This window comes from Chryseobacterium sp. R2ACT005, from assembly GCF_049949215.1.
Classification (GTDB): domain Bacteria; phylum Bacteroidota; class Bacteroidia; order Flavobacteriales; family Weeksellaceae; genus Chryseobacterium.
The window spans coordinates 57672-519044 of record NZ_CP188192.1; the positions used below are offsets into that span (position 1 = coordinate 57672).

At 35.9% G+C, this 461373-nt stretch carries 422 protein-coding genes, 14 tRNA genes, 2 other RNA genes, 2 pseudogenes and 1 riboswitch (2 of these 441 running past the window's edge); of the genes and pseudogenes, 234 read left to right on the forward strand and 206 right to left on the reverse strand.

Annotated features, from left to right (window positions below; all coding sequences use genetic code 11):
* The 3 genes from hutI to ACPF63_RS00270 form a co-directional block, all read left to right on the forward strand.
* Window positions 1–873, forward strand: the 3' portion of a protein-coding gene (hutI, locus tag ACPF63_RS00260; protein ID WP_426481601.1) for an imidazolonepropionase. The gene continues 351 nt to the left of window position 1, outside the view; the window shows 873 of its 1224 coding nt (coding positions 352–1224); its start codon lies beyond the left edge, outside the window; it ends in the stop codon at window positions 871–873.
* 82 nt (window positions 874–955) lie between these two features.
* Entirely contained in the window at window positions 956–1876 is a 921-nt protein-coding gene (gene hutG / locus ACPF63_RS00265; RefSeq protein ID WP_426481602.1) for a formimidoylglutamase, read from the forward strand.
* Window positions 1877–2012: 136 nt separating this feature from the next.
* Window positions 2013–3305, forward strand: coding sequence for an aldehyde dehydrogenase family protein (locus tag ACPF63_RS00270; RefSeq protein ID WP_426481603.1), 1293 nt, complete (start codon window positions 2013–2015; stop codon window positions 3303–3305).
* A gap of 173 nt (window positions 3306–3478) precedes the next feature.
* Here the strand turns inward: ACPF63_RS00270 and pyk are convergent, their stop codons facing one another.
* Genes pyk through ACPF63_RS00295 form a run of 5 tightly spaced genes read right to left on the reverse strand, consistent with a single transcriptional unit; the run spans window position 3479 to window position 7660 of the window.
* Window positions 3479–4924, reverse strand: a complete 1446-nt coding sequence (gene pyk / locus ACPF63_RS00275; RefSeq protein WP_077419354.1) for a pyruvate kinase — start codon at window positions 4922–4924, stop codon at window positions 3479–3481.
* A complete protein-coding gene (locus tag ACPF63_RS00280) occupies window positions 4917–5390 on the reverse strand; it encodes an IPExxxVDY family protein (protein ID WP_426481604.1) in 474 nt (157 codons plus the stop codon). Before ACPF63_RS00280 ends, pyk begins: the two co-directional genes overlap by 8 nt.
* Window positions 5368–6132, reverse strand: a complete 765-nt coding sequence (rnc, locus tag ACPF63_RS00285; protein ID WP_077418880.1) for a ribonuclease III — start codon at window positions 6130–6132, stop codon at window positions 5368–5370. The genes ACPF63_RS00280 and rnc overlap by 23 nt, the downstream gene beginning before the upstream one ends.
* Before the next feature lie 9 nt (window positions 6133–6141).
* Window positions 6142–7386 carry a beta-ketoacyl-ACP synthase II gene (fabF, locus tag ACPF63_RS00290; RefSeq protein ID WP_180564664.1) on the reverse strand — a complete coding sequence of 415 codons (1245 nt, stop codon included), beginning with the start codon at window positions 7384–7386 and terminating at the stop codon, window positions 6142–6144.
* Between the two features lie 34 nt (window positions 7387–7420).
* On the reverse strand, window positions 7421–7660 hold the full coding sequence (locus tag ACPF63_RS00295; RefSeq protein WP_002976354.1) for an acyl carrier protein: 240 nt from the start codon (window positions 7658–7660) through the stop codon (window positions 7421–7423).
* 714 nt (window positions 7661–8374) lie between these two features.
* Here ACPF63_RS00295 and ACPF63_RS00300 point away from each other — a divergent pair.
* The 4 genes from ACPF63_RS00300 (at window position 8375) to ACPF63_RS00315 (ending at window position 13113) form a co-directional block, all read left to right on the forward strand.
* The gene (locus ACPF63_RS00300) at window positions 8375–8752 is read left to right on the forward strand and encodes a hypothetical protein (RefSeq protein WP_180564663.1); all 378 of its coding nucleotides are present in this window, start codon (window positions 8375–8377) and stop codon (window positions 8750–8752) included.
* Window positions 8753–8868: 116 nt separating this feature from the next.
* On the forward strand, window positions 8869–12024 hold the full coding sequence (locus tag ACPF63_RS00305; RefSeq protein ID WP_426481605.1) for a phage baseplate assembly protein V: 3156 nt from the start codon (window positions 8869–8871) through the stop codon (window positions 12022–12024).
* 3 nt (window positions 12025–12027) lie between these two features.
* A complete protein-coding gene (locus tag ACPF63_RS00310) occupies window positions 12028–12753 on the forward strand; it encodes a hypothetical protein (RefSeq protein WP_180564661.1) in 726 nt (241 codons plus the stop codon).
* Between the two features lie 6 nt (window positions 12754–12759).
* Window positions 12760–13113 (forward strand): DUF4280 domain-containing protein, encoded by a 354-nt coding sequence (locus ACPF63_RS00315; RefSeq protein WP_426481606.1) that lies wholly within the window; start codon window positions 12760–12762, stop codon window positions 13111–13113.
* Between the two features lie 115 nt (window positions 13114–13228).
* On the opposite strand, the gene ssrA is transcribed toward ACPF63_RS00315, so the two are convergent.
* Window positions 13229–13627, reverse strand: a transfer-messenger RNA (tmRNA) gene (ssrA, locus tag ACPF63_RS00320).
* Between the two features lie 268 nt (window positions 13628–13895).
* On the opposite strand from ssrA, the gene rpsU reads away from it, so the two are divergent.
* From rpsU to ACPF63_RS00525, 41 genes are all read left to right on the forward strand, one after another.
* Entirely contained in the window at window positions 13896–14093 is a 198-nt protein-coding gene (gene rpsU, locus ACPF63_RS00325) for a 30S ribosomal protein S21 (protein ID WP_047379266.1), read from the forward strand.
* 78 nt (window positions 14094–14171) lie between these two features.
* Window positions 14172–15059, forward strand: coding sequence for a tyrosine-type recombinase/integrase (locus ACPF63_RS00330; RefSeq protein WP_180565774.1), 888 nt, complete (start codon window positions 14172–14174; stop codon window positions 15057–15059).
* On the forward strand, window positions 15056–15346 hold the full coding sequence (locus tag ACPF63_RS00335) for an HPF/RaiA family ribosome-associated protein (RefSeq protein ID WP_047386085.1): 291 nt from the start codon (window positions 15056–15058) through the stop codon (window positions 15344–15346). The genes ACPF63_RS00330 and ACPF63_RS00335 overlap by 4 nt, the downstream gene beginning before the upstream one ends.
* Window positions 15347–15455: 109 nt before the next feature.
* A tRNA-Thr gene (locus ACPF63_RS00340) sits at window positions 15456–15529 on the forward strand.
* Window positions 15530–15548: 19 nt separating this feature from the next.
* Window positions 15549–15629 (forward strand) — tRNA-Tyr (locus ACPF63_RS00345).
* A gap of 88 nt (window positions 15630–15717) precedes the next feature.
* Window positions 15718–15790: transfer RNA gene (locus ACPF63_RS00350), tRNA-Gly, on the forward strand.
* Between the two features lie 89 nt (window positions 15791–15879).
* Window positions 15880–15953 (forward strand) — tRNA-Thr (locus ACPF63_RS00355).
* A 20-nt stretch (window positions 15954–15973) separates the two neighbouring features.
* Window positions 15974–16054: transfer RNA gene (locus ACPF63_RS00360), tRNA-Tyr, on the forward strand.
* Between the two features lie 86 nt (window positions 16055–16140).
* Window positions 16141–16213 (forward strand) — tRNA-Gly (locus ACPF63_RS00365).
* 41 nt (window positions 16214–16254) lie between these two features.
* Window positions 16255–16326, forward strand: a tRNA-Thr gene (locus tag ACPF63_RS00370).
* A 259-nt stretch (window positions 16327–16585) separates the two neighbouring features.
* Window positions 16586–17266 carry a response regulator transcription factor gene (locus tag ACPF63_RS00375; RefSeq protein WP_047379264.1) on the forward strand — a complete coding sequence of 227 codons (681 nt, stop codon included), beginning with the start codon at window positions 16586–16588 and terminating at the stop codon, window positions 17264–17266.
* The gene (locus ACPF63_RS00380; protein WP_426481607.1) at window positions 17267–18631 is read left to right on the forward strand and encodes an ATP-binding protein; all 1365 of its coding nucleotides are present in this window, start codon (window positions 17267–17269) and stop codon (window positions 18629–18631) included.
* A 219-nt stretch (window positions 18632–18850) separates the two neighbouring features.
* Entirely contained in the window at window positions 18851–20092 is a 1242-nt protein-coding gene (locus ACPF63_RS00385; RefSeq protein ID WP_426481608.1) for a TolC family protein, read from the forward strand.
* 2 nt (window positions 20093–20094) lie between these two features.
* A complete protein-coding gene (locus ACPF63_RS00390; protein WP_426481609.1) occupies window positions 20095–21180 on the forward strand; it encodes an efflux RND transporter periplasmic adaptor subunit in 1086 nt (361 codons plus the stop codon).
* A 70-nt stretch (window positions 21181–21250) separates the two neighbouring features.
* Window positions 21251–24349 carry an efflux RND transporter permease subunit gene (locus tag ACPF63_RS00395; protein ID WP_426481610.1) on the forward strand — a complete coding sequence of 1033 codons (3099 nt, stop codon included), beginning with the start codon at window positions 21251–21253 and terminating at the stop codon, window positions 24347–24349.
* A gap of 254 nt (window positions 24350–24603) precedes the next feature.
* On the forward strand, window positions 24604–25815 hold the full coding sequence (gene tuf / locus ACPF63_RS00400) for an elongation factor Tu (protein ID WP_034687396.1): 1212 nt from the start codon (window positions 24604–24606) through the stop codon (window positions 25813–25815).
* Between the two features lie 54 nt (window positions 25816–25869).
* Window positions 25870–25940 (forward strand) — tRNA-Trp (locus tag ACPF63_RS00405).
* 12 nt (window positions 25941–25952) lie between these two features.
* On the forward strand, window positions 25953–26159 hold the full coding sequence (gene secE, locus ACPF63_RS00410) for a preprotein translocase subunit SecE (RefSeq protein WP_045501119.1): 207 nt from the start codon (window positions 25953–25955) through the stop codon (window positions 26157–26159).
* Window positions 26160–26178: 19 nt separating this feature from the next.
* Window positions 26179–26721 carry a transcription termination/antitermination protein NusG gene (gene nusG / locus ACPF63_RS00415; RefSeq protein ID WP_047379257.1) on the forward strand — a complete coding sequence of 181 codons (543 nt, stop codon included), beginning with the start codon at window positions 26179–26181 and terminating at the stop codon, window positions 26719–26721.
* A gap of 436 nt (window positions 26722–27157) precedes the next feature.
* Window positions 27158–27778 (forward strand): hypothetical protein, encoded by a 621-nt coding sequence (locus tag ACPF63_RS00420; RefSeq protein ID WP_077418888.1) that lies wholly within the window; start codon window positions 27158–27160, stop codon window positions 27776–27778.
* 8 nt (window positions 27779–27786) lie between these two features.
* Window positions 27787–28434: a hypothetical protein gene (locus ACPF63_RS00425; RefSeq protein ID WP_426481611.1), complete on the forward strand. Its 648-nt coding sequence runs from the start codon at window positions 27787–27789 to the stop codon at window positions 28432–28434.
* A gap of 6 nt (window positions 28435–28440) precedes the next feature.
* Entirely contained in the window at window positions 28441–29109 is a 669-nt protein-coding gene (locus ACPF63_RS00430) for a hypothetical protein (RefSeq protein WP_077418890.1), read from the forward strand.
* Window positions 29110–29376: 267 nt separating this feature from the next.
* Complete coding sequence (gene rplK / locus ACPF63_RS00435; protein WP_047379251.1) at window positions 29377–29820, forward strand: 50S ribosomal protein L11; 444 nt, start codon at window positions 29377–29379, stop codon at window positions 29818–29820.
* Between the two features lie 11 nt (window positions 29821–29831).
* The gene (gene rplA, locus ACPF63_RS00440) at window positions 29832–30524 is read left to right on the forward strand and encodes a 50S ribosomal protein L1 (RefSeq protein WP_047099699.1); all 693 of its coding nucleotides are present in this window, start codon (window positions 29832–29834) and stop codon (window positions 30522–30524) included.
* 17 nt (window positions 30525–30541) lie between these two features.
* Window positions 30542–31129, forward strand: coding sequence for a 50S ribosomal protein L10 (gene rplJ, locus ACPF63_RS00445; RefSeq protein WP_047379247.1), 588 nt, complete (start codon window positions 30542–30544; stop codon window positions 31127–31129).
* A gap of 46 nt (window positions 31130–31175) precedes the next feature.
* Window positions 31176–31541: a 50S ribosomal protein L7/L12 gene (gene rplL / locus ACPF63_RS00450; protein WP_007845452.1), complete on the forward strand. Its 366-nt coding sequence runs from the start codon at window positions 31176–31178 to the stop codon at window positions 31539–31541.
* A gap of 264 nt (window positions 31542–31805) precedes the next feature.
* Window positions 31806–32306: a hypothetical protein gene (locus tag ACPF63_RS00455; protein WP_426481612.1), complete on the forward strand. Its 501-nt coding sequence runs from the start codon at window positions 31806–31808 to the stop codon at window positions 32304–32306.
* A gap of 132 nt (window positions 32307–32438) precedes the next feature.
* On the forward strand, window positions 32439–33575 hold the full coding sequence (locus ACPF63_RS00460; RefSeq protein ID WP_426481613.1) for a hypothetical protein: 1137 nt from the start codon (window positions 32439–32441) through the stop codon (window positions 33573–33575).
* 30 nt (window positions 33576–33605) lie between these two features.
* On the forward strand, window positions 33606–36203 hold the full coding sequence (locus ACPF63_RS00465; RefSeq protein ID WP_180564635.1) for a T9SS type A sorting domain-containing protein: 2598 nt from the start codon (window positions 33606–33608) through the stop codon (window positions 36201–36203).
* A 442-nt stretch (window positions 36204–36645) separates the two neighbouring features.
* On the forward strand, window positions 36646–40467 hold the full coding sequence (gene rpoB / locus ACPF63_RS00470) for a DNA-directed RNA polymerase subunit beta (protein WP_077418894.1): 3822 nt from the start codon (window positions 36646–36648) through the stop codon (window positions 40465–40467).
* Between the two features lie 83 nt (window positions 40468–40550).
* A complete protein-coding gene (gene rpoC / locus ACPF63_RS00475; RefSeq protein ID WP_077418895.1) occupies window positions 40551–44816 on the forward strand; it encodes a DNA-directed RNA polymerase subunit beta' in 4266 nt (1421 codons plus the stop codon).
* Between the two features lie 87 nt (window positions 44817–44903).
* A complete protein-coding gene (locus tag ACPF63_RS00480) occupies window positions 44904–45209 on the forward strand; it encodes a DUF3467 domain-containing protein (protein ID WP_002976436.1) in 306 nt (101 codons plus the stop codon).
* A gap of 185 nt (window positions 45210–45394) precedes the next feature.
* Window positions 45395–46045 (forward strand): Crp/Fnr family transcriptional regulator, encoded by a 651-nt coding sequence (locus ACPF63_RS00485; protein ID WP_426481614.1) that lies wholly within the window; start codon window positions 45395–45397, stop codon window positions 46043–46045.
* 125 nt (window positions 46046–46170) lie between these two features.
* Window positions 46171–47013, forward strand: a complete 843-nt coding sequence (locus ACPF63_RS00490) for a DUF5777 family beta-barrel protein (RefSeq protein WP_426481615.1) — start codon at window positions 46171–46173, stop codon at window positions 47011–47013.
* Between the two features lies 1 nt (window position 47014).
* Window positions 47015–47362: a hypothetical protein gene (locus ACPF63_RS00495; protein ID WP_426481616.1), complete on the forward strand. Its 348-nt coding sequence runs from the start codon at window positions 47015–47017 to the stop codon at window positions 47360–47362.
* 10 nt (window positions 47363–47372) lie between these two features.
* Window positions 47373–47918: a YceI family protein gene (locus ACPF63_RS00500; RefSeq protein WP_047388481.1), complete on the forward strand. Its 546-nt coding sequence runs from the start codon at window positions 47373–47375 to the stop codon at window positions 47916–47918.
* Window positions 47915–48439 (forward strand): ankyrin repeat domain-containing protein, encoded by a 525-nt coding sequence (locus ACPF63_RS00505; protein WP_426481617.1) that lies wholly within the window; start codon window positions 47915–47917, stop codon window positions 48437–48439. Before ACPF63_RS00500 ends, ACPF63_RS00505 begins: the two co-directional genes overlap by 4 nt.
* A gap of 1 nt (window position 48440) precedes the next feature.
* A complete protein-coding gene (locus ACPF63_RS00510) occupies window positions 48441–49202 on the forward strand; it encodes a T9SS type A sorting domain-containing protein (RefSeq protein WP_426481618.1) in 762 nt (253 codons plus the stop codon).
* Between the two features lie 122 nt (window positions 49203–49324).
* A complete protein-coding gene (locus tag ACPF63_RS00515; protein WP_426481619.1) occupies window positions 49325–49924 on the forward strand; it encodes a GrpB family protein in 600 nt (199 codons plus the stop codon).
* 31 nt (window positions 49925–49955) lie between these two features.
* Window positions 49956–50801, forward strand: a complete 846-nt coding sequence (locus tag ACPF63_RS00520; RefSeq protein ID WP_426481620.1) for a GNAT family N-acetyltransferase — start codon at window positions 49956–49958, stop codon at window positions 50799–50801.
* A gap of 108 nt (window positions 50802–50909) precedes the next feature.
* Window positions 50910–52193 (forward strand): ectonucleotide pyrophosphatase/phosphodiesterase, encoded by a 1284-nt coding sequence (locus tag ACPF63_RS00525; RefSeq protein ID WP_426481621.1) that lies wholly within the window; start codon window positions 50910–50912, stop codon window positions 52191–52193.
* An 84-nt stretch (window positions 52194–52277) separates the two neighbouring features.
* Here ACPF63_RS00525 and ACPF63_RS00530 read toward each other — a convergent pair whose 3' ends face one another.
* Window positions 52278–53156, reverse strand: a complete 879-nt coding sequence (locus ACPF63_RS00530; protein ID WP_426481622.1) for an NAD(P)H-binding protein — start codon at window positions 53154–53156, stop codon at window positions 52278–52280.
* 82 nt (window positions 53157–53238) lie between these two features.
* On the opposite strand from ACPF63_RS00530, the gene ACPF63_RS00535 reads away from it, so the two are divergent.
* Complete coding sequence (locus ACPF63_RS00535; protein ID WP_077418905.1) at window positions 53239–53667, forward strand: winged helix-turn-helix transcriptional regulator; 429 nt, start codon at window positions 53239–53241, stop codon at window positions 53665–53667.
* Between the two features lie 55 nt (window positions 53668–53722).
* Here the strand turns inward: ACPF63_RS00535 and ACPF63_RS00540 are convergent, their stop codons facing one another.
* Together ACPF63_RS00540 and ACPF63_RS00545 are read right to left on the reverse strand one after the other, a co-directional pair.
* Complete coding sequence (locus tag ACPF63_RS00540) at window positions 53723–54775, reverse strand: NAD(P)-dependent alcohol dehydrogenase (RefSeq protein ID WP_077418906.1); 1053 nt, start codon at window positions 54773–54775, stop codon at window positions 53723–53725.
* Between the two features lie 23 nt (window positions 54776–54798).
* Window positions 54799–55203: a cupin domain-containing protein gene (locus tag ACPF63_RS00545; RefSeq protein ID WP_426481623.1), complete on the reverse strand. Its 405-nt coding sequence runs from the start codon at window positions 55201–55203 to the stop codon at window positions 54799–54801.
* 131 nt (window positions 55204–55334) lie between these two features.
* Here ACPF63_RS00545 and ACPF63_RS00550 point away from each other — a divergent pair, with 131 nt between their 5' ends.
* The 3 genes from ACPF63_RS00550 to ACPF63_RS00560 all read left to right on the forward strand — a co-directional run bounded on the left by ACPF63_RS00550 (window position 55335) and on the right by ACPF63_RS00560 (window position 58122).
* Window positions 55335–56237 carry a helix-turn-helix domain-containing protein gene (locus ACPF63_RS00550; RefSeq protein WP_077418908.1) on the forward strand — a complete coding sequence of 301 codons (903 nt, stop codon included), beginning with the start codon at window positions 55335–55337 and terminating at the stop codon, window positions 56235–56237.
* Between the two features lie 132 nt (window positions 56238–56369).
* A complete protein-coding gene (locus tag ACPF63_RS00555; protein ID WP_426481624.1) occupies window positions 56370–57707 on the forward strand; it encodes a carboxylesterase family protein in 1338 nt (445 codons plus the stop codon).
* 247 nt (window positions 57708–57954) lie between these two features.
* Window positions 57955–58122 (forward strand): hypothetical protein, encoded by a 168-nt coding sequence (locus ACPF63_RS00560; protein WP_426481625.1) that lies wholly within the window; start codon window positions 57955–57957, stop codon window positions 58120–58122.
* 136 nt (window positions 58123–58258) lie between these two features.
* Here ACPF63_RS00560 and ACPF63_RS00565 read toward each other — a convergent pair whose 3' ends face one another.
* The 6 genes from ACPF63_RS00565 to lpxK form a co-directional block, all read right to left on the reverse strand.
* The gene (locus ACPF63_RS00565) at window positions 58259–59731 is read right to left on the reverse strand and encodes an alpha-amylase (protein ID WP_219071805.1); all 1473 of its coding nucleotides are present in this window, start codon (window positions 59729–59731) and stop codon (window positions 58259–58261) included.
* 44 nt (window positions 59732–59775) lie between these two features.
* The gene (gene dinB, locus ACPF63_RS00570) at window positions 59776–60873 is read right to left on the reverse strand and encodes a DNA polymerase IV (protein ID WP_426481626.1); all 1098 of its coding nucleotides are present in this window, start codon (window positions 60871–60873) and stop codon (window positions 59776–59778) included.
* A gap of 186 nt (window positions 60874–61059) precedes the next feature.
* A complete protein-coding gene (locus ACPF63_RS00575; RefSeq protein ID WP_219071804.1) occupies window positions 61060–61512 on the reverse strand; it encodes a GNAT family N-acetyltransferase in 453 nt (150 codons plus the stop codon).
* 92 nt (window positions 61513–61604) lie between these two features.
* Complete coding sequence (locus tag ACPF63_RS00580; RefSeq protein ID WP_426481627.1) at window positions 61605–62120, reverse strand: TlpA family protein disulfide reductase; 516 nt, start codon at window positions 62118–62120, stop codon at window positions 61605–61607.
* Window positions 62121–62238: 118 nt separating this feature from the next.
* Window positions 62239–63054 (reverse strand): purine-nucleoside phosphorylase, encoded by an 816-nt coding sequence (locus tag ACPF63_RS00585; protein WP_426481628.1) that lies wholly within the window; start codon window positions 63052–63054, stop codon window positions 62239–62241.
* On the reverse strand, window positions 63038–64063 hold the full coding sequence (gene lpxK / locus ACPF63_RS00590) for a tetraacyldisaccharide 4'-kinase (protein WP_047386127.1): 1026 nt from the start codon (window positions 64061–64063) through the stop codon (window positions 63038–63040). Before lpxK ends, ACPF63_RS00585 begins: the two co-directional genes overlap by 17 nt.
* A 109-nt stretch (window positions 64064–64172) precedes the next feature.
* Between lpxK and truA the strand changes: the two genes are divergently transcribed.
* The 4 genes from truA (at window position 64173) to ACPF63_RS00610 (ending at window position 68293) form a co-directional block, all read left to right on the forward strand.
* Window positions 64173–64904 (forward strand): tRNA pseudouridine(38-40) synthase TruA, encoded by a 732-nt coding sequence (gene truA, locus ACPF63_RS00595; RefSeq protein ID WP_180564624.1) that lies wholly within the window; start codon window positions 64173–64175, stop codon window positions 64902–64904.
* A 55-nt stretch (window positions 64905–64959) separates the two neighbouring features.
* Window positions 64960–65547: a Crp/Fnr family transcriptional regulator gene (locus ACPF63_RS00600; RefSeq protein ID WP_426481629.1), complete on the forward strand. Its 588-nt coding sequence runs from the start codon at window positions 64960–64962 to the stop codon at window positions 65545–65547.
* Between the two features lie 86 nt (window positions 65548–65633).
* The gene (locus tag ACPF63_RS00605) at window positions 65634–66404 is read left to right on the forward strand and encodes an alpha/beta hydrolase (RefSeq protein ID WP_426481630.1); all 771 of its coding nucleotides are present in this window, start codon (window positions 65634–65636) and stop codon (window positions 66402–66404) included.
* 131 nt (window positions 66405–66535) lie between these two features.
* Window positions 66536–68293, forward strand: coding sequence for an ABC transporter ATP-binding protein (locus ACPF63_RS00610; protein ID WP_077418916.1), 1758 nt, complete (start codon window positions 66536–66538; stop codon window positions 68291–68293).
* 93 nt (window positions 68294–68386) lie between these two features.
* Here ACPF63_RS00610 and ACPF63_RS00615 read toward each other — a convergent pair whose 3' ends face one another.
* Genes ACPF63_RS00615 through ACPF63_RS00630 form a run of 4 tightly spaced genes read right to left on the reverse strand, consistent with a single transcriptional unit; the run spans window position 68387 to window position 70902 of the window.
* A complete protein-coding gene (locus ACPF63_RS00615; RefSeq protein ID WP_426483190.1) occupies window positions 68387–69001 on the reverse strand; it encodes a class I SAM-dependent methyltransferase in 615 nt (204 codons plus the stop codon).
* Window positions 69001–69591 (reverse strand): hypothetical protein, encoded by a 591-nt coding sequence (locus ACPF63_RS00620; RefSeq protein ID WP_426481631.1) that lies wholly within the window; start codon window positions 69589–69591, stop codon window positions 69001–69003. Before ACPF63_RS00620 ends, ACPF63_RS00615 begins: the two co-directional genes overlap by 1 nt.
* Window positions 69581–70051, reverse strand: coding sequence for an RNA polymerase sigma factor (locus tag ACPF63_RS00625; RefSeq protein ID WP_047386138.1), 471 nt, complete (start codon window positions 70049–70051; stop codon window positions 69581–69583). The genes ACPF63_RS00620 and ACPF63_RS00625 overlap by 11 nt, the downstream gene beginning before the upstream one ends.
* Window positions 70052–70089: 38 nt before the next feature.
* Entirely contained in the window at window positions 70090–70902 is an 813-nt protein-coding gene (locus ACPF63_RS00630) for an alpha/beta fold hydrolase (protein ID WP_426481632.1), read from the reverse strand.
* Window positions 70903–71267: 365 nt separating this feature from the next.
* Between ACPF63_RS00630 and ACPF63_RS00635 the strand changes: the two genes are divergently transcribed.
* A complete protein-coding gene (locus ACPF63_RS00635) occupies window positions 71268–71765 on the forward strand; it encodes a GNAT family N-acetyltransferase (RefSeq protein WP_426481633.1) in 498 nt (165 codons plus the stop codon).
* 10 nt (window positions 71766–71775) lie between these two features.
* Here the strand turns inward: ACPF63_RS00635 and ACPF63_RS00640 are convergent, their stop codons facing one another.
* Window positions 71776–72450 carry a DUF4919 domain-containing protein gene (locus tag ACPF63_RS00640; RefSeq protein ID WP_426481634.1) on the reverse strand — a complete coding sequence of 225 codons (675 nt, stop codon included), beginning with the start codon at window positions 72448–72450 and terminating at the stop codon, window positions 71776–71778.
* A gap of 220 nt (window positions 72451–72670) precedes the next feature.
* Between ACPF63_RS00640 and ACPF63_RS00645 the strand changes: the two genes are divergently transcribed.
* Entirely contained in the window at window positions 72671–72886 is a 216-nt protein-coding gene (locus tag ACPF63_RS00645) for a hypothetical protein (protein WP_077418921.1), read from the forward strand.
* Between the two features lie 60 nt (window positions 72887–72946).
* On the opposite strand, the gene ACPF63_RS00650 is transcribed toward ACPF63_RS00645, so the two are convergent.
* Both ACPF63_RS00650 and ACPF63_RS00655 read right to left on the reverse strand, forming a co-directional pair.
* A complete protein-coding gene (locus tag ACPF63_RS00650; RefSeq protein ID WP_426481635.1) occupies window positions 72947–74239 on the reverse strand; it encodes an MFS transporter in 1293 nt (430 codons plus the stop codon).
* 105 nt (window positions 74240–74344) lie between these two features.
* A complete protein-coding gene (locus ACPF63_RS00655; RefSeq protein WP_219071800.1) occupies window positions 74345–75097 on the reverse strand; it encodes a DUF3575 domain-containing protein in 753 nt (250 codons plus the stop codon).
* Window positions 75098–75264: 167 nt separating this feature from the next.
* On the opposite strand from ACPF63_RS00655, the gene ACPF63_RS00660 reads away from it, so the two are divergent.
* Window positions 75265–77349, forward strand: coding sequence for a TonB-dependent receptor domain-containing protein (locus ACPF63_RS00660; RefSeq protein WP_426481636.1), 2085 nt, complete (start codon window positions 75265–75267; stop codon window positions 77347–77349).
* 63 nt (window positions 77350–77412) lie between these two features.
* On the opposite strand, the gene ACPF63_RS00665 is transcribed toward ACPF63_RS00660, so the two are convergent.
* The 28 genes and pseudogenes from ACPF63_RS00665 to ACPF63_RS00800 all read right to left on the reverse strand — a co-directional run bounded on the left by ACPF63_RS00665 (window position 77413) and on the right by ACPF63_RS00800 (window position 99310).
* Entirely contained in the window at window positions 77413–77949 is a 537-nt protein-coding gene (locus tag ACPF63_RS00665; RefSeq protein WP_426481637.1) for a T9SS type A sorting domain-containing protein, read from the reverse strand.
* The gene (locus ACPF63_RS00670) at window positions 77933–78397 is read right to left on the reverse strand and encodes a hypothetical protein (RefSeq protein WP_426481638.1); all 465 of its coding nucleotides are present in this window, start codon (window positions 78395–78397) and stop codon (window positions 77933–77935) included. The genes ACPF63_RS00665 and ACPF63_RS00670 overlap by 17 nt, the downstream gene beginning before the upstream one ends.
* 138 nt (window positions 78398–78535) lie before the next feature.
* Complete coding sequence (gene ribB / locus ACPF63_RS00675; protein WP_047386148.1) at window positions 78536–79183, reverse strand: 3,4-dihydroxy-2-butanone-4-phosphate synthase; 648 nt, start codon at window positions 79181–79183, stop codon at window positions 78536–78538.
* A 92-nt stretch (window positions 79184–79275) separates the two neighbouring features.
* A riboswitch (FMN riboswitch) is annotated at window positions 79276–79401 on the reverse strand.
* A gap of 125 nt (window positions 79402–79526) precedes the next feature.
* Window positions 79527–80057, reverse strand: coding sequence for a hypothetical protein (locus ACPF63_RS00680; protein ID WP_426481639.1), 531 nt, complete (start codon window positions 80055–80057; stop codon window positions 79527–79529).
* A 14-nt stretch (window positions 80058–80071) separates the two neighbouring features.
* Window positions 80072–80425 carry a DUF2200 domain-containing protein gene (locus tag ACPF63_RS00685; RefSeq protein ID WP_426481640.1) on the reverse strand — a complete coding sequence of 118 codons (354 nt, stop codon included), beginning with the start codon at window positions 80423–80425 and terminating at the stop codon, window positions 80072–80074.
* Between the two features lie 28 nt (window positions 80426–80453).
* Window positions 80454–81698 carry a hypothetical protein gene (locus ACPF63_RS00690; protein ID WP_426481641.1) on the reverse strand — a complete coding sequence of 415 codons (1245 nt, stop codon included), beginning with the start codon at window positions 81696–81698 and terminating at the stop codon, window positions 80454–80456.
* Window positions 81699–82192: 494 nt separating this feature from the next.
* On the reverse strand, window positions 82193–82696 hold the full coding sequence (locus ACPF63_RS00695) for a DinB family protein (RefSeq protein ID WP_047386154.1): 504 nt from the start codon (window positions 82694–82696) through the stop codon (window positions 82193–82195).
* 42 nt (window positions 82697–82738) lie between these two features.
* Entirely contained in the window at window positions 82739–83122 is a 384-nt protein-coding gene (locus ACPF63_RS00700) for a 5-carboxymethyl-2-hydroxymuconate Delta-isomerase (protein WP_426481642.1), read from the reverse strand.
* Window positions 83123–83253: 131 nt separating this feature from the next.
* Window positions 83254–84864 carry a serine hydrolase gene (locus ACPF63_RS00705; RefSeq protein ID WP_426481643.1) on the reverse strand — a complete coding sequence of 537 codons (1611 nt, stop codon included), beginning with the start codon at window positions 84862–84864 and terminating at the stop codon, window positions 83254–83256.
* Window positions 84865–84948: 84 nt separating this feature from the next.
* Window positions 84949–85737 carry a hypothetical protein gene (locus tag ACPF63_RS00710; RefSeq protein ID WP_426481644.1) on the reverse strand — a complete coding sequence of 263 codons (789 nt, stop codon included), beginning with the start codon at window positions 85735–85737 and terminating at the stop codon, window positions 84949–84951.
* Between the two features lies 1 nt (window position 85738).
* Window positions 85739–86224: a hypothetical protein gene (locus tag ACPF63_RS00715; RefSeq protein WP_426481645.1), complete on the reverse strand. Its 486-nt coding sequence runs from the start codon at window positions 86222–86224 to the stop codon at window positions 85739–85741.
* Window positions 86225–86234: 10 nt separating this feature from the next.
* On the reverse strand, window positions 86235–86756 hold the full coding sequence (locus tag ACPF63_RS00720) for a hypothetical protein (protein WP_077418934.1): 522 nt from the start codon (window positions 86754–86756) through the stop codon (window positions 86235–86237).
* A gap of 1 nt (window position 86757) precedes the next feature.
* A complete protein-coding gene (locus ACPF63_RS00725; protein ID WP_077418935.1) occupies window positions 86758–87531 on the reverse strand; it encodes a hypothetical protein in 774 nt (257 codons plus the stop codon).
* 19 nt (window positions 87532–87550) lie between these two features.
* Window positions 87551–87925 (reverse strand): VOC family protein, encoded by a 375-nt coding sequence (locus ACPF63_RS00730; RefSeq protein WP_426481646.1) that lies wholly within the window; start codon window positions 87923–87925, stop codon window positions 87551–87553.
* 6 nt (window positions 87926–87931) lie between these two features.
* Window positions 87932–88483 carry a dihydrofolate reductase family protein gene (locus ACPF63_RS00735; RefSeq protein ID WP_426481647.1) on the reverse strand — a complete coding sequence of 184 codons (552 nt, stop codon included), beginning with the start codon at window positions 88481–88483 and terminating at the stop codon, window positions 87932–87934.
* A gap of 240 nt (window positions 88484–88723) precedes the next feature.
* Window positions 88724–88915, reverse strand: a pseudogene (locus ACPF63_RS00740) (hypothetical protein); the annotation flags it as partial.
* Window positions 88916–89151: 236 nt separating this feature from the next.
* A complete protein-coding gene (locus ACPF63_RS00745) occupies window positions 89152–89808 on the reverse strand; it encodes a hypothetical protein (RefSeq protein ID WP_426481648.1) in 657 nt (218 codons plus the stop codon).
* A gap of 29 nt (window positions 89809–89837) precedes the next feature.
* The gene (locus ACPF63_RS00750; RefSeq protein WP_426481649.1) at window positions 89838–90290 is read right to left on the reverse strand and encodes a hypothetical protein; all 453 of its coding nucleotides are present in this window, start codon (window positions 90288–90290) and stop codon (window positions 89838–89840) included.
* 379 nt (window positions 90291–90669) lie between these two features.
* Window positions 90670–91311, reverse strand: a complete 642-nt coding sequence (locus tag ACPF63_RS00755; RefSeq protein ID WP_426481650.1) for a hypothetical protein — start codon at window positions 91309–91311, stop codon at window positions 90670–90672.
* A 102-nt stretch (window positions 91312–91413) separates the two neighbouring features.
* Window positions 91414–91890: a hypothetical protein gene (locus ACPF63_RS00760; RefSeq protein ID WP_426481651.1), complete on the reverse strand. Its 477-nt coding sequence runs from the start codon at window positions 91888–91890 to the stop codon at window positions 91414–91416.
* Window positions 91891–92323: 433 nt separating this feature from the next.
* Window positions 92324–92983: a DUF2461 domain-containing protein gene (locus ACPF63_RS00765; RefSeq protein WP_426483191.1), complete on the reverse strand. Its 660-nt coding sequence runs from the start codon at window positions 92981–92983 to the stop codon at window positions 92324–92326.
* Window positions 92984–92990: 7 nt separating this feature from the next.
* Complete coding sequence (locus ACPF63_RS00770; protein WP_426481652.1) at window positions 92991–93536, reverse strand: hypothetical protein; 546 nt, start codon at window positions 93534–93536, stop codon at window positions 92991–92993.
* Between the two features lie 190 nt (window positions 93537–93726).
* Entirely contained in the window at window positions 93727–94527 is an 801-nt protein-coding gene (locus ACPF63_RS00775; RefSeq protein ID WP_426481653.1) for a hypothetical protein, read from the reverse strand.
* A gap of 212 nt (window positions 94528–94739) precedes the next feature.
* Window positions 94740–95654 carry a serine hydrolase domain-containing protein gene (locus ACPF63_RS00780; RefSeq protein ID WP_426481654.1) on the reverse strand — a complete coding sequence of 305 codons (915 nt, stop codon included), beginning with the start codon at window positions 95652–95654 and terminating at the stop codon, window positions 94740–94742.
* A 374-nt stretch (window positions 95655–96028) separates the two neighbouring features.
* Window positions 96029–96538, reverse strand: coding sequence for a DUF2314 domain-containing protein (locus ACPF63_RS00785; protein WP_426481655.1), 510 nt, complete (start codon window positions 96536–96538; stop codon window positions 96029–96031).
* A gap of 98 nt (window positions 96539–96636) precedes the next feature.
* The gene (locus ACPF63_RS00790; RefSeq protein ID WP_426481656.1) at window positions 96637–97302 is read right to left on the reverse strand and encodes a DUF4919 domain-containing protein; all 666 of its coding nucleotides are present in this window, start codon (window positions 97300–97302) and stop codon (window positions 96637–96639) included.
* 124 nt (window positions 97303–97426) lie between these two features.
* Window positions 97427–98602, reverse strand: coding sequence for a Kelch repeat-containing protein (locus tag ACPF63_RS00795; RefSeq protein ID WP_426481657.1), 1176 nt, complete (start codon window positions 98600–98602; stop codon window positions 97427–97429).
* Window positions 98603–98800: 198 nt separating this feature from the next.
* Window positions 98801–99310: a dihydrofolate reductase family protein gene (locus ACPF63_RS00800; RefSeq protein WP_426481658.1), complete on the reverse strand. Its 510-nt coding sequence runs from the start codon at window positions 99308–99310 to the stop codon at window positions 98801–98803.
* Between the two features lie 82 nt (window positions 99311–99392).
* Between ACPF63_RS00800 and ACPF63_RS00805 the strand changes: the two genes are divergently transcribed.
* Complete coding sequence (locus ACPF63_RS00805) at window positions 99393–99740, forward strand: winged helix-turn-helix transcriptional regulator (RefSeq protein WP_426481659.1); 348 nt, start codon at window positions 99393–99395, stop codon at window positions 99738–99740.
* A gap of 27 nt (window positions 99741–99767) precedes the next feature.
* Here ACPF63_RS00805 and ACPF63_RS00810 read toward each other — a convergent pair whose 3' ends face one another.
* The 8 genes from ACPF63_RS00810 to ACPF63_RS00845 form a co-directional block, all read right to left on the reverse strand.
* The gene (locus tag ACPF63_RS00810) at window positions 99768–99911 is read right to left on the reverse strand and encodes a hypothetical protein (RefSeq protein ID WP_426481660.1); all 144 of its coding nucleotides are present in this window, start codon (window positions 99909–99911) and stop codon (window positions 99768–99770) included.
* A 452-nt stretch (window positions 99912–100363) separates the two neighbouring features.
* On the reverse strand, window positions 100364–101041 hold the full coding sequence (locus tag ACPF63_RS00815; protein ID WP_426481661.1) for a hypothetical protein: 678 nt from the start codon (window positions 101039–101041) through the stop codon (window positions 100364–100366).
* 295 nt (window positions 101042–101336) lie between these two features.
* A complete protein-coding gene (groL, locus tag ACPF63_RS00820) occupies window positions 101337–102962 on the reverse strand; it encodes a chaperonin GroEL (protein WP_077418951.1) in 1626 nt (541 codons plus the stop codon).
* 96 nt (window positions 102963–103058) lie between these two features.
* Window positions 103059–103337 carry a co-chaperone GroES gene (locus ACPF63_RS00825; RefSeq protein ID WP_034696138.1) on the reverse strand — a complete coding sequence of 93 codons (279 nt, stop codon included), beginning with the start codon at window positions 103335–103337 and terminating at the stop codon, window positions 103059–103061.
* 115 nt (window positions 103338–103452) lie between these two features.
* Window positions 103453–104244, reverse strand: a complete 792-nt coding sequence (locus tag ACPF63_RS00830; RefSeq protein ID WP_426481662.1) for a TerC family protein — start codon at window positions 104242–104244, stop codon at window positions 103453–103455.
* A complete protein-coding gene (locus ACPF63_RS00835) occupies window positions 104231–105436 on the reverse strand; it encodes a cation:dicarboxylate symporter family transporter (protein WP_426481663.1) in 1206 nt (401 codons plus the stop codon). The genes ACPF63_RS00830 and ACPF63_RS00835 overlap by 14 nt, the downstream gene beginning before the upstream one ends.
* 47 nt (window positions 105437–105483) lie before the next feature.
* Window positions 105484–106770 (reverse strand): CitMHS family transporter, encoded by a 1287-nt coding sequence (locus ACPF63_RS00840; protein ID WP_077418955.1) that lies wholly within the window; start codon window positions 106768–106770, stop codon window positions 105484–105486.
* 24 nt (window positions 106771–106794) lie between these two features.
* A complete protein-coding gene (locus ACPF63_RS00845; RefSeq protein WP_426481664.1) occupies window positions 106795–107400 on the reverse strand; it encodes a DUF2490 domain-containing protein in 606 nt (201 codons plus the stop codon).
* A gap of 383 nt (window positions 107401–107783) precedes the next feature.
* On the opposite strand from ACPF63_RS00845, the gene ACPF63_RS00850 reads away from it, so the two are divergent.
* Window positions 107784–108752: a sensor histidine kinase gene (locus ACPF63_RS00850; protein ID WP_426481665.1), complete on the forward strand. Its 969-nt coding sequence runs from the start codon at window positions 107784–107786 to the stop codon at window positions 108750–108752.
* The gene (locus tag ACPF63_RS00855) at window positions 108745–109443 is read left to right on the forward strand and encodes a LytR/AlgR family response regulator transcription factor (protein WP_426481666.1); all 699 of its coding nucleotides are present in this window, start codon (window positions 108745–108747) and stop codon (window positions 109441–109443) included. The genes ACPF63_RS00850 and ACPF63_RS00855 overlap by 8 nt, the downstream gene beginning before the upstream one ends.
* A 54-nt stretch (window positions 109444–109497) precedes the next feature.
* Here the strand turns inward: ACPF63_RS00855 and ACPF63_RS00860 are convergent, their stop codons facing one another.
* The 5 genes from ACPF63_RS00860 to ACPF63_RS00880 all read right to left on the reverse strand — a co-directional run bounded on the left by ACPF63_RS00860 (window position 109498) and on the right by ACPF63_RS00880 (window position 114003).
* Window positions 109498–109632, reverse strand: a complete 135-nt coding sequence (locus tag ACPF63_RS00860) for a hypothetical protein (RefSeq protein ID WP_255812661.1) — start codon at window positions 109630–109632, stop codon at window positions 109498–109500.
* 265 nt (window positions 109633–109897) lie between these two features.
* Window positions 109898–110035 carry a hypothetical protein gene (locus tag ACPF63_RS00865; RefSeq protein WP_426481667.1) on the reverse strand — a complete coding sequence of 46 codons (138 nt, stop codon included), beginning with the start codon at window positions 110033–110035 and terminating at the stop codon, window positions 109898–109900.
* A gap of 155 nt (window positions 110036–110190) precedes the next feature.
* On the reverse strand, window positions 110191–110913 hold the full coding sequence (locus tag ACPF63_RS00870; RefSeq protein WP_426481668.1) for a hypothetical protein: 723 nt from the start codon (window positions 110911–110913) through the stop codon (window positions 110191–110193).
* A 56-nt stretch (window positions 110914–110969) separates the two neighbouring features.
* Window positions 110970–113357: a M1 family metallopeptidase gene (locus tag ACPF63_RS00875; RefSeq protein ID WP_426481669.1), complete on the reverse strand. Its 2388-nt coding sequence runs from the start codon at window positions 113355–113357 to the stop codon at window positions 110970–110972.
* Between the two features lie 67 nt (window positions 113358–113424).
* Window positions 113425–114003 carry a HupE/UreJ family protein gene (locus tag ACPF63_RS00880; protein ID WP_426481670.1) on the reverse strand — a complete coding sequence of 193 codons (579 nt, stop codon included), beginning with the start codon at window positions 114001–114003 and terminating at the stop codon, window positions 113425–113427.
* 151 nt (window positions 114004–114154) lie between these two features.
* On the opposite strand from ACPF63_RS00880, the gene ACPF63_RS00885 reads away from it, so the two are divergent.
* The 3 genes from ACPF63_RS00885 (at window position 114155) to ACPF63_RS00895 (ending at window position 119059) form a co-directional block, all read left to right on the forward strand.
* On the forward strand, window positions 114155–117373 hold the full coding sequence (locus tag ACPF63_RS00885) for a S8/S53 family peptidase (RefSeq protein ID WP_426481671.1): 3219 nt from the start codon (window positions 114155–114157) through the stop codon (window positions 117371–117373).
* 81 nt (window positions 117374–117454) lie between these two features.
* Window positions 117455–117970, forward strand: coding sequence for a DUF6702 family protein (locus ACPF63_RS00890; protein ID WP_426481672.1), 516 nt, complete (start codon window positions 117455–117457; stop codon window positions 117968–117970).
* 126 nt (window positions 117971–118096) lie between these two features.
* The gene (locus ACPF63_RS00895; RefSeq protein ID WP_426481673.1) at window positions 118097–119059 is read left to right on the forward strand and encodes a phosphatase PAP2 family protein; all 963 of its coding nucleotides are present in this window, start codon (window positions 118097–118099) and stop codon (window positions 119057–119059) included.
* On the opposite strand, the gene ACPF63_RS00900 is transcribed toward ACPF63_RS00895, so the two are convergent.
* Window positions 119056–119649: an ACP phosphodiesterase gene (locus ACPF63_RS00900; RefSeq protein ID WP_219071772.1), complete on the reverse strand. Its 594-nt coding sequence runs from the start codon at window positions 119647–119649 to the stop codon at window positions 119056–119058. The two genes, ACPF63_RS00895 and ACPF63_RS00900, sit on opposite strands and share 4 nt — an antisense overlap.
* Before the next feature lie 107 nt (window positions 119650–119756).
* A complete protein-coding gene (radA, locus tag ACPF63_RS00905; protein ID WP_077418965.1) occupies window positions 119757–121106 on the reverse strand; it encodes a DNA repair protein RadA in 1350 nt (449 codons plus the stop codon).
* Between the two features lie 137 nt (window positions 121107–121243).
* Between radA and ACPF63_RS00910 the strand changes: the two genes are divergently transcribed.
* The 3 genes from ACPF63_RS00910 (at window position 121244) to yidC (ending at window position 125713) form a co-directional block, all read left to right on the forward strand.
* Window positions 121244–121813, forward strand: a complete 570-nt coding sequence (locus ACPF63_RS00910) for a YceI family protein (RefSeq protein ID WP_077418966.1) — start codon at window positions 121244–121246, stop codon at window positions 121811–121813.
* 314 nt (window positions 121814–122127) lie between these two features.
* On the forward strand, window positions 122128–123735 hold the full coding sequence (locus ACPF63_RS00915; RefSeq protein WP_047386234.1) for a CTP synthase: 1608 nt from the start codon (window positions 122128–122130) through the stop codon (window positions 123733–123735).
* Between the two features lie 178 nt (window positions 123736–123913).
* On the forward strand, window positions 123914–125713 hold the full coding sequence (gene yidC / locus ACPF63_RS00920; RefSeq protein WP_077418967.1) for a membrane protein insertase YidC: 1800 nt from the start codon (window positions 123914–123916) through the stop codon (window positions 125711–125713).
* Between the two features lie 129 nt (window positions 125714–125842).
* Here yidC and ACPF63_RS00925 read toward each other — a convergent pair whose 3' ends face one another.
* The gene (locus ACPF63_RS00925; RefSeq protein WP_077418968.1) at window positions 125843–126427 is read right to left on the reverse strand and encodes a ribonuclease HII; all 585 of its coding nucleotides are present in this window, start codon (window positions 126425–126427) and stop codon (window positions 125843–125845) included.
* A 502-nt stretch (window positions 126428–126929) separates the two neighbouring features.
* Between ACPF63_RS00925 and ACPF63_RS00930 the strand changes: the two genes are divergently transcribed.
* The 6 genes from ACPF63_RS00930 (at window position 126930) to argS (ending at window position 138830) form a co-directional block, all read left to right on the forward strand.
* Entirely contained in the window at window positions 126930–129965 is a 3036-nt protein-coding gene (locus tag ACPF63_RS00930) for a SusC/RagA family TonB-linked outer membrane protein (RefSeq protein ID WP_426481674.1), read from the forward strand.
* 14 nt (window positions 129966–129979) lie between these two features.
* Entirely contained in the window at window positions 129980–131602 is a 1623-nt protein-coding gene (locus ACPF63_RS00935; protein WP_426481675.1) for a SusD/RagB family nutrient-binding outer membrane lipoprotein, read from the forward strand.
* A 407-nt stretch (window positions 131603–132009) separates the two neighbouring features.
* Complete coding sequence (locus ACPF63_RS00940; RefSeq protein WP_426481676.1) at window positions 132010–134967, forward strand: SusC/RagA family TonB-linked outer membrane protein; 2958 nt, start codon at window positions 132010–132012, stop codon at window positions 134965–134967.
* Between the two features lie 3 nt (window positions 134968–134970).
* Entirely contained in the window at window positions 134971–136431 is a 1461-nt protein-coding gene (locus tag ACPF63_RS00945; RefSeq protein WP_426481677.1) for a SusD/RagB family nutrient-binding outer membrane lipoprotein, read from the forward strand.
* 59 nt (window positions 136432–136490) lie between these two features.
* A complete protein-coding gene (locus ACPF63_RS00950; RefSeq protein WP_426481678.1) occupies window positions 136491–136940 on the forward strand; it encodes a lipocalin family protein in 450 nt (149 codons plus the stop codon).
* A 129-nt stretch (window positions 136941–137069) separates the two neighbouring features.
* Window positions 137070–138830, forward strand: coding sequence for an arginine--tRNA ligase (gene argS, locus ACPF63_RS00955; protein ID WP_426481679.1), 1761 nt, complete (start codon window positions 137070–137072; stop codon window positions 138828–138830).
* Between the two features lie 55 nt (window positions 138831–138885).
* Here argS and ACPF63_RS00960 read toward each other — a convergent pair whose 3' ends face one another.
* From ACPF63_RS00960 to ccoN, 5 genes are all read right to left on the reverse strand, one after another.
* Entirely contained in the window at window positions 138886–139845 is a 960-nt protein-coding gene (locus tag ACPF63_RS00960; protein ID WP_077418975.1) for a YihY/virulence factor BrkB family protein, read from the reverse strand.
* 1 nt (window position 139846) lies between these two features.
* Window positions 139847–142174 (reverse strand): BamA/TamA family outer membrane protein, encoded by a 2328-nt coding sequence (locus ACPF63_RS00965; protein WP_426481680.1) that lies wholly within the window; start codon window positions 142172–142174, stop codon window positions 139847–139849.
* Complete coding sequence (locus ACPF63_RS00970; protein ID WP_426481681.1) at window positions 142174–147201, reverse strand: translocation/assembly module TamB domain-containing protein; 5028 nt, start codon at window positions 147199–147201, stop codon at window positions 142174–142176. Before ACPF63_RS00970 ends, ACPF63_RS00965 begins: the two co-directional genes overlap by 1 nt.
* 290 nt (window positions 147202–147491) lie before the next feature.
* Window positions 147492–148379: a cbb3-type cytochrome c oxidase N-terminal domain-containing protein gene (locus tag ACPF63_RS00975; RefSeq protein WP_426481682.1), complete on the reverse strand. Its 888-nt coding sequence runs from the start codon at window positions 148377–148379 to the stop codon at window positions 147492–147494.
* Window positions 148380–148398: 19 nt separating this feature from the next.
* Complete coding sequence (gene ccoN, locus ACPF63_RS00980; RefSeq protein WP_426481683.1) at window positions 148399–150678, reverse strand: cytochrome-c oxidase, cbb3-type subunit I; 2280 nt, start codon at window positions 150676–150678, stop codon at window positions 148399–148401.
* Between the two features lie 184 nt (window positions 150679–150862).
* Between ccoN and ACPF63_RS00985 the strand changes: the two genes are divergently transcribed.
* From ACPF63_RS00985 to ACPF63_RS00995, 3 genes are all read left to right on the forward strand, one after another.
* Window positions 150863–151156: a helix-turn-helix domain-containing protein gene (locus tag ACPF63_RS00985; protein WP_426481684.1), complete on the forward strand. Its 294-nt coding sequence runs from the start codon at window positions 150863–150865 to the stop codon at window positions 151154–151156.
* Between the two features lie 240 nt (window positions 151157–151396).
* Complete coding sequence (locus ACPF63_RS00990; protein WP_180564562.1) at window positions 151397–152815, forward strand: amino acid permease; 1419 nt, start codon at window positions 151397–151399, stop codon at window positions 152813–152815.
* A gap of 229 nt (window positions 152816–153044) precedes the next feature.
* Window positions 153045–153677 (forward strand): HdeD family acid-resistance protein, encoded by a 633-nt coding sequence (locus ACPF63_RS00995; protein WP_426481685.1) that lies wholly within the window; start codon window positions 153045–153047, stop codon window positions 153675–153677.
* Window positions 153678–153732: 55 nt separating this feature from the next.
* On the opposite strand, the gene ACPF63_RS01000 is transcribed toward ACPF63_RS00995, so the two are convergent.
* The 3 genes from ACPF63_RS01000 to ACPF63_RS01010 form a co-directional block, all read right to left on the reverse strand.
* Window positions 153733–155139, reverse strand: coding sequence for a hypothetical protein (locus ACPF63_RS01000; RefSeq protein WP_426481686.1), 1407 nt, complete (start codon window positions 155137–155139; stop codon window positions 153733–153735).
* A 139-nt stretch (window positions 155140–155278) separates the two neighbouring features.
* A tRNA-Gln gene (locus ACPF63_RS01005) sits at window positions 155279–155349 on the reverse strand.
* Window positions 155350–155492: 143 nt separating this feature from the next.
* Window positions 155493–155563: transfer RNA gene (locus ACPF63_RS01010), tRNA-Gln, on the reverse strand.
* Window positions 155564–155662: 99 nt separating this feature from the next.
* On the opposite strand from ACPF63_RS01010, the gene ACPF63_RS01015 reads away from it, so the two are divergent.
* From ACPF63_RS01015 to ACPF63_RS01035, 5 genes are all read left to right on the forward strand, one after another.
* Window positions 155663–156691, forward strand: coding sequence for an AMP-binding protein (locus ACPF63_RS01015; protein WP_426481687.1), 1029 nt, complete (start codon window positions 155663–155665; stop codon window positions 156689–156691).
* A gap of 39 nt (window positions 156692–156730) precedes the next feature.
* Complete coding sequence (arfB, locus tag ACPF63_RS01020; RefSeq protein ID WP_426481688.1) at window positions 156731–157123, forward strand: alternative ribosome rescue aminoacyl-tRNA hydrolase ArfB; 393 nt, start codon at window positions 156731–156733, stop codon at window positions 157121–157123.
* 48 nt (window positions 157124–157171) lie between these two features.
* The gene (locus ACPF63_RS01025; RefSeq protein ID WP_426481689.1) at window positions 157172–157816 is read left to right on the forward strand and encodes a hypothetical protein; all 645 of its coding nucleotides are present in this window, start codon (window positions 157172–157174) and stop codon (window positions 157814–157816) included.
* A gap of 302 nt (window positions 157817–158118) precedes the next feature.
* On the forward strand, window positions 158119–158499 hold the full coding sequence (locus tag ACPF63_RS01030) for a GreA/GreB family elongation factor (RefSeq protein ID WP_142717856.1): 381 nt from the start codon (window positions 158119–158121) through the stop codon (window positions 158497–158499).
* Between the two features lie 398 nt (window positions 158500–158897).
* Entirely contained in the window at window positions 158898–159872 is a 975-nt protein-coding gene (locus ACPF63_RS01035) for a deoxyhypusine synthase family protein (protein ID WP_426481690.1), read from the forward strand.
* A 360-nt stretch (window positions 159873–160232) separates the two neighbouring features.
* On the opposite strand, the gene ACPF63_RS01040 is transcribed toward ACPF63_RS01035, so the two are convergent.
* Window positions 160233–160379 carry a hypothetical protein gene (locus ACPF63_RS01040; protein WP_167498843.1) on the reverse strand — a complete coding sequence of 49 codons (147 nt, stop codon included), beginning with the start codon at window positions 160377–160379 and terminating at the stop codon, window positions 160233–160235.
* Window positions 160380–160468: 89 nt separating this feature from the next.
* Here ACPF63_RS01040 and ACPF63_RS01045 point away from each other — a divergent pair, with 89 nt between their 5' ends.
* On the forward strand, window positions 160469–160765 hold the full coding sequence (locus ACPF63_RS01045) for an MGMT family protein (protein ID WP_077418989.1): 297 nt from the start codon (window positions 160469–160471) through the stop codon (window positions 160763–160765).
* Window positions 160766–161059: 294 nt separating this feature from the next.
* On the opposite strand, the gene ACPF63_RS01050 is transcribed toward ACPF63_RS01045, so the two are convergent.
* Together ACPF63_RS01050 and htpG are read right to left on the reverse strand one after the other, a co-directional pair.
* Window positions 161060–161452: a helix-turn-helix transcriptional regulator gene (locus tag ACPF63_RS01050; RefSeq protein ID WP_077418990.1), complete on the reverse strand. Its 393-nt coding sequence runs from the start codon at window positions 161450–161452 to the stop codon at window positions 161060–161062.
* Window positions 161453–161969: 517 nt separating this feature from the next.
* Window positions 161970–163862, reverse strand: coding sequence for a molecular chaperone HtpG (gene htpG, locus ACPF63_RS01055; RefSeq protein WP_426483192.1), 1893 nt, complete (start codon window positions 163860–163862; stop codon window positions 161970–161972).
* A gap of 153 nt (window positions 163863–164015) precedes the next feature.
* On the opposite strand from htpG, the gene ACPF63_RS01060 reads away from it, so the two are divergent.
* On the forward strand, window positions 164016–166916 hold the full coding sequence (locus ACPF63_RS01060; protein ID WP_426481691.1) for a prolyl oligopeptidase family serine peptidase: 2901 nt from the start codon (window positions 164016–164018) through the stop codon (window positions 166914–166916).
* Between the two features lie 151 nt (window positions 166917–167067).
* Window positions 167068–168504: a hypothetical protein gene (locus ACPF63_RS01065; RefSeq protein ID WP_426481692.1), complete on the forward strand. Its 1437-nt coding sequence runs from the start codon at window positions 167068–167070 to the stop codon at window positions 168502–168504.
* A gap of 306 nt (window positions 168505–168810) precedes the next feature.
* On the opposite strand, the gene recA is transcribed toward ACPF63_RS01065, so the two are convergent.
* Window positions 168811–169812, reverse strand: coding sequence for a recombinase RecA (gene recA, locus ACPF63_RS01070; protein WP_077418994.1), 1002 nt, complete (start codon window positions 169810–169812; stop codon window positions 168811–168813).
* Between the two features lie 368 nt (window positions 169813–170180).
* Between recA and ACPF63_RS01075 the strand changes: the two genes are divergently transcribed.
* The gene (locus ACPF63_RS01075; protein WP_426481693.1) at window positions 170181–171392 is read left to right on the forward strand and encodes a hypothetical protein; all 1212 of its coding nucleotides are present in this window, start codon (window positions 170181–170183) and stop codon (window positions 171390–171392) included.
* Window positions 171393–171486: 94 nt separating this feature from the next.
* On the opposite strand, the gene ACPF63_RS01080 is transcribed toward ACPF63_RS01075, so the two are convergent.
* Together ACPF63_RS01080 and ACPF63_RS01085 are read right to left on the reverse strand one after the other, a co-directional pair.
* On the reverse strand, window positions 171487–172671 hold the full coding sequence (locus ACPF63_RS01080; protein WP_426481694.1) for an oxygenase MpaB family protein: 1185 nt from the start codon (window positions 172669–172671) through the stop codon (window positions 171487–171489).
* Between the two features lie 78 nt (window positions 172672–172749).
* Window positions 172750–173550, reverse strand: coding sequence for a response regulator transcription factor (locus tag ACPF63_RS01085; protein ID WP_426481695.1), 801 nt, complete (start codon window positions 173548–173550; stop codon window positions 172750–172752).
* A gap of 143 nt (window positions 173551–173693) precedes the next feature.
* Here ACPF63_RS01085 and ACPF63_RS01090 point away from each other — a divergent pair, with 143 nt between their 5' ends.
* Window positions 173694–175550, forward strand: coding sequence for a hypothetical protein (locus ACPF63_RS01090; protein WP_426481696.1), 1857 nt, complete (start codon window positions 173694–173696; stop codon window positions 175548–175550).
* 72 nt (window positions 175551–175622) lie between these two features.
* Here the strand turns inward: ACPF63_RS01090 and gap are convergent, their stop codons facing one another.
* The 4 genes from gap to ACPF63_RS01110 form a co-directional block, all read right to left on the reverse strand.
* Window positions 175623–176627 (reverse strand): type I glyceraldehyde-3-phosphate dehydrogenase, encoded by a 1005-nt coding sequence (gene gap / locus ACPF63_RS01095; RefSeq protein WP_047386314.1) that lies wholly within the window; start codon window positions 176625–176627, stop codon window positions 175623–175625.
* A 32-nt stretch (window positions 176628–176659) separates the two neighbouring features.
* Window positions 176660–177646, reverse strand: a complete 987-nt coding sequence (gene pfkA, locus ACPF63_RS01100) for a 6-phosphofructokinase (RefSeq protein WP_149387061.1) — start codon at window positions 177644–177646, stop codon at window positions 176660–176662.
* Window positions 177647–177729: 83 nt separating this feature from the next.
* A complete protein-coding gene (locus ACPF63_RS01105) occupies window positions 177730–178608 on the reverse strand; it encodes a DUF4846 domain-containing protein (protein WP_426481697.1) in 879 nt (292 codons plus the stop codon).
* Window positions 178609–178679: 71 nt separating this feature from the next.
* Window positions 178680–179021, reverse strand: coding sequence for a winged helix-turn-helix transcriptional regulator (locus ACPF63_RS01110; RefSeq protein ID WP_426481698.1), 342 nt, complete (start codon window positions 179019–179021; stop codon window positions 178680–178682).
* Between the two features lie 96 nt (window positions 179022–179117).
* Here ACPF63_RS01110 and ACPF63_RS01115 point away from each other — a divergent pair, with 96 nt between their 5' ends.
* Complete coding sequence (locus tag ACPF63_RS01115) at window positions 179118–179918, forward strand: DNA alkylation repair protein (protein WP_426481699.1); 801 nt, start codon at window positions 179118–179120, stop codon at window positions 179916–179918.
* A 402-nt stretch (window positions 179919–180320) separates the two neighbouring features.
* Here ACPF63_RS01115 and ACPF63_RS01120 read toward each other — a convergent pair whose 3' ends face one another.
* Window positions 180321–181079, reverse strand: a complete 759-nt coding sequence (locus tag ACPF63_RS01120; RefSeq protein WP_426481700.1) for a TIGR03915 family putative DNA repair protein — start codon at window positions 181077–181079, stop codon at window positions 180321–180323.
* Window positions 181080–181243: 164 nt separating this feature from the next.
* Entirely contained in the window at window positions 181244–182503 is a 1260-nt protein-coding gene (locus tag ACPF63_RS01125) for a putative DNA modification/repair radical SAM protein (protein ID WP_426481701.1), read from the reverse strand.
* A gap of 156 nt (window positions 182504–182659) precedes the next feature.
* Here ACPF63_RS01125 and ACPF63_RS01130 point away from each other — a divergent pair, with 156 nt between their 5' ends.
* From ACPF63_RS01130 to sucC, 6 genes are all read left to right on the forward strand, one after another.
* Window positions 182660–183988: a hydroxymethylglutaryl-CoA reductase, degradative gene (locus ACPF63_RS01130; RefSeq protein WP_426481702.1), complete on the forward strand. Its 1329-nt coding sequence runs from the start codon at window positions 182660–182662 to the stop codon at window positions 183986–183988.
* 166 nt (window positions 183989–184154) lie between these two features.
* On the forward strand, window positions 184155–185225 hold the full coding sequence (locus ACPF63_RS01135; RefSeq protein WP_426481703.1) for a hypothetical protein: 1071 nt from the start codon (window positions 184155–184157) through the stop codon (window positions 185223–185225).
* Between the two features lies 1 nt (window position 185226).
* On the forward strand, window positions 185227–185613 hold the full coding sequence (locus ACPF63_RS01140) for a DUF423 domain-containing protein (protein WP_426481704.1): 387 nt from the start codon (window positions 185227–185229) through the stop codon (window positions 185611–185613).
* Between the two features lie 69 nt (window positions 185614–185682).
* Window positions 185683–186369, forward strand: a complete 687-nt coding sequence (locus ACPF63_RS01145) for a hypothetical protein (protein WP_426481705.1) — start codon at window positions 185683–185685, stop codon at window positions 186367–186369.
* Window positions 186370–186440: 71 nt separating this feature from the next.
* Window positions 186441–187718: a chloride channel protein gene (locus ACPF63_RS01150; RefSeq protein ID WP_426481706.1), complete on the forward strand. Its 1278-nt coding sequence runs from the start codon at window positions 186441–186443 to the stop codon at window positions 187716–187718.
* Between the two features lie 131 nt (window positions 187719–187849).
* Window positions 187850–189040: an ADP-forming succinate--CoA ligase subunit beta gene (gene sucC, locus ACPF63_RS01155; protein WP_047386334.1), complete on the forward strand. Its 1191-nt coding sequence runs from the start codon at window positions 187850–187852 to the stop codon at window positions 189038–189040.
* Between the two features lie 94 nt (window positions 189041–189134).
* Here sucC and ACPF63_RS01160 read toward each other — a convergent pair whose 3' ends face one another.
* Window positions 189135–189596: a hypothetical protein gene (locus ACPF63_RS01160; protein ID WP_426481707.1), complete on the reverse strand. Its 462-nt coding sequence runs from the start codon at window positions 189594–189596 to the stop codon at window positions 189135–189137.
* A gap of 548 nt (window positions 189597–190144) precedes the next feature.
* Entirely contained in the window at window positions 190145–191029 is an 885-nt protein-coding gene (locus ACPF63_RS01165; RefSeq protein ID WP_426481708.1) for a mechanosensitive ion channel family protein, read from the reverse strand.
* Between the two features lie 94 nt (window positions 191030–191123).
* On the opposite strand from ACPF63_RS01165, the gene ACPF63_RS01170 reads away from it, so the two are divergent.
* Window positions 191124–191759: a peroxiredoxin gene (locus ACPF63_RS01170; protein WP_426481709.1), complete on the forward strand. Its 636-nt coding sequence runs from the start codon at window positions 191124–191126 to the stop codon at window positions 191757–191759.
* Window positions 191760–191866: 107 nt separating this feature from the next.
* Here the strand turns inward: ACPF63_RS01170 and ACPF63_RS01175 are convergent, their stop codons facing one another.
* From ACPF63_RS01175 to ACPF63_RS01185, 3 genes are all read right to left on the reverse strand, one after another.
* On the reverse strand, window positions 191867–192460 hold the full coding sequence (locus tag ACPF63_RS01175) for a hypothetical protein (RefSeq protein ID WP_426481710.1): 594 nt from the start codon (window positions 192458–192460) through the stop codon (window positions 191867–191869).
* 256 nt (window positions 192461–192716) lie between these two features.
* Window positions 192717–193232, reverse strand: coding sequence for a membrane protein (locus ACPF63_RS01180; protein WP_047386348.1), 516 nt, complete (start codon window positions 193230–193232; stop codon window positions 192717–192719).
* Between the two features lie 96 nt (window positions 193233–193328).
* Entirely contained in the window at window positions 193329–195566 is a 2238-nt protein-coding gene (locus tag ACPF63_RS01185; RefSeq protein WP_426481711.1) for a TonB-dependent siderophore receptor, read from the reverse strand.
* A 181-nt stretch (window positions 195567–195747) separates the two neighbouring features.
* Between ACPF63_RS01185 and ACPF63_RS01190 the strand changes: the two genes are divergently transcribed.
* Complete coding sequence (locus tag ACPF63_RS01190; RefSeq protein ID WP_426481712.1) at window positions 195748–196803, forward strand: Gfo/Idh/MocA family oxidoreductase; 1056 nt, start codon at window positions 195748–195750, stop codon at window positions 196801–196803.
* 170 nt (window positions 196804–196973) lie between these two features.
* Here the strand turns inward: ACPF63_RS01190 and ACPF63_RS01195 are convergent, their stop codons facing one another.
* Window positions 196974–198869, reverse strand: a complete 1896-nt coding sequence (locus ACPF63_RS01195; protein WP_426481713.1) for an ABC-F family ATP-binding cassette domain-containing protein — start codon at window positions 198867–198869, stop codon at window positions 196974–196976.
* 209 nt (window positions 198870–199078) lie between these two features.
* On the opposite strand from ACPF63_RS01195, the gene ACPF63_RS01200 reads away from it, so the two are divergent.
* Together ACPF63_RS01200 and ACPF63_RS01205 are read left to right on the forward strand one after the other, a co-directional pair.
* A complete protein-coding gene (locus ACPF63_RS01200; protein WP_426481714.1) occupies window positions 199079–199591 on the forward strand; it encodes a 5' nucleotidase, NT5C type in 513 nt (170 codons plus the stop codon).
* A 145-nt stretch (window positions 199592–199736) separates the two neighbouring features.
* On the forward strand, window positions 199737–201392 hold the full coding sequence (locus tag ACPF63_RS01205; RefSeq protein ID WP_426481715.1) for an alpha/beta fold hydrolase: 1656 nt from the start codon (window positions 199737–199739) through the stop codon (window positions 201390–201392).
* Between the two features lie 93 nt (window positions 201393–201485).
* Here the strand turns inward: ACPF63_RS01205 and ACPF63_RS01210 are convergent, their stop codons facing one another.
* Entirely contained in the window at window positions 201486–202349 is an 864-nt protein-coding gene (locus ACPF63_RS01210) for a glycoside hydrolase family 25 protein (protein WP_426481716.1), read from the reverse strand.
* Window positions 202350–202415: 66 nt separating this feature from the next.
* Here ACPF63_RS01210 and ACPF63_RS01215 point away from each other — a divergent pair, with 66 nt between their 5' ends.
* The 5 genes from ACPF63_RS01215 to deoC all read left to right on the forward strand — a co-directional run bounded on the left by ACPF63_RS01215 (window position 202416) and on the right by deoC (window position 206909).
* Entirely contained in the window at window positions 202416–203678 is a 1263-nt protein-coding gene (locus tag ACPF63_RS01215) for an NAD(P)/FAD-dependent oxidoreductase (protein WP_426481717.1), read from the forward strand.
* Window positions 203675–204346, forward strand: a complete 672-nt coding sequence (gene trmD, locus ACPF63_RS01220) for a tRNA (guanosine(37)-N1)-methyltransferase TrmD (protein WP_077419016.1) — start codon at window positions 203675–203677, stop codon at window positions 204344–204346. The genes ACPF63_RS01215 and trmD overlap by 4 nt, the downstream gene beginning before the upstream one ends.
* 380 nt (window positions 204347–204726) lie before the next feature.
* A complete protein-coding gene (locus tag ACPF63_RS01225; protein WP_426481718.1) occupies window positions 204727–205662 on the forward strand; it encodes an endonuclease/exonuclease/phosphatase family protein in 936 nt (311 codons plus the stop codon).
* A 28-nt stretch (window positions 205663–205690) separates the two neighbouring features.
* Window positions 205691–206161, forward strand: coding sequence for an Lrp/AsnC ligand binding domain-containing protein (locus ACPF63_RS01230; protein ID WP_047379047.1), 471 nt, complete (start codon window positions 205691–205693; stop codon window positions 206159–206161).
* Window positions 206162–206165: 4 nt separating this feature from the next.
* Window positions 206166–206909 (forward strand): deoxyribose-phosphate aldolase, encoded by a 744-nt coding sequence (gene deoC, locus ACPF63_RS01235; RefSeq protein ID WP_426481719.1) that lies wholly within the window; start codon window positions 206166–206168, stop codon window positions 206907–206909.
* A gap of 51 nt (window positions 206910–206960) precedes the next feature.
* Here deoC and dusB read toward each other — a convergent pair whose 3' ends face one another.
* Window positions 206961–207956, reverse strand: a complete 996-nt coding sequence (gene dusB / locus ACPF63_RS01240; protein ID WP_426481720.1) for a tRNA dihydrouridine synthase DusB — start codon at window positions 207954–207956, stop codon at window positions 206961–206963.
* A gap of 198 nt (window positions 207957–208154) precedes the next feature.
* On the opposite strand from dusB, the gene ACPF63_RS01245 reads away from it, so the two are divergent.
* Window positions 208155–210125: a T9SS type A sorting domain-containing protein gene (locus ACPF63_RS01245; protein ID WP_426481721.1), complete on the forward strand. Its 1971-nt coding sequence runs from the start codon at window positions 208155–208157 to the stop codon at window positions 210123–210125.
* A gap of 78 nt (window positions 210126–210203) precedes the next feature.
* Here the strand turns inward: ACPF63_RS01245 and ACPF63_RS01250 are convergent, their stop codons facing one another.
* Window positions 210204–213431 carry a hypothetical protein gene (locus ACPF63_RS01250; RefSeq protein ID WP_426481722.1) on the reverse strand — a complete coding sequence of 1076 codons (3228 nt, stop codon included), beginning with the start codon at window positions 213429–213431 and terminating at the stop codon, window positions 210204–210206.
* 154 nt (window positions 213432–213585) lie between these two features.
* Between ACPF63_RS01250 and ACPF63_RS01255 the strand changes: the two genes are divergently transcribed.
* Together ACPF63_RS01255 and ACPF63_RS01260 are read left to right on the forward strand one after the other, a co-directional pair.
* Window positions 213586–214455: a T9SS type A sorting domain-containing protein gene (locus tag ACPF63_RS01255; protein ID WP_426481723.1), complete on the forward strand. Its 870-nt coding sequence runs from the start codon at window positions 213586–213588 to the stop codon at window positions 214453–214455.
* A 160-nt stretch (window positions 214456–214615) separates the two neighbouring features.
* The gene (locus tag ACPF63_RS01260) at window positions 214616–215425 is read left to right on the forward strand and encodes a T9SS type A sorting domain-containing protein (protein ID WP_426481724.1); all 810 of its coding nucleotides are present in this window, start codon (window positions 214616–214618) and stop codon (window positions 215423–215425) included.
* A 179-nt stretch (window positions 215426–215604) separates the two neighbouring features.
* Here ACPF63_RS01260 and ACPF63_RS01265 read toward each other — a convergent pair whose 3' ends face one another.
* From ACPF63_RS01265 to ACPF63_RS01300, 8 genes are all read right to left on the reverse strand, one after another.
* On the reverse strand, window positions 215605–218427 hold the full coding sequence (locus tag ACPF63_RS01265; RefSeq protein WP_426481725.1) for an aminopeptidase: 2823 nt from the start codon (window positions 218425–218427) through the stop codon (window positions 215605–215607).
* Between the two features lie 54 nt (window positions 218428–218481).
* Entirely contained in the window at window positions 218482–219861 is a 1380-nt protein-coding gene (gene pyrF / locus ACPF63_RS01270; protein WP_077419025.1) for an orotidine-5'-phosphate decarboxylase, read from the reverse strand.
* Window positions 219862–219982: 121 nt separating this feature from the next.
* Window positions 219983–220324 carry a YkvA family protein gene (locus ACPF63_RS01275; RefSeq protein ID WP_077419026.1) on the reverse strand — a complete coding sequence of 114 codons (342 nt, stop codon included), beginning with the start codon at window positions 220322–220324 and terminating at the stop codon, window positions 219983–219985.
* Window positions 220325–220407: 83 nt separating this feature from the next.
* Window positions 220408–220947, reverse strand: a complete 540-nt coding sequence (locus ACPF63_RS01280; protein ID WP_077419027.1) for a TlpA family protein disulfide reductase — start codon at window positions 220945–220947, stop codon at window positions 220408–220410.
* A gap of 9 nt (window positions 220948–220956) precedes the next feature.
* Window positions 220957–221520 carry a thioredoxin family protein gene (locus ACPF63_RS01285; RefSeq protein ID WP_426481726.1) on the reverse strand — a complete coding sequence of 188 codons (564 nt, stop codon included), beginning with the start codon at window positions 221518–221520 and terminating at the stop codon, window positions 220957–220959.
* A 17-nt stretch (window positions 221521–221537) separates the two neighbouring features.
* Complete coding sequence (gene aroC / locus ACPF63_RS01290; protein ID WP_077419029.1) at window positions 221538–222608, reverse strand: chorismate synthase; 1071 nt, start codon at window positions 222606–222608, stop codon at window positions 221538–221540.
* A 50-nt stretch (window positions 222609–222658) separates the two neighbouring features.
* Entirely contained in the window at window positions 222659–224230 is a 1572-nt protein-coding gene (locus ACPF63_RS01295) for an LIC_10190 family membrane protein (RefSeq protein WP_426481727.1), read from the reverse strand.
* A 117-nt stretch (window positions 224231–224347) separates the two neighbouring features.
* Entirely contained in the window at window positions 224348–224899 is a 552-nt protein-coding gene (locus ACPF63_RS01300; protein WP_426481728.1) for a YMGG-like glycine zipper-containing protein, read from the reverse strand.
* A 345-nt stretch (window positions 224900–225244) separates the two neighbouring features.
* Between ACPF63_RS01300 and ACPF63_RS01305 the strand changes: the two genes are divergently transcribed.
* A complete protein-coding gene (locus ACPF63_RS01305; RefSeq protein WP_077419032.1) occupies window positions 225245–225685 on the forward strand; it encodes a hypothetical protein in 441 nt (146 codons plus the stop codon).
* Window positions 225686–226170: 485 nt separating this feature from the next.
* On the opposite strand, the gene ACPF63_RS01310 is transcribed toward ACPF63_RS01305, so the two are convergent.
* The 9 genes from ACPF63_RS01310 to thrA form a co-directional block, all read right to left on the reverse strand.
* Window positions 226171–227004, reverse strand: a complete 834-nt coding sequence (locus ACPF63_RS01310; RefSeq protein WP_077419033.1) for a glycosyltransferase family 2 protein — start codon at window positions 227002–227004, stop codon at window positions 226171–226173.
* 404 nt (window positions 227005–227408) lie between these two features.
* On the reverse strand, window positions 227409–227636 hold the full coding sequence (locus ACPF63_RS01315) for a glutathione synthase (protein ID WP_426481729.1): 228 nt from the start codon (window positions 227634–227636) through the stop codon (window positions 227409–227411).
* A gap of 714 nt (window positions 227637–228350) precedes the next feature.
* Window positions 228351–228421: transfer RNA gene (locus tag ACPF63_RS01320), tRNA-Cys, on the reverse strand.
* Window positions 228422–228479: 58 nt separating this feature from the next.
* Window positions 228480–228977: an RDD family protein gene (locus ACPF63_RS01325; protein ID WP_426481730.1), complete on the reverse strand. Its 498-nt coding sequence runs from the start codon at window positions 228975–228977 to the stop codon at window positions 228480–228482.
* A gap of 28 nt (window positions 228978–229005) precedes the next feature.
* Window positions 229006–230370 (reverse strand): DUF4403 family protein, encoded by a 1365-nt coding sequence (locus tag ACPF63_RS01330; protein ID WP_426481731.1) that lies wholly within the window; start codon window positions 230368–230370, stop codon window positions 229006–229008.
* Between the two features lie 35 nt (window positions 230371–230405).
* Window positions 230406–230774, reverse strand: a complete 369-nt coding sequence (gene folB / locus ACPF63_RS01335; protein WP_426481732.1) for a dihydroneopterin aldolase — start codon at window positions 230772–230774, stop codon at window positions 230406–230408.
* A gap of 4 nt (window positions 230775–230778) precedes the next feature.
* Window positions 230779–232083, reverse strand: coding sequence for a threonine synthase (thrC, locus tag ACPF63_RS01340; protein WP_426481733.1), 1305 nt, complete (start codon window positions 232081–232083; stop codon window positions 230779–230781).
* A gap of 14 nt (window positions 232084–232097) precedes the next feature.
* Window positions 232098–233024, reverse strand: coding sequence for a homoserine kinase (locus tag ACPF63_RS01345; RefSeq protein ID WP_426481734.1), 927 nt, complete (start codon window positions 233022–233024; stop codon window positions 232098–232100).
* Between the two features lie 9 nt (window positions 233025–233033).
* The gene (gene thrA / locus ACPF63_RS01350; protein ID WP_426481735.1) at window positions 233034–235481 is read right to left on the reverse strand and encodes a bifunctional aspartate kinase/homoserine dehydrogenase I; all 2448 of its coding nucleotides are present in this window, start codon (window positions 235479–235481) and stop codon (window positions 233034–233036) included.
* A 332-nt stretch (window positions 235482–235813) separates the two neighbouring features.
* Between thrA and ACPF63_RS01355 the strand changes: the two genes are divergently transcribed.
* From ACPF63_RS01355 to ACPF63_RS01380, 6 genes are all read left to right on the forward strand, one after another.
* A complete protein-coding gene (locus tag ACPF63_RS01355) occupies window positions 235814–236014 on the forward strand; it encodes a bacteriocin-like protein (RefSeq protein WP_426481736.1) in 201 nt (66 codons plus the stop codon).
* A 14-nt stretch (window positions 236015–236028) separates the two neighbouring features.
* On the forward strand, window positions 236029–236220 hold the full coding sequence (locus tag ACPF63_RS01360) for a bacteriocin-like protein (protein WP_426481737.1): 192 nt from the start codon (window positions 236029–236031) through the stop codon (window positions 236218–236220).
* 57 nt (window positions 236221–236277) lie between these two features.
* A complete protein-coding gene (locus tag ACPF63_RS01365; protein ID WP_426481738.1) occupies window positions 236278–236448 on the forward strand; it encodes a bacteriocin-like protein in 171 nt (56 codons plus the stop codon).
* 61 nt (window positions 236449–236509) lie between these two features.
* On the forward strand, window positions 236510–236587 hold the full coding sequence (locus ACPF63_RS01370) for a bacteriocin-like protein (RefSeq protein WP_426483193.1): 78 nt from the start codon (window positions 236510–236512) through the stop codon (window positions 236585–236587).
* A gap of 190 nt (window positions 236588–236777) precedes the next feature.
* Window positions 236778–236987, forward strand: coding sequence for a bacteriocin-like protein (locus ACPF63_RS01375; protein WP_426481739.1), 210 nt, complete (start codon window positions 236778–236780; stop codon window positions 236985–236987).
* Between the two features lie 17 nt (window positions 236988–237004).
* On the forward strand, window positions 237005–237214 hold the full coding sequence (locus tag ACPF63_RS01380; protein WP_426481740.1) for a hypothetical protein: 210 nt from the start codon (window positions 237005–237007) through the stop codon (window positions 237212–237214).
* Between the two features lie 52 nt (window positions 237215–237266).
* Here ACPF63_RS01380 and nadA read toward each other — a convergent pair whose 3' ends face one another.
* From nadA to ACPF63_RS01395, 3 genes are all read right to left on the reverse strand, one after another.
* On the reverse strand, window positions 237267–238286 hold the full coding sequence (nadA, locus tag ACPF63_RS01385; protein ID WP_077419045.1) for a quinolinate synthase NadA: 1020 nt from the start codon (window positions 238284–238286) through the stop codon (window positions 237267–237269).
* 104 nt (window positions 238287–238390) lie between these two features.
* Window positions 238391–238954 carry a guanylate kinase gene (gmk, locus tag ACPF63_RS01390; RefSeq protein WP_426481741.1) on the reverse strand — a complete coding sequence of 188 codons (564 nt, stop codon included), beginning with the start codon at window positions 238952–238954 and terminating at the stop codon, window positions 238391–238393.
* Between the two features lie 77 nt (window positions 238955–239031).
* Entirely contained in the window at window positions 239032–239889 is an 858-nt protein-coding gene (locus tag ACPF63_RS01395; RefSeq protein WP_077419047.1) for a YicC family protein, read from the reverse strand.
* Window positions 239890–240182: 293 nt separating this feature from the next.
* Here ACPF63_RS01395 and miaA point away from each other — a divergent pair, with 293 nt between their 5' ends.
* The gene (gene miaA, locus ACPF63_RS01400; protein WP_426481742.1) at window positions 240183–241103 is read left to right on the forward strand and encodes a tRNA (adenosine(37)-N6)-dimethylallyltransferase MiaA; all 921 of its coding nucleotides are present in this window, start codon (window positions 240183–240185) and stop codon (window positions 241101–241103) included.
* 218 nt (window positions 241104–241321) lie between these two features.
* Here miaA and ACPF63_RS01405 read toward each other — a convergent pair whose 3' ends face one another.
* The 4 genes from ACPF63_RS01405 to ACPF63_RS01420 form a co-directional block, all read right to left on the reverse strand.
* A complete protein-coding gene (locus ACPF63_RS01405; protein WP_180564530.1) occupies window positions 241322–242734 on the reverse strand; it encodes an efflux transporter outer membrane subunit in 1413 nt (470 codons plus the stop codon).
* 171 nt (window positions 242735–242905) lie between these two features.
* On the reverse strand, window positions 242906–246088 hold the full coding sequence (locus ACPF63_RS01410) for an efflux RND transporter permease subunit (protein ID WP_077419050.1): 3183 nt from the start codon (window positions 246086–246088) through the stop codon (window positions 242906–242908).
* 40 nt (window positions 246089–246128) lie between these two features.
* Entirely contained in the window at window positions 246129–247289 is a 1161-nt protein-coding gene (locus tag ACPF63_RS01415; protein ID WP_077419051.1) for an efflux RND transporter periplasmic adaptor subunit, read from the reverse strand.
* Window positions 247290–247654: 365 nt separating this feature from the next.
* Entirely contained in the window at window positions 247655–248251 is a 597-nt protein-coding gene (locus ACPF63_RS01420; RefSeq protein ID WP_047386447.1) for a TetR/AcrR family transcriptional regulator, read from the reverse strand.
* A 310-nt stretch (window positions 248252–248561) separates the two neighbouring features.
* On the opposite strand from ACPF63_RS01420, the gene ACPF63_RS01425 reads away from it, so the two are divergent.
* Window positions 248562–249116 (forward strand): thioredoxin family protein, encoded by a 555-nt coding sequence (locus tag ACPF63_RS01425; protein WP_077419052.1) that lies wholly within the window; start codon window positions 248562–248564, stop codon window positions 249114–249116.
* 222 nt (window positions 249117–249338) lie between these two features.
* Here the strand turns inward: ACPF63_RS01425 and ACPF63_RS01430 are convergent, their stop codons facing one another.
* Window positions 249339–250244, reverse strand: coding sequence for an AraC family transcriptional regulator (locus ACPF63_RS01430; protein WP_077419054.1), 906 nt, complete (start codon window positions 250242–250244; stop codon window positions 249339–249341).
* Between the two features lie 123 nt (window positions 250245–250367).
* On the opposite strand from ACPF63_RS01430, the gene ACPF63_RS01435 reads away from it, so the two are divergent.
* From ACPF63_RS01435 to ACPF63_RS01445, 3 genes are read left to right on the forward strand one after another with little or no spacing between them, the layout of a single operon-like run.
* Complete coding sequence (locus tag ACPF63_RS01435) at window positions 250368–251597, forward strand: MFS transporter (protein ID WP_426481743.1); 1230 nt, start codon at window positions 250368–250370, stop codon at window positions 251595–251597.
* A 2-nt stretch (window positions 251598–251599) separates the two neighbouring features.
* Entirely contained in the window at window positions 251600–253081 is a 1482-nt protein-coding gene (locus tag ACPF63_RS01440) for a trehalase family glycosidase (protein ID WP_426481744.1), read from the forward strand.
* A 22-nt stretch (window positions 253082–253103) separates the two neighbouring features.
* Window positions 253104–255533: a TonB-dependent receptor gene (locus ACPF63_RS01445; protein WP_426481745.1), complete on the forward strand. Its 2430-nt coding sequence runs from the start codon at window positions 253104–253106 to the stop codon at window positions 255531–255533.
* A gap of 136 nt (window positions 255534–255669) precedes the next feature.
* Here the strand turns inward: ACPF63_RS01445 and ACPF63_RS01450 are convergent, their stop codons facing one another.
* Complete coding sequence (locus ACPF63_RS01450; protein ID WP_426481746.1) at window positions 255670–256308, reverse strand: MBL fold metallo-hydrolase; 639 nt, start codon at window positions 256306–256308, stop codon at window positions 255670–255672.
* Between the two features lie 70 nt (window positions 256309–256378).
* On the opposite strand from ACPF63_RS01450, the gene ACPF63_RS01455 reads away from it, so the two are divergent.
* The gene (locus ACPF63_RS01455; protein ID WP_426481747.1) at window positions 256379–257599 is read left to right on the forward strand and encodes a DUF5103 domain-containing protein; all 1221 of its coding nucleotides are present in this window, start codon (window positions 256379–256381) and stop codon (window positions 257597–257599) included.
* A gap of 368 nt (window positions 257600–257967) precedes the next feature.
* Complete coding sequence (locus ACPF63_RS01460) at window positions 257968–259926, forward strand: M4 family metallopeptidase (RefSeq protein ID WP_426481748.1); 1959 nt, start codon at window positions 257968–257970, stop codon at window positions 259924–259926.
* An 80-nt stretch (window positions 259927–260006) separates the two neighbouring features.
* On the opposite strand, the gene hemH is transcribed toward ACPF63_RS01460, so the two are convergent.
* Genes hemH through ACPF63_RS01475 form a run of 3 tightly spaced genes read right to left on the reverse strand, consistent with a single transcriptional unit; the run spans window position 260007 to window position 262469 of the window.
* Entirely contained in the window at window positions 260007–261035 is a 1029-nt protein-coding gene (gene hemH, locus ACPF63_RS01465; RefSeq protein WP_426481749.1) for a ferrochelatase, read from the reverse strand.
* A 15-nt stretch (window positions 261036–261050) separates the two neighbouring features.
* On the reverse strand, window positions 261051–261578 hold the full coding sequence (locus ACPF63_RS01470) for an NADPH-dependent FMN reductase (protein ID WP_426481750.1): 528 nt from the start codon (window positions 261576–261578) through the stop codon (window positions 261051–261053).
* Between the two features lie 12 nt (window positions 261579–261590).
* Window positions 261591–262469: a NifU family protein gene (locus ACPF63_RS01475; protein ID WP_426481751.1), complete on the reverse strand. Its 879-nt coding sequence runs from the start codon at window positions 262467–262469 to the stop codon at window positions 261591–261593.
* Between the two features lie 165 nt (window positions 262470–262634).
* Between ACPF63_RS01475 and ACPF63_RS01480 the strand changes: the two genes are divergently transcribed.
* Window positions 262635–263171, forward strand: a complete 537-nt coding sequence (locus ACPF63_RS01480) for a gamma carbonic anhydrase family protein (RefSeq protein ID WP_149387001.1) — start codon at window positions 262635–262637, stop codon at window positions 263169–263171.
* A gap of 102 nt (window positions 263172–263273) precedes the next feature.
* On the opposite strand, the gene ACPF63_RS01485 is transcribed toward ACPF63_RS01480, so the two are convergent.
* Window positions 263274–263726, reverse strand: a complete 453-nt coding sequence (locus ACPF63_RS01485; protein WP_180564522.1) for a hypothetical protein — start codon at window positions 263724–263726, stop codon at window positions 263274–263276.
* An 82-nt stretch (window positions 263727–263808) separates the two neighbouring features.
* On the opposite strand from ACPF63_RS01485, the gene ACPF63_RS01490 reads away from it, so the two are divergent.
* A complete protein-coding gene (locus tag ACPF63_RS01490; protein WP_426481752.1) occupies window positions 263809–265935 on the forward strand; it encodes a helix-turn-helix domain-containing protein in 2127 nt (708 codons plus the stop codon).
* A gap of 42 nt (window positions 265936–265977) precedes the next feature.
* Here ACPF63_RS01490 and ACPF63_RS01495 read toward each other — a convergent pair whose 3' ends face one another.
* The gene (locus tag ACPF63_RS01495; protein ID WP_426481753.1) at window positions 265978–266826 is read right to left on the reverse strand and encodes a M12 family metallopeptidase; all 849 of its coding nucleotides are present in this window, start codon (window positions 266824–266826) and stop codon (window positions 265978–265980) included.
* Between the two features lie 194 nt (window positions 266827–267020).
* A complete protein-coding gene (locus ACPF63_RS01500; protein ID WP_426481754.1) occupies window positions 267021–267803 on the reverse strand; it encodes a hypothetical protein in 783 nt (260 codons plus the stop codon).
* Between the two features lie 210 nt (window positions 267804–268013).
* On the opposite strand from ACPF63_RS01500, the gene ACPF63_RS01505 reads away from it, so the two are divergent.
* Window positions 268014–269030, forward strand: a complete 1017-nt coding sequence (locus tag ACPF63_RS01505; RefSeq protein ID WP_426481755.1) for an LLM class flavin-dependent oxidoreductase — start codon at window positions 268014–268016, stop codon at window positions 269028–269030.
* A 54-nt stretch (window positions 269031–269084) separates the two neighbouring features.
* A complete protein-coding gene (gene ribB, locus ACPF63_RS01510) occupies window positions 269085–270206 on the forward strand; it encodes a 3,4-dihydroxy-2-butanone-4-phosphate synthase (protein WP_426481756.1) in 1122 nt (373 codons plus the stop codon).
* A 94-nt stretch (window positions 270207–270300) separates the two neighbouring features.
* On the opposite strand, the gene fmt is transcribed toward ribB (ACPF63_RS01510), so the two are convergent.
* The 6 genes from fmt to folK form a co-directional block, all read right to left on the reverse strand.
* Window positions 270301–271248 carry a methionyl-tRNA formyltransferase gene (gene fmt, locus ACPF63_RS01515; protein ID WP_426481757.1) on the reverse strand — a complete coding sequence of 316 codons (948 nt, stop codon included), beginning with the start codon at window positions 271246–271248 and terminating at the stop codon, window positions 270301–270303.
* A 121-nt stretch (window positions 271249–271369) separates the two neighbouring features.
* Window positions 271370–273274 carry a RecQ family ATP-dependent DNA helicase gene (locus tag ACPF63_RS01520; RefSeq protein ID WP_426481758.1) on the reverse strand — a complete coding sequence of 635 codons (1905 nt, stop codon included), beginning with the start codon at window positions 273272–273274 and terminating at the stop codon, window positions 271370–271372.
* A gap of 76 nt (window positions 273275–273350) precedes the next feature.
* On the reverse strand, window positions 273351–274790 hold the full coding sequence (locus tag ACPF63_RS01525) for an OmpA family protein (protein ID WP_077419069.1): 1440 nt from the start codon (window positions 274788–274790) through the stop codon (window positions 273351–273353).
* A gap of 209 nt (window positions 274791–274999) precedes the next feature.
* Window positions 275000–276526, reverse strand: a complete 1527-nt coding sequence (locus tag ACPF63_RS01530; RefSeq protein ID WP_426481759.1) for an OmpA family protein — start codon at window positions 276524–276526, stop codon at window positions 275000–275002.
* 50 nt (window positions 276527–276576) lie between these two features.
* The gene (locus ACPF63_RS01535; protein WP_426481760.1) at window positions 276577–277692 is read right to left on the reverse strand and encodes an OmpA family protein; all 1116 of its coding nucleotides are present in this window, start codon (window positions 277690–277692) and stop codon (window positions 276577–276579) included.
* A 17-nt stretch (window positions 277693–277709) separates the two neighbouring features.
* Window positions 277710–278126, reverse strand: coding sequence for a 2-amino-4-hydroxy-6-hydroxymethyldihydropteridine diphosphokinase (gene folK, locus ACPF63_RS01540; protein ID WP_426481761.1), 417 nt, complete (start codon window positions 278124–278126; stop codon window positions 277710–277712).
* 20 nt (window positions 278127–278146) lie between these two features.
* On the opposite strand from folK, the gene sppA reads away from it, so the two are divergent.
* Window positions 278147–279904, forward strand: coding sequence for a signal peptide peptidase SppA (gene sppA / locus ACPF63_RS01545; protein ID WP_047386490.1), 1758 nt, complete (start codon window positions 278147–278149; stop codon window positions 279902–279904).
* A gap of 76 nt (window positions 279905–279980) precedes the next feature.
* Here the strand turns inward: sppA and ACPF63_RS01550 are convergent, their stop codons facing one another.
* The 6 genes from ACPF63_RS01550 to rpmB form a co-directional block, all read right to left on the reverse strand.
* Complete coding sequence (locus tag ACPF63_RS01550; protein WP_077419074.1) at window positions 279981–280241, reverse strand: GlsB/YeaQ/YmgE family stress response membrane protein; 261 nt, start codon at window positions 280239–280241, stop codon at window positions 279981–279983.
* A 71-nt stretch (window positions 280242–280312) separates the two neighbouring features.
* On the reverse strand, window positions 280313–281266 hold the full coding sequence (gene ftsY, locus ACPF63_RS01555) for a signal recognition particle-docking protein FtsY (protein WP_047386493.1): 954 nt from the start codon (window positions 281264–281266) through the stop codon (window positions 280313–280315).
* Window positions 281267–281281: 15 nt separating this feature from the next.
* Window positions 281282–281749 (reverse strand): RidA family protein, encoded by a 468-nt coding sequence (locus ACPF63_RS01560; protein WP_426481762.1) that lies wholly within the window; start codon window positions 281747–281749, stop codon window positions 281282–281284.
* 89 nt (window positions 281750–281838) lie between these two features.
* A complete protein-coding gene (locus tag ACPF63_RS01565; protein WP_073175385.1) occupies window positions 281839–281991 on the reverse strand; it encodes a DUF4295 domain-containing protein in 153 nt (50 codons plus the stop codon).
* A gap of 20 nt (window positions 281992–282011) precedes the next feature.
* The gene (rpmG, locus tag ACPF63_RS01570) at window positions 282012–282194 is read right to left on the reverse strand and encodes a 50S ribosomal protein L33 (protein WP_027373683.1); all 183 of its coding nucleotides are present in this window, start codon (window positions 282192–282194) and stop codon (window positions 282012–282014) included.
* A 6-nt stretch (window positions 282195–282200) separates the two neighbouring features.
* On the reverse strand, window positions 282201–282443 hold the full coding sequence (gene rpmB / locus ACPF63_RS01575; protein ID WP_002976757.1) for a 50S ribosomal protein L28: 243 nt from the start codon (window positions 282441–282443) through the stop codon (window positions 282201–282203).
* A 243-nt stretch (window positions 282444–282686) separates the two neighbouring features.
* Here rpmB and ACPF63_RS01580 point away from each other — a divergent pair, with 243 nt between their 5' ends.
* Window positions 282687–284396: a T9SS type A sorting domain-containing protein gene (locus tag ACPF63_RS01580; RefSeq protein WP_426481763.1), complete on the forward strand. Its 1710-nt coding sequence runs from the start codon at window positions 282687–282689 to the stop codon at window positions 284394–284396.
* A 98-nt stretch (window positions 284397–284494) separates the two neighbouring features.
* On the opposite strand, the gene lnt is transcribed toward ACPF63_RS01580, so the two are convergent.
* Window positions 284495–286129 (reverse strand): apolipoprotein N-acyltransferase, encoded by a 1635-nt coding sequence (gene lnt, locus ACPF63_RS01585; RefSeq protein WP_426481764.1) that lies wholly within the window; start codon window positions 286127–286129, stop codon window positions 284495–284497.
* Window positions 286130–286185: 56 nt separating this feature from the next.
* Between lnt and ACPF63_RS01590 the strand changes: the two genes are divergently transcribed.
* Entirely contained in the window at window positions 286186–286599 is a 414-nt protein-coding gene (locus ACPF63_RS01590; RefSeq protein ID WP_077419077.1) for a VanZ family protein, read from the forward strand.
* Here the strand turns inward: ACPF63_RS01590 and proC are convergent.
* From proC to ACPF63_RS01610, 4 genes are all read right to left on the reverse strand, one after another.
* Window positions 286589–287395: a pyrroline-5-carboxylate reductase gene (gene proC / locus ACPF63_RS01595; protein ID WP_426481765.1), complete on the reverse strand. Its 807-nt coding sequence runs from the start codon at window positions 287393–287395 to the stop codon at window positions 286589–286591. The genes ACPF63_RS01590 and proC overlap by 11 nt on opposite strands.
* 192 nt (window positions 287396–287587) lie before the next feature.
* Entirely contained in the window at window positions 287588–288601 is a 1014-nt protein-coding gene (gene murB / locus ACPF63_RS01600; protein WP_426481766.1) for a UDP-N-acetylmuramate dehydrogenase, read from the reverse strand.
* A gap of 3 nt (window positions 288602–288604) precedes the next feature.
* The gene (locus ACPF63_RS01605; protein ID WP_077419079.1) at window positions 288605–289090 is read right to left on the reverse strand and encodes a hypothetical protein; all 486 of its coding nucleotides are present in this window, start codon (window positions 289088–289090) and stop codon (window positions 288605–288607) included.
* A 10-nt stretch (window positions 289091–289100) separates the two neighbouring features.
* Window positions 289101–290306, reverse strand: coding sequence for a pyridoxal phosphate-dependent aminotransferase (locus tag ACPF63_RS01610; RefSeq protein ID WP_077419080.1), 1206 nt, complete (start codon window positions 290304–290306; stop codon window positions 289101–289103).
* Between the two features lie 226 nt (window positions 290307–290532).
* Here ACPF63_RS01610 and ACPF63_RS01615 point away from each other — a divergent pair, with 226 nt between their 5' ends.
* The 4 genes from ACPF63_RS01615 to ACPF63_RS01630 all read left to right on the forward strand — a co-directional run bounded on the left by ACPF63_RS01615 (window position 290533) and on the right by ACPF63_RS01630 (window position 296364).
* The gene (locus ACPF63_RS01615; RefSeq protein ID WP_426481767.1) at window positions 290533–293124 is read left to right on the forward strand and encodes a fibronectin type III domain-containing protein; all 2592 of its coding nucleotides are present in this window, start codon (window positions 290533–290535) and stop codon (window positions 293122–293124) included.
* A 143-nt stretch (window positions 293125–293267) separates the two neighbouring features.
* Entirely contained in the window at window positions 293268–294452 is a 1185-nt protein-coding gene (locus ACPF63_RS01620) for a hypothetical protein (RefSeq protein WP_426481768.1), read from the forward strand.
* 10 nt (window positions 294453–294462) lie between these two features.
* The gene (locus ACPF63_RS01625; protein WP_426481769.1) at window positions 294463–295884 is read left to right on the forward strand and encodes a hypothetical protein; all 1422 of its coding nucleotides are present in this window, start codon (window positions 294463–294465) and stop codon (window positions 295882–295884) included.
* A gap of 24 nt (window positions 295885–295908) precedes the next feature.
* A complete protein-coding gene (locus ACPF63_RS01630) occupies window positions 295909–296364 on the forward strand; it encodes a DUF1801 domain-containing protein (RefSeq protein ID WP_426481770.1) in 456 nt (151 codons plus the stop codon).
* Between the two features lie 203 nt (window positions 296365–296567).
* Here ACPF63_RS01630 and ACPF63_RS01635 read toward each other — a convergent pair whose 3' ends face one another.
* Genes ACPF63_RS01635 through ACPF63_RS01650 form a run of 4 tightly spaced genes read right to left on the reverse strand, consistent with a single transcriptional unit; the run spans window position 296568 to window position 302532 of the window.
* Window positions 296568–297833: a TolC family protein gene (locus ACPF63_RS01635; protein ID WP_426481771.1), complete on the reverse strand. Its 1266-nt coding sequence runs from the start codon at window positions 297831–297833 to the stop codon at window positions 296568–296570.
* The gene (locus ACPF63_RS01640; protein WP_426481772.1) at window positions 297823–300918 is read right to left on the reverse strand and encodes an efflux RND transporter permease subunit; all 3096 of its coding nucleotides are present in this window, start codon (window positions 300916–300918) and stop codon (window positions 297823–297825) included. The genes ACPF63_RS01635 and ACPF63_RS01640 overlap by 11 nt, the downstream gene beginning before the upstream one ends.
* A 26-nt stretch (window positions 300919–300944) precedes the next feature.
* Window positions 300945–302045: an efflux RND transporter periplasmic adaptor subunit gene (locus tag ACPF63_RS01645; protein WP_426481773.1), complete on the reverse strand. Its 1101-nt coding sequence runs from the start codon at window positions 302043–302045 to the stop codon at window positions 300945–300947.
* Between the two features lie 4 nt (window positions 302046–302049).
* On the reverse strand, window positions 302050–302532 hold the full coding sequence (locus ACPF63_RS01650) for an MgtC/SapB family protein (RefSeq protein WP_426481774.1): 483 nt from the start codon (window positions 302530–302532) through the stop codon (window positions 302050–302052).
* 404 nt (window positions 302533–302936) lie between these two features.
* Here ACPF63_RS01650 and ACPF63_RS01655 point away from each other — a divergent pair, with 404 nt between their 5' ends.
* Window positions 302937–303788, forward strand: a complete 852-nt coding sequence (locus ACPF63_RS01655) for an EamA family transporter (protein ID WP_426481775.1) — start codon at window positions 302937–302939, stop codon at window positions 303786–303788.
* A 12-nt stretch (window positions 303789–303800) separates the two neighbouring features.
* Here ACPF63_RS01655 and ACPF63_RS01660 read toward each other — a convergent pair whose 3' ends face one another.
* Both ACPF63_RS01660 and ACPF63_RS01665 read right to left on the reverse strand, forming a co-directional pair.
* The gene (locus ACPF63_RS01660) at window positions 303801–305162 is read right to left on the reverse strand and encodes an ATP-binding protein (protein ID WP_426481776.1); all 1362 of its coding nucleotides are present in this window, start codon (window positions 305160–305162) and stop codon (window positions 303801–303803) included.
* A gap of 42 nt (window positions 305163–305204) precedes the next feature.
* Window positions 305205–305894 carry a response regulator transcription factor gene (locus ACPF63_RS01665; RefSeq protein ID WP_426481777.1) on the reverse strand — a complete coding sequence of 230 codons (690 nt, stop codon included), beginning with the start codon at window positions 305892–305894 and terminating at the stop codon, window positions 305205–305207.
* Window positions 305895–305995: 101 nt separating this feature from the next.
* On the opposite strand from ACPF63_RS01665, the gene ACPF63_RS01670 reads away from it, so the two are divergent.
* Together ACPF63_RS01670 and ACPF63_RS01675 are read left to right on the forward strand one after the other, a co-directional pair.
* Window positions 305996–306658, forward strand: coding sequence for a YiiX/YebB-like N1pC/P60 family cysteine hydrolase (locus ACPF63_RS01670; protein ID WP_426481778.1), 663 nt, complete (start codon window positions 305996–305998; stop codon window positions 306656–306658).
* A gap of 159 nt (window positions 306659–306817) precedes the next feature.
* Complete coding sequence (locus tag ACPF63_RS01675; protein ID WP_047386542.1) at window positions 306818–307129, forward strand: NIL domain-containing protein; 312 nt, start codon at window positions 306818–306820, stop codon at window positions 307127–307129.
* Window positions 307130–307399: 270 nt separating this feature from the next.
* Here the strand turns inward: ACPF63_RS01675 and murA are convergent, their stop codons facing one another.
* Window positions 307400–308707 (reverse strand): UDP-N-acetylglucosamine 1-carboxyvinyltransferase, encoded by a 1308-nt coding sequence (murA, locus tag ACPF63_RS01680; RefSeq protein ID WP_047386545.1) that lies wholly within the window; start codon window positions 308705–308707, stop codon window positions 307400–307402.
* Window positions 308707–309384 carry a DUF4290 domain-containing protein gene (locus tag ACPF63_RS01685; protein WP_077419093.1) on the reverse strand — a complete coding sequence of 226 codons (678 nt, stop codon included), beginning with the start codon at window positions 309382–309384 and terminating at the stop codon, window positions 308707–308709. Before ACPF63_RS01685 ends, murA begins: the two co-directional genes overlap by 1 nt.
* Window positions 309385–309571: 187 nt before the next feature.
* Between ACPF63_RS01685 and ACPF63_RS01690 the strand changes: the two genes are divergently transcribed.
* Entirely contained in the window at window positions 309572–311011 is a 1440-nt protein-coding gene (locus tag ACPF63_RS01690) for an alpha-amylase (RefSeq protein ID WP_426481779.1), read from the forward strand.
* A gap of 209 nt (window positions 311012–311220) precedes the next feature.
* Here ACPF63_RS01690 and ACPF63_RS01695 read toward each other — a convergent pair whose 3' ends face one another.
* Together ACPF63_RS01695 and ACPF63_RS01700 are read right to left on the reverse strand one after the other, a co-directional pair.
* On the reverse strand, window positions 311221–311631 hold the full coding sequence (locus ACPF63_RS01695; protein WP_077419095.1) for a thiol-disulfide oxidoreductase DCC family protein: 411 nt from the start codon (window positions 311629–311631) through the stop codon (window positions 311221–311223).
* 4 nt (window positions 311632–311635) lie between these two features.
* Window positions 311636–312103 carry a heme-binding domain-containing protein gene (locus tag ACPF63_RS01700; RefSeq protein WP_077419096.1) on the reverse strand — a complete coding sequence of 156 codons (468 nt, stop codon included), beginning with the start codon at window positions 312101–312103 and terminating at the stop codon, window positions 311636–311638.
* A gap of 462 nt (window positions 312104–312565) precedes the next feature.
* Here ACPF63_RS01700 and katG point away from each other — a divergent pair, with 462 nt between their 5' ends.
* On the forward strand, window positions 312566–314845 hold the full coding sequence (gene katG / locus ACPF63_RS01705; RefSeq protein ID WP_426481780.1) for a catalase/peroxidase HPI: 2280 nt from the start codon (window positions 312566–312568) through the stop codon (window positions 314843–314845).
* Window positions 314846–314935: 90 nt separating this feature from the next.
* Here katG and ACPF63_RS01710 read toward each other — a convergent pair whose 3' ends face one another.
* Both ACPF63_RS01710 and ACPF63_RS01715 read right to left on the reverse strand, forming a co-directional pair.
* Window positions 314936–315073, reverse strand: coding sequence for a hypothetical protein (locus tag ACPF63_RS01710; protein ID WP_426481781.1), 138 nt, complete (start codon window positions 315071–315073; stop codon window positions 314936–314938).
* A gap of 254 nt (window positions 315074–315327) precedes the next feature.
* Window positions 315328–315398, reverse strand: a tRNA-Gln gene (locus ACPF63_RS01715).
* A gap of 374 nt (window positions 315399–315772) precedes the next feature.
* Between ACPF63_RS01715 and der the strand changes: the two genes are divergently transcribed.
* Both der and upp read left to right on the forward strand, forming a co-directional pair.
* The gene (gene der, locus ACPF63_RS01720) at window positions 315773–317083 is read left to right on the forward strand and encodes a ribosome biogenesis GTPase Der (protein WP_077419113.1); all 1311 of its coding nucleotides are present in this window, start codon (window positions 315773–315775) and stop codon (window positions 317081–317083) included.
* 162 nt (window positions 317084–317245) lie between these two features.
* Window positions 317246–317896 (forward strand): uracil phosphoribosyltransferase, encoded by a 651-nt coding sequence (gene upp, locus ACPF63_RS01725; RefSeq protein WP_426481782.1) that lies wholly within the window; start codon window positions 317246–317248, stop codon window positions 317894–317896.
* A 1-nt stretch (window position 317897) separates the two neighbouring features.
* Here the strand turns inward: upp and ACPF63_RS01730 are convergent, their stop codons facing one another.
* From ACPF63_RS01730 to ACPF63_RS01740, 3 genes are all read right to left on the reverse strand, one after another.
* A complete protein-coding gene (locus tag ACPF63_RS01730) occupies window positions 317898–318584 on the reverse strand; it encodes an alpha/beta fold hydrolase (protein WP_426481783.1) in 687 nt (228 codons plus the stop codon).
* 120 nt (window positions 318585–318704) lie between these two features.
* Window positions 318705–319358: a ComF family protein gene (locus tag ACPF63_RS01735; protein ID WP_426481784.1), complete on the reverse strand. Its 654-nt coding sequence runs from the start codon at window positions 319356–319358 to the stop codon at window positions 318705–318707.
* A gap of 483 nt (window positions 319359–319841) precedes the next feature.
* Window positions 319842–321320, reverse strand: a complete 1479-nt coding sequence (locus tag ACPF63_RS01740; protein WP_426481785.1) for a helix-turn-helix domain-containing protein — start codon at window positions 321318–321320, stop codon at window positions 319842–319844.
* 126 nt (window positions 321321–321446) lie between these two features.
* Between ACPF63_RS01740 and aceB the strand changes: the two genes are divergently transcribed.
* The 13 genes from aceB to ACPF63_RS01805 all read left to right on the forward strand — a co-directional run bounded on the left by aceB (window position 321447) and on the right by ACPF63_RS01805 (window position 333561).
* Window positions 321447–323021, forward strand: coding sequence for a malate synthase A (aceB, locus tag ACPF63_RS01745; RefSeq protein ID WP_426481786.1), 1575 nt, complete (start codon window positions 321447–321449; stop codon window positions 323019–323021).
* Window positions 323022–323140: 119 nt separating this feature from the next.
* Window positions 323141–324421, forward strand: coding sequence for an isocitrate lyase (aceA, locus tag ACPF63_RS01750; protein WP_077419119.1), 1281 nt, complete (start codon window positions 323141–323143; stop codon window positions 324419–324421).
* Between the two features lie 159 nt (window positions 324422–324580).
* Window positions 324581–325153, forward strand: coding sequence for an OmpH family outer membrane protein (locus ACPF63_RS01755; protein ID WP_426481787.1), 573 nt, complete (start codon window positions 324581–324583; stop codon window positions 325151–325153).
* A gap of 118 nt (window positions 325154–325271) precedes the next feature.
* Window positions 325272–325679: an acyl-CoA thioesterase gene (locus ACPF63_RS01760; protein ID WP_426481788.1), complete on the forward strand. Its 408-nt coding sequence runs from the start codon at window positions 325272–325274 to the stop codon at window positions 325677–325679.
* Window positions 325680–325758: 79 nt separating this feature from the next.
* Window positions 325759–326925 carry a hypothetical protein gene (locus tag ACPF63_RS01765; protein ID WP_426481789.1) on the forward strand — a complete coding sequence of 389 codons (1167 nt, stop codon included), beginning with the start codon at window positions 325759–325761 and terminating at the stop codon, window positions 326923–326925.
* A gap of 35 nt (window positions 326926–326960) precedes the next feature.
* A complete protein-coding gene (locus ACPF63_RS01770) occupies window positions 326961–327347 on the forward strand; it encodes a hypothetical protein (protein ID WP_426481790.1) in 387 nt (128 codons plus the stop codon).
* 73 nt (window positions 327348–327420) lie between these two features.
* Window positions 327421–328863, forward strand: a complete 1443-nt coding sequence (locus ACPF63_RS01775; protein WP_426481791.1) for a serine hydrolase — start codon at window positions 327421–327423, stop codon at window positions 328861–328863.
* Between the two features lie 221 nt (window positions 328864–329084).
* The gene (locus ACPF63_RS01780) at window positions 329085–329426 is read left to right on the forward strand and encodes a hypothetical protein (RefSeq protein ID WP_426481792.1); all 342 of its coding nucleotides are present in this window, start codon (window positions 329085–329087) and stop codon (window positions 329424–329426) included.
* Window positions 329423–330337: an erythromycin esterase family protein gene (locus ACPF63_RS01785; RefSeq protein ID WP_426481793.1), complete on the forward strand. Its 915-nt coding sequence runs from the start codon at window positions 329423–329425 to the stop codon at window positions 330335–330337. Before ACPF63_RS01780 ends, ACPF63_RS01785 begins: the two co-directional genes overlap by 4 nt.
* A gap of 86 nt (window positions 330338–330423) precedes the next feature.
* A complete protein-coding gene (locus ACPF63_RS01790) occupies window positions 330424–330867 on the forward strand; it encodes a 6-pyruvoyl trahydropterin synthase family protein (protein ID WP_077419125.1) in 444 nt (147 codons plus the stop codon).
* A 23-nt stretch (window positions 330868–330890) separates the two neighbouring features.
* Window positions 330891–331661, forward strand: coding sequence for a UDP-2,3-diacylglucosamine diphosphatase (locus ACPF63_RS01795; protein ID WP_180564497.1), 771 nt, complete (start codon window positions 330891–330893; stop codon window positions 331659–331661).
* A gap of 194 nt (window positions 331662–331855) precedes the next feature.
* Entirely contained in the window at window positions 331856–332848 is a 993-nt protein-coding gene (locus tag ACPF63_RS01800) for an acyl transferase (RefSeq protein WP_426481794.1), read from the forward strand.
* A 167-nt stretch (window positions 332849–333015) separates the two neighbouring features.
* Window positions 333016–333561, forward strand: a complete 546-nt coding sequence (locus ACPF63_RS01805) for a hypothetical protein (RefSeq protein ID WP_077419128.1) — start codon at window positions 333016–333018, stop codon at window positions 333559–333561.
* A gap of 148 nt (window positions 333562–333709) precedes the next feature.
* Here ACPF63_RS01805 and aqpZ read toward each other — a convergent pair whose 3' ends face one another.
* A complete protein-coding gene (gene aqpZ, locus ACPF63_RS01810) occupies window positions 333710–334426 on the reverse strand; it encodes an aquaporin Z (protein WP_034696881.1) in 717 nt (238 codons plus the stop codon).
* Window positions 334427–334644: 218 nt separating this feature from the next.
* Here aqpZ and ACPF63_RS01815 point away from each other — a divergent pair, with 218 nt between their 5' ends.
* From ACPF63_RS01815 to ACPF63_RS01885, 15 genes are all read left to right on the forward strand, one after another.
* Window positions 334645–335265: a DUF5715 family protein gene (locus ACPF63_RS01815; RefSeq protein WP_426481795.1), complete on the forward strand. Its 621-nt coding sequence runs from the start codon at window positions 334645–334647 to the stop codon at window positions 335263–335265.
* A 63-nt stretch (window positions 335266–335328) separates the two neighbouring features.
* Window positions 335329–336108: a hypothetical protein gene (locus ACPF63_RS01820; RefSeq protein WP_232538996.1), complete on the forward strand. Its 780-nt coding sequence runs from the start codon at window positions 335329–335331 to the stop codon at window positions 336106–336108.
* 17 nt (window positions 336109–336125) lie between these two features.
* Complete coding sequence (locus ACPF63_RS01825; protein ID WP_077419131.1) at window positions 336126–336755, forward strand: hypothetical protein; 630 nt, start codon at window positions 336126–336128, stop codon at window positions 336753–336755.
* Between the two features lie 200 nt (window positions 336756–336955).
* Window positions 336956–337537: a sensor histidine kinase gene (locus ACPF63_RS01830; RefSeq protein WP_228408910.1), complete on the forward strand. Its 582-nt coding sequence runs from the start codon at window positions 336956–336958 to the stop codon at window positions 337535–337537.
* A complete protein-coding gene (locus tag ACPF63_RS01835) occupies window positions 337506–338183 on the forward strand; it encodes a response regulator (RefSeq protein WP_047386609.1) in 678 nt (225 codons plus the stop codon). The genes ACPF63_RS01830 and ACPF63_RS01835 overlap by 32 nt, the downstream gene beginning before the upstream one ends.
* Before the next feature lie 149 nt (window positions 338184–338332).
* The gene (locus ACPF63_RS01840) at window positions 338333–339685 is read left to right on the forward strand and encodes a T6SS phospholipase effector Tle1-like catalytic domain-containing protein (protein ID WP_426481796.1); all 1353 of its coding nucleotides are present in this window, start codon (window positions 338333–338335) and stop codon (window positions 339683–339685) included.
* Between the two features lie 251 nt (window positions 339686–339936).
* Entirely contained in the window at window positions 339937–340671 is a 735-nt protein-coding gene (locus tag ACPF63_RS01845; RefSeq protein WP_077419134.1) for a hypothetical protein, read from the forward strand.
* 36 nt (window positions 340672–340707) lie between these two features.
* On the forward strand, window positions 340708–340956 hold the full coding sequence (locus tag ACPF63_RS01850; RefSeq protein WP_077419135.1) for a hypothetical protein: 249 nt from the start codon (window positions 340708–340710) through the stop codon (window positions 340954–340956).
* A gap of 135 nt (window positions 340957–341091) precedes the next feature.
* Window positions 341092–343017, forward strand: a complete 1926-nt coding sequence (locus ACPF63_RS01855; protein WP_077419136.1) for an ABC-F family ATP-binding cassette domain-containing protein — start codon at window positions 341092–341094, stop codon at window positions 343015–343017.
* A gap of 146 nt (window positions 343018–343163) precedes the next feature.
* Window positions 343164–343520, forward strand: a complete 357-nt coding sequence (locus ACPF63_RS01860) for a hypothetical protein (RefSeq protein ID WP_228408911.1) — start codon at window positions 343164–343166, stop codon at window positions 343518–343520.
* 259 nt (window positions 343521–343779) lie between these two features.
* Window positions 343780–346173, forward strand: coding sequence for a TonB-dependent receptor (locus ACPF63_RS01865; RefSeq protein WP_426481797.1), 2394 nt, complete (start codon window positions 343780–343782; stop codon window positions 346171–346173).
* 18 nt (window positions 346174–346191) lie between these two features.
* A complete protein-coding gene (locus ACPF63_RS01870; protein ID WP_077419138.1) occupies window positions 346192–346779 on the forward strand; it encodes a hypothetical protein in 588 nt (195 codons plus the stop codon).
* Window positions 346780–346917: 138 nt separating this feature from the next.
* Window positions 346918–348252, forward strand: coding sequence for a trigger factor (locus ACPF63_RS01875; protein ID WP_077419139.1), 1335 nt, complete (start codon window positions 346918–346920; stop codon window positions 348250–348252).
* 240 nt (window positions 348253–348492) lie between these two features.
* Window positions 348493–349179: a hypothetical protein gene (locus ACPF63_RS01880; protein WP_077419140.1), complete on the forward strand. Its 687-nt coding sequence runs from the start codon at window positions 348493–348495 to the stop codon at window positions 349177–349179.
* A gap of 152 nt (window positions 349180–349331) precedes the next feature.
* The gene (locus tag ACPF63_RS01885) at window positions 349332–352196 is read left to right on the forward strand and encodes a M16 family metallopeptidase (RefSeq protein WP_426481798.1); all 2865 of its coding nucleotides are present in this window, start codon (window positions 349332–349334) and stop codon (window positions 352194–352196) included.
* Between the two features lie 76 nt (window positions 352197–352272).
* Here ACPF63_RS01885 and ACPF63_RS01890 read toward each other — a convergent pair whose 3' ends face one another.
* Together ACPF63_RS01890 and ACPF63_RS01895 are read right to left on the reverse strand one after the other, a co-directional pair.
* Window positions 352273–352857 carry a DUF3109 family protein gene (locus tag ACPF63_RS01890; protein ID WP_077419142.1) on the reverse strand — a complete coding sequence of 195 codons (585 nt, stop codon included), beginning with the start codon at window positions 352855–352857 and terminating at the stop codon, window positions 352273–352275.
* Between the two features lie 6 nt (window positions 352858–352863).
* Window positions 352864–353769, reverse strand: a complete 906-nt coding sequence (locus tag ACPF63_RS01895) for a DUF6427 family protein (RefSeq protein ID WP_077419143.1) — start codon at window positions 353767–353769, stop codon at window positions 352864–352866.
* A gap of 42 nt (window positions 353770–353811) precedes the next feature.
* On the opposite strand from ACPF63_RS01895, the gene ACPF63_RS01900 reads away from it, so the two are divergent.
* On the forward strand, window positions 353812–354045 hold the full coding sequence (locus ACPF63_RS01900) for a DUF6341 family protein (RefSeq protein WP_047386641.1): 234 nt from the start codon (window positions 353812–353814) through the stop codon (window positions 354043–354045).
* A gap of 83 nt (window positions 354046–354128) precedes the next feature.
* Here the strand turns inward: ACPF63_RS01900 and ACPF63_RS01905 are convergent, their stop codons facing one another.
* The 5 genes from ACPF63_RS01905 to ACPF63_RS01925 all read right to left on the reverse strand — a co-directional run bounded on the left by ACPF63_RS01905 (window position 354129) and on the right by ACPF63_RS01925 (window position 357277).
* Window positions 354129–354566 carry a universal stress protein gene (locus ACPF63_RS01905; RefSeq protein ID WP_047386643.1) on the reverse strand — a complete coding sequence of 146 codons (438 nt, stop codon included), beginning with the start codon at window positions 354564–354566 and terminating at the stop codon, window positions 354129–354131.
* Between the two features lie 59 nt (window positions 354567–354625).
* Entirely contained in the window at window positions 354626–355231 is a 606-nt protein-coding gene (locus tag ACPF63_RS01910; protein ID WP_426481799.1) for a fumarylacetoacetate hydrolase family protein, read from the reverse strand.
* 91 nt (window positions 355232–355322) lie between these two features.
* A complete protein-coding gene (locus ACPF63_RS01915) occupies window positions 355323–355721 on the reverse strand; it encodes a putative signal transducing protein (protein WP_077419145.1) in 399 nt (132 codons plus the stop codon).
* Window positions 355722–355723: 2 nt separating this feature from the next.
* Window positions 355724–356488 carry a 3'-5' exonuclease gene (locus ACPF63_RS01920; RefSeq protein WP_047378883.1) on the reverse strand — a complete coding sequence of 255 codons (765 nt, stop codon included), beginning with the start codon at window positions 356486–356488 and terminating at the stop codon, window positions 355724–355726.
* 75 nt (window positions 356489–356563) lie between these two features.
* Window positions 356564–357277 carry a CDP-alcohol phosphatidyltransferase family protein gene (locus ACPF63_RS01925; protein ID WP_426481800.1) on the reverse strand — a complete coding sequence of 238 codons (714 nt, stop codon included), beginning with the start codon at window positions 357275–357277 and terminating at the stop codon, window positions 356564–356566.
* A gap of 89 nt (window positions 357278–357366) precedes the next feature.
* Here ACPF63_RS01925 and ACPF63_RS01930 point away from each other — a divergent pair, with 89 nt between their 5' ends.
* The 12 genes from ACPF63_RS01930 (at window position 357367) to ACPF63_RS01985 (ending at window position 371041) form a co-directional block, all read left to right on the forward strand.
* Complete coding sequence (locus ACPF63_RS01930) at window positions 357367–359295, forward strand: LTA synthase family protein (protein WP_426481801.1); 1929 nt, start codon at window positions 357367–357369, stop codon at window positions 359293–359295.
* Between the two features lie 150 nt (window positions 359296–359445).
* Complete coding sequence (locus tag ACPF63_RS01935) at window positions 359446–359865, forward strand: DUF2147 domain-containing protein (protein WP_219073193.1); 420 nt, start codon at window positions 359446–359448, stop codon at window positions 359863–359865.
* Between the two features lie 239 nt (window positions 359866–360104).
* On the forward strand, window positions 360105–361085 hold the full coding sequence (locus ACPF63_RS01940; RefSeq protein WP_047378880.1) for a pyruvate dehydrogenase complex E1 component subunit beta: 981 nt from the start codon (window positions 360105–360107) through the stop codon (window positions 361083–361085).
* A 114-nt stretch (window positions 361086–361199) separates the two neighbouring features.
* Window positions 361200–363194 carry a KUP/HAK/KT family potassium transporter gene (locus ACPF63_RS01945; protein WP_077419150.1) on the forward strand — a complete coding sequence of 665 codons (1995 nt, stop codon included), beginning with the start codon at window positions 361200–361202 and terminating at the stop codon, window positions 363192–363194.
* A 65-nt stretch (window positions 363195–363259) separates the two neighbouring features.
* Entirely contained in the window at window positions 363260–363733 is a 474-nt protein-coding gene (locus ACPF63_RS01950; protein WP_047386665.1) for a Fur family transcriptional regulator, read from the forward strand.
* Between the two features lie 3 nt (window positions 363734–363736).
* Window positions 363737–365476, forward strand: coding sequence for an OstA-like protein (locus ACPF63_RS01955; protein ID WP_426481802.1), 1740 nt, complete (start codon window positions 363737–363739; stop codon window positions 365474–365476).
* Window positions 365477–365747: 271 nt separating this feature from the next.
* Window positions 365748–366653: a hypothetical protein gene (locus ACPF63_RS01960; RefSeq protein ID WP_426481803.1), complete on the forward strand. Its 906-nt coding sequence runs from the start codon at window positions 365748–365750 to the stop codon at window positions 366651–366653.
* A 1-nt stretch (window position 366654) separates the two neighbouring features.
* Entirely contained in the window at window positions 366655–367482 is an 828-nt protein-coding gene (locus ACPF63_RS01965) for a hypothetical protein (RefSeq protein WP_149386926.1), read from the forward strand.
* Window positions 367483–367484: 2 nt separating this feature from the next.
* Window positions 367485–368261, forward strand: coding sequence for a hypothetical protein (locus ACPF63_RS01970; RefSeq protein WP_077419154.1), 777 nt, complete (start codon window positions 367485–367487; stop codon window positions 368259–368261).
* Between the two features lie 135 nt (window positions 368262–368396).
* Window positions 368397–369572: an aspartate aminotransferase family protein gene (locus tag ACPF63_RS01975; protein ID WP_426483194.1), complete on the forward strand. Its 1176-nt coding sequence runs from the start codon at window positions 368397–368399 to the stop codon at window positions 369570–369572.
* Window positions 369573–369760: 188 nt separating this feature from the next.
* The gene (locus ACPF63_RS01980) at window positions 369761–370147 is read left to right on the forward strand and encodes an START-like domain-containing protein (RefSeq protein ID WP_034696870.1); all 387 of its coding nucleotides are present in this window, start codon (window positions 369761–369763) and stop codon (window positions 370145–370147) included.
* 78 nt (window positions 370148–370225) lie between these two features.
* Window positions 370226–371041 carry an aminotransferase class IV gene (locus ACPF63_RS01985; protein WP_426481804.1) on the forward strand — a complete coding sequence of 272 codons (816 nt, stop codon included), beginning with the start codon at window positions 370226–370228 and terminating at the stop codon, window positions 371039–371041.
* A gap of 84 nt (window positions 371042–371125) precedes the next feature.
* On the opposite strand, the gene ACPF63_RS01990 is transcribed toward ACPF63_RS01985, so the two are convergent.
* Together ACPF63_RS01990 and ACPF63_RS01995 are read right to left on the reverse strand one after the other, a co-directional pair.
* Window positions 371126–371707 (reverse strand): N-acetylmuramoyl-L-alanine amidase family protein, encoded by a 582-nt coding sequence (locus tag ACPF63_RS01990; RefSeq protein ID WP_077419156.1) that lies wholly within the window; start codon window positions 371705–371707, stop codon window positions 371126–371128.
* Between the two features lie 101 nt (window positions 371708–371808).
* On the reverse strand, window positions 371809–372357 hold the full coding sequence (locus tag ACPF63_RS01995; protein WP_077419157.1) for a YqgE/AlgH family protein: 549 nt from the start codon (window positions 372355–372357) through the stop codon (window positions 371809–371811).
* 24 nt (window positions 372358–372381) lie between these two features.
* Here ACPF63_RS01995 and pdxH point away from each other — a divergent pair, with 24 nt between their 5' ends.
* Window positions 372382–373023, forward strand: coding sequence for a pyridoxamine 5'-phosphate oxidase (gene pdxH, locus ACPF63_RS02000; RefSeq protein ID WP_426481805.1), 642 nt, complete (start codon window positions 372382–372384; stop codon window positions 373021–373023).
* Between the two features lie 240 nt (window positions 373024–373263).
* Here the strand turns inward: pdxH and ACPF63_RS02005 are convergent, their stop codons facing one another.
* Complete coding sequence (locus ACPF63_RS02005) at window positions 373264–373554, reverse strand: HU family DNA-binding protein (protein ID WP_002976900.1); 291 nt, start codon at window positions 373552–373554, stop codon at window positions 373264–373266.
* A gap of 399 nt (window positions 373555–373953) precedes the next feature.
* Here ACPF63_RS02005 and panD point away from each other — a divergent pair, with 399 nt between their 5' ends.
* The 8 genes from panD (at window position 373954) to ACPF63_RS02045 (ending at window position 381374) form a co-directional block, all read left to right on the forward strand.
* Window positions 373954–374304, forward strand: a complete 351-nt coding sequence (gene panD, locus ACPF63_RS02010) for an aspartate 1-decarboxylase (protein ID WP_047386679.1) — start codon at window positions 373954–373956, stop codon at window positions 374302–374304.
* Window positions 374305–374307: 3 nt separating this feature from the next.
* Complete coding sequence (locus ACPF63_RS02015) at window positions 374308–375336, forward strand: lysylphosphatidylglycerol synthase transmembrane domain-containing protein (protein ID WP_426481806.1); 1029 nt, start codon at window positions 374308–374310, stop codon at window positions 375334–375336.
* Between the two features lie 177 nt (window positions 375337–375513).
* Window positions 375514–376089 (forward strand): TerD family protein, encoded by a 576-nt coding sequence (locus ACPF63_RS02020; RefSeq protein ID WP_047378867.1) that lies wholly within the window; start codon window positions 375514–375516, stop codon window positions 376087–376089.
* A gap of 29 nt (window positions 376090–376118) precedes the next feature.
* Window positions 376119–376796, forward strand: a complete 678-nt coding sequence (locus tag ACPF63_RS02025) for a TerD family protein (RefSeq protein WP_426481807.1) — start codon at window positions 376119–376121, stop codon at window positions 376794–376796.
* Between the two features lie 85 nt (window positions 376797–376881).
* Window positions 376882–377520: a vWA domain-containing protein gene (locus ACPF63_RS02030; protein ID WP_426481808.1), complete on the forward strand. Its 639-nt coding sequence runs from the start codon at window positions 376882–376884 to the stop codon at window positions 377518–377520.
* A 17-nt stretch (window positions 377521–377537) separates the two neighbouring features.
* Window positions 377538–378581 (forward strand): TerY-C metal binding domain-containing protein, encoded by a 1044-nt coding sequence (locus ACPF63_RS02035; protein WP_426481809.1) that lies wholly within the window; start codon window positions 377538–377540, stop codon window positions 378579–378581.
* Window positions 378581–379858 (forward strand): protein phosphatase 2C domain-containing protein, encoded by a 1278-nt coding sequence (locus tag ACPF63_RS02040; protein ID WP_426481810.1) that lies wholly within the window; start codon window positions 378581–378583, stop codon window positions 379856–379858. Before ACPF63_RS02035 ends, ACPF63_RS02040 begins: the two co-directional genes overlap by 1 nt.
* A gap of 4 nt (window positions 379859–379862) precedes the next feature.
* On the forward strand, window positions 379863–381374 hold the full coding sequence (locus ACPF63_RS02045) for a helix-hairpin-helix domain-containing protein (protein WP_426481811.1): 1512 nt from the start codon (window positions 379863–379865) through the stop codon (window positions 381372–381374).
* A gap of 179 nt (window positions 381375–381553) precedes the next feature.
* On the opposite strand, the gene ACPF63_RS02050 is transcribed toward ACPF63_RS02045, so the two are convergent.
* The 8 genes from ACPF63_RS02050 to ACPF63_RS02085 all read right to left on the reverse strand — a co-directional run bounded on the left by ACPF63_RS02050 (window position 381554) and on the right by ACPF63_RS02085 (window position 387639).
* Window positions 381554–381994 carry a GNAT family N-acetyltransferase gene (locus ACPF63_RS02050; protein WP_077419165.1) on the reverse strand — a complete coding sequence of 147 codons (441 nt, stop codon included), beginning with the start codon at window positions 381992–381994 and terminating at the stop codon, window positions 381554–381556.
* A gap of 242 nt (window positions 381995–382236) precedes the next feature.
* The gene (locus ACPF63_RS02055) at window positions 382237–382632 is read right to left on the reverse strand and encodes a hypothetical protein (protein WP_426481812.1); all 396 of its coding nucleotides are present in this window, start codon (window positions 382630–382632) and stop codon (window positions 382237–382239) included.
* A gap of 13 nt (window positions 382633–382645) precedes the next feature.
* Window positions 382646–383167, reverse strand: a complete 522-nt coding sequence (locus tag ACPF63_RS02060; RefSeq protein ID WP_426481813.1) for an exonuclease — start codon at window positions 383165–383167, stop codon at window positions 382646–382648.
* A gap of 205 nt (window positions 383168–383372) precedes the next feature.
* Window positions 383373–384572, reverse strand: a complete 1200-nt coding sequence (tyrS, locus tag ACPF63_RS02065; RefSeq protein WP_426481814.1) for a tyrosine--tRNA ligase — start codon at window positions 384570–384572, stop codon at window positions 383373–383375.
* Between the two features lie 473 nt (window positions 384573–385045).
* Window positions 385046–385639, reverse strand: coding sequence for an NAD(P)H-dependent oxidoreductase (locus ACPF63_RS02070; RefSeq protein ID WP_426481815.1), 594 nt, complete (start codon window positions 385637–385639; stop codon window positions 385046–385048).
* Between the two features lie 75 nt (window positions 385640–385714).
* Entirely contained in the window at window positions 385715–386533 is an 819-nt protein-coding gene (locus tag ACPF63_RS02075; RefSeq protein WP_426481816.1) for a helix-turn-helix domain-containing protein, read from the reverse strand.
* A 10-nt stretch (window positions 386534–386543) separates the two neighbouring features.
* On the reverse strand, window positions 386544–387041 hold the full coding sequence (locus ACPF63_RS02080) for a GNAT family N-acetyltransferase (protein WP_426481817.1): 498 nt from the start codon (window positions 387039–387041) through the stop codon (window positions 386544–386546).
* Complete coding sequence (locus tag ACPF63_RS02085) at window positions 387019–387639, reverse strand: TetR/AcrR family transcriptional regulator (RefSeq protein ID WP_077419171.1); 621 nt, start codon at window positions 387637–387639, stop codon at window positions 387019–387021. Before ACPF63_RS02085 ends, ACPF63_RS02080 begins: the two co-directional genes overlap by 23 nt.
* A gap of 100 nt (window positions 387640–387739) precedes the next feature.
* Between ACPF63_RS02085 and ACPF63_RS02090 the strand changes: the two genes are divergently transcribed.
* A complete protein-coding gene (locus tag ACPF63_RS02090) occupies window positions 387740–387874 on the forward strand; it encodes a hypothetical protein (RefSeq protein ID WP_257468984.1) in 135 nt (44 codons plus the stop codon).
* Window positions 387874–388233 (forward strand): hypothetical protein, encoded by a 360-nt coding sequence (locus tag ACPF63_RS02095; RefSeq protein WP_426481818.1) that lies wholly within the window; start codon window positions 387874–387876, stop codon window positions 388231–388233. The genes ACPF63_RS02090 and ACPF63_RS02095 overlap by 1 nt, the downstream gene beginning before the upstream one ends.
* 266 nt (window positions 388234–388499) lie before the next feature.
* On the opposite strand, the gene ACPF63_RS02100 is transcribed toward ACPF63_RS02095, so the two are convergent.
* Entirely contained in the window at window positions 388500–389120 is a 621-nt protein-coding gene (locus ACPF63_RS02100) for a hypothetical protein (RefSeq protein ID WP_426481819.1), read from the reverse strand.
* A 96-nt stretch (window positions 389121–389216) separates the two neighbouring features.
* The gene (locus ACPF63_RS02105) at window positions 389217–389597 is read right to left on the reverse strand and encodes a VOC family protein (RefSeq protein WP_426481820.1); all 381 of its coding nucleotides are present in this window, start codon (window positions 389595–389597) and stop codon (window positions 389217–389219) included.
* A gap of 186 nt (window positions 389598–389783) precedes the next feature.
* On the opposite strand from ACPF63_RS02105, the gene ACPF63_RS02110 reads away from it, so the two are divergent.
* Complete coding sequence (locus ACPF63_RS02110; protein WP_426481821.1) at window positions 389784–390347, forward strand: TetR/AcrR family transcriptional regulator; 564 nt, start codon at window positions 389784–389786, stop codon at window positions 390345–390347.
* A 40-nt stretch (window positions 390348–390387) separates the two neighbouring features.
* Window positions 390388–391794: an MFS transporter gene (locus ACPF63_RS02115; protein ID WP_426481822.1), complete on the forward strand. Its 1407-nt coding sequence runs from the start codon at window positions 390388–390390 to the stop codon at window positions 391792–391794.
* Between the two features lie 12 nt (window positions 391795–391806).
* Here the strand turns inward: ACPF63_RS02115 and ACPF63_RS02120 are convergent, their stop codons facing one another.
* The 9 genes from ACPF63_RS02120 to ACPF63_RS02160 form a co-directional block, all read right to left on the reverse strand.
* Window positions 391807–392910 (reverse strand): serine hydrolase domain-containing protein, encoded by a 1104-nt coding sequence (locus ACPF63_RS02120; protein ID WP_426481823.1) that lies wholly within the window; start codon window positions 392908–392910, stop codon window positions 391807–391809.
* Between the two features lie 262 nt (window positions 392911–393172).
* Window positions 393173–393904: a class I SAM-dependent methyltransferase gene (locus ACPF63_RS02125; protein ID WP_426481824.1), complete on the reverse strand. Its 732-nt coding sequence runs from the start codon at window positions 393902–393904 to the stop codon at window positions 393173–393175.
* A 249-nt stretch (window positions 393905–394153) separates the two neighbouring features.
* Entirely contained in the window at window positions 394154–394354 is a 201-nt protein-coding gene (locus tag ACPF63_RS02130; protein ID WP_077419178.1) for a YqaE/Pmp3 family membrane protein, read from the reverse strand.
* Between the two features lie 27 nt (window positions 394355–394381).
* Window positions 394382–394765, reverse strand: coding sequence for a tetratricopeptide repeat protein (locus ACPF63_RS02135; protein WP_077419179.1), 384 nt, complete (start codon window positions 394763–394765; stop codon window positions 394382–394384).
* Window positions 394766–394862: 97 nt separating this feature from the next.
* A tRNA-Lys gene (locus ACPF63_RS02140) sits at window positions 394863–394935 on the reverse strand.
* 4 nt (window positions 394936–394939) lie between these two features.
* Window positions 394940–395014, reverse strand: a tRNA-Lys gene (locus ACPF63_RS02145).
* A gap of 11 nt (window positions 395015–395025) precedes the next feature.
* Window positions 395026–396336, reverse strand: a complete 1311-nt coding sequence (locus ACPF63_RS02150) for a hypothetical protein (protein WP_077419180.1) — start codon at window positions 396334–396336, stop codon at window positions 395026–395028.
* Window positions 396337–396375: 39 nt separating this feature from the next.
* Complete coding sequence (locus ACPF63_RS02155) at window positions 396376–396795, reverse strand: DUF1801 domain-containing protein (RefSeq protein ID WP_077419181.1); 420 nt, start codon at window positions 396793–396795, stop codon at window positions 396376–396378.
* 147 nt (window positions 396796–396942) lie between these two features.
* Window positions 396943–398979 carry a M3 family metallopeptidase gene (locus ACPF63_RS02160; protein ID WP_426481825.1) on the reverse strand — a complete coding sequence of 679 codons (2037 nt, stop codon included), beginning with the start codon at window positions 398977–398979 and terminating at the stop codon, window positions 396943–396945.
* A gap of 197 nt (window positions 398980–399176) precedes the next feature.
* Between ACPF63_RS02160 and ACPF63_RS02165 the strand changes: the two genes are divergently transcribed.
* On the forward strand, window positions 399177–399701 hold the full coding sequence (locus tag ACPF63_RS02165) for an SRPBCC family protein (protein ID WP_426481826.1): 525 nt from the start codon (window positions 399177–399179) through the stop codon (window positions 399699–399701).
* Between the two features lie 38 nt (window positions 399702–399739).
* Here the strand turns inward: ACPF63_RS02165 and ACPF63_RS02170 are convergent, their stop codons facing one another.
* Window positions 399740–400102, reverse strand: a complete 363-nt coding sequence (locus tag ACPF63_RS02170; RefSeq protein ID WP_077419184.1) for a DUF805 domain-containing protein — start codon at window positions 400100–400102, stop codon at window positions 399740–399742.
* A 132-nt stretch (window positions 400103–400234) separates the two neighbouring features.
* Between ACPF63_RS02170 and ACPF63_RS02175 the strand changes: the two genes are divergently transcribed.
* From ACPF63_RS02175 to rimM, 5 genes are all read left to right on the forward strand, one after another.
* On the forward strand, window positions 400235–400684 hold the full coding sequence (locus tag ACPF63_RS02175; RefSeq protein ID WP_077419185.1) for a hypothetical protein: 450 nt from the start codon (window positions 400235–400237) through the stop codon (window positions 400682–400684).
* Window positions 400685–400788: 104 nt separating this feature from the next.
* Entirely contained in the window at window positions 400789–401298 is a 510-nt protein-coding gene (locus ACPF63_RS02180) for a nitroreductase family protein (protein ID WP_426481827.1), read from the forward strand.
* A 1-nt stretch (window position 401299) separates the two neighbouring features.
* Window positions 401300–401884, forward strand: a complete 585-nt coding sequence (locus tag ACPF63_RS02185; RefSeq protein ID WP_426481828.1) for a hypothetical protein — start codon at window positions 401300–401302, stop codon at window positions 401882–401884.
* Between the two features lie 116 nt (window positions 401885–402000).
* Window positions 402001–402567, forward strand: coding sequence for a 30S ribosomal protein S16 (locus ACPF63_RS02190; protein ID WP_077419187.1), 567 nt, complete (start codon window positions 402001–402003; stop codon window positions 402565–402567).
* Between the two features lie 14 nt (window positions 402568–402581).
* On the forward strand, window positions 402582–403124 hold the full coding sequence (gene rimM / locus ACPF63_RS02195) for a ribosome maturation factor RimM (protein ID WP_047386745.1): 543 nt from the start codon (window positions 402582–402584) through the stop codon (window positions 403122–403124).
* Window positions 403125–403165: 41 nt separating this feature from the next.
* Here rimM and ACPF63_RS02200 read toward each other — a convergent pair whose 3' ends face one another.
* From ACPF63_RS02200 to ACPF63_RS02220, 5 genes are all read right to left on the reverse strand, one after another.
* Window positions 403166–404893, reverse strand: coding sequence for a serine hydrolase domain-containing protein (locus ACPF63_RS02200; RefSeq protein WP_426481829.1), 1728 nt, complete (start codon window positions 404891–404893; stop codon window positions 403166–403168).
* A gap of 20 nt (window positions 404894–404913) precedes the next feature.
* Window positions 404914–405828 carry a helix-turn-helix domain-containing protein gene (locus tag ACPF63_RS02205; protein ID WP_077419188.1) on the reverse strand — a complete coding sequence of 305 codons (915 nt, stop codon included), beginning with the start codon at window positions 405826–405828 and terminating at the stop codon, window positions 404914–404916.
* Window positions 405829–405994: 166 nt separating this feature from the next.
* Complete coding sequence (locus ACPF63_RS02210) at window positions 405995–406834, reverse strand: SDR family NAD(P)-dependent oxidoreductase (protein ID WP_077419189.1); 840 nt, start codon at window positions 406832–406834, stop codon at window positions 405995–405997.
* Window positions 406835–406965: 131 nt separating this feature from the next.
* The gene (locus tag ACPF63_RS02215; RefSeq protein ID WP_426481830.1) at window positions 406966–407772 is read right to left on the reverse strand and encodes a helix-turn-helix transcriptional regulator; all 807 of its coding nucleotides are present in this window, start codon (window positions 407770–407772) and stop codon (window positions 406966–406968) included.
* A complete protein-coding gene (locus ACPF63_RS02220; RefSeq protein ID WP_426481831.1) occupies window positions 407769–408698 on the reverse strand; it encodes a helix-turn-helix domain-containing protein in 930 nt (309 codons plus the stop codon). The genes ACPF63_RS02215 and ACPF63_RS02220 overlap by 4 nt, the downstream gene beginning before the upstream one ends.
* A gap of 105 nt (window positions 408699–408803) precedes the next feature.
* Here ACPF63_RS02220 and ACPF63_RS02225 point away from each other — a divergent pair, with 105 nt between their 5' ends.
* From ACPF63_RS02225 to ACPF63_RS02260, 8 genes are all read left to right on the forward strand, one after another.
* A complete protein-coding gene (locus tag ACPF63_RS02225; RefSeq protein WP_077419192.1) occupies window positions 408804–409454 on the forward strand; it encodes an LA_2272 family surface repeat-containing protein in 651 nt (216 codons plus the stop codon).
* Window positions 409451–409720: a hypothetical protein gene (locus ACPF63_RS02230; RefSeq protein ID WP_426481832.1), complete on the forward strand. Its 270-nt coding sequence runs from the start codon at window positions 409451–409453 to the stop codon at window positions 409718–409720. Before ACPF63_RS02225 ends, ACPF63_RS02230 begins: the two co-directional genes overlap by 4 nt.
* Window positions 409698–410771: a fatty acid desaturase family protein gene (locus ACPF63_RS02235; protein ID WP_426481833.1), complete on the forward strand. Its 1074-nt coding sequence runs from the start codon at window positions 409698–409700 to the stop codon at window positions 410769–410771. Before ACPF63_RS02230 ends, ACPF63_RS02235 begins: the two co-directional genes overlap by 23 nt.
* A 13-nt stretch (window positions 410772–410784) precedes the next feature.
* Window positions 410785–411426: a hypothetical protein gene (locus tag ACPF63_RS02240; RefSeq protein ID WP_426481834.1), complete on the forward strand. Its 642-nt coding sequence runs from the start codon at window positions 410785–410787 to the stop codon at window positions 411424–411426.
* Window positions 411427–411579: 153 nt separating this feature from the next.
* A complete protein-coding gene (locus tag ACPF63_RS02245) occupies window positions 411580–413322 on the forward strand; it encodes a helix-turn-helix domain-containing protein (RefSeq protein ID WP_426481835.1) in 1743 nt (580 codons plus the stop codon).
* Between the two features lie 760 nt (window positions 413323–414082).
* The gene (gene asnS / locus ACPF63_RS02250; protein WP_426481836.1) at window positions 414083–415531 is read left to right on the forward strand and encodes an asparagine--tRNA ligase; all 1449 of its coding nucleotides are present in this window, start codon (window positions 414083–414085) and stop codon (window positions 415529–415531) included.
* A gap of 160 nt (window positions 415532–415691) precedes the next feature.
* Entirely contained in the window at window positions 415692–417155 is a 1464-nt protein-coding gene (rpoN, locus tag ACPF63_RS02255) for an RNA polymerase factor sigma-54 (protein WP_426481837.1), read from the forward strand.
* A 199-nt stretch (window positions 417156–417354) separates the two neighbouring features.
* On the forward strand, window positions 417355–419502 hold the full coding sequence (locus tag ACPF63_RS02260) for a hypothetical protein (RefSeq protein ID WP_426481838.1): 2148 nt from the start codon (window positions 417355–417357) through the stop codon (window positions 419500–419502).
* Window positions 419503–419771: 269 nt separating this feature from the next.
* On the opposite strand, the gene ACPF63_RS02265 is transcribed toward ACPF63_RS02260, so the two are convergent.
* The 3 genes from ACPF63_RS02265 to ACPF63_RS02275 are packed head-to-tail and all read right to left on the reverse strand — an operon-like array spanning window position 419772 to window position 422611.
* Complete coding sequence (locus ACPF63_RS02265; protein WP_426481839.1) at window positions 419772–421394, reverse strand: AMP-binding protein; 1623 nt, start codon at window positions 421392–421394, stop codon at window positions 419772–419774.
* A gap of 58 nt (window positions 421395–421452) precedes the next feature.
* Window positions 421453–422127 carry a hypothetical protein gene (locus ACPF63_RS02270; RefSeq protein WP_047420793.1) on the reverse strand — a complete coding sequence of 225 codons (675 nt, stop codon included), beginning with the start codon at window positions 422125–422127 and terminating at the stop codon, window positions 421453–421455.
* Window positions 422120–422611 (reverse strand): RNA polymerase sigma factor, encoded by a 492-nt coding sequence (locus ACPF63_RS02275; RefSeq protein WP_426481840.1) that lies wholly within the window; start codon window positions 422609–422611, stop codon window positions 422120–422122. The genes ACPF63_RS02270 and ACPF63_RS02275 overlap by 8 nt, the downstream gene beginning before the upstream one ends.
* 159 nt (window positions 422612–422770) lie before the next feature.
* Between ACPF63_RS02275 and rnpB the strand changes: the two genes are divergently transcribed.
* From rnpB to ACPF63_RS02295, 4 genes are all read left to right on the forward strand, one after another.
* An RNA gene (gene rnpB / locus ACPF63_RS02280) (RNase P RNA component class A) lies at window positions 422771–423095 on the forward strand.
* Between the two features lie 177 nt (window positions 423096–423272).
* Window positions 423273–423803: a hypothetical protein gene (locus ACPF63_RS02285; protein ID WP_180564458.1), complete on the forward strand. Its 531-nt coding sequence runs from the start codon at window positions 423273–423275 to the stop codon at window positions 423801–423803.
* Window positions 423804–423825: 22 nt separating this feature from the next.
* The gene (locus ACPF63_RS02290; RefSeq protein ID WP_426481841.1) at window positions 423826–424353 is read left to right on the forward strand and encodes a hypothetical protein; all 528 of its coding nucleotides are present in this window, start codon (window positions 423826–423828) and stop codon (window positions 424351–424353) included.
* Window positions 424354–424399: 46 nt separating this feature from the next.
* The gene (locus ACPF63_RS02295) at window positions 424400–424990 is read left to right on the forward strand and encodes a glycine-rich domain-containing protein (RefSeq protein WP_077419201.1); all 591 of its coding nucleotides are present in this window, start codon (window positions 424400–424402) and stop codon (window positions 424988–424990) included.
* Window positions 424991–425001: 11 nt separating this feature from the next.
* Here ACPF63_RS02295 and ACPF63_RS02300 read toward each other — a convergent pair whose 3' ends face one another.
* Window positions 425002–425871, reverse strand: coding sequence for a polyphosphate kinase 2 family protein (locus ACPF63_RS02300; RefSeq protein ID WP_077419202.1), 870 nt, complete (start codon window positions 425869–425871; stop codon window positions 425002–425004).
* Window positions 425872–426141: 270 nt separating this feature from the next.
* Entirely contained in the window at window positions 426142–426618 is a 477-nt protein-coding gene (locus ACPF63_RS02305; RefSeq protein ID WP_047386795.1) for a DUF1573 domain-containing protein, read from the reverse strand.
* 128 nt (window positions 426619–426746) lie between these two features.
* Between ACPF63_RS02305 and ACPF63_RS02310 the strand changes: the two genes are divergently transcribed.
* The 7 genes and pseudogenes from ACPF63_RS02310 to ACPF63_RS02340 all read left to right on the forward strand — a co-directional run bounded on the left by ACPF63_RS02310 (window position 426747) and on the right by ACPF63_RS02340 (window position 433821).
* Entirely contained in the window at window positions 426747–429362 is a 2616-nt protein-coding gene (locus ACPF63_RS02310; RefSeq protein WP_426481842.1) for a valine--tRNA ligase, read from the forward strand.
* A 67-nt stretch (window positions 429363–429429) separates the two neighbouring features.
* A pseudogene (locus ACPF63_RS02315) lies at window positions 429430–429794 on the forward strand (GIY-YIG nuclease family protein).
* 5 nt (window positions 429795–429799) lie between these two features.
* Window positions 429800–430435, forward strand: coding sequence for a DUF4241 domain-containing protein (locus ACPF63_RS02320; RefSeq protein ID WP_426481843.1), 636 nt, complete (start codon window positions 429800–429802; stop codon window positions 430433–430435).
* A gap of 67 nt (window positions 430436–430502) precedes the next feature.
* Window positions 430503–431393: a ribokinase gene (locus ACPF63_RS02325; RefSeq protein ID WP_077419207.1), complete on the forward strand. Its 891-nt coding sequence runs from the start codon at window positions 430503–430505 to the stop codon at window positions 431391–431393.
* Between the two features lie 90 nt (window positions 431394–431483).
* A complete protein-coding gene (locus ACPF63_RS02330; protein WP_426481844.1) occupies window positions 431484–432329 on the forward strand; it encodes an alpha/beta fold hydrolase in 846 nt (281 codons plus the stop codon).
* Window positions 432326–432970, forward strand: a complete 645-nt coding sequence (locus tag ACPF63_RS02335) for an HD domain-containing protein (protein WP_426481845.1) — start codon at window positions 432326–432328, stop codon at window positions 432968–432970. Before ACPF63_RS02330 ends, ACPF63_RS02335 begins: the two co-directional genes overlap by 4 nt.
* Before the next feature lie 257 nt (window positions 432971–433227).
* A complete protein-coding gene (locus ACPF63_RS02340) occupies window positions 433228–433821 on the forward strand; it encodes a hypothetical protein (RefSeq protein ID WP_426481846.1) in 594 nt (197 codons plus the stop codon).
* A 52-nt stretch (window positions 433822–433873) separates the two neighbouring features.
* Here ACPF63_RS02340 and ACPF63_RS02345 read toward each other — a convergent pair whose 3' ends face one another.
* The 6 genes from ACPF63_RS02345 to ACPF63_RS02370 all read right to left on the reverse strand — a co-directional run bounded on the left by ACPF63_RS02345 (window position 433874) and on the right by ACPF63_RS02370 (window position 440759).
* On the reverse strand, window positions 433874–434104 hold the full coding sequence (locus ACPF63_RS02345; protein ID WP_077419211.1) for a hypothetical protein: 231 nt from the start codon (window positions 434102–434104) through the stop codon (window positions 433874–433876).
* Between the two features lie 117 nt (window positions 434105–434221).
* The gene (locus tag ACPF63_RS02350; protein ID WP_426481847.1) at window positions 434222–435112 is read right to left on the reverse strand and encodes a DUF72 domain-containing protein; all 891 of its coding nucleotides are present in this window, start codon (window positions 435110–435112) and stop codon (window positions 434222–434224) included.
* A 98-nt stretch (window positions 435113–435210) separates the two neighbouring features.
* A complete protein-coding gene (locus ACPF63_RS02355) occupies window positions 435211–437349 on the reverse strand; it encodes a T9SS type A sorting domain-containing protein (RefSeq protein ID WP_426481848.1) in 2139 nt (712 codons plus the stop codon).
* A gap of 319 nt (window positions 437350–437668) precedes the next feature.
* Window positions 437669–439327 carry a ribonucleoside-diphosphate reductase subunit alpha gene (locus ACPF63_RS02360; protein ID WP_047386822.1) on the reverse strand — a complete coding sequence of 553 codons (1659 nt, stop codon included), beginning with the start codon at window positions 439325–439327 and terminating at the stop codon, window positions 437669–437671.
* 54 nt (window positions 439328–439381) lie between these two features.
* Window positions 439382–439672: a hypothetical protein gene (locus ACPF63_RS02365; protein WP_426481849.1), complete on the reverse strand. Its 291-nt coding sequence runs from the start codon at window positions 439670–439672 to the stop codon at window positions 439382–439384.
* 112 nt (window positions 439673–439784) lie between these two features.
* Entirely contained in the window at window positions 439785–440759 is a 975-nt protein-coding gene (locus ACPF63_RS02370) for a ribonucleotide-diphosphate reductase subunit beta (protein WP_047378790.1), read from the reverse strand.
* A 424-nt stretch (window positions 440760–441183) separates the two neighbouring features.
* Between ACPF63_RS02370 and ACPF63_RS02375 the strand changes: the two genes are divergently transcribed.
* From ACPF63_RS02375 to ACPF63_RS02455, 17 genes are all read left to right on the forward strand, one after another.
* Window positions 441184–441873, forward strand: a complete 690-nt coding sequence (locus tag ACPF63_RS02375) for an ABC transporter ATP-binding protein (RefSeq protein WP_077419215.1) — start codon at window positions 441184–441186, stop codon at window positions 441871–441873.
* Window positions 441874–441964: 91 nt separating this feature from the next.
* Window positions 441965–443194, forward strand: a complete 1230-nt coding sequence (locus ACPF63_RS02380; protein WP_047386830.1) for an ABC transporter permease — start codon at window positions 441965–441967, stop codon at window positions 443192–443194.
* 57 nt (window positions 443195–443251) lie between these two features.
* Window positions 443252–444523 carry an ABC transporter permease gene (locus ACPF63_RS02385; protein ID WP_426481850.1) on the forward strand — a complete coding sequence of 424 codons (1272 nt, stop codon included), beginning with the start codon at window positions 443252–443254 and terminating at the stop codon, window positions 444521–444523.
* 98 nt (window positions 444524–444621) lie between these two features.
* Window positions 444622–445833: an efflux RND transporter periplasmic adaptor subunit gene (locus tag ACPF63_RS02390; protein ID WP_047386834.1), complete on the forward strand. Its 1212-nt coding sequence runs from the start codon at window positions 444622–444624 to the stop codon at window positions 445831–445833.
* Window positions 445834–445958: 125 nt separating this feature from the next.
* Window positions 445959–446525, forward strand: coding sequence for a hypothetical protein (locus ACPF63_RS02395; RefSeq protein ID WP_426481851.1), 567 nt, complete (start codon window positions 445959–445961; stop codon window positions 446523–446525).
* Window positions 446526–446580: 55 nt separating this feature from the next.
* Window positions 446581–448107: a glycosyltransferase family 39 protein gene (locus tag ACPF63_RS02400; RefSeq protein ID WP_426481852.1), complete on the forward strand. Its 1527-nt coding sequence runs from the start codon at window positions 446581–446583 to the stop codon at window positions 448105–448107.
* Window positions 448108–448273: 166 nt separating this feature from the next.
* Window positions 448274–449179, forward strand: a complete 906-nt coding sequence (locus ACPF63_RS02405) for an NAD(P)/FAD-dependent oxidoreductase (protein WP_426481853.1) — start codon at window positions 448274–448276, stop codon at window positions 449177–449179.
* Window positions 449180–449328: 149 nt separating this feature from the next.
* Window positions 449329–450594, forward strand: coding sequence for a serine hydroxymethyltransferase (glyA, locus tag ACPF63_RS02410; protein WP_426481854.1), 1266 nt, complete (start codon window positions 449329–449331; stop codon window positions 450592–450594).
* 56 nt (window positions 450595–450650) lie between these two features.
* Window positions 450651–451109 carry a regulatory protein RecX gene (locus tag ACPF63_RS02415; RefSeq protein ID WP_426481855.1) on the forward strand — a complete coding sequence of 153 codons (459 nt, stop codon included), beginning with the start codon at window positions 450651–450653 and terminating at the stop codon, window positions 451107–451109.
* Window positions 451110–451468: 359 nt separating this feature from the next.
* On the forward strand, window positions 451469–453397 hold the full coding sequence (locus tag ACPF63_RS02420; protein WP_077419221.1) for a polysaccharide biosynthesis protein: 1929 nt from the start codon (window positions 451469–451471) through the stop codon (window positions 453395–453397).
* A gap of 39 nt (window positions 453398–453436) precedes the next feature.
* A complete protein-coding gene (locus tag ACPF63_RS02425; protein ID WP_426481856.1) occupies window positions 453437–454261 on the forward strand; it encodes a polysaccharide biosynthesis/export family protein in 825 nt (274 codons plus the stop codon).
* A gap of 5 nt (window positions 454262–454266) precedes the next feature.
* Window positions 454267–456654 carry a GumC family protein gene (locus ACPF63_RS02430; protein ID WP_426481857.1) on the forward strand — a complete coding sequence of 796 codons (2388 nt, stop codon included), beginning with the start codon at window positions 454267–454269 and terminating at the stop codon, window positions 456652–456654.
* On the forward strand, window positions 456654–457949 hold the full coding sequence (locus tag ACPF63_RS02435) for a nucleotide sugar dehydrogenase (RefSeq protein WP_426481858.1): 1296 nt from the start codon (window positions 456654–456656) through the stop codon (window positions 457947–457949). Before ACPF63_RS02430 ends, ACPF63_RS02435 begins: the two co-directional genes overlap by 1 nt.
* A 6-nt stretch (window positions 457950–457955) precedes the next feature.
* Window positions 457956–459146, forward strand: a complete 1191-nt coding sequence (lhgO, locus tag ACPF63_RS02440; RefSeq protein ID WP_077419225.1) for an L-2-hydroxyglutarate oxidase — start codon at window positions 457956–457958, stop codon at window positions 459144–459146.
* A gap of 37 nt (window positions 459147–459183) precedes the next feature.
* Window positions 459184–460308: a DegT/DnrJ/EryC1/StrS family aminotransferase gene (locus ACPF63_RS02445; RefSeq protein ID WP_426481859.1), complete on the forward strand. Its 1125-nt coding sequence runs from the start codon at window positions 459184–459186 to the stop codon at window positions 460306–460308.
* Window positions 460309–460320: 12 nt separating this feature from the next.
* The gene (locus tag ACPF63_RS02450; RefSeq protein WP_077419227.1) at window positions 460321–460893 is read left to right on the forward strand and encodes an acyltransferase; all 573 of its coding nucleotides are present in this window, start codon (window positions 460321–460323) and stop codon (window positions 460891–460893) included.
* 10 nt (window positions 460894–460903) lie between these two features.
* Window positions 460904–461373: the beginning of a Gfo/Idh/MocA family protein gene (locus ACPF63_RS02455; RefSeq protein WP_426481860.1), read on the forward strand. The gene runs 541 nt beyond the window's last position; the window shows 470 of its 1011 coding nt (coding positions 1–470); the start codon lies at window positions 460904–460906; the stop codon falls past the right edge of the window.

Sequence of the window (461373 nt, forward strand, 5' to 3'; positions counted from 1 at the left end):
AATGCATCAGAAGAAGAATTGCTGAAAACTTTAATAGAAAGAATCAACTTTTTGGTTGATTTAGGAATTACCACTATTGAAGTGAAGAGCGGCTACGGATTGGATATAGAAAATGAGCTGAAGATGCTTAGAATTATTAAAAAAGCACAGAATGAAACTAAAGCTACTTTAGTTCCTACCTGTCTTTCGGCTCATTTAAAGCCTAGAGATTTTGAAGGAAGCAATCCTGAATATCTTGAGTATATTATTACTGAAATTTTACCAAAAGTAAAAGAAGAAGAATTGGCGAATAGAGTAGACATCTTTATCGAAAAGTCTGCATTCCAGCCTGAAGAAAGTAAAGAATTCTTACTTAAAGCAAAAGCATTAGGTTTTGAGATTACCGTTCATGCAGATCAGTTTACGCCAGGAAGCTCAAGAATTGCAGTAGAGGTGGGAGCTGCATCTGCAGACCATTTAGAAGCAACTATTGATGAGGATATTGAATTTTTGGCTAAGTCTGATACCGTAGCAACAGCGCTTCCCGGAGCAAGCTTAGGACTAGGAGAAAAATTTACTCCTGCAAGAAAATTATTAGATGCAGGAGCTATTGTAGCGATTGCAAGTGACTGGAATCCTGGATCAGCGCCGATGGGAAATTTAATTACCCAGGCTTCTATCTTAGCCACTTTCCAGAAACTGACCATTGCTGAAGTGTTGGCAGGAATGACTTTCCGTGCAGCTTATGCCCTTAATCTTGAGGATAGAGGACAGTTGAAAACAGGGAAAAAAGCAGATTTTGTCACTTTCAAAACCAATAATTTCCAGAACGTATTGTATAATCAGGGAAGCTTAAAAGCTGAACATGTTTATATTGATGGGAATAAAAATTAAAAATTAACCATACTTTGTCATTCAATGAGCAGATTTCCAATGTCAGCTAATTGAATACATACAATAGGCAAATGACTGAATAATGAGTAATATTTGGCAAGGCAGATTGGACGGAGAAGAACTTCTCCATCACAGAATATTTCAAAGAGTAAAAGAAGAACGTAACTACGATAATATCGCAACGGATGAATTCGTACTGCATGGTTTTGCTGTAGATGAAGGAGTAAGGCGAAATAAAGGCCGTCAGGGAGCTAAGGCCGCACCTGATGTAATCAGAAAAAACATGTCCAATTTCCCGGTGATTCTTCCTGACTTTTCAATGCTGGATTTTGGGAATATTACCTGTGACGATGGTAATCTGGAAAATACGCAGAACAATCTTGCTAAAAATGTTTCAAAAGTACTTTTAAAAGGCGGAAAATCCCTTGTATTGGGTGGAGGCCATGAGGTTACATATGCTCATTATTTAGGAGTTAAAACAGCTTTTCCGGAGCAAAAAATAGGGATTATTAATCTTGATGCCCATTTTGATAACAGACAGCCGGAAAAAGGAGTAGGGGCAAGCTCAGGAACCGGATTCTGGCAGATTGCTCAGGAAGGTCCTATCAATTCTCTGCATATTGGAATTCAGAGAAACTCCAATACACTGAAGCTTTTTGATACTGCTCATCAGTATGGAATGAAATATATTCTGGCTGATGAACTGTTTTTTGAAAACCTTCCATCAATCTATCAGCGTATTGACGAATTATTGGATACGGTAGATTATGCCTATCTTACAATTTGTATGGATGTCTTTAATGCATCTGTCGCTCCAGGAGTTTCGGCTGCAGCGTACAACGGAATCTTTGCGGATCCAACCTTTATGCATTTTTACAGGCATATCTTAAAAAATAAAAAATTGGTTGCAATGGATGTAGCGGAAGTTAATCCTTCTTTCGATATCCAGGACCGAACAGCAAGACTGGCAGCATGTCTTGTGAATGAATGGCTAATGATTTAAGATAAAGCTATATTCTTCCGATAGAGAAAATCATTATTTTATTGACCCTTAAGGAATGAAATTTGCTGATTTCACCGTGCTTTTAAAACAAAAGCGCTCATAAATTCATTAGCTGAATTTAAAACAGATTTATATTATGGAACAATTAATTGAAAGCAAGCTTATTAAAGCAGATAAAGCGTTTTCAGTGTGGAGAAAAGTGCCGTTTGAGGAAAGGCAGAAGTTAATTGCAAAAGCAGCAGAAATTTTAAAGAATAATTCAGAGAGATTTGGTAGAATAATTACAACAGAAATGAATAAGCCCATTTCAGAATCAATAGCTGAAGTGGAAAAGTGTGCTTTAATGATGAATTATTATGCCGCTGCTGATAATATTTTAAAACCAGAAAAAGTAGAATCTGAATTTGCTTATTCTGAAGTTCATTACGCTCCGAAAGGAGTGATTTTAGGAGTAATGCCATGGAATTTTCCTTTTTGGCAGGTATTGAGATTTGCTACTCCTGCAATTTTAGCTGGAAATACAATTGTTTTAAAGCATGCTTCAATTTGTTTCGGAAGCGGAAATGCAATTGAAGATGTTCTTTTGGAAGCAGGTTTTCCGGAAGGTGTTTTCCAGAATCTTGAAGTAGGACACAAAGCAGTAAAGGAAATTCTTGAACATGATGCTGTAAGAGGGGTAAGTCTTACAGGAAGTGGAAAAGCCGGCGGTGAAGTAGCGTCAATAGCAGGTTTAAATATCAAAAAATCTTTGCTTGAATTAGGTGGAAGTGATGCATTTATCATTTTTGATGATGCAGATCTGGAAGCAGCAGCAAAAGCTGGAGTAAAATCCAGACTTCAAAACTGTGGACAAACCTGTACTGCGGCTAAAAGATTTATCATTGACGAAAAAATCGAAAGTGAGTTTCTCCCTATATTCATTGAAGAATATATAAAATATGAAATTGGAGATCCCTTAGATAAAGAAACCAAATTGGCAGGAATGGCAAGACCTGACCTGGCTGATGAGTTGGAAGCTCAATTCAACAGAGCATTGGAAAATGGTGCAGAAATCATTATTCCTCTGGAAAGAATTTCAGAAAATGAATTTAAGCCAGGCTTAATCAGAGTTCAGGAAGGAAATCCAATTTTAAAGGAAGAGCTTTTCGGACCTCTTGGTATGGTTATGATTGCAAAAAATGATGAAGAAGCCTTACAAATGGCTAATGATATTCCTTTTGGACTTTCCAATTCCGTATGGACAAAAAATAAAGACCGCCAATTATTCTTCATTGAAAACCTTGAATCAGGAACAGTCAATATCAACAGAATGACAAGCTCTGATCCGCGTTTTCCGTTTGGAGGATCAAAAGCTTCAGGATATGGAACAGAATTGTCCCTGTTGGCTTTAAAAGAATTCGTGACAGCTAAGACTATTGTAGGTAATTAAGATGTGTAAATGTCATTCCGAGGAATCTCAGAGATTTTTCACTTCACTCTGTTTTTGTTCAGAATGGCAAACGAACATTTATAAGTTAAGAGTAGACTTTACACTATAAACAAAAACTCCCGGAAATCATTTCCAGGAGTTTTTGTTTATATTTTTTACAAAAGTAATTTTGCTTATACTGTCGTCAATCTCAGCGTATTCGTTTTGCCACCTTCGTATGATGGAGTAGCATTGATATTGATTACAAAGTCTCCGGTTTCAATATAACCGTAGTTATGAGTCAGCATATTTACCTGGATGATTGTTTCATCAGTAGATTTCTTCATATCATAATAGTATGCGTGAACACCCCAAAGAAGGTTCAGCATGGTAATCACTCTTTTGTTACCACTATATACAATGATATGAGAGTTTGGTCTGTGTGCTGCAAGCTGGAAAGCAGTGTAACCAGAGTGAGTAAGCGTCACAATAGCAGAAACGTTTGTTGTTTTAGCAATTCTTACCGCTGCAAGACAAACCCTGTTTGTAATGAATCTCTCATCAATACAGTTATAATCTTTTTCGATTGGCTCATTTTTGTGTTGGTAAAAATGAGTGGTCTCGATATTCTTTACGATTTTAGCCATATTTTCCACTACCTGTACCGGATATCTGCCTACAGAAGTTTCTCCGGAAAGCATTACTGCGTCAGCTCCGTCCAATACAGAATTGGCAACGTCATTTACTTCTGCTCTTGTTGGTGTCAAACTGTTGATCATGGTCTCCATCATCTGGGTAGCGATAATCACCGGCTTAGAATAGAATCTTGCTTTTTCTACAAGATTTTTCTGGATCGCAGGAACTTCTTCCATTGGAACTTCTACTCCAAGATCCCCACGAGCTACCATTAATCCATCACATTCAAGAAGGATTTCCTCAATATTTTTAACGCCTTCAGGCTTTTCAATCTTCGCAATAATCGGAGTCTTGAATTTACCATTTGGATGCGCTTTGATAAGCTCCTTCAAGTCGATAATATCCTGAGCATGACGAACAAATGATAAGGCAATCCAGTCAACCTCCATGTCAAGCATGAAATTGGCATCCTGAATATCTTTTTCTGTCAATGCAGGAAGAGATACATTCGTATTAGGTAGATTCACTCCTTTTTTAGAACTTAACGGACCTCCTTGAATGGTTTTTGCTTTTACGGTATCTATTTCATTGGTTTCGATAACTTCCAGCATTAGTTTTCCATCATCAATAAGGATTCTTTCTCCTACTTTTACATCTTGTGGAAACTGTTGGTAAGTCATATACACCTTAGTGGAATCTCCCTCCATCTTTTCATTGGTAAAAGTAAGAATATCACCTGGATTCAGGTAAGATCCTTCCTTTACAACTCCCACTCTCAGCTTTGGCCCTTGAAGATCTCCCAGGATTCCTACTGAATAACCATACTCGCTGTTTAGCTCTCTAATTATTTCAATATTGTTTCGAACTAAGTCGTAATCTGCATGGGAAAAATTTATTCTGAAAATATCAACACCCGCTTTCATTAAATCTAACATTACCTCCTTCGACGACGAAGCAGGTCCTAGTGTTGCGATAATTTTTGTCTTCTTTAAATACTTATTCATAATACTGGATAATTTGATAAAGTTCTTCATCAGAACTCAGTGTATAATCTTGAATTGGAAACACAAGATTTTCAGGGAGCAAAATTACGGAAAAATCAGGAAACTGTTCCGAACTATGCAGAATATATTCCACATCTACCTGATTATTTAATAAAAATTTAATGTTTTCTTCTTCTGTAAAGAGTTCTGTCTGAACTTTTTTTTGCTTACTTTCAGAAGATTTATTTGAAATAAAGGTAAAACAGGTCCTGGAAAACTTGTGATAGGCCTCAAATCGTGGAAAAAAATAATCATAATATCCTCCATGAAAGACAAGATCTTTTTTTCGTGAAAAACCGAGATTGTTGGCTTGATTTATTTTATAAAAAAACTCATGAGCAGGTACATCTTTTGCTAATCTTACCAATCCTATGGTAATATCTTCAAATTCTATATCATCAAGATCATAAAGTTTTTGAATTTCCAAGTATATTTTCTTTTTTATTTAAAATATAAAATGCCCTTTGTGCTGCCTTTTCCTCTGCTTTTTTCTTGGAAGTTTCTGTTGCATTAGCAATTTTTCCTTCACCCAGCCACACGTGACATCGGAATACCACAGATTTATTAGCTTGTATTTCTTCGCAAGTTTCGTATTTTATATTGACCTTCTTCTTTTGGCTCCATTCGAGCAGTAGACCTTTATAGCTTACAATTTTGTTTTCAAGCTTATTGATTTCAGAAGGGGTCAGCAATTTTTCCAAAATAATCCTTTTACAGGTATCATAATGGAAGTCTAAATAAACGGCACCAATTAGGGCTTCGAATAAATTTCCGGAGATATTCTCGCCCAAAGCAGAAGAACTGTTTTGCTTTTGCAAAAGGTTGGTAAGCTTAAGGTCTTCGCCTAATTTATTGAGGTTTTTCCTATTAACAATCTTAGATTTCATTTGGGTCAGATATCCCTCATTAGCCTGAGGATAGGTCTGGAACAAATGACAAGAAATAATTGTACCCAAAACAGAATCTCCCAAAAATTCAAGCCTTTCGTAGTTGCTGTCTTGATTTTTAGAAGAATTTTTCAAAGAAAAAGCTTCGCGGTAAAGAGCTATATTCTGTACCTCTGTACCTAACACTTTTTTAAGCTCGGTACTGAGAAAATACTCTCTCTCCGTTAATTGTCTTTTTCTTTTTTTGAGAAGGAATTTAGAAAAGTATTTCTGTAACTCCATTCATTGAATTTAGATTTTCTTAAATAGAACGCAAGCGTTATGCCCGCCAAATCCAAAAGTATTGCTCATGGCTACTTTTACATCTTTCTTCACAGCTGTGCTAAACGTAAAGTTTAGTCTGCTGTCAATATTTTCATCATCAGTAAAATGGTTGATGGTAGGAGGAACAGTACCATGAATAATAGTTCCCAATGCAGCGATAGCTTCAATAACACCTGCAGCACCAAGAAGGTGGCCTGTCATTGATTTTGTAGAATTAATCTGAATGTCGTAAGCATGCTCGCCTAATAATCTTGAGATTGCATTGGATTCTGCGATGTCTCCTAATGGAGTAGAAGTACCATGCATATTGATATGATCTACTTCATCAGCAGTTAAACCTGCATCTTCCAGGCAACTCTTCATTACCAGATAAGCACCAAGGCCTTCAGGGTGAGGAGCAGTCATGTGATGTGCATCAGCACTTAGACCTCCTCCTAATAATTCTGCGTAAATTGTAGCACCACGTTTTACAGCGTGCTCATATTCTTCAAGAATAATACATCCTGCCCCTTCACCTAATACAAATCCATCTCTGTCTTTGTCAAAAGGTCTTGAAGCTGTTTTAGGATCATCATTTCTTGTCGAAAGTGCCATCATTGCATTAAATCCACCGACACCACTTGCTGTAACGGCTGCTTCAGAGCCTCCGCACACAATCACGTCTGCTTTTCCCAACTGGATCAGCATTTTGGAATCAATTATAGCGTTTGCTGAAGATGCACATGCAGATACGGTAGTGTAATTAGGTCCGTGGAAACCATACTCAATAGAGATATGTCCTGGAGTGATATCCGCAATCATTTTCGGAATAAAGAACGGGTTGAATCTCGGAATTTCCGTATTGGCCCATCCTAACACTTCAGTTTCAAAAGTCTCTAATCCTCCGATTCCGGAACCCCAGATTACTCCAACTCTGTTTTTATCTACATTGTCTTCAATAATTCCAGAATGTGCTACTGCTTCTCTGGCAGCAACAAGCCCCAATTGAGTGTTTCGGTCCATTTTTTTAGACTCTTTCTTGTCGAAATGCTGTAACGGATCGAAATTTTTCACTTCGCAAGCGAACTTCGTTTTAAAGTTTGTGGCATCAAAAAGAGTAATCGGAGCGGCACCGCTCTCACCTTTTACAAGATTTTCCCAGTATTCTTTTGCATTATTTCCTATTGGTGTTATTGCTCCAAATCCGGTTACAACTACTCTTTTTAATTCCATAAACTTTGTTTAATTTCTTTTTTGTTGAAGAATATTATTTATTTACTACTTCTTCGATGTAAGCGATAGCGTGCCCTACAGTAGTAATTTTTTCAGCTTGGTCATCAGGGATCTGAATATTAAATTCTTTTTCAAATTCCATGATTAACTCAACTGTATCTAGTGAATCAGCTCCTAAATCGTTAGTGAAGCTAGCTTCAGGAGTTACTTCTGTTTCTTCAACGTCAAGCTTATCCGCGATGATAGCTTTTACTCTTGATGCAATGTCTGACATAGTAAATTATTTTTTTAATTGTTAGATGGTGCAAATATATAAAATTCTTTACGATAAAACATTTTTTTAGCCTTTTTTGTGGACGAGAAGCCTTCATTTTAAATTGTGTCGCTTTAGTCTTTTAGTTTTCAGCAGGTTATAATTTGTTATGTATTGAGTGCTAGATTTCAAATTCAAATAAGCTGGAAGTATTTCAAAGGATACCTTTTTATAATATGAAAGTGATAGCAGAAATCGTAACACTTTGTATTAGTTTTTGTATTTGGAATTAGTAAGAAATTTGGAAAAAGCAAGATTAAATGTGCTCAAAGAGAAAGAATGATAAGCTAGGTGGGTAGATCCTTTTTTGCAGAAGCAATAGGGTTTATGATAATGTTTCATTTATTAGATATACTTATTTAAGTTATTTCACAATGAAGTTTAAAAGGTGATGAAGAAATAGAATGGCTTAGGAATTATTTTGTGCAAGTCGTGCTAAACTATCTGAGATAAATTGGAATATACATAACTATACTCAATAGTGACACTGGAGAGCAGGTGATTGAAAGTCTTTTAATTCAAAAAATGGCAACTAATAGTGGTAGTGACTATGAAGAAGTTCGTTAAGTTCAGTTCGATTATAGTAGAGCTATTCGTCAAATTCACGATGATATTCTGAATCAGGTGCAGTAATAAAAAAAGAGAATCTGATTTTCCAAATTCTCTTTTATTTTAGTGGAGTGGGCAACAAGTCATTTCGACCCTGAATTAGAAATTTCTATTAATGGTTCTACTAATATAGAAGACAATAAAATGTTAGCAGAAGCCAAAAAAGTTAGTGGCAAGATAATTGGAATTTTTGATGAACAACAAAAGACATCTTTTATATATACTGTTTATGAAACCAATGGAAAAACATTTATAAAAACTTCTTTCAAGGATGGGGGATCTATGGATAATGAAGTGACAAAAATAGATACTAACAATGGAATCAGATATAATTATAAAGAAGATGTAAGTCAGGGAGAATACTTTGTTTTAAATAATGACATTCTTGAATTCTATAATAGCGAAAATAAAATGTTTACAACAGCAAATAAGGTATTGTATTGATATTCAATCTGTAGTAGTATTACTACAAATTCCAAGATTTTATTAAAAATTTTACATTTGGCATTATTTTTTATCTATATTTAGTGATATAAAACCAAAAACACACAAAATATATTATGAAAAAAAAGGTCTCTAATTCAGAGAAGATTTCGGAGAACCATATTGCAGGCATTAATCGTGTGGTAAAACTTGAGATTGTGATCGATGGCAAAGCTATTGGTAGTTTCAAGCACTTTCTGTTAAAGCAGAGCGCCAGAAGACATCATAATTTTGAACTTACTCTAGCACACGATTCTTTAGATGAAGTACAAAATCACAATCTTGAACAGGCACAGCAATTTTTAGGAAAGCGTTTAACTATAGTTTTTAAATACAGAGACGTAGAAACCGAAAGTCCCGAAAGAACATTTGTTGGCATTATAACAAAGATAGCGTTTAGTCAAGAAAAGATGAGCCTGGGAAATATTGTACTAAAGGGATATAGTCCGACAATCCTTATGGATTCTGCTCCCCATACTCAAAGTTTTGGAGGAAATCAACCTGTAAATACTTCTATCATTGCAGATAGAATCATTAAGGAAGCACTGAGAACAAGTAAGTTCGATTTTAGAATAGAAACTCAAAACAAAGGGTATATCAATTATAGTTCACAGTACTGCGAAACCCATTATAACTACCTTGCTAGAATTGCAGAAGCTTATGGAGAACAGTTTTACTATGATGGAGAAATACTTCATTTTGGGAAATTACCACCTCATGAAAAACCTATCCGGCTTATTGATGGGAGTAATATAAGTGATGTAATAATAGAACTAAAGGCAATACATACTAAGCCAGAATACTTTGGATATAATAGTAGCAGTCATGCAAAAATGCTTGGCTCTGATAACAGTATAAAACACTTGGGAGGGTTATCTGCCAAAGCCTATGGCCTGAATACCGATATTTTTAAAACGCGATCACTTACCCCTACACCCATCAATGCCAATATGTTCATGGATGTGGATGATTCCCAAAAAAGTGCAAGGGGAAGTGCTGCTGTAGAAGTTTTTACAGTATCAGGAAATACTTCTGTTCCTTTTCTTTATACAGGTTGTGTTGCTGATTTAGCAATGAGGAAACCTGACAGCAATCAAACCTCACATTTTACTACATTGATGATTACAGAGGTAACCCATGAAGTGGATGCTAGAGGTTATTATAGCGGAAATTTTGAAGCAATAGCAGAAGGAACAGGCTTTATGCCAAAACCTGATTTTATAATGCCTAAGGCAGAACAACAGGTGGCAACGGTCATATCCAATGTAGACCCATTGAACCAAGGAAGAATACAGGTTCAGTTTGACTGGCAGTTAAATGACACAACTCACTTTATAAGAATGATGAGTCCTGATGCAGGAGGAACAGATGCTATAAGCCAGAACAGAGGATTTGTTGCAGTTCCTGAAATTGGAGATCAGGTAATGGTTGGATTTGAATATCATAATCCAGATTTCCCTTTTGCAATGGGTGGAATGTTCCATGGAAAAGTCGGTTTAGGTGGTGGTATGAATAACCATTTAAAATCCATACAAACTCGTAGCGGAATCAAAGTTTTAATGAATGATGCTAATGGGAGTGTAACAATTCAAGACCCAAGTGGTAATATTTATTTTATGGACGGCGGAGGAAACATTAACGTTACCGCTCCAAATAAATTAACGATGAATGCTACAGATGTTGAGATTAATGCCAATAATAATTTTGATATTAATGTGGCAAATAACATGACTTCCACAGTGGGAAATACTGCATTAATGAATTATCTGCAGAAAACATTAATGAACACTCCTATTATGTTGCAGACTGTATCTGAGCTATTTCATGCTCAGGCAGCAAAGACCATTATTAATACAGAAAATGAATTATTTATTCAGGCAAAGGAAGCGAATGTAGCAGGAACTCAAAAACTATTTATGCATTCTGATCAGAATACAATTGTAAATAGTAAAGGTGTTGTTGATATGCATGGTAAGCAGGGAAATAATCAAACAAATAAAGCACAACCATATAAAAAGATTCCCATATATATGGATGGGAGATGTTATGTTAGTTTCAGACCTCAATCCAATTGGAGCGGAGAATATGGCTTTGACTGGATGAGAATGGGTGACACTTCTCTACCGGGAGATACAAAAGCAAACGGATATAAATTTATTTCATCGAATTATAATAAGCTAAAGACAGCATACCAACAAAGAACTTTTACAAGAAAAGATAGTAGAGGGAGAAGAATAACATTTACTTACTTTGTACCTTGGCTGACCTTATATCCAAAAAATGAAGTTCCAAAAGGCTTTACCCATACTTCGGCAAAATTGAATGTGACAGTTGACATCGAGGTAGAGCCTATAAGATTGGAGTTGGAATATGATAAAACTTTATTTACTTTAGATAAACAGAATATTACACCTGTAACTAAAGGTATCCATAAAACAATACTTAATATAACATGTATTAAATCGTTTGATAAGTACCAAGATATTAAAGTGATTTCTGTATTTAAGAATGCTAAAGGAGAAGAGGAAAAGGCACTGGCGGGGAAAATTTTGGTTACTCCTAATAAGCAACGTTATAAAGCGGATTGTGTAATTGTAAGAGTAAATACAAATATAAACGGAACTGTTTCAATGAGTGCCCCATCATCAAATAGACAATCTGTTTTGAACAAATATTTGAGACAGTCATTAGTAAATCCTAATTTTCTTACCACAATTGATCTATCGTTTACTTCAGATACTGATTCATCTGGAAAAAGGACAAATCTAAAAACATTATTCAATAACGCTGCGAACGTAAGAGGTGGTATGATTCCAAACGGGTCAACTGATGCAATTCAAGATTTTTTAAATGGACAGATCAAAACGAAGTATGGCAGTAAATATGATGATGTTTATAAATTCTATTTTATCAATCAGGAAGCAGGAACATCTCGGTCTCCCAACTATGGTTTATTTGGTCGCTCTTATGGCATCCCCTCTACTGCTAAATCTGTAGTAATATATAAAGGTGATAGTAGCAATACCGCTTTTAGTGACAGTACCCTTGTACATGAGGGTCTTCACGCAATGGGTCTTTATCATTCTTTTGATAATTCTGGAGAACATACTTTTACTCAAGATAAAACGGATAATATAATGGATTATTCAGATGTAGCACTAACTCCAATACCGGTTATTCAACTATGGCACTGGCAGTATCCATTTATTTATCCAAACGTAAAAAAAATATAGACCATGAAGAAAATAACACTTATCCTATTATCATTAATAATATCATCTTGTCACTCACAAGATAAAGAACCTAATAAAAATGCTCCCTCAAAAGACATCAAAAAACCTAAATCATTAGAAATTCCAGTAAATCAGAAAACTATGGAAACATTTACCAATGAAAAATTTGATATTGAAAATTATTTTAAACATTATGATAAAATAAATAGAACTTATGAGCATGAGTCTTCTAATGGTACAAAGATTTTGGAAGCTGATTTTGATGATTCTTATTATGTAACATTAATAGCCAAGAACTCTCTTTTTGCGGTCCATAAAGAATACTATAAAAATGGTTTATTAAAAAGTAAGTGGGAAACTTTTGGTGAAGGGGGCTTTATTAAAGGGTTTCGATATGAATATGATTTAAAAGGTAAACTCTTAAAAGTAGAAGACTGGGATAAACCTTATAAATTTACTTGGGAGCAAGTAAAAAAGTATATTGAACAAGATTTAAAGTTGAATATACTAAAAGATAAGGTTGGAGTAAGTAATAAGTTGGAATCTCCTGATTACAATTTTCCGACTTGGGGTATTGATTATATCGGACAATATAAAGATGACCCTAAAAAGGGGATTATTAGAATAAAATTAAGTGGTCTCACTGGCGAGTTATTGCTTGTAGAACGTCAACTTGGTAAGGGTGGTGATGGAACAAATGTTGATGTTATTTATAAAAAGAAAAACTAATGTGAAATGCCACAAAAGATCACAGATACTGCCCAATTATCCTGTAACCAAGGAACGGTACCAAGCAACCTTAGTGTTACAAGCCAGAACTTTTCTACAGCCGAGGGAAAACATATTGCTACGGAGCAGGATAAACAAGCAAATGTTAACATAAAATCCTTTGGACAGTGTAAATTAAAGCCTAGTTCAGGGGGGTATTTGCCATGTATTCCTGCGCCAATAACGTGGCAAGAAACAACAGAAAAAGACACTATTAATAATTACAAAATTCTTACTGAAGATTCTTTTTGTATGTGTGGAATAGGGGGAAGAATTGAAGTGGCAGATAGGGGACATTTAGAGAAGCATGATATTTCTTAATATAACCTTTAGCATTCTATTTTATCCCTAAAAAATATACCGTACAATAATCGTACAAATTGAGAAAGTAAAAACCCCTAATTAGTTTGATAATTAACTATTTAGGGGTTTGTTATTGTGGAGTTGGAGGGATTCGAACCCTCGTCCAAACAAGCAATACATAAGATTTCTACATGCTTATTCTACCATTGATTTTCGACTGAAGGCAGAGGGCAGACACCCAACTTCCAGCTTATCTTCTAAAGTTTTCGAATTTTAGCCGAAGCTTCTAAAATCTTATTCCCGCATTCCTATATCTCAGGATCAAACGCCGCAGAACAGAGCATTTGTGAGATATCTTGCTTCCTTACTATCTTCAGGAAAACGCTTGATCTACTATACTTCGATATTAAGCTGCAAGAGCGAACTCTTCGTTGCCAGTTAAAATTTTGTAGCAAGGGATTATAGAGATCGCGCTACGGTTCTCTGCATGCTTACTTACCCATTGGTCTTGCTGTCGAAACCAGTCAACCCCATGAATAAAGTGAATGCAAAGGTAATGCTTTTTGTTTATATTTCATTAATATGGGTGTTTTTTTAATGAGAAGAGATTGTAAAATAAATAATTTGAAGCGGTTAGCAATGAATGTTTAGTCATTGTGGATAAAAATATTATTATGGTTGAATGCTTTTAATACTAGGTTTGTAAGGGGTTTTAAATGAAAGAGTAATTCTTTGTGGTAATATATTTTGCATTTTAAGAAAAATTGTCTAGTTTTGCAATCCAAAATGAGATGTAAAATATGTTAATAATTCCAGTAAAAGATGGTGAATCCATCGACAGAGCTTTAAAAAAATACAAGAGAAAATTTGATAAAACAGGTACAGTTCGTCAATTAAGATCTAGACAAGCGTTTATCAAGCCTTCTGTAACTTTGAGACAATCAAGGTTAAAAGCTGCTTACAAACAAAGAGCACTTAGTAAAGAAGAGCAGGCTTAAGATTTTTTCTTAACCATATATTAATTCACTTCTTAAATTCTTATATTTGAGGAGTGAATTTTTATTTTTATACCTATGATGCTGGAAAAGTTTTTAGAATACTTACAATTCGAAAAAAGGTACTCTCCTCATACTGTTACAAGCTACAAAAAAGACCTTGAAGACTTCTCCCATTTCTTTCTCCGAACAGAGTCTTCTGACAATCTGGCCAAAGCAGACAAAAAAATCATCAGAAATTTCATTGTTGAACTGAGCGAAAACGATATTTCCAAAAGAAGTATCAACAGAAAATTATCTTCTCTCCGTAGTTTTTATCTTTTTCTTTTAAAAATAGGCGAAATTAAAGTTTCTCCCACCGAAGGTATCTCTTCCCTGAAGTTTTACGCTGAAAAACAAATCCCTATGTCTAAGGAGGAAATGACAGATCTTAATGACAGGATCTTTGAGCAGATGCATGATGTGCTTGAAAAATGTATCATGGAAGTTCTTTATCAGACAGGTATGCGTAAAGCGGAACTTTGTGGCCTGATATTTGAGCATGTTGATTTATATGAAAATGAATTAAGAGTCATAGGGAAAGGAAATAAAGAAAGGGTAATTCCTGTCTCCAATGAACTGTCTGAACTTCTTAAAAGCTATCTGGCGATAAGAAATCCGCAGACAGAATTTAAATCATATTTTTTTGTAAATAAGAAGGGGAAAAAACTCAACGAAAAATTTGTTTATGTGGTAGTTAATAAGTACCTTAGTCTTATAACAACGAAAGAAAAAAAAAGTCCTCACATCCTTCGTCACAGCTTTGCTACTCACGTATTGGATAATGGGGCGGAGATCTCCAAAGTGAAAAAAATATTAGGGCATTCAAGTCTTGCCAGTACTCAGGTCTATACGAATGCTAATATTGAACAATTGAAAAAAGTGTTTAATCAGGCTCACCCTCGAGCTTCAAAAAAAGAAGAATTATGAAGATTTCAGTACAATCAATTGGTTTAACTCCACACGAACCACTAGAGTCACACATTGACAAAAAAGTAAGTAAATTAGATACCTTCTATGACAAGATTCAGGAGTGTAAGGTATTTTTGAAAGTAGAAAATAACGCTGATAAAGTGAATAAAACAACTGAGCTTATTCTGGCGGTTCCGGGAGATGATATTGTAGTAAAAAAGACATCTGCAAGTTTTGAAGAAAGTCTAGACCTTTGTGTTGATACTGCTAAAAAGCTATTAATCAAGAAAAAAGAAATGGCGTAGAAAAAAAAGTTCAAAAAAGTTTATAAAAAATTTGAGAATTCAAAAAATCCGCTCTATATTTGCACTCGCAAAAAAGGAACAGCGATCTTTTGAATTCTTTTTTATATTTGCCTCCATAGCTCAGTTGGCCAGAGCACGTGATTTGTAATCTCGGGGTCGTGGGTTCGAATCCCTCTGGAGGCTCATAAAATATAAACTTTTTGGGGAGATTCCAGAGTGGCTAAATGGGACTGACTGTAACTCAGTTGCTTCGGCTTCGTAGGTTCGAATCCTGCTCTCCCCACTTTATATTTTTATAAAAAAAACTTGCAAGATTAAATAAGTTTTCTTAGTTTTGCACAGCGTTTACCAATGGTTTTGGAAACAAAATTGCGGAAGTAGCTCAGTTGGTAGAGCGTCAGCCTTCCAAGCTGAATGTCGCGGGTTCGACCCCCGTCTTCCGCTCAAAAAAATACCTCAATAAGAGTGATTTTTTTTAACACTGAAATGTGTAGAGTAGATTCTCTCAATCACTTTCAGTCTTTTATTAAAATGCCTCCATAGCTCAGTTGGCCAGAGCACGTGATTTGTAATCTCGGGGTCGTGGGTTCGAATCCCTCTGGAGGCTCATTTTAATATAAAATATCTGGGGAGATTCCAGAGTGGCTAAATGGGACTGACTGTAACTCAGTTGCTTCGGCTTCGTAGGTTCGAATCCTGCTCTCCCCACATTTTATATTATAATAAAACTTGCAAAATTAAATAAGTTTTCTTAGTTTTGCACAGCGTTTACCAATAGTTTTGGAAACAAAATTGCGGAAGTAGCTCAGTTGGTAGAGCGTCAGCCTTCCAAGCTGAATGTCGCGGGTTCGACCCCCGTCTTCCGCTCAAAAAAAATCACGCTACTTAGTGTGATTTTTTTAGTTGATGCCGACTTAGCTCAGCGGTAGAGTGCTTCCTTGGTAAGGAAGAGGTCACGGGTTCAAGTCCCGTAGTTGGCTCTCGATTTTCCCGAATTTCTTCGGGATTTTTTTTTACCCCTATTTTTTGAAAATAAGAATGAAGTGATTGTGTTACTTAAGAAGTTTTATTGTTAAACACTTGCTTAAACAAAAGTGTAAATTGATTCCATTCCATTTTTTCTCCAGATCATTTTTAATGTGTTAGGAGCAGGATATTGGGGTGGCGTGGAAATTTTTACTCAATCTTTAGAATCACAATCATAAAATTTTCGTTAAATTCGTGTAAAATAAATTTTTGATGAATATTCTTTTATTAGAAGATGATCTCATTCTGTCTGCAGAACTTTGCCGATTTTTAGAATCAAATAATTTTAACTGTGATAAAATCTACGACGGGGAAACTTTTCTCCGCCAGATAAAAAATAATACTTATGAGCTGTATTTGCTCGACATCAATGTTCCTAAAATAAATGGGCTTGATGTCTGCCAGACAATCCGTTCTTTTGATAAGAATACGCCAATCATTATCATTTCTGCCTATGGAGATATTTCTGATAAAAAGGATGCCTTCACCAGGCTGGCTGATGATTATCTGGTAAAACCTTTTCAGTTTGAAGAGCTTCTTTTAAGAATGAATTCACTGCTGAGAAGAAAAGCACCCTCCGATAATTCAGATCAGGATATTCTCAGAATTGATGATCTTATTATCAACAAGACCGAGCAGAAGGTCTATCGTGGAGGAAATGAAATCACCCTTACATTAAAAGAATTTCAGCTGCTGGTTTATCTTGCGGAAGCGCAGGGAAGAACGGTTTCAAAACAGCAGATCACAGAACATGTTTGGGAACATAATTTTAACACGAATACCAATACAGTTGAAGTTTATATCAATTTCCTAAGGAAAAAGATTGACAAAGACTTTAAAATAAAACTGATCCATACCCGTTCAGGTTTCGGATATTACCTTAGCCCATTATAAATGTCTTTAAAAAGAAAGATAGCCTTAACGATCAGTATCGCCTTTTCATTACTTTTTGGAATGGTGATGGCGGTCATTTATTTATCTTTTAACGATTTCAGAAGAGATGAATTTAAAGAACGCTTCAGGCAGAGACTTGAATTTACTTCCCATTTCATTTCAAAATCAAAAGACTTTGAGGAGGAAGCTCCGGTTTTCTTTAATGAAAATTCAGATAACATTCTTTTGAATGAAAAGATTTTAATTTTCAATGAAAAAAAAGAGCTGATCTACAGTACCATCAAGGACCGCAATGTCACCTGGGACAGTGCGATGCTTAAAGAACTGGATAAAAAGAAGATTATCTATACGGAAAGAACAGTTCCGGAGATCTATGCCGCACTCAGGACTATTAATGGTGAAAACTATTATATTCTTACCAGTGCCTTTGATACCAATGGAAAATCGAAGCTGGGGTTTCTGAAATACCTTTTGATTACCGCTTATGCCATGAGTACCCTTCTTATTGGCTTTTTCAGTTATTATTTTGTTGAAAAATTCCTTCGTCCGCTGGAAGACCTGAACAAAGAGATTTCTGAAGTGACGGCCCATAAACTTACAACACAGATACCTGTTGAGCAGTCTAATGATGAAGTCAGTGTGCTGGCAAAATCATTTAATACAATGATTGGAAGGCTTGATGATGTATTTCAGTCACAAAAAGATTTTACGGCAAGCGCTTCCCATGAGATCAGGACCCCTATAACAAGAATGGCATTTCAGCTGGAGAACCTCATAAAATTTGAAGAACATTCCCTGGAAACCCTGTCTTCTTTACAACAGATTCAGCGGGATGTATATCAATTGTCAGATTTGACGAATTCACTTTTGCTGCTTACAAAATTTGATAAAGAAAATATTCAGAGTATTTATGAAGAGGTAAGGATTGATGAAGCCATCTTTGAGGCTTTTGAAGCGGTAGAGAAAAGTTATCCACAGCTTAAGCTGGATTTTCTGATTAATGAAGAGAGTTCCGAAAATGCTTTTCTGATGATAAAGGGAATTCAATCGCTATTGGTCATTGTCTTTATTAATCTCTTTAAAAATGCAGCAGTATATTCTGACAATTCAGAAGTGAATGTCTTGATTACCGAAACGAATAATACCCTTTCTGTAGAAGTTCTTTCCCATGGGAATACTATTTCCGAAGATGAGCAGACCAAACTGTTTGAAGCTTTCACTAGAGGAAATAATGCTCAGAATATTGCGGGATCAGGTTTAGGACTTAGAATTGTCAAAAGGATTCTGGAATATCATGATGCTGATATCATTTATTCTTCCCCTCAGGAATATATTAATAGATTCACTCTAATTTTTAAGAAATAATATTCAAAAGCAACTGGTCTCAAAAGCAGTTGCTTTTTGTTAAACTCCAGGTTAAATTTTTGAATAAAAATTCAACTATTGGAGAATAAAATACCTGTTCAGCTGCTGTTTTCTTTCTTTGAAACGTCCTGTAGAAGGAGATTTTAATATTTTTTTAAGCACCATTTAAGTTTCTTTTAATAGCATCAGAGCAATTTTGTAATTTAAAAAGAAAAAACAATGAACAGAATTGCAGTGCTGTGTCTCGCCGTTTCCTCATTCATGGCAGCACAACAGCAGATGTCTCTTTTGGATTGCGAAGAAGCCTTTCAGAAGAACAACCTCCAGCTGCTCGCCGAACAATACAACATCAATATGGCTGATGCAGATATTCTGCAGGCTAAAATCTGGGAATTGCCACAATTAAGCGGGCAGGTCAATGCTTACAATCCTCAGGATAAGAAGATTTTTGATGTAGGACGCTCAAAAGGAGCAGGAATTACACAATTGATCTATATGGGTGGTAAAAAGAAAAATGAAATTGCTTTTGCCAGATCCAATAAAGAACTCGCCCAACTTCAGCTTTCCCAACTGTTGGCAGATTTAAGATCTCAGCTTCGTTCCGCCTATTTCAACCTTTATTACGAAAAACTAAAACTGGAGAACACCAATAAGCAGTTAGGGTATATGAATGATCTTTTAAACGCTTATCGTGTACAGTCCGCAAAAGGAAATGTTTCCCTTAAAGATGCTGTCAGGTTACAGAGTATTGTGATCCAGCTGAATCATGATAAACTGGAGATCAATAAAAATATTCTGGATTTTGAACAGAATCTGAAAGTTTTAACAGGTGTTTCGGAAGAAATAGAGCCAACGATGTCTGAAGCTGAAGCTAAAGAATCTCTGGCTGCGCAGCCTTTCGGAAATGAAGAAGAACTGAAAAGTAAAGCGCTGGAAAATAATGCAGATTACCAATACAATCTGAAACTCATTGATAACAGCAAGTTATATGCACAATGGCAGAAATCCTTAAATGTTCCGGATGTGACCGTAGGTGCTGCATGGGATCAGGCAGGCGGAACTTTCAATAATGAAGCGAACCTTACCTTAGGAATTCCTTTGCCCTTATGGAAAGCGAATCAGGGGAATGTGGTAAAAGCAAACTATGCTATTCAGCAGAATCAGAAAAATGCTGACTTTCAGAAACTGACCCTGGAGACAAAAGTTCAGTCTGCTTATAAAACCTGGAAAGCTCAGTATGACCAGCTTTCGGACATCAAAACTACAGATCTGCAGAATATGGATCTTGTATACAATGGAATGCTGAATAATTTCAGAAAAGGAAATGTCAACCTGATTGAATTCACAGACTTTATGGATAGCTACAGGGAAACAGCACTGCAGATCTATGATATGAAAAATGAGATCATGCAGTCAGCGGAACAGCTCAATCAATTAGTACAAACGAAAATCTTCTATTAATCATGAAAACATATATTATCCCCGTATTGATGGCCCTTTCACTATTGGCCTGTTCAAAAAAAGAGGAAGAGAAAACCAATCACGTCAAAAAAGGATTTGAGTTGAGCAACACAATGCTGAATTCTGTTTCCCTGGCCAAGGTTGAAAAAAAGAATATAGAAGATGAATACAGCTTTTACGGAAAGATCTCTGCCGATAAAAATAGTTATATAGATGTTTACCCGTTGGTAGGAGGAAACGTGATGAGTGTAAATGTAGAGCTGGGTGACTATGTGAAAAAAGGACAGGTACTGGCAACAATCAGGAGTACCGAGCTTGCAGAAATTCAAAAAGATGTAAGCGATGCAAAAACAGACCTGGTAGTGGCGAAAAATAATCTTCGTGTTGCAAAGGAGCTGTACGAAGGAAAGCTAAACACAGAAAGAGATGTCCTGGAAGCTAAAAGCCAGTTACAAAAAGCAGAAGACCAGTTGCAGAGAGCAGCGGCAGTAAGTACGGTTTATAATGTGAAAACCGGAAATATATACAGTGTTGTAGCACCCATCAACGGTTATATTGTTCAGAAAAGTATCAATAAAGATATGCAGCTGAGAAGCGACAGAAGTGATAATATCTTTGATGTTGCCAATACTACCAACGTTTGGGCCATTATGAATGTCAACGAATCGGATATAGATAAAATCAGTCTGGGAATGAAAGCCCAGGTGTCCACTCTGTCTTACCCGGATAAAGTTTTTGACGGGAAAATTGATAAAATATTCAAAATTATTGATCCGCAAACCAATGCCATGCAGGCAAGAGTGGTATTGGATAATGCTAATGGACTCCTCATTCCGGACAGTAAGGCAACTATAAAAGTTTCCAGCCTTGAAAGCAATACGATGCTGACTGTTCCATCCAAAGCAGTGATTTTTGATGATAACAAAAGTTTTGTAGTGATTTTTAAATCCAGAACAGATGTGAAGGTCAGAGAAATTAAAGTATTAAAGCAGGTAGGTGATGTCACTTATATTGCAGATGGTCTGAAAGAAGGAGAAGAAGTGATTACCAACAACCAGCTGCTGATATACCGCTCCCTGAACAGCTAGCCTTACTTAAACCATTAAGAATATTGATATTTTTCTTTAACGGCTTTTTTAGGTCATCAATTTATCTATCATGAATAAATTCATAAAAAATATAATCGCTTTTTCACTAAAAAATAAAGCATTTACCTTTATCTGGGTAGCGATTTTAGCCATCTCCGGTTTTATAAGTTTCAAAAATATGCCTATTGAAGCTTTTCCGGATGTAACCAATACCCAGATTGTCATCATTACCCAATGGAATGGGCGCAGTGCAGAAGAAGTAGAACGTTTTGTCACAACCCCCATCGAATTGACGATGAGCCCGGTTCAGAAAAAAACAAGTGTGAGAAGTACCACCATGTTTGGTCTTTCCATTGTTAAAATTCTGTTTGACGATGGAGTGGACGATACTTTTGCCAGAAATCAGGTCAACAACCAATTAAGAACCATTAGCCTTCCTGATGAGGTAGATCCTGAAGTACAGCCACCCTACGGGCCAACCGGTGAGATTTTCAGATATACACTGGAAAGTAAAACAAAAGATTCGAGAGCGTTGCTTACTCTGCAAAACTGGGTGATAGATCGTGCCTTAAGAGGAGTGCCGGGTGTTGCTGATATCAATGTTTTTGGAGGGCAGGATAAAGTTTTTGAACTGAGTATAGATCCAAGAGCATTGGATAAATACAATCTGACTCCGCTTCAGGTATATGATGCTGTCACTAAAAGTAATCTTAATGTAGGAGGTGATGTTATTGAAAAAAACGGGCAGGCCTATGTAGTAAGAGGAATTGGTTTGGTGAAATCAGTGGCCGATATCGGAAATATTACCATTCAGAATGACAGTGGAAACCCTGTTCTGGTAAAAAATGTGGCAGAAGTTCATGAAAGTTCCATGCCCAGGGTAGGACAGGCTGCCCTGAATCATCATGACGATACGGTGGAAGGAATTGTTGTCATGAGAAAAGGAGAAAACCCACGGGAGGTTTTGGTAGGAGTGAAGGCTAAAATTAAAGAGCTTAACGAAAAGATACTCCCAAAAGATGTCAAAATGGTTACTTTCTACGATCGTGACAATCTGATGGATTTTACAACGCATACCGTAATGCACAACCTTATTGAAGGAATTGTACTGGTAACGGTAATTGTTTTAATTTTTATGGCCGACTGGAGGACAACACTGATTGTTTCCATCATCATTCCGCTATCCTTACTCTTTGCATTTTTATGTTTAAAGCTGGCCGGAATGAGTGCCAATCTGCTTTCATTAGGAGCGGTAGACTTCGGGATCATCATAGACGGAGCCGTCGTCATGGTAGAAGGACTCTTTGTAATGCTTGATCATAAAGCGAAACGGTACGGAATGGAGAAGTTTAATAAATTGGCAAAAGGAGGCTGGATCAAACAGACCGGAACCGGATTAGGAAAAGCGATCTTCTTTTCAAAATTAATTATCATTACTTCTCTGATTCCTATTTTCTCATTTCAGAAAGTAGAAGGAAAGATGTTCTCTCCTTTGGCTTTTACCCTGGGATTTGCATTAATTGGAGCTTTGATATTTACATTAACCCTGGTTCCTGTTCTTTCCCATATCCTTTTAAATAAAAATGTAAGAGAAAAAAATAACCCATTTGTTAATTTTTGGGACAGAATTGTTTTAAAAGGCTTTAATTTAACATTTAAGCATAAAAAGACGAGTATGATCGTTGCTATCTCTTTCCTGGCAGTTACTTTATTTTCCGGTAAATTTTTGGGAACAGAATTTCTGCCTCAACTGAATGAAGGTTCACTTTGGATCACTGCCGAAATGCCGTTGAGTTCCTCATTAAAAGAATCTCTGAAAACAGCAGACCTTTTAAAGAAAGATATTATGAGCTTCTCAGAAGTCACAGATGTTCTGGCACAGACGGGGAGAAGTAATGATGGGACGGACCCTAATGGATTTGGATTCGTACAGTTTGCGGTCAACCTTAAGCCAAGAGAAGAATGGAAGCGTAAGATCACCTATGATGAGTTGATTAATGAAATTGATAAAAAGCTCAGAAGCTATCAGGGAATTACTTTCAATTATTCCCAGCCGATTTCAGATAATGTAGCGGAAGCAGTAGCCGGTTTTAAAGCAGAAAACGGAATCAAAATCTATGGTGATAACCTGGAAACTCTGGATAAAATAGCCAATGAAGTTTTATTAAAAGTTAAAGATGTAGAAGGGGTAAAAGACCCTGGAATTATTAAAAATATCGGCCAGCCGGAAGTAAGTGTTGTATTGGACAGGGATAAAATGGCGGCTTACGGCGTAATGCCTGCAGATGCACAGGCTGTATTGGAAATGGCTTTTGGTGGAAAAACCGCTTCAGAAATGTTTGACGGTGAAAGAAAATTCCCGATCCGTCTGCGTTATTCACAGGAATACAGAACCAATGAGAATGATATTGCGGCTTTGATGGTTCCTACACAGGATGGAGCAAAAATCCCTTTAAAAGAAATAAGTACCATTGTTAAAGATAACGGAGCTGCATTTATTTACCGGGACAATATCAAACGATATATTGGTGTTAAATTCTCCATCCGTGACAGAGATTTGGGAAGCACTATTGCTGATGCTCAGAAAAAAGTTGAAACTATTGAGCTTCCGGATGGTTATTCTGTAGGATGGACAGGTCAGTTTGAAAACCAGCAGCGGGCCTCTCACAGATTGACACAGGTAGTTCCCGTGAGTATTCTGATGATTTTCTTTCTGTTGTTTATCTTATTTGGAAATATAAAAGACTCTCTTCTGGTATTGGCGAATGTACCATTTGCTTTAATAGGAGGAATTATCGCTTTACACGTTACCGGAATCAATTTTGGAATCTCAGCCGGAGTAGGTATGATTGCTCTTCTGGGAATTTGTATTCAGAACGGGGTAATTCTTATCACAGAATTTCATCAGAACGTGAAAGATGGTCTTGATATAGATTCTGCCATATTAAATGGGGTGAAATCCAGAACCAGACCTGTAATTATGACAGCGCTTATGGCCTCTATCGGATTGATGCCGGCAGCATTGTCTACAGGAATCGGGTCAGAATCTCAAAAACCTCTGGCGATTGTCATTATTGGAGGGCTTATTACAGCTACCGTGCTTACACTGCTTATTTTCCCAATTATTTTCTGGATATTCAACCGGACAAAAAAGCTCAGCCATATGTGATTTTTCTTTCATTTATATATTAGTGAAGCCTGGAATATTCTGTATTTCAGGCTTTTTCATAAAAGGTTTCAGAAAGTTTTTTTCAATCAGGAAAAATATGTAAATTTGCAGTCTCAATACGTTGAAATATAAGGTTTGTCCTTCATTGGAAGAGAATATTGAAAGTTTTTTTAATAAAAAGTTTTTGGTATTTAAAAATTCATTATATTTGCACACCGAAAATTTGAAAAACAATAAATAAATAATTTTAAATCATGGCAAAGGAAACGTTTAATCGTAACAAACCACACTTGAACATTGGTACTATTGGTCACGTTGACCATGGTAAAACTACTCTTACAGCTGCTATTTCTGCTGTATTAGCTAGCAAAGGTCTTGCTGAGAAAAAAGACTTCTCTGCAATTGACTCTGCTCCAGAAGAAAAAGAAAGAGGTATTACTATCAATACTGCTCACATCGAATACGAAACTGAAAAAAGACACTATGCTCACGTTGACTGTCCAGGTCACGCCGACTATGTTAAGAACATGGTAACTGGTGCTGCTCAAATGGATGGAGCTATCGTAGTATGTGCTGCAACTGACGGTCCAATGCCTCAGACTAGAGAACATATCCTACTTTGCCGTCAGGTAAACGTACCTAGAATCGTTGTTTTCATGAACAAAGTTGACATGGTAGATGATCCAGAGTTATTAGAGCTTGTTGAAATGGAGCTTAGAGACTTATTATCTACTTACGAATTTGACGGAGACAACTCTCCAGTAATTCAAGGTTCTGCATTAGGAGCTCTTACTGCAGCTACTGCATCTCCTGCTAACACAGAAGATAAGTGGTTCAAGAGCGTTGAAGAATTGATGGATGCTGTTGATACTTGGATCGAGCAACCACCAAGAGATACTGAAAAGCCATTCTTGATGCCAATCGAAGACGTATTCTCTATTACAGGTAGAGGTACTGTAGCAACTGGTAGAATTGAGGCTGGTGTTATCAACACTGGTGATCCAGTTGATATCGTAGGTATGGGAGACGAAAAATTAACTTCTACTATTACAGGAGTTGAGATGTTCAGAAAGATCCTAGATAGAGGTGAAGCTGGAGATAACGTAGGTCTATTGTTGAGAGGTATTGAAAAAACTGACATCAAGAGAGGTATGGTTATCGCTAAGAAAGATTCAGTTAAGCCACACAAAAAATTCAAGGCTTCTGTTTATATCCTTTCTAAAGAAGAAGGTGGACGTCACACTCCATTCCACAACAAGTACCGTCCTCAGTTCTATGTAAGAACTACTGACGTTACAGGTGAGATCTTCTTACCAGAAGGTGTAGAAATGGTAATGCCTGGTGATAACTTAGAGATCACTGTAGAATTGTTACAACCAATCGCTCTTAACGTAGGTCTTAGATTTGCGATCAGAGAAGGAGGTAGAACAGTTGGTTCAGGTCAGGTTACTGAAATCCTAGACTAATTATCTTAAAATAAATAAAGCTTCCGAAAGGAAACTCTCGGAAGCTTTTTATCTACGGGCATCGTCCAATGGTAGGATACCGGTCTCCAAAACCGTTGATCAGGGTTCGAATCCTTGTGCCCGTGCAAATATAAATTATGAGTTCATTTGTCGATTTTTTAAAAGGTTCTTATAACGAATTCAGGCATAAAGTTGAATGGCCAAAGTGGGCTGACCTTCAGTCATCTACTATTGTAGTGACTATTGCGACAGTGATTCTGGCTCTATTTACTTTTGGAGTTGATGAATTGTTTTCTAAATCAATCAGCAACATCATTGGAATGCTAATCAACTTGTTCAATTAATTAAAAGTATTTTCCCATAATGAGCGAATTGAAATGGTATGTGCTGAAAGCAATCAGCGGACAGGAAAATAAAGTGAAAAACTATATTGAGACAGAAATCAAACGTCTAGGGTTTGATCAGTACGTTACTCAAGTGGTTATTCCTATGGAAAAGGTAATTCAAATTAGAAACGGAAAAAAAGTTCCTAAAGAGAGACCTTACTACCCTGGATACTTGATGATTGAAGCTGACCTGATGGGAGAAATTCCTCACGTTATCAAGAATATTCCTGGAGTTATTTCTTTCCTAAGTTTAACTAAAGGAGGAGATCCTGTTCCAATGAGAAAATCAGAGGTTAACAGAATGCTTGGAAGAATGGATGAACTTTCAGAATTTGCAAGCGATGTTGAAATTCCTTATGTAGTAGGTGAAAACGTTAAAGTAATCGATGGACCTTTCAACGGATTCAATGGTACAGTTGAGAAGATTCTTGAAGACAAAAAGAAAATTGAAGTTTCTGTATTGATCTTCGGTAGAAAAACTCCAATGGAACTAAGCTACATGCAAGTAGAAAAAGTATAATAATTACTTATAAAATATAAAAAAAGACTGCTATTAAGCGGTCTTTTTTGTTTTTTATACTCGCTTTACATTGTTGTTTATAACAGGTGAGGTTTACCCTATCGCGAATTATATTTTTTTAATTTTCTTTACAATTGCTTTTCTGAATTTTTATATTCTCAACTGCTTTTGTTTATTCCTATAAAGATCTTTGCTTTAATTCAGTTATCACTTTATTGGGAATAAAGTTGTTTTTGCAGATCAGATTTCTTCTCCTATGCTTGATTTACTTTCAGATGGCATGCTTCTTGCAACAATATGGTAATTAATCCCAAAATTTATATTTTTTATTTCATACACTGTTTACAGGCGTATGTCTATTGTATGTTTTTAATTAAAAAATGTAAAATTTGGATTAGCTATTCAAAACACAAGCCTTATATAAACACATAATCCAATGACAAAAATTATTTCGATGGTCATTCTGGTGGGTACGTCCGTACTCGCGAGTGCGCAGGTTGGTATCAACACTGCGAATCCTGAAAAAGAACTTACCGTAAACGGTACAATGAAGACATCAGGAGTTGTTTTCAAACAGCCTATGGAGAAATTGAAAGCGGATGAGAATTACACTTTCATTATCAAATCTCCAGCTCCGGAAAACAAAATTACGGCGTACAACGATTCCTTTGTACCCAATTCTCCGGCACCAATTAATCTTATTCAATTTAAAATTACCTGTGATCCTTCAGATAAGGATTGGGTAAATCAATTTGACACAAAGATTAATTCCAGTAAATTTTTGGTGGTAATTTCTTCTTTTGGATTTACGCAGCCTACAAGAACTTTTACAGCAGACTGGGTGACACCAATGCCTCAGATCTTTGCTTATTCTTCAGGAGGAACATGGAAACTTAAGGCAGATTATCAAGGATTCGCTCCTGATAACTCTTTCCCTACAGGAATCTGGACACTGAATTTGCTGGTATTTGACAGATCATATGCCAAAGATTTCAACTCAACGCAAAGCCTTAATGCTTCAACTACAGGTGCTGCTGCAGCTCCATTAATTCAATAAGACACACTATGAAAAAAATTATTGCGATACTCTTTATGGGGTTTGCTGCTTTAAGCATGCATGCTCAAGTAGGAATTAATACTAATACACCTAAGGGAACTCTCGATGTAGAAGGAGAAACACTGGTAGAGTCCTATTTAATAGATACTGAAAATACGAAGGCAAGCGGAAACTATCTTCTTCTTACCCGTTCAAAAGATACATCACCGGTAGGTAAAGTAAAGTTGTTGGACATATCGCTCCGTAATGTAGCCCCTGTAAATATGTATAATATTGTATTGAAGAATGTGAGACAGGATGAAGTTGTGAATCTCAATACAGGATTAGATGTAAGTAAATATGTTGTGGCCATTACAGGTGCTGTTTTTACAGGAGCGGTGTCGGCAGCTAATACGACAACCAACCCCAAATCATTTGGATCTTATTCTACTGAAGTTACTCAGGTCGTAAGTGGGGGTAAAAATTACCATGCAGTCAATTTAGCTTTTAAAGGCGCTGGAACTGTTTCAGCCCAAAACGGAACCTGGGCTCTTACTCTGAATGTTTTTGAAAAGTCACTGGTTAAAGACTGGGGAACTTTCAACGGTTCTGTTTCAGCATCAGCTTCGCCTGCTTATTCAGGAGTTTCAACCAATACGCCTCTAGGGCTTCAATAAAAAAATATGAAAAGAAAAATTTATATCACAATAATCATGTGCCTTGGGATTTTTTTTAATGCCCAGCAAGGAAAAGTAGGAATAAACACAGCAAAACCTACGGAAACACTTGATGTTAACGGAAAGACTTATACAAACTCTCTATATTTAAGAAATCCGGGAGAACCTACCATGACGGGAGGTAGCTTTTTAGCAACTTCACAAAATGGTTTGCAACTGTACGATCCGGCTTTGGAGAGTAGTGGATTGTTCAATTATCTTAAACTTACTCTTACAGGAGTATCCGGAACAGGAATCGCAGATTATGATACCAAAATTGATGCAAACAATTTTTTGGTTATACTTCATAACTATTCATTTAAACTGAATGATGGTACTACCAATGTAATGCTTGATTATGGAGACAATGGTGTGAATGATAACAAACAGGGATCACCGGATGTTGTTGCTTTCAAAAGTAACGGTACGTGGCATATTAGAGCAAGATTTACTGACAGCAGGATTCTGGCAGTGAGTTCAGCCACTCCATCAAGAACTTATAACAACTTTACGGTTGATCTTTATCTGATGGCCTATAGAAGACTGATTGAAAAACAAAATATCAGCGATATCAATGCTGATCTTGGAGGAAATGACGGCTCTACCCAGACGATTAATAAACCAGCAGGTTTTTAATAAATCTTTTCCTTTAAAAATATAGAAAACGGCTATTTAATGTAAATAGCCGTTTTTGTTTCTCATGATAGCATTCAAAATATATTGCAGGGCTTTATGATTTTTTTTTCTTAAACTTTTTAAAAATCAGCAATTTCCGTTTGCTAATTCAAAAATATTTTATACTTTTGCAGTCCAAAAAGTAGGTTTATTGTTATGTGAGTGCATAACCTGCTGAATAATAAATGCTTCCAAACTCATTAATTATTCAAATTTAAAAAACAAACAATGGCTAAGAAAGTCTTTAAAATGGTAAAGCTTCAGGTGAAAGGTGGCGCAGCTAACCCTTCTCCACCAGTAGGTCCAGCATTGGGTTCTGCAGGTGTGAACATCATGGAGTTTTGTAAGCAATTTAACGGAAGAACCCAAGATAAGCCAGGGCAAGTTTTACCTGTAGTAATTACAGTATACGAAGACAAATCTTTTGAATTCGTTATTAAAACTCCACCTGCAGCAATCCAGTTAATGGATGCAGCTAAAATCAAGGGAGGTTCTGGTGAACCAAACAGAAACAAAGTAGGTTCTGTAACTTGGGAACAAGTAAAGAAAATCGCTGAAGATAAAATGGCGGATCTTAACTGTTTTACAACAGATTCTGCACTTTCTATGGTTGCAGGTACTGCTAGATCTATGGGATTAAGAGTAACAGGAACTAAACCAACTAACGCTTAAAACTTAAAGAAATGGCAAAATTAACTAAAAAGCAAAAGGAAGCTTTAAGCAAAGTAGAAAAAGGAAGAATCTATAACCTTGAAGAAGGTTCAGCTCTTGTAAAGGAGGTGAACACTACAAAGTTTGATGCTTCTGTAGATATCGCTGTAAGATTAGGTGTAGACCCAAGAAAAGCAAACCAAATGGTAAGAGGTGTTGTATCTCTTCCTCACGGTACTGGTAAAGATGTTAAAGTATTAGCTCTTGTAACTCCAGATAAAGAAGCAGAAGCTAAAGCTGCTGGTGCTGACTATGTAGGTCTTGACGAATATTTACAAAAAATCAAAGAAGGTTGGACAGATGTTGACGTTATCGTTACTATGCCAGCTGTAATGGGTAAATTAGGTCCATTAGGTAGAGTATTAGGTCCAAGAGGTTTAATGCCAAACCCTAAATCAGGAACTGTAACAATGGAAATTGGTAAAGCAGTAACTGAAGTGAAAGCAGGTAAAATTGATTTCAAAGTAGACAAGTATGGTATCATCCACGCTGGTATTGGTAAAGTATCTTTCGATGCTGCTAAGATCAAAGAAAATGCGCAGGAATTGATCTCTACATTGATCAAAATGAAGCCAACTGCTGCTAAAGGAACTTATGTAAAAAGCATTTATTTGTCTTCTACAATGAGCCCTGGTATTGCAATCGATACTAAATCTGTTAACTAATATAAATCCTTAAGACAATGACAAAAGACCAAAAAGTTGTAGCAATACAAGAGATCAAAGACTTGCTTCAGGATGCAAAAGTAGTATACGTAGCAGATCTAGACGGTTTGAACGCTGCGAAGTCTTCAGAATTCAGAAGACAGGCTTTCAAACAAAATATCAAAGTGAAAGTTGTAAAAAATACACTTTTACAAAAAGCAATGGAGCAGATTGAAGGAGTAGATTACTCTGAAATGTTCCAGACTTTTAAAGGAAACTCTGCATTAATGATTTCTGAGACTGCAAACGGTCCAGCTAAATTAATCCAAGGGTTCAGAAAGAAAGAAGAAAAGCCAGCTTTAAAGTCTGCTTTTGTTCAGGAAACTTTCTACGTTGGAGACGAAAACTTATCTGCACTTGCTAACATCAAGTCTAGAGAAGAAATGATCGGAGAAATCATCGGATTACTTCAATCTCCAATTCAAAGAGTTGTTTCTGCTCTTCAAAACAAACCTGAAACTGTAGAAGCTAAAGCTGAAGAAGCTGCTGCTCCTGCTGTAGAAGAAACTCCTGCTGAAGCTCCGGAAGCTGCTGCAGAAAGCACTGAAGAAACAAGTGCTGAATAATTACACTCAAAAAATTAAATAAATAATCAACAAAAACATTACAACAATGTCAGATTTAAAAAATTTAGCTGAAACGCTAGTAAACTTAACAGTAAAAGACGTAAACGAATTAGCAACTATCCTTAAGGATGAGTACGGAATTGAGCCAGCTGCTGCTGCTGTAGTTGTTGCTGCAGGTGGTGGAGAAGCTGCTGAAGAAAAAACTGAATTCGACGTAATTCTTAAGTCTGCAGGTGCTTCTAAATTAGCTATCGTTAAATTAGTAAAAGATTTAACTGGTGCTGGTCTTAAAGAAGCTAAAGATATCGTAGATGGTGCTCCTGCTCCAATCAAAACTGGTATCTCTAAAGACGAAGCTGAGGCTCTTAAGAAGCAATTAGAAGAAGCTGGTGCTGAAGTAGAATTGAAATAATTTCAATTTTATTATAAATATAGAAGCCCGGGCATTTGCCCGGGCTTTTTTTTGTATGTAAGTCTTTATAAATGTGTGTGTTATTTTATAATGGTATTTGAATATTATTGGTTCTTTCTTTGTTATATTTTAATATGATTGTTTATTTGATAAAAATTAACATAATATTTTATTTGTATTTTAATATTTGTTTATTTTATTTACTAATAAAGTATTGTTTTGGTTGAAAAAATATTATATTTGTACCGAAAAAACACAACATAATTGGATAGAAATTATTTTCTTTCCTACGGCCACAAGATTACACTTCTGTTGCTTCTGGCGGCTATAGGAAAATTAAATGCTAAGTTTATACCTGATACAATGAGCAAAGCTCAATTACGGTATTGTACAGCTATAAATAATCATCCGCAGGGATGCTTAGCCGATGTTTCAGTTTATCTGTCTGAAGCAGGAAATGATGTGGCAGCTGCAAACAAATTGTCTGCTGCTCAAAATGAAACTTTTGCATTCTATTGCAATAGTCTGCAATACAATTTTTCTTTTTTTAATAATAGCAATCTTCAGTTTTTCCTTCTTAGAGATATAAAATTTGTCGCTGTTTGGGTTAATTGGTATTATGATTCGTTCTCTATCTGCAAAGAACATATGTTCCTGACGTTTAAAGAAGTCCGAAAGTTTAATGCCAGTTCTTTTAAACTTGTTGATGGCTTTAAGTTTATTATTAAAATTCCTGATAAATTAATCCATTCTTTTATCTCCTAATATTTCTAACAATTTTATGCGCCTTCTTACAGTACTATCTGTTATTTCATTTATTATTTGAATGAGAATGCTCGAGAATTGCCCTTTCAAAAAAACACATATACATAAAAAAAACAGCAAATATCATTAAACATGAAAAACAGATTATTTACCATCGCTCTTTTATCAGTTGGTTTACCACTATTAGCACAGGTTGGGATTAACACAGGACAGGCTCAGGCAACCTTTGATATAGTAGGATCACCTTCCAATCCAGGTAAACTTGATGGCGTTATTGCGCCAAGGCTTACAGGTGTACAATTAAAAGCTAAAAACTATACAATAGCCCAAACAGGAGCCATAGTATATGTTACCTCAGTTGAAGCTGCACCTTCCGGACAGACCGTTGATGTTGTTTCACCAGGGTATTATTATTTTGATGGAATCAAATGGGGAAGCATAAGTGGGAACTGGCGTACAGTAGGAAATGCCGGCACAACAGCAACAACGGCAGCTTTAGGAGCAGATATAGGCAGTGGGAATTATTTAGGTACAAATGACGGTCAGAATTTGGTCTTGGCTACTCAGAAAAACGTAAAAGGAATATTAGATACTAATGGAACTCTGCAAGGGGGAAATTCCAATTCTGCAACAGGTCCTTATGCTTCATTTACTTGGGGATCTAATAATATTCTTACCAACAGTACCTCTTCAAATATTGCATTGGGAAAAGACAACTCTGTCTCTGCGCAGGGTAATTTTCTTGCGGTAGCTATTGGATTGGGAAATACAGCGAATAATGGTGCTAAAGTAATAGGAAATAGTAATAGCGCTACAGGGGCCAATAATTTAGTATTTGGAAACCTGAATACGGTAACAGGACTCACAGGACTCACTATTGGGAACAATCACATAAACAGTGGAGGAATTGCTATCGGAAGCGGAAATACAACATCAACAAACAATGTAGCTGTTGGTTCGGCAAATACGGCAAGCGGTACAGAAGCTTTTGCAATAGGATTTTCGGGTCAGGCCACTGCAGGACAGATGGTTTATGCCAACAAACAACATGTTTTCTTTAATAAAAGCAACGGAACAGACACAATATTGGGAATTAATATGATTCCTACCGCGGCTACATCTACAGGAGCTGCTGTTCAGATGAAGGGAATTGCTTCCGGTGCGGGTGCATCATGTACAGCTGCTGAAGAAGGCGCAATCCGATATAATACAACCATTAAAGCGCATGAAGGCTGTAATGGATCTACCTGGAAAGCGCTTTATAATTAAAAAATAAACACAAACCTTAAAAAATAAAAAATGACCAGAAAATTATTCGAAAAGTTAGCTGCGATGCTTATGACATTGATGATGTCAGCAGTAGTATTTGCGCAGCAGGGCTATGAACCGATCCGTGGGATGGGAGTGGAGGCAAAACCTGTCAACAATTCAGGGATCTGTCTAGCATGTTATAACGGAAGCATGAATCCGGTGGTAGATGCAAGTCTTGATAACAGCGTAAGCATGGGAAACTTTGCCTCTCTGTTAAGTGGAAACGGAATCTCTGTAAAGAATAAAAATACAACCTATCCTGCGGGATATATTACCGGATTCAATGTAGATCTTGGGACGAGTTTTATTACCATAGATCTTTTGAGTTCTTTGCGGATCAGTACTTATAAAAATGGTGTTCTTCAAGAAACTACTACCAGCAGTACTCTTTTATCTGTTCCTGCATTCGGAGGAAGTAAGAACAGGATATTCCTGCACTTTAAAACTTCAAAAGAATTTGATGAAGTAAGATTGTACCAAACCAATGTTCTTTCTGTATTCAGTGCTATGAATGTGTATTATGCATTTGCATTTGATCCGGCAAAAGTACCTACAGATAATAATGGTATTTGTGATGATATTATTGCAGGAAGCGGTGTTGACGGAAATGTATCCGGAAGCAGCAGTTTCTTGGCTCCGCTTTCCTATGTTCAGAATAAAGAAAGAATTGGAGATGGGAATAAAAATTCTTATGGATCAATAGTTCTTCCGATCGGATTGCTTGGATCTTATTCAGTTGGAGTTCTTGATAAAAATCAGGTGTATCCTGCAGGCAACAGAACAGGTTTTGTTATAGAACCGGATGATCAGGGGAAACTGTTAAGTGCTGAGTTTTTAAAGAATATTACAATAGAAACTTATCTTTACGGCCAGCTTCAGGATTCAAAACAACTGTCTGACGGAGGAGGTCTGATTAATATTAAAGTATTAGGATTTGGTTCAGGAAAGCAAAAAGTTACATTAACGACTACTAAGCCTTTCAATGAAGTACGATTAAAAATTACCCAGACCGTAGGATTTAATTTAGGAGCTTTAAAAGTATACTATGCTTTTGAAGAGCCTGTTGCTTGTGAATGTGACGATAAAATTCAGACAAGTGGTTCTGCTGTTCCCGGAAATTTGGTAAACGGAACTACATGGACATCAGGTCCTGGATTCCTTGGTCTTATTTTAGCGAAGATGACCAATCCGGGAGCTATTGTGGATAATAATCCATCTAATTATGCAACGGCTACTGTTCCGGCGGCATCCTTTCTTAGTATTTTTTCAGCATTTGCAACGGTGAGCAGTAATACTGTGCTTCCTGTCAATACAATGGCTGGGTTTACCGTAGAAAAAGCAGGAAATCTTCTTGGAGTAAGTGTTCTGGAAAATATCACCGTGACATTATACAACGGAAATACCTTGACAGATACCTTTACAAGCTCAGGAAGTCTTATCAGTGGAAACTTCTTCACAACGAATTCAAATAAATTCTATGTTGGAGGAAAAGCTACAAAGCCTTTTAACCGCATTAAAATTACATTCAACAGCGGAACAGCAGTTCGTATTCCTCAGAATTATTATATCTATAATGCTTTTGCGAGCAGAGATGATGATAACGATGGTGTTCCAAACTGTTTTGATCAATGTCAGGGAGGAGATGATAATATAGATAACAACGGAAACGGAATTCCTGACTGTGCAGAAGGATGTACAGCCGTAAATGATAAATCTCCTGTATTGGATACAGACGGAGATGGTATTGTGGATGCTTGTGATCTGGATTCAGATAACGACGGTATTCTTGATGCTGTGGAAGATTTTGATAAAAATGGAAAATTCCAGGATGATGATAATGAAGGAGATATTCTGTTAACGCCGGTATTGGGAGATTCAGTTCCGAATTATCTGGACCTGGATTCTGATAACGATGGTATCTTAGATTTGTTTGAATCAGGAATTCCAACATCAGTAATCAATCAGATTGATGCAGATCACAACGGAGTTATCGATACTAATGTTCCGGTAGGTAAAAACGGTATCGCAGATATTCTGGAAACGTCACCTGACTCAGGAGTATTAAAATATGCAGTTAAAAACACAGATGGGGATGATAAGCCTGACTTCCTGGATATTACTTCCAATGGCTCAGATCCTGATCTTTATCAGATCGGAAAAGGTAATCTGGATACATTAGGAGGTGGATTTATCTCTACAATTAATGATAAAGATAAAGACGGTATTCAGGCTGTTGTAGATACTGATCTGGTGAAAAGAGGTTCTCCTGATTCTCCGCTTTCACCTTATGCTTCATTGTTGAAAACCGCTTCCAAAACTGCTGCGAAAATCACAGACGCGGAAATTACTGATGCTGCGAATGATGTGAAAGTATATCCAAACCCTGTAAAAGCTGGAGAAAATCTTAGAATTACCTCTGCAGAAGAAGGAGTGTATACACTGTTCTCAGCACAGGGACAGGTAATTAAAACAGATAAGTTTAATGCCAATACCGGTATTGATACATCTTCACTTCCTACAGGAGTTTATATCATTAAGATAGAAACCAAATCAAAAATAAAATCTTATAAGGTTATTGTGAAATAGTCATAAGATTAGCTTGTGTTGTGGAGGGGTTGCTCATATTTGAGCAGCCTCTCTTGTTTTTTAAGAGTCTCAAAATGAGATGATTTATTTGTTATTGTGGATAAGTTTTTGTATCTTCGCACCTCTTTTGGCGCGAAAAATTGTTTGTAAATTTATAAAATACTGAAAATTAGCTCTTTCATTGTGAAAACGTGAGAGGGATTTCGTATATATAGATATTGCGGTAATGCTGCCTCAAAAGTAATAAAAATATTTTGCATTACACTGTGAAAAGATATACCAGTGTTGCAGTTAGAAAGAGCCAAGTGCATTGTTAAAAGAGTCCTAAGGTCTTCTGTGAGCGCCAAAAACACTTTTACCTTTTACTTTTACCTTGTTTCTTGTTCTTTTCTGATATTTTTTAATGAATCAAAATATTTTTTAACCCTTTCTTAAAAGTTTTATGAGTAAAACAAAATCAACAACTCAAGGGAATCCGAGAATTAATTTCTCATCAGCGAAAGGAAAAATTATCACTCCAGACTTTTTGGATATCCAAATTGAGTCTTTCAGAGAATTTTTCCAGCTTGATACACTTCCTGAAGCCAGAAAGACAGAAGCTCTTTACAAGACTTTCCAAGAGAATTTCCCAATTACGGATTCAAGAAACCAATTCGTATTAGAATTCTTAGACTATCTGGTAGATTCTCCACGTTATTCAATTGATGAGTGTGTGGAAAGAGGACTTACTTATTCAGTTCCTCTAAAAGCTAGACTTAAACTGTATTGTACTGACCCGGAACACGAAGATTTCCAAACAGTGGTTCAGGACGTATATTTAGGTCCGGTTCCTTATATGACGCCAAGTGGTTCTTTCATCATCAACGGTGCTGAGAGAGTTATTGTTACGCAGCTTCACCGTTCACCTGGTGTATTCTTCGGACAGACTTACCACGCGAACGGGACCAAACTTTACTATTCAAGAATTATCCCTTTCAAAGGATCTTGGATGGAATTTACAACGGATATCAACAGCGTAATGTACGCGTATATCGACCGTAAGAAAAAATTACCATTAACAACTTTATTAAGAGCTATCGGATATGAATCTGATAAAGATATCCTTCAGATCTTCGACCTTGCGGAAGAAGTGAAAGTTTCTAAAGCTGCTCTTAAAAAAGTAGAAGGGAGAACATTGGCTGCGAGAGTATTGAACACTTGGTTCGAAGATTTCGTAGACGAAGATACAGGTGAAGTAGTTTCTATCGAAAGAAACGAAATCATCTTGGATAGAGAAACAATCCTTGAAAAAGAACATTTAGATCTTATCCTGGATGCTGGTGTGAAGTCAATCCTGATTCACAAAGAAAACAGCAACGAATTCTCTATCATCCAGAATACATTACAAAAAGACCCTACTAACTCTGAAAAAGAAGCGGTAGAGTATATTTATCGTCAGTTAAGAAATGCAGATCCACCAGATGAGGAAACGGCAAGAGGAATCATTGAAAAATTATTCTTCTCTGAGCAGAGATACTCTTTAGGTGAAGTAGGACGTTACAGACTAAACAAAAAGTTAAGCCTAAACATTCCAACTACAACTGAAGTTCTTACAAAAGAAGATATCATTGCCATTGTAAGACACTTAATTGAGTTAGTAAACTCAAAAACTGATGTTGATGATATTGACCACTTATCAAACAGAAGAATTAAAACTGTTGGTGAGCAATTAGCAGGACAGTTCGGGGTAGGTCTTTCAAGAATTGCAAGAACAATCAAGGAAAGAATGAACGTTAGAGATAACGAAATCTTTACTCCGCTTGACCTTGTAAATGCTAAGACATTAACATCTGTAATCAATTCATTCTTCGGTACCAACCAGCTTTCTCAGTTCATGGACCAAACCAACCCGTTATCAGAGATCACTCACAAGAGAAGATTATCTGCACTAGGGCCTGGTGGTTTATCAAGAGAAAGAGCAGGTTTCGAGGTTCGTGACGTTCACCATACTCACTACGGAAGAATTTGTCCGATTGAAACTCCGGAAGGACCAAACATCGGTTTGATTTCATCTCTAGGAATCTATGCGAAAATCAACAACCTTGGTTTCATCGAAACTCCATATAGAAAAGTAGAAAGTGGTAAGATTGATCTTAACGCTGACCCTATTTATTTAAATGCAGAAGATGAAGAAGATAAAGTAATTGCTCAGGCAAACGTTGAATTGAGTGATAACGGAGACTTCTTAACAGACAGAATTATTGCAAGATTGGATGGTGATTATCCGGTAGTGGAGCCTGCTCAGGTTAACCTTATCGATGTTGCACCAAACCAGATCTCAGGTATTTCCGCTTCATTGATTCCTTTCTTGGAGCATGATGATGCGAACCGTGCATTGATGGGATCTAACATGATGCGTCAGGCCGTTCCTCTATTGAAGCCACAGGCTCCAATCGTTGGTACAGGGCTTGAGCAGCAAGTTGCAAGAGATTCAAGAATCTTAATTAACGCTGAAGGTACAGGTACTGTAGAGTACGTAGATGCTGACAGAATCGTTATTAAATATGAAAGAAGCGAAGACGAAGATTTAGTACAATTCGAGTCTGCTACTAAAACATACAAACTTACTAAGTTCAGAAAAACCAACCAGAGTACAACAATTACCCTAAGACCAAACGTAAGAGTAGGTGATGTAGTGGAAAAAGGACAGGTACTTTGCGACGGTTATGCTACTGAAAAAGGAGAATTAGCTCTTGGTAGAAACTTAGTAGTAGCGTTCATGCCTTGGAAAGGGTACAACTTCGAGGATGCAATCGTAATCAACGAAAAAGTTGTACGTGAAGACTGGTTTACTTCAATCCACGTGGATGAGTATTCTCTTGAAGTTCGTGATACCAAATTAGGTATGGAAGAATTGACAGCAGATATTCCAAACGTATCTGAAGAAGCTACCAAAGATCTTGACGAGAACGGTATGATCAGAATTGGTGCTGAAGTGAAGCCTGGAGATATCATGATTGGTAAAATTACTCCAAAAGGTGAATCTGACCCGACTCCTGAAGAAAAACTTCTTAGAGCAATCTTCGGTGATAAAGCTGGTGATGTAAAAGATGCATCATTAAAAGCAGACTCTTCATTAAGAGGAGTTGTTATCAACAAGAAGTTGTTCTCTAGAAACATTAAAGACAAAAAGAAAAGAACTGAAGAAAAACTTAGACTTGAAGAAATTGAAAACACTTACAAGGCTAAATTTGATGAGTTGAGAAATACTTTAATTGAAAAATTAAATACACTGGTAAGCGGTAAAACTTCTCAAGGGGTACAAAATGACCTTGACGAAGAAATCATCGGTAAAGGTGTGAAATTTACTCACAAGTTATTAACTTCAGTTGAAGATTATGTAAACGTTAGTGGTGCAGACTGGACAGTAGACGCTGACAAGAATGAATTGATCAAACAATTAATTCACAATTACAAAATCAAATATAACGACATTCAAGGAGTTAAAAACCGTGAGAAATTTGCAATTTCAATCGGAGATGAGCTTCCAGCAGGAATCATGAAGTTGGCTAAAGTTTACATCGCTAAGAAACGTAAACTGAATGTAGGAGATAAGATGGCGGGACGTCACGGTAACAAAGGTATCGTTTCAAGAATCGTTCGTGAAGAAGACATGCCGTTCTTAGAGGATGGAACACCAGTAGATATCGTATTGAATCCACTAGGGGTACCTTCTCGTATGAACATCGGTCAGATCTATGAAACAGTTCTTGGATGGGCTGGTCAGAAGCTGGGAATGAAGTTCGCTACACCAATCTTTGACGGAGCAACTCTTGATCAGATTACTGAATATACAGAGAAAGCAGGTCTTCCTACATTCGGTCACACTCACCTTTATGATGGTGGTACCGGAGAAAGATTTACTCAGGCTGCGACAGTAGGTATCATTTACATGTTGAAACTAGGACACATGGTTGATGATAAGATGCACGCACGTTCTATTGGACCTTACTCATTGATTACTCAGCAGCCGTTAGGAGGTAAAGCTCAGTTCGGGGGTCAGAGATTCGGAGAGATGGAGGTTTGGGCACTTGAAGCATTCGGTGCATCCAATATCTTGAGAGAAATCTTGACTGTGAAGTCGGATGACGTGATTGGTAGAGCAAAAACTTATGAAGCAATTGCAAAAGGTGAATCTATGCCTGAACCAGGTATTCCGGAATCATTCAATGTATTACTTCACGAGTTACAAGGACTTGGACTTGATGTAAGACTTGAGGAATAATTTTAAATTTTGCCTATTGAATTTTGAACCCGTTCAGAATTCTATAATCCAAAATTTATAATCCAAAATCTAAAATCTAAAAAATGTCAAATAAAAATAAAACAAGTAGATTTAATAAAATAACCATCGGCTTAGCTTCACCGGAGTCTATTTTACAAGACTCAAGAGGGGAGGTTTTAAAACCGGAAACTATTAACTACAGAACTCACAAACCTGAAAGAGACGGATTATTCTGTGAGAAAATCTTTGGTCCTGTAAAAGATTACGAATGTGCTTGTGGTAAATACAAGAGAATTCGTTACAAAGGGATCGTTTGTGACCGTTGTGGTGTTGAAGTTACTGAGAAAAAAGTAAGAAGAGAAAGAATCGGTCATATCGGTTTGGTTGTTCCTATTGCTCATATCTGGTACTTCCGTTCATTGCCAAACAAAATCGGATACCTTTTAGGAATCCCTTCTAAGAAATTAGATATGATCATCTACTACGAAAGATATGTAGTGATTCAGCAGGGTATTGCTAAAAAATTAGATGGTTCTGATTTTGAAAATATGGAATTCCTTACAGAAGAAGAATACCTTGATATCATGGAAACTCTTCCTGTAGAAAACCAGTATCTTGATGATTCTGATCCAAACAAATTCATCGCCAGAATGGGTGCTGAAGCTGTGGAAGATCTATTAAAAAGAATCGATCTTGATGCATTGTCTTTCGACTTGAGACATAAAGCTCACAACGAAGGTTCAAAACAAAGAAGAACAGAAGCTCTTAAAAGATTGAACGTTGTAGAAGCATTGAGAGGTGCTAATACAAGAATGATCAACAGACCAGAGTGGATGATCATGCGTGTACTTCCTGTTATCCCACCAGAATTAAGACCATTAGTTCCATTGGATGGAGGACGTTTCGCAACTTCTGACTTGAATGACCTTTATAGAAGAGTAATTATCAGAAATAACCGTTTGAAGAGATTATTGGAGATCAAAGCTCCTGAAGTAATCTTGAGAAACGAGAAGCGTATGCTTCAGGAATCAGTAGATTCATTATTCGATAACACAAGAAAATCTTCTGCAGTAAAATCTGAATCAAACAGACCATTGAAATCACTTTCTGATTCATTGAAAGGTAAGCAAGGTCGTTTCCGTCAGAACTTACTAGGGAAAAGGGTAGACTACTCTGCGCGTTCGGTAATTGTTGTAGGTCCAAACTTGCAGCTTCACGAATGTGGTATTCCTAAAGATATGGCAGCTGAACTTTACAAACCGTTTATCATTAGAAAACTAATTGAAAGAGGAATTGTAAAAACTGTAAAATCTGCAAAGAGAATTATTGATAGAAAAGAACCCGTAGTTTATGATATCCTTGAAAACGTGATGAAAGGTCACCCTGTTCTATTGAACAGAGCACCTACGCTTCACAGACTGGGTATTCAGGCTTTCCAACCTAAGATGATCGAAGGTAAGGCAATCCAGCTACACCCGTTGGTAACAACAGCATTCAACGCCGATTTCGATGGTGACCAGATGGCGGTACACTTACCGTTAGGACCAGAGGCAATCCTTGAAGCTCAGCTATTGATGCTAGGTTCTCAAAACATTTTGAACCCTGCAAACGGTTCTCCAATTACAGTACCTTCTCAGGACATGGTTCTTGGTCTTTATTTCATGACTAAAGAATTGAGCTCTACAGAAGATATGAAAGTAAAAGGTGAAGGTCTTGCATTCTATTCTCCTGAGGAAGCAGAAATTGCTTATGCTGAAGGTAGAGTTTCTTTAAATGCTAAGGTAAGATGTAGACTACCTGTTAAAGAAGATGGAGTAATAGTAACAAGATTGATCGAAACTTCTGTTGGTAGAATTTTATTCAACCAGATTGTACCTAAGCAGTCAGGATATATCAATGAACTTCTTACTAAGAAATCATTGAGAAACGTTATCGGTAAGATCCTTGCTGATACAGATTTCCCTACAACTGTGAAGTTCCTTGATGCAATGAAAGACTTAGGGTATTCAAATGCATTTAAAGGAGGTCTTTCATTCTCACTTGGGGATATTGTAGTTCCTGTTGAGAAAAAGCAGATGATTGCTTCTTCAATTGAAACTGTAGACGAAATTAGAGCTAACTATAACATGGGTCTAATTACCGATACAGAACGTTATAACCAGGTAATCGACGTTTGGACAAATACCAACGCCGGATTAACTGAAATGATCATGAGCAGAATGAAAACTGACCAAGGTGGTTTCAACTCTGTATATATGATGCTTGACTCTGGAGCGAGGGGTTCTAAAGAACAGATCCGTCAGTTATCAGGGATGAGAGGTTTGATGGCTAAACCGCAAAAAGCCGGTTCTACCGGAGCGGAGATCATCGAAAACCCGATCCTTGCCAACTTTAAGGAAGGTCTTTCGATTCTAGAGTACTTTATCTCTACCCACGGTGCTCGTAAGGGTCTTGCGGATACCGCTCTTAAGACAGCCGATGCTGGTTACTTAACGAGAAGATTGGTAGACGTTGCACAGGACGTTATCGTTACAGAAGACGACTGTGGAACTCTAAGAGGTACAGAAGTTACTGCACTTAAGAAAAATGACGAGATCGTTGAAAGAATCTCTGAAAGAATCTTAGGTAGAGTATCGCTGCATAATATTTACGATCCTGAAACTGACGAGCTTATTGCAAGCGCAGATCAGGTGATCATTGAAGCATTGGCGAAAAGAATCGAAGAAGCTGGATTAGAATCAGTTGAGGTTCGTTCACCATTAACTTGTGAAGCTAAGAAAGGGATCTGTGCTAAATGTTACGGTAGAAACTTAGCAACAGGTAAAGTGATCCATATGGGTGAAGCGGTAGGTGTAATTGCAGCACAGTCAATTGGGGAACCAGGTACTCAGCTTACGTTGAGAACCTTCCACCAAGGGGGTACTGCAGGAAACGTATCAGAAAACCCATCTATCGTTGCAAGAAGAGATGGTATCGTTGAAATGGATGAAGTAAGAACTATTACTTCTGAAGATGAAAACGGTAATACAGCTGAGGTTGTAGTTTCCCGTTCAACAGAATTCAGATTAGTTGCTGATAATGAGCTTAGAACTCCATTAATGGTAGCTAACGTACCTTACGGATCTATATTAGCTGTAAAACCAGGTGATAAAGTGAAGAAAGGGGATACAATCTGTAGATGGGATCCATATAACGCAGTAATTATTGCTGAAACTTCAGGTAAGGTAGAATACGAGGATATCATCCAGGGTATTTCATTCCAACTTGAAATTGACGAACAAACAGGATTCGAAGAGAAAGTAATCTCTGAATCTAGAAATAAGAAAGCCGTACCTACCTTGAAGGTGGTAGACTCTAAAGGTATTGAGCAGAAAGCTTACAACTTACCGGTAGGAGCCCACTTAATGGTAAACGATGGTGAAAAAATTAAGGCTGGTAAAGTCTTAATCAAAATCCCAAGAAAATCTGCAAAAGCAGGGGATATCACCGGAGGTCTTCCGAGAGTTACAGAATTATTCGAAGCTAGAAACCCTTCAAATCCAGCGGTTGTTACTGAAATCGACGGGGTAGTTTCTTACGGAAAAATTAAGAGAGGTAACCGTGAACTTATTGTTGAAGCTAAAACTGGAGAAAGAAAAATTTACCTGGTAAAACTTTCCAACCAGATTCTTGTTCAGGAGAATGACTTCGTAAGAGCAGGTTCTCCGCTTTCTGACGGTTCTATCACACCGGAAGATATCTTAAGAATTAAAGGCCCAACAGCAGTTCAGGAATACTTAGTAAATGAGATCCAGGAAGTTTACCGTCTACAGGGGGTAAAAATCGACGACAAGCACTTCGAAATTATCGTAAGACAGATGATGACGAAAGTATCTATCGTAGATGGAGGTGATACTCAATTCCTTGAAGGAGCTCTTGAGCACAAGTATGATTTCTTGGAAGAAAACAACAGAGTATTCGGTCTTAAAGTAGTAGTAGAAGCTGGTGATTCTAAAGAATTCATGCCAGGTCAGATGATTACTGCAAGAGAATTAAGAGATGAAAACTCTAAGTTGAAACGTGAAGATTTAAGTCTTGTAGAAGTAAGAGAAGCTCTTCCTGCTACAGCAACTCCTGTATTACAAGGTATTACAAGAGCGGCCCTTCAGACTAAGTCATTCATGTCTGCAGCATCGTTCCAGGAAACAACTAAAGTTCTTAACGAAGCAGCTGTTGCTGGTAAAGTAGACGAACTTAACGGTCTTAAAGAAAATGTAATTGTAGGTCACAGAATCCCTGCAGGTACAGGTCTTAAAGAGTATCAGAACGTTATTGTAGGTTCTAAGAAAGAATTCGAAGACCTTAACTAAAATTAATGATTTGAAATTTGGGATTTGAAATTATTTTTATATTTTCACAATCTCAAATTTCGAATTTTAAAAACATAATTTATAACAATGGACAACAATCAAAATCCACAAGACGGAAACATCAACATCGAATTAAACGAAATGGTAGCTGCTGGTATCTATGCTAACCTAGCTTTAGTAAACCACTCTCCATCTGAATTTGTAGTAGACTTTATTCAGTTGATGCCAGGTGTTCAGCAAGCTAAAGTAAGATCAAGAGTTATTCTTGCTCCACTTCACGCTAAAAGAGTATTAAACGCTCTTCAACAGAACATCGCTAACTACGAGCAGCAGTTCGGAGAAATCAAAGAAGTTGAGCCTTTCGTATTAGGAGGAAACAACGTTCAAGCGTAAGATTTCTTTTTACAATAAAATAAGATGCCCTGGTTTTTACCGGGGCATTTTTTTGACCTAAATTCTCATGTACAAAGGAATATTGAACCCATGTGATTGTTAATTTTATTTAATAACATAAAAATATATAATAACCATTCATCAATTTTATATCTTTGTTTAAGAAAAAGTAGAAAATATAGGATATGATTGATAAAGAGTTCGCTGTAAGTAAATTTGGCTTTTTAGGGGCTGATTTTTTAGCTGAGCTGGAAAAGCATGCTGTTGCAATTGATATAAAAGCAAAAACTGAAATCATAAGAGAAGGGCAGAAAAATAAATTTGTCCCTTTCCTGATAAAAGGCTCTATCAAGGTTTTTACCCTTAATGACGGAAGAGAACTTATCTACTATTATATTAAGCCCAAAGATAGCTGTCTTATGACCTTCTCATCCATTCTTACAGACTATGTCAGCAGAGTGTATGCTATTGCCGAGGAAGACTCGGAAGCTATTCTTATTCCCGTTTCCGTAATGCACGACTGGCTGATAAAATTCCCGGAAATCAACAAACTGTTTTATCATGAATATGACCGTAGATTTTCAGAAGTGATGAATATGGTGAATGATGCGGTGTTCCACAGACTGGATAAAAGAGTCCTGAATTACATCAAACAGCAGATTTCATCCACAGGAAACAACCCAATTAAGATAACCCATCGCGAAATTGCAAGCAGTTTGGGAACCTCCAGGGAAGTTGTAAGCAGAGTTTTGAAAAAAATTGAAAGTGAAGGGGAAATTGTTCAGACCAAAGAAGGAATGAAAGTTCCTGTGAATGAAAATGTTAGAATGATCTAATTTTAATTGTTTGAAAAGTTTATTTCTATCATTGATAAAAACAATTTGAATGGTGACTTTTATCACCTGTTTTTGAATTGAGAACTCGATAAGTTTGTTATATCATAATTTAATTCAAATTGTATATGACGAAAACTCTCTTATTTTTGTCAGTATTTTCTTCAGGTCTTGTCTTTGCACAGGAAGATCTGCTGAAGGATATTGACACGGTGAAAACCAATTCAGAAACCTCACAACCCGCCTTCAAAGCCCTTCAGATTGTTACGGGGCAATCTACAAAACTCGCCGCCAAAAAAGAATGGTACATTATCGTTGCCCACAGATTTGGAGATATAAGCGCAGGATTCAAAGACTTTTTCGGTCTGGATCATGCCTCAACCAAATTAGGCGTTATCTATGGTATTTCAGATGCTGTTTCCGTAAGCCTTTCCAGAGAAACGAATATGAAAACGTTTGAAGGAGCAGTAAAATACAGGCTGGTAAGACAAAATGAAAACTTTCCGGTGGATATTGTGGGCTACAATGTAATGGGTGCCAATACTGAACTTGATAAAGATAATTATCCACATCTTAAATTCAGTGACAGGCTTTCTTATCTTACGCAGGCATTGATCTCAAGAAGGTTCAATGATAAGCTTTCCTTGCAGCTTACACCTTCCTTTGTTCATAAAAACCTTTACGAACCCACTATTGAAAACAAAAATCAGTTTTTAGCAGGTTTGGGAGGACGCTATAAAATTTCAAAAAGAGTTTCTGTGAATGCAGAATACTTTGTGAATTTCGACGATCACAGTTTTTATAAAAACCCATTATCATTAGGGGTAGATGTAGAAACCGGAGGACATGTGTTCCAGCTTTTATTAACGAACTCCCAGATAAATTCAGATATCGGATATCTTACCAATGCCACTGGAGCATGGGGAAAGGGACATATTTTCTTTGGGTTTAATCTTTATAGAGTTTTTTAATATGAAAAAGCTAACATCCTTATTGATACTGTCGTCAGCAATCATACTGACGGCTTGTGACAGCAGAACTTATGAAGAGATTTCTGATAATACACCTATCACTGCACCGGTAAAATATATGGCAGATGTAAAACCCATTGTGGATAATAATTGCATTGGCTGTCATTCTGCCAGCGGCTATAAACCTCTCGTTACTTATGATCAGGTAAAAAATAATATAGACGGAATTCTGGATCGTATTCAAAGACCTAATGGTGATCCCGGTAAAATGCCTCAGGGAGGATCGTTGTCTGCAGCTCAGATCAATATTTTCATAAAGTGGAAAGCTGACGGGTTAAATGAAAACTAAAAAAATTGATATGAAAAAATTAGCATTATTAAGCGTATTACTGCTTTCTGCCGGTTACGCTTCAGCACAGAAATACAGTTCTAAGACAGGAAAAGTAACTTTTGAAGCTTCAGTACCTCTGTTTGATGATATTTTTGCACAGGATGACAATAATATTGTGATTCTGAACGCAGACAACGGCGAAATGGCATCCGTTTCTACCGTTAAAAACTTTCATTTTAAAACCAAATTAATGGAAGAACATTTCAATGAAAGCTATGCTGAATCTGCAAAATATCCGAAAACAACCTTTAAAGGGAAAATTGTCAACTTTGATAAAACAAAACTTACGGCCAGTCCACAGAAATATACCGTTCAGGGAACACTTAACTTTCACGGGGTAGACAAAGCGGTTGCTTCTTCTGCCACACTATATGCAAAAGACGGTAAAATCTATATGCAGGGCGGTTTTATAGCCAAACCTGCAGATTACAAAGTGACCATCCCTAAAATGGTTACCAAGAAAGTGGCAGAAAATGTCAACATCGAATACAACTACGTAATGGTAAAACAATGAGAAATGTCATCTTAATTTTAGGACTATTTCTGAGCTCATTGATATCTGCTCAGGAAAAAGCAAAATCAATATTTGATATTGCCAGAAGCGGAACAGTTCCTGAAGTACAGGAGCTGATGAAACAAAATCCGGATATTATTAATCAGGTGAACGAAAACGGATTCTCTCCCCTTATTTTAGCTTGTTACAGAGGGAATACAGATGTGGCAGATTTTCTGATTGACAATGTAAAAGATGTTAACTACAAAAGCCGTGAAGGAACAGCATTAGCAGGTCTAGCTATAAAATATAATAAAGATCTGGTAGAACATTTGTTAAAGAAAAAGGCAGATCCGAATATCGCAGATACCACAGGATATACTCCTTTATTCTGGGCAGTAAAATCAGGAAATAAAGAACTGATAGAACAGCTGCTGAAATACAAAGCAGATAAAACAAAGAAAGATTCAATGGGAATGACTCCTTTTGAATATGCATTGCAAACCAATAACAAGGAAATTATTAATCTTTTAAAAAATTGATATGAAAAAAACTCTACTAGCGCTTAGCGTATTTATGGCCAATTTTGCATTGGCGCAGTTTTCATCCGGAACGGTAAGTTTACCAAATACAGCCATGACGGTGAAATTAGATACAACTCCAACAGGAGTAACAATTACAGTGACAGGTGACAGTAATTCTATGCTAGGAATTGGCTTTGGTGGCAATGGCGTAGATATGGGAGGAATGTCGGCAGGATCAGACGGATTTATATATAACTCTTCTACGAATAGAGATTATTCATTCACAGGCCCTATGATTCCTCCTACCGTTGATCCTTCACAGGACTGGACAGAAACTTCCAACACCGTTTCAGGGTCTACAAGAACTGTCGTTGCAACCAGAAGTCTTTCCGGAGGAGCAGGCGACCTTGCCATTGCCAATGCTGCAGGAACAATCAACATTTTCTATGCAAGAAAAACAGGTACAGGGATAGGTTACCATGATGCAGGAAGAGGATATGCAACTTTAACGATGACAGCAGCTACTTTGTCTACCAATGAAATTGCAGCCAATAGCAAGAAGGTAAATCTATATCCTAATCCAGCAAAATCAACAGTTAATTTCAAAAACTTTGATAAAATAAAATCCATTGATATCTACGAAGCAACAGGCCGAAAAGTACGATCAGTAAAACCGGATGGAGAAAGTATCAGTGTTGAAAACCTAAGATCAGGAAGCTATTATCTTGAAATTCAGCTGAAAGATGGATCTACATCTTATGAAAAGCTGATTAAAGAGTAATTTTCAGAAAAAACACACCCAAATAATTAGTAATGAATACCTCTGATTTTTCAGAGGTATCATTTTTTGTTAAGTATTCATTCTAGGGAGTTTGCTGAGAAAATTTTTATATTTGTATACCTATGAAAGTTACCTTTGAAAAATATAATCCTTTCTGGAAAAAGCAGTTTGAAACCATTAAAAATGAACTTGAGAACTATATCGGTTTTTTGAATCCGGAAATTGAACATATTGGCAGCACATCTGTGGAAGGTTTATCTGCAAAACCTGTTATTGATATTATGATTGGGGTAAAGGATGAAAAAGAACTTGATAAAGTTCCATCTTTACTGCAAGGCAAAGATTATGTCTATTATGAAAAGTATAATGAAGATATGCCGTACCGCCGTTTCTTTATTAAACTTACAGATCATGCCGGTGCATTAGGATTTCCTGATGTTATTTATTCAAATGATGAAATTCCTGAGAGAATTCACAATCATCATCTCCGCATTGCTCACATTCACGTTATTCCGACTTCTTCAGAGCACTGGCTTCGTCATTTGGCTTTCAGAGATTATCTTCGTACTCATCCGGAGGTAAAGGAAGAATATCAAAAACTGAAAGAGGAATTGAGTAAAAAAGAATGGTTTGACGGTAATGATTATAATCAGGAAAAAGACCCGTTTATAAAAAGAGAAGAGCGTAATGCCATTCAATGGTACTTGAACCAACAGAAATAAAGTGTAATAACTATATAAATTTAAAATACCAATGGAGTTCAAAACCTTAGCAAATACAAGTATAGATGAAATTTTATCAGTGTTCAACCATTCGTTTTCAGATTATGTTATCCCTTTTCACTTAACGAAAGAGGTTCTTATCTCAAAAATTGCAGCTGAAAAATTAGATATGAATATCTCTGTCGGAGCTTTTGAGGAAGGACGATTGGTAAGCTTTATTCTTCAGTCTGAAAAAGTGGAAAATGGGGAGAAAATTATTTACAATGGTGGAACAGGAGTAGTTCCTGAAAGCAGAGGTAAAGGATTGGTAAGAAAAATGTACGATTTTATTATTCCTGTTTTAAAAGAGAGAAATGCCAATACATTGCTGCTTGAAGTTATTGAAGGAAATCAGCCTGCCATCAGGGCATATGAAAATCTAGGTTTTACGATTGTAAGAAGATTACTTTGTTTTAACGGAAGTATTCAACAGGGAAAAGGAAATGCTGAGGTTTCTATTAGGGATTTGAATGACTTTCAATGGAAACTGCTATGTTCTTTCTGGGATATTGAACCTTCATGGCAGGGATCGGTGTTCGTATTGGAACCGATGCCTGAAAACTATGTGACTTTAGGTGCTTATATGAAAGATAAACTTGTTGGGTATATTGTTTATAGTCCTGCAGCGAAAAAAATATACCAGTTTGCTGTAGATAAGAATTACAGAAATCGTGGAATTGGAACAAAGCTTTTTAATGCTATTAAAGAAAAAAACGGAGGACAAACCATTGCCTTGAATAATGTAGATGATTCTTCAGAAAACACCAGTCAATTTCTTAGTGAAAGAGTAGGACTGAACAATTGGCTGTCACAGTTTGAAATGAAAAGACCTGTTTAATGAGTTTTAATTTTGATTCAAAAAAATAATCTGTTTTAATATACTTTTAATCTCTTAAACTTTTCAGGCAGAAGTATAGGATGTAACTTTGAGGAAAATTTTAAAATAATGAAGCGAGGAATCTATTTTTTACTGCTGCTAATTTCCTTTACGGCTTTTGCACAACAGGTCAATATTGATACAGCCCAGGTGGTGATCCCGGGTAGACAAAACAGTATAGAAGCACAGTCTAAACCCTATGTGATTATGATATCTACAGATGGTTTCCGTTATGACTATGCTCAGAAGTATAATGCGGAGAATCTTTTGAAACTGGCCAATGGCGGTGTGAAGGCTGAAGCAATGATTCCAAGTTATCCAAGTATTACTTTCCCAAATCACTGGAGTCTAATTACCGGACTTTATCCTTCTCATCATGGTTTGATCGATAATTTTTTCTATGATTATAAAAGAAAAGAAGGGTATGCCATGAGCAACAAAAAAAATGCTGAAGATGGCAGCTGGTATGGAGGAACCCCAATTTGGGGACTCGCTGAAAAGCAGGGAATGGTATCTGCTTCTTTAATGTGGGTAGGATCTGCCAGTGATGCAGGAGGAATGAGACCTTCTTATTATTATCCTTATCATGAAAAATTCACACCTTCCGAAAAAGCAGAAAAAGTGGTGAACTGGCTGAAATTACCGGAAGAGAAAAGACCTCATTTTATTTCATTATACTTCCCGGAAGTAGACGGAAGCGGACATCATCATGGACCGGATTCCAAAGAAACAGAAATTGCTGTTCATCTGATAGACCAGGCGATTGGTAACCTTGTTCAGAAAGTAAATGGATTAGGATTAAAAAATGTCAACTTTATTTTTGTTTCCGACCATGGTATGATCAAAGTAGACGGAGGCACACCTTTGGAAATTCCGGCTGTGCTTTTTGATAAAAACAGATTTGATTTTTACAATTCCCAGACTTTGGTAAGAGTTTACGTTAAAAATCCAGATGAGGTAAAAGCAGTTTATAAAGAACTGAAAGCTAATAAAACAGACGATTACGAAGTATATCTGGATAAAAAATTTCCTAAATACCTTCACTTTGCAACAAGAGATGATCAATATCACAGGATAGGACAAATTCTTCTGATTCCTAAAGCACCAAAAATATTCCTGGAAAAAGGGAAGAAAACATCTGTTGGTAAGCATGGCTACAACCCTAAAGTTGTTCCGGAAATGAAAGCGACTTTCTTTGCCTGGGGCCCTGAATTTAAAAACAATCTGGTCATCAATGAATTTGCCAACATTAATGTTTATCCTTTGGTTGCTGAAGTTTTAGGATTAAAAATTGATCAGCCTATTGATGGAAAACTGAAAGTTTTAAAACAAACACTAAAAGAGCAAAAATAATCTGAAGATTAAAAAATAAAGATTTAAACAGGTTTCGGCGCACCTTTGGTGCGCCGAAACTTATTTTACAGATTAACGTGGAAATTAAAACTTAGAAGAAAACTCTTTAGCAAAATCCTCTAGCTTAACATTTCCTGTAACTGGAGAGCCATGATCAATAAAATCCTTCTGAACAACACCTGTTCTTATTCCTCTACCCATTTCAACATACAGATGAGCCATATCTTCAGGTAATCCGGCTTGAAGCATTCCGTTTAAAGAATCTTCATCAGAGAATTCTACCCATGGAAGTTCAGGCTTGTTAACAGAAGCTCCTAAAACTTTCGCAAAATCCGAAGCTGTTCTTACATCGCTTACAATATATCTGATGTTGTTGGTATTTCCATCTTTTACCAGTTCTTCAGCTGCTGCTTTGGCAATATCATTGGGATGTACTACAGGTACTTCAATAGTTGCAGGATAATTACCACCAATGATTCCGGCATTTTGAATTAAAGGAATATCATTGAAAAAATTATTATAGAAATATCCGGCTCTTAAAAAAGTGAAAGAAGTATTTTCTACGCCGTTATATATTTTTTCAATATGGTGAAGACCTGCGATAGGACCGTTTTCTACAGGAGATTCTGCGCCTACACTGCTTAGCATTACAGCTCTTTTTACGTTGGCATTTTTTAAAGCTTCAGCATAATTTTTTCCTGCATTAGTAGTGTTTTCCACAATCTTATCCGGACTGATAGCCGGAGGTGTCATTACAAAAACAGCATCTGCACCTTCAAATGTTTGAGTTAAAAAATTAACATCTGTAATAGAACCTATGGCTGGCGTGGCTCCCAGAGATTCAATATCCTGTTTTCTTGCATCGTTGCTGCTTACTACTGTAATAGTATGCCCTTCGGCAATTAATTGTTGCGCTAATGGTTTAGCTACATTTCCTAATGATCCTGTGATTACGATTTTCATATGTAAATATTTTTTTATTTCTGAGAACAAAGTTATATTTGTACTTACTTTTATACAAGTACTTACCCTAAAGTATGTAGATATGACCGCAATCAAAGAAAGTTCAACCATTCAGGAAAACAGAAAGACAGTGCAGGATTGCCCTGTAATGTATGTGATGGAAAGGATTGGAGGATTCTGGAAACCCATTATCCTGTTTAACCTTTCCACAGGAGAAAAAAGATACAGCGAATTGAAAAAAGCAATTCCTGCCGTAACGGAAAAAATGCTCATTCAACATCTGAAGCAATTAGAAATAGATGGATTGATTATCAGAACTGCAAAACCCGTAATACCGCCTCATGTGACTTATAAACTGAGTGAAGCCGGTAATGAGCTGGCTCCTGTTATTGATGCCATGGCAGCATGGGCTTTTCAGGATATGGAAAGAAATGATATCAAATGCACTGAAGGAAATAAATATATTGTGAATCAGGATCAGAATGCTTTTAGCCAAAATCTTAAAAAATAAAAAAACAGGCGCTTCAATCCGAAGCACCTGTTTTTGTTAATATTCTTCAAAAGAATTATAAAGACTGCATATCAATGACGAAACGGTATCTTACGTCGCTTTTCAACATTCTTTCATAAGCTTCGTTGATGTCCTGCATTTTGATCATTTCAATTTCTGAAACAATATTGTGTTCTCCACAGAAATCCAATAATTCCTGAGTTTCAGCAATACCACCAATTACTGAACCTGCTACAGATTTTCTTCCCAAAATCATAGGAACAGTGTTCAAAATAGGTTCCAGACCTCCCAGATATCCCACAAGAACATGAGTTCCATTGATGTTTAAAGTTGCCACATATGGATTTACATCATGTACATACGGAACGGTATCAATGATCACATCAAATTTTCCTTTTACAGCATCCATTTGTGCTTCATCAGTAGAGATGACAACATGATCCGCACCTAATTGTTTTGCATCGTCTGTTTTTCCGGGAGTTCTTGAGAATAAAGTAACTTCAGCTCCCAATCCTTTTGCCAGCTTAATCGCCATGTGGCCTAAACCACCCAGTCCTACAACAGCTACTTTAGAACCAGGACCTACATTCCAGTGTTTTAAAGGTGACCAGGTTGTAATACCTGCGCAAAGAAGTGGTGCTACTGCTGCAAGATCAAGATTTTCAGGCACTTTTAAAACGTGGTGGGAATCCACAACTACTTTTTGAGAATATCCTCCAAAAGTATGACCTCCCAAATGTTTATCTTTTCCATTGTAAGTTCCTGTGAAGCCATTTAAGCAATACTGCTCAAGATCATGCTGGCAGCTGTCGCAATGTCCGCACGAATCTACGATACATCCAACCCCTGCAAGGTCACCAACTTTAAATTTGGAAACATCGCTTCCTACTTTAGTAATTCTTCCTACAATTTCATGTCCGGGAACTACAGGATACAAAGATCCGCCCCAGTCATTTCTTGCTGTATGAAGATCAGAGTGGCATACCCCGCAGTATAGGATTTCAATTTCTACATCCTTTGAGGTTACTTCTCTTCTTTCAATATTCATTTCTTTCAGATCTGCTGTGGTAGACTCTGCACCGTAAGCTTTTACTGTGATTGTACTCATTTTTATATTTAGTTTATTTAGGTTTATAAATTGTTATATTCTTCATCCGTTACAGGCTGCAGCCATTCTACAACCCCGTTTTGAGTGTTGGGATTGATCGCGATATGGGTAAATTCACTGTCCGGGTCGGCACCATGCCAATGGATGATACCGGGAAGAATATTGACGATATCTCCCGGGCTCAAAATCTGTACAGGTTTATCTTTTTCCTGATAGTATCCTGTTCCTGAAGTTACAATTAAAATCTGTCCGCCGCCATGAGAATGCCAGTTATTTCTGCATCCTGGTTCAAAAATGACATTTCCTATCTGGCAGTTCAGGTTGTCTTCATTGGGTTTCAGGATGTGAACCCACGCCGTTCCTCCGGAGAAATAATCTGCAGGAGCTTTTTCCCCTTTTGGAAAGGTGGTTGTATTAAAAGTTTGCATAACGATACAAAAGTCGAAACTTTCCGGTAAACCACACTTATACAGATTACCGAATTACTTACCAATTTTACAGACCCTATTTCAGTTACATCAGAAAGTGGTAATTTTGAATAGTAATAAAAATATACTTCATGGAAAATCAGGAGGTTGAAATCTATAATAGTGTTTCGGAATACAATAAAATGGCCAATCATGAAACTCTGCATCCGCTGGTAAGTGTGATCGATTTTTCTAAATCTGATCCTATCTGCCAGCATAAAAGAAAATTTGGGTTTTATACCGTTTTTCTGAAAGATGTAATGTGTGGAGACATGCAGTATGGAAAACACAGCTACGATTATCAGGAAGGAACATTGGTGTTCATTGCCCCCGGACAGACCTATGGAATTTATAACAAAGATAAATATGTTCAGCCCGCAGGTTCCGCATTAATTTTCCATCCCGATTTGATAAAAGGAACAAACTTAGGTAAGAACATTAAAGAGTATTCCTTTTTCTCATATGATGTACACGAAGCCTTACATCTCTCTGAAAAAGAGCGGGAAATCATATTGGAATGCTTTAAAAATATTAAACTGGAATTGGAGCAGGCTATCGATAAACACAGCAAATCTTTAATTGTAAATAATATTGAGCTGTTTCTGAATTACTGTATGCGTTTTTATGACCGTCAGTTTATTACAAGAGATCATATCAATCAGGGAGTGATCGGCAAATTTGAAAATCTGGTAGATGATTATTTAAAATCTGAAAACCCTAAAAATATCGGTTTCCCAATGGTGAATTACTTTGCGGAAAAACTGAATTTATCTGCTAATTATTTCGGAGACCTGATTAAAAAAGAGCTTGGAATTTCCGCTCAGGAATTTATCCACAACAAACTTATTGATATTGCCAAAGAACAGATTATGGATCAGGCAAAAACAATCAGTGAGATTTCCTATGATCTAGGATTCAAATATCCACAGCATTTTACAAGACTCTTCAAAGCAAAAGTGGGTATTTCTCCAAGTGAATACAAAATCCTGAACTAAGATCTTTTAACACGAATAACAGTCACTGTTTCACAAATGCCATAATAAGGATAGTGGAAATCTGTGCTTTCATTTGTGCAATTTGTGTTTAAATAATTAAATTTAAAGAGAAAAGTTTTCACCATTGTAAAGATGACACCAAATCAACAAGAAATCTTTATTTTTGATACCCGTTTCGGGAGAATTATAGCATTGAAAGAAGAAGGAATTATCAGGGCTAAAAGTATCCGCTATGCCCATTCTGAAAGATTTCAAAAACCTGTTGCTGCAGAATCTTCATCATCAAATATTGTTGCTCCTGAAAAAACTCCGGTGTGCCCTCAAACTTTAAGTCCGCTTGTGGAAAAAATGATTGGAGCTACTCCTGTTGACAGTTTTGAAGCTGATGAATTTACACAGTATCTTTCAATTACCCGTCCTGAAACAGTTTCTGAAAATGAAAAACTTCCTGTTATAGTTTGGATTCATGGAGGATCTCATGAAATAGGCTGTGGTGATCTTGCCACTTCAGATCCCTCCGAATGGGTGAAAGAACAGCATGTCATCGTTGTTGCTGTTTCGTATCGATTGGGATTATTTGGCTTTTTGGGCGGAGATGAAACCAGGCCTGCTAATCTTGGACTCCTGGATATGATTGAAGCATTAAAGTGGATAAAAACCCATATTGCAGATTTCAGTGGAGATGAAAATAATATTACCCTTCTCGGACAGTCTTCAGGAGGTGATGCGATTGCTCATTTAATGATTTCTGAAGGAGTGGAAGATTTATTTCAGCGTGTTATTATCCAGAGTGCGCCTTTGGGGTTACGCCATCAAAGACAGAAAATGGCCGCAGAATTTCTGAAAAAAACAGAAGCATTGAAAGATGAAACTGACGTGTTAAAAATGATGGATGAATACGGAAAATTTTTACCATCCATCATCAAATACGGTCTGAAAGCTGCGATGCCTTTTGGTACTCAATACGGATGTTTTCCTTTATGTAAAGAAGAAGAATCAGTGGGAATGTGGAAAAAGAATGCTATGAAATATGATGTGCTGATTGGTCTGAATAATAATGAAACTGCATTTTATCTCAAAACTTCTGAAGCTTTAAATAAATATTTTGGAACAGGGTTGGGATTAAAAATCATGGATAAAACTGTTGAGAAAACTACAGAATTTATCTATGGAAATCCAGCGAGGCGGTTTGCTGAAAACTTGGCTGATGCTGGCGGAAATGTTTATCTGTTCAGAATTTATTCAACATTAAAAGACAATCATATCGGAGCTTCCCACTGTATTGATCTTCCTTTGATCTTTGGTAACGAATCTGCGTGGAAATCTTCTGAAATGTTGAAAGATATCCCCTGGAGCCGTATTCATGAGAACGGTAAGAAACTGCGGGCTCTCTGGGCAGAATTTGCCAGAACCGGAAAAATTGCTGATACATCCGAAAAACCGGAAATCCTGGAAATCCGTAAGATGTAATTATATTTTTTCCATTGAAAAATCCTTTATATTAATACATATCCGAACTGAAGACGTAAAGATTACCTTTTTAAAGGATGACAAAAAATCAATGAATTTTTGACGGATTATTTAGCTCTATTTTTACTATTATATTATGATGTTATTATGGGTTATATATACTAAATCAAGTAGTTAGTGTTAAATATTGATTCGTAATTATAATTTTTAATGTATATTTAATTAGTAAACCATAAAAATAATAATTATGAAAGCAAACAAAGATTTCAAAGTGAAAAACCTTAAACGTGAGGAGCTGAAAAGTATAAAGGCTGGAGATCTGAATTGGGGTAAAGTATGCTGTACTTCCACCGAAGACGGGCAATGTTGTGAATGGGCTACAGATATTTGGAATTGCCGATACATCTATTGCTAATCTGCAGATCCTCATAAACTGAAAGAGGCTTTCTAATGAGCGAAGCCCCCTTGTCAAGGTTTTAAACCTTGACAAGGGGGCTTATTCAGAATGACACTTTTGAGACAACTTCTTATATTTTTATTGAAATTTAATCTTATTCGGGAATCCAAACGCTTACATTTCCTGCCGGAACAAGGAAATTTCCCCATCCGTTTTCATCAATGGTTACTTTTTCTTTGAATCGTTTCAAAAGATCTTTAAATTTTTTACCAGTGTAAAGCTGTCCCACTTCCATAGGCTTGTTGTAAGCATCCTTATTGCTTAATACTACAGCACAACCTGAATGTTCATCATCACCCGTACGAACCCATCCAAGACAATTAGCATCCTCAAAATAATCCTTCTGGTCTCCATAAGCATGCTCTTTTCTGGCTTTTAATAACTCTTCTATTCCATCTACTTTAGGCATAAATATCTCCTGATCATGACCTCCGCGATCTTTATCCACATAATGGGCGCCATACAAATCAGGATAAAAAACGCATGGATATCCATCTTTTCTCAATAAGATTAAAGCATAAGCAAGAGGTTTAAACCAGGATTCTACGGGAGCTTCAAGGTCCTGGAGCGGCTGGGTATCATGATTGGCCACTAAACTTACAGAATGCATAGGATCTGCCTGAGTAAGAGTTTCATCAAAAATTCTTCGGAGGTCATAAGAACTTCCTTCTTTTGAAGCATTATGAAAATTATTTTGAAGAGAGCTGTCAAAAAGACTCATACAGCCTTCCGTCACCTCAATATACTTTTGAAGCAGATGAAGATATCCGGGAGCCCAGTATTCTCCTACAGCGAAGATATTTTTTCCGGAATTGGAGCGAAGCATTGTGAGCCATTCTTTATAAAAATCGAACGAAATATGCTTCAAAGCATCCAGCCTGACTCCATCAAAATCAGTCTGATCAAAATACCATTTTGCCCAGCGATTGAGTTCTTCCCGTACAAAAGGATTCCGGTGTTCAATATCATTGTACATCAGGTAGTCGTAATTTCCTTTTTCGTCGTGAATCATTTCCTCCCAATCATTTCCATATTCAGACTGTATTTTATAAATGTGGGATTCCATACCTTCTGCGTAATCTACACCGCTGAAACAGGTGAAATTCCATTCAAAATCAGAATATTTTTTTCCTCTTCCGGGAAAGGTAAATTTGGTATAAGACTCGATTTCAATGATATCAGAAATTACTTTTTCTCTGTTTTCCTCATCTACTTTCACCACTTTGAATTTTTCCAACTCATCACCTCCGGCTTTGTGTCCCAGAACAATATCTACAATCACTTGTATATTTTGTTTCTTTAGGGTTTTAATGGCTTTTGTATAATCGTTTTTAATACCATATTTTGTAGGTATGGTTCCTTTCTGGTCAAATTCTCCGAGGTCATAGAGATCATACGCATCATATCCGGTAGAATAACCGCCATTTGTTCCTTTATAGGCTGGAGGAAACCATACAGAAGTAATTCCGAGTTTTGCTAAGTATCTGGCCTGTTTTTCGGCTTCTTTCCACAATTTTCCGTCTCCTTCAGAATACCAGTGGAAAAACTGAATCATGGTTGGGTTCATAAATTTACTGATTTGGTTGATACAAGGTAGCGAAAAAATATGACCTACTCATTTTCAAATTCCTCAAACGGGATTTTTAGTTGAACGGAAACTTGTTTTTTTTCTTCCGTATTCAGTTGAGAGAGAGACAACCCGAGTAGACGTACAGCTTTATCGAAAGGGCGGAGTTCCCATAGTTTTCTTCCCGTGCTGAAATACTGTTCTGGTGACGAGAAATAATCTTCCCTGGTGATGCTCCTTGTGAAAAGAGAGAAGTCTTTATATTTTATTTTTAAAGTTAAAGTCCTTCCAAGAATGTTATTTTTCTGTAATCTCTGATGAATTTCCTGAGCAAGGCTTTCCAGTTTTTCATTGATCTGCTGTTCATCCAGAAGATCTTCAAAAAAAGTTCTTTCCACCGCCACACTTTTCTGGATTCGGTGAGGTTTTACTTCAGAAGTATGAATACCGCGTACTACATTGTAATAATGTTTCCCGGATTTCCCGAAAAGTCTTACCAGATCTTCAAGAGATCTTTTTTTTAAATCTTTTCCTTTATAAATTCCTAAACTAAACATTTTGTTAGCGGTAACTTTTCCAACGCCGTAAAATTTTTCTACAGGCAGTTCTTCCAGGAAATGCTCCATTTTATCAGGATGAATTGTTTTCTGGCCATTCGGTTTATTGATGTCTGAAGCCACTTTAGCCAAAAACTTATTGACTGAAATTCCTGCAGATGCTGTAAGACCCGTCTGTTCAAAGATTTTCTGACGGATTTCTTTGGCAATCAGGTTGGCAGATTCCATTCCTTTTTTATTTTCGGTGACATCCAGATAGGCTTCATCCAGAGAAAGAGGTTCTACCAGATCAGTATATTCATAGAAAATCTCCCGGATTTTTTTGGAGATCTCTTTATATCTGGCAAATCGGGGAGGAACAAAAATAAGATGCGGACATTTTTCTTTTGCGGTTTTGCTGGGCATTGCAGAACGTACTCCATATTTTCTGGCTTCATAGCTTGCTGCAGCAACTACACCGCGATGCTGCCCTCCAACTGCAATAGGCTTGCCTTTCAATGCAGGATTATCATGCTGCTCCACAGAAGCATAGAATGCGTCCATGTCAACATGAATAATTTTACGAAGTGGCAAAGAAAAATCCATATACAAAGATATGGATTCCTTTATTTACGGTAAATTATTTTAAGAAGGGAAGTCTGAAGCTGGGAGAAGGAAGTTAATGAGGACGATATAAAAATTGAATGTCCATTTATTGAAAATTAAAAAAAACTGATTATTAATTGCACTGAAATTACTTCCATTCTCGATCTTCCTGCTTCCATCGTTTTACTATTTCAGTCTCATGGTGAGAAGATGAGGTTCAAAACCTGCTTTTTCATAAGCTTTTATGGCAGATTCATTTTGAGCATATACATCAAGTCTTACTTCACTGATTCCCCTTGATTTTGACCAGGCAATAAGCTCATCTGTAATCACTTTATTGATGCCTCTTCCTCTATACTCCGGCTTTACATACATAAACCCCAGATAAGAATATTTCTCAAATTGATTGTAATATTTTTCTGACTTTTTGATTAGGGCATATCCTGATGCAACGATTTCGTCATTCTCTTCAGCAACAATTACCGTTGCTTCCGGAGACTGTATCAGATATTTTAAATCATAATAATGAATTTCTCCTTCTATAAGTGTACTGTTGAAGGGTCTTTCGGCAGTAACAACTCCCTGTTCAAATTCTAAAAGGATTTCTAAATCCTGTTCTGTAGCTTCTCTTGTGATCATGATGTTATTATATATCTTAAATTTTAAAACTCATTGAAAAGCAACGGTTTCAATGAGTTTTTTATGTTTTTTTGGATGAAAATAGATGAAAGTTATTTTAAAAGTTTATCTATAGTTTGTTGAAGTTCAGGATCTTCAGGAGATATTGCATAATATTTTGCAATAGAAGATTTCTGATCAATCACCATATATCTTGGAATCCAGTTAAGATCCACATAATTATTAAAATCATTTTTCCACCCGGAAGCAAACCAATAATTTTCTTTGTGTTTCATGTCAAATCTTTCAAGACTTTTTTCAAACCCTTCTTTTGAACGGTCTAATGATAAAAATACAAAATCTATATTCTTGTTATTTTCTTCTAATTCTTTAGCTTTTGGAAGAGCATTTAAGCAATCCCTACACCATCCTGCCCAAAAATCAATGACCAAAACTTTTCCTTTATGGTGGTTAAGAATCTGCTGAACTGTAATGGATTTTCCCTCTTCATCTTCCAGTTTCTGTTGTAAAGCTTCTTTTGAAAACCCTGTTTTAAGAACAGTAGGAGCTTTTTGTGAATAACTTATTCCAAAAATACCCATCATAAAAATTACTATCAACTTTCTCATTTTGTACAATTTCATGTGTACAAATCTAAACAATGAATTGCAATCTGAGATTGATTTCTGCTGAATTAGGAAAAATTTATAATATTGATGGCTTCTATGAGAATATTTGGATGATTTTTTATTGGTAATTTCTAATCAAACCTTTAACAACAGCAATTACATTGGGCATTGCTTTATTGGCTGCATTTAAAACTTCTTCGTGAGAAACGGCCAAAGCAATATCGAGTCCGCCAAGGTCTGTGATGACCGAAATACAGAATACATCCATTTCCATATGCCTGGCAACAATGACTTCCGGAACGGTACTCATTCCTACCATATCACCACCAATAGCTTTTATCATACCATATTCAGCCGGAGTTTCAAAAGTTGGTCCCTGTAAGGCAACATAAGTTCCCTGATGGATTTTAATATGATGATCTGCAGCTGCTTGTTCTGCCACAGCAATCATTTTTTTGTTGTAAGGTTCGCTCATATCCACAAAACGTGGTCCAAGCTCATCTATATTTTTTCCACGGAGCGGATGTTCAGGCATCATGTTGATGTGATCTTTCAGAATAACAATATCTGCAACGCTGTAAGCAGGATTTACGCCGCCACATGCATTGGAAAGAATAAGGTTTTGAATGCCCAGTAAATGAAAAACTCTCACAGGAAAAGTTACGGTTTCCATAGAATGTCCTTCATAATAATGGAAACGGCCGCTCATCATCAGTACTTTTTTCCCTTCCAGGAGTCCATAAATAAGTTTTCCGGTATGTCCGGCCACTGTAGTCTGTGGAAAATGGGGAATGTCTTTGTACTCTAAAACATGGATTGGTTCTACTTCATTTTGCAATTTTCCCAATCCGGATCCTAAAACAACCGCAAAATCAGGGGATTCCTGAATAATATTTTTAATAAAATCTGCGGTCTCTTTAATTTTTTCTAACATAATCTAAGATGATTTGATTGAATTCTTCTTTCTTATCAATAAGTACATTGATAGGCCAGTAGTAAACAATATCTCTAAGATAGTCAAAAGTTTTCAGACGTACATAGTCTTTCTCAGTGGTTAATATCAGCTTATATTCTCCTAATTTTTTATACTCGGCAAGGATCTTTTTAATATCATCATCCGTGAAATTATGATGGTCTCTAAACTTTAAATGTTTCACCCTTTTTGAGAATTTTGCCAGATGTTCGAGAAGCGGTTTAGGATTAGCAATTCCGGTGATCAGTAAAATATCGTAATAATTCAGGTTGTTATCCGGAAGCATTTTATCTTTTCCGTATACATTTTCGTCATAACCAATGGATGAAAAGAAAACTTTCTGTCCGTAAGAAGGTCTTATTCTTGAGATATAATATCTTTTTGTTTCTTCAGTAAGTTCATCAGGACATTTGCTTACCATGATGATATTTGCTCTTTTATATCCGGCTCTTGATTCTCTCAGATCTCCGGCCGGAAGAACATAATCCTTGAAAAAAGGATCATTAAAGTCAGTCATCAGAATATTGAATCCAGGCTTGATCGCTCTGTGCTGCATAGCATCATCCAATACGAGAACTTCAAGGTCCATATCTTCAATTACTTTTTTGGCTCCGGGAACACGTTCTTCTGAAACAGCAATGACGAAACGGTTTTTAAAACGTTCAAAAAGCTGCATGGCTTCATCACCCACCATTTTGTAGTTGCTTTCATAATTGGTTACTTCATAGCCTTTTGTCAGCCTTCCATAACCTCGTGAAAGTACTCCGGTTCTGTAATGTTTGGATAGATATTGGGCAAGATACATCACCATGGGTGACTTTCCGCTGCCGCCCACAGAAAGGTTTCCGACATTGATTATCGGAGTTTTGAATTTTGTCGACTTAAAAATTCCCAGATCATACATTGTGTTCCGGATACCCGTTACCAAATGATAACCAAGGGAAAAAGGATAAAGGTACCATCTTTTCATACGATTGCAAAAATAGGAATTTTCGTAAGCATTTGGTGCAACATTCTCAAAGACTTTTCAACAAATATTTCGTTAAATTAAAGTATTTTTGTGGAGTTATTACAATACATTGAGATACTTTATTGAATTTTCTTACAACGGGAAGAATTATTTCGGCTACCAGATACAGCCGGATGCCATTTCTGTGCAGGAAGAACTGGAAAAAGCACTTTCCACAATTTTAAGGGAAGAGATTAAAACTACAGGAGCAGGAAGAACTGATACCGGGGTTCATGCCAAAAAAATATTTGCCCATTTTGATACTGAACATGAAATAAATGATCAGCTTCCACGCAGGCTGAACAGTTTTCTTCCGCCTGATATTTCCATTAAAAGGATTTTTCCGGTAAAAGATGATTTTCATGCTCGTTTTGATGCTACATACAGAACCTACGAATATTATATCTCACTGGAAAAAAATCCATTTACCCAAGAATCTGCCTGGCAGCACTGGAAAAGAACTCTGGATATTGATGCTATGAATGAAGCCTGCAAAATTCTTTTTGAATATGAGGATTTCACCAGTTTTGCGAAATTAAAAACCGACAATAAGACCAATATCTGCAAAATGTATAAAGCGGAGTGGGAGCAGAACGGAACAGAACTTAAATTTACTGTTTCAGCTAATCGTTTTCTCAGAAATATGGTTCGTGCTATTGTTGGAACAATGGTTGAAATAGGAACCGGAAAACTGAAACCAGAAGATCTTCGTACAGTGATTGAAGATAAAAACCGTAACGCAGCAGGAACTTCAGCACCGGGACACGGATTGTATCTGGTGGATGTGGGATACGAATTTTAAAATTTTTCATCAATTCATCATAAAAATAGTTTAATTTTCAATAAAATAAATAACTATGACTGAAATTGACAAACTTGCCTTTGCGCTGCATCATTTTGCGGGACTTTCGGAAGAAGATTTCAGATTGTCTGAAGAGTTTTGGCTTCCCAAAGAATATAAAAAAGGAAATTTTTATAATCTTCAGGGAAATATTTGTTCATATCTGGGATTTATTGTTGATGGTGTTTTCCGTTCTTATGTCATCAATGGAGATACAGGGGAGGAAAAGAATGTATTTCTGTATTCGGCTAACGGTTTTGTAGTTCCTTTTAAAAGTTTTCTCAATCAGATTCCTTGTGATTATTTTACTCAGTCTCTTACGGACGCTTCTATTATTTATATTCGGCATTCAGATTTACTTTCGCTTTATAGACAATCTCATCAGTGGGAAAAGTTCGGACGTCTTCTTGCGCAGGAAGCTTTTAATGTTACCATGACAAGAGTTGAAGGGTTTTTATTAAAATCTCCTGAAGAACGGTATTTAGATCTGATGAAAGAACATCCGGATATTTTCAGTAATGTTCCGCTTTATCATATTTCTTCTTACCTGGGCATTCAGGGACCTTCTCTGAGCAGGATAAGGAAAAGAATTTCAGGTAAATAGTACGATTTTAACCTGAGTTAAAGTTTTCGTCATTTTATCTGCGGAAATTTGTTTCATCATTTTAACAATACAAAAAAGTAAAAAATATGAAAACAAAAACTATCGTATTCATTCATGGATTATTTGTGAATAATACAAGCTGGAAAGAATGGAAAACGTATTTCGAAGCTCAGGGGTATACTGTTCATACACCTTCAAATCCAGGACATGAAGGAGATCCTGTCAGTTTAAAAAACAACATCCCTCAAGAATTACGATATGTAGGATTTGATGATACGGTGAATAATCTTATAAAGCTTATTGACAGCCTTCCTGAAAAGCCTATTGTTATCGGGCATTCATTTGGAGGACTTATGGTTCAGAAGCTGATTGATATGGGAAAAGCAGCAGCTGGAGTGAGTATAGATGGCGCTCCTCCTAAAAATGTAATGGCCCCTTTTTCTACGGTAAAAATCATTTGGCCAGTAGTTGATTTCTTTAAGGGAAACCGTCCGTTTTTAGGAACGAAAGAATGGTATCATAAAGCTTTTTTTAATAATTATTCTAAAGAAGAAAGTGATAAACTATATGAAAAAGTAGCTGCTCCTGAAAGTCGAAAATTGGCCAGAGATCCTTTGTTTAAAGCTTCTGCAAAATTAGATCTAAAGAAACCACACCAGCCATTATTGTTCATTGCAGGCTCTAATGATAAAATTTTTCCTGCCGCATTTTCAAAAAAAATAGCAGGAGCTTATAAAGATTCCGGCAGCATTGTGGATTTTAAAGAGTTTGCAGGCAGAAGTCATTTCATTTGTGGTGAAAAAAACTGGGAGGAAGTAGCAGAATATGTGCTTGGCTGGACACAAAAGAATGCTTAATATATTCATATTGTAAATGGTAGGTATCTGAAATTTTCTATGACGATTTGCAAAAGTTGTAAACGCAGTCCGGTTATAAAGTCTTATTTTTGCATAGAATTTTATTTTAATTCTTTCTTTCGATTCGTACAATGAAAAAACAAGATACCTGGGAGATTATAAAAAGGCTGTTCTTTATCGGAATGAAGTTCCGTTCATGGTTCATCCTTACTCTTATAATTTCTATATTCCTTTCCATTGTCTCTACTTACAGGCCGTATCTTACTATGCAGGTGGTGGATAATGATATTACAAAGCTCCATGATAAAGCTTTGATGATGAAGCATATCTATATCCTTGTAGGATTGGTGTTTGCTGAAACGATTTTAAACTTTTTCCTGGTTTATTTTTCAAATTTTATCTCACAGAATGTAATCAGGGATATCAGAGAGCGGTTATATGCTAAGCTGATTTATTTCAAAACTTCATTTTTTGATAAAACCCCAATCGGGCAGCTGGTAACACGTGCGGTAGGAGATGTGGAAACAATTGCTACAGTATATACAGACGGTTTCCTGATGGTTTTCGGGGATATACTGAGAATTCTGTTTGTACTGATTATGATGTTCAGCACCAATGTTCACCTGAGTTACATTACGCTGGCTATTTTACCTTTAATGGTAGTCATTACAAGATTTTTTCAAAAAAGATTGAAGAAAGCTTTTGGAGACGAGAGAAACTGGACTGCCAATCAGAACTCTTTTGTTCAGGAAAGACTGGCGGGAATGTCTATTATTCAGGTATTCAACAGACAGGAATCTGAATTTAAGAAATTTGATGATATTAATGTTACACTAAAGGGAGCATTACTGAGAACCGTATTTATTTTCTCGCTGTTCTTTCCTGTAGTGGAACTTATTTCTTCATTATTCATAGGATTTATTCTTTTCTATGGAGGATATATTACAATCAGTGCAGGGGTGGTGATTGCCTTTATCCAGTATATTTCAATGCTGATTCGCCCTTTGAGACAGATTGCTGACCGTTTCAACAATATCCAGCGAGGAATTGTGGGAGCAGAAAGAGTATTGGGATTAATGGATGAAGAAAATGCAATGCCGAATAACGGAACGGTGAAGAAAGATCACTTCGCCGGAAAAATTGAATTCCAGAAAGTACATTTTGCCTATGATGAAAAACAGGAAGTTCTGAAAGGGATTGATTTTAAAGTAAATCCGGGAGAGACAGTAGCTATTGTTGGTGCAACAGGTGCCGGGAAATCAACCATTATCAGTTTGATTACAAGATTGTATGATATCAATTCCGGAAATATCCTGATTGATGATGTGGATTTAAAAGATTACGAGCTTTATAATCTGAGAAGTCATATCGGAGTCGTTTTACAGGATGTTTTCCTTTTCCATGGAAGTATTTTTGAAAACCTTTCCTTTGGAGACGACAGTATAACTTTAGATAAAATAAAAGCTGGTGCCAGAGAAATTGAGGTAGATCAGTTTATCCAGCAGCTTCCTGGCGGATATGATTATGTAGTGAGCGAAAGAGGTTCATCAATATCTTTAGGCCAGAGACAATTGCTGTCTTTCCTGAGAGCCTATTTATCGGATCCGAAAATTTTAATCCTGGATGAAGCAACGTCTTCCATTGACCATGAAAGTGAAAAACTTATCCAGAGAGCAACAGAAAAAATTACAAAGAACAGAACCTCCATTATTATTGCCCACAGGCTTTCCACCATCGAAAAAGCTGATAAGATCATTGTGATGGAGCATGGTAAAATTGTAGAAGAAGGGAAGCACCTTGAGCTTTTGGATAAGAACGGATATTATGCTACTCTTTACAAAGCTCAGCTGCGTCATGAAGTGGAATTGGAAGAAGAAAAAGAGTCATAATCCATAAGCAACTATTTCAAAGTTCAGATAAACAATAAAGAGAGTCATCAATGACTCTCTTTATTTATTTTTAAATAGAATATATACGAATACTTAATGCTTTTTAAAACTGCAGAAAACAAAATTCTGAACGGTCTCAAAAGGAGTGGTATGATCTTCAGTAATACACTTTATTTTTGTAAAAGTTTTTTCAAATTTTTCATACAATGATTCTTCATCATACTGTTGAATATCCAATCCGCTGCATTTGGTAGGACCGTTTTTAGAAAAAGTTCCAAGGATAATAAAGTTATTAACATTCTTTTCCGCAATATCAACATATTTTGAAACCTGTTCCGGAGTTGTCAGAAAGTGAAAAGCAGCTCTGTCATGCCAGATATCATAGGTTTCCGTTGGGTTGAAAACGGTAATATCGGTTGCAATCCATTTTACTTTACCGGCAGCATCTCCCAGTCTTTCCTGTGCTTTTTCCAGCGCTTTGGCAGAAATATCAAGTACTGTAATATCCTCATAGCCTTCTTCAAGAAGAAAATCAACAAGGTTGCTGTCGCCACCGCCGATATCGATAATCTTAGCATCTTTTCCCAATCCTGAGGATTTGATAAAGGTAAGTGAGGTCTGAGGTTTTTTCTGAGTCCAGCTTACCTGGTCAGGATTTTTGGTTTCGTATACGTTTTCCCAGTGATTTTTGTTGTCAGAAGAACTCATCATTCTTTTAATTGATTATTGATCTCTTCAAATTTATTAATTAATTCGTTAAGTTTTCCCTGTTGTTTCTTTATTGTTTTGGGCCTTAAATAAAACCAATTGAAAGCAATCCATGCGAATGTTACCACATAAGCCAGCATGCCTGAACCAAGCGTCATTATGGACGTGTATTCATACATGTAAAAACATATTCCGAGAGACAGCATAATAAAATATAAGTTGAATATGGTGGTCTGCATAAATTTCTGCTTACGCTTTACCGCATATAAACTCTGGAGATATTCATTGTTCGACTGGGTCTGATCAATTTTGTAAAAAACCATAAACATTTTATTATAGGCAAAAAGGAACATCACCATGGCCAGAATGACAAGTACAATCCCGATTTTTGTAGTAATCATCTGAGGCTGGAAACGATACCAGATATAAATAATTATTAATGAGGTGGTGATTAATGCAATATTAGCCAGGATCAGTTTACGCAGATTTTGATTTCTGAATTTTCTCAGCTTTCCAAGAAGCTCTTCCAGATTGGGTTTGTTGGAAGTCTGCTGTTTCCATATATTTTTGAAATTGATATTAGTATCCATTTTCTCTAAACTTTTGTGTTAATTTTTCTTTTATCCTGTGAATTTTCACCCGTATGTTAGATTCTGAAAGCCCTACGATATGTGCTATTTCAGCCTGTTTTACCTCTTCAAGCTCCAATGAAATAATAATCCTGTCCGTTTCCGGCAACTCCGAAATAAACTGATACAGCATTTGTATCTGAGGTTCCATAGATTCCTGCTTTTTTTCTTCCAGATTAATAGGCAGATCGGTTTTGGTAAATTTCTTTTCCTTTTCAATCTGTCGAAGGCAGTTATTAGAAGCAATTCTGAAGATCCATGTTCCTATGCTGGATTCATTTCTGAATTTCGGAAGCTGCTGCCATACAATGATAAATGTTTCCTGGGCAAGGTCCTGAGCGAGATCAGGATCATTCACATATCCCATACACAGACGGAATATCCTTTGCCAGTAGAGTTCGTATATCTCTTCAAAAGCCATTATTTCGCAGATAAAAAGTGAGTAAGCTGAGTAAAGTACTAATCCTTATCATCGTACATGATGAAGTGTAATCCTTTTGAAGCATACTGCATATTGGCATTTTTTAAATTTTTGTACTGGCCTTCAATAGTAGGTTTCAGATTGGCAAAAAATGATTCCAGAAGAATAAGAGAGGGACATTGTATATTTTTTATTTTATCTCTCAGATCGGTATTAGAAAAATCGCAGTACATTTTAGCGAATGTTTTTCGGTCAGATTTCATGCTCCAGTTGATCACCGTTTCCTGCATAGAAGTATCTGCCAGAAGACGCGGCATAGTCTGTGTCTGCATTTTGCGGAACTGATCATCGCTCATCGCGGTCAATTGAGTAATGGTAGAGGAACAGTCATTATTTTCTTTAGACGTAAAATTAGGATCAGATATTGCAGCCAGGCAAGGAAGTGTGTCTACAATGACGATTTTTCGTGCCAGCTCGGGATAATCTGCGGCAATAGCCAGGGCAAGACCGCCTCCCATACTGTGTCCGATGATAATAGGTTTGTCAATTTTATTATTCTTTATATAAGCAGCAATCCCTTTTTCCCAATCTTTAAAGCTGGCGTCTGCCTGTGGTTTTGTTCCCGCAAATCCAGCCATCGTTAAAGTATAGCAAGTGAAGTTTTTTTCAAATTTTGCAGTCGTTTCGTTCCATACGTCTCCGGAAGAAGCAAACCCTGGAATAAATAGTAAAGACTGATTTCCTTTTCCGGTTTTCTTTACTTCAAACGGATACACTGTTTCCTGACCGAATATATTGCATACCGCTAAGAAAAATAACATGATAACAAGAAGGAATGTGAATTTTTTCATGATTTCTAAAGTTTTAAGGTTTATTTGTCTTTTAGAGACGAACCCTTTTAAAATGTTACACAAAATTTCATTTTTTTTCAGAAAAAAAATAAAAAATTAATAGAATGCTTATAATGAGTGATTTACAGGTATGTAATATGATTGGTGTTTACCAGCAAGATACTTTGATTATGCCAATTATAAAAGCTGTAAGAGATATGAAATGAAATCTTTAAAAATAAACATTTTGCCCTATATTTACAGAATATGGATGGATTTGGTAAACTTGTTGAACCGGGAATATTAGTATCAATAAAATAAGAACCCAAAACTACTTCTAAAAAAATGATTTAGAATGACATCCGTGATCAATAAATTTGTAAAAGATGAATTTACCACCATACATAGATTTCCCTACAATAATCGGAGAAAATATTATATTAAGAAAAATCGAACCCGCCGATGTCTTTGATATTATTTCGATTTCATATTATGATGCAGTAGCTGCTGTGGGTATAACTGAAGCAGTAGCAATGCAAGATAAGATTAATGCTGATTATGATAAAGGAGATTCTATACATTGGGGAATAGCAGATAAGGTTTCCAATAAAATTGTAGGAACTTGTGGATATTATAGAGGACTGGATCAAGGCGTGGGAGAGCTAGGCTGTGTGCTTCTTCCGCAGTATTATGGGAAGGGATATATGACACAAGCAATTAAATTGGCTGTACAATTTGGGCTGGAGACTATAAAGCTCGCTCAGGTAGGAGCAATCACTTCTAATGATAATGAAGGCGCAATAAAATTAATGAAACGGCTGAACTTTATAAAAGTTGCAGATCTACCTGATAATGAAATTGAATATCAGTATATTAAGCCCTGATTAGAACAGATTAATCTAATATTTTCCCATAAAATCTACTGATATCAAAATAAAATCCCGGGATTTTGTATTTGTCTTTTTCAAATTCCTGATAATCACATTTTCCATTATGGCTTTGTGCCTTGGTTTCCATTTGGAACCTGTTCAGAAGTACATATTCATCAGTAACAGAAATAACGTGAAACCCTGTCTCACATTTCAATCCATCGCCGGAAGTGAGGATAGCGTTTAATAATCCGTGGAAATTTCCAGCGATTTTTTCAGCAGTGGCGTCGTCTTTATTTAAATGATACAGATACGCAAGATAATTCATGGCACGAAGATCCAGCGGGTTTTCATCCAAAGCATCCAGAAATAGCTGTATTCCTTTGGAAAGATCTTTTTGTGAAATGCCTTCCCCACGATAATATTTGGAAACCTCTTCAGCCTTCTTCCCGATTTTATAAGGCTGATACTCCTTTTGAAAGGTATAACCGAAGTAAAGGTGACGGTATTGGCTGCTTGTAAGAAGCGTATCATTCTGTTTTAATCTTTTTAAAAGCTTCGGATAATAGAACTCTGAGTTTTTATCCTCAATATTTTTTTGAATTAAAGAATAATCAGGTGTCTTAAATTCCATTTTTTGTGCAGACAGGAAAGTAAGCAGTGTTAAAAAGAATAAAGTGAAAAATGCTTTAATATTCATGGTTTGTATAAAGTTTTTGTGATTTTTTGATGATCTGAAAATACGGAATATGCATTAATAAGATAAAAGTTTACGGACTGTTTGTAAAAAAAACAATAAAATGTTGTCAAAGTGTTATTTTGTGTCGATAAATTTACTAACTTTATTCGGAATTTAAGAGGTTACCCCTGATATTCAAAGGGGGTACATGTAATTTTTAACTAAAAAACTTAAAATATTAATGAATAATAGTATCCAAGATGAATTTAAAGTCTTCAGAGACGAATTGAAAAAGTTAAATATCGAAGTACAGAAAGTTGTAAAAGTAGGAAACGGAAGTATGGATTTCCACGAGGTTTTCTATAAATCGCCGAGGTATGAAGAGGTAAAAAGTATCTATGTTCAGCGTCATAATCTGGACAATATGATTGAAAAATTTAAGCAAGCCTATCATTAAGAAATAGAGAGTGCGCCGCAGAGAATCTGCGGCGCACAGTTTTTATAAAGCGGTATAATATTAGTCTTTATCTAGGGTAGAAGTTTCTTTCGTATCCTTCATTCCGGCATAAACGATTAGGGAAAATAAAATACATCCAGTAATATACCAGTAGAAATAACTTTCTGTTCCTGTCTGTTTAAACCATAGGGCAATATATTCTGCCGTTCCTCCGAAAATAGCTACTGTAAGTGCATAGGGAAGTCCTACGCCCAGCGCCCTGATCTCAGAAGGGAAAAGTTCTGCTTTTACAACGGCATTGATGGAGGTGTACCCGCTGACAATGATCAGGGATGCCATAATCAGGAAAAAGGCGGTCCACATTGAAGTTGTGGTACTTAAAGCGGTGAGAAGAGGCACAGTGAATAACGTTCCCAAAATCCCAAAGCCTAAAAGAAGCGGTCTTCTTCCGATTTTATCAGATAACGTTCCAAAAACAGGCTGCAGGCAGGCAAATATAAATAATGAAATAAATGAAATAAGGGTAGATTGCTCTTTAGTCAGATGAACGGTGTTCACCAGAAACTTTTGCATATAAGTGGTATAAGTGTAAAACGCAAGAGTTCCTCCTAATGTCAGCCCAATTACCGTAAGCAGAGCTTTGGGATGCTTGAGAAGTTCTGTTACCGTTCCTTTTTTCTTTTCACTAAGTTCTTTTTTATTCTCAAATGCTTCGGTTTCATGAAGATTGGCTCTTAAGTATAAAGCGATAACAGAAAGTAATGCTCCAATAACAAAAGGAATTCTCCAGCCCCATTCTTCAAGCTGGGCCTCTGTTAAAAGAAGTTTCTGTAAGATCAGCTGTATTCCCAATGCAATCAGCTGACCACCGATCAGAGTTACATACTGAAAGCTCGAATAAAATCCCCTTTTATCTTCCGATGCCATTTCGCTGAGGTAAGTGGCAGAAACTCCGTATTCTCCTCCCACACTCAAACCCTGCAATAATCTGGCGACCAGTAACAAAGCAGGAGCCAGGATTCCGATGGTTTTATAGGTAGGAGTAAGGGCAATCAGCAGAGATCCGAAGGACATCAGTAATACAGAAAGTGTCATCGCCTTTTTTCTTCCGATCTTGTCCGCAATACTTCCGAATATCCAGCCTCCAATGGGACGCATCAGAAAACCTACTGCAAATATTCCTGCCGTATTCATCAGCTGTGCATTCAGGTCAGAATCCGGGAAAAATGAATGTGAAAAATAAATAGCAAATGCAGCATAGGCATACCAATCATACCATTCTACAAGATTTCCTATAGATCCGCCTATGATGGCTTTGATTCTTTGACCGGTAGTGATAGAGGATGTATTCATAAATTATTATTGTTTCAGACAAGTTTTTTGACATCCAAGATACAAATTTCAGAAAAAATAAACCGTTCTGATATCAGAACGGTTATTAGTATAAGTTGTATGTTTTTAAAATCTGTACCCGATAGAAAGTCCGCTTCTGAAGCCTGCCCATGGACCGTCCACTTTTATTTTGGCTCCATTGGCGTTGGTTTCCACGGTGTAATCTACAAAAGGAATATCCAGATTTTCTATTTCTTTTTTTAATTGAGCCTGCATATCCGGAGTCAATACATAATCTGAGGTCATTATAAAATCACCTTTTCCGCTTCCGTAGTGAGCGCCAGCAATCCAGAAATCGAGAACAAGATTTTGACTTCTGGTGAGAAAGAATTGTACACCAACCATCAGACCTCCACTGTTTCCTTTGGTATCTCCCTGGCCTTTAAGGGGAATTTGATAGGCAATTCCATTCGGGCCATTATAATCATAATAAAAATCAAAAGTATTGGAAGTGACACTTGAATACCGATAATAAGGTGCAAAATAAAATCCTTTTCCATAGCCTTTACCGATATAAAATCTGGGTTCTATGGTGAAGTTGGTAGCTTTTACCCTAAGATTTTGAAATCTTTTCTCATCTTCATCTTTCAGAAAGGCATTGATGAATGGTACTTTCCCTTCAGGCATTGTTCCGAAACCTATGTTTACCGAAAGCCATTGGTTGATGACCCGCTCATAAGACAGGTTAATGTTTCTGAAAGCATAGGCTGTAACATTGGTCTTGATGATATTCATCTTTTCTGCCGAACTGTTTTGGGCTTCCTGAGCTCCTAATACTGAAAAAAGAAAGCACGGAATTAATATGAATGCTTTTTTCATGACTTTACTATTTTGTGATGTTAAATAATACCAGCAAAAAACGGGCTGTATTTAACATAATAATTAGAATTTAAAGAAAAATTATTGTTAAATCCTGAATATTAGTCATCATCAATGTAATACACATCGGGAATTGATTGTCCTAATAGTATAATTCATCTTTTGATATGAAAAAAACTATTTATACCATATTCTTTCTTTGCGGAACTTTTGTTTTTGCCCAGGAGAAGAAAAATGATACAGCCGATGTTGCAGCAACAAAAGAAATTCAGGAAGTTATTTTAAAATCACAACGTAAAAAACAGTTTGCGGATAAGGCCGTTTATACTTTTGATAAAGAAGCATTGGAAAGAGCACGCTATGCAAAAGATCTGCTTCGTACCCTTCCGGAATTGCAGCTGGATCCGGTAGCGAATACCATTACCAGCACTAAGGGAGGAACTACACTGTTTTTGATCAACGGGATTGAAGCTACAGATATGCAGATCAGAAGTGTTGCACCCAGTGAGGTTGTGAAAGTTGAGTATTATGATATTCCGCCGGCAAGATGGGCAACAAGGGCAGATACTGTAGTTAATATTCTGACAAGATCCACAGAAACAGGATATGTGTTCGGGGCAGATGTTTCCACGGCTTTGAATACAGGATTTGTGAATGGTTCTGCCTATGCGAATTATACAAAAGGGAAAAATAATTTTGGACTTGAATATTTTCTGAACCTGAGGGATTATGATGACCGAAGAGTAAACAGTATTTATGATTACCAGCTGAACGGAAAGCATTATCGTTCTGATGAAAACAGGAAAGATCATTTCGGGTATACTTTCCAGAATGTTGCTTTACGCTATACGAGACTTGTTCCTGATAATTATGCTTTTCAGGCCAAACTGAATATGGATATTTTCAGCAGATTTTCAAAAGGAGTGGGGCAGAGTACCTTTAGTGAAGATGATCTGAAGGAAGAACATGCAATGTTTAAAAATAATGGTTCAGATTATGTGATTCCTAAGCTGGATCTTTATTACTCCAAAAAGATTGGTGAAAACGATGAGCTGAGCATTAATGTAGTAGGTTCTCATTATACTACCAATACTTCAGAAACAGCGAAGGAGTGGATTACAGGTTCCGGACTTTCGGTATATGATAATGATATGATTTTAAAGGCAAAGCAAACGAGCCTGGTGGGAGAACTTGCCCATACTCATGATTTTAAGGCAGGAAAACTTTCATCCGGATATCGTATTTCAAGGTCTTCTATTTCCAATGATCTGAATAACCTTGCCGGATATTCTCAATACAGTGTCAATTATTTGGAACAGTATTTTTACACAGAGTTTGCAGGAAAAGTTGATAAATTCAGCTACCGTATCGGAGCTGGTGTAACGAATATCCACAACAAAAGTGCAGAGAATACTTTTGATGAATGGACTTTTACTCCGAAGGTTATTTTAGCCTATCAACTTAAAAACAATCAGAATCTTCGTTTTACAGCTAGCTATAATCCGGTAAGCCCATGGAGTAATGCTTTGAGCAGTAATGTGGTGCAGCTGGCTCCTAATATTGTCCAAAGAGGAAATCCCTTTTTAGAATCTCAGCAGGTATTTTCTAACAACCTGACCTATTCTTTTAATAACAAGTACTTTGATTTTAATGCAGGTTTATTTTACCGATATACCAACAGGGTAATCAATCAGTATTATGTTCAGGATGATATATTGGGAGGTTATGCGCTGACTTATGAAAACGGAAAAAACGGACAGCGGTACGGAGTGCAGCTTACAGGATCTTATAAACCTTTTGGGAATAGCCTGCTTGTAATAAAAGCTGTGATTACGCCTACTTCTGAAACGGTAAGAACCAGTACTGGTGCTCTGATTAAGAATGATTATTTAGGAAATTATTTTTCGCTTTCCTCAGAATATAAATCCTTCTCAGTTCAGTATCAGTTCAATATTCCGGTGTATAGTCTTAGCGGAGCTTTCCTGAACACGAACGAAAATCAGAATAATATTTTTGTAAGTTATAAGCACAAGAACTGGACGTTTTCCACAGGCATGTACTGGATAGGTATGCCTTCAGAATACAAAACGAAAAGTTTACCGGAAAGCTTAGTGGATTATAAAGTTCATACTCAGATTATGAATAATAAGTCAATGTTTGTATTAGGACTGAGTTATGATTTCTCTAAAGGGAAAAAGACAGAGATTCAGCGGAAGCTTAACAACGAAACAGCTCCTGCAGCTACTTTTTAAAAGCAATTTTGAATGTTAATAAGAAATCCCCGCTCATTTGTAGGAGCGGGGATTTTGGTTTTATTATTTCTTGATGAATTTTGTATTCTTTGTCTCTGTCGCATTTTTCCCACTGATCTCTATGAAATAAGACGCTGATGGAAGATCTGAGATTTGAATATTTCCGGATTTTACATCTGATGTTTTTACCAGTTTTCCGTCCAGACTGTAAATATTTGCTTTGGAATAATTATCGGTATTCCCTTTGAAACCGATAAAGTCCTGTGCAGGGTTAGGATAAACCACTAAGTTTTCTTTTTTCACTGCATTGCTGCTTGTAGCCAGAAATGCTTCGTTTAAAGCTAGTGCAGTGGCTACTGTCTGGTTGATACTTAACAATGGAACACTGATATTTCCGCTTGTAGAATTTAGCAAAGCATATCTGTGAGAAGCATCGTAATAAGCATAGGCTGTATTGGTAACTGTTCCGATAGGGTTGGCATAAATAATATCAAAAGATGCATATAGGTTAAAGTTCTGTGTGTATTTTACTCTAAGAACATTACTGTATGTTTGATTACCTATAATCAGAGTTCCATATGCATCAGCAATGGCAGCCATTGTACCGCTGAACAATCCGTTGGCAGAAGACGATGAGAAAGTTCCTTTGGCTGTAGTAGGTCAATGGATAACTATTATAAGTCCCATTATCCACGTTAAAATTTAAAGTTGCCTGTGGGTTTACAATTCCCGTGATTTCCAGTTTAGTAGAAGACGCTTTGTAATAAACAGTTGTTGCCCCATCTGCCATTTTAATAGTTGAACCTGGAAAAGTCGATATTTCCGTAGAAGTAGGAGTAGAATAAGTCGTTATTGACGAAACTCCCATGATAAGACCTCCATTTGAAAATGTAACGTTAGCTCCTGTTGCGGAGTTATTTACCACTCCGGTTACATGATTGTAATTGACAAGGTTTCCGGAAGTAGGGTCATTGGCTGCTTTTGTAAGCGTGATCTGCGCAGAAAACATTGCAGAAGCTCCTAATAAAAGGAGTAAAGTTTTTTTCATAGTCAAGATTTTTTTTCTTTAAAAATAATTAAAAAATAGTATCAAAATGTTAAATTTATTTGTTTTTGATTAGGTTTTTAATAAAATCGCCTGCTGATCATATCAGCAGGCGAATCTGTGCGTTAAAAATATTTAAGTTTAATTGCTCATCACCATTTTACGGTAAGCATAAATGTCTTCGATGGTCACGACGCTCATCCCTTTTTTGATAGCAAAGTCCACAATTTCAGGAAGTCTTGCCATAGAACCGTCTTCATTTGTCAGTTCACAAAGTACTGCATCATCACCCAGATTGGCCATTTTTACAAGATCTACGCTGCCTTCAGTATGACCGCGTCTTTCAAATACACCATCTTTTCTGGCAATCAGAGGGAAAACATGCCCGGGACTTGCAATATGCTCTGCCTGAGCACCTGCTGCCACGGCAGTTCTGATCGTTGTTACACGATCTCTTGCTGAAACACCTGATTCCACGCCTTCTCTGGCTTCAATGGAAATGGTAAATGCGGTTTGATTTTTTGAATTGTTGTTTTCCACCATCGGACGAAGGTTGAGGTGGCGGCTTTTTTCCTCAGAAATGCATAGGCAGACGATGCCGCTGCATTCGCGGATCAGAAGTGCCATATCCTGTTCTGTAATAGTGGAAGCGGGAAAGATGATATCACCTTCATTTTCGCGGTTTTCATCATCTACCAGTAGAATACCTTTTCCCTGTTGTAAAGTTGAAAGTGCTTTTTCTACACGTTCTTTGGAGGTTGCTCCGAATTGTTCTAATAATTTTTCCATGTTATTTTACTTTTAAAAGTTAAAATAGTCTTCGGTACATGGAAATGAAATACAACGCAACAAGAATCCATAAGGAATCTTATTGGCCATCTCATTTTCTTCTCCCATCCAGACTTTAACTGTCGGTTCCGGAATTTCACCAGATCAGTCCCTTCATAAGAAAGGAGTCGCGGACTGTAACCGCCGGTAGGGAATTTCACCCTGCCCCGAAGAAAACTTATACTAAGTTTTATTGTATGTTGTAATTTAAATTTTTATTTCATTGAATAGTATTTAACGCACAGACCGCTAATTTCGGGAAGTTTTTTGAAATGGAGAAGAGATTTTGTGAAATTTATGGCCTTTAAAAAGGGTAGTTAAAATCTTTATATTGTCTGTCAAAAGACTTTAGATCATTATCATCATTTTTTTTATTGAACAGTCCGGTTGATAAATTAATCTCTCCCAGTCCAAAATAGAATTTTTCACTTTCATAAAGCCGTATTTGATATTTTTGCCCAAAATTCATCATAATATCAGACTGATAAGACCTTGTCACCTTTTCTTTGTTTGACCAAAAGAATGAATGATCTGAATTAATTCCCCCAGTCTTTATCTGAGCATGATCAAAATCCAGTTGACTTAATATATCTTCGAATTCCCGAATAAAGTTTTGTAGTTGCCTCGTATCGTCGATAAGCCATTTTTCTGTTCTTCCAAAAGAAATAAGAATATTGTCATAATAATATGCCGGTTCCTGAGTGGCATGGGAGAAGATTTGCGGATGAAAATAAAAATATTTGTGATCCTTCATCTTATTGTTAATGAAGTCTAGAAAACCGATATAATCTTTGTCCAGCATAATGGCTCCGTAAAAATAATTCCATTCGTACATTGAAATTTTATTTTTTATATTGTTCTCAAAATTTTTTCCATCTTCTTTCCTTTTGCCAGCTCATCAATCAGTTTGTCCAGATACCGGATATTTCTCATAAGTTCATCTTCAATTTCCTCTACACGATAGCCGCAAATAACTCCTTTAATTAATGAAACATTTGGATTCATCTGAGGAGCCTGCTCAAAGAATGTTTTAAAATCAGTTTTGTGATCCAGTATTTCCTGCAGACTTTTTTCATTGTATCCCGTGAGCCAGAATATAATCTCATGCACTTCCTCTTTACTGCGTCCCTTTTTTTCTGCTTTTTGAATATAATGTGGATAAACACTGGCAAAAGCTGTTGTGAAAATTCTGGTATTCTGCATTACTGTATTGTTGTTAATTAGGTTTTAATTACCACTTCCAGATCTGAGGTTCATCTTTCCAGACCAGCAATCTGAATTCCTCATAATGCTTTCCATTTCCGATGGTATGAGCATCTCTGTGCCCTTTTTCTAATTTCAGTTTGTGTAAAATGCCTGAGTGTGCGGCTACCCACAGGGTTTCTTCATCATCAGAAAGTGCCATTCCTGTAATGGTAGAACCAAGGAAGTATCTCCAAAGCTGGTTTCCATCCTTATCAAAGGCTTTGATATAGCCGTAAGCGTCTCCAAGGATATAATAATCTTTTATGGCAACACCTTCATAGACTCTCATTTCCTCATCAATGAAAGTAAAGTCTTCACTTTCCGTATAGGCTTCAATATCAGCTCCTACATATTGATCGGCATTGATTCCTATGGTAATCCCATTGTAAAAATGACAGGAATTTGTAATTAGCTGGCTATCATCTTTTGCAAATAGACAAAAATGTGGATAAGACGATTGAGGTCCTATAGATCCTACAGTATTGCCTTCATGATCCAATATTCTGTGATCATAGCACTGATCTCCGACTACGATATAAGAATTGTCGTTGGATAATGCTGCATTTTCCATATCAATCTGAGAGCTCCAGTCTTCTTCATGGTCTTCATTGATGGGATGGATGAGCTTTTTTTCAGTATTTGAAACCAGGAAAATTCCGTCTGAGGAAACGATCACTACTTTGCTTCCATCATTGAAAGGATACAAATCAGTAATTCCAAAATCTGGGTTTTCATCTAGTTCAAATTCATTGATGAGGTCTCCTTTCCAACCTTTGTATAAAGATATTTTATGAGAATCTGCAATGGCGAAAATGTTTTCCCGGTTAGATTTTCCGATGGCACGGATATTTTTATCCAGTTGTGTAATAACATCTTTATCAAGAAGATATGCATGCCTTTTTTCATATGATGTGCCTGTCATAAAAACAATTTTTTCATCAGAGATAAAGTGCATATGCTCAATATTCTGAGCTTTATTTTCCATTAAGGGAATAATAGGAGCATGGGCAGGTGGGAAATGTTCCCTGAAATTTTCTGTGTCTTCGTTTTTGTTAGCAGTTTTAAGCAGTTCAAAAACTTCGCGGACTATATTGGCTCTGTTATCTTCAGGTTCTTTACCTTTCCAGTTTTCCCAGCCGTTTTTTTCACCAAACTCAACCATTTCATTGATTTCTTTTGCATAGCGTTCTCCTTCTGAGAACCATTCTTTTTGGATTGTAGTGTTGTACATTGAATTTTTTTATATTAAAATTTATTGAAAATGAGGTTGTATTCCTTATCAACTAACTTACAAAAAATCTAATGATTCTGAGAGGATAAAAAACCATCCTGATTATTGGAGTAATTTATTTTTGTGGATAACCTCAAGCGTTAGTTTTAAATAATGTAGGCTAATAATTGCTGAATAATAAGGTTAAAAAATTGTACGTAAGTTATCCACAAAACTTATCCACATGATTTTATATTGTGGATATTTACAGTAAATTAATATATGGTATAAGTAATTGAATTTAATGTGTTTATGAGGTTTTGCTTCAATGGGTGAAAAACTTATCCATAGTTTATCCACAGAAGTATATTGAAGCATAAAAAGTTATCCACAAATTTTTCAAGATGTGGATAACCTGTTGTTTTTAATTTAAAATATTTAAAATCAGTAGTTTAATTAGGTTTGTGCTGAAGTCCCGAAATTCTTTATCAGACTTATCTACAAAACGGATAATATTACTGCTTATCCTTATAAATATTCCAGAAGTTGAAATCTGTCATAGGAGCGTCTGTTATTCCGATATTTCGTCCCATCGTTACGATCTGCCCTCTGTGATAAGTCCCGTGAAGAATGGCGTGCTGAATATATTCATATTTTGAAAAATCACACTGAAACCATTGAGATTCTATCTTCACGTTCTTTGAAAGATCGTCTTCAGAGAGACTTTCCACATAGTCTACCAGCTTTTGTGAATTGTTTTTAATAGCATTGAAAACATCTTCTTTGTCGGTAGTTTCTGTAGTTTTAGTAAAATCAAAATCATTTTTTTCAGAAATGTGACTCCACCAGTATTCCTGGGTCTGCCAGATATGGTGTAATGTTTTTAAGATAGTCGGAAAACTTGAAATTGTTTCCTGATTAAGCTGTTCGTCAGATTTTGTGGATAACCAGTCAATATATTTGTTGACTACCCAATTATTGTACTGTACGCTTTTGTTGACTAATGCTTTTAAGCTCATAATATTAGTATTTAGTTGGTGTTGGTTTAAAAAAGAAAGATATCAGAGTCCGAAATGCCGGTCGTTATTTATATTCTCAGGATTAATGAGTGCCTTGTTGCTGTATGTTGCGACTTCAAAATCATTGATATTTACAGAAAGAAAGGAAATGTCAGTCAGCAATTCAGAAAGTTTGTTGCAGATCTGTCTGGAAAGATGAGCTTTTTGTTCTGTAGTACGGCCTTCCATAATGTATCCGAAGACATGCAGGAAGTTTTTCTTATGAATGCCTAATTTATAATATTGATAGGGCTGAAGTCTGACTTTTATATCATTGGGAGCAAACAAACCCGTTGCATCAGCCGCTTCATATAGTGCATTCATTAATTCTTCAGGCGTTCTCAGCTGAAGAATATCCTCTGAACAATCTATAATAAAATGAGGCATAGATTATATTTTGTGTTTGATTTTGTGTGAGATAAAAATAATAAAAATTATCAATGGATATTCAAAATAAAAACCGCCCTGTTTTCAGTGCGGTTGAAAAATATATATTTTTTACTATGTAAATACAGGTTTTATTGAACTGATTTTTTGATGCTGAATTGTGGTTTTACAGTATTGGTCATGTCGAGAACAATATCATAAAATCCGTCTTCATTGATTGGGAAGGCATATGCATCAAAGGCAAGACTTTTATTATCATTATTCAGTCCGAGGCTGTATCCCCAGTCATTATTAAATCTGAATTTTAAATCGCCTTTATTCAGTTGATAGTTTTTCAGAAAATAAATATTCTGGTTTTTAGGATTTACCTGTAGTGGGATATCTTTTCCATCCCAGCCGCTAGGAGTAGCATTTCCTATAATTCCCCAGGTAAGTTTTTGTGGATTTTTTTTAGCTGTTTTCACAGTTCCATCCCAAAACTGAATGACAACAGTATCTATTTTTCCGTTTTGATCAGGTTTAAATGTACAGGTAAATTTATCATCCAGTTGAAATGATGTTTTGCTTAATGGCAACAAGGCATTTCTAGGATAACTTCCTTCTTTGAAAACCAGAAATCCATCAGCGCTGTTTATATAAAAATTTGAATTTTCAGTGTAATACACTCCTTCCAGTTTTTTTAAATCCTCCACACTCACTTTTGCAATGGCTGGAATGGTATAAGGCTTATTGTATAGTATTTTTTCTACCAGAGGAAAAATAAAATCGGTGTGTGATAATTCTGAATTTGAAATTACAATCACACAAATATCATCTTCCAAAATTCTGTAATATCTGCTTCTGTAACCTGGCCCGCCGCCATCATGACCTACCCGTTTTTTGTCAAAAACAGTCGAAATCTGAAAGCCTAATCCATAATGATCCTTAAGATAAGGAGTAAAAGCTTTATCTATTGTTTCTTTTTTCAGGAGCGTGTAATTCTTCAGCGCTTCATTGAACTTAAAAAGATCTTCTACAGTAGAATACATGGCCCCTGCTCCAAAAGGATGATCTGTTTTGAAACGTAATGCCTCGTTTGACATGTTATCAGATAAAAACTCATAGCCAAATGCTTTATTTTCATCAGTAACAGTATTGAAATTGAATCCACTATGATCCATTTTCAGAGGTTTGAGGATATTATTTTCTATTACTTTATCATAATTCAAACCAGTCACTTTTTTTATAATATAACTGAGAATATAATATCCGGAATTGGAGTAATCCCAATCTTTACCAGGTGAAAAATTTATTGGTTTTGCGGAAATATATTTTAAAAATGTTTCTTCATCTATAGTATACTCAGAATTGGTATCATTGGGAATTCCTGAGGTATGAGAAAGCAGATGGGCCAAAGTGATGCTGCCTCCTTTTGGAAAATCAGGATAATATTTTGAAAGTTTGTCATTCAAAGATAATTTTCCCTGTTCTTCCAGCTGAAAAATAACTGTTGCAGTGAACATTTTTGTGGTAGAGAAAACCCGGTAAAGGCTGTTATTGGTGTTTTTCAGTTTTTTAGGCGCATTTCTATAGCCGTAACTTTTTTCAAAAATAATCTTTCCTTTTTCAGCAATCAGAACAGAACCGCTGAACAAGCCGGCCTTTTCATACGTTGAGAATAACTGTTCCAGTTTTTTGGATTTCTGAGAAAAAAGAGGACTGGTTGCAAGCAAGAAAATAATGCAGGTTAAAATAGACTTCATGTAATTTTTTAAATAAGACACTTTTAAGTGTGATAATATTACATGGGGTAATCGAAATATTTTTGATAAAAAACACTTAAAAATTTATTTGCTATTTTCTGTATCTACGGATTCAAAAGGAATTTGATTTTCATCAATAAGTTTATTTTTAAATTTCTCAGCATAAGTATGTGCAAATTTTTCTTTTTCACTTTTTGAAATCCGAAAATAAAAATCTATTCTCTTCTCCCAGGTATCATAATCTATATCATCATCATTATTCCCAGGTCTCTCAACAACATCTAAATAATGAACGTAATGCCCGAACTCATGAGGTAGGGTTCTATAAAGTTGAGTGCTTCTAGCCGTTTCAGGTATGAGTTCTACAATAAAGTTTCTTTTCGTTTCAGTGAAAATATGTCCATCTGCTTTTAATCTTTCGAACTCCTGCTTATCTTCAATTGTTTGCTTTTTAGACCATGATAATTGCTTTTCTGTATCGATTGCATCCAGGATAATGGCTGGATAATATTCGCCCTCGAAATCAAAACTGTAGATTAATCTTCCCCAAACGGGTGAAAGAATTTCTTCTTTTCGTTTGGGCTGCCGTAGAATAATAAACTTTAATTCTCCATAATCTTTGACCGGAATTTGTTCTATAATTCTTTGAATATCATTTACTGAACAAGGATGGATTGAATTTTTACGAGTTTTTTCAACCACAAATGTAAATTCATGATTGTTGATGATTCGGGTTTCTTTTTGGTAATCAGTAAGTTTTTCGTAAAAAGATTTCAAATTACCATAAAGTGAAGAAATAGTCAATTTATTATCCTGACCATAACCTTGTTTTTTAGTTCCAATATTTTTATTTCTTCGGGTTTGATTATACATTTTAATACCACATTTTTTTTAATTCACCTGCAATTTCATCTGCCTTATCTTTCGTGATCCAGTCTACGATTCTTATTTCGCTGTCTTTTTGTATAAGAATTACAGAATACGTTGAACCACTTATTGAAAAATGGTAACGGACACCCAATTGATGTCTTTCTACTTCAAAATTTTTCGTTTCAATACGATCTATTTCTTCTTTCAGATAAGTTTTAGGACTTGTGAATAATTTGTTTTTATATTGTACTGTCAGGTTTCCATCGTCAATAGTAAGTACTGTTTTTCCGAAATTATTCCATAACCAGATATACAGAATAAAAATAAAGAAAGCAGCAAAAGGAAGCACGAAAGAGATGAAACCTGCAGGTTGGAGAAATCCAATACAGACGATGATAAGAATTATACAAAACAAAATGAGTAAGCCTACACTTGTTACAAAGGCGACCAGCCAATTGGTTTTGTTTTTAATTTCAAGGATGACTGGCATGTCTGATCGATTACTGTAAAGGTTTTCTTTCATACAACTTTGTCTTCTTAAGCCCAAAATTATTTATCTCCATGGGTGAATCTTCTTCCCAGTCCGGAAGATAGCTGTAAAGTTGATCGGTAAGCCTTACGATTCCTGGGGTTACATTATAATCGAATTCATAGCTTTTTCTTTCGGTAATAATTTCCAGCCCGGATTGTTTTCTTTCACTGAATGGAGATGGAATACGGAAAGAATATATTGAAATAATTTCATCCCATTTTATAAACTCTGTAATATTTTTTTGTTTAAAGTAAAACCCGTCGTTTGTGTATTGAAAAATTCCGTCATCATTATGCAGCTTGTCCATTTCTTTTTCAACTGAATCATAATCCTCTTTTTCATCAGAAGAATACAGTTTTGCTACCGAAAATATGATCACAATAAAGCACATAAAAATAATGGTAAATGTGATTTTTTTGTCGTCAAAAATAGGATAGTTATAAAGGGTAAGAATTAAGATAACAGAGGTGAGGGCAATGATCTTTTTCATGTTATATTTTTTCAAAGTATTTCCCTTTGAACTGATAGCGGATTTTTTTATCTGTAATTTTATAGTCGTCAAGAATCAGTGGGATACTGATGATTTTGTTTTTACCATCATACTCAATATTGTAATTTTCAATCTCATTATTCCAATTAGATTTTGCCGAAAGATCTATTTCATATCTCAATTGGTTTCTGATACCGGTTTGGGTTTTAATAAGCCTGGCATCACTGTTGAGTTTTCCATTATCAATAGAAAAAACTTTTATGCTGTGAGCTGTAAGGGCAGAACTATATGTGGCCATATTTTGAGCGAGATAATATTTCTTATTCTCAGAGATAATATCATTGATTTTATAATAAAATGTCTGGGGATTCATTTCACTGTTATCACCAATTATTTCAGAATATACTTTGCTATCTGCTTCATACTGAAAGATATTTTTGAAGAAATGCATTGTGCCACCGTTCCATGTATCCCATGAATAAATCCTGAGTTTTCCATCCTCGGATGAAGAAACCTGTAAACCACTTTTTCTGAGTGATTTAAAATCATATCTCATAGTCTGCGGATTGGATGTGTGCTTCAGCAATAACTTTTCAAATTCATTATTAGCTGCCGTAAGTGAATCTGCAGCATCCCTGTTGTGGTTCTGATCTGCATACCAGTGACCGATTTTCCGGAAAGAAAGTTCCAGTTCTTTTTCTATAGCGTTTATGTTTTGTCCGGATACAATATGAGATAAAAAGATGAAGAATAAAATTCCTATTGTTTTTTTCATGGTTTTGTAGAATTAGTTTTTATTTTTTGCTCTTTAATTGAAATACATTTCCTTCAGGATCTGTTCCGTCACAAAGCCGGAAAGGATAATTCTCAAAGGTTTTAATTTCTCTCATGCTGATATTTTTTGAGACCAACTCATTTCTTGCAGATTCTATGTCAATGTCAATTTCAAAAACAATTTTTGTATTGTTGTCAAACATATGGCCTTCTTCTATTTGATCAAGATACTGATCCCCGATTTTGTGTAACCCGATATGAACAACACCGGCATCAAGCAAAACCCATATTGGATCTTCTTCCATCACTTTCAGATTAAAATTTTCTACATAAAAATGGGTAAGCAACTGAACATTTTTTACATACATAATAATGGTACTTAAGTGAGCCTTCATCTTGTATTAACTTTTAGGCTGTGGTTCGTAAATAAGCTGTACTACACCGGATCTGAATACATTGGTTTTAATTAATTTTAAATTTAATCTTTCCTTCAAATCTTCAAAAAGAGGTTTCCCTTTCCCCAGAGCGACCGGATGAACGGATATTCTATAGGTGTCAATAAGATTGTTCTGAATAAAAGTTTTAATAAGACTTGCTCCTCCATACAGCCAGATATCTTTTCCGCCCTGTTTTTTTATTTCTGAAACTTTTTCTGCAATGTCAGAACTGATAAAAACAGCATTTTCATCTTCTCTGTTTTGACTGGAAAAGACAAATTTATTTTTTGAATGAACTGCTTCCCAAACTTTTTGTTCTTCCGGATCTGTATTGTCTTCCGGCTGATAATTTCCCCAGGCATCATAGCTTACCCTTCCGTAAAAAATAGTGTCTATTCTGGAAAGAAATCCATCAAAATCCATATCATCATCCATGATACACCAATCGGTTTCTCCGTTGGGTCCTTCAATAAATCCGTCTAATGTAGTGGCAAGGTCTAGTATTATTTTTTTCATTTTTTTAAGATAGGTATGAGTTGGAAATAACGATAAAGATATGAATGTTTTGCTTTTTTTACTAAAAATAAGGTTTGTATTATTCTTTGATTTTCAACACTTAAATAAATATTTAACTCAAAGCCATTGAGGCAATTATTATAATCAATAAAATACTTACGTACAGAAAGCTTGCTCCTCCTTTTTTGCTCAAATATTTTTTTTGCTGTTCATATTCCGGAAATTTTTCCTCTGCTTTTTCTATTGTTTCTTTGCTTTGTTGAGGTAAAGAAGATTTCCCCAAAAACCTATAATAATAAGCATGAAAATTGTAATAATATAGCCAACCAGTTTGGTTTGCTCCACTCCAATTATTGGGGCTAAGAAAAATTTTTCAAAGCAGCCTTCAACAAAAAAGAATGAGTAAATGAGTATGGCTTCCAGATACATTCTTCTATAGAGAAACCAGAATACGCCAAAGAAAAAAGCAGCATAGTTAAAGGTGAATTTTTTCCTTTTTCAAAAAGATTTAATTTTTCAAGATAATATGGACTACTTTCCTGAAAGAAATTTTCATATTGTTGAATTTGGTTCATAGTTGAGTTCATAAAATTTTATGTTGGTTGAAATAATATAGGTAAATTGGTTTTCACATGATTTTCACAACAAACAATCTCCTGTCATTCATGTCAATGTCGAGTTCTTCTGCGTAACAAAATTAGTGCTATCAGAAGCATAATAATCACAAAAGTGGCTATGTAAATAATAACTTTATATTTATTATTTTGTTGGTTAAGTGATGATATTTCTATTTTTTGCTCATTGACCTTTCTATCGGATTGATTGGAGTCATCCACAATTAAATCTGTAAGTTCAGCATGATTGGATGTATCGGAATTTTCAGATAATTTTTTATACTGAGAACTTAGAGATTCCAGTTCTTGTAGTTCTGCAGAAGAAAGTTCGTCTAATCTTTTTTGTACAAAACAATGATCGGAGAGGAGCAATCCGGTATCTTTTTCCTCATAGGCGAAAATCAGATATTTTCCTTTTTGGGTAAAAAGAACATCACAGGAATGCAGCGGAGATCCGAAAAGGGTAGCAGTCTTCTGATAGAACTCTCCATAGTCATTTGATTTGTAGACTTTATTTATTTTGACTATGCTTAGAATGTTTTGGACAGTTTTGAATCCTGAAGGTACTTCTGAGATATCAAATACTTCACCAATCAATACAATGTCAGCATTTTCGAACGAAGATTTTAAAGTGGGTTCTCCATTACATTTGCAGGCTAAAACTTTTAGGGAAAATAATAAAAGGGCTAGTAAAAAAACTTTAAATTTCATGGAGTTTGTTTTTTTCTTGATTGAAGAAATTAGTCTATTTGTTCAAAATATTTGTCATTGATGCTTCCGTCAAATTCATTAGAAAGGATATTCCCTAATCTATATCTGAATTTTGTTTTAAAATTACCCGTTAAACGAGGCTCAAATACAGTTGCAATTTCTTTGGATTTTAAAACGAAAAACTTAATACCTACCCCGCAAGTATATTTTCTGAAGCCATCTATTTTTTTCCATTGATGATTTTTATCTAAACCTTCAAGTTCTAGTATCACATTATTGCCAAAACCGATTATACGCTCTCTTTCTTCCATATTATAAATGGTAACAGGAAATCCATCGTAATACGTTATAATGAATGGAATCTCTTTTGATAATTTTAAACCAGCAGCTAAACTATCCATTTTGATATCATAGTCTAGATTTGATATTTTTGTAGTATCAGTATATGTTTTAATTAAGGGTGTTTTTTGAGATGTATCCACAAAAATTCGGAGATCCTTATACTGACGTTTATTAAATTCTTGATTAAGAGCAATAAAATCCTTGTTCCGATAATTTTTTTTTAAAATTTCACTATACCATTCATTACCCGTATAGCTGAGTGTGATTTTTTTTTCAGGCTGTCCGATGTACTGTATTTGTTTATATCTAAAAAGATTGATGTCTTCCGTTTGTTCTATGGTAATGTTATTTAAATCTTTTTCGTAAATATATTTAGGATAAATTATTTCCTGTGACTATAGCAGACAGGAGAAAAGAATTAGATACACTGTGATATATTTTTTCATCGGTTAAAAGTTTTATAAAGGAATAAAGCCGTTCTTACAACGGAACGGTTTTCAATATATTGTCAACATCAGCTTAGCGGTAAGGCAGATTAATTTCTTCAATTTTTGTTCTCAAATCTCCAATCGTAAAGGTTTCTGAATTACATTGAAATTCAGGAATGTCATGTTTGGATAGGAAATCATTCAAATCATCACAATTTTGGAGAATATTAAATTCTTTATTGTCTAAATCTAAAACAATTCCTTTGGTTTTTCCATTGATAGAATAGGCAAGAGGACTTAATGCCCCTAAGAATGCTTTAGACCATAAGCCTTTCATATTTTCTTCAAAATAAATGAATCTTCCATAATTCAGGACTTTACAAAATCTTGAATATTGATCCGGATCATATCCTTTGTCGTCCCTGTTGGTATATTTTCTATAGGTCTGAAAATACATTTCCCCTTTATGCGAAACGGCTAGCGGAAATTTAACCCTTTTATTCTTTTGCTTAAAGTAAAAAAGAGCCTTATCCGGCAGAGCAAGAGAATCACATTTTTCACAGACTTTGAAGTATACTTCTTCGGTGGAAGAAGGTTTTTTATTTAAAACATCTTCCAGTGTCATATAAACGCCTTCCGGAAAATCTCCTTTTTTGATGGATGGATATGTTTTTTCTTGTGCACTTGTAAGATTGAAAATACAAAGCAGGAAAGCTAAAATATAAATTCTCATGGTTTTATTAATTTTTCGGCAGAGCAAAAATATAAAAAGTTAATGGGAAGTCTTTATTGGAGATATTTTATTCAATGTCATAGAACATAATTCTTAGTTATATTATTTTCTGAATTGTAATGTTTGAATTGCCTGTAAAAGCTCTATCTGACTTTCTTTTTTCAGATTTGTACCATATAGATTGAATCTGATTTTTCCTATTGATTCAGTCTTGAGGCTGTCGATATAAATTCCTGTCATTCCTTTTCCCACTTGTTTGGGCTCTACTATTTTGGCCTTGTACCCACCAATTTTTTTATAGGTTATTTTACTTTTTACAAAATCTTCTCTATTTGAATTTTTATCAATGATAATAAATTCTGTTGTATCAGCCTTTGGATTCACAGTTAGAAGTTCGTTGACATCTCTTCTGCTAATAATCGTGATATTTTCTTCTAATGAATAGGAATAAGGTCCATAATCGTAGAAAATCGAATCATTATTTTTTGTGACGATAATTCCTGCATTGCTATCGTAAGCATCCATTTTCAGTTTGCTCCAGTCTTTAGGAGCCTGAAATGCAAAACTTCGAAAATCCATGAATTTTGTTTTCTGAGAATTCTCAGAACAACTCAATAATATATAGGAAGCGAAAATAAGTAAGAATGAGTATTTCATGGCTGGTTATTGTTGTTTTTAAAGCTTCAGCTTAATTTTTTGTACTTCAGTTTTGTTGGGCTTGTCTATTTTGTTGGGTAAAGTCCAATGTACATACAGTTCTTTGTTTTCAATATGAATACTGTCTATACAATAATGAGGAAAAATACTGGAGCAGTTTTCCCAGTTTTCTCCCAGGAACTGTTTTTCTTTTCCCAGAATATTTTCAGCGACTAATTTGTAAGGGAGGGAATCTGTTTCGGATTGATCGTTTCAGCTTTATTTGATGAATGGTATCCTGAGATTAATACACAAAATATAATAGGGGAAAGGTTTCATAAGGGTTTAATTTTTTAAAATATATTATAACTGAATTTTAGAACAAGGATTCTCCATTCAAATCTGTTGTCAGAATTTCACTCATATAATCGAAAAAAGGACGCATGGCAAGTAAGGTTTGCAGTGCTTCTTTTTGAAAATTGTCAGATAAAACTTCTTTATCGGTAAACTTCCGCATGACCAGAAATTGCTTTTTTCTGATTAAATCTATAGCCGGATGATTTTTATCAAAACCCCGTGGTGCCGTTTTTACAGAATCACCTTTGAGCTCTCCAAAATATTTTATGAAGGTCTTGTCAGAGATAATTTTTTCAATTTCAGTACTGCTGATTTCAAATTCTTTACGGATACGGAGTAAATCCTTGGCTTCCGGGCCCCAAAAGCCACCTCCAACAAAGCTGTTACCCGGTTCAATCTGAATATAATATCCACCTCTTAGCATTGGTTTCGAACGGGAATATCCCACCCCAAAATTGGTTTTATACGGTGTTTTATCTTTGGAAAAGCGAACGTCATTATAAATCCTGAAAATATGGATTCCCTTGAGCTGATCATGTTCCTGAAGTTCATGATAGATCTGAGTAAAAAGAATTTTGTTGTCTTTTACAATGGTTTCATATTCGGATTTGTGTTTAGCAAACCATTCACGATTGTTGTTTTTCTGTAACTGGGTGAGAAATTCAAATGTTTTTTTCATATTCGGATCAGGATTTTCCTTCATTGATATATTCTTTGTAATCTTCTTCTAACTTGTCAATTTCTTTGATTAAAAAATCGTAGATATTTCCGTCAAATACTTCATAATCTTTCTCGTCATATTTGTCGTACTCTATTTTTATGATTCCATTGTCCGTATAGGCTCTGTACAGATTTCCGCTTCGTTTGAAAAACAGCTGCCCCAGAGGTTTTTCTTTATATTCAAGAGCCTCGGCATGTTTTTCTGCAAAACCCATCCATGAAGGCATTTCTTCATCCTGAGAAAGGCCATACACAAAAAAGCCGTATCCGAATTTCCAGGCCGGAAGAACATCAAATTCGCTGGGACGTTTCCATATTTCTTCTTCAACTTCAAAAATTAAGGAACCGAATGTCGTCAGAAAGTCTTTAATATCTTCGCTGAATATAAAACCAGTGCTTTCTTCATACTTTGTAATCTGTTCTTCGTTTGCCGGATTTGCAAGGGACCCCATCACGAAAAAATCATTATTTAATTTCTTTTTTCTTTCCCAGAATTCTTCTTTTGTTGCCATATTTTGCTTGGTTTTATATCGTCATCATTGATCAGATCGTTGTTGAAACAAATATAGGAGAAAGTAAGAGGGATAAAAAATGAAAGAGGGAAAATACTCGCCCCTTTAGGGTGAAGTTTTCCCTTATAAAAATAAAAAAAACCGCTCTGTAAAAAGCAGAACGGTATGTGAAAAATTATTTCAATATTTTTTATTTGCAGATCAGGCACTCGCTGCCCTTTTCAATGGTATTGCACCAGGTCGCTTTTCGGACAATATACGACATCGGATTGACTTCATTTCTGACCTTTTGTAATTGGGATTCAGCTTCAACTTTTGAAGGGTATCCCATAAGAACCGTTCTGAATGAACCTCCTTTTTTAATAATACTTGAATTATGATTAATCTTAACCGCTTTTTCAAGATTAATATTTGCCTCACCTATATCTGTATTTCCGGCTGCTATAATAAACCATTCTGCATTATTCTCATTGGTAGTACTGGATAAAGGAGTCTCAAATAAATCCACTTTTCTTTGGTTCTCTTCCTTTTGTTTCAATTGATCCGGAGTTGGATTTTTGATCGTAGAATCTTTTTTCAAGTCTATTTGTGCTTTTATATACTCCTTATACTCCCGTTTAATCGTATCATAATAATTGGTCCACGATTTTTTCATTTCACCGTTTGGGGCAATAATTGAAAGGTATTTTGCCAGCTGAAGCCTTACCAGTGGACGGTCTTCATTTTTAACATCATTTACATACTTATCGAAATACTCAAGTTCTTTAATATCCTGATCCCTCTCTTTAAAGAGATCCGTTACAATTAAAGTGACAGTACTGATAGAAAGAGTTATGATCACCCATTTAAAATAGATTAAAAAGTTCTCAAGCTTATCAGGGTCCAGAGTTCCTTTTTTTATCAGATAATAGACTATAAAAATAGATAGTAAACCTATCACAATAAAGAAAAGGTACAGATAGAATGAAACGGTTCCGGTATTTGATAACATAATACAAGTTTTTATGGTTAGTCATTTTTTTTCTGAATGTTGGAAATAAAACATTGAATAGTCAAAATTACTCAGTATTAACTTAACTGTCAATAACCCTTTTGTGGTAGATTTTATAAAAGAAAACTATTCTGATTTTCAAAACGGTTTCTATATTATTATTTTGTAGAACATAAGCATTCAGGATCTATGCTAAAGAGAAGACGATATTTTTAGTTTTTCAAAATGGCTTTTATAGCATCAGAAATTTCAAATAACTTTCCGTTGTGATTGTTTCCTAATAAAATGATAGTAAACTTTTCATTCAGATCCGAAACTAAGAGTGCTTCATAGCTTCCGGCTCTTCCGTCGTGTACATGTTCAATGAGTTTGTTGTTTTTAAATTTTGCCTGCCCTAAAGAAGATTGCGTTTCCGACAGATTAAATTGCTGTCCCAGCTCAAACAATGAATTTGCGTTAATTACTTTGTTGGAATGAAGGCAGTTTACCCATTTTAGTAAATCGTCAGTAGTTAAGTATGTTCCGCCAGTGATGAGTAAATCGGGTTTGTCTGCTGTCAGATTATTATTAAATCCTTTGGCTATATTATTTTCATTTTCAAAAACGGTCATTACAGCAGATGTCATTTTGCAGGGCTTAAAAATGAATTTTTCTGCATAGGTTTTAAAACTCATTCCGGTTAGCCGTTCAATAATAAACTGACGTAGAAACAGATTGTTATTGTTGTAACCGTAATTTGTACCTGGCTTGAACTCTAATGAGTCAACAAGCTGTAACCCTTCAAAAAGGTCTTTGTCGTTTTTAATTTTTTTCCAGTTTACATCGGGAATACCGCTCGTGTATTGTAATAAGTTTTTTATGGTGACTTCATCTGCCCATTTCGGTAATTCCGGAATGTATTGGGAAACATGATCATCCAGCTTTAATTTGCCCTGCTCCTGTAGTTGTAATAAAGCAACAGCACTGAATTCTTTTGTAATAGAGCCTATATTAAATCTGTAATCTGAGGTGAGCCTTTTCGTTTTTGTTACATCAGTAAAACCGAAAGTCCCCTTGTAAATGACTTTATTATTTTTGGCCACTAAAATATTACCATTGAAGCTTCCGGTTTGATTAGCCCGTTTCATTAGAGAATCAATTTTAAATGCTTTTTTTGTTTGAGCAAATGAGTGATTGGGCAGAAGGGAAAGAAGGAAGAAAAGTAAGATTAGCTGTTTACAATATTTCATGTTTAATTTTTTCTTTGGTTATTGGTTTTATAGGTTTATCCATTGCAGTTCAACGTATTTTGTACAGTCGTTTTTCATATCATCATATCCATCGAGTACAATTGCTGCACCTCCTTTTTCTACTGCTTCTTTTACTTTTTTATAAGTTTCTTTTGCTCCAGTTGATGATCATCAGGGGCATATTGTTCCCCAAAGGACCCTTAATATTACTTTCGGGAGGTTTTGTGGATAAAATTAAATACAGAATTAAAGATTAAAAAGCAGGGATATTTTTACTCATTTTCAAAAATAAAACCACTTTCTTTATCCATTTGTTCTCGTTCTTTTTGTGACATTCTTTTCCTTAAAACCTTAGTTGTATAAGCTCCTTTTACAATATTTTTATCAATATACATCCAATCAGTGATCTGTTGAGAATTGATCTCAATAGTATCTCCCAGTTTTACTTCAGTTGTTGAAATGGGATTTCCATCTACAATTCCATAGAATTTATGGTCAGAATATTGAACTTCACTTATCCAGATGTGTTCGCTACCAGAATCAGGGGTAGTAAATCTTTCTTTCAATGCAAAATTGAAATAATCCGGATTGTGGCTTTCTATTGCTTCTTTGAATTTGTATAATGACTTCTGTGCATTTTCTATGGCTGCATTCATTTCATTATCTTCTCCCTGCAGAATATGAACATCAGGTTCATTATCTCTTTTTACAACTTCATCTTTTTTCTGGCAGCTTACTATTATAAGACCTAATAGTAGATAGACTGGGTATTTTAAATACATAATTTAATCTGAACGTTTTAATTCAAGTTCTGTTAGTTATTATTTTGATTCTCCGACAATCTGTATAGAAATTCCATATTGAGAATACTTTAAAAAAATTATTCAAACATCTTTTTTGTTGCGTGGGGTATGATGAAGTACATACTTGTTGTACTGCCATTATCAAAATTAATATCAATAATATCCAAAAAATAACCATTTTTATCTCTTCCTGATCCCATTTTCCCTATTTTCATATTAAAACCTTTTCTTAAGTAATCCTGACTATCAGTAGGGTTTAATGCAAATGTAGGCTCTTCCAGTTTAAATCCCTGCCCGCTGTAAGCCATAGCATGAAATATCATTTTTGTTTTCAGGAGATATTGGTCTGCTATTTCTTTATGATCTGTTTTAAAATAGGCATAGGATGTTTCGAAAAGTGTTTTCAGGTCGAAAGGATGGGTTATCAAAAATTCATCACCCAGTTGAATCACTTCCTTGTATTCCTTTTCTTCATTCAATTGATATAGTCTTTTTCCAAATTCAATATCTTTATACGGATTATAGAATTTATTATCTGTAAAGCCAATTAATAAAGCCAGGACTTGTTTTTCTGTGAGTGTTGTATCTATTTTATTATATCTGTCTAATAAATGATCATAATAAAATTCTGATTTTATATTTTTTGTTTCTTTAAGTATTTTCTCAAAATCTTTTTTATACTTAAATTTTTCTTGAGCAAAAGTTAGAAAGGGAAAGAAAATAAATAGGAGGAGAATTCTCATGTTGAAGTTTTATTTTTATTTATTGAATAATACAATCTATAGAATATATTTTGCATTCTGGTTTACATGGTATTGATTGGTCTCCGGATTATTATTGCGGATTTAGTATGTTTGTGGGTTATTATTATCTGAAAATTTTAATCTGCTGCAAAACCCCTTTCTCATCTTTATAACTAAAAATATAAGTTCCGCGCTGTACTCTTGATAAATCTATCGTTTTATTATAATAGGCAAAACCCTTGTTGATCTGCTTGCCATCTGTGGAATAAACGGTAAATTCAAACTGATTGCTGTTGTTTTTATTGCTGATTACAAAACCGTCTTTGGCTGCATTGGTATACACCTTTTTCTCCAATGTTCCATTATCATTGGCTGTATTTGCAGAGAGTACACTTTCGTTAATATCTGCCACTTGTATGCTTTTAATAGCTGAGCTGGTGAGAGACGTTGTACTTCCGCCGATGATGTATAGTTTATTGTTATATGCTTCCAATACAGCATGTCTTCTGGGAATCATATTGGATGATAGCTGATGTAATGTATTGGTTGTAGTATCAAAATAGGCTAGAAAAGTTTGATTATTATACCCTCCTGCAATAAAAATCTTATTACCGGATACAGCTAATGAGTGTCCGGATATAGCAGCCGGCATCGTATATTGATGGGTCCAGAGATTAGTGTTGAGGTCGTAAACATTGATCAGGCGGGATGAGGTACCGTTGAAACCACCAATAACATAAAGTTTGTCATTCACAATTTTGCCCCTTGCTTCTCTGGCTGTGGGCATATCGGGTAACGGATGCCATGTATCTGAAGCGATATCATAATACTGGAATCTATTAGAAAAGACGGTAGTTGCCACTCCATTCAGTCCGCTGCCGCCAAATACATATATTTTGCCGTTATGGATGGCAGAACCTGCATTTCCGGTATAGCAACGATTAACAGCGCCCTTCGTTACTTTATTGGTTTCAAGGTCTACAATTTCAAGATGGCTGTTTCCCCAACCGTTAAAAATATAAATTTTATTATTGTAAGTCTCAGAATTAGCAAATTTTTTGGAAAGTAGAGTAGGATTGAGAACACTCCATTTGTTATCCATAATATTATATTTCTCAATATAATTGGCATTACCACCCTTGTCCTGATATCCATTACTCACATAGATATTATCATCCATGATGACACTGGTTGCAGCCCCTCTGCCCACAGACATATTGGCAAGATTTTTAAAATGAAGGGTTTGTGCATGGGCTAGCAGTGAGCCCAAAAATGAAAGGATTAATAATTTTATTTTCAAGAGTCTGAGTTTTAGTGTTTGGTTCTGTTTGATTTTCTTTCAGTGATTCAGGTTTATTTTTTTAATACCGGACTTCAAGATCATAATCTTGGTTTAAAGATAGGAAAAAGTTGAAGAGGTTCTTTCGGTTCATATAAGGATATTTTTTCGTCCAGAATATATCTAAAACTATATTCACCTTTTTTAGGTCATTGCTATTCAGTCTTCTTTGGTTAGGTGCAGTTGAATGAAACCATCTTTAAGGTTATATTCTGTATGTTTAAATTTTGAGTTCAGTTCACTGCTGTTTCCTAAAACACCGCCAACTCCTGTGATTAACGGATGGATATTAAAATAAATGTCCGTTACCAGATCTTTGTCTATAAAGGCATTAAATGCACCTGTTCCACCACCAACTGCCATTTCGTGCAAACCTTTTTCTGACATATATTCAATAGCTTCTTCGGGACTTTTCACAGTCTTGTAGCCTTTTGTTGCGTAAGGTTTTTCAGAGAGTATTACGATTTCTATTCCGCTGAAATGTTCTTTGACCTCCTGTGGGAAGGTTAAAAAATTTTCAAAGGTTTTCAGGCCTATGACAAGGTTTCCAACTTTTTTTGCGAATTCTACATAAAACTCCATCGCTTCTGGTGGCAGCTGATGATGTGGATGATCGGATAATAATACTTTACCATTAGCTGAGATATTTGCAATTATTGTTACTTTCATTTTAATTTTTTTTTACAGTGTAAAATTATCTGAAAGAAACTTTACCTTTACTATCCGTTACCTGTTGGAAAGTAACTATTGTATGAGTACCAAAAAAAATGACATCAGTAAAGAAAAAATATTGGCTCTTAAAGATGCCATTGAATTATTAGGCGGCAAATGGAAATTCTGTATTCTGCATAATTTGTATCATTACGAAACAATGCGGTTCAAAGATCTGCAGGAAACAGCTCTGGGAATAAGTCCAAAAGTTCTATCCAAAGAGCTGCAGGAACTGGAAGATAATTTACTGATCACCCGAACGGTTAATAACACCAAACCTGTTACCGTTTCGTATGCGCTTACCACACATGCCAAAGAAACTGAAGATGTTGTCAATGCCCTAATTAATTTTGGTTTGAAGCATAGAAAGAAGATAAAGGAGAAGTGATTGTATATAATTAAAAAGTTATAGTATTTATTTTAATTGAATTTCAATTTTTTTATCCTCCATAAATAACTTTATCCAATTCGGATTTTCATTATTTCCTGGAATACATTCGATTAAACTTTTATTATTTTTATCATTTTCTATAGCTTTTTTCCCAAACTTGATTTTCATTTCATAAATTTCATTGCCATCATGTCCAAGTCACTGTTAATGCCACAGAGATAAATAATAAATCAATAGGAACTTCCAGTGCAGTATGAGTATAGGTAAATCTCATGCAGACTCTTTCCAATAGTTGCTTTCATTCCGAGAGTAATCAGGAATATAGACAATGGAATGATAATAATAAAATAAGTAGATAAATTTTCAATCATATGCTTTTCATTAAATTGCAGCTAATATCCAAATTAATGCATCGCGTCAATATACAATATATACAATTGCCTAATATTGTTTTGGTTTTAGCTATCTATTTATCAATCATGAAAGTTAAAATATAAATATAACTATTTCCTTACGGAAAACCATAATTCAAACAAAAAAAACCGCTCTACAAAAAGTAGAACGATTAGTCTGTTAAATCAGCTTCGGTCGCTGGCTGTTACATCATTCCTGGTATTGATCTATATAGGATTTAAAATATTATTGGTGTATTTCCAGGGAAATGAATAATAGCCAATACCTTTAGCTAGCTGTCCTGATAGAGTGTCAGAGCATTTGGCAATATAATCTTTTATTTTATCCGAATTTTTATCATCTTTCATCAGCGTTTGCAAACTTGAAAGCCACGCTGCATTAACGCCTTGCTGATCCTTATGAGCAGCAAGATATTGCTCAACCTGGGTATCAATAGTATTACCAGGAACACCATTTCTTTTTTTATCCTCCGGAGCCCGGCAGATATTCACCGGATTCCAGGTTACAATGGAGAAAAAACCACCTACTTTAGTCTCCGGATCGCTGTCGTCAAAATCAAACATAGGTGCCCCGATTTTTTTTCCATAGTCATAGACAAGCTGCATCCATGAATTTTTTATAAAATTTTCAACATCGGGTAAATTTTTGCAACTTTTTGCCATATTCTCCATCAGAGGATTCAAGACAATATTAAGGGTCTTTTGGGGAACAATATGCCCCTGATGATCATCAACTGGAGCACCAGGCCCATCAATGGTTACTTTTTGATAGATGAAGTTTGTGGGTTTGTTCTTACTGTCAAGATCAAAAGAGTGAAAATTAACGGGTTTTTGTACACGATACATGGGATTGTAGCCGTGTATTCTGTCATTATCTCCTGCCATAATAATTGTGTTTTACTATTTTACCTACTCTATACAGTTTTCGGTATACCTGTTTAAGAAAAGAATGTTTGTTTAGGAACTTTTATTTTTGTAAAATTAAACGAATGCAAACGTTGAAAATACCGTATTTATTACCCAAAATGAATTTAAGTATTTCTACTAGTTGTGAAATATGGTGATGAAAAATAATTTCTTATTCATATGAGACTTTTCTTTTTCAAACAGTTGATACATAAAAAAACCGCTCTACAAAAGTAGAACGGTTAGTATATTAATTTGCTGCGGTCGCTGACCGTTACATCATTCCTGGCATTCCACCACCCATTGGCATAGCTGGTTCAGCGCTCTTTACTTCAGTGATTACACATTCAGTGGTAAGAAGCATTCCAGATACAGAAGCTGCATTTTCAAGGGCAACTCTTGTTACTTTAGTTGGGTCAATGATTCCTGCTTCAAGCATGTGAACATACTCGTCAGTTTTCGCATTGTATCCGAAGTCTCCTGTTCCTTCTGCTACTTTAGCAACAATTACAGAACCTTCACCACCTGCGTTAGCAACGATTTGTCTTAATGGCTCTTCGATAGCTCTTTTTACGATTTTGATCCCTGTAGTTTCATCAGAATTGATTCCTGTAAGGTTTTCCAAAGCTGAGATTGCTCTTACTAAAGCAACACCTCCTCCTGCAACGATACCTTCTTCAACTGCTGCTCTTGTAGCGTGTAATGCATCATCTACTCTGTCTTTTTTCTCTTTCATTTCAACTTCAGAAGCTGCTCCTACATAAAGTACAGCAACACCACCAGCTAATTTAGCTAATCTTTCCTGAAGTTTTTCTTTATCATAATCAGAAGTAGAAGTTTCCATCTGAGCTTTGATCTGAGCTACTCTTCCTTTGATTTTTGCTTCGTCACCACCACCGTTTACAACTGTTGTGTTGTCTTTATCGATCGTTACTTTCTCAGCAGTTCCAAGCATATCCAAAGAGATATTTTCCATAGTGAAACCTTGCTCTTCAGAAATCACCTGTCCACCTGTAAGGATTGCGATATCTTCTAACATTGCTTTTCTTCTGTCCCCAAATCCTGGAGCTTTTACAGCAGCAATTTTAAGAGAACCTCTTAGTTTGTTTACTACCAAAGTAGCTAAAGCTTCACCTTCAACTTCTTCAGAGATGATCAATAGAGACTTACCACCTTGTGCAATTGGCTCAAGAACTGGAAGTAATTCTTTCATTGAAGAGATTTTCTTCTCTACTAAAAGGATGTATGGGTTTTCTAGTTCAGCTAACATTTTCTCAGGGTTAGTCACGAAGTAAGGTGACTGGTATCCTCTGTCGAACTGCATACCTTCTACAACGTCTACCGTTGTATCGATACCTTTAGCTTCTTCTACAGTGATTACTCCTTCTTTTCCAACTTTTCCGAAAGCTTCAGCGATCAAAGCACCGATAGTTTCGTCGTTGTTAGCAGATACAGAAGCAACTTGCTTTACCATTTCTGTAGAATCTCCAACAGTCTGAGACTGAGTTTTTAAGTTTTCAACAACTGCAGTTACTGCTTTGTCTATTCCTCTTTTAAGATCCATTGGGTTAGCACCTGCAGCTACGTTCTTAAGACCTTCTCTTACGATAGCCTGTGCCAATACAGTAGCGGTAGTAGTACCGTCTCCTGCGATATCATTAGTTTTGGAAGCTACTTCTTTTACCATTTGCGCTCCCATATTTTCTACTCTGTCTTCAAGTTCGATTTCTTTTGCAACAGACACACCATCCTTAGTTACGTGCGGAGCACCGAAAGATTTTTCGATAACTACGTTTCTTCCTTTAGGACCTAAAGTTACCTTTACTGCATTAGCCAATGCATCTACACCTCTCTTTAAAGCGTCTCTTGATTCAATATCGAATTTTATTTCTTTTGCCATTTTTGATTAGATATTAGATGTTAGATGTCAGATATTAGACAACTAACAATAGTTTTTTAATTTGATTTTTTAATCTGAAATCTGATGTCTGTGATCTTAGCCAATAATTCCTAATAAATCAGCTTCTCTTACGATTAAGTAATCTTTACCTTCCAACTTCAATTCAGCACCTGAATATTTTCCATAAAGAACTTTGTCACCTACCTGAACAGTTGTTGGCTCATCTTTTTTACCAGGACCTACTGCCACTACAGTACCTTCTTGCGGCTTTTCCTTTGCAGTGTCCGGGATAATAATACCTGAAGCTGTTTTAGTTTCTGCAGCAATAGGTTCTACTAGAACTCTGTCTGCTAATGGTTTAAAGTTTACTGACATAATATGTTTATTTATTAATTATTTCTGTGTAATAATTCTCTAAATGTATGCCATGAGACACTGGTGGCTGAAATGGCAGACTTTTATTTCCGAATGTGAAAATTTGGCAGAAAAATTATTTTTTGCGGGCTGGAAATCCGAAGAGATAACTGGTAGCTACGGGAACTACAAACAAAAGAACGGTAATAGCTGAAACTAAAATTTCCATCGTATGGCTGGCTAAAAACCGAGCAAAAGCTGTAGCAGGGTAGAAGTGCTCATATAATGACAAACTTAGTTTAACCCCTAAAATAGCAATCACAATAAACGCTGCTGTTTCCAGAAAAGGGAATATCTGCATCAGACGGACAAACCACTGTGCAATAAATCTCATCGCTAAAATTCCTATAAAGACGCCAAGGGTAATTAAAAGTAAATTGTCTGAAAAGGCTACGGCAGCAAAAACATTATCAATAGAAAAAGCAAGATCCATTACTTCTACAATAGCAACGGTTGCCCAGAACTGTCCAAACAGCCCGATTGAATTTTTATACAGCCAGCTGGATTCTTTATCAGGATTTTCCTCTGGATTTTCTTCATCATTTGTGTTTTTTATTTTTTTGATGAACCAGTCAAAAGAAATATAGAGCAGGTATACTCCTCCCAGTGGTTTCAGCCACCATACGGAAATCAGGACGGATGCAAAAATAAGAGCCAGTCCGCGAAATACGTAAGCTCCAAGGATTCCGTATTTTAAAGCTCTCTTTCTTTGATGCTCCGGAAGATCCATTACGATGGTTGCCAACACAGCGGCATTGTCTACGGAAAGAAGACTTTCAATAAGGATAAGATTGCCGATAATGGCGATAGATTTTGCAGGGTTTTGTAATATGTCATTTAATAGTTGTGTAAAATCAGGAAACATCATTTTTTAAAGAAATAGTATTTTGGTTAAGTTTTGAAATAATGGCAGCAGAAACGGTAATGCCTATGAAATTGGTAACAGATCTGGCTTCATTCATAAAGCGGTCTACACTGTATAAAAGGGCAAGATCTGTAGTAGGGATTTTCCCAAACCGGCTTAAGGTAAACATCAGGGCAAGGAAGCCTGATCCGGGTACTCCCGAAGCGGTTTTTGAAGCAATTGAAATGGTTATGAAAAGCCAGAAATAATCTTTTAAGGTAAGTTGAATATTATAAAACTGGATAAGAAATATACATGAAATGGAAAGGTAGATGCAAGCTCCCGCCAGATTAAAATTGTATCCGAGAGGAATGATAAGACGAAGAATTTTCCGGTCATACCCCTGTGATTCCATTTTATCAAAAATCACCGGGAATGCTGTTTTGGAAGAAGACGTGGCTACCACCAGAATAATTTCTTCTTTGATGCTGATCAAAAAATCCCAAAGGTTAATTTTAAAGTAAGCTGTGATAACGCCCAATATTCCGAAAATAAAAAATACACTCGTAAGGTATACTGTGGCAACAATTTTACTTAATGGCAACAGAGTATTAATTCCATATACTGAAATTCCATAAGCAATATTACAGAAAATGACTATCGGAAGAAATATATAAACATACTTGATGAGCTTAAAAAACAAGTTTCTTCCTGCGTCTAAACCTTTAAGAATATTATCCTTTTTCTTTGAAAGGCCCAGCAGTACTCCTGCAGATATTGATATTAAAAGAAAAAATACATAATTGCTGATGTGCAGAGGGTTTGTAGTTTTTGCTAAAAACCTTTCCGGAAGCGCTTTGTGAGAAGAAATAATAATTCCCGTATTGGCTCCCGGTTTTAAAAGAAGTCCGGAGCCAATCCCCAATAAAATACTGATGGAAGTGATGATTAAGAAATAGATCACCATTTGGCTTACAATCTTTAAAGCATTTTTAGTACTGAAAATATAGCTTACCCCATACGTTACTGCAATGAAAATAACCGGAATAATCAAAACCTCAAGAAGCATGAAAAAGTAACTGCTTACCGTTTCCAGATGTTTACTGACTTCCGGAAAATAATACCCTGTTAATGCTCCACAGATAATAGCCGTGAACACATAAAGGGTAAGGTTTCTTAAATAGGAGTCCGTAAATGTTTTTTGCTTAAGTTTCATCATCCGTTTTTTTATATGATAAGATTACAACATTCAAAGATATAACCTTATATAATACCAAGAACCAATGCACTCAGCAACATTACGATTGATGATCCTATGGCCCATTTTAAGGTGAATTTCAGGTGATCGGAGAATTCAACGCCTGCCAGTGAAACCAGCAGATAAGTGGAAGGAACCAACGGACTTAATAAATGAGAGGCCTGGCCCACAAGACTGGCGCGTCCCAAAATATCAGGAGGAATATTCAACTGGCTGCCGGTAGCTGTAATTACAGGTAATATTCCAAAATAATAAGCATCATTGGTCAGGAAAAAGGTAAGCGGTACACTGAATATAGCCGTGATTACGTTCAGATAGCCGCCCCATGTTTTAGGAACGATACTGATAATACTGTTTCCCATAGCATTCATAATTCCGGTACCATTTAAGATTCCTGTGAAAATTCCTGCTCCGAAGATCATTCCCGCTACAGATAATGCATTTCCTGCATGTTTTGAAATGATTTTCTGCTGGTCTTTCAGCTTCGGGTAATTAATCAAAGAAGCTATACAGAAGGCGATCATAAAAGCAATTCCCAAAGGAATAATATCAAGAATCATCACGCAAAGAAGGATGATGGTCAGGATAAGATTGATAATAATAAGCTTGGGACGTCTTAATGCAGGATCATTCTCGCCAGCAATATCCTGTCCGCTGTATTTTGTATATTTTCCGTGCTTGCTTATTCTTTTTTTCTCCCGTACTCCTAAAATATAAGCAACAAAGAATACCCAGACCAGTCCGACCAGCATTACCGGAATCATAGGAACAAATATTTCTGTATGCCCCAATTTAAGAGAACTCATTACTCTTGCCGTAGGCCCTCCCCATGGTAAAATATTCATAATGCCGCCAGCTAACATGATAATACAGGTCAGAACCAAAGGATTCATCCCCTGTTTTTTATAAAGCGGGAGTAATGCTGCCACTACAATAATATAAGTGGAAGAGCCATCGCCGTCTAAAGAAACTAAAGTGGTGAGAAGGGCGGTTCCGATGGTTGTTTTTACAGGATTATCTCCTACAGCCTTCAATATGACATTCACAAGAGGTTCAAAAAGTCCCGTATCAATCATCAGGCTGAAATACAGGATGGCAAAAATCAGCATAACCCCCGTAAGTGCTATTTCTTTTACTCCTTCTTTCATCATTTTCCCTAGATCAGGCCCGAATCCGGCCACCACTGCTATAAGGACAGGTACAAGTACCAAAGCGGTAAGCGGAGTCATCTTTTTGTTCATGATGAGAATCATGAAGATGAAAATCATTAAAAAACCAAGAAATGTAAGCATAGTATATTGTAAATATTAATGAGGTTATTGTTTCTTTTTTCTCCAGTCAAAATTATTTCTGAATCCTACGAACCCATAATTACTTGTTTTTTGGGTTTCAAGCTGATTGATAAAAGCCAGCTCCAAAGCGGAGTTTTTTCCGAGTTTTATTCCAAGACCTGCCGTAATACGATTGCTGTCGAAAGGTTCTGCCTTATCCATATTCATTCTTATCTCATTTTTAAGAATACCGTAGAGCTTTTCTTTTTCGCCTTTTTTATTGAACGGAATTCTGACAGAGATCAGATAACGAATCCTTACCTCAAACTCATCAGGGTTGCTGATAAAACGTTCCTCTACTCTAAGACGGTTGGAGATTGATGTTCTGCCAATATAATAATCAGCGGTTACCTGTTGAAAAGGTCTTTTTTCATATCTTATTTTTTTGGAATCATCAGCATTATAAGATTCAAGGATCAAAAACATAGCTCCTACAGCAGGTTTTATATTCTCAACCACTTCATAATCAACATAAGCATTCACCAGAAAAAGTCTTGTATCGTAAGCCAAATCGAAGGAACGGTACTGAGTAAGCGCAGTTAAAGTACTTTTATCTGTAATCTTCGCCGACATCAGGTACTGAAACCACATATTGTAATTGTCTTTGCTCTGACTGTGTAAGAGGCCATTTATCAAACAAAATGATAAAATAAGCGTGAATTGTATATTAAGTTTCATGTAATATTTGATTAATATTGCGGTTTCTCAAATATATTTATTCGAAAGAGCGGGGCTGGATTTTTTCAATCAATGACAGTTTTTCTCAACGAACTGCATTTTGAGACAAAAAGATATTTATATTTGATGCGTTTCAAAATAAGGTATGGACTATGTTTTTAATCATTAATTTTATTATTATATTATTGATTATCAGGATTTTATTTAGTGGTAAAATTCTGGAAAGTCTTATGAAGTACCGTTGGAAATTTTTGTTGAGGTTTCAGCATGTATTTTTCCTTTTTATCTTCATTTTGATGACTTATTTCACCGAAAACTACTTCCTGGATTCCACTCAGCTGGTGATCAGTATTATTTTGAATACAATTTTCAATATTGGAATTTACTATCTGGTATACTATTACCTTGTTCCCAGATTTTACTTATCCAATAAATATCCGGAGTTTATTCTCTATGCTTTAATCTGCTTTTTGGTGTCCAGTCTTTTCAGAATTTTGTGGGAGCCTGCGGTTTTTCAGATAGATTTCAGCGGAAAAGGGTACCATGTAGGCTTTTTGTATAATATTTATATATCACAGGCGATCATAATTTTGGTAGGAGCTTTTTTGGGGATTACCAAAGACAAATTTTTAATAGAGCAGGATGTGATCAGCCTTGGAGAAGAAAAAGATCAGCTTTATCTTGATTTGCTGAAGTCTAAACTGAATCCTCATTTTTTGCTGAACACCCTTAATAATATTTACGCGAACAGTTTTACCCATTCTGAGAAGACATCGGATTCTATTTTACAGTTGAGTAAACTTCTGAAGTATATTATCTATGACAGCGGAAAAGAAAAAGTAACCGTTTCTCAGGAATTTGCTTCCTTGAAAGCGCTTGCAGCTTTATATCAGCTTAAGTATAATAACCAGCTTGATATTGTCATGGATATTGAAGAGCAGGAAGAATTTGACATTGCTGAAATTCCGTCTGCTATACTTCTTACTTTATTTGAAAATGCTTTAAAACACTCAGCAATAGGAGAGGATGCTTATGGTTTTATAAAATTATTCTGTAATATTGAGCGCTCTGAACTGTATTTTGAAATTATAAATTCTGTAGGGAAAGATAGAATTCATGCAGCTGAATCTAATTATCACGGATTGGGTAATGATGCAATTATTCATATATTGGAAAAATTTTATCCTGATCAGTATGAATTTTATTCCGGGCCGAAAGAAAATGATCAATATAAAATTGCTTTAACAATTACTATCAATGGCTAACCTGACTATCGTTAATGTAGATGATGAATATCCTGCGCTGCAACTTGTAAAACAATATTGCGGTCAGCTTGATGATGTTGAATTGCTGGCTTCATTTCAGAAGCCGGAAGAAGCACTGGCTTTCCTGAAAGCAAACAAAGTGGATCTGGTTGTTTTCGATATCAATATGCCTGGCATCAACGGCGTAGAGCTTTTGCAGCAGCTTCCTGACCCGCCGCTGTGCATTTTCCTTACGTTGGAAACAAAATATGCAGTGAAAGCATTTGAGCTGGATGTTGTTCATTATCTTATCAAGCCTGTAGATTTTGATACTTTTAAAAAAGCGGTCAATAAAGCAAGGGATTTTGTTCAGTTTAAAAGTTCGGCTGGCAGTAAACAGCAGGAAGACTTTATTATGTTCAAATCCAATTATGTGATGAACAAGGTTTTTCTCAAAGATATTCTCTGGATACAGGGATTCGGGGAATATATTGTACTGATGACCCCTTTGAAAAAATATATGATTTTGGAGAGAATGTCAAATTTTGAAGAAAAGTTTCAGCATTTCGGGTTTATCAGAATTCATAAGTCTTATATCGTCCTATCGGATCATATCAATTCTTATAATTCCGGTCATGTTTTCCTGAAAAATGGGGACGAACTTCCATTGGGGAGAACGTATAAAAAGAATTTAAAAACACATTTAAGCTAAAAAATAAAGCCGGAAATTTCCGGCTTTATTCAAAATTGTTATCAGATGACAGAACTATGGGCAATATTGTCCCGGTCCGATCCAAAGGATACACTGTCCTTTGTAATTGTACTCACAGCAAATGCGTCCTGCTGCTCCGCCATTGATTGATTTCTGAGCATCTCTGCTTAATAATTTAGCGTTTTTCATAGTTAGTAATATTTTGATTGGTACGTCCTGAGCATTTAAAGTCAATCAGGATTTTGACATTTGGTGTAAAAGAAGTGGTTCAAATATACTATTTTTCCTTATTATGTGATATATATTATTGCTATTTTTTTTAAATAAAATTTTGATTACCAGTTGTTAACGGTTTTTTATTCAATAGTATAATAAACAATACAAAGGTTGAGAATATAAAAAGAAAAAGCCGGAAACTTCCGGCTTTATTCAAAATTGTTATCAGATGTTAGAACTAAGGACAGTTTTGTCCCGGTCCGATCCACAAAGTACATTTTCCGTTATCGTCACGTTCGCAACATACAAGTCTGGCAGCAATTCCGCCATTAATTGTTTTCTGAGCATTTCTGCTTAGTAATTTGGCATTTTTCATAAGTAATATTTTGTTTTTTTAAGTCCTGAACATTTATTGTCAATCAGGTTTTTGACATTTGGTGTTTATGGTGATTCAAATATAAAGAATTTTAAGTCAGATTGTTATATTTTTTGTAGACTAGAAATAGGTGTTGGTGTTTGACATTCAGTAAATTACTGAGTTGTTTCCAAAGACATTTTTCTTCCTGCCATATCCATATCCTGCTTTACAATTTTTCTTGTTGCAGCATCAATATAATAGGTGGTAGTCGTACTTTTGTTACTGATATCATCATTTGTTTTAACTACCCAAACCGGTTTTCCTTTATATTCTGTTTTTTGAGTATCCAGAATGTAGGCTTTCATCATTCCTTTTTTCTCAGATTTTGGGTTGTAGTCGAAAATAGAAATCTCAGCGGTGTAATTTTCTTTTAAAGGAAGATATCTTATCAGCATGGCATAGCTGCTGCTGTCAAAATAATGGGCAGCAGGAATATCAATATCATCTTTTTTCTGAGATTTTTTATCAAGATAATATCCGGTGACTTTGCCTTTCTCGGATTTGAGAGCCATATCTCTGTTTAAGTTGTAAGAAGAATGATAAATGGGAGCGAAGTTTGATATTTTTACAAGGGTAGAATCTGTCCATTTTGCATCAGGAGCCTGTTTCAGTTTTACAGTTGTTCTGATCAGGAGATCTGTTTTGTTCAGCCTTTTGATGTCTGTAACAATAGTTCCGATTTCTATTTTTGTATCTGCTTTTTCAACATACCATATCGCTTCATACGTTTCATCCTGTATTAATTTCGGATTAATGCCTGCATTTTGTGGAGTAAGCAGGTTCTGTGAAAAAAAATTAGCACTACTTAGTATAAAAAGGAAAAGAATAGCTCTCATGGTCTTTTTAATAATAAGTAGTGCTGTATTTGTTAAAAGTTACAACTTTTTGGTTTTTAACTCTTTCCTGCGGCCTGCATTGGATTCACCTTTCCGGTTGAGCCACCTCTCACAGCTCCTCCTTCCTGTTTTTGTTTAAAGAGTTGGAATTTTGAAGTTTCAGTACCGGATCCGGTGCTGCTCCAGAGATTATTGGTGGTATCAATATCAGCAGTTTCTCTCATTGGATCAAGCTGAATAGATTTTACTTTCTTTTCAAAATAATACGTCTTGGAAACCTTTTGCTCATTCAGCCTCCAGATCTGTGCTGCAGATTTATCATACACTTTGGAACCATCCTCAAAAGTGAACTCAAGAATGATAGGCATTACCAGTCCGCCTTTGTTTACAAAATCGATCTGATATCCTGTAATATTTTTGAACTTCTCTTTATCCTTAGCATCTAAAGGAAGACCAGCTTCTGTTTTGATGACATATTCCTTGTTATTGTCTACCTTTTCCTGTCCTCTGTCATATTTATAATAGAAATCCTGTGCAGCTTTGTCAGTATCTACATAGAATTTAATATTCTTATCTTCTCTGTTTCTGATTTTTGAAAGATCTTCAAAACTGTTCACCAATGGTTTTTCAACCTGATATTTCACTTCAGCAGCAGCTTTAGGATCGGTCTCCAGATTGGGAACGGCTACCGTTACTTTATCAATAGCAATATCTACGGGATCTGTACCATAGAACCAGCCTCTCCAGAACCAATCAAGGTCTTCACCACTGGCATCTTCCATTGTACGGAATAAATCTGCAGGTTCAGGATGTTTAAAAGCCCATCTTTTAGCATATGTTTTAAAAGCTTTGTCGAAAAGCTCTCTTCCCATGATCGTTTCACGAAGAATATTCAATCCTGTTGCAGGTTTTGAATACGCGTTCGGGCCATACTGAACAATATTTTCAGAGTTGCTCATGATAGGCTCCAGCTGATCTTTCGGTAGTTTCATATAATCTACGATCGTCCAGGCCGGTCCTCTTTTGGAAGGGAATTTATTATCCCATTTTTCTTCAGTAAGATATTCTGTAAACGTGTTCAGACCTTCATCCATCCATGCCCACTGTCTTTCATCAGAATTGATGATCATTGGGAAGAAGTTGTGTCCCACTTCATGAATAATTACTCCAAGCATTCCGTTTTTGGTCCCTTCAGAATACGTTCCGTCTTTCTCAGTTCTTCCGAAATTGAAACAGATCATCGGATATTCCATCCCGTTGGCGGCTTCTACAGACTGCGCTACAGGATATGGATAAGGAATGGTAAATTCTGAATAGGTTTTAATGGTATGAGCAACCGCTTTTGTGGAAAACTTTCTGTAAAGACCGTAAGATTCTTTTGGATAGAAACTCATTGCCATTACTTTATTATTGTTTTCAGGAATCGTTACACGCATTCCGTCCCAGACAAATTTTCTCGAAGAAGTCCATGCAAAATCACGAACATCCTTCGCTTCAAAAACCCATGTTTTTCTTTGTTTTGAATGATTTTTTTCTGCTTTCTTAGCTTCATCCAATGTTACGATTTCGATAGGTTCAGTTGCATTTTCAGCTTTTCTATATCTTGATAATTGATCAGACGTTAATACCTGATCGTAATTTTTACATTCTCCTGTTCCGCCTACAATATGATCGGAAGGAACATTCATTGAAACTTTAAAATCTCCGAAAACCAGTGCAAATTCACCTCTTCCGGTAAACTGATGGTTTTGCCAGCCCTGGAAGTCACTGTATACACACATTCTGGGATACCATTGGGTCATCGTATACAGATCATTACCATCCTCAGGGAAGTTTTCGTAACCGCCACGGCCTCCCATCTTCATCCTGTTGGAGATATTGTAGTTCCAGTCTACTTTGAAAACGAATTTCTCACCCTTTTTCAAAACTTTAGGAAGATCAATACGCATCATGGTTTTGTTGACCGTATACCTCAAAGCACTACCTGAAGCATCTGTTACTTTTTCAAGACTCACACCATAGCCATTATCTTTTACTGGAAGTTCAGTTGCCTTAAGCTGCTGGTCGGTCGTTGAAGGAGGAAGAACAGATGAAGTATCATACCCTGCATTTCTGATGCTTGAATGTTCGTTTTCATCTAGCTGCAGCCAAATATAATCCAGATCATCAGGAGAATTGTTGTAGTAAGTCACCGTTTCTGAACCTTTCAGATTTCTTTTATCCTCATCCAGATAGGCGGTAATGTTATAGTCGGCTCTGTTTTGCCAGTATCCGTGTCCCGGAGCTCCTGAAGCCGTTCTGTAAATGTTGGGTGTTGGAAGAATTGTTCCCAGTTGTTCAAACTTGTTGCCATGGTTGCTGCCCGGGTTATTCTGAATATTTTGTGCGGTGAAACCTGTATATGCAAATACAGAAAATGAAAGTATAATAACTTTTAGTTTCATAACCGAAATGATTTATTGATGATCAAAGATAGTAATAAGCTCTTGAAATAATAAAAATATTTAACTTTTAAAAAGGAATTCTTTCCAAAGTCATTTTTAAGGATAAAGCAAATACCCCGGAAGAAACAAAGAGTATCCAGTCTTTTTTATTCACTTTGAAAAGATTGAGTGAAATAAACAGGATGAGTAAGATCGCAACAACAATTACAATCTGCCCAAGTTCCAAACCAATATTGAATCCCAGCAGAGGTAAAGCAATACTTTGACTTTTCGCTATCATTACTCTTGCAGTATTGGCAAATCCCATTCCATGGACCAGGCCAAAGATCAGAGCAAGATAGTAATTGGCACGCATCAAGGTCTGCTTCTGATTTTTCATAATGATATTATCCAATGATGTCAGGACAATCGTCAGAGGAATTAAAAACTCAACCCAGTCAGACGAAACTCTGAAGACATCCAGAATACTTAAAGCTAACGTAATGGAATGTCCGATTGTAAATGCGGTGACAAGGATCAGTATTTTTTTCCAGTCACTGTAAGAATAAACAGCAATCAGAGCCAGAACAAATAGCTGATGATCTAAGGCATCCAAAGAAATGATATGTTCCCATCCAAGGTTTAAATAAAAAAGAAAATCCTGCATTTTGGTTGAAAAATTTTATATTTTAAATATTTTGTTAAAATGTTATTAATTTTGTTATTTGATTTAGTTTTTACGTTTGTTGTTTGTTAATTGTTGATCTTATTTTTGATTTAAATAAAAATTGTATAATTGTATTGCTTAAAAATGAAATATGGATATTAAAAAATTATTTTTTACAAAAGTAAGCATTTCACACGGAGGATCGAAGCTTCTGAGAAATGCAACAGCAGCCTTTTTAGGATTGTATTCCTATGCTTTTTACGGGCAGGTACAGAAACTGGACTCCCGATTTGACATTTTATTGAAAAATAAAGAAAGTATTGCCAATGGGAGAGCGGTTAAAGAACTGGAACGCCCGGATATGAAACTTGATCAACATCTGGTGGTGACTTCAAAAGGAGCACAAACAATGTATTCATGTATTATTTATACTAAAGAGCCGGAAAAACTGAAAGCAGACGGTTTCATTATTCAGAGTCAGCTGCCAACCTTTTCCACAGCTTTAGTTTCCATTGAAGATATTGAAAGACTTGTGCAGCTTCCGTATGTAACATCTGTAATGGGGCCGGCATTTGATGGGCTTCATAATGACGTGAGCAGAGCCCAGTCCGGAGCAAGTCTTCTGCAGGATGGAGTTTTCAATAATACAGCTTATAATGGTACCGGTGTTCTGGTAGGAATTTATGACAGTGGAATAGACTGGAAACATCCGGACTTCAGAAAAGCTAATGACCAGACCAAAAGCAGAATTGTTTCGATCTGGGATCAGACATTAACGGCACAATTTGGAGAAACCACTCCTACAGGATTTTCAACAGGTGTAGAATATACAAGAGCACAGATTGAAGATGAGCTGGATGGAACGCCGGTAGGATTTGTTCGTGAAAATGATACCAACGGACATGGAACCCATGTTTCAGGTACAGCAGCCGGAAATGGTGCTGCTTTTACAGATAAAAGACATAAAGGATTTTCATCTGATGCAGATATTGTATTTGTAAAAGGGGGAAATGGTTCTTTTCCTACAACGAATACCATTAATGCCCTAACTTATTTCAAAAACGTTGCAACGGCACTTAATAAACCTATCGTTGTCAATATGAGTATTGGTGGCCAGGGAACAGCTCATGACGGAACATCCAGTCATGAAGTGGCCGTTAATAATTTTACAGCATCAGGACCTGGTAGAGTGGTGGTTATTTCTGCCGGAAATGATTACGGAGCTAACCTTCACAGAAAAGTGGATATTGCAGCTGGTGCGGCACAGACATATAACTTTACAGTAGCAAGCAATACTTCCGCAACTTCAGTGTTTTCATTCATTATGTATGCCAATGATAATACCGCTGTTACAGCAAAATTGACTACTCCCGATGGACAGCAATATACACAGAATATAAGTACGACTACCACTCACACCATATTGGGAGGAGGTCTTACGGCAACTATGTATAACTATTGGAGCAACGATAACAACAAAAGATACGTACAGTTAGTCGTAACCAGAACCTCCGGAACCACCAATGTTCAGGGAAATTATACATTGGAAATTACCAATAATGGAGCGCAGCAAATAACAACCCATGGCTGGCTGTACAGCCAGGGAGTGCAAACCACATTGCAAAACGGGGATAATGAATATATTGTAGGAAGTCCAGGGAATGCTTCCAATGCGATTACAGTAGCTTCATACATGGGAAGAGCCAGCTGGTATAGTGGAACAAGCGGCTATTTCACACTTACTCCGCAGGAGTCTATATCTTCATTTAGCGGACAGGGACCAAGAACAGATGGTTTTCAGAAACCGGATATTGCTGCTTCTGGCCAGAATGTGATTTCATCAAGATCAGGTGATTCTGCTCCTGGTACTACAGATATTATTGCAGGAACCAATTATTATGTAAAAAACCAGGGAACAAGTATGTCTTCACCCGGTGTAGCAGGAGCTGTAGGATTATTGCTGCAGGCCAATCCGGCATTAACGGCAGCCCAGGTAAAAACACGCCTTACCTCTAATGCAAGAATGGACGGAGCAACGGGAACTGTACCCAACATGAGATGGGGATATGGTAAACTGGACATTTACAAGGCAGTGACTGATGAGCTGGGATGTGTAAAATCTAATTTTGAGACGGTAGGTTATGATGAACCTTATATTATTGCCAATACAGAATCTAATTATTATTTTGATAATATAGCCCTTGCTGTCCGATATACACCAACCCTGACAGGAAAACTGGGAGGATTTTCATTCTTAACGGGAACTTCGCTTCCTTCTGACATTCCGGTAGATATTCAAATCAGAAAAGTAGATGCAAATGGGAATCCCGGAGATATTATAGCCACTAAAACCATTACTTCATGGCTTAATAATGTGCAGAGATTTACCTGGAATTATGTGAATCTTTCAGATCTGAATGTACAAATGGTCACCGGAAAAGAATTTTATATTGTTGTCAATGGATTAGGCGGAAGGATTGCCATGAAAGCTGAGAATGCGGTGGTCAATAACAGATCCAAAACGTCTACAGATGGTGCAACATGGACTTCCAGAACATTCGATCTTAAAATGAGAGCTGTGGTTTATGAAAACGTTGCTGAAGTGAAGAACTTGGCAACATCCAATCAAACTAAAGCAAGTACAGTAGCTAATGGGTATAACTATTTTACCAATGCCTGCCAGCTGATCTCCAGAGTTGAAAAAGAAGCCGCGAGTACTGTAACAGGAAATACGACATCAAAGGTATGGGTGGATAATGCACAGCCAAACTATGTTGCAAGAAGATATGAAATAAATCCGGATACGAATGCAGCCACTGCAACCGGAAAAGTAACTTTATACTTTAAACAGAGTGATTTTGACGCTTATAATCTGACCAACGGAGTGAAATTACCTACTTCCCCTACAGATGTTGCCAATAAAGCCAACCTTCTTATTGAAAAATATACAGGAACAAGTACTACGGGTACAGTAGCTTCTTTTGGAGGAACTGCTACAATTATTACACCTGATATTACAAATATTATCTGGAATGATACCTACCAATACTGGGAAGTGAGCTTCCAGACGACAGGCTTTGGCGGATACTTTGTGAAAACAGGAACAACATTAGGAACAGCAGATATTAAGGTGAACTCAGAAGTAAATATCACTCCGAATCCTGCAAAAGATTTTGTGAATGTAGCATTAGGCAGATATTCTAAAGGAGTGGTAACTATTTATGATGCATCAGGAAAACTGGTTAAAACCGTAAATGTAAATATCAATGCCGGGAAAATTGATGTTTCAGAACTGGTAAGAGGAACTTATCTGTTCACCATTGTACTGGATGATAACACAAAAATTACGAAAAAAGTAATTAAACAATAAATCTTCATCAATCAATTATTATCAGAAGCAGCAGTTTTTATAACTGCTGCTTTTTTTATATTTGCTGTAAAAATAGAATTCATGTCGGGTAAGCTTTTTTTTGGATTTTTTTTATTCGTAACCTTGGTATTTCAGAGCTTTACAGATGATGAAGTTTTTCATCCCTATCATGTAGGCTCTGTGGAAATTAATTATAATTCAAAATCCAGAACATTTGAAGTGACCGGGCGATTCTTCCTAGATGATATGGAAAACGGATTGGGAAAAAAATATGGGGGATCTTTTCATTTTAATGATGAAAAATACAAAGCAAAATTGAATGATGCCCTGCAAAAATACTGTTCGGAATATTTCAAATTAAAAGCAGATAACAAATTTTTGAAAGTAAACTATATTGGTTATGAAGAAGATCAGGAATCTGTAGATATATTTCTCGAATCTGAACCTGTAGCCACACCTAAAAAAGTGGAAACTGCTGTAAGTTTTTTGTACAACCTTTTCGATGATCAGATCAATATCGTTCACATCATTGTAAAAGGAGAAAGGAAAAGTGAGAAGATGACGTATCCCAACCGTTATTTATTTAAGCAATTTTAATTCGATTTGTTTTTGCATTTAAAATTATAATCGAAATCATTAATCATCGTTATTTATTTTAAAAACTTTTCATTTAACATAAAATAATATTAATTAGATAGTTTTGCGTCTTGTTTTTATTAGGTTATGAAGAGAAGAAAAGCGTTTACTGTATTTGCCATATTAATTTCTTTCACATTGTTTGCTCAACAGGACAGTCTCATTGTTAATAATGCTTCTGACAGTCTTATTGCAGACAAAGATTCGATATCACTTTTACATTTGGATGAAACTGATCCACAGTATTCTTTCACAAAGAATAGGAACAGGAAAAATGATATTTGGGGACATTTTAAATATGATCTTGTGACAATGGCGGGAGGTTTTGGGAATGCTTTTACGCGTCCTTTATCCTGGGAGAAGAAAGATTATATTAGATTAGGAGCTACTGTTGCTACTGTAGGAATGATATACCTTGCAGATGAAGACATCAGCCGTGCCTTTATCAGAAATAGGGAAAATGTGCCTAATGTTTTAAAAAAATTCGGGTGGTATTTTGGGAGTCCACAGATCAATTATGGTATTACGGGTGCCGTGTATGTAACGGGTCTTTTGATTAATAATGAAAAGCTGAGAAGAACAGGAGTTCTGATGATTACAGCAGCAAGTGCAACAGGAGCTATTCAGCAAATTTCAAAATCGGCAACGGGAAGAGCCAGGCCGGGAGCAGGGCTTGGAAAACACTTCTTCAAACCCTACGGAAGAGATGCCAATTTCAGGAGCTTTCCATCCGGACATACTGTGCTTTCCATCACAACGAGCTATGCATTATCCAAACAATTTGAAAATCCATGGGTAAAAGGTGGAATTTTAGCTGTAGGGTCTGTTGTTCCGGTTTCAAGATTGCTTGAAGGGGCTCATTGGTTTTCTGATGTTACTTTAAGTGCTATTATGAGTATTGCCATTGTTGAAGGGATCGATAAATTTATGAAAAGAAAGGAAAAATACGAAGAGGATAAAAAATATAATATTAAACAGCAAAATAAAAATAAAATTGCATGGGATATTAATGCGGGACCTTTAGGAATAGGGTTTGTGGGACGCTTTTAATTTTCCAGTTGTAATAATGAATTAATTCCTTTTGTGTGTTCCAGCAGGTCAGGAAAAAAATCATCATAACATTGCTGAAGATGATCCTTATTTTTTAAAAAAGCTTCAAAAACAGGAATATCTTTATCCAGATATTTTGCTTTATTGAGCACATTCTGAATACTGAATTTAATTCCCCAGTCTTCACGGTAATTATAAAGCCAGTCATCCTGTTCCATTTTAACCAGCATTTTTTTTAAATTTTCAGGCAGCCATTGTTCATGGGCATTCAAAGCGCTGTAAACCTTAAGAGAATGGGCTTTCCATTCTGTCAGAGAATTAAGGGAAAGATCTCTTGCCACAAAGTGATCCATTGAGACATCTACAAATGCACCGGCATACAATCTTACCAAAGGAGCAAATACTTTTTTAGCTTCATGAATCGCGGGATGGGAGTCTGTATAAGTATCAATAGCTCTGTGCAGGGTAATTCCGTCCTGAATATCTTTCGGGAAAGAAAAACGATCCCTGTTGCGGATAAAATCTTCGAGAAACTGACCAACGATCTGTCCGTCGGTAAAAGAAAGAAAAGAATGCGCCAGATAATTCATAACTTAAAGGTATGAATTAAATGTGAATCGTGAATCCGCTTCGCTTGTGAATTTTTCATCAACATCCCATTCACCATTGACTTGCGAAGCAAAACTGACCATTCACATTAGAAAAGCCTCTCATGAAAATCCTCAATCTTACTTACTTCTTCGATCTTTATCCCAAATTTTCTTTTCGGAATTTTATTAAGATTGGATACAAATATTTTTTCATAACCAAGCTTTTCAGCCTCAGTAATTCTTTGTTCCACCTGTGCTACAGGACGTATTTCACCACTTAATCCGATTTCTCCGGCAAAGCAGTAATGTTCTGAGATGGCGATATCCTCATTGGATGAAAGAACAGAAGCTACCACTGCCAGATCCAGTGCCGGATCGTCTGTTTTTATTCCTCCGGTAATATTCAGGAAAACGTCTTTAGCTCCCAATTGAAAACCTGCTCTTTTTTCCAGTACAGCCAAAAGCATATTCAGCCTCTTGGAATCAAACCCGGTGGAACTTCTTTGAGGAGTACCATAAACGGCAGTACTTACCAATGCCTGAATCTCCAGAAGCATAGGCCGGTTTCCTTCCAGAGTTACCGCAACGGAGTTCCCGGAAAGTTCTTCAAATTTCTTGGTGATCAGAATTTCAGAAGGATTTTTAATTTCTTTCAGTCCCTGAGAAACCATTTCATAGATCCCAATCTCGGAAGTAGATCCAAAACGGTTTTTATTAGCTCTCAGCAATCTGAAAAGGTGATTCCGGTCTCCATCAAAGTTCAGAACAACATCCACCATATGTTCCAGCACTTTTGGTCCTGCAATCTGACCATCTTTGGTAATGTGTCCTACGAGAAATACCGGAGTATTGTTTTCTTTGGCATATTTGATGATTTCATTGGAGCATTCCCGGATTTGGGAAACTGTTCCCGGAGAACTTTCTATCAGTTGAGACTGCAGAGTCTGAATAGAGTCAATAATCATAAAATCCGGTTCTAGTTTTTTTGCCTCATGAAGAATTTTTTCCAATGATGTCTCAGTAAAAAGGAAGCAGTTAGGATTTTGAATATCCGTAAGCCTGTCTGCTCTCATTTTAATCTGAGAAGCACTTTCCTCCCCCGAAACATAGAAGATTTTTTTCTTCATTTTTAAAGCAAGCTGAAGCAGAAGGGTAGACTTCCCAATTCCCGGTTCACCACCAATCAACGTAACGGAACCTAAAACAATTCCACCTCCTAAAACGCGGTTCAGTTCATCTGAAGGAGTTTTTATTCTTGGCTCTTCACTCGTTACCACTTCAACAATATTGATTACATGTTGTTTGGTTTTTGAGAAAGGGGGAGTTTTATGAGAAGGTTTTTCAACCACTTCTTCCACCAGAGAGTTCCATTCTCCACAGTTTTTACATTGTCCGAGCCATTGTGGATATTGTGTTCCGCAGTTTTGACAGAAATATGCTGTTTTCAGTTTTGCCATACTGCGAAGTTATAAAAAAGCATTTTTCTTTCAGAATCTAAATGGATTTAATATTAAAAACTAATCCATTCGCAGTAGAAATATCTTTCATATCTTAGCTTCATTCAATTAAAATATTAATGTAAAATATAATTACAATGAAAAAAGTATTTTTATCTTTCGTATTTGCGTTTTTAAGTGTTGTGGCGTTTGCACAGGGAACCTGGCAGGTGGACCAGATGCATTCATCGGTCAATTTTAATATCAAGCACATGGGAATTAGTTTTGTGCAGGGAAGATTTGATAAATTTGACGGAAAAGCGGCGACTAGTGGTGCCAATCTTGATAATGCCGATTTAAACTTTTCAATCAGTGTTCCTACCATTAATACGGGAGTAGACATGAGAGACAGACATCTCATAAGCGAAGAGTTTTTTGATGTTGCTAAATATCCTACTATTGAATTTAAAAGTTCTTCTGTTACAAAAGATAAAAACAACAATTATATCGTAAAAGGGAAACTGACTATGAAAGGGGTAGAAAAAGAAATCAGTGCTCCAGCTACATTCGGTGGAATTACAAAAAATAAAGACGGAAAAGAAATCATGGGAATTCAGACGAAATTTACAGTAAACCGTCTGGATTACGGAATCAAGTATGATCCTACAGGAGCTGGGATTGCGAAAGATGTTGAAGTAACGGCTTACTTTGAATTGGTTAAGCAATAACATTGTAAAATATAAAAGATAGAAAGGTTTTCCGTTCCATGGAAAACCTTTTTTGTTTATAAAAGCTGATATAATATTTGTGTTATCTTCGAAGTTGGAGAGAGGATTAAAAATATTTTAACTTGAAACAAATTCACTGTTAGTTTATAAACGGAAATCATAGTGGCTATAGCTTTGTTTCATTTGCTTATATCAAATATAGATAAAAATTTTTATCAGGTTTTATAATTGTTTGAGTGGTGTTTTTGAATTTTCAAAATGTAAATAATTGCTTTGTATCTCTTTTTCCCATAACTTTGCACAAACCTAATCTAATGAGTAAAAAGAATACAAAGTACATCTTTGTGACAGGAGGTGTAACTTCATCTTTGGGAAAGGGAATCGTTTCTGCTTCTCTGGGACTTCTACTAAAATCACGCGGCTTTAATGTAACGATCCAAAAATTAGATCCTTATATCAATATCGACCCAGGAACTTTGAATCCTTATGAGCACGGAGAGTGTTATGTAACTGAAGATGGTGCGGAGACGGATCTGGATTTAGGCCACTACGAGCGTTACCTTGATGCTCCTACATCCCAAAACAACAACGTTACTACAGGAAAAATTTATCAGACTGTAATTGAAAAAGAAAGAAAAGGAGATTTCCTTGGAAAAACAGTTCAGGTAATTCCTCATATTACTAACGAAATCAAACGTAGAATAAAAATCCTTTCAAAACAGAATTACGATATCATCATTACGGAAATCGGAGGAACTGTAGGGGATATTGAATCTTTGCCATACATTGAAACTGTTCGTCAGTTGAAATGGGAATTGGGAGAGCGCAATTCTATGGTGATTCACCTTACTTTACTGCCTTATCTGGCTTCAAGTGGAGAATTAAAAACCAAACCATCCCAGCACTCCGTTCGTCAATTGATGGAAAGCGGAATTATGGCAGATGTTTTAGTTTGCAGAACAGAACATAAAATTCCTAAAGATCAGAGAGCAAAGCTGGCTCAATTCTGTAACGTTGCTTTAGAAAACGTTATTGAGTGTAAAGATTTGGAAACGATCTATGAAGTTCCTATGTATCTTCAGAAACAAAACTTTGATGATGTAGTATTGAAAGAACTGGATCTGAAAAGTGATAAAACAGCTGATCTTAAAGACTGGAAGAACTTCCTTAAGAAATTCCAGAATCCTAAGAAAACAGTTGAGATTGCATTGGTTGGAAAATATATTTCCCTTCAGGATTCCTATATTTCTATTGCTGAAGCTTTCAAACACGCGGGTGCTGACCTTGAAACTGAAGTAAAAGTAAGATGGGTATACAGTGGAGATATCACAGAGGAAAATATTAAAGATACTTTGAAAGGAGTGAATGGTATCCTTGTGGCTCCTGGCTTTGGAGACAGAGGGATTGAAGGAAAAGTTCTTACAGCAAAATATGCAAGAGAAAATAAAATTCCAATGTTGGGAATCTGTTTAGGAATGCAGATCATGACTGTTGAATTTGCAAGAAATGTTTTAGGACATACAAAAGCGAATTCAGTAGAATTTGATACAGCAACTCCGGATCCTGTGATCTCATTAATGGAGGAACAGAAAAATGTAATTGATAAAGGAGGAACAATGCGTCTTGGAGCTTGGAAATGTTCTTTAAAAAACGGTTCTAAACTATTTGATATCTACGGAAGCAAAAATATTTCTGAAAGACACCGTCACCGTTATGAATTCAACAGTGATTATCTTCAGGAATTTGAGAAAAATGGTTTCCTTGCTACAGGTACAAACCCTGAAACAGGCTTGGTAGAAGCACTTGAGCTTCCTGATCACCCATTCTATGTAGGAGTTCAGTATCACCCGGAATATAAGAGTACGGTAGCAACACCGCATCCTTTATTCAGAGCTTTCATCAAGGCTTGCGAAAAGAAATAAGGTAATATTTTATCATAAACGTCTATACATAAACTCAAGCTGATTATTCTCAGCTTGAGTTTATTATATAGTAACATCGTAAAGCATAGAGTTTTGATAAAAAAACAGTATTTTTGTCAGCTCAAAATTATGTACGTTACAGGTACATCCTAAGTTTAAAATTTTAATATAAAATAAAATGCAACAAAACAACGGAATCGATAAGAAACAAATGATTAGTTTCGCGGTTTTATGCCTGGTTCTCTTCGGTTTTATGTTCTATTTCCAGAACAAACAAGCAAAAGAAGAGGAGTTAAAAGCTCAGCAGCAGAAAACGGAACAGGTAAAAAATGCCGTAAAGCAAACTCAGGCAAACAATATCAATCCAAATGTAACTCCTAACTCTATCCAGACTGCAAGTCTTGGGAATAATGAACTGAAACTTGAATTTTCAAGCTTAGGAGGACAGGTTTCCAAAGTAGAGCTTTTAAAATATAAAGCATACAACCACAAAACAGACAATGCAGATCAACCACTTTATCTGATTACTAAAAATAATTCAAACTATGGTTTTCAGTTTAAAGACAAAACAGGAAAGATTGTTAATACTAAAGATTTAGTTTTCTCACCTTCTGTTAATGGAAATGCTGTAACCTTAACTGCAGATTATAATGGTGCTGTAATTCAATTCATTTACACGCTACTTCCAAAATACACTCTTGATTTTAAAGTAAGAACTCAGGGACTTTCCAAAATTACTTCAGACAATAAAGCTGATTTTATCTGGGACTATAATGTAAGAAACCTAGAGAAAGGTAGAGCTCAAGAGCAGTCTCACTCAGAATTCTCGTATGCATTCAATAATTATAAAGACTATGATTATGATGGAAGAACGACAATGGAAGAGGAAAAGGAAACTCTTAACTGGATTGGTGTAAAGCAGCAGTTTTTTACTTCAGTAATTGAAGCTAAAAACGGATTTACTCAGAGCAAAGGAAATCAGGAAAATGTTGAAGAAGGAGAATATTTGAAGAAACTCAACTATGAAGGTTTTGTTCAGATGACAGGAAGTGAGCTGAACCAGGATTTCACATGGTATTTCATGCCATTGGATTTACCATTGCTTAAATCCTATGATAAAAACTTTGATGAAATTCTTCCGTTAGGTTGGTCATTCATCGGAGCAATGAACCGTTACTTCTTCATGTGGCTGTATAGCATTATTGCTGCGTGGGGATTATCAGCAGGTTGGGTGATTTTTGTAATGACAATTATTGTGAAATTGATCCTGTCGCCAATTATGTATAAGCAGCATAAATTGAGTGCGATGATGAAGGTGATCCGTCCGGAAATTGATGAAGCGAATGCTAAATTTAAGGATGCAGATCCAATGAAGAAGCAGCAGGCTACGATGGAGATCTATAGAAAAGCAGGAGTGAATCAGATGGCGGGATGTTTGCCGGCATTGGTACAGATTCCGATCTTTTATGCTTTATTCCGTTTCTTCCCGAACTTTATTGATCTTAGAGGACAAGGGTTCTGGTTTGCAAAAGATTTAACGGCTTATGATGATTTGATCAAGCTTCCGTTTAAAGTTCCTTTCCTTGGTGATCACTTAAGTATTTTTGCATTAGCTTGTACGGTTGTTATCTTGATATATACTGTCATGACTTCAGGGAATATGCAGCAGCCTCAGCAGGAAGGAATGCCAAATATGAAGGTTTTAATGTATATCTTCCCGATTACATTCCTATTCTTCCTTAATACATCAGCTTCAGGTCTTTCCTGGTATTACTTTGTATCGAATGCGATTAACATCTTAATTATCCTGGTGATTAAATACGTGATTCTGGATGAAAAGAAAATTCACGCTCAGATTCAGTCTAACAAGGAAAAGCCAAAAGCAGAAGGTAAGTTCCAGAAGAGAATGAGAGAAATGATGGAGAAAGCTCAGGAGCAGCAAAAAACTCAGGAACAGCAAAAAAATAAGAAGAAATAATTCTTTAATTATAATAAAAAAAAGAGAAGCAATTAGACATTGCTTCTCTTTTTTTATTTGGATTTTATTTAGAATGATTTCAAATTTTTGATCTTGGCATGAGAATTTAATAATTGAGAATGAGTTATTTCAATCATATTTCAGTCTGAAAGATTGTCTGTGATATGATGTTGGACCATACTTTATAAGGGCTTCCTGGTGTTTTTTTGTAGCATAGCCAAAATTAGTGTCCCAGCCGTATTCTGGATGTTCTTCATGAAGCTGGATCATTAATTTATCTCTGTAATTTTTGGCAAGAATTGATGCTGCAGCAATAGACAAAACCTTAGAATCTCCTTTAATAATACATTGATGTGGAATGTAATTATAAGGATGAAATTTGTTTCCATCTACCAGAATAAGCTCTGGAATTACGGTAAGTTTATCCAATGCCCGATGCATGGCGTGAATGCTTGCATTAAGAATATTATGCTCATCAATAAATGAAGGAGGAAGTTCTGATATGGCGTAATCTTTCACATTGTCTTTAATATAACTATCAAGGTCCATTCGGGTTTTGAACGTTAATTTTTTTGAATCATTCACCAGGTTTTGTTTGAAATCATCATCCAGTATTACCGCCGCTGCCACTACCGGACCGCTTAAGCATCCTCTTCCCACTTCATCACATCCAGCTTCGATATAAAGGTTCGACCAGTTTTTTATTAGCTCCATATTTTATTTAAAAATGAATGTAAAATTATGAAAAAGTAATATATTAATTATATGATTCATGATTTTTCATGGCCTAAACAGATTATGAAATTATTGTTTTAGAATAATTTTTATTGATAATATTATTATTGTTTTTTGAATTTGTGCTTTTTTCTCCATTTTGTGATGGAAAAAGAATTTAAGGTTTCGGTGTGTTTTTTGAGGTTTTTGGATTGTTTGTTTTATTTTGTTAATTAAATATTTGTTTTTTTAGTTATTTTGTTGATTTTTTGTTGTTATTTTTTATAAAAAAATATTAAATAAGTAATATTGAAGTGTTGTGAAATTATTGATTGGTTTTGTTGTAAATTTTTGTTAAAAAATATTTTTTTAACAAAAATTAGTATTTTATTTATTGTATTTATTGGTAATAATTAAAATTTTTATATTTTTTTAAGAAATTGTTTTGTGTTTTTAAGAAAGTTTTACAAATTTGTAGCCTGTAAAAAATAATTGAATTAACATGAAGAAATTAACAACTAGTGTACTTATTGTAGCACTTTCTTCATCTTTTTTTATTGTGAACGCTCAACAAAGAGAGGCGGATACAATAAAAACAAAGACTATTGAAGAAGTTGTAGTTACTGGTGCCTTAGGTATTAAGAAAAAGGCTGATGCCGTTACCAATGCACAGCAAGTAGTAGGTACTAAGGAATTGAATCAAGCTTCTGCTCCAAATGCTGTTCAGGCTTTGACGGGTAAGGTGTCTGGGTTGCAGATTACACAAACTGATAATAGTGTAGGTGCATCAAGTAGAATTGTAATCAGAGGAAATAAATCAATCTCAGGAGGAAATGAAGCTCTAGTTGTAATTGATAATGTTATTTCTTCTGCATCTGTTTTAGCTCAGTTACCACCTGAAGTTATTGAAAACGTAAACGTAATTAAAGGTCTTCAAGGTGCTGCACTTTATGGACAACAGGGGGTAAATGGAGTTATTATTGTAACGACTAAAAAGGGTGCGAAAGGTGAGAAAATGCAATTTACTCTTACTTCTTCAATTCAAATGACGCAAGCATTTAAATTCCCTATTATACAAAAACAGTATGGTAAAGGGTATCCTCATGAGCCTGCGTTTAGTGGTGGAGATGTTGACTATAATGGAACAACTTATGTTCCTTTTGAAAACATGTCATGGGGGCCTGCTTATAACGATCCAAACATTGGAGGGCAAATGGTTGCATCAGGGTTACCACAAGGAGATAATAGATTTATTTATGAAAAATATGCTCCTATAGATAATCATTTCTCTAAATTTTTCAAAAATGGTGTGATTTTTCAAAACGGACTTACTGTAAACTCTGGTGGAAGTGATTCTTATGCTATGTTATCCATTAACAGATTAGAGAATGACTTTGTTGTTGAAGGTGATCAATTAAGACAGAATAGCTTCTTAGTAAAAGCTGGAAAAAAACTAGATAAGTTAAGAATTGACGGAACCATCAATTATATTAGCAAGATTACTAATCAATCTAGCTCTGATTTATATAGTGATATCCTTCAAATGCCTTCAATGAATGATATTAGAAAATATAGAAATTCTGGTGTTCAAGGAGGGCTTTCTGCTTTTACGAAGAATCCATATTATCAGCTTGAACATACAAGACAAAATACGGTTAATGATTATCTATCCGGAATTTTATCTTTACAATATGATTTTAATAAAAATATCAATTTAACATATACAGGAAACTTATATTTAAATAATTCCAGATCTGATAATCATGATGATGGTTTCAAAGCTACTCAGGTTTACACAGGAAGTGGACTTGTTTTAGATGATGGAACGTTACAAGATTATACTGGTAGCTCTAATTTTGATTCATACTACATCAATCGTACTGTAAGTACAAGAAGTTACTATGGGGATTTAATGTTAAACTTTAATTATGATCTTAATGATGATATTAATTTGAAGTTAAACATTGGTAATAACATTCAGGATAGCTATAGAACTGCCAGATCAATGGGAGGTACCAATTTGGTAGTTCCGGGATGGTACGATATCAGAAACGTTACTAACCTTATTCAGCCAGGAAATTCAACAGGGGCATCTGCATTAGATAATATTCTTTTTGAGAATACAACAACAAGACAAAGAACTATTGCTGGATTTGCTAACTTAGACTTATCTTATAAGGATTACCTATTTTTGAACTCTACTGTTAGAATTGAGCAAAGTTCTGTGTTATCTACTTATTATAACGGTCAGCTTCATAATAAAACTTACCCTTATTACTCTGTAGGTCTTTCATTTATTCCTACAAAAGCTTTTGAAGCTTTGAAGGGTAATGATATCATCAATTATATTAAAATTGCTCCAGGATATACCAAGGTTGGGAACACATCCGCTATTTTACCTTATGAAACGTCTAACGTAGGTATAGCTCCTTCTGGTTATCCTTTCCCTAACCTTCCTGGGTACGGAGTGGATGCTACACAAACTAATAGAACGATTAAGCCTGAATTTATTTCTACCTATGACTTAAATGTTCAGTTAGGCTTCCTAAATGACCGTATTACATTAGAAGGGTCTATCTATCAGTCTGATACTAAAGATTTGATTACTAATGCGAATGTTTCAAATGCTTCGGGACTAAGCAACCTGAAAGATAATTTCGGTAAAACCAGAATGAGAGGGTTTGAAATTGATTTGGGAATTACACCATTTAAATCTCAAAACTTTACTTGGAATTTAAGAGCATCTTTTGCTAAATCGAGATCTACAGTAATTGATTTGCCAAACGGTTTGGATGAGGTAGCTCTTGCTGTACCGTTTACTACTGTTGGTATTGGGGTGTTTGCTGTTAAAGGATCAGATCTACAGGTGATCAAGGCAACAACTTTCCAAAGAGATGATCAAGGAAGAATTATTGTAGGAGCTGATGGTGTTCCTTTGCAAAATACTACATTAAGCAGTATGGGAAGAGTAACTCCGGATTATACGCTTGGATTCAATACATCTCTTAAATTTAAAGGCTTTACACTTTCTGCTACAATGGATTATCGTAAGGGAGGTAAATTTGCTTCACTTAGTAAAAGTATCTTGACGTTTGCTGGGGCTAGTGAAGAAACTGCCGGATTTGACAGAAGCCAAGGATATGTAATTCCTAACTCAGTTCAAATGGTGAACGGACAATATGTTCAGAATAGTACCCCTGTAGGAGGAACAGCAGATTATGATGGTGTGGCTGGTTATTTCAGTTCGCAATCTTTACAGAGATTAGGTGAGCCGATGGTACTAGATGCTACTGCATTTAAAGTAAGAGAAATTGCTTTATCTTATGATGTTCCAAAATCAGTATTATCATCAACTTTTGTAAATGGTATTACTGTAGGTCTATTTGCTAGAAATCCATTCTTTGTGTATTCAAAGGAAAACAGAAATTATGCAGATCCTGAAACTTCTTATACAAGTGGTAACGGTGCTGGGATTGCTCTTGCTGAGCAATATCCTTCTCAGAGATCTTTTGGAATTAACTTAAAAGCGACATTCTAAAATTTAAAAAAATTATGAAAAATATAAAATTAACGACAGCGGTTTTATCTCTAACAATGTTGTTTGCTTCAGTGTCATGTGATAAATACCTTGACATTAATGAGGATCCTAATAATATTTCAATTGATAAGGTTACCCCTAATGAATTGCTTCCTGTTGGAATTACATCAGCATATGCAAAGCAATCCCAAACATTGAATAGGTTTGCTAGTGTAGTAATGAACTCAACTGCAGGGAATTCATTGGTATATGGTGCTCCATTTATTGATGATTATAAGCCGAATGTTTCCAATACATTTTATAATGATGTTTGGGATAATTTATTTAAAGCTACAGCTAATTTTGAAAAAATCATTACGTTTAATGATCCTGGTAATCAGTATGCTCAACATAAGGCTATGGCTAAAATTATGAAAGCAAACTATATCCAGATCTTAACTGATTTGTACGGTGATATGCCTTACTCTGAAGCTTTTAAAGGGCAAGATAATTTGACTCCTAAATATGATAAAGGTGAAAACATCTATAAAGCATCTATTGCAGATATAGATGATGCTATTAAGTCATTAGAATCAGGTGTGGGAAATACTCCAAGTAGTGATATTGTTTTTAGAGGAGATACTAATAAATGGATAGCCTTTGGTAATACATTGAAATTAAGATATCTTTTAAGAATGTCCAATGTAACAGGAGATATGGCTGCTTATAGAGACCAGCAATTAGCAAAACTTAGTGGAGCAGACTTTATTGATGAAGATGTTCTGGAAAATCCTGGATATTCTGCTGCAAATGATGCGCAGCAAAATCCATTTACTAATTTTTTTGTATATCTTAGTTCTGGAACTAGAGCAGCAAACTATTCTATTAATGTAGCTTCTGAGCATATGGCAATCGTTTTAAACGGTAATTCAGGAGGAGATGCTAGGCCAGTATATCAAAAGTTTAATGGAATTGTAGATGGCAGAAGTGCAAGAATGTTTGGTCTTGTAGGAGGAAAAGTTTCTGGTATCAGACAGGGTAATTTACCGGGTCAGCCGGGAGTACCTGCTGCCATTTCTAGATTTAGTTATGGTATTACAATTGGTAAGGATTCTCCTAAAACATTGCCAACCGGTGCTATAGATACACAGGATTATGTTGCTAAAGCATCGTCAAAATCAGGCTGCATTATGACGAAGGCGGAATCAGAATTTTTACAAGCAGAGGCTGCGTTGAAATACCCTGGATTATTTACAGCTGCTGATATACACTTTGCAAATGGTATTAAAGCTTCATTTGGATTCTTTGGTGTGCCTGTTGCAACTAAGCCTGAAGAAGATTTACTTACAATTTATCTTGCTGCAATTGGATCAAAACCTGGACTTGGTTGGACAGGAACTGATACAAATAAATTAGAAGCAATTATGACTCAGAAATGGATTGCTTTAACAGGTGTTAACCCAGAACAGTCTTTCTTTGATTATACGAGAACGGGCTTCCCTGTTACACCATTAGCTACAATAGCGTCGAATCCAAAACCAAACAGATTGATTTACCCTCTTTCTGAATATATTGGGAATGCTAGTAATGTACCTTCTATCAGTAATGCAGATGTATTTAGTAAAAATCAATACACTCCTTTCTGGGCAAGAAATTAATTTTTAATTTCAAATTTCAATATATTTTACCGCCTTCGGGCGGTTTTTTTTGTTTTAAGATGTAATGTTTCTTTAAATTTAAAAATATGTCTAGCATAATATCTGTGCTGAATATTTGTGTATTTTATCTTGTTGTGGTTTTCAAGTTGTTGACATTCAAATTGTTTAATTGCTCTTGGTTGTAATTTAATATAGATATTATCAATTTAAATGATTGTTATTATTTCTTAAATGAAATTAACAATTAAGTAATTTGTTTTTGTTAAATATTTTGTTTTTAACTAATTTTAATACTTTATTTGTTGTTTTTTTTCTAAAATATTGAATAGATTGTAATTTTTTTAAATTTTGCTTTGTGGTATTAAGAAAGTTTTACAAATTTGTAATGTCACAAAAATTAATTTGATATGAAGAAACTAACAGCAAGTCTTCTTGTTTTAGTACTGTCATCTTCCATAGCTGTTGCTAACGCCCAGCAAAAGAATGATACTATTAAAACAAAAGAAATTGAGGGGGTGGTTGTAACCGCGCTCGGGATTAAAAGAGAGAAAAAATCTCTTGGTTATGCTTCTGAAGAAGTAAAAGCAGCAGAGTTAACCGGTGGGACAACCAATACCGGTAACGTAGCATCTCTTCTTTCAGGAAAAGTGGCCGGACTACAGGTAAATACAAACAACAACTTTGGCGGATCTGCAAACCTTTTGATCAGAGGATATAAATCCTTAGGTGGTGGTGGACCTCTTATTGTAATCGATGGCTCACCAGTTAATAATAGTACTGTAACCGGGTCTACATTCGATTATGGTAACTTTCTTTCAGACATCAATCAGGAAGATATAGAATCTGTAAACGTATTGAAAGGTGCTGCTGCATCTGCTTTGTATGGTGAAAGAGGAAGTGACGGAGTAATCCTGATTGTAACTAAAAGCGGAAGAGGAAATAACGACGGAAGCTGGGGAGTTACTTTAAACTCAGGAATTACCGCCGGATTTATTGATAAATCTACTTTCCCTACATACCAAACAAAATATGGTGCAGGATATGGAGGGCAATCCTGGAATGAGGCTCCTGGTCCTGGGGGGTATAACTATGCGAACTTTGTAGATGATGCCTCTTATGGACCGGCATTTAATCCTAATCAATTGGTTTACCAATGGGATTCATTTGATCCTTCTTCTCCAAACTATGGAAAAGCCACACCTTGGGTTGCCGCGAAAAACGGACCTATTAAATTCTTTGAAACACCAGTCACATACATTAATACAATCACCATTGAAAAAGGAAATAAGACTTCAAACCTTTCCTTATCATATTCCAATATGCTTTCCAATGGTCTAATGCCTAATTCAGAGCTGAGAAAAAATACAATTTCAGCGAAATTCAATCATGATTTCACAGATAAACTACATGCCTCTGTTTTCACAACTTTAACTTTACAAGACACAAAAGGTCGTAATGAAACGGGCTATTCAGATAATATTGTTTCTGGTTTCAGACAGTGGTGGCAGACCAACGTAGATGTGTTGGCATTAAGAGATGCTTATGCTAACAATGGAAATAGTAACTTTTCCTGGAACAGATCTACAGCGGCTGATGGAACTCCTCAATATTGGAACAATCCATATTTCCAGAGATATCAGAATTATCAGTCTGATGACAGAACCAGAATATTCAGTTATGCTCAGTTGAAATATGATGTTTCCAAAAATTTTGGAATCACAGGAAAACTATCTTATGATGATTTACAGATGGTTGTAGAAGAGAGATTAATGAATGGATCGCTTCCTCAGGCGTTTGGTGCATCTGGGCTTAATGTAAGTTCAGGATATGCAAGAACCAATGTGAAAAATTCGGAGCTTAACTTCGATGTATTTGCTAACTATAAATTTGATATTACTCCTGATTTGAACGTAAGTGGTATTGTAGGAGGGAATGTTAGAAGAAATCTTGTTGACAATATTTTTATGAGCACAGAAGGAGGCTTATCCAAGCCTGGGCTGTTTGCTATTTCCAACTCAGTAAGAACAATACTTCCGCCTGATGAAAACTATGCAAAAAAGCTTACTTCCAGTTTATATGCTACAGCTTCTTTTGCGTATAAAAATTTCTTATTTGTTGATGGTACTTATAGAATTGATAAGTCTTCTAACTTGCCAAAAGAGAACAATAATTATGATTATTATTCTGTAACAGGAGCTATTATTTTATCTGAATTTGTTAAGCAGCCATGGTTAAGCTTCTGGAAAGTGAGGGGTAACTATGCAGAAGTAGGTTCTTCAACAGATAATTACAGATTAGTAAATACATTTAAAGCTAGAGGAGAAGGATTATTTGATCAACCTTTTTTCCTTGCTAATCCAAATTTAAAGCCTCAGAGATCTAAAGAAACGGAATTTGGTATGGAAGCCCAATTCTTCAAAAACAGATTAGGCTTTGATGTTGCAATCTATAAAACCAGAACCATTAACCAGATTATCAACTTACCAGTTTCTTCTGCAACAGGATATAGAACATTCCTTGTAAACGCAGGGCAGATTGATAATAAAGGGGTCGAAGTACAGTTAAATGGTACACCATTTAAAACAGATAATTTTACTTGGGATGTTAATGTGAACTGGTCTAAAAATGAAAATAAAGTTATTTCATTGAATGGCGATTCTCAGAATTACCTGATGGCAAGTTACCAGGGAGGAGTATCTCTTAACGCACGTGTTGGGGAAGCTTTTGGAGCTTTGGTAGGATCTGATTATGTATATAATGCTAACGGAGATAAAGTAATTGATCCAGCAACAGGTCGCTATCTGAGAAATAATAATCAGGTTATTGGTAATATCACACCAGATTGGGTAGGTGGTATCAGAAACAGCTTCCGTTATAAAGATTTTACCGTAAGTTTCCTTATTGATGTGAAAAAAGGTGGGGATGTATTCTCTACCGATATGTATTACGGATTGGCAACTGGTCTTTACGCAGAAACTGCTGACTACAGAGAAGGAGGATTTGTGCATCCGGGAGTTAATCCAAATGGAAATGTAAATACAACCCCTGCGATCAATCCTGGATCTTTTGGTAACGTTGACGGATATAGAAGAATGCCAAATAAAAGATTTGTATATGACGCATCTTACGTAAAACTGAGAGAAGCAAGTATAGGATATAACCTTCCTAAATCTGTTCTGGCTAATACTGCTATTCGTGATGCAAAAATTTCAATTGTAGGTAGAAACCTTTGGATTATCCACAAAAACTTACCGTATGCAGATCCGGAAGCGGGTACTGGGAATGGTTTAGGAGCTAAAGGTAATTCTATCGGAGTACTACCTACTACCCGTGATATTGGGATTGATATAACTTTAAAATTCTAGAAAATGAAAAAATTATTTTTAATTATAGGTTTAACTTCATTAGCGTTAACATTTACATCGTGTGAAAGAGATGTCACTTCACTGAATGAAGATCCTAAACACCCAACTGAAGTTCCATCAGGCGTTCTTTTTGCCAGTGCAGAGCATGCACTTCTTGACCAGCTATTGTCTGCCAATGTAAACCGTAATATTACCAGGTTTTTTACACAGCAGTGGTCAGAAACTACTTATACTGATGAGACGAACTATGATATGGTGACGAGACCAATTCCAAGGAATCATTATAACCGTATGATGGCATCTGCATCAGCTACAATTAACTCTCCAGGAGTATTATCTGCATTAAGAGATGCAAGAAGATTTCTTGAGAGTGAAGGCGTAGATGCTGTTACCAAAAACAATAATATTGCCATGATTGAATTGGTAAATGTGTATGCATGGGCTAATTTAGTGGACACCTACGGAGATATTCCTTATTTTGGAGCATTAAAAGCTACAGCTGAAAATCCGGGAAGTGCAGAAATTCCTTATGATGATGCTAAAACAGTATATCTGGATCTTATTAAGAGAATTGATGCTGCTATTGCCATGATTAATACTTCTGGTAGTGGATACGCTAATGATTTGATCTACAAAGGAGACATGAACAAATGGAAAAAAATGGGTAATTCATTGAAGTTCAGAATGGCAGTAACTTTAGCAGATTCTGATCCGGCTTTGGCTAAAACGTATGCAGAAGCTGCTTACACCGCTGGATTATTAACTGACAAAGCAGATAATTTCGGATTGCAGACTTTCCCATCAGGATTATTGTCAAACCCTGTTTATCAGGACGTAATTCAATCTGGTAGAAATGACTTTGTTCCGTCTGATGTCCTTGTAGATTTCATGAATACTACATCTGACCCGAGAAGAGCAACATGGTTTACAAAGGTTGCTGGTGCTTATGTTGGTGGAGTATATGGTGATCAGAATGTTTTCAATGATTACTCTCACTTTACAAACGTTATTTCAGGTGAAAATGCACAAGGCTTCTTATTAGATTATTCTGAAATTCAATTCTTAAGAACTGAAGCAGCTGCAAGAGGCTTTAGTGTTGGAGATACTGCTGCTAATTTATATACAGCTGCTATTACCGCATCAATGACTGAGTACGGTATAGATGCTCCTACAGCAAATGCATTTATTGCAGCAAACCCATATAACGCTGCCAATTGGAAAAAATCTGTTGGAGAGCAGGCATGGATAGCGATGTTCAATAAAGGATTCCAGGCATGGAATTTTGCAAGAAGATTAGACTTCCCTGTATTTCAAAATCCAGGAGGTTCTGTAGTAGAATCAGTACCAGTAAGAATGAAATATTCTGACCAGGAATACCTTCTTAATGCTAAGAATGTAAATGCTGCCGCTTCAAAAATTGGAGGTGATAAAGTATCAACAAAACTATTTTGGGATAAATTTTAATTTAAATAATAATAATTCTTCAGGCCAGTTTATGGCTTGAAGAATATAAAAACTTTGATATGAGATTTTTTATAGGAATTCTTCTTTTAATGAGTATTGCATCGTGTTCCAATGATGATGATCGTGCAGTTGTAAATGAAGATGTAAGTATTAATGGAAGCTGGAAACCATATAAGTATGAATTTAAAGGTAAAGATATAATGCTGACTGATTGCGAAAAGAAAGGATTCATATTTATAAATCAGGATTTCTCAGGATCTTATGAAAGATATGATGTTTCTTCTTCTTCCGGAAATTGTAATTTGTTTGATTCCTTTGGAGGAAAATGGACCTTTGATAAAATGTATCAGACATTAACTCTTACCTATACAGAAGCTGGAGTTTCCAAAACATTGAAAAAGGAAATAGATTCCTATTCTACTACTGAACTCAGAATTAATGACAACAGCAAAAACTTGGATAATACACCAGGGAATGACGAGGCTGTCCTTGTTTTCAGAAAAGAATAAATATCTCATTTACCTATAAAACCGCCTTCGGGCGGTTTTTTTATTTCCGTATATTTGTAGCTCAGATTTTAGGCGGAAATATACTGTAAGGATGTTTCAGCGATAAGCATTAAAAGAGAATTTAGAAACATGAATATTAAAGATATTATAGAAGAAAAACTTTCAGAAGTTATTTTAAATGTCTATCAGTTAAAAGACATCAAGCTGGAAGTTCAGGAAAATAAAACGGAATTTGAGGGTGATTTTACGATTGTTACTTTTCCGTTGGTGAAACAGTTGAAAAAGAATCCCGAAAGTATCGGGGTTGAATTAGGTGAGGCGTTGACAGAGCAGACGGAAATTTTCGAAAGCTTTAATGTTGTAAAAGGGTTCCTTAATGTTAAGGTTAAAAACCAACTGTTTGTAGATAACTTCAGATCTGTAAGCAAAAATTTTTCTGTTATAGAAAAGAAAAATGCCACAGTAATGGTAGAATATTCTTCACCGAATACGAATAAACCTTTGCACTTGGGACACATCAGAAATAACCTGTTAGGATTCTCTGTAGCTCAGATTTTAAAAGAAGCCGGGTATGACGTAATCAAAACTCAGATCATCAATGACAGAGGAATTCATATCTGCAAATCTATGCTGGCTTGGGAGAAATTCGGAAACGGAGAAACTCCTGAAACAACCAATACCAAAGGAGATAAATTTGTTGGAAACTATTACGTAGAATTTGACAAAAACTATAAAAAGGAAATTGCAGAGCTTGTAGAACAGGGTATAGGAGAGGAGCAGGCTAAAAAAGATGCTCTGGTGATGAAAGAAGCACAGAAAATGCTTCTGGATTGGGAAAATGGCGATGCAACGGTAAGAGCACTTTGGGAAGAGATGAATTCATGGGTTTACAAAGGATTCAATGAAACTTATAAAAGACTGGGTGTTGATTTTGATCAGGTTCAATATGAAAGTAATACTTATATTTTAGGAAAAGATCTTATTCAGGCTGGATTGGATAAAGGTGTTCTGTATCAGAAAGAAGACGGTTCTGTCTGGTGTGATCTTACCGACGAAGGGCTTGATCAGAAACTGCTGTTACGTTCAGACGGTACATCAGTTTATATGACGCAGGACCTTGGAACAGCAGTTGAACGTTTTAAACAAAACAATATTCAAAAGCTGATCTATACCGTAGGAAACGAGCAGGATTACCACTTCCAGGTTTTATTTAAAATCCTGAAAAAATTAGGATATGAATGGGCTGATCAGTTGTTCCACCTTTCTTACGGGATGGTAGAATTGCCTGAAGGTAAAATGAAATCCCGTGAAGGTACAGTAGTAGATGCAGACGATTTGATGCAGGAAATGTATGAAACAGCAAAATCTAAAGCTCAGGAATTAGGAAAATTAGAGACACTTTCTGAAGAAGATAAAGAAATATCTTATGAAACAGTAGGGTTGGGGGCATTAAAATATTTTATGCTTAAAGTAGATCCTAAGAAAAAAATGCTTTTCAACCCGGCAGAAAGTATAGATTTCAACGGAAATACAGGACCGTTTATTCAATATACCTATGCTCGTATTCAGTCATTATTGTCTAAAGCAGGTGCTTTACAAACAGAAACAGCTGATATTGAATTGAATCAATCCGAAAAGGAATTGATTATGCAGCTGACAAACTTTAAAACTGTAGTAGCCAAATCGGCGGAGACATTAAGTCCGGCTTTGGTTGCAAACTATGTTTATGATCTGGTAAAGGCCTACAACTCTTTCTATCAGAATAACCCAATTCTGAATCAGGAAGATGAAAATGTAAAACAATTCCGTTTGAATATTTCAGATATCACAGCGAAGACAATCAAAAAATCGTTGGAACTACTGGGAATCGGAACAGTAAACAGAATGTAAAAATAAAGCCTCCTGAAATTCGGGAGGCTTTTTTATTATATGTACATGTAATATTTTAGAATTGTTTTGAATCTGAAATTTCTGAAGTTTGCTGGTTGCTCATCTGCTTCAGACTATCCGCATATAGCTTAGCTGGAGTCCATCTTGCATGCTTGGAAAGAATGGCTTTATATCCTTTTTTGTAAGTATAAACTTTGGTGAATACGGCGCCAAAAAAGATCAGCATACAGGAATAGTTAATCCACATCATAATCAGGATAACCGTTCCGGCAGCACCAAAGGCTGAAGTAGGTTTCACCTGGTTAAAATAAAGACTTAATAAAAACTTTCCGAGGGTAAATAAAAGGGTCGTCAGAAATGCTCCTTTCCATACTGGCTTCCAGCTGATCAAAACATCAGGCAGCACTTTAAACATTAAAGCAAATAAAAGCATGACCAGGCCAAATCCTACAGCAAAATTCACAAACTCTACCAGCATATAGGTTTCAAAACCAAAATATCGGGTAATAATCTGATTGAAAAGACTGATCAGAGAAGATAAAACCATGGTGATCATCAAAAGAAATCCCATAATAAGAATCATCCCCAGAGAATTGGCTCTATCCAGGAGAAATTTAATCAATGCCTTTTTGGGAGCTGCTTCTACTTCCCAAAGTGAATTTAATGAATGCTGGAGTTGAAAAAAAAGCGTAGTAGAACCGAAAACCAATGATCCGACTCCCACTGCTTTCATAAAAATATTTTTTTTGTCAATTAGAGCCCCTGCCAGCATACCTTCAATACTTTTAGCAACATCAGGGCCCATAATACCGCTGATCTGTGTGCTGATTTGTCCACGGATGGCTTCTTCACCAAAGAAATTTCCAAGTACCCAGATAATAATGATCAATAATCCCGGGATTGAAAAGATGGCATAATAGGCAAGACTTGCTGAATCTTTTGATGCAGTAGAATTGTTCCATTCTGTAAATGAGTCTTTCAGAACCTCCCAGAAAAATTTAGCATTTTTGATCATATTAAAAAGGATATCCAATGGCAATATTTAAAACAAGGTTATCTTTCCTCCAGTTTGAATCTCCGAAATTAATTTTATCGAAGGCCCATCTGTCTCCTTTTTCGTAATAAGGAACTCTCAGTGGCATGGCCAGATCCAGTCTTAAAATCAGGATAGAAAAATCCAGTCTCAGACCCACTCCGGCTCCCACCGCAATTTCATTTAAAAAGTCTTTTGAAAATTTAGCTCCGGGTCTTGTAGGATCATCATGAAGCAGCCAGATATTTCCGGCATCTACAAAAACGGCAGCATTTAAAAATTTATATAGATTAGCTCGGTATTCAGCATTTAATTCCAGCTTCACATCACCAGACTGATCAAAATAAGTTCCCGGATCTATTGTTCGTGGATCAAAACTTCCCGGTCCTAATGTTCTTGCACGGAATGCTCTGATACTGTTACTACCTCCTGAGAAAAACTGTTTGGAGAAAGGAATAAATTCTGAATTTCCGTATGGATAAGCAATTCCTCCGATAAATCTCGTTGCCAATGAAGACTTTTCAGTAAACTTATGATAGAATCTTAAATCGTTTTCAATCTTTACATACTGACTGAAAGGAATACCGAATATTTTCTTTTCCTTATCTTTTTTTACATCGGCTCCGGTTGCCAACCCTGTAATATTTCCTGCAAGATCAAGTGTTCCTTTATAGTAAAAGGTATTGGTTCTTGGCAGCATGGTATTGGTGTAAGTATAAGAATAAGTAGGGCCAAAAATAAGCTGCTTATCTACAACTCTTTTCATAGCAGGATTTCCATCGGATTTGACTTTATATTCTTCAGTAACATTGGCAGGAGAAACCAGAGTAATATCAATTACCTTCAGATCATGTTCTTTCCTTGCATTTTCCTTCCACACATATCCGAATGATCCGGTGAAATTATTAAGGGTATAATATTGTGTTCTGTTCTGGAATTCATAACCCAAAGTGATATTCGTTCTGGGAACAAATTCACTGGAAGAATGAAAACGGAAAGGTGCTACAATTCTCGGGATAGAAAGTTGTACATTCGTTCCTGCACGGAAAATATTATTAGCATTCTGTGCACCTCCCATCTGGAAATCAAATGCTCCATAGATCGCTGCTTTAAATTGTTCTGCTCCCCGGAAAAAATTTCGGTGAGTCCAGTTCAGGTTGAGTTCACTACCTGCATAATTTGCAGAATTGGTTCTTCCTAAAGCTTCCAGGCGAAGTGACTGGATTTGTCTTGGTGTTAATAAATAATAGGCATCAAATTTATGACTTAATGAATCCGAAACCACGAACTCATTTTTCACAAATTTAAAGATACCGAGACTGATCAAACGGTTCAGTGTAAGATTATGATTGGAACGGTTATAAAGATCTCCTTTTTTGAAATATAAAGCTCTGTCAAAAATTTTCGGTTTGAATTTATGCTGAGGATCAATGACGTAAATATCATCAAACGCATATTTGGAAAGAGAATCTTTATTCATTGGAATGCTGTATTTTCCTTCTTTTACATCCTGAATGTTGTAATTGGGGAATACAATAACATTATCAATGCTGAACTGTTGAGTTGCTAAATCAGGGGTATTGTCTTTCAGTTTTACATTAAGTTCAACCTTGTGATTTTTGCTCACCGTACTGTCGGCCTGTACAATAATATTATCAGGGTGGAAATAATAAAAACCTCTTTCTTTTAGCCTGTTATCAATCCTTTCTCTTTCTGCTTTGATAACATCCAGGTCAAATGGACTTCCGTTTTTAAGAAGAGTTTTACCAGTAAGACTTTGAATTTCCTGATTGACCAGTGTAGAATCTTTCTGGAATTTTACTCCGTCAATCAGATATCTTGAACCCGGTCTTACGGTGTAAATGACCTGGGCTTTTTTATTCTTTGAAACCGTATCATAAGAAGCTTTAGCATTGAAATACCCTTTGTTTTCAGAATAATTTACTATAATGTCTTTATTGAATTCACGGTCAACATCACCTAATAAGACAGGTTTTTCACCCACTTTATATTTAAGCCAGTAATTAAAACCTTTATCTTTTTTAGGCTCTTTGGCGATATTATAAAAATACAGCTTGGGGCGCAATCCTAAAAATGTAGAATTGGGCTTTGGAGTAAGATTGGCTTCTAATGCTGACTGAAGATCTTTTTTTTCTTTTTTAGAAATCGTATCATTTTCAATCTTTATTTTGGCTCCGGTGTAGAGCATCTGGCCTTCTTTTAAAAACCTTGTATTACTGCACGAAACCACAGTGGATGCCATTCCGGAAACCAACAGGTACTTACAATAGATATGGAACTTATTACTCATTATTTAAATTCTACCACTTGGTTATTTTGATTCTTTTTCTGCTTTTTCTCTTTAGATTTCTGGAAAATCTCCCGGAATTTGTCATAATCCAATGTAATAATGAACCCAACTCCGGTTTCTATGATCTGCCCCTGAAGAGCAACCTGATATTCATCCTTACGGTATGCACGCAGCATATATCTTCCATCTTTGGAAAGACTGTAATCTACGGAAACATTACCTGCAATATTGGTCATATTTTCATTCTGACGGGCCTGCCCTTCCAGTCCAAAGTTACTTCCTACCGTTACTTTCAGTCGGTCATTCAATAATTTTTTACTGATATCTACATTCAGATCGGTTCGGGTATTTTTCTCCCCGCTGGAATAATCTTCAGTAGAATCAAGACCGAAGTTCAGGTCTACTCCTTTAATCAGTCCGGAGGCAAGATTGTTCAGTTGTTGAGAAAGAATTTTACTCACACTCTGTCTTGCCATGGTTTCAGCAGACATTCCTACACCGCTTTCAAATGGATTTTCTCCGATGAAACGGTTCAGAAGAAGTAAAGCAAATACCTGTTTATTCATTTCAGATTCCTGAGTTCTCAGCTGGGCGAGTTTTGCATTAACATCCTCAGTTACCGTTGAAGCAACAGAATTATTCTTTTCATCAGTAGTAATGTCAAAAGAGAGCTGAGGTTTCAGCAGTTCTCCTTTCATTTTTAATAAAGTATTGAAAGGAATCTTTTGTTTATACTGATTCATCTGTGAAGTTGCTTTTCCGGTGAGTTGCTGCTCTAAAAGATCAATAGGTGGAGCTTCTGTTTTATATACGGCAGTAATATTCATTTGAGCCATAGTAGGCTCACCTGTCCATGTAATCGTGCTGCCTTTCTGAATATCAAATTTACGTTTAAGCAAGCTCACAGAAAGGTCATAGCTTCCTTTTTCCACTTCATAAACTCCTACTAGTGTCATTTTTCCGGAAGGGTCAATTCCACCTGTCAGCTCAGCTTCTCCCTGAAGTTTTACAAAATCACCATTTACTTTATCAATAATAATAGAGAGTTTGGCTTCTTTGCTGACTTCAATATTCACACTTACATCCATTCCTTTGATACGGCTTTTGGAGTCGAGAGAATCTGTTTTGATCGTTTTATTTAAAACTACCTGATCCTGATCTATAAACTCTACAATACCGTCTCTTTCCTGTAAAGATGGAGAAGATTGAGGAAGAACAAAGGTAAAGTCCGTGTTGTCTGCCACATTGAGTTTTCCGTCTACTTTAGGAAGGTCAAGATTTCCACGGATATGAAGACCGGCATCAATGGCCAAAACACCATACATCATCGCATCGTTTGATTTTTCTGAATTGACCACTTTAAAATCTCTGGCATTGACATTCAGATTGAAGGCAAAATCTCTGTAGGTCTGTGTCAGAACCTGTCCGTCTACAACAAGGGCATTCCCGTCTTTATCTTTGATTTTGAATTTATCAAACTCAATTCCACGGCTCGTAAAATCTATTTCATCGCTCAGATGTCTGAAATCACTTCCTGTTTTGGCTATTTCCAGCCCTGCATCGTTGAATTTTACTTTCCCTAAAATATTAGGTTTATCGGTAGTTCCGGTAATCTTTAAATTTCCTGAGAGATACCCTTCCGTATTGGTGATGGCATTCATAGAAAACCCTTGAATACTTTTCATCTGAAGCTGATTGATCGCCATATTCAGATCGAAAGTACTGGAAGACGTATTATAATCACCAAGGATTTTTACATCATTATTATTTCCGGAAAGGGCAATATCTGCATTTAAAACATTCGGTGAAGCATTATTTACTTTTACCGCAAGATTTCCGACAGGACTTCCATACACAATTAAGTCTGAAATATTCAGATCTGAAGTGAAGGTCATATTTTTAGTAACATCACGAAGCTGTGCTGTTCCGTTAATGGTTCCTCTTGCCAGAACAGTATCTTTTTTAATAAGTTCTGTAATGGTTTCAATTTTAAAATCTTTCAACGAAATGTTCAAAGGACTGCTTGGGCTGGTGCTTTCAGACTGAACAGCAATTTCACTGTTTACATTGGACAAAATGAAATTGTCAGCCAGAATTCCTTTGCTGCTGATCTGGATTTTGTTGTTTTCTGCAACGTTCCAATCTGTATAATTGAGCTTTAATCCGTTCGGGTTCAGAGAAATTTCTGTAATATCATTCAATGATTTTGCATTTCCTGCAATCAGGAACTGGGTAGCATCTTTTTCGTCTTTTGTAGTGACATTGTATCGGATCGTATTGTCTGCTACATCTCCGTCAATATTGATTTTATTTAAAGAAAAGCTTGAACTTTTCAAAGCGGCAACATTCAGGCTGTACTGCAATGCCTGATTTTCATTGGTGACTTTCAATGTTCCTTTTTCAATGGTGTTTTCACCATACAATAATCGGGGAATCTGTCCGTCAATTTCAATTTTTTGAGAATCCGCATTATAGTTTCCTGCCAGATTGATGGTTTCAAAATCTTTCAGATCCGGAACAAACTTTCTGATAAGGTCATCGTTTTTGATTTTGGCTGTAAAGGTAAAATGTTGCCCCGGATCAATTTTCTGTTTGTTATCCGGTTTCTGGAACTGATAATACTGATTCACGGTTTTCGTTAAAGCACCAAAAATCTGAGTCAGTTTATATTTACCTTTCAGTTCTACATCTGCGATCTGAGAATTGAAAATAATCTGCGTTGAATCTGTTGTGGATGAAGCTTTCAGATTCACTTCCTGTACGGGATAAACCTCTTTCGTATCTGAGAACGCGAAATCTTTAAGGTTTAAATATCCATTTAGATTATTCGGGTCTAAACTGGTGAAATCTCCATCAATTTTTCCGGCAATAATCATTGGTTTTTCATAGAAACCAAGTTTATTGACGTCCAGTTTGATGACTTCTCCGTTCACTTTTACCGTAGGATTTTTTTCATCGTACACTCCGGAAGCGGTCAGCTGTAAACTGGCATTCGGATCTTTTGAATCCAGAATAACATGATAAGCCCCTTTGTTGATCTTACCGGTAAGATTCATGTTTTGATAACGGTATCCTTTGTACACCGCAGAAGCAACATGTCCCTTCAGATCTGCATTGGCATTTTTAAAATCAAAACTCTCACCTTTCGCTGCAATCTGTGCGGTGACAGGACCAATATCTTTATTCTGAATAATTTTTCCTACCTGTATACCCTGAAGATTTGCTTTTACATCATACAACTCATGATTTTTCCTGCGCATATCTACTTGGGCAATTACGGCCGCATTTCCAAGTGTGGAGTAGAGATTCAGATCTGCATTCACCACTTTGGTCGTTCCTTTTGCATTTCCTTTGATGCTGAAATGGGAAGGAAGGGAAATATTGGAAGGAATTGTATTTTTCGGGACAAGATTGAATATCGTTTTGGCACTGGAAGAAAATTCTCCAATTCTCAGATCGTAATACAACTGATCAGGATTCATCGCATTTTTAATTTTCCCGGATGCCATTACCCTCAGTTGATCCAGCCCTGAAACTTTAAGATCCTGAATTAAAAGATCATTCACGCTTCCTTTTACATTAGCGTTTACATTTAAAACAGCGTTCGGATATTTATTAAATGGAACTGTATTTCTTAAAGTAGGAACCAGATTCAGAATGTCAGAGAATCCTATTTTTGAATCTTTAATGTTGGCTGAGATCTTTACAGCACCAAGATTTGAGCTTAGTTGGTCTATGGAGTTATAGTTTAAAATAACCTCATCACGCAATATTGTTTTTGGGGTTTGAAGGTAAAGATCTTTGAGGTAAGCCTCCTTTTCTGCATATACGAAATCTGTATTGAATTTCTGAATATCCAGTCCTCTTCCTTCTTTGATTTCTGAAGAATTCACTGTGCCTGCAAAAGTATTATTCTCCATTTTGAAGCTTCTTACTTCCACATTCATTTTTGAAAAATTAAGGTGGTTGAAGTCCATTCCCTGTTTGGTAGGAGAAATAGCAGTATTGTTGTAATTTGCCTTTACATCATTCAAAACAAGTTTTCCTAAAAGAAGTTTTATGGCTTTATCCTGATCGGAAGCTTTGGAAACCTCAGGTTCCTGTGTTTTTTTCGGATTGGCATTCTGAGTGGGAAGATAAAGGTTGGCATTAATGTCCGCACCGGAAAGAAATACATTCGCTACGTTGTAGGCATTGTTTTCAAGATCCAGTTTATTGACCTTGGTGCTCAGTTCTTTGAATATAACTTTTGCAAATGTTTTGGTATTTTCATCACCATAGTCAATGTCGAAATGAGTAAGCTTAATACCTCTCAATCCAATATTCATTGGTTTTTTTTCATTGAGGGAGTCTACTTTTTTTTCAACCTTTTGGGCAACTTCTTCTACAAGCCCCTGTTTTAGCCTTAATTTTAATCCGTCAAGATTAATATCATTAACAGCGTAATTGTTTTTATTAAGATCAAAAGTTTTTACCCTGGTATCAAACGACTTAAAATATAGTTTAATATCATTCCTGGATTGTTGGTCATTGAAGGTTACCCCAATATTTTTTAAATTGATTTTATCAAGAGAAATAATGAATGGTTTGGAAGAACTTTCTTCTTTGTCGCTGGTTGCGAAGGCATCAATGATATAGTCGAAATTGAATTTGCCATCCGGTTTCCGTACGACGTTAGCACGGGCTCCTTCCATGCTGACTGAAGTAATATCTGCTGTAGAATTGAGAAGCTTCAGCATATGTAAACCCACATCCAGTTTCTTCACCGCAAGAAGGGTATCTACATCCTGTCCTTTGAGATAGAGATTTTCCATCACCAGGCTATTGGGAAATCCGATGTAGACTTTTTCAAGGCTTACTTTGGTTTTGATTTTTTTCTCAAGGTAAACAATAAGCTTGTCTTTAATGAAGTTTTGAACGGCAGGAAGCCTTAAGCTTAATATCAACAGGGTAAGAAAAACCAATATTGAAATAAAGGTTATTACAATACGCCTTAAAATTTTTGTGGTGTTGATTTTCAGTTTCAAATGCGAGGTGGTTTCTAACAAAGATAATAATACTATTTTACTTAGTCTTTGTTGTGGTATCCTTTGCAAATGCAAAAATCCTGCCTTGGCTGTCTTATTATGGAATTTTTAGTTTGTAGTTGTCAAGTGAATAGTTGAGTAAGACAAGCCAAGGCATGGATATTTATTTTAAAAAGGCCCCCTTTATATCATTTTTAATGTTGAAAAGGTTAGTTAGCAAAAATGAAATTCAAATGTTAGTGTAGTTGTAAAGGGGGCCTGGCATGGTTTATATGATAGATAATAATTTTTTAGTTGTTTCCGTTTTCCCATTTCACCTCTTCTCCCTGTGGAGCGGCACCACCTTGTGCGGCGGTAATAGGAGCGGTTTCTTGGTTGATATGGTAAATGTAAGCGGCAATTTTTTCGGCATCTCTTCCTGTGATAGTTCCTTCCTTGATGAAAGGTCTCATGGTAGGATTGTTTGGAGAACCGTTTTCAAGCATCCAGAATACATTTTTAAACAGGCTTTTTTCTTTCATGTTGATCCAGTGCGTATCGGTAAGGTTAGGACCTATTCCTCCTTTTCCTCCGTCTCCATGACAGGTAACACAATTCGTTTTGAAAAGTTCTTGGCCTTCTGCTATATTATCAGCACTGTACTTTGCGGATTCCAGATTGATCTGAGGAGCTGTTTTTTCATACTCTTCAATAGAAGCCAACATGGTTTTTGCTTCTTTGGTATATTCCACTTCCGGATGGGCATAATCTGTGAAAGAAAAAGCTACCAGATAAACTACACAGAAGATACATCCGAACCAGAACAGGCCAATCCACCATTTTGGGAGCGAGTTGTCAAGCTCTGTAATTCCGTCAAAACCGTGGTCGATAAGGATATCCTTTTCTTCTGTAACGGATTGTTTTTTGAAGGCAGAGTTCCATAATTTCTGATAATAAGGCACATTCTTCTCTGCCAGATATTGTTTTTTCTCTTCCTCTGATAATCTGTTGAAGTTTTCATTTTCCACCAGATCTCCAATAGAATTCATGATCAGCAGGAGGATAATGGCAATTAATATCAGCGCCCAGAAAAAAGGAGAAGAAAAATATCCTGAATCACTGGCGAACATTTCAAAGGCCATGATCGTTAAACCTATCGTTGCTGCGATATATATTGAAATTGGGGTTCTCGTTTTCATTGCAATTAAATTTTAAATGTTACTCTACGCTGGCTGTTTGTACCTGTGTTGTTTTAATATCCGTACCTAATCTCTGCAGGTAAGCAATCATTGCTACAATTTCTCTCTGTTCAAGCGGTACATACGCAGATCCTTTTGCTGTTTTTTCTTTTACCATCTGATCTTTTACATCTGTTGCTTCAGAGTAGATTCTCTGTACAATCGCTTTAGATTGGTTGTCTGCCCATTGGTTGGCAGAATCTATCTGAGCTTTTGTGTAAGGAACATCGAAAGCATTTTTCATCAGTTTCATCTTATCTACCATCTTATCACGGTCCAGTTTATTGGTAATCAGCCATGGGAAACGCGGCATAATGGAACCGGCAGACGTAATTCTTGGGTTGTACATATGTTTGAAGTGCCATGAGTCTGGGTTTCTTCCTCCTTCTCTGTGAAGATCCGGTCCTGTTCTTTTAGATCCCCATAAGAAAGGTCTGTCGTAAATAAATTCTCCGGCTTTGGAATACTGTCCGTTTTTTCCTTCAAATCTTACCACTTCATCACGGAAAGGTCTGATCATCTGCGAGTGGCATGAATTACAGCCTTCACGGATATAAAGATCTCTTCCTTCCAGTTCCAGTGGTGTATATGGTTTTACTGCCGTGATCGTCGGAACACTTTGCTTCAGTGAGAGTGTCGGAACAATTTCCACCAATCCACCAATTGCTATCGTGATAAAAGCTAATATAGAAAGGAGAGTAGGGGTTCTTTCCAACCACAGGTGTACTCCTTCACCTTCTTTTCTTGAAGTACCAATGTTGGCCAGTGCAGGAGCTTCAGCAGGAACCTCTTTCTGGAATGAACCGGCTTTAACAGTTTTGATAACGTTGATGACCATTAAGATTGCTCCGGACAGATAGAGAATACCTCCTAAGAATCTCATTTTAAAGTAAGGAATAATCGCGGTAACGGTATCCAGCCAGTTTTTCCATAATAATGTTCCGTCCGGGTTGAACTGTTTCCACATCAGTCCCTGCGTGAATCCTGAAATATACATAGGCACGGCATAGAAGATAATTCCTAATGTTCCCAGCCAGAAGTGCCAGTTGGCCAGTTTTTTAGACCAAAGAGACGTTCTCCACATGATCGGAACCAGATAATATACTACTCCGAATGCCATGAAACCATTCCATCCAAGAGCTCCTAAATGTACGTGACCAATAACCCAGTCGGTATAGTGACCAATTTTATTTAATGATTTTGTTGCCAATAAAGGCCCTTCAAAAGTAGCCATACCATAACAGGTAATAGCAACTACAAAGAATTTCAGAATTGGATTTTCTCTTACTTTATCCCATGCACCTCTCAGAGTAAGAAGGCCATTCAGCATTCCTCCCCATGACGGTGCAATAAGCATGATAGAGAATCCTGTTCCTACAGCCTGAGCCCAGGCAGGTAAAGCTGTATATTGCAGGTGGTGAGGCCCGGCCCAAAGGTATACAAAGATCAGCGACCAGAAGTGAATAATGGATAGCTTGTATGAGAATACCGGTCGTTGTGCTGCTTTTGGCATAAAGTAATACATCAGACCTAATACAGGGGTAGTTAATACAAATGCTACTGCATTGTGCCCATACCACCATTGTACTAATGCATCTTTTACACCTGCATATACAGAATAAGATTTCCAGCTTGTGAAAGATAGCGGAACTTCAAGGTTATTGAAGATATGGAGCATTGCTACAGCAATCCAGGTTGCCAGATAGAACCAGATGGCTACATACAAATGTCTCACTCTTCTCTTGGCAATAGTTCCGAACATATTGATCCCGAAAACGATCCATGAGAATGCAATTAAAATATCAATAGGCCATTCATGTTCAGCATATTCTTTAGAAGTGTTGATTCCCATAAGGAAAGTAATCACTACACTAACGATCATCAGCTGCCATGACCAGAAATGGATCCATGAAAGCGTATCACTATACATTCTGGTTTTAAGAAGTCTTTGCATACTGTAGTAAGCACCACAGAAAAAGGAATTACATACGAAAGCAAAAATTACAGCACTTGTATGAAGCATTCTGATTCTTCCGAAGCCCATCGCTCCCTGAGTATTGATCAGTCCCTGAATATTGCCCGAAGCTAAGCTTTTAATAGTTGTATCATCCGTACCGAATAAAAATTCAGGTAATTCAGGATAAAACAGCATCAATGCAGCTGTAAGCCCCAGCAGAAATCCGACAAGTCCGAATGCGATAGTCGCATAAAGGAATGCTCTGACAATATTATTGTCATAATTAAATTTTTGCGTCTCCATAAATTCCAATAGTGTTTACCGAAGTGATATTTTCTCTGAAAAAAGGCTTATTTTTGACTCTTTTCTATGTTGAAAATAAATATCATGTAACGTGTATAATGTTTTGCCAAAGGTATTTATTAACTTTGTTAGAGGCTATTAGATAATCTTCTAAAATATACCGAAAACTACTAAAACAAAAAGGATGAAAGTATGTGGACAAAATATCAGAAAAATTCGCAGGAGTAAAGACTTTACCCAGGAATACATGGCTTTTGAAATGGGAATTTCCCAGAAAGCTTATTCCGATATTGAGAATTCCAAGGTAAAGATCAACCTGGAGATACTGAATAAAATATCAACTATTTTAGACATCAAGCCATCCGATATCTGCAGCATTTCGCATAAATGTGGAATAGATGCGTATGAAGATAAATATCAGGACCTTTTGGAATACATGAAAAAGAATAATATTTCTATTCCGAAAGAGTTTTTGTAAACTTCAATTCTCTGCTCTTACCCAGCTATAAGTTATCATAAAATAATGATCTCCTTCATTCATTGATGGAGATCATATTTTTTTGTGCCAAAAAACAGACAATACCCTGTAAACTTTACCCATACTGTAAAAAGAAAATAGGCTTCGTCTGTTAGGGGAACCGGAATTGTCAATTTGCCCCATGGAATGTGAATTTCTCTGAAAAGTTTTTATATATTTAGCGACCGAATAATTCATTCAATGAGCAACGAAAATAAAACAGGAGAAAAGGAGACTTTAGTTAGAGGATTAACAAATCGACATATACAATTAATTGCCCTTGGAGGTGCCATAGGAACCGGGCTGTTTCTGGGAATCGGGCCGGCTGCAGTACTGGCAGGACCTTCAGTAATTTTAGGCTATGCTTTAGCCGGAATTATTGCCTTTTTTATTATGCGTCAGCTTGGTGAAATGGTTGTTCAGGAACCCGTATCAGGAAGTTTTAGCCACTTTGCCTACAAATATTGGGGAAATTTCCCAGGATTTGCTTCCGGATGGAACTATTGGATTCTCTATATCCTGGTAAGTATGGCCGAGCTCACGGCAATAGGGCATTATATTCACTTTTGGTGGCCGGAAATACCGCTCTGGGTTTCCAGTTTATTCTTTTTTATTGTGATCAATGCGCTTAATCTCGCTTCCGTAAAGGTGTACGGAGAAACAGAGTTCTGGTTTTCCATCATCAAAGTCGTAGCTATTATTGCCATGATTATCTTCGGAGTATACCTTTTGATAAGCGGTACAGGAGGAGAAAAAGCAACCATTACCAATTTATGGAACGATGGCGGATTCTTTCCGAAAGGATTATTTAATAAAACAGAAAACGGATATTCAGGATTATTTGCTGCAATGGCCATGATCATGTTCTCTTTCGGTGGATTGGAACTTATCGGAATTACTGCAGCAGAAGCTAAAAATCCAGAGAAAACCATTCCACAGGCTACCAACCAGGTAATCTATAGAATCCTTATTTTTTATGTAGGAGCTTTGGTGATTTTATTTTCATTAAGTCCCTGGAGAGATATTACAGAAGGATCCAGCCCGTTTGTGATGGTGTTTCAAAATCTAAATGGTCTTGAATTCAGTATCTTTGGTAAGGTAATTCAGTTCAATACATTGATTGCAAATGTTCTTAATCTGATTGTTTTAACAGCAGCTTTATCAGTATATAACAGTAGTGTTTACAGTAACAGCAGAATGCTTTTCGGATTGGCTCAGCAGGGAAATGCTCCGAAATTCCTGAAAAAACTGAATAAAAACTCTGTTCCTATCAACGCTATTCTTATTTCATCATGCTTTGCCGGGATATGTATTATCATTAATAAACTAGTGCCGGAAAAAGCTTTTGAATACTTAATGGCTTTAGTAGTATCTACTTTGATCATCAACTGGCTGATGATATGCTACACCCATTTAAAATTTAAAAAATCAATCAATGCATCAGGAATTCTTTCAAAATTCCCATCTATATTTTATCCAATATCCAATTATATCTGTATTGCCTTTTTGGTTCTTATATTAGGATTGATGAGTATTACAGGAATGGAAATTCAGGTTATTCTGATCCCGGTATGGATTGGCTTTTTGTTTGTCATGTACAAATTGTACAAACCGAAGTAATAATATAAAACAGATTTAAACATGTTTTAAGAAGGTGAAAATTATTTAGTTTTCACCTTTTTGTTTTTTTGGGGGAACAATTCACACAATCTGGTATGTTCTACGGTTATTTTTTTGTACATTAGTAAGAGGTTATATTTCAAATTCAGGTGAAATTTTAATCTGTTTGAAATACCTGCGGACAAGCCGAACCCGTTTCAAAAAGTAGGCAGAACTAAAAAAGACACCTATGGCTAATTTATTTCAAACTCTTACCAACACTGTAAAACATTGGTACATTCCATTAATCTTCGGAATTCTTTTCCTGATCTGTGGTTTTTATGTATTCAGTGTACCGCTTGCAACCTATGTTACACTTTCTATTTTCTTTAGTGTTTCATTCTTATTTTCAGGAATTACTGAAATATTCTTTTCCTTACAGAACAGTAAATCCTTACAGGGCTGGGGCTGGTTTCTGGTAAGTGGATTATTAACGACTGCAATAGGAGTTTATCTTATCGCAAATCCTCAGATTTCAATGACAGTACTTCCGTTTGTCATAGGATTTACTTTGCTTTTCCGTTCCTTTCAGCTATTGGGTTTTGCATTTGACCTGAAGAGTATGAGAATAATGAGCTGGGGAAATGTAGCCCTTGCAAGCGTTGGAGGAATTATCTTTTCCCTGCTGCTGATATTTAATCCTGTGTTTACAGGATTTTCATTAGTTACCCTTACAGGTGTTTCTTTTATTTTTATGGGAATAGCTTCCATTATGCTGGCTCTGGATTTAAGAAAAATCAAAAAGATTCCAGGGAAAATAAGCCAGGAATTAAGAGACAGAATCAAATCTATACAGGAAGAGATTGATGATCTTAAAAGATAAATAAGTGTAGTATTCACCAATATAAAAGGCCTTTTGAAAGGTCTTTTTTTTATTTTTAAAATGATAAAACTGAATTCACATTATTCCCGTTCCAGATATAAATAAGATTAAAAGGATCAGCCAGATAAAATACATCATCAACGAGAAATTTATACTCATGTCTGCCTTTCGGGACTTCAACCTCCGCGTACCAGTATCCTTTTTGCTTTTCAAGAACAATTGGTTCTTTTAACCATTGGGTAAAACTTCCGATAAGTTTTACATTATGAGCACCAGGCCAGGCATTGATTTTAAAAATAACCTTTCTGGAATTTCTTTTTCCATACAAATTCGCCAGATAATCATCCGGAGAATCCTTAAGTACAGAGCGAAAGTATTTCTGTGATTGTATAGAATCCCCTTTATATTGATAAGCGATGGCAAGCCAGTCATTAATCAGTATGCTTTTACCCGTTCTCTTTTTCAGGGTTTCAATAAATGTGATGGCATCATCGGTTTTATCTGTTCGGAGAAGATCTGCTCCAAAATAAATAGCATCATTATTTTTTAAATTATAAACCTCCGATGAATTTTTAAATAAAGAATTGTAAAGCCGAATAGTTTCGTCCATTCCTTTATTCTGATAAATGGAACTTAAAAAGGTTCTGATATTTTTTGGAAAATATTCCGTAATGTCTGAAGAGTGTTTTCCTTTTTTCAGCTCTTTAGCCAATTTGAATCTGACAGGCGTGGTAAAATCTCCCTTTAAATAAAGCATCATTTCCTGCTTTTTCAGATTAATGGTCATTGAGTAGTTGGTTGTAACGTCTCCAGGTTCTCTTTGTGCAGTTTCTGCAAGAATATGGGTAATATTCTTTTCAGTAAAAGAATGAAACTGGGCCAGAAGATCTTTGGATGTTTCTCTTCTCCAGCAGGCTTCCTGATGTCCGTTAGCAATGCAGTAATTAGTCAGTGAAAAATTTTGGGTTGTTTTAGTAACAATATAATTACCATGGATGGTAGAGTAATCTCCGAAAGAATCAGCTATGAATAATTGAGCTCCTGAAAGCTTTAATAAATTATAAGGAGCAATAAGTTGAAGAGCTTCTTTTACACTTTTGCATTTTTTCAGAATATCATTTACTACCTCTTGTTCTCTGCTTATTTTGGATAAATTAACGATTACAGGAATATTATCAATTGCGGTATAATCTAAAAAAAGACCGTGTTCATTCATTCCTCCCTGAGGATATTGCCACATGATGTCATTATATCCGTCATGTTTTTCAGACCACAGCATATATCCCCATGATTTTTCTTCTCTGGGAATATACCAGAATCTGTATTTCATATCAGGGCTCTCATCCTCATTATTGCCTATCCATACATTTTTACCGTCATTGGCTAAAAAAATAGTACAGGCATTTAATGGAATGAAAGTGCCTACTATCAAAAGGCAGATATATATTATTTTGGTTTTCATTACTTTAAAGATAATTTTTTTTAATAAATGCTTGACAATCTTGTTGTGATTTTTTATAATAAAAGAAGCTGATTACCCATTTAAAAATTTTAGAAAGTAGAATAAAAAACAAAAACCATCCTTAAAAAAGGATGGTTTGTAGACCCACAGGGATTCGAACCCCGACTGACGGTACCAAAAACCGGAGTGCTACCGTTACACTATAGGTCTGCTTTATTTTGGTGTTGCAAATTTATATATTTTTTTCTTATTTACAAATATCTTCTTTCAATTTTCTGCTGTTTACCTAAAAAAAATAGATTTTTAATCAAGTAAGATAAAAACAAAAACCATCCTTAAAGAAGGATGGTTTGTAGACCCACAGGGATTCGAACCCCGAATGACGGTACCAAAAACCGGAGTGTTACCGTTACACTATAGGTCTGTTTTATTTTGGTGGTGCAAATTTACAGCTTTTTTCTTTACATACAAGAACTTTTTGATTTTTTTTTTAAATTTACTGTGGATTTTATTTACGGAAAATATGCTGATAGACTTCAATAATCTCAATATTAATAAATTATCATTCCATACGGAGTTTGAAAAAAAAGTGAAAATTTTTCTGAAAGAATGGTTTTCAGAAAAAAGTGGAGTGAATGTCCAGACTTCAGGCTCTACAGGAGTGCCAAAAATCTTTGAAATCGAAAAAAAGAAAATGATCAATTCAGCGGTGATGACATGTGACTTTTTGGGATTAAAAAAAAGAGATACTGCATTACTCTGCCTGCCTGTAGAATATATCTCGGGAAAAATGATGATTGTGCGATCTATAGAAAGAGGATTGAAGTTAAGAATTGCCGAACCTTCCCTAAAACCTGTTGAAAACTTGAATGAAGAAATAGATTTTTGTGCGATGACTCCACTTCAGGTAGAAAATTCACTGGAAAAACTTCACCTGATTAAAAATCTGATCATTGGTGGTGCCGCCGTTTCAGAAAGTCTGAAAAATAAAATTCTACAGATGAACCTTAGTTCTTCAACCCGTATTTTTGAAACCTATGGAATGTCTGAAACCCTTTCCCATATTGGTTTAAAACAACTGATGCCGGAACAGGAAGACTATTTCACGGTTTTTGAAAATGTATCCATCTCTTTAGATGCAAGGGAATGTCTGAAAATCTATGCACCGAATTTAAATGCTGAAGAATTACAAACTAATGATTTAGTTGATATTAGGAATGGAAAACAATTTAAATTTCTAGGAAGAATTGATAACGTGATTAACTCAGGAGGAGCAAAAATTTTTCCGGAAATTCTTGAAGCTTTGATAAAAAAAGAAATTCCGAATGAAGCTGTATTTATTGGCTTGCCGGATGAAAGTTTGGGTCAGAAATTGATATTGATTATAGAAGGGAATGAATCAGATGAAATGATAAAGAAAATTTCAGAAATACCGTTTGAAAAGAATTTTCACAAACCAAAAGAAATTATTTTTATCAGTGAAATTCCGCGCACACCCAACGGGAAAGTAAACAGATTAGAACTATATAAAAGTTTAAATGTAAATTTATAGTCTTGGCTCTTGATTCTAGTATCTCAAAATCTTAAAAAAATGAAAAACTTTTCAAAAGAACTCAGTTTCAAAACTTCCCGCAGCAGTGGGGCAGGAGGGCAGAATGTCAACAAAGTAGAGACTGCTGTTACCGTACTTTGGAAAGTAGATTCATCTGAGTTTTTCAATGATGATGAAAAAATATTGATTCAGGATAAATTGAAAAACAAAATCAATGCAGAAGGCTTTTTATTCCTTACCGTTTCTGAAAGCAGAACTCAGCTGATGAATAAAAATAAAGCCATTGAAAAAATAATTGAAATTGTAAATAAAGCTCTTATCATTCCGAAGAAAAGAACAGCAACAAAACCTTCAAGAGCTCAGAAACAAAAAAGACTTGATGGTAAGAAAAAGCTTTCCGATAAAAAAGAGAACAGGCGCTTCAAATTTTAGCTTGTTTCTCCCGGAGAAAATTTTAATTTTGCCGGAAACTTTAAAACCATGATAAAAAAACTAATTCTATTGGGAACTATTTCGAGTTCTTTACTTTCTTTTGCACAGGAAAAAATAACTATCATACCGGCTGTAGGATATGCATGGAGAGTAGCTAAAACAGCACCTGGGCTTTCCATGGCGGAAAAAAATTACGTTAAAGGGTTGAAAAACGGAATTCATTTTGAAATTGCGGCTTATTATAATGTGAAAGATATTGGGATTGGTGCTAAATTTTCCAATTATAATGCTTCCAGCAGCGCTGTATTGAGCGGATACAATATGAATGGACAGACGGTTACAGCTTCTATAAGTACTAAAGATAATATTACATTCTTTGGACCTTCCGTTATGTTCTCCAATTATACCAAACCTACAAACCACAAAATTGTTGCTGATGTATCTCTTGGAGTGATTACCTATACTACAAAAACTGAAGCTGTAAAAGGTACAGGTTCAAATCTTGGTCTGGAACTGGGGGCAGCCTATCAATATGCAGTTTCGAAAAACTTTATGATAGGTCCGAAGTTGGGAATTACTGCAGGAACCTTGAGCAAAATGAAAGTTAATGGACAGACCGTTGATCTTGGTGATGACCAGAAAGAAGGTCTTACAAGAGTTTCTTTAAGTGCAGCTGCTACATTCCGTTTTTAAATGCTATATTTGTAAGGATTACAAATAATCTCATAATAATGGCAGCAACAATCTCTTTATCAGCAGAACGCAGACAATCAGGATTGTTGCTGTCATTACTTTATCTACACACAGATTCTTTTCTGAAAAGTTCTAAGGACTTTATCAATTAAGCCCTGTCAGGATCCAAGACAGGGACTCATTTCGGATTTTATTTATTGCTTTTTTGCGGTTTTCTATAGAAGAAGGCTGTTGTATGCCTGGATTCTACATTGGATCGTTAGGGAATAACTGCATTTTAATTTAAAAAAAAATTGAAGAAAATGTCCAATCATATTATTGTAACCACCGGAATTTATGATGCTATAAAAGATACACTCAGAAGGAAAAAAGTGAGCATCGGAGAAGAAAAAAGACTTACAGAAGAACTTAGAAATGCAAAACAGGTATTGAGAAGAGATCTGCCTGCTGATATCGTAACCGTTGAAAGGAAGGTGACTTTGAAAGACCATACCTTAGATTTTGAACACGAATATATTTTTGTGCCGTCTACCAAAGCAAAGCTTAAAAAGAATAAACATTCCATACTATCGGATATTGCCCTTGCAGTAGTGGGATATAAAGTAGGAGATGTTATCAACTGGCCTTTCAGAGACGGAGAAAGAAAAATTGAGATCCTGAAAGTGGAAGCCTGGGAAGGATAAATAGATATTGAATATTATTAAGTTGAATTATAATAAAAGCGTGGCTTATTTAGCTGCGCTTTTTATTTTATTAGCTCAACTATTTTTGGAAACGCAAAGACGCAAGATTTTCATATACTAAATGCTTTAAGATGCAAGGATTTTATCTCCGATAAAATTTTGTGCTGTTGATTGCTTTATACACAACCCTTGCTGAAAAACTTACATTGAGCGAAGTCGAAATGTTCTTGTGCCTTAAAAATATCCACAATATTTGGGAACTTTTTGCGTCTTTGCGTTTCCCAACAAAATAACTTTAGCATTTAACAAATGATAAAAAAAGACTCCTCTATCACACTTTCTTCAAGTGCTTTGACTGCATTCCGTTTTTAAGTTTTATCTTTGCAAAAATTAAAAAAATGAGCAAACCGATAACTGAATTCATAGAAAAGTATTACCTGCACTTCAACGCAGCTGCATTGGTGGATGCTTCTAAAGGATATGTTGCACATCTTAAAGATGGCGGAAAAATGATGATTACTTTGGCAGGAGCAATGTCTACTGCTGAATTAGGGAAGATTCTTGCTGAAATGATCCGTCAGGGAAAAGTAGATTTTATTTCTTGTACAGGTGCCAACCTTGAAGAAGATTTAATGAACCTTGTAGCACACTCTCACTATGAAAGAGTTCCTCATTACAGAGATTTGACTGCTCAGGACGAGTGGGATCTTTTAGAAAGAGGTTTAAACAGAGTTACAGATACTTGTATCCCTGAAGAAGAAGCTTTCAGAAGATTGCAAAAACATATCGTTGAGATCTGGAAAGATGCTGAAGCTAAAGGAGAAAGATATTTCCCGCACGAATTCATGTACAAAATGATCCTTTCAGGAGTATTGGAGCAGTATTATGAAATTCCTAGAGAAAACTCTTGGATGATTGCTGCTGCGGAAGCTAATCTGCCAATCGTAGTTCCGGGATGGGAAGATTCTACAATGGGTAATATCTTCGCTTCATACTGTATCAAAGGAGAGCTTACAGCTACTACAATGAAATCGGGAATTGAGTATATGACTTATTTGGCTGACTGGTATACTAAAAATTCAGGAAGTAAAGGAGTTGGATTCTTCCAGATTGGTGGTGGTATCGCAGGAGATTTCCCTATCTGTGTTGTGCCAATGTTGTATCAGGATATGGAAATGCATGACATTCCTTTCTGGTCTTATTTCTGCCAGATTTCTGATTCTACAACATCTTACGGTTCATATTCAGGAGCAGTTCCGAATGAAAAAATCACTTGGGGTAAACTTGATATCACTACACCGAAATTTATCGTTGAAAGTGATGCAACCATCTGTGCACCATTGATGTTCTCTTATATCTTAGAAAACGCTTAAGAATAAAATTCTCACCAGAGATTACAATACGGCGCTTCAATTCATTTGAAGCGCTTTTTATTTGCTAGATTTGGAAATAGATATGTTATGAAAACTAAACTCTTTAAACCATTAAGAAAAAATGAAGAGAGTAAGAATTAAGTTTCATCTTTGATGAATAATAAAAGCAGGCAGCTGAAAAATAGCTTTAGCTATTCTCTTAATATTCTTAAAAACTTAAATGTGCTTAATGGTTTAAATAAATAATGATATACAATTTTTATTTCAGATAATATCCTTGCGTCTTTGCGTTTCCAAAAAATCTCCACAAGCATCTGTGAAAATCTGTGTCATCTGTGTCATCTGTGGTCAAATAAAAAATCAATCTAAAGAATTTACCAGTACAAAATACCGATACGCAAGAATACCTTTCTCAACCTTCGTCAATTGATTAGGATCCTTCTTACTCAACTTCGGAAGCACCTTTTTATTAACTGCATTCAACAGCCTGAAAAATGATTTTTTCATATCTTTATCTTTTAATGAAACATCATCGAGCTTAAGAGAGTTCAAAAATGATGCAAAAAAAGAAAGCCAGCTAAAAATAACAATTTGATATGGACGAGATTTTCAAACAACAGGTATATGAAGTAGCAAGACTTATTCCCAAAGGAAGAGTTTCTACCTATGGTGCCATAGCAAAAGCAGTTGGCTATCCTAACCATTCAAGGCATGTAGGAAAAGCGATGGGAGGATGCCCGAAAGATGTTCCTGCTCACCGTGTCATATCAAGCTCAGGAGTTTTATCTGTTCCGGAATTTCAGCCTAAGCTGGAAAAAGAAGGAATTGTTGTGGAAAATCTTAGAATAAAAAATTTCAAAAAGCTGTTTTGGGATCCGTTGGAGGAATTGTAAATTTCAAGGGACTTAAATAAAAGAATTTTTTAACGCAAAGTTTTTATTTGTTTTCTTTAATATTTTAAGGGGGCAAAGTCGAAATCAATTCCATTGATTTTTCAAGCGAATGCATTATCACACAAAGCTTCATCAGCTACAAAGTCAGAACTCTTTGCTTCCTGAAATAAAACCTTAGAATCATTCATTCTTTGCGTCAAAAAATACATTTTGTTTTAAAATTATTTTACAAAAAAAATGTAACTCCATAATTTAATATGAGTGACACTAATATTTTAAAAGTTTTAAACCGTATTATTTTCCTCCTTTTGGGAGACTTTTCAGTTCTTGTTTAAGCCTTATATTTTCTTCTTTTAATAAAGTAATATAGTTTTGTAAATTCTCAATAATAGCTCCTGGAATATTATCATAATTATTCTGGTTACTGATTACTCCTGCAGAAGAAGATCTGTCATTAAAGACAGGATGATCATTATTAACAACTACTGTTGGTTCCTCCTCCTCATAAATGTCTTCAATCGGTACATCCAGGAAACGGGCAAGTTTGTCCCATTCATCTTTTACAATCCTTACATCACCGCTTTCTTTTCTGCTGTAATTGGATACATCCGTTGCGATAAAGTCAGCTACCTGTTGTTGAGTATAGCCTTTTTGCTTTCTGATGACGCGTAATTTTTCTTTTTGCATGACCTACATTTTATACAAAAATGGCAAAAAAGCATAATCTATACAATAGAAAACAGAAAAAATATAGAGCAAGACAATGAAAGCGAATAGAAAATGCAGAAAAGCTTTATAATATGAATCTTATTTATGTTAATTGATGATGATTTTTAAGATGGTTTTTGTCTTGTTGGAAAAACGCAAAGGCGCAAGGATTTCTATTTTTATACTGTTTGAAGACGCAGGAAAATCGAAGATTTTCAGGAAGAATAATAGATCATGACTTAGCAGGATACAATTTTATCGAAGATAAAATCCTTGCGCCTTAAAACATAATCTATATAAAAAATAGCGTCTTTGTGTTTTCCAAAAAATTCTCCACAAACATCTGTGGAAATTTAAGATTTTCAAAAAGCTTAAGTACTCTTCTCAGCAGTATGATACTTAATTAATAAAGCCTTAAATGCCCAAGATCTTTTGTGACTTTTGTGGTTAAAAAGATAAAAAAAGACTGCTTCAAAATGAAACAGTCTCTTGTGTATTATTTTTCAAGTTGCTTATAGCTTCTCTGTATAAAATCTGTCAGGTCTTTTCCTTTCAGTAAGTTTTGTGAAAGCTTGGCAAGATCCAAAGCATATTTGATCAGGCTTTCTTTCTCTTCAGCATTCTCAGTTTTTAAAATCTGATTAGAAAGTTCACTGTTGGAGTTTACCACAAGATTGTACATCTCCGGGAAACCTCCCATTCCGAACATTCCACCTCCGCCTGTAGCCTGCATTTCCTTCATTCTTCTCATGAATTCAGGCTGGGTAATGGTAAATGGAACATCATTACTGTCAAGATCTTCAAGCTGAACGGTAAACTTAGAATCCTGAATAGCTTCTTCAACATTCTTTTTCAGAGACTCTTTTTCCGTTTCATTCAGTTTCGAAATTATGGGCTCATCTTTTTTGATCAGGTTATTCACGTGATCAGCATCTACTCTTGCAAAAGAGATATTTTCTTTTGATGTTTCCAGCTTCTGGATAACATGTGGAGTGATAGGTGAGTCTAATAACAGAACTTCATATCCTTTATCTTTTGCAGATTGGATGTAGCTGTGCTGCTCATCAGCATTGGTAGCATATAATACAACCAGTTTATTGTCTTTATCCGTTTGTACAGGCTTGATTTTTTCAACCAATTCATCCCAAAGGAAATACTTTCCGTCTGTTGTAGGATATAGTGTGAATTTGTCTGCTTTTTCAGCAAATTTTTCTTCTGTAACAATTCCGTACTCAATAACGATCTTTATGTCATTCCATTTTTGCTCATAGTCTTCACGGTTTTCGTTGATTAAAGAAGCCATTTTGTCGGCTACTTTTTTCGTGATGTAAGATGAGATCTTCTTCACTGCACCATCAGCCTGAAGGTAAGAACGGGAAACGTTCAATGGAATATCCGGAGAATCTATGACACCTCTCAGAAGCATCAGGAAGTCCGGAACGATACCTTTTACTTCATCTGTTACGAAAACCTGGTTTTGATATAATTGAATTTTATCCTTGTCAATATTCAGGTTGTTGCTCAGTTTCGGGAAGAAAAGAACTCCGGTAAGATTGAAAGGATAATCAACATTCAGGTGAATATTGAATAATGGTTCCTCAAACTGCATAGGATACAGTTCGTGGTAGAACTTCATATAATCTTCGTTGGTCAGTTCATTTGGAGCAATCGTCCACGCTGGTACCGGATTATTGATAATATTGTCTATCTCTTCTGTTTCAGCCACAGCATCTTCAGGCGCGTCTTCCGGTAATGGAAGCGTATGTGTTTTTGTCCCGAATTTAATAGGAACAGGCATGAATTTGTTATACTTTAATAACAATTCGCGGATTTTTCCTTCTTCTAAAAATTCTACAGAATCTTCTGCAATATGAAGGATAATCTCTGTACCTCTGTCTGTTTTGTCAGTAGTTTCTTCAAGAGTGAATTCCGGGCTTCCATCGCAGATCCAACGTACTGCCGGTTCATCTTTATAAGACTTTGTAACAATTTCAACCTTTTCAGCCACCATGAACGCAGAGTAGAATCCAAGACCAAAATGTCCGATAATTCCTGAATCTTTCGCAGAATCTTTATATTTCTCCAAAAACTCTTCAGCCCCTGAAAAAGCAACCTGATTGATGTATTTTTCAACCTCTCCACCAGTCATACCAATACCCTGATCGATAATGCGTAAAGTTTTCTGGTCTTTATCAATTTTAACTTCAAGTTTCGGATTTCCGTATTCCACTTTTGCTTCTCCGATGCTTGTTAAATGCTTTAATTTTAAAGTAGCATCTGTTGCATTGGAGATCAATTCTCTTAAGAATATTTCGTGGTCACTGTAAAGAAATTTTTTAATTAGTGGGAAAATATTTTCCACAGATACATTAATATTTCCTTTAGTCATCATATTTTATATTTTAATTGTTCAAGATACTTCTCAAAAAAAATACCATGCGGAAGAAAGTGACAGAATGGCATTTTTTCAACGTGAAACAGTCTTATCCTATAGATTTGTCAAAGAAATATCTTACTTTTAATTATTAAAAATTTTTTAAAGATGAAGTTGAAATGTACAGTTTTTATTCTGCTCATGGTGACCTGCTGGGTCTATGGACAGAAAAAGCCTTTAGATCATTCTGTTTATGACAGTTGGCAAAATATTGGGGCAAGAAAAATTTCCAATGACGGAAAATGGATTGCCTATTCCGTAGATGCTCAGGAAGGAAATTCTAGCCTTTCTTTATATTCCGTAAAAAATAAAACGACAAAGAAGTTTGCAAGAGGAACAAAAGTAGATTTTACGAATGATTCCAGATTTGCTGTTTTTCAGATCCGTCCGCAGTATAAAGATATAAAAGCGGTAAAAGATAAAAAGCTTAAAAAAAATAAATTAACAAAAGACAGCCTTGCGGTTGTTGATTTTTTTAATAATAAAACGGAGAAAATTCCTAATGTAAAATCTTTTAAAATTCCTGAAAAAGCGGGTTCCTACGTTGCTTATCTTCTGGAAAATACAAAAGATAAATCTTCAGACGATACTTCTGATAAAGAAGATGGGGATGATAATAAGGATGAAGATAAAAATGTAAAACCTTTGCAGCTGGTTGTGCGAAATCTTTTGGACGGGAAAACTACAGAATATGATAATGTAATCCGCTATGAATTCAGCAAAAATGGAAAACAGCTTGTTTTTGTGACTAAAAAACCGGAAGAAAAACCTAAAAAGGATAAAAAAGAAGGGAAGGATTCTGAAGATGAAAAATCTGCAGACAAGAAGGATAGCGACAAATCAAAGCCAAAGAAATTTGCATTTCAAACGGTACAGGTTGTAGATCTTCAAAAAGGGACTGTAACTAATATTTCAGAAATGGAAGGGGATTTTTCACAATTATCTTTTGATGAAGAGGGTAACCAGCTGGCATTTGTAGGAACTTCTTCTGCACAAAATGACCTGGTGAAATTGTATCAGCTGTATTACTTTAATTTTAAAGGAAATAAAAAAGAAACGGTCACCAATGAAAACTCACAGATGAAGAAGAATTGGGTGATTTCTGAAAACCGTTTACCCTTATTCAGTAAAAATGGAAAGCAGCTGTATTTCGGCGTTGCTCCAAAACCTATAGCAAAAGATACTGCGATGATTGCAAATGATCATGCGGTTGTAGATATCTGGAATTATAAAGATGATTATCTGCAAACAGTACAGCTAAAAGAATTGAAAAATGATCTGAAAAAATCTTATGCTGCGGTAATGCAGACGGAAAAACCGGACTTCTTTAGAAATATTGACGCTGAAGACCTGGATACATTACGATTGGTAAACGAAGGAAATGCTGAATTTGCATTGGGTATTACAAGTTTGAATAACCGTATTTCTTCGCAATGGGAAGGTGCAACAAAGAAAACATATTTTCTGATTGATAATAAAACAGGTGAGAGAACGGAAATTATTCAGAATCTGAATGGTTCGGTTGCTGTATCTCCACTTGGGAAATTCGTCGTGATTTTTGACAGAGAAAAAGGAAAATGGCTGAGTTATAATGTGAAAACAAAGCAAATACTGCCTTTAAGCAACGGATTACCTGTTTCCTTTGTGGATGAAGAGTTTGATATGCCAGATTTTCCAAATTCTTATGGCATCGCATCATGGACAAATAATGATGAATCTGTGATTATCAAAGACCGTTTTGATCTTTGGGAATTTTTCCTGAACGGTTCAAAAAAACCAAGAAATATCACTAACGGATTTGGTCGTAAAAATAAAATAACATTTGATACCTACGATCTGGATAAAGATATTAAAAGCTTAAACCGAAAATCTGTCATTTACTTATCAGCATTTGATAATACATCCAAAGCGAATGGGATTTTTAAAACATCTGTTCAGTCGAGTTCTGATCCGGTAAAAATCCAGATGGAAAATGTCTGGGGATATAGAAGTCTTCAAAAAGCGAAAAATGCAGAAGAATATATTGTAGTAAAAGAATCATACATTGATTCTCCGAATATTTTTTCAACATCAGATTTCTCAGAGCAACAAAAGCTGAGTGATACCAATCCACAGCAAAACCATTATAATTGGGGTACAGACGAATTGGTAAACTGGGCAACACCAAAAGGAAATATATCTACAGGAGTTTTATACAAACCGGAAAATTTCGATCCGAATAAAAAATATCCTATGATTGTCTATTTCTATGAAAAACTTTCGGATAATCTGAACCGTTATGTAGCACCGGCTCCAACGCCTTCAAGATTGAATATTTCTTATTTCGTAAGCAACGGATATCTGGTTTTCACTCCTGATATTTCATATACCGATGGTCTTCCCGGAGAATCTGCAATGGAATACATTAATTCCGGTGTTGAAAAATTAAAGCAAAATTCCTGGGTAGATGGTACTAAAATCGGAATTCAGGGACAAAGCTGGGGTGGTTATCAGGTAGCGTATCTTATTGCTCATACCAATATGTATGCAGCAGCATGGAGTGGTGCTCCTGTCGTAAACATGACGTCTGCATATGGCGGAATCCGATGGACATCGGGGATGAACAGGCAATTTCAGTATGAGAAATCGCAGAGTAGATTAGGGAAAAATCTATGGGAAGCCCCAGATCTTTATATTAAAAATTCACCACTTTTTACCATTGATAAAGTACAAACTCCGGTGGTTATTATGAGTAATGATAAAGATGGAGCAGTGCCATGGTATCAGGGAATTGAGATGTTTACTGCGTTGCGCCGTCTCGGAAAACCGGTATGGCTTCTGAATTATAACGGTGATGATCACAACCTTGTAAAACGTCAGAACAGAAAGGATATCCAAATCCGTGAACAGCAGTTTTTTGATTACTATCTTAAAGGTGCTAAAGCTCCGGTCTGGATGACTAAAGGTATCCCGGCCACCCAAAAAGGAAAAGATTGGGGATTTGAGCTGACAGATGATAAACCTAATTAATAAAAAACTCGGCGGAGCCTTTGGCTCCGCCGAGTTTTTTATTTTTCTCAGAAAAATATATCACAAAAGATAAACTGACACAATGGCATTTTTTTTATGATGAGCCTGTTGGACACTTTTATTATATTTACCGCCAATTATAAACAACAGTATGGGAATCTTTGATTTTTTTAAGAAGAAAAATAACAACCAGGAAAATATAAGTACTTTGGTTCAGGAAATGGAAATGCCAGAGGAAAAAGTAATAGAGGAAGTGGTGGAAGAAGTTGTAGAAACAATACCACAAATCCCTTCATCACAAGTAGAAGAACCAAAAGTAAAAAATGATGAGTACGAAAAAATCAGGATTTATAACGATTATATAGTGTATTCTATAGCGCTTCAGTTAAGGGGCGAGTATACACCTATTTCTGCTTTTGAAAAAGAAAATGGTGAGGTAGAAGGCTTTGCGTATATGGTAACGGAAGATGCTTATGCACTTGCTCCACAACAGGCGATCGGGCAAATGGAAGAAAAGTTTGAAAACGAACTTCAGGAGGGTAAGATTAAGTCCTATATGATTTTATATCACTCTCAGTTTGATGATAATGATAATCATAATCCGGCGACAAAAGAGGATGAGTTCAAAGCGATTTCACTTTCCTATCATTTTGAAGGAGCTGATAAGGCAAAAACGGGACTTCCTTATGTTTTCGAAAACCAAAATGTCACTTATAAAGGTTTTGCATCGTTTTCTCACGAAGAAAACAATGAAATCATGAATCATCAGTTGGTGGATGGCAAAGATTATTTTCCGAATACAGAAGGAATTGCTGCTCCTGAGACCACTAACGAAGCAGGAATTATCATAAGAAAATCAAATATTCATAATCTTGTGAATACCTGGAGCGGGGTTTTTGGTCACGAGAATTTCCAGACTAAAGATTACGGTCAATATCTTACCACTGTTTTAATGCAGTCCACGGTTGCAGATCCTGATGGTGAAGATAAAAGCAAAACAGAATTTGAAGATGTAAGATTTAAAACCATTGTTACAGAGGAGCTTAGTACAATAATTCCGGAGGTAAAAACAAATTATACTTTAGATTTTGAAACAAGATCAATCAGAGAGTGGGAAAATGCATTGAACTTACAGGCAATTGTAGCGGGTCCGGCCAGAGATACTTTTGGAGTTTGGTTCTTTGCTACAGATTATGCTGAAAATAGAAATACATACATGACTCAGCCTCATCTGAAGGTAAATATCAGTGGAATTGTTTTTATTCTTGATGTTCAAACAAACACTGATTTACCTGACGGGACTAAAATGAGTGAAGACTTCACAACCTATGCACCAAGCCAGGATCTTCCGAACTATGCATGTTTTGATTTTATTGCTCAGGTTGTAGACTATAAGGAAACAGAATTACTAGAAGATGGTACTGTTAAAGGATATATCCTGAAGTTAAAACTAATTACAAATGAAGAGAATGAAGATTTCTTCACTATCGATGCTTTCGTTAATAAGGAAAACATGAGATTTGAAACTCCAACAAAAGGAATGAAAGTGACTGGTGCACTTCAGCTTCAAGGTAAAATTGCTGAATAATTTTTTTTAAAATATAAAAGCTTAAAAAGAGGTTGACCTATGGACAACCTCTTTTTATTTTGAATCTAAGAAAAGTTTTATTTAAACGCAAAGAATATGTAATTCAAATACTTTTTTTTAGGAAACAATGATGAGCGACTTTAAGTACTAAATAATACATTAGAAAGGATCAATGAAATTGATTCTGCCTTTGCTCCCTTTAAAATGTACAGTTTATAAATAAAAACTTTGTATTTAAAAACGTAACCATTTAAAAAACAAAAAAAGGCAATCCTAAGACTGCCTTTTCTATATTTTCCTGAAAAATTATTTATTTTTCATTTCCTCTTTGATCTTGTTTTCCAATTCCTCGGAAAGATCAGGATTGTCTTTTAATACATCTTTTACAGCATCACGTCCCTGACCAAGTTTAGTCTCTTCATAGCTGAACCAAGAACCGCTTTTCTTCACAATTCCCATATCTACTGCTGTATCAAGGATCTCACCTACTTTAGAAACTCCTTCACCATACATGATATCGAATTCTGCCTGCTTGAAAGGAGGTGCTACTTTGTTTTTCACAATCTTTACTTTCACACGGCTACCGATAGCTTCGTCACCTTGTTTGATAGGTGCACTGGCTTTTCTGATATCAATTCTTACAGAAGCATAGAACTTAAGAGCGTTACCTCCGGTAGTTGTCTCAGGGTTTCCGAACATTACCCCGATCTTTTCTCTCAACTGGTTGATGAAGATCACTGTACATTTCGTTCTTGAAATAGTAGCCGTAAGCTTTCTTAATGCCTGAGACATCAATCTTGCATGAAGACCCATTTTAGAATCTCCCATTTCACCTTCGATCTCAGCTTTTGGTGTAAGAGCTGCAACAGAGTCAATCACAACGATATCAATAGCTCCTGAACGGATAAGGTTATCGGCAATTTCTAAAGCTTGCTCACCATTGTCCGGCTGAGAAATGATCAGGTTCTCCAAATCAATTCCTAATTTAGCAGCATATGTTCTGTCAAAAGCGTGCTCTGCATCAATAAATGCAGCAATACCACCTGCTTTTTGAGCTTCAGCAATAGCATGAAGGGTCAATGTTGTTTTACCTGAAGACTCAGGACCGTATATTTCAATGATTCTTCCTTTTGGATATCCACCTATACCTAATGCGATATCTACTCCTAAAGAACCGGAAGGAATTACTTCTATTGTATTGTCTATAGATTGATCACCTAAAGTCATTACAGTTCCCTTTCCGTATGTTTTATCTAATTTGTCAAGCACTAAAGCGAGTGCTTTTTTCTTATCATCAATGTTACTCATCGCTATTAAAATAATTTCTCAAAAATACATAATTTAAATATCAAAAACTAATATTATTTGTCCCTGAAAACTGTTTTTAGAGTTAAAAAATGATAAAATTTTATAAGTGATATCATTCATAACGAGATAGATGTGGGGTGTGAAGGTATGGGATGTTTTAAAAAAAATAAGTTGATAAAGTGATCATTGTAAGAAAAAGACAAGAGGGTTAAAGCTACTGTTGGTTGGGGGATTTCTGTGAGATGTAGTTTTCACTGCTTATTAAATTAGTCTATTACAACATTTTTTATGTTGATCAGTACGAATGTCTTTTTATCCATTCATATAAAAAATGCTTATCTTAAAACATTGTTTTTAAAGATTATTCTATGAACAGAAAATTAAAACGATTCCTGATCAAATCTTTTGCTGTATTAGCGGTGATGCATCTCGCTTACTTTATCTATGGCTATATAAAGTTTGAAGGTCTGCAAAAAATTGATATTTATACAGAGTTTTACAGATTCAAATTTTATGATGATGTTTCCATTTCTCACTTTTTTGTAACCAGCTTTTTTTTGTTTTTCTTTTTTGTTTTTCTCCTTAGAAATCATTCCCCAAAGAGAAATGAACCTTTAAATATTTGGAGAATGGGCATTATATTGTTATTTATATCCTTTTTATCCCTCACTTTTTTCATCAGTTATAGTTTTGGGTTAAATGCAAAGCTACGAACTGAATTGCCTGAAAAGAATCTTAATAAGGACAAAACGCTACTGAACGTCTTACAGCCTTTTTTATACAACTATACTTCCTACAGTTCCGAAAAGCTATTTAATCCCAAAAATATTTTATACCCCAAACCTTATCCCGTAGTTGAACTGAGGGATACGGTATATTATGAGCCGGGTAATAATAAGGATTATTTCTCAACAGAATCCAGGTATTATAGTATTGATACCTTGAGAATCCTGAGTGCTGATTATAAAAGATTAAGCAATAAATCGAAATCGGTGCTTGATATTCTGGGGCTTGATGCCGAGAAGCTGGGAAAAAGATTAATTTCTAAAAAAGAGATGGGGGACAGTACTGAAATTCTATTTCAAGGAATCGAGGTACATCCTCAATATGATGAGAAAATGTGTATTTTCCTTGAAAATAAAAGCTTGTTTTCTTCATTGCATAATATCCCTGAAAGGAAGCAGGAGTATGAAAATGCCGTCAAAAGATACAATTTGCTTTATAAAGATAATCAGGATTCGCTGCTAAACTCGTTGAAGAGGCTGGATGTTCTTTTAAAAAAATACAATATAGAAACACAGATAATTCCGAAACAGCTAACAAAAGATGTCTTTTATTACAGAGATCATCAGCAGGAGCCTCTGAATGAAATACGAAATACTTATGAAAGAAATAAGTTAAAAGAAAAATTTGAAACCCTTGACAGATTGTTCTACAAACCGAATTATCTTCATCCCTCCATTACAATTATTTTTATAGGGGTTGTCATTGGTGTCTGGATCATCTTACTTTTATTGTACTTGATCTGGAGTGTAAGAAACAGAAAGCTTATTACAGGAAACGTAAAGGAAAAAGAATAAATATAATATTGCCTCTTTTTCAATGAAATGGAGAGGCTTTCAATTTTTATTTTAAATAACTTCCAGCTTTTGATTTCCTTCAAAAATAAAGTTTTTAATGAAAATTTGAATTTTTGGTGATATTCAGATAATCTTCCAGTACTTTCATCTGATCCTTATTTCCTCTTTTTATTCTGGCATCGCGGCTTACGATTCTGTCATAAATCTTGTTGAAAAGTATCTTTGATTTTGGAAACAGACTTTTGTTGGAAACTTCCGGGATCTGCAGTCTTTTGCAGACTTCATCATCCAGCAGAAACCAGGTACAGCAGACGTGGAGATATTTTAAATTTTTCCTTTGAAACTCAAATTTTAAAATAGGATTTTCCAAAGATTCATTCAGCAGAGAGTGGGCAAGGAGTACAGAATCTTTATCGGAAGGAGGCTGAACAGATGTCCATAAATAAAAATATTCAGTAGCTTGCTTTTTGTTGTCAGGGAGAAGCTGTTCCGGAATGCCTAAAAGATAGCCTACATATTTCCACAGATGAAAAATTCCCTGTTCTTCTTCAATGGAAAAACTATTTCCCAATTTTTGAAGACTGTGAAGAAAGACAAGACTAAAACCAATATACGTTGCCATCATATCCCAGGAATTGATTGGCTCACCCCAGTTTTCGGTATCCCAGTCTTTATAATGTTTTTTTATGGAAAGTCTCGCATAGGAATGGATCAAACGGGTTTTTATAGCAAATTCATACCCTTTTGCATGAACTTCCAGCGCATTGTATCGGGTAGCATTTACCCAGAAATCCAATGTTTCCGAAAGACGTTTTACCGCACCCTTTTTTAATGCTTCTGTGACAATAAGGGGTTTGTTGAGGTAAGCGTAGTCGTAACCGCCGATCAGACAATAATCCCTCAACGAGATCAGAGAGTCTAGATTGCTTCTCATGCAGAGTTCAGCACCGCTTTTCAGTAAATTGTAATCAAGCCATTCCGGGACTTTTTGAGTTTGGGTGAAAAGCTTTTTTACACTTTCAGGAACAGAATCTGTTTCCGAAACTCCATTTCTGATGTATTGCTCAATTTCTCTGGATGCCTCATGAAATTTTTTAGTAAAATACACATCTCTTACAACCTCATCACCGACCTCATCAACATGATGAAAAAAAGGAGCGAATTTCTCGAATTTTTCAAAACTCACTTCTGCTCCGGAAAACTCAATAAGCAGTTTTCCGTTCCCACTTTCCCAGAAATCTCTGAAATGAGGAGCATCTTTATATCGTGGTTGTATCATGTTCATTCCTTTACCTATAAAAGTACAAGTTTTATGCTGAAGTTTTATGGTGAGATTTGTCAGGCTTCGATAAAGATTTTAGAGATATCCCCATTCAAAAGTTTTCTTGATGAGTTCGGAGCTGTTTCTGCAATCAGATTTTCTTAAAATATTTTTTCTGTGGGTACGCACGGTTTCTTCTGAAATATTCAGCAGATAGGATATTTCTCCTGTGGAATTACCTTTTGCGATACAGTTGATAATCTCGACCTCTCTTTTAGTGAAAATGACTGGAGTAGATTCATGAGGCTTACCATGTTCCATCCATTGCATCTGGTGAAAATCTTCCCGTCCGTTGATTCCGCAGACTAATACAACATAAGAATTTTGATGAGTGATATGTTCAATATTGGTATGAATATTAACAGCCTGCAAAAGCCTGCCGTTTTCATCTTTATAAGTGTGTAAAGCCTGATGATGAAACAGTTCATAATTGCCTTTTGAGGTTCTCATTCTGAAACAGTAGCTGGTTTTCAGTTCCTGCTGATAATCAAAACCGTCTATTTCTTTTATTTTTTCTATAGAAATTCTTTCTGCTTCCATTACAAATTCCAGATCATCGGGATGGATGAGGTCTATAATTTCTTTCAGATGTACAGGATATTTATTGAGGCCATGTATTGCTAAAATATCTTCATCGTGATTACAAGTGATGGTGCTGTCTGCAAAATTGATTACATAATAGTAGAATTTTCCGGGAGCAAAAATTTGTCCGATTATGTTTTCAATGGAGGGAACGGGTAGTATTCTGTTGCTATTCTGTAAAATTTCAGGATAGTCATTCCAGACCTTAATGAGAGGATGAGGCCTTTTTGCATGAGTTAAGTGTTTTTTCTTCATTGGTTAATGTTTTCTTAAAAATAATAAAATTATGTTAAATAAAATCACCCTTTTGTGGTATTTCGTGTGGTAGTAAAGTATTGTAGTTTTAAATAAAAACTAATGACCATTTCAAAAAACTTTAATCTGAAAAATAAATAGCCATGAAAACAAAAATTTATCTTTTTCTTGTTGTTATCTACCCACTTTTATTTTGGGGACAAAAACAAAATGAAATTCAACCGGTAGCTAAAGAAAAATTACCAAAGGTATATATAGCTCCTAAGACTGAATTTGTTACATATGATCTTAAGAAAGGAAAGTATAAAAAAGATACTGTAAAAAAGAAGTCAAGTATGTATATTGATTCAACACAGCATATTATTTACGATTTTCAAATAGGAGACTATTCGAAAGATATTCATAAAATAAGAGCACATACACCTGTTGTTTTTAAAATAAAGAATGTTAACCCATTTGTTTATAAGATAACAATTACCCCAAAAGATTCTATAGTTGGCGAATCTAAATTTGATAAAGAATTTATGAATTTTTTTACTGAAAAAGAATTACAAAAAGGTGAAGACAAACTTTCTCAGGAACAGACTGATGCTAGCAATAATGCTCCTAAGCAGGCAGAGGTAATTGTAAATAATGATTTGAAAGGTAATTCTACCGAGAAAAAAGAAAATGGAAAGGCAATTTCTGCAATCGGACAAAATCAGATATTAAATCAAGAAAATCAGAAATCAAAAAACGCTATGGTAATGGCTTTAAGTCAATTAGATTCTTTTGGAATCGATATACTGCGTAAAAATAAAATATCAGTTGCAGAAAGAATTCTAGAAGTAAAGAAAAGTAATGATACCGTTTCTGTAGAGCGTTTAGGGAAGTTAGTTTCTGTATACAACGAAAATAAAAGCAAAATTGAGGATAATAATTCCAAAATAAAAAGTAATGAAGGTCTTATTAATGAAAAGACTAAAGAGTACCAAATTTTATTAGAAGATTTCAACAAAAAATATAAAAATTTTATTGGTGATTGTCGCTACATTTTCGGGTTATTACGTATTACAAAAAAGGTAAATACGATTTCGGAAATACCTGATCTTGATTCGTTAAAATATATAAGAGATTATCAAGCACAAATACAAGCAAGTTCAAAAGAATTATTATCTGGAATAATGCAAATTGATGAATATAAAAAAAGTTTTTCGGAGTTGAGTGATGCATATGTGAAACTAGTAACCATGAATAATTTGGATCTTATTATGGAAAAAAGTGGTATAGATAAAATTCTTTCTTATCCAAAATTTCAGAAAGAAAAGGCAGATCAGCTTAATATGTGGTTTGTGAAATATCATTCTGATGAAGTTATAAAGCAAGCATTTTCAATAACAACTCAATTAGAAAATTTAGAAAACTATACTGTAAAGTCAGAGCCTTTTCAGCCCGAGAATGATATGGTTGAATTTAAGATTAATATTGAACCTCGAGATAAGACTAAACCTCCCAAAAATGATAAATCAAGAAAGTTCACATATAGACAACCAATTTATGGTGGAACCCGTGTAGATTTTAGTTTGGGATTAGCAGCTGCCTATTACGGAAATGTTTCTCGTTATGAAATAGGTCTTGATAATAAACTTACAACTTATGAAAAGAAGTTTGTTTCTTCGTCACTTGTTGGGATGGTTACCATGAGTTATAGAAGAACGGGTTATATAGCCTATGGAGGAAGTGCAGGAATGGGTTTAGATGTTGTTGGTGGTAAAATACAAATATCAAATTTTTTCATTGGACCAACAATGTTGATTGGTAAAAAAGATAGGATATTTTTCACTTTGGGTGCATCATTAAAAAATGTAAGAGAATTGAAAGATGGTTATTTAGGTCTTCAAGTGCCTGCAGCCGATGATTTAACATCTTATTCTAGAGATAAATATAGAGTGGGTATATTTGCATCACTCACCTACAGTCTTACAAGGGATGCAAGAGCATTAATAAAAAATCTGCGATAGCTAAATACTATAATATAAAACCTTCCCATCGGGAAGGTTTTATATTACTAATTACTTATCGCTCATTACTTATTATAAAGAAGCAGCGTGTACAAGCATATCTACTAACTTGTTAGAGTAACCCATTTCGTTGTCATACCAAGAAACAAGTTTCACGAAGTTTGGAGAAAGCATGATACCAGCATCTTTGTCGAAGATAGAAGTTCTCTTATCTCCTACGAAGTCCTGAGATACTACTGCATCTTCAGTATATCCAAGGATCCCTTTCAATTCACCTTCAGAAGCAGCTTTGATTACTGAACAGATGTCTTCATAAGAAGCAGCTTTTTCAATTCTCACTGTTAAATCTACTACAGAAACGTCAACAGTTGGTACTCTGAAAGACATACCTGTTAATTTTCCGTTTAGTGAAGGAATTACTTTTCCTACTGCTTTAGCAGCACCTGTAGAAGAAGGGATGATGTTGTTTAGTGCAGCTCTACCACCTCTCCAGTCTTTTACTGAAGGGCCGTCAACAGTTTTCTGAGTAGCTGTTGTAGCATGTACAGTTGTCATTAAACCTTCTACGATTCCGAAGTTATCGTGGATCACTTTAGCTAAAGGAGCTAAACAGTTTGTAGTACAAGAAGCGTTTGATAAAATTTTGATATCATCAGTAAGTTCCTTGTGGTTTACACCCATTACGAACATTGGAGTATCATCTTTAGAAGGAGCAGAAAGGATTACTTTCTTTGCACCTGCATTGATGTGAGCCTGAGCAGTATCTTTAGATAAGAAAAGACCTGTAGATTCTACGATATAGTCAGCACCAATTTCATTCCACTTTAGGTTGTTAGGATCTCTTTCAGCAGTTACTCTGATTCTTTTCCCGTTTACTACAAGATCATTTCCTTCTACAGAAACTTCACCTGGGAAAATACCGTGTACAGAGTCATATTTTAACATGTAAGCCATGTATTCTGCATTAATAAGGTCATTGATTCCTACAACTTCAATGTTGTCTCTTTCAGTCATTGCTCTGAAAACAAGACGTCCAATTCTACCAAAACCGTTGATACCTACTTTAATTGTTGACATAATAGTTTGTTTTTATTAGATTATAAAAATAATTAGATTGCTAAAATTTTTGAAATCAGTAAAAGATCTTCATTGATTTCGTTATGTTTTTTAATGGCTTCTTCAATAGGCGTATACGTCAGATCGTTGGAACGCATTCCTGCCATTACATTGCTTTGTCCTTCCATTAATCCTGTTACAGCACCATAGCCTAATCTGCTTGCCAAAACTCTGTCTGCACAGCTTGGAGAACCTCCTCTTTGCATGTGTCCCAAAATTGCTACACGAATGTCATAATCAGGGAATGTCTGTTTTGTTTTTTCGGCAAGTTCATACACATTGGCTAGTTTTTCACCTTCTGCAACCACCACAATGCTTGATGCTTTTCCTGTTTTTTCTGCATCTCTGAATTTCGCGAAAAGTTCATCAATACTGTCTTTTTTCTCAGGAATTAAAATATCTAAAGCTCCCGTTGCCAATCCACTGTTTAACGCGATAAAACCAGCATCACGCCCCATAACTTCTACAAAGAAAACTCTGTTGTGAGAAGTTGCAGTATCACGGATTTTATCAATGGCATCCATGGCAGTATTCAAAGCAGTGTCGTATCCGATGGTATTATCTGTTCCGAAAATATCGTTGTCGATCGTTCCCGGGATACCGATTACTCTGATTCCGAATTCTTCATTAAAGATTTTTGCACCGGTGAAAGTTCCGTCTCCACCAATACAAACCAATCCGTCTATTCCAAGCTTTACGCAATTGTCATAAGCTTTCTGACGGCCTTCTTTTGTTCTGAATTCAGCGGATCTGGCAGACTTTAGAATTGTTCCACCCTGGTTGATTATATTTTTTACGGAACGGGCTCCCATTTTCAGGAAATCATTATTGATAAGACCGTTGTAGCCTTCTCTCACCCCGTAGCATTCGATATTATAGTAATTGGCGGTTCTTACTACCGCTCTTAACGCCGCATTCATACCCGGAGAGTCACCTCCTGAAGTAAGAACTGCAATTTTTTTTACAGCACTCTCTTTCATCAAGAAAAAAATTTCGAACACAAATTTACAAAAACAAGTTCAGATTATCGTAGTAACTTTCCAATAGTTTTGAATATAAATTATTAAAAGCTTCTGAAGTTTGTAGGTTTAAAAAAATATCGTGCAGTTTTAGTTTCCTGAGCATCGATATCCAGGTCATACCAGGGCGTAAAATAGAGGTTAAAAGGATTGGAGAGTACATGAATAGACTGTGCCGGCGTAAATCCTTCACTCAATAAAAACAATCTTTTCCCTTCCTTATTGCGGCAGACACCGGAAATAAAAACAATATGTCCCGGACTTCCCGGTGTGATCAGAATATCTCCGGTTTTAAGATCTGAATTTTTTGTTACAGGTTTTGTTTCTTTATGTAATGAAATCGTTCCCGCATAATTAAAGATCAGATCCAGATAATTTCTGAAACTCTGATAAGAGTCATCAAAAGCCGCAGTTTTTCTGAAACTGACCGAATTTCCACTGACAAATGCTCTCGTCCCGTTTTTGTAGTCATTCCAGCTGAGAAGATCACCACTGGTAAAATGAAATCTGATCTCATCAAATTTTTTCGATTTATAAAGATATTCAGCCCTCATACGGATTGCCGCATCAGCACATTGCTGCAAGTCTTTATTTCCTGTATCAATATCAAAAACGGCTTCATGAAGATGCTGGGTAGAAATAGGAGTCCCGTCATATTTTAAAATTTGACTGGCATAAGGTTTCAGCTTAAAATTTTCAATAAAATATCCGAAAGAATCCGGTTTTTCTTCACTCCATTCATAGCCTTCAGGAGGAGAAAATCTTTCACGGATGGTATTTTTATCCTTATGGATTTTTAAAGCATTTTCTGCGATTAAATGTTCGTTCTTATCCGGTTCAGGCAGTAAGCGGTCTGATAACTTTTCTTTTGTACAACCTGTGAGAAGCAAAAATCCTGTGATTCCAGTGATAATCTTTTTCATGTGTTTTTAGTGAACACAAATATCATTTTTTTTCGCAGATCTGCCAATATATAATCTGAAAATCTGTTAGTTTAATGGCCTTTTTTCTCCGGAATCAACAATTTTCCCCAATCATTCAATTGCCAGAGGATTTCCACCAGCTTTTCGCCAAGTTCTGTTAAAGTGTATTCAACCCTTGGGGGAAGTTCATTATAAGACTGTTTCGTCAGAATACCGTCTTCTACCATCTCCATCAATTGCTGATTCAAAACTCTTCGGTCCACTTTAGCGATACCGCGCAGAAATTCACTCGGACGTTTTTTTCCTTCATTGATCTGCCACACAATAGGAATTTTCCATTTTCCACTGATGGTATTAACGGCTACTTCCAACGGACAAATTTTATTTTCTTCAGCTCTTTCCTTTGTTTCCATAAAATTGACTTTTTTATCCCTATGGGTGAAAAATATGCGGTATTGCTTTTGTCCGGTTAGTTTCAGACTTTTGTAAAGATAATCATTAAAAACAGCATGTCAGAAAAACGAAAAGGAGCCCGTTCCATTAAAGATATTCCACCGGATATTCTGGAACAGCTGAATCGGGGAGAAATTGAAACCGCCAATCTTACAGAATGGCTGGCAGTAGATCAAAGGCTCTTGTTGGAGAATTTACTTCAGCAGAATAACCGGATTGACTATTTAAAACCTGTTTTAGAAAATGTAGATCAACTGAAAAAGCAAACCGTCAACACTGTTAACGAAACTATTGGAGTTGGGCTTTTAAATTTAACCATGAGAAATAATGATGACGAATTTTTGTTTGGACTCTCCACACATCCGGCAGATCTCGTGCGTTGCTGGGCAGCTTATACCATTGGAAGAAACAATGACTTGAAACTTAAAGAAAAATTAAAAAGCATCCAGTCTTTCGCTTCTGATTCCCATTTTGGAGTGAGAGAGATCTGCTGGATGACTGTGCGTCCGGATATCTCAAAAAATCTTGATGAAAGTATATCTATTTTATCAGAATGGACTCAGCATAACAATGAAAATGTAAGACGTTTTGCCAGTGAATCTACCCGGCCGAGAGGAGTCTGGTGTGAACATATTGATGCTCTAAAACAAAATCCGGGACTAGGCCTTGAAATTTTAGAACCTTTACGATCAGATTCATCCCGATACGTACAGGATAGTGTCGGCAATTGGCTTAATGATGCCAGCAAATCACAACCTGAGTTTGTAGTGGAAATCTGTGATGAATGGCTTCGGGAAAGTTTCACAAAAGAAACCCAGTACATCGTAAAGAAAGCCTTGCGGACTATCAAAAAGTAAAAGTTATCCACAAATTAGAAATGTTGATTCTGTTTATTAATACGTAGGACACAGATTTACATAGGTTTATATACTCTTTTTATATTCCCTTTCTTCTTTGGGAATGACTTTGTTTACTCAATTTTCACATAAAAATTGATGTTGAAATATTTTCAATGTTAACTATATGTTAATTAAAAAAAGTTATCCACAATATGAGTTTTCGATTAATGTGGATTCTATCTGTCACTAAATTAATAATTTAAATAAAATAAAAAAATGAAGACCTGAAATACAGTTTTTTCTTTGCCGGAAAAAAAAAGTTATCCACAATATGGAATTATTGAGCTTGATTTGAGCTCATATGATAAGGATTCAAGATAAACTTATCTGTAAAAATCGCATTACCTGCTGCCGATTATGTTACCATTTTTCAGTCAAATATTTCCAGTATCTTTTCGGAACATGCTGAATATGCAGTTTCATATTCTTTCGTTCCACAATATTGGTTTTTGTAAAATAACGCTGCCAAAGAGTTTGGTAATTTTTCTCTTCATCATGGAATTTCTGCTGATAATTATTGAAATCAATTCTTTCTTCAGGATAGAAAAAGTCACAGGTATCCAGATCATAAAGAATTCCGTAGTTTCTTCTCAGATCATAGATCATCCATTTCTGATCCTGATACCGGTCATTAAAATGTTTTCGGATTAACGGAAGAACATTGAAGTCGGGATCTATTTTAGAGAAGAAAACATCATCTTTCATCTTTTCAAAGCGGACAAAAGCTGTCATTCTATGTCTTTCCCTGTCTACAGATTTCCCGATTTTAGAAATTTTTAAAATATCAGAATCTGCAAAATTTTCAAGAATATTTTCTTCCGGATGCTTGATAGATTGCCTTACAGCAGATAAGATGAGGTTTTCAAGATCGGGTTCCTCTGATAAAAAAACTTTTAAAAGCTTATGGACGCCCACTTTCCCGATATTCTGTTCCAATTTGTTGAGAACCCGCTCAGATTTTTCCGTTTGAGTAATAACTTCATGAATTTCCGCAAAAATATTTTCCTGATGAAAACGCTCTCTACTGGCAATTTCTACCTCTTTATAACGATATTCGAAAACTTCAAATATCGCGGTGAAAAGACCATCGAAACTTCCATCATAGAGTAGGGTTGTCATATATTTAACTTAAAATTAAATTTAGTTGGCTTGTCATTCTGAACGATATAAAATGAAGTAAAGAATCTGGTTACTGAAGAGATTCTTCCTTCGTCAGAATGACAACAATGTTTATTATAAATTTGTGGCATTTCGTGAAAATATTGGTGTGATTTGTGTTGAAATCAAAATAAACTCAACTGTTGTGAGAATTGACTGTGAAACTTTGATGAGCTTCCACTTATCAACAGTTTTCTGAAGTTTTTATCTGTTAAATACCTTAAGTATGCGTTACCTGCATTGAAATCAATAAAATATTTTGCGCGGTTTACAGCTGCTCCTAATTTTTTTAAATGATCCATGGTTAAAATCTGAAAACGTCTTGCACTGATGATTTTTTGAGCCGTTTTTACTCCAATTCCCGGAATTCTTAAGATGATTTGGTAGTCGGCAGTCTGAAGGTTAACAGGAAACTGGTCCAGATTCCGCAATGCCCAGCTTAATTTTGGATCTACTTCCAGGTCGAGAAAAGGAATATTCGGATCTAAAATCTCTTCTGCTTTAAAACCATAAAATCTCATCAGCCAGTCAGACTGATACAATCGGTTTTCACGAAGCATAGGAACTTCGGTTGTTAAAGAAGGTAACCGCTGATCTTCCAGAACCGGAACATATCCTGAATAATAAACCCTTTTCAGATTAAAATTTTTATAAAAATGATCGGCAACTTTAATGATCTGGAGGTCGTTTTCATTGGTTGCTCCTACAATCATCTGGGTAGACTGCCCTGCAGGAGCAAATTTGGGAACTTTCTTTAAGACTTTCTTTTCATCCTGATATTGGGTAATTCCTTTCTGAATATACCGCATTGGGTTGATCATATCTTGTCTGTTCTTTTCAGGAGCCAATAGCTTTAATCCACTTTCTGTAGGGATTTCAATGTTTACTGATAAACGATCTGCGTACAGAGCCGCTTCCTGCATCAGATCATCACTCGCTCCAGGAATAGATTTCAGATGAATATAACCGTTAAAGTTTTCTTCGAGGCGCAGCTTTTTGGCTACTCTCACCAGACGTTCCATTGTTGTGTCTGCATTTTTGAATATTCCTGAACTCAGAAATAGACCTTCAATATTGTTTCTGCGATAAAAATTGATAGTAAGATCTACTACTTCTTCTACTGTAAAAGCTGCTCTTTTGATATCATTTGAACTTCTGGAAACACAGTACGCACAATCATAAATACAATGATTGGTAAGGAGAACTTTAAGCAGAGAAACACATCGTCCGTCTTCCGTATAAGTGTGGCAGATTCCACTTGCGGAACTGTCTCCTAAAGCTCCTTTTTTATTCTTTCTGGAGCCACCGCTGGATGAACATGAAACATCATATTTCGCTGCATCAGCAAGGATTTCCAGTTTTTCTTTAAGACGGTCAAAATTCATATTTTTAAATGATTGATATGTTTTGTATCTGAATTGTATTTAAACTTTGTTCAAATTTAGTTCCAAAATTGATAAAATTCAATCTTTTTTCATAGAAGTTATCAACAAAAAAGAGCCTCAAAATCATTATATTTACGGCTCATTAAAGTTTATATCATGAATCATAAACCGATCGAAGGTTTTTCCAAGCTTCCAAAGCAGGGGAAAATCGACTGGCTCGTAAACGAATACCTTGAAGGAAACCAGGAATATCAAAATATACTAAAACAATATTGGAATGATGATACAGATCTTCAGAAGCTTCACGATGAGTTTTCTGAAAATACCATCTCCAATTTTTATATGCCTTACGGAATTGCTCCGAACTTTTTGATCGACGGAAAATTGTTGGCACTTCCAATGGCTGTTGAAGAAAGTTCAGTAGTAGCGGCCGCTTCCAAAGCTGCGAAATTCTGGATCGATAAAGGAGGTTTTAAAACAACGATTATCAACACTGAAAAACTGGGCCACACCCATTTTATTTTTGATGTTGAACCTCACAAATTACTGCATTTCTTTAATTTCAGTTTAAAGAAAAAATTACTTGAAGCGACAGAAGATATCACGGCGAACATGAGAAGACGCGGTGGTGGTATTTTAAATATCAATCTGGTGGATAAAACTGCAGAAATGCCTAATTACTACCAGCTGAAAGCAAGTTTTGATACCGTGGATTCAATGGGAGCTAACTTTATCAACTCATGTCTTGAGCAGTTTGGGAAAACTTTGAGACAGGAAGTGGCAACCAGCGAGGACTTCACTCAGGAAGAAAAGAATTCACTGCAGATTGTGATGAATATCCTTTCCAACTTTACGCCTGACTGTATCGTGAGAGCTGAGGTTTCCTGTAAAATGGAAGATTTAAAAGATGACAGCGGAATTTCTCCTGAAGAATTCGCTTCTAAATTCAAACAGGCAGTCACTATCGCAGAAATTGAACCTTACCGTGCAACAACTCACAATAAAGGAGTAATGAATGGGGTAGATGCTGTTGTAATCGCTACCGGAAATGATTTCAGAGCAACAGAAGCCTGTGCACATGCTTATGCTGCAAGAGACGGACAATACAGATCTTTGACACACTGTACAACAGACAACGGAGTATTCAGATTCTGGATTGATCTTCCTATTTCTGTAGGAGTTGTAGGAGGACTTACGAATCTTCACCCTTTGGTAAAATTCTCGTTAGCACTTCTTGGAAAACCTTCTGCACAGGAACTGATGAGTATTCTGGCAGTTTCAGGTCTTGCACAGAACTTTGGGGCATTGCGTTCTCTGGTAACTACAGGAATTCAGAAAGGTCATATGAAAATGCACTTATTAAATATTCTGAACCAGTTGGGAGCTACGGAAGAAGAAAAGCAGCACTTTGTAACGTATTTCAAAGATAAGACAGTGAGCCACCATGAGGTGATCAATGAATTTAACAGGATGAGAGAAAACTAATGTTACAGATCATTTTGCCCATTGTATTCCTTCTTTTTGGATTCTTTTTAAAGAAAACAAATCATGAAGGTTTCAGAAGCTCCAAGAGATTTGCCAATATGTTTATCATACTGGGAATTTCTACATTGGTTGCTAAGTTTATTCTAATGTACCTAAAATCGAAATAGTGAAAAAGAGTATTGTATTTTTCTTACTGATTTCCGGGTTAAGTTTTTCGCAACAGCAAAAAGTGAAAATAAGTAATCTGCAGCCGAAAACTGAAAACGCTGTTTTTCCGGTTGTTTCTTATCCTGAAAATCCGAGAGTAGAAAATAAAATCAATACATTTCTGCAGGTAGATCAGCTGGAATATGTTCCCGGATCTGGCGGTAATCCTTTTAAACTGGCTTCTACAGCAACAAATTCCTATTCAAACTATGTTTATTTTTATAGTTGGGATAAGATTGAGACTCCTAAAAATATTCTGAGTATTGCAATAGATGGTGAAGCTTCAGGAGCATATCCGGAAGAGTTTACAGACTGGAAAAATTTCGATCTGAGAACCGGAAACTATATCAACCCTGAAGATTTATTTCAAGCAGAGAGCTTTAAAACCATCAATGGTTTAATTCAAAAGAGAATTCAAAAAAGAGTTGGTGATTTTTTAAACCAACTGAAATCCGAAAAAAATCCTTCGGAAGAAACTCAGGATCAAATTGCTCTGTATGAAGATTGTTTCATGGAGTATACTTTGAACGGCATCAAATATTTTTTCGGAAAGGATAAACTTACTTTTGTAGCAGGTAGATGTTCTAATCATGCGATGAGGGCATTGGATGATCTGGGAAGCCACGAAATAGAATTTACTTATAAAGAGCTTGACAAATATTGGAGTTCCTATGCAAAAAACTTGATTTCCGGTTCTGAAAAACTTAACAAAACAAGTCCTGGCAATAAATTGTTTAAAGGAAAAATTGATGGTAAATATCCCATTACAGTTCTGATTAACGGAATCAATGAAGATGATTCGTTTTCAGCAATGTACTGGTATGATAAGAATAAAAAACCTATCAATTGGAGAGGAGAATTTACCCATGATCATTTTTCTATCACAGAAGATGATTATCATAGCGAGGAACTGAAGGAATGGATTCCAAGAGCTTTGATAGAAGCCGATTTGAAAGGAAATAAAATCATAGGAACTTGGCAAGATTATAAGACAAAGAAATATTTAACCTTAGAATTAGAAGAGTTATAAAATGAAAACAATTACTTTAGTTTTTGGAGCGGTTTACGGAATGGTGTCTGTGATCCTGGGTGCATTTGGAGCGCACGCTTTAAAGAAAATATTGGCTGTGGAAAGACTGGAAAGTTTTGAAACAGGAGTAAGGTATCAGATGTACGCAGCCTTTTTTCTGCTGATCATCGGGTATATCTTAAAATTTGAAACTTCTGCTGAAAAATGGACTTCCATTTTAATGATTGCAGGAACACTGTTGTTCTCAGTGAGTATCTATTTCCTGAGTATGCAGGATTATTTGGGAATGAATCTTAAATTCTTAGGACCCATCACTCCGCTTGGAGGTCTGATGATGATCTTAAGTTGGGGAATGCTGATTGTTTATTTTGCAAAGAATAGAGTTTAATCTTGCAATTCAGGTAAAAAAAGTAGATCTGCAATATATTATGTAGATTGCTTATCGAAAAATCAAACCATGAATCATCACTTTTTATTGTTTTTTATTACGTTCATTATCTCTTCTTTAAGTATTCAAAAAATAAACGCTCAGGAAAAGAAAAAATTAATGAATAGAGCTGTTTTAACAGAAGTAAAAAATATACAAATGCGTTTTTCTGATAGTATTTATCAGTATGATTACAAAAAAGATTCTGCTTTATATCGTCAAAAGTACCGTGTTTTTTATGGTGAAAAAATAAATAACCTGAAAAATCTGTACCAAAGCATTTATGACAAAGAGGTGATCGTCGGAAAAGTTGATCCAAATATTTCATTTAAAACAACAAGCGGAATACAGATTGAAAAGAATGTGCCTCCAACAGGAATCACCTCTCCGGAAGAAGTAAAAAATACATCTATTGATATTGCCGAGGTTGAAAATTATCAACAGCTTGCCGAGTTGAAAAAACGGTTGACGCTTGATTTTCCCATTTATTTAATGGAAGATTTTTACGGAGAAAACTATCATTGTAAACTGAATTTTATCATTGATGTGGATGGGAAGTTCAAAAAAGTAAAATATAGTGAATCATCTGATACAGAATTCAGTATCATTAGTGCATTGTTCCTGTATGCAATCGGAGGCTTGGAAAAGCCTTTGCTTTATAACAAAAAACCGATTGTACAAACCTTTGCGCAGCCCATCATATTAAAATTCAAATAAATACATGTCAAAACTGCAATAATCAGTAAAGACAAATGATGAAATTCTTTCACTATTTAAAATAAATTAAAATGAAAATCAATAGAAGAAGACGGTTAATACGAACATTCAATCTCTTAGATCAACCCATCAGATTCAATCCGTTTGTATTCAGCCGTACTTTTTTTATGTGGGCTGTTACAGGCCTTGTAGGTGGTATTATTGCCGGAGGATATTGGATCGTATTGGAACATTTCACTGAATTCCTGGCCGAATTTCAAGGCTGGCAGGTGATTCCGACAATGGCAATCTGCGGGTTATTGGCTGGGTTAGTGATTCATTTTATCGGTGATCCGGGAGAAATTCATTTGATCGTTAATAACATCAGATTCAATAAGGGAAAACTGGAACCAAAGAATAATCCTTCGATGATTCTTTCCTCTTTGTTTTGTGTAGCTTCAGGAGGCAGTTTGGGACCGGAAGCTCCATTGGTACAGGTAACTGGTTCTACAGGAACCTGGCTGGGGAAAATTTTCAGATTAAAAGGTGAAGAACTGCGTTCTTTGAGTATTGCCGGGATGGCTTCTGGTTTTACCGCATTATTTGGTGCACCGCTTGGAGGAAGTCTTTTTTCCCTGGAAATCCTGCATCATAAACATGCCGTAGAATATTATAAAGCCATTATTCCTGCGTTGGTAGCAAGCTGTTTCAGTTATCTGATGTTTGCTTTGATTATCCATTTAGGAATCGGGGCAACCTGGGATCTGAAAGCGTATCATTATACAGGAGTATATGATTTTCTATATGCTGCACTATTCGGAATTGTGGGAACATTTTTTGGATGGATTTTCATTTTTGTAGTCAAATTTTTCAAGAAAGTTTTCGAATACAGAGCGTTCCCAATATATATTAAAACATTAGTAGGAGGAATTATTTTAGGAATCATTGCCTATAATTTCCCTATTACAAGATACTTTGGACATAACGAGATCAATCAGCTGATCGGTGGCAATTTCGGATTGAATTTTTTAATCCTGATTTTGGTTTTTAAAATACTGGCTATTGCCATTACGGTAACTTCAGGATGGAGAGGAGGATTTATCATTCCGCTGTTCTTTGTAGGAACAACATTGGGACTCATTATTCATAATTTATTTCCAGCTGTAGATACCACATTAGCAATTGTAAGCTGCATGGCAGCAATCAATGCGTGTGTAACAAGAACACCGATGAGTACTACCATTATCTTAGGAACACTTACCGGGTTTACTTATTTTGTACCAATATTATTTGCGAGTCTTACAGGATATTTTCTGGCTCCAAGAATTCCGTTCATCGGATCACAATCTGAGAAATTAGTGGAAGAATAAAGGAAATTTGAATGATATGTTAAAAATCAAGTCGATCAGACTTTAATTTTTAAGTCAATAAACTTGAACTTCCATGTCTTTTTAGTAAATTTGTCAACCTTTAAATATTAAAATAAAATAATAAAAATAATATGAATCTTCACGAGTATCAATCAAAAGAGATTTTATCAAAGTATGGAGTAGCTATCCAACGTGGTTTCGTTGCAAACAACGTAGAAGAAGCTGTAGCAGCTGCTGAAAAATTGACTGCTGAAACCGGAGCACAGGCTTGGGTTGTAAAAGCGCAGATTCACGCAGGTGGTCGTGGTAAAGGTGGGGGTGTTAAGTTTTCTCCAAATATGGATAAACTTAAAGAGAACGCTCAGAATATCATCGGAATGCAGTTGGTAACTCCTCAAACTTCTGCTGAAGGTAAAAAAGTACACTCTGTTTTGGTTGCAGAAGATGTTTATTATCCGGGAGAATCTGAAACTAAAGAATTTTATGTTTCTATTCTTTTAGATAGAGCTGAAGGAAAAAATACAATCGTATATTCTACTGAAGGTGGTATGGATATTGAGCACGTTGCAGAAGTAACTCCTCATTTGATCCACAATGAACTTATTGATCCGGCTATCGGTCTTCAAGGATTCCAGGCTAGAAAAATTGCTTTCAATCTAGGTCTTGAAGGAAATGCATTCAAAGAATTTGTGAAATTTATTTCATCTCTTTACAATGCTTATACAGGAATTGATGCTTCTCTTTTCGAAATCAACCCGGTATTAAAAACTTCTGATAACAAGATTATCGCTGTAGATGCTAAAGTAACTTTAGATGACAACTCATTGTTCCGTCACAAAGATTTAGCTGAACTTAGAGATACAAGAGAAGAAGATCCAATGGATGTAGAAGCTGGTGAAGCTGGTCTTAACTTCGTAAAACTAGATGGTAACGTTGCTTGTATGGTAAACGGAGCTGGTCTTGCAATGGCAACTATGGATATCATCAAATTGTCAGGTGGTAACCCTGCAAACTTCCTTGACGTAGGAGGTACTGCTGATGCTCAGAGAGTACAGACTGCTTTCGGAATCATCTTAAGAGATCCAAACGTAAAAGCTATTTTGATCAACATCTTCGGAGGTATTGTAAGATGTGACAGAGTTGCTCAGGGAGTTGTAGATGCTTACAAAGCGATGGGTAGCCTTCCGGTTCCATTGATCGTAAGATTACAAGGGACTAACGCTGTAGAAGCTAAAAAATTAATTGACGAGTCTGGTCTTCCGGTACACTCTGCAATTACTTTAGAAGAAGCTGCAAACAAAGTAAAAGAAGTTTTAGCTTAATCTGAAACTTTCAAATAAATAGAAAACCGTTCCATTTTTGGAACGGTTTTTTTTGTTATTATTTTGAGGGTCTGACCGTTGAAATAATATGATTTTATTTATTGAATTCCTCCAGATGGTAAAGATCCAGAACATTGGGTGCAATTTTTAAGTCCGGCCTGAAAATCAAGATTCCTTTTACAAAATTTTTGAGTAACAGATTACCATTGGTAATCACTGTATCAATATTTAAATTGACAGTTTTTCGGGTGGCTTTCTTTAATGCAGGCTCAAAGAGATGAATGCATAAACTAGGAGCAGATTCATCATACTCAGTCAATAACACATCATATTTCCCCGATTCCGGGTTTGAATGAAGCTCAGCATAGGTTATGAAATATAAAATGTCCCGGTTGCAGTAATGGTGAATTCCTTTTTCATCAACAATAATATGGATAGTTGTATTTTTGGAATTTTTCTGAAAAAGCATCCAGACACAAAAACTTAGGATTGCCATAAAAAGGACAATTAAAACAATCTTTATTCCTACAGAGATTTCTTTTGCATTTATTACCATTACAGCCATTATTATAACGGATAAAGGGGTCAAAATTAAAAAAGATCTGCCAATTATCTTAATCAATAAAGCAAGCCCTTTTGAAGTTTTTGATTCAATAGGTAGGAATGAATTGGATTGTGATGACATTATTTTGTGGATTAAGATCTTATATAAAAGTAAGAAATTATGTAATAACAATTTGGATCTAAAAAGGATAGAATACATAGCCTAATTCAACCAGTGAATCAATATAAAAACATTTATCCTTGTTTTCAGTAGAAAGGGATGCTTCATTGGTTATTGATGCTTTTATATTTCCAAACCTTATAGATTTCTGAAACATGTAAAGTATTCAATTTTATCGCAGATAAAATCCTGGCGCCTTACAACACAAAGAAAAAATATTTTGCGTCTTTGCGATTTCCAACCTCTTACAAAGCATCCTTAAAAAAGACTACTTCATTTTTTGAAGCAGTCTTTTTAAGCTTATCGGTTTTCAAAAACTATAAGGTTTCAAATTTTATAAAGAATTAAAAGGAATAAACATCATTATATTATAGTTATCCTTATTTATCCTGACTTTCATGCAAATTATTCTCCCCGTTGGTAATACTGATACTCGTAGGCGTTACCAGCTGAACTTTATCCACATCAAAACGCTCTTTAATCCCTAAATAAGCCTTACTTCTTACCTGAGCCAGGTTAGCACCCACTTTTATCCAGAACTTCACCTGAAGATTAAATGCACCTTGTTTCAGATCTGTAAAGATGACCTCTATGGTGTCTAGCTTATCCACATTGTCAAGATTTTTAATCACATCCAGAATTCCTTTCTGTGCTATACTGATATCTTCATCAGCAGGAATTTCAAAGTTTAAAATAATCCTGCGCTGTGGGGAAGCGGTAATATTATAAAACGGAGCATTGAAAACAACCTGATTGGGAATATAAGCCTTCTTCCCGTCATCAGTAAGAATTTTGGTCGTTAAAAAACCGATTTCCTGTACCGTTCCTGAATGCGCCCCAATCGTAATATAATCACCTACTTTATATGCTTTGTCAATTCCAATCAGCATTCCGGAGAAAATACTGGATACAAGATCTTTCAGGGCAACCCCGGCAATAACCCCTGCAACTCCCAGACTTCCGATAAACTTCCAGAGAAAGCCACTGAAACCCATTATTTCAAGGGCAATAAAAGTTCCCATCAGCATGATCAGGAATCTGAAGATACTGATTAAAGTAACTAATGAACTCTCTTTTTTGCTCTTCGGGAAGAATTTGTGGAAGAGTTTTACGGCTATCTGGCTTAAATATTTGCTGGTGATCAGGAAAAATGTAAAGACTAAAATTCCGACAATAAGTTTGGGGGTAAGCTCAGCAAATGTCACATACCAGTTTTCCAATACTTTATAAACAAGATCTACATACCTGAGTCCGGTCTTCTCCATGAATAAAATTTTAATTAAAGATATAAATTTTCATCAAAAAATTTGCCAGTTCCAAAAAGTCTACTAAATTTGTAGACTACAAAAGAAACGCATTATGTCAATTAAACTAGGAGATACGGCACCCAACTTTCAGGCAGAGTCATCTTTAGGTGATATCAATTTCTATAATTATCTGGGAGATTCCTGGGGGATTTTGTTTTCACATCCTGCAGATTATACCCCGGTATGCACTACAGAGTTGGGATATACTGCAAAATTGCAGTCTGAATTTGCTGCCAGAGGAACGAAAGTGATTGCTTTAAGTGTAGATGGAGTAGAGGATCATCAAAACTGGGTAAAAGATATTAATGAAACTCAGAATACCAATGTCCGGTTTCCTATTATTGCTGATAAAGACAGAAAAGTTTCAGAGCTGTATGATTTTATTCATCCTAATGCTTCGGTGACAGCTACTGTACGTTCTCTTTTGATTATTGATCCTTCCAAAAAAGTAAGACTAATTATTACCTATCCGGCCTCTACAGGAAGAAATTTTGACGAAATCCTTAGAGTGCTGGATTCTCTACAATTGGTAGATAATTATCGCGTAGCGACTCCTGTTAATTGGGAAAATGGAGAAGATGTCATTGTTCCGCCAACGATTTCTACAGAAGAAGCAAGGAAGATATTCCCAAAAGGAGTGACGGAAATAAAACCCTATTTACGATACACGCCACAACCCAATACATGATTTTATTTGATTTTTTATAGTTTAGTTTTAATTTGTACGAAAAGCGCCCCGGAATTTTATTCCGGGGCGCTTTCATTTTATAATTAATTTATAAGTAAATCAATTGATTACTTTACTTCATTGATTGCTTGTTTAGCCTTAGAAGTTGGTAAATAAATACTAAATCCTAGGTTAAAAGTAATATTAGATGTTAAACCTTGATTTCCGAAACCTGTAACACCTGCATATTTTACTAAACCTTCTAGACCAATATTTGGAGTGATAAAGTAAGAATAACCCGGTCCTGCACCAAAATCAAGTCCTGTTGTAGAGTTACCTCCTTGGCTGATAGAATAACCACCAACACCTACGTTACCTTCAAAAAACCATCTTCCGTGGTGTAATAAGTTATCAACACCTTTTTCTCCAGGAGAAAGATAATAACGGCCTAAAGCTCCTACGCCATAATCAAATCTTGTATTAGAAGTATTAGAAGATTTGCCAATACCTAAATTTACATATCCTCCCACAGCTACGTTGTCTTCAATGAAATAAGCTCCTTTTGGTTGTAGGTTAATTTGGTATCCACCACCTGTATTTAATCCAAAATTACTTGTTACCAAGCTGCTTCCTACCATCCAATTACCTTTCTGAATCTGAGCGTTTGCGGTTGCTGTTAAACCTGCTACGGCTAATATCCCTGTTAAAATAAGTTTTTTCATAATTTATTATTTTAATAATTAAATGTTTATTATTCACGTGTTATAGAAAAAACAATAAATGTGCCAGACTCTTAATTTTAGGTAATTTTTCTAAATAAACGTTAATATTATCAGGAAGTTATAATTCATCTTTTTAACATATTCGCTGAGGATTCCATAATGATAAAGAAAATAAAAGGTGGGTTTTAAAAAGAAAATGATAAAAAAGAATAATAATTTCAAGTGCTTTTTTCCTTTTGTTCAGTTTCCTGATTATTTAAACAAATAAAAGGATTATAGATATGATCAGTCCTGCAATAGTAAACTTGATTCCGCGTTTGAAAGCTTTGGTTTTAGGATTAAACATCCAGAAACTTGAAATTACAAAAAAGAAAAGAGAAACTCCGAAGAAAACACTTAGGGGAGATATAGCATCTTTTGACTGCGACTTGTGAAGAGAAACCATTTTATCTAATACGAAAGGTAATTCTTTCTTGGTATACTTTGCTTTTCCGGTTGCGCTGTCATAAGTTCCCTGTTTAAAATAAAGAACACTTCCTTCTGTTTTTTCCACCTCAAGACCTTTCATCTTCAGTTCTTTTTTTAGTTCTTTTTCAGAAAGATTGGCGGCAATATTCTTTTCATATTTCTTTTCGTTCTTCAGAAAATCGGTGTCTCTGTACACCAGAAGGATTCCACTTAATGAATACACTGCCATAATTCCGGCAAGGAAATATCCCAGGTAACGGTGCGTAATTCTCATGAAACTTCTTGTGTCTTTAATCTTATCCATATCTTATTGTTTTGTTTTTGTTTTAAAATTTCAAAAGTGGAAACTGCAAAAATGCAATTTCCACTTTTAATGAAAGAATTATTATAAAAAAGAATTCTAAAGTCTATATGTCAGCGTGAAATAGTAGTTTCTCGGAGTGATAGGATTCACTGAATAATTTTCGTGAACATTGTAGTTTTCGACATCAAACAGGTTGCCCACTTTCCCTTGGATTGAGAATTTTTTCCACTCATACCCTACAGATACCATTACGGTAGTGTAATCTTTTAAAGCAAATGATCTACTGATTCCATTACGCGCACCTAAGCCGGTAGAACCATTTTTAGTATCATTCCATCCAGCTAATCTATCACCGATGAAGTAAGCTCCTGCGCCTACTTTCAATCCCTTTGCAAAACGTGTGAATTTATAAAATACAGAAGCGTTAGCTGTTGTAGCTGGTGTTCTTACCAATCTTTGTTTCTCAACATATCCAAAACCGTCTGGTGTATCAAGATATACAGAGTTGTTGTAAGAGAATCCTCCAATAATGGATAAATTTTCTGTTGGATTTCCAGTGATATCCAATTCAACACCACGGCTTCTCATTTTTCCTGCGAATTCTTTATAGAATGAATCTGAATTCGCCTGCCCATTTGCTAATTGAGGTGCGGTTTGATAATAGTTATTGTAAACAATTTGATATGCTGTCAGGTTTACAGCTAAAGCATTATTCCAAAAATTCTTTTTTACTCCTGCTTCATATTGATCAATAGTAGTAGGCTTTAATGCTTGATCATAAATGTCTTTTCCAGTATTTTGAGCAAAAGAATTGGTGTAAGTTGCAAATACAGAAAGGTTATCATTTGGCATATATACTAAACCAGCTTTTGGAGAAAATGCTCTGTCTGATATAGCAGTGTTTTTTTGATCAACATCTCCAAGGTCGTTTGAAAATGTGTTTTTAGTATTAGTCATTGTTTCTAAATAAGACCATCTTAAACCAGCAATTACTTTAAACTGTTTGGTAAGGCTTATGAAATCCTGAATGTAAATACCAAATCTTTGTGTAGGAATTCTTGTTCTGTCTTTTAAAGAAGCATCAGGCATTTTTCCACTAGCCCAACTTGATGAATCATCTAAATAAAGGTTGTTATTAATGGGTGAAGTATTGCCATTAGTCCCATAAATAGTTGGATTGGTATAAGTGTAGTTATTTTGAACACCATAGTCTCCATCAGTACCAATTAAAACCTTATGATTGATTTTTCCGGTATTGAACTCTCCATTAATATTAACTTGTAATGAAGTGTAATTTTGTTCGTTAAATGTTTTATTTAAAGGTCTTTGCCAGAAAAGACGGTTCGTGTTCTTTTCATATCCCCATTGTACTCTTTCAGTAGAATAGTAGTCCTTAGTATAATTCTGATAAGAAGCTACAGTATTTAATGACCATTTTTCAGTAAACTGATGATTAAAAGTGATGTTGGTAGAAACTTGTTCTACATTTTGATATTGCCAGTCGGCTCCTAAGAAAGCATTTTTAGGGAGTAGGTCATTGATTTTATAGCTTCCATCAGGATTGGTGATGGATCCAAGACCGAAATCAGGAGTAAAATTATTCTTAAGATAATCAGCTTCAACGATCAATTGCGATTTTGGGCTTAAATTGAAAAGGAATGAAGGATTGAAGTAATATTTCTCTGATTCTACAACATCTCTGAAACTTTCAGCATGCTCATAAGCACCATTGATTCTGAATGCAATATTTTTTGATAAAGGACCATAGATATCAACAGTAGGTTTGTAAGAATTCCAGCTTCCACCGTTTAGCCCTACACTTCCACCAAAATTGAATTTAGGTTTTTTTGTAATCATATTGATAACACCGCCGGCAGCTGTATTACCAAAGAGCATCGCATTAGCTCCCTTTAAAACTTCTACTCTTTCCAGACCACTTACTTCAGGGAAAACACCGCTGTTTATTCTTGAACCATTCTTAAAAATATTATCATTTCCTAAAATGAAACCACGTCCACCAAAGCTATCCTGAGAATTTCCTCTGGATGAAGTGATATACAATCCATTTACATTTTGAAGAACATCACTCAATTGTTTTGCTTGTTGCTGCTCAATGATTTCATGGGTAACAATAGCAATAGGCTGTGGATTTTCCATTACCGTCAGGTTTGATTTTGTCGATAATGGTCTTGCCTGGTTAGGATTTCCTGTTTTGTGAAGATTAATATCCTCAATGGTCTGAGTTCTGATGGTGTCTGCTTCCGCATTTTTCATCTGTGAACTCGCTGAAACAGCGATAAATAGAAGACCTAAAGAAAGTAGTTGTCTTTTCATTTTATTTTTATGTAGAACAGTTTTAAATAAGGCGCAAATGTAAGTATTTGTTTAGAATAGATAAAAATAAATTTATGATTTAAATCATATTCTTGCAGCTGATGAGATGGATTATTTCTATACTTTTTTTAGACTGGAGAATAGAGAATTTTTTATGAATATATTTGTTAAAAATTATAATATGCAATTGGTAAAAGCAGGGCTTTGCGCCTTTGGAATGAGTGGAAAAGTATTCCATGCTCCCTTTTTAAAGGAACATCCGGGATTTTTTATATCTGCTGTAGTGGAAAGAAGCAAGGAAGAATCTAAAGAGAAATATCCTGAAGCAACCATTTACCGTTCTGTAGAGGAAATGCTTCAGCATGCAGATGTAGAGCTGGTTATCATCAATACTCCTGTCCAGACTCACTATGAATATGCCAAAAAAGCATTGGAAACCGGAAAAAATATTATTGTAGAAAAACCCTTTACTGTAAATGTTTCCGAAGCTGAAGAACTGGTGCAGTTGGCGGAAGAAAGAGGATTGTTTTTAAGTGTGTATCAAAACAGAAGATTCGACCGTGATTTCTTACAGGTTCAGAAGATTTTAAATGATGAAAAAATAGGGAATATTAAAGAAGCTGAAATTCGTTTTGACAGATTCCGTACAACGCCTAGTGGAAAACAGCATAAAGAAAGTCCGGACCAGGTAGGTTCAGGAACACTTCATGATCTGGGAGCACATCTTGTAGACCAGGCTGTACAGTATTTTGGATATCCTGAAAAACTTTTTGCAGATGTATTTTCTATGAAAGGAAAAGAATTCGCAAATGATTATTTCGAGATTCTGCTATTCTATAAAAATGATCTGAGAGTAAGACTAAAAACATCGGTTTTCAGTAAAGAAGGTCACTACGCATATACTATTCACGGCGATAGAGGAACTTTTTTACAGGAAAGAACAGATAATCAGGAAAATGAATTAGTAGCAGGTGCAATTCCTGTATATGGTAAAGAATGGACCCAGCCATTGAAAGAAACGGATGGAATTTTAAACCTCCTGAATGATCAATTAGAAACAGAAAGAAGCCTTACGTCCAGTGAAGCCGGAAATTATATGGATTATTATCAGCAAATCTATGAGCATATTGTGTTTGGATATGCTTTGCCATCTCCGGGAAGAGAAGTTATTCAGAATATGAAAATCATTGATGCTTCCCTGGAAAGTGCAAAAGAAGAAAGAGTAATTAAATTATAAATTATAAATTATAAATGAATTATGAATGAGTCAGAGCGTTTGAGATTTTTAGGGTTTGAGCGTAAATGGGTTGGAAACTTCTAATCACGACTGCTATCAACCTTGAACCTTAAACTTTGAACCTTAAATTCATTCATAATTCATAATTCATAATTTTTAATTCATAACTATTAAAGGATTTCCTGAAGCTCCAGCCATCTCATCTCATGGTTTTCCAGTTTTTCTGAAACTGTTTCCAGTTCGGAAGAGAGTTTGGCGATCTTTTCGTAATCCGCTTCATTGTTGAGTTGATCCAGAATTTTGGAACGCTGGTCTTCCAGTTCAGGCATTTCCTTTTCTATAGTTTCCAGTTCTTTTTGCTCTTTAAAAGTTAATTTTCTTTTTTTAGAGGCAAAAGCTGGAGCCGTTTCTGTTACAGCAGCTATTTCTTTAGCAGGCTCAGGTTTTACAATAGTGTTTTTTTCTAATGCTTCTTCACGGCCTCTCGCATCTCTGTATTCTGAGAAATTTCCTACAAAATTTCTGATTTTTCCGTCTCCTTCAAAAGCCAGAACATGATCTATAATTCTGTCCATGAAATATCTGTCGTGGGAAACGATAATCAAAGATCCCTGGAATTGCTGAAGGAAATTTTCAAGAACCGTTAGCGTAGGAAGGTCCAGATCATTCGTAGGCTCATCAAAAATCAGGAAATTGGGATTCTGATACAAAATATACATCAGGTGAAGTCTTCTCTTTTCCCCACCAGAAAGTTTGGAGATAGGAGAGTACTGAGTCTGATCATCAAATAGAAACAGCCTTAAGAACTGTGATGCAGATAAGCTTCTGCCATTGGCTAAAGGATAGAATTCTGCAATCTCCTTGATAAAATCAATCACACGCTCATCCTCTTTATAGGTAAGACCTTTCTGGGCGAAATAACCGAAAGATATAGTTTCTCCGGTTTCAATTTCTCCCTTATCAGCTTTTTCCAAACCTTGGATAATATTAAGCAGAGTAGATTTTCCTGCTCCGTTTTTTCCGATAATTCCAACCTTTTCACCACGTTGAAACTGATAGCTGAAATCTTTCAGAAGAACTTTTGGTCCAAAACTTTTATCAATATGTTTAAGCTCAAGAATTTTATTTCCCAGACGCTTCATCTCAAAATCCAGTTCCAATCCATCTTTTCTGGTATCAGTTTTGGCAACCTTCTCCGTTTCGTAGAAAGCATCAATTCTGCTTTTTGATTTTGTGGTTCTGGCTTTCGGTTGTCTGCGCATCCATTCCAGCTCCTTTCTGTAAAGGTTATTAGCTTTATCAATAGTAGCATTTAGATTCTCCTCACGAATCATTTTGTTCTCAAGATAAGTAGCATATGAACCATTATGAACATAAAGGTTTCTATCTTCCATTTCCCAGATAATGTCACAAACACTGTCAAGGAAATATCGGTCGTGGGTTACAAGCAATAATGTGATTTTTGCCTTATTCAGATAGTTTTCAAGCCATTCTACCATATCCACATCCAGGTGGTTGGTAGGTTCATCCATAATAAGAAGGGTATGTCTGTGCTCGGCTCTTGTTTCCGTAAGAAGTTTAGCAAGCGCTACACGCTTGATCTGTCCTCCGGAAAGGGTTCCCATCTTGGCATCCAGATCAGTGATCTTAAGCTGGGAAAGAATCTGTTTCATTTCATTTTCAAGATCCCATGCCTTATGAGCTTCCATATCGGCCAATGCTTTCTCAATAAAATCATTATCAGTAGAATGAAGTGATTGATGGTAATTTTTAAGGGCAAGAATAGGTTTTGAATCCAGCGCCATCATAAATTCCTCAATGCTGATTTTAGGATCATAATCAATTTCCTGGTCAAATAATACCACCTGGATATCTTTGTTGATGATCGCAGTTCCACTGTCTGCAATTTCTTTACCCATTAATATTTTCAGAAGGGTAGATTTTCCACTTCCGTTTTTGGCAACAATAGCAATTTTATCCCCTTCATTGATGTGAAAAGTAATGTTTTCAAATAAAACTTTGATGCCGTATGATTTGGTAAGGTTTTCTGCAGAAACGTAATTCATTGGAAATTAATGGTTTGATTTTAATTTTGAATTGAACCGCAAAAATACGAAAATGTAACCTAAAATTTTTCGGAACCTCTTTTATAAAAATGAATATTTATAATTTTTTAATAGAGTTTACAGGCGGGCTGAAAAAACTAATCAGTAAATTTGATAAAACACAATGAATACATTTTTAATAATAAATAATACAAAATCTGATTGAAGTAATGAAAAAAGTAATTGTCGACATGGACGGGGTAATGGCGGATGTATATCATCAGCTGGTACAATTTGAAAAAAGAGATACAGGAAGAGAAATTGAAATCAGTCATTTGACAGGTAAGCCTGAAATAGAATCATTTCCGAATGGAAAAAAACACGTTAATGAAATAGGGTTTTTCAGAACCTTGCCTGTAATGGAGGGAAGCCGTGAAGCAATGGAATATCTGAATAATAAATATGATCTGTATATTGTATCTGCAGGCATGGAATTTCCCAACAGCTTAAGAGAAAAATATGATTGGCTTGCAGAACATTTTCCATTCATCACCTGGGAGCAGATCGTTCTTTGCGGAAGCAAAAAAGTAGTTGCCGGAGATGTGATGATTGATGATTATCCCAAAAATTTAGATCATTTTTCCGGACAGAGATTGATATTTACCCAACCTCATAATGAACTGATAGAAAACGAGACTTACGAAAGAGTTCATTCATGGGAAGAAGTTATGAATATCCTTTAAAAACAGGGATTTTAAATGTTTTTTAGAATAATCATAAAAATAGCGGAAAGCTTTAAATGAATTTTAACTAAAGCTAGATTAAATTTAATAAGACGTTGTGAGAACAGGCTGTTGAAAAGAAATAAGTTTGCATCAAACTTTTAACATGAAAAAACGTAATACCTTATTCTTCCTTTTGTTGGCTTCTTCTTTCCATGCACAGATTATTTCCGGAACTATTATTTCTAAAAATGAAAATCAACCTGTTTCTTATGTGAAAATTGGCGTTGAAAAGAAAACAACCGGAACGATTTCTGACGAAAAAGGAAATTTTTCAATAGATCTTTCCAATCTGGATCCGCAGCAAAAGGTAAGAATCGAAGTACCTGGATATGACATTTATCAGGAAACAATCCAGGATTTTAAAAAGCATGATCAACAAAAAATATTTTTAATAGAGAAAACTAAAAATATTAAAGAGATAACCATTAAACCTAAAAAACTTGTTGATAAAAACTGGGGAGTAAATACAAAAACAAAAAGCGTCACGTACTCTGTTAATCCGGAATTTGACAAGAAAAGTTTTTTGGGAGAAACGGCTTTAGAATTCAATGCTAAGAAAAGATCTAAGCTTAAAAATATCAATCTGAATATAGCCAGCTATGTTTCTACCCAGCCGGTTTTAATGAGATACAGTATTTACAGTGAAAAAAATGGTTTCCCGGACAAAAATATTCTTGAAGAAGAGATTACTGTGGAACTTACTGAAAATATGATCAAAGATGGAACTTATACACTGGATGTCAACGATCGTAATATCTGGGTTCAGGGAAAATTTTTTATCGGAATACAGTTTTTAAAAGATTTTGATGGCAGAATTAAAATAAGTGCCGCTTTATTCAGAACCGGATTTATAAGAGAATTTTATGGAGACTGGCAGAAAATGACCATTGCTGCACCAGCGATTAATATTGATGTAAAAATGGATAAAAACGGAGACAATAATCCAGAAAACGAAGGCGGGTTTGCGGATGACAGCGCTGAAGCACTAATGCCTGATGTATCAAAATATGTTCAGGAATCGGAGAAGACGGTATATGGTCAGAATGCAGCTGCCGGGAAATATCTCAAACTTCAGGATACAGACCTTTATTATGAGATCTATGGTGAAGGAGAACCATTGATTCTGCTTCATGGAAATTCCGGAAGTATAAAAGATTTCTATCAGCAGATTCCTGTTTTATCAAAGCAGTACAAAGTAATTGCAATAGATACCAGAGGACAGGGAAAAAGTATAGATTCTTCAAAAAAGGATTTTACTTATAAAATGTTTGCTGATGATGTAAAGGCACTTATTGATCAATTAAAATTGAATAAAGTAAACATTACCGGCTGGAGTGATGGCGGAAATACAGGTCTTGAATTCGCTCTGAAATACCCGGAAAGACTTAATAAATTAATAACCATCGGAGCAAATGCTTTTCCTGATGGAGTAGATGATAAACTTACCGATCATTTTGAAAATAAAATGCTGGTCATGAAAGCACTGAAGGATCCTAAAAAGTTTAATGAACAAAGGCTTCTGAATATCATGCTGACACAGCCTCGTATCGCCAGAAAAGATTTAAATAAAATTGGAAGCAGAGTGTTGGTGATCGCCGGAGATAAAGATGTTATTAAACCAGAGCACACTGAACTTATTGCCAAAGAAATTCCTAATGCGGAACTCAAAATTTATAGCAATGCTACCCATATGATTCCTTTTGAAAATGCAGATCAACTCAATACAGATATTCTGAATTTTTTAGGGAAAAGCAATTAAGTTAAAGGAAGGAAGTGGCAAGATGGAGGCTGGAAGTTATATCAGTCAGAATATATACTCCCATCTTCCTGCTTCTACCTTCCTTTCTTGTTTCTAATCCAGAGTTAGCCTTCTTAGCGACCAGGAATTACCATTATAAATGTCAAGATCCACTTTGGCGTTGATGCCATGCACAATTCCGTTTTCTGTAAACTGCCAGAAATCCCACTGGTCATCGGGAGACGGAGACGGAACATCATTGTAATTGGCCAGCCATAATGGATAGCCTTCAAATTCATCTTTCAGAAAATCTTTATGATAATGATAATAGGTGTAAATGATAGGTTTTTCACCATAAGCCTCCTCTACAATTTTGCACCAGACTTTCAGATCTTCAATCAGTTTTTTATTCGTTTTACGTTTTGGAATTTTTTCAATATCAAGAATAGGAGGGAGATCTCCGCTTTCAAGTTTTACGTTTGCTAAAAAGTTGTTGGCCTGAATAACAGGATCTTCGTCAGCTCTGTAAAAATGGTACGCGCCACGGATAAGATCATTTTTTTTAGCCATTTCCCAGAACTCCTCAAAATGCTTGTCGGCACTTCGGTTTCCCATCGTGGCACGCATTACAACGAACTCCAGCGGAATGGTTTTGTTACCAATGCTGAGACTGTCCCATTTGATATCTTCCCTGTTCTGATAATGAGAAACATCAAAACCATAGGTCTTATCAAGGTTGCTCGTTAAAATCCTCTGAATTCTTGCGGCTTCTCTTTCACTGTTGTGGAGTTTCTTGTGAGTAAATTTGTTAAAGTACAATGCATAATAATAGCTGATGGATTGCTTTAAATAAAAGCCGGTTCCGATAAGAGCTACAATTAAAATAGCCAATATTACCTTTCTCCGGAAAAAATAGTTCTTCCGTCTTGTTTTATGGAGCTGTTTGGCAGTTTTTTTGGTGTACTTTTTTGGTGTCATAAAGTTTTGCAAAACTAACTTTTTTCACTGCTAAATGCTAAAATAAAATCAGTAAATTTGTGTATTATGGAAACACGCGAAAAAATCATCATTATAGGAGGAGGATTTGCGGGGCTGCAGCTTGCAAAAACATTGAATAACAAGAACAAAAAAGTAATCGTTCTGGATAAAATGAACCATCATATGTTCCAGCCGCTTTTTTATCAGGTAGCCTCAGGAAGGATAGAACCTTCCAATATCTCTTTCCCTTTCAGAAAAATTTTTCAGCAGTCCAGAAACACTCAGTTCCGTATGACAGAGGTGAAAGAAATAGACCCTTCCAGCAATAAAGTAATTACCGATGAGGCAGAATTTACTTATGATAAACTTATCATTGCAACGGGCTGTAAAACTAATTTTTTTGGGAACAAAGATCTGGAAGGAAAAGCCTTCGGAATGAAAAATACCCAGGAAGCCATCAGCATAAGAAATCATGTATTGATGACCTTTGAAAAACTGATTATTGAAAAAAGCCGAAGCGATGACGGAAACTGGAATATCGTTATCGTAGGAAGCGGACCTACCGGAGTAGAGCTGGCAGGTGCTTTTGCCGAAATGAAAAAAGACATCCTTCCAAGAGATTATCCCTACATGAATTTTGACCATTTGAAGATTATTCTGGTAAGTTCCACAGAAAAGCCACTTGCGGTAATGAGCAGTGAGGCTCAGGAAAAATCTGAAAAATACCTCAAAGACCTTGGAGTGACTTTTATGAGTGGAGAAGTGGTGACAGATTATGATGGAGATAAAGTACATCTTAAAAGCGGGAAAGAAATAGCTTCCAATAATGTAATCTGGGCAGCCGGAGTTACCGGAAATGTGGTAGGAGGTTTCCCCGAAGAAAAATTAGTAAGAAACAGATATATTGTAGATCGATATAATAAAATAAAAGGATACGATAATATTTATGCCATCGGGGATATTGCCTATATGGAAACTCCAAAATATCCACAGGGACACCCGCAGGTAGCAAACGTAGCCATTAATCAGGCAAAAAATTTAGGTAAAAATTTATTAAAGAAAAGTCAGAACGAGTGGAAAGAATATGAGTATGATGATAAAGGTTCACTAGCGACTATAGGGAAGCACAGAGCTGTTGTTGATTTACCATTTATAAAATTCCAGGGATTTCTGGCGTGGTATTTCTGGATGTTTCTCCATTTAATGCTAATTTTGAGCGTTCGAAATAAGCTGGCTATATTCTTCAACTGGATGTGGAGCTATATCAACAAAGATTCTTCTTTAAGATTAATTATTCTACCTACTAAGAAAAACGAAACATTACAATGAGAATTGACATAATAAGCGTACTTCCGGAATTGATGGAAAGTCCATTCAAAACTTCTATTTTGAAAAGAGCAATGGATAAAGGGCTGGCAGAAGTACATTTTCATCAACTGAGAGACTGGGCTGTTAATAAGCACAGGCAGATTGATGATGAACCTTACGGAGGCGGGGCAGGAATGGTCATGATGATTGAGCCGCTGGATAAGTGTATCTCAGAGCTTAAGTCCCAAAGAAATTATGATGAGGTAATCTATCTGACACCGGATGGAGTGACTTTAAATCAGAAAATTGCCAATTCACTTTCTATAAAAGAAAATCTGATCTTTCTTTGTGGTCACTATAAAGGAATAGACCAAAGAGTAAGGGATCTCCATATCACAAAAGAAATTTCAATAGGAGATTATGTTCTTACCGGAGGAGAACTGGCTGCCTGCGTTCTTGCAGACTCTGTCATAAGACTGCTTCCAGGAGTTTTAAATGATGAACAGAGTGCCTTAACGGATAGTTTTCAGGATGATCTTCTTTCACCACCCATTTATACCAGACCTGAAAGTTATAAAGGACTGGATGTACCTAAAATTTTACTGAGTGGCAATTCAGGAAAAATTGAAGAATGGCGTCATGATGAAGCTGTAAGGATCACTAGGGAAAAACGTCCCGATTTATTATAGTCAAATATTGTTGAAATTTATTTAATTTTTATCCGCTTTGAATTCCGTTTGTCATGAAGATAAATGGAATAATATTTGTTGTAAATTTAATAAATGTGAAAAATATTAATATTTCTAATTTTAAATTAAAAATTTATTTCTATTATTCTGGTTTTTACGTATTATCTCAATTTTGATTAATGTGTTAAAACTCTCCAATAATTGAAAAATTAATTTATTATAACTGATTTCATTGGTATTTTTTATTATATTTGAATCGTTTTTTATAGGAAATTGATTCGTTTTTTTTAAGTTGAATCAAAGGAATTTGAAAAAACAATAATTTTACATCTTATAGAAAAAAAGAACATAATAAATTAAAAGTATAGAAATTAGTGTAGATGGAACTGTTCTCTTTTTATAATGTTGAAAATTTATTTTTACCCGATCCGAAACCTGTCCACAAATTAGATCCTACCCGGTCAGGATTAAGGAATTGGGATGAAAAAAGATATAATAATAAGCTTTTCAAAATCTCCCATGCATTTCAGTTGATGAAGGAGGATAATGGTGTAATGCCATTTGTAATAGGATTGTCTGAAGTTTCCGGAAGGAAAGTACTGGAAGATCTTGTGGAGATAGAACCCTTTGATTCGCAATATGGAATTGTACATTACAATTCTATGGACGAAAGAAAAGTGGATGTAGCCATGTTGTATGATAAAAATAAAGTAGAGGTAATAGATTCAGAAACCATTACTTTCTTTTTTGAAATAGTAAACAAAAACACAGAAAATTACGACACAACCAGAGACGTACTTTTTTCAAAAATTAAATATAAAGGGGAAATTATTAATGTCTTTATCGCCCATCTTCCCTCTAAGCGAGAAAAAGATATCAATAAACCTAAAAGAGCCTTTATATTGAATGAAATCCGGCAACGGATTATGAAAATTGTAGATGCTGATAAAGAGCATGTCATATTGTGTGGTGATTTTAACGAAAACCCGGATGATGAAAATTTAGTACAGATTCTCTATAACAATGACCATGAGAAGGTTTTAATGAACCCTTTTCAGCAATTGTTTTCTACAAGAAATTATTCTACTTTTCATTATAAGTCTGGATTGCTGTATGATCAGATCATTATGTCAAGATCTTTGCTTGATAATAAGACGCTGAGTTTTCAGGATGCCCAAATATTCAATTCTGAAAAAATACGCAGCAGAACCAGAAATTTTGAAGGACGGCCTTTCCGAACTTATGCTGGTACAAGGTATTTGGGAGGATATAGTGATCACTTTCCGGTTTTTGTAAAATTTAAAAGTTTACAGTAAAAAAACATAAATAATAAAAAAGTAGAAAATGAAAAATTCGAGCAACACAAGCTATCATTTAGATTCTATTGACAAGGAAATTATCTACATGTTGATGGATAATGCTAAAACTTCTTTAGCCCATATTTCAAAAAATGTTGGAATTTCCACAACTGCAGTGCATCAAAGAATCAAAAAACTTGAACATGCAGGAGTTATTGAAAATTCAATATCATTTCTTAATCCTAAAAAAATAGGATATAAAGTGATTTCCTACATTGGTGTATTTCTGGATCAGCCAAGCCATTATCCAGAAGTGGTAAAATCTTTGCATGATATAAACGAAGTAGTGGAAGCCCATTACACAACAGGAAACTATACCATATTCCTGAAAGTTCTGTGTAAAGATAATGATCACTTAATGCAGATCCTTAACAAGCTGCAGAAACTGAAAGGAGTAACAAGAACAGAAACCTTTATATCTTTAGAACAAGGTATTTACAGACAATTGAAAGTATAACGATATGAACATAGCCCAATATTTGGATTCAACCTACCTGAAAACACCAGAACAATCAGGTATTTCCCATGAAGAAACACTTCAAAAAGATAAAGAACTTGCACAGGAAGCTATAGAGAATGGTATTTTTGCTGTAATGATTCGCCCGGATTATGTAGCTGAGATCAGGAAATATATTCAGGAAAGAAATTCAAATGTTGCAGTAGGAACTGTAATAGGCTTTCACGAAGGTACCTATTCTGTGGATGAGAAGCTTGCTGAAGCCTCAAAAGCAATAGAGGATGGGGCTGATGAATTGGATTTCGTTATTAATTATACAGCTTATCTACAAGGAAATATAGAACTGGTAAAAGATGAATTTGTAAAATGTACAAGATTGTCTCTTGAACATCATAAAATAGCAAAATGGATTATTGAAATTGCCGCTTTGACAGATGAACAAATTGCAGATCTTACCAAAAATATTTCTACTTGGGCCGAAGAGAATTTCTCTGAAAATGATTGGTCAAAAATTTTTGTTAAATCTTCAACAGGATTCTACAAAACTCCTGAAGGAAAACCTAACGGAGCAACTTTTGAAGGAATAACAATTATGCTCAACAACGCAGGAAAACTTCCTGTAAAAGCAGCAGGTGGTGTAAGAACTCCTGAAGATGCTGAGAAAATGATCAATATGGGAGTAAAAAGAATAGGTACCTCCTCAGCTTTAGCGTTGATTAAAAATGAATCCTCGTCAGAAGGATATTAATCTAAGGTTCAAATAATAAAAAACCATCAGCAAAACTGATGGTTTTTTTATTTATATCTGTGCCTGATATTCTTCGTAGAACTGTTGGGTTTCTTTGATCAAGCTGTTCATTTCTTCCAATGTGAAAACTTCCAGGAATTTTCTTCTGAAGTCCTTGAAGTGAGGTATTCCTCTGAAATAATTACTGTAGTGCTGTCTCATTTCTACCAAACCTAATCTTTCTCCTTTCCATTCAACACTCCATTCCGCATGCTGGCGAACTGCCAATAATCGGTCTGATATTGTAGGGGCAGGTAAATGCTCTCCTGTTTTAAAGAAATGCTTGATTTCATTAAATATCCATGGATAACCAATAGCAGCACGCCCGATCATAATACCGTCACATGCATACTTTTGTTTATATTCTAATGCTTTTTCAGCAGAATCAATATCTCCGTTTCCAAAGATTGGAATCTCAATATTAGGGTTTTGTTTGATTCTGGAAATATGTTCCCAGTCTGCCTCACCCTTGTACATTTGAGCGCGGGTTCTGGCATGTATAGTAAGAGCTTTAATTCCTGTTTCCTGCAGGCGTTCTGCTACTTCATCAATATTGATAGTATGGCTGTCCCATCCTAAACGGGTTTTTACCGTTACAGGCAGATGAGTGGAACTTACTACAGCCTTTGTAAGACGAACCATCAGGTCAATGTCTTTCAAAACACCTGCTCCCGCTCCTTTGCAGACAACTTTTTTTACAGGACATCCAAAATTGATATCTACCAGATCCGGATTTACTGTTTCAACAATTCTTGCAGACATGGCCATAGCTTCTTCGTCTCCACCAAAGATCTGTATCCCCACTGGTCTTTCATAATCGAAGATATCAAGCTTTTTACGGCTTTTGATAGCGTCACGAATCAACCCTTCAGAAGAAATAAATTCCGAATACATTAAGTCTGCACCATGCATTTTACACAAACGTCTGAACGGAGGATCACTTACGTCTTCCATCGGAGCCAGCAAAAGTGGAAATTCCGGCAGTTCTATGTTGCCTATTTTTATCATGGTGCAAATTTACGAAATTCTGAAAAAACAATATTTTACTATTTGTAAAACATTAAGTGTTTCACATATTGTTGTTTATTTAAGGGATTTTATGATATTTTGTTTAATTTTTATTTAATTTATGTGTTTGGTTTTCAGTGTTTTTGGTGTTGTATTAAAAAATATTTTTTATATTTAATACAAACAAAAATTAATAATATGAGAAAAATTCTATTTTGCTTGATGGCAGGCTTTGCTGCATCAAATTTTTATTCACAAGTGAATGTGTCTGCTACGGCAGGTACAGCTACAGGAACCTATACTACGGTAAAGGGAGCATTTGACGCTATTAATGCGGGAACACATCAGGGAGCAATTGCAATCAGTATCACAGCTAATACAACCGAAACAGCAACTGCCAGCCTGAATGCCAGTGGTGGTGCAACGAGCTACACTTCCGTTGGGATCAAACCGGCAGTGGGAGTTACAGCTACTATTTCAGGAGATGTTGCCAGTGCGCCTTTAGTGAGAATACTGGGCAGTAATATTACCTTAGATGGAAGTAATGCTGCTTCAGGAACTACAAAAGATCTTACCCTTACCAATACTTCTGTTACAGCACCGCAGGTCCTTACATTTATTGCGGCTTCTGCAGCAGCGGCCAATACCAATATTATGGTTAAAAACCTGAATATTATAAATGGTATCAATAATTCTTCAGCTTTGGTAATGTATGATGGAGCTACAACGCCTACCGGAGGTTTTTTTAATAATGTTACCATTCAGAATAATTCTGTGAAAAAAGCCTATATGGGAATCTATCTATTTGCAGCTATAGGAGCAGGTAATGGAGGGAATACATTGGTTACTGGTAATGATATAAGTGCTTCAGGAGCAAATGCGAACCGTCTTGGAGGAATTTATGTCCAGGGTGCAGATGGAGTGACAGTAAGTAATAATACCTTAGGTAATTTTGAAACGACCAATGCAGAAATAAAAAGAGGAATCTGGTTTGCAACAGCAACAGTGAATTCTTCAATTATTTCAAATACCATTACCAATCTTGGTTATACAGGAACTGGTGCTGGAGGAGCTTCCGGGATCACTATTACTTCCGGTAATACAGGTGCCTCTGCAGCAGCTAATATTATTGTAAGAGGAAATACCATTTCCAATTTTACCTCCACCGGAACGGGGTCTCTGTTTGCAGGAATTTATGCAGGAGGTACATTGACAAATGGAATGACTATCACTAATAATAAAATATCCGGGATCAAAAATACCAATACATTCGGATATGGAGCGCAGGGAATATATCTTGCTACAACAAGTCCTACCTCCAATACCTTAGTAGCCAATAACATTGTAAGTGGTGTAGCTGGCTATGGATATGCAACAACCGGAGGCGTAAATGATAACGGAAACGGAGTTGTCATTACTGCAGGAGGAGGTTATAAGCTTTATTATAATACTGTTGTGATGGATGTAAGCCAGACTGTTGCAGGAAGGCCATCTGCTTTAAACATTACAAGTGGGGTAACCGGTGCAGGAGGTATTGATGTGAGAAATAATCTTTTTGTAAATACCCAGACCCAGGCAGGAGATAGATATGCTATTTATGCCGGTGCGGCCAGTACGGTTTTTTCTACCATTAATTATAATAATTTTTATTCTTCCGGAACTAATCTTGGCTATATCGGGGGAGTTGCAAAAGCTACCCTTGCTGATATCCAGTCAGGATTTGGAGGTAATGTAAATTCTTTAAATGTTCTGCCGGTATTTGTATCAGCAACAGACTTCCATGTATCTGGTACCGGAAACGCAGCTCTTGATAATAAAGGAACTCCGGTTGTTGAAGTTACATTGGATGCTGATGGCAATACAAGAAACGCTGTAACACCGGATCTTGGAAGCTTTGAATTTACAGCAACAGTATTAGCTGTAAATGAAGCTGCGAAAAAGAATACAGTCAGTTTCTATCCGAACCCAGTTGTTGATTACCTTTACATCAATAATGACAGCAGAATAAAAGATGTTGAAGTATATAATGTTTCAGGGCAAAAAATGCTTTATGAAACAATCAATGCAGAAAAAGGCTCTGTAGATATGAGACGTGCTCCTGCAGGAATTTATATCTTAAAAGTGAATACTGAAAGAGGCTCGCAGTCACTTAAAATTATTAAAAAATAAAAATTAACTGATAACCAATACAAATCCCCAATATCACTATTGGGGATTTTTTTTATGGTAAAAAAGGAAATGTTCAGCTTAGAAACTTGCCTTTACCTGCATACTTCCAATATGAATGGTCCTGTCACCGGAGTTTCTTCCTTCGTAATTAAGATTCAGCTGGATAAATGAGTTGATCGCCTGCTGAATAAATACACTCCATACCTGGTTTTTTCCTGGCTTCAGACCATCCAGCATCTGGTTTCCTACAATGCTGAAATTGTTTCCGGTAAAATTGTTACTGATGAATGAGAAGTTTCCGCGGATGGATGTTTTTCTGCGCTCCCATTGGATGGTTCCTGTCACGTCAAAAGCTTTAAGAAGTTCTTCACCATCCAGCCTTTGTTTTTGACGGAAAGCGGAAGACAGTTCAGCCTGTATAGCGTCTGTAAACTTATAGGTGGCCTTAGGTTTTGTTTCAAAATTATTGAGACGGTAATCCCTTGTTGCAAACAATTGTGAGGAGTTTTGGATGTCATGAACAGAATTTTCCCAATCTACTCTGAATTCTTTATTGAACCAGTATCCGATATTCAGAAAATGAGAGGTTTGCTCACGCTCTTCATTACTAAAATTGGCATTGATAAGATTATCATTTGTGATGAATCTGTAGTTACCGTTCCAGCCTGATTTGTCGGTAGGATTGAATTGTACGGAAGCCAATATATTTTGATTTTTAAGGATCTGATCGCTGTTTTTTTCAAAAGGATTCAGCACAAGAACTTTATCCTTTTTATAGAATGAGTTTTGGGAATTCAATGAAATATTGAAATTCCAACGCTTTAAAAATCCGTTTTCTGAGTTGAAAACGATGGCCGGGTTGACAAATAATGCCAACTGTAATTTATTTTTATTGGAAGGAATATACCTTACGGAATTGGTATACACACGAATATATTGGGCAAGATCGGAATATTCGGCAATTTCAAATTCATCAAGCTGCTGTATGCCGTCTCCGTTATAATCTGTCCATTTATACACACCTTGTCCATCCGTTACTTTAATGTACTGGAATTCTCTCTGCGCTTCCTGCCCGTTTCCAAGTTCGTAGAAAGCCTGAAGGCGCATTCCGTTTCTGAAAAGCTGTTGATTGTATAGAATATTTCCTACTACAAAGTCATTATTTCGGGTAACATCACCTTCTGCACCTGAGTAGAAAAATTTTCTGTAGTGAATTAAAGCATTTAGTGTAGTTTTTTCCGTTTTGATGATCTGACTTTCGGCCATGAACCCTAAAATATTATTCATATTCTGAAGTCTGTTGTCACGTACAGAGTCATTATCTCTCATGTATACTTTTGCCAATAGCTTGGTTCTCGTACTGTCACCAATCTTCTTTTGCAAAAAGATTTCTTTCCAGCTGAAACTTGTGACATCCATAAGTTGAGTGTCATTGTATTTTTTCTCATTGTGTTCCATGCTTCCACCGATCGCCCAGCTTCCTTTTTTACCGGTAAATTCAGTTGAAATTCCTCCACGGATAAATTTAGTATCCTGAAGAGTGGCATTGGTACTCAGATAAGATAAATTCCCTTTGGTAAAGAGTTTCCCTGTAATCCATCCGAAATCCAGGTCATTTTTAAGCCCTTTGTAAGAGTCCTGTTCATTCAAATAATTGACACGGTAGTTTAAGGTAGATTTATTATTCCATTTGTTCAGGAAGCTGAAAATAAACCTGTTTTGGGTCTTCTTGTTAAATTCCTGTGTAAGGTTGAAATCTCTGGAGAATTCCACATCATTGATACGGTCAAGAATATGAAACTGTCTGTCTATATACTGATATTCAAAACTTGGAGTTCCCTTCCAAGTGTTCTTCGTAAAGCTTTTATTCCCGAAAATACGCCACGCATAGCCCATATTCTGATCAGAATCCTTTGATGAAAACAAATTGACATCATAATTACTCAGGGAGATGTTGGCCCCTATTTTTCCTTCATTTAATAAATACTCAGAATTCAGGGAATATACCTGTGATTTCTGAGGAGAAGGAAGTTTTCTTACCGCTCTGTAATCTCCGGCATTAGGCCCTACATATTCAAAAACACGCCCGTTATTAGTGGTCTGTGCTATTTTATAATCTCCCAGATTAACTCCGAAATAAGTGAAAGAAACCTGATAAAGTGTTAAGTTAGGATCAGTAGAAAATTCGTAGAAATTCCCGGCAGTGTTTAATTTGTATAAAATTTTATTGACATCATATTCGGTAACAACTCCTGATGGTGCATACATCAGGTTGGGGTCATTACCTGCTTCAGCAAGGATCTGTTCATCTTCTTTAGAAAGATTTAAAGAAAGAGGTGCATTTTTGTTGTCATTTTCCATGAACCAGTTTAGGCCCACTTTGAATTTTTCTCTCTGATGCTCAAGTTTTCCGGTAAATAAATATCTTGAATAATTTCTGTTGGCGTAGTTATAAGAAATCGTAATGAAATTCTGTTGGAAAATAGGACGGAAACTGGTAAAAGTAACCTCACCTGTATTGTAATTGATGATATAATCCTGATTTTCTCCTCGTTTCATTAAGATACCGTCAATGAAAACCTGCTCAGAGCCTGAGATTAGGGTAATAAACTGCTCACCATTCTTACCGGTCAGACGGTAAGGTCCCTGGTTACCTTCAACCCCTTGAAAACGGATTCTATGGAATTCACTTCGTGCAACACCGGCAGAAATATCGATCAATGTTTTGTTTTCCTTTCCAAATTCTGTCTGAAACTGAAGTCCCATACTTCTTCTCTGGTATTTCGCGAAATAATTTTTAGCCTCTACAAGATCAAGGTGTCCGGCTCTGAGAATAGACTTTTCCTTGATATTAAGCTGCATATAAATTTTGTCAAATTCCTCCAAAGTCTGGGTATAACCATCAGCTTGAATAGGAAGGTTATGATCTGAAATACTGGCTAAAATCGTAACATCCTTTGACAATCGTCCTGAAATCTGGAGATCCATAGAACTTTGTACAGATTGTCCCTGGTTGTTACCAAAAGTAATTCCACGGATAATAGATCCCTTTGAATTAAGCTCTCCTAAAAATCTTTTTTTATCATTTTTTGCCAGTACAGCCTCATCGATAATGATCTTATTGTGTGTTCTTATGAAATCCAGAGTGTCTTTGGCAAAGATATCCTGCTCAAGCCGTGCGGCAAGAATACTATCCCTTTTAATGCTGTCTTCAGGAACGTTGGGATTTTTCCATGAAAATACCTGAGCATTTCCTGAAAATATGCCTAAGAAGAATAAAACGAATAGAATGATGAAATTCCGCAACTTTTAAAAATAATTCGTAAAAATAATTAAAAAATGTTAACATTAAGGGGTCAACTATAATTAACAAAAACTTAACCTCTTTATTGTCCCCCAAAAAAAATTAGAATGTAGTTTTGTATGGAAAGAAAATTATTAACAACGAAAAATTTAAATCATGAAAAAACTTTATTCTCTTTTTGCAACAGTGATGATAAGTGCAGTTGCTTTTGCACAAACAACTTACCTTTGGGATGGAAGTTCTGTAAATCCTATTTCTGGTACAAATGCTAATATTTCAAGTGTAGCATTTGCAGCAACTCAGGGAAATAATAATGGTACGACTAATTTAATTACCACTTCATCTGTGTCTTCTGGCTATACAGGAGCAAGCGGATCCAGTAATTTTGGTGCTGCTGCTTTTAAAGAAGCTCTTACCACTGCTGCAAGTACTTATTTTAGTGTAACTGTTACTCCTGTTGCAGGTAATAAAGTAACTTTAAATTCTTTAAATTTAGGATCGAGAGGAACATCTACAGGACCTGGAAAGATTACAGTATATTCCAGCATTGATAACTATACAACGGCGATAGGTACTGTAAATGTTAACAATAATAGTACATGGACATTGAATAATATCACTTTTGCAGGTGCTAATTTAGTAGGTGCAGAATCAGCTCCTGTTACCTTAAGAATCTATGGAAGTGACAGTCCTGGTACAGGAACTCCATCTCTTGGTACTGCCAACTGGAGAATAGATGATATTTCTTTAATTGTTACTTCATCTACTGCTTCTTTAGCTGTTATTGATGCTAAAAATGCAAAATCAGGGAGCTTTGTAAAGAATTCTTTTGTTAAAAACAATGAGATTGTTTTCGGATCTGATGTAAAAAATGTAAAAGTTTTCAACATGTTCGGACAGCTTGTAAAAGAAGGTTCTGTGAAACAAAACGGAACGGTAAATATTGCTGAACTGGCAAAAGGAAACTATATCGTAACAGGTACAGTAAACAACCAGCCGGTTTCTCAAAAAGTTCTTAAAGACTAATCTCTTGAAATAAAAATACAAACAGCCGTTTCATTGAAACGGCTGTTTTTTTTATATGATTATTTACTGTTTTTTAGATTTTTGTATCTTGTTTATTTCTTAATTTGGTGGTATTATTTTTGATGTTTTTATTACAAATCCATTTCTAAAAATTATTACGATGAAAAAAATCTTTACTCTTGTCGGGCTTGTATCATTAGCTGCCTTTTCGAATGCTCAGATTGTAATCAATGAGATTTATGGCGGTAATGCCAATTCAGGTGCCGTATTGAAAAATAATTATATTGTGCTCAAAAACGTCGGAACGAACCTGGTTTCTTTGACTGGGGCAAGTATACAATATGCTCCGGCAATAGGGGCTTTTACCGAATATCATACACTTCCGGATTTTACTCTGGGTCCTGAAGAAACCTTTCTGATTCAGGAAGCAGCCATTGATGGTGGTGTTGAGAATTTACCGACACCGGATTTTATTGCAACTACTATTACCCGTTTTGACGGAACCCCCAATAAATCTTCAGGATTAAGAATTTCCAGTGTATCAGGAAAAGTTGCTTTAGCCGGAAATATAGTGCAGGTGACCGGACCTTCTGCATCTAATGTCCTGGATTTTGTAGGCTACGGATCAAATGCAGATCAGTTTAAAGGAGATGGGCCAGCTCCTTCTCCAACTACAACCACAGCTATAAAAAGAACATTAGTAGATAGTAATGATAATAGGGCCGATTTTTCTCTGGAAGGCAGCGTGAAATCCGGTTTTGTACAGAACCCTTTTATAAAGGACAGTAAAATTGTCTTCGGAACTGAAGTAAAAGATGTGAAAATCTATGATACCTTCAGGCAGATTGTGAAGAAATCACCTACTAAATTAGCCTCAACTCTTGATATTGCTGAGCTTCCAAAAGGAACTTATATTGTTACCGGAACAATTAATAATATTCCGATCTCACAGAAAATTATAAAAGATTAATTTTAATAAAAACAGCTTCTTTGTTAAATGTCATTCTGAACACAGGCTGAAATCCTGCGAACATAACTCAGAAATGTAGTGAAGAATCTCATAAGCTTGGCTATTCATAAGATTCTTCCTTCGTCGGAATGACAAAGCCAGATTATTTGACTTTTGAGACTATCTTTTTTCCGATATTTTTAGTACCAGCCTCTTCTTGCGGCATTAATAATAGAACCAAGATTAAGAATCAATGTATATCGGATGCGCTTTCCATAATCTTTAAATGAAGGCTCAAATCCTAAAGAAGACTGTATCGGGAAATAAACTTCCAGGAAATCCGGGATAATTCTTACTTTAACTCCGGTGTCCCATATGAATTTGGCAGGAAGATCTTTGTTTTTATAAACTCCGGCATCAGCATACACATGGAAAATTTTCCATATACTTGAATCTACGTTGGCAGAAGTAATCCATTGGTTTACCGTTCCCGGCAGGAATGATTTAAAACCACCGTCAGCTAATATAAACTGCTGTGAAAGGAGACCGCTGCTGGCACTTTCTCCCAAGAGATTATAAGAGAAAGAGTAGTTAGAAACCCTTGAAATTCCATAGTCGAAAAGATTGTTTCGGGTATTGTTTCTTAAAAAATATCCTGCAAATAAACGTAGACTTAGCTTTTGTTTAGGGGCAAATTCCCATCTATAGAAGCCCTCAGCTGTTATTTTATTGAAATCCTCCATTCCCTGCGTGCTCAGACTGAAACTTTTTTCATGGATCATCTGGCTGTCGCTATAGCCATACCCAACAGTCCAGACGTTGTATTTGCTGTAGTCATTATTGGCAATCATTTTAGGGCTCAGATCTCTTTCAAAATAATTATAAGAAACTCCGATGCTTCTGCTAACGGTACTTCTGGGATTTTTTCTGAAGTTGATAGAGGAAGCTATTGAACTCTTTCTGTAGGCTAATCCATAATCGTAATGAAAATAAGAACCGGAAACCCCAAAGGTTAAGCTTCGGATAATACTTTCGGCAGGCAGAATAGAGTAGGAAACAGCACCCGAACCTGTCAGTTTTCCTGTTCCGGTACTGTAGGTTGGTGTAACTGAATACAGGAATTTCTGATCAAATAAAGATTGGTTTTTTAAGTTAATCCCCAAAAGAAATTTATCATACGTATTGTTGAAACGTACTCTTGGGGTGATATAAATTTCGTTGTATTCCGGATTCGGAATGTCTTTTATTAATTTAAGTTTGATTTTTTTTGTATTGGAAAATATTCCTTTTGCATACAGAAAATTATCCCTGTAATTCGATTCAGGGAAAGTGTAACCGCTATTTAATGTAACTTTATAGATATTATCCGAAGCCGGAAGTGACAGATTGGTAATACGTTCATTTTCTTCAGTATCTATCCAGTACACCTTTTTTTCTCCTTCTTTGGTCTCGGTTTCCAGTTTTACAGGAATGGAGATGTCTGTATTTTTTGTAATTTTTATTTCTAAGGAATTGTTGCCTTTTTTAATGTTTTTTAACTTGAAATCAACTCTGTTTTTCTGTTTAAAAAAGTTTGAAAGATAGGCTGCTGATTTATTTTTCTCAGAAATAGAAGTCAGGAAATTTTCAGGATTAATTTTTTTTCCGGTATTCTGAGTAATATAATCTTTCAGAATATCATTGAAGTTGTCATACCCCATTTTATCAGCTGAATAATTAAAAAGACTTCCGGTTTCAAAACTGCTGACAGCCATGTCATTAAAATTGCTTAAAACAGGGAAATGCTCATCAATCTTCTGATCAAGATTTTGCAGCATGATATACTGATAGGAAAGTCCGTAACGATCCAGAAGTTTTACTTTGGATGCATGGAAAAATTTTAATGGTTTAAGTCCAAATATTCTGGTTTCAGGAAGTGTCCCTAAAAGTTTCGTGTCAGCATAGAATTTTTTCAGATACTGAATTTCCAGATAAGATTTTAAACCGTTTTTGAACCAGTGGTCTTTTTCTTTATCAGCAATAACGTTTTCATCAAGAACTTTCTTGGCAATGATTCCAAAATAATCCAGATCTGTCTTTTCAGCATTGGTAAATAACTGAAATCTGAATTTCCAGAAACTAATATCATTATTTCCGAAAAAGTCTTCCTTAGCTCTGAATTTATCAGAAATAAAAATACTTTTCGGAAGAATACCGATTCTTTCTTTCAGGAACTTTAATTGTAAAGGAAGGAAGAACTCCAGATTTTGTTTTTCTTCCGGCTTCAGGTTATAACCAAACTTAATTTCGGTTTCAGCTCCGTCAACATTGGTTTTTATTGAAGGATATTCCGTGGGCGAAATCAAAAACTCAGGGTCTGAATCCAGATATCCTTTGAATGAGTTCATCTGAACCTGTGGGAGATTACCTTCCACAAAATTATTTACAGGAATATCAAAGTTGACGGTCCAGAAAGTATTGAAACTTACTGGTTCTTCAATATCGTGGTAGTTTCTTGTGGAAATATTGTCCGGATCAAAATGATCCGGAACAATAAAGAAATATTTTAATACAGTATTCTGAGCGGATGTTCCATATCCCGTAAAGGTTTTATCGGGAAGCTGCATCCGGTATTGCAACTGTAGAGTAACGCTTTGGCCAGGTTTTAATACATTTTTCAGAGGAATAAAAAGATTTTCATCTGAGATTGTATTGACAGGAATGGCTTCATTTTCAGAATTCTTAACATTCAGTTCAAGAAGTTTTCCTAATTGATCACTTTTTGCAAAATGCAAATCAGTATTTCTGTCTTCCAGTTTTCTGTAGACTAAAGAGGTTCCGCGTTTGTTGTAAGCGGAAACCCAATTCAGGAGTTTTATAGTCTGCAGGTCTTTTTCAGAATGATTGTAATAAACAATTTCCTGACTGATCTCAAGGTTCTTTTTGTCAGGAGACAGTTTAGCTTCAATATATATACTGTCTTTCTGTGCAGAAACCTGTGCGACTCCCCAGAACAAAATAAGGCAAATGCTGATCTTTTTCAAATATTCGTGATAAAGCCCAAATATAACTTATTTTGTATATACTTTATAGGATTTTTAACCCTGAATTGCTTTTTTTTCCAAAGAATTAATATACGCGTTCCAACCCTCTGTCTTATAAGTAATCGCAGATGCTTCAGGATTATCAGATTTGTAGATTCCTCTTCCCACAATGATAAAATCTGTATGCAGCGTTTTGAAAACATGTTCCGGTGTATTGTACTGCTGTCCTTTACCATCACCGGAGTCTGCAAGATTAACTCCCGGAGTGAATAATAAAAGGTCTTCAGGGATTTTGTTCTGAGATACTCCACCAATTACATTAGGATGAGATAAAGCTACTTTTAAAGCTTCTTCACGATAGCTTGCGGTTGTCAATGCTCCTTTGGAAGACATTCCGACAATTGCTACCACTCCTACATTTTTGAAGCAGTCTAGTGATTCAAAACCTCCGATAACCTGAGATGTTACGAAATCTGCCCAATTTGTAATTTTGAAAACACCGCTTGTGAACTGAAGCTCCTGAGTATTTCCAATATCGGCAAATTTTCTGTCCTCCATCAGTAAGAACTGGTGTTTTGCAGCAATAGCTTTTAAAGGAGTGATTGTTTTTTCGTAATCAAAATCAGAAATAATATCAATATGCGTTTTTAAAGCAATGATGTGAGGGCCTACTTTTTCAGCAAGTTCCAGTAACTCCTGAGTTGTAGTAACATCTGCAGAAGCAATAAGGTTTGATTTTTTTGCTAAAGCCGTTTCCAGTAATTTTTTTGAAACTGAATGTTGTGCAGTCTGAAGCTTCTGCTCGTAAGAAGATCTTGTTTCCTCTTCAAACTGAATATGGTTCCCCTGAAGGAAATCCTGAATTCTTTTTACTTCTTCATCTGACAATTCACCAGTTTCCTGAAGAATATCACATACTTCAGAAATATTGAAAAGAGTGTGTACTCTGTATCCTTTACTTTCCAATAGCTGTTTTCCTCCCTGCTCTCTGTCCAATACCACTACAATATCAGAAACTTTAAGATCTTCCTGCTCTATTTCGGGAATGGTTTCCAACAAAGATTTTCCTGATGTGATCACATCTTCTACCAAAAGACAGTTTTGTCCTTTCTGATAAATTCCTTCAATCAGTTTTTTCGTACCGTAGCTTTTAGCTTCTTTTCTTTTAATAATTAATGGAATGTAGCTTTCCAGAGACATTGCAGTCGCCATAGGAAGAGCAGCATAAGGAACTCCACAGATTAAATCAAAATTATCCAGCGGAAGCATTTCCAGCAAATAATTAGCAAGATTTTTTAAAATTTTAGGATCTGAAGCCAAAGGTCTTAAGTCTACATAAAAAGGACTTTCAATACCACTTTTTAGGGTAAACCTACCAAATTTGATGATGCCTAGTTTGTAGCACTCTAAGAAGAATTCTTTTTTACTTTCCATTATTTTTTATTAGATATTGCAAATTTAAGGAATTGAAATAAAGCTTAAAAATTAATCGTTCATTTGTAAATAAAAAACCACCCCGAATAGACCAGGATGGTGTGAAAAATATAATAAACTATTATTTTACGATTTCAGCATCAATCAATTGAGCGCCTCTGTATTTTTGTTCGGCTTCCCATAATAAAAATTTGTCAACCTCTTTGATGAGCTTAGGAATGGTGAGCGATAATACTGCCAGATCATCCATGACTCCAAGTACCGGTATAACAAATTCAGGAAGCAGGTCAATAGGAGAGAGTACATATAAAATTCCCAGTAAAGGAAGAATAATGTCTATGGATTTCATCGGATACATTCCTTTTCTCCACATTTTGACCATTCTGAAAATATCAGGGATCTTTTTTATAAAGCCCTTATGATTGATGGCTTCTTTTGCAAGATTTAATTTTGAATATTTCATTTTGTGTTTGGATTTAATAAATTTTTCAATGCTATAAATTTCACAAATCCTGTACCAATAAATTATAAAATTTAGTTAAAATATTATTTGATAATATTGTCAATGAACTGATGTACAGTCTCTGTGTCCCAATCTTTTGTCGCATCTTCTTTGATAAGGATCCTTCCATGCTTATCCAGCAGGAAAGTGGTTGGGAATACCTTGGGAAGAATTTTCTCAGAAATTGGGCTTTGAGCAATATATACAGGAACGGTATAGTTATTTTCTTTCAGAAACTTTCTTATATCATCTTCCTTATCATTCATGGCAATCAATACAAAATCTACATGATCTTTTCTGGTATCATACAGTTTCTGAATAGAAGGCCATTCTTTTCTGCATGGCGGGCACCAGGTTCCCCAGAAGTTCAGAAAAATCCCTTTATCCTTAAAGTTTTTAAGATTAGTACTTGGTGCATTGATTCCTTTAAGTTCTATGTTGTAATCTTCTTCACTGATATGTACAGCGTTTTCAATGGTTGCAACAGGGAAAAATGTATCCTTTAGAAAATTTCTTATTCCCGGAACAAATGCAACAATACCGATGAGAGCTATTATTACAATATAAATGATACTCTTTTTCATGTCTCTTTTTTATAGAAGATCTAAAATTTCCTGAACAGCATCTTTTCCTCTGTTCTTAGCATAATATATCTGCAGATCATTGTAGAACATATCTTTTGAGTATGCTTCAGGATCAGCTTTATATTTCATCAACAGTTCATACCCGTATTTAGGACGAGGGCCCCATGAATTTTTTACATTCAGGTCTTTATCCAGGATAAGTACCTTAGGAATAGATTCCGTGCCATTGGTCAGAAACTGATTAATTAGGCTCTTATCACTATCTCTCAGGAATACTCTTACTTCATTATGCCCCTCAAAAAATCTAAAGACAGTAGGAACAGTTGCGCTTGCATCTCCGCACCATGCTTCAGAAATGATTAAAATCTTTCCGTCAAAATTTTTGGCAGCGAGTTCTTTCAGCTGATCTTCATCCGGAACGTATTTCTTTACCGTTCGGTCCATTCTCTGGAGACCCAGTTCATAATATTGTTTATAGTCAGCTTCCTGCTGGTTGGCAGGATTCTCTAATCTTTCTTTTGCAATCTGAAGATATTCCTCAAAAGAAATTCCTTTATCCCAGTAATTTTTCATTACCAAAAATATTTATGTTAAAAATTATTGATATTTCTTGTTTTGTTGATCAGAAACAGGTCTGCCAGCACAAATGCAGCAAGACTTTCCACTACAGGAACCGCTCTTGGAACCACACAAGGATCGTGACGTCCCTTACCTTCTACGATCACAGGATTTCCTTCTTTATCAATACTGTCCTGAGGTCTCAGAATAGTTGCCACAGGTTTGAATGCTACACGGAAATAGATGTCCATTCCATTGGAAATTCCACCCTGGATACCTCCTGAAAGATTCGATTTTGTAGTAAAATCTGTATTGAAGGCATCATTATGCTCTTTTCCTGTCATCTTAGCACCGCAGAAACCGCTTCCATACTCAAAACCTTTGCAGGCATTGATGTTCAGCATTGCTTTTGCAAGCTCAGCCTGAAGTTTCGAAAATATAGGTTCACCAATTCCTACGGGAACATTTTTAATCACACAAGTGATTGTTCCTCCGATAGTGTTACCTTCTTTTTTGATTTCTTTGATTCTTGAGATCATCTTTTCAGCCGTTTCAGCATCAGGACAACGAACATCATTGCTTTCTGTTTGGGAAAAATCTAAAGCCTGATATGGTTTTTCACAGAAAATATCACCTACAGAAGAAACGTAAGCATTGATCTCAATGTTTGGTAAAAGCTGCTTGGCAAGTGCTCCGGCAACCACCCAGTTCATGGTTTCCCTTGCAGAAGATTTTCCGCCACCACGATGGTCTCTGAAACCAAATTTCTGGTCATAGGTAAAATCAGCATGGCTTGGACGATATGCCCCTGCGATGTGATCATAATCTTTCGATTTCTGATTTTCGTTTTCAATGATAAAACCAATTGGGGTACCTGTTGTTTTTCCATCAAAGATTCCTGAAAGAAACTTTACTGTGTCACTTTCTTTTCTTTGAGTAACAATTGCTGACTGGCCAGGTTTTCTTCGGTTCAGTTCGTATTGAACCTTATCGAGATCTACCGTTAAACCTGCCGGAAAATTATTGATGATACCGCCATAAGCCACTCCGTGACTTTCTCCAAATGTTGTAAGACTAAGAAGATTACCTAATGTGTTGAACATAGTACAAAATTACCTTTTTTTCTTCAGATAATAAAGTTTCTGGATTTGTTCTATTTATCGGTGTTTTTGATATTATTGATAACCTTTTGGGCTCCCTTTTTTTCTTCTGAGGTCATTTTTTTCCAGATAAATCCTTTTTTGAGATCATTTTTGTCTGAAAGTTGGGGGAAAATACCTGCTTTTACATCATCAAAAATATAGAACGGAGTAACGGCTGGAAGAGGAGTGTCAAAACTGTAAGGGTAATTGTGAGAAACATTAAATTTAAAATTGCCGATTTTAAATGTATTAAACTGATGGTATGCATAGCTTGAAGGCTTGTAAATCTGTTCTTTTTCAAATCCTGTCATAAAGCTTCCTACCCTGAAACTCGGAATGTATTTTTGAATAAATGCCGGAAAGGATAACATTGAAATGAAAAATAAGCTTAAAACTGAAAAAACAATAATGGATTTCTTCTGATTAAAATATTCATGAAACAGAACAAAAAACATCACGAAAAAAACATCGATAAAAAATCTGTATTGAGCGGAAAACGCAAGGATCAATATACTTTTTACCAACAAAGAAATACAGATCAGCGTGATGAGTTTTTTCTTTTTTATCCAGGCAAATACAGAAAAAATAATTAAACTCAGGACAAAAAGAATATTAATCTTTGATTTGATTCCTTCCAGAGAAACCCAGTTTTTAATATGATCTGCTGTTGAAAATTTTTGAATTTCTTCATAGGTATACTGCATATCATAGGTCTTCATGATGGCAAACTGTGACGAAATTTTTAGTACTTCCGGATTGGGTTTCCAGGATACACCCAAATCACCCATTGCTACAGGAAAAACAGGAAAACCGAATGTCCATATATTTTTAATAAAGAACAGCAAAAGAATCAGAATTCCTAAAAGTAATTGTCTGAAATTGTTTTTGAAAATAAAAACAGAGCTTGAAAATACTAATAGGGGCAGCCATATCATGGTAGGTTTTATAGCAAAAACAAAAACTGAAAAGGCAAAAAGAAGAGTTGTATTTCTGTTTCCGGCTATGAGTTCATTTAAGATAATCAGTGAAAAAATAATAACAGGAAGGTCCGGGCTTGGAGATTGTGCAAATAATAATAAGACCGGCAGGAAGCAAAGGTGTATCCAGTTTTTCCGTTCGATGATATAAAGGGTGTAAATAATCAGTAATACAGCATTGATTCTTAAAAACGGGTCAGAGAAATTGGAAAATCCAGCCTGGAAAATATGCCAGACAGACATTTGTCCCAGCGTGAGATCAACGTTTGAAATTCCTTTTACCAGCCCATATTCTGTAAGCCACTGAAGAGTTGGGATGTAATAGCCAAAATGATCTAGTATATAAGGATAATAAGAGCCTGCGAGTATGATAATAAGAGTTGCAGCACTCATTAATGTGAAATCTTTTTTTGAAAACTGATAAAACTCCCTGTAGAGTCTGTTTCTAAAGAAAAAGAATAATCCCAAAAGTATTGAAACTGTTTCTATATAAATATTTAAAGGAAAAAAAAATGAAATAAGTGTCCATATCAGGCTTATTCCCAAGATTCCGGATAGGATTTTTCCTGAGATTCCCTGGAATAAAACCCCTGAGATATTTTCCATGATTTTCCCCCAACCCATTAAGACAGGAATGATGAGAATTGAAGAAAACAGAATCAATAGCATAAAAAAAGATTGCTTAAAAATAAGCAATCTTTATATTTATTGTGAAAATATTTATTAACGGGGTTGTACCCTTCCGTCTTTTCTATCTTGCGATCTACCGATGGTATAACCTGTGGCACCACCTACAACACCACCAATTACAGCTCCGAGTCCTCTGTTTTTCTTAGCGATGAGTGCTCCTGCCGCAGCTCCACCTACAGTACCAATTACGGTTCCTTTGGCTGCTTTACTCCATCCTTTTTTCTGGGTAGTTCCCTGTGAAGTTCCACTTCCGTTATTGGCATAACTTCCGTTACTTCCTGATGAGCCGGAATTTGAGTTTCTGTCTCTATATATTGTTCTTGTTTCTCTGATTACCTGTGGTCTTGAATTATTTTCAGCAGCAGCTCTTGCTTTTTTGGTTTCAGATATGCTGTCTGCTTTTTTCTGAGCTTCATAGACCATCTTTTCTTTTTCAATAGCTAGTTTTTGTTTTTCTATTTCAAGTTGTCTGGCCTGAAATTCAAGTTTCTGTGCTTCCTGTGATTTCTCAGCAACGCTGTCATCTTTCTTGCAGGCCGTCATTAAAAAGACGGATAAAAAACCTGCTAATACTATCTTTCTCATAATTCAAATTTTAATAAGGTAAAGCCAAAATGACTTTAATTCAAATGTATTTTCAATTATGAAGCCAAAATTTAGTTAAGGAGTGTTAAAATTGATCAGAGAAAAGTGAATTAATTTTAAATACTGTTCACTTTTGTATTATTGATGGGGATTTTATGCGTTTACTATTGAAATTTTATTTTATGTTAAAAATTTCTTCAGAAAAGGAAAATTGATTCTTTAAGTAAATCTATCATTAGTATTTCAGACCGTTCCGGAATTTGGATTTGTAAATTTTAGTTCATTGATTGTTTTTACTCAATTCATATAAGTTGATTACTTTTGAGAACCAAATTACTTTTTAATATGAAAAAATCAATTTTTACAGTATCAGCATGTATCGGACTGCTGGCTGTTGCAACCTCATTTTCCTCTAATGAAATAACAGAGAACAATAAAAACTGTTCGGAAATAGCGGATACCACACCAAAGACCCAGACGTATAAGATCCGTTATGGTCTTCTTTCAAAAAGTGGGGCAAAAATTCTTTCCGGAAATTATGATGTAGGAAGTTTCCTTGCAGAAAACATGGTTACCGGAGAAGTTTATGATACCTATTACAGTGGTGGATTTCAGTCTGTGCCACAATATTATAATGGTCTTCCTGCAGGAACTTATACTTTTTCTGCTATGCAGGGACAAGGTGGTTGGGTAGGTTATGGAACGGTAATTGCTACGGTTTCGGACGCACAGGTAGATTCTGATGGATATATTACAGTGTATATTCCGATCATTTGGGAGGAGTAGACCTTGTGAGCAAGAAATTATTTAACTAAATTTACCCTTTTCGAAAATGAATGTTTTTTAATCATTTAAATAATTAATTGCATTTTTTTATTTTGTTTTTATCAATTTTATATTGAATAAAAACTAATAAATTGCTTTAATTGTGTAAAATATTATTAATACGATTTTCAGGATGCTGTTAGGTTCCTATAGAAGTATTCATTCTCTATTTCTATGTTGTATTATATTTTTCTGAAGAAATGTAATAGTAATAGTTGTATTGAACGATTCTACGATATTCTGTTTGGATTTTTCTAAATAGATTTTTTTCATCATTTGTGTTTTTTAGGCCTCCGTCAGGAGGCCGTTTCTATGTATTAAGTTTTATCAAAGCTTTATGATTCTGCTCATATAATAATTGGAAGGGAGATGGTATCTTTGAGTATAAGAATATTTTCATTCCATATTTTATCAAAAAGATTCTTCGTTTCGAAGAGTCTTTTGTATTATATATTATCTAAGGTGACTTTTATTTTACTGATTAATCGGTGAATTTTTTTAGTCTGATACCCAATAAGGCTATAGATTTCCTGTGAACTGGTGAAAACCTCAGGAACAGTCTGGTTATTGATGGTTTTGATTCCCCGTCTTTTCATTGTATCATGTATTACTCTGGCAAACGATTCTTTTGCGCTTTGTTTTGCTTTGTCCTGGGAAATTCCATCAGAATGAAGCCTGTACAAGTATAAGGGTTCTTTGATAAATTTAGCTTCTCCCTGTTCGAGTATTTTTAAATACAGATCCTGATCTACTGCATTTTTCAAATTAGGATTAATTCCTGTTGTTCTTGAGTAAGTTTCTTTTTTAAATGCAAAGAAATGTGCAAACTGAATGGGACAGTTGAAAAAATGGCGGTTGTTGTAAATTTGCTTGGTGCCGGCATATACTCTTTCGGGAGTGAGATTTTCATCACATAGCATCATTTGGGAATAAACAGCTGCAAGATCATCTCTATCAACAAATTCCTGGGCTGTTTTTTCCAATGCTTCCGGATAAAGTGCATCATCAGGATCCAGGTAGGCACACAAATCTCCCTGGGCATATTTCATACAGGCAGCTTTTGTAAAGCCACAACCTTTATTTGTTGCATTACGATAGAGTTTGAAGCGGGAATCATCCTGGATAAGAGACTGTATAATTTCTACTGAATCATCTGTAGAGGCATCATCAACAATAATCACTTCCCAGTTTCTATAGGTTTGATTGATTAATGAATCATAGCATTCCTTGAAATACTTTCCATTATTATAGTTGGCTATAAGTATAGAAAAAATTATCACGTTATTTTGAATTAATTATGCGAAATTATAAAATAAGATATGTGAAGAATATTACTATGATCATAAGATATCTGATATTTTTTATTATATTTTGAAATCTATGCGTGTGAATTATATCTTAACTACTAATATTTGAGAATAGCCGAAGAATAGGAATTAAAACAGTATCGTTTATTGTCTTTTTTTGAGAAATATTGTGTGCTGGCTGGATAGCTTACTATTTAAAAGAAATAATAATTTTATGATTGTACTCATAAAATAAAAAAAAAGACTGGTATACCTTTGGTTAAGAATTAATAGATAAAATAATTTTTATCTCTGATATAAAATTTTTTTTCATCATTTGTGTTTTTTGAGGCCTCCATTTTTTGGGGGCTTTTTTCATATAATAATCTCAAAATGTTTTAAAGATCAAAGAGTATTCTACCGTCAAAAGGAATATCCCAAATGATGAATATTTTGTCATTTGATTTTTGCAGGGGAGCCTGAATGATTTCATAGTCTCCTTTTTCGGTTAATCTTTCTACAATGAGGTCAGAACCTTTGCCTATTTCATTTACGTTATACTCCAACTGATATTCTTTTTCATTACTTTTCGTAAAATCTTCTTTACTAAAAATTATTTGTGCCATGACTATTTAAATTTTATTGGATTGATTTATATGAAGAATAAATTATGCCAATTTGGTGTTGATTTAGGTTTTTTTTGATCTCTGACTAAATATTTGACAATTTTATTTCCTGAATATGAATTGTATTTTATTAAAATGTAAATTATTTTATTTTTAATGTTTTTACCGGCATGCTGGATTTATTTTAATTAATTATAATTAATTATGAAGTGGTTTTTAAAACATCAGTAAAAACGGTCTAAAATGCTAAAATTTCAAAATGAATAATACCAGAGTAAAATGCTTTTTTTTCTCAAAACTGGCATTCTTGGCACGATTTTTCAATATAGAAATGTAACTCATGTTTAATTTGAGTTTTCATGGTTATTAGTTTTTATCCTCGGAATTTCCGAGGATTTTTTTGTTCTAATATGATGATGCTCATAAATGTAAATTGATCAACTCTCTATTTTTGAATAAGATAATTTTCTATCCATCATCTTTTTACATTATTTATCAAACTCTTCTTTGATCTGAAAGAGCTTATTTTCTATTGTTAAAAGGAAAAGTCTAATGCAATAAAAAGATATTCATTCAAAAAGGTAAGAGCGAATGAAGTGAAGAATAAGTTACGGATGTTGATAAAGTAATTTTGATGATAAAAGAATGGAATATTTGAAAAGATTAAAGGTATAAAAACAAAAAAACCTCTAAGTTATTTAGAGGTTTTTTCTGAGGTACCTAGCGGATTCGAACCGCTGTAGATGGTGTTGCAGACCACTGCCTAGCCGCTCGGCCAAAGTACCATTTTTACCATTTTTGAGGTGTGCAAATATAGTAAAATTTCTTTATGAACAAAAGTTTTTAAGCAATTTCTTTCTTTCCAAGAGCCTCGATTTCGCTTTTTGCTTGAATTTCAGCCTGATAATTTTTAACGTTAATAACTCTCGTATAACTCCAGCTGTCATGCCATCCGTTTACACCAAGAAATGATAACCCATCAAAAGGGACAATTCTGGAAAGACTTCTGTAAATAATTTGCTGGGTAGTTGGTTTTGTACCATCTGTACTGATTACTTTGGTTCCTGTAATATACTTTGCAATGGTTCTCCCATCTAAATAGTTTTCCATCAAAAAGTAATAAAGACAATAATTGAAATTTCCAATAAAGAGCTGCCATAATATATTTCCATTACTATAGAAGTAGAAAAACTCAATTGAAGTTACTTCATAAAGAAAATTAGATACAATGGAGAGTAGATAATTAATAGCATATAGTATTATAAGATCGAGAAAATTATTAGCAAGCCTGATCCATGACGAGGCTTTATTATATTCAACAACATTTAGAATTCTTTTCATAGTTGGTTATTAGTTTTTTAGGTTAGTTTTAAAATCCGTTAACGAATAATTTTAATGAGGCATTCGTGTCAATCACAGCTGTAATTCCGGTATTGTTGAGTAGAATTTTACTAGGTTTCAGATTGAAAACTTTCCCGCTCATCTTTAAACCTTTATAGTATTCTTTATTAAAAGCTTCTTCAATACTCTTTCTTGATGCTTCTTCCAGCTCCTGGGTTGGAATACCATATTCATCTTCAATCATTTTTACAATTTTTCCCTGGAAAAGGAGAGAAGCTGTTTTCTGAAGGATATTGGTAGTTTTCAGTTTAAATTTGGTCTCTGATAAAACAATTTTTCTTTTTGTATCATCATACACAGGAATTCCGGAAATAATGGCCGTACCTTTTATATAGCCGTCGGTCTGAGCTTCGATAACCACTCTGTTATCAACTCCATATACCCTGATATCAGTAACTTTCACTTTAGAGTCACGAATATCAAATTCCTTATTCAGGAATGTTTTTCTTGCCATACTGCTTGCCTCTGTAAAAGGGATATTGGCTGTAGTCTGTAAAATAAACTTATCCGCAACAGTAGGAGTGGAGTTAAAATTGGCAACACTGGTTACCGGTGAAGAAGCTGCAGGTTTATTTCCTGTAAAAGTTTCGGAATAAATATCAACACCAAGCGTAGCATTGATCTGGTTACCATAAAATTTCAAAGGAGTAATATTGACTCCCACCGGGCTTACCTTCAGCCATGTATTGTATTCTTCGGAGATATTGAAAGGCTGCAGAAATGTATTCCAGGCCATTAAGGCATATTGCTGAAAATTCAGCTGTGTAGCCATTTGCTGATCTATCGTCTTACAGAATTTTTCCTGCTGTTCTTTTAAGCTTTTTTCAACAATAGAGGTAATGGGAATCTGTATTCTTCCGTAATCAAGAACGGGTTTGGTTACCCACCTGAAGCCATTGGGCTGTGTATTGGTAGTAATGGTCCAGTTATTCTTAAAAGTGACGGTTGTATTGAATGACATTACCGTTTCAAAAGTTGTATTCTGATATGTGTATACTCCCAAAGTTCCGATTCCTTTTTCTGCCCATATTTTTAAAGGAACTTCAATCAGTAAATTCTGACTGGTTCCGCCAACAAGACGAATAGGCCTGGTTTTCCATACTTTTACTTTAAACTGATCATTGTTATTGTCAGTATAAGAGTCATCCTGGTAAACAAGCTCTTTCACAGAAGCATTGATCATATTGCTCAGTTCCGAAAGAGGAATTGTCACAGGCATCGTAATACTGGACTTTATCTTTGGAAAATTATAAGCTGCCAACTGATTATCAACGCCGGCCTGACCAAAAACGCTGATACCTCCTACTAAAAATAATATTTTAACGAATTTCAATTTGTATGTTTTTTTAATGAACGAAAATAAGAATTTTAATTTTCCGGTTTAAAGCTTTTTTCCAGCTCAATGCTGGCACCTGTCATTTCTCCCTGCATAGGGGGAGCTGTTTTGGTAATTTTTAATTTAATATAATCAACCTGTGGAAAGCTGTTGTGGATGGTTGAGATTATTCTTCCGGCTACATGTTCCAGCAATCTGGATTTTATTTTCATTTCTTTGTGAAGAATATCATTGATATCCGCATAGCTTATGGTATCATGCAAATCGTCAGATGCTACTGCTTTCCACAGATCAGTATGAAGTTCTACATTCAGAATATAATACGTTCCGATAATGTTTTCCTCAGGAAGTACGCCATGGTACGCATATATTCGTACATCTTCAAGATATATTTTGCTCATTGCCTCATATTTTATGAAGCAAAAATCGTCTTAATTCTTCAAAATCTGAATTTATTTCTACAGTTTTTTTCTCCTTTTTCATCAGCTCGTTCAATGAATCCGGAATATCAATCTGGGTATGGATCGCTTTTTCTACAGCATCAGGGAATTTTACCGGATGGGCGGTACCAAGGATGTATCCTTTTTGACCAGTATTTTTTTGCAGATACTGTTCCATAGCAGCAAATGCTACGGCACTGTGAGGCTCCAGAATATAGGCGTATTTCTTATACACTTCTGTGATGATATTCATTGTTTTATCATCATCAATGGAATATGCAGATATTTTATTTTTTAAAGCATCAAACCGATGTCCGAAAAGCTCTAAAATCCTTACAAAATTGCTCGGATCTCCCACATCCATGGCATTAGATAAAGTAGCAACTGCTTTTTGTGGCTGGTAGTTCTGAGTTTTAAAATAATCAGGAATTACCTGGTTAGCATTACAGGCTGCAATAAAATGACTGGCAGGAAGACCTCTGAAATGAGCAAGAAGCCCGGCGCAGATATTTCCGAAATTTCCACTCGGAACACAGATTACCGGTTCTTCTTTATGATGTTGGATCCATTGTTTTAAAGCTATTAAATAATAAATCTGCTGAGGAAGCCATCTCGCAACGTTAATAGAATTGGCTGAGGTCAGAAATAACTGATTATTAATTTCTTCATCAGAAAAAGCCTGCTTGACAAGATTCTGACAGTCATCGAAACTGCCATTGACTTCCAATGCTGAAATATTTTCTCCTAGTGCTGTCAATTGTTTCTCCTGAACCGGGCTTACTCTGTTTTTAGGGTACAGTATGACCACATTGATTTGTGGAATCTTATAAAACCCACGGGCAACAGCACCTCCTGTATCTCCGGAAGTTGCCACAAGAACAGTAATTTTTTTCTGCTGATCTTTCAGAAAATAAGACAGACAACGACTCATAAATCTCGCACCGATATCTTTAAAGGCAAGAGTGGGACCATGAAACAATTCCAAAATAGAGATCTGCTCATTGATCTTTACCAGAGGAATTTCAAAACTGACCGTTTCTGCCACAATTTCTTTCAGGACTTCTGAAGGAATTTCATCTCCCACAAAATCTTTCATGCATTGATAAGCAATTTCTTCATTAGAATACTGATGAAGATTTTGAATAAATCCGTCGTCAAACTGAGGAATACTTTCAGGGAAAAACAATCCTTTTTCTTTTCCCTGACCTTTTATTGTTGCTTCTCTGAAGTTAATTTTTTCCAGAGTATCTTTTAAGTTATAATATTTCATTTCTGTTTTTTAGGTTAAACTTCTTCAACGATTTGAATGCCTGTTGGATTTATTTTTGAAACATATATAAGATTTTCTATTTCAATCTCATCATATACTGATTTCATCATCTGAGCAATTTTTTCTGCCGTTTCTTTTTGTTCAGACAGCATAAAAATAGAAGGTCCTGATCCGGAAATTCCTCCTCCCAGAGCTCCCAATTGCAAGCTTTTGACTTTAATTTCGTCAAATTTCGGAATCAGAATACTACGGATTGGTTCTATAATGACATCGTGAAGACTCCTGCCAATCAATGGAAAATCATTTTTCTGAATTCCTGCTACAAGACCAGCTATATTTCCCCATTGTTCTACAGCGCTTTTTAAACTGATATTTTTCTTTAATATCTGCCTTGCATCTGAAGTTTTGACTTCCACCTGCGGATGTACTGCCGTTACAAATAAATCTGGACTGTTCAGCGGAATGATATCAATGGGATTGGTAGATTTTACCAGGGTAATTCCCCCATAGATACACGGAGCAATATTATCTGCATGACGTACTCCTGAAGCCAGTTCTTCTCCAAACATGGCAAAATGAATCATCTCTTCTTGTGACAATTTGTTTCCTAATAATGCATTGGCTCCAAAGGCGGCTCCGGCGGCACTTGCCGCACTGGAGCCGAGCCCGCTTCCAGGTTTTATATGTTTACGGATAATCACCTCAAAACCATTCTTCAGATTAAAATATTCCTGAATTTTTAAAAGGACAATACCCGCAACATTACTGGAAGGTTCTTCGGGAAGTCCAAAAGAATCGGTATGTTTTATAATGATTTCAGGAGTTTCCAATAATCTGAATTCCATCTCATCATATGGATCATGGACAGCCATTCCCAGAATATCAAATCCGCAAACCAGATTGGCAACAGTAGCCGGGACTTTTAGTTTTACTTTTTTCATAATTGTATTTTAAATAGAACGAATAATATCTGCAAAAACTCCGCTTGCCGTTACATCAGCTCCGGCACCGGCTCCTTTTACGACCAAAGGCTGCTCGGAATATCTAAGGGTTTTAAAAATGACAATATTGTCTTTGCCATAAAGATGAAACAGATCACTGTCCGGAGCGATATGCTGTAAACCTACTTTTGCTTTTCCCTCTTCAAACTTTGCAACGTATTTTAATATTTTGCCTTCGTTTTTAGCTTCGTTAAATAAGTTTTTAAAGTGATTTTCATACACTGAGAGTTTTTCGTAAAAACTGTCAACGCTTCCCTGCATGCATTCTTCAGGCAGAAAACCTATGTTTTCAATTTCGTCAAACTGAAGGGGATATCCGGCTTCTCTTGCCAGAATTAAAATTTTTCTTGCTACATCAGTTCCCGACAAATCGAGTCTTGGATCCGGTTCTGTATATCCTTCTTTCTTAGCCTGAGCTACTACTTCAGAGAATGTTCTGCTACCATCATATTCATTAAAGACAAAATTCAATGTTCCACTCAGAACGGCCTGGATGGATTGGATTTTATCTCCGCTTTTGATGAGGTCGTTAATCGTACCTATCACAGGAAGCCCAGCTCCTACATTGGTTTCAAAATAGAAATTACAGCTGTGGTTTCTCGCTGTATTTTTTAAGGTTTTATACTTTTTAAAATCTGAAGAAGCCGCAATTTTATTACATGCAACGATATTCACACTTCTTTTCAATAGGCTTTCATACACTTCAGGAACGTCAGGGCTTGCAGTTATATCAACAAAAACGGAATTTCTAAGGTTTCTGTGGATAATTTCATTGGCAAATTCATTGGCAGAGGCTTTTTCTCCCTGTTGATTCCAGTTAAGGTAATTTTCCTTTGATATTCCCTGATCTGAAAACAGCATATAACGGCTATTGGAAATCCCTGCAATTCTCAAGTTGATCAAAAAGTTTTCCTTTAAATATTCGTTTTGGTCATAAATCTGCTGAATCAGTTTTGAGCCTACATTTCCTGTTCCACAGATATAGATGTGGATCTGTTTTATTTCAGACTCAAAAAATTCTTCATGAAGTACATTCACAGCTTTCTTACTGTCCTTTTCTGAAATAACAATACTGATATTTCTTTCCGAAGAACCCTGTGCGATCGCTCTTATATTGATTCCGTTATTTCCCAGGCATCCGAACATTTTTGCACTTACACCGCTTCTGCTTTTCATGCTTTCTCCTACAAGTGCTACAATGGAAAGTCCTGTTTCAATTTTTACGGCATAAACCCTTTTAAGATTGATATCATCTTCGAAAGAAAAATTGATCGCGTGTTCAGCCCGTAAAGCTTCTTTTTCTTCAATAGCTATGGTGATAGAATGTTCTGATGATCCTTGTGTAATAAGGATTACATTTATTTTTTCGTTACTTAAACACTGGAAAAGTTTTGCAGAAATACCCGGAATTCCTACCATACCGCTTCCTTCCAATGTAAGCAGAGCAATATTATTCATATTTGAAATACCTACTGCAATCTGTTTTTCATTGTCTGAAGATTTCTGTTGATGAGAAATTAAAGTTCCCGGTGATTCAGGATCAAAAGTATTCTTGATGATCAGGTCTATATTTTTTATCATTACAGGCTGAATGGAAGGTGGATAAAGTACTTTTGCCCCAAAATGAGAAAGTTCCATGGCTTCATGATAAGATATTTCTGAAATAGGTTTAGCATTGGAAGCAAGACGAGGGTCAGCAGTCATCATTCCGCTTACATCGGTCCAGATCTGTAGTTCTTCTGCATGAGCGGAAGCAGCAATAATAGAAGCAGTATAATCCGAACCGCCTCTTCCTAATGTTGTTGGGTTGTTCTTTTCATCATGAGCTACAAACCCCGGACCTATAATAATACGGTTCTGATTTTCATTCAGAAAATGAATAATATTTTTTTCGGTAGCGTCGAAATTTACTTTTGCATTGGTGAAATTGCTGTCTGTTCTGATCAGTTCTGCGGAATTCATCCACACAGAGTCTAATTCTTTATGCTGAAGTCTTGCTGCAATAATTTTTGAAGACAGAAGCTCTCCATAAGAAGCTATTCTATCTTTTATTCTGTTTGTCAGCTCACCAAGAACGGCAATTCCGTTGCAAAGATCTTCAATGTCATTGAAATGCTTTTTTACAAAGCTTAGCCATGAACTTTGTTCTGTGATTGGAAAAAGATCTTTGACCAGACTGATATGTTTTTCTTCCAGATTCTGAATAATCTGAACATAGTTTTCATCTTTCACAGAAGCATATTCTGCTGCCCTGATCAGTTGATCGGTAACGCCATGAAGTGCTGATACAATAACAACTATTTTGTTTTTTAAAGATTCATCTTTTATGATTTTTTCTACCAGTAGAATATTCTGAGAATGGGCGACTGATGTTCCGCCGAATTTTAAAACTTTCATCAATTATTTTTTTGAAGTTGGGTAAAAAGAAATGGTTACTCTTTAAAAAAAGAGTACGGTGCCGGAAATAATATGTGAAAATTTACCCCGTTATGGGGTAGTTGTTGTAGTTGTGAATGTAGAAACGGAAGATATGCCTGAAATAGGTAATCTCAGGTCAGAAATATCAGATATGTTTCTTAACAAATTCATTGTAACAGAACAAATGTACAAATTATTTTGAAACAGCCAAGTTTTTAACATAATAAAATATATTTCCTTTTTTAGAGATATATTTGTTGTAATTGATTAAAAATGTTACATTTATAAGATTAACTAATAACGACATAACCATGGAAAATTTAAAGAAAATTTCTCGGAAAGGTTTAGGGCAAATCAGTGGAGCGACATTCAGATGTGACGGATGTCCTACGGGTGGAGGATACGGCCCAGGCCCTGACTTTACACATTCCTGTGAAGAATATGATGCATTACCGGGACGCTGCAAATCCTGTGTATTCGTAAGTTCATTATGTATCTATCCTGAAATCTAATCAAAAAAATAAATATGAAAAATTTAAAGAAAATCATTCGAAATGATTTAAAATCTGTCAACGGTGGAATAGGCCCTTGTAATGCGAACCGTCCTGTCGGACCTTACGGACCAGGTGAACCAAGGTCATGTGCTGATTATCATGCCTTACCAGAATGTTGTAAGGGAAGAGTACTGGTAAGTTTTGAATGCTTTGGTCCTTATTAATTTTTAATGACAAAAAGTTTGTTGTTTTTTATTACAGAATACTAAAATTATTACAATATGAAAACAATTAAGAAATTATCACGCGAAGAAAAGAAAAACATCACTGGAGGATTTACCGATATCCAGATTGAAGCCTGTGGTGGTGAACAATTTGTATGTTTCCGAGGAGGGGGAAAATGGGGATGCTGGCTGAAACCGGGAGGAACCTGTTATGCACCAATGCTGTAAGTATTGCTGCTTATACAATCCAATGAAAAAAATTAAAACTTAATTTTAAAATTAAACTACCATGAAAAATTCAAAAAAATTAAACAGAGAAAGCTTAAGAGCTATTATTGGAGGTGGAGGAGAGATACCTGTGCTGTAGATCTTGATTGCGGACCGAAAGGTTGTGCGGTATGTACAGATTTTAGAGGGCGTAAAGTTTGTCTTTATCTTTTCCCTTATGATCCATCTATTCCAGGAAGCTGTATGGTTCTGGAAGGTTAGAAAATATATTATTTAAAAACCATCAATTTGTTGTAAAACATATAATCAACATTTAATTTAAAACTACTATGAAAAATTTAAAGAAATTAAACAGAAAAGAGCTTGAACAATTAAATGGAGCAGCAGGCCCTTCAAGATGTGCAGGATGCCCACAACATGCTACATACGGAGATGGTCCTGAATATCAGTATCCATGTTCTGCTTATCAGGGGCTTCCCGACTACTGCAAGATGTGTGTTCTGGTAAGTATGGAATGTGTGGACGGAGGAGTTTCTTAAAAGATAATCAGACTTTTATGAAAGATTTAAAGAAATTGAACAGAAGAGATTTGGAACAGATGATAGGGGCTGGTGTATCAAAATGTGACGGCTGTCCTACCCATCTGGTTTTTGGCCCAGGCTCTTCCAGTGATCCTTCATGCGAGGCATATTGGAGATTGTCTGAGAATTGCAGAATGTGCGTTGTTGTAAGTGCAGATTGTTTTGTTGCAATTCCTGCGGACTAAAAATAAAAAGGGCTGTCTCAAAAGTAAATTCTTTCAGAGACAGCCTCTTTGTTTATTTTATGCTTTTTGAAAGATCAAGCATTGCTTCAATAGGTTTCAATGCTTTTAATCTTAATTCTTCGTCGATAAGAATTTCCGGAAGTTCATACTTCATACATAAGTACAATTTTTCCATTGTATTACGTTTCATATAGAAACATTCCGAGCAGTTACAGCTTTCATCAAAAACCAATGCTGGAATCAGTTCCTTGTGAGGAGCACGTTTTCTCATTTCGTGAAGAATACCTTCTTCTGTAGCAATGATGAATTTCTGACAGTCATCTTTTTCCACATAATTCAACAGGGCAGAAGTAGAACCGATAAAGTGAGCCAGTTTCAAAACAGCTTCTTCACTTTCAGGGTGTGCAATCAGCTTGGCATCTGGATTATCTGCCAGCTGCTGGGCAATTCTTTCCATTGAAAATGCTTCGTGTACTATACAGCTTCCATCCCAAAGGATCATATCACGACCTGTTTTCTTAGATAAATATCTTCCCAGATTTTTGTCTGGTGCGAAAATAATAGGCCTGTCTTTCGGAAGTGCTTCTATTACGGTTTCAGCATTTGAACTGGTTACGATGATATCACTTTCTGCTTTAGTTTCTGCGTTACAGTTGATGTAAGTTGCAATTAAAGCATTCGGGTGCTGTTCACGCATTTTTCTTAACCCTTCTCCGGAACAACCGTCTGCCAGAGAGCATCCGGCCATGGTATCAGGAAGAACTACTTTTTTAGTTGGGTTCAGAATTTTAGCCGCTTCCGCCATGAAATGTACACCGCAGAATACAATCATGTCTGCATTCGTGTCTTTTGCCTGTCTTGCCAGTTGTAAGGAATCCCCCAGGAAATCAGCGATATCCTGAATCTCTCCCGGCTGGTAGTAATGGGCAAGAATAACAGCATTTTTCTCCTCTTTAAGTTTAAGAATGGCTTTTACCAACTCTTCTCCCTGAGGAATAGCTATATCTTTTATATCCAGAAATCCTCTGACAGGAATTGCAGATTTAGCTTTTTCTAATGTTTCGGTACTCATATCAACCTCAATTTTTTAGTATCAGAAGTTAGAGGTTAGAAATTGGAAGTTAGATTTTGAGAGTATTTCGGTTGCTCTCATCTTCTGCTTCCATCTTTCAGCCATTAATTACTGATAAAACTTTTTATTAAACTTTCTATTTCTTTTTTAGCTACATCAAGATCGGTATTAATCACGATCTTATCAAACTCGCTGGCGTAGGACATTTCTTCTTCTGCCTTTGCTACGCGGGTTTTTATGGTTTCTGCATCATCTGTATTTCTTGAAATCAATCTTCGTTCCAATTCTTCAATGGAAGGCGGTTCTATAAAAATGGACAGGGCTTTTTCACCGAAATATTTTTTTAATGAAATACCTCCTTTTACATCTACATCAAAAATAACTACTTTTCCCTGATTCCAGATTTTTTCTACTTCAGATTTTAAAGTACCGTAATATTTGTCAGTATATACTTCTTCATATTCTACAAAAGCACCTTCAGAAATTTTCTGTCTGAATTCATCAGGCGTAAGAAAATGATAATCCACCTGATGAACTTCGCTTCCTCTCGGCTGTCTTGTGGTACATGAGATTGAAAAATTCAGTTCCGGAAATGTTTCCAGAGAATGTTTTACCAATGTAGTTTTTCCGCTCCCTGATGGTGCTGAAAATATAATTACTTTATTCATTTTTTACAATTTCGGGTTACGGGTTTTGAGTGGCGGGGTATTCTTGCAAGTAATAACCACAATCTCATACCTCGTACCTACAATACGTTTAACGTTTGTTCTTTAATTTTTTCCAGATCATCTTTCATCATCACTACCAGTTTCTGGATTTCTGCGTGATTAGCTTTAGAACCTAATGTATTGATCTCTCTTCCGATTTCCTGAGAAATAAAGCCCAGTTTTTTCCCGTTGAAAGATTCATTGTCCATTACTTCTTTATAATATTTCAAGTGCTGGGTAAGTCTTACCTTTTCTTCAGAGATATCAAGCTTTTCAGTAAAATAGGCCATTTCCTGGTAAAAACGTGTTTCATCAACATTTTCAAATTCTTTCAAAGATTTCTGATAACGTTCTTTCACGCTTACAATTCTTTCTTCTTCAAAAGGAATCACTTCTCCAAGATATTTGTCAATATTCTGAATATTCCTGTTTAATTCTTCATGGAGAATGCTACCTTCAGTTCTTCTGAATTCTTCAAATCTGTCCACGGCATTATTGACAATTTTTGCCAATGATTCCCATTCACCTTCTGTAAGTTCATCAGGTCTTGATGAGATGGCATCAGGAAGTCTTACCGCCATTTTAAGGTATTCGAAATCGGGACCGTCAGAAGCTATGCCTTTAAGTTCTTTGATATAAGCGTCAATTAAATTTTTATTAATCTTTACATCATTTGACTCTTCAAGGTTCTCAATATTAACGTAGCAGTCTACTTTTCCACGGATAATTCTATCATTAAGAATTTTTCTGATTTCAAATTCTTTTTCTTTATAGCGTAAAGGAATTTTGATATTCAAATCAAAGCTCTTGCTGTTCAATGATTTAATATCTATTGTAATTTTTTTTCCTTCAAAAACATCTTCGGCTCTACCGAATCCGGTCATTGATAAAATCATAGTTTTTTATTGTTCTACAAAGATAAACATTTAAGTGTATAATGTAATAAGATGAAACTTTAACGTAAACAATCTGCTTATTCATTCTAAATTTATTTTTGAACCACTAAGAAGATTTAAACCGTTCCGTTTAATTAAGAAAAAATCTAATAGATTTTGATAAGCGTTATACTAAAAGCGAAGCTTATCTTAATATTCTCAACTTCTTCATAAAATCTTAATGGTTCAAAATAATAGCAGCTTTCTTTTGCAGAATAAAAATTCAAATGAATGCATTTTCGTAAATTAGCGCGGTGAAAAATAAAAATTTGATTTCTGTAGTAGGACCCACCGGAATTGGTAAAACGAGATTGGCAATTGATTTGGCCCAACATTTCAGTACTGAGATTATTTCCTGTGATTCCCGCCAGTTTTTTAAGGAAATGAAAATAGGAACCGCTGCACCCTCAGAAGAAGAACTGGCTGGGGCACCTCATCATTTTATCGGAAATCTTTCAGTTGAAGAATATTATTCTATAGGGCAATACGAAGAAGATGTCCTTCAGAAACTCAATGAACTTTTTGCAACTCATGATACCGTTATTCTTGTCGGTGGAAGTATGATGTATGAAAAAGCAGTGATAGAAGGTTTGCATGATCTGCCTGAAGCCAATACTGAAAATCAGGAAAAGCTTCAGATGATTATGGAGCAGGAGGGGATAGAAAAACTTCAGGAAATTCTACAGAAACTCGATCCCGAATATTTCAGTGTGGTGGATATTCACAACCACCGCAGGCTTCTACGGGCCATAGATGTGATCTGGCAAACGGAAACAAAATATTCTGAATTGATTGCAGTATCCCAGGATTCAAGGGATTTTAATGTCATCAGAATCGGAATAGAAGCTCCAAGAGAAGAACTGTATGACAGAATCAATCGTAGAGTAGACGTTATGATGGAGAACGGCTTGCTGGATGAGGTGAAAGGTCTTGAACAATTCAAAGAGCTGACTGCTTTAAATACAGTAGGCTATGCAGAATTATTCAAATATATTGATGGAGAATGGGATCTTGATTTTGCGGTTTCAGAAATTAAAAAGAACAGCCGCAGGTATGCCAAACGTCAGCTGACATGGTACAGAAAGGCGGATGATATTCATTATTTGCAGTTGGGATATGCTCAAAATGATTTTGAAAATTTACTAAAATGGATTGCTGAGCAGTTTCAGAAATAAATACTTTTTAAATTATCAGACAGCCTTTCTTATACAAACTTAATAAGCTTTGAAAATATAGATTCCTACGGAATGACAAACTGGATGCTTAATTTATCCATACACTATGTCATTCCGTAGGAATCTAAGTTTAAATTCATATTGTAATAAACAGAAACAATACAAAAAAATGCGGCTCTAAAAAGAACCGCATCTTAAAACAAATATAATTTAATTTACTACTTCCAACCGCCGCCTAGAGCTCTGTATAAATCTACAATGCTGCTTAATCTCTGTCTTTTAATGGAAGCCAGATTCAACTCTGCCTGTAGGGAATTTCCCTGTGCTGTAATCACTTCCAGGTAATTGGCTGAACCTCCTTTGTAAAGAAGCTGTGCACTTTTTATTCCGTCTTTCAAAGTCGTTGCCTGTTCAGTAGCTTTTTGTTCCTGAGCTTTTAAGTTTTCATTGGATACCAAAGCATCTGAAACCTCACCTACAGCATTTAATACTGACTGACGGAATGCCAGAACATTTTTCTCTCTTTGAATTTTAGCTACTTCAAGATCTGTTTTCAACTGTCTTTTCTGGAAAATAGGCTGGGTAAGTCCGCCCAGAACAGATCCGAATAATGATGCCGGAATCTGAAACCAGTTATCAAACTTGAATGAATTTACTCCTCCATTAGCTGTAATTTTCAGTGCCGGATACATATTGGCCTGAGCAATTCCTACGGTAGCATTCGATTCCAGTAAAACAAGTTCCTGCTGGCGTACATCAGGTCTGCGGCTTACCATAGCTGCCGGAAGTCCTGCAGTAATATTCTGAGGTAAAGAAGTATCAGACATTTCAATGGTTCTGTTTACTTTATTAGGCAGTTCTCCCACCAAAATGCTCAATGCATTTTCCTGAATAGCAATATTCTGTTCCAGTTGAGTAATCAGAAGTTCTGTTGCCTGTTTCTGTGCTGCGGCCTGCTGTACGCCTAAAGAGGTATTATCACCACTTTCCCACATTTTTTGTGTGATCATTAGGGTATTACTGCTTAGCTCCAGATTCGATTTTGCAATAGCTAATTGTCTGTCAAGCATCAACAGGTTATAATATCCCTGAGCAATAGCTGCTACTACCTGAGTCTGAACTGCTTTTGATCCTTCATAAGTCTGAAGATACTGCATTCTTGAAACTTCCTGCTGGTTTTTAATTTTCCCCCAGATGTCAGCTTCCCATGAAAGGTTGAAGGCTGCATTGTAATCTTCAACATGGTTTTGTCCTAAAAATGAATTTAAGCTTTTTCCGTTCATGCTGTTTTCTGAAGGTTTTGAAATTTGTGCAGAAACAGCGAATCCTACATCGGGATATTGCAGATATTTTGCCTGTTTCAGTTTTTCCTGTGAAGAGGCAACCTGTTTTAATGCAATCTGAAGGTCATAATTATTTTTGATTCCTTTTTCAATCAATCCCTGTAAAATGGGATCGCTGAAGAATTGTTTCCACTCCAGATTGGCTATGCTGGCAGTATCTGCAGTTGCGGTGTACTGGAATTTTTCCGGAAGTGGAAGCTCCGGCTCCGTGTATGCCAGTTTTGACACACACGAAACAGAGCCTATGGCCACCGCAAATGTTAGAATAATATTTTTTACTCTTTTCATAGTTTTTTAACTTTTAATTGAATACAAAACTTAGAGAGGTTTCGTTGATGCAAAAATTGTCTTTAGTAGGAGAAAATAGTTAGCTTTCCAAACCATCAAGAACAAATAAGAGACTCGTTAATCTTTTGTAATCTTAAAGTTTTCTCTAAGTTTTTGTAATTCATTTTTTTATTAGTGAGTAGCAGTTAAAAGTTCTTCCTCCATTTGTTTTTTCAGAAGTCTTTTCTGTTTTCTGCTTGGCATTTTTTCATGCAGGTACTGGAAGATCACATACATTACCGGAATAATAAAAATTCCGAATACTACTCCTGTAAGCATTCCTCCTACGGTACTGTACCCGATAGAGTGATTTCCTTTTGAAGAGGCACCTTGTGTCCATACCAGCGGAAGCATCCCCACAATGAAGGCAAAAGAGGTCATTAAGATTGGTCTTAAACGTAATCTTGATGCCTGAAGGGCAGATTCAATTAATGTTTTCCCTGCTTTTCTTCTCTGTACAGCAAATTCTACAATCAGGATGGCATTTTTCGCCAATAATCCTACCAACATGATCAATCCTACCTGAACGTAGATGTTGTTATCAATTCCTGCCAGTCCTGTGAAGGCAAATACTCCGAAAATACCTGTAGGAATCGTAAGAATAATAGCAAATGGAAGAATATAACTTTCATACTGAGCTGCGAGTAAGAAATAGACAAACAAAATACTTAAGAAGAAAATAAATGCAGTCTGCCCGCTTGTTTTGATCTCCTCACGGGTAATCCCTGTCCATTCGTATCCATAACCTCTTGGTAATGATTGTTGTGCAACTTCTTCTACCGCTTTGATAGCATCTCCGGTACTGTAGCCAGGTTTTGGAGTTCCGTTAATTGTTACTGCGTTGAAAAGGTTATTTCTTGTTACTGTTTCAGGACCGAAAGATCTTTTTAACGTTACCAGTGTTTTTGCAGGTACCATTTCTCCCGATTTATTTTTTACATAAATCCCCTCCAGAGAGTTGACGTCAGTACGATAAGGAATATCTGCCTGTGCCATTACTCTGTAATACTTTCCGAATCTGTTGAAATCTGATACAAAGCTACTTCCGAAATAGATCTGCATCGTCTGCATCAGCTCTGTTACAGAAACCCCCAGCTGATTGGCTTTATCAGTATCTACATCAATGGTATACTGAGGGTTTCCTGCAGCATATGTCGTAAAGGCAAATGCAATTTCAGGTCTTTTCATCAATTCACCAATGAACTGCTGAGTGGTTGTTCCAAGCTGTTCAAAGGAACCATTTGTTTTATCCTGAAGCATGAATTCAAATCCGGAAACGTTACCGAAACCTTGTACAGTAGGGAAGTTGAAGAAGAATGCATTGGCATCTTTCACCTGGCTTACCTTTCCTGTTAAAGTTCCTGCGATCTGATCAGGATCTTTCATTTCACCACGTTTGTCATAATCTTTAAGCTTAATGAAACCTGCAGAATATGGAGAAGCATTGGCATTACTGATGAAGTTCATCCCATCGGCTACCCAAAGGTGGTTGGTTGCTTTCTCACCATTGATAATTTTATCAATTTGTGCTGTCGCTCTGTGCGTTCTTTCCAGTGAACTTCCCGGAGGAGTATTTACTGCATACAATACGAATCCCTGGTCTTCCGTAGGAATAAATCCTGACGGTGCTTTTTTAATCAGGAATATACTTGCTGCTGTAATGACTACAAGTCCTCCTATCGCAACCCATTTATTTTTAATTAAAAACTTAAGGCTATAGATATATTTTCTGGTCATGTTGTTGAAGCTTGCATTGAATGCATTGAAAAATCTTGCTCCAAAACCTGTTTTATGACCGTGTTCTCCATGTTCTCCCTGAGGGTCATTTAAGAACATTGCACACAACGCCGGACTTAATGTCAATGCGTTTACTGCTGAAATTAAAATCGCAATTGCTAAGGTAAACGCAAACTGTCTGTAGAAAACTCCTGCAGGTCCCTGCATGAAACCAACCGGAATAAATACCGCACACATTACGAGTGTAATGGAGATAATAGCTCCTGAGATTTCACTCATCGAGTTCATTGTAGCATGTTCCACAGGCATTCCTGTTTGTTCCATTTTAGAATGGACGGCTTCCACCACTACAATGGCATCATCCACTACAATACCAATGGCCAGAACCAATGCAAACAGCGTAAGCATGTTGATGCTGAAACCAAAGAGCTGAAGAAAGAAGAATGTTCCGATGATCGCAACTGGTACTGCAATAGCCGGAATTAATGTAGATCTGAAATCCTGAAGGAAAATATATACTACAATAAATACCAGAATGAAGGCAATGACTAAAGTTTCCACAACCTGATGGATAGATGCATCCAGGAAGTCTTTGGAATTATACATGATAATTGGCTTTACTCCTTTTGGAAGGGTAGTTTCCATTACTTTCACCTGACTTTCAATTTCAGTAAGGATTTCATTCGCATTGGAACCTGCAGTCTGTAAAATTGCAAATCCGGCAACCGGTTTCCCGTCTACTCTGTTTGTTGCCGTATAAGTATAAGAACCGAATTCTACTCTTGCTACGTCTTTTAATCTTAAGAATGAACCGTCACTATTGGCTTTAATAGCAATATTTTCATAGTCTTCATTCTTATTCAGTTTTCCTTTGTATTTAAGGATATACTCGTAAGTTTCCTTACTTCCCTGTCCCAAACGGCCCGGAGCGGCTTCAAGATTGTGATCTTTGATAGCTCCAAGAACTTCCTGAGGAGAAAGGTTGTTGGCAGCCAGTCTGTCCGGTTTCAGCCAGATTCTCATCGAGTAATCTCTTGTACCGAATACCTGAGCCTGTGCTACCCCTGGAATACGCTGTATCTGAGGAATAACATTAATCTTCAGGTAGTTTTGAAGGAATAGTTCGTCATATTGTTTTTCATTTTCACTGGTCAAACCCATGAACATGATCATACTGTTCTGTACTTTCTGGGTAGAAATCCCGGCCTGTACTACCTCCTGAGGTAATTGGCTCATCGCTTTCGATACACGGTTTTGTACGTTTACAGCTGCATTATCAGCATCAGCACCCTGCTTGAAGAAGACACTCAGTGTCATTGTACCGTCGTTACTGGAATTTGAGGTCATATACGTCATGTTCTCAACTCCGTTCACGGCTTCCTCAATTGGGGTAGCAACCGAACGTGCTACAACCTCCGCGTTGGCTCCCGGATAGAATGCAGTTACCTGTACACTTGGTGGGGCGATGTCCGGAAAGAGGGCAATCGGTAAATTAAAGAGAGACAAGGCTCCCAATAATAAGAGTATTATGGAGATGACCGTTGAAAGGACCGGTCTTTCTATAAATTGTTTTAACATAAGAAGTTTATTTTTTAAAGTCTTCTGTATTCGGAATGGACTATAATGGTTTTGCTTTTAGTAAGCTGTCAGAAGAAATATTTTTCGGTCTGATAGATGCCCCGTCTTTCAAGCTTCCAATTCCTGTGAATACGATTTTTTCTCCAGGTGCAAGCCCTTCAGAAATAAAATAATAGCTATCTGTTTTTCCAGATATTTTGATAGGTCTTCCGGTTACTTTCTTGTCTTTACCCATTACATACACATATGTTTTATCCTGAATTTCGAAAGTAGATTCCTGTGGAATCACTACAGCATTCGAGATCAGTTGCGGCATGCGTACTCTTCCTGTGTTTCCGGTTCTTAAAGCTCCGTTGGCATTAGGGAAAACGGCACGTACACTGATGGCTCCGGTAGTTTTATCAAACTGCCCGTCTACGATACTCAGTTTTCCTTTTTCAGGATATGTACTGTTATCAGCAATCACCAATTCTACCATTGGCATATTTTTCAGTTTTTCTTCCAAAGTAGCGCCAGGATATTTATTCTGAAAAGCAATAAAGTCCAGTTCACTCAAAGAGAAATAAGCATAAATTTCACTGATGTCAGATAATAATGTCAATGGACTTGCATCTGTTCTGGAGATCAGACTTCCTTTTTTGAAAGGGATTCTTCCGATATAACCACTTACAGGAGCTGTAATGGTTGTAAATCCTACATTGATTCTTGCGCTCCCTACAGAAGCTTTAGCCTGTGAGGCAGCAGCAACAGCGGCTTCATAATTGGCTTTTGCTGTTTTTAGCTGTACATCAGAAACTACTTTAGCGGCAACCAATGGCTGAAGTCTGTCTACTTCTACTCTTGCCTTTTGGATGTTAGCATTAGCAACCTGTAGATTAGCTTGTGCCATATTCATTTGCTCACCATAGCTTCTGGAGTCTATTTTAAATAATGGCTGTCCGGCTCTTACGTAAGATCCTTCCTCTACATAGATTCTATCAAGATAGCCATCTACCTGAGATCTGATTTCAACATTATTTTTCCCTTCTAAGGCAGTAGGGAATTCCTGATATGTAGTAGCGGGTGATGTGAGAACGGTATAAACCGGAAGTTCTGGAGCTGGCGGCGCGGCATTGGATCCTTCTGCAGCCTTGGTACAGCTCTGTAAAAGAATTATACTTGCAATAAGTACAATAAACCTTGTTTTTCCAGGTATTTTCATTGTGGTTTAATTTTTTTAATGAAGTGTTAGATTTAAGTAAAGTTCTTTTTAATAAATGCTGTTTTTTTCCCTAACAGTGTTAATGATTAGTTCAAAAAAAATTACAGAATTTTTAATGTCCGATGAAGTCGATTGTTTCCATAATTGAAAATTGTTTTAATGTATTTAAGTGTATAATGATGGTGTAAGGTGTGTTAATTTTACTAACAGTGTTAATTAATAAGCAAAAAAATGACTAATTTTAACAGCTGAATACAATGAATTGCTTCATAAATGGTTTCATTTTTAATCAGGAATTACAGAATCATCTAAATTAATTAGGTGTTAAGTTTCCTAACGGTGTTAATTTTAAATTCAAAAAAAATTTACAAAGACTTAATAAAAGCCGAAACAGTTTCGTCTAATGTCGTCTTGTTCATTGTGGAAGGGATATCAGCAGTACGCATCATCATAATAGAGATCATTCCGTGAACGGCAGAAAACAGGGCATGAGACATATGACATGCATTGTCAGGATTGGATCCGTTTTTCTTAATAATCTCATAGGTACATTCATAGATCAGTTCCTGGAATGATGAGAATTCTTTTTTCATCTGCCCTTTTCCACAGCATTGCATTCCAAGACCAAACATAAGCTGGTAATATTCCTTGTTTTTAAAAGCAAAGTTCCAGTATGCATCCACAATAGCAACCATTTGCTCTTCCGGAGTATCATGCTTCTGCTGAGCTTTTAATAATTCTATGTGTAGCTTATGAAAGCCATCTAAAGAAATCTCAAATAGAATAGCTTCTTTATTTTCAAAATAATCATATACTACAGGAGCACTATACTCAATAGCATCCGCTATCTTACGCATAGACAGTGAACCCCAGCCTTCAGTTTTAGCCAAAGTAAAAGCAGCCTGCAAAATATTTGCACGGATGGATTCTTTTTCTCGTTGACGGCGTTCATGTAGACCCATGATATTTATTTACTAACAGCGTTAGCAAAACTACAAACTTTTTAATATAACTTCCAAAGGATATTATATATTTAACTTCAAAAGAAGGCGTATTGAAGATTTCATTCAATGGCTGGAAGCTGGAAGAATGGGAGCTGGAAGTTGATTTGCGGTAAAAAAAAATATTAATAGAATTTGACTATAACTATTTTTGAGACCTTAACATCTTCGCTCCTCCAGCTTCAATCTTCCTTACTAAAGTTAAAAATAGAAATGTCTTCTTCATAATTAATAAAAGAAATATCTATCTTTGCCGGTAAAGAAAAAGGATATGAATACTCCATCAAATATGCTGGCATTAGGAACAAAGGCTCCGTTTTTTGAACTTCCTAACCCGTCAAAAACGAACGAACTTCAGTCTTTGGAAGAACTGAAAGGAGAAAATGGTACTTTGGTGATCTTTATGTGCAACCACTGTCCGTTTGTTCTTCATGTGATTGATAAGATCAATGAATTATACGAAGATTATAACGAGCGAGGAATAGAATTCATCGCCATCAATGCTAATAATATTGAGAAATATCCGGCAGATTCTCCTGAGAAAATGATCGAATTTCAGATTGAAAGAAATTTTGATTTCCCTTATTTATTTGATGAAAGCCAGGCGGTAGCAAAAGCTTACGATGCGGCTTGTACCCCGGATTTTTATTTCTTTGATGATAAATTGGATCTTGTGTACAGAGGTCAGATGGATGATTCAAGACCGGGAAATAATAAAGATGTTACAGGTGAGGATCTGATTATTGCTTTTGAAAATCTTTTGGCTGGAGAAGCGCAGGAAGAAATTCAAAGACCAAGTATGGGATGCAATATTAAATGGAAATAAGTAATGATCAGTTGCTGGTTATTCAGTTACTGGTTCTTATTCATACTAATATAAAGCTGCTCTTTTTGAGTGGCTTTTTTTGTTTCTTGTTTATTTATAGATCTGGTCTTTCCTTCGTGGATTTGGCAGATGTTTAATTCATAGCATATTTCTTCATCCACTTTGTCACTCCGTAGAAGTCTCAGAAAAGTTTGTTGACAGAGGAATTTCAACATGTCATTATCAAAAACTTACCTTAGCTTTAGTCTCTTTTTCAACTTTCAAATCTACATTGATGTTGTTGTGAGAATAATTCTTAATAAATTCTGAAGGCGTTTTCCCGGTATATTTTTTAAACATCCTATTGAAATAGGTCACATTATTGAAGCCGCAATGATAGCTGCATTCTGAAATCGACTTATCCTGTGCCATCAGCAGGCAAGCTTTATTGATTCTGTATCTATTGACAAATTCTGTAAAAGTGATCTGGGTTGCTTTCTTAAAGAAATTACAGAAAGCTGGCAATGTCAGGTTGGCGAGTCTGGCGACTTCTTCAATTTCAATTTCCCTGTCATAATGATGTTCTACATACGTGAAGATATTTTCAAGACGGGTTTTATTTTTGGAAATAATGGTGTAGGGCATGATTTCTTTGTTCAAAAGATCATAATCTTCACATTTTGAAAGCTCGAAAAGAATCTCAAGCAATAGCAAATACCTTTTGTAACCTTCCGATTCCAGCATAAGCTTCAATTTTGGAAGCATTACTTTTTTTACTTTATGATGAAAATGAATCCCGTATTTTGAAAGTTCCAACAGATTTTTAATAGATCTGGCTTCTACTTCCTGTTGGGGAAACTGCAGAATTTCTTCTTTGAATTGAAGTACAATTTCTTCATGAGGATCAATAGAATTCAGTCCAAATCCGGAGTGCGGAATATTGGATCCGATTAATACCAGATCTCCATTGGTGTAATTACTTTTATGATAACCCACATGGCGGGTTCCGTTCCCGGAAATGACACATACCAGTTCAATTTCGGGATGATAATGATACTCCCATTTGAATTCTGAAATAGGGGAGTTGTTATGAATAGTGCGGAACGAGCTCTTTTCATTAGGGATTACCCTTTCAAAAGTAACTTTCATTTAATTAATCATATTTATTTACTAAAAATAGTAATTATATTAATATAGTTCAAATATTGATTTACTGTGTTAAATTATCGTTAACACAAATGCTTCTATCTTAGCCGACAAGAAATAACCTGAATGAAAAATATTAACATCAAGGCCGTTTTATTTTTAAATTATTTTGTCTTTGCCATTCTTCTGAATTCTGTAGGAACAGTCATTCTACAGGTACAGCAGAATTTTGGGATTTCAAAATCTTCGGCCAGTGTTTTGGAAGGTTTCAAAGATCTTCCCATTGCAATATGTTCATTCATTCTGGCTTCATTTCTTCCCAAAATAGGAATCAAAAAATCAATGTTGATTGCTTTATTTCTGGTAAGCTGTATGTGTTTTGTAATGCCGTTTACCAATACCTTTTGGGTTTTCAAATTATTATTTGCAACAGTAGGAATTTCCTTTGCTTTAATTAAAATCTCGGTTTTTACCTCTATTGGATTGGTAACGGAAACAGATAAAGAACATTCCAGTTTTATGGGATTTCTGGAAGGATTTTTCATGATTGGAGTTTTGGCAGGAAATGTATTATTCAGTTTATATATTGATGATCATAATCCGGAATCGACAAGATGGTTGAACGTTTATTGGGTTCTGGGCGGACTTTCTACCTTATCTTTTTTATTTCTGTTCTTTTCAAAGCTGAATGAGCAGGAAGCCAAAAGTGAAAAAACAGATTTATTGGGAGACTTAAGAAACAGTGCCAGCTTATTCAGTTATAAAAAAGTATTGTTCTTTTTATTATGTGCTTTCCTTTTTGTACTGGTAGAGCAGAGTTTTCAAACATGGACACCTACTTTTTATAAGGAAATTTTAAAAGTGCCTACCTCAATGAGTATTCAGGCGGGAGCAGTTTTGGCAGGAGCTTTTGCGTTGGGAAGATTTTTGTCGGGATTCTTTTCTAAAAAATTCAACTGGATCTATGTTGTTTCTTTCTGTGTAATTGGTTTTGCGATCAGCTTACTGTTGGTTTTACCCCTTACCCATAATATTCATATAGATACAAATACCAGTTGGATGAATGCTCCTTTGGTGGTCTATTTATTTCCCTTGATGGGAGGTTTGTTGGCACCCATTTATCCAAGCATTAATTCTGTAATTCTGGCATCTATCCCGAAATATTTGCACAGTGCGATGTCAGGATTGATTGTTGTTTTCTCAGCAATCGGAGGAACGATAGGTTCTATTATTACCGGTTTTGTATTTCAGGAATTCAGCGGTCAGCAGGCATTTTATCTTTCCCTGATTCCGCTTTCATTACTGATCACTTCGGCAATTTTCATGAATAAATTAAAAATTAATCCTAAAAAATAACAATGAGTAATCAGCTTTACATAAACGAAATTCAAACTCTTTTTGATGATGTACAGAGATCTGAAATTTTTGAAGATCAGAAAATGATGACGGATGCAGTTCCATTATTTCCCATTGCAAAAATCAATGAGAAGTATGAAAAAGCAAAAGATATCCCTGGTTTTGATCTTAAAGATTTTGTGATGACCCATTTTGATTTTTTAGGGGCCAGAGTTTCTGTTCAGAGAGAAGAGCACCTTCCTATCAAAGAGCATATTGAAAAATTATGGGATGAATTGACCCGTACAGCTTCTGAAGAAAAAGGAACCCTTTTAAAATTACCAAAACCTTATATCGTTCCGGGAGGTCGTTTTAATGAATTTTTCTATTGGGACAGCTATTTTATTATGCTGGGATTAAAAGCTTCCGGCAGAATAGAAATGATGGAAAATATTATTGAAAACTGTTCTTACCTGATTCAGAATGTAGGATTTGTTCCGAATGCCAGCAGAACTCATTTCCTGAGCAGATCGCAGCCTCCTTATTTTTCATTAATGCTGGACCTGCTTTTTGAAACGACGAATGACGAAGGAATTTATACACAATATCACGACACTCTGGTAAAAGAATATGCTTTCTGGATGAATGGCGAGGAATGGCTGGAAAACAATTCCAGTGTAAAAAGAGTGGTTAAAACAATAGACGGAGATATTCTGAACCGTTACTACGATGCAGTAAATGCACCACGCCCTGAAAGTTACCTGATCGACATTGAAGATCATGAAAAAACTTCAGGAGATGAATTTTACAGAAATATAAGAAGTGCCTGTGAATCAGGCTGGGATTTTTCCAGCAGATGGTTTGCAGACGGAGAAAATATACAGACGATAGAAACACTGAATCTTGCCCAAGTAGACCTGAATTGCCTTTTGTGGCATCTGGAAACGACTTTGGCAAAATCTTCAGCGCTTCAGAATCTGAGTGAAAAAGAAAATTATTTTTCAGAAAGAGCAGCAAGCCGAAGACAGATGATCAATAAATATTTCTGGGATAGAAATACTAACAATTATAGAGATTATCACACAAAAAAAAACACAAAAACACCGTCTGAACATATTGCTGCTCTTTACCCTTTATTCCTTGGAATTGCAGATCAGGAACAAGCGGAGGCTGTTGCTAAAGCTGTTGCCGAAAAATTTCTTTATAAAGGCGGGTTGGTTACCACCACTAAAAACTCAGGCCAGCAGTGGGATCTTCCCAATGCATGGGCCCCTTATCAATGGCTGGGCTTTAAAGCAATGAAAAATTATGGCTTTGATGAACTGGCTGAGAAGATAAAAAACAATTGGTGTTCCAATGTAGAAAGGGTCTACAAGAATACCGGAAAACTAATGGAAAAATACAATGCATTAGACACAGAAACAATAGCAGGCGGCGGGGAATACCCTAATCAGGATGGATTCGGTTGGACCAATGGAGTGTATTTACAATTACAACAAAACTGAAACTAACAATAAAAATAAGGCTATGAAAAAAAAATCAATCTTTTTAATCGCCGCTACAGCTACGTTATATTTTAATAATGCTTATGCCCAGGAAACTCCGCAGGATTCTGCAAAAATTTCCTCTATCGATCAGATTGTCATCACAGGAAATTCAAATCCAAAGAAAAAAATAGAATCCAGTACAGCGATTTCCACATTTAGTTCCAAAGAAATTCAAAAGCAGAATCCAATCAGTGCAGCTGCTTTATTACAAAGAGTTCCCGGGTTTGCGGTAGAAACTTCAGGAGGTGAAGTAGGAAACAACCTTTTTGCAAGAGGGATTCCTTCTGCTGGAGCTTATGAGTTTGTGCAGGTACAGGAAGATGGTCTTCCGGTTTTTGAAGACGGTGCCCTTCAGTTTGCCAATGCAGACAACTTTTTTCGTGTAGATAATTCGGTAAACCGTATGGAAGCTTTGAGAGGAGGTTCCGGATCTATTTTTGCAACCAATTCTCCCGGTGGTTTAATCAACTTTATTACCAGAGAAGGAACCAATGATTTCAGAGGTACAGCAAAGCTGGAAACAAGTACATATGGATTAATGCGTACTGATGTGAATGTGGGTGGAGCTTTGGTTCAGGATAAACTATTTTTTAATGTAGGAGGTTTTTACAGAACTGATGACGGAATCAGAAAAACAGGTTTCAAAGCCAATAATGGCGGACAAATCAGAATGAATCTGAAATATGTATTTGATAAAGGCTATGTAAAAGTATATTATAAAAAACTGGATGACAGAAATACATTTTTCCTTCCTATTCCTTTGGTTCAAAATGGCAATAAGCTGAAAGGATTCCAGAATTTTGATCCTAATTACGGAACATACAGTTACAGAGCCATCAGCCAGCTGAATATACCACAGGCAGGAGGTGGATTTTTCAACAGAAATCTTGAAGACGGGATTCATCCGAAAGTAGATGCACTGGGAGCAGAGTTTAAATATGATCTTGGAAATAATTTCAGTGTTTTAAACAAGACCAGATACACCAATATCAACATGAATTATACAGGGATTTTCCCTGCAGGAGGTCCACAGACGATGGGGGAATTTGCTAAGAGCAACGGAATTACCGGCAGTAATTATCAATATTCATTGGTGAGCAACGGAGCTGTGGTTAATCCTGAATATGTACAGAAACTGGGATTCTGGGCAATTGACAAACAAATGAATAACTTCGTTAATGATCTGCAGTTCAATTATAAATTTGACCAGGGAAATGTTACGGCAGGTTTTTATAAATCCAACTGGAAATCGCACCAATACTGGAACTGGAGTAATATCCTAACTACAGCCACAGACAGACCAGAATTATTGAATCTCGTAGATACTTCCCTTAGTCCATCAGATACCGGATATTCTAAAACTTATAATGGAGTTACCAATATGACGTTTTTACAGAGAGATACTCAAACTCAGGGAAGTTTAAATGATCTTTATGTAAACCTTGATTATAATATTACTGATGCTTTAAGTGTGAATGGAGGCCTTCGCTACAGCCATGATTATTACAAAGGGAATTTTGCCAATACAACCTCTTCCAATTTAAATAATTCAGGGTTAACAACTGATGGAACTCATGGTTTCAACACGACTACAGCCGATGATAATATGAGTGTGCTTGGAAATAAATATACCTACTGGAATTATAATGTAGATAAGGTATCTTTCACATTAGCTACAAATTATAAGATCAATAGAGAGAATGCAGTGTATGCCCGTTTTTCCAATGGTTTCAGATCACCGAATGAAGAAGCATATTACAACTATTTCTCCAATCCAAACCCTGATAAACCTTTAAAATCAGTAACAACCAATCAGCTGGAAGTAGGATATAAATATTACTCGCGTACGTTTGATATAGCAGTAATTCCGTTCTATTCTACTTTGAAGAACCTGTCATTTACAGATGTTTTCTCTGATGGTAAATCCGAAAATACCTTCGCCAATACACAAAACTATGGAGTTGAATTAGAGGGTTTCGCCCGTTTATTCAATAATATTTTAGAAGTAACATTCAACGGGACAATCCAGAGTCCTAAATATAAAAACCTTGAGGCTGGAAGTGTTCTCGAAGGAAATGTGGTCAGAAGAATGCCTAAATTTTTCTTCAATATTTCTCCGGCAGTCAATATTACAAAAGCATGGAGAACCTATGTAAGTATGAATTACTATGGAAAGCGTTTCCAGGATGAGAAGAATGTACAGACTTTACCTTCTTTCACCGAATTTGGAGCAGGAATGTCTTATCAATTGGGGAGAATACGCTTTGCTGTGGATGGAACGAATATCTTTAATACAATCGGAATCACAGAAGGTGATCCAAGAGCGGGTTCTCCAAACGGAGATGGAATCATTATGGCCAGACCTATTATGGGAGCTGCCGCCAGAGCTTCAATCACGCTGGATTTCTAAATTCTATTTCTTTATAACAACAAAACCGTCGAACATACTGACGGTTTTGTATTTTTATGTTCTCCCAAAAGCAAATTTCACCAATTTAATGCTAAGTGTTACTCTCTGTTTAATCTGCGGGAGTTTTTATTTTTACTTATTTCAAGAACGGATTATACTGTTTCTCAAAACCAATCGAAGTAGGATTTCCATGTCCTGAGAAAACCTGAGTATCATTATCTAAAATGAAAAGTTTCGATTTAATACCATCAATCAGCTTTTCATAATTACCTTTATATAAATCTGTTCTTCCGATACTGCCTTCAAAAAGGACATCTCCTGAAATCATGAATTTCTGATTTTCATGGTGATACACTACACTGCCCGGAGAATGCCCCGGAACATGGTAAATTTTAAATTTCTCACCATCCAGATCCAGTTCATCCCCTTCTTTTATATATTCCACATCTACTTTTACAGGATCTACCTGCATTCCGAATCTCATTCCGCTTGCCTGAAGCATATCCAGAACCTCCTGATCTTCCTGGTGCATCGTTACAGGTACTTTGAACGTATCAAAAGCCCATTGAAGCCCCAATACATGATCAATATGTGCGTGGGTAAGAAGAATTCTCTGAATCTTCAGTCCGTTTTCTGAAATGAAACTGTCAATAGCCTGAGTTTCCTGCCCTTTCATATTTCCCGGATCAATTAACCAAGCGTTTTTATTCTCGTTATAAATGATGTAAGTATTTTCGCTTGCAAAGTTGAATACGAAACCTTGAATCTGAAGCATATTTGAATATTTTTTATTCAAAAATACGATATTATTAAGAAAATGGCTATTTTTCGTTATCTTCGTCATAATGAAAACTTTGCGAATACTCTTACTTACTTTGAGCGGACTGGTTTTTGGACAAAATATCCAAAGTGTTCAGTTGTTCAACCCTCAGACCAATGATGAAACTCCGGTAATTAGAATTGGCGAACAGCTGGTTCTGGGCTTTGACGATCTTACAAACGGCAGCCAGATCTACAGATATACATTCAAGCATTATGACAGAAACTGGAATGATGATAATCTTTTTTTTACAGAATTTGCTGCGGGAAGTATGAATGCGCTTTTGGATCAGTTTCAGTATTCTTTCAATACCTTACAGGCTTATACTCACTATAAACTTGTTTTTCCCAATGATAAAATCCAGCTGAAGATTTCAGGAAATTATGAACTGATTGTTTACAAAGATTCTGCAGATCAGCCTCTTTTCAAAAAAAGATTTTATCTGGTTGAAGATGCAACATCTGTGGGTTTAAATATTTCAAGATTTGCAGATGCAAAAAATCCTAACCTTAACCAGAGGGTAGAGGTGAATGTTTCTCCGAAAGGAGGAGATATTTCTTCCAATGTCAATTCAATCACAATGAATGTGATGCAGAATAACAACCCGAATATGGTGATTGCTAATCTGAAGCCAAGCAGTGTTTTAGGAAATCAGGTGCTTTTCCAGCAGATGAATCTTACGTTTCCGGGAGACAATGAGTTTTATTATTTCGATAATAAAAATATGAATATGGCAGCAGATATGGTGCGTACAACCGAAATAAAAGAAGATGTCAACCAGACCTATCTTCATCCGGTATGGGCGTTTCCTTTAAATTATCAATATCAGCCGGATGTCAACGGAGCATGGTATTACAGAAGAAATGATTTGGGTAGAGAAAGAGATGCAGAAAGAGAAGCTGACTATTCATGGGTGCATTTTTACCTGGAATCGGATCCGGTAGATAAAGAGATTTATGTTTTGGGTGGATTTAATAATTATAAACCAAGCAAAGAAAATCAGATGCAGTATGATGCAGCTACCAAACAGTATGTGGCTAAAATATTCCTTAAACAAGGTTTCTATAATTACGTTTTGGTGACCAAAGAAGGAAATGGAGCATTGAATTTCGGTGAAGTAAACGGTAATTTCTGGCAGACGGAAAACCTTTACCAGGCATTTCTTTATTATGCACCTTTCGGAAGAAATTATGATGGTTTGATGGGATATGGTGAATTCAGGACACCAATTGCCAATAAACGATAAATCATGACCTGATATAATTTTACATAAAAATACACCTTATAATTTTGGACTGTCTTTTAAGATAGTCCTTATTTTTTGCCATTTTGAAAATATCAGACCTTAAAATATCAGATTAAAATTATTTTTTTTTTGATTATAATGCACTATTTGGTGAAAAAAAATAATTCACAAAATTTTGATTTTAATTAAATATTTTAATTCAAAAATTATATTGCAAAAAAATTATATTTAAATATTTTTCTTTTTTTTAAAATCATTATTGTGTTTTATTTATTGATCTATAATATCTATTGAATTTTATTTATAATTTATGATGTTTTATTGAGAAAAGTTTATAAATTCGTCAACACAATCAACCAAATATTATTATGAATACGAAATTTATCTTAGTGGCAAGTGTTGCTGCCTGCTCTTTTGTTTTTGGACAAAACACACCATCAAAATTAAATCCGGGTAAAAGTGGATTACACGCAGACTTTATGCGATTCGAAAAAAATGCACCTGCTTTTCAGGGAAGTCCTGTTTTATTTGACGAAGCTACAGAGAGATTTTCTCAGGGGCAAGGGCTCAAGTTAGGACTGGAAAGAGATGCTTTAGGTTTTGAAACTCACAGATTTCAACAGACTGTAAATGGTATTCCGGTAGAATACGGAATGATGGCTGTACAGACAAAAGGAGGAAAAATTGTAGGACAGTCAGGAAAATGGGTTCTTAATATTCCAAAAGGAGCTGAAAAGAAAGCCAATATTTCTGAGACTATCGCTCTTCAGAGTGCTTTATCATTCGTAGGGGCAGAATCCTATAAATGGCAGAATAAAGAAGAGGAAGATTTTATCAAAAGAGACTCCAATGATGCCAATGCAAGTTTTGCTCCTAAAGGTGAATTAGTGTATTATTCAGATCCTACGGATGAAAAAATGAATGATTTAACGCTGGCTTATAAATTCGATATTTACGCAGACAAACCATTAAGCAGACAATATGTTTTTGTAGATGCTAAAAACGGGAAAGTACTAGGAGTAGATGCAATTATTCATGAAGTAAATACTCCGGGAACGGCTACAACCGTTTACAGTGGAAGTCAAAACATAGTAACTGATTCTTATAACGGAAGTTACAGACTGAGAGAAACGGGAAGAAATGCAGGAACATCTGTAGAGACCTATAATCTTAAGAAAACGACCAATTTTGCATCTGCTGTTGATTTTACAGATACAGATAATGCCTGGAATAATGTAAATACCAATAAAGATCAATATGCTACAGATGCTCATTGGGGTGCTGAAAAAACCTTAGATTATTATTATACAAAATACGGAAGAAAAAGTATTGATAATAATAATTTTACCATAAAATCATATGTTCATTATGGAAACAATATCTTCAATGCTTATTGGGATGGCTCGAGAATGCTTTATGGTGACGGAAGTTCTACAACAAATGGTGGTAAACCTTTAACAGCTATAGATGTCTGCGGACACGAAATTACCCATGGGCTTACTTCCAAAACGGCTAACCTTGTTTATCAGAGAGAGCCGGGAGCATTGAACGAAGGGTTTTCTGATATTTTCGGAAACTCAATAGAACGTTGGGCAAGACCAACCAAAGCAAGCTGGACTTTGGGAGAAGATTTCAATTATGTCATCAGAGATATGGCAAACCCTAATGCCTACCGCCAACCGGATACTTATAAGGGTACATACTGGAAGGATGCAACTACCACAGGATGTGCGGTGCCAGGCCAAAATACTAATGACTATTGTGGAGTTCATACCAATTCAGGAGTCCTTAATTTCTGGTATTATTTATTGGTAACAGGAGGTTCTGGTACGAATGATAACGGTTTCGCTTATAATGTTTCCGGAATCGGACTGGATAAGGCAGGAGCTATTGCTTACAGAACATTAACTACTTACCTGACTTCATCATCCAACTATGCAAATACAAGAACCTATTCTCTTCAGGCCGCAGCAGACCTATATGGAGCTGGCAGTAATGAAGTGACACAGGTTACCAATGCATGGAATGCAGTAGGTGTAGGAGGAGGAACTTCTTCTGCGGGACTTGTTGCAGCAGCTTCAAATGTTTCAGCTTATACAATCAGCCCGAATCCTGCAACTGACAGATTCACTGTGAACTTTGAAGGTAAAGCCGGAAAAGGAATTGTAGAAGTGGTAAGTCTTACAGGTAAGAAAGAAATTTCTGAAAAAGTTGAAATTACAGAAGGTGCAAATAAACTGAATGTTCAGCTTCCGTCCAATATGCTTCCTGGAGTATATATTGTAACGGTAAACGGACAGAAAGCAGGAAACCTGATTAAAAAATAGACCAAATCAAATTTTAATATATTCAACGAAAAGGCTGCAAGTTAATTCTTGCAGCCTTTTTTATATTTTGAGTAAAGTGGTTACACCAGATAGAAATCATTCAGCTTTTCTTCGCAAAGTGTTTTTACGACATCAATCCATCTGTCTTCATCATTCAGACAGGGAATATAATGGAAATTCTCTCCACCTCCGTGCATAAACTGTTCTTTTCCTTCTACAGAAATTTCCTCCAAAGTCTCAAGACAGTCAGAGACAAATGCAGGACAAACTATGGCCAGATTTTTTATCCCCTTTTTACCAATGGTTTCCAGTGTTTCATCAGTGTAAGGCTCGATCCACTTGTCTTTTCCTAATCGTGACTGGAAAGAAACAATAGTTTTTTCTTTTGGTAAATCCAGTTTTTCAATAACACGCTGTGTCGTTTTATAACATTGGTGACGATAGCAGAACTGATGGCTTGGATTATCATCTCTGGAACAGCAGTCATTAAGATTACAGGTTTTTGTAGGATCTGTCTTATAAATATGTCTTTCCGGAACTCCATGATAAGAAAACTGAAGGGCATCAAAATTTTCTGGAAGTTTCTCTCTAATGCTTTCTGCCAGACAGTTGATATAAATATCTCTGTTGTAAAAAGGTTGAATATAATTGATCTTTACCTTTGGAAACTTCTTTTTTCTTACTTCTTCAGCCTTTTCAATTACCGTTTCCGTAGTACTCATGGCATATTGAGGATATAAAGGGAAAAGAACGATTTCAGTGATTCCCTGGTCTACCAGTTTCTGAATACCTGTTTCAATACTTGGTTGTGCATATCTCATTCCTATTTCCACAGGAACGTCTACCACTTTCTGAAGCTTTTTCTGAATTTGTTCAGTAATGACAATCAGTGGAGAACCTTTATCAGTCCACACCGTTTTATAGGCTTCAGCAGATTTGGCAGGTCTTGTTTTCAGGATAATTCCCTGTACAAGCAGAGCACGAAAGATCCAACGGTAATCGATCACTCTTTCATCCATCAAAAATTCATCAAGATATTCCTTTACGTCGTTTACAGAGGTTGATCTCGGTGATCCAAGATTGACCAGTAAAATTCCTTTATTATTCAATATTCTAATTTTTAATTATGAAACAGACGTTGTAAAATCTGCTACTAATTTTGATACTTTAGCAAAGGTATTACTTTCCAGTAAGCCATTGCTGTCAAATTTGCCTTTTATCCCCTTTATTAATGCCTGATGTTTATCATCTGTTATCGCTCCAAGAGTCTTTAAAATCATTAATAACTCTTCGTGGCCTTTATCTCCACTGGTTGATGCGGTAATTACTGCCACTGGCTTTTCAGAAAAGATTGTTGTGGAAACACACCATTCCAACAAATTTTTTAATCTGCCGGGAATACTGAAAATATATTCCGGAGTGGAAAATATGACACCTGCTGAGTTTTTAATATCCTTTCTGATCTTCTGAACTTCATCAGGAATATTGTCATCCGTTATTGCAGTATCAAAATGAGGAAGAACAGAAAGATTATCATACATCTGAAAATCTGTATTTCCTATCTTTTCCAGAACCTGTTCCATAAGTTTCTGGTTGCTGGAATTCTCCGACGCACTTCCAATGATAACCACAATTTTCTTTTCGGGAGGCATTTTCAAACTGAATTATCCGTTTACAGCTTCTACTTTTTCTACCAGATCCGGAACGAATTGTTTTAAAATATTTTCAATTCCGTTTTTCAAAGTAGCCGTAGAACTTGGGCAGCCTGAACAAGCTCCCTGTAGAAGCATTTTTGCAGTTTTGCTCTCCTGGTCATATTCCATCAATGAAATCTTTCCACCATCATTTTCTACTGCAGGAGCCACATATTCATTTAAAATGTCAGAAATTTTCTGCTCATGTTCCGTATAATCTCTGTTGATGATCTTTTCAACAGGGTTTTCGTGTTTCTGAGGCTCTACTTTAGAAATCTCACCTCCGTTTTGAAGATACTCGGCAATAAGTGCACGAACAGTCATCATCACTTGATGCCATTCTACAGAATTGTCTCTGGTAACAGCCACAAAATTGTCAGAAATGAAAACTTCTTTTGTAAATTCAAATTCTTTAAAGATTGCCTGTGCCAAAGGAACTTCTTCAGCGGCTTCAATAGATTTAACTTCCACAAAACCATCCATCAGTAATTTGCTTGAAACAAATTTCATTACATTAGGATTTGGAGTCATTTCAGCATAGATCTGATACATTTCTTTTTTCTTTTGAAGGTAAATTCTTGGATTGGCCAATAATTCATCCTCAATCACATTTTTCAGACTTTCAGCTACATGTTCCCATTCTATGGTATCCTGTTTAGCCACAGCTACAAAATTAGCCGTTATGAAAATTCTTTCTACAAACGGATAATTGAAAAGTTCCTGTGCCAAAGGAATTTCTGAAATATCTGAATTTCTGTCCAACTCTAAAGACCCTGGAATGAGATTGTAATCTGCTACAAATTTCATTACTTTCGGGTTTTCGGTAGGTTCTATAAGTACGGTACGCATTTTTTCGTTAAATTTGAGATACAAAAATACGCATTAGAAGTTAGACGCTGAAAATTGAGAGTTAGATTTTTGCTATCACTGTAATTTAGAAGTTAGATACCAGAGACTATAAGCAGAAGATCATTATTTTCAATTGGCATATTTTCAAATTTTCAAATTAATATTATGGCACTTATAAAAGAACTTTTAGGAAAAGCACCACAGATCGGAGAAAATACTTTTTTAGCAGAAACCGCTACTATTATTGGTGATGTTACAATGGGAAGAGACTGCAGCGTTTGGTATAATGCTGTGATCAGAGGCGATGTTCACTATATAAAAATGGGTGACAAGGTAAATGTTCAGGATAATGCAATGCTGCATTGTACCTATAAGAAACATCCGCTGAATATCGGAAATAATGTTTCTATCGGACATAATGCCATTGTTCACGGGTGTACCATTAAAGATAATGTCCTGATTGGGATGGGAGCTATTGTAATGGATGACTGCTTGGTGGAAGAAAATTCTATTGTAGGAGCAGGTTCTGTAGTAACTCAGGGTACTCATATCAAATCAGGAGAGGTCTGGGGTGGAGTTCCTGCGAAAAAGATCAAAGATATCAATGCTCAGCTGTTAGAAGGGGAAGTTAACAGAATTGCTGATAACTATGTAAAATATTCATCGTGGTATAAAGAAAACGTGAAAGATCATCAATTCTAATTACCATTGAATGGTCAACATTCAACATTGACCCTATAAATATAAAAGCTCCGTCCTGAGACAGAGCTTTTTTCGATTTGATATAGAACCTTTGTTTTATTGTTAGTTATTGTCGGGAGTGATCAGTCTGATTTTTCCATGAATACATTTCAAAGATGTAGGAGGTGTGATCACTACACAGTCAGACATGATATTATATTTTTCATTAAAAGTTTTTACTTTATCCGTGTAATCATTTACTCTCAGTAAGAAAGCAGTTTCTATTTTCTTGGGATAAGCAATGTATTGCTGAGGTCCGCCACAGGATTTTGCTCCCATAGGCGCAAATGCCCATTCACTGGGATCCGTACATTTTTCTCCGGACACTTCAGATTCAATAGAAGCTTTTAATCTATCGAGTTGTGCCTGCTCATACTTCTGACTGTCTTCGTCAACAGGTCTGTCTGCGATATCAACAGGAAGATTGGTATTGGCATTTTTTGATGTGTTACAGGAAACCATAGTTAATGTAGTACATAATACTATAACCGGGAAATGGAAGAATATTTTTTTCACAATAAACTTTTTTCTTTTTAAGAATTTTCAAAACTTATGCCAAGGTAAGAAATTCAAATTCATTTCCGTATTTTTGACAACGATGAACAATCATTTTTTTGACTTAATAGAATATACGAATAGAAGTGTTTTTCTGACTGGGAAAGCCGGAACAGGTAAAACGACATTTCTCAATGATTTTGTAAGACGTACAAAGAAAAAGCATATTGTAGTAGCACCCACAGGAATTGCTGCAATCAATGCGGGCGGCGTTACAATTCATTCCATGTTTGGACTGCCGTTGAGAACTTTTCTTCCTACGACAGAAAGAATAGACACCAGTTTGGCTAATAATATTGCCGATCTGATGCCCCATTTCAAATACCGTAAAGATAAACTGAAACTTCTGAGAGAAGTTGAGATCATTATTATTGATGAGGTTTCCATGTTGAGAGCTGATGTTCTTGATATGATGGATTTTTCTTTGAGGTTTATCAGAAGGAATAATCAAAGGTTTGGGGGAGTACAGATGCTGTTTATTGGAGATTTGTTTCAGCTTCCGCCTGTGGTGAGGGATGAGCATATTCTTAAAATGTATTACAATTCACCTTTCTTTTTTGACAGTCATGCCATTAAGGAAATTCCGATTGTTACCATTGAACTGACAAAAGTTTACAGACAGTCTGATCAGGAATTTCTGGCGATTCTGAATGCTATCCGAGACGGTGATGTGGACAATATAGATTTTAACCACCTTAATGAAAGATACGATCCCAATTTTGACATGGGGAAAGAATCTTACGTATACCTGTGTTCTCACAATAGAATGGCTGATGAAATCAACCTGGAAAAGCTGGCTGAGATCAAGGTAGATCCTCAAACTTATGAAGCTAAACTTGTAGGTGATTTTAAAGAAAATCAGTTTCCAAATGAACAGTTTTTAGAATTGAAAATTGGCGCTCAGATCATGTTTATCCGAAATGATATTTCCGGAGAAAAGAAATATTTCAACGGGAAATTAGGCGAGATCATTGGATTGGATGAAAATGAAATCCGTGTTGTACTGGACGAAAGCGAAAACGAAATTGTTGTAAAAAGAGAAACCTGGGAACAGAAAAAATATTTCCTTGATACTGATAAAAATATCCAGGAAGAAGTATTAGGAAGTTTTGAACAATTTCCGATAAAACTGGCATGGGCTGTAACGATCCACAAAAGTCAGGGACTGACGTTTGATAAAGTGATTATTGATGCCGGGAAAAGTTTCACGGCCGGTCAGGTATATGTTGCTCTATCCCGTTGCAGAACGTTGGAAGGAATTGTTTTAAAATCAAAAATTACCCCTGAAGTTATTTTCAAGGATAACAGGATTTTGAGTTTCCATACCAATACTATTGCCAACGACAATGTGGAAGCTATTCTGAATCAGGAGAAATATGACTACAGCATCAGAAAAGTACTTCGTACCCTTGATTGTACATGGTTTTTAAAAGAAGTTGAAGAATGGAATAACCTGTCCATTGTGACCAAGAATATAGATCATGCCAAGACTAAACAGCTTTATCTTCAGTTGAAACATGAAGTGGTAAATCTTGGGAAAATCTTTGAAAAACTGGAACGTATCATTTTTCAGAAAGTCAATAATTTTATTGAACAAAAGGAAGACTGGTCCGAGATTGAAAGTAAATCAAAAGGAGCGGTTAATTTCTTCTTTACAGAAACCAGAAATAAAATTTTTGATCCTTTGAAAGAATTTTATGCTGAAATAAAAGGAGCAAAAGGCTTAAAACAATATAACGAGGAATTCAAAAGCTGGCTGGAAGATATTGAAGAATATCTGAATAGTTTAAGAGAAATTTATCTTCTGGAAACGAAACTTTTAGATGAAAAGAATGATAAAGAAATCAATCTGAAAATTGCTAAAGTTCCGTCGCAGGTTTTAACCTTTCAGTTATTTGAACAAGGAAAAACTATCGGAGAAATTGCTTTGGAAAGAGGTTTGGTAAAAGAAACGGTTATTGGCCATCTTGCTAAATTTGCAGAACAGGGCTTACTGGATATTGCAAGAGTGATCACCTCAGATAAAATCAAAGCGTTTGAAGAGGAGTTTTACAAAAACCCACATGAAACATTGACAGAGTGGAAGAGTGCATTACCAAGTCACTTTGAATTCAATGAAATCAGGATTTTGATTAATCATTATAATTATAAAAAAGGGAAGAATTCATAAGAATTCTTCCCTTTTTTGATGGTCACAAAAAATTCTTTAAAATTAAGGGTACATAGCATTAATGGTATTGATATCCCCGGTTGTAAAACCTGTTCTATTATATGTAAAGCTTGAATTATCTGCTCTTGTAATAGTTGGAAGCCCGTTTTTAGAATAAGAAGTCGGCCAGTACATCATCACTGAATTGATATTGAATGGTCCTATATCTGTCCCCGAGCTATAAATATTGAAATTATATGACTGCCCACTTTGGATATTATTCCAAAGAATTTTTACATATTGATCTCTGTCTTTGCGGGTGTGTTCATGATAAAGCCCTACCGTATGTCCCATCTCATGAATTACCGATCCTACAGAAATATATTGATCCAAAGAAACAGTCTGTTTTCCTCCCTGATATCCAATATGAGCCCAGCCGTCTGATCCTGATGAACTTCCAAAAATAAATTCAACATAGTTAGACTGATTGCTTCGGTAGATCCATTGAGTATTGGTTTTATTATTATACTCACTGATTGCGGAATTGATTTTATTGACGTTGATTGACCCCATATTGCTGGCAATGGTATAATAAATTTTACCGTTGGGCCATCTGGAATAACTGGCGCCGCCTTTATTAACTTCATTACCTTCTGACAATTGTTTGTCGGTAAGAACAATATCTCCCTGGAAAAAATTCATTCCGTTTTTTCTTTCATAGGAAATTTCCTGGCCGTTCAATTGTCCTTTTTTGACATTTTCAGTAGTAAAAGCATTAGTTTGAGCTTCGGAGGTTATTTCTTCATTGTTTTTACTACAAGATGTTAATACTGCAGCAATAACAAGGCTCATAAAGACAGTTCTTCCTGTCAGAATCTGCCGGGAAAACAGATTGTTTGGTTTTTTGTTCATATTAAAGTTTTTAAAGATTTGGTATACGAATATAATAAATTATTTCTCTTTATATTGAATTATTAATGTTGAAAAAACTTTTATATGAGCATTGTTGAAAACAAGAATTCTTGCTTGTAAAATAAAAGGGTTCTGAAAATGTTCAAAACCCTTTTATTCTTTCAGTATATTTTGATGTAAGTCGCAACTCTTTTTTATTTCAAATCAGAATAATTAATTTTTTTTTCAACTTTATAGGTTTTAAGTAAATTAGAAATCAAATCAAAGAACCATTGCGGAGCCTTAGGACTTATTATTATTTCTTCAATTAAAATATCAATATCAACATTAATATATTTACCATACTGATTTTCTTCTTTGGACCAATCATATTTTAAACCTGATTCAAAAGGGACCTGATATATTAATCTTATCTCCTTTTCATAGTCATAATGAATATTTTTATGAATAATGGGATAGTTCAAATTGCCTAATTCCATTTTATCTTTTCTGTAATCAAGATATTTGATTTCACTTAATTGGATTTTTTCTTTTGTATTTTCAAAGGCCATCTGCATTTTTTCAATACTCGTAGTTATCATAATTCCTTTAGATAAATCTGAATAAATCTTCCATAATGCGTAAGACTCGGATTCATATTTATTCCAGCAAGAAACACAAACTAATTTTTTAAATTTTTCTTGAGTTTCTTTTTGTTCAATCAGTGCTTGTTTTACATGTTCCTCAACATCTATTTTAATTATATCCATTAACCTATTTTGGGTAAAATAAGTATACCATTCTTTATAATCTTGAACAGTTAATTCGGGAATTGTACCTTCATATTGATCTTCAAATTTATCCAACCGTGAAAAATATAGCTTTTTTGTTTGAATTAGAGATATAAATTTTACTAAATCAAGATATCTTACTATTTTATAATTAGTGCTTGGAAAATAAACAGGGGCTGTACTTTGAGTTGGAATTTCGATTGGCATTGTAGTTTTATAAAATTATGGATGGAATCAAATATACTATAAATATACAATTTACTTATAAGCAAAAAGTTTAAACAAAAATTTTATTCCAATAGTTTTTCCCTGAACTGAGCCATTGTTTTTATTAATTACAAAAAGTAACTAATGCAGTTTTTATGTTTTAAATTTGTTTGGTTTTTTTCGAGACCAAAGAAAAATTAACATCTCAATATGAAAAATTTTGAAATTTCTGTTTTAGATCTTGCACCGGTAAAGCAGGGTAAAAGCATTCACGATACTTTTCAGGACAGCTTATCATTAGCCAATCACGCTGAAAATTTAAATTATAAAAGATTCTGGTTGGCAGAACATCACAATATGGAAAGTATTGCCAGTTCAGCTACTTCTGTTTTGATTGGGTTTATTGCCAATGGCACCAAAAAAATCAGAGTAGGTTCTGGAGGAATTATGCTTCCCAACCATAGTTCTCTGATTATTGCAGAACAGTTCGGTACTTTGGAATCTCTTTTTCCCGGAAGAATAGATCTTGGGGTTGGGAGAGCACCCGGAACGGACGGATTGACGGCTCAGGCTTTAGGAAGAAACCCTGCAATTATTAATGAACAGTTTCCAAGACAGATTCTGGAACTTCAAAGATATTTTTCTAAGGAAAATTCAGATGCTATGGTTCGTGCTATTCCCGGAGAAGGGCTGGATATACCAATTTATATTCTGGGATCCAGTACAGACAGTGCTTGGCTGGCGGCGGAACTTGGTTTGCCGTATGCATTTGCAGGACATTTTGCTCCGGAGCAGATGGAAATGGCTTTTAAAATATACAGAGAACATTTTGAACCTTCAAAATATCTGGATAAACCTTATATCATTGCCTGTGTAAACGGTGTAGCAGCAGAAACTTCAGAGGAAGCTCATAAAATCTCCACCACTTTATTTCAGGCCTTCATCAATATTGTAAGAAATGACAGAAAACCTTTCGCGCCACCTGTTGATGATATGGACGAAATCTGGTCTCCAATGGAAAAATCCATGGTTTTACAGAAGTTGAGATATACTTTTATTGGTGATCAGGCTGAAGTTCAGGAAGAGCTTAAAAGTTTCCAGGAAAAATTCCAGGTTGATGAACTGATCATCAATTCGCATATTTATGATCATCAGAAAAGATTGAGATCTTATGAGATTTTCAGAGAGGTAGCTAACTCTATCCAAAGCGTAATAAACCATTCATAATTAGTTGGCAGATGCTTATTTTTATGAGTATCTTTGCAAAAATAAAAAGTAAAAATGTCCGATATTAAATTAAATACTATTCCAGAGGCTATTGAAGACCTTAAAAATGGTAAAATAATCATAGTAGTAGATGACGAAGACAGAGAAAATGAAGGAGATTTTCTTTGTGCAGCAGAGTTGACAACACCGGAAATTATCAATTTTATGGCTCTTCACGGAAGAGGGCTTATTTGTATGCCGCTTCCTGAAAAAAGATGTGATGAACTTGGGCTTGAAGTGATGGTAAGCAGAAGCAGTGATCCTAAAGAAACGGCTTTTACGGTATCGGTTGACCTTTTAGGAAACGGAACATCTACCGGAATTTCTGCAGGAGACAGGGCCAAAACAATTTTAGCACTGATGGATGAAAAATCCAAGCCTACAGACTTTATGAGACCTGGCCACATTTTCCCGCTTCGTGCAAGAAAAGGAGGAGTATTGAAAAGAGCCGGACATACTGAAGCTGCCATTGATCTTACTAACTTATCAGGTTTGAAAGAAGGCGGTGTGATCTGTGAGATCATGAATGAAGATGGTACAATGTCCCGTCTGCCTGAACTTCATGCATTCGCTCAGAAGCACGATATGAAGATCGTTTCTATTGAAGATCTTATTCATTACCAACTTAAAAAAGGAAACCTGGTAGAAAGACTTGAAGAGAAAAAAGTGAAAACGCACTACGGTGATTTTGATTTTTATGCTTTCAGAGAAACTTCCAATGACCAGATCCACTTTGCACTGACAAAAGGAACATGGACTGTAGATGAGCCGGTTTTGGTGAGAGTACAATCTTCAGATTCTTATTTTGATGTATTGACAAGATTAAACAACGGTGAGAAACCATTATTGGAAAAAGTAACAGGTATGGTAAATGAAGCTGGAAAAGGTGCAATCATTTTCATCAATAATGTTTCTAATTCTGAAAATACATTGAGAAAACTTCAGCAGTTCCTGAACTATCAGGACGGGCAGGAGCAGCATCCTACTTTAGCGTACAATTACAGAGATTATGGAATTGGAACGCAGATCTTAAAGAATTTAGGAATCAACAAGTTCAAAGTAATCACTCAAAACCCTAATATCAAGCCTCAGGTTGGAGGATATGATGTAGAGGTTACTGAGATGGTACAACTATAATAAAACGGATGGTCAACTTTGACTGTTTATCATAAAAAAAGGTTTAGAATTTCTCTAAACCTTTTTTTTATGTTGATGAACTGAATGTAGTCCTTTATGTTAACGAGATTCCATCAAAATTTCTGAAACCATTTAAGAAATCTTTCACAGTCATTCTTTTTTTACCTTCCAACTGAAGTTCCAGAGGATAATAAATTCCGTCCTGAGTATAGATTTTAAATTCATTTTTGGAAATATCTAAAGTTCCTGCCGATTTTCCATGATCAGAAAGTTCAAATTTACCACCGAATATTTTTAATCCTTTTTCTTCGTTTTCAATTTTTAAAGTAGTGAAAGCTGCAGGATAGGGCGACATTCCCAGAATAAACTGATGAACAGTTTTTGAAGATTGATCCCACTTGATTCTTGTATCTTCCTTGAAAATTTTATAAGCATTTTTAGGATGTTCTACCTGCGGCTGAGGTTTTTCTTCAATAGCATTTTCAGCCAGACCATCCAGTGTTTTAACGACTAGTCCTGAACCCATTTCCATGAGTCTGTCGTGAAGGCTTCCTGCATTTTCGTCAGGTAAAATTTCTATTTCCTGTTGAAGAAGAATATTACCTTCATCAATTTTTTCATTAATAAAGAAAGTCGTTGCTCCTGATTTTTTTTCACCGTTAATAACTGCATAATTGATGGGAGCAGCTCCTCTGTAATCCGGCAGTAAAGATGCATGAAGATTGAAGGTACCCATTTTAGGCATTTCAAAAAGAACTTTGGGCATCATTCTGAAAGCCACTACTACAAAAACATCGGCATCCAGGTTTCTAAGTTCTTCCAAAAACTCAGGATTTCTCAACTTTTCCGGCTGAAAGACAGGAATATTATTTTCTTCAGCATAAACTTTTACAGGGGATTGGTGTATTTTCTGCCCACGTCCACTTGCTTTATCAGCTACAGTTACAACACCTACCACCTGATGGTGAGATTGATGGATTGCCTCCAAAGAAGTTTTTGCAAACTCAGGAGTCCCTAAAAAAACGACTTTCAATGATTTCATGCTGCAAAGATAAGTTTTTGATCTGAGAGTGGGAAGATATTGAAGTTTGAGGGTGAGGGAGTTTTAGAGAAGAGAATAGCTTACTAAAGTGTTTTTGCGCCTTTATTGCACTACATTATCATTACTGATTCAGTTCGTAAGTCCTGAAGTTCAGCATTCTTACTTTTCCGGAATCTAAAAGGAAAATAAGATTTTCTAAGATATTCTCTTTAGAATGATAACTCAGCTGTATAGAAAGCTCTTCAATCGTTGCCGGCTTTTTAGTTAATAAATTGATGATCTGCTGAGAAATATTCTTGCCAAACATTGACTGTTTATTTTTTTCACAAACAGAACACTGGCCACAGTTTTTTGAATTTTTTTCGCCAAAATAGGCTAGGATGAGTTTCATTTTACAGTATTTATTATTTTCTGCGTAGAACTTCATCTCTTCCCATTTCTGGATTTTGTTTCTCTGAATATGTTCAAATACCTTCCAATAAGCGCTATTTACCGCTCTTTCATCACGGGGTTTAAGGAATTTAATACTGGAAAGCGCACCGTCAATATATTCAAGATAATTCTTTTGCTGCAGTTCCTTAAGACGTTCTTTGATCAAAGGGACACCGACATTGATTTTATTGCTTACCTGCTGTTCACTGAACATTACTTTGTGAGTAGTGATGCCGGATACAGTACGGAAAAGAAGCTCTATGAAATGAGCATCTTTTTGTGGCAATTGATCTATCTCATCAGCTTTGATAAACAGTTCAAGTGAGGACAGACTTTTATTTTCATTATAGTAAATAATCTCCTGGTTGTGAAGAAAATTGAGTATGTTGTTGATTTTTGCTTTCGACAGTTTGGTAAAATTCTGTATACCCAGAGTATTCAGCTGAAATGTTTTTTCAGGAAGTTCAAATTCTGCTACCTGAAAAATAGAGTAGAGGTAGCTGATGATCTTTAAAAATTCTGATTTGTTGGGCGTTTGATTTTTTAAGATCTGATCAAAATTCAGGAGTTCCTGTTTATTCCAAAGCATGAAGGCAAAACTGTCTTTTCCATCCCTTCCGGCCCTTCCGATTTCCTGATAATAGTTTTCCAGCGAGGCGGCAGGAGAATAGTGAATTACAAATCGTACATTATCTTTGTCAATACCCATCCCAAAGGCATTGGTAGAAATAAGAACATGGTTGTCACTGTTGTTCCAAAGATTCTGTCTGGTGTTTTTTTCTCTGGTCGTTAAGCCTGCGTGAAAATAATCTACATTTTTCAGTTGATTTTTTTTCAAAAATTCTGCCAGCAGTTCAGCTTCTTTTCTGGTTCTTACATATACAATTCCAGAATCGTTGCTGTATTTTAAAATGTCAAAAACACGTTGGAATTTATCAGATACTTCATCTGAAAATATTTTGATATTATCTCTCTTAAAACTTTTTTGGAAAACAAAAGGTTTCTTCAGTTCTAATTTATTTTTGATTTCTTCCAGAACTTTTGGAGTTGCCGTTGCGGTCAGGGCAAGGCAGGGGATCTCAGGATTGTTACTTCTGAACCCTTTAATATTCTGATAGCTTGGTCTGAAATCCTGGCCCCATTCTGAAATACAGTGAGCTTCATCAACTGCAATAAAAGATAACTGGATTTCCTGCATGTTCTGAATAAACTGGCTATTGGTAAGTCTTTCAGGAGAAACATAGAGTAATTTTGTAAGGCCTTCTTTACAGCGATTGTAAATTGTTTCAGCATCATATTCATCCAGTTCGGAAGAAAGATATTCTGCTTCAATGCCACGGGATTTAAGTTGATTTACCTGATCTTTCATCAATGCAAGTAAAGGAGAAACTACCAGGCAGGTTCCTTCTTTGAGTAAAGCGGGCAACTGATAGCATAGCGATTTCCCTGCTCCTGTGGGTAACAGAACCAGCGTGTCTTTTTCATTAATGACGGCATTAATAATTTCTTCCTGAGCATCTCTGAATTCGGTGTAACCCCAGAAATACTTAAGGGTATCATATTTGAGCTTTTGAAAATCCTGCGGCGAAATCATGTTGTAAAAATAAGGAAAGTATTATGACAAAAAAAGTCACGCCTGGCGTGACTTTCATATAATATAAATAAGTTTATTATTTAGCTTCGAAGTATACTCTTCTGTTGGCTCTGTTTTTCCATTCAGGGCACTTTGTTGCTGGTTCACACTCAGGGTATTTAAGGTCTTTTTCACCTTTTCCTACTGCCTGTAATTTACCAGTTTGAACACCGTTTTTGATCAGATAGTTCTTAACGTTGTTTGCTCTTCTTTCAGATAGTTTTTGGTTGTAAGCATCAGTACCTCTTGTATCAGTAGCACCGATTACACTATAAGAACCATTTGAAGAATTAATATAGTTTACAGCATTATTTAAGATTGGAGTGTTTGAAGGTAAAATTCTGTCAGAATTTAAATCAAATTCGATTCCTTCCAATTTAGTTTCTGTTTCTACTACAGGTCCTGTTGTTGCTACAGGACATCCGTTGTTTTCAACAGGTCCAGGAACCGTTACACACTTGTCGTAAAGGTCAATTACACCATCAAGGTCAGTATCAAGCGCAACTCCGGCACCGTCCACTCTTGCTCCTGCAGGAGTGTCAAGCTGTCTGTCCCAATCGTCACATACTCCATCGTTATCAGCATCTCCTTTTTTACATACTTCGATATCCTGGTTTTTATTAGCCAGTACATCCAGTTTGTAATAGATTTCCTGAAGTGGGTCATGCCACATTAGATGAGACTCATGTTTTCCTAATTTTACAGAAAGACCTAAAGTTGCATTGAAGAAGTTGTCAGAAACCTGTTCAGAACGTTTGTTGATAGCACTGTAAGCATCACCGCCACCATCAAATTCGTCATCACCGGTTACCACATACATTAATCTACCTTCAATATCAATTCTTCTGTTCACTTTAAATTTCAGACCTGTACCAGCCTGCATGAACATAGAACCTAATTGGAAAGGTTTTACTTCTGTCATCAACGCCTGCTTTCCGTTACCTGCTTTCTGGTATGCTCTATAGGCAATAGTACCAATACCTGCATATCCATGAAGAGCCCATCTGTAAGGAGAATGATTATCAACTCTTCTTAATAAATTAGAAAAGTTAATGTCTCCTAAGATTGAGATTGCATCATACTGAGTTCTTGCTCCTACTGCTGTTGCATCTGGTGCTGCATTTTTAGTGTTGAACCACCCTTGTCTGGTTTCACCTTTGTCGTACTGTAAATTGATTCCGAAAGCATGTGTAATTGCTTTGTCAATACTTAGATAGGCTGAATATCCAAAAAGGTTCTTACCGTTACCATTTTTGATTGAAGTCAAATCTGCTGACTGAAGAAGTGGAACTCCAACCCCTGCAGAGATAGACCAATCGTTAAATCTTTTAGATTGACTGGTGAATGGGGAAACATTAGCAGATCCCGAAGAAAATGTATTAGGATATTCTCCTTTTGAAACTGCCGTTGAGTCTTGTGCATAAGTGGCAGAAGGAATTGCCAAAGCAAATGCTACAATTGCTAAACTTAATTTCATAGTGTTATTTTTTTAAGTTAAGTTATTTTAAATGATTTTTTACGCCAAAAAGCGGTTTTATGTTATTTTTTTTCAAATCAAACTAGTTGATTTTTAATGTGTTTCATACCGTTGTTCTGAAAATAATGATAAAGGTATGTAAAATAATTCGTAGTAAAAAAAAAATAAACCGAAAAGAGTAATTCTTTTCGGTTTGGTGTATTATGAAATTATTTCTTCTTTTTCTTAGCAGGTACTTTTTTTGCTGCTTTTTTTACAGGAACATCTTCATAGTCTTTCTTTTTGATAGAATCCCATTCTGATGTTTCTACAAATCTTACCGTAACTTTTCTATCTGCCATTCTTTCAGCATCTGAAGCTGATGCAGGGATAGTAGCTTCTGCAGAGCCTACTCCTCTTGATTTCAGTACATTTTCATTGATACCTCTGGTTTCCAGAGCTCCTACAACAGCAGCTGCTCTTTCTTTAGACAGTCTTAAGTTGTAAGCTGCATTTCCTTTGATATCAGTATGTCCTGTCAATAGATAGTTACCTCCGTTTTCTTTAATAATTGAAGCAGCCAGATCTAGTTTTTCATTAGATTCAGGTCTGATAGTCGCTTTATTAAAATTGAAATAAATATCTTTAAGGGTTTTCTCTACTTCTACAGCAGTCTCCTTGTTGTCTTTTTTGATAGGACATCCATTGTTTTCAACAGGTCCAGGAACCGTTACACATTTGTCGTAAAGATCAATTACGCCATCCAGGTCAACATCAAGAGCAACTCCGGCACCGTCCACTCTTGCTCCTGCAGGAGTGTCAAGCTGTCTGTCCCAATCGTCACATACCCCATCGTTATCAGCATCTCCTTTTTTACATACTTCGATATCCTGGTTTTTATTAGCCAATACATCCAGTTTGTAATAGATCTCCTGAAGTGGGTCATGCCACATTAGGTGAGACTCATGTTTTCCTAATTTGAAAGTAAGACCTAAAGTTGCATTGAAGAAGTTGTCAGAAACCTGCTCAGAACGCTTGTTGATAGCACTGTAAGCATCACCGCCACCATCAAATTCGTCATCACCGGTTACTACATACATTAATCTACCTTCAATATCAATTCTTCTGTTCACTTTAAACTTCAGACCTGTACCAGCCTGCATGAACATAGAACCTAACTGGAAAGGTTTAATTTCAGTCATCAATGTCTGTTTGTTATTCCCGTCTTTCTGGTATGCTCTGTAGGCAATAGTACCAATACCTGCATATCCATGAAGAGCCCATCTGTAAGGAGAATGATTATCAACTCTTCTTAATAAATTAGAAAAGTTAATGTCTCCTAAGATTGAGATTGCGTCATACTGAGTTCTTGCTCCTACTGCTGTTGCATCTGGTGCTGCGTTTTTAGTATTGAACCATCCTTGTCTGGTTTCACCTTTGTCATATTGTAGATTGATTCCGAAAGCATGTGTAATTGCTTTATCAATACTTACATAGGCTGAATATCCAAAAAGGTTTTTACCGTTACCATTTTTGATAGAGGTTAAATCTGCTGACTGAAGAAGTGGAACCCCAGCTCCTACTGAAACAGACCAATCATTAAATCTCTTAGACTGGTTCGTGAATGGAGCAACATTGGCAGATCCCGAAGAAAATGTATTTGGGTATTTTCCACCTGAATCAGCAGTTGAGTCTTGTGCATAAGTGGCAGAAGGAATTGCCAAAGCAAATGCTACAATTGCTAAACTTAATTTCATCGTGTATTATTATTTGATTTCTTTTGAAAAAGAATTTTTAGATTTATTAATTATTTGATTGGACATCCGTTATTTTCAACAGGTCCTGGTACAGTTACACACTTGTCATAAAGGTCAATAACTCCGTCAAGATCCATGTCTAAAGCAACTCCGGCACCATCTACTCTTGCTCCTGCAGGAGTGTCAAGCTGTCTGTCCCAATCATCACATACTCCATCATTATCAGCATCTCCTTTTTCGCAAACAACAAGATCTGTTGATGCATTTTCAAGAACACTTGTTCTGTAGTAAGCTTCCTGAAGTGGGTCATGCCATGCAAGGTGAGATAACTGCTTTCCTAATTTGAAAGATACTCCTAAACTTACTGTCCAGGCATTATCTGATCTTCTAGGGTTTAGCATGTTATATTTTGAACCTGGTGTGGAAGGATCATAGTCATTAGGATCAGCCCATCCGCCACCATCAAATTCATCATCACCACTGATGATATACATGGTTCTTGCTTCAACATCAATAAGTTTTGAAACATTATATTTTATTCCTAGACCTCCCTGATAAAAGATAGAATTGATATCGATATCTTGTTTAATGAATAAAGGGGATCTTCTTGGAGTATTACTCCATCTGAACTCATCATTATCATGTAATGACGTTCTGAATCCCTGAACTCCAATTCCCATATATCCATGGAATGCCCATCTGTAAGGGGAGTGGTTGTCTACTCTTCTGAATAAGTTCGAGAAGTTGATATCTCCTAATAAAGAGATGTTGTCAAACTGTGTTGTTGCAGTTGCTACTCCTGATTTTACTCCTGCAGCACCGGGAAGCTGTGCTGTCTGTTTCGTTTCTCCTCTCATATACATTACGCTTAGAGCGAATGCATGTGTGATTTGTTTGTCTACGCTTACATAGGCATTGTACCCCCAATTGGTCTTATCCTTACGGATAGATTTTAAATCGGAGTGAACCATAAATGCAGGACCACCTCCGACAGAAATAGACCAGTCTCTAAAGCGTCTGGCTTTATTGTCGAAAGTTTGTACATTAGCGGAGCCTGAGGAGAATGTATTAGGATACTCTGTGGAAGAGTTTACTGTAGTGCTGCTGTTCTGTGCGAAAGCTGCAATTGGCAATGTCGTAGCCAATAATAATAAACCTAATTTCATACAATATGTTTTATGTTTTAAATAAAATCTTTTAATAATACTCTGGAAAAATCCCTTTCAAAAAGATGTTTTTTATGAGGGATTTCTAATCTTTCTGATTGAAAATTTAATTCATTATACTTAATGATATCAATGTCTATTATCCTGTCAGTATAGCCTCCAGATACTTTTGAATCATTAATTCTTCCCATCTCAACTTCTATATTTTTAATACAATAAAGCAGTTGAATTGGTGAAAGAGGTGTGAATATTATTGCTGCAATATTACAAAAAATATTGGAACTGGCAAATTCTACAGGCTCAGACATTAAATATTCGCTGGTTTGTGAAATGTTATTTCCAGCATCTTTTAACTTCTTTAATGCAAGCTCTACATTTTTTTTTTGCTCTCCTAAGTTACTTCCTAGTAACAAAACGACCTTATGCTGCGACATATTAGAAAATTGATTGATTTATGAGAAGTTTCTTTAAAAATGTTTTGGCAAATATAGTGGCAATTGTCATACTTTGCGCTTTATTTTTCATCTTTTTCATCATGATGCTTGTGTTCAGTTCTATGGGAAATGATAAGTCGGTGGCGGTGAAAAAGAACTCGGTTCTTACGATTAATTTAAAAACAAATATAATCGATAGTCCTACTGAAGAACAGATGGGATTGTTTGGTATAGGCGCCCAAAATAAAAGTGTCCTTTTATATGATGCATTGGAAGCTATTAATAAGGCTAAAACCGATGATAATATTAAAGGGATCAGTATTGAGGCAGATGATCTGAATGCAGGTCTGACTCAGATTGATGATCTTAGAAATGCTATTGAAGATTTTAAGAAGAGCGGAAAATTTGTGTATGCTTACGGAAACGGAGTGTCACAATCAGCTTACTACTTAGGATCGGTAGCAGATAAATATTATCTTCATCCGGCAGGAGGTATTGAATTGAAAGGTCTTTCTACTGAAGTTACTTTCTTTAAGGATTTTGCTGATAAATACGGTATTGGAATTGAAGTGATTCGTCACGGTAAATTCAAATCTGCGGTAGAACCTTTTTTAAGGAATGATATTTCTCCGGAAAATAAAGAGCAGCTAAGCACTCTTCTGAATGACCTTTGGAAAAATACGTCCAACAAAATGGCAGCTTCAAGAAAAATTGATACCGCTCAGTTCAGAACAATTACAGATAGTTTATATGGAATGATTCCTGAACAAAGTTTAAAATATAAACTTGCAGATAAACTTATTCAGAAATCAGAATATGAAGATCTTCTTAAGACGAAGTTAAGTGTAAAAGATAAGGAAAAGCTTAATAAAATTTCTTTGACAAACTATATCAGTTCTTATGCTGATGAAGATAAATCTGGTGAAAAGATTGCTGTACTGTACGCTTCAGGATCTATTAACAATGGAGATGAGTATAACGATATTCATTCTGAGAAATATGTGAAGTATATTAAAAAACTTCAGGAAGATGATAAAGTGAAAGCAGTTGTTTTCAGAATCAACTCTCCTGGGGGAAGTGCCAATGCTTCGGATGAAATCTTATTTGAATTGCAGCAGCTGAAAAAGAAAAAGCCATTGGTGGTTTCTTTTGGTGATTATGCGGCTTCAGGAGGATATTATGTTGCCATGGCAGCTGATAAAATTTATTCAGAGCCTAATACACTTACCGGTTCTATCGGAGTATTTGGGGTAATGCCTTATTATAAAGATATTGCAAGCAAAAACGGAATCCGTGCGGATATTGTAGCTACCAATGCCAACTCTATGTATTATTCAGGCTTAAACGGAGTTACGCCTTATGGAGTAAATATGATGACGAGAAGTGTAGAAGGTACTTATAAGAGATTTGTACATTTTGTAACTCAGAACAGAAAGAAAACTTTTGAGCAGATTGACAACGTAGGTGGTGGTAGAGTATGGAGCGGAGTTCGTGCCAAAGAGATTGGCTTAGTAGATGAGCTGGGTACTTTGAATGATGCGGTGAAATTTGCTGCACAAAAAGCAGGATTAAAATCTTATCAAATAGATGCTTTCCCTAAGAGAATGTCACCATTTGAACAAATCTTTAAAGATCTGAATGAAGAAGATGTTTCTGCCAGAATCATTAAAAATAAGATTGGTAAATCCAACTATGAGATTCTACAGCAGATTACAGATAAAAAACTACAGTCTGAGGTGAAAATGGAAATGCCTTACCAGATCAGAATTAACAACTAAACTAAATTTTATATTGTATACAAAAATCCCGGATCTGAAATTTCAGATCCGGGATTTTATTTTTTATAAATACTTATCAGCTTTTCTTGGTAGCCATTCCATAAATCCAGAGGATAATTAAAGCTCCTCCGATTGAAAGAATCCAACTTCTTGGATTCCAGAATGAAGAAACATCTCCCCAGTGTAGAACGTAAACTCCTATAGCTCCTCCTACAAAAGCTCCCAGAATCCCCAGGATAATAGTGATTAGCCATCCTCCTCCCTGACTTCCTGGCATGATCATTTTAGCGATTGCACCCGCAATAAGACCGAATAAAATCCATGTTAGTATTCCCATAGTTGCAATTTTTTTTAATTGTTAATATTTAAAATTGATTGTTGCTAATATAAGGGAAAACATGATATAAATCATCTTTTCTTGAAGAATGAGTCTACAAATTCCGTACCATTAAAAAGCTGCAAATCCTGCATTTTTTCGCCTACACCAATATATTTAACCGGAATCTGGAACTGGTCAGAGATACCAATTACAACACCTCCTTTTGCTGTTCCGTCTAGTTTTGTAACTGCTAATGCATTAACTTCCGTTGCTGCTGTAAACTGTTTTGCCTGTTCAAAGGCATTTTGTCCGGTAGAACCGTCCAGAACCAGCAGGATCTCATGAGGTGCATCAGGAATTACTTTCTGCATTACTCTTTTGATCTTGGAAAGTTCGTTCATCAGGTTGATCTTGTTATGAAGTCTTCCTGCTGTATCAATGATCACAACGTCTGCATTTTGTGCTACAGCGCTTTGTACAGTGTCAAATGCTACGGAAGCTGGATCAGAACCCATTTCCTGTTTTACGATAGGAACACCCACTCTTTCGCTCCAGATCACAAGCTGATCTACTGCAGCGGCTCTGAAGGTATCAGCAGCTCCAAGAACTACCTTTTTACCCTCTGATTTGAACTGGTGAGCCAATTTTCCTATAGTCGTTGTTTTTCCCACTCCATTTACTCCTACAACCATAATGACGTAAGGTTTTTTGGAGGTATCAATATTTCCTGTACTGGCGTGAGGATTTTCAAGCAGTAGCCCTGAAATCTCATCACGAAGAATTTTGTCAAGTTCGTTTACGCTTACATATTTGTCTCTGGCAACACGTTCTTCAATTCTTCCTATGATTTTGATAGTAGTAGAGGCGCCTACATCGGATGCAATCAGTATTTCTTCAAGGTCATCAAGAACTTCATCATCTACTTTGCTTTTGCCGACTACGGCTTTTGTCATTTTTTCAAAGAATCCCTGACTGGATTTTTCCAATCCTTTGTCTAAAGTTTCTTTTTCTTCCTTTTTGAAAATATTTTTAAACCAACTCATAGTTTTAGTTTATTCTTATTTGTTTTTAATCACTGCTGTGGCTTCTACTTCTATAAGCACATCATCTCTGAAAAGCCTGCTCACGTCCACAAGGGTGCTTACAGGAGGGTTTTGAAGATTGACGTACAAATCCCTGACTTTTCTGAAATCAGGTGTTTTTTTGATATCTGTGGTAAAGATTCCAAGTTTAATGATATCTTTTCCTGTTCCCCCATATTCTTTCAGGATGTTTTCGATATTTTTGAATACCTGCTGAGTCTGCTCCTCTATAGTATTTCCCACAAGGTTACCTTCCGAATCCAGAGGCACCTGTCCAGATAATAAAATCATTTTAGAACTCCCGCAGTCAATACTTACTGACTGTGACAGGCCTTTTATGCTGAAAACTTTTGGCGAACTTTTATATTCTACAGGGCTCATTGTTTTCTGACTGAATGAAAATAGAAAAGTTGCTGTGCAGGCCAGAACAAGTACCTTTTTCATACTTTACTGATTATTAATCTGGTGCACAAAGATAACAAAAAAACTACCCAAAATATGAGTAGTTTTTTATATTGTAAACAAAGTACTGATTATTTTTTCAAATAACCGTCTACTTCGTCAGCATTCATTACTTTTTCTTCGAAAACGTAAGCTCCTGATTTAGAAGACTTAATCATTTTCACCACTTTTGTCATTTTCTTAGACTGACCGCTTTGTAGGGTTGCTACTACTTTCTTTGCCATGGTAAGTTATTATTTATAAATTACTTAATTTCTTTGTGAAGGGTAGATCTCTTAAGAACAGGATTGTATTTTTTCAATTCCAATCTCTCTGTAGTGTTCTTTTTATTTTTTGTAGAAATGTATCTAGACATTCCTGGCATACCGCTTTCTTTGTGCTCTGTACATTCAAGGATTACTTGAACTCTATTTCCTTTTTTTGCCATGATTTATTAATTCTTTTTAATCAATCCGTTTCTAGTAGCTCTTTCAATAGCTTCCTCGATTCCAATCTTGTTAATCACTCTCAATCCATGAGCTGATACTTTCAGTGTTACGTGCTTATCTTGCTCTGGAAGGTAAAACTTCTTCTCTAATAAGTTAATTTCAAAACGACGCTTCGTTTTGTTATTAGCGTGAGAAACGTTGTTACCAACCATTGCACGCTTTCCTGTTATTTGGCAAATTCTTGACATATCTCGATGTTCTTATTTGTATAATATTTGAGAGTGCAAAATAACGAAGAATTTTTTAGATAGACAAATCTTTTAGAAAATATTTGCAAATAAGTGGCTGATTAATAATCATGAATTTTTAAAATAGTAGAATCCTTGGGATACAGCAGATAATCAGTGCTGATATATTTCATACAGGCTTTTTTTAGAGCAAAGAATTTAATACTCTATCTTTGTTTTTAATTAATCTAAATAAAAACAACTATGAAGAGGATTTATATTTTATGGTCTATGTTGCCTGTCAGTCTGATGGCTCAGAATTTTACTGAGGTACAGACCAGCATGAATAATTTTTATTATTCTGCGGCAGATATTGCTGATATAGACAACAATGGTACAATGGATATCGTGCTCAATGGAGCAATAGATTCTGATGGTGACGGAAATGTAGACAGTACTTATAATGAAGTATATCAGAACAATGGAACAACATTATTGCCTTATGCGGGATTGGGAGCTGATGTGACTCATCTTGGAGATATTAGATTTATTGATTATAATAATGACGGGCTGATGGATATTATTTCCACAGGGCTCAGCTATATGGATGTTGTGAATTATAAACAGTACCGATTCAAAAATACAGGAACAGGTTTTGTAAAAGATGCTGAACTTCCCGGGAAAATTTATGGATCTGTAGAAGTTTTTGATTTTAATCACGATGGAAAATCAGATTATGCGATCAACGGAACTCAATATGCTCATGGCGGAGGTTTTGGAAACAGTTTAGACTATTATAAAAATACAGGTAATGGTTTTGATATGACAGGGAACTGGGTGGATGGAACCCAGAATGGAAGCTTTAAAGTAGTAGATCTGAATAATGATAAACTTCTGGATCTTGTGATTATCGGGTCGGATATCAATGGTGCTCCGGTTTCTAAAGTATATATGAATCAGGCAGGAGTTCTTACTCCTACGCAGGACCTTGCTCCTGTAGCGGTAGGAAAAATAGATTTTGCAGATTTCAATGCGGATGGTTTTCAGGATATTGTAGTGATTGGAAGAGATGGAAATGATGACGGATATTTTGCTGTTCTGATGAATGACGGTGCTGGCGTACTGACTCCTCAGATAATACCTGCAGGTGATATTTCTGATGTTGCATTAAGTGTTGGTGACCTTAATAATGATGGGTATTATGACTTTATCATTTCAGGGAATGAAGACTATAATGCTTTTGTGAAAACGTATATCTATGATGTTTCCAATAATAAGTTTAATGAAGGAACCTTAACGGGTATAACTGCGCTGGGAGGTCCGGGACTGATCAATCTATTTGATTTTAATAATGATCATCATCTGGATATCTTATTGGGAGGATTTGACTGGGCGGCTTCTGATCTGCCTTCACTGACTAAAGTTTTTAAAAATAATTCTACAGCTGAAAATGCGAAACCTACAGCGCCAACTCAATTGAATCTGACTAAAAACGGAAACCGGTTTAATTTTGCATGGAGTGGGGCATCTGATGACAAAACTCCGGTGAATGCATTACGCTATGAAATTACGGTAGGATCTACACAGGGAGCTCATGATATTGCAAAATACATAGTAACGACATCATCATGGTTTCTGGACCTTGATCCGGCTATTCAGAATGTATACTGGAGTGTGAAATCTATTGATGCCTCAAAAGTATATTCCGATGCTTCTGTACAAAGTGTATTGGGAACATCCGAAATTAAATCTGTTAAACAGCTTGTCATCTATCCGAATCCTGTATCAGATAAAGTCTACATCAAAGGAGAAAAAGTTTCTGAAGCTGAAATGTATTCTATGGATGGAAAAAAACTGAATATCAGTGTGAATGGAGATCAGTCTATTGACGTGTCCCATTTACCTAAAGGAGTGTATCTATTAAAACTGAAGATAAAAAACGAAATAACCACAAGGAAGCTTACGATTAAATAATTGAATCAATTCTATCTTCTATCAATGAGAAAAGCCAGACGTCCAGCTGGCTTTTCTCTTTTTTATTCGTGAAGATTTGTGCAGTTTGTGTTTAAAAACTATGCTTTCTTTGTTTTCTTTTTGAACCATTCAATAAGGTAATAAAACAGTAAGAACCCCAATGCAAATATGGAAAACCTTGAAAGAATATCTCCTGCTCTGGTATAGAATGTCTTGGTGTCATACAGGTTTACTTTCGCAAATAAAGCGGTTTTGTCTCCATAGAAAGTATCAGCAGTCACTTCTCCTTTAGCATTGATATGCGCTGAAATTCCACTGTTTGCAGCGCGGGCAATTTCTCTTCTGGTTTCAATGGCTCTAAGTTTAGCATAAGATAAAAGCTGTTTATGTCCTTCTGTAACACCCCACCAGGAATCATTGGTCATAATAGCTAAGAAATTGGCTCCTTTTTTCACATAGTCTGTTACAAACTCACCGTAAATACTTTCATAGCAGATAATAGGTGCCAGTTTCCCTTTGTTGTACGGATTTGAAAAAGCAACTCTTTCTTTGTCTGTTCCCAAAGAAGCTACAGTTCCTCCCAGGTTGAGCATAGCATCTCCTAAAAGCGGTTTTAAAACATTCATATAAGGAAATATTTCAACACCCGGTACCAGTTTTCCTTTGTGGTAGGCCTGTACTTTCTGATTCGGTACCAATTGAATCGCGGTATTATAACTGCTCACCCAAACCCCGCTATTAATCTGATAGGCTTCTTTAGGTAAATCGACAGGATTATAAAAAAATCGGTGTGAAGAAATACCTGTTGCAAAAACAGATCCCGGATGATTGGCTAGAAATCCTTTGATATTATTGAGAAGTAAACTCTTTTCAAATGCTGTTTCAGAAATAGATCCTCTCCCCGGAAGAGCGGTTTCAGGAGCAATATAATAATCAATTTTACCTGTAGAGTTTTTTTCAGCAAGTGCTAATAAATCCTGCTCAATGGTCAGGCTGTCTTTTGAATATTTTTCAGCGTAAGGATCAAGATCCGGCTGCAGCATCAGAACGCTTACCTGTCCGGTTGGTTTTTCATCAAAATTATTGTATTTGATCACTGAAATAATCATCGGAAGAATAATAAGAGCTCCAACGATAGCCGAGTTTTTAATTAAATCTTTTCTCTTTCTTCCGGCTTCCCATGTTCTTACTGTGTAGAAAATCAGAACGTTAATCAGAAGAATCCAGAAACTTCCTCCGGTAGCTCCTAAAGTGTCATACCACTGGATCAGTTTTGGATAATCAGCGAATACATTCCCCAGGTTCAGCCAAGGCCATGTCAACTCCCATCCTAGATGAAATTTTTCAAAACTCATCCAGATCGCGATCAGGAATCCTAATCCCCAATACGTTCCCTGAGCATTTTTATACCAGTGATAGCATTGGAATACTAAAGAATATAAAAGAGAATTGACTAATACCGGAAATACAACAGCCATCAGAGAATGGCTTCCATCAGGATTCTTTGAACCATACAGCCATCCTGTAGTTACTATGTTCCAGATCACAAAACACAGATAAGACAATCCGAAGACAATCCAGCTTTTCCTTTTGTAATCTGAAAATTTTGAAACACCATGTTCCATCATCAGAAGAGGAACAAGGGCAAAAAATATAAAAAACGGAACTCCATAAGTTGGCCATGAAACCGACAGCAGCATTGCTGAAATAAGTGTAAGTAGAACGTATTTCATTAAATTATTTTAATACACAAATTTAATGTTTTTGAAATGAATATATTAGCAGTTCAATGTTAAAGAAAATATATAAAATCATTATTGTTCCGTATACTCTGTTTCTGCTTTACCTGATGTTTTTGGGAATGGGCAGATTTCAGTATGAAGAAAATCTCCTTACTTTAGAACCTGTTTTTTCTACCATAAAATTTATCCAGGGCCCGAATAAGATGATAGATATTGTGATGATTGTTCTAGGAAATATTATCATGTTTATTCCTTTTGGGTTTTTGGGCTGGATTTTTCCTGACCTGAAAAAATTAAAACCATTGATTTTTAGCTTTATCTCATGTATCGTTATTGTTGAAGCTCTACAGTACTTTACAAGAATGGGAATCTTTGAGGTAGACGATATCATCCTGAATACATTTGGCGTGTATCTGGGATGGGAATTTTGCAGGATTTTTGAAAAAAGATTTAATTATTAAGTTCCTTGGCTCGTTTTTCGGCATTCAGAATCCCCTGTTTCAGAATTTCTTTTAAACTGCTGTCTTCAAATGTTTTTAAAGCAGCTTCTGTAGTTCCGCCTTTAGATGCTACATCGTTAATCAGTTCTTCAAGATTTTTTTCTGAGTTATTGATCAGGTGATAAGCTCCCAGCATCGTCTGCTTTACAAAAAGCTTAGAGAGATTTTCTTCAATTCCCATTTCAATGCCAGCCTTAATCATGGCATCAATGATGTAATAGAAATAAGCGGGACCACTTCCGGAAAGTGCTGTAACACCGTCTAAAAGTTCTTCTTCTTCCAGATAAACGGATCTTCCGGTGCTGTTCAGTAATCTTTCTATACTTATTAATTGAGTGAAAGAAATTCCTTCTGCGGCTGTATATCCCGTAATTCCCATTCCCAGAAGGGTAGGAGAGTTCGGCATTGCTCTTACAACAAGCGGATGGTTCAGTAATTTTTGAATTTTTTCAATATTGATTCCCGCCATGATGGATAATACCATCTGGTTTTCTTTTAAAGTAAATTGAATATTTTGGGCAACCGATTGAAAATCCTGAGGTTTTACAGCGATGATAATCAAATCAGAATCAATTTCCTTTACTTCTTCAAAGGTGGAAATTTTAGAATTGGGGAATTCTTCAGCTATTTTGGAGATTTTAGATTCATTTCTGATAATCAGATGCAGATGTTCAGGTTTGATCAGTTCGTATTTCAAAAATGATTTTGAAAAAGAAAGGCCCATATTTCCGGCTCCAAGAATAGCTATTTTCATCATGAGTTGTAATTTTTAAGCTAAAATAATGATTTTCCGGAGACTGGATGTGAATTGATTCTGAATTAATTTTGTTGGAAAATGCAAAATTTTTGCGCCTTTGCGTTTTCCAACCTATCATTTACGTTATATTTCAAGAAAAGAGGGCATAAAAAAAGGCAGCATTCCAATCGAATCAGCCTTTATATTTTTAGATTAAATAATATTTACTTCCCGTTCAAGTTCTATCCCGAATTTTTCTTTCACAGAATTGATAATTTCAGTAGAAAAGTCAAAAATTTCTTTTCCGGTAGCATTTCCTGTTGCATTGATGATGACCAGGGATTGCAGTTTGTGTGAAGCTACATTTCCAATCTGTTTTCCTTTCCATCCGCATTGTTCAATCAGCCATCCTGCAGGAACCTTCACCATATCACCATTAGGGTAACCTTGAATATTTTCAAATTTTCGTTTTAAATCTTCAAATTGAATTAAAGGAATAGTCGGGTTTTTGAAAAAGCTTCCGGCATTTCCGATTTCTTTAGGATCCGGCAGTTTGCTTTGTCTTATATTGATTACTGCTCTGGAAATATCCTGAATGGTAGGATTTTCAATGCCGAGATTTTCCAGTTCAGATTTGATAGCACCATATTCTGTTTTGATAGAATGGTCTTTCCGGGTAAGTTTAAAAGTGACTTCCAGAATAACATATCTGCCTTTTCCTCCCTGTTTGAAAATAGAGTCTCTGTAACCGAACCTGCACTGTTCAAGGTTGAATGTTGTAAGTTCAAGATTTTCCAGATCCAAGACTTTACAGCTGACAAAAATATCTTTGATTTCTGTCCCATAAGCCCCGATATTCTGCATCGGAGAAGTTCCTACATTTCCGGGAATTAAAGAAAGGTTTTCCAGCCCGCCAAAATTCTTTTGCAGGCAGTACATCACAAATTCATGCCAGTTTTCACCTGCTTTTGCGGTTACCAATACTTCATTTTCATTGACATTCTCTTCGGTAATTCCTTTTAAATTAAGTCTGATAGCCAGACCATCAAAATCTTTGGTAAGAAGAATGTTACTTCCTCCTCCCAAAAACAGAAGCTGAAGAGATTGGGTTTCCGAGAAAATAAGGGCCTCTTTTAATTCATCAATTGTATTGACCTCTGTAAAGTAGCGGGCTTTGGCTTCAACACCGAATGTGTTATAAGGTTTTAATGAAAAATTTTCCTGCATGTTTTATTTGTATTCTTGGGGAAGAATTTTGTCTAGTTGTTCTTTAAGTTGTTGTAGCTGCTTGTAATGTAAAGTATCCACATAAGCATTCACATAGATGTGTGATTTTTTCGGAGTCCGGATCTGGAAAGTTTCATCTGTTCCGTCTGCCGATTGCTGGCTGGGAGAACTTTTTATATGGTCAAGATCTACAATCCTTACCGACGAGATAAGCTGTTTCCATGTGTTGGAATTGATGGCAGACCCCCATTTTGTATGAGTTTGAGTGGCTGTCATTCCTTTTTCTGCAAAAACGGAATCTTTTGTGATTTTAATAATTCTGTAATTTCCAAGATGTCCTCCGATTTCGGATACACTGATGAAAGTAATCTCGTGCGGATTTTTGTGAGAAATAGTCTGTTCCGTTTTTTTGGAATCACAGGAAAAAAATGCCGACAGCAAAAGAATCGAAAACAGTATTTTCAGATAGAGTTTTTTTGTTGTCGGCATAGGATATATTTTACAGACTGAATTCTTCTCTGTACTTCTTTAAAGCTTCTTTAAGAATTTCAGCACTTCTTTTTAAATCTTCTTCTTTCAGAACGTAGGCAATTCTTACCTGTTTCTTTCCTAATTCCGGATCACTGTAGAATCCTCCTGCAGGAGCTACCATGATGGTTTCGTTGTTAAGAGCATATTTTTCAAGCAGCCACTGTGCAAATTTTTCAGTATCATCTACCGGAAGTTCAGCAACACAGTAGAAAGCTCCTCTTGGTTTTGGGCAGATAACCCCAGGAATAGCATTTAAAAGATCTACCAATACATTTCTTCTGTGGGTATATTCTTCTCTTACTGCTCTGATGTAAGCCCCATCATTCTGGTGTGCTGCTGTTGCTGCAATCTGTCCTAAAAGAACCGGGCTCAATCTCGCCTGTGCAAAAAGCATGGCAGCATTACGGATTTTGTTGGAACGGGTAACCATACATCCGATTCTTACTCCACACATAGAATAACGCTTGGATTCTGAATCTATGATGATACAGTTTTCGCTCAGTTCAGGGAAATCAAACATTGAGATCTGCTGTTTTCCGTCATATACATATTCTCTGTATACTTCATCAGAAATGATTACGATATCATATTTCAAAGCAATGTCTGCAAGCTGCTGAAGCTCCTCACGGGTATACAGATATCCGGTAGGGTTTCCTGGGTTACAGATAATGATTGCTCTTGTTTTTTCTGTGATTTTTTTCTCGAATTCTTCAATAGGAGGCAGAGCAAAACCAGTATCAATAGTAGAAGATACCGCTACTACATTCACATCAAATGTGCTGGTGAAACCATTGTAGTTGGCATAGTAAGGCTCAGGAATAATCACTTCATCACCTTCGTCACATAAAGTAGAAATAGCAAAGTTCAGGGCTTCAGAACCTCCATTGGTAACAATGAAATTATCAGGGGTAAGATCTGAAAAACCTAATGAATGATAATATTCTGTAAGGGCTTTTCTGTATTCTATATTTCCTTCAGAAAGTGCATATTCCAATACTTTTAAATCGATGTTTTTTAAAGCATTTAAAGCTGTTTCCGGAGTTTCAATATCAGGCTGTCCAATATTAAGGTGGTATACTTTTATTCCTTTCTGTTTTGCTTGTAATGCAAAGGGAACCAGTTTTCTTACCGGCGATGGCGGCATATGCAGCGCTCTGTTTGAAATATTCGGCATTGTTCAAAAAATTTGTATGACAAAAATAGGATTTAATTTCTCAATAATAAAATTAAGAATCAATAAGAAGGTGTTTCATTAAGTTTCACACTGTATTTAAAATCTGCTTATTTTAATGATGTTTAATATTAATTTTTCATGCATTTTTAATAAAGTTTAAGATTTTAGTAAAAATAATATTTTCATATTGTTATTTTTACTAAATTTCGCCTCAAATGTGATCAAAATGGCAATAAATTTATTTTCTAGAGTGGTACCTGCTATCGCTCTCTTCTCAGCCAGTGTACTAATGGCTCAAAATTATCAAACCATGCCGATTGCTTCAGGCTTAACAGCTGATGTAATTGCAAACGGTATAGGTTCTTCAACAATTACTACAAATAATGACGTAGACGGAGTTTCTTACGCTTTTGTAGCTAAAGATTTTCAGCTGACATCCACAAGTGCTGCTATTACGTATGGTATTCCTGTTGACGGAACTATTAATTCTGTAGTGGCGGCAACTCCCGGATTGAAGTTTCAGTTAGCAGATTTGAATGTTAACAATTCTTTGAGATTGGCTGCTGTAAATGATAACGGGACCTTGGCATTTACAACCGCCAAACCCGTTACCAAACTGTATATGCTTGCTGTAAGCGGAAGTGGTACTTCTACAGTAAGTGCAGTGGTAAATTTTACAGATGGCAGTTCGCAGACATTTTCAAGTATCAGTCTTGCAGACTGGTATAATGGATCTAATTTTGCCATCCAGGGGATAGGAAGGGTTAAAAAGCCAGGAGCTACTCCTGCAGCTGGTGATGATGTTCCTTCTCCTGAGGGCGGAACGAACCCAAGATTATATCAGATTGAACTGGCAATAGATGCCGCGAATCAGGCAAAACCAATACAAAGTGTAACGGTTACCAAAACCACTGGTTCAGGTTTACCAAATATCTTTGCTTTTTCAGCAGATGTCTATTCAGACTGTGCACCTCCCGTATTACAGGCGGTTTCTGGAATAACAGCTAATTCTGCTTTAGTTTCATGGACGGGCAATGCTGCCAGTTATGATGTATACCACAGTACTTCAAACACAACACCTGCGGGTTCAGTAACGCCTACTTATCCGGGGGTAACAGGTACAAGTACAACTATTGGTGGTCTTAATTCAAATACAACGTATTATTATTGGGTAAGAAGCAACTGTAATACTGCAACAAGCCAAAGTGTATGGTCTTTTGTTGGAACATTTAAAACAGCTTGTTCTACTTTTACGGTTCCCTATACAGAGAACTTTGATACAACAAGTACAGGCTCCAGCACTAATACGAATGCGCCAAGCTGTTGGGCATATCTTGAAAGTGCATCATTTGCAGGGTATGGATATGTAACGACATCAAATAACTATTCAGCACCCAATGCATATTACATGACTAATTCAAGTGCTACTACTGGTAGTCAAATGCTGGTTGCGCCTCCAACTGTAAACCTTTCAGATGGTACTAAACGTGTAAGATTCTATGCAAAAGCCGGAGGAAGCAATTATACATTATTAGTAGGAACATTATCAAACCCTACGGATCCTGCTTCCTTTACACAAATAGGTTCTCCTATTGCTTTGACAACTACTCATACACAATATACGGTTAACATACCTGTAGGTTCTGATTTACAATTAGCATTTAAACATGGTTTAGGAGGTTCTTCACGTTCTATTTATATTGATAATATTACCGTTCAGAATATTCCTTCTTGTTTTGAACCAACTGCAGTTACATCATCAAATGTAGCAGCGAACACAGCAACGATCGGTTGGACGGAACCATCTCCAGTTCCTGCAGGCGGATACGAAGTTTATTACAGCACAAACAGCACTGCGCCGGATGCATCTACTGTTTTAAATGCTACAAACTCTGTAACTTCTACAACAGCTTCTGCACCGTTAAGCGGACTGCAGCCCTCTACAACATATTATGCATGGGTAAGATCCAGCTGTAGTGCATCTGATAAGAGTATCTGGAGTACTTCTACATCATTTACAACTCTTTGTGTTCCAATAACTACACTGCCTTGGAGTGAAAATTTTGATGCAATGGCAACTATAGGTTCTGCAATCATTCCGAACTGCTGGACACAAACTCCGGGAGGAAGTTCATCTACTTATAACTTTACCTCAGCAAATGCTTCTCAGCAAGCTTATAATGATCCTAAATCTGCTCCGAATTATGTAACGATCTATTATCCATATAGCAATGCTGCTTATTTATGGACACCTACATTTACTTTAACTGCAGGAAGTTCGTATGATTTTACATTCTACTGGGTAGGAGATGGCTATTCAGGTTGGCAGAATGAAGTATTGGTAAACAACGGACAAACAGCGACTGGAGCAACTAGCTTATCAACATTTATTACGGCTGATCAAACAGCTGCAGGGGGAGGTAATAGTGCTAATTATACTAAAGTTACCGTTACCTATATCCCAACGGCTACTGGTGACTATTCATTTGGAATTAAAGCTTTGAATACAACAACAGATCCGTACTATATGGGATTTGATGATTTCTCTCTTACACAGTCTAATTTAGCTACTGCTGAAACATCTGTTAAGAAAAAAGAAGTGAATGTATATCCTAACCCTTTCAAAGATGTTCTGCATGTTGCTGATATCAAAAATGTTAAATCTGTAACGGTTACAGATGTAGCAGGAAGAGTAGTGAAAACTATTGACAATCCAACTACAGAACTTCAGTTAGGTGAGTTGAATACCGGTCTTTACTTAGTGACAATGAACTTTAAAGATGGTTCAAAATCAACAGTAAAGGCAATTAAAAAATAAAATTTTTTGAGTTAATAATTTCTGTAGGCAGTTGCATTGATGTGGCTGCCTTTTTTATGATCTATTTCATAATAACTGGACAATTTATTCTTAAAAAATGTTGATGAAATTATTATACATTTGCATCGAAAACTATAACATCTATGAATAAATTTAAACTACTTTTTTTAATACCATTATTTTATTCCGAATTTTCGCAGGCTCAACGAATTGATAAAGAAACAATCAGTTTTCAGCTTTTGAAAGAACCGGTTTTTCCTACAGATCTTTCCAGCAGAAACTATACGATTACGGTAAAATCTCCTTATAATATTACTAAAGATGATGTTGTAAGACTTTCAAAAGAAGATCATCAGAAAAAGGTAGAGAATTATCAGGCAAACGTTGAAAATGCCAAGTACGAACACGGAGAAAGATTAAAGGATTATGATGCTGAAGTAAAAAAACTTCAGGAAAAGTACAAACTTGAATCTGCAGAATACAGCAAACTATCAGCGGTTGAAAAAATTGCGGCAACTAACGGAGCTCCTACACTGAGATTACCTTCAAGACCTATCCTTAATATTCCTCCGGTTCCGGTGTATCAGCAGCCAGACCTGAGAGACGCTTTAATTGTAGATAATAAGATTCTGGCTTCCCAAATGGATGTAACAGGTTTTTCAAAAGGAGGAAACTATCTTGACATTGTGATTGAAATGGAACGAACAAACTTTCAGGACAATCAAGGGAAAACTTTTGCCAATCAGCCTACAAGGATTATCGCAAAACAAGATGGAGCTGTAAAACTGGATAAGACCTATTTCTCCGATTTTTCGGAAATAGCAAGTGTTCCAACCAACGAAATTAATCTGAATGCTCAGGAAAAAAGATATCTTCAGAGAACGATAGACCGTACAAGGAATATTATCAATGAAAATTTTGGGTATCAGACCATCAATTCTACGGTGACCCTGGCCACTGTAAAGAACAAAGGAGAGTATGACGATTTGGAAAAAGCCTACATCTACGTGACAACCAATCTGAAAAAACTTCAGGCAAAGTCAGAGTATGCTCCAAACAAAATAGCGATGGAAAATATGCAGAAAGGAATTGATCTTTGGAAAAGCAGTCTGACGAAAGTGAATTACAATGATAAGAAAGCGCTTTATAACCAAAAAATCGGGGAGTATGTTTATTTTAACCTGATCAGATTGAATATCGCTTTAGGAAACTATCAGGAAGCAGAGAAATATTTAAATGAGTTACAGGAACATTTAGTAGATATTAAACTATCCTACGACGCTAATCTTGAACTGAAAAGATTAGAAGAAAAAATTTATAATAACTAACGAAAACTATATGATTAAACAGATTATTGCTTCGGCATTAATTACAGCTTCTGTGTACGCGTATGCACAGACGAAAGTGACTGAAGGAACAAAATTTACAGTGGATGCCAATCTTGAAACGGATGATAAACTGGTGTTAGCAGATGATTACAATTCTTATATGTTCAGCGCAATCAATATCGACGGGCTGATGAGAAATGTTTTTCCCCACAAGAAATTACTGATGAGAAAGCTGGATCAGAACGGAAGTCTTGTAGATACTTATGTGAAAGATTACGCCAACAAAACGAATGGAGTACTTCACAATTATTTGGGATCACAGCAGATAGATGATGATAAGTTTATAGCATTTACGGAAGAGTATTTTGGAAAAGAAAACCGAAAAGAAGTCTTTCAGCATGTTTTCAGTAGAAAAGAAGGTACTTTTACAACAAAGAGTATTGCAAAATACAGTATTGAATCTACCAATAGATCAGGAACTACTTACGTACTTTTCTCAGAAAACGGGAAATATGCAGCCATCTTCAATGACCGGTTTGCCAACAAAAAAACGGATAATGTGAATGATGTTCTGGTAATGGATCTGAGAACCCTTTCTCTGGTTTGGAACAAAGAAATTACATTGAGTAATGATTATGTTGAAAAATCTTTTACATTGACCAACTCAGCAAAAATTGTTGTACTGCGTAAAGCTGCAGGCTGGAAGGAATCTTATAAGCTGGAACAGGTTTCCAACACTGAAGATAAAGACCTTCCATTTGATGATAAATATATCCCTGAGAAACTATATGCATTCAGTAAAAACGATAATGACTATCTGGTAACTTTTGGAAGGAAAAATGCAGCGGTTACTATTGGCGCAAGTACTTTTGGAACGGTAATGTATTATGATATGAAATCTGGAAAAGCGATAATCAGCAATACCAATTTAGCAGGAAGTAAAGACATGAACGATGTAAAGGTCATCAAAACCATTGTGAAAGGAGATGAAACTTTAATGGCTGTTCAGCAGGAGACTGTGACAAGACCGATGCCTACAACAATGAATCGTTTCCCTGATCCTGTATATTCTCTGGATGCCGGAATGCTGATCAAATTTAATAAAGAAGGGGAAGTAAAGCAATTTGTTGCAGCAGGAACTTCTACAGGAAAAAGAATTCATCTCGTTGAAGCCGGAGACAAACTTTATATTTCTGCTTTCTATCCTAAAGGAGCATTCGGAAACACAGGATTTTCTATGAAAGTTTTTGATTTTGCCAATCTGAAACCTCAGGAAGTAAGCTTTGATTATAAAGGACGAAATTTCTTCCAGAACTATGGTTTTGCAGATGGAAATATGATTCAGTACGTTCCGAATGTAAACAAAATGATGTTCCTTCAAAAGAGTAGTAAAGACGTTCAGATGTTCAGTGTGTACAATTTTATAAAATAATCGTATTTTAGAAAAAATTAAAATATGCAGATTCAGTCAGTTTCCATAGAAGATTATATCTCAAAGATTCCTGAAGAAAGACAGGAGTCTTTTAAAAAGCTTTTTGATACGGTGAATGATAACCTTCCGAAAGGTTTTGAAGAAGCTACGAATTATGGGATGATAGGTTGGGTAGTTCCTTTGGCAACTTTTCCTGCCGGATATCACTGTGCACCGGGAACACCGCTGCCATTCATCAATCTGGCTTCCCAGAAGAATTTTATAGCACTCTATCATATGGGACTGTATTCAAAGCCGGAACTTCTGGATTGGTTCGTAGGAGAATATCCAAAACATTCCAAAAAGAAACTCGATATGGGGAAATCCTGTATCCGCTTCAAAAAAGTGGATGATATTCCTTTTGAACTGATTGCCGAGCTGAGCCGGAAAGTGACTCCCGATGACTGGATCGGAATTTATGAATCTCAGTATAAAAGATAAAAAAGAGCCCTTAAATCAAATAGATTTAAGGGCTCTTTTTTATGCTGGAAGCTGGAGGTTTGAAGCTGGAAGTTATATTTGTGTTTTAAAGCGACCGATTGTCATCCTTGATGAGCATTCTGAATATCAAAAAGTTAATAAAATTGATATATAGTTATTCATCGGCTTCCGGAAACTTCCATCCTCCAGCTTCCCTCTTCCAGCTAAAAATGTATATCCCAGATCCCAGCCTTCCTTTCAAGTTCGATCAAAGCGGCTGCATTATCTGCAAGGGCCTGGTAATACTCTTTTCTTACGTTGTTATACGTTCTCTGGGCATTCAGAACTTCAAGGATAGAGCTTTCCCCTCTTTTGTAGCTGTAGGTAATTCCTGCCAAAATACTTTGTGCTTCAGAAAGCATTCCGTTATGAAATTGTCTGAGCTGTTTTTGCGTTGCTGTATATTGCTGATAAGCCTGCATTACTTCAGCCTTTATGCCTTGTTCGATCTGTTTGTATTCAACCTCAGCCTGGGAATGTGCCATTTCTGCTATTTTCAATCCTGCATTTCTTCTGTTGGAAAACTTCAAAGGAATACTAATACCCATTTTTACAGCATTTACGGTTGGAGATGGAGCAATTTCATTAGTCGCTTCGGTATGTCGTTCTGCTCCGGCACTGATGCCTAAATCTATCATACGATTGGCTTTTTCCAGATTGATCTGACTTTTGGCAACTTCTGTATTTTGTTTGGCTGCCAATAAATCTGCTCTTTCGTTTAACGCCTGAAGAATCAGATCATCAATACTGAAATCTCTGTTGAAGGCATTAAAATCCCCGGCAACATCTCTTCCTGCTATTTTGCTGTCTCCAAGAAATACTGATAAACTGGTGAGAGCCTGCTCTTCTGCACTTTCAGCCTGATATACTTCATTGAGCAAAGAAGCCGCTTCCAGCTTACTCTGTTTGGACGTAACTAATGATATAGTTCCTAATTTGTAACGGATACTGTCGGATTTTGCCAGCTGCTGCATATTTTCATAAGAATCCTGCTGTACCTCAAGCAAAGCTTTGGATTTTAGAGCATCAATATATCCTAAACTGGCATCTGCACGGAGATTCCTGAAAAAATCCTGCAATTGTATTTTGCTTAGCTCAGATTGGTTTCTGGCGAGATTAACCCGGGCTTTTCTTTTGCCGCCAAGTTCAAGTGTCCAGCCAATGGAAGCTCCATATACATACCCCATATTCTGCTTCACTCCGTTATTGGTAGTTTCCATTTCCAGTTGAGGATCAGGAAACATACTGGCAGTCTGGATGGAAGCTTCAGCCATACTTACATTGTATTTCTGGGAGGCATATCCAAGATTTTTATTTCCAACAAGACTCAGGTAGTCTTCAAATTGTAAAAGTTCTTTTTCCTGTGCCTTCATACCTGTTATACTCAACAATACTACAGATAATATGATAATATGAACTTTAATTTTCATCTGATTCTAAATTTTGTTTTTCATTACGTCGTTCAGCCATAAAATAAATAGCCGGAAGCACGAATAGTGTTAAAATAGTAGAGAACATCAACCCATAGACAATTACTGTTGCCAGTGGACGTTGTACATCAGAACCGATTCCTGTAGCCAATGAGGCAGGGAATAATCCGATTACTGCAACCGTTGCCGTCATCAGTACAGGTCTGAAGCGGCCTTTTGCTCCTTTGATGGCAGCCTGTTTCAGCTCATATCCTTTCTTACGCAGATCGTTGATATGAGAAATCATAATGACTCCGTTCTGAATGGCAACTCCGAAGAGTGCGATGAATCCTACTGCAGAAGACACATTCAGAGACATTCCCCGGATATTGAGTGCCAGCATTCCGCCAAATAAAGCTAACGGAACAATTGACATCAGAACCAAAGCCTGTCTGAAATCTCCAAATGCACCATACAGCAACAAAAACATAATTGCCAATGCTAGCGGAACAATAAATGCTAACCTTGAATACGCTCTGTTTTGATTTTCAAACTGCCCACCCCATTTGATCTGGTATTTCTCATGATCATATTTGATGTCTTTTTCAATTTTATCCTGTGCTTTTTTCAGGAAAGAAGAAAGATCGGTACCTCTTAAATTCAGTTTTACGGTAAGGTGGCGTTTGTTCATTTCTCTGGTAATGGTACTTTCACCTGTACTTAATTTTACTTCTGCCACCTGAGAAAGTGGAATTTTCGCTCCGGAAGCTGAGGTCAGCATCAGGTTTCCTATTTTGTCAGGAGTGTCACGGCTGTCTTCCGTATAACGGCAGGAAATATCATATACTTTATTACCAATAAAGATCTGGGAAATTGCTTTTCCTCCCAATGCCACTTCAATAAGGTCGGCAACATCTGCTACATTCAGTCCATACTGAGCAATCTTGTCTCTGTCTGCAATAATCTGCAGCTGAGGTAATGGAGGTTCCTGATCAATGGCAAGATCTGCTGAACCCGGAATTGTATTTAGGGTTGATAATACATTTTCTGCAATACGCCTTGTTTCCTTAAAATCTTCTCCATACACCTTTACCACCAGTTCACTGTGAGCCCCTGAGATTTTATCCATTACTCCGTCAATCATAGGTTGTGAAAAACCTATGGTGAATCCCGGCATATTTTTATAATCTGCTGCCAATTCTTTGATGAGATCTGCTTTTGTTTTCCCGGCCGGCCATTTGCTGTAAGGTTTTATCCCGATAGAGACTTCAAAGTGTGAGGCAGTCCACGGATCTGTACCATCATCATTACGGCCTGCCTGAATCATCATATAAGTAATTTCAGGATGTTTCAGAGTACGGACACGCAGCGTATCACTCATTTCTTTTGATTGGGCTAAAGAAATTCCGGGAGGTAACTGTACCTGCAGCCATATAGAGCCTTCATCCAGTTCGGGAAGAAAATCTTTTCCTACATGATAGGAGAGGATTCCGGCAGATACGAGAACAATCATAATAGGGATGATAACTCTTTTAGGAGTCTGCATTATTTTTTCAATGCTCTTTCCATAAGCAGTGCTTAGTTTTTCCAGCCATTTATTGTGATAAATCTTCTGTGGTTTTCGATAGATCACGTAAGCCAATCCAGGGATCAGAAGCAAGGCTACAGCAAGTGCTCCCAATAGGGCATATCCAACAGTAAAAGCCATAGGGGTAAATAATTTTTTTTCTACTCTTTCAAACGCAAACAAAGGCAGATAGGCAGTAATGATAATAATGGTTGAAAAGAAAATAGGCTTTGCTACTTCAATTACTCTTTGGGTGATTGTTTTTTCTTCCAGTACTTCTTCCGGGTTTTCTTCTCTTTTCCTCAGAATGGTTTCCAGCATAACGATTGCTCCGTCTACAATGATCCCAAAATCAATGGCTCCCAGTGAAAGAAGGTTGGCAGGAATATTCGTAAAATGCATCAGTATAAAAGCAAATAATAAAGAAAGTGGAATAGTTATCGCCACCAGTAATGCTCCCCGCCAGCTTCCAAGAAATACAATCAGTACGATAATAACCAATACAATTCCTTCAGTAAGCGTATGAGAAACTGTAGTGAGTGTTGTTTTTACAAGGTCTGTTCTGTCCAGAAAAGGATGAATCTTTACTCCGGGTGGCAGTGTTTCGTTATTCAGTTCTTCGATCGCTTCATGTACTCCTTCCAGCACCTGTGAAGGATTTTGCCCTCTTAATAAAAGGACAATACCTTCTACGCTTTCAGAATAATTACGTTTTCGGTCTGTGTAGCCCAGAATTCCTTTTCTTTCCAGATTTCCGTATTTTAATGTTCCTACATCATTCAAAAAAACAGGAACGCCATTTTGGGTTTTGACTACAATTTTTCCAAGATCATTTAAGTCTTTTACCAAACCTATTCCGCGGATGACATAAGCGAGGTTTCCGCGGGAAAGCATACTCCCTCCGGCACTCACATTGTTTTTGGAGATTGTTTCGGTAACTTCTGACAGAGATAATCCGTATTGTTCAAGCTTATGGGGATTCAGTTCGATCTGGAACTGCGTGGTAATTCCTCCAAAATTGGTAACATCAGCAATTCCTGAAATCTGTTTAATGCGTGGGATGATCACAAATTTTTGTAAATCCGTCAATTCCCGCAGACTGTGGTTGTTACTTTCGATTATGTAACGGTATACTTCTCCAATGGGAGAGGTGAGGGGATCTAGTCCTGGTTGTGCATCGTAAGGAAGCTCTACATCCGTCAGTCTTTCCTGAATACGCTGTCTTGCCCAGTAATCGTCTATCCCATCATCGAAAACCATTGTAATAATGGACAGTCCAAAAGTACTTTTGCTTCTCATCACATGCATTCCGGGAAGTCCGTTCAGAGATCTTTCCAAAGGAATGGTGATTTGCTGTTCTACTTCTTCAGCGGCCAGTCCCGGAACCTGTGTTACCACCTGCGAGGTTACATCAGCAATATCAGGATAGGCTTCTATGGATAGTCTGGTCCAGGAATAATACCCGAAGAATCCCAGTAAAAGAAAGAGAGCAAGCATCAGCCATCTCTTCTGTATAGAGAGTGTTAATAATTTCTTCATAGTTTTTGATTTCGCATCATTTTACATTATTTTGCATCCAGCATATAAATTCCCCCTTCAGTCATGATGGTTTCTCCGGGTTTTAATCCTGAAGTGATTCTTACTGTTTTCTGATCAGTCTCTCCTGTTGTCACTGAACGTTTTACATATTGACTCTTGCCTGTTTTTACCCATACATATTGGAAGTTATCCTGCTGCATCAAAGCGGTTACGGGAATCATCACTGCTTTTGCAGGAGTCGTGGAGAAGTTGACCGTAGCATACATGCCTGGTTTTAATTTTCTGTCTGGATTATCACATTCAATAAGGACTTTTATACTTCGGGTATCTTCATCTACAATTTCATTGATGTGATATACTTTTCCGGTAATATTTATGTCCGGATACGCACTTACTTTTACAGAAACCTGATCTCCGGTATTCACAAAGCGGATGTCCTTTTCTTTTACATCACCGGAAATCCAGACTTTGGATAATTCTGCAATGATCATTACCGGATCAGCATCTCCTTTCAGATATTGGCCGTTTACAATTTTGTTGGAAATGATCTCTCCGCTGATGGGAGCTCTTACAATAAGAGGACTTCCTATACCTCCACCTTTACTGTTATAGACTTTCAAGGCAGAAGAAGCATTGGAGAGGGATGTTTTTTTATTTTTAAAATCCGTTTCCGCTTCATCCAGCTCCTTCTGAATACCTACGCCATGTTTTACGAGATCCTGCTGGCGTCTGTGATTTTTTTCGGCAAGCTGTACATCATTCAGGGCATCCGTATAATCTTTTTGAACCGAAAAATAATATGAAGAAAGAATCTCAAAAAGAGGACTTCCGGCAGAAATATGTTGTCCAAGCTGAATAAATGATTTTGTAATTCTTCCGGAAAAGGGACTGGCAATTTCTGCATAATGATTAGGAATTGCCTGAATAGTTCCCGCTGAAATTACCCCATCGCTGTGTTCCTGTTCGGTAACAACCTGTGTTTTAATTTTTTTGAAAACGGGATTGTTTTCCGGAACAGTTACCTGGTTACCTTTTATCATTATTTCCGGTTCTTTATTTTGTTGAGGTGTATTGTCTTTACAAGAGGCTGCAAAGAGAATAATACTACTTAAGATTATCTTTTTCATGATCTTAATACAATTGAGTGCTGTTACTGATTTTTACTTTTTCGTTGTTATTTTTCTTGGTACTGAACCATTTTTTGCTCCTTGCTTCTTTATGAGAAGAGAGAGTAGGTCTAAGGAATATATTGGTAGAGACAATAAAGAAAACTGTGATGAGGGCTTCTGCAGGATATCCCAGGGCACATAATGCGCCTATGGCCGCAGAACACCATAATGTGGCTGCTGTATTTAATCCTCTTACGGTAAGGCCGTCTTTCATGATAACGCCGCCGCCCAGGAAACCGATTCCGCTGACAATATAAGAGGTGATTCTTCCGGCTGCATCGCCACCAATTCTGATGGCAATCAATACGAATGCTGCAGAGCCAATGCAAACCAAAGTATTGGTTCTGAGTCCTGCATTTTTTTTTCGCCACTGTCTTTCAAAACCTATACCGGCACCCAGGCAGAATGCAGTCAGTAAACGAAGGGTAAATTCAAATGTATTCATAACTTTTCCTGTTTTTATAAAGCGTTGCAGCTGTACGGGAAAAGTGAGTACAACTAAAGCTTTTAAGATTGATAACTACTGTAAGGATCTGAGTCCATATGCTTTATTTTTTACTGTGCAAAAGTAGAAATGCCTGCCTTTTTTTACCGTTAGAAAAGCTTTAGAATGTTATTAGAAGATCATTAGAGAAAATCATTTCTGCTTTTTTAAGTTGATCCTGAAAGAGTCAATTATTGATTAGACCCTATTAATAAGAGTAAACTGTACCCATTGTAAAAGATAAAATTTCAATACATTTGGGGCAGGCAGTTTTACATGATGAATTTCACGATTTATCATGTAAATAAAAGTGTGTTTAATCGCGGAAATTTCTTTCCAAAATCTTTTGAATTATATATTTAGAAATGAAAAAATCAAACATAGCGATACCCGCTACATTGTTAGCGATCATATGTGTACAGGGAGGAGCTTCCATTGCCAAGCAGCTTTTTCCTGTCATTGGAGCTATTGGAACGGTTACTTTAAGAATTGTACTTTCAGCTGTTTTGCTTACGTTGATTAACCGTCCGAAATTTTTGCAGTTTGACAGACAAAAATGGAAATACTGTGCGATATACGGAATAGGTTTGGCAGCGATGAATCTTATTTTTTATATGGCGATTCAAAGAATTCCTTTGGGGCTGGCGGTTACTGTGGAATTTGCGGGACCTTTATTTCTTGCATTAGCTTTGTCCCGTAAACTGCTGGATGTTGTCTGGGCTTTGCTGGCCTGTGTGGGAATCCTGCTGATTGTTCCGTGGCAGAATGATCATGTTGATTTGGTAGGACTTGGGCTTGCCTTTCTTGCAGGGATGTTCTGGGCTCTTTATATCATAATGGGTGGAAAGGTTTCGAAAATAATGGACGGAAAAGATGCCGTGACTACCGGAATGATATTTGCGAGTATGGTGATTATTCCTTTTACAATATGGGATGGTGCGGTTTTCAATCTTACTCCGGCTATTTTTGTAAAAGGGCTTGGGGTTGCTATCCTTTCAAGTGCTTTGCCATTTTCATTAGAGATGATGGCTTTGAAGAGACTTCCTGCAAAAACTTTCAGTATTCTGATGAGTCTGGAACCTGCATTTGCAGCGCTTTCAGGATTGGTTTTTCTTGCTGAAGAATTATCTTTTTTACAGTGGATTTCTATTACCTGTGTAATTGCAGCCAGTATTGGAACTACAGTTTTCAATAAAAAATCTCTTTCTCACGAATAAGTAATAGAGAAATTAAATGATATCAAATATCACGGTAAAAATAGTATCATTATGATCTGATACGACTGTAATTTTTGCGTGGTGAAGGAGAATAATTTTCTCAGTAAGGAAAAGCCCTATTCCATGTCCTTTCTCCGGTTTGGGTATTTCGCTTCTGTAAAAAGGTTTAAAAATATGTTCCAGATCTTCGCTAGGAATCATGTTTCCTTTGTTGGTAAAACTAATCAAAAGGATTTTCGCATTGCTTTTGACATCTATTGAACATATGTGTTTTGGTGAATATTTACAGGCGTTGTCAATAAGATTATTAAAAGCGACCTGCAGAAGATATTCATTTCCCTGGATGACCAGTTGATGCTCTTCTAACGACTCATCTATATTTAATGAAACTTTATATCCTGAACTTTCTTTTATGATTTTGGTGTAAGATTCCAGAAGAACTTCATCAAGACGAACTTCGGAAAAACTGATCTCGTTAGGATCATAACTGGCTTTAGTGAGATCCATCAAACTATTGGACAGTTTTACCATATTTCGTGCATCTTCAAGCGCATATTGAATGGTTTCCTGATATTCTTCTTTGGTTTTATCTTTTTCAGAAGCCAGCTCCAGTTCGGTAATAATAGCAGCCAAAGGTGTTCTCAGTTCATGGGAAATGTTGGATACGAAATGCTTTTGTGAATCAAAAGAGTTCTCAAGTCTTTCCAGCATTCCGTTGAAGTTTTGAGCAAGCTCATTAAGTTCGTCTTTCTCTTTTGTTGTTTTAAGCCTTAATTGTAGTTTTCCGGCCGTGATTTTTTTAATCTGAGTGACCATTTCACTGAGCGGATTCAATGCTTTTTTGGAAAGAAATATTCCGGCCAGATAAATTAATATTAAAATACTGAAGAAAGAGATAATGCTGATGGTAAGAAGATGAGTGAGATATTCATATCCATATTGATCATAAGCTGCAGCGGTTACCGCATAAGTTTTTCCCTCATAATGATATACCATTCCGATCACCTGCAAATCGTTTAAAAAGAAATTGATTCTCTTTTTCTGGAATATCTGGGAAAGCATTTCCGGGGTTTCCTTTACATAATCCACTTTGGCATCATCATGATAAACGAGCTGCTTATTAATATCATAAATCGCTACCTGAACTTCATTTAGGGTTCTGGTATTGTTTTTATAAAGCTTGTGCATTTCCTGCTCCGGCAGTGAACTTCGGAAAAACAGATCTGCTTTGGCAATCGCTTCATTTTGAAGCTCACTGTAAAAAGATTTTTCTCTGGCTTCTTTGGATGAATAATAAATCGAAACGCTGTAAACACTTAAAAGCATTGCAGTGATTAAAGTAAAAAGCAGCGTAAGTCGGGTTCTTATTTTCATCCTGATATTTTTAGTTTATCTCAGTGATTACTGCACAAAGCCTTATTCATAGTCTTTTTTCAGGATAAATCCCATGCCGGCTTTGGTGTGGATCAGCTTAACTTCAAAATCTTTATCAATTTTTTTTCGGAGATAATTAATGTATACATCAATAAAATTCGTTCCTGTGTCAAAGTGGGTTTCCCACACTTTTTCTGCAATTTCACTTCGGGAAAGAACCCTTTCGGAATTTTCCAGCATGAATTTTAAGAGGTTAAATTCTTTCGGAGTCAGTTTTATTGGAGTATGATCTCTGCGTACCGTTTTCTGCTCCAGATTCATTTCAATTCCTTCATAGGTAAGAACAGACACTTTTTGCTGCCTCTGTTGTGAAAAGCGTTTCAGAAGTACTTTGATCCTTGCTGTCAGTTCGCGCATTTCAAAAGGTTTGGTAAGATAGTCATCGGCCCCGGCATCAAATCCCTCCAGTTTGTCATCAGTAGTCCCCAGTGCAGTCAGCATAATTACAGGAAGATTCGGTTGTAATGCTTTGATTTCATTACAGAATTCAAGTCCGTTTTTTTTAGGCAGGACAATATCTGTGACTACCAGATCAAAATTGGTCTGCAAAGCCAGTTTCAAACCTATGATTCCGTCATATGCTACGGTTACCTCAAATTCAGCTTCCTGAAATCCTTTTGCAATCAGTTTTGAAAGTCTGTCATCATCTTCAACTAATAAAATATGTGGCATAAGAATCTGTGAAATGTTTGGGTTGATGTGAAGAATAGATCAATATTCCCACAAATGTAATGATTTCTATTTTGTAATTTTGGCACCGAAAGTATAATCAAATGTCTGAATTTAGAATTAAAAAAAGAAAAAATACTGTTGTTGGGTTTTTGTTCTGTCTGATGTTATTATTGATACAGTGCAAAAATACTTATTCCGGTAATGTACTGCTCAAAAATGGAGATCTGCTTTTCGTAACGGCTAAAGAATCGGGGCTTTCCGGTGCTATTAATAATGTGACTCAAAAGCAAAAAATAGCTTCATTTGATCACATAGGAATTCTGGAAAAAGATGGTAACAAAATGTTTGTTTTGCATGCTGCACCAAAAGGAGGTTCTCAGAAACAGGATCTGAAAGATTTTATCAAAGACCAGAAAGAAGATGGGCAGGAGGTAATTGTTTATCGTTTGAAGACCGAATACCAGAAAATAATTCCTGAAGCTGTTGAAAAAGCGAATTCTATGCTTGGAAAACCTTATAACTTCAATTACATCCTGGATGAAAATTCATATTACTGTTCAGATTTCGTTGAAAGAGCTTTTAGGGCAGAAAATATTTTTAAACTGGAGCCCATGACATTCATTGATCCTAAAACAGGAAAAACGAATGCATTCTGGGAAGAATTTTATACCAGGAAAAATCTGAAAGTCCCTGAAGGAGAGCCTGGTTGTAACCCCAATGGACTTGCTGGTTCTGATAGATTAGAACGAGTAGGGAGTTATTAAAATATTGAGAGAAGCTGAAGAGGCTTCTTTTTTTTATGTTAAAATTTAAAAAATATTAGTCTACTAATTTGGTGGACTAATATTTTTTTATATTTTTGTCACAGATTTAAATGCAGAACGCAATATGATCTTAGAAGTTTAACCAAAAAATGTTTAGCGATGATTACACCTAATCCGGGCCTGCAGGTTTTACAAAATAAAATTAACCTGCCTAAGAAAGAATTGTTATTGGAAATAGAGTTGAATGGCAAAATGAAATTTGAACATTTAATGAATACCATCTACAATCAATTTGGGATCTGTCATAGAGTGCTATCCGCTAATGTAGAGTATGTGAATGGATATAGTTTTGGTTCAGTGCAGTTATATATTAATGTCAGTTCAGAAGATTTTCAGCAGCTTGAAATCTATCTGAATAAAAATAAACTTATGAATACGACGGTGGAGTATATCTGCAGAAAGTATTTTTAAGTGAGATTCATATAGTTTTAATTACTCAAAGTGTCCGGTACTTTTACCGGACACTTTTTATTTTTTATTAAAAGCAGATATAAAAAAAACAATAATTAATCGGTACAGAATTGAGGTTGCCTCAAAAGTGTCATTCTGAACGAAATGAAATGTAGTGAAGAATCTCATGTATTTGACTGATAATAAGATTCTTCCTTCGTCAGAATGACAAAAGTCAAACAAAAAAGCGCTCAGATTGCTCTGAACGCTTCCATATTAAATAAAATAATTTTAAATTCTTTCGATATCAGCACCAATTGCTTTCAGCCTTCCATCGATATTTTCATATCCTCTGTCGATTTGTTCGATATTATGGATAATAGATTTTCCTTCTGCAGAAAGTGCTGCAATAAGAAGTGCATTTCCGGCTCTGATATCCGGGGAAACCATCGTTGTGCCTCTTAGAGGAGCTTCCTGGTTCAATCCGATTACCGTTGCTCTGTGTGGATCACATAAAATGATCTGAGCTCCCATGTCAATTAATTTATCAACAAAGAATAATCTGGATTCAAACATTTTCTGATGAACCAGAATACTTCCTTTTGCCTGAGTAGCTACCACTAAAATAATAGATAATAAATCCGGTGTAAATCCTGGCCAGGGAGCATCTGAAATAGTAAGGATAGATCCGTCAATAAATTTCTGAATTTTATAATGTTCCTGAGCAGGAATATAGATGTCATCACCACTTTGCTCAAGTTCGATTCCTAATTTTCTGAATGTATTAGGGATGACACCAAGCTGGTTCCAGTTTACATTTTTGATGGTAATTTCAGATTTCGTCATGGCCGCAAGACCAATCCAGGATCCGATTTCTACCATATCCGGAAGCATTGTATGCTCCGTTCCTCTCAGATAATCTACTCCTTCAATAGTAAGAAGGTTAGATCCGATTCCTGAGATATTGGCTCCCATTCTGTTCAGCATTTTACACAATTGCTGAAGATAAGGTTCGCATGCCGCGTTGTAGATTCTTGTTTTTCCTTTTGCCAGAGCTGCTGCCATTACAATATTAGCTGTTCCGGTAACAGAAGCTTCTTCCAATAAAATGAATTTTCCTCTTAATTCTTTAGCTTTTAAAGAATAGAAATATTCCTCTTCATCATAATTGAATTCAGCACCCAGTTCAACCAGTCCCTGGAAGTGAGTATCCAGTCTTCTTCTTCCGATTTTGTCACCTCCCGGAGTCGGCATATAAGCTTCTCCATAGCGGGCAAGCATCGGGCCCATCAGCATAATAGATCCACGCAGTTTTGCGCCGTCTTTTTTGAACTCGTTAGATTTTATATAATCAAAATTTACCTGATCAGCCTTGAAAGTATAATCTCCTTGTCCGTTTTTAGTAATTTTTACTCCAAAATCTCCAAGAATTTCAATCAGTCTGTTTACATCATGAATATCCGGAATATTTTTGATTCTTACTTCTTCGTCCGTAAGGAGAACCGCACATAAAATTTGTAGAGCCTCATTCTTGGCTCCTTGTGGAGTTATTTCGCCCTGCAGTCTTTTTCCTCCTCTTATCTGAAATGTTCCACTCATTACTTCCTGTTTTTATGATTGTTGTTGTTATGCCTTCTCTTGTTAGGCTGGTTATTGTTCTTATTATTGCTGTTGTTACTGTTCCTATTGTTGTTATTGTTATTATTTCGGTTGTTGTTATTGCTGGTGTAATAGATTTTACTTTTTTCAAGTGAATCTATTCCCGTAAGGTCCAACCTGTTTTCAGACAGTTCTTTCAGGTGGCGGAAGATAACATCGTCCGTCACATGTTCTTTATTATAGACATTATAAGACTTCTTCATATTGTTGGCAATCACTTCGATAAGGGCCTCTTTTTCATCACCAGATTCCAGTTCGATTGCTTTTTCTATCAATTGAAGAATACTCTTTCCGTAAAACTTAAAGTCACCTTGAAGTTTTGGATATTCCATTCTTTTAGGTTTTTCTGCCAATTGTTCCGGAGTTGGGAACGGATAAGGAGAATCTACATCCAGATCATGATTAGCAAGAATAAAAAGATGGTCCCAAAGTTTATGTTTATAATTTTCCTCGTCGCGAAGTTGTGGGTTTCTCTGACCCATAAAATCGATGATTGCCATAGCCATTTCATTCCTTTCCTCTTTGGTAGGAAGTTCTTTGCAGCGCTCAACCAACTGTTGTATTATTCTGCCATATTCCGGCATATTAAGCTGAGTTTTTTGGGTATTGTATTCCATAGTATGCAAATATATGGATTAAAAGAAAAATTGTTTCGAGAATCTGAAAAATTTATGATTTTTTAATGAAAATTTTAAATGGCTTTCTTCTTGATTTATTATTAAAAATTAAAATATTTCCCATTCGTTTGAATTTGTTTTCAATAAAATTGTATCTTGTTTAATAGATTGATAATTAATTATTACGATGAAAAAAACATGTTTTTTCCTTTCCCTATTGGCTTTAGCACTGGTTAGCTCTTGTCAGAACAGGGATGAATTGATTACGGAGACTTCCGGGCAGGAAGAAGTTCATAACAAAACTGTGAATGTCACTCATCATGACGGCTGCCCTTTCAGTACCGGAAATGATTCCGGATCTATGCAGGGGAAGTTTATAGCAGGGCCAGGTGGAGGAGTTTTGATGCAGGGCTTTTATTGGGATGTTCCTGAAGGGGGCAACTGGTGGAACACTGTTAAAGATAAATTAACTGCATGGTCCGATGCCGGAATTGGTGCAGTATGGCTGCCTCCAGCTTCAAAAGCGCAGAACGGAGCTTACTCTATGGGATATGATCCTACAGATTATTATGATTTTGGAAATTTTAATCAAAATGGAAGCGTGGAAACCCGTTTCGGATCAAGAACAGAACTTGAAGCACTGATTACAAAAGCGCACGCAGAAAGTATGCAGGTGTACGCAGATATTGTGATCAATCATAATAGTGGCGGACAATCCGAAGCCAATCCTTTTACCGGAACGAATACCTGGACTGATTTCTCAGGCGTTGCTTCCGGAAAATTTCAGAGAAACTACAATGATTTTTATAAAAATGCCTACGGAAACAATGATGAAGGAGCTTTTGGTGGATTTCCCGATCTGTCTCATGCCAACCCTCATGTACAGGACTGGCTTTGGGGAAGAGACGATTCTGTTGCCAAATATTATAAGAATGTGATGAAATTTGATGGCTGGAGGTTCGATTACGTTAAAGGTTTCGGTCCTTGGGTTGTCAATACCTGGAATTCTAATGTAGGCGGATTTTCTGTTGGTGAACTATGGGATTCAAACGTAAATACATTGGAGTGGTGGGCCAATAATGCGAATAGCTCTGTATTTGATTTTGCCGCCTATTATAAAATGGACGAGGCATTTGACAACGGAAATTTGAATGTTCTGAATGATGATATGATGTGGAAAAGAAATCCATACAAAGCAGTCACTTTTGTAGCCAATCACGACACAGATATTATTAACAATAAAATGCCGGCCTATGCCTATATCCTGACTCATGAAGGATATCCAACCATTTTTTACAGAGATTATGAAGAATGGCTGAACAAAGAAAGACTAAATAACCTGATCTGGATTCATAACAATAAAGCTACCGGAACAACTTCTATTCTGTATACCGATAATGATGAATATATCGCAAGACGAAACGGATATAATGGAAATCCCGGGCTGGTTGTCTATATCAATACATCATCAAGCTGGCAGGAAAGATGGGTAGAAACCAATTGGAGCAGCCAGCAGATCAAAGATTTCACCGGACACTCAGGCTGGTATCCTACAACTCAGGGAGATAAATGGGTGAAAATTCAATGCCCGCCAAACTCTTATTCTGTGTGGTCACTGAATTTATAAGTAATAAGTAATAAGTAATAAGTAATAAGTAATAAGTAATAAGCGGGTGATAGAATTATTTTTATAATCAATCCCAGTTTGTTTACTTATCCATCAAGTTTGTCATTCCGTAGGAATCTCCGCAACACATCATTTTAATGTTAGGTTGTCTGGTTTTTCTTACGGAATGGTATTTTATATAATCTGAAGGAAATTGTATATAAGAGAAACTACACCTGAATAAACTTTTTCTTCTGATGCTGATCCGGTAAATAACACTTCTGATTGGCCAGTTTCATCCTGTTTCTGGAAATAGTATCATATACTTTGTCGCTTAAAAAAGCAGGTATAATTTTTCCAATAAAGGAAAGTTTATAAACTCCTCCCAATAAGTTAGCGATTTCCAGTACTGCCCTTGATTTGATTTGATAATACCGTCCGGGCTTCCATAGATACATGGTATTGAATATATTAGTTTCCAGGCCTCTTTCGGATAAAAATTGTTGCCCGAAATCAGACTGTAGAGAAGCAAACATGAATTGGTCTTTCTTGTCACGCTCCAAAATCCACTGTACCCAGAAATTACAGACTCCGCAATCTCCGTCAAAAAACACAATATGTTTATTTTCCCAGTTTTCCACGACTTTATTTATTAAACATGATTCTTCTTTCGGTATCTTCTTTTACTTTTTTAAAGTATTGGATAAGTTCTGCACGCTGTTCATCCGAGAGTTTGGCATTCTGATGTCCTAAATAATAAGACTCAAGCGGCATTTCTTTTTTTTCAACCATTTCTATAGATTCCTCCAGTTTATGAAGCTGTCTTTTAGGTTCATATACTGCAAAGGTAGAAAAATTAAGATGTTTCCTGCCTTCATTAATATGATTTTTTACCCACCATGAAGCCGGGGAAATATTGGTATACCATGGATATGCTGTTTCATTGGAATGACAGTCGTAACAAGAAGTTCTGATGGTACGGGCAATTTTTTCCGGAGTGTTTTTAATCTTAAGAAAATCCATGCCGGGTGTAGGAGGCGGATTTGTTTTGTCAATAGGAAAAAACTGAATGATGATAAAAGCAACAAGAATGATAACAATTATTTTTTTCATAGCAGGTGTTTCATGTTTGGTAATGATAAAGGTAGTTAATTTATTTTTAGTGAGATAAAATCGGAAGCTTTAAAAGTGAGGTTGGAGATGCTTTTAGAAGTTCTTGAAATAGCTCGTTTCTTTCAATTTTAATAAATATTAATCAAATATTTTCCGGCAATCATCAAACTTTCCTCTTCAAGCTTCCTTTTTTCCTTTTTCCATAAAATTCTTACGTTGAGTAATTCTAAATTGAGCCCTATACAGCTGTTTTTATTTAAGTTAATCTGAAAAATGATTAACTTAATACCACAATTTTGTCTTAATTCTCATGCAGTCGGAAAGATATGTTTATAGTTTTTAACTATCGTTGAAATAAAAATTAATAGATTGTATTTATTGTCCAAACGTTGTAGGTTTGTCATATTCTTACAACAGAGAATTTAAACTGTATTAATCAATATAAAAATAAAATAAACGACAATGGAAAACGATTTGAATGACATCAGTAAATGCCCGTTTCATAACGGAACAATGAAGAAGAGTGTAGCAGGCGGTGGAACCCAAAATTCTGATTGGTGGCCGGATCAGCTTAGAGTAGATCTTCTGCGCCAGCATTCTTCCCTTTCAGATCCTATGGACAAAGATTTTGACTATGCCAAAGCATTCGAAACCCTGGATCTGGAGGCCGTAAAAAAAGATCTTCATGCATTAATGACAGATTCCCAGGACTGGTGGCCGGCAGATTTTGGTCATTATGGTCCTTTATTTATCCGTATGGCCTGGCACAGCGCAGGTACCTATCGGGTAGGAGATGGTAGAGGCGGAGCAGGGGCTGGCCAACAGCGTTTCGCACCCTTAAACAGCTGGCCGGATAATGTAAGCCTTGATAAAGCGAGAAGATTATTATGGCCGATTAAGCAGAAATATGGCAGAAATATCTCCTGGGCAGACCTTTTGATTCTTACCGGAAATATTGCCCTTGAATCAATGGGCTTCAAAACATTTGGATTTGCAGGAGGACGTGCCGATGTTTGGGAACCGGATTCCGATGTATATTGGGGATCAGAAAAGACGTGGTTGGGAGGTGACTTACGTTATGCCCACGGTTCAGAAGGAGTTGTAGAAGGACATTCAGTAGTTCTTCCTATTGATGATAATGCAGACGGAGATATTCATTCAAGAAACCTTGAAAATCCATTGGCAGCCGTACAAATGGGACTTATTTATGTAAACCCTGAAGGTCCGGACGGAAATCCAGATCCTATTGCTGCCGCTAAAGATATCCGTGATACTTTCGGCCGTATGGCAATGAACGATGAAGAAACGGTTGCTTTGATCGCCGGAGGACATACTTTTGGTAAAACCCACGGGGCTGGTCCTGCAGATCATGTTGGCAAAGAACCTGAAGGAGCAGGAATTGAACAACAGGGATTAGGATGGTCAAGCAGCTATAAATCCGGAAGTGGTAGAGACGCTATTTCCAGTGGTCTGGAAGTAACCTGGACAGAAACGCCGACTCAATGGAGTAATTATTTCTTTAAAAACCTTTTTGAAAATGAATGGGAATTGACAAAAAGTCCTGCCGGAGCTCACCAATGGGTAGCAAAGGATGGTGCTGATATTATTCCTGATGCATTCGATTCTTCTAAAAAGCATAAACCAACAATGCTTACAACAGACCTTTCATTGAGACTGGATCCTGTTTATGAAAAAATTTCAAGACATTTTTACGAAAATCCTGATGCATTTGCCGATGCCTTTTCAAGAGCATGGTTTAAGCTTACACACAGAGATATGGGACCGCGTGCCCGCTATTTGGGGCCAGATGTACCACAGGAAGAACTGATCTGGCAGGATCCTATTCCGGAAGTGAATCATGAACTGGTTGATGGAAATGATGTGGAAGCATTAAAATCAAAAGTTTTAAATTCAGGATTAAGCAATGCTGAACTGATATCTACAGCCTGGGCTTCTGCTTCTACTTTCAGAGGAAGTGATAAGCGTGGGGGTGCCAATGGAGCCAGAATAAGATTGGAACCTCAAAGAAACTGGGAAGTGAATAATCCTTCACAGCTGAATAAAGTATTAGGAGTATTGGAAGGAATCCAGAAAGAATTCAACGATTCTCAAAACGGAGGTAAGAAAATCTCTTTAGCTGATCTTATTGTTCTGGCTGGTAATGCTGCAGTTGAAGTTGCTGCAAGAAATGCAGGACAGGATGTGAAAGTTCCATTTGCTCCGGGAAGAATGGATGCTTCTCAGGAACAAACCGATGTAGAATCTATGGGATATCTAGAGCCTATTGCCGATGGATTCCGTAATTACCTGAAAAGAAGATTTACCGTATCTACAGAATCTTTACTAATAGATAAAGCCCAACTGTTAAGTCTTACAGCTCCGGAACTTACTGTATTAGTAGGAGGTATGCGTGCTTTGGATACCAACTTTGATGGTTCAAAACATGGTGTATTTACCAGCCGTCCGGGAGTTCTTACCAATGATTTCTTCGTGAATCTTTTGGATATGGGAACTCAATGGAAAGCTATGTCAGACGATCAGCAGCTTTATATGGGAAGTGCTCGTTCAACCGGCCAGCCAAAATGGACGGCTACCCGAGCTGATCTTGTTTTCGGATCCAATTCCGAATTGAGAGCGATTGCTGAGGTATACGGAAGTGCCGATGCACAAGGTAAATTTGTAAAAGACTTTGTGGCAGCATGGACGAAAGTGATGAATCTGGATAGGTTTGATCTGGTTTAATCTTTTTTAATCATATAAAATAACAGGCTGTCTTGAAAAGGCAGCCTGTTATTTTATACTGTTGACTATGAAGGTCAAGAGAAACTTTATTTATTGGTTTCTTTTTAATTTAATAATTTCTTCTACTAACAGTGGAATTACGTTTCTTGCCATAGCAATGAAATCCTGAACTTCAGGTTTTATTGAAATGAATTCTATATCATAGTCTCTCTTTTCTTCTCCAGTCATTATAAAACTGGATCCGGAATCGAAATCTCTGCCTTCAATATATGATGTCCATGGAGATGGGGGTAGCTTTATTACATACTTCCATGATGTTTTTTAATTCTGATTCTGTCATTTTACTCAGTTTTATTCGGATTTTTTGAGTGCTGGATTAAAAAAATAGGTCTGTTCTGTCGTTATTCGTGATCGGGATTACAATTTAAGAATTTGTCATAAAGATATAAAAAACAAAAACCATCCTTAAAAAGGATGGTTTGTAGACCCACAGGGATTCGAACCCCGACTGACGGTACCAAAAACCGGAGTGCTACCGTTACACTATAGGTCTGTTTCTATGTTGCGAAATTATAGAATTTATTTTAAATATGAAAATCAAAATTAAAGATTAATTAACATAATACATAGGCAATTGCTTTATGTATTGATTGCCAAATAATTATTTTCTGATAAAAATCTTCAAAAAAATATGCTTTAGCCTGAAATAGGAGACTCACAGATGTTGTCAGTTCAATTTTAATCTTAACGAACATGATATTTTATCCGGTGAATAGCAACTTCCAGCCTTCTTCTTCCAGCTCCCATCCTTAAAAGCTTCGTTAAATAATAAAATCTTATCTTTGCAAAAAATTGGGCTCCAAAAGTTGGAGTAACCCATTAATAACATATCCTGAGCATAAGCAGAAGGATTATTAAACATTTTTTATGTCAAATATTGTCGCAATCGTTGGACGTCCCAACGTAGGAAAATCCACGCTTTTTAATCGTTTATTAGAAAGAAGAGAAGCTATTGTAGATTCTACAGCCGGTGTTACCAGAGACCGTCACTACGGAAAATCAGACTGGAACGGAGTAGATTTTACTGTAATTGATACCGGAGGTTATGATGTAGGTACAGATGATATCTTTGAAGAAGAAATCCGTAAGCAGGTACAATTGGCTGTAGAAGAGGCTACTTCCATTATCTTTATGATGAACGTGGAAGAGGGACTTACTGATACAGATTACGAAATTTACAGTTTATTAAGAAGATCCAATAAACCGATTTATATCGTTATCAATAAAGTAGATTCTGCAAAAGAAGAACTTCCGGCAACAGAATTCTACCAGTTAGGAATTGATAAATATTACACTCTTTCTTCTGCTACCGGTTCAGGAACAGGAGAAATCTTAGACGATATCGTTAGAGACTTTCCAACAACAGAATATAAAGATCCTTTCGAAGGATTACCTAAAATCACTATTGCAGGCCGTCCGAACGTAGGAAAATCTACAATGACAAATGCTTTATTGGATGTTGAAAGAAATATCGTAACGGATATTGCAGGAACTACAAGAGACAGTATCCAGACTTTATATAACAAATTCGGACATGAATTTGTATTGGTAGATACTGCAGGGATGAGAAGAAAATCTAAGGTAAACGAAGATCTTGAATTCTATTCTGTAATGAGATCTATCCGTTCTATCGAGTATTCTGACGTAGTAATCATTATGGTGGATGCTACACAAGGATGGGAATCTCAGGATATGAACATCTTCGGACTGGCTCAGAAAAACAGAAAAGGAATTGTAATCCTTGTGAATAAATGGGATTTGATTGAAGACAAGCAGACCAATACAATGCGTGATTTTGAACAATCAATCAAAGATAAAATCGGTCAGTTCCAGGATATTCCAATCCTATTTGTTTCAGCTTTAACGAAGCAGAGAATCTTAAAGGCTGTAGAAGTAGCCATGGAGGTTTATGAAGACCGTAAGAAGAAAATTAAAACTTCAAAACTGAATGAAGTAATGCTTCCAATCTTCGAAAATACGCCACCACCTGCATTGAAAGGGAAGTATATTAAAATCAAATATTGTGTTCAGCTTCCTACGCCGTCGCCACAGTTTGTGTTTTTCTGTAACCTTCCACAGTATGTGAAAGAACCTTATAAAAGATTTACTGAAAATCAGTTGAGAAAACAATTCGGATTTACCGGAGTTCCGATTGAAGTATATTTCAGACAAAAATAATAAGAACAAGTGTTCATTGGAAACTCCGGCAAGCGAAGCTTGCCGGAGTTTTTTATAAAATCAGATCAGAGTTTCTCATTTAGCCCAATCTTTCAATTCGTTTTTTAGTTGTAATTTTGTAGGAATTAATGTCAATTAACTGAAATTAAAAATAAAATTTTCATGCTTACTATTTTATCGCAAAACTTTTCTCTTGTCAATGAATGGATTAACGAACTTAGAAACGTTAATATTCAGCATGACCGAATGAGATTCAGAAGGAATATGGAAAGAATCGGGGAGATTGCCGCTTTTGAAATAAGTAAAGGTCTGGAGTACAGAGAAGTTGAAATTCAAACTCCTTTAGATACAATTAAAAGCAGGGAAATTGCTGTACAGCCTGTTATTACAACTATTTTAAGAGCCGGAGTTCCATTGTTTGAAGGAATTCTGAACTATCTCGACAGAGCCGACTGCGGTTTTGTAGCTGCCTACAGAAAACATGATGCCAACGATTATTTCTCAATCAAGCAGGATTATCTGACTTGCCCAAGCATCGAAGGCAGACCTTTGATTGTAGCAGACCCAATGCTGGCAACAGGAGCTTCTTTAATTGAAGCAATCAAAGACCTGTTAACCAATGGAAATCCAACCCAGCTTCATATTGTTGCAGCCATTGCATCAAAACAAGGCGTTGAAACCATTCAGAATGCCTATCCTGAAGCTCATATCTGGGTAGGAGCTATTGATGAAGAGTTAACACCAAAAGGTTATATTACTCCTGGTTTAGGAGATGCCGGAGATCTTAGTTACGGAGAAAAACTTCAAAGATAATTTAAGAAAGATTCCAGAAATCTTTTATTAAGTTCAACAATAGACTTGGTCGTACTTTATCCAGTGGATGTTTTGTGTCTGGAAGTACGGCCAGTTTTGCATTCGGAAGACTTCTGTAAACCCTGGAGCTTTCTTCGAGAGTTACCATATTATCTTTATCTCCTACCATGATTTGAATGGGAATATTAATCGCTGCAAGATTATTTTCCAACGGAGGATTTTTACCTAAATCAATCATCAAATCAGCAATTGCAGGAAGAAGCTGCTTCCATTTTGATCCATGTTGTGATTCTAAAACCTGAGCATACTGTGGAATTTTCTCAAGAATGACATCAGGATTAAGCATTTTACTTTCTTTTAAAGCCTGCTCCTCAGTCCAGTCAAACTTTGTTCCCAGCGTTATAATAGAATTTACATTTTCAGAATTCTTCATCGCGTAACAGAGTGCTGCATAACCACCCATACTGTGCCCGAAAATAGATACATCTGTCAAATTATTTGCTTCGCAATATTCTGATAGCTCCTGAGTGTACTTTTCAATACTAATACCCTCTGCCGGAAGTTCCAGATCTCCATGTCCTGAAAACAAAGGAGTGTGTACCGTAAAATACTGAGATAAAGTTTTCAGATAAGGCGTGAAAATGTCGCTGTGACCTAAAGCTCCGTGTAATAAAAGCAGATGTGGCATAGTGGTTTAGTTTCCGGAAAATTAAGAAAAAGATTTGAACGATAAAAATGGCGGGTGATTGAAAGGTTTTACATATTTAAATCTCGCATTCACAATAGATTTCCTGGCTCATATCTTATCTTAAACATCCATCGCCATTACTAATACACTCACTTTGTTATTTCCGGCATTTAAAATTTCCCATGCAACCGATGAAACGGTATTCCCTGTTGTGAAAACATCATCAATCAGAAGAATATGTTTTCCTGAGACCGATTGTGTGATAGAGAATGTGTTGACAGCTTCCAATCTGTGTTTCTTATCCTTTAAAGCCTGTGCCTTTGAATAATGATTTCTTTTGATTAGTTGATGATCAAAGGGAATGTCATAAAATGCCGCTAAGGTTTCTGTGAATAAATGAAGCTGGTTGTATCCACGTTCCTTCATTTTCTTTGGATGAAGCGGTACGCTTACCAAAAGATCAGGTTTCTCGTTCTTAAAATCCAGGCGTTCTGTGGTCCAGTCTGCAAGGATCTTTCCGACTTTTTCCCGGCCTTTGTATTTCAGTTCATGGATAATCTGACGGCTTAAGCTCTCATCTTCAAATTGCAGTAAGGCAAAGGTGTTTTCAATAGGAAAAAACAAACTGCATTTTTCCTGAATCGGATTATTTTCAAAATAGGAATAGTGGGTAAAATGGAGCTGGTTAAAACAAAGATCACATACCAAAAGTTCAGAATCAATGATTTTGTTGCAGTGGATACAACGGTTCGGAAACAATAAATCTACTATCATGAGTGTGTTTTGTACTAAGATAGGAAATAAAGGTCAATTAAGTCAATGGTGAATTTTACTTAGTAAGTGAATTGAAGGTGAAAAAGTTCATAAACGAATATTTCATAGCAGTATTAAAAATTCACAAGTGAAGCGAATTGACGATTTGTCATTCGTCATTTAGTTTTGTATTGGTACTAATCAACTTTTGCTTTCCGAAGGTAATAGTGAATAATTATTAACGCTAATGTTCGGAATGTTTATTAATCTACATTATTTATTTGTTCGTAAAGGCATTTCATTAAGCAGATGGACAGACTTTTCTTTGCTGAGTGAAATGCCATTGCGGTCGAAAAAACTATAAAATATTATAAAAACTTTGCGAACTCTGCGTTTAAGATTTACGTTTTATTCTTAGATTTAAAACATGTATTACGTATCTCAAAACATATTTAAAATTCACAAGCGAAGCGGATTGACGATTCACCATTCATCCTTTCCCCTCTAATTCTCAAACTTTTTCCTTATCTTCTCCACAGAACTTTTCATACTCAGGTTAAAATGTTCCTTTTCCAGCCTTACCGGAGGAGCCTGCCTCACTTCACAATCTGCAATACTGCACGATTCACAGGTAACTCCAACATTGATCGTTTTTAAAGAAGGAGATTTTATAAAGCTTATTTTTTTGATCGTTTGAGTATTCAATAAAATCCCCAAACAATAGCTTCTGTTGCTTCCGTCTGAAAAAGGGTTCTTTTGCGAAGTGGAAATGACAAGATAACTTATTCCCTGGTCTTTATAATGGGAGATCTGAGCATCCGTCAATGTTTCATTTTCTTTTAAATGATCAAGGTTTTTCACGGCAATCCACCGTCTGCAGTAATGCTCGTTGGTTGCATTGGCATGAGGAGCCTGCTGATGGTTCAGATGAAGTTCTTTTAAAATCTGAATCCTATCCGAATTTTTCTTTTTTACCAGACATAAATAAAATAAATCTTTAATTCCCATTTCAGCCGAAAGAATATTAGTCAGTCGGTAGTAGAACGTTTCAGGGGAACGGGTAAAACTGTTAATAAGATTTTCAAAATTTTTAGATTCCCATGTATTGTGCTGAAAAAATTCTGATGTCTTCTCAATGACAGGCTCTTTTGAAATTAATAAAGCCCCTGCAAAATAAGAAGCATAAAAGTTATTGAGAATTTCCTCAAAACTTCCAAAGTCAAGCCATGAATAGGTGTTTGGACGTACTTTTAGTTCCAGAACATTGAAGCCGATTTCTTTAGCGAGGATAAATGTTTTCTGATCCTTTTCCAGTTTTTGATTCAGTAGTAATAGTTTTTTCTCCGGAATAAAAAGCGAACGAAGGTTATCCAGCGTTCCATATTTTTCAAAATCTTCAGATTGAATCGTATAGCTGAATTTTTCTGTAAGAATTTTTTCCAGAATTTCAGACTTTAAATTTTTGCCGGGTTTTATCTGATTTTCCTGAGTAAACAGATTTACTTTTTCTTCAATTTCCGGAAAATAATTGTCATACAATTCCTGGAATGATCTTAATACGGCAAAATAAAATCTTTCCTTGCCAAGATTATAATTCTGGGAAATCTCAATCAGGGCATTGATGAAAGCCGTCACCTTTTTGGGAGCATCACTGATAATGCTGATAAGATTGTTTTTGTTGATTCCGAACAGCTCCAATGGTACTTCTTTGAAAAAATCAGACTGCAGAATTTCATTGAAAGGAGCCAGACTTTTATCGAGTTTGGTGGACACCAGATCATCAAACGTACAGCTCAGTGCTTCAGAAAGCTGGATGATCTTATCGTGTTTGGGATATTTTTTTCCGTTTTCAATTTCGTTAAGATAAGATTTTGATAATCCTGTCTTTACAGCAAGATCCTGCAGAGACCAGTTTTTCTTTTGTCTCTGCTGTTTCAGTTTTAACCCGAAAACTGTTTTGATAAAGTCACTTTCTGAATTCATTACTCAAATATAAATAATTAGATGCGATTATTCGCATAATAATTTTTGAATAAATTTAGCGAACGTTCGCTGTTTGTGAAAATTTTTATTTATGTTTGTAATATCAAATCACAAAATCAATATGTTATGGAAACCAAGACTCAATTAGAAATAAAAGCTCAGAAGCAGTTTGAAGCAGTTTTTACTCCGGATTTGATGGATTTTCTGATTGCACTTCATCAGAACTTCAATCATAAAAGACTGGAACTTTTAAAAGAAAGAAAAAATACCCAGCAGAATTTTGATCAGGGAAAGCTTCCTGAATTTTTAAAAGAAACAGAAGAAATCCGTAATGGGAATTGGGTATGTGCCTCTTTGCCGGAAGATTTGTCAGACAGAAGAGTAGAGATTACAGGACCTGTAGACCGCAAGATGATTATCAATGCATTAAATTCCGGGGCTTCTACGTTTATGGCAGATCTTGAAGACAGCAGCTCGCCGGTATGGGAAAACTGTATTCAGGGACAGATTAATCTTTCTGATGCTATTAACCGTACTATTGATTTTGTAAACGAAGCAGGAAAAACTTATAGGCTTAACGAAAAACCTGCAGTTTTACAGGTTCGTCCACGTGGTCTTCATCTTCCGGAGAAGCATATTGAAATCAATGGTGAAAAAGCTTCCGGTTCGCTGATTGATTTTGGACTGTATTTTTTCAGAAATGCAAAGTCGCTTTTAGAAAAGGGAAGTGGTCCTTACTTCTACCTTCCGAAACTGGAACATTATAAAGAAGCCCGTTGGTGGAATGAGGTTTTTGTCTTTGCCCAAAACTATCTGGGAATTCAGCAGGGAACAATTAAAGCCACAGTTTTGATCGAAACCATTACGGCTTCATTTCAGATTGATGAAATTTTATTTGAATTAAAAGAACATAGTGCAGGACTGAACTGCGGCAGATGGGATTATATTTTTTCCTATATCAAAAAATTCAGAAACCTTCCGGAGTTTATTGTACCGGACAGAGATCAAGTGACCATGACTTCTCCTTTTATGAGTGCCTATTCAAAAAGGGTCATCGAAATATGCCATAAGAGAAATGTACATGCTATCGGCGGAATGGCCGCTCAAATTCCTGTAAAAGACAATGATGAAGCCAATAATATTGCTTTTGAAAAGGTAAGAAGTGATAAAGAACGGGAAGTGAAAAATGGTCATGACGGAACCTGGGTAGCACATCCAGCCTTAGTTTCAGTAGCAAAAGAAATTTTTGACAAGCATATGCCTTCCAAAAATCAGATTGACAAGAAATTTGAATATCACATAACAGAAAGTAATCTGCTGGAAATTCCCAAAGGTGAGATTACCGAAAAAGGAGTCAGAAAAAATATCAACGTAGGAATTCTCTACCTCGAAAGCTGGCTGATGGGAACCGGTGCTGCTGCTATTTATAATCTGATGGAAGATGCTGCTACAGCAGAGATTTCAAGAACACAGATCTGGCAATGGCTGAAAAATGAAGCGGTGTTAAGTGATGACAGAACATTGACCCGAAGTATGATTTTACAGTGGGAAAGCGAAGAAATGGACAATATTGAAAAATATGTAGGCGAAACCCGTTTCAAAAACGGAAAATTCAACCTTGCCAAAGAACTTTTCAATGAGCTGATCTTCTCTGAGAATTTTGAAGAATTTCTAACCCTTAAAGCTTATCCTTTTATTTAGTGAAAATATTGGTTGTTGGTTTATAGTTGCTGGTTGAAAAGCAGATCATCAATTAACAATATAACCATCACCTAGCAACAAAATTATTTTTAAATCTAATCAAACAAAATCCAAATATTATGAAAACAAGACAAGAACAAATCCAGGCTATAGAACAAGACTGGCTGACAAATCCACGTTGGAACGGTGTAAAAAGGCCCTATACAGCAGCAGAAGTTTTGAAACTTCGCGGTTCTTATACCATAGAATATACCATTGCTACGGAAATGTCCAAAAAATTCTGGAATAAATTAAATAACCAGGATTATGTGGCAGGACTTGGAGCTCTCACAGGCAATCAGGCGGTGCAGGAAGTAGATGCCGGACTGGAAGCTATTTACCTTTCAGGATGGCAGGTGGCTGCAGATGCTAATTTATCAGGAGAAATGTATCCGGATCAATCACTGTATCCCGCCAATTCAGTGCCTTCTGTGGTAAAGAAAATTAATAATGCCTTACTGAGGGCAGATCAGGTACAATCTGTGAGCGGAGCTGGAGATAAAGAATATCTGGTACCCATCATTGCAGATGCAGAAGCAGGTTTTGGAGGTAACCTGAATGCTTTTGAACTGATGAAGCAGATGATAGAAGCGGGAGCTGCTGCCGTACACTTTGAAGATCAGCTTTCTTCTGCAAAAAAATGCGGACATCTGGGCGGAAAAGTATTGGTGCCAACACAGGAGGCAGTCAACAAACTGATTGCAGCACGTCTGGCAGCCGATGTACTGGGAGTTCCTAGTCTTATTATTGCAAGAACAGATGCGGACGCAGCAGATTTACTGACCTCTGATATTGATGACAGAGATAAGAAATTCGTAACAGGAGAAAGAACTGCTGAAGGATTTTATGTAGTAAGAAACGGAGTAGAGCAGGGAATCGACAGAGGATTGTCCTATGCTCCATACGCAGATCTGATCTGGATGGAAACCTCAAATCCTGATCTGGAGCAGGCAAGAAGATTTGCAGAAGGAATTCATGCGAAATTCCCTGGGAAAATGCTTGCTTATAACTGTTCTCCTTCATTCAACTGGGCGGCAAGGCTGAGCGTGGAAGAGATGTCTACTTTCCGTGAAGAGCTGGCAAAAATGGGGTACAAGTTCCAGTTTATTACATTGGCAGGATTCCATGCTTTGAATACAGCAATGTTTGAATTGGCATTAGCTTATAAAGAAAGAGGAATGGCTGGATACTCAGAACTGCAGGAACGTGAGTTTGCCCTGCAGCAGAAAGGATTCAGAGCGGTGAAGCATCAGTCTTTTGTAGGGACGGGGTATTTTGATGAAATACAGAATGTTGTTACAAACGGTTCTTCAGCTACTGTAGCAATGAAAGATTCTACAGAAACCGCACAATTCCATTAGTCATTTTTTCCATATTTTTTTGATGTTAAACCTTCCTTATTGGGGAGGTTTTTCTTTGTTTGCCTGCTTTTAATTCATTCAGATTTTCAGGAATAAATGTTATATGATAAGTAATTAAAATTTGAATTATATTTGGGGACGAAAAAATATTATTAAAAAATGAATTTAATTAAAGTACTTTTTATTACATTAGGATTAACGCTTACTGCAAATGCTGCAAATGCTCAACAGAAAATTGGAAGTGTAAACACAGAAGAAATTTTTGCAAGTTTATCTGAAGTAAAAACTATAGGAACTACGATTGATAATCTGACTAAAACAAAACAGACTGAAATTGAAAAGCTGATCACCGAGTATCAGACTAAGCTGAAAGCAGGACAGGATAAAGAGAAAACTCTTACTGAAGCTAATAAAGAAGCTGTTACCAAAGAACTGATTGCTATACAAACTGAGCTGCAGAGCCTTGGTAAAAAAATTGAAGAAGCAAGAGCGCAGGCGGCTAAAGATATTTCTGCCAAGCAAAATGAAATGCTTACTCCACTGCAAAAGAAAGTAAGAGAAGCTATTTTTGCTGTAGCTAAAGAAAAAAATCTGAGCTATGTATTTGATACAGTAGCACAGGAATCTAATAACCTGCTTTATACTGACGGAAGTGAGGATATTACTGCTACTGTTAAAACCAAATTAGGTGCTACGGCAACTGCTGTTAAGCCTACCGGAAAATCTAAATAATAATTTCAATATACTGAATATTGAACGGAATCAGATGCTCTCTGATTCCGTTTTTTATTTTAGAAAATAATTTTTTGTTCTTATAGGACGAAGACGGTTCTGTTTTAAAATGATAAATTTGAGTAAACTTTTCATGAGCATGAATTTAATGTACGAAAAACAGATAAAGGTAACGGAAGAACATATTGATCAGAACAACCATGTAAATAATGTACAATATGTACATTGGGTGGAAGAAGTGGCCGCAGAGCACTGGGATCTTCTAAAATATCAAACCGAATATGTAAACGATGCCTGGATGCTTCTGGATCACCATATCCAATATAAAAAACAGGTTTATCTGAATGATATTATCACAGTAAGAACCTATCCTATGGCCCCTGAAGGAGCTAAACAGCCAAGAAAAGTGGAATTTTACTGTAATGATGAGCTGGTGGTAGATTCAAGTACACTTTGGATTCTCTTCGATCCGGAAACCAAGAAGATCAAGCGTTTGGGAAGTGACTGGCTCGAGAAATTTTTCTAGATCGTAAAATGATTAAAATCAAAGTAGGAAATAGAATTTTTATTTTTAACCTACAATATTCAATAAAAAACTACATAACATGAAATTCTTTTATTCGCTGGCTTTACTATTGTTGAGTATTGCAGCCCATAGCCAGGATAATCCTTACCTGTTTTCCGATGATATTAAAAAGAAGGTGGAAGATCCTGCTCAAAGTCAATCCTGGAGAAGCCAGATGGGTGCAACATATTACTCCATAAGCGGACACTATAAACCTGCACTGGAAAGTTGGGACCAGACTTTCGGAAGGGTGAAAAAGCTAAACACTGCCGATAGTCTGAAATTCACAAAATTAATCCCAGTCAATGCAAAAGAATATATCCTGAAAAAAGCAGACGATGAGAAAATAATCATCATCAATGAGGCTCATCACAACGCAAGTCACAGAACTTTTGCATCTTCTTTACTTCAGGGGTTATATGATAGAGGCTACAGATACATAGGAATCGAAACACTGGAAGGAGATTCTCTAAATACTGTAAAATTTGCTACCCTCAACAGCGGATATTATTCTAAGGAACCGGAATTCGGAAACTTTATTTACAATGCTTTGAAAATTGGATTCAAGCTTTTTCCTTACGAAGCTGAAGGCAATAATAAAGAAAGGGAAATTGGAGAAGCCAAAAATATTTTCAATTTTATGCAGCAAAATAAAGAAGGCAAATATCTGATTTACTGTGGGTATCAGCATGCTTATGAAGGTATTCATAAATCCTGGGAAAAGACAATGGCTGGGCGGCTTTCAGACTTGACAGGGATCAATCCATTGACCATAGACCAAACTCAGTTTTCAGAAAAAAGCTTATTGAAGTATAATGAACCGCTTTTGAAATTGGTAAATAATACTGTTCCAGTTGTTTTGAAAGATGAAAACCAAATGATCTATAATGGTGAGGACAAAGAATTGTATACAGATATTAAAATCATTCATCCTGTTACAAAATACATCAAAGGCAGGCCAGATTGGATGCTGCATGAAAACAGAAAGTTTTATAAAATTCCAGCTGCTCAACTTTCAACATATCCGGTTATGGTTTTTGCATACCGAAAAGGTGAATTTGAACAAAAAGGAATTCCTGCCGATATCATTGAACTCAACACGCCTCAAGACCATCGTTTTTTAATCCTTGATAAAGGAAATTATGATATTGTCATTAAAGATAAAGAGTACAACATCATTCATAGATTTGAAAAAAGAATAAAATAAAATTCAGGCAGAAATCAGTTGGATAAAATGAGACAATGAAAAATAAGTTGAGGAAAATTACCATTAATACTATTGAGTATCTGTATTCTGTGACAGACCAGTTCCATTCTGAAACAGCAACCAATACTCTGACTGTAAAAATTTTTTTAAATGGTCAGAAAAAAACTCCTTTAATCATTAAATTCCTGACGGCCGATGATTATATGATGGGACAGCCTTTAAAATCGGGAGTTAAGCTGATAAATAAAATTACAGGCTCGGAAGATGAGGTTAATCTTAATGAGCCCAAATACATCAAACAGTTTATTTTATTGGGATTAAAAAAAGGGTGGTCGGGAACTCATTCAATAGAAATACAAAACGGACTTCATTATTTGAATGAATTAGGTTTTGAAACAGACAAATTAATTCCCGGAGAATAAAGTTTTTTTCTTCAAAGTAATATAATAAGACTAATAATTGTTTTTAATAGAGTAATAAGAAACAAACATTACCATGAAACCATCCATTTTAACAATACTTTTTTTGAATTTTTTCTTTACGGGTCATAGCCAGACCGCAGACCAGTCAAAAACAATCGATAGCTATATAAAAAAGGTTATCCAAATCAATGAAATACCAGGATTAGCCGTAGGAATCGTTACGAATAATAAAGTAACCTTCCAGAAATACTATGGAACGGAAACCTTAGAGACTGATAAAAAAGTAGATGCCAATTCCATGTTCAGGGTATATTCTACTACAAAATTGATATCAAATGTTGGGCTCTTTCAGCTCGTTGAGCAGGGAAAAGTATCTTTGGAAGATAAAATCTCAAAATATATAGACCATGTGCCCACAGAATGGCAAAATATTCAGGTGAAAAATCTTTTATCACATTCTTCAGGATTACCGGACTGGATTAACTTCAGTGATATTGCAGCAGATACAGCCAATGATGAAGTGATTGCCAGGCTGTCAAAAGAAAAAATGGAATTTGAAACCGGAACTGATTACAGATATAACCAGACCAATTATATGCTGATATCTATGATCATTGAAAAAGTAACCGGAGAAAAATTTGAAGAGTATATCGTGAAGAATCAGTTTTCGGACTCTAAAAATCAGGTGGTCTTTTCATCCAATTCTATTGAAAAAATTCCCAACAGAATTGTAAAATATAGTTACAACAAGAAGAAACATCAATATGATAAATCTACATTTGTAGAAGGGAGAAGAGCACATCCCGCGAATGGTTTGGCCATTACATTACCTGCTTTTTTACAATGGAGTATCCATCTCAGCAAAAATGATTTTTTAAAACCTGCCACACAAGAATTGATGTGGAAACCGTTTGAATATAAAAATAAAGACATCACCTTCACTCATGGCTGGGATATGGGAACTTTTAATAATATAAAATCTTATCATTTTTCTGGTGGAAATGTGAGTGCATACAGAATTTTCCCGGACAAAAATATGGCTGTTGTATTGATGTACAACGGATATAAAGAATTTGCAGTGATGTATCAGGTGATCAATCAGATTGCGGGTATTATGGATAAGCATTTGCTGAATCCTTACACATTGGCAGAAGAATATACAAAGTCTGAACCTCTTGTTCATCCCAATCTTAAAAAAGAAATCTATGGGTATCGTACAGAAAAAGAGAATGTTGTTTTTTCTTATCAATTTCCTGAAAATCAAAGTATAGAATTTATCAGGAATATTTCGGTTTCCGGCTCGTTTAATGACTGGAATCCGGATGATAAGACCTATTATATGAATCTGAAAAAGAACAATACTTTTGAGCTGGTCTTACCAAAGTCTCAGTTTGAAAAAGGAAAAACGTATCAGTTCAAATTTATAATGAATAAGAACGGCTGGCTTACTGTACCTTACAATGCAATCAACGTTGATGGAACTCCGGATAATAATTTAACCTTAAAAATAGATTAAAAAAGGGGAGATATTGAACGTGGAAACACAAAAATAAAAGTTTTAGGAGAGCAACCAGAATAGGTTGTTATGATAACCAGTAAAGTAAAGAGTGAGTGAGTTAATGAATAGTTAATGCCGTGTTCTGAAGAGAAATTTGTATAACTTATTTTTAAATTTACCGTAACAAATAAGGCTTTTATGCTGTCTTTAGGTAAGAACAAGCCATTGAAAATTATATAATGCTAAAGAAATATTTTTTACTCAATCTCATATTAATTTCCTCCATAGGATTTTCACAGAATACAAAAGGAGAAATACAATTTCAAACTCACTCTACAAGCCAAACTAAGGCTGTAAAAAAAATTAGTGAACACATAAAAGATTATGTCATTGTTGGACTTGGGGAAGGTACACATGGAACCAAAGAGTTTAATGAAATAAGAAGTGAAATCTCAAAACAGCTGATTAGCAAAAATGATTTTAGAATTGTAGCCTTTGAAAGTTCTTATGGTGATGCCGTATTCCTTAATGAAGCAGTGAACTCTGATGTTGATTTAAAAGAGGCATTGAAAAATATATGACTTCTATCTGGCAGACAAAAGAAATTAATACCCTTTTGGAGTGGATCAGAGCATACAATAAGAATCATAAAGACAAAGTAATCATTTCCGGATTCGATACTGATTCTCTCACGAAGAGTGCTGAAATTTTGAAAAAAACCGATGATTTTGGAAAGGACTATTCTGAGATGACAGGAGAAATTCAAAAAAAAGCCATGTTACAGGATGGAATGTGGGAAAAACAAAATGATCCATCTTTCAGATTGAATATGAAGGAAGTAATAAAAAATGGGACAGAAGGATATATACTCACTAAAAAGGTAGACAGCTTATATGGTAAGAAAATGGATTTGAGTTCAAAACTGGTATTAGAGCATCTCGAACTTGGATTTAAAATACCTTATGAAGCGAGTAAAAAGAATTATGATGTTTCCAGAGATTTTATCATGGCCGAGATGATTAAAAACATTCAGTCAAGGTATGATAAAAAAATGATTCTTTTTGCACATGACGGACATGTTGCATTGAAACCTATACTGGTAGATGGTATGGGAGGGTATTTAAAAGAAAAATATGGAAACAAATATTACGCACTGGCAACAGCTACTGTTTTAGGAATCTATAGTGCTACTGCAGATCCCCGTGCAGTAAAGAACAACAAATACAGCTCTTATCCACTGCCAAAACAATTGGAAAATAGCTGGGAAGAGAAATTGGGGAGCAAAAAAAGTGAAAACTATTTTGTAGACTTCCGTAGCAGCAATGAAGAAATATATGGAAAGGCTTTTAAAATGAGACTTCTGGGATACAACCCTATAACACCAGCAACAGAAAAATTTACCATCACAGAACCCCTTAAGTTAAACGAATGTTTTGATGGAATAATTTTTATAAAACATACGAATGCCGCAGAACACTTATCTACAGATTAAATCCTGAGAATTTCAATAGATTTTGTGAATCAATTTATAGACGGTCTGGCTTTTCAAGTTAGGCCGTTTTATTATATCTTTGCAGTATGATACGTATTACAAAAATTTTTACATTTGAAACAGCTCACGTGCTTTACAACTACGATGGGAAGTGTAAAAATATGCATGGACATTCCTATAAGCTGTTTGTAACAGTGAAAGGAAAACCGATCAATGATATTGAAAATCCTAAAAATGGAATGGTGGTAGATTTCGGAGATATCAAAAGTATCGTAAATTCCGAAATTGTAGATGTATGGGACCATGCGGTTCTTGTAAATGCTCTGTCCCCACACAAAGAATTGGGAGATGACCTGGAACAGAAAGGGCATAAAGTAATCTATTGCAGTTTCCAGCCAACCTGTGAAAACATGTTGTATGCTATTGCTGCTAAAGTAAAATCAAAACTTCCTGATGGAATTTCTTTAGCCTATCTTAAACTTCATGAGACAGAAAACTCTTATGGAGAATGGTTTGCAGAAGATAATTAATAATTTACCCCAAAACTCAGAAAGTGTTAAAGACAACAATTAATTTAGAACCTGGAAAAAAAGTATATTTCGCTTCAGATCAGCATTTTGGAGCTCCTACTCCAAGTGAGAGCAAAGTGCGTGAAGAAAAATTTATACGCTGGATGAATGAGATCAAAGAAGATGCTCAGGTTTTGTTTTTAATGGGTGATCTTTTTGACTTCTGGCATGAGTGGAAACATGTGGTTCCCAAAGGGTATATCCGGGTACTCGGAAAAATTGCAGAACTTAAAGACAGAGGAATTCATATTTATTTCTTTGTCGGAAACCATGATCTGTGGATGAAAGATTATCTGGAAGAGGAGATTGGCTGTACTGTTTTTTATCAGAAACAATATTTTGAAATGGGAGGAAAGCAGTTTTTGCTGGCCCATGGAGACGGGCTGGGACCTGGTGACAAAGGATATAAGAGAATGAAAAAATTATTCACAAATCCGGTGGCACAATGGTTCTTCAAATGGCTTCATCCCGATATTGCGATGAAAGTTGCATTATACCTTTCTCAAAAAAATAAAATGATCTCCGGAGAAGAAGACAAAGCATTTCTGGGAGAAGATAAAGAATTTCTGATCATTTATTCCAAAGAAAAACTGAAGTCAGAGAAGATAGACTATTTCATCTATGGACACAGACATCTCCCAATGGTGCTTGATCTGGAGCAGAATTCAAAATATATCAACCTTGGAGACTGGATTTCCTATTTTACCTATGGGGTTTTTGAAAAGGATTTTGAACTGAAGACTTTTGAAAAATAAAGCAAAAAAAATTACCCCCAAAAAGAGGTAACTTTCGAACGGGCCGAAACCCATTCTTGTTTTTAATCCATATTCCATTGTGGTATGTGCAAGAAGCTTACCAAAATGTAATTTGTAGATTAAAAAAATATTAAATATCAATATTTTATCTTTATAATTGCTTTATACTGAAGTGATAAGGCGCTCAAAAGATTATGGAATTAAAAAATATATTCAATATACAGACTGAACAGGATTTCCTGAATGCATCATTGAAAACATTTCGCTATCAATATGAAAATGTTGAAATATACAGGAAATTCATCGACTTTCTGAATGTTAATCCTGACGAGGTGGATAGTTTGGTGAAGATTCCGTTTTTGCCTATCGAAATGTTCAAAAATCATCAGATTCTGGATAAGAATATAACAACCGATCTGTTTTTTCAGAGTTCAGGAACAACGCAGATGAATCTGTCAAAACATTTCATTGCAGATCAGGAACTTTATGAAGAAAGTATTTATAAAAGTTTTGAACAGTTTATTGGGAAACCGGAAGACTTTATTTTCCTGGGTTTACTTCCAAGTTATCTGGAAAAACAGCATTCGTCATTGATCTATATGGTAGATTATCTGATGAAAAAATCTGCCAAACCTGAAAACGGATATTTCCTTTATAACCATTCTGATCTTTTTGAGTTATTGAATAAACTTCAGGATAAAAAAGTCATTCTTTTCGGAGTTTCCTTTGCTCTTCTTGACTTCCTGGATTACTGTCATTCCGAAAGAAGCGAAGAATCTCTGAATTTTCTTGAAAATTTAATAGTGATTGAAACCGGAGGAATGAAAGGCAGAAAAGAAGAAATGACGAAAGATGAATTGTTGAAAATCTTAAAGGACGGTCTTAAAACAGATAAAATCTACTCAGAATACTCCATGACAGAGTTGCTTTCGCAAGCGTATTCCCTTGGAAATAATGAATATGAATGTCCTAACTGGATGAGAATCATGGTTCGGAATGCAGAAGATCCTCTGGCCTATGAAAAAGAAGGAAGAACCGGAGCTATTAATATCATTGATCTTGCCAATACCCATTCCTGCTCTTTTATTGCGACGCAGGATTTAGGTAAAATTACAGGTAATAAATTTCAGGTATTGGGAAGAATAGATCATTCTGATATCAGAGGATGCAGTCTGCTGGTTAGCTAATGCTTTGAATATAACAAGACAATTGTGAATAGTCAATTCGCTTTGCTTGTCAATTTTGTATCATAATAAATAAATAGCTTGCGACTTTTGCTGAGTGAAACGTCTTTGCGAACATTAAACAGCAAGTAAATAAAGAACTTTGTAAACATTGTGTTTATATTTTAACAATGATCAAAATAGAAGAACTCATACACGCCTATATCCATTCCCATTGCGATTTTGAAAAAGAAATCGTACTGACCAATTATTTTCAGGCCGATTGGGAAGCAGATATTCTGATCATAGATTCAGAAGGGGGAAGTCATGAAATCGAGATTAAGTTTTCGAAAAGTGATTTTAAAAATGACTTCAAAAAATCATATCTCAATAAAGATACCGGAGAAAAATTTTTGAAGCACGATAAAATTTCCTGTGGAGATTATATGTGTAATTCTTTTAGCTTTTTACTTCCGATGGGAATGATAGATGCTGCCCTTATCCCCGAACACTGTGGAATTATTGAATTTTACCATAACGCAGACACCTGGGAAACCGAATTTTATCTGATCCGCCCACCCAAAAAACTTCATGAAGATTCTTACTGGAAACTGAATGATAAAGATTTTTTTATAAGGAAAATGGCGCTCAATCTTCTTCAGCGTAAAATGGAGATCAAAGGAAAGCATGAAGAACTGATCTTCAAAAATCCTTTTGATATCAAAAAACTGAAATAAAGCCAGGAGATTCTGGTAAATAAAATGATATAATTTTAACGCAAAGTTCAATTTTCTATATTAAAAATTTAGAATAGTGTATTTGTGATCATAAAATAAAAAAATCCTGCCGCCTGACAGGATTTTATCATTGAATATGATTTTAAAATTAATCTGCAATTTCTGCGGTGTCTCTCTGAAGCAAGAACTTGTAAATCAATCCTCCTACAACTCCTCCTAAAATAGGAGCTACCCAGAACAGCCAAAGCTGTGACATGGCAATTCCTCCCATGAAGACAGCCTGTGAAAGTGATCTTGCAGGGTTTACTGAAGTATTTGTAATAGGAATAGAAATCAGGTGAATCAAAGTAAGAGCAAGACCGATAGCAAGACCGGCAAATTTACCGTTGGCCCATTTATCTGTAGCTCCCATGATCACAATAAGGAAAAAGGCAGTTAATAAAAACTCAGCCAGGAACGCAGCTCCCATACTGAAAGCTTTTCCGTTGTAAACGGCCTCTCCGTAAAAGTTCGTGGCAAAATCTCCGGGTTTTGAGAATTCTACCGCTCCTGCACCATTTAGGATTGTATACAGACATCCTGCTGCTACAATGGCTCCCAGACACTGGGCTACGATGTAAGGAATAAGATCTTTGGCAGGAAATCTTCCCCCGGCTAAAAGTCCAAAAGAAACTGCCGGATTAAAGTGTCCTCCTGAAATATGACCTACAGCGTAAGCCATCGTAAGAACAGTAAGACCAAATGCCAAAGCAACTCCTAAAAGTCCGATGCCAATGTCGGGAACACCGGCTGCAAAAACAGCGCTTCCACACCCTCCGAAAACAAGCCAAAATGTGCCGAAAAATTCAGCGAAAAGTTTTTTTATCATGTTGTTTATTATTTATGTATCTCAAATGTAAAATTTAAATCTTAAAGTAAAAAGTTAAAACTGAAAAAAAAACTCAAAAAAGAGTGAACAAAAATTATAAAATCGATAATTTGGTGTAAAGTTTGTTTGGGATTTATTTATACAGTATTATAGTCGGTTTTGAAAGATATAACATAAATGTTTTATCTTTCATTTGTAATTTAAAAGGATGGTGAATGAGAAAGTTTCTTTGTATGGTCTTTGTACCCTTTATTTATAGTTTACATTATTCGCAGGCAGCAAAAAAGGCTTTTCCCTGCTATGATCTTACTACTGTACTGAAGGTTGAGCCTACACCGCTTTACAAACCCCATCTTGATGCCTCAAAGAGTTTTGGAATACAGCTGTTGAAAGACTCCAAAACAGTACAAAAGTATATCAACAAAGGTAAATTCCATAAAATAAAGAAATCTGGTAAAGGATATCAGGTTCAGAGACTTGATTACAGCAGGGCTTATATGGTATCCAAGGCCAAAACTACCCTTGAGAAGATGGGTTCAAAGTTCAGTAAAGATACAAAAGGAGGTACTTTTACCGTTTCATCCATTACCCGGACTCTTGAAGACCAATGCCGGTTGAGAAGAGTAAATTCTAATGCCTCACTAGGGATTAGTTCTCACAATTATGGTAACTCTTTTGACATTTCTTATGTAAGATTCAACAATGTTCTGAAGTACAATCCGAAAATGGAAATCGCTCTGGAGAAAGTTTTAAAGTATTATCAAAATATCGGTAGAATATATTACATTAAAGAAAGACAACAGAGCTGTTATCATATTACAGTGAAAAATTATTAATTAAAATCTTACTTGCGTAGCATGTTTAGTTTATATATTTTTATAGAACTAAAAACTATGCTTATGTCAACATTAAACATTGTAGACTATATGCTGCCTGTAGAAGAATGCAAAGCAGCATCAAACGAATGGAAAGCGTACTTCTCTGACTTTTCCAAAATTCAAAAGCTGATTCCTACCAACTATGTTTTTAATATTTCCAGTGAACACCTTGAGTGGATGAAGGAGTTCAAGGACTATAAAGACTTTTGTGCAGCAGTAGGAGTTTATAGAGATCGTCTGATTCTTATTTTTTACCCTATGAATAACGAAGGGGTAAAAATAGACGTTAAAGAATATCCGTACAGTTTCCTTACCGAGCTTGACAGAGATTTGAGGCTGCAGGAGATTCAGGAATACACTATTGTTAGAAATGCTGTTCTTTCTAAAAATCTTCAAAGCACAGAGAAGAATGCTAATATGGGATTCCCGGTTTCCAATACACCTATTCTTGAGCAGGATATAGCAGTATCAGCTATTGAACGTTGGAGAAACGAAGGTATGGAGTGGTTTTATAAAGAATGTAGAGAAAATGAAGGTATTGGAATTTTCAGAAAATTCTATGTTCCTACCGCGGACCTTTGCCTTGAGGATGATGGTTTGCTGGGTATTACCTGTTCTTTTGGCCTTAGATACAATGATATCTATGGGAAAATGCTGGTAACTCTTATTTTTATTTCTACCCGATCAAATCTTAGAAATTCGGAGCTGGGAGCAGAGACCATTTCCAATACATATGACTGGGCAAAACCATGCCCTCCTATCTGCCGTATTCCGGACGTAGATGTCGGAAGTGGATTTTAAAAACGATAAACTGAGGAATGGCTGAACTTTATAAGGCAATTTTATTCCTGAATTATGCACTGCTTCTATCTGTTATACTGCTGGGAGCAGCAAAATACCGCATATTAAACCAAAAAGAAAAGCCGTATTTTTATTGTATTGCTTTTCTTTTTTTTATTGAACTGCTGAATCTGGCGCTGCCCTATATCTTCAGACTCAATGATACATCATTTCTTTATCCCTTTTATATTGCAGGAGAGTTTTTCTTGCTGACAGGTTTATTTATCAGAAAACTGGATTGGCCGAAATATGTTCTGGGACTTACAGGCCTGCTGGCGGGAGGTTTTATGATTTCAAAATATGGGTTTGACTATCCGTCCAATGCCGATATTGCAAAAGTGGTTTCCAATATTGTTATCATCTGCCTTTCCGGGTTTACCCTGATCCGTGAGATTAAAAACACCTCTGTACAGAATCAGAATCGTTTTATTCTGGTAGATGCCAGTATTTTTTTCTACTATTCTGTTTCGGTATTTATTTTTATCATCCAGCATCAGATTGCAGAACTGTCGGAAAACGATTATTATATTATTCTCAGTGCCAATAATATTCTTTCGAGTATTTTGTACTGTTCATTTTTATATACTTTTATCAAATTAAAGAAGTAACTTTAAATATCAATCTGCTGATCCTTATAATTGTTACCATAACAGTTATAGTATCCTTTATTCTGCTTGCCTACAGAGCTTTTATAACCAGAATTATTAAAGAGAAGAGTGTACAGCATGAGGCTGAAGTTCTTCACCAGAAAAAACTAGTACTGGAAAACATCAAAGCCCAGGAAGAAGAAAGGAAAAGAATTGCAGTAATGATTCATGATGATATCGGAAACCGCCTCAATATTCTTTCTTTATGGCTGAATAACCTCGATACCCAGGGTGATGATCTGATAAAAAAAAATATCTATGGCCAGATGTCTTCCCTGATTGATGCCGCCAGAAGTATTTCCCATTCATTGTACCCTGTAAATCTGGAATCGGTAGGATTGGTTTTATACGTTGAAGAATTAATAGCCAACCTTTCCCATAAAATTAATATATCCCTGCAGGTAATGCCGGGATATGAAAAGAAAGATCTTTTCGTAGAAGTTCAGCTGTACCGGATTATTCAGGAATTTACCACCAATGTGATCAAGCATTCAGATGCAGCAGATCTTTGGATCTATATTAAAGATTATCCTGAAAATATGGCTGTCATTATTTCTGATAACGGACAGGGTTTTGAATATGAAGAAGTGAAAAAAGGAATGGGAATAAAAAATATAGAATCCCGTATCAAATCAATGAACGCAACACACAAATGGAAAAAAACTTTTTTAAATAAAGGAAGTCGTTTAATCATAAAAATTCCAAAATATCATGAGTTCCCAAATCAAACTAGCACTGATTGATGATGAACAGCTGATCCTCGAAGGGGTAAAAATGTTGCTGTCTAATGAAAAAAATATATCGGTATGCCTTACCGCAGATAACGGGCCCGATTTTATAGATGACCTCGGAAAACTTTCAAAAGATGAATTTCCTGATATTGCTCTTGTAGATGTTCAGATGAAACCTATGAACGGTTTTGAACTGGTAGAAATCCTGAAGGAAAAATATCCTGACCTCAAAATCATTATCCTTTCATCTCATTATAAAACCTCTATCTTAGGATATATGGTCAAGCTGGGAGTATCGGCATTTCTTCCCAAAAATTCAAATAAAAAAACATTTATTGATGCCATCACGATGGTTGATAAAAATGGAGTTTTCTTTACGGCAGAAGACCATCAGATGCTTTTTACTTATATGAATGGTTCTGCAAAGAAAAATTCTCTTTTTGAAACAGAAGATGAGCTGTCTGAAAGAGAAAAGGATGTAGTAAAACTGATCTGTCAGGAGTTTACCAATAATGAAATAGGAGAAAAGCTCTTTATCAGCCCCAGAACCGTAGAAAGCCACAGGCAGCGTATTTTGGAGAAGATAGGAGCCAAAAATACTGTAGGAATAGTGATTTATGCTATTATTAACAATATTTATTCCCTTGAAAAAATGTAATCTGATTCCGTAGAAATACGGAATTTTTTATTTGGTACTTTTCACTCTACCTAACCTTGTTTTTCTTCTGTTATTTTGGAATGTCTCTTTTAGGGATTTTATTCAAAAAAACACAAACAAGATCTGTAATAAAAAATTAAAGTAAAAACATGAATGGCAGTAGAGTGATTTCCGTCGGGATTTTCTTTGACGGTACAGGAAATAATGGAGTAAATATTCTTTCACCGGATAAACCGCTGAACAACAATGAGAGTTATTATGGTACTTTCACCAATATCTATAAATTATACAGCTTATTTATTGGTGATGAAAAAATATATATCGAAGGAATTGGAACCGTAACGGGCAGTGAAGATAATAATTTTGCTATGGCAACATGTGCAAATCCACCCTATGGCAACGGATATTCTTCTGATGATAAACTTCAGAAAGCAGGAGATTTTGCACAGCAGATTATCCATGATCAGACAATAGAATACCATTTTTATATATATGGATTCGGGAGAGGAGGAATGCTGGCAAGAACTTTTTGTAATCAGCTTTTAACTCATTATTCTCTGGGAAACTGCAGAATAAAATTTTTAGGAGCTTTTGATACCGTAGAATCCAAACCTTTCAATACTTATAATCTGAATATCCCTGCTCAGGTAGAGAATGCTCTGCATATTTGCGCAGTAAATGAGAGCCGCTTTTTCTTTCCACTTACCGGTTTTTTTGAGAACTCAAAAATAATGGAAGATCAGAAATCAGAAAATGTGTCTTCCGTTTGGAAAGAAATCTTTGTGCCGGGTGATCACGCCGATATCGGAGGAGGATATCTTGAAGGTCCGCAGTCTGTTTATATTTCTACAGACTTCATTCATATTGATGATCTGCATCATTATGTTTCAGATATCAGGAATGAAAAAACCAATGCTGAAGGCAATAAAATCTGGGATGCTCTGCTTTCCGGATATAAAATTGAGACTGCCAATGGTCTTTCACAGGCATATGTGTGCCGGGATAAGGTATACAATGACCTTTCAAAAGTATATGGGAAATTGATGCTGGAAGAAACCAATGCTAAAGTATCCGTTTTCAGTACAGAAAACGATGCCTATTTTGGAACAGATTATAATAAGCATCCCTTTCTCAGTCGTTTTTATATCAAGATAAAAGAATATATAAAAGATCTTTCTGTGGGTAAAAAGCCAATCTATGATTTCGGAAAATTTGCAGACTACACCCATATTTCAGCAAATTTCGGGTTATATAGTAACAGCTTTTTGAAAAGATCCCAGCGGGAAATTACTATTGAATTGATTAATAACGGATTAAATGTTTCCAGCTGTACTTCCGTTGATCAAACCAGCCGGACAAGGCTTTCCGCTGAGCTTCATCTGCCAGAAGACAGTTTTGTTGCAGATTTTCTGTATGGGACCAGTGTTCCCAATAATGATGTCTGGGATCGTTCTATTTTAAAAACACCGGCAGCCATTACATTAAATGAAATTAAGAATTAGTGCCAACGCTTCTCAGTTTTAAATTTAGGTTAGGGGGACATCATGTTAGATGTTCCCTTTTTTATAAGTTAATGATTATCAGTGAGTACAATTACTGAATTTTAAATTTGGTATTTTATACGGTATTTTTTGGATGTTAAATCTCGTTACTTTGAATTGTTCATTTCGCGAAGCTTCAAAATATAATAGGAACAAAGGCGTATTCTGAAAAGCCTAATATCAAAAGAGTAAGAACACCAAAGATTAAAACAATGGAAAAGACACTCATTCAAAGAGCAGGTACTAGAATATTCTCAATTAACTTTGATTTTACCTCAGGGGAACAGAACGAAATTTTACAATATCTGCAGGCAAATGCTTATAGATTAATGGGATACAAAGGGGCAACGGGTACGAACCAGATTACTTCAGGAGTGCCGGCTTGGTTTGCTATTGATTATAGCAATATGTTTGGCATGGTGGATATTGATTATGAACCGGAATATAAAGTATATGTTTTCAATAAATCAATGATTGCTCCCAATACGACAATTCAAATGCAGGCATTATCACAGGAAATACCTTTAGGAACAGCTGTAAGTTTCCATCCAAATGGCTCATTTTCTATTAGGGGGACAGCCCCCGAAGGAGTAATTACGGTAAGAAATGAAAGACCTTTGGGTACTCCAGATCTCACAATAGGACTTGCAGCAAGAGTAGATGGACAATTTTTACCCTTTTGTGCATTTACTTCTAATGCCCAGGGACAGGTGAGTGTGGAGCCTAATGAAAATATAGTTTTATTTGCTGCTCAAACAAATATGAGAGAAGGTACTGTTACAAGTAATGCACTAGCACCAGGATGTGAATTTATGTTCAGTGATAAAAATACAGATTATGATTTACAAATGATTCAGGGAACATATGGTATTACAAATGCACCAGGAGGAGCTTTCGTGGACAAAGTATCTTCAGGACAATCTTTGAGAGAGCTTCTCAATAGATAAAATAATTTTATATCAATCACCAAAAACAAAATAATTATGAAAGTTTCAGAATGGCTTAAAAAAGCAAATAAACTTCTAGATACTTGTGAATATCAAATCAGTATTAAAAATGGGAGTAAACCCATTACAATGTCAGAAGCTAAGACTTTGAATGAATTGCAAGTTGCAATAGGGTCCAACCACGGGATCAAACAGGTAAAATATAAAGAAGCTGAAGCAACCCTTGTAGAAATGATTGCTATGGTAGAAGCAGGGCAGAAAACCCCACCGCTTACTCCGGGATAAGACCTTATAAAATCAATTCATATCCAAAAGAAAGCTGCCCGTTTTGGATAGCTTTTTTTATTTCTGGGCTATTCATTTCTTTTTCCGTATTTTTGCACCCGAAAATTCATTATTCATTACTAATTATCAATTAAAATGCTTTCGGTTCAAAGTTTAGGATTACATCATTCAGGAAATTATTTATTTCAAAATGTCAATTTTACCATCAAAAAAGATGATAAAGTTGGCCTCGTAGGAAAAAATGGAGCGGGAAAATCCACTTTATTGAAAATGCTGTCCAAAGAAATTAATTTCTACGAAGGAGAAGTGGTCACTGAAGGAAGTGTTACCATTGGTTTCCTGAAACAGGATCTTGATTTTGTAAAAGGAAGAACTGTTTGGAACGAAACAATGCAGGCTTTCGAGCAGATTAATGCCTGGAAAAATGAGCTTGAAGAAGTGAATCACCAAATGGCTGTCAGAACAGATTACGAAAGTGATTCCTATACGGATTTGATTAATAAAATGACCGAGCTGAATGACCTTTTAATGAACCACGATGCCTACAATCTTGAAGGTGATATGGAAAAAGTGTTATTTGGTTTAGGATTTAAAGCAGATGATTTCCAAAAGGTTACTGATGAGTTTTCAGGAGGATGGAGAATGAGAATCGAACTGGCAAAATTACTTCTTCAAAAGAATGATATTATGCTTCTCGATGAGCCTACCAACCACCTGGATATGGAATCTATCATCTGGCTTGAAAACTTCCTGAGAGATTATCCGGGAGCTATTGTTCTTGTAAGTCACGATAAGCAGTTTATGACCGCTGTTTGTAACCGTACTTTTGATATTAATAATAAAAAAGTTGACGACTATAAAGCCAACTATACCAAATATCTTGTCATGAGAGAAGATCGCCGTGAAAAGCTGATTCAGGCTAAAAAGAATCAGGATGCGGAGATCAAACAGATGGAAGACAATATTAATAAGTTCCGTGCAAGTGCTACAAAAGCATCTTTTGCGCAGTCTCTTATTAAGAAATTAGATAAAATAGAACGTATCGAAGTTGATAATGAAGACGTTTCAAAATTCAATATCCGTTTCGTACAGTCTATGGTTCCGGGGAAAGTGATCTTCGAAGCAATGAATCTTGGAAAATCTTATGGACAGAAACAGATCTTTGATGATGTAGATTTCATCGTTCAGAGAGGAGACAGAATTGCTCTGTTAGGACAAAACGGACAGGGAAAAACAACTTTGGCTAAAATTCTGGCAGGAGATATCAAAGATTATTCAGGAGCATGGAATCTTGGGCATAACGTTAATATCGGATACTTCGCACAGAATCAGGAAGAGGTTTTAACTCCTAATAAAACGGTTCTTGAAGAAGCAGAGGATGCAGCAACGGAAGAAACAAGACCTAGAGTAAGAGATTTACTAGGATCTTTCCTTTTCCAGGGAGATGCTGTTTCAAAGAAAACAAAAGTACTTTCCGGAGGGGAGAGAAACCGTCTGGCACTTTGTAAACTGTTACTTCGTCCTTTCAACACGTTGATCATGGATGAACCTACCAACCACCTGGATATTCAGTCTAAGGAAATTATCAAGCTTGCACTGCAGAATTTTGAAGGGACTTTAATTGTGATCTCGCACGACAGGGAATTCCTTCAGGGACTTTGTGATAAGATCTATGAATTCCGTGACGGGAAAATGAAAGAATTCCTTGGAGATATCAATGAATATCTTGAATACAGACAAAAGGAAACGATCAGAGAGATTTCTGCAGAAAAAGCCAAACTTCATCAGGAAGTAAAGGTAGAACCTAAGAAAGTGGAAGAAAAACCGGCTGTTAGCACCCCATCTTCAAATATCGTTAGTAAAGAGCAGAAAAATATTCAGAATAAAATTAAGAAAGTAGAAGAGAGAATTTCCGAACTCGAAACAAAAATAGAGGAAATGGAAGCTTCTTTTGCCAAAGAAAATCCTTCAGATGAAACCTTAGAAAAATACAATAAAACTAAGGAAGACCTGGATACAGCTCTACAGGAGTGGGAATATCTTGGTACACAGCTTGATTAAAAAAATAGAAATGCTTCATAAACTAAAAATTATGAAGCATTTTTTTTGTAACAAAATACTTTTCATTTCTACCTATTATCAATAAGTCATAAGTAATTTAATAAAAGTTTAAGGAAACAATTGAATTATTTTCATAATTTTGAACCATGATTTTTAAAGAAAGCAGAAACCTAAAGAGTTTTATCTCCAAGCTATTGTTTGGAGTATATTTCCTCGCGCTGCTTTCTCAGAGCTTTCACCATCACGATGCTGTAGATTATTTTAAGGTTTTCAATCTTAAAAAAACAGAGAATACGGTGACGAAAGCAGTTACTAAAGAGAAAGCTGGCGACTGTCTGGCCTGCCACTTTTTGGTTACCGGACATACATTAGCTCCTGAAGAATTCAGCTTTACTGTTGAGCATTACAGCCATGAGGTAAAACAAATCATCGCCATTCAGGAGAAAATCTGGTCACAGACCAAATTCAATTTCCAGCTTCGGGGACCTCCCACAATTTCATAATTCATAGATTCTATAGGGTTTAAAGTTTAATACTTTAAGTTCAATGTTTAATGCTTAAAAATTTAAAGTTTTAGGTTTAAAGTTTTAAGTTGTTGGAAAACAACTGATAGTTTGTAATTAATATTAAATAATGTCCAGTTACTAATTTCTAACCTCTAACTTCTCATCATTAATACATTTTACAATTAAATTAACCCTTCCCACAAATTTTAACGAAAATGTACCCTATTGAAAAGGGTACGCAATCAATCTATTTACAATGAAATTGATATATTGCCTGCTGCTGATCTTTTGCGGATCAGTATTTATAAGTGCACAAAAAACCTATACTGTTGAAGGAACCGTTCAGGATTTTCATGATAAAACCATGTTGGAAAATGCTGTGATTAAAATCGGAAACCTTACAGCTAAAACAAACAAGAAAGGTCAATTTTCTTTTGACAAAATTCCTGCAGGAAAGTATACACTCATTGCACAACATCCTGATTGCAATGATTATACTGAAAATATAGGAGTTGATCAGAATGTTCAGCTGGTTATTACACTGGAACATCACGTCAAAGACATCGAAACTGTTACAGTTCACGGAAGTCACAAGAACAATGGAAGCATGGTTGTGAAAACTATTGATAAATCAATGATTTCAAGAAATGTTACCGAAAACCTAGGGAATTTATTAACCAATATTTCTGGTGTTAACGTTCTGAAAACGGGGAACAATATTGCAAAACCTATTATTCATGGGCTTTATGGAAGTAGAGTTTCCATTCTGAATGATGGAGTAAAACTTGCCGAACAGGAATGGGGAGTAGAACATGCTCCCAATGTAGATGTTAATAATTTTGAACATATTGATGTAATAAAAGGAGCATCTGCTTTGAAATATGGAAGTGGAGCCATAGGTGGAGTTGTTGTTTTACAGCCTCAGATCTTGCCTAAAAAAGATACCATCATGGGAAATGTTTCTCTTTCCGGGATCTCTAACGGAAGAGGGGCTGACCTTAATGTAAAACTTGCAAAAACCTGGGAAAATGGCTGGGCAATAAAAACCAATGGGAGCTATAAAAAACTGGGAGATCTTGAAGCGCCGGATTATGGCTTGATGAATACAGGGCTTGAAAGTTCCGGATTTAATTTTGGAGTTCAGAAGATGACATTTGAAAAAGGGTTCTCTTTTGATTATTATCTGACAAAAAGCACTGTTGGAATACTTAGAAGCTCTCATGTTGGAAATTCAGAAGATCTGCGTAATGCTCTTACTGAATCAGAGCCAATTTACCAAAGAGATTTTAGTTATGATATTGATAATCCTAAACAGGAAATTGAACATCATATTGCCAAAGTATCAGCTTACAAAAGGTTTGAAAATTTCGGAAAAATAACGGCTACTTATAGTTTTCAGTACAATCATAGAAAAGAATATGATATCAGACGTACGGAACAGCTTAGTAAAAAACCGGCATTGGATCTTGAGCTGATAACCAATGATCTGAACGTGAATCACCTGATAGAAAGAGGAAAATGGAATCTTGAAACAGGAATTAATGCAGGATATCAAAACAACTATTCCAATACTCAGACGGAGGCAAGACGCCTTGTTCCAAACTATGACAGATATTATGCAGGAATTTATTCTGTACTAAAATATAAAATTACTCCTCAATTGGATTTTGAATTGGGAGGCCGATACGATTATGATCATTATGATGTAACAAAATGGTATGATCTGAGCGATTGGAATAAACAATATGCTGCAGATTATTCAGACTTTGTTGTAAGAATTAACCAAAACAGAATTCTTACAAAGCCATCTTTAAGTTATAATAATATTTCAGTGAACGGAGGAATTGTCTATCATCCATCTGAATATTTTGATTTGAAATTCAATTATGCAAGAGTTTCAAGATCTCCGAATGTTGCAGAACTTTTTGCAGACGGACTTCACCATTCAGCAGCCATTATTGAAAGAGGAGATATGAGAATGAAAAGTGAAACAGGACATCAGTTTAATTTAGTGGCAGATGTAAAAGCAAATGTCTTGAAAGGATTAAACATTTCGGTAAACCCTTACTTCTTTTATACTCAGAATTTTATCAATCAGATTCCTACAGGATATCAGAATACACAGTGGGGAGGAGCTTTTGTAGTGTATAACTATCAGCAGATCAATGCAAGAATGTATGGGCTAGATATTGATGCCCAGCTTAAAATTACAGATAATCTGACTTATAAAGGAAGCGGATCTTATGTTTATGGCCAGGATACAACTCACAATGTCCCGCTTATTCTCATGATGCCTCCGAATTTTAATAATTCACTGGAATTCAATAAAAAAGAATGGAAAGGTTTTTATTTTACAGTAAGTAATAATACTTATTTAAAGCAAACAAGATTTCCAACTTATAACGTTCCAATCAGATTATTTGATTCCGACGGAAATGCTTACAACCAGGAAGTAGATATTTCTACACCTCCAAACGGATATTCGCTTTGGAACATTCAGACAGGGGTAAATCTGTCTAAAAATTTCGGAATTGATTTTTCAGTTCGAAATGTATTTGATAAGTCTTACAGAGATTACCTGAACAGACTTCGTTTCTTTTCCAACGAAATGGGAAGAAACTTTATTTTAACTTTTAAATATCAATTTTAATTACTTAAAATCAAAAAAATGAAAAATATTTTTAAAAATACAACACTTGTCTTAGGACTTTTATTCTTAGCTGTTTCTTTAAGCTTAACTTCCTGCAACAGAAGTGATGATGAAGCAGATGATCTTCCTCAGGAAGAACTTTCAGATGTTCTCTTAAAAGTTACAGATGTTGCTACAGGAACTCCCGTTGTATATGACTACCAGGTGAATAGTACAACCAATCCTAATGTTAAATTAATAAATGGCCATACTTATAATGTAGAAGTTATTTTTAAGAATGGTGACGAAGATGCTACTCAGGAAATTAAAGATGCAAAAGACGAACATTTCTTGGTGTATAACTTTCCCAACTCTGATATCACTTTAACCCGTACAGACGATGCCAGCTCTACAAGAGGTGATGGTAGCCGTGTTGGATTAAAAACAAAATGGGTGGTAAATACTGCCGTAAAAAATACATCTGTACCTAGTCAGCTGGTTCTTACATTATTCCATGAGCCTGTAACCGTTTCTGAAGCTTCTGCTGTAAGTGGAAATGGAGTGATTTACGGAACTCATACAGGAGGTGAAACTGATGCACAGGCCAACTATAATATTATTAATTAATATACCTTTAATCTTGTTTGAACCACCGGAATTCTCCGGTGGTTTTTTATTTAACAATATTTGGCGTTATAAGTTGATTTTAAATGGGTGATTTTCATAAAAAATTCATATTTTTGCAACCTAAAATTTTAATCAATAATGAAGGTTACCGCACAAAACCATGATGACGTAAGTGCATTGCTTACAGTAACATTGGAAAAATCTGACTACAAAGAAAAAGTAGAGAAGCAGTTGATTAATTATGCTAAAAATGCGCAAGTTCCTGGATTCAGAAAAGGGAAAGTGCCTTTGAGTATGGTTAAAAAACAATATGAAGCAGGTATTGCATTCGAAGAAATCAACAGACAAGTTTCTGATGCTTTAAACAACTATGTTAATGAAAACAAATTAAGATTAGTTGGTCAGCCTGTTCCTCAGCCAGTAAACGAATTAGATTACAATGCTGATCAATTAGAAGTTGCTTTCGAAGTTGGATATGAGCCTGAATTCACTATAGATTTAGCTAAGTATGAAGCTCCTCACTACAAAGTAGAAGCTTCTGACAAAGAAATCAGCAAGAGTATTGAAAACATGCAGAAGCGTTTCGCTGAGCAGGTTCCTCAAGATAAAATCACTAAAGATTCTTACATTGCTTTAGAAGTTTCTCAGGTTGTGGAAGAAGATGCTGAAGGAGAGCACCACCACCACCCAAAAAACCTTACCATTACTGCTGAAAACAAAGAAGCTTTCAAATTGGTAAAAGGTTTGAAAATGGAAGGTTCTGTAAAAGTAACGAAAGAAACTCTTGCAGGTGACGAAGAATTAGCTAAAGAATTAGGATTCAGCAAAGAAGAAGTTGAGCACTTACACCACAATGAATTAGAAGTAAAAGTAAAAGACTTCTATACATTAAATTTAGCTGAACTTAACCAGGACTTATTCGACAAAGTATACGGAGAAGGAAACATTAAGACTGAAGAGGAGCTTAAAGATAAAGTGAAAACTGAATTAGACGAGTACTTCCAGCAAAATGCTGATGTTCACTTTGTGAATAAAGTATTAGAGCAGGTAACTGATAAAGAAGAAGTAAAACTTCCTGAGACGTTCCTTGTGAAGTGGTTATTATTCTCTAACCAGAACATCCAGTCTGAAGCACAGGCTCAGGAAATTCTTGAAGCTGAGAAAAACCAATTGAGATATCAGATCATCGAAGGTAAATTGATGACTGAAAACGAAATCAACCTTGACTATGCTGATGTATTGGCTCAGGCTGAGCAGTTAGTTAAAAATCAATTGGCAATCTATGGAATTCACCACCTTGGTGATGAAGAAATCCAAAAATATGCTGTTGAAATGTTGAAAGACCAGGAGCAGGTAAGACAAATTTCTTCTGAAGTAGCTATGGCTAAATTGAAAGATGTAATTCTTGAAAAAGCGAGCAAAAAAGAAACTAAAATTTCTCACGACGAATTTTTAGAAGAACTTAAGAAATAATTATACTCAGATATAAATATTTGAAAACCGTCAATTTTTTTGACGGTTTTTTTGTTATAAATCTATGTATAGGAATTACACCAAATGTACCATGAAAGCTTATTGGTGAGATGATCTTTCTTGTTTTTGTTTCATGTGTTCTTATTGATCATTCATCAACGCTCATGTATTATTTATTTCTGCTCCGGTATGTATGTCCGCCAATATTCCTATATTTACCCTTTAAACTTTATTATAAATATGAAAAAGATCATCATTCCATTTTTCTGTGCTGTACTTTTTTCAGTACCGGCAGCGGCTCAGAAGAAAGGGGCTGCATCTGCTAAAACAGAAGCTGTAAAATCCAAACTTACCTCTAAAGAAGTTGTTGACAACTATTTCAAAGCATTAGGAGGAAAAGATAAATTGGAAGCTATAAAATCTACCATTACTGATAACACGGTTTCTGTGCAGGGAATGGAAATTCAAATGACGACTAAAAAATTAGGAAATAAATTCAAGTCTGTACAATCGCTGATGGGGAAAGAAATGATTCAGCTTTTTGACGGTGAGAAAGGGTACTTTGATCAGATGGGAAATAAAACAGATATTCCTGCTGATAAGATTGCTGAGCTGAAAAAAGGAAAGCCAATTGATGCTTTAGCTTTTGATGCTTCTAATTTTCCAAACGTATCCACAGAAAAATTAGACGGAAAAGATTATAATGTATTGTCTTCAGATAAAGGAAAATTTTATTTCGATGCTGGAACAGGACTTTTGTATAAAACCAATGCAGGAGAAGGAAATGCTACTATCAAAAGCTATATGACCGTAGATGGAATACAGTTCCCTGCCGAAGTAGATGCTGAAGGTGGAGGTCAGAAAATGACAATTAAAACGACCAAAATTGTGATCAACTCCGGAGTTACGGATGCTGATTTTAAATAGAAAATTACTTTTTAAGATATTAAAACCGGGTATTGCCCGGTTTTTTTAATATATAAATAAATTTAACTCAAATTTAACTATAAAATAGAATCTGTAATTTCCTCACATTGTGAATAAATGGTAGTTTTAAGCTGTAAATAAAATCAAATACCATGAAAAAAGTCTTATCTTCATTTGCGGCCATCTTTTTGATGTCGGCAAATGCCTTTGGACAGAATATTCCAGTGGATCCTTCTGTACGAATTGGTACCCTTTCCAACGGAATGAAGTACTACATCAAAAAAAACACCTTACCGGAAAAAAAAGTAGATTTCCGTTTGGCAATCAATGCCGGATCTATTCTTGAAGATGAAAATCAAAGGGGATTGGCTCACTTTATGGAGCACATGAACTTCAACGGAACCAAAAATTTTCCAGATAATAAATTAGTAGACTTTTTACAGTCCATCGGCGTAAAGTTTGGTCAGCACCTTAATGCTTATACCAGCTTTGACGAAACGGTTTATATGCTTCCTGTTCCATTGGATAAACCAGGAAATCTGGATGCCGGACTGAAAGTAATGGAGGACTGGGCTTTTAATGCAACCCTTTCTGATGAACAGATCAATAAAGAAAGAGGAGTGGTATTGGAAGAGCTGAGATTAGGTCTTGGAGCAGATAAAAGAATGATGGATAAATATCTTCCGAAGTTTTTATATAAATCTCAGTATGCAGAAAGACTTCCAATCGGTAAAAAAGAAGTATTGGAAAACTTCAAGCCTGATGTTATCCGAAAATTCCACCAGGATTGGTACAGACCGGATTTGATGGCAATTGTAGTAGTAGGAGATATCAACGTGGATGAAATTGAAAAAAAGATCAAGGATAATTTCAGTAAATATAAAAACCCTTCAAAACCGAGAGAAAGAAAATCTTTTGATCTTCCGAATCATAAAGAAACACTGGTAGCGATTGAAACAGATCCTGATGCTACCAATTCTATGGTACAGTTTATCATGAAAGATGCTGATGCCTACAAGCCGGATGTAACAGTAGAGCAGTACAATCAGAGTCTTGTGGAAAACCTTTCAACAACTATGCTGAACAACAGATTGAGAGAACTGATCAACTCTACAAATCCACCTTTTACTTTCGGATCAGTATATCATGGAGGAACCTATGCAAGAAGCAAGGAAGCTTTCCAGGGATTTGCCATGGTGAAAGAAGGAAACCAGCTGAATGCGTTAAAAGTTTTATTGGAAGAGGTTGAAAGAGCAAAAAGATTCGGATTTACACAGTCTGAACTTGACAGAGCGAAATCTCAGGTGCTTTCCAACCTTGAAAGATCTTATAATAACAAAGATAAAACAGAAAGTGACATGCTTGTAGATGAGTATGTAAGAAACTTCCTGGAGCAGGAACCAATGCCTGGAATTGCATGGGAATATGAAGATACCAAGTCTTTCCTGCCATCTGTTACCCTTGCGCAGACCAACGAAATCATCAAGAAAATGGTGAAAGATGACAGCAGGGTCATTGTAATCACAGGGCCTAAGAAAGATAATGTAGCTATGCCTACAGAAGCCATGGTTATGAATACATTCGAAGCTGTAAAAATGGCTGATCTAAAACCGTATGAAGAAAAGGCTACTATCAAAAATTTAGTAAAACCTTTCAAATCTGAAGGGAAAATTGCTAAAACAGAAACGGATGCCAAGTTGGGAACAACAACGTGGACATTAAGCAACGGTGCTAAAGTGACTTTCAAGAAAACTGACTTTAAAGATGACGAAATTGTATTTACTGCAAGAAGCTTAGGAGGAAGTTCTCTTATTCCGGATGTTGATTACAATAAGACACAGTTTGCATTCTCTGCATTAACAGAAGCAGGAGTGGGTGGATTCTCTAAAGCAGACCTTACTAATTATCTTGCAGGTAAACAGGTGAATGTAAATCCAATGGTAACCTCTCTTTTTGAAGGTGTTTCCGGAAGAACAAGCCAAAAAGATTTAGGAACAGCTCTGGAGCTTATGTATGCTTATTTTACAAGCTTAAATTACAATCCGGCTTCCTTCAATGCATATAAAGAAAAACAGTCTGCAATGCTGAATAACCTGTTGTCTAATCCTCAGGCTTATTTCTCTAATGAGCATGCAAAATTTATGAATCAGAAGAACCCTAGATTTATTGGGGTGTTCCCAATGGAAAAAGACTGGGCGAATACAGACTATAAAAAAGCATACGATATTTATAAAGATAAATTTGCCAATGCCGGAAACTTCCAGTTCTATTTCGTAGGAAATATTGACGAAACGAAGTTTAAAAATGAAGTCCTTCAGTATATTGCAAGCCTGCCATCATCAGGAAAAGCTACAATGTTCAAAGATACCGGATACAGAACAATCACCGGAGATTATACAAAAGTGTATAAAAAAGGAAAAGATCCTAAGAGTATGGTATCTATCTCGTATAGTGGAGAAGCACCTTACAACGAAAAAGAAGCTTTAGCATTATCTGCTCTTGGAGAAGTCGCTACCATAAAAGTTATCGAGAAATTGAGAGAAGACGAAAGCGGTATCTACGGTGGAGGCGCAAGAGGAGGAATGAACAGAATTCCTTATGGTACTTACAGCTTTGGAATTAACTTTCCTTGTGGTCCGGAAAATGCAGATAAACTGACCAAGAGTGCTATTACTGAGCTTCAGAAGCTGATTGATAACGGCCCTGAGCAGAAAGATCTGGATAAGTATAAAGAAGGAGAATACAATGATAATAAAACAGAACTTAAAGACAATATGTTCTGGATGAATGCTATTGCTAAAAACCAATTAGACGGAAGTGATAAATATGACATCCTGAATTACCAGGAAAAAGTAAAGGCACTTACCGTAAAAGATCTTCAGGATGTTGCTAAAAAATACCTTACAAAAGGTAGAATTGTAGCGACTTTGATGCCGGAAGACGGTTGGGAAAAAGCTAAAAAAGATGAAACTAAAAAAGCAGAAGTAACTGCTGTAAAAGTAGGAGCAGCTAACTAGCCGTACTTTTTTATCTACAATAAGAAAACCGCAGAGAAATCTGCGGTTTTTGTTATTTTATTCAAATCCTGATTGGTTAAGAACCATATTCTTTTTTCCATTCCTCAGCGGCTTCACTTAGAACGTTGTAGAACTCTTCTCCGTATTTTCTTGTCAATGGCGTCTTTAAAAACTTATAGACAGGAACCTGAAGTTCTTTTCCAAGCGTACACGCATCGCTGCATACATTCCATTCATGATAATTCAAAGCAGTGAATGCAGAATATTCTGTAACACGAATAGGGTACAGGTGGCAGGAAATTGGTTTCTGCCAGTCTACAGCACCATCTTCATAGGCTTTTTCAATACCACATTTGGTAATCCCTTTTTCGTCAAACGTTACATAAGCACATTCGCGGTCCTCCACCATAGGAGTAACATACATTCCGTCGTGCGGATCAGTAGTCCATGTTCCTTGTTCTTCAAGGGCTTTGATGCCTTCCTGAGTAAGATAAGGTTTTATTTTATCAAAAATACTGTCCAATATCTCAAGCTCGTCTTTATCTAACGGAGCCCCTACATCTCCTTCCACACAACATGCACCTTTACATTTCGTAAGGTTGCAAACAAATTCTTCGGAAAAAATTTCCTCAGAAATCAATTTATCGTCTATCTGAATCATAATTTTTTAAAATAAATCAAAAACTGTACCTGCTTTAAAGGTCAGTAAGCTAATAATAATAAGCCATACACTGGCTTCACGCATCCAGTACTTAGGTAAAAACCTCATCATTCTGCTTAAAATAATACTTGAAGGGAACGCCAGAAGCAGCAGATATTCATAGCTCTTATTCATATACAGGATGATGGAAACAAGCTGTGCCATCGAAAACACCAACAGGAAAGTATATTTATACCTGCTTATCGGGCTTTTCTTATTATAGTTTTTAAAATGGTCATATACCGCATAAATAAGCATCAGAACCACAGGAATCAGTGGCAGAAGCTCCGTGTAATCCGTTACGGGTTTCATCTTTCCAAACGGAAAATAATCTATATTCCAGGAAGTGAACTGAAAAAAATACATCACAGAAAAATAACTGAAGGTAATCAGAACAGTTCCCAGCAGGAATCTGAATAGGTTCAAAGTGATTTTGGCAGAGGTAGCAATCACGTGAATGATCACAAAAACAGCCATCGGCCAGGTGGTAGGAAGGAAAATAAAATTCAATGCCACAATAGATCCTACCAATACATACGACTTCTTTCTGATATCTTCATCCGCACTTGTCAGAAGAAGGATAAGAAAGGAGTTTGTAAGCAGCGAAACAGCAATCCCAATATCCAGATTTCCGGGATATAGCCCGAAAATGAAAAAAGTATATAAGAATAATGGAAGATGAGTCTGATAATTAAGGGCAATACTGTGAAAACAAAAATATCCCAAAGCAATTCCCAGAAAAGTTATTCCGGCAACAATAGCTTCATAAGTGTTGAAATTCAGTATGTTAAATATTATGACTACTAAAAGAAGAAAACCAATATAAACAGGTATTGAAAAAATATTGCTTTCTTTTGAAAGTAATTTAAACATTTTTTATAAATTTGTACAAAGTTAATTTAAAAAAGGAAAATAATGACGTCTTTCTTTCTATTCTTAAGTAAAGTTTTCAAATGGACTTTCGGTTTCTTTGATACTTTCGGTAATGTTTTAAACTGGATTTTATTTGCGGTTTGCTGTGTATTATTTACTTATTGGTGCTATGTACTTGTAGTAACACTAGGTGGAGACAAAGACAAAGACTATTATTCTCCAACGGAAGGTAAGAATCCTTACTACGATCCGAATATCTACAAAAAAGAAGGTTAATTAATTGGTTATATAGTAAAAAACCGATCAAACAATAGGGTTTGATCGGTTTTTTTATTACTAACGATTAAAATTTCTTTTTCTTAGTCGTGAATTGGAAGTACCAATACAGGAATATTTGAACTTTTTGTGATTCCTTTCGTTAAACTTCCCACGAATACATCATAAATTCCGCTTCTGCCATGTGATCCCATCACAATATAATCTGCATTTTTTTCCTTTGCATGTTCCAGGATAATATCTTTGGCAAGCCCTTGTTTTAAAAGGTGCTCACAATCAATATCATGAGCGATGATTCTTTGCTCAATTTTATTAAGCTGTACCAGCTCTTCTCTGATTTCATTGGCTTCCACTTCCGGAAAATATTGAAATCCCATATCACCAATGGCAAAGCCGATATCTGATGGCGCTACATGGATAAGGTAAATTCTGCCGTTAAGCTGTTTTGCAAATTTTATGGCACCGTCTACCAATTGGTCTGTCTTGTCCCCAAAATCTACGGGTAATACAATATTTATCATAACCTCTAATTTTGTTACCTAAAGATAGGGAAAATTTGCCAAACTCTGATGTTAAATACTTATAATATTCGGATATCAAGGATTTTTTCCTCTTCGAGATAGGCTTCCAGAATGTCATTTTCTTCTACTTTTCCAACTCCTTTTGGAGTTCCGGTGAAAATAAGGTCACCCACTCTTAATGTAAAATACTGAGAAGCAAAAGCAATAATATCATCAAAATTGAACATCATATCTTTTGTGTTACCATCCTGTACCTTTTCTTTGTTCTTTAATAATGAAAACTGAAGATGATCAAGAGTAAAGCTGTCTTTTTTAAAGAAACTGCTTACCACAGCAGAACCATCAAAACCTTTGGCAAGCTCCCAAGGAAGTCCTTTTGATTTTAGCTCACTCTGAAGGTCTCTGGCTGTGAAATCTATTCCCAGACCTATTTCTTCATAATGCTTGTTTGCTGTTTCTTTCTGAATATATTTTCCTCCCTTGGAAATTTTTAATACCACTTCAAGCTCGTAGTGAATATCATTTGAGAATTCTGGAATATAAAAATCATTTCCCTTTAGAACCGCTGTATCCGGCTTCATAAAAATAACAGGATTCTCAGGAATTTCGTTTCCTAATTCTTTTGCATGCTCACTATAGTTTCTTCCTATGCAGATAATTTTCATAGCTCTTTTTATTTATTTTTTTTGACTTCGTCATTGCAAGAAACGAAGTAATCTTTTATCAGATGGGGTAAAGTGTATTAATTCTTATTGATTAATGGGTGAATTCATTCCCGCAATAATAACATTTGAATTTATGACTCGTCAGAAAAGAAATTCCAAAGAAACTGGTTGCGCTGTCATCTCTGTAAATATGATTAGAACCACATTTTGGACATACAAAATCAAACTCAGGATCTTCAATAGTGTGTTCTACTTCCAGCGAATACTGTTCATTATCCTTATAATCCTGTAATGCTTGTTTGGCTTTTTCCAGATCTTCTTCAAATACCTGAAGCTGTATACCGCCTACGGCCTGCGACAGAAGCCAATCCGATTGGATTAGCTGTTCATTCGCAATGAAGCTGTTGATATCATTTTCAGCCAATATCTGCTTGTCCCTGTTAGCTTCAAGGGCAGTTTCATAAAATTTAAAACGAACGAGATCAGACATATTTAAAATCTGCTTGAGAGTTGAATTTTTGTAAAAACCTTCTTCGTATACAACGGAAAGTCAGCATTCTGAAGCCATCCGAAATATCCTAAATCTTTTTGAAATACAGCTTTCACACCCTGGCCTTTATATTTTCCAAAGTTGAAGACTTCTTCCATTTTTTCGTTATATCCGATAAATCCGGCAAGATCTGCATTCTTATTATGGAATGTAAACTCGCTTAGCGGTGCTATCTCATTCGGAATATCATCATATTTTCCTACTTGTGCATCCAGAACTTCAAAGGTTGCCATTACATCAGCTTCCGCAGAATGGGCATTTTCCAATGTTTTTCCACAGTAAAACTGGTAAGCAGCGCCTAAGTTTCTAGGTTCTTTTTTATGGAAAATAGTCTGTGCATCTACCAATCTGAATTTACTCAGATCAAAATCCATTCCTACTCGTAAAAGTTCTTCAGCCAAAAGCGGAACATCAAATCTGTTGGAGTTAAATCCTCCCAGATCACTTCCGGTAATCATTTCCATAATTTTAGAAGCAATGTCTCTGAAGGTAGGAGCATCCTTAACGTCTTCATCATAAATTCCGTGGATCTCGCTGCTTTCTTTAGGAATAAGCATTTCCGGGTTGACGCGCCATGTTTTGCTTTCTCTGGAGGCATCAGGATTTACTTTTAAGATGCAGATTTCAACAATTCTGTCTTTTCCGATGTTGGTTCCTGTTGTTTCAAGGTCAAAAATACAAAGTGGTTTATGGAGTTTTAAATTCATGTTGATCATTAATAATTTGAAAATGTGTTTTATTTAAAATAAGGTGATAAAAACCTTATGTAAATTCTTTAATTTTTATTTTAACTGTCCCTGAAAAACAAGGGAGACTACTATATAATAAATAACGAGTATTGGGATTCCTACTACCTGGAATATCGCAAGAATGGCAATTCCTCCTACCAGTAATACTACTTTAGGATAGTTGTCTTTCAATTGTTTGGATTTGAACTTCATGGCCATCATTTTAATCGGGCTGATCAGAAGCCATGACGTAAGAAGAGTCAGTAAAATCAGCAATAGTTCATTATCGAACAAAAAGCTAAAAGTTCCGGTTTCTTTAAACGCATAGTAGAGACCAAACAGTAAAACAGTATTGGTAGGCGTATTCAATCCTTTGAAATAATAACGCTGCTCTTCATCAAGATTGAAGATGGCAAGTCTCAGGCAGGAAAATACCGTAACAATCAATCCGAGATATTTGATTTCAAACGGAAAGTGAATTCCAAGAAGCTCAGCACCAAAGGGTTCAAGAGCTTTATACATCGTAAGTCCCGGAATTACTCCAAAGCTTACCATATCGGCAAGAGAATCCAGCTGAAGTCCCAGATTGGAATTTGATTTTAATGCTCTCGCTACAAAGCCGTCGAAAAAATCGAAAATCGAAGAGAGAATAAGGCAGATTGCTGTAGTCTGATAATCTCCTAAAATTAGATGTATTGCTCCTATGCAGCCTGCAAATAAGTTAGCCAGGGTTAAGGCATTGGCCAGATTATTCTTTATAAAATTCATAAACACAAAATTACAGTTTTTAAAAATTCTAACTCAAAATAATCTGCACTAAAAAATGCATTAAAGTGATTTTGATGTAAATTTGCTCCATGAAATTTTTAAAAGGATTGAGAAAACAGGAAGTTCTGGTATTGGTTTACAGGATTTTTTTAGCCTATGTTTTTTATCAGATTGCCAGACTTTTATTCTGGTATTTTAATAAAGATCTGATTAAAGTTGACTCTGTTTCAGAATATATAAAGCTGGCCTTCCATGGTACAGCTTTCGATACCACTGCTATTTTATACGTCAATGCATTATTTATACTCCTTAGTTTATTGCCTTTGGTGATCAATACAAAAAAGATTTTTCAGAAAATTCTTTTCTGGCTGTACTTTATCACCAACGGAATTGCGTATGCCATGAATTTCGGGGATTTTATTTACTATAAATTTTCACAAGCAAGACTTACTTCTGCAGTATTTCAGGTAGCTGAGCATGAATCCAATGTTTCCCAAACGATGATGATTTCCGTAGGAGAGCATCCTTTTGTACTGGTTTGGTTTATTGTTTTAATGGGATTGTGGGTTTTCCTTTACAAAAGAGTAAAAATAGAAGATAGTAAACCTGTGAAACTGCTTCCTTATTTTATTACGTCCATTATTACTTTGTGTATCACTGCTGTTTTGGTTGTAGGAGGAATCAGAGGAGATTTTAAACACAGTACCAGACCTATTAATATGGTGGATGCTACCCGTTTTGTAACGAATCCATTGCAGGGAAATATGGTGCTCAACAGTACATTCTCCTTTTTCAGGACTTTAAATACCAATAATTTTAAGGAAGTTCATTTCGTAGATCAAAAATATATTGAAGAAAATGTACAGCCTTATAAAGTATATGACAGAAAAGTTGAAAACCGTCCCAATATTGTTATTTTCATTGTAGAGTCTTTCGGGAGAGAATATTCCGGAGCTTTTAATAAAGATAAAAATATTAAAGATTACGTTTCTTACACTCCGTTTATAGATAGCCTTGCTGGCCAGAGTCTTATTTTTCCCAATACTTTTGCGAATGGAAGACAGTCAATTCACGGGATGAGCAGCGTGTTGGCCGGAATTCCGAGTCTTACTGACGCCTTTACCGGATCGCCTTATTCCAACCAGAAAATTCAGTCTATTGTATCTGTTTGTAACGATCTGGGATATGATACTTCTTTTTATCATGGAGCACCAAATGGTTCTATGGGATTCCTTGGATTTGGAAATATTTTAGGATTTAAACACTATTTCGGAAAAACAGAATACAATCATGATGAAGACTTCGATGGAATGTGGGCGATATGGGATGAGCCTTTTCTTCAGTATTTTGCTAAAAATGTCGGGAAGAAACAACCTTTCATGACTACGGTGTTCACTGCTTCATCACATCATCCTTTTAAAATACCTGAAAAATATAACGGTAAATTTAAAAAAGGGAAAGTTGAAATACATGAGCCGATGCAGTATACGGATTATGCGATCAAACAATATTTTGAAACCGCAAAAAAACAGCCCTGGTATAACAATACGATCTTTGTTTTCACCGGAGATCATACCAATCAGGTGTATTATCCTGAATACGAAAGAGCGATGAACCGTTATGCAGTTCCATTGATTTTCTATTCGCCGAATCCTGAATATCAGCTAAAAGGAGTGAGCCAGGAAATAGCACAGCAGGCAGACATCTATCCTACATTGGCGGATCTTATAGGATACAACAAACCAATCAGAAGCTGGGGCAGAAGTTTGGTAAGTGATAAGAAATATCCTTTTATAATCGTAAATTCAGATGGAAGTACAGATCAGTTCATGATTGGAAACTATATTTATCGTTTTGACGGAAAAGAAATCATCGGAGTATATGCTCAATCTGATCTGAGCCTTGAAAAAAACCTTCTAAATGAGGTTAAAAACCCTGAAGTTGAAGCTGGAAAGAAAACGGCAAAAGCCTGGTATCAGGATTATATGGATAGGGTGATTAACAGAAAGCTCAATTAAAACAAAAAGTATAAGAGGTGAATCAGCTTTTTATTTTTATACACCTCTTTATGCTTTGTATAACAAAAGTTTTTGTTCGTTGAAAATTAATTTATATTTTTATCAATACGTAGATAAGAATATTGTATAAAAATTAAAACTATAAGAAATATGAAAAAAATATTGCTAACGTTCGCGCTTTCTTTTTGCGGTGTGCTTACATTTGCACAGATAGAAGGTAAGTGGAAAACAATAGATGATGAAACAAAACAGGCAAAATCTATTGTTGAAGTGTACAAAAAATCAGACGGTAAATACTATGGGAAAGTTTCCCAATTGTTGATAAAGCCTGCTGATCCTAACTGTACAGCTTGTAAGGATGACAGAAAAGGAAAACCAATTGTAGGGTTAGAGATCATCAGAGGATTGAAAAAAGACGGTGATGAGTTCACAGGAGGAACAATTACTGATCCTAAAACAGGAAAAACTTATAAATGTACCATTACAAGAAGTGGTGATAAACTGAACGTAAGAGGTTACTTAGGATTATCTTTATTAGGAAGAACCCAGGTTTGGGAGAAAGCTAATTAATTTAAGTTTAAATAGAATTTTAGATGACATTTCAGAAATGAGATGTCATTTTTTGTATGCAAAAGAATTACTTGGAATTTCTTCATAGCTTTAGATAAACGGCAAATAACTGTATAATCACGAAGAAAAACCGTTTTAAATAAAATTAATATTAAAGTTTTCCATTCAAATGAGAAGCCTTTTTATGATGTGTATAATAAAAAAACACTATTTTTGTAGTCTAAATTTTTCGAATAAATATGGCAGAATATACTTTTCGTGAGGTAATTGCACAGGCAATGAGCGAGGAAATGCGTAAAGACGAATCCATCTTTTTAATGGGGGAGGAAGTTGCAGAATACAATGGTGCTTATAAAGCTTCAAAAGGAATGCTTGATGAGTTTGGTCCTAAAAGAGTAATTGATACTCCAATTGCAGAACTTGGTTTTACAGGAATTGCTGTGGGGGCTGCGATGAATGGTAACAGACCAATTGTAGAGTATATGACATTCAATTTCTCATTGGTAGGAATTGATCAGATTATCAATAATGCTGCAAAAATCCGTCAGATGAGTGGTGGGCAATGGAACTGTCCGATTGTTTTCCGTGGACCTACGGCTTCTGCAGGACAATTAGGAGCTACCCATTCTCAGGCTTTTGAAAACTGGTTTGCAAACATTCCCGGCCTTAAAGTAGTGGTTCCTTCAAATCCTTACGATGCGAAGGGGTTGTTAAAAACTGCAATTCAGGATAATGACCCGGTTATTTTCATGGAATCTGAGCAGATGTATGGAGATAAAATGGAAATTCCTGAAGAAGAATACTACTTACCATTAGGAAAAGCAGATATCAAGAGAGAAGGTACAGACGTTACTTTGGTTTCTTTTGGTAAAATCATGAAGCTGGCTTTACAGGCTGCTGAAGATATGGCTAAAGAAGGAATCTCTGTAGAGGTTATTGACCTTAGAACAGTTCGTCCTCTTGATTTTGATACTATTCTGGCATCAGTGAAGAAAACAAATAGATTGGTTATTTTAGAAGAAGCTTGGCCATTTGCTTCTATATCTTCTGAAATTACTTATATGGTACAGCAAAAAGCATTTGATTATTTAGATGCTCCTATCAAGAGAATTACTACTCCTGATGCACCTGCACCATACTCTGCAGCATTATTTGCAGAATGGTTCCCTAAGCTTGAAAAAGTAAAAGAGGAAATTAAAAAAGCGATGTACGTAAAATAGTTATAGAGAAAAACTTCCGAAAGGAAGTTTTTTCATTTATTATATTCATGAAGAAAAATTCTTGACGTCATAAAATTAGTATAAATTTGCGCCTTTAAAATAAATTAAGCTGATATGGCAGAAGTTACAGAAGATGGCTACCACTTCGACATAAAGAAACTTTCCTTTATTGGAGTTTTAGTGTCTCTAGGAATTGTTTTTGGAGATATTGGTACCTCTCCGCTTTACGTAATGAAAGCAATTGTGAATGCAAGATTCCAAGGGAGTAATATGCCTTTCAATGAATACATAGAGGGTGCTCTTTCATGTATTATTTGGACGCTTACCCTGCAGACCACAATAAAATATGTAATCATTGCTTTAAGAGCAGATAACAAAGGTGAAGGAGGTATTCTTGCTTTGTTTTCACTAGTAAAAAACCTTAAGAAAGGATGGTTGTATCTCATTGCTATAGTAGGAGCAGCCGCCCTTATTGCAGACGGAGTAATTACACCATCGCTTACCGTAATGTCGGCCATTGAAGGGCTTGAAATTTATAACCCTCACACCCCGGTTGTACCTATCACTATTGGAATTCTGATTGTAATTTTTGTAGTACAACAGTTTGGGACCAGCTTTATCGGGAAGTTTTTTGGCCCTGTAATGGTTGTCTGGTTCCTGGTATTAGGTGGTTTGGGAGTAATGCATTTGAGCGAAAATTTTGAGATCTTAAGATCTTTCAATCCTTACTATGCTTACAAACTTATTGTCAACTCACCAAGTGCAATTGTTATTTTAGGTGCTGTTTTCCTTTGTACAACAGGAGCAGAAGCGCTTTATTCAGACTTGGGACACTGCGGTGCAAAAAATATCAGAGTAAGCTGGGGATTTGTTAAAGTGATGCTTATCCTAAACTATCTTGGGCAGGGAGCATGGCTTTTGACTAATTACAACAAACCTGGATTTTCTGTGGTAAACCCGTTCTTTGGAATTATGGAAGAATGGATGATCATCCCGGGAGTAATTTTAGCAACAGCCGCAGCAATTATTGCCAGCCAGGCATTGATTACAGGTTCTTTCACCATATTCTCAGAAGCAATGTCTCTTAACTTATGGCCGAATCAAAAAATTGATTATCCTTCCGGAGTTAAAGGACAGATGTATATTCCAAGAATCAATTGGGGACTTCTTATTCTGTGTATTATTGTCGTTCTGCATTTCAGGGAATCCGGAAAAATGGAAGCCGCTTATGGACTTTCCATTACAGTTACCATGTTGATGACAACAATCCTGCTGGTATTCTGGCTACTGAAACAAAGAGTAAGCAAAATATTGATTTTATTTTTCGCGTTTGTTTATATGGCTATTGAACTAGGTTTCTTCAGTGCCAATATTATCAAATTCCTGGAAGGAGGTTGGATCACAGTTGTTTTGGCTGGTTCTATCGGACTTTCTATGTATGCATGGTATAACGGACGATTGATTAAAACAAGATTTATCCAGTTTGTGAAAATAGAAAAATATGTGTCTATCCTTAAAGACATGAAACTGGATGAAACCATTCCGAAATATGCTACAAACCTGGCTTATCTGAGCAGAGCAAAAAGAAACGATGAAGTAGAATCAAAAATCATCTATTCCATCATCAAAAAACAACCGAAAAGAGCAGACCATTATTTTATCCTGAGTATTGTAAACCAGGAAGATCCATATACTTTTAAATATACAGTAGACGAAATCCTTCCGGGAACAGTATATAAAATCAACTTCCTCTTAGGATTTAAAGTAGACCGAAGAATCAATGATTACTTCAATATGGTCCTTAAAGATTTAATGGCTGATGGAACCATTCCTTCAAGAAGCAGCCATCCTTCTTTAAGATCTCATGAGATACCGCCGGATCTTAAATATGTGATCATAGATAACACCTATATCAACGATATCCTTTTAACTGTTAAACAAAAGATTATTCTTAACATTTATAACTTTGTGAAGTATATCGGAAGTGATGACTTTAAGGCTTGGGGAGTATCTTCTCACAACGTTGAAGTTGAATCTGCACCAATCACAGAATTAACAGTCTATGATAATAAGATAGAGCAGTCCGGATATTTCCGCCACAACTCTTAACCCACTAGTATTAACCATAATATCTATTTAAATAAAATTCAATAAATTTGTAGATAATTTTTTTAATGGATACAGTACAAAAAGAAAAAAATATAGCTTTGATCAAGGATGTTTTAAGAAACTACTTATTAGAAAAAGGGTTCAGAAACACACCTGAAAGATATACAATATTGGAAGAAATTTATAATATGGATCATCACTTCAACGTTGATGATCTGTATCTTCTGATGATGCAGAAAAAATATCATGTTTCCAAAGCCACGATTTACAACACTATTGAAATTTTCCTTGATGCAGGCTTGATCCGTAAGCATCAGTTCGGAGAAAAGACATTGACCTCTTCATCTTATGAGAAGTCTTATTTTGACAAGCAGCATGACCACCTGGTGATCTACAAAAAAGACTCTGACAAAGAGATTGAAGAAATTATTGAATTCTGCGACCCAAGAATCCAAGGAATCAAAGAAGCCATCGAAGAAGCGTTTGGCGTAAGAATTGATTCTCATTCGCTATATTTTTATGGCACTAAGAATGACTAATTAATGAGAATAATCCTTTTTCTGCTAATCTTTATTTCTACGCTAAACTTTGCGCAGGATAAAACACCCGTGAAGAGAGATCCGTATTTGCAGAATCCTTCAACAGGTCAGCCTAAACAGATGAGGCCTGAAGATAAAGTAAAGATCATCCACGCAGACGAAATTAAGAAAGACCCTGAAAAATACGACGGGAATCAATATTTTACCGGTCATGTTCAGATTGAACATCAGGGCTCCATTCTTACTGCTGATGAAGTCGTCCTGTACAATGAAGAGAATTTTGTAAAAGCAATAGGCAATACAAGACTTCAAAATACTGATGGCTCTGTAATCACAGCAGGAGAAATGGAATATGATGCCAATACCCAGAAAGGTGTTGCCAGAAAAAATGTGGTCTTAACTGACCCCAAACAAACAATAAAAACAGATATTCTGTATTATGACAGACTGGCTAATCAGGCTTATTTTAATACAGGAGGAACCATCTCTGATGGGCAGAATGTAACCTACGCCAAAGTAGGAACTTACTTCCTCAATACACGAGTGGTAGACCTTACCGGGAATGTGAAAATAGAAACGCCTCAGTATATCATTGAAGGGCCCAATATCAAGCAGAACCAAAATACAAAAATTGCAGATTTTAACGGTCCTACAACCATTACCAGCAAAACCAATCCCCGAAACAGAATCTATACGGAGAGAGGAACCTATAAAATGGATTCCAAGGAGGCTTATCTAACTAAAAACTCCAGAATCTTTTATAATGAGAAAATCCTTACCGGCGATGATATGTACTACAATCAGATTTCAGGGTTTGGTAAAGCAACCGGAAATGTAACTCTTGATGATCCAAACGAAAGAAGATATATAAAAGGAGGCTACGGGGAAATTTTTGAGAAAAAAGACTCTGCAATGATGACGAAAAACCCCTATGCAGTAAAAGTAATGGAAAAAGACTCCATTTATTTTGCAGCAGAAAAAATCATCTCTTATCAAAGACCGGATTCACTGGATATCAAAGTTAAGAAAAGCTACTTAAGAGCCTTTAAAAAAGCCCGTATTTATAAATCCAATGCACAGGGAAGAGCAGATTCCATTGCCTTCAACGAAACAGACGGAGTTATGCATATGTACACCAGCCCAATTTTGTGGAGTGGTGAAAAACAGGTTACCGGTGATAAAGTAGAAGCTTACTTTAATACCAAAACAGAAGATATAGACTCATTAAAAGTAATCGGTAATGCCTTTGCCATCAGTAAAGTAGATTCACTTACTCTCAAAGATGAATTCAATCAGGTGAAAGGAAAATTCATGACGGTTTACTATGAGAAAAATGATATTAAAGAAGCTAGAGTAGTTGGAAATGCTCAATCTATTGTCTATGTAGATGATACCGATCAGGAAACCAAAAAACCGGAAAGAATAGGTATTACCCTTTCTACCTGCGGAATTATCGGAGCATTATTTGAAGAAAGAGCCCTGCAGATTATTTCATGCAGTATTGGAGCAAATTCAGATACCTATCCGATGAGTAAAATAGAACCGGCACGAAGGAAGTTTCCCGATTTTAACTGGAATACCAAAGACCGGATCCGGAAATGGCAGGATATTCTTGTAGATACTCCGAATAACGAAGAAATACAATATACAGCCGATAGCGAACTCTTTGATAAAGCCCAAAAAGCTATAGATGACGAAAAAGCAAAAGAAGAAGCTAAAAAGCCTAAACGAGTAAGAAAATAATAACTAATATTTTCAAAAAAAAATAAATCACCATTCTTTCAATCAAAGATGGTGATTTATTTTTTATATAATCGGCTCTTTTTTTTAAAATAATTGTAAATATTGGTATTTTTTTCGCAATCGTCGAGTCTCTACCTGATACTTAATTTCCTTTAAAATCAGGATTTTTTACTCCGATTTGTCAATTAACATTTTTTTTTTATTTCCGTTATCATTTCAATTATAATATTTTATAAATTTAGAATACCAACAATGATAAAAAAAATAGAAAATGAAAATCAACTATTCCCTGTTGGCTCTTATATTTTGTCTTATAAGGGTTAGCGCACAGGTTGGGATTTCGAAAGTTCCTAATTTTCAACCAGACAGCAGAGCACTTCTGCACGTAAAACAGGACAACAATGCGGCACGAATGCCGAGATCCAACACAGCAGCAGTCCTGCCGGCATCGGCTGCCGGTACCACCGGAAACGGTACCCAAAGTTCCATTATTTTCAACAGAGAAACCGGAAGCATTGTACAGAATGACGGTACCACATGGAAAATTTCAGATCCTATCGTAACGACCATGAAGAATAACAAAATGGCGCGTTTCATACGATCAGGTACGGTTACAACCAGCTGTGGAACGTGCGGACTCGCATGCGCACTTACGGTCAGAACCTGTACAGCGGCTAACGTCAATTTCACAACAGCTATCCCGAGCTTTAATGAGATTGCTACGGACGTTTCACTGGATGCTGCCACCAGCAATGTAATTAATATTAATACCAGAGGACTGTATAAGGTTTCATTTAAAAGTGGAGCGCTGGATATCAGTACACCGCTGTGTATCGGGGTGATTATCAACCTAAGATCGAAACTGGATCTTGAGATAAGTACGGTGTCAGATCCAACCTGGAGACCTATTAATAACACCACCAGCGGTTCCACAGCAGGAGCTCTTTCTGTTACAACCCTTCTTCCGGGTTCTATTGATGTGGGTCAGTCTCTGGCATTTACTTATGTAGGAGCCTTCAATGCAGGAGATAAATTAAGACTGACGATGGGTGGAACCCAGGATATCGGTACAGGGATCTGCACAGGAGCATTAGGCGGAAATAATATGTTTTTTGCCATGTCAAAAACAGGAAATGCGGTTTCTGAAATTATTGTTGAAAAAATAAATATGCAGTAAGATGAAAAAGATAATATTACTTGTTGTGCTTATTTTCCATTACGCTTTAATAGCACAGGTAACCATTGGTAGCGATATTGTTAGCACCCAGAATATATTGAAAGTTCATGACGGTGTGAAAGGGGTCATTCTTCCCTATTCAAATACCCATACAACCTTCCCAAGATATAATGCTTCCGCACCGGATTTATTTGATGATTATGCTAACCTTGTAGGGAGTCTTATTTATAACAAGACTGATGAACAGTATTATAAATATGATGGTTATGCCTGGAATCCTGCCAGACAGATCCAGGGGATTTATCAGCCAAAGGCATCCAGACTGGGAATTTCTTCGGGGATTACCATTCCCTGTATCTCATTTGGAATTGGATTCTGCTTTGCCGGAGGATCACCTGCCTTCCTTGCTGCCGATAACAGAAGCCAGGTTCTTGTTGATAATTTACTGCTTAAGAATGCAAGCAACGTTACCGTTAAAACAGCGGGGATCTACGATGTAGGAGTTGCTCTTGTTTTTACGGGTGGAAGTTTTGGAGCCGTTGCAGGAGTTACTGAATTTAAACTCACATTGCAGGTTAAATACACCCCTGCTTCAGATTGGGAAACCGTAGTGTCAAAGACCAATTATTCCATTGTGTTCATTGTGGATACCCAGGGTAATAAGACATCCAGCTTTGCACAGACTATTTCTCTTCCGGTGGGAGCAGAGCTCAGAGTGGTTCCGGCCATCAGTTCCACTGCCATTTCAGGAGGTGCATTGGCAGCTTACGGAACAGATACAAATTCGGCCAGCTCATATCTTGCGGCACGTTTAATTAAAGCTTACTAATCATGAAAAAATATATTTTCAGCTGTTTGATACTCATGGGCAGTTTATACAGCGCACAGGTAAATTTCACCAATATTCCCAACCCGGATTCCAATGCGAGCGGAAATGATCAGGTGATGATGTACATTACCAATACAAATGAGGCATCCGGCGTCAAAGGTTTTGGTCTTCCTGCGGTAGATACAGAAGCGTTACTTCCCTATACAGGAGGCAGTGCACCGGTAACGGCCATCGAAGAATTAAAAGGAATGCTTCTCTTCGTTAAAAGTACGGGGCAGGTAATGGTTTTTAACGGATTGGTATGGAGTAAGGCTTTTGAAGTGGAGTCTGATAATATTTCTAGATTTCAGCTTAACGCCGTCTCCACTACCACAGGATCTGTATTGCTTCCAATCAATTCTCTGATTGATAAACCTAATTTTCTTGCTGATCCGCTTAAGCTTAAAACCAATGTAGCCACATCCGGAGCCAATCTCAACAGGTTATACATACGCCAGACCGGTTTATACAGAATTAACCTGAACATCACGTTTACAGGACCGGCAGGCTCATTCAGCAGCAGATTAGGAGCAGGACTCTATGTAAATGATGCACAGAGATTCCAGCTGCTTGAAAATACAGTGAATTTTGACGGAACGAACAGAAAGATCAATCTTGATTTCTCGGTTTATGCAGTACAGGGACAGTATATCACATTGGAAGCCGTTTCCGAAGTGGGAGGAACCACTTCTTATACTGTAACCAATAACAGCTTTGTAACTATAGAAAAAGTACTGTAAGAACAGTCAGAACTTTTTAATATTGATAATCCATTACCCTTGATATGGTCAGGGGTAATTTTTTTATTAAAGTCGGATAATTTCTGCATGTGCCGAATCTTTTATAGCTTTGCTGAAATTTTGGAGACAATGGAAATGCAAAAAGATTTTTTTATATATCAGGCTCAAACCACAAAATTTGCTGCAGGTTTTGAAGTTGAAAAAGCAGAAGGAAGCTATATTTACGGTACAGACGGGAAAAGATATCTTGACTTCGTAGCAGGAGTTTCTGCTAATACGCTGGGGCATTCACATCCTAAGATCGTGAATGCAATCAAAGAACAGGCAGATAAATACCTTCATGTAATGGTGTATGGAGAATATGCGCAGGAAAAACCTATAGCGCTATGCAGACTGCTGGCGGAAGCTACTCCGGATCCATTAGAAGTTACCTATCTTGTAAACAGCGGTGCTGAGGCTATTGATGGAAGCTTGAAGCTGGCAAAACGATATACAGGGAGAGAAGAAATTGTTTCCTTTAAAGACTCGTATCACGGAAATACCCATGGTGCTTTGAGTGTTTCAGGAAATGAAACTCATAAAAGAGAATTCCGTCCCTTATTACCGATGGTTTCTTTCATTGAATTTAATAATGAGAAAGATTTCGATAAGATTACTGAGAAAACAGCATGTGTCATCCTTGAAACCATTCAGGGAGCCGCTGGATTTCTGGTTCCTGATAATGACTATCTGATCAAACTGAAGAGAAGATGTGAAGACGTAGGTGCTCTTTTGATTTTAGATGAAATTCAACCCGGATTTGGAAGAACAGGAAAATTGTTCTCTTTTGAACACTTTGGAATCGTTCCTGATATCCTGGTGATGGGGAAAGGAATGGGGGGAGGAGTTCCTGTAGGAGCTTTTATGAGTTCCAGAGAAATTATGGAAAGCTTATCACATTCACCAAAGCTTGGGCATATTACTACTTTTGGCGGAAACCCATTGATTGCAGCAGCAAGTTACGCTACTTTAAAGGAAGTGCTGGATAGCGGGCTTATGAATGAAGTGGAAAAAAAAGAAAAATTGTTCAGAGAACTTTTAGTTCATCCTAAAATTAAAAATATTAATGGTAAAGGCTTAATGCTTGCCGTGAATCTCGGAACTCCAGAATATACACTGGAAGTGGCCAAAAAATGTATGGAAAAGGGACTTGTTGTTTTCTGGCAGCTGTACAGAAATGAATACCTGAGAATCTCACCACCTCTTACATTATCTGAAAATGAAATCAGAGAAGGATGTCAGATTATTCTTGATATACTGAACGAAAATTAAAGATAAAATCTCTCCGGAAAGGAGAGATTTTTTTATGCTTTACATGACAATTTTAGCCAGTAAAAATTAATGGAATAAGGATTTAAATCCTGTGATAAATATCATACTGATTCTTTAAAAAAGTAATTGTTTTTTTGCGTAATAAAAAAATTAATTTATATATTGCGGGACGATAAAACAAAGATTATATGGCGAAACATAAAGTCCATTACGAATTTCCAATGCACTGTTTATCAGAGATTTTATATGAATATCTGGCGACTGCAGAAGGATTGTCTGAATGGTTTGCGGATGAGGTAACAGAGAAAGGCGATGATTTCTTTTTTAGCTGGGGTGGAGGCCCTGCTGAGAAGGCTACTTTGATCAGATATAAGCCTGAAGGTTTCGTGCGTTTCAGATGGGAAGAAGATGAAGGAACAAAAAATTTCTTTGAAATGACTATCACAATTGATGATATTACAGAAGATCTGGCTTTAAATATTACAGATTTCTGTGAAGAAGGTGATGAAGAGGAAAATGCAATGTATTGGGAAAATCTTATTGAGAACCTGAGAATAAAACTGGGTGCGGCATAATACCGGGCTATATTAAATGATAAAACTGATGAACGATTTATCGTTCATTATTTTTTTGTAAATAAATCACATCAAAAATTGGAAAATCAATATTTTACATCAGACGAGTTAAATGTAAAGAACAGAGCCTTCCTTTGGGGCGACTCAGTGAAAGTTTCTTTCTTTGTAAGAAATGGTGGATTGATCATGGACGAAGAATGCTATTTTTTCCTGATGGCTTCCATGAGAAAGATGAGAATGAATATTCCTCTGACTTACACCCTGGAATTTTTCCAGACACTTTTTCAAAAAGAAATTATTGAAAGTAAAGGAGTAAAGAACGGAATTATCAATTTCCAGGTGTTCAGGAATAATGACGGCGTAACATTGGCAAAATCTTCTGTTTCCTATTTTTACGAAATTTCAGAAATGACAGATATACTGGCAGTTCATGAAAGACCTTTAGAATTGGATCTGATTAAAGAAATTAACGTTAATAACAACCTTCTGAGCAATATCAGAGTTCACTGTCCGGAAAATATCTACGGAGCGATCTATGCTCAGGAAAATGACCTTGATGACGTTATTCTTCTGAATCCAAATAAAAGAATAGCACGTACTACTGCCGGAAATCTTCTTTTTTTAGAAGGTGACATTATCAAAGTGCCAAAGCAGACTGAAGGAGCTTACATTTCTCCTTTGATGGAAAATTTTGTTACTTTTTTACATAAAAATAACCTTGCTGATATTCAGGAACACGAGATTATTGCATTCGAATCTCAGAAAGCTGAAGAGATTTTAATGATTTCTGAAGAGAAAGGTATATTTTCTGTAGGTAAGATAAGAAATAAGACTTTTGAAAACTCCCGTTTCTCAGAATTGGTAGAAAGCTGGAAGAAAAGTTTTAATGAATAAAAATTGACAAACCCGGTAAACAACAAAGTTCCAGAAGTCCTTTACCGGGTTTTATTCTGATTAAATCAGAAATTGTTTTTTTATTTAGTATTCGTTGATGATTTCAACAAATTTCTGTGCAATTTCTTTTTGCCCTTTTTCACTCGTTATATAATTTCTGTTTTCAGAATTATTGATGAATCCAAGTTCTACCAATACGGCAGGTGCTTTCGTTTCTCTTAAAATATGAAGATTACTCTCCGATATTTTACGGGCATTGAATTTCTTGTAAATTTTTCCGGCTAATTCCTTTGAAACATCAGAATTCTGAGTATACACTTCAAATCCGTTATCAGATCTCTCTTTTTCAGGAGACGTATTGACATGGAGTGAAATAACCATTTCAGGATTAAGTTTATTGATCTGATCTGTTCTTTCGGAAAGAGTAGGATAGCTGTCAGAATCCCTTGTCAGAACGATTTCATATTTATTCTGGCTTTCATTGATCTTCTGGATTTCCTTAGCAACACTTAATGAGATATTTTTTTCACGAATTTCACCATGTGTAGCCCCAAAATCATTTCCACCATGGCCGGCATCTATGACAATGTATTTTTTGTTAATTGGGCTAAATGATAAAAATGCGGTAGAAAATATTGATAAAGCAAGTAATGTAATACCTTTCATATCAGTGATTTTAGTTTTTCAAAGAACGGAAAAACTTTCTTTAAAATTGGTTAAAGGAATCTTAAAGTTTGTTAATTGTCTGATTACCATGAAAATGGTACTTAATTCAGCGAAATATCTTCAGGTGAATTGGCCCAAAGAAGAAATTCTCCCCCAAGGTTCTGCATAATCGATTTCCAAAGACTTTGGTCATTGGGCAGCGTATAGTCAAGGTTATAAACATCCACTACCGTCCACATTTTTCTTTGAACTTCGGTATCAAGCTGGCCTGGCGACCATCCGGAATAGCCTGAGAATATTTTGATGTGCTCAATATCCAGTTCGCTGCTCAAAATAGCATTTATAATACGTTCGATATCTTCTGTAAGATAATATTCATCTGCGATGTCTGTATAGATTTCAGTAACTCTTTTACCTTTTACAATAAAAAACACTTTGTCGTTTTCCACCGGACCTCCATCATACACCTCAATTTTAAAGTCAAAAAAATCTTTGAACTTGCTGCTCATCTGGCTGTTCTTTTTATTCAGTATCAAACCAAATGCACCACTTTCATTATGTTCAACAACCAACACTACCGATCTTGAAAAAATATCGCCGGAAATGTCAGGTGTCGAGATTAATATTTTACCTTTGTATGAGTGATTCATACTCAAATTTAATAAAAAATATTTATGGAAAACCTGCACGACAAAAGAAAAGTGTACGATAAATCCCAACTTATTGAAAGTGAGATAAAACAAAATCCAATCGAGCAGTTTAGAGACTGGTTTTTGGAGGCCAGTGAGAGCCCGATGATCTCAGAATCCAATGCTATGGCTGTTTCCACAGTAGAGGAAGATGGATGTCCGAGAACAAGAATGGTCCTTCTTAAAGCATATACCCATGAAGGGTTTATTTTCTATACCAACTATGACAGCCGAAAAGGAAAAGCAATAGAAAGCAATCATAAAGCATGTCTGCATTTCTTCTGGCCTAATCTTGAAAGACAGATCATCATCAAAGCAGATCTTGAAAAACTGGCAGAAAACTTAAGTGATGGTTATTTCCATTCAAGGCCGAAAGGAAGCCAGCTGGGAGCTGTAGTTTCTCCGCAGAGTCAGGTGATTCCCAACAGAGAGTTTTTGGAAGGAAAATTAAAAGAGCTGGAAAAGGAATATGAAAATACCGAAGTTCCAAGACCTTCCAATTGGGGTGGATATTTGGCAAGACCTTATGAGATTGAATTCTGGCAGGGCAGACCCAACCGTCTTCACGACAGAATTATTTATCAGCTGAAAGATCTGGATTGGAAAATTTCAAGACTGGCACCGTAATGAGAGTTTAGAAGCCAGATGTTAATAATTTTTTTTAATGATACTGACATCCTGAAAATATACACTTAGTAATATCAAATAGAAGCGGGCTTTAGCCCGCTTATTTATTTGTATCAATAATTAGCCAACTTAATAATTCTTAATCGCTTAAAATTGCTTAATGGTTCAATTTCTTTTATTATTGAATACAAAAAAAGGCCGTTTCTAAGAAACAGCCCTTGAATTTTTTAATCTGAATGATTATTTTTTCTTAGCACCTGAAACTGCATTTGATAAATCAGCTCCAGCTTTAAATTTAGCAACTTTTTTAGCAGCGATCTTGATCGGTTTTTTAGTTGCAGGGTTAATCCCTTGTCTAGCAGCTCTCTCAGCTACTGAGAAAGTACCGAAACCTACTAAAGATACTTTTCCATCTTTTTTCTTTAAAGTAGTAGTTACGTTACCAATGAAAGATTCTAAAGCAGCCTTTGCTGCAACTTTAGTGATACCTGCATCTTTAGCGATTGCGTCGATTAATTCAGACTTGTTCATAATTTTTAATATTAAAGTTAGTTCGTAATTATAGCAAATATAATACTATTTTCTAATTGTGCAATTTTTTTATTAAAACTTGTAAAATTTTTTTGCTTTTTGGTGAAATTGGTTAAAATATGATAATTCAACTTTTCACAGAAAATCTACGTTACGCGTTACTAAAATCATGCCAAATGCTTATGCTTATTGACTTTAGCAAAAATTTAATATTGTTTCTTGTATTTATTAAATCCTAAATTAAGTGTAAACATTTAATTTTTTTAACCATATGATTATTAAATTTATAAGTAATCCTCAGAATCCTTGTATTTTATAAAATTAAACCCTTGTGTTTGTGGGAGTTTTTAAATGATACTAAAGACCTGTTTTATTAATTTTTATTAATAAATTTGCACCATGCTAATAGAAGTTTTCAAGTCAAAGATTCATAGGGTGAGAGTAACTGCCTCTGACCTTAATTATATAGGAAGTATAACAATAGATGAAGATCTTATTGAAGCTGCCGGTCTGGTAGTAGGAGAAAGGGTCTATATTGTGAATGTGAACAACGGAGAACGTTTTGATACGTACGTTATCAAAGGAAAAAGAAAATCCGGAGAAGTATGTCTGAATGGGCCTGCAGCAAGAAAAGTACAAAAAGATGATATTATCATCGTTATTGCTTATGCGCAGATGACCCCGGAAGAGGCTAAAGACTTTCAGCCGAAGATTGTTTTCCCGGATGAAAAAACAAACCTTCTTACCTAGGACATGGAGAAAACATTAAAAAGTCCGGTAAAATCAATATTAACAATAGTAATATCGCTTGCTTTTGCAGGCTTTTTTTTATGGCTTGCCTTAAGAGGGCTTGATTTTAAAGTCATTCAGAAGTCACTGGCGAAAGCGAATTACCTATGGGTGCTGTTTGCATCTGTATTTGGCCTTCTTGCTTATTGGTTTAGGGCAATTCGTTGGAATCTGATGCTTGAACCCATGGGATACAAAATTTCAAATTCAAATTCCCTTTGGTCAATATCATTTGGATATCTGATGAACCTTACCATTCCGAGAAGTGGCGAAGTGGCAAGAGCTACGGCTCTGTATGGAGTGGAAAAAGTACCTGTAGACAAATCTTTTGGAACGATCATTTTGGAACGAGTGGTGGATCTTATCTGTATGCTCGGTTTTTTAGGATTGACTTTATTGTTTAAATATGATGCAATTCTGTCATTCTACAAAAATTCCGGAATAAATATGAATCCTAACAAGATTTTACTGGTCCTTTCAATTCTGATTGTAGGAACAGTTTTATTTTTTGTATTCAAGAAGAAACTTTCAGGAATTCCGTTTTTAGGAAAAATTGTCAACTTTATTGATGGAATTTTTCAGGGATTAACTTCCATCTTTAAACTAAAAGAAAAAGGAAAATTTATCCTTTATACATTAGGAATCTGGATTTGTTATTATTTAGCTGCCTACCTGGTTTGTTTTGCCCTTCCTGAAACATCCGCATTTACTTTTGCAGACGGTTTCTTTATTATTGTAGTAGGAACATTGGGAATGATTATTCCTGCCAGTGGAGGTATTGGAGCTTATAACCTTGCCATGAAGTATGGTTTTATGGCTCTTTTTATATCAGTAGGAAAAAGTGCTGACTTCGGGGGTGAAATGGGATTGACCTATTCCTTTATTTCTTTACCGCTGCAGATTGTTATTATGCTGGTGATGGGACTGATTTCTATTCCTATGCTGGCCAAAGCAAGAAATGCTGCCGTTTCGGATAAGGGGTTTGAAAATTAATTTAATATTCTTTTTAACAATACAAGGTTCAATTTTTTAATTGAACCTTTTTTTATGGCGATTTGTGACTTAAATAGCTTTAGTTGGGCTTTGTAGATCATTTTTTCCTAAATAAATTTGGTCAATTCATAAATCACTTCTATCTTAATGCGGAAAATAATCATAATATAAAACACTATGGCAATTAATCTACAGAAAGGACAAAAAATCGATATAGGATTGACGAAAATGACGATTGGATTAGGTTGGGATCCCAATGAAGGAACCGGCTACGATTTTGACCTGGATGCTTCTGCAATCATGATTGATTCTGACAGAAAATTAGTAAGCGAAGAATATTTTGTTTTTTACAATAACCTGAATTCTCCGGACGGAGCACTTACCCATACAGGTGATGATCCCAATGGTAAAAACAGTGATGGTGACGATGATGAAGCAATCGTAATAGATCTTGATAAAGTAGATTCAAGAGTGGAAGAAATTCTTTTCGTAGTAACCATAGAAGATTTTGAAAGAAGAAGACAGAATTTCGGACAGGTAAGAAATTCTTATATCAGAGTTGTTGATAATCATTCAAACCAGGAAATTGCAAAATATGAGCTGGACGAAGATTTCTCCATTGAAACCGGTGTAGAGTTCGGAAGGCTGTACAAAAGAAACGGAAGCTGGAAGTTTGAAGCCTCTGGGATAGGATACAGAGCAGATCTTGGCTTTTTCCTGGAGAAATACTATAAAGGACAGATCATCAAATAAAAACACCCAAATACACAAAAACGATAACTATGGCAATTAATTTACAGAAAGGACAAACGATAGATTTAAGAAAGAATGACCGCGGAGAAAGCGTTTATGATCTTTCAAAAGTAACCATTGGTTTAGGATGGGATGTGAGAAAACAAGGTGGAGGATTCTTTGGAAAACTGTTCAGTAAAGAAGCCGAATATGACCTTGATGCAGTGGCTTTCCTCTTAGATGGCAACGGCAAAGTAGCAAATCTTGGAAGAACCGTACAGACCAATGACGGAAGACAGATGGGGCTTTATCAGGGAGATGTTGTTTTCTTCAATTCTATGCAGCATCCAAGCGGAAATGTATGGCTTACAGGAGATAACAGAACCGGAGCGGGAGATGGCGATGATGAGCAGATCATTGTAAAACTGGATCAGCTGGATCAGAGTTATCAGAAAATTGTATTCCTTGTTACCATTTATCAGGGAAAAACGAATAATCAGCACTTTGGAATGATCGAAAATGCATTTATCCGGGCGGTAGATGCTACAGGAAAAGAAATTACAAAATACAGCCTTTCCGGAGATTCTAGTATGAACGGAATGTGTGCAATGGTTTTTGCAGAAGCATACCGTCATAATGGAGACTGGAAATTCCGTGCTGTAGGTGAGCCGCATCATACAGATAACTTTATAGATATTCTGAAACAGCAGTACGCTTATTCCAATTAGATTCTTAATTTTTATCAAACCAAATAAAAGCCGGCTTGGAAGTCTTCGACTTCCTCCGCCGGCTTCAGAATTAATATTTGTCATAATGAGCAGGAGATTATTAGCTTATTTTTTATTAGATACTTCAGGTTCTATGAACGGGGAGCCTATTCAGGCTCTGAATAACGGATTCAACGGATTGATCAGTATGCTTCGTGCAGATCCGCAGGCGATGGACAGCCTGCATCTAAGCGTCATTACCTTCGATAGAGAAGTTAAAAATATTATTCCTTTAACAGATCTGGCCAGTTTTTATCCCATGGAAATTACCTGCCCGGACAGTGGCCCAACCCATACGGGAGCTGCTCTGGAAATGGTTTCAGGATTGGTGCAGAAAGAAGTTGTAAAAGAATCTGCCGAAGCAAAAGGAGACTGGCAGCCACTACTTTTTATATTTACGGATGGGAAACCTTCAGATATCCAGAAGTACAGACAGATGATTCCTATGATCAGAGCACTGGAGTTTGGTGCCATCGTAGGTTGTGCAGCCGGTCCGAAAGCTGATGAACAGTTTTTGAAAGAACTGACAGATCATGTAGTAAAGCTTGATACTACAGATGCTATTACCCTTTCTTCCTTTTTCAAATGGGTGAGTTCTTCCATTACACAGGGAGGACAGTCGCAGAATACGGGAGAAAATATCACATTACCTCCGCCACCATCGGAGCTTACTATTATTATTTAAAAAATTGTCTTTACAACATGAGAAGACTGCCTATTTATTTTTTAGTGGACATCTCCGAATCTATGGTTGGAGAACCTATTGAGCAGGTACAGGAAGGTATCGCTAATATCATCAGGGACTTAAAAAAAGATCCGTATTCACTGGAAACCGTTTATATTTCCGTTGTTGGTTTTGCAGGAGAAGCCGAAGTGATTACTCCATTGCAGGATATTATCAGCTTTTATCCTCCTAAAATTCCAATCGGGAGCGGAACCTCACTTTCCCAGGGTTTGATCAAAGTAATGGATTGTATTGACAGGGATATTGTGAAAACCACCTATGAAAGAAAAGGTGACTGGAAACCTATCGTTTTCCTGTTTACTGATGGTGTTCCCACTGATGATGCCACCAAAGCCATTGAGAGGTGGAATAACAAGTACAGCGGGAAATCCAATACAATTGCCGTATCTATAGGTGAAAATACAAACTATAAACTGCTCGGTTCATTAGCCGATAATGTATTGCTGTTTAATAACTCTGATGAGAATTCTTATAAAGAATTTTTCAAATGGGTAACAGATTCTATTAAAACGACCAGCCAAAGCGTAACAGAAGCCAAAAAAGAAGGAATCAACCTTTCTAAGATCGATTCCCATATTCTTGAGAAAGTAGATCCTGAAATGGAACAGAGATTTCCGGATAACAATTTTGTAGTATTGAACGGAAAATGCCAGGAAACTGAAAAGCTTTATCTGATGAAATTTAAAAAAGCATTTGCAGAATCCAGCATACCGGGAATGGCAACAAGATATTACAGACTGGACGGGGCTTATAAAATTGATGAAAAAGCCTACTACAGACTTTCTTCAAATCAGAAAACCTTTCTTAAAATCAATATTGAAGAGCTGGATGGAGGAACTTCATGTCCTCACTGTGCCAATCCCATTGCGTTGGCAACATGTTCGTGTGGCGGAATTCACTGTCTGAGGGGAGAAGGATACAGCAAATGTCCATGGTGTGGAACTTCGGATTACTATGGGTTTTCCGGTGGAGGATTTGATATTAACAGAACTTTGGGTTAATGATGGGTAAATTTTTCCGGAAATCAGCCGGTGAATCTAAACCGAAGACTGTGGAACAAGCTGTTATTTATAAAGAAATAGAAGAATTCAAAGAGGTTCATTGGGTATTGAAGAATGCCAGTGCAAAACAGTTCTATGAATTTCACCTTGACATGGAAGATTTTCCGAACATAAAAATTCAGAATATCAGTGGCCTCGAAGAAACGGAACTTACCTTTGAAAATGATACAATCTCAGGAACTCCGGTTACCAACAATATGTATCATCTGGATGTTCAGTTTTATCATATTCATGATCAGAAGCAGATTGAAACTAAAAAAGTACAGCTCTTTGTAAACGCAGATCCGAAAGACTTGTGGAAAAATATTCCAAGCGATAGAAATGCCGTTTTTTATAAGTCGGAAGAAGATTCATTCAAAGGTTCATTTTCAGACAAAAAAATTGTTGTGGCTTCCAAAAGAGGACGTTCTCACGCCCATGAAGGGAAATTTCGTGAAGATGATTTTGCAGTGAATAACCTTCCCGGAGACTGGAATATTGTTTCTGTTTCAGATGGAGCAGGTTCGGCAGCGGCTGCAAGAGAAGGTTCAAGATTGGCAACAGCAACGATCAGTCAGTTTTTCAATTCGCAGGAGATTTTAAGTGGAATTGAAAGCAGTATTGATGGGATGTATGGTACTGAGGCTTCCATTGGAGAACGCTCAGAAGCAGAGCAAAATATCAAAAATATTTTATCAGAAAGTGTTGCAGAAGTGTATCAGACATTAGAAAAAACGGCGATAGAAAATGCTCTGTCCGTAAGTGATCTGCATGCTACGCTGATTTTTACATTACTTAAAAAGTTTAGTTTCGGGTATGTGATTCTTAGTTTTGGAGTGGGAGACTGCCCGATTAATCTTATCGATCCTGATTTTTCTGAAGTAAAACTTTTAAATCAGATGGATGTGGGTGAGTTTAGCGGAGGTACCCGTTTTATCACCATGAAAGAAATTTTCAACGATCAGATGGATTCCCGTTTCAGAATTACCTGTGTGGATGATTTTTCCTATCTCGTGCTGATGACTGACGGTATTTATGATCCGAAATTCATCACCGAAAATAAACTGGAAGATACAGAAAACTGGAAATTGTTTTTTGAAGACCTGGCCGGAAATAATGATGACCGTACAAAAGTTGATTTTATCAACGATGAAAAAATTCATGAAGAACTTTTAATATGGAGCGATTTCTGGAGCAGAGGAAATCACGATGACCGTACATTGGCAATAATCTATTAACACCATGAAAAAGACCATTAAGGTTGTTTCTGTCCTGGACACAGCCAAATCCTATGAATATGTAGATGAAACCCCTATCCGGGGTGGCATGAAAGATGTTTATTTTTCTCCTGATAAAGACTATGTGGTGGCTTTTTACCGGAATCCGCTGGATGAAGGGCAAAAAGAAAGAATCATGAGAATTGTTTCTACCTATCTGCAGAGTATACAGAATGGTAATGCTTCTGAGTACTTTCTGAATGAAATATTCAGGTGGCCTTACGATATTGTTGAAAGAAATAAACTCACAGGAATTGTGGTTCCTGTTTACCATAATAAATTCTATTTTGCGAAAGGATATATCGGGTCAGAAAATATTCAGGGACAGGATAAAGTGGGAAAGTGGTTTACGGCTCCTATGTTCAGGAATCAGCAGTATCCGTTGAGACTGGATCAGTCGGAGCTGGGAGATTGGCTGAGTTATTTCCAGATTGCAGTCAATATCAGCAGAGGAGTGAAAAAACTGCATCAGATGGGGTTGGCACATTCTGATTTATCTTACAATAATATTCTGGTAGATCCTGTTACAAAATCTGCCTGTATTATCGATATTGACGGTCTGGTTGTTCCTAAACTCTTTCCGCCGGAAGTGATAGGAACTGCAGATTTTATTGCTCCTGAAGTTTTAAAAACAAAACATTTAAGCCTTCAGGATCCGGGAAGACATCTGCCCAATCAAAAAACAGATCTGCATGCCCTTTCTGTTCTGATTTATATGTACCTGCTAAGAAGACATCCGCTGCGTGGGGGAAAAATCTGGGATTTGGATTCTGAAAAAGATGAAATTCTGTCGATGGGAGAAAAAGCTATGTTTGTGGAAGATCCGGCAAATCTATCCAATCATGTAAAAGCTGATCATCTCCGGAAATGGGATGCATTCTGGGGTGATCCTCAAAAGATTCCTTATACCATAACCGGGCCCTATATTTCGGATCTTTTCAGAAAAACCTTTATAGACGGATTGCATGATCCCATCAGGCGTCCCACAGCCAATGAATGGGAAGCTGCTCTATTGAAAACCGTAGATCTGATACAGCCTTGTTATAATTCCGGCTGTACCGAAAAATGGTACGTCTTTGATAATACAAGCAGTCCCAAATGTCCGTTCTGCGGAACGCCACATCAGGGAATCTTACCCGTTTTAGACTTATATTTTAAATTTGATGATGAGGTATGGAAACCTGAAAATCACAGACTGATGGTCTATCATAACCAGTATCTGTTCAGATGGCACGTTTCCAGAAAGGTAATACGCAACGAAAACCTGACGATGCAGGATAAAATGCCTGTAGGATATTTTACCTTTCATCAGGGAAAATGGGTATTGGTGAATCAAGGGTTATCCGGAATGAAAGATGTTACAGAACAGAAAGAAATTCCACCAGGTTCTATGGTTGAACTCACTGATGGTAAAAAAATACTGTTATCTGCAGAAGAGGGTGGAAGGCTCATCTACGTGACGATGGCGAATCACTAAAACTAAACTATAATCAAGACTTGATTCAGGGAGTGTCCTTCTGAATGGAATGAAATGTAGTGAAGAATCTCATATGCTGTTTATGTATGAGATTCTCCCTTCGTCAGAATGACAAAAATCAAATTATTTCATCAAAGGAAACATTCAACGGCTTTAGCCAAAATTTTAAAAAAAATTATTTACTGCCTTTCCGTTTCCATAAAATAGGAATACTCATCTTCCCCTGTAATCTTAAACCCAAGACTTATATAAAGATGCTGTGCCTTGTTGGTTTTTAAAACACTTAATGATACCGTTTTCCCTGCTAATGAAGCTTCCTCCAGAATATCTGACAAAATCTTTTTTCCAAGACCTTTACCTTGTTGGCTGGGATCAATCTGAAGTTGCAGAACCTCAATGTTGGTAAATGTTCGGTCTACTTTTAACAGTCCGACGGGTTGATTGTCTAAAAGAATAATATCAGCTTTTTCAAACTGGTACAGAACTCTTTGCAGGGTGGTATCTCTGTCGGTAGAAAGTCCTGAAGTTTCATAATGAGGATTCATGGTTTTCATTCTCAGATCAAGAAGATAATCGATGTCGTTGTCAGTAGCTTTTCGGTAAATAAGGGAAGTACTCATATTTTTTGGAATTCCAATTTTAGGCTATATCAGCATTAATAAGACTCTAAGATAAGAATTTTTGGATTTTTTTGCATCAATTCTGGATTTCATTTCTATAGATTTCCGGAAGAAAGAATAAGAATGGAGAACAGAATGACTACCGATCAAGAATTTCCTTTGTGACCAAAATTACATAATCGTTGAAGAGCAGAAAATCTTCTGAGCAGATCCTGATACCCGACTGATAATTCTTCAGCATGCTAAAACTCAGTGTAATTTTCGTATTGATGCATATAGCCATAATATGCTGCAGCATTAGGAAACTCGTAAAGCCAAAAAATTCCTAAATATTGATATAATGTTTCAAAATATTCATTCCTTGCTTCCCAGGAATCATGATAAAAGAGAGGCTCAATCTGACTTCTAAAGAACAACGTGATTTCCAGCATATCGTCAGGAGTAATACTGTTGATATCATTTTTGATGGTCTCCAGTATTCTGTCGAAGCTGATTTTATCATTATTCATAGCCTTTCTTCTGTCATTAATATAACCTCTGAATGTCTGGGTATGATACATTCTATGCCGTAGATCCTCATAAAGATTCACTGCCGCCTTTTCACTGTCAAACATATAAAGTGAAGTATCTTTTCCCATAAGTTGATAAAGGTTATTTAAAACTTATTTTCAGTCCCATCTCTTCTTTCATGTAGAGCAGAACCTCAGCATTTCCTCTGGCATCATCTACCGGATTGTGGGTATGTTTGGTTTTACGCAGATGTTTCCATTGGGCAAAAGTATCTTTTTCCACTCCGCAATAAAGATCAGAAAGTCTTCTCGAAGAAAAGCCAAAAGGATTCCGTCCGATAAAATGATGGAAATACCAGCAGATAAACATCCAGTCGAAACCATTATTATCACTGATGAATATCGGTCTGCCTTTAGAGTGTATTTTAATCCAGTTTTCAAAAGCAAGCATTACCTTTTCCGGATCATCAAAATTCATTGTTTCTTCTCTGCTGAAACCGGAAACCGCTAAAGCATCAGGGTTAAATTTTTCAGAAATAGGCTTCAGTTTTCCATAAAAAGTGGTGTCCAGTTCCTCATTCACAAGTACTGCTCCGAAGCAGACCATGGAAAAATCTCCTGGAATTGGGCCGTCTGACTCTATGTCTACCATGATGTAGCTCATTGGAAAATAGTTTTTAGAAAACGAAGATATTGAAATAAGTTGAAGGATGGAAGATGGGAGAGGGAAGCTGGAAGTTATTTTTGGACTGTAAGGAACTTCTGTATTTTTTAATTTTAACTTCTGTTTAAAAAATATTCCTATCAAAAAACTTTATAAGTTCATCGTCTTTCAAAAACTTCCCTCTTCCAGCTCCCATCTTCTCGCTTTATATCAGCTCAAAAAAGCCCCTTTTCCCGATCTTTATTTTGGTTTGAGGGATCAGTTCCATTTCTTCATTAGAGTCCGTTATTTTACTGTTATTGATTTGAATTCCTCCATTCTCAATCAGTCTCCGGATCGCCGATTTGCTGAGGTCACTTTTAAGCTGATGGCAAAGTTCCACAAGAGATACTTTATTTTGGCTGTTCTTCAAAGAACCTATAGAAACAGGCTCATACACTTTCTCTTCAAAATTTTTATTCTGAAACTGATTGATAAAGAATTGTTCCGCATTTTCTGCTGAAGCAACGTCATGGTATTGACTGATGATATTTTTGGCAATGAGTTTTTTAATATTCATCGGATTTTCATTTTCTTTAATTCTGGAAAGGAGTGCTGTTTTTTCTTCCACAGAAAAATTGGTAGCCAGATTGATAAACTCCTCAATCAAAGCATCGGGAATCGACATCGTTTTTCCGAACATTTCATTCGGCCCATCTGTCAGGCCGATAATATTGTTCAGGGATTTGTTCATTTTTTCCTTTCCGTCCAGACCTCTCAGCAATGGCATACACATGACGATCTGTGCAGGCATTCCGTGCACCTCCTGAAGCTGTCTTCCCATGGTACAGTTGAAAAGCTGATCTGTACCACCCATTTCGATGTCACACTCAATTTTTACAGAATCAAACCCCTGAAGAATTGGGTATACAAGTTCATGCATGGCAATAGGAGTGTTTTCTGTAAATCTTTTATTAAAATCATTGCGGTGCATCAATTGAGCAACAGTTACTTTTGATAACAGCTGGATAACCTCTGAAAAGTCAAGCGCATCCAACCAGTCAGAATTAAATACAATCTTTGTCTTCTGAACATCAATGACCTTGGAAAGTTGATTGATATACGTCTGGGCATTATGCTGTACTTCTTCAGCACTTAAGGGTTTTCGGGCTTTATTTTTCCCTGTAGGATCACCAATTCTTGCTGTAAAGCTTCCTACCACTATAATGATCTGATGTCCCAGGTCCTGAAATTGTTTCAGCTTTTTTAGTACTACTGCATGTCCCAGATGCAGATCCGGAGCAGTAGGATCAAACCCCAGCTTGATAGATAGTTTTCTCTTTTCCTCTTTGGCTTGTGTAAGCTTTTCTTCCAGCCCATTTTCAGGCAGAATGATAGCCACATTTTCTTGTAATAAATGGATCATGTTGAATAATTTTAAAATGAAAAAACCCGGACAGGTACTGTCCGGGCTCTATATATACGTTAGATTATTTTATTGAATTACAGATATAGAAAGTCTTCCCGAACGATAGCTCGGAGCATAATATTCACTGAAGAATGGAAGACGTAGTATACTGTTTAAATGTTTCATAATGTTGTCATTGTGCAGGAATTTCCTGAAGATCCAATATTTAAACCATTAAGACGTATTGCAGGGTTATAACAAGATTTGTTTTTAAGAAAAAACTTAACCATCCATCTATCTTAATGGCTTAAAATAATGGTTCAAAACAATTTTACTTGCGGTTTTTGAAGCTAATTTCATGCCATAAATCTCTTAAAAGCAAAATACAGGATAAAGATGTGAAAACTGTTTTTTATTATTTTCTTTGTCAGTTTATAGGTGTTGATTAATAAAGAGTTAATGGCTTGTTTAACAGTGTTTATTTTTATGAATTATTTAATAATTAGGGCATATTCAGAGTATAAGTTTTTAATTTGCTCTTTCCAGATCTCAAGATTTTCTGAAGTCGCTTTATCTGCTTTATCAAAAAATAAATGTCTGATGATTTCCAGCCCGGAGTAGATAAAAATTCCGTTATCAGAAGTTAAAGCAAGTGCTTTATCCATACCTGTTTTTTCATATTCTTCATGAGATTTTCCATGGGTATTGATAATCACGGTTTTTTTACCAGTTAGAAGCCCTTTCTGTATACCATGATCATAGCGGTAGGCAAAACCATAACTGAAAATACGGTCTATATAGCCTTTCATCATTGCAGGAAGACCTGTCCACCATATAGGATAAATAAAAGTAATCTGTTCTGCCCATGAAATATGCTCCTGCTCAATTCTTATATCATCCGATACTTTTCCCAAACGTTGTCCCTGCATATCAGACAAAGAAAGTACAGGATCAAAACCTATGGTATAAAGATCCCTCACAATAACTTCCTCGTTCCGGGACCGAAGGATTTCAACAACCGTATTTAAAAGATTGTGATTTAAACTGTTCTCATTAGGATGTGCATAAATTATTAAATGTCTCATTGTTTTTCTTGTTAAGATTAATGAGACAAAAGTATCAGGATGTACTTTTCAAAAATTGTAAGAAAACGAAACGTGCTATTTAGACTTTGGATTACAGATTTCCTGCTGAAATTTTAAATACTGAGCAGGCGAGATGTTCATAAAATGTTTGAAATCATGAATAAGCTGGCTTTGATCATAATAACCGCATTCATCAATGATAGTAAACCATTTCACTTTATTCTGCTTTCCGGTTTCCTCTTCAATGATTTTTACAGCTTTTAAAAAACGGTTATAGCGGTTAAGTTCTTTCAGAGAATATCCAAATTGCTCTTTCTGTTTGCGCTGAATATTTCTTTCAGTCTGATGAGTTTGTTCTGCAATCACTTTAACTGGATTTAAGAGGTTATTCTCAAAACAGCTCAAGAGCTTGCTGGTAGTATCCTGATGCTGAAGATAAGGTCTGCAGAATTCAATAATATGATTCACTTGTTCTGTAGTTGAATCTAGCTTTTTCAGCTTATACCAAAGATCGGTAAAGCAATTTTCCTCCAGCAGTTCATCTGGATGTCTTACCGATTGTTCAATAGGTACTTTTCCAAAAAATCTGAAAAAAGCATCATCTTTAAAATTGGCTACAAGAATAGAACATCCTGCCGGAAGTGTATATTCAAAAGATTGCCTCACGGGACCAAATATCATACATTTATCAACACCAATAATTGTCTTTTCCCGGGTAGACATCGTGGCACTTTCTCCAAAGCAGAATAGCAAAATAGTCTGGTATGTTGGTAAAAGAGTTTTTGTAACCGAGATATCAGAAATATTTTCAGCAAAATAAAAATGAGTAAATACGTTTTCGAATTCCTGAGGAACTGAAATCCTAAACTCATTGTATTCCCGTGGTAATTTCATAATTCAGAAATTAAGAGATGAGGTTTTTTTCCATCTTATAATTGATAAGGGCAATTCCTTTTACATGAACAGTCTGCTCTTCAATCACATGAAAACCAATTTTCTCAAAAAATGGCCTGGCGGTTTTGCTTACATCCGCTGTGAGCAGTTTCTCATCTTGTTGCAGAGCTTCTTTTTCAATTTCATGGTAAAGCATCGCTGCTATTCCTTTCTGCTGATAATTTTTGTGTACAAAAAACAGATCAATATAGTTTCCCTTATCGAGTGTACAGAAACCAACAATCTGCTTTCTGTTTTCAGCAATTAAAACATATTGGCTGCTGATCACATTCATCCATCTTTCCTCGTTCTCAGCACCGGATTTCCATGCTTCGAGCTGTAGGGGATTATAGTCTTTTTTGCATACCTTATCTATAGTAGCTGTAAAAAGCTCCAGCATTTCAGGGAGATCTTTCCTGATCCCTTTTCTGATCGTAATGCTTTGACTATTGGATGTACTGCTGTTCATAAAGCTTTTGCTGTTCTTTATTAAGAAGTGGATAAAAAAGATTCATCTGCAGAAGCGTATAATGCTGTATTGCTTCTTTATGACTGAGTTTTAAGATAAGTCTGTTATGAGTAAGCCAGTTATCTGCAATAATGAAAATCTGTTCAATGAGACAATCTAAGATAAAATGAGGCACATCTTTCTGAACAATATTACTCTTTTGAAGATCTGAAAAGATAAGCTGGAATTCTTCTTTTCTACTGAAATTGATCCCTTCATACCTGGATTCTATTTCAGGAATCTGGTTGAGGATATCTATAAAATTGACAAATATAAAACGGTAAGAATAAAAAATTTCACAGATAGAATAGGTAAACTGATAAAGATCTTCAAGGCTTTTATTCTCTATTTTTTTCATTTGGCTCAGCAGTTCATCCATTTTCAGGATAAGCTCTGAGAAAAGAATTTTAATAATGTCTTCTGAGTGCCTGAAATGATAATGCAGATTGCCCGCACTGATATTGAGTTCAGCTGCAATATACCTTGTGGTAATATTGTTATATCCCTTGTCATTAAATAACTCCAGCGCTTTAGACAGAATTTTATCCTTGGTCTTCATAGTTCAAAGATAAGAATATAAGAATGGATCTAAATCATATTTTTAAAATTAGAACAATTGTTCTAATTTAATATATTTGCAGTATAAAAATCATAGGATAATGGAAGGTAAACCAAAATTCAATTATGAATCAGCAGAAAGTACTGAAAAAGAAAACAAAACAGATCCTCAGGAAGTTATATCCAAAATACTGCAGGTACTTCTTGGGATAATAATGGCGGTACTTCACATGTGATGAAAAAAAGAATTTCATATTGGTTTCTGCTGGGACTGGCAGTCTGGGGAACAATTATTTTACTGAGACGAAACGGAATTTATATTCCCTTTATCAATGATTATGTTACAGATGGTATTACTGTTCCGATGTATTGTTATCTGATAGAATTTACGATGAATTCTATCTTAGGCTATCAATGGAAACCAGATCTGAAATTTGTATTGACGTCAGTACTTTATCTGTCTTTTTTGTTTGAAGCGATCTGCCCGAAACTATCTGAACACTTTACCGGAGATATTTTTGATGTATTTGCTTATTTTGCCGGAGGAATGATATATTATTTTGTTACCGTAAAGAATTTGGCTGTAAGTAAATAAGAAAACCAGCAGTTCTACATCGTAAAGGAGGCTGCTGGCTGTGGTATAGTTTTTATCCTGATTTAATAATTCTTCCTAATCGTGGTTACTGTTTTTCTCAACAGTTTTCTTTCGATTATGTATACAAGACAACTATTGAATCCGGAATGTTACATGAGCAGGATAATATTTTTTAAACTAATAAATTTTAAATAAGGATAAAGAAATTCACCCCAATCATAATGAAAGGGTCATCAAAACAGCTAAAAACGAATGAAAGATTTTTATTACTGCTCGAGTTTAATAATAGAACCTTTGTAAAATTTAGTCTGATCATACAGATCAGCAAAATGATGTTGAAGGTCCGGAATGATTTTTCCGTCAAATTCTTTTGAACCACATTGGTTTTCTGCCAGAAGATATAAAGACTGATTGTCTGGTTTCAGGTACTCACAAAGCATATTATTCTGATGCTGGTCTTTATTGATGATTTCTGTGAGAAATATTCCGTAGATCAGAAATTGATTGAAATTTTTGGAGTCCACAATATAATTCATGTCCTGTTTCAGCAGTTTTTCATAGTCTGAAAGAATCTGAAGGAAATTTTCGGCATGAATGGTCGTAGGTATTTCATAAAAAAGATCAATACCATTGATGTAAAGCTGCGTTTTAGCTTCCTCATGATCTGAAGAATACACGTTACTAAACCATTGAAAAATAAGCAGAAGTTCCTCCTGAGTAAGTTCTTCAACAGAATCCTTTACCTTGTTTTTAATATTCTCAAGCGTGTCTTTTGCATCAGATGGCAGGAATTTTAGAATATTTTCCTCTTCACGGTCGAGCTTATTGTACAAATTAATTTTGGCAATAGTTGGGTTGGTTTTGATGAAATAAAGTTCTTCCGCCATAGGTATTTACCAAATAATCTTTTAAAAATGGTTATTGAAAGATACAAAATATGCCTCAATCTTATTTAAAAAAATAATATGCAGAGAATGGTATAACTATTTTACCGTTTCATGGAGTGCAATTCTGTTTCCTTCTGTGTCTTCAAATTCTGCTACAGCAAAGCCAAACTTTTCATCTGTTTTCTTGGGATAAAGAACAGAACCTCCATGTTGTACAGCCTTTTCCAGGGTATGGTCTATACTCTCTGTTTTAAAATAGATAATGACACCGCTTTTGGAAGGTTTGTAGACATCTCCTTTAGCCAAAGCTCCTGTAATACCACTGTTTTTTTCTTCAAAAGGAAACAAAGCCATCTCATAACGGTCAATAATTTCTTTCTCAAAACTAAAGTTAAAGACAGCAGAATAGAACTTTTCAGCACGTTCCAGATCATGCACAGGAATTTCAAAATACACAACAGGATTGGTCGATTTCATATTTTTTTCAAGGTTATATTTCTTTGATTGACTGCAAGATACATCGATTAACAAAAGTAATAAGAAAAATGAAAACCGTGATTTCATGGCAGTGAGAATTTCTTTAATCTAAAATAAAGCTTTTATCTGTATTTAAAAAATAGATAGACTTATCTATTTTTGTGTAGATTTGTAAAAATTTTCACGATGAAAAAAGAAAAAGTACGCGAGAGGATTATCAGGGTTGCCTCAGATTTATTTTATAAGCAAGGGTACAATTCTACAGGAATCAACCAGATTATTGCGGAAGCTGACATTGCTATCGGCTCACTGTATAATCACTTTTCATCTAAAAATGATCTTCTTCAGGCATATCTCATCAAAGAAGAATTAAGCTGGTTTGAAGGATTTGAAAACAGTACATCCAAAATCTCAAAGCCCAAAGAAAAACTTCTGGCACTCATTGACTATAGGAAGAAACTGCAGCAGACCTCTAAGTTTGCAGGATGTCATTTTATAAAAATAGTTTCTGAAATAGGAGAAGGAAACCCTTTTGTCTCGGGTTTTGCCAAACAACATAAAGAAAAACAGAAAGATCTGATAAAAGCACTCGTAACAGAATATGGAGCCCAGGGACAACTTACCGATATCGATTTAACAGCAGAAAATATTTTCCTGTTAATAGAAGGAGCGGTCGTAGCATCTACAATCAGCAAACAAAATGATTCTTTTGATCAGGTGAAAAAAATTGTTCAGGGTTTACTATCCTAATTTTTTTTAAATATTAAAAAATAGATATATCTATATAAAAATGAAACATAAATATTTGAAATTATTGGTGATACTCTTTGGTCAGTTGTTGACGATCATGGATATTTTTATCATTAATGTGTCTATACCTTCAGTACAGCGTGACCTTCATGCTTCCAACGGAGAAATGCAGTTTATGATTGCGGCTTACCTTATCGGATTTGCTTCTTTTCTGATTACAGGAGGCCGATTGGGCGACCTATACGGAAGAAAAAAGATCTATATCATTGGATTAATAGCTTTTATGGTGAGTTCTATTGCTTGTGGAATTTCTATAGGAGCAGAACAACTGGTCATTTCGAGATTTGTACAAGGGATAAGTGCAGCAATGATGGCTCCGCAGGTCCTTTCGATGATTCAGATTTTATTTCCTGTTCACCATGAACGTACAAAAGCGATGGGATGGTACGGGATTACTATTGGAATAGGAACCATTCTAGGTCAGTTTCTAGGGGGGTACTTTTCATCTCTTACAATCATGGAAGAACCCTGGAGACTTATTTTTCTGATGAATATTCCTATATGTCTTCCGGCGGTTTTCATGAGTCTGAAATTATTGAATGAATCTAAAATTTCAGTAAAGCAATCTCTCAATATGGGTGGAGTTGCAATACTTTCTGTAGGATTGTTCTGTGCTGCTTATGCCCTGACAATGTCTGAGCATGAAGGATTTCATTTTAAAAACGCTTTGCTAATGGTTATTTCAGCCGGAATTATTTTTGGTTTTATAAAAAATCAAAAGAAGAGAATACAAAACGAAAGCTCTTATCTGATTGATTTTGAACTGTTCCGTTATAAAAATTTCAATCAGGGTATTGTGGCAGTTTCCTTCTTTTTCATTATGTTGGATTCCTATTTTTATATCCTGTCGCTTTTTTTTCAGGATGGATTAAAGATCAGTCCGTTAGAAGCCGGAGAAATTATTGCTTTTCAGGGGCTTGGATTTATACTCGCATCCGCTGTTTCTGTAAAATTGATTTTGAGATACGGAAAAAAAGCCCTGATTGCAGGGCTCAGTTTTATTATTGTTATTCTTATTTTCCAGCTGTTTTTATTCAGAATACAGACCGGTTTTCCCGTTTTATGGCTGCTGTTATTTTTACATGGGCTGGGAGTGGGATCAATCATTCCTTCGCTGGCCAATATTGCCTTGTCGGGAATGCCTGAAAAACTGATTGGAAATGCATCCGGGGTTTATAACACCTTCCAGCAGATTGCTGCCATCATTGGAATTGTTGCTGTAGGAAGTATTTTCTATTATTTTCTGGGAGCAAAACCCGCAGTACAAAATTATCACAATGCATTCACAATTGCCGTACTGATCAATATTCTCTGTCTGATTTTTGTGATTGTCTCTGTTTTTAGAGTTCCCAATCATGTTCTCCCTGAAATGAGGTGTAAAAAATAACCAGGACTCCTTTTATGGCTTTTTTGATGAGGTTTTTATTTCGCTCAATGTTGCCTTCGCAATATTTCTGGTAACCTCAGTCGGGGAGTGGCAGTCGCAGTTGCTGAATCCTATCACATAAATATCTTCACCGGGAATATAAATACCCATGCTTTTAAATCCAAATACACTTCCACCATGTTCCCGGTCAGGAGTTCCATTGATATCTTTCAGATGCCATCCATATCCGTAGGTAAATTCTTCACCATTGTTCAGTTTATATTTCTGAAACGCTTTTTGGGTTTCTGCCGGATTCAGCAGTGTATTCTTAAGTAAAGCCTGCTGCCATTTCAGCATATCATCTACAGTAGACATCAATGAGCCGGAAGAAAAAGGAACACTGAAACTGATGACCGTTTTATTTACAAATCCCTGTTCTTTTTTGTGATACCCATAAGCTCTTTGAGGGATCACTTTTCTGTCCGAAGCATAGTAAGAATGAGACATTCCTGCTTTATCGAAAATATTTTTCTTAATGAAATCTTCATAAGAAGTTCCAGAAACCAGTTCAATAATATGGCCTAAAACTACGTATCCGGAATTGTTGTAATCAAACTTTTCTCCGGGAGCAAAATCTACAGTTTCATTCTTGAAAAAATTGACCATTTCTTCAGGTTTCATCTCTTTTTGGGCAATAGAAGAAATGGATTTCATTTTGGTGAAATCTTTAATTCCTGATGTGTGGGTCAGAAGATGATGAATGGTAATTTTGTCTCCATTAGGATAATCTTTAAGGTATTTGGAAACAGGATCATTGATCGTAAGTTTGCCTTGTTGTTCCAGCATCAGGATAGCCACAGCGGTAAACTGTTTAGTCATAGATCCGATCTGGAAAACATTCTCCGGAGTCATATTGACGTTGAGTTCAAGGTTGGCTTTTCCAAATGCTTTCCGGTAGAGATTCTTTCCGTTTTGAGTAATCAGGAAAACACCACCAGGCTCATTTCCATTCCCAAATTCTGTCTGGATAATACTGTCAATTTTCTTTTTATATCCTTTTGTATGGATTTGGGCATCAGCTGCATTACTGACAAACAGAAGCAATATCAAAAAGGAAATTAGTTTTTTAATAATCATATTTTTATACTTTGTTATGCAAAGATATAATTATTTATTATTACTATGTTATACAATATAGTAATTTGTTTTTTCATTTTTAAAATTGATTTCATCTAAAAACAGTTAACGATCTTCAGACTTAAGATTATAAAAATGATGATGATTCAGGCGAGATTTTGGTTTTTTCGCCGTCTTTGTCTATATATTTTAATCACTTACGAATCTTTCGAAAATCAGGTGATTCCATGCAGGGAAAATTATCCGTCTGCCAGTTTAAAAGCTATTTTTCAACAGAGATTAACAACATCATCGGTCTGCGGAGTTCTTCTTTCATCTCCGGGATTTCTTTCAACATCTCCTGACCTGGTTCCGGTTCAATAACTTCTTTGATTTTGAAGCCGTGTTTTAATAGTGTATTTAAATAAGAAGTTAAAGTACGATGGTATTTGATCACATTTTCTCCTAAAAAAGTAGTGTTTCTTTTTCCTTCTAAAAAATAACGGTCTACAGGCCAACAGGTTTTTTCGCCGTTTTTATCATACACCCAGTCCTGGCCGCCTTCAGCAGTGAAAACAGGATGCTCCACTGAAAAGACAAAAGATCCCCCGGGACTCAACCAATTGTAAATATGCTGAGCAATAGTATCAAATGATTCTACATAATGTAATGTGAGTGAACTCAATATGATATCAAATTTTTCAGCGGAATAATCAACATCTTCCAGAGCTTTTCTTTCATATTGAATTCCTTCCAGATTATTGATTTCCTGAGCTTTGGCCAGCATTCTTTCCGAAAGATCAATTCCGATCACAGATTCTGCACCATTTTCCATTGCATACCGGCAGTGCCATCCAAAACCGCAACCGAGGTCAAGAATATTCTTTCCTTGAAAATCAGGCAGCATCTTTTTTAAGGTGTGCCATTCTCCGGCTCCTTCCAATCCTATCTGTGAGCGGAGCATTTTTTCGTACTGGTCAAAAAATGATGGATTGTCGTATTTATTTTCTTTCATAGCTTCAAAAAATGAGGTTCTTTAATTAAAATCATTTTGACTTTTTTATTATCCATGCCAAGGTTCAAAACCTTGATATGGAATATTGCTGTTCTTTTTGATGTTAAACTAATACATTTCAGACTTTGAAAATATTTCAGTCAAAGGAATTTTAGTTCCAGTAATTTCTCCGGTGAGAATAGGGCTTATGTAAATTTACGACAATTATATCAGAATCTCAATGTATTGTCTGTATTGGGAATTGAAAAGTTACTTTTGATTTTTGCGAAACGCTTTAATCAGTTTGTCATTGCGTTTATCTGCTCTTTCATTGTTTAAAGAAAGAACGGCCCAAATGGCGGCAGGAAGCCATCCGATCAGTGTAATCTGTAAAATCAGACAGATAATTCCGGTGAGAACTTTTCCACGGATAATGAAGGATAAGAAAGGAAGTAATATGGCTAGTAACATAATTTAAAATTTTAATTGAACATACTTTTAACGGGATTGAGGATCAAAATACGCTTTAAAAGTAAGCGGATCCTCAATTTTATCTTCAGCTTCTTCAAGATATTCCAAATATTCTTCCTGATGCTTTTCCATATAAACAAGTACAATAGCTAGGTTTACAAATAGGTTTTTGTCTTTAGAACCTAATTCTAAAGCCGTCTTTAAATACTCCAGCGCTTTTTCATTTTCTCCCATATCGGAATATACAGCACCAATATTAATTAAAGCCGGTGTGTTTTCAGGTTCAATCAGTAAAATTTCATCCAGTTCTTTGATCAATAGGTCATTTAAAGTATCCCAATGGTCTTCATTTTCCCATCTTTTAGCCTGAAGCTTTTTTACGTTTTCTAATCTTTGGGGTATAGTACTCATTATTTAAAATTACAGAATGGATGTTTGCTTATGCTGTACAAATTTAGCTTCTTAGAACAGAAAGTTTAGTATTCCTGTTCATTATTGTATTAATTCGGTCTGATAACAGGGCTCGAACCTGTGTCCTCCCGGTCCAAGAGCCGGGTGCTCTGCCACTGAGCTATATCAGATATCAGGATAGGTGCAGGGCTCGAACCTGCGTCAACCCGGATGAAGAGCCAGGTGCTCTGCCACTGAGCTAACCTATCCTTTTATTTTTCTCATATTTTTCCTGAAAAATATTTATTCTGTCTTAAAACTTTCGCAAGAAACGGATTTGAAACCATCACCCCATGCACAAGTTCAGGAGTAGGTCTGAATGGGCTTACTCCATGAATTCTCGGAGCAATCCATCCTGATTTTTCAGGATCTATGCCAGCCTCCTTACAGGCATTGACAATAATTTCCTTATTGCAGAAAACTCTTTCCTGAAAAACCTCCCATGGCAAAGGTACATTATTCCAGACTTCTGTATTGGGATCGATCTTGCCGCCAGTAGATAAATGCCATGCGATCACATCGGCTGCCATCAGGCGCATTACTTTTCCAAAACAAAGATCTTCAAGAATAGAATCCAGCCCTAAAGCATAAATCAGGTTCATCCAATTATCTCTGGCTTTATTCCAGGCTCCGGCTGTATTATTCCAGGTGGTGGAATCATTTCCTTTTTTGACAGCCATGGTTTTCCTGTAAATATCATTTTCGTACCAAAGCATCTCCAGAAATCCTGAAATTTCTTCGAGAATAACGGTCCATTTTCCTAATAAATTTCCTTTCTGTTCGTCTGTCAGATGCTGTAAAACTTCCCGGGAAGAGTAGATATAGGAAATAGCTGACCAATTTGTTCCTTCCGAATTTTGTTTGCATCGGTTGAAAAGCATGTCGCATATCTCATCAAAAGGTCTGTCCTGACTTTGATTGGTAAAGGTGCTTCTCAGATTGCTGCGTGCATTAAAATAAGCGATAAAGCAGGCTGTATTCAGATCAGCAGAGAAATCTTCAAAACTGATCGTATGGGAAAGTCCGTGTTTGGAAATTTTCTGAAATTCAATCTTTTTTGATTCGTGAATAAATTTCTGAAGTCTGATTTCAATCCTTTTCAGAAGCCTCCATTTTTTATTATAATTCCGTTTGGAAATATCCATTCCGGCGAGCTTTCTCAAATCTTTATTAAGACGGTCTTTTCTGAAATCATTTTGTCCAACATCTTTATGAATAAGGGAAGAAACTTCTTTCAGAAAAGCTTCAATTTCATCCACATTATTATATCCTGAGTTTTCTTTTTCACTGATTTTAAAAATTTCAACCGCTTTTTTGATTTGTTTTCCTGCACCGATGGCAACTCCAAAAGTTTCAAGCATTGAGGTGTACCCATAGAAACTGTTTTTCAGGGAATGGTTGGCTGCTTTACTTAAAATAGCATGTTCATGAATTTTAAGGTCGCTTTTTATTATATCAACAATCATTTCCGCAACATCTTCAGGACGTTTGCGTTCATCTAAGGTTTTATAAAGCTGTTGGATTGGTGTCATAAAGACAAATTTATAAGATATTTTATGTAAAGGATCTACTTATGCTTTAATCCCATCCAGGATGGCCGCTTTCAGGATTTCAACGTTGATATCTTTCAACGCTTTGAATTTAATGCAATATCCGGTTACACTGGCTTTACCTATTTTATCTCCATAGGTGGCAGACAGATAGGTTTTATCATCAATGTTGAGAACATAAATAGAAATTCCCGTGGTGTTGGCACTCATTCCAATCTGATAGAAATCTCTGGTGTTTCCGTCGGTATACTGTATGGTATAGAATCCATATCCGATATTGGGATTGGAAACTGTTTTATTTTCACTGTTTTTACCATCCAGAAACCACAGCTGGCATGCCGGCATAAGCTCTAGAATGATGTGATGAAGTTCCTGCATATCATTTCGTTTCTTCTCAGGCTGGCTGTTGATATAGTCTTTGATTTGTTCTTCGATAGTCATGTGAAATCAGGAATTTGGTTTGAGTATATTGAACGACTAATTTACAAAATTTCATAAAGCACAATACACGTAATGATGAAACAAAAAAGAACAGCAATTGCTGTCCTTTTTATATTTATTTTTTCTGTCACAATCTGAATGTATATCCTATCCAAATGCTCTTTTCAATAAACTCTCCACTTTCGGCTCACTGCCTCTGAAGTTTTTATACAATTCCATTGGATCTTTTGTTCCCCCTGAAGAAAGCAGTACTTTATATTTGGCAGCAATCTCAGGATTGAAGATTCCGTTTTCTTTGAAATACTGGAAAGCATCCGCATCCAGAACTTCAGCCCATTTATAAGAATAATACCCGGCAGAATATCCGCCCTGGAAAATATGGGAGAAACTTGGGCTCATTGCTGTTTCGGAATTGGAAGGATAAAGAGTTGTTGCTTTGGTATACTTATCTTCAAACTCCTTTACACTTTCATTTTTTAATTCTTCAACTTTTGTATGGTAGTTCATATCCAGAAGTCCGAAACCTAGCTGTCTTAAGGTTTGATAACCTTCCATGAAGTTTTTAGACTGTTCTATCTTTTCAATTTTCTCGTCAGGAAGTACTTCCCCGGTTTTATAATGTTTGGCGAATGTTTTTAAGAACTCAGGTTCATAACAGAAGTTTTCCAGAAACTGAGATGGAAGTTCCACAAAATCCCATTTTACAGAAGTTCCTGACAACGTAGGATATTGGGTATCTGCCATCATTCCGTGAAGAGCATGCCCGAATTCATGGAACAAAGTAGTCACTTCCTGGAATGTCAATAAGCTCGGCGTATCTTTTGTTGGTTTGCTGAAGTTACAAACAATTGAAATATGTGGACGGGAATTTTCACCGTTTTGTTTATACTGATTTTTGTAGCTGGTCATCCATGCACCGGCTCTTTTCCCTTTTCTTGGGAAATAATCAACGTATAATAATGCCTTGTAGCTGTCAGCCTGAGCGGAACCGAAGGCTTCTTTTACTTCATATACTTTTACATCTTCGTGGTATTTCGGAATATCATTTCTTTCCTCAAAAGTCAATCCAAAAAGTTTTCCAGCCAGTCCGAATACAGCTTCCTGTACCTGATTGAGCGGGAAGTAAGGTTTTAATTCCTCATCATTCAGATCAAATTTCTCTTTACGAAGTTTTTCAGCATAGAATGCGTGATCATAGCCTTGCATTTCTTCAATTCCATCAGCTTTTGCTAAAGCTTTTAATTCTTCAATTTCCTTATCAGCATATGGTTTTGCCTTGGCTAAAAGCTCATTCAGAAAATCCAGAACTTTTACCGGAGACTTCGCCATTCTTTCTTCAAGAACAAAATCTGCATAGTTTTTATATCCAATAAGTTCAGCTTTCTGCTGTTTTAGAGTAAGAAGCTCTTTGATCAGATTCTGATTGTCAAACTCTCCGCCGTCAAAAGACTTTTTACCGTTTGCTAATGCCAGTTCCTTTCTCAGTTCACGGTTTTCAGCATACGTCATGAATGGAATATAGCTTGGATATTGTAACGTTACTACCCAGCCTTCAAGGTTTCTTTCCTTAGCTTCCTCTGCATATTGATTAATGATAGCCTCAGGAATGCCCGCAAGATCTTCTTTGTTGGTGATATGTTTGAAATAAGCATTCGTAGAAGCCAAAACATTCTGTCCGAACTGTAAAGATTTTAAAGAAAGATCCATGCTGATTTTCTTTAATGTTTCTTTGTCTTCCTCATTCAATAAAGCTCCGCTTCTTACAAAACCTTTGTAGGTCTCATTTAAAAGCATTTCCTGCTCTTCATTAAGATTATATTTGTCCTTTTCATCATATACTTTTTTGATTTTGTTGAAAAGGGCTTCGTTTTGAGATATTTTTGAAGAATATTCCGTTAAGATCGGAGAAACCTCCTGAGCGATTTGCTGAATTTCATCGCTGGTTTCTGCAGAATTTAAGTTGAAAAAAATATTTGAAACCACATCCAACTGCTCTCCGGAATAGGCCAGTGCTTCGATTACATTTTCGAAAGTAGGTGCTTCAGGATTGTTGACAATAGTATCAATTTCTGCTTCGGATTTTTGTATCAGTTCTTTAAATGCCGGAAGATAATCTTCATTTTTAATGTCACTGAATGGCGCCGAATGGTATGGGGTAGTAAATTTTTCTGTTAAAATATTCATTTTTTGATCTTTATATAAGGTAAATGTAATGATTCATCAGGAATCACAGCTGAAATGCTCAAAAATAATGCCTTACTCACAAGTTATGACAAAAATACTTATCTTTAAATAATCTTGTCATATGGAAAGTGGGAGTGATGTGGGAATATTTAATTTTGAGAACAGATTTAAAATAAATAACCTTAAATATATAGACTATGAAAACACTCTTAAAAATCATCGGTGCCATCATCGTGCTGATTATTATCTATGCTGTAATTGCTATGCTGGCTTTCAGTAAAGATTACCATTATGAAAAATCTATTGTCATCAATGCACCAAAAGATAAAGTATGGCAGCATACCAACTCTTTAAAAGCATACAATACATGGGATCCTTTTTCTAAAGAAATAAAAAATTTCTCTGTTACCTACTCAGGGGCAGGAGACCGGATAGGCGACTCCTATCACTGGACAGGGGATGACAGCGAAGGTGAGCAATCCATTACTGAAATTACACCTAATGAAAAGCTAGGTACCCAGCTTCATTTCATAAAACCTTTTGAAGGTATGGCCAAAAGTAATATTGTACTGACTCCTGAAGGAAGTGGAACAAAAGTAACCTGGATGATTGATAATGAACTGAACACCATGATGAAGATCATGAAGCCTATGATGGACAGTAACATGGATAAAATGTTTGGCCAAGGTCTTGGTGATCTGAAGAAACTTGCTGAAAAATAAAACGAAAGCCTTGTAAATTTTACAAGGCTTTCGTTTTATTACAATTCTTTCTTACCAATCTCGTTGATCGAGTTATAGTTTCCTTCACCCTTAGGATTAGGTCCGTATTCATTGGGTCCGTGGTCACTGTCTGCAAATAACATCCATAAACCATACAAAGGAATTAGTTGAAACCAACCTGAATTTCCTCTGTCATGACATCTTTTTGCTCCCTGTGCAATAAGAAACCAAAGAAATGGAATTAATAAAAGGAAGAAAACTATAGTAACACCCCCGGATGGCTGTTCATTAGTCTGAAAATAAAAATTGAAAGGAACAGAAAACACAAGATATATAAGATATGATAATCCATATTCTGTTCTTCTGATTCTCCCATCAAATGAAAATGGTGCTTTAAACATGGTTGTAGTTTTAAAGAGGCAAAGCTAAAAAAATATTTTTAAAAAGGATGAACTATTTTGCAATCGTTTTTTTATGTTAAGTCAAAGAAATATTATTCTAAAAATATTATCTTTATATAAAGAATCGATTGTATGGAGAAGATTGTATTTGAAAAAAATCATATCAGAGACTTTGTAAAAACTACTATCGCAGAGAAAATTGAAAAGCTTAAAAACTTTATCGAATTTACCCTGGAGGCCAGCCGTGACATCAAAAAAACTCCAAAATATGACAGCATGAGAGAAGAGATGCAGGAGGAGATTTATCAGATGCAGCGACAGCTGGGGGCTTTGAATGATCTTAAAAGAAATATGGCAAAAGTCCTGAATACCTCTACGGAAAGAGTACAGCTTGGCTCACTGGTGATCACCAACAAGGCCCGGTTTTATATATCAGTGTCTTTAGGAGAGTTTTTTTTTGAAGGAGATCGGTTTTATGCCATCTCTCCTGAAAGCCCCATGGCCAAAAAAATGATGGGCATGAAATCAGGCGATGAGTTTACTTTAAATAAAATCCATCAGAAGATTATAGAGGTTTTGTAAAAGTAAAAAGTAATTTTGATAAGCTTCCAGCATCTATCACCCAGCCAAACATTAAACTTCCTTCATCCCGCTTCCTGCTTCTATCTTTTTTGTAATTTTGTTACATGAATAAAGCATCCATTTTAAAAGAAATCATAGAGCAAAGAAGAAGTATTTTCCCAAAAGATTATACTGATACCGAAATATCTCAGGAAGTCATTGATGAAATTTTACATTCAGCAACACTGGCTCCGAATCATAAAAGAACAAAGCCTTGGCGTTTCAAGATCTTCAAAGGGGAAGAAAAAGCAAAACTGGCTTCAGAAATGCAGGCTATCTATAAAGCTACACAATCCGAACAGACTTTTTTGGAGAAAAAATACCAGGATATTGGTTTTAAAATCAATAAATCTGATGCCGTAGTTTCCATTGTTGTCAATTTCAGCGGAATGGTTCCGGAATGGGAAGAAATAGCTGCTGTTTCAATGGCGGTTCAGAACATGTATCTTACCTGCACCGCGAATAATATCGGATGCTATTGGAGTTCTCCCAAAATTGTAGAAGAGTTGAAGGATGCTCTTACTATTGAAGAAAACCAGAAGTGTCTGGGACTTTTCTATATGGGTGTAGTATAAAATGAAGAATATTTACAGAAATTGTAATGAGGAAGATTTGCATGCTGCTTATCTTCATATGACTGATCATACTGGTAAAGTAAATGACGAATTGCGTGAAGCCATCAGTCAGAAATTCAATTATGATGAATTTGTAAAAATAGCTGAATACAGGAAAATCTTAGTTAAAGAAAAAGGAAGAATTTCGTTTGAAGTGCATAATAGAGTGCAGAAAGGGGAGGATATAGATCTTATTCTTAAAAGTACCTCTTCAGAAATGATTGGAAGCAGTGATTTGAAAATTTTTATTCTGGATAAATTTAATCAGTTTTCAAAAGTAAAAGAAAATGATACAATAGATTCAAAAACGATCTATAAAAGCCTTATAGGAATGGTAATAGCATCCGTTACGGGAGTTCTTTTCTTAAAGGCTGTAATCGTGTCTACAGGACAATTTTCATTTTTTTTACTAATACCTGCTTATATCATAAACTATTTTGTAATCTATGGAATTACAGGAAAGACACGAGATAATTTTGTGGTTTTTATGGCTGTTTTAATTTCCGTAATTGTTTCAACCCTTTTATCTTTTGCTATGCTTGGTTAAAAAAATAATTTGAATTTATAAAACTTTTTACCTGGAGCTTTTTACTTCAAACTTTTTTACTATCTTTGCACTCTTAAATATTTAACTGGGACGAGTTCCCGTAAAATTCAAACATTATGTCAGTAAAAATCAGATTACAAAGACACGGTAAAAAAGGAAAACCTTTTTTCCACATCGTGGTTGCAGATTCTAGAGCTAGAAGAGATGGTAGATTCATCGAAAAACTAGGAACTTACAACCCAATTACTAACCCGGCAACTATCGAATTGAACGTTGATTCTGCTGTACAGTGGTTAAACAACGGTGCTCAGCCTACTGATACTGCTAGAGCTATCCTATCTTACAAAGGTGCTCTTTACAAAAAACACTTACAAGGTGGTGTAGCTAAAGGTGCTTTTGACGAAGCTGAAGCTGAAAAAAGATTCAATGCTTGGGTAGAAGCTAAAGATTCTAAAGTACAAGGTAAAGTAGAAGGTTTGGCAACTGCTAAAGCTGATGCTAAGAAAGCTGCTTTAGATGCTGAAGTAAAAGTAAACGAAGCTAGAGTTGCTGCTGCTGCACAAGCTGATGCTGATGCTAAAGCTGCTGAAGAGGCTGCAAACGCACCTGCTGAAGAAGTTGTTGCTGAAGCTACAGAAGGAGAAGCTCCTGCTGCTGAAACTGAAGAAAACACTGAAGCTTAAGACCAAATCCTGTTATGCGTAAAGAAGATTGCTATTTTTTAGGTAAAATCACACGCAGACATGGACTTGCGGGTAACGTCATCCTTAAATTGGATACCGATCAACCCGAGCTTTACAATAAATTGGAATCAATATTCGTTGAAATCAACGGATTATTGGTTCCATTTTTTATTGAAAGATCATCATGGAGCAAATCTGATGCTCTGAATCTTGCATTCAAAAATTCTTCTGAGGCTATGATTGACCAGGTTTTGGGTAAAAATGTTTACCTTCCACTTGCTTCACTGCCTAAACTTTCGGGAAAACAATTCTATTACCACGAGATCATCGGGTATGAAATTTTTGATCAAAATGATAATAACTGTGGAGTGATCAGATCTGTAAACGATCAGACGGCTCAGGTGTACTTCATTACCAATCTGGATGGAAAAGAAGTGGTTATTCCTATGATCAAAGACTGGATTCTTGAAGTTGACAGAGAAGAAAGAATCATAAAAATGGAACTTCCTGAAGGTCTTATTGATGTTTTTCTGGTTCCATCTAAGAAAGACGAATAAGCTTTTCTTCCTCCCTTTATATTACTCATTACTGATTTTTATTACTCATTTTTACTATCCATCATCAAGGCGGGTAAAAGATATTCCTGTACCATTTTTTCTACTTGTGAGTGAGCATAGGGCTTATTGTAAGCTTGTGCGGTAATCACCATTACAACCGGTATCCTGGTGAAGATGATGATTTTGTTTCCACCATTTCCGCTGGATTGGAAAGCTTCATAACTGCTGTTTCCCACAGTATAAACTTTTCTCCAGAATAAATACCCATAGCCTTCAAAATCCTGATGATCAGGAAAATAATTGGTAAAAGATTTCTTAACCCAGTCTTTACTCAAAATAGTTTTACCCTCCCAAACTCCATTGTTGCTGTACAGCTGCCCGAATTTTGCGAAATCAAGTGCTTTCATACGCAGCCCTCCTGCCAGAGAAGGTTTTTGCTGTGGAGTAAACTGCCACTTATAATTGGTGATTCCAAGCGGTTGAAATAACTTTTTATCCGCATAGTTTTTTAAGCCCTGCGGAACTGTTTTATCCAAAATATCTCCGGTTATCACAACGCCAGCTGTGAAGTAACTCCAGTTTTTTCCTGTTACATTCTCTGTCATGGGCAGATTCAATGTGAAATTCACCCAATTTTTGGTAGGATACATGTTTTCTTCATTTCCGGCAGATTCAGAATTTTCATCATTTCCTTCAAATCCGGAACTCATTGTCAATAAACTTTTTATAGTAACATTCTCTTTTTGGGAAGAATGATTTTTAAATTGTCTCAGGTCATAAAATTCTTTCAGGTTTTGATTTTCGCTTTTTAAATATCCCTCCTTTATTGAAATTCCCATTAATGCTGAAGAAAACGATTTTCCTACAGAACGGGTATCCTGCAGAGAATCTCTTCCGGATCCGTTGAAATATTCTTCAAGAAGCAATTTTCCGTCTTTTACAATGACAATTCCGGTTATATTTTTAAACCTGTTTTCTGCAATTTTCTTATTCAGATTTCTGATAGTTTCCGTATTGATCTTTGCCTGAGAAACCTTCCATTCACTGCTGGGCTGGATGGACTGAACAGCGATCTGCTTTTCCGAAATATTTTGGGAAGGAATACTGAGATTAATCTGGCCTTCTGCTATAACAGGTCCTGTCTTGATTGTAGAAGTATTGAGATACGGACGCATTTCAATCTTTAAAATATGATTTCCTTCCGTGAGAGCATCAATTCCGTTGTGGGCCATATAAAAGCGTATCCATAGATATCTTCCCCACGAATCTTCGTTTTTATTGCTGAGAAGAGGAATTCTCAATGTAGTTTTGGCTTTTTTATTTTCTGCTGTACCTGCACCCGTATTGAGATTTTCTTTATAAATCAGCTTCCCATCTACATAAAATGAGAATTGATAATTTCCTTTTTTCAATAGTTCATCAACAGTCCAATTGGGTTCAAGCTGATGAAGGTAGTTGACAAGAGAATTGTCAAAAAAAGCATGAATTCCAAGATCTCCGTTTTCCTGAAACACAGAAGAAGTGAGAAAGTCCGAATCTTTTAAGTTTTCAAGGGCAACGGCTTTGTTAAGGAAAACAATTTTTCCGGTATATTTTTTTTGAATTGGATTTTCAATTTTTTCAGGATCAATTATATTTTTATTTTGTCCCTGATAAATATAAAATGTGAAAATAAAGATCAATAGTAGAACTGGTTTCATTGCAGGAAGTATTTCAACAAAAGTAGCAAACTTCTTAATGGTAAAATAGAATGAAATTAACATTGCCATTTTATTATTTGCCGTGTATTCTAATTGAAAAGCTTTCTAAATTCTCCCGGAGACTGATTCGTCTTTTGTTTAAAGAGTTTACTGAAAGACTGTGGATGTTCAAATCCCAGTTCATAAGCAATTTCACTTACTGATAAACTTGTGGTACTCAAACGTTCTTTGGCAGAATCAATCAGCTTATTCTGAATGTGCTGCTGGGTGTTTTGCTGCGTGTGAAGTCGTAGAAGTGTTCCCAGATAATTGGGCGAAATATTCATTTGTTCGGCAATGGTTTTTACCGATGGAATTCCGGTTTCAAGAAGATTTCCACTTTCGAAATATTGGGAAAGAATATCTTCAAACTTGTATAATAATTCGTGGCTTGATTTTTTTCTGGTGAAAAATTGACGTTCATAAAAACGGTCAGAGTAGACCAGTAATAATTCAATTTGGGCAATGATCAGTTCCTGCGTAAATCTATCTGTATTTGACTGATATTCCCGTTCAATATTTTTAAAAATATCAACAAGGATTTTCTCTTCTTTATCAGAAAGAAAAAGAGCTTCTTTTACCTGATAACTGAAAAAATCATAAGACTTTATTTTCTTGGTTAATGAAGTGTTCCACAGAAAATCGGGATGAATCAGCAATAGAAATCCGGTAGGCTCTACTTCAATATCCTGTCTTATTTCCAGACTTAAAAACTGCTGTGGAGAAACAAAACATAATACACCCGAATCAAAATCATATTGCTGCTGCCCGTAATTGAATTTTGGAGTAACATTTTTCTTCAAACCAATTGAATAAAAATTCTGAATCCATTTCAATTCGTCATTATCCACAACATAGCGGACTTTACTGTAATCTATCACACTGATCAGCGGATGCTCAGGATTGGGAAGACTGCAGAAGGCATGAAAATCTGAAATGGAATTAAAACGAACAGGCTGTTTCATAATAGCGAAGTTAGTTGTTTTTTGAAAAAAATATAACGTATTGATTCAAATGTCTTCGACTTCGGTCAGGATGATTTCTAAAGTTTTATATTTAATTCATCCGATTAAATTAAAATAGTAAGTATTAGGAATGTCATCCTGAGCGGAGTCGAAGGATAGTATCAAATTAAATCGCAGTGGAAACAGTCAGACTTTCCCATTTTTCAGCGTCTTTCTTTAAAATATCAATTTTGTTATTCAGAAATTCTATCGTTCCGACACCCAATAATAAATGTACAGGCGGATTTTTCTCTTTACTGATCTGGATCAGTACATCAGCTGCTTTTTCCGGATCATTAGGCTGATTTCCGTTGATGTCATTAAGATGGGCCTGTTCAGAATTTCTTGCCGCTTCATAAGCCTGAATAGGATTAGAAGGTGTTTTCACAGAATCTTTAGTTAAAAAATCTGTGCGGAAATATCCAGGATACACAACGGTAGCATGAATTCCGAAATCTTTTACTTCTTCAGCCAAAGCTTCAGTAAATCCGGCAACAGCAAATTTTGTTGAACAGTAAATTCCCCAACCCGGAAAATTAGCAGAATACCCTCCAACAGAAGAAATATTGAAGATGTTTCCGGATCTTTGCTCACGGAGATAAGGCATCGCATTTCTGATTACATTTAAGGTTCCGAAAACATTCACCGCATAATTTTCTCTTGCCTCTTCATCTGAAAGCTCTTCCAAGGTCCCGATTTGTCCATAACCAGCATTGTTGACAACTACATCAATTCGTCCGAAATGTTCAACCGTTTTGGCAATAGCAGATTTTATATCGTTGTTGTCTGTGATGTTTACGCTAAGCGGAAGGAAGTTTTCAGAAGTTTCTCCGATGGTGGAGATCAGGGATTCAACGGTACGGCTTGTTGCAGCAACCTGAAATCCTTCGGATAATAATTTTTTTACCAACTCGAATCCTAAGCCTTTTGAAGCTCCTGTCACGAACCATACTTTTTTTGTTTCCATTTTTAAATATTTTTTTGTTTAAATGATGGTACAAAGATGAAAAGTTACAGAAGGGAAAATGTATCCAAATCGGGGAATGATGTATCCAAATCGTGAATGGTGATTTTTATATCATTTAAATTCAGATAGATCTAATGAATTTTCAAAAGATTCCTGTATTTCAAAGGGGTAATTCCGATATTTTCTTTAAAACATCTGGTAAAATGACTCTGATCTGAAAAGCCGCATTCCATGGCAATATCCGTTAAAGAATGGGGCAAAGTAAGCAGTTCAAGTGATTTATTAAGTTTTAATTTTCTGAGGTATTCGCCCAGATTACAGTGGAAATATTTATGGAAATCCCTGCTGAGATGAATAGGATGGATGTTCAGTGTTTTAGAAAGCTCCGTAAGATTGAGACTTTCTGTAAAGCTTTCATGTAAAATTTCATTGATCTGACGTACCCAGACTGGCTTTCTATCAACTATTTTCTTCTGATGGGTCAATTGACTGAAAAGATGCAATAGTAACTGATTGACGGCTATTTCAAAAGATAAATCATTGGTTTTCGTTTCTTTGAACATTTGATAAACCAATAGTTTCAGATTGGGATCTTTTATATTGAAACTGCCTTCCACTTTATTTTTCTGAATGTCAAAATGATCAAACCAACTTTGCGAGAGTTCGATGTGAAATCCTCTTGTAAAAATATCCGGTTTAATATTGTAATGCGGATCTTCCCAATGATGGTACAATAATGTTCCAGCAGAACAGCCATAAGTTTCTTTTCTGTTTCCTTCTGTCATATTGCCCTGAAGCAAAAAAGTGAAGTAGGCATTTTCATGATAATGCCAGTCTACGAAAGGATGTGTATACTCCGTATCAGTGATAGTCAATCCTTCTAAATTGACCATTTGATTGGTTTCTCCAAAATATTCGCCTTTACGAAGAGTATTCATGATAAATTTTGTTTTAATCGGTCAATCTGTTCATACATTTTATTAAAGAACATTTTCCTTTCCCGGTTTCCGGATTCGTTCAGTGATCTGGAGTTTTTGATCTGATGCTCAAAATAACTCAGAGAATCTTCACAGGTGATTTTATCATTGGTCATCATATATCCAAACATGCTGAAAGGAACGAAAAAGGAACATTGCTGCTCATTTTTGAATAAAATACTGTTGTTTAAAATTACTAAATCATTCACATATATCTGGAAATTAGTTTTTTCCAGTGTTTTAATTTCGAGACCTTCCAGTAGTTTTCTTAAGTCATCCAGAATAAGATCTACATCATTTTTCTTTAATAATCCCATCTCATAGTAGAAGGAAATTTGTCTCAAAGCGCTCATAATGGTGGTGTCATTCCAGATTTCGGTTACGTTTTGTTTATCATAAAGATCTTTCAGCATGTCATTTTTTACTGAATGATATTCCATATTAAACTCATGAAAAGGACTTAGAAATTTGTCCTGGTTCAGTAAATTCATCCAGACATAAAACTTAAAACGGGATAGCATTGAGCCTGAAATGGTATAAAAAAACGGGATGTCTTTTGCGGAATAAAATACTTTAGAATTGGTGATATCCTGAAAAACATTTAAAATTTTCAACGAGTTTTCGAAATAGTTTAAAAGATCTTCGGTGGTTCTTACCGGTTGTGTTCTTTTGACAACCAATTGATTTTCTGTTCCCAGGAACTGATCCAGTGAGATCTGATAGTATTTGGCAAGCTCCAGCGCTTCTTCAAAGCTGAACTTGGCTTTCAAAGAAGTTCTTCTGTGGGCCGCATCATAACTGATATTGAGAATGTTGGCAATCTCATCATTTAAAGATCTTTTCCCGATTTTTCTTCGGATTTCCTTCAACAGAGCTTCCTGGTGCATAGTTTTGTGATTTTCACAAATGTAGTATTTTTTTTAATTTTTTTTCACATTCGGAACTGTGCTTTCTGCTGATAATTTTGAAATGTAATTTTAAAATAATGAGTTATGAAAACACGGATTTTATTTACAGCAGTTCTTTTATTCAATAGTCTGGCTTATGCATCAGACAGTTTAAAAGCAGATTCTTTGAAACCGAGATTGATAGCAGCTTCTCCTTCAAAGAATGTAAGAAACGTCAACGGAATTTTATTTAAATATTATGATCAGGAAGATCATTTTAAGCCTAAAAAAGTAAATGGATTAGGCCTTGGGTTCAATGTTGTAGGTATTTTTCTTCCTCCGCTGATGCTTTTCACTTTACAGTCACCAGGAAGCTGGAGTCTTGATGATGATTATGTAGTAGTTCCCCGTGAAAAGATGAATAAAATCAATGGACTTCAATTGTCTCTGATCAATATGGAACCTACCGTCACCAATGGTCTGGAGATTAATGTTTCTAGTAATATTAATACACATGCGGTGACTAACGGGATGTCTGTTTCTCCATTTTTTAATCTTCATCATGAAATGAAAGGAATTTCTGTAGCGCCATTGGCTAATGTTGGTCAGAAATGCAGGGGAATACAGATTGGTTTATACAATAAATGTGAGGATTTCAGAGGAATACAGATCGGTGGATGGAATGAAAACGGAAAGAGAAAACTTCCCCTCATCAACTGGAATTTCAAGAAACAGAAAACAAATAAGACGCTATGAAAAAGTTTGTTGTAATCACTGCACTATTTCTTTGTGGCTTTCTGAAAGCTCAGTTTGAAGAAATCAAAGAGAAAAAATGGCTAGTTATGAAGTTTCGCCCAAAGCAGGGATCAATTTCTATCACTTCTTTTGTGCCGAATTTGGGTACAACTTCGAATATAATACCTATAAACCTTTTCCTATTAAAGGATTCCGGTGTGGTATGGGAATTAATCTTGTCTTTTAATGATAAACACAATGATTATGAAACCAAAAATCAGATTTAAAAAAGCAACCTCTCCTTTCTATTCAGAATTGCGTGAAGAGGTGAAAGTATTACTGACAGATGAAGTGACAAAAAAAGCTGGCAGATTGATGATTACGAAATTTTTGTTTTACGCTTTGAGCTTTCTGCTGTTATATGCTAATCTTTTCAATCCTTATATGGAAGGTAAGAATTGGCTGGTCGCCTTGAATTATATTGTCTTAGGTCTTACAGGGATATTATTGGCCTTTAATTGTGCTCATGACTGTGTACACAATACATTTTCCAGGTATAAAAAAATGAATCAGATTATTTATTATATCACCTTTAACCTGCAGGGAGTGAATGCAAGACTGTGGAGAAAAAGGCATATTGCATCCCATCATGTGTTTCCTAATGTGGATGGCTGTGATGCGGATATTGATGATAATATTTTTTTACGGCTGTCTGCGCATCATCCAAAAAGGAGGATCCATGCTTACCAGCATTTATATGCTACTGTACTGTATTGCTTTTACACTTTGCATTGGATTGTGATCAAAGACTTTATTTATATCAGGAAAAAAGAGCTGGCTAACCTTAGAAATCAGACCCATACATATATGTCTGTAGTGGAAGTTATTTTTTTAAAATTCGCTTACTTCACTTATATGTTGGTTTTACCCGTTTTTTTTTCCTCCATTCCGGTGATGACTATTCTCTTCTCGTTCATCATTATGCATATTACAATTTCGTTATTCTTTGTGCTGACTTTGATTATTTCCCATCTGAGTCTTGAAACAGATTTTCCGAAAGCTGATGATGAAGGTTATCTTCCCTATGATTACTATGAACATCAGCTGGCTGTATCTCTTGATTATCATCCAACCAGCAGATTGGCCAACTGGATTTTTGGAGGATTTAACTCGCATGCAGCACATCATCTTTTTCCGGGCTTGCCACACACGGTTTATACCATTATTACTCCAGCCATCAGAAAAGCAGCGGCCAGAAACAATTTTCCATATCATGAGAAAAGTATTGTGGATGCTGTAGTTTCACACTATCAATATCTCAGAAAATTAAGTAAATGATAAATATTAAACCATGAAAAATTATAAACTGATCTTATTTTTATTGATGTTGCCAGCGCTTATTTTTTCACAAAATGTTGCAGCCGATACATTAAAGACCAATAGTGAAGATTCTTTTGATTATAAAAAATATTATGACTGCGATTTTGGAGAAGGGAATGTTTTATTAGTGATCAAAAAAGGAAAAGAATTTACAGACCTTACAGATTTAAGAAAATCAGGGAAGGGATTTGCGATTAAAATGGAAGCTATATACAGTATGGAATTTAATGACGGGAAAAGATATGAATCAAGTGTAGTGAAAAAAATTACACAGGACAGTCTTTCGATCACGAATTTTTTTAACGAAAATGCAGCCAAACTTGCGGGACAACCCTTCACGTTGATTACTTATCCTCTTTCCTCTTTAAAATATGTCCGTTTTATTGATGACCGGATGCTGTCTTTGTACGGTAAAAAGAATGTCCAGAAAAATTTTGATCTGATCGTAAAGAAAATGGACCATGCGAAAATGTGTCCTGCTATTATTCAGTTTAAAGACAGAAACGGAGAGATGAAAGTCTGTCATTTTTATCTTACATCTCAGGGCTACGATCTTTTGTATGAAAACAATGGGAGAGTGTATTATCTGGAAGGTAGAGTAGAATGGAAATAATTTCTGAAGAGAGTGCGGTCTTCATACTATATTCTCTTTTGTGAGTTTATCAGCATTGGTTTTAATAAAATTATTCCCCATTCACGGAAAAAAATAAAAGGATTGGTGTATCTACTGAAGAAAAATAATATTTTTGTAATATAGCTAGGATGAATGATGAAAATAAAACTTTTACTACTGTTTTTGATTATCGGGAATGTGTTCTGTCATTCACAAACCCATGATATAGAAAAAAATATCCCCGAACACCGTACTTATGAAGAATTGGAAAAAGAATTCTATGGCAGCCGTGCGGGAGAAGGAAACAGTAAAAGTATTGCAGACTCATATCTTAAAAAGGGAAAATCTGAAAAAAATATCAGTCATATTGCTGAGGGATATGTTATGCTTCATTTTGACGAAGACTTACCCAATGCTTTAAAATATCTTGACAGCTTACAGCATATCACCCAAAATTCTAAAGAAAATACCTATCCGGCCAGAACTTATCTTTTAAGAGGAAATCTTTATTTTAGAAATGATAATCTTCAGTCTGCATTGAATAATTATATCTTAGGGCTGAAGTATGCAAAAGAGAAAGGAAATAAGAGGCAGATTGCCATGGCACACATCAGTATTGCCTATCTGAATAATTATATTGGAAAACACGCGGAAACAGCTAAAGTATTAAGACATTATGCCTATGATGCTGATTATATGAATGAGGTTGAGAAAAACTCTCTCAAACTGAATCTGGCTGATGCTTACATAGAAATTAATAAAATGGATTCTGCGTATGTATTGATACAGAGTGGCTTACAGGATTCCAAAAAAAATAATGATGTTTACCGCTATTATCAGAATCTTGGACTGCTGGGATATTATCATCTGCATTCAAAAAATTATCAGAAAGCTATTGATGGTTTATTGGAGTGTGAAAAATATTTTTTCACCAATAATAGTGGTAGTAAAAGAAACCAGCATTATACTCTTTTATATTTAGGGAAATCCTATGCCGGGCTTCAGGAAAAGGAAAAAGCTGTAGACTTTTTCCGGAAGATTGATTCTATGGTTCTTAAAACAAATTATATCTATCCGGAGCTGAGAGATGTATATACTTACCTGATTGATTATTATAAAGAAAACGGTGATAAAGAAAAACAACTGTATTATGTGGATCGCTTTTTAAAAGTTGATCAGGTTCTGGATACTCAATTCAGATATATTTCCAGAGAGCTTCCGAGAAGATATGATACTCCGGAACTACAGCAGGAGAAAGAAAATATTACCAATGAGCTTACAAAAAGAAAAAGTCTCTTTTATATTGTTTTAAGTCTTTTGCTGATATCACATTTATTATTTATCAACTTTTATTTCAAATACAAAAAATCAGAAAAAAATTATAAAAAGATTGCCCAGGATCTGATCCAGTCTGTTAATGAAAACAGAGTAGGAAAGAATAAAGATTCTGAATTCAAAAAAGAAACCCTGTCTGAGCCTCTTCCGATAGAAAATACAGTAAATTCAGAAGACAGAACTACCAGAACAATCTCAGAAGATATTGCCCAAACCATTTTAAGAGAACTTGAAATCTTTGAAAACAAAGACCAGTTTTTAAATAAAGGAATTACATTGGGAAGTCTCGCCAAAAAGATAAAAACAAACTCTAAATATCTGTCGGAAATTATCAATACTTACAAAGGGAAAAATTTTGCAACATACCTCAACGATCTCCGTATTGATTATGCCATCAGCAGATTGGCCAATGACAGAAAATTCAGGTCCTATAAAATTCCATTTATCGCAGAAGAATTAGGGTATAATAATGAGCAGGCTTTCACTTTAGCCTTCAAAAAACGAACCGGAACCCCTCTTTCCATCTATTTGAAAGAGATTGAAAATATGTCTTCAAATTAGGTTTAATTTATTGGTATTCATTTACTTTGTGTTTATAAATTCATGATTTTATGTATATAAATTTATGAATCTATAGATCATATACTTGTTTCATTATTCCACTTCCTGCATCTTTGCTTCAGGTAAAAACACAACCATTTATTTTGTATGTGCACAATACAAGATATCATTCCAGACTATTGATTAATTAAAAAATTAAATCAGGAATTGTATCATAAAAATTAATAATGAAGTGGATAAGAACCAAAAATAATAACCTGAAAATAAAATGTAAATAATGAGATAATTGTTCAAAAGTTTAGAAATATAAAAGTGTAGTGATCATTAAAAATCATAAACAGTTAAAAACAAAATCCAGTGGTGAATCCGCCACACAGTTTAAAAGTATAGTATATTCTAAAAATGGATGTATGACCGGGTAATTTACCACGGAGTTATCACTTAAAAACTAATAACCATTTCAATAAAACTAATTCCATGAAAACTCAGAGTAAAATAAAATTTTATTCTTTTTAAAAGTGATAGTGTAAGTGTGTTCATTCCGTGTCAATACGGATTTTATTGAAGTTCAGGACAATATTGAGTGGAAATGTAACCTGAAAATGAAGAAGAGTCTGCAGCAGAAAACGGGTGAATTCCCTGAACTCAAAGTTTAAATACTCGTTAAATGATTTTTAAAGACGGCGCAATCATCAAGTTGCGCTGTTTTTTTGTAACTTTGCGGACATTAATTTTTATATAAAAAATTTATCATCAACAAATGAAAAAGCAAACGATCAAAGAAGTCCTAAAGGATTACAAGAAAGTATTACATCATGACATTACAGTTTACGGATGGGTAAGATCATTCCGTGCAAATCGCTTTATTGCACTTAATGATGGTTCTACGATTAATAATTTGCAGATAGTTGTTGATTTCGAAAATTTTGATGAAGCAATCATCAAGAATATCAGTACTGCTTCTTCCCTGAAAGTAGTGGGTGAAGTAGTGGAAAGCCAGGGAGCAGGACAGTCTGTGGAAATTATCGCTAAAAAGATTATTGTTTTAGGAGATAATTTTACAGAAGAACTTCAGAGTACAATTCTTCAGCCTAAGAAACACAGTCTTGAAAAACTTCGTGAGCAGGCGCACTTAAGATTCAGAACAAACCTTTTCGGTGCAGTGTTCAGAGTGCGCCATGCAGTAAGCTTTGCGGTTCACTCGTTCTTCAACCAGAACCAGTTCTTCTATATCAACACACCGGTTATTACAGGAGCAGATGCAGAAGGAGCAGGTGAAATGTTTGGAGTAACCAATTTTGACCTGAACAATATGCCGAGAACTGAGGAAGGAGATATTGATTTTACACAGGATTTCTTCGGTAAAAAAACAAACCTTACCGTTTCAGGACAGCTTGAAGGAGAAACTGCAGCCATGGGATTAGGAAGAATCTATACATTCGGACCTACTTTCCGTGCTGAAAATTCTAACACCACAAGACACCTTGCAGAATTCTGGATGATTGAGCCGGAAGTTGCTTTCAACAACCTTGAAGACAATATCGACCTTGCGGAAGATTTCTTAAAATATGTAATCCAGTATGTATTGGATAACTGTAAAGATGATCTTGAATTCTTAGATAACCGTTTTGCAGAAGAACAGAAAACAAAACCGGAAAAAGAAAGAGCAAAAGAAGGTCTTATCGAAAAACTTCAGAATGTAGTGGCTAAGCGTTTCAAGCGTGTAAGCTATACAGAAGCAATCGAAATCCTATTGAACTCGAAAGAAAATAAAAAAGGAAAATTTGCTTACCCGGTTGAAAGTTGGGGAACAGATCTTCAGTCTGAGCATGAAAGATATCTTGTTGAAAAACATTTTGAAAGCCCGGTCGTATTATTTGATTATCCGAAAGAGATCAAAGCTTTCTATATGAAACTGAACGATGACAATAAAACCGTTGCAGCTATGGATGTTCTTTTCCCTGGTATCGGTGAAATCATCGGTGGATCAGAAAGAGAAGCAAGACTAGATGTTTTAAAACAGAAAATGGCAGATATGCATGTAGATGAACATGAGCTTTGGTGGTATCTTGATACCAGAAAATTCGGTTCTGTGCCGCATGCAGGCTTTGGTTTAGGACTTGAGAGATTAGTTCTTTTCGTAACAGGAATGACGAATATCAGAGATGTGATTCCTTTCCCAAGAACGCCGAAAAGTGCTGAATTCTAGAACAATAAAAAAAAGCCTTAATCACAAGTTAAGGCTTTTTTTATTTTTCAATAGTTTATTAAGATGGGATGTATCATGCAAAAATCATGCTAAATACGTTTTTTATCAAATAAATTTATTAAATTCGTAGAATATGTTATGTTAAAACGCAAATAAGAATATGCTTAAACAACACTTACAACTCAAATTAGGACAAAAGCTGGCCCCTCAGCAAATCCAGTTGATGAAGCTTATTCAACTTCATACTCTTGAATTTGAAGAGGAGTTGGAGAGAGAGTTAGAAGAAAACCCGGCTTTGGAAATTGCGAAAGAAGATTCTAAGGAAGATGAATACTCTTCCCTGGAAGATGCTTATAAGGATGAGGGTACAGAAAGCATTGAAACAGATTTCGACGTCAATGAATATATCTATGACGATGAACCGAGCTATAAAACTGCATCCAGCAACTATTCTCCGGATGATGAAGAATTTGACAACGAAAGCCTTCTCACGGAGGGACAGTCCTTATATGACTATCTTACAGAACAGATTCACCTGATTAATATCAGTGATGAAGATCTTAAGATTGCAGAATACCTTATCGGGAACTTAGATACAGACGGATATCTTAGAAGAGAAATCAAGTCTATTGTTGATGATCTGGCTTTCTCACAAGGAATTTATACAACTAAAGAAAAAGTTGAGGATATTCTGGAGAACTATGTTCAGAAACTGGATCCATCTGGAGTAGGAGCAAGAGGCCTGCAGGAATGTTTATTGCTGCAAATTGAAAAGAAAGTAAGCTCAGATAAAGCAGTTTCTTTAGCTGCCAATATTTTGAGACATCAGTTTGAAGCCCTGACGAATAAGCATTACAATAAGATCATTCAGAAATATGATATTGAAGAAGAAGATCTGAAAGATGCACTGGACGAAATCTCAAAATTATCCCCGAAAGTAGGTGGGAACTTCGATACACAAACAATTACAATTAATCAGGAAATTATTCCGGATTTTGTGATTCAGGTAAAAGACGGATTAGTGATTCCTATGCTTAACAGCAAAAATGCACCTACTTTAAGAGTTTCTGAAGAATATAAAGATATTCTGACTACTTATTCCCATGATAAAAATTCGTCAGAGCATAAGCAGGCTGCATTATTTATCAAACAGAAACTGGATGCTGCAAAATGGTATATTGATGCTATTAATCAACGTCAGAATACCTTATTACAGACGATTACAGCGATTGTGAAATTCCAGAAGGATTATTTCATTACCGGAGACGAAAAGTCTCTGAAACCAATGATTCTGAAGGATGTCGCAGATATTACAGGATTTGATATTTCCACGATTTCAAGGGTGGTAAAAAGTAAGTATGCAGATACCCCTAACGGGATTGTATATCTTAAAGACCTGTTCTCAGACAGCTTAACGAATGATGATGGAGAGGAAGTTTCTACTAAAGAAATAAAAACCCACCTTCAGGAAGTAATCAGTAAAGAAAACAAAAGAAAGCCGCTTACCGATGATGCATTAGTGGTAATTCTAAAGGAACAGGGTTATAATATTGCCAGAAGAACGATTGCGAAATATCGTGAACAGCTCAATATTCCTGTCGCAAGATTAAGAAAAGAACTTTAAAAATATAAAAAAGCATTTCAATTTGGAATGCTTTTTTTATTATTGAATTTGTACTTGTTTAAAGTTTTCATTCCTTCTTTTTTAAGATAACAAGTTTTTATCAACAATTTCAGTACCGTATTTCTACTGAATAAAATTCAATCCTTTATCCCGACATTTGGTTGATTAATCTTTAACTGAACCAATTAACCATTTGCTTATGTCAACAAAAACCGTTCAATTTAGTGTTGAAGTGAAAAATATGATCATCACTTCAGGAAGTTTCCAAGTTTTTGGAATTGTTGAAAATTTTATTGGCGCTGTTAATAACAAAACCTCATTTGAAAACAATACTTTCAGTGTTGAAATTAAAAATGCAGAATCAGAATATTACACTGTAACCGTTTGGGTGCATGAATATATCATTGAAGATACAAAATATAAAATTGAAGGCGAGCCCTTAAGTTTATTGGCAACTTTCTATCTTCCTGATGTCACTGCTCCTGTCATTGTAAATCCTGAATCCTCTATCGCTTCAATCTATACATTTGCACGTATGGCAAAAGTAGATGATAACGGAACAGTTCATATTACAGGTACCGAACGAAATATGAAAATTGCTTATGGGATGAAGAAGAATCTTTACCAAACAGAAGGAGTCATCGGGGCTATGATCAGCACATCACCGAATGGCTTTGAAACGAACAGTTATCCGATGTTCAACTCTTTATGTAATTTGTACTATTATTCTTTAACAAACCCAATCCTCAGTACAGGAAAACCTTTTTACAGACAGTTTTTGGATTATGCGTGGCATGAACCTTCTGAATCAAACAAAAATTTTCTTCAGGCTGTACGAAATTTATTACATGATCCTTGTAATAATGCCGATAATATTTATAAAATGCTTATTGGTTTGAAAGAAATTTACCCGGATTCATTAGTCTCAATGAAAAATATGACTGATGATCAAAAAATTCCTAATAACTGGACACTTACCTTAAAAAGTAATTCTTCGGGAGCTAAGAACTTTATTCCAAGTGGTGCTGCATTTGTTGTTTTTGATGCAGATGATAATGCATGGATCGCCAATAATTTCAGGGCCGGTTCTCCGGATTCCGGAACGCATTGTCCTGTTTATAAATACGATGCTACACCTGCTGATTTTTCTCCGGTTCAGGGTGGCGGACTACTTGGAGTAGCTTTTGGAGCTGCAGTGAGTCCGGATAAAAAATATATTTCCTTCGGTAACTTCGGCTGGGGTTCGGAATATAACAATCCACAAGAAGGAAGTATCTCCCGTTTTTATTATAAAGATGGAAAACCGGTAAGTCCTTCCAATGGTTTTACATTAGGACTTTCCAGGGTTCAGGGAATGGAATATGATAATCATGGAAATCTATGGATGGCTTCGGTGGGCTGCCAGGAACCTTTCGCACCTGCCAAACCGGGAGTTTATCCTTTTGAAAACGAACCGAGTGCAGTAGTTGTTTATCTAAAACCGGAAGATGGTGACTTTGGAAAGGGTCCCACAAAGGAATTAACTCTTATTTGTAATGAATTTCCCGTAAAAAGATCACAAAACTTACCTCCGTTACCAACCAAAACCCCTTATTTAAAAATATTTGATGTTATTCCTGATCATAAAGGATGTGCTTATGTTTCCTGTATCGGAAATTATGATAAAGATGTTCCTGAAAATTGTGCTTTTTCAGCAGTTTATAAAGTTGCAATTGAAGGAAATCAACTGGTGGTTACAAATAGCTGGTTCAGTAATTACTCTGAAAGTGCCAATAAGCAGGAAGGTTATGAATCACTTCGTCAGATTGCAATAAATGGTAATGGCGATGTTGTTGTGGTAGGAGTAAGCAGCAGCCGTGCCACAGTTCTTAGCAAAGACCTTTCAACCGTTTTGGGATATTATGATGTCAATACTTATGCTCCCTGGGGAGTTAAAATAGATAAAAACCACACTGTTTTTCTGGCTAATTTTGGTCATGAAACGGATTTTAAGAATAACCCTACGCTGGATATGCAGGGGCCTTTTGGAGTAACGATGCTTCGTAATCCGTCAAAACCGGAAACGGCAATGCTGCTTACTCTTCCTACAGGCGGTTCTGAGGTCACTTTAGCTAATGGATATCCTTTATATGGTACTCAGCGAAAACCAAAATTGAACGAATCAAAACACGAAGAGTTACAAATGCATTGTTATCAGCCAATCATGAGACTGACTTCAACAAATATTGACGGCGCCGGAAATCTGTGGTGTATGAACAACTGGAAACCGTCAGCCCTTGTAGATGTTTTTGATAATCCCGGTGGCGACGGAGTAGTCATTTTCCTTGGAATTGCAGAACCTGAATAAAGTACATTTCCATTTAAAAATAAAATGCTCCAAAAGGATAAGCAATTATTCAAAGCAAATTTATATAAAAAAACCTGTTTAAGCATTTTAAACAGGTTTTTTTATATGAATTGGTAAGTCTAAAATGCTTCTGGTGAAAAGCTCATATAAGACGAAAAATCAAACATTTTATAAAACTAATGTACTATTGTACATAAAGTTTGGCTCTAAAAAAACTTAAATATTTAAAACTTTTGTGTCTAAAATTATCAATGCAAATTGAGACATGCTCAATCTTTAAAACTGCCTAATTCTAACTCTTTCATAGAAATCTCCCGCATTTCTACTTTTCTTATTTTTCCGGAAATAGTCATGGGGAACTCATCTACAAACTTCCAGTATTTCGGTACTTTATAATGGGCAATTCTTCCTTTGCAGTATTCCTGAAGCTCTTCTTCTGTGATGGTAAATCCTTTTCTTACTTTCACCCACGCCATTACTTCCTCCCCGAATCTTTCACTCGGAACTCCAATGATCTGAACATCCAGAATGTTGGTATAGGTATATAAAAAGTCTTCAATTTCTTTCGGTGAGATATTTTCTCCGCCACGGATGATGAGGTCTTTTATTCTTCCTGAAATGGTAATATATCCGTCTTTATCCATTACTGCCATATCTCCGGTATGCATCCAGCGGGCATCGTCCAGTACTTTCTTAGTGTTTTCAGGGTCATTCCAGTATTTCAGCATGACAGAATAGCCTCTTGTACAAAGCTCGCCATGTTCTCCACGTTTCAGGGTTCTGCCATTTTCATCCACAATTTTTATTTCAAGATGATCCTGAACAGTTCCCACAGTACTTACCTGCTTCTCCAGCGGTGTTCCTATTAAAGTCTGGGTAGATACAGGCGAAGTTTCCGTCATTCCGTAGCAGATGCTCATTTCTTTAATATTCATCAAACTTTCTACCTTTTTCATAATCTCAGGAGGGCATACTGATCCTGCCATGACACCAGTTCTTAAACTTGAAAAATCATACGTATTAAAATCTTTTACTGCCAGTTCAGCAATAAACATGGTAGGAACACCATACAAAGAAGTACATTTTTCGTCAGAAACGGCTTTTAAAGTAATTTCCGGATCAAAACTGTCGTTTGGAATTACCATGCAGGCTCCATGGGCTGTGCAGCATATATTTCCGATAACCATACCGAAACAATGATAAAAAGGAACAGGAATACAGACCCGGTCTTTCTCAGTATATTTTAATCTGATTCCGATAAAATAACCGTTGTTGAGAATATTATGATGAGAAAGCGTGACGCCTTTCGGGAAACCTGTAGTTCCGGAAGTATATTGAATATTAACAGGATCATCAAACTGTACATGTTCTTCAAAACTGTGGAGAACTTCATCTGAAATATCCTGGCCGTTATTGACAAATGCTTCCCAGTTTTCATCAAAGAATATTTCATGTTCAAGGGTGGGGCATACTTCTTTGGCATACTCAACCATTTCTTTGTAGTTGCTGCTTTTATAACTTAAGGAAGAAAAAATGAAACGAACTTCAGACTGATTAAGGACATAGGTGAGTTCATGAGTCCTGTAGGCCGGATTGATATTGACTAAAATAGTTCCTATTCTCGCAGTGGCGTACTGCAAAAGAACCCATTCATAACGGTTGGATGACCAGATTCCGATTCTGTCACCGGATTTTGCTCCCAAAAGCAGTAAAGCTTTTGCAACGGCAGTTGTCTGATTGTAAAATTCCTGGTATGTAGCTCTGTAATTCTGATGAACACAGACTAATGCTTCCTGATGGGGATATTTTTCGACAGTACTTTTAAGATTGGCTCCGATGGTCTGTCCTAATAATGGAACCTCAGAAGTTCCATATACATAAGATAAGGGCATAGTTTAAGATTTGGTGGGCTAAAATTAATAATTATATCCCGAAATATGCCTATGTATATTAACTTTCCTGAGAATCTATTTCTTTAAGCTGTTTTAAATTTTTGTCAAGCTTTTTAATAATTGTACCATATACCAGTCTGTAATAAAGCCAGATCATGGATATACCTAATAAAGTACTGACAATAATTCCTACGATAATGATGGTAAGATTTGAGCCGCTAGGCTGTATATTCTGAGAATTTAAAGTGTAAAATATGAATGCAGTCAATACAAACGTGAATATCAACAATAATACAATGCTGATCAGAATAAAAGCATTCACTGTTGTTTTGAACTTAATAATTCTGGTGATAAGACCCTTCAGATTTTCCTCAATCTTGATTCTTCTGTAATTCTGGTAGAACTTCAATACAAAATATGCTGTGATCAATAAACTTAAAACTTTTATAGCTAAATAAGCATGGCCGAAGTTGTTTTCTACTTCCGGAGCTTCCTGAGCGCCTAATCTTTCCAGCATTTTGCGGAAGCTGTCTGATTCTTCTTCCGGGAAAAGATAAAACAGACCTAATACGGAAAAGAACAAAAATTCTACAACGCTGATCCAGAAAATATACTTTATGTAATTACGTGATTTTCTATTCAACATCTGGAGAATCTCCTTGTCGTCATATTTAGGCTGAACAGGTTGTTCCTGCCATGTTTTTTTTAAACTATCTAGATCAAATTCAGGCATATTTTTCCATCTGTTCTTTAAGGGTTTTCTTTAATCTGTTCATTTTCACGCGTGCATTGACTTCAGTGATACCGAGGTTTTCTGCAATATCCTTGTAAGGCAGATCGTCAAGATACATCATGACAATGGCTCTTTCTACATTAGGAAGAGTCTTGATTACAGTATACAAAAGTGATACCTGCTGCTGTTTTTCATCGTCATCTTCCACAAAATCCCTGTGGTTGATGTCCAGCTCATTCGTAGGAAGACTTTTGCTTTTTTTTCTAAAGAGGGTAATGGCCGTATTGAGCGCTACACGATACATCCATGTGGAAATCTTGGAATTCCCTTTAAAGGAATCATAGCTTCTCCAGAGCTGTAAAACAATTTCCTGGAAAAGATCCTCCTCATCTTCCAGAGAATTGGTATACAGGCGCGATACCTTGATAATCAGACCCTGATTATCCTTAATAAGCTTCGCAAATTCTTTTTCTCTGGAATCCATAGATATATAATGGCACGAAGATAATAATAAAGTGGTAATTGGTGAAAATTATAATGTAAAATCATATAAATGTGAAACAAAGAGAATTAACAGTTGAGATTTCTCTGCTGCCTTAGCTTTATCCACTTTCTTTGCGAAATTTATGTATCTTTGCATCCGCGAGAAAATCGGCTTGTTGATTTCCCGTTTTACGGGAGGTAGGAAAGTCCGGACACCATAGAGCAGCAAAGCGGATAACATCCGTCACCCGCGAGGGTAGGACAAGTGCAACAGAAAGCAAGTACAGTTCGGCTGTAGTGAAACCAGGTAAACTCTTTGCGGTGCAATGGTAAGTATATCGGTTCTTTTCAGTAATGGAAATAGGGGCGGCTCGTCCTGAAAACCGAGGGGTAATCAGCTCAAGTGTTGCAGCAATGTAATACGTAGATAAATAACAGGCACTTCTTCGGAAGTACAAAATCCGGCTTATAGATTTTCTCGTTTTTTTACAATATAATCTTCCTCAAATTTTATTCTTAAAATCAAATCTGTTTTCATAGTTATATGTGAAAAAGGGTATTGTTTTGTATAAGTCTAATATAAGACTTATATGAAACTAAATAAGACGAATAGGAAACTTTTATATTGTTCTGTTACCACACATTTGTATAAACAAATTAAAATGAGAACAGAAATCACATTACATTCAGTTCCTGAAGAAAAACCCGGATATATTCTTATTCTACTCTACATTGCCTTTGTATACGGATTGTTTTGGGTGATAGATCAATGTCTGGTTTATTTTTTCAGTGATGTTACCAATGTTATACTGATAAAGATTCTTAATAAGACGGTATGGATCGGGCTGATGTTTTTAAATTATTTGATCGTAAAACATTTCCTTTATCTGATTAGAAAACAAAGAAAACGTCCGGTTATTTATCCTGCTTTAACCATCTCAAAAGAAGGAATAACTTATTATCCGGAAAACAAAAAATCCGAATGGGGAAATATTTCAGAAATACAGATTATAGATTCTATATTGGCTGTAACTGTAGATTTTGATTCTGGAAAAGATTTTAAACTTAACCTTTTCAAGACAGATCTTCAGAAGCAAATGAAGCAGGAAGATTTTGAAAAGCTATTGGAATATCATTATAAAAAAGAAATTTATACCTATATTACTCCATCATCCTGTGGTTGTGGCTGTTAATTTTAATATATTAACATACAAAATGAAAACAGAAATCACTTTATATAAATCCAGACAAAGAAGACCAGGATATGTGGCGATTATTTTCTTTACGCTCATATCACTTGCTCTATTGGCTGCTCTTTGTGCAATAATCTATCTTTTGCTGACAAGTAATAGTTTTTTTAAATTTTTAATCTCGGCTATTGTACTTGTATTGATATCAGCCTTATTTTATGGTTCAGTAAAAATTTTAATCGGATGCATTAGGGAACAGAGAACGCCGGAAGAAAAAGCTGTTGAAATATTATCCATCACCAAAACAGGAATTTTTAACCATAAGAAAAAGCAGCAATTGATTTGGAACGAAATTTCTGAAATTCAGATTATTGATGCCGTTATTTCGGTGACAGTAGATTTGTATCCTGAAAAAGATTTTCAATTAAATTTAGGGGATACAGATGTTTATACGGATATGAACAGAGATGATTTTGCAAAATTACTTCAATGTCATTACAAAAAAGAAATTTATACCTATAATAGCCCTCCATCATGTGGATGCGGAGGTTGATTGAGTTTATATTAATACCTAGCATTACCATTAAAATTTTGACATCATGAAACCCGAATTTACTTCCGTTTTACTTGATAGCACACAGTTAGATTATGACCAGAATCCTTTGTGGGAAAGGATTTCATCGTATCAGATTGATCAGGCTCACGTCATCATTCCATTTTCCAGAAAATTAGCTCAGACTGAAGGGTGGACGAGAAGATTCTGTCTGCTTGCCATTGAAGAATATAAAAAGTTTGTTTATTTATGCTGTATCTCAAAAAACGGAGCCTCCCCTTCAATCGTAGTAGATAAAGTATGGCATATGCATTTGCTCTATACCACTGAATACTGGAAAGAATTCTGTCCGAAAATCCTGGAAAGAGAGCTGCATCATTTCCCAAATGTAGGTGGAATTAATGATTATCATAAGCATCAGGACTGGTATCTGGAAACATTAAAACTGTACATCAATATTTTCAGGCAAAATCCACCCGAAGTTTTCTGGCGCATTCCAAAGGAAATTATACCATTCCTATTACCTGAAAATGGGAATAAGATAAAAAATACCGGACAATTCACATGGAAAAAAACCTTTGAAAAATTACATTCAAAGGTCTTTAATTATATTCATCACAGATCGGTTTTGAAATAAGCCATGACTGATTATTCTCCCATTAATTGTGTTTTGGCCCGCTCTAGGTCTTCTTTGTCTTTATCCGAAAGGGTAGGATATTTGAGATTCATTTTTTCAAGAGTATCAATAATAATCTGGATAGCAGCCACTCTTGCAAACCATTTGTTGTCGGCAGGAAGTACATACCAAGGAGCATGATCTTTTGATGTTTCATTGATGGCTGTTTCATAAGCTTCCATATATTGATCGAATAATGCTCTTTCCGGAAGATCTGCTGCAGAGAATTTCCAGTTTTTTTCCTGTTCATTGATTCTGTCCAGAAGCCTTTTTTTCTGCTCATCCTTAGAAACATGTAAAAAGATCTTTACAACCGTTGTTCCGTTCTGTGAAAGGTGCTTTTCAAAATTTCTGATACTTTCATATCTGTTTTCCCAGAATTTATTGTCGAAATCTTTTACTGAAGACCATGTTTTTTCACTTAAATTATATTCAGGATGTACTTTACAAACCAGGACACTCTCATAATGGGACCGGTTGAAAATCCCAATCATTCCTTTCTGTGGCAATGCGAGATAATGCCTCCATAAAAAATCATGGGAATACTCTTTAGAACTTGGTGTTTTAAAACTGGTCACATTGCATCCCTGAGGATTCACCCCTCCGAAAACATGTTCTATCATACTGTCTTTTCCCGCTGCATCCATAGCCTGTAATACAACCAGGAGAGACTGGCTTCCGTCAGCATATAATCTTTCCTGCAGTTCACGAAGCTTTTCTTTCTCCTGAATCAGCATTTGTTCTCCATCTTCTTTGGTGAGTTTTCCTTTATAAGATGTTGAAGTTTTTTTTATTGAAAATTTTCCATTTACCTTAAAGTCATCTGAGAAATTGGTGTCCATATAATTAAAAGATTAAAAGATTAAAAGATTAAAAGATTAAAAGATTAAAAGATTAAAAGATTAAAAGATTAAAAGATTAAAAGATGTTGTTATTATAATTCAATAGGGGTGGTCTTTAGCTCAGCCATTTTAAGAAGGAATAAGTCCAAAGATTTCAGTAAATGTGATTTCCTCCCACCCATTATCTGTTATCTGCTGCCTTAACAAACATAAATGTAATAAAAAAACCGCCTCTATGGAGACGGTTTCTTTATTTTTTTTGAGTAGAGATTACTTCGCAGCAGCCTTTTTAGCTAGTTTAGCAGCTTTTTTCTCAGCTTTAGCAGCTTCTTTCTGCTCAGCAGGAGTCAATACTTTTGCCTCAGCTACAGGAGCAGGAGCATTAGCGTCTACATTACCTTTAATGTAGATTACACTTCTACTGTTTACAGGGTCATTAGAGAAAACTTCAATCATTTTGTTGAAACCTCCAGGAATAGCAGTGTTGTATCCAACTTTGATCTTAGCGGATTTACCCGGCATGATAGGATCTTGGCTGAACTCAGGAGTTGTACATCCACAAGAAGGCTTTACGTTTGAAAGAATCAAAGGCTTATCACCTGAATTCGTTACAGTAAAGAATCTCGTACCATCAGCATTGGGCTTAATAGTACCGTAATCAAAAGTTGTTTTATCAAATGTAATTGTTTGTGCAGATGCAATTGCAAATGTCCCGAATAATGCAATTCCTGCAATTAATTTTTTCATATTCTTGAATGTTAATACGTTTGTTAGATAAATTTTGTGAAACAAAGTTAAAAATTATTTTAATTCATGCTTAAAAATTTTTTTCTTTAGACTATTTTTGCAAATTGCAAGCCAAAGAAATAGAATTTATGCAGATTTCAGAAAAGTACAATCCACAGGAAACAGAACAGAAATGGTACAATTACTGGTTGGAAAATAAATATTTCCACTCAGAACCTAATGACAAACCACCATATACCGTGGTCATTCCTCCGCCAAACGTGACGGGGATATTACACATGGGACATATGCTGAACAATACCATTCAAGATGTTCTGGTCCGTCGTGCAAGAATGCGCGGGTTTAATGCTTGTTGGATTCCGGGAACAGATCACGCTTCAATTGCTACCGAAGCTAAAGTTGTTGCTAAATTGAAGTCTGAAGGAATCAATAAGTCAGATCTTACCCGTGAAGAATTTCTAAAACATGCCTGGGACTGGACTCACAAATATGGAGGTACCATCCTTGAGCAGCTGAAAAAACTGGGATGTTCTTGTGATTGGGACAGAACCCGTTTTACAATGGAAGATAATCTTTCAAAACAGGTCATCATAAGTTTCGTAGATCTGTATAATAAAGGAAAGATCTACAGAGGATACAGAATGGTCAACTGGGATCCTGAAGCCAAGACTAATATTTCTGATGAAGAAGTAATATTCAAAGAGCAGAACGGAAAACTATATTTCCTTAAATATAAAATTGAAGGCTCAGAAGAGTTCCTTTCAGTTGCTACTACACGTCCTGAAACTATTTTTGGGGATACTGCAGTGTGTATCAATCCTAATGATGAAAGATATGCTCACTTAAAAGGTAAAAATGTAATTGTACCGATTGTAAACAGAGTAGTTCCAATCATTGAAGACGAATATGTTGATATTGAATTCGGAACCGGAGCCCTGAAAATTACGCCGGCACATGATGTGAATGACTACGAAATCGGACAGAGACATCAGCTGAAAATGATTGATGCTTTGGATGATGACGGAAATCTTAATGAGCATGGATTACATTATGCAGGGAAAAACAGATTCGACGTAAGAAAGGAGATTGCAAAAGAACTGGAAGAAAAAGATCTTTTGCTGAAAGCTGAAGACTATGTAAATAAAGTAGGAACTTCGGAAAGAACAGGTGCGGTAATTGAGCCTAAAATTTCTGTACAGTGGTTCCTTAAGATGTCTGATCTTGCTAAGCCTGCTTTAGACGTGGTAATGGATGATGATGTGAAATTCTATCCTGAGAAATTTAAAAATACCTACAAACACTGGATGGAAAACATCCGTGACTGGAATATTTCCCGTCAGCTATGGTGGGGGCAGCAGATTCCTGCTTTTTACTACGGAACAGGAGATGAAGATTTTGTAGTAGCTGAAACCGCTGAAGAAGCATTAGAATTAGCAAAACAGAAATCCGGAAATCCGGAACTTACTCTGGAGAATTTAAGACAGGATCAGGATACATTAGATACATGGTTCTCTGCCTGGTTATGGCCAATGTCTGTATTTGAAGGACTTTTAGATCCAGAAAATAAAGATATCAAATATTATTATCCTACTTCTGACCTGGTAACTGCCCCTGATATTATTTTCTTCTGGGTGGCAAGAATGATCATGTCCGGGCTGGAATATAAAAAAGAAGTGCCGTTCAAGAATGTTTACTTTACAGGAATTGTAAGAGATAAACAAAGAAGAAAAATGTCCAAATCCTTAGGAAACTCTCCGGATCCTATTGAATTAATGGAAAAATATGGTGCTGATGGTGTACGTGTAGGAATTCTATTGAGCTCTGCAGCTGGAAATGACCTTCTTTTTGATGAAGATCTAATGCTTCAGGGAAGGAACTTCATGACGAAAATCTGGAATGCATTCCGTTTGGTCAATATGTGGAATCACGAAGATAAATCTGCAATTGCTACAGATCACCAGGCTATTGAATGGTTTGAAAATAAACTGAACAAAACAATCGTTGAAATTAATGATCAGTTTGAGAAATTCAGAATTTCTGATGCGCTGCATTTGATCTATAAATTAATTTGGGATGATTTTTGTGGTTGGTATCTTGAAGCAATCAAGCCTAACTATGGAGAGGGAATTTCTAAAGAAGTATATAATAAAACCATCTATTTCTTTGAAGAATTGATGAAGCTGCTTCATCCGTTCATGCCATTCCAGTCTGAAGAAATCTGGCAGTTGATTTCTGAAAGAAGTATTGATGAAGCGCTTGTTATTGCTCAGCAGAAGGATGCGGATAGCTTTAATGAAGGAGTCATTAAAAACTTTGAAATCACAGCTGAATTGATTTCTGGAGTTAGAAATTACCGCCAGACAAAAGGAATTTCGCCAAGAGAAACTGTTGAGGTATATACCAATGCTTCTGAATTTGCGAATGAAGCCGTAGTAAGAAAATTGGCTAATATTTCTGAGATCCATTTTGGGCAGAAAACAGATAAGCCAAGCTTTACCTTCCTGGTAGGAGCAACTGAAGTTTCTATTCCTTTAAGTGAAAACTTAGATTTAGGAGAAGAAAAAGTAAAAACTGAAGAAGAATTGAAATATTTAAAAGGATTCTTAATTTCAGTAGATAAGAAACTTTCCAATGAAAAGTTTGTTGCCAATGCTAAACCAGAAGTTGTAGAAGTGGAACGTAAGAAGCAGAAAGATGCTCAGGATAAAATTGCGATCCTTGAAGAGAAACTGAAAAGTTTGTAAAAATTGCCTAATAATAGGTTAATTTGTCGGAATGTCAGGCTGAGCGGAGTCGAAGCCTTTTTGAAAGATGAAACAATATTTTGTATATATTTTAAAATGTTCCGATAATTCCTATTATACAGGAGTTACCAATGATATTGAATTGAGATTTTCTCAGCATCAGTCAGGAAAATTTCCTGAAAGTTATACTTATAAAAGAAGACCGGTTGAGCTGGTCTTCTTTTATCTGTTTAATGATATTTTCAGGCAATAGCATTTGAAAAACAAGTGAAGGGCTGGAGTCGTAAAAAAAAGGAAGCAAGTATAAATGATAATTGGGATAAACTGAAAGAACTATCTATTTGCCGGAATGACGGCCACGCGGATAATTTTAAAGATAAAAATCCTGAAGGCTTCGACTCCGCTCAGCCTGACACTGAAAATAAAGAATAAATAAAATGACACATATAGAAAATATAAAAAAACTATTCTCGAAGGATTTTGTAGAAAATCCATTGTTAGAAAGTTTTGAAGCAGGAAAGATTTATCTTTCCAGTGGAAAGCTGGTTGCCTGCGATCCATTAATCACGAATGATATGCTTCCTTTCACCACAGAATTTCCGAAGGGAGATTTTTCTGTGATAGTGCATAAAGAAAGAGACAGCAACTGTGTGGCTTATGCCGAAATTATATTCAATAATTCTGAAATTAAAGAATGGAAGCTGGCAACCACAGCAGGGCAGAATATAAAAGATCTGGCAAAAGAAGAAATTTTTGGATATCCTGTAGAAAGTGGGATGGGATGTTTTATGGATGTTGATACTCAAAATAGCCTCAACGAGCTTGAACAGAGATTATATCAAAACAAAGGCGGAGATTTTATGGGAATCTATGAAGAATTTTTCCATGAGTATTTCTTTGATGAAAATGGAGCTATTGACCAATATGCGTTCCTAAAACCTGCAAAAGAACATCCCGGAACTATATTTGCTTTTGAAACCGGATATGGTGAAGGATTTTATGCCAGTTATATAGCATATGATCAAAATCAATTACCAGTGAAAATAATTACTGAATTTATAGAAATAAGTTAACTTAAAATTAGTTACTTTTGGAACACGATTTTGTCAGTTATAAATTTTAAAGCTAATACAAAACACAATGAATTTCTCATCAGAACAACCCCGAATTATTGTTGTGGGCAGCTCATCCATAGATTTGGTTCTTGAAACCGAAAAACTTCCTTCACCCAACGAAACGGTTTTAGCCGTTAAGTCAGATAGCTATTTTGGGGGTAAAGGAGCCAATCAGTCGGTAGGTACTGCCAGACTGGGGGCAAGTGTGTATTTTATAGGATGTGTGGGAATGGATCCCCTTGGGCAACAGATTATGAGAAATCTGGTAAGTGAAAATGTGAATGTAGGTTTTGTACATGAAACAGATAAAGATGCTACAGGAACAGCCTATGTGACGACTTCTCACGGTAATGCAGCTATTGTTGTAGTGCCGGCAGCCAATAAATATCTTAGCACATCACATATAGACGAAGCTGAAAAGTATTTTAATACGGCAGATCTTGTACTGGTACAGCTTGAGGTCTCTATGGAGGTGGTAGAGCATACCGTTAAAAAAGCCAAGAAATATGGAAAAAAAGTAGGTTTATATGCTTCTCCCGCAATGAGAGTCAGTGAAGAAATTTTAGAAAAGGTTGATTTTATTGTAGCTAAGAGCAACGAATTATATACCATTTTCGGAGAAGAAAAAAGGGAAGAGGTTCTTAAGAAATATTTCAATAAAGTTTTTGTAAGAGATGATACCAACTCGACTATTTATTTTGATGGTACTGAGATGAAATATTACAGAAACGACAAAGATGAGAAAGTTTATAAAATGGGAATGGGTGATGCATTTACTTCAGGATTTGCTATCGCACTTTGTCATGGAAACTCTATTGAAGAATGTGTAAAGTTTGGAAATGAAGTTTCATCAAGAGTTTCCGGCGGTAAAGGTTCTCAGACAGGGCTGCCAAGAATGTCAGATTTCTTTTCTTAAAACTATTTACGACATATCAAAAGTTTGAAACTTAACATAAAAATATAAGTAAAATGTCCACTTTTATAGTGGATTTTTTCTTTTTATACTATGGAAAAACTAATACTTACCACAGAAGATCATATCTCTCTGGCTGTCCATCTCTTTAAACCGGAAGAAAGTAATGGAAAACTGTTGCTGATCAATTCGGCAACAGGAGTAAAACAACAGGTGTACTTTTCTTTTGCCAGTTATTTTTCTGAACAGGGATTTACAGTGATTACTTATGATTACAGAGGAATAGGACTTTCCAAGCCGAAAGATATGAGGGGATTTCATGGTTCAATGAGATTGTGGGGTTCAAAGGATTATAAAGCTTTAACCCAATATATCAAAACAAACTTTAAAGATCACAAAAAGTATTGCTTAGGCCATTCTGTAGGTGCTTTGATTCTGGGAATGAATGAAGATTCGGAAATATTTGAGGAATTCTTTTTTGTTGGAACACAAAATGCTTTTGTCGGCAATCTTAAAGGGATGACAAAAATTGAAGCCTATCTGGGGTTTGGAATTGCCCAGCCATTAACCACTTCATTATTAGGGTATTTTCCTGCACATTGGTTTGGACTGGGAGAAAGTCTTCCAAAAAATTGCGCATATGACTGGAGAACCTTAATTTTAAACAAGAAATCAACCAACAAACTGTTGGAGAAAATTGATAACTTTTCTAAAAATTTGACACAAAAAGTATTTGTAATCCGCGCAGAAGATGATATCTGGCTGACAGAAAGAGGCGTATTGAGTTTATTAAATAATACCTATCCTAATCTTCAACCAACGTACAGACTGATCGCTGTTTCAGAATCTGATAAAAAAGAAATCGGACATGTCAATTTTTTTAGAAGTTACAATAGAAAACTTTGGGATATTATTTTAAATGAACTGATAGATAAATGAAAAGTACGATTGAAAACACAATAGCATTTGTAAAAGAAAAATTAGAAGGAGCAGAGGCAGGACATGACTGGTTCCATATTGAAAGAGTCTGGAAACTGGCTGTTCAAATAGCAGAAACAGAAGATTGTGATAAAGAGGTGGTAGAACTGTCTGCTCTTCTTCATGATATTGCAGATCCTAAATTTCATAACGGTGATGAAACTATTGCTCCCAAAATATCCAGGGCGTTTCTTGAAGAGCAGAATGTTCCCGAAGAAACAATCCTGAAGGTTTTATTTGTGATTGAAAATATTTCATTTAAAAACAAAGATCAGGCACCGATAAATCCACCTGTTGAGCTTAAAATTGTGCAGGATGCCGACCGTATTGATGCAATAGGAGCTATTGGAATTGCCAGAACATTCAACTTCGGAGGCTTTAAGAACAACCTGATGTATCACCCGGATATGAAACCCAAACTGGGAATGTCAAAAGAAGAATATAAAAAATCAAATGGCACAACCATCAATCATTTCTACGAAAAATTATTACTTCTGAAAGAGATGATGAATACTGAAAAAGGAAAAGAAATGGCCGAAGAAAGACATAATTATATGTTGAATTTCCTCGACCAGTTTTATAAAGAATGGAATGTAGATTAGTAATAAACTGATTATAAAGATTGACACACTATTTTACATCATAATCAGATATTCAATTTTATATTGATGTATTTCCCAAACATAGCTATCCATACCCATGTTGTAAGACTTTCATGTGTCTGGATAGTTTTTTTATGCAGTAAACTCTCTAAATATCAAAGAAACTAAGTCTCAAAAACATTTTGCACTGTAGTTTAAAATTAAAAAAATAACCTCTGATATAGATAAAATAGAGATAAGAAGTATCTTTGTAAAATATGACACTCATTATTTTTATAATATTTCTGGCTTCTGTTCTTTCTCTGGTCCTGTTTAAGGTAAAATCAGGAAGTATGGCAAAGTGGGCGAAGCTGTTCCGTATTGTAACAGTAGTTTTTTCAATTTCTGTTTTTACGTACTGGTTTATCAAGAAAAGTGCTGTGGCATTTGTGGATAATTCTGTGGGACTGCAGGTTATCAATAAGCTTCCTCAGGCATTGGATTTTTATCTGATCAATGTAAATAAAACCGATAAAAATACAACCCTTGAGCCTAAGCATATTGGCAAAATACGTCCGGAATACTACAGGATAGAATACCTGAAAATGGATAAGTCTGATGAATACTGGATCGTAGGCTATCTCGGAAAGAAAAACCTTGTGTACTTTTCCCAGCATTCCGTACCGAATAAAAATATTGATCAGATTGTGGAGGTACAGAATTACATCAACCAAAGTATGAAACTCTCTGAATCGGCAAAAAAACAGGTAGATGCCTATAATTATGAGAATACAAAACTGGGGATCTGGATTGCACTGGATTTTCTGCTTCTGTTTCTCAATCTGGTATTGCTTCTGAAGAAAAATAAATAAAAAAATAGGTAATGAGCCTTTTTAGAGTACTCATTACCCATTATTATTTCTGCTAAGGATAATCCAGGATTTGCATGATTTGTTCCTTGAATTCCTCAGGACAGGATCTGATAAGTTTGTCTTTACTTTGTTTACTGATTTCTTTGGAGGTAATCCATTCCGTTTTATTGGAATTAAGACTGTGATGATCATATACTCTTTTTATGGTACTGTTCTCATAAAAGATATATTCATTACCAAGCCAGTTACTGGCAATACTGATTTTGCAAATTTCCTTTTCCATGATTTATGTTTTAAAGCATAATGTATCGTGAGATACATTACACTCTAATTTATGAAATTTTTCGTTATGAAAAAGAAGTTTGTTTTAATCTTTTATCGCATTCCTGCTTTATATTATCTAAAATAATGTTCCTGTACTCTCCGTTGCCATTTGTGGAACATGAATGGCGGTTTTCCATTCTTCATTCAGTTTCTTGATGAAATAGGCGGATAATAGAGGAGAAGCTTTTTCAATATTCTGGTGTACGAAAAAGTAGAGATTCTGGAGACCTTCTTTTTTCCATTTTGTGAGATGCTTCAACCAGTCATCCAATCTTTCATAGTCACTTTCAGCATTGGCTCCTACGTAACGGATAAATGCATTAGGCGTAGTAAGACGCATATGGAGCATATCTCTTCTTCCGGCAGTATCTACGATGATATTGGTGATGTTATGAGCTTCAAAGAGGTCACAGGTTGTATTGAGGATTCCCTCATCAGTAAACCATTCCGTATTTCGGAGTTCTATAGCTAAAGGAACTTCTTTAGGCCATTCTTTTACAAATTTTTCCAGCCTGTCATAATCCTTGGGTTTAAAATTGTCATGAAGCTGAAGAAAAGCCATTCCCAGCTTTTCATCAAAATTGATTACTGCCGAAGCAAAATGAGTCACCGGATCAGTCACATCAATCAGTCTTCTGAAATGGGAAACCGTATTGGTGATCTTGGGGAAGAATTTAAAATTATCAGGGGTTTTTTCTTTCCATGTTTTTACCTGATCTGGAGTGGGCATTCCGTAGAAAGTAGCATTCAGTTCAATAGAATTAAACTGAGTGGCATAATAGGTCAGTTCATCTTTAGTTCCTTTGGGGTAAAATCCTTTAAGATCCGTTTTATTCCATTTTGCGCATCCGATAGAAATATTTTCCAGTCCTTTTTTATTAAGAGCCAGCATATCCTTGGTTTTAGGATGATCTTTTGGTAAGGTAAAATCTATTTTTGATGGGTCTTCTACTTGTCCGAATTTCATATCTGTAGTTTTGGTATTAAACAATAAACACAAATATAAACCAAAAAAATCATAGAATTTTCTATGATTTTTAATGGAAATAATTGTATCGAAATTACTTATTTTTTAATAATTTTTTTCGTAACCTGAGTCTTATCAGTCGTGATTTTTATGATATAAACAGCAGTAGGATAGCCTGAAAGATCAATACTTACATTAGCTTGATTGAAGTTTCTGTCCAAAAGAATCCTTTCTTGAGAATCAATAAGTTTAATATTTTTTATAGGAGTATCAGAGCTGATTTGCAGGATGTCTTTTACCGGATTAGGGAAAACTTTGATCTGTTTTGTCTTGATGCTTGGATTGTCGCTCTTCAGGAAAGAATTGCTGCAGTTTGTGGTGAATGTGACATCAGGGTACATTGTCTGAAGTTCATTCAATTGTGCATCATCCACGCAAACTGATAAATTAGAGTTGTTATTGGTAAACTCAATGAAATCTTCTATTGAACCATTTCTCAGATTAGCAGAATTAAGATTAGACATATTCCATAAAGTAACAGATTCCAGATGTGATGATGTGGAAAGATCAAGTTGAGTAATCTGAGGACAGGTATTAAAATATACATTCTTCAGATTAATATTATCGGAAGTGTTGATCTGGGCAAGCAAAGGCAGATTTGCCAATGTCAATGATTCTAAATTCGTATTATTTGAAGTATTGACTGAAGCAAGGAGATCATTGTAAGAAAGGCTTAATGATTGCAGAGAAGCACAGTCTTTGGTGTCTAGAGCGGATATTTTTGTATTGCTTACCACAATATCTTTAAACCCGGTACATTGGCTGAGGTTGATTTCTCCTAAGTTCGAGAACATAGCCCCGATTGATAAATTCTGCAAGCCTGGACAGTTTTCTAAATCGAGTTTTTTTAATTCATTATTATTGTCGAAAGCAAAATTTGTGAGTGCAATACAGTTTTTAGTGAAAATGTTCTGAAGATTGTTTGCGCCTTGTGTCCCGTTGGTTATAAAACGATCTGTTTTTAAGGTATGCAGATGGGAAAGGTTATTGGTGTTTACCGTATTCATATATCCGCAGGAATTGGTAAGATCAATGCTTTCCAATTTTTGGGCAGCACTGAAGTTGATAGTATTGGTGATCTTTTGATTGAAAGCTTTCAGGGTTTTTAGTTTTGGAAGACCCGCAAGGTTTAAGCTATTTACATCTCCGAAATAAATTCCGGAAGTGGTAGAGTATAGATATCTGTTATAGAAAGAACAGTCTAATTCTTCAAGATTAATCAGTCCTGCCGTACTAAAATCAATAGATGGTGCATTCAGTCCCATTATTTTCTTTAAGGAAGAGCAACCATTAAGGTTTACATTGGAGAAATATGACCCTGTTGATTCATAATGATCCGTATCGGCAATGATTTCCTGCAGGTTTATGCAATTATTGGCAGTCAGCTCAATATTCTGTTCTGAATTGCCTGAAGAGGTGAAACCTCCTGTTACTGATATTCTAGTCAAAGTATTCAGATTAGGAACGACAATCTTTTCCAGAAATTTACAGGAATCAAATGTAAGAGTTTGAATACTGGAATTTTCAATATACAATTCTCTAAGCTCTGCGGAACTAATCAATGCATCATTGTTTATTTGATGGCAGTTTTTTATCCTTAAGCTGTTTTCATCAGGATACCATGGGTTACCGGAGATCTGATAGGCGATGATATCGGCAATATTCTGAATCCCTGAGCAGTTATCAAAAGAAAGGTTAATAGGAGAAGCCATATATTGACCTCCCTGTGATAAGTCATAATAAAAAGGTCTTCCCTGTACTTTTTTGATTTTAGTGTTGTTTGTAAAGCTGATGTTGGCAGTCTTGGTATTCCAAAAATAAAGTTCCTCGAGATTGGGGAACAGTAAAGCATCCGAAATCCCGTCCGGCAGGTGGCTGTTATAATATGTACTATTGATATTATTCGGATCAAATGGGCTGCCATTAGGATCAATATACATTTGGTCAGAATCTAACCTGATTGTCAGAACTTTAATCTGTTGCGCTTCTGAAGGCTGGATTTCTCCATCTCCGTTACTGTCTATGGCAATAGAATTACCATTAAAGTCTTGTGCAATCTGGTTAGTTGTATTTGAGCTTAGAAGTAAAGCTTTAAATTTTGAATCAGAAAAGTTCAGATTCTGGGAGTAAGCGATAGAAAATCCGCTTACCCATAAGGTAATTAAAAGTTTTTTCATATTTGAGTTTTAGTTATCAGATAATATTACAAATCCCTTTGTGTACAATCAGATGTTGTAAATATAATTTCTTTTTTTGAAAAAAATCCATTTTAGATGTCTGTAGATTTATTTCTTGGTTTTAAGTAATATTTATTAATAAAATGGTGTTATGGCTTAGTTTTATTTATTTAATATTGATTTTTAATGTCAATTTTTAGTCTTGAAGAAAGGATTTTCTCATTGTTATCTTGGAAAAATGACCTTCAAAAGTTCTGATAAATAAAAAAGCACACTAAAAAGTGTGCTTTTTTAAATATAGCGTGCTTATTACTTGATCTTATGCTTCACAGCTTGAACATGACACGAAGTTAACCATCATTTCTTTTGAAACAGATGAACTTCTTTGGTAGTAAAGTGTTTTTACTCCTTTTTTCCAAGCTTCAATATAAAGGTAGTTAACATCTTTTACAGGCATTGTAGAAGGAATCTGAAGATTCAGTGACTGTGCCTGGTCAATGTATTGCTGTCTCTGTGCTGCCTGAGAGATGATTTCCATTGGAGAAATTTCTTTGAATGTTTTGAATACTGCCTTTTCTTCAGGAGTAAGCTCATTCAGGTGCTGTACAGATCCATGGTTGAGCATGATTGTTCTCCATGTTTCTTCGTTATCCAATCCTTTTTCTTTCAATAATTTTGCAAGATATTTATTCTTACGCATAAAGTTTCCTTTAGCAAGACCTGCTTTATAATAGTTGGAAGAGAAAGGCTCAATTCCCGGAGAAGTCTGTCCTAAGATTGCAGAGCTTGAAGTGGTAGGAGCAATAGCCATTGTTGTGGTATTTCTTAATCCGTATCCTTTCAATACTTCTGGTTCTCCATAGATGTTGGCAAGCTCTCTTGAAGCCTGCTCAGCCTGATCTTTAATATGTCTGAATGCTCTTGCGTTGAACTGAGTTGCCTCAAAGCTTTCAAACGGAATCATATTTTTCTGTAAATAAGAATGGTATCCTAAAACTCCTAATCCAAGAGCTCTGTGACGCATTGCAAAGTTTCTTGCTCCCTGCAGGTAATAGTTCCCTTCAGTTTTGTCAATAAACTCGGATAATACAGCATCAAGGAAATATACTGCTAATTTTACAGCATCTGTATCTTTCCACTCATCATACAGTTCAAGGTTCATGGAAGACAGACAGCAGATGAAAGATTCTTCCATAGTAGATGGAAGCATGATTTCAGAACAAAGGTTACTTGCATTCACCGTCATTCCTAAATCTTTATAAACCTGAGGTTTATTTCTGTTTACGTTGTCTGTGAAGAAAATATATGGAAGACCTTTTTGCTGGCGGCTTTCCAATACTCTTGCCCAAACTTTACGTTTCTCCATATCACCGTCTATCATGTCCTGCATCCAATAATCTGGTACACATACTCCGGTAAACAGGTTCTGAATCGGGCTACCAATATCTTTAATAGATAAAAATTCTTCTATATCTCCGTGGTCAATATCTAAGTAAGCAGCAAAAGCACCTCTTCTTACTCCTCCTTGTGAAACAACGTCCATAGCCGTATCAAAAAGCTTCATGAATGAAACTGCTCCTGAAGACTTTCCGTTATCAGTAACAGCGGTTCCTCTGTTTCTCAATTCTCCAAAATATCCTGAAGTACCCCCTCCGATTTTAGTCTGCATGATTACTTCACCCATTTTGTGAGTAATCCCTTCAATACTGTCCGGAATGTGAGCGTTGAAACATGAGATAGGAAGACCTCTTTCTGTTCCCATATTTGCCCATACAGGAGAAGAAAAACTGATCCATCCTTTTGTAATCATTTCTTTGAATGCCGGTTGAAGTTCAGGTTTGTATAACCTTTTTGCAGCAGCAGTGGTAATTCTGTCGATAGCACCATCTACCGTTTCACCTTTCAACAGATATCCTCTGTTCAGCATCTGCTCAGACTCTTCATTGAGCCACCATATATTTGAATTTTGCTCTTCCATAGATGTTATATTTTCGAATTCCGGAATGAGAGAATCACTCCGGAATTTTGTTTTTTATATTATTGATTGTAAAATTTCTACTTTGTGGGAACCGTTCAGTCCGCTTTCATCTCTTAATCTCTGAAATTCTTTAAAAGACGGAACATTCAAAACTTCATGCTGAACTTCTTCGTTGATGTAGTTTGAATAATGTACAAAAGTAACACCATCTTCCTTTACATAGACTTTATATTCAAAAGTGGAAGGATCTAAATTCTTGAAATCTTCCAGGAACTTTTGGATATTGGTTTTATTGTTTGGAACAAATTCGGGGTTTACCGTATAGCTTACTATTACATTGATCATTTCTTCTGTACTTGTGCTTTATTATTAATTGAACAGCAATTCCACTTATTAATCAGAAAAGGATCATCCTAATACTGACTGCTTTGACGCTCGCTTCGCTCGCGCCTCTGTATTAAAACAAATCGTTTGCTGTAATACTCTTGTCGTGCTTCGTATAGTCTACAGGTCTTTTTGCAAAGAAATCATCTAATGAATTGGCAAAAACTTCCTCCTCGAACCATACCATTGGCTTGTATTGTTCAGGGGTGATGTTGTACCTTGTTTTCATGTTGATTTTCTTCAAACTGTCATCCACACGGTATTTCATGAAGTTTAACAGGTCTTCCTTAGAAACATTGTCGATTTCTCCTAATTCAAAGATCCAGCTAAGAATATCTCCTTCTCTTGCGATAGACTCGTCTACCAAGGTGTAGATATCTTCAATATCGCTGTCTGTTAATAAGTCAGGTTGTTCCTCACGTATTTTGTTGATCAGATAGATTCCTGCATTCGCGTGAATTTGTTCATCTACTGAAGTCCATGCAATAATATTGGAAACATTTTTCATGAACCCTTTGAATCTTGTAAAAGAAAGGATGATGGCAAACTGCGAGAAAAGAGAAACATTTTCCACTAAAATACTGAATAACAATAAAGCAGAAACATATTCTTTCGGAGTAGCAGAATTCGCATGCTTTAAAGCATTTCCTAAAAACTCGATTCTTCCTTTTACAGCAGGAATTTCGATAACGTTAAGGAATTCGTCATTATATCCTAATACCTCTAATAATCGGGAATATGCTTCAGAATGACGAAACTCGCATTCTGCAAAAGTAGATCCTAATCCATTGAATTCCGGCTTTGGAAGGTGGTTGTATAAATTCCCCCAGAATGTCTTTACAGACACCTCGATCTGTGCAATGGCTAACAGCGCATTTTTCACAGCGTGCTTTTCATGTGGTTCTAACTGCGAATGAAAATCCTGAACATCTGCAGTAAAGTCCACTTCCGAATGCACCCAGAACGATTTGTTGATTGCCTCTACAAATTGAAGAACCTCCGGGTATTCAAATGGCTTATAGCTTACTCTTTTATCAAAAATTCCCATATTAAATATCTTTATAATTAAATAATTTAGATCTCTGTGGATAACGTTCCGGAAATACTTAACTTTTTGTTTTTCTGCATATTGTGAAATAAAGTTATTCACTTTCGCAAAATCATATTTCTTGTAAAGAACTAATAGCAAAGTTCGAAAAAAAGAACTGATTTTGAAAGGGGTAAATACTAATAGGCTGACTTTTAGCCTGAAAAGTTTTCCACATTTACATGAAACGGGCTAGAATAATAGGCTAGACCACTATCTTGAGGATAAATACATGGAAATCTAGAGTTACAGTTAAACAAAAGTATATAAAGTATTATTAATAAAGGTTTAAAACATTAAACAAAAAAATATTTGAATAAATTTTTATTCTTGTAACAATTTGAAAATATCATCTACTTATTGGGTATAAAACATACATCACTTAATGTTAGTAATTCAGGATTTAAATAAGTCATACGATACAGGGAAAAGCAAACTTCATGTTCTCAAAGGAATTAATCTGAATATTTCTGAGGGCGAGTTTGTTTCTATTATGGGAAGTTCCGGTTCCGGAAAATCTACACTTCTTAATATTATTGGTATTCTGGATGAAAAAGATTCAGGAACCTATGAATTAGATGGGGTTCCTATTGAACACTTGTCAGAAGTAAAAGCTGCAGAATACAGAAGTAAGTTTTTGGGATTTATTTTTCAGTCTTTTAACCTTATCAATTATAAAACAGCTTTGGAAAATGTAGCACTTCCTCTTTACTATCAGAATGTACCGAGAAAAGAGCGAAATCTGAAAGCTATGGAATATCTGGAGAAAGTAGGTCTTGCACAATGGGCAAACCATCTTCCGAGTGAACTTTCCGGAGGGCAGAAACAGAGAGTGGCTATTGCCAGAGCGTTGATTACCAATCCAAAAGTAGTACTGGCGGATGAGCCTACGGGAGCATTGGACTCCAAAACCACACATGATATTATGAAACTGCTTCAGGATATCAATAATGAAGGAAAAACAATCATTGTTGTAACCCACGAACCGGATGTTGCTGCACAAACCAAAAGAAATGTAATACTGAAGGACGGGATTATTGAAAGTGATGAGTTTATTAAGCAAATTGTGCTTTAGGAATTTGAAAATTTGAAAACGAGATAATTTGAAAATTTAACGATTCAATTTTTAATCTTTAAATTTTTAAATCTTTTAATATCAATAAAAAATGTTTGACCTAGATCGTTGGCAGGAAATATTCAGTTCTATCCGGAGTAATGTACTTCGGACGGTGCTTTCAGGGTTTACAGTAGCTTTGGGACTGTTTATTTTCATTGTACTTTTTGGAATTGGAAAAGGACTTCAGAATGCATTCTCTGAAGGATTTGCGGGAGATGCTAAAAATCTTATTATTTTTTCTACAGGAAAAGCATCTTTAGCTTATAAAGGCCTTCAGTCTGATCGAAATATAACAATGAATAACTCAGATTATGACTTTTTAATTAATGCAGATAAGAAGAAAGCTGGACCTTCCAGTCCCAGATATACTGCCAATTTAATGGTGAAATATGGAAAAGAAAGTGGCCTTTATCAGATCAATGGAGCTCAACCCGGGGAACAAGTCATTGAAAACAGAAAGATTATTGATGGCAGGTATCTGACAGATATGGATTTGGAAAGGAAATTAAATGTTGCAGTCATTGGAAGAATGGTTCAGCGGGATTTGATCAAAAATGGAAGCCCGGTAGGAAAAGAGCTCGATATTAATGGGACGATGTATAAGGTCATTGGTGTCTTTTCAGATGATGGAGGAGATAGGGATGAAAGACATATTACCGTTCCGATTACCACTTTACAGCAGATGAAGAAAGGATCTGATACAGTAAATATAGCCTATATCACATACGATGATAAACTGACTCCGGATCAGGCCATTAAGTATGGTGATGAGCTTAAAGATAAATTAAAAGCGAGAAAAAGTGTTTCTCCTGATGATGAAAACGGTGTGCGGGTCTGGAACAATGCGAAAAACATGAATGATACATTTGCATTTATGGCAGTTCTTACAGCAATTGTCGGGTTTATTGGTATGGGTACATTGCTTGCGGGAATTATTGGGATCAGTAACATTATGGTGTATATCGTAAAAGAAAGAACCAAAGAAATTGGAGTACGAAAAGCTATTGGCGCAAAACCAAGTGGAATTGTAGGCCTGATTGTTCAGGAAAGCGTTGTGATTACAGTGGTATCCGGACTTATTGGAGTAGGAATTGGGGTTTTGACATTAAGTCTTATTGGTGATGGTCTTGAAGAATATTTCATCAAAAGTCCGAGCGTTGGATGGGGAGCCATTATTATGGCATTCATTGCTTTGATTTTCTCAGGATTGATCGCAGGATTTGTACCAGCATACAGGGCTTCAAGAATTAAACCGATCGAAGCATTGAGAACAGAGTAATTAGTGTAAAAAAAGAAATGAAGCAAATTCATAATTTATAACTTATAATTCAACAAGGTGAATATCATATTTAAAAAAGATACTTGGCAGGAGATCTATTACTCACTGAGGAATAATAAACTCCGAACATTTCTTACCATGATTGGCGTAGGATGGGGGATGTTTTTGTATGTAAGCCTTCTTGGAGCAGCAAAAGGGATGGAGAATGGTTTTGATAAATTATTTTCCGGTTTTGCTACCAATTCAATATTCCTGTGGGCACAGAAGACATCTATTCCTTATGAAGGATTTCCTAAAGGTCGCGAAGTTCACCTGAACTTAAACGATATGGAAATGCTGAAAAGAAAAGTAACTGCCATAGATTATATATCGCCGCAAAATGCAAGAGGAAGCTTTACAGGAACACCAGGGGAAGCGATGTCTAGAAACGGGAAGAATGGAACGTATTCGCTTACCGGGGACTACTCTGTGGGAAATAAAATTTCAGAAAAGAAACTGATCTTCGGACGTTATATCAATGATGCCGATGTTTTAGGAAATAAAAATGTAGTGGTTATAGGAGAAGAAATTTACAAAAACTTCTTTGATGCCAAGAAAAAAGAAAACCCAATTGGAAAATCAATCAATATTAAAGGGTTGTTCTTTAATGTAATCGGAGTTTTCCGGGTAAAAAAAGGAGGCGGATTTGAAAATGACCAAACAGCTTTCATCCCACTTTCTACCTATACAAAAATGTATAATGCAGGAGAGCAGATAGACATGTTTGCAATTGTAAGTAAGCCTAATGCCAATGTAAATTCCGTAGAAGAAGATGTAAAGCAGGTGTTGAAAACAAAAAATAAAGTTTCACCTGAAGATACCAATGCTTTCGGGAGTTTCAACCTCGGAAAAGAGTTTAAAAAACTGACAGGTTTCCTTACGGGAATGCAGTTATTAACAATCATTGTGGGAACACTGACAATCCTTGCCGGAGTAATTGCTATTTCAAACATCCTTTTGATTACGGTAAAAGAAAGAACCAAAGAAATCGGGATCAGAAGAGCATTGGGAGCAAAACCGTCAGAAGTAAGAAATCAGATCTTGCTTGAAAGTGTTGTGATTACGCTTTCCTCGGGATTGCTAGGTTTTATGTCTGGGATTTTTGTGCTGATGATTCTCAATGCCGTTACACAGGGACAGGATTCGTTTCCATTCTATAATCCGACAGTCAATTATGGAAACGTATTTGCTGCGATGGCCGTAATGGTGATTTTAGGACTGATAATCGGGATGATCCCCGCGCAGAGAGCCGTAAAAATCAGACCTATTGAAGCATTAAGAACAGAATAATTAATTTGAAAATCAAGATGAACAGCTGATAAATGTAAAGAATCCATCTTTTAATTTTTAAATCATTCAATCTATTTAATAAAAAATAAACTATACATATGAAAAAGAAATTCACCTGGAAAAAAGCCATTTATATTGTCTTGGGGCTTTTATTTGCAGTGGCATTGTTCTCGGGGCTTGGCTATCTTATAAAATCAAATTCTAAAGAAGGGGAGGCTTTCCTGACCCGTAAGCCAACTATTCAGAATATGGATGATAAAGTAATGGCAACAGGAAAAATTGTTCCCAAAGAAGAAATTGAAATTAAACCCAATATTGCAGGGATTATAGATAAAATCTTAGTAAAAGAAGGAGATAAAGTAGAGGTGGGACAGCTGATTGCTACCGTGAAAATTGTCCCAAGTATCTCTGAAGTAAATGCTTCTCAGCAGGAAGTTCAGAATGCACAGATCCAGATCAGCAACGCCCAGATGAATGTAGGAAATATGCAGAAGCAGTTTGAGATGCAGGAGAAATTATACAAGCAGGGAGTAGCTTCTAAACAGGAATACCTGAATTCTCAGCAGCAGTTGTTTTCTCAGCAGCAGACTTTGAAAAATGCTCAACAGCAATTAAATACTGCTCAAAAAAGATTGCAGATCGCTAAAACAGGAGCAACTCCTGAACTTAAAGGACAGGGCTTAGCTACCACTGAAATTCGTTCCAAAGCTTCAGGTACCGTACTTGAAGTTCCTGTAAAAGCAGGAAGCCAGGTGATTGAAGCCAATAACTTCAACGCAGGTACTACAATCTGTTCAGTGGCAGATCTGAACGTTTTGATTTTTAAAGGTGAAATTGATGAAGCTCAAGCTGGAAAGTTAAACGAAGGCATGGATATGAATATCGTAATCGGTGCATTACAAAACAAAACTTTTCCAGGAAAACTTACCATGATCGCGCCTAAAGGAAAGGATAATGCAGGAACTATTAAATTTCCGGTAGAAGGAAACGTAACTAATCCTAATAATGAGTATATTAGAGCAGGTTTTTCTGCAAATGGTGAAATTGTTTTGAGTTCTCAGAAAAATGCTTTATTATTGGATGAATCTTTGGTTCAGTATGAAAAGAAACAAGGTAAAGATGTTCCTTTTGTAGAAGTGAAACAAAAAGACGGGAAATTCAAGAAAGTATACTTGAAATTGGGAGCAAGTGACGGTATCAACGTTCAGATTCTTCCGGGATCAAACATTACAAAAGACACTGAAGTAAAAGTTTGGAATCCATCTGATAAAGACAAAGAAGAGCTGAAAGAAAAAGCGAATAAAAAATAATAAACTACACTATACACTTTTAAACTGTGAATCCCGGAGGAATTTTTTTCTCCGGGATTCTTTTTTTATATCAAAATTTTTGCAAGAGGAAATTCCTATATTTGAATCAGATAAATCCATGAAAAATGTGTCGATACGCACGGAAAACTTATAAATCACATTATGTCTGTTTTAAATGCCGAAAATCATTTAAACAGCCGGATGCCTATGACATTATACAAAGGATCGAAAAAGAAAAGATATACCATAATCCTAATGGGAAGTCAATTCGTAAAGTAGGACATGTTTTCACAAAAGCAGAAACAAAGGAGCTGGAAAAAATGGTTTCAGATATTGAAAACAGAACGGTAAAATGCCCTGAATGTAGTAATGTGATGGCTGATCTGGGGAAAGATTTTAAAGCTCCTAAAAAAACAGCAGTCAAAGAATGGAGGATTGTAGAAAGTCTTTTTAAAACAGGAAAATGCTTTCATTCATGTGGTTGCGATGGAATAGGGTATATTCCTAAAAATCCTAAAGACTACGAAACATACCTGAATACTATATTGAAAACCTATCAGGAATATTTAACTGCTTGTCAGAAGATTCATCTGGAAGAATGTCCTAAGAAGATTGAAGAAATTAAGTATTGGTCTGAAAATATTCAGAAGATTAAAGCTGAAATTATTGATAATAAGTTTGAAATAGCATAAGTGTAACAAAATAGAGGTTTAGACTGTCTTACCTCTAAATTCCAAACTATACCCCATGAAAAAAGACTATTGGATTCTTTTACTTTTTATTATTGCAAAGTTTACTCTCCAATACTCACTGATAAGCCCTGAGTATGAACTTCACAGAGATGAATATCTGCATCTCGATCAGGCGAATCATCTCGCATGGGGATATCTCTCTGTTCCTCCGGTAAATTCCTGGCTGGCCTGGATAATTAAAATGCTTGGAAATTCCATATTTTGGGTTAAATTTTTTCCAGCCCTGTTTGGAGCTTTGACAATTGTGCTGACATGGAAAGTTGTTGAAGAACTCAAGGGAAGCTTGTTTGCTAAAATACTGGCTTCTTTGGGAGTATTATTCTCAGTACTTCTTCGGGTAAATATGCTGTTTCAGCCTACATCTTTAGAAATTTTTCTGTGGTTGTTTCTTTATTATGCTTTGATTAAATATTTTAATTCGGAAAAAGTAAAATGGATTTATATTGGAGCTGTCATTTTTGGAATAGGAATATTAAATAAATACAATATTGCTTTTTCATTATTAGGGCTTATTCCTGCATTATTGCTGACAGGGCAAAGGAAGATTTTTATGCAGTCTCATGTGTATTGGGCCGCACTTTTAGCTTTAATCATTATTTTTCCTAACCTTCTCTGGCAGTATCAGAATCATTTTCCGGTCATTCATCATATGAAAGAACTTTCTGAAAAACAGCTTGTGCATGTAGATAGAGTGGGTTTTATGAAATCTCAGCTATTATTCTTCATTGGAGTTGTCTTTGTAATTATTGCAGGCTGGGGAGCACTGTTATTGTATAAGCCTTTCGATAAATTCAGATTTTTCTTTTGGAGCTATATCATCACAATTGCTTTGTTTTTGTTTTTTAAAGCAAAAGATTATTATGCAATTGGACTTTATCCCGTGTACATTGCCTTTGGATCTGTTTTTCTTGGTCATCTGTTTGAAAAAGGGTGGAAGAGATTCCTGAAACCCGTCAGCATCCTTATTCCTGTACTTTTATTTCTGCCTTTATATAATATAGCTTTTCCCAATAAAAGTCCCGGATATATTGAATCTCATCCGCAGCAGTACAAAAAATTCGGACTGCTGCGGTGGGAAGATGGAAAAGACCATCCTTTGCCACAGGACTTTGCCGATATGCAGGGCTGGAAAGAACTGGCTCAAAAAGTAGATAAAGAATATTCCCGATTGTCGAAGTCAGGAAATACTATGGTATTATGTGATAATTATGGGCAGACCGGAGCTATTAATTATTATTCAAAAGCGGGTGTTGTAGCGATGTCGTTTCATGCGGATTATATCAATTGGATAGATGTAAGCAAAAAATATAAAAATGTTATCAGGGTCAAAGATGCTCCCGAAGCAGGAAAAGAACTTGAAGAATCCGGTTCTTTTTTTGAAGTTGCAAAATTGAAAGATTCCATTACCAATCCATATGCAAGAGAAAAAGGGACTTCTATTTTCAGTTTACAAGGGGCAAAAATAGACATCAATAAAAGAATTCAGGATGAAATTGATGAAACTAAAAATGAATGGAAATAGTTTTTTCTTCTGGTAAACGATAATTTATTTAGGATATCAAAGGAATAGATATAAAATATTATGGCAACATTGTTGCGTTAATGAAATTTATTTTACCTTTGTACTATCAACTATCAACTATCAACTATCAACTATCAACTATCAACTATCAACTATCAACTGAACTATGGAAAACAAAAACTTTGATGTCATTATAATAGGAGGAAGCTATTCAGGATTATCAGCAGGAATGTCATTAGGAAGATCTTTAAGAAATGTCCTGATTATTGATAACGGAAAGCCTTGTAACAGGCAGACTCCTCATTCCCATAATTTTGTTACTCATGATGGCAAAACGCCTGCAGAAATTACAAAGCTGGCAAAAGAAGATGTAGAAAAATACAACACGGTCCGGTTTTATAACGGAACCGTTATGAAAACAGTAAAATCAACCGAAGGTTTCGAGATTGAAACTTCATCTGATGAAAAATTCCATGCTAAAAAACTCATCCTTGCTTCTGGAGTGAAGGATGTAATGCCGGATATTCCAGGGTTTGCAGAATGTTGGGGGATTTCTGTTATACATTGCCCGTACTGTCATGGCTATGAAGTGAAAAACGAGACTACCGGAATTCTTTCCAATGGAGAAATGGCTTACGAATTTTCAAAACTGATTTTTAATCTGACTAAAAATCTTACTCTGTTTACCAATGGAAAAGCTGTTCTTACTGATGAACAAACTGAAAAGCTAAAGCAGAATAAAATCATGCTGAATGAAGATGAAATTGAAGAGATCAAACATGAAAATGGATCTATTCAAAAAATTATTTTTAAAAACAGAAAAGAAGTTTCTTTACAGGCTTTATATGCTAAAATTCCTTTTGAACAAAATCTCAATGTGTCCGATGATCTGGGATGTGAACTGACAGAACAGGGATTTATTAAAGTAGATATGATGCAGAAAACAAATGTCCCCGGAGTTTTTGCCTGTGGAGACAATGTAACGATGATGCGTTCCGTGGCTAATGCTGTTGCACAGGGAAATTTTGCCGGTGCTGTAGTCAATAAAGAACTTGTGGATGAAGAATTTTAAAAGATTTTTGATCAGATTAAAAGAAGCATAATATTAGATTTATTAATGGCGTTTTTCATTTTTTAGTGTTTAAAATCATTTTTTCCATAGAGAAATCTCAATGAAAATTCCGTACATTTGGGGTGGAAATTTCAAAAACTAAAAGTAAAATGGATATTATTTTCGACCTGATTGAAAAGGAAAAACAAAGACAAACTCACGGATTAGAGCTTATCGCATCAGAAAATTTTGTTTCTGAAAACGTGATGAAAGCAATGGGAAGTGTACTGACAAATAAATATGCTGAAGGATATCCCGGAAAAAGATATTACGGAGGATGTGAAGTTGTAGATGAGGTTGAAACATTGGCTATCAACAGAGCAAAAGAACTTTTCGGAGTAGACTATGTGAATGTTCAGCCACATTCCGGTTCTCAGGCAAATGCAGCCATTTATCTTGCAGTTTTGAAACCTGGTGATAAAATCATGGGGATGGACCTTTCGATGGGAGGACACCTTACTCACGGTTCTGCAGTGAATTTTTCAGGCATCCAATATAATGTGGTTTCTTATGGAGTTCAGCAGGAAACAGGTCTTATTGACTATGACCAGATGAGAGAAATTGCCTTAAGAGAAAAACCAAAAATGCTTATTGCTGGTTTCTCAGCGTATTCAAGAGATTTGGATTATGCTAAATTCAGAGAAGTGGCAGATGAAATAGGAGCTACCCTTTGGGCAGATATTGCTCACCCGGCTGGCTTAGTAGCAAAAGGATTATTAAACTCACCATTTGAGCACTGTCATGTAGTAACTACCACTACTCACAAAACCCTGAGAGGTCCAAGAGGAGGGATGATCATGATGGGTAAAGATTTTGAAAATACATATGGCCACAAAACTCCAAAAGGAGAAATCAAAATGATGAGCCAGGTATTAGACGGAGCTGTATTCCCAGGTATTCAAGGAGGGCCGCTTGAGCATGTTATCGCTGGTAAAGCAGTCGCTTTCGGTGAAGCTTTGGACGGACAGTTCGAAACATATGCAAAACAAGTTAAATCCAATGCTCAGGCACTATCAAAAGCGATGATTGACAGAGGATTTGATATCGTAAGTGGAGGTACAGATAACCACTTAATGTTGGTAGACCTTAGAAACAAGGGCGTGAATGGTAAAGAAACAGAAAAAGCATTAGTACTTGCTGATATTACCTGCAACAAAAATATGGTTCCTTTTGATGATAAGTCTCCATTTACAACATCTGGTATCAGATTAGGAACAGCAGCAATTACAACAAGAGGATTGAAAGAAAATGATATGGATACTATTGCAGGATTGATTTCTGAAGTGGTAGACAATATCAAAAATGAAGAAGTTCTTACCTCTGTAAGAAAGAAAGTTAACGAATTAATGGAAGGAAAAGCTTTGTTTAATTACTAACAGGCATTTCAATATCATATAAAGAATGGGCAACTGCTCATTCTTTTTTTATTCAAATGGAAAAGAAATCTTATACTTTTGAGGAAATCAAACAGAAACTGGTCAATTACTGTGTTTACCAGGACCGCTGTCATGTAGAAGTGGAACAGAAGATGAGAGAGTTTCTGCTTATTGATGAAGCTAAAGAAGAAATTATTTTATACCTCCTGAAAGAAAACTATCTGAATGAAGAAAGGTTCGCAAGAAGCTATATCAGAGGCAAATTTTACATCAAACACTGGGGTAAGACCAAAATAAAAATGAATCTGAAGCAAAAACAGGTTTCAGAAAGACTGATCAATTCGTGCTTTGATGAGATAGATGATTCTGATTATGAAAAGACTATCAGAAAAATTTTTGAAGGGTATTATTCTAAACAAAATGGTTTGAAAGAATATCAAAAAAAAACCAAAACTATAAAATATTTGATGAGTAAAGGTTTTGAATATGAGAAAATAATTGATATTTTTGAATAATATATTAATGAATTAAAAAAAAACTTGAAATATGCCTTTTTACAAAAAAATAATCAGTTCATTGAAAGAGATTGATACATAAAGATTTAATGATTATTTAAAACATGAAACAGCTGAAATAAAGACTTTTTACAGATAAATATCACCTTTATAAGACTTTATATGGTATGATTTTTGTCCATGAGCTTAGCTGTATCGTAATGGAATTATTAGATTTCATAAATATAACATCAAATTTATTTTTGATTTCAACATATTGAAATAAAATTATTTTATTTTTGCATGATTGTATCAGAATTATCTTTGATCAAATGATCAGATATTACAATTTTAATTAAATATGAACACCAATATAGACAATGTACGATTCTCTTAGAAAAACAATATTTGGAGGGGATAATGTTGTCAATCTCTCAGACGTAAGATACCTTCCTAGATGGATAATTCTTGTAATAGACATTATTATTCTGGTTATATCTTTATTTCTTTCCACTTACATTATCGAAAAAATTACCAAGCAGGAATTTATATACCATGAAGATAAAAGCTTAATCTTTGCTTTTATTATTCTGGCGAACACTGTTTTTATGTATCTCTTCAAAACGTATGCTGGAATTATCCGCCATTCAACATTTATAGATTTATTTAAACTTCTGATATCCTGCTTTTGTACAATGCTGGCTATTGGAACTATCAATATTCTTTATTTCTGGACTACAGGAGCTAAGTTTATACTTACTCCTTATCTGATGCTTTATTTTGTAATTTCATTTATGGGATTATTCCTTTTCAGACTCTATGTGAAAGAGTTTTTCCATATTGTAAGGGAATATAGAAGAAGTGCATTGAAAAAAAGAATTTTGGTGCTGGGGATTGATGAACAATCCATTGCAATTGCACGTGCGATTCTTGATAATCCAAGTCTGCCTTATCAGGTAGTGGGCTTTTTAACTCAAAGAACAGATTCTAAAAGGGCATCTCTACTTGGAAAGCCCATCTACGGAAAACAAAAAATAGAAGAAAACACGAAAGAAGATCTTATTATTGATGGAATTCTTATTGTAAAAGAGATGATGGCCAGAGATGAGATGAATACGTGGGTGAATTTGTTTTTAGAGAAAGATCTTAATGTCTTTAAAGCGCCTTCAGTACAAAAATTGAGAGACAGTGATTTGGGAGGATCTATCAGAAATCTTCAAATTGAAGACTTGTTAAATAGAAAACCTATCAAAATTCAGAATGAAAAAGTTAAGAGCAGGCATTTTGATAAAACAGTATTAGTAACTGGAGGAGCAGGATCCATAGGAAGTGAAATTGTAAGACAGGTTGCTAACTTTAACCCTTCTTTAATTGTCATTCTGGATCAGGCAGAGACCCCTCTTTATGAAATTGAACTCGAAATGAGAGATAAGTATCCTCATATTGCTTTCAAATTTGTTTTAGGAGATGTTTCTAATCATCATAGAATGGAATCCTTGTTCCAAACATATAACTTCTCAATGGTCTACCATGCTGCTGCTTATAAGCATGTTCCTTTGGTAGAAGAAAATCCGCATGAAGCGATTTTTGTTAATATATTAGGTTCAAAGATTGTTGCAAAATTATCCAGCAAGTATAAAGTAAACAGATTCGTAATGGTATCTACAGATAAAGCTGTAAATCCCACCAACGTTATGGGAGCTTCCAAACGAGCTGCTGAGCTTTTTGTACAGTCGCTTCAAAATGTTGAGGGTAATGTTACCAAGTTTATTACAACAAGATTTGGAAATGTATTAGGATCCAACGGTTCTGTGATTCCTCATTTTAAAAAACAGATTGAAGCAGGAGGTCCGGTAACCATCACTCACCCGGAAATTGTAAGATATTTCATGACGATTCCGGAAGCATGTGAACTTGTACTTCAGGCTGGAACAATGGGAGAAGGAGGTGAAATTTTTGTCTTTGATATGGGAGAACCTGTTAAAATTCTCGATCTTGCCAAAAGAATGATCAAATTATCAGGATTCGAACCTAATATTGATATTAAGATCATTTATACAGGATTAAGACCTGGAGAAAAGCTTTATGAAGAACTTTTGAGTGATGATGCGAAAACACTTCCTACTCATAATGACAAAATTATGATCTCTAAAGACCCTTCTACGGGATTCGAAGAAATAGATACACTTACTAGACAAATTACTAAAGCTTCCCTCAGAAGAGATAAAGTGGAAGTAGTAAGGATTCTTAAAACAATAGTGCCGGAATTCCGAAGCAATAATTCTATCTATGAGGCCCTGGATAAATAGAAAAAATATAAATGTATATTTGCATAATTTAACAATAGAATGAAAGGAAAAATATTAGCAGTAATCTTGGTGTCCTCTTTAGTGATTTCCTGTAAAGTCAATCCCAATGCTAAGAATGATTTAAATTATATGCAGAATATAGAACAGGTCGCAATCAATGCCTCTGCTAAAAATTCAGCAAATACAATCCAGGCAGGTGATCAGCTGATTATTCTGATCACGGCAAAGGATATGGATGTTGTAAAGCCTTTTAATCAGAATTATTCTTCATCAGAACTTATTCAGACAAATGCTATAGCAGGAGGAAATACTCCTAATCAAGGAGCAACAATACTGTCTGGTCCAACATATATTGTAGATGCCAATGGAGATATTGATTTTCCAATATTGGGAAAACTGAATACATCAAATAAAAGTTTGACAACTTTTAAAGATGATTTAAGGGAAAAAATGACGAAATATGTTATTAATCCAACAATTAATGTGAGACTCTCGAATTTTAAGGTTACTGTACTGGGAGAAGTAAATAGACAAGGTGACTACACTATTGCAAATGGGCAGGCAACTATTTTAAATGCATTAGGGTTAGCTGGTGATTTGACTCAGTATGGAAAAAGAGAAGATATATTGGTTATCAGAACCGAAAATGGTGTCGTTTCTCACGGACGTATTAATCTTCAGGATGCTAATTTAATTAACTCTCCATACTATAATCTGAAACAAGGAGATGCTATTATTGTTTCTTCCAACAATACAAAAGATGTTATAGCAAAACAGAACCCCAACACTGGACTTTATCTGACCGCCATTTCTATTGCGGTTACAGCAGTTGCCGTAGTAGTAAGTTTATTTAATAAGAAATAAAATTGATGGATAACCAGCGAACGTCACAATTTTCCGAAGAAGAAAAAAATTCAAGCAAAATTAATTTTAGTGAAATAATCAAACCTTATTTAAGGAGATGGCCATGGTTTATTTTTTGTGCCATGATAGCATTAGCGATAGGTTATTTTGCAATAAGATTTATGACCCCGGTCTATTATGTAGAAACTACATTACTTATAAAAGATTCTAAAAATTCTTCTTCAAATAATGATTTGGGAGTTCTTTCTGATTTATCAGGATTGGGAGGAATGAAAACTAATAGTATTTCTAATGAGATTGAAGTCCTGAAATCAAAAAAACTGATGAGGGATGTAGTTGTCAATAAAAATCTTCAGACCAATATCATTGTTAAAGGAAAAGTAAGTCGTGCTGAGCTTTATAAAGAATCTTCTCCTATTGAAGTAAAAGTTGTAAATGAAAAAGTATCTAAAAGCGCCAATAACCTTATTAATGTAGAATTAAAAGGAGAAGAAATTTCAATACATTATGAAGGGCTGAAAAAAGATGTTGTTTCTGGTTATGGAAGAATGATAAGTCTTCCTTTTGCTAATATTATCATTACTAAAAATACAGGATATAACCCAAAAGCATCACCAACAGTTGATAAAAAGAACTTAGAATTAATCATATCATCAGTTGAAGCAAAGGTTAATTCATTAAGAGGAGCTCTTAGTGTAAATTTGGCAAACAAAGAAGCTACCGTTCTTAAACTTTCAATGAATTACCCGGTAATTTCAAAAGCAGAAGACATTCTTAATTCATTAGTTGTTGCTTATAATAACGATGCTATCCTGGATAAAAACCAAGAGTCTAAGAAGACATTGGATTTTATTGAAGACAGAGTAAGAAAACTTTCAGTAGAACTGGGACAGGTTGAGAATGAGAAAGAAAGTTTTAAATCAAAAAATAATCTTACCGATCTTGAAACAGAAGCTAAAATAGATCTTGAAAGTTCTGCAACAGCTCGTGGTAAGCAGCTGGAGCTTGATGCTCAAATAGAATTGACAAATTCTTTACTTTCCTTCATGTCGAAGCAAGGACAATATCAGGTTTTACCAATAAATATTGGATTAAATAATCCCGAAGCTATTTCAGGGATTACATCCTATAACCAATTAATATTGCAGAGAGCGAGATTATTGGAATCTGCAACTACAGAAAACCCTATAGTTGTCGAGACTAGTAAACAAATAAATGCAATGCGCGGTTCAGTTGTTCAAAGTTTACAAAGAAATAAAACGGGATTAGAACTTGCCAGAAATGAATATGTAGGAGAGCAAAATAAAGTAACTGGGAAAATAGCGAGAATTCCTTCTATGGAAAAAATATTTAGGGGAATAGAAAGACAGCAGCAAATTAAAGAAAACTTATACTTATTATTATTGCAGAAAAGAGAAGAAACGGCTGTTGCACAATCTATTACAGCTCCAAAAGCAAGAGTGATTGATGCGGCTTATGCTTTTACAAATCCTATTGCACCTAAGACCCAAGCTATCTTATTTGCTTCACTATTTCTAGGATTGTTAGTTCCTTTTATTGTTATTTATATGTTGCAGTTATTTAATAATAAAGTTATTACTAAACATGATCTTGAAAAGCTTGTACATGCACCTATTATTGCAGAATTACCAAGTCTTGAAAGTGGGGATTCTGAAATAGTAAAAATGAATGATATTACTCCTATGGCGGAAGCATTTAGAATTCTTATTACCAATATGAATTTCATGCTTTCAAAAGAGAAAAAAGGGAAAGTTGTATTTGTTACTTCAACAGTAAAAGGAGAAGGAAAAACCTTTACATCTGTCAACTTAGCTTTAACATTGGCCAATCCTAAGAAAAAAGCAATTATCATAGGATCCGATATCAGAAATCCTCAACTTCAAAGATATAATCCTGCAAGAAAGGGACTTACCGGACTTACAGAATATCTTTATAATGACAATACTAAACTTGAAGATATCATTCATGTATCATCTTTTAACCCTTACCTGGATGTAATTTATTCAGGAATGATTCCTCCGAACCCAACAGAATTATTATCCAACGGTCGTTATGAGATCCTTCTAAGCGAATTGAAAGAGAAGTATGAATATATTATCCTAGATACGGCACCATTGCTTCTTGTTACAGATACTTTCCTTATTGCTGAACTTTCTGACATCACTATTTATGTATCCAGATCTAAATACACAGAAAAGGCATTATTAGAATTTGCAAATAGCAATATCGATCAGAAAAAAATCAAAAATGTTGGATTTGTACTTAACGATGTAAACAGGGAAAATTTAGGATATAGTAACAAATATGGTTATGGCTATAACCAACATACAGAACAGTCTTGGTTTCAAAAAATAAAAAATAAACTTAGTTAATGACAACAACATATAAAATAGCAGTTATAGGCCAGGGTTATGTAGGCCTTCCTTTATCTCTTGAATTTGCAGATCACTATCCTGTCTTTGGATTTGATATTAATACGCAGCGTGTTGATCAGCTTAATAACGGAAAGGATATAACGCTTGAAGCAGATGTTGATAAACTAAATAACGGACTGAAAAAATATAATGAATCTAATGGCTCTTTAGGCTATAAGGCAACAAGCCTGTTGTCTGATATTTCTGAAGCTAATGTATTTATTGTAACAGTTCCTACCCCTATTGATAGATATAACGCTCCGGATTTGAATCCACTGATTTCTGCCTCAAAAATGTTGGGAGAAATTATCAAAAAAGGAGATATTATTATTTATGAATCTACAGTTTTTCCTGGATGTACAGAAGAAGAGTGCGTACCGGTTCTTGAAAAATATTCGGGACTTCAGTTTAATGAAGACTTTTTTGTAGGGTACTCTCCGGAAAGAATTAATCCGGGAGATAAAGTAAATACCCTTACCAGTGTTAAAAAAGTAACTTCAGGCTCTACGGAAAAAATTGCCGAAGAAGTAGATAATCTATATAAGAAAATCATTACCGCTGGAACCCATAAAGCACCCAGCATTAAAGTAGCAGAAGCCTCAAAAGCTATTGAAAATGCACAAAGAGATGTTAATATTTCTTTTGTTAATGAATTAGCTTTAATTTTTGATAGAGTAGGAATCGATACCAATGATGTATTGGAAGCTGCAGGTACAAAATATAACTTTCTTAAATATAAACCGGGATTAGTAGGAGGACATTGTATCTCTGTAGATCCTTATTACCTTGCACACAAGGCAGAGCAGTTGGGATATCATCCAGATGTTATCTTATCTGGTAGACGGGTAAACGATTCTATTGCAAAGTTTGTTGCTGCTAAAGTCGTGAAACTTCTTATTGCAAAAGGTGGAGTGATCAAAAATTCTAATACCTTGATTTTAGGAGTTACATTCAAAGAAAACTGTCCGGATGTCAGAAATACGAAAGTTGTTGATATTTATAGAGAACTTGCTGATTACGGAGTAAATGTGGATATTTATGATCCGTGGGCTAGCAAAGAAGAAGTGAAACATGAATATGGAATTGATATTCTGGATGCTCTTCAGGAAGGTAAAAAGTATGATTCTTTAGTTATTGCAGTATCTCATAATGAGTTCCTGGAAATGGATCTGGATCAACTTAAAAAAGAAAATGCTGTGGTTTTTGATACCAAAGCATGTTTAGACAGAAATCTTGTAGATGCAAGACTGTAACAGATCATGAATTATGATATTATAATCATTGGTGCAGGTTTGGTAGGATTGGCTACAGCCTATCAGACTAAGCTGAAAAATCCTGATTCTAAAATTTTAATTTTGGAAAAAGAAAATGATGTGGCATTGCACCAATCGGGACACAACAGTGGAGTAATTCATAGTGGAATTTATTATAAACCCGGTAGCCTTAAAGCAAAAAACTGTATTGAAGGGTATAACTCGGTAATTAATTTTGCCGAGAAATACGGAATAAGATATGACCTTTGCGGCAAAATAATCGTAGCTACTTCGCAGGAAGAATTACCCCTCTTGGATAATATTTATAAAAGAGGAGTTGAAAACGGCCTGCAGGATTTAAAATACCTTTCAAGAGAAGAATTCCGAGAAATTGAACCCCATTGTGAAGGCGTAAAAGCAATCAAAGTTCCACAGACCGGAATTATTGACTATCCGGGAATAGCAAAAAAAATAAAAGAACTTTTTGAAGAATTAGGAGGAGAAGTAAGATTTAATAATGAAGTAAAAAACATCATTGATAAAGGATCTGAAATTATTGTAAACACCAATATTTCCGAATTCAAAACCAAAAAGCTGATTTCCTGTGCAGGACTCTATTCTGATAAGATCACCAAAATGACCAACGAAAAAAACGATGTGGTCATTATTCCGTTTAGAGGAGAATATTATAAAATTAAGGATGAAAAAAAATATTTGGTAAAACATCTTATTTACCCGGTTCCTGACCCTAGTTTTCCATTCCTTGGAGTGCACTTTACCAGAATGATTGATGGTAATATCGAAGCTGGCCCTAATGCTGTGCTGGCTTTCAAAAAGGAAGGATATCATTTTTTCGATTTCAATTTCACCGAAACAATGCAGACTATGCTATGGCCGGGGTTTAGGAAAATTGTAGCAAAATATGGAAAAACAGGAATGGGAGAAATGCATCGTTCACTTTCCAAATCCGCGTTTACAAAAGCCCTGCAAAAACTTTTACCGGAAATACAGGAAAGTGATCTTGTAGCAGGAGGTTCAGGGGTAAGAGCTCAGGCTTGCGACAGAAATGGAGGATTAATTGATGATTTTGATATCGTGAAAAACGGAAATATCATTCACGTTAGAAATGCACCCTCTCCGGCAGCCACTTCCTGCCTTTCTATAGGTAATAAGATCAGTGAGCTTATCGTGAATTAAAATATGCACTTCTACGTGCACTCAAAAAACTAAAGATATGAAAATTCAAATGGTTGACCTTAAAGGTCAATACCTGAAAATAAAAGAAGACGTAGATGCTGGTATTCAGGAATGTATAGACAATACAGCATTTATTAACGGTCCTGCTGTAAAAGAATTTCAACAGAATTTTGAAAAATATTTGGGGGTAAAACATGTTATTCCCTGTGCTAATGGAACAGATGCTCTTCAAATTGCCATGATGGCGCTTGATCTGCAGCCTGGTGACGAAATCATCTGCCCGGCTTTCACCTATGTAGCTACTGCTGAAGTTGTTGGTCTTTTAGGACTAAAACCGGTAATGGTAGATGTAAACGAAGATACTTTTGATATTGAGCTGGAAGATTTACAAAAATATCTGACACCCAATACCAAAGCCATTGTTCCGGTTCATTTATATGGGCAAAGTGCCAATATGGAGAAGATTCTTGAATTTGCAAAAACACACAATCTTTTTGTAATAGAAGATAATGCTCAGGCAATTGGGTCTGACTATACATTTTCTGATGGCACTGTAAAAAAAACAGGGACTATCGGCCATATCGGATGTACCTCATTTTTTCCGTCAAAAAATCTTGGATGCTATGGTGATGGAGGTGCCTTAATGACGAATGATGACAACCTGGCTTCAAAAATCAGAATGATAGCCAACCATGGTCAGGAAAAGAAATATTACCACAAAGTTTTAGGTTGTAATTCCAGGTTGGATACACTTCAGGCAGCCGTTTTAAAAGTTAAGCTAAAACATTTGGACGAATACTCAGCCGCCAGAAACAGAATGGCTGATTATTATGATGAGAATCTTGCAGGTATTGCCGAAATTCAGACACCCAAAAGAGCTGAAAACTCTACCCATGTATTCCATCAGTATACTCTTAGAGTGAAAAATGGGAAAAGAGATGAACTACAAAAATACTTGGCAGAAAAGAATATTCCAAGTATGATATATTACCCCTTACCCCTTTACAAACAAGAAGCCTTTCTTCAATATGTAGAAGAAGGTTTTAGTCTTCCTGTTACGGAGCAACTTTGCACCGAAGTGATTTCCCTTCCTGTACATACAGAATTTGATCAGGAAGTATTGGATGTTATTGTTACAGAAATTAAGAATTATTTTAATTAATATAAAGCAGATATGTCAGATTTTTTTGCACACGAAACGGCGGTTATTGACGAAGGATGTCAAATAGGAAAAGGAACCAAAATTTGGCACTTTTCACATCTTATGACAGGTTGCATTTTGGGCGAAAAATGTAATATTGGTCAAAATGTTGTCATTTCCCCTCAAGTAGTTTTAGGACAGAATGTGAAAGTTCAGAATAATGTTTCTATCTATGAAGGAGTAACCTGTGATGATGATGTCTTTTTAGGGCCTTCAATGGTTTTTACCAACGTAATAAACCCCAGGAGTGCTGTAAACAGAAAAAATGAATACCTGAAGACCCATGTTGGGAAAGGAGCGTCTATAGGAGCCAATGCAACTATTGTCTGTGGCCATAATATAGGTCAGTTTGCTTTTATTGGAGCAGGAGCTGTGGTTACAAAAGAAGTACCGGATTATGCATTGGTAGTAGGAAACCCTGCCAGACAGATGGGATGGATGAGCGAATTTGGGCAGAGACTTCAATTTGATGCAGAAAATATTGCCGTTTGTGAAGAAAGTGGAGAAAAATACAAATTAGAAAATAATAAGGTTTCTAAAATTTAAAAACATACAAATGAGTGAAAAAATAAAATTTGCAGTAGTAGGCTGCGGGCATATCGGAAAAAGACACGCCGAAATGATTTCAAGAAATGAAGAGTGTGAATTAGTCGGATTAATTGATGTTAAAGATAAATCTGCACTGGGCATTGAAAATTATAAAGTTCCTTTTTTTGCTTCACTAGATGAGTTTTTGACTTCCGGAATCGAAGTGGATGTTATTAATATCGCTTCTCCAAACGGATTCCATTTTGAACAGTCTTATAAAGTGATAGATGCAGGAAAGCATGTTGTGGTAGAAAAACCAATGGCGCTGAAGAAACAGCATGCTGAAAAACTTATTTTTCAGGCGTTGCATAAACATAAACAAGTTTTTGCAGTGATGCAAAACAGATACTCGCCACCTTCTGCCTGGGTAAAAGAAATGGTAGAGAGCGGAAAACTGGGAAAAATATTTATGGTTCAGCTTAATTGCTACTGGAATCG

Coding starts and splice junctions, on each gene's coding strand:
- ACPF63_RS02320 (WP_426481843.1), top strand. CDS start 429,800: ATGACACATATAGAAAATATAAAAAAACTATTCTCGAAGGATTTTGTA.
- ACPF63_RS01955 (WP_426481802.1), top strand. CDS start 363,737: ATGAGAATAATCCTTTTTCTGCTAATCTTTATTTCTACGCTAAACTTT.
- ACPF63_RS02430 (WP_426481857.1), top strand. CDS start 454,267: ATGGATAACCAGCGAACGTCACAATTTTCCGAAGAAGAAAAAAATTCA.
- ACPF63_RS00510 (WP_426481618.1), top strand. CDS start 48,441: ATGAAAAAAACTCTACTAGCGCTTAGCGTATTTATGGCCAATTTTGCA.
- nusG (WP_047379257.1), top strand. CDS start 26,179: ATGAGCGAATTGAAATGGTATGTGCTGAAAGCAATCAGCGGACAGGAA.
- ACPF63_RS02025 (WP_426481807.1), top strand. CDS start 376,119: ATGGCAATTAATTTACAGAAAGGACAAACGATAGATTTAAGAAAGAAT.
- ACPF63_RS01975 (WP_426483194.1), top strand. CDS start 368,397: ATGCAAAAAGATTTTTTTATATATCAGGCTCAAACCACAAAATTTGCT.
- ACPF63_RS01615 (WP_426481767.1), top strand. CDS start 290,533: ATGGCAATAAATTTATTTTCTAGAGTGGTACCTGCTATCGCTCTCTTC.
- ACPF63_RS01805 (WP_077419128.1), top strand. CDS start 333,016: ATGATCAAAATAGAAGAACTCATACACGCCTATATCCATTCCCATTGC.
- ACPF63_RS01580 (WP_426481763.1), top strand. CDS start 282,687: ATGAAGAGGATTTATATTTTATGGTCTATGTTGCCTGTCAGTCTGATG.
- pdxH (WP_426481805.1), top strand. CDS start 372,382: ATGGAAAACCTGCACGACAAAAGAAAAGTGTACGATAAATCCCAACTT.
- ACPF63_RS01025 (WP_426481689.1), top strand. CDS start 157,172: ATGATAAAAAAACTAATTCTATTGGGAACTATTTCGAGTTCTTTACTT.
- ACPF63_RS02005 (WP_002976900.1), bottom strand. CDS start 373,554: ATGAACAAGTCTGAATTAATCGACGCAATCGCTAAAGATGCAGGTATC.
- ACPF63_RS02165 (WP_426481826.1), top strand. CDS start 399,177: ATGAAAACACTCTTAAAAATCATCGGTGCCATCATCGTGCTGATTATT.
- ACPF63_RS00830 (WP_426481662.1), bottom strand. CDS start 104,244: ATGATGTTTCCTGATTTTACACAACTATTAAATGACATATTACAAAAC.
- ACPF63_RS02180 (WP_426481827.1), top strand. CDS start 400,789: ATGAATAAAGCATCCATTTTAAAAGAAATCATAGAGCAAAGAAGAAGT.
- ACPF63_RS00885 (WP_426481671.1), top strand. CDS start 114,155: ATGGATATTAAAAAATTATTTTTTACAAAAGTAAGCATTTCACACGGA.
- rimM (WP_047386745.1), top strand. CDS start 402,582: ATGCGTAAAGAAGATTGCTATTTTTTAGGTAAAATCACACGCAGACAT.
- ACPF63_RS01905 (WP_047386643.1), bottom strand. CDS start 354,566: ATGATAAATATTGTATTACCCGTAGATTTTGGGGACAAGACAGACCAA.
- ACPF63_RS02210 (WP_077419189.1), bottom strand. CDS start 406,834: ATGGAAACAAAAAAAGTATGGTTCGTGACAGGAGCTTCAAAAGGCTTA.
- rplA (WP_047099699.1), top strand. CDS start 29,832: ATGGCAAAATTAACTAAAAAGCAAAAGGAAGCTTTAAGCAAAGTAGAA.
- ACPF63_RS00505 (WP_426481617.1), top strand. CDS start 47,915: ATGAGAAATGTCATCTTAATTTTAGGACTATTTCTGAGCTCATTGATA.
- ACPF63_RS01200 (WP_426481714.1), top strand. CDS start 199,079: ATGAAAAAAGTAATTGTCGACATGGACGGGGTAATGGCGGATGTATAT.
- ACPF63_RS01520 (WP_426481758.1), bottom strand. CDS start 273,274: ATGATTTCGCCGCAGGATTTTCAAAAGCTCAAATATGATACCCTTAAG.
- ACPF63_RS00930 (WP_426481674.1), top strand. CDS start 126,930: ATGAAGAAATTAACAACTAGTGTACTTATTGTAGCACTTTCTTCATCT.
- ACPF63_RS00855 (WP_426481666.1), top strand. CDS start 108,745: ATGGCTAACCTGACTATCGTTAATGTAGATGATGAATATCCTGCGCTG.
- lnt (WP_426481764.1), bottom strand. CDS start 286,129: ATGAAATACGTTCTACTTACACTTATTTCAGCAATGCTGCTGTCGGTT.
- ACPF63_RS00875 (WP_426481669.1), bottom strand. CDS start 113,357: ATGAAACTAAAAGTTATTATACTTTCATTTTCTGTATTTGCATATACA.
- ACPF63_RS02060 (WP_426481813.1), bottom strand. CDS start 383,167: ATGAGCTACATCATGGTAGACATAGAGTCAGACGGCCCAATTCCAGGA.
- ACPF63_RS02030 (WP_426481808.1), top strand. CDS start 376,882: ATGAGCAGGAGATTATTAGCTTATTTTTTATTAGATACTTCAGGTTCT.
- ACPF63_RS01370 (WP_426483193.1), top strand. CDS start 236,510: ATGAAAAATTCAAAAAAATTAAACAGAGAAAGCTTAAGAGCTATTATT.
- ACPF63_RS01395 (WP_077419047.1), bottom strand. CDS start 239,889: ATGATTTTATCAATGACCGGATTCGGTAGAGCCGAAGATGTTTTTGAA.
- ACPF63_RS00975 (WP_426481682.1), bottom strand. CDS start 148,379: ATGAAAACGAGAACCCCAATTTCAATATATATCGCAGCAACGATAGGT.
- ACPF63_RS01620 (WP_426481768.1), top strand. CDS start 293,268: ATGAATAAATTTAAACTACTTTTTTTAATACCATTATTTTATTCCGAA.
- ACPF63_RS01880 (WP_077419140.1), top strand. CDS start 348,493: ATGAAAAAGATCATCATTCCATTTTTCTGTGCTGTACTTTTTTCAGTA.
- ACPF63_RS01980 (WP_034696870.1), top strand. CDS start 369,761: ATGGCGAAACATAAAGTCCATTACGAATTTCCAATGCACTGTTTATCA.
- ACPF63_RS01460 (WP_426481748.1), top strand. CDS start 257,968: ATGAATACGAAATTTATCTTAGTGGCAAGTGTTGCTGCCTGCTCTTTT.
- ACPF63_RS00935 (WP_426481675.1), top strand. CDS start 129,980: ATGAAAAATATAAAATTAACGACAGCGGTTTTATCTCTAACAATGTTG.
- ACPF63_RS02295 (WP_077419201.1), top strand. CDS start 424,400: ATGAAACCCGAATTTACTTCCGTTTTACTTGATAGCACACAGTTAGAT.
- ACPF63_RS02215 (WP_426481830.1), bottom strand. CDS start 407,772: ATGAATACTCTTCGTAAAGGCGAATATTTTGGAGAAACCAATCAAATG.
- gmk (WP_426481741.1), bottom strand. CDS start 238,954: ATGAATAAAGTAATTATATTTTCAGCACCATCAGGGAGCGGAAAAACT.
- ACPF63_RS00945 (WP_426481677.1), top strand. CDS start 134,971: ATGAAAAAATTATTTTTAATTATAGGTTTAACTTCATTAGCGTTAACA.
- ACPF63_RS01420 (WP_047386447.1), bottom strand. CDS start 248,251: ATGGGTCTACATGAACGCCGTCAACGAGAAAAAGAATCCATCCGTGCA.
- ACPF63_RS00490 (WP_426481615.1), top strand. CDS start 46,171: ATGACGAAAACTCTCTTATTTTTGTCAGTATTTTCTTCAGGTCTTGTC.
- ACPF63_RS00560 (WP_426481625.1), top strand. CDS start 57,955: ATGAAAGCAAACAAAGATTTCAAAGTGAAAAACCTTAAACGTGAGGAG.
- ACPF63_RS00810 (WP_426481660.1), bottom strand. CDS start 99,911: ATGAAAATCAAGTTTGGGAAAAAAGCTATAGAAAATGATAAAAATAAT.
- rpmB (WP_002976757.1), bottom strand. CDS start 282,443: ATGTCAAGAATTTGCCAAATAACAGGAAAGCGTGCAATGGTTGGTAAC.
- ACPF63_RS01150 (WP_426481706.1), top strand. CDS start 186,441: ATGAAAATCAATAGAAGAAGACGGTTAATACGAACATTCAATCTCTTA.
- ACPF63_RS02355 (WP_426481848.1), bottom strand. CDS start 437,349: ATGAAAAAACTTTTAATTACCTTATGGGTAAGCGGATTTTCTATCGCT.
- ACPF63_RS01380 (WP_426481740.1), top strand. CDS start 237,005: ATGAAAGATTTAAAGAAATTGAACAGAAGAGATTTGGAACAGATGATA.
- folB (WP_426481732.1), bottom strand. CDS start 230,774: ATGAGCAAAATATATCTTGAAGATGTACGAATATATGCGTACCATGGC.
- ACPF63_RS01840 (WP_426481796.1), top strand. CDS start 338,333: ATGAATGGCAGTAGAGTGATTTCCGTCGGGATTTTCTTTGACGGTACA.
- ACPF63_RS00950 (WP_426481678.1), top strand. CDS start 136,491: ATGAGATTTTTTATAGGAATTCTTCTTTTAATGAGTATTGCATCGTGT.
- ACPF63_RS01115 (WP_426481699.1), top strand. CDS start 179,118: ATGTCAGAAAAACGAAAAGGAGCCCGTTCCATTAAAGATATTCCACCG.
- ACPF63_RS01815 (WP_426481795.1), top strand. CDS start 334,645: ATGAGAAAGTTTCTTTGTATGGTCTTTGTACCCTTTATTTATAGTTTA.
- ACPF63_RS01645 (WP_426481773.1), bottom strand. CDS start 302,045: ATGAAAAAGATAATCTTAAGTAGTATTATTCTCTTTGCAGCCTCTTGT.
- ACPF63_RS00555 (WP_426481624.1), top strand. CDS start 56,370: ATGACACCAAATCAACAAGAAATCTTTATTTTTGATACCCGTTTCGGG.
- ACPF63_RS02220 (WP_426481831.1), bottom strand. CDS start 408,698: ATGCACCAGGAAGCTCTGTTGAAGGAAATCCGAAGAAAAATCGGGAAA.
- recA (WP_077418994.1), bottom strand. CDS start 169,812: ATGAGTAACATTGATGATAAGAAAAAAGCACTCGCTTTAGTGCTTGAC.
- ACPF63_RS01030 (WP_142717856.1), top strand. CDS start 158,119: ATGTCCAATCATATTATTGTAACCACCGGAATTTATGATGCTATAAAA.
- yidC (WP_077418967.1), top strand. CDS start 123,914: ATGCAACAAAACAACGGAATCGATAAGAAACAAATGATTAGTTTCGCG.
- ACPF63_RS01410 (WP_077419050.1), bottom strand. CDS start 246,088: ATGTTAAAACAATTTATAGAAAGACCGGTCCTTTCAACGGTCATCTCC.
- ACPF63_RS02325 (WP_077419207.1), top strand. CDS start 430,503: ATGAATTTCTCATCAGAACAACCCCGAATTATTGTTGTGGGCAGCTCA.
- ACPF63_RS02290 (WP_426481841.1), top strand. CDS start 423,826: ATGAAAACAGAAATCACTTTATATAAATCCAGACAAAGAAGACCAGGA.
- ccoN (WP_426481683.1), bottom strand. CDS start 150,678: ATGGAGACGCAAAAATTTAATTATGACAATAATATTGTCAGAGCATTC.
- ACPF63_RS01120 (WP_426481700.1), bottom strand. CDS start 181,079: ATGACAACCCTACTCTATGATGGAAGTTTCGATGGTCTTTTCACCGCG.
- radA (WP_077418965.1), bottom strand. CDS start 121,106: ATGGCAAAACTGAAAACAGCATATTTCTGTCAAAACTGCGGAACACAA.
- ACPF63_RS01195 (WP_426481713.1), bottom strand. CDS start 198,869: ATGAATTACGTTTCTGCAGAAAACCTTACCAAATCATACGGCATCAAA.
- rpoB (WP_077418894.1), top strand. CDS start 36,646: ATGAGTAAAACAAAATCAACAACTCAAGGGAATCCGAGAATTAATTTC.
- ACPF63_RS00385 (WP_426481608.1), top strand. CDS start 18,851: ATGAACAGAATTGCAGTGCTGTGTCTCGCCGTTTCCTCATTCATGGCA.
- pfkA (WP_149387061.1), bottom strand. CDS start 177,646: ATGAAAGAGAGTGCTGTAAAAAAAATTGCAGTTCTTACTTCAGGAGGT.
- ACPF63_RS02285 (WP_180564458.1), top strand. CDS start 423,273: ATGAGAACAGAAATCACATTACATTCAGTTCCTGAAGAAAAACCCGGA.
- ACPF63_RS02370 (WP_047378790.1), bottom strand. CDS start 440,759: ATGGGAATTTTTGATAAAAGAGTAAGCTATAAGCCATTTGAATACCCG.
- ACPF63_RS01175 (WP_426481710.1), bottom strand. CDS start 192,460: ATGAAAAAACTTATTTTAACAGGGATATTAGCCGTAGCAGGTTTAACA.
- ACPF63_RS01440 (WP_426481744.1), top strand. CDS start 251,600: ATGAGTAATCAGCTTTACATAAACGAAATTCAAACTCTTTTTGATGAT.
- sppA (WP_047386490.1), top strand. CDS start 278,147: ATGAGAAGTTTCTTTAAAAATGTTTTGGCAAATATAGTGGCAATTGTC.
- ACPF63_RS00420 (WP_077418888.1), top strand. CDS start 27,158: ATGACAAAAATTATTTCGATGGTCATTCTGGTGGGTACGTCCGTACTC.
- ACPF63_RS01610 (WP_077419080.1), bottom strand. CDS start 290,306: ATGCCGAATATTTCAAACAGAGCGCTGCATATGCCGCCATCGCCGGTA.
- ACPF63_RS01090 (WP_426481696.1), top strand. CDS start 173,694: ATGAAAACAAAAATTTATCTTTTTCTTGTTGTTATCTACCCACTTTTA.
- ACPF63_RS01405 (WP_180564530.1), bottom strand. CDS start 242,734: ATGAAAAGAGTAAAAAATATTATTCTAACATTTGCGGTGGCCATAGGC.
- ACPF63_RS01280 (WP_077419027.1), bottom strand. CDS start 220,947: ATGAAAAAGAGTATCATTTATATTGTAATAATAGCTCTCATCGGTATT.
- ACPF63_RS00630 (WP_426481632.1), bottom strand. CDS start 70,902: ATGAAAAAATTCACATTCCTTCTTGTTATCATGTTATTTTTCTTAGCG.
- ACPF63_RS00580 (WP_426481627.1), bottom strand. CDS start 62,120: ATGAGAAAGTTGATAGTAATTTTTATGATGGGTATTTTTGGAATAAGT.
- aroC (WP_077419029.1), bottom strand. CDS start 222,608: ATGTTCAACACATTAGGTAATCTTCTTAGTCTTACAACATTTGGAGAA.
- ACPF63_RS00755 (WP_426481650.1), bottom strand. CDS start 91,311: ATGAGAATTTATATTTTAGCTTTCCTGCTTTGTATTTTCAATCTTACA.
- ACPF63_RS00785 (WP_426481655.1), bottom strand. CDS start 96,538: ATGTATTTAAAATACCCAGTCTATCTACTATTAGGTCTTATAATAGTA.
- ACPF63_RS00790 (WP_426481656.1), bottom strand. CDS start 97,302: ATGAGAATTCTCCTCCTATTTATTTTCTTTCCCTTTCTAACTTTTGCT.
- ACPF63_RS01915 (WP_077419145.1), bottom strand. CDS start 355,721: ATGTCTGATCTCGTTCGTTTTAAATTTTATGAAACTGCCCTTGAAGCT.
- ACPF63_RS00815 (WP_426481661.1), bottom strand. CDS start 101,041: ATGGCAGGAGATAATGACAGAATACACGGCTACAATCCCATGTATCGT.
- ACPF63_RS02230 (WP_426481832.1), top strand. CDS start 409,451: ATGAAAAAGTTTGTTGTAATCACTGCACTATTTCTTTGTGGCTTTCTG.
- ACPF63_RS02115 (WP_426481822.1), top strand. CDS start 390,388: ATGAAACATAAATATTTGAAATTATTGGTGATACTCTTTGGTCAGTTG.
- ACPF63_RS00635 (WP_426481633.1), top strand. CDS start 71,268: ATGAATTTACCACCATACATAGATTTCCCTACAATAATCGGAGAAAAT.
- trmD (WP_077419016.1), top strand. CDS start 203,675: ATGAGAATTGACATAATAAGCGTACTTCCGGAATTGATGGAAAGTCCA.
- ACPF63_RS02150 (WP_077419180.1), bottom strand. CDS start 396,336: ATGACACCAATCCAACAGCTTTATAAAACCTTAGATGAACGCAAACGT.
- ACPF63_RS02340 (WP_426481846.1), top strand. CDS start 433,228: ATGACACTCATTATTTTTATAATATTTCTGGCTTCTGTTCTTTCTCTG.
- ACPF63_RS01845 (WP_077419134.1), top strand. CDS start 339,937: ATGGAAAAGACACTCATTCAAAGAGCAGGTACTAGAATATTCTCAATT.
- ACPF63_RS01110 (WP_426481698.1), bottom strand. CDS start 179,021: ATGGAAACAAAGGAAAGAGCTGAAGAAAATAAAATTTGTCCGTTGGAA.
- rplK (WP_047379251.1), top strand. CDS start 29,377: ATGGCTAAGAAAGTCTTTAAAATGGTAAAGCTTCAGGTGAAAGGTGGC.
- ACPF63_RS01940 (WP_047378880.1), top strand. CDS start 360,105: ATGGCAGAATATACTTTTCGTGAGGTAATTGCACAGGCAATGAGCGAG.
- ACPF63_RS02225 (WP_077419192.1), top strand. CDS start 408,804: ATGAAAACACGGATTTTATTTACAGCAGTTCTTTTATTCAATAGTCTG.
- ACPF63_RS01740 (WP_426481785.1), bottom strand. CDS start 321,320: ATGAATTCAGAAAGTGACTTTATCAAAACAGTTTTCGGGTTAAAACTG.
- ACPF63_RS01890 (WP_077419142.1), bottom strand. CDS start 352,857: ATGATTCAGATAGACGATAAATTGATTTCTGAGGAAATTTTTTCCGAA.
- ACPF63_RS01780 (WP_426481792.1), top strand. CDS start 329,085: ATGCTAAAGAAATATTTTTTACTCAATCTCATATTAATTTCCTCCATA.
- ACPF63_RS02330 (WP_426481844.1), top strand. CDS start 431,484: ATGGAAAAACTAATACTTACCACAGAAGATCATATCTCTCTGGCTGTC.
- ACPF63_RS01535 (WP_426481760.1), bottom strand. CDS start 277,692: ATGAAATTAGGTTTATTATTATTGGCTACGACATTGCCAATTGCAGCT.
- ACPF63_RS00425 (WP_426481611.1), top strand. CDS start 27,787: ATGAAAAAAATTATTGCGATACTCTTTATGGGGTTTGCTGCTTTAAGC.
- der (WP_077419113.1), top strand. CDS start 315,773: ATGTCAAATATTGTCGCAATCGTTGGACGTCCCAACGTAGGAAAATCC.
- dinB (WP_426481626.1), bottom strand. CDS start 60,873: ATGGATTTTTCTTTGCCACTTCGTAAAATTATTCATGTTGACATGGAC.
- aceB (WP_426481786.1), top strand. CDS start 321,447: ATGGAAACCAAGACTCAATTAGAAATAAAAGCTCAGAAGCAGTTTGAA.
- ACPF63_RS01450 (WP_426481746.1), bottom strand. CDS start 256,308: ATGCTTCAGATTCAAGGTTTCGTATTCAACTTTGCAAGCGAAAATACT.
- ACPF63_RS01950 (WP_047386665.1), top strand. CDS start 363,260: ATGGATACAGTACAAAAAGAAAAAAATATAGCTTTGATCAAGGATGTT.
- ACPF63_RS00540 (WP_077418906.1), bottom strand. CDS start 54,775: ATGAGTACAATCACAGTAAAAGCTTACGGTGCAGAGTCTACCACAGCA.
- ACPF63_RS02450 (WP_077419227.1), top strand. CDS start 460,321: ATGTCAGATTTTTTTGCACACGAAACGGCGGTTATTGACGAAGGATGT.
- ACPF63_RS02185 (WP_426481828.1), top strand. CDS start 401,300: ATGAAGAATATTTACAGAAATTGTAATGAGGAAGATTTGCATGCTGCT.
- ACPF63_RS01170 (WP_426481709.1), top strand. CDS start 191,124: ATGTCAATTAAACTAGGAGATACGGCACCCAACTTTCAGGCAGAGTCA.
- ACPF63_RS02055 (WP_426481812.1), bottom strand. CDS start 382,632: ATGGGAAAAGATACTTCACTTTATATGTTTGACAGTGAAAAGGCGGCA.
- ACPF63_RS02260 (WP_426481838.1), top strand. CDS start 417,355: ATGTCAACAAAAACCGTTCAATTTAGTGTTGAAGTGAAAAATATGATC.
- ACPF63_RS01205 (WP_426481715.1), top strand. CDS start 199,737: ATGAAAAAACGTAATACCTTATTCTTCCTTTTGTTGGCTTCTTCTTTC.
- sucC (WP_047386334.1), top strand. CDS start 187,850: ATGAATCTTCACGAGTATCAATCAAAAGAGATTTTATCAAAGTATGGA.
- upp (WP_426481782.1), top strand. CDS start 317,246: ATGCTTACTATTTTATCGCAAAACTTTTCTCTTGTCAATGAATGGATT.
- ACPF63_RS01245 (WP_426481721.1), top strand. CDS start 208,155: ATGAGAAAAATTCTATTTTGCTTGATGGCAGGCTTTGCTGCATCAAAT.
- ACPF63_RS01635 (WP_426481771.1), bottom strand. CDS start 297,833: ATGAAAATTAAAGTTCATATTATCATATTATCTGTAGTATTGTTGAGT.
- tyrS (WP_426481814.1), bottom strand. CDS start 384,572: ATGATCCATTTATTACAAGAAAATGTGGCTATCATTCTGCCTGAAAAT.
- ACPF63_RS00625 (WP_047386138.1), bottom strand. CDS start 70,051: ATGGCTTTTGAAGAGATATACGAACTCTACTGGCAAAGGATATTCCGT.
- ACPF63_RS00375 (WP_047379264.1), top strand. CDS start 16,586: ATGAATATTCTTTTATTAGAAGATGATCTCATTCTGTCTGCAGAACTT.
- ACPF63_RS00495 (WP_426481616.1), top strand. CDS start 47,015: ATGAAAAAGCTAACATCCTTATTGATACTGTCGTCAGCAATCATACTG.
- ACPF63_RS00530 (WP_426481622.1), bottom strand. CDS start 53,156: ATGAAAATCGTAATCACAGGATCATTAGGAAATGTAGCTAAACCATTA.
- ACPF63_RS00825 (WP_034696138.1), bottom strand. CDS start 103,337: ATGTCAGTAAACTTTAAACCATTAGCAGACAGAGTTCTAGTAGAACCT.
- ACPF63_RS01885 (WP_426481798.1), top strand. CDS start 349,332: ATGAAAAAAGTCTTATCTTCATTTGCGGCCATCTTTTTGATGTCGGCA.
- ACPF63_RS02415 (WP_426481855.1), top strand. CDS start 450,651: ATGGAAAAGAAATCTTATACTTTTGAGGAAATCAAACAGAAACTGGTC.
- ACPF63_RS00770 (WP_426481652.1), bottom strand. CDS start 93,536: ATGGCAACAAAAGAAGAATTCTGGGAAAGAAAAAAGAAATTAAATAAT.
- fmt (WP_426481757.1), bottom strand. CDS start 271,248: ATGAAATCATTGAAAGTCGTTTTTTTAGGGACTCCTGAGTTTGCAAAA.
- hutG (WP_426481602.1), top strand. CDS start 956: ATGAGTAATATTTGGCAAGGCAGATTGGACGGAGAAGAACTTCTCCAT.
- thrC (WP_426481733.1), bottom strand. CDS start 232,083: ATGAAATATTATAACTTAAAAGATACTCTGGAAAAAATTAACTTCAGA.
- ACPF63_RS02075 (WP_426481816.1), bottom strand. CDS start 386,533: ATGAAATTACCACGGGAATACAATGAGTTTAGGATTTCAGTTCCTCAG.
- rpoC (WP_077418895.1), top strand. CDS start 40,551: ATGTCAAATAAAAATAAAACAAGTAGATTTAATAAAATAACCATCGGC.
- lhgO (WP_077419225.1), top strand. CDS start 457,956: ATGAATTATGATATTATAATCATTGGTGCAGGTTTGGTAGGATTGGCT.
- ftsY (WP_047386493.1), bottom strand. CDS start 281,266: ATGAGTTGGTTTAAAAATATTTTCAAAAAGGAAGAAAAAGAAACTTTA.
- ACPF63_RS00295 (WP_002976354.1), bottom strand. CDS start 7,660: ATGTCAGACATTGCATCAAGAGTAAAAGCTATCATCGCGGATAAGCTT.
- ACPF63_RS00500 (WP_047388481.1), top strand. CDS start 47,373: ATGAAAAAATTAGCATTATTAAGCGTATTACTGCTTTCTGCCGGTTAC.
- ACPF63_RS00660 (WP_426481636.1), top strand. CDS start 75,265: ATGAAAAAAACTATTTATACCATATTCTTTCTTTGCGGAACTTTTGTT.
- ACPF63_RS01685 (WP_077419093.1), bottom strand. CDS start 309,384: ATGGAATACAATACCCAAAAAACTCAGCTTAATATGCCGGAATATGGC.
- ACPF63_RS01140 (WP_426481704.1), top strand. CDS start 185,227: ATGAAAACAATTACTTTAGTTTTTGGAGCGGTTTACGGAATGGTGTCT.
- ACPF63_RS01660 (WP_426481776.1), bottom strand. CDS start 305,162: ATGAAAATAAGAACCCGACTTACGCTGCTTTTTACTTTAATCACTGCA.
- ACPF63_RS01415 (WP_077419051.1), bottom strand. CDS start 247,289: ATGAAAATACCTGGAAAAACAAGGTTTATTGTACTTATTGCAAGTATA.
- ACPF63_RS01045 (WP_077418989.1), top strand. CDS start 160,469: ATGGACGAGATTTTCAAACAACAGGTATATGAAGTAGCAAGACTTATT.
- ACPF63_RS01255 (WP_426481723.1), top strand. CDS start 213,586: ATGAAAAAACTTTATTCTCTTTTTGCAACAGTGATGATAAGTGCAGTT.
- ACPF63_RS01835 (WP_047386609.1), top strand. CDS start 337,506: ATGAGTTCCCAAATCAAACTAGCACTGATTGATGATGAACAGCTGATC.
- ACPF63_RS02300 (WP_077419202.1), bottom strand. CDS start 425,871: ATGGACACCAATTTCTCAGATGACTTTAAGGTAAATGGAAAATTTTCA.
- ACPF63_RS02130 (WP_077419178.1), bottom strand. CDS start 394,354: ATGTTACTAGCCATATTACTTCCTTTCTTATCCTTCATTATCCGTGGA.
- ACPF63_RS02120 (WP_426481823.1), bottom strand. CDS start 392,910: ATGATTATTAAAAAACTAATTTCCTTTTTGATATTGCTTCTGTTTGTC.
- ACPF63_RS00775 (WP_426481653.1), bottom strand. CDS start 94,527: ATGTTATCAAATACCGGAACCGTTTCATTCTATCTGTACCTTTTCTTT.
- nadA (WP_077419045.1), bottom strand. CDS start 238,286: ATGAGTACCGAAACATTAGAAAAAGCTAAATCTGCAATTCCTGTCAGA.
- secE (WP_045501119.1), top strand. CDS start 25,953: ATGAGTTCATTTGTCGATTTTTTAAAAGGTTCTTATAACGAATTCAGG.
- ACPF63_RS01800 (WP_426481794.1), top strand. CDS start 331,856: ATGGAATTAAAAAATATATTCAATATACAGACTGAACAGGATTTCCTG.
- ACPF63_RS01665 (WP_426481777.1), bottom strand. CDS start 305,894: ATGCCACATATTTTATTAGTTGAAGATGATGACAGACTTTCAAAACTG.
- ACPF63_RS01505 (WP_426481755.1), top strand. CDS start 268,014: ATGAAAAATTTTGAAATTTCTGTTTTAGATCTTGCACCGGTAAAGCAG.
- ACPF63_RS02155 (WP_077419181.1), bottom strand. CDS start 396,795: ATGACTATCGAAGAACAAATCAAAGACTATATCAACAGCCAGCCTGAG.
- ACPF63_RS00305 (WP_426481605.1), top strand. CDS start 8,869: ATGAAAAAAAAGGTCTCTAATTCAGAGAAGATTTCGGAGAACCATATT.
- argS (WP_426481679.1), top strand. CDS start 137,070: ATGAATATTAAAGATATTATAGAAGAAAAACTTTCAGAAGTTATTTTA.
- ACPF63_RS00840 (WP_077418955.1), bottom strand. CDS start 106,770: ATGCTTACATTTCTTGGTTTTTTAATGATTTTCATCTTCATGATTCTC.
- ACPF63_RS00895 (WP_426481673.1), top strand. CDS start 118,097: ATGAAGAGAAGAAAAGCGTTTACTGTATTTGCCATATTAATTTCTTTC.
- ACPF63_RS00780 (WP_426481654.1), bottom strand. CDS start 95,654: ATGAAACGGGCTAATCAAACCGGAAGCTTCAATGGTAATATTTTAGTG.
- ACPF63_RS00985 (WP_426481684.1), top strand. CDS start 150,863: ATGAAAGTATGTGGACAAAATATCAGAAAAATTCGCAGGAGTAAAGAC.
- ACPF63_RS00685 (WP_426481640.1), bottom strand. CDS start 80,425: ATGCAGAATACCAGAATTTTCACAACAGCTTTTGCCAGTGTTTATCCA.
- ACPF63_RS02275 (WP_426481840.1), bottom strand. CDS start 422,611: ATGGATTCCAGAGAAAAAGAATTTGCGAAGCTTATTAAGGATAATCAG.
- ACPF63_RS02125 (WP_426481824.1), bottom strand. CDS start 393,904: ATGAAAGAAAATAAATACGACAATCCATCATTTTTTGACCAGTACGAA.
- ACPF63_RS01605 (WP_077419079.1), bottom strand. CDS start 289,090: ATGCCGACAACAAAAAAACTCTATCTGAAAATACTGTTTTCGATTCTT.
- glyA (WP_426481854.1), top strand. CDS start 449,329: ATGGATATTATTTTCGACCTGATTGAAAAGGAAAAACAAAGACAAACT.
- murA (WP_047386545.1), bottom strand. CDS start 308,707: ATGAGTGGAACATTTCAGATAAGAGGAGGAAAAAGACTGCAGGGCGAA.
- ACPF63_RS01775 (WP_426481791.1), top strand. CDS start 327,421: ATGAAACCATCCATTTTAACAATACTTTTTTTGAATTTTTTCTTTACG.
- ACPF63_RS00335 (WP_047386085.1), top strand. CDS start 15,056: ATGAAGATTTCAGTACAATCAATTGGTTTAACTCCACACGAACCACTA.
- ACPF63_RS01475 (WP_426481751.1), bottom strand. CDS start 262,469: ATGCGTACCGTACTTATAGAACCTACCGAAAACCCGAAAGTAATGAAA.
- ACPF63_RS00990 (WP_180564562.1), top strand. CDS start 151,397: ATGAGCAACGAAAATAAAACAGGAGAAAAGGAGACTTTAGTTAGAGGA.
- ACPF63_RS00965 (WP_426481680.1), bottom strand. CDS start 142,174: ATGAGTAATAAGTTCCATATCTATTGTAAGTACCTGTTGGTTTCCGGA.
- ACPF63_RS02270 (WP_047420793.1), bottom strand. CDS start 422,127: ATGCCTGAATTTGATCTAGATAGTTTAAAAAAAACATGGCAGGAACAA.
- ACPF63_RS00615 (WP_426483190.1), bottom strand. CDS start 69,001: ATGAGTTCTTCTGACAACAAAAATCACTGGGAAAACGTATACGAAACC.
- gap (WP_047386314.1), bottom strand. CDS start 176,627: ATGTCAACAATTAAAGTAGGTATCAACGGTTTTGGTAGAATTGGACGT.
- ACPF63_RS00680 (WP_426481639.1), bottom strand. CDS start 80,057: ATGTACGAATGGAATTATTTTTACGGAGCCATTATGCTGGACAAAGAT.
- ACPF63_RS02305 (WP_047386795.1), bottom strand. CDS start 426,618: ATGAAAAAATTAATTGCAGGAATTGCATTATTCGGGACATTTGCAATT.
- ACPF63_RS00690 (WP_426481641.1), bottom strand. CDS start 81,698: ATGTACAACACTACAATCCAAAAAGAATGGTTCTCAGAAGGAGAACGC.
- ACPF63_RS00315 (WP_426481606.1), top strand. CDS start 12,760: ATGCCACAAAAGATCACAGATACTGCCCAATTATCCTGTAACCAAGGA.
- ribB (WP_426481756.1), top strand. CDS start 269,085: ATGTCCGATATTAAATTAAATACTATTCCAGAGGCTATTGAAGACCTT.
- pyk (WP_077419354.1), bottom strand. CDS start 4,924: ATGAATAAGTATTTAAAGAAGACAAAAATTATCGCAACACTAGGACCT.
- ACPF63_RS01375 (WP_426481739.1), top strand. CDS start 236,778: ATGAAAAATTTAAAGAAATTAAACAGAAAAGAGCTTGAACAATTAAAT.
- ACPF63_RS01790 (WP_077419125.1), top strand. CDS start 330,424: ATGATACGTATTACAAAAATTTTTACATTTGAAACAGCTCACGTGCTT.
- ACPF63_RS00925 (WP_077418968.1), bottom strand. CDS start 126,427: ATGGAGCTAATAAAAAACTGGTCGAACCTTTATATCGAAGCTGGATGT.
- ACPF63_RS01430 (WP_077419054.1), bottom strand. CDS start 250,244: ATGAAAGTTACTTTTGAAAGGGTAATCCCTAATGAAAAGAGCTCGTTC.
- ACPF63_RS01990 (WP_077419156.1), bottom strand. CDS start 371,707: ATGAAAGGTATTACATTACTTGCTTTATCAATATTTTCTACCGCATTT.
- murB (WP_426481766.1), bottom strand. CDS start 288,601: ATGCAGGAAAATTTTTCATTAAAACCTTATAACACATTCGGTGTTGAA.
- ACPF63_RS00515 (WP_426481619.1), top strand. CDS start 49,325: ATGAAAGTTACCTTTGAAAAATATAATCCTTTCTGGAAAAAGCAGTTT.
- ACPF63_RS00650 (WP_426481635.1), bottom strand. CDS start 74,239: ATGAATACATCCTCTATCACTACCGGTCAAAGAATCAAAGCCATCATA.
- deoC (WP_426481719.1), top strand. CDS start 206,166: ATGAACATAGCCCAATATTTGGATTCAACCTACCTGAAAACACCAGAA.
- ACPF63_RS01700 (WP_077419096.1), bottom strand. CDS start 312,103: ATGAAAAAAATAATTGTTATCATTCTTGTTGCTTTTATCATCATTCAG.
- proC (WP_426481765.1), bottom strand. CDS start 287,395: ATGATGAAAATAGCTATTCTTGGAGCCGGAAATATGGGCCTTTCTTTT.
- ACPF63_RS01165 (WP_426481708.1), bottom strand. CDS start 191,029: ATGGAGAAGACCGGACTCAGGTATGTAGATCTTGTTTATAAAGTATTG.
- ACPF63_RS00430 (WP_077418890.1), top strand. CDS start 28,441: ATGAAAAGAAAAATTTATATCACAATAATCATGTGCCTTGGGATTTTT.
- ACPF63_RS00805 (WP_426481659.1), top strand. CDS start 99,393: ATGAGTACCAAAAAAAATGACATCAGTAAAGAAAAAATATTGGCTCTT.
- ACPF63_RS01640 (WP_426481772.1), bottom strand. CDS start 300,918: ATGAAGAAATTATTAACACTCTCTATACAGAAGAGATGGCTGATGCTT.
- ACPF63_RS00720 (WP_077418934.1), bottom strand. CDS start 86,756: ATGAAAAAGATCATTGCCCTCACCTCTGTTATCTTAATTCTTACCCTT.
- ACPF63_RS00835 (WP_426481663.1), bottom strand. CDS start 105,436: ATGAAACTTAAGCAAAAAACATTTACGGACTCCTATTTAAGAAACCTT.
- ACPF63_RS00900 (WP_219071772.1), bottom strand. CDS start 119,649: ATGAATTATCTGGCGCATTCTTTTCTTTCTTTTACCGACGGACAGATC.
- ACPF63_RS01590 (WP_077419077.1), top strand. CDS start 286,186: ATGTTAAAGAAAATATATAAAATCATTATTGTTCCGTATACTCTGTTT.
- ACPF63_RS00800 (WP_426481658.1), bottom strand. CDS start 99,310: ATGAAAGTAACAATAATTGCAAATATCTCAGCTAATGGTAAAGTATTA.
- ACPF63_RS00550 (WP_077418908.1), top strand. CDS start 55,335: ATGGAAAATCAGGAGGTTGAAATCTATAATAGTGTTTCGGAATACAAT.
- ACPF63_RS01160 (WP_426481707.1), bottom strand. CDS start 189,596: ATGGTAATAAATGCAAAAGAAATCTCTGTAGGAATAAAGATTGTTTTA.
- ACPF63_RS00870 (WP_426481668.1), bottom strand. CDS start 110,913: ATGAGAGCTATTCTTTTCCTTTTTATACTAAGTAGTGCTAATTTTTTT.
- ACPF63_RS02375 (WP_077419215.1), top strand. CDS start 441,184: ATGTTAGTAATTCAGGATTTAAATAAGTCATACGATACAGGGAAAAGC.
- ACPF63_RS01690 (WP_426481779.1), top strand. CDS start 309,572: ATGAAAAAAACATGTTTTTTCCTTTCCCTATTGGCTTTAGCACTGGTT.
- ACPF63_RS01495 (WP_426481753.1), bottom strand. CDS start 266,826: ATGAACAAAAAACCAAACAATCTGTTTTCCCGGCAGATTCTGACAGGA.
- ACPF63_RS01710 (WP_426481781.1), bottom strand. CDS start 315,073: ATGACTGGAGAAGAAAAGAGAGACTATGATATAGAATTCATTTCAATA.
- ACPF63_RS01295 (WP_426481727.1), bottom strand. CDS start 224,230: ATGGAAAATATCTCAGGGGTTTTATTCCAGGGAATCTCAGGAAAAATC.
- ACPF63_RS01300 (WP_426481728.1), bottom strand. CDS start 224,899: ATGAGAAAGATAGTATTAGCAGGTTTTTTATCCGTCTTTTTAATGACG.
- ACPF63_RS01945 (WP_077419150.1), top strand. CDS start 361,200: ATGGCAGAAGTTACAGAAGATGGCTACCACTTCGACATAAAGAAACTT.
- ACPF63_RS01865 (WP_426481797.1), top strand. CDS start 343,780: ATGAAATTGATATATTGCCTGCTGCTGATCTTTTGCGGATCAGTATTT.
- ACPF63_RS01670 (WP_426481778.1), top strand. CDS start 305,996: ATGTCTGAATTTAGAATTAAAAAAAGAAAAAATACTGTTGTTGGGTTT.
- ACPF63_RS01000 (WP_426481686.1), bottom strand. CDS start 155,139: ATGAAAACCAAAATAATATATATCTGCCTTTTGATAGTAGGCACTTTC.
- ACPF63_RS00715 (WP_426481645.1), bottom strand. CDS start 86,224: ATGCCAGTCATCCTTGAAATTAAAAACAAAACCAATTGGCTGGTCGCC.
- ACPF63_RS01730 (WP_426481783.1), bottom strand. CDS start 318,584: ATGCCACATCTGCTTTTATTACACGGAGCTTTAGGTCACAGCGACATT.
- ACPF63_RS01060 (WP_426481691.1), top strand. CDS start 164,016: ATGAAGTTGAAATGTACAGTTTTTATTCTGCTCATGGTGACCTGCTGG.
- ACPF63_RS01260 (WP_426481724.1), top strand. CDS start 214,616: ATGAAAAAAATCTTTACTCTTGTCGGGCTTGTATCATTAGCTGCCTTT.
- ACPF63_RS00995 (WP_426481685.1), top strand. CDS start 153,045: ATGGCTAATTTATTTCAAACTCTTACCAACACTGTAAAACATTGGTAC.
- ACPF63_RS00390 (WP_426481609.1), top strand. CDS start 20,095: ATGAAAACATATATTATCCCCGTATTGATGGCCCTTTCACTATTGGCC.
- dusB (WP_426481720.1), bottom strand. CDS start 207,956: ATGATAAAAATAGGCAACATAGAACTGCCGGAATTTCCACTTTTGCTG.
- ACPF63_RS01325 (WP_426481730.1), bottom strand. CDS start 228,977: ATGAAAAGAATTCTAAATGTTGTTGAATATAATAAAGCCTCGTCATGG.
- ACPF63_RS02345 (WP_077419211.1), bottom strand. CDS start 434,104: ATGGAAAAGGAAATTTGCAAAATCAGTATTGCCAGTAACTGGCTTGGT.
- ACPF63_RS01830 (WP_228408910.1), top strand. CDS start 336,956: ATGATTCATGATGATATCGGAAACCGCCTCAATATTCTTTCTTTATGG.
- ACPF63_RS01765 (WP_426481789.1), top strand. CDS start 325,759: ATGAAATTCTTTTATTCGCTGGCTTTACTATTGTTGAGTATTGCAGCC.
- ACPF63_RS00545 (WP_426481623.1), bottom strand. CDS start 55,203: ATGCAAACTTTTAATACAACCACCTTTCCAAAAGGGGAAAAAGCTCCT.
- ACPF63_RS01285 (WP_426481726.1), bottom strand. CDS start 221,520: ATGAAAAATTACTGGGATAAAGGAATTTCTTTTGAGGAATATCTTCAG.
- ACPF63_RS01995 (WP_077419157.1), bottom strand. CDS start 372,357: ATGAATCACTCATACAAAGGTAAAATATTAATCTCGACACCTGACATT.
- asnS (WP_426481836.1), top strand. CDS start 414,083: ATGAAAAAGCAAACGATCAAAGAAGTCCTAAAGGATTACAAGAAAGTA.
- ACPF63_RS00695 (WP_047386154.1), bottom strand. CDS start 82,696: ATGAGCTTAAAAGCATTAGTCAACAAAAGCGTACAGTACAATAATTGG.
- ACPF63_RS00880 (WP_426481670.1), bottom strand. CDS start 114,003: ATGCAGGATTTTCTTTTTTATTTAAACCTTGGATGGGAACATATCATT.
- rnc (WP_077418880.1), bottom strand. CDS start 6,132: ATGGAGTTACAGAAATACTTTTCTAAATTCCTTCTCAAAAAAAGAAAA.
- rpoN (WP_426481837.1), top strand. CDS start 415,692: ATGCTTAAACAACACTTACAACTCAAATTAGGACAAAAGCTGGCCCCT.
- ACPF63_RS00730 (WP_426481646.1), bottom strand. CDS start 87,925: ATGAAGGCTCACTTAAGTACCATTATTATGTATGTAAAAAATGTTCAG.
- ACPF63_RS00845 (WP_426481664.1), bottom strand. CDS start 107,400: ATGTGGTTTCAGTACCTGATGTCGGCGAAGATTACAGATAAAAGTACT.
- ACPF63_RS02090 (WP_257468984.1), top strand. CDS start 387,740: ATGGAAGGTAAACCAAAATTCAATTATGAATCAGCAGAAAGTACTGAA.
- ACPF63_RS01625 (WP_426481769.1), top strand. CDS start 294,463: ATGATTAAACAGATTATTGCTTCGGCATTAATTACAGCTTCTGTGTAC.
- pyrF (WP_077419025.1), bottom strand. CDS start 219,861: ATGGAAAGTAAAAAAGAATTCTTCTTAGAGTGCTACAAACTAGGCATC.
- ACPF63_RS00605 (WP_426481630.1), top strand. CDS start 65,634: ATGAAAACAAAAACTATCGTATTCATTCATGGATTATTTGTGAATAAT.
- ACPF63_RS00610 (WP_077418916.1), top strand. CDS start 66,536: ATGAAAAAACAAGATACCTGGGAGATTATAAAAAGGCTGTTCTTTATC.
- ACPF63_RS00395 (WP_426481610.1), top strand. CDS start 21,251: ATGAATAAATTCATAAAAAATATAATCGCTTTTTCACTAAAAAATAAA.
- ACPF63_RS01785 (WP_426481793.1), top strand. CDS start 329,423: ATGACTTCTATCTGGCAGACAAAAGAAATTAATACCCTTTTGGAGTGG.
- ACPF63_RS02050 (WP_077419165.1), bottom strand. CDS start 381,994: ATGAGTACTTCCCTTATTTACCGAAAAGCTACTGACAACGACATCGAT.
- ACPF63_RS02365 (WP_426481849.1), bottom strand. CDS start 439,672: ATGATCAATGTAATAGTAAGCTATACGGTAAACCCCGAATTTGTTCCA.
- ACPF63_RS01930 (WP_426481801.1), top strand. CDS start 357,367: ATGAAATTTTTAAAAGGATTGAGAAAACAGGAAGTTCTGGTATTGGTT.
- ACPF63_RS00655 (WP_219071800.1), bottom strand. CDS start 75,097: ATGAAAAAAGCATTCATATTAATTCCGTGCTTTCTTTTTTCAGTATTA.
- ACPF63_RS02200 (WP_426481829.1), bottom strand. CDS start 404,893: ATGGCAATGTTAATTTCATTCTATTTTACCATTAAGAAGTTTGCTACT.
- ACPF63_RS02335 (WP_426481845.1), top strand. CDS start 432,326: ATGAAAAGTACGATTGAAAACACAATAGCATTTGTAAAAGAAAAATTA.
- ACPF63_RS01655 (WP_426481775.1), top strand. CDS start 302,937: ATGAAAAAATCAAACATAGCGATACCCGCTACATTGTTAGCGATCATA.
- ACPF63_RS01675 (WP_047386542.1), top strand. CDS start 306,818: ATGATTACACCTAATCCGGGCCTGCAGGTTTTACAAAATAAAATTAAC.
- ACPF63_RS02245 (WP_426481835.1), top strand. CDS start 411,580: ATGATGAAAATAAAACTTTTACTACTGTTTTTGATTATCGGGAATGTG.
- arfB (WP_426481688.1), top strand. CDS start 156,731: ATGAAAAACTTTTCAAAAGAACTCAGTTTCAAAACTTCCCGCAGCAGT.
- ACPF63_RS01825 (WP_077419131.1), top strand. CDS start 336,126: ATGGCTGAACTTTATAAGGCAATTTTATTCCTGAATTATGCACTGCTT.
- ACPF63_RS01305 (WP_077419032.1), top strand. CDS start 225,245: ATGAAAAAATCAATTTTTACAGTATCAGCATGTATCGGACTGCTGGCT.
- ACPF63_RS00940 (WP_426481676.1), top strand. CDS start 132,010: ATGAAGAAACTAACAGCAAGTCTTCTTGTTTTAGTACTGTCATCTTCC.
- ACPF63_RS02110 (WP_426481821.1), top strand. CDS start 389,784: ATGAAAAAAGAAAAAGTACGCGAGAGGATTATCAGGGTTGCCTCAGAT.
- ACPF63_RS02160 (WP_426481825.1), bottom strand. CDS start 398,979: ATGAATATTTTAACAGAAAAATTTACTACCCCATACCATTCGGCGCCA.
- ACPF63_RS02240 (WP_426481834.1), top strand. CDS start 410,785: ATGAAAAATTATAAACTGATCTTATTTTTATTGATGTTGCCAGCGCTT.
- ACPF63_RS01315 (WP_426481729.1), bottom strand. CDS start 227,636: ATGGCACAAATAATTTTTAGTAAAGAAGATTTTACGAAAAGTAATGAA.
- ACPF63_RS00665 (WP_426481637.1), bottom strand. CDS start 77,949: ATGGCTGCCATTGCTGATGCATATGGAACTCTGATTATAGGTAATCAA.
- ACPF63_RS01910 (WP_426481799.1), bottom strand. CDS start 355,231: ATGAAAATTATCTGCATAGGAAGAAACTATAGTGAGCATGCAAAAGAA.
- ACPF63_RS02265 (WP_426481839.1), bottom strand. CDS start 421,394: ATGCCCTTATCTTATGTATATGGAACTTCTGAGGTTCCATTATTAGGA.
- ACPF63_RS02095 (WP_426481818.1), top strand. CDS start 387,874: ATGAAAAAAAGAATTTCATATTGGTTTCTGCTGGGACTGGCAGTCTGG.
- ACPF63_RS00760 (WP_426481651.1), bottom strand. CDS start 91,890: ATGGATTTTCGAAGTTTTGCATTTCAGGCTCCTAAAGACTGGAGCAAA.
- ACPF63_RS00330 (WP_180565774.1), top strand. CDS start 14,172: ATGCTGGAAAAGTTTTTAGAATACTTACAATTCGAAAAAAGGTACTCT.
- aceA (WP_077419119.1), top strand. CDS start 323,141: ATGAAAACAAGACAAGAACAAATCCAGGCTATAGAACAAGACTGGCTG.
- ACPF63_RS01490 (WP_426481752.1), top strand. CDS start 263,809: ATGAACAATCATTTTTTTGACTTAATAGAATATACGAATAGAAGTGTT.
- ACPF63_RS01085 (WP_426481695.1), bottom strand. CDS start 173,550: ATGAAGAAAAAACACTTAACTCATGCAAAAAGGCCTCATCCTCTCATT.
- ACPF63_RS00620 (WP_426481631.1), bottom strand. CDS start 69,591: ATGGATACTAATATCAATTTCAAAAATATATGGAAACAGCAGACTTCC.
- rplJ (WP_047379247.1), top strand. CDS start 30,542: ATGACAAAAGACCAAAAAGTTGTAGCAATACAAGAGATCAAAGACTTG.
- ACPF63_RS01550 (WP_077419074.1), bottom strand. CDS start 280,241: ATGGGAATACTAACATGGATTTTATTCGGTCTTATTGCGGGTGCAATC.
- ACPF63_RS01180 (WP_047386348.1), bottom strand. CDS start 193,232: ATGGATAAGATTAAAGACACAAGAAGTTTCATGAGAATTACGCACCGT.
- ACPF63_RS01455 (WP_426481747.1), top strand. CDS start 256,379: ATGAAAACTTTGCGAATACTCTTACTTACTTTGAGCGGACTGGTTTTT.
- ACPF63_RS00890 (WP_426481672.1), top strand. CDS start 117,455: ATGTCGGGTAAGCTTTTTTTTGGATTTTTTTTATTCGTAACCTTGGTA.
- ACPF63_RS01920 (WP_047378883.1), bottom strand. CDS start 356,488: ATGAATTTAAAACTCCATAAACCACTTTGTATTTTTGACCTTGAAACA.
- ribB (WP_047386148.1), bottom strand. CDS start 79,183: ATGGAAAAATTATTAGAACAATTCGGAGCAACCTCCAAAGAACGTGTA.
- ACPF63_RS01145 (WP_426481705.1), top strand. CDS start 185,683: ATGAATCATCACTTTTTATTGTTTTTTATTACGTTCATTATCTCTTCT.
- ACPF63_RS01015 (WP_426481687.1), top strand. CDS start 155,663: ATGCTGATAGACTTCAATAATCTCAATATTAATAAATTATCATTCCAT.
- ACPF63_RS02360 (WP_047386822.1), bottom strand. CDS start 439,327: ATGGAAGAGCAAAATTCAAATATATGGTGGCTCAATGAAGAGTCTGAG.
- ACPF63_RS02400 (WP_426481852.1), top strand. CDS start 446,581: ATGAAAAAAGACTATTGGATTCTTTTACTTTTTATTATTGCAAAGTTT.
- ACPF63_RS01065 (WP_426481692.1), top strand. CDS start 167,068: ATGGGAATCTTTGATTTTTTTAAGAAGAAAAATAACAACCAGGAAAAT.
- katG (WP_426481780.1), top strand. CDS start 312,566: ATGGAAAACGATTTGAATGACATCAGTAAATGCCCGTTTCATAACGGA.
- tuf (WP_034687396.1), top strand. CDS start 24,604: ATGGCAAAGGAAACGTTTAATCGTAACAAACCACACTTGAACATTGGT.
- ACPF63_RS01360 (WP_426481737.1), top strand. CDS start 236,029: ATGAAAAATTTAAAGAAAATCATTCGAAATGATTTAAAATCTGTCAAC.
- ACPF63_RS02425 (WP_426481856.1), top strand. CDS start 453,437: ATGAAAGGAAAAATATTAGCAGTAATCTTGGTGTCCTCTTTAGTGATT.
- lpxK (WP_047386127.1), bottom strand. CDS start 64,063: ATGAAAAGATGGTACCTTTATCCTTTTTCCCTTGGTTATCATTTGGTA.
- ACPF63_RS01470 (WP_426481750.1), bottom strand. CDS start 261,578: ATGCCTCCCGAAAAGAAAATTGTGGTTATCATTGGAAGTGCGTCGGAG.
- ACPF63_RS01365 (WP_426481738.1), top strand. CDS start 236,278: ATGAAAACAATTAAGAAATTATCACGCGAAGAAAAGAAAAACATCACT.
- ACPF63_RS01650 (WP_426481774.1), bottom strand. CDS start 302,532: ATGAATACATTTGAATTTACCCTTCGTTTACTGACTGCATTCTGCCTG.
- ACPF63_RS02020 (WP_047378867.1), top strand. CDS start 375,514: ATGGCAATTAATCTACAGAAAGGACAAAAAATCGATATAGGATTGACG.
- ACPF63_RS01850 (WP_077419135.1), top strand. CDS start 340,708: ATGAAAGTTTCAGAATGGCTTAAAAAAGCAAATAAACTTCTAGATACT.
- folK (WP_426481761.1), bottom strand. CDS start 278,126: ATGTCGCAGCATAAGGTCGTTTTGTTACTAGGAAGTAACTTAGGAGAG.
- ACPF63_RS00645 (WP_077418921.1), top strand. CDS start 72,671: ATGAATAATAGTATCCAAGATGAATTTAAAGTCTTCAGAGACGAATTG.
- fabF (WP_180564664.1), bottom strand. CDS start 7,386: ATGGAATTAAAAAGAGTAGTTGTAACCGGATTTGGAGCAATAACACCA.
- ACPF63_RS01210 (WP_426481716.1), bottom strand. CDS start 202,349: ATGACACCAAAAAAGTACACCAAAAAAACTGCCAAACAGCTCCATAAA.
- ACPF63_RS01560 (WP_426481762.1), bottom strand. CDS start 281,749: ATGAAAAAGGTACTTGTTCTGGCCTGCACAGCAACTTTTCTATTTTCA.
- ACPF63_RS01425 (WP_077419052.1), top strand. CDS start 248,562: ATGAATACTCCATCAAATATGCTGGCATTAGGAACAAAGGCTCCGTTT.
- ACPF63_RS00535 (WP_077418905.1), top strand. CDS start 53,239: ATGACCGCAATCAAAGAAAGTTCAACCATTCAGGAAAACAGAAAGACA.
- ACPF63_RS01925 (WP_426481800.1), bottom strand. CDS start 357,277: ATGAATTTTATAAAGAATAATCTGGCCAATGCCTTAACCCTGGCTAAC.
- ACPF63_RS00640 (WP_426481634.1), bottom strand. CDS start 72,450: ATGAATATTAAAGCATTTTTCACTTTATTCTTTTTAACACTGCTTACT.
- ACPF63_RS00480 (WP_002976436.1), top strand. CDS start 44,904: ATGGACAACAATCAAAATCCACAAGACGGAAACATCAACATCGAATTA.
- ACPF63_RS01870 (WP_077419138.1), top strand. CDS start 346,192: ATGAAAAATATTTTTAAAAATACAACACTTGTCTTAGGACTTTTATTC.
- ACPF63_RS01230 (WP_047379047.1), top strand. CDS start 205,691: ATGAAAAATTCGAGCAACACAAGCTATCATTTAGATTCTATTGACAAG.
- ACPF63_RS02405 (WP_426481853.1), top strand. CDS start 448,274: ATGGAAAACAAAAACTTTGATGTCATTATAATAGGAGGAAGCTATTCA.
- ACPF63_RS00735 (WP_426481647.1), bottom strand. CDS start 88,483: ATGAAAAAAATAATACTAGACCTTGCCACTACATTAGACGGATTTATT.
- ACPF63_RS01565 (WP_073175385.1), bottom strand. CDS start 281,991: ATGGCAAAGAAAGTAGTAGCAACCCTACAAAGCGGTCAGTCTAAGAAA.
- ACPF63_RS01075 (WP_426481693.1), top strand. CDS start 170,181: ATGAACAGAAAATTAAAACGATTCCTGATCAAATCTTTTGCTGTATTA.
- ACPF63_RS00960 (WP_077418975.1), bottom strand. CDS start 139,845: ATGATCAAAAATGCTAAATTTTTCTGGGAGGTTCTGAAAGACTCATTT.
- ACPF63_RS00865 (WP_426481667.1), bottom strand. CDS start 110,035: ATGAAAAATGCCAAATTACTAAGCAGAAATGCTCAGAAAACAATTAAT.
- ACPF63_RS01105 (WP_426481697.1), bottom strand. CDS start 178,608: ATGAAAAAGATTATCACTGGAATCACAGGATTTTTGCTTCTCACAGGT.
- ACPF63_RS01900 (WP_047386641.1), top strand. CDS start 353,812: ATGACGTCTTTCTTTCTATTCTTAAGTAAAGTTTTCAAATGGACTTTC.
- ACPF63_RS01125 (WP_426481701.1), bottom strand. CDS start 182,503: ATGAATTTTGACCGTCTTAAAGAAAAACTGGAAATCCTTGCTGATGCA.
- ACPF63_RS01820 (WP_232538996.1), top strand. CDS start 335,329: ATGTCAACATTAAACATTGTAGACTATATGCTGCCTGTAGAAGAATGC.
- ACPF63_RS01050 (WP_077418990.1), bottom strand. CDS start 161,452: ATGCAAAAAGAAAAATTACGCGTCATCAGAAAGCAAAAAGGCTATACT.
- ACPF63_RS01040 (WP_167498843.1), bottom strand. CDS start 160,379: ATGAAAAAATCATTTTTCAGGCTGTTGAATGCAGTTAATAAAAAGGTG.
- ACPF63_RS01435 (WP_426481743.1), top strand. CDS start 250,368: ATGAAAAATATTAACATCAAGGCCGTTTTATTTTTAAATTATTTTGTC.
- ACPF63_RS01860 (WP_228408911.1), top strand. CDS start 343,164: ATGATTTTTAAAGAAAGCAGAAACCTAAAGAGTTTTATCTCCAAGCTA.
- rplL (WP_007845452.1), top strand. CDS start 31,176: ATGTCAGATTTAAAAAATTTAGCTGAAACGCTAGTAAACTTAACAGTA.
- ACPF63_RS02350 (WP_426481847.1), bottom strand. CDS start 435,112: ATGAAATTCGGACAAGTAGAAGACCCATCAAAAATAGATTTTACCTTA.
- ACPF63_RS02445 (WP_426481859.1), top strand. CDS start 459,184: ATGAAAATTCAAATGGTTGACCTTAAAGGTCAATACCTGAAAATAAAA.
- ACPF63_RS00745 (WP_426481648.1), bottom strand. CDS start 89,808: ATGAAATTTAAAGTTTTTTTACTAGCCCTTTTATTATTTTCCCTAAAA.
- ACPF63_RS01445 (WP_426481745.1), top strand. CDS start 253,104: ATGAAAAAAAAATCAATCTTTTTAATCGCCGCTACAGCTACGTTATAT.
- ACPF63_RS00725 (WP_077418935.1), bottom strand. CDS start 87,531: ATGAAAAAAACAATAGGAATTTTATTCTTCATCTTTTTATCTCATATT.
- ACPF63_RS01275 (WP_077419026.1), bottom strand. CDS start 220,324: ATGAAATATTCAAAATTAAATCTTGCAAAAGAAGCCATCAATCATAAG.
- ACPF63_RS01225 (WP_426481718.1), top strand. CDS start 204,727: ATGGAACTGTTCTCTTTTTATAATGTTGAAAATTTATTTTTACCCGAT.
- ACPF63_RS00850 (WP_426481665.1), top strand. CDS start 107,784: ATGACTTATTTCACCGAAAACTACTTCCTGGATTCCACTCAGCTGGTG.
- ACPF63_RS00575 (WP_219071804.1), bottom strand. CDS start 61,512: ATGATCACAAGAGAAGCTACAGAACAGGATTTAGAAATCCTTTTAGAA.
- ACPF63_RS00670 (WP_426481638.1), bottom strand. CDS start 78,397: ATGAAAAAAACTTTACTCCTTTTATTAGGAGCTTCTGCAATGTTTTCT.
- ACPF63_RS02135 (WP_077419179.1), bottom strand. CDS start 394,765: ATGAGTACTATACCCCAAAGATTAGAAAACGTAAAAAAGCTTCAGGCT.
- ACPF63_RS00310 (WP_180564661.1), top strand. CDS start 12,028: ATGAAGAAAATAACACTTATCCTATTATCATTAATAATATCATCTTGT.
- ACPF63_RS01530 (WP_426481759.1), bottom strand. CDS start 276,526: ATGAAATTAAGTTTAGCAATTGTAGCATTTGCTTTGGCAATTCCTTCT.
- ACPF63_RS01190 (WP_426481712.1), top strand. CDS start 195,748: ATGCAATTGGTAAAAGCAGGGCTTTGCGCCTTTGGAATGAGTGGAAAA.
- ACPF63_RS02175 (WP_077419185.1), top strand. CDS start 400,235: ATGGAGAAGATTGTATTTGAAAAAAATCATATCAGAGACTTTGTAAAA.
- ACPF63_RS01035 (WP_426481690.1), top strand. CDS start 158,898: ATGAGCAAACCGATAACTGAATTCATAGAAAAGTATTACCTGCACTTC.
- ACPF63_RS01080 (WP_426481694.1), bottom strand. CDS start 172,671: ATGATACAACCACGATATAAAGATGCTCCTCATTTCAGAGATTTCTGG.
- ACPF63_RS00460 (WP_426481613.1), top strand. CDS start 32,439: ATGAAAAACAGATTATTTACCATCGCTCTTTTATCAGTTGGTTTACCA.
- ACPF63_RS00700 (WP_426481642.1), bottom strand. CDS start 83,122: ATGCCTCATTTTATTATAGATTGTTCAGAGGATATTCTTCAGCTGAGA.
- ACPF63_RS02070 (WP_426481815.1), bottom strand. CDS start 385,639: ATGAGACATTTAATAATTTATGCACATCCTAATGAGAACAGTTTAAAT.
- ACPF63_RS01735 (WP_426481784.1), bottom strand. CDS start 319,358: ATGATAGTAGATTTATTGTTTCCGAACCGTTGTATCCACTGCAACAAA.
- ACPF63_RS00565 (WP_219071805.1), bottom strand. CDS start 59,731: ATGAACCCAACCATGATTCAGTTTTTCCACTGGTATTCTGAAGGAGAC.
- ACPF63_RS02015 (WP_426481806.1), top strand. CDS start 374,308: ATGGAGAAAACATTAAAAAGTCCGGTAAAATCAATATTAACAATAGTA.
- ACPF63_RS00380 (WP_426481607.1), top strand. CDS start 17,267: ATGTCTTTAAAAAGAAAGATAGCCTTAACGATCAGTATCGCCTTTTCA.
- ACPF63_RS02045 (WP_426481811.1), top strand. CDS start 379,863: ATGAAAAAGACCATTAAGGTTGTTTCTGTCCTGGACACAGCCAAATCC.
- ACPF63_RS02235 (WP_426481833.1), top strand. CDS start 409,698: ATGAAACCAAAAATCAGATTTAAAAAAGCAACCTCTCCTTTCTATTCA.
- rpsU (WP_047379266.1), top strand. CDS start 13,896: ATGTTAATAATTCCAGTAAAAGATGGTGAATCCATCGACAGAGCTTTA.
- ACPF63_RS01965 (WP_149386926.1), top strand. CDS start 366,655: ATGAAAAAGATAATATTACTTGTTGTGCTTATTTTCCATTACGCTTTA.
- ACPF63_RS02080 (WP_426481817.1), bottom strand. CDS start 387,041: ATGAACAGCAGTACATCCAATAGTCAAAGCATTACGATCAGAAAAGGG.
- ACPF63_RS00860 (WP_255812661.1), bottom strand. CDS start 109,632: ATGAAAAACGCTAAATTATTAAGCAGAGATGCTCAGAAATCAATCAAT.
- ACPF63_RS01345 (WP_426481734.1), bottom strand. CDS start 233,024: ATGAAAAAAGTAAAACTAAAAGTCCCGGCTACTGTTGCCAATCTGGTT.
- ACPF63_RS00710 (WP_426481644.1), bottom strand. CDS start 85,737: ATGTATAATCAAACCCGAAGAAATAAAAATATTGGAACTAAAAAACAA.
- ACPF63_RS01770 (WP_426481790.1), top strand. CDS start 326,961: ATGAAAAATAAGTTGAGGAAAATTACCATTAATACTATTGAGTATCTG.
- ACPF63_RS01130 (WP_426481702.1), top strand. CDS start 182,660: ATGAATCATAAACCGATCGAAGGTTTTTCCAAGCTTCCAAAGCAGGGG.
- ACPF63_RS02435 (WP_426481858.1), top strand. CDS start 456,654: ATGACAACAACATATAAAATAGCAGTTATAGGCCAGGGTTATGTAGGC.
- ACPF63_RS00600 (WP_426481629.1), top strand. CDS start 64,960: ATGACTGAAATTGACAAACTTGCCTTTGCGCTGCATCATTTTGCGGGA.
- ACPF63_RS01895 (WP_077419143.1), bottom strand. CDS start 353,769: ATGTTTAAATTACTTTCAAAAGAAAGCAATATTTTTTCAATACCTGTT.
- ACPF63_RS01875 (WP_077419139.1), top strand. CDS start 346,918: ATGAAGGTTACCGCACAAAACCATGATGACGTAAGTGCATTGCTTACA.
- ACPF63_RS02395 (WP_426481851.1), top strand. CDS start 445,959: ATGTGTCGATACGCACGGAAAACTTATAAATCACATTATGTCTGTTTT.
- ACPF63_RS02420 (WP_077419221.1), top strand. CDS start 451,469: ATGTACGATTCTCTTAGAAAAACAATATTTGGAGGGGATAATGTTGTC.
- thrA (WP_426481735.1), bottom strand. CDS start 235,481: ATGAAAGTTTTAAAATTCGGCGGAACATCAGTCGCCCATTCTCAGAAT.
- ACPF63_RS01185 (WP_426481711.1), bottom strand. CDS start 195,566: ATGAAAAGACAACTACTTTCTTTAGGTCTTCTATTTATCGCTGTTTCA.
- ACPF63_RS01525 (WP_077419069.1), bottom strand. CDS start 274,790: ATGAAATTAAGTTTAGCAATTGTAGCATTTGCTTTGGCAATTCCTTCT.
- ACPF63_RS01355 (WP_426481736.1), top strand. CDS start 235,814: ATGGAAAATTTAAAGAAAATTTCTCGGAAAGGTTTAGGGCAAATCAGT.
- ACPF63_RS01970 (WP_077419154.1), top strand. CDS start 367,485: ATGAAAAAATATATTTTCAGCTGTTTGATACTCATGGGCAGTTTATAC.
- ACPF63_RS02390 (WP_047386834.1), top strand. CDS start 444,622: ATGAAAAAGAAATTCACCTGGAAAAAAGCCATTTATATTGTCTTGGGG.
- ACPF63_RS00585 (WP_426481628.1), bottom strand. CDS start 63,054: ATGTTAGAAAAAATTAAAGAGACCGCAGATTTTATTAAAAATATTATT.
- ACPF63_RS00705 (WP_426481643.1), bottom strand. CDS start 84,864: ATGAAGTCTATTTTAACCTGCATTATTTTCTTGCTTGCAACCAGTCCT.
- ACPF63_RS02205 (WP_077419188.1), bottom strand. CDS start 405,828: ATGAAACAGCCTGTTCGTTTTAATTCCATTTCAGATTTTCATGCCTTC.
- ACPF63_RS00485 (WP_426481614.1), top strand. CDS start 45,395: ATGATTGATAAAGAGTTCGCTGTAAGTAAATTTGGCTTTTTAGGGGCT.
- ACPF63_RS01755 (WP_426481787.1), top strand. CDS start 324,581: ATGAATTTAATTAAAGTACTTTTTATTACATTAGGATTAACGCTTACT.
- ACPF63_RS01630 (WP_426481770.1), top strand. CDS start 295,909: ATGCAGATTCAGTCAGTTTCCATAGAAGATTATATCTCAAAGATTCCT.
- ACPF63_RS02170 (WP_077419184.1), bottom strand. CDS start 400,102: ATGTTTAAAGCACCATTTTCATTTGATGGGAGAATCAGAAGAACAGAA.
- ACPF63_RS00915 (WP_047386234.1), top strand. CDS start 122,128: ATGAGTAAAAAGAATACAAAGTACATCTTTGTGACAGGAGGTGTAACT.
- ACPF63_RS02190 (WP_077419187.1), top strand. CDS start 402,001: ATGTCAGTAAAAATCAGATTACAAAGACACGGTAAAAAAGGAAAACCT.
- ACPF63_RS02105 (WP_426481820.1), bottom strand. CDS start 389,597: ATGAAATCGACCAATCCTGTTGTGTATTTTGAAATTCCTGTGCATGAT.
- ACPF63_RS00910 (WP_077418966.1), top strand. CDS start 121,244: ATGAAAAAAGTATTTTTATCTTTCGTATTTGCGTTTTTAAGTGTTGTG.
- ACPF63_RS01960 (WP_426481803.1), top strand. CDS start 365,748: ATGAAAATCAACTATTCCCTGTTGGCTCTTATATTTTGTCTTATAAGG.
- ACPF63_RS01855 (WP_077419136.1), top strand. CDS start 341,092: ATGCTTTCGGTTCAAAGTTTAGGATTACATCATTCAGGAAATTATTTA.
- ACPF63_RS01215 (WP_426481717.1), top strand. CDS start 202,416: ATGGAAACACGCGAAAAAATCATCATTATAGGAGGAGGATTTGCGGGG.
- ACPF63_RS02085 (WP_077419171.1), bottom strand. CDS start 387,639: ATGAAGACCAAGGATAAAATTCTGTCTAAAGCGCTGGAGTTATTTAAT.
- ACPF63_RS02380 (WP_047386830.1), top strand. CDS start 441,965: ATGTTTGACCTAGATCGTTGGCAGGAAATATTCAGTTCTATCCGGAGT.
- ACPF63_RS02100 (WP_426481819.1), bottom strand. CDS start 389,120: ATGGCGGAAGAACTTTATTTCATCAAAACCAACCCAACTATTGCCAAA.
- panD (WP_047386679.1), top strand. CDS start 373,954: ATGCTAATAGAAGTTTTCAAGTCAAAGATTCATAGGGTGAGAGTAACT.
- ACPF63_RS00525 (WP_426481621.1), top strand. CDS start 50,910: ATGAAGCGAGGAATCTATTTTTTACTGCTGCTAATTTCCTTTACGGCT.
- rpmG (WP_027373683.1), bottom strand. CDS start 282,194: ATGGCAAAAAAAGGAAATAGAGTTCAAGTAATCCTTGAATGTACAGAG.
- ACPF63_RS01935 (WP_219073193.1), top strand. CDS start 359,446: ATGAAAAAAATATTGCTAACGTTCGCGCTTTCTTTTTGCGGTGTGCTT.
- ACPF63_RS02040 (WP_426481810.1), top strand. CDS start 378,581: ATGATGGGTAAATTTTTCCGGAAATCAGCCGGTGAATCTAAACCGAAG.
- ACPF63_RS01480 (WP_149387001.1), top strand. CDS start 262,635: ATGGCACTTATAAAAGAACTTTTAGGAAAAGCACCACAGATCGGAGAA.
- htpG (WP_426483192.1), bottom strand. CDS start 163,862: ATGACTAAAGGAAATATTAATGTATCTGTGGAAAATATTTTCCCACTA.
- ACPF63_RS00465 (WP_180564635.1), top strand. CDS start 33,606: ATGACCAGAAAATTATTCGAAAAGTTAGCTGCGATGCTTATGACATTG.
- ACPF63_RS00765 (WP_426483191.1), bottom strand. CDS start 92,983: ATGAAAAAAACATTTGAATTTCTCACCCAGTTACAGAAAAACAACAAT.
- ACPF63_RS01500 (WP_426481754.1), bottom strand. CDS start 267,803: ATGCCAATCGAAATTCCAACTCAAAGTACAGCCCCTGTTTATTTTCCA.
- ACPF63_RS00520 (WP_426481620.1), top strand. CDS start 49,956: ATGGAGTTCAAAACCTTAGCAAATACAAGTATAGATGAAATTTTATCA.
- ACPF63_RS02035 (WP_426481809.1), top strand. CDS start 377,538: ATGAGAAGACTGCCTATTTATTTTTTAGTGGACATCTCCGAATCTATG.
- ACPF63_RS02310 (WP_426481842.1), top strand. CDS start 426,747: ATGCAGATTTCAGAAAAGTACAATCCACAGGAAACAGAACAGAAATGG.
- groL (WP_077418951.1), bottom strand. CDS start 102,962: ATGGCAAAAGAAATAAAATTCGATATTGAATCAAGAGACGCTTTAAAG.
- ACPF63_RS00270 (WP_426481603.1), top strand. CDS start 2,013: ATGGAACAATTAATTGAAAGCAAGCTTATTAAAGCAGATAAAGCGTTT.